419 protein-coding genes, 7 tRNA genes, 3 pseudogenes and 2 riboswitches (2 of these 431 only partly in view) are annotated in these 461373 nt (G+C 65.0%); of the genes and pseudogenes, 258 read left to right on the top strand and 171 right to left on the bottom strand.

The window, feature by feature from the left end:
* Positions 1-136, top strand: the 3' end of a protein-coding gene (locus ABD687_RS08895) for a VIT1/CCC1 transporter family protein (protein ID WP_264270019.1). The gene continues 587 nt to the left of window position 1, outside the view; the window shows 136 of its 723 coding nt (coding positions 588-723); its start codon lies beyond the left edge, outside the window; it ends in the stop codon at positions 134-136.
* 96 nt (positions 137-232) lie between these two features.
* Here ABD687_RS08895 and ABD687_RS08890 read toward each other — a convergent pair whose 3' ends face one another.
* Positions 233-910: an NADPH-dependent F420 reductase gene (locus tag ABD687_RS08890; protein ID WP_264270018.1), complete on the bottom strand. Its 678-nt coding sequence runs from the start codon at positions 908-910 to the stop codon at positions 233-235.
* A 773-nt stretch (positions 911-1683) separates the two neighbouring features.
* Positions 1684-1784: riboswitch (glycine riboswitch) on the top strand.
* 178 nt (positions 1785-1962) lie between these two features.
* Between ABD687_RS08890 and gcvP the strand changes: the two genes are divergently transcribed.
* The 8 genes from gcvP (at position 1963) to ABD687_RS08850 (ending at position 13108) form a co-directional block, all read left to right on the top strand.
* The gene (gene gcvP, locus ABD687_RS08885; protein ID WP_310292021.1) at positions 1963-4800 is read left to right on the top strand and encodes an aminomethyl-transferring glycine dehydrogenase; all 2838 of its coding nucleotides are present in this window, start codon (positions 1963-1965) and stop codon (positions 4798-4800) included.
* A 39-nt stretch (positions 4801-4839) separates the two neighbouring features.
* Positions 4840-5952 carry a glycine cleavage system aminomethyltransferase GcvT gene (gcvT, locus tag ABD687_RS08880; RefSeq protein ID WP_310292023.1) on the top strand — a complete coding sequence of 371 codons (1113 nt, stop codon included), beginning with the start codon at positions 4840-4842 and terminating at the stop codon, positions 5950-5952.
* A gap of 86 nt (positions 5953-6038) precedes the next feature.
* Positions 6039-6419 (top strand): glycine cleavage system protein GcvH, encoded by a 381-nt coding sequence (gene gcvH / locus ABD687_RS08875; RefSeq protein WP_264270015.1) that lies wholly within the window; start codon positions 6039-6041, stop codon positions 6417-6419.
* Entirely contained in the window at positions 6416-7735 is a 1320-nt protein-coding gene (glyA, locus tag ABD687_RS08870) for a serine hydroxymethyltransferase (RefSeq protein ID WP_310292026.1), read from the top strand. The genes gcvH and glyA overlap by 4 nt, the downstream gene beginning before the upstream one ends.
* A gap of 157 nt (positions 7736-7892) precedes the next feature.
* A complete protein-coding gene (locus tag ABD687_RS08865) occupies positions 7893-9302 on the top strand; it encodes an L-serine ammonia-lyase (protein WP_264270014.1) in 1410 nt (469 codons plus the stop codon).
* A gap of 126 nt (positions 9303-9428) precedes the next feature.
* A complete protein-coding gene (locus ABD687_RS08860; protein WP_264270013.1) occupies positions 9429-9950 on the top strand; it encodes a GNAT family N-acetyltransferase in 522 nt (173 codons plus the stop codon).
* A gap of 455 nt (positions 9951-10405) precedes the next feature.
* A complete protein-coding gene (mgtE, locus tag ABD687_RS08855) occupies positions 10406-11764 on the top strand; it encodes a magnesium transporter (protein ID WP_302264780.1) in 1359 nt (452 codons plus the stop codon).
* Between the two features lie 198 nt (positions 11765-11962).
* Positions 11963-13108: a baeRF2 domain-containing protein gene (locus ABD687_RS08850; protein WP_310292029.1), complete on the top strand. Its 1146-nt coding sequence runs from the start codon at positions 11963-11965 to the stop codon at positions 13106-13108.
* 94 nt (positions 13109-13202) lie between these two features.
* On the opposite strand, the gene ABD687_RS08845 is transcribed toward ABD687_RS08850, so the two are convergent.
* The gene (locus ABD687_RS08845) at positions 13203-14201 is read right to left on the bottom strand and encodes a metal ABC transporter solute-binding protein, Zn/Mn family (protein ID WP_310292031.1); all 999 of its coding nucleotides are present in this window, start codon (positions 14199-14201) and stop codon (positions 13203-13205) included.
* Positions 14202-14325: 124 nt separating this feature from the next.
* Complete coding sequence (locus ABD687_RS08840) at positions 14326-15642, bottom strand: YibE/F family protein (protein WP_310292033.1); 1317 nt, start codon at positions 15640-15642, stop codon at positions 14326-14328.
* Between the two features lie 460 nt (positions 15643-16102).
* Between ABD687_RS08840 and ABD687_RS08835 the strand changes: the two genes are divergently transcribed.
* From ABD687_RS08835 to ABD687_RS08815, 5 genes are all read left to right on the top strand, one after another.
* A complete protein-coding gene (locus tag ABD687_RS08835; RefSeq protein WP_310292035.1) occupies positions 16103-17176 on the top strand; it encodes a metal ABC transporter substrate-binding protein in 1074 nt (357 codons plus the stop codon).
* Positions 17173-17982 carry a metal ABC transporter ATP-binding protein gene (locus ABD687_RS08830; RefSeq protein WP_302264789.1) on the top strand — a complete coding sequence of 270 codons (810 nt, stop codon included), beginning with the start codon at positions 17173-17175 and terminating at the stop codon, positions 17980-17982. Before ABD687_RS08835 ends, ABD687_RS08830 begins: the two co-directional genes overlap by 4 nt.
* Positions 17979-18890 (top strand): metal ABC transporter permease, encoded by a 912-nt coding sequence (locus tag ABD687_RS08825; protein ID WP_302264791.1) that lies wholly within the window; start codon positions 17979-17981, stop codon positions 18888-18890. Before ABD687_RS08830 ends, ABD687_RS08825 begins: the two co-directional genes overlap by 4 nt.
* Positions 18891-18896: 6 nt before the next feature.
* Positions 18897-19727 carry a metal ABC transporter permease gene (locus ABD687_RS08820; protein ID WP_302264793.1) on the top strand — a complete coding sequence of 277 codons (831 nt, stop codon included), beginning with the start codon at positions 18897-18899 and terminating at the stop codon, positions 19725-19727.
* 768 nt (positions 19728-20495) lie between these two features.
* Positions 20496-21752: an MFS transporter gene (locus ABD687_RS08815; protein WP_302264794.1), complete on the top strand. Its 1257-nt coding sequence runs from the start codon at positions 20496-20498 to the stop codon at positions 21750-21752.
* Positions 21753-21923: 171 nt separating this feature from the next.
* On the opposite strand, the gene ABD687_RS08810 is transcribed toward ABD687_RS08815, so the two are convergent.
* The gene (locus tag ABD687_RS08810) at positions 21924-22289 is read right to left on the bottom strand and encodes an ArsR/SmtB family transcription factor (protein ID WP_302266418.1); all 366 of its coding nucleotides are present in this window, start codon (positions 22287-22289) and stop codon (positions 21924-21926) included.
* 459 nt (positions 22290-22748) lie between these two features.
* Here ABD687_RS08810 and ABD687_RS08805 point away from each other — a divergent pair, with 459 nt between their 5' ends.
* The 4 genes from ABD687_RS08805 to ABD687_RS08790 all read left to right on the top strand — a co-directional run bounded on the left by ABD687_RS08805 (position 22749) and on the right by ABD687_RS08790 (position 26144).
* A complete protein-coding gene (locus ABD687_RS08805; protein ID WP_344760984.1) occupies positions 22749-23534 on the top strand; it encodes a DUF418 domain-containing protein in 786 nt (261 codons plus the stop codon).
* A complete protein-coding gene (locus tag ABD687_RS08800; protein ID WP_310292042.1) occupies positions 23527-23928 on the top strand; it encodes a hypothetical protein in 402 nt (133 codons plus the stop codon). Before ABD687_RS08805 ends, ABD687_RS08800 begins: the two co-directional genes overlap by 8 nt.
* 74 nt (positions 23929-24002) lie before the next feature.
* Positions 24003-25646 carry a gamma-glutamyltransferase gene (locus ABD687_RS08795; RefSeq protein WP_310292044.1) on the top strand — a complete coding sequence of 548 codons (1644 nt, stop codon included), beginning with the start codon at positions 24003-24005 and terminating at the stop codon, positions 25644-25646.
* Positions 25647-25688: 42 nt separating this feature from the next.
* Positions 25689-26144, top strand: a complete 456-nt coding sequence (locus ABD687_RS08790; RefSeq protein ID WP_310292046.1) for a peptidase — start codon at positions 25689-25691, stop codon at positions 26142-26144.
* A 330-nt stretch (positions 26145-26474) separates the two neighbouring features.
* Here the strand turns inward: ABD687_RS08790 and ABD687_RS08785 are convergent, their stop codons facing one another.
* The 3 genes from ABD687_RS08785 to ABD687_RS08775 form a co-directional block, all read right to left on the bottom strand.
* A complete protein-coding gene (locus tag ABD687_RS08785) occupies positions 26475-27293 on the bottom strand; it encodes a cation efflux transmembrane domain-containing protein (RefSeq protein ID WP_302264801.1) in 819 nt (272 codons plus the stop codon).
* Positions 27293-27622 carry an ArsR/SmtB family transcription factor gene (locus tag ABD687_RS08780; RefSeq protein ID WP_302264803.1) on the bottom strand — a complete coding sequence of 110 codons (330 nt, stop codon included), beginning with the start codon at positions 27620-27622 and terminating at the stop codon, positions 27293-27295. Before ABD687_RS08780 ends, ABD687_RS08785 begins: the two co-directional genes overlap by 1 nt.
* Before the next feature lie 414 nt (positions 27623-28036).
* Positions 28037-28477, bottom strand: a complete 441-nt coding sequence (locus tag ABD687_RS08775) for a hypothetical protein (protein WP_302264804.1) — start codon at positions 28475-28477, stop codon at positions 28037-28039.
* A 195-nt stretch (positions 28478-28672) separates the two neighbouring features.
* On the opposite strand from ABD687_RS08775, the gene ABD687_RS08770 reads away from it, so the two are divergent.
* Entirely contained in the window at positions 28673-29389 is a 717-nt protein-coding gene (locus ABD687_RS08770; protein WP_302264805.1) for a glycoside hydrolase family 16 protein, read from the top strand.
* Between the two features lie 78 nt (positions 29390-29467).
* Here the strand turns inward: ABD687_RS08770 and ABD687_RS08765 are convergent, their stop codons facing one another.
* From ABD687_RS08765 to ABD687_RS08755, 3 genes are all read right to left on the bottom strand, one after another.
* A complete protein-coding gene (locus ABD687_RS08765; protein ID WP_302264807.1) occupies positions 29468-29833 on the bottom strand; it encodes a hypothetical protein in 366 nt (121 codons plus the stop codon).
* Between the two features lie 46 nt (positions 29834-29879).
* Positions 29880-31346, bottom strand: a complete 1467-nt coding sequence (locus tag ABD687_RS08760) for an NAD(P)/FAD-dependent oxidoreductase (RefSeq protein WP_310292053.1) — start codon at positions 31344-31346, stop codon at positions 29880-29882.
* Positions 31347-31435: 89 nt separating this feature from the next.
* Complete coding sequence (locus ABD687_RS08755) at positions 31436-33103, bottom strand: amidohydrolase (RefSeq protein WP_310292055.1); 1668 nt, start codon at positions 33101-33103, stop codon at positions 31436-31438.
* Between the two features lie 135 nt (positions 33104-33238).
* On the opposite strand from ABD687_RS08755, the gene ABD687_RS08750 reads away from it, so the two are divergent.
* Entirely contained in the window at positions 33239-33937 is a 699-nt protein-coding gene (locus ABD687_RS08750) for a TetR/AcrR family transcriptional regulator C-terminal domain-containing protein (protein WP_310292057.1), read from the top strand.
* Positions 33938-34012: 75 nt separating this feature from the next.
* Here ABD687_RS08750 and ABD687_RS08745 read toward each other — a convergent pair whose 3' ends face one another.
* Both ABD687_RS08745 and ABD687_RS08740 read right to left on the bottom strand, forming a co-directional pair.
* Positions 34013-34498, bottom strand: coding sequence for a hypothetical protein (locus tag ABD687_RS08745; protein ID WP_310292059.1), 486 nt, complete (start codon positions 34496-34498; stop codon positions 34013-34015).
* 10 nt (positions 34499-34508) lie between these two features.
* The gene (locus tag ABD687_RS08740) at positions 34509-36425 is read right to left on the bottom strand and encodes a primary-amine oxidase (RefSeq protein ID WP_310292062.1); all 1917 of its coding nucleotides are present in this window, start codon (positions 36423-36425) and stop codon (positions 34509-34511) included.
* A gap of 177 nt (positions 36426-36602) precedes the next feature.
* On the opposite strand from ABD687_RS08740, the gene ABD687_RS08735 reads away from it, so the two are divergent.
* The 3 genes from ABD687_RS08735 to ABD687_RS08725 all read left to right on the top strand — a co-directional run bounded on the left by ABD687_RS08735 (position 36603) and on the right by ABD687_RS08725 (position 39880).
* Positions 36603-37196: a TetR/AcrR family transcriptional regulator gene (locus ABD687_RS08735; protein WP_264270104.1), complete on the top strand. Its 594-nt coding sequence runs from the start codon at positions 36603-36605 to the stop codon at positions 37194-37196.
* Between the two features lie 152 nt (positions 37197-37348).
* Positions 37349-38278: an AraC-like ligand-binding domain-containing protein gene (locus ABD687_RS08730; protein ID WP_302264818.1), complete on the top strand. Its 930-nt coding sequence runs from the start codon at positions 37349-37351 to the stop codon at positions 38276-38278.
* A 135-nt stretch (positions 38279-38413) separates the two neighbouring features.
* Positions 38414-39880 (top strand): APC family permease, encoded by a 1467-nt coding sequence (locus ABD687_RS08725; protein ID WP_302264820.1) that lies wholly within the window; start codon positions 38414-38416, stop codon positions 39878-39880.
* A gap of 206 nt (positions 39881-40086) precedes the next feature.
* Here ABD687_RS08725 and ABD687_RS08720 read toward each other — a convergent pair whose 3' ends face one another.
* Positions 40087-41460: an aspartate aminotransferase family protein gene (locus ABD687_RS08720; RefSeq protein WP_310292067.1), complete on the bottom strand. Its 1374-nt coding sequence runs from the start codon at positions 41458-41460 to the stop codon at positions 40087-40089.
* Positions 41461-41491: 31 nt separating this feature from the next.
* Positions 41492-42985 (bottom strand): CoA-acylating methylmalonate-semialdehyde dehydrogenase, encoded by a 1494-nt coding sequence (locus ABD687_RS08715; protein ID WP_302264823.1) that lies wholly within the window; start codon positions 42983-42985, stop codon positions 41492-41494.
* A gap of 119 nt (positions 42986-43104) precedes the next feature.
* Between ABD687_RS08715 and ABD687_RS08710 the strand changes: the two genes are divergently transcribed.
* A complete protein-coding gene (locus ABD687_RS08710) occupies positions 43105-44754 on the top strand; it encodes a PucR family transcriptional regulator (protein WP_302264824.1) in 1650 nt (549 codons plus the stop codon).
* Between the two features lie 114 nt (positions 44755-44868).
* Here the strand turns inward: ABD687_RS08710 and ABD687_RS08705 are convergent, their stop codons facing one another.
* From ABD687_RS08705 to ABD687_RS08695, 3 genes are all read right to left on the bottom strand, one after another.
* Complete coding sequence (locus ABD687_RS08705; protein WP_302264825.1) at positions 44869-46170, bottom strand: purine-cytosine permease family protein; 1302 nt, start codon at positions 46168-46170, stop codon at positions 44869-44871.
* Between the two features lie 372 nt (positions 46171-46542).
* Positions 46543-48540 (bottom strand): hydantoinase B/oxoprolinase family protein, encoded by a 1998-nt coding sequence (locus ABD687_RS08700; RefSeq protein ID WP_310292070.1) that lies wholly within the window; start codon positions 48538-48540, stop codon positions 46543-46545.
* 2 nt (positions 48541-48542) lie between these two features.
* Positions 48543-50597 carry a hydantoinase/oxoprolinase family protein gene (locus ABD687_RS08695; protein ID WP_310292072.1) on the bottom strand — a complete coding sequence of 685 codons (2055 nt, stop codon included), beginning with the start codon at positions 50595-50597 and terminating at the stop codon, positions 48543-48545.
* 191 nt (positions 50598-50788) lie between these two features.
* Between ABD687_RS08695 and ABD687_RS08690 the strand changes: the two genes are divergently transcribed.
* On the top strand, positions 50789-52351 hold the full coding sequence (locus tag ABD687_RS08690) for a PucR family transcriptional regulator (protein ID WP_310292074.1): 1563 nt from the start codon (positions 50789-50791) through the stop codon (positions 52349-52351).
* A 28-nt stretch (positions 52352-52379) separates the two neighbouring features.
* On the opposite strand, the gene ABD687_RS08685 is transcribed toward ABD687_RS08690, so the two are convergent.
* Positions 52380-53042, bottom strand: coding sequence for a GntR family transcriptional regulator (locus ABD687_RS08685; protein WP_302264832.1), 663 nt, complete (start codon positions 53040-53042; stop codon positions 52380-52382).
* Between the two features lie 169 nt (positions 53043-53211).
* Between ABD687_RS08685 and ABD687_RS08680 the strand changes: the two genes are divergently transcribed.
* Genes ABD687_RS08680 through ABD687_RS08650 form a run of 7 tightly spaced genes read left to right on the top strand, consistent with a single transcriptional unit; the run spans position 53212 to position 59501 of the window.
* Positions 53212-54252 carry a Rieske 2Fe-2S domain-containing protein gene (locus ABD687_RS08680; protein WP_310292076.1) on the top strand — a complete coding sequence of 347 codons (1041 nt, stop codon included), beginning with the start codon at positions 53212-53214 and terminating at the stop codon, positions 54250-54252.
* Positions 54253-54257: 5 nt separating this feature from the next.
* A complete protein-coding gene (locus tag ABD687_RS08675; RefSeq protein WP_310292078.1) occupies positions 54258-54707 on the top strand; it encodes a hypothetical protein in 450 nt (149 codons plus the stop codon).
* Complete coding sequence (locus ABD687_RS08670) at positions 54704-55744, top strand: succinylglutamate desuccinylase/aspartoacylase family protein (RefSeq protein WP_310292081.1); 1041 nt, start codon at positions 54704-54706, stop codon at positions 55742-55744. The genes ABD687_RS08675 and ABD687_RS08670 overlap by 4 nt, the downstream gene beginning before the upstream one ends.
* A gap of 56 nt (positions 55745-55800) precedes the next feature.
* Entirely contained in the window at positions 55801-56733 is a 933-nt protein-coding gene (locus ABD687_RS08665) for an ABC transporter substrate-binding protein (RefSeq protein WP_310292082.1), read from the top strand.
* 15 nt (positions 56734-56748) lie between these two features.
* Entirely contained in the window at positions 56749-57684 is a 936-nt protein-coding gene (locus ABD687_RS08660; RefSeq protein ID WP_302264838.1) for an amino acid ABC transporter permease, read from the top strand.
* Entirely contained in the window at positions 57681-58484 is an 804-nt protein-coding gene (locus tag ABD687_RS08655) for an amino acid ABC transporter ATP-binding protein (RefSeq protein WP_310292084.1), read from the top strand. Before ABD687_RS08660 ends, ABD687_RS08655 begins: the two co-directional genes overlap by 4 nt.
* Before the next feature lie 45 nt (positions 58485-58529).
* Positions 58530-59501: a PDR/VanB family oxidoreductase gene (locus ABD687_RS08650; protein WP_310292086.1), complete on the top strand. Its 972-nt coding sequence runs from the start codon at positions 58530-58532 to the stop codon at positions 59499-59501.
* On the opposite strand, the gene ABD687_RS08645 is transcribed toward ABD687_RS08650, so the two are convergent.
* Together ABD687_RS08645 and ABD687_RS08640 are read right to left on the bottom strand one after the other, a co-directional pair.
* Positions 59498-61447, bottom strand: coding sequence for an acyl-CoA dehydrogenase family protein (locus ABD687_RS08645; RefSeq protein ID WP_310292088.1), 1950 nt, complete (start codon positions 61445-61447; stop codon positions 59498-59500). The two genes, ABD687_RS08650 and ABD687_RS08645, sit on opposite strands and share 4 nt — an antisense overlap.
* A gap of 170 nt (positions 61448-61617) precedes the next feature.
* A complete protein-coding gene (locus ABD687_RS08640) occupies positions 61618-62289 on the bottom strand; it encodes a helix-turn-helix transcriptional regulator (protein WP_302264844.1) in 672 nt (223 codons plus the stop codon).
* 96 nt (positions 62290-62385) lie between these two features.
* Between ABD687_RS08640 and ABD687_RS08635 the strand changes: the two genes are divergently transcribed.
* Both ABD687_RS08635 and ABD687_RS08630 read left to right on the top strand, forming a co-directional pair.
* On the top strand, positions 62386-62793 hold the full coding sequence (locus ABD687_RS08635) for a DoxX family membrane protein (RefSeq protein ID WP_302264846.1): 408 nt from the start codon (positions 62386-62388) through the stop codon (positions 62791-62793).
* 500 nt (positions 62794-63293) lie between these two features.
* Complete coding sequence (locus ABD687_RS08630) at positions 63294-63578, top strand: cupin domain-containing protein (RefSeq protein WP_302264848.1); 285 nt, start codon at positions 63294-63296, stop codon at positions 63576-63578.
* 116 nt (positions 63579-63694) lie between these two features.
* On the opposite strand, the gene ABD687_RS08625 is transcribed toward ABD687_RS08630, so the two are convergent.
* Both ABD687_RS08625 and ABD687_RS08620 read right to left on the bottom strand, forming a co-directional pair.
* Entirely contained in the window at positions 63695-65122 is a 1428-nt protein-coding gene (locus ABD687_RS08625; RefSeq protein WP_302264850.1) for an aspartate aminotransferase family protein, read from the bottom strand.
* On the bottom strand, positions 65119-65556 hold the full coding sequence (locus ABD687_RS08620) for an Lrp/AsnC family transcriptional regulator (RefSeq protein WP_071213195.1): 438 nt from the start codon (positions 65554-65556) through the stop codon (positions 65119-65121). Before ABD687_RS08620 ends, ABD687_RS08625 begins: the two co-directional genes overlap by 4 nt.
* A 318-nt stretch (positions 65557-65874) precedes the next feature.
* Between ABD687_RS08620 and ABD687_RS08615 the strand changes: the two genes are divergently transcribed.
* From ABD687_RS08615 to rpsN, 8 genes are all read left to right on the top strand, one after another.
* Positions 65875-67110 carry a polyamine ABC transporter substrate-binding protein gene (locus tag ABD687_RS08615; RefSeq protein ID WP_302264858.1) on the top strand — a complete coding sequence of 412 codons (1236 nt, stop codon included), beginning with the start codon at positions 65875-65877 and terminating at the stop codon, positions 67108-67110.
* A 103-nt stretch (positions 67111-67213) separates the two neighbouring features.
* On the top strand, positions 67214-68368 hold the full coding sequence (locus tag ABD687_RS08610; RefSeq protein ID WP_264269991.1) for an ABC transporter ATP-binding protein: 1155 nt from the start codon (positions 67214-67216) through the stop codon (positions 68366-68368).
* Positions 68365-69309, top strand: a complete 945-nt coding sequence (locus tag ABD687_RS08605) for an ABC transporter permease (RefSeq protein WP_302264861.1) — start codon at positions 68365-68367, stop codon at positions 69307-69309. Before ABD687_RS08610 ends, ABD687_RS08605 begins: the two co-directional genes overlap by 4 nt.
* Before the next feature lie 11 nt (positions 69310-69320).
* On the top strand, positions 69321-70118 hold the full coding sequence (locus ABD687_RS08600; RefSeq protein WP_264269989.1) for an ABC transporter permease: 798 nt from the start codon (positions 69321-69323) through the stop codon (positions 70116-70118).
* A gap of 90 nt (positions 70119-70208) precedes the next feature.
* Positions 70209-70682, top strand: coding sequence for a MarR family winged helix-turn-helix transcriptional regulator (locus tag ABD687_RS08595; protein WP_302264863.1), 474 nt, complete (start codon positions 70209-70211; stop codon positions 70680-70682).
* Positions 70683-71098: 416 nt separating this feature from the next.
* Complete coding sequence (rpmB, locus tag ABD687_RS08590) at positions 71099-71335, top strand: 50S ribosomal protein L28 (RefSeq protein ID WP_132359223.1); 237 nt, start codon at positions 71099-71101, stop codon at positions 71333-71335.
* Entirely contained in the window at positions 71335-71502 is a 168-nt protein-coding gene (rpmG, locus tag ABD687_RS08585) for a 50S ribosomal protein L33 (protein WP_007270730.1), read from the top strand. The genes rpmB and rpmG overlap by 1 nt, the downstream gene beginning before the upstream one ends.
* 2 nt (positions 71503-71504) lie before the next feature.
* A complete protein-coding gene (gene rpsN, locus ABD687_RS08580; RefSeq protein ID WP_068733062.1) occupies positions 71505-71810 on the top strand; it encodes a 30S ribosomal protein S14 in 306 nt (101 codons plus the stop codon).
* A 101-nt stretch (positions 71811-71911) separates the two neighbouring features.
* Here rpsN and ABD687_RS08575 read toward each other — a convergent pair whose 3' ends face one another.
* A complete protein-coding gene (locus ABD687_RS08575) occupies positions 71912-72550 on the bottom strand; it encodes a DnaJ family domain-containing protein (protein WP_310292102.1) in 639 nt (212 codons plus the stop codon).
* 203 nt (positions 72551-72753) lie between these two features.
* Here ABD687_RS08575 and ABD687_RS08570 point away from each other — a divergent pair, with 203 nt between their 5' ends.
* The 9 genes from ABD687_RS08570 (at position 72754) to ABD687_RS08530 (ending at position 82939) form a co-directional block, all read left to right on the top strand.
* Positions 72754-73731, top strand: a complete 978-nt coding sequence (locus tag ABD687_RS08570; protein ID WP_302264870.1) for an SDR family NAD(P)-dependent oxidoreductase — start codon at positions 72754-72756, stop codon at positions 73729-73731.
* A gap of 323 nt (positions 73732-74054) precedes the next feature.
* Positions 74055-74339, top strand: a complete 285-nt coding sequence (locus ABD687_RS08565) for an HU family DNA-binding protein (RefSeq protein WP_071212675.1) — start codon at positions 74055-74057, stop codon at positions 74337-74339.
* A 187-nt stretch (positions 74340-74526) separates the two neighbouring features.
* Complete coding sequence (locus tag ABD687_RS08560; RefSeq protein ID WP_310292106.1) at positions 74527-75162, top strand: hypothetical protein; 636 nt, start codon at positions 74527-74529, stop codon at positions 75160-75162.
* 58 nt (positions 75163-75220) lie between these two features.
* On the top strand, positions 75221-75817 hold the full coding sequence (locus tag ABD687_RS08555; RefSeq protein ID WP_310292108.1) for a copper resistance CopC family protein: 597 nt from the start codon (positions 75221-75223) through the stop codon (positions 75815-75817).
* A 132-nt stretch (positions 75818-75949) separates the two neighbouring features.
* Positions 75950-78079, top strand: coding sequence for a bifunctional copper resistance protein CopD/cytochrome c oxidase assembly protein (locus ABD687_RS08550; RefSeq protein WP_310292110.1), 2130 nt, complete (start codon positions 75950-75952; stop codon positions 78077-78079).
* Complete coding sequence (locus tag ABD687_RS08545; protein ID WP_310292112.1) at positions 78069-78848, top strand: hypothetical protein; 780 nt, start codon at positions 78069-78071, stop codon at positions 78846-78848. Before ABD687_RS08550 ends, ABD687_RS08545 begins: the two co-directional genes overlap by 11 nt.
* A gap of 147 nt (positions 78849-78995) precedes the next feature.
* Positions 78996-80951, top strand: coding sequence for an NHL domain-containing thioredoxin family protein (locus ABD687_RS08540; protein ID WP_310292114.1), 1956 nt, complete (start codon positions 78996-78998; stop codon positions 80949-80951).
* A gap of 228 nt (positions 80952-81179) precedes the next feature.
* Positions 81180-81668, top strand: a complete 489-nt coding sequence (locus ABD687_RS08535; RefSeq protein ID WP_310292116.1) for a MarR family winged helix-turn-helix transcriptional regulator — start codon at positions 81180-81182, stop codon at positions 81666-81668.
* Between the two features lie 5 nt (positions 81669-81673).
* Entirely contained in the window at positions 81674-82939 is a 1266-nt protein-coding gene (locus ABD687_RS08530) for an MFS transporter (RefSeq protein WP_310293471.1), read from the top strand.
* A 32-nt stretch (positions 82940-82971) separates the two neighbouring features.
* Here ABD687_RS08530 and ABD687_RS08525 read toward each other — a convergent pair whose 3' ends face one another.
* From ABD687_RS08525 to ABD687_RS08480, 10 genes are all read right to left on the bottom strand, one after another.
* On the bottom strand, positions 82972-83967 hold the full coding sequence (locus ABD687_RS08525; RefSeq protein WP_302264881.1) for a hypothetical protein: 996 nt from the start codon (positions 83965-83967) through the stop codon (positions 82972-82974).
* Positions 83968-84013: 46 nt separating this feature from the next.
* A complete protein-coding gene (locus ABD687_RS08520; protein WP_377700293.1) occupies positions 84014-85723 on the bottom strand; it encodes a helicase HerA-like domain-containing protein in 1710 nt (569 codons plus the stop codon).
* Between the two features lie 83 nt (positions 85724-85806).
* Positions 85807-86589: an amino acid ABC transporter ATP-binding protein gene (locus tag ABD687_RS08515; RefSeq protein WP_302264883.1), complete on the bottom strand. Its 783-nt coding sequence runs from the start codon at positions 86587-86589 to the stop codon at positions 85807-85809.
* Positions 86576-87241, bottom strand: coding sequence for an amino acid ABC transporter permease (locus ABD687_RS08510; RefSeq protein ID WP_302264884.1), 666 nt, complete (start codon positions 87239-87241; stop codon positions 86576-86578). The genes ABD687_RS08515 and ABD687_RS08510 overlap by 14 nt, the downstream gene beginning before the upstream one ends.
* 71 nt (positions 87242-87312) lie before the next feature.
* Positions 87313-88134, bottom strand: coding sequence for an amino acid ABC transporter substrate-binding protein (locus ABD687_RS08505; protein WP_310292122.1), 822 nt, complete (start codon positions 88132-88134; stop codon positions 87313-87315).
* 181 nt (positions 88135-88315) lie between these two features.
* The gene (locus ABD687_RS08500; protein WP_344760983.1) at positions 88316-89233 is read right to left on the bottom strand and encodes an AEC family transporter; all 918 of its coding nucleotides are present in this window, start codon (positions 89231-89233) and stop codon (positions 88316-88318) included.
* 108 nt (positions 89234-89341) lie between these two features.
* A tRNA-Gly gene (locus tag ABD687_RS08495) sits at positions 89342-89412 on the bottom strand.
* 88 nt (positions 89413-89500) lie between these two features.
* Entirely contained in the window at positions 89501-90688 is a 1188-nt protein-coding gene (locus tag ABD687_RS08490; RefSeq protein ID WP_264269974.1) for a cation:proton antiporter, read from the bottom strand.
* Positions 90689-90705: 17 nt separating this feature from the next.
* Complete coding sequence (locus ABD687_RS08485) at positions 90706-91188, bottom strand: cation:proton antiporter regulatory subunit (RefSeq protein WP_302264888.1); 483 nt, start codon at positions 91186-91188, stop codon at positions 90706-90708.
* A gap of 74 nt (positions 91189-91262) precedes the next feature.
* Positions 91263-91754, bottom strand: coding sequence for an SseB family protein (locus tag ABD687_RS08480; protein ID WP_264269972.1), 492 nt, complete (start codon positions 91752-91754; stop codon positions 91263-91265).
* A 110-nt stretch (positions 91755-91864) separates the two neighbouring features.
* Between ABD687_RS08480 and ABD687_RS08475 the strand changes: the two genes are divergently transcribed.
* Positions 91865-93571, top strand: a complete 1707-nt coding sequence (locus ABD687_RS08475) for a fumarate hydratase (protein ID WP_264269971.1) — start codon at positions 91865-91867, stop codon at positions 93569-93571.
* 154 nt (positions 93572-93725) lie between these two features.
* Here ABD687_RS08475 and ABD687_RS08470 read toward each other — a convergent pair whose 3' ends face one another.
* Positions 93726-94559 (bottom strand): M15 family metallopeptidase, encoded by an 834-nt coding sequence (locus ABD687_RS08470; protein WP_310292128.1) that lies wholly within the window; start codon positions 94557-94559, stop codon positions 93726-93728.
* A gap of 179 nt (positions 94560-94738) precedes the next feature.
* On the opposite strand from ABD687_RS08470, the gene dcd reads away from it, so the two are divergent.
* Positions 94739-95320 carry a dCTP deaminase gene (gene dcd / locus ABD687_RS08465; RefSeq protein WP_264269969.1) on the top strand — a complete coding sequence of 194 codons (582 nt, stop codon included), beginning with the start codon at positions 94739-94741 and terminating at the stop codon, positions 95318-95320.
* Between the two features lie 90 nt (positions 95321-95410).
* Here dcd and ABD687_RS08460 read toward each other — a convergent pair whose 3' ends face one another.
* From ABD687_RS08460 to ABD687_RS08450, 3 genes are read right to left on the bottom strand one after another with little or no spacing between them, the layout of a single operon-like run.
* Positions 95411-95899 (bottom strand): GNAT family N-acetyltransferase, encoded by a 489-nt coding sequence (locus ABD687_RS08460; protein WP_264269968.1) that lies wholly within the window; start codon positions 95897-95899, stop codon positions 95411-95413.
* A gap of 29 nt (positions 95900-95928) precedes the next feature.
* Positions 95929-96957 carry a malate dehydrogenase gene (locus ABD687_RS08455; RefSeq protein ID WP_310292131.1) on the bottom strand — a complete coding sequence of 343 codons (1029 nt, stop codon included), beginning with the start codon at positions 96955-96957 and terminating at the stop codon, positions 95929-95931.
* Positions 96958-96983: 26 nt separating this feature from the next.
* A complete protein-coding gene (locus ABD687_RS08450; protein ID WP_310292133.1) occupies positions 96984-98327 on the bottom strand; it encodes an MFS transporter in 1344 nt (447 codons plus the stop codon).
* A gap of 248 nt (positions 98328-98575) precedes the next feature.
* On the opposite strand from ABD687_RS08450, the gene ABD687_RS08445 reads away from it, so the two are divergent.
* The 6 genes from ABD687_RS08445 to mnhG are packed head-to-tail and all read left to right on the top strand — an operon-like array spanning position 98576 to position 104927.
* Positions 98576-101563, top strand: coding sequence for a Na+/H+ antiporter subunit A (locus ABD687_RS08445; RefSeq protein ID WP_310292135.1), 2988 nt, complete (start codon positions 98576-98578; stop codon positions 101561-101563).
* Positions 101560-102024 (top strand): Na(+)/H(+) antiporter subunit C, encoded by a 465-nt coding sequence (locus ABD687_RS08440; RefSeq protein ID WP_264269964.1) that lies wholly within the window; start codon positions 101560-101562, stop codon positions 102022-102024. The genes ABD687_RS08445 and ABD687_RS08440 overlap by 4 nt, the downstream gene beginning before the upstream one ends.
* On the top strand, positions 102021-103649 hold the full coding sequence (locus ABD687_RS08435; protein ID WP_302264896.1) for a Na+/H+ antiporter subunit D: 1629 nt from the start codon (positions 102021-102023) through the stop codon (positions 103647-103649). The genes ABD687_RS08440 and ABD687_RS08435 overlap by 4 nt, the downstream gene beginning before the upstream one ends.
* Positions 103646-104260 (top strand): Na+/H+ antiporter subunit E, encoded by a 615-nt coding sequence (locus ABD687_RS08430; protein ID WP_310292137.1) that lies wholly within the window; start codon positions 103646-103648, stop codon positions 104258-104260. The genes ABD687_RS08435 and ABD687_RS08430 overlap by 4 nt, the downstream gene beginning before the upstream one ends.
* A complete protein-coding gene (locus tag ABD687_RS08425) occupies positions 104257-104520 on the top strand; it encodes an MrpF/PhaF family protein (protein WP_264269961.1) in 264 nt (87 codons plus the stop codon). The genes ABD687_RS08430 and ABD687_RS08425 overlap by 4 nt, the downstream gene beginning before the upstream one ends.
* Positions 104520-104927: a monovalent cation/H(+) antiporter subunit G gene (gene mnhG / locus ABD687_RS08420; protein ID WP_302264900.1), complete on the top strand. Its 408-nt coding sequence runs from the start codon at positions 104520-104522 to the stop codon at positions 104925-104927. The genes ABD687_RS08425 and mnhG overlap by 1 nt, the downstream gene beginning before the upstream one ends.
* A 98-nt stretch (positions 104928-105025) precedes the next feature.
* Here mnhG and ABD687_RS08415 read toward each other — a convergent pair whose 3' ends face one another.
* Positions 105026-105286, bottom strand: a complete 261-nt coding sequence (locus tag ABD687_RS08415) for a DUF4235 domain-containing protein (protein WP_264269959.1) — start codon at positions 105284-105286, stop codon at positions 105026-105028.
* A 71-nt stretch (positions 105287-105357) separates the two neighbouring features.
* Positions 105358-105479, top strand: a riboswitch (TPP riboswitch).
* A gap of 54 nt (positions 105480-105533) precedes the next feature.
* On the opposite strand from ABD687_RS08415, the gene ABD687_RS08410 reads away from it, so the two are divergent.
* Positions 105534-106157, top strand: coding sequence for an ECF transporter S component (locus tag ABD687_RS08410; RefSeq protein WP_302264902.1), 624 nt, complete (start codon positions 105534-105536; stop codon positions 106155-106157).
* Between the two features lie 15 nt (positions 106158-106172).
* Complete coding sequence (locus ABD687_RS08405; RefSeq protein ID WP_377700292.1) at positions 106173-108542, top strand: ATP-binding cassette domain-containing protein; 2370 nt, start codon at positions 106173-106175, stop codon at positions 108540-108542.
* Between the two features lie 88 nt (positions 108543-108630).
* Here ABD687_RS08405 and ABD687_RS08400 read toward each other — a convergent pair whose 3' ends face one another.
* On the bottom strand, positions 108631-109092 hold the full coding sequence (locus tag ABD687_RS08400; RefSeq protein ID WP_310292140.1) for an NUDIX domain-containing protein: 462 nt from the start codon (positions 109090-109092) through the stop codon (positions 108631-108633).
* A 61-nt stretch (positions 109093-109153) separates the two neighbouring features.
* A complete protein-coding gene (locus ABD687_RS08395) occupies positions 109154-110029 on the bottom strand; it encodes an aminodeoxychorismate lyase (protein WP_302264904.1) in 876 nt (291 codons plus the stop codon).
* Positions 110030-110129: 100 nt separating this feature from the next.
* Here ABD687_RS08395 and cls point away from each other — a divergent pair, with 100 nt between their 5' ends.
* Positions 110130-111620, top strand: coding sequence for a cardiolipin synthase (gene cls / locus ABD687_RS08390; protein ID WP_264270371.1), 1491 nt, complete (start codon positions 110130-110132; stop codon positions 111618-111620).
* Between the two features lie 35 nt (positions 111621-111655).
* On the opposite strand, the gene ABD687_RS08385 is transcribed toward cls, so the two are convergent.
* From ABD687_RS08385 to ABD687_RS08365, 5 genes are all read right to left on the bottom strand, one after another.
* On the bottom strand, positions 111656-113698 hold the full coding sequence (locus tag ABD687_RS08385; protein ID WP_310292142.1) for a chorismate-binding protein: 2043 nt from the start codon (positions 113696-113698) through the stop codon (positions 111656-111658).
* The gene (locus ABD687_RS08380) at positions 113688-114179 is read right to left on the bottom strand and encodes a low molecular weight protein-tyrosine-phosphatase (RefSeq protein ID WP_344760982.1); all 492 of its coding nucleotides are present in this window, start codon (positions 114177-114179) and stop codon (positions 113688-113690) included. Before ABD687_RS08380 ends, ABD687_RS08385 begins: the two co-directional genes overlap by 11 nt.
* 138 nt (positions 114180-114317) lie before the next feature.
* A complete protein-coding gene (locus ABD687_RS08375; RefSeq protein WP_302264910.1) occupies positions 114318-114938 on the bottom strand; it encodes a LysE family transporter in 621 nt (206 codons plus the stop codon).
* 50 nt (positions 114939-114988) lie between these two features.
* Positions 114989-116479, bottom strand: coding sequence for a glycoside hydrolase family 1 protein (locus ABD687_RS08370; protein WP_310292146.1), 1491 nt, complete (start codon positions 116477-116479; stop codon positions 114989-114991).
* 216 nt (positions 116480-116695) lie between these two features.
* Positions 116696-117160: a MarR family winged helix-turn-helix transcriptional regulator gene (locus ABD687_RS08365; RefSeq protein ID WP_264270376.1), complete on the bottom strand. Its 465-nt coding sequence runs from the start codon at positions 117158-117160 to the stop codon at positions 116696-116698.
* Between the two features lie 110 nt (positions 117161-117270).
* Here ABD687_RS08365 and ABD687_RS08360 point away from each other — a divergent pair, with 110 nt between their 5' ends.
* The 8 genes from ABD687_RS08360 to ABD687_RS08325 all read left to right on the top strand — a co-directional run bounded on the left by ABD687_RS08360 (position 117271) and on the right by ABD687_RS08325 (position 127644).
* Complete coding sequence (locus ABD687_RS08360) at positions 117271-119415, top strand: MMPL family transporter (RefSeq protein WP_377700291.1); 2145 nt, start codon at positions 117271-117273, stop codon at positions 119413-119415.
* 258 nt (positions 119416-119673) lie between these two features.
* A complete protein-coding gene (locus ABD687_RS08355; RefSeq protein WP_310292148.1) occupies positions 119674-121476 on the top strand; it encodes a DEAD/DEAH box helicase in 1803 nt (600 codons plus the stop codon).
* A gap of 299 nt (positions 121477-121775) precedes the next feature.
* Positions 121776-122249, top strand: coding sequence for a hypothetical protein (locus tag ABD687_RS08350; protein WP_310292151.1), 474 nt, complete (start codon positions 121776-121778; stop codon positions 122247-122249).
* 342 nt (positions 122250-122591) lie between these two features.
* A complete protein-coding gene (gene dnaK / locus ABD687_RS08345; RefSeq protein ID WP_264270380.1) occupies positions 122592-124445 on the top strand; it encodes a molecular chaperone DnaK in 1854 nt (617 codons plus the stop codon).
* 15 nt (positions 124446-124460) lie between these two features.
* Positions 124461-125021 (top strand): nucleotide exchange factor GrpE, encoded by a 561-nt coding sequence (locus ABD687_RS08340; RefSeq protein WP_310292153.1) that lies wholly within the window; start codon positions 124461-124463, stop codon positions 125019-125021.
* A 190-nt stretch (positions 125022-125211) separates the two neighbouring features.
* A complete protein-coding gene (locus ABD687_RS08335; RefSeq protein ID WP_310292155.1) occupies positions 125212-126177 on the top strand; it encodes a DnaJ C-terminal domain-containing protein in 966 nt (321 codons plus the stop codon).
* 97 nt (positions 126178-126274) lie between these two features.
* A complete protein-coding gene (locus ABD687_RS08330) occupies positions 126275-126715 on the top strand; it encodes a heat shock protein transcriptional repressor HspR (RefSeq protein ID WP_264270383.1) in 441 nt (146 codons plus the stop codon).
* Entirely contained in the window at positions 126712-127644 is a 933-nt protein-coding gene (locus tag ABD687_RS08325) for an alpha/beta hydrolase (protein ID WP_310292157.1), read from the top strand. Before ABD687_RS08330 ends, ABD687_RS08325 begins: the two co-directional genes overlap by 4 nt.
* A 56-nt stretch (positions 127645-127700) precedes the next feature.
* Here ABD687_RS08325 and trmB read toward each other — a convergent pair whose 3' ends face one another.
* Positions 127701-128558 carry a tRNA (guanosine(46)-N7)-methyltransferase TrmB gene (gene trmB, locus ABD687_RS08320; RefSeq protein WP_310293477.1) on the bottom strand — a complete coding sequence of 286 codons (858 nt, stop codon included), beginning with the start codon at positions 128556-128558 and terminating at the stop codon, positions 127701-127703.
* Between the two features lie 279 nt (positions 128559-128837).
* Positions 128838-129071, bottom strand: a pseudogene (locus ABD687_RS20705) (hypothetical protein); the annotation flags it as partial.
* Positions 129072-129153: 82 nt separating this feature from the next.
* Between ABD687_RS20705 and ABD687_RS08315 the strand changes: the two are divergent.
* The 4 genes from ABD687_RS08315 (at position 129154) to clpB (ending at position 133859) form a co-directional block, all read left to right on the top strand.
* On the top strand, positions 129154-129561 hold the full coding sequence (locus tag ABD687_RS08315) for a YccF domain-containing protein (protein ID WP_264270385.1): 408 nt from the start codon (positions 129154-129156) through the stop codon (positions 129559-129561).
* Positions 129562-129707: 146 nt separating this feature from the next.
* Positions 129708-130175 (top strand): VOC family protein, encoded by a 468-nt coding sequence (locus tag ABD687_RS08310; RefSeq protein ID WP_302264927.1) that lies wholly within the window; start codon positions 129708-129710, stop codon positions 130173-130175.
* 376 nt (positions 130176-130551) lie between these two features.
* On the top strand, positions 130552-131103 hold the full coding sequence (locus ABD687_RS08305; protein WP_264270387.1) for a YceI family protein: 552 nt from the start codon (positions 130552-130554) through the stop codon (positions 131101-131103).
* A gap of 164 nt (positions 131104-131267) precedes the next feature.
* Positions 131268-133859, top strand: a complete 2592-nt coding sequence (clpB, locus tag ABD687_RS08300; RefSeq protein WP_302264931.1) for an ATP-dependent chaperone ClpB — start codon at positions 131268-131270, stop codon at positions 133857-133859.
* Positions 133860-133939: 80 nt separating this feature from the next.
* Here clpB and ABD687_RS08295 read toward each other — a convergent pair whose 3' ends face one another.
* A complete protein-coding gene (locus ABD687_RS08295) occupies positions 133940-134416 on the bottom strand; it encodes a hypothetical protein (protein WP_302264933.1) in 477 nt (158 codons plus the stop codon).
* 314 nt (positions 134417-134730) lie between these two features.
* Between ABD687_RS08295 and ABD687_RS08290 the strand changes: the two genes are divergently transcribed.
* Positions 134731-134958, top strand: coding sequence for a DUF3073 domain-containing protein (locus ABD687_RS08290; protein ID WP_264270390.1), 228 nt, complete (start codon positions 134731-134733; stop codon positions 134956-134958).
* Positions 134959-135101: 143 nt separating this feature from the next.
* Positions 135102-136055, top strand: coding sequence for a Sir2 family NAD-dependent protein deacetylase (locus ABD687_RS08285; RefSeq protein ID WP_310292163.1), 954 nt, complete (start codon positions 135102-135104; stop codon positions 136053-136055).
* A 104-nt stretch (positions 136056-136159) separates the two neighbouring features.
* Here the strand turns inward: ABD687_RS08285 and purM are convergent, their stop codons facing one another.
* The 6 genes from purM to ABD687_RS08255 form a co-directional block, all read right to left on the bottom strand.
* Positions 136160-137302 carry a phosphoribosylformylglycinamidine cyclo-ligase gene (purM, locus tag ABD687_RS08280; protein ID WP_264270392.1) on the bottom strand — a complete coding sequence of 381 codons (1143 nt, stop codon included), beginning with the start codon at positions 137300-137302 and terminating at the stop codon, positions 136160-136162.
* A gap of 19 nt (positions 137303-137321) precedes the next feature.
* Positions 137322-138872, bottom strand: a complete 1551-nt coding sequence (purF, locus tag ABD687_RS08275; RefSeq protein ID WP_264270393.1) for an amidophosphoribosyltransferase — start codon at positions 138870-138872, stop codon at positions 137322-137324.
* 62 nt (positions 138873-138934) lie between these two features.
* Complete coding sequence (locus ABD687_RS08270; protein WP_264270394.1) at positions 138935-139261, bottom strand: hypothetical protein; 327 nt, start codon at positions 139259-139261, stop codon at positions 138935-138937.
* 13 nt (positions 139262-139274) lie between these two features.
* Positions 139275-139649: a sterol carrier family protein gene (locus ABD687_RS08265; RefSeq protein WP_302264937.1), complete on the bottom strand. Its 375-nt coding sequence runs from the start codon at positions 139647-139649 to the stop codon at positions 139275-139277.
* A gap of 6 nt (positions 139650-139655) precedes the next feature.
* Positions 139656-140663: an asparaginase gene (locus ABD687_RS08260; RefSeq protein WP_264270396.1), complete on the bottom strand. Its 1008-nt coding sequence runs from the start codon at positions 140661-140663 to the stop codon at positions 139656-139658.
* A 5-nt stretch (positions 140664-140668) separates the two neighbouring features.
* Positions 140669-141289 carry a class I SAM-dependent methyltransferase gene (locus ABD687_RS08255; protein WP_264270397.1) on the bottom strand — a complete coding sequence of 207 codons (621 nt, stop codon included), beginning with the start codon at positions 141287-141289 and terminating at the stop codon, positions 140669-140671.
* A gap of 158 nt (positions 141290-141447) precedes the next feature.
* On the opposite strand from ABD687_RS08255, the gene purD reads away from it, so the two are divergent.
* Entirely contained in the window at positions 141448-142734 is a 1287-nt protein-coding gene (gene purD / locus ABD687_RS08250) for a phosphoribosylamine--glycine ligase (protein ID WP_310292169.1), read from the top strand.
* Positions 142735-143640, top strand: a complete 906-nt coding sequence (locus ABD687_RS08245; RefSeq protein WP_310292171.1) for a phosphoribosylaminoimidazolesuccinocarboxamide synthase — start codon at positions 142735-142737, stop codon at positions 143638-143640.
* A gap of 99 nt (positions 143641-143739) precedes the next feature.
* On the opposite strand, the gene ABD687_RS08240 is transcribed toward ABD687_RS08245, so the two are convergent.
* The 4 genes from ABD687_RS08240 to ABD687_RS08225 all read right to left on the bottom strand — a co-directional run bounded on the left by ABD687_RS08240 (position 143740) and on the right by ABD687_RS08225 (position 150752).
* Positions 143740-145548: an ABC transporter ATP-binding protein gene (locus ABD687_RS08240; RefSeq protein WP_310292173.1), complete on the bottom strand. Its 1809-nt coding sequence runs from the start codon at positions 145546-145548 to the stop codon at positions 143740-143742.
* Entirely contained in the window at positions 145545-147377 is a 1833-nt protein-coding gene (locus ABD687_RS08235) for an ABC transporter ATP-binding protein (RefSeq protein WP_377700290.1), read from the bottom strand. The genes ABD687_RS08240 and ABD687_RS08235 overlap by 4 nt, the downstream gene beginning before the upstream one ends.
* An 89-nt stretch (positions 147378-147466) precedes the next feature.
* Complete coding sequence (locus ABD687_RS08230) at positions 147467-148432, bottom strand: metallophosphoesterase (RefSeq protein ID WP_310292175.1); 966 nt, start codon at positions 148430-148432, stop codon at positions 147467-147469.
* Entirely contained in the window at positions 148425-150752 is a 2328-nt protein-coding gene (locus ABD687_RS08225; RefSeq protein ID WP_264270402.1) for a transglycosylase domain-containing protein, read from the bottom strand. Before ABD687_RS08225 ends, ABD687_RS08230 begins: the two co-directional genes overlap by 8 nt.
* Before the next feature lie 37 nt (positions 150753-150789).
* Here ABD687_RS08225 and sp36 point away from each other — a divergent pair, with 37 nt between their 5' ends.
* From sp36 to ABD687_RS08215, 3 genes are read left to right on the top strand one after another with little or no spacing between them, the layout of a single operon-like run.
* Positions 150790-150945 carry a Sp36 family protein gene (gene sp36 / locus ABD687_RS20775; protein ID WP_181578252.1) on the top strand — a complete coding sequence of 52 codons (156 nt, stop codon included), beginning with the start codon at positions 150790-150792 and terminating at the stop codon, positions 150943-150945.
* A gap of 20 nt (positions 150946-150965) precedes the next feature.
* Complete coding sequence (locus tag ABD687_RS08220; RefSeq protein ID WP_264270403.1) at positions 150966-151442, top strand: RidA family protein; 477 nt, start codon at positions 150966-150968, stop codon at positions 151440-151442.
* A 22-nt stretch (positions 151443-151464) separates the two neighbouring features.
* Complete coding sequence (locus ABD687_RS08215) at positions 151465-152415, top strand: NUDIX hydrolase (protein ID WP_302264951.1); 951 nt, start codon at positions 151465-151467, stop codon at positions 152413-152415.
* 113 nt (positions 152416-152528) lie between these two features.
* On the opposite strand, the gene ABD687_RS08210 is transcribed toward ABD687_RS08215, so the two are convergent.
* The gene (locus ABD687_RS08210; RefSeq protein WP_217390218.1) at positions 152529-153206 is read right to left on the bottom strand and encodes a Crp/Fnr family transcriptional regulator; all 678 of its coding nucleotides are present in this window, start codon (positions 153204-153206) and stop codon (positions 152529-152531) included.
* 208 nt (positions 153207-153414) lie between these two features.
* Between ABD687_RS08210 and ABD687_RS08205 the strand changes: the two genes are divergently transcribed.
* Complete coding sequence (locus ABD687_RS08205; RefSeq protein ID WP_310292182.1) at positions 153415-154599, top strand: MarP family serine protease; 1185 nt, start codon at positions 153415-153417, stop codon at positions 154597-154599.
* A 31-nt stretch (positions 154600-154630) separates the two neighbouring features.
* Here the strand turns inward: ABD687_RS08205 and ABD687_RS08200 are convergent, their stop codons facing one another.
* The 4 genes from ABD687_RS08200 to acs all read right to left on the bottom strand — a co-directional run bounded on the left by ABD687_RS08200 (position 154631) and on the right by acs (position 158577).
* The gene (locus ABD687_RS08200) at positions 154631-155626 is read right to left on the bottom strand and encodes a DUF2332 domain-containing protein (protein WP_310292184.1); all 996 of its coding nucleotides are present in this window, start codon (positions 155624-155626) and stop codon (positions 154631-154633) included.
* Positions 155626-155970, bottom strand: a complete 345-nt coding sequence (locus tag ABD687_RS08195) for an MmcQ/YjbR family DNA-binding protein (RefSeq protein WP_310292186.1) — start codon at positions 155968-155970, stop codon at positions 155626-155628. Before ABD687_RS08195 ends, ABD687_RS08200 begins: the two co-directional genes overlap by 1 nt.
* 55 nt (positions 155971-156025) lie before the next feature.
* Positions 156026-156478: a type II 3-dehydroquinate dehydratase gene (gene aroQ, locus ABD687_RS08190; protein WP_264270408.1), complete on the bottom strand. Its 453-nt coding sequence runs from the start codon at positions 156476-156478 to the stop codon at positions 156026-156028.
* A 113-nt stretch (positions 156479-156591) separates the two neighbouring features.
* Positions 156592-158577 carry an acetate--CoA ligase gene (gene acs / locus ABD687_RS08185; RefSeq protein ID WP_310292189.1) on the bottom strand — a complete coding sequence of 662 codons (1986 nt, stop codon included), beginning with the start codon at positions 158575-158577 and terminating at the stop codon, positions 156592-156594.
* A gap of 415 nt (positions 158578-158992) precedes the next feature.
* On the opposite strand from acs, the gene ABD687_RS08180 reads away from it, so the two are divergent.
* The 3 genes from ABD687_RS08180 to ABD687_RS08170 are packed head-to-tail and all read left to right on the top strand — an operon-like array spanning position 158993 to position 162212.
* Positions 158993-160711: a hypothetical protein gene (locus ABD687_RS08180; protein WP_310292191.1), complete on the top strand. Its 1719-nt coding sequence runs from the start codon at positions 158993-158995 to the stop codon at positions 160709-160711.
* A gap of 2 nt (positions 160712-160713) precedes the next feature.
* Positions 160714-161499: an endonuclease III gene (nth, locus tag ABD687_RS08175; protein WP_264270411.1), complete on the top strand. Its 786-nt coding sequence runs from the start codon at positions 160714-160716 to the stop codon at positions 161497-161499.
* Positions 161496-162212 (top strand): NUDIX hydrolase, encoded by a 717-nt coding sequence (locus ABD687_RS08170; RefSeq protein ID WP_310292193.1) that lies wholly within the window; start codon positions 161496-161498, stop codon positions 162210-162212. The genes nth and ABD687_RS08170 overlap by 4 nt, the downstream gene beginning before the upstream one ends.
* A gap of 39 nt (positions 162213-162251) precedes the next feature.
* Here the strand turns inward: ABD687_RS08170 and ABD687_RS08165 are convergent, their stop codons facing one another.
* Entirely contained in the window at positions 162252-163967 is a 1716-nt protein-coding gene (locus ABD687_RS08165; RefSeq protein ID WP_310292195.1) for a bifunctional 3'-5' exonuclease/DNA polymerase, read from the bottom strand.
* Between the two features lie 190 nt (positions 163968-164157).
* On the opposite strand from ABD687_RS08165, the gene ssd reads away from it, so the two are divergent.
* The 7 genes from ssd (at position 164158) to ABD687_RS08130 (ending at position 169154) form a co-directional block, all read left to right on the top strand.
* Positions 164158-165465: a septum site-determining protein Ssd gene (gene ssd, locus ABD687_RS08160; protein WP_302264963.1), complete on the top strand. Its 1308-nt coding sequence runs from the start codon at positions 164158-164160 to the stop codon at positions 165463-165465.
* Complete coding sequence (locus ABD687_RS08155; protein WP_302264964.1) at positions 165462-166718, top strand: TadA family conjugal transfer-associated ATPase; 1257 nt, start codon at positions 165462-165464, stop codon at positions 166716-166718. The genes ssd and ABD687_RS08155 overlap by 4 nt, the downstream gene beginning before the upstream one ends.
* On the top strand, positions 166712-167425 hold the full coding sequence (locus tag ABD687_RS08150; RefSeq protein ID WP_302264966.1) for a type II secretion system F family protein: 714 nt from the start codon (positions 166712-166714) through the stop codon (positions 167423-167425). The genes ABD687_RS08155 and ABD687_RS08150 overlap by 7 nt, the downstream gene beginning before the upstream one ends.
* Entirely contained in the window at positions 167422-167967 is a 546-nt protein-coding gene (locus ABD687_RS08145) for a hypothetical protein (protein WP_264270417.1), read from the top strand. Before ABD687_RS08150 ends, ABD687_RS08145 begins: the two co-directional genes overlap by 4 nt.
* Before the next feature lie 212 nt (positions 167968-168179).
* Complete coding sequence (locus tag ABD687_RS08140) at positions 168180-168398, top strand: DUF4244 domain-containing protein (RefSeq protein WP_310292198.1); 219 nt, start codon at positions 168180-168182, stop codon at positions 168396-168398.
* 19 nt (positions 168399-168417) lie between these two features.
* On the top strand, positions 168418-168762 hold the full coding sequence (locus tag ABD687_RS08135) for a TadE family type IV pilus minor pilin (protein WP_302264972.1): 345 nt from the start codon (positions 168418-168420) through the stop codon (positions 168760-168762).
* Positions 168759-169154, top strand: coding sequence for an Rv3654c family TadE-like protein (locus ABD687_RS08130; RefSeq protein ID WP_264270420.1), 396 nt, complete (start codon positions 168759-168761; stop codon positions 169152-169154). Before ABD687_RS08135 ends, ABD687_RS08130 begins: the two co-directional genes overlap by 4 nt.
* 35 nt (positions 169155-169189) lie before the next feature.
* Here the strand turns inward: ABD687_RS08130 and ABD687_RS08125 are convergent, their stop codons facing one another.
* Entirely contained in the window at positions 169190-171535 is a 2346-nt protein-coding gene (locus ABD687_RS08125; protein ID WP_310292202.1) for a DEAD/DEAH box helicase, read from the bottom strand.
* 101 nt (positions 171536-171636) lie between these two features.
* Positions 171637-172305, bottom strand: a complete 669-nt coding sequence (locus tag ABD687_RS08120; RefSeq protein WP_264270422.1) for a GNAT family N-acetyltransferase — start codon at positions 172303-172305, stop codon at positions 171637-171639.
* Between the two features lie 137 nt (positions 172306-172442).
* Between ABD687_RS08120 and trhO the strand changes: the two genes are divergently transcribed.
* Positions 172443-173357 carry an oxygen-dependent tRNA uridine(34) hydroxylase TrhO gene (gene trhO, locus ABD687_RS08115; protein WP_264270423.1) on the top strand — a complete coding sequence of 305 codons (915 nt, stop codon included), beginning with the start codon at positions 172443-172445 and terminating at the stop codon, positions 173355-173357.
* Between the two features lie 178 nt (positions 173358-173535).
* On the opposite strand, the gene ABD687_RS08110 is transcribed toward trhO, so the two are convergent.
* On the bottom strand, positions 173536-175356 hold the full coding sequence (locus ABD687_RS08110) for an HNH endonuclease signature motif containing protein (protein WP_302264976.1): 1821 nt from the start codon (positions 175354-175356) through the stop codon (positions 173536-173538).
* Between the two features lie 107 nt (positions 175357-175463).
* Complete coding sequence (locus ABD687_RS08105; protein WP_302264977.1) at positions 175464-176048, bottom strand: GNAT family N-acetyltransferase; 585 nt, start codon at positions 176046-176048, stop codon at positions 175464-175466.
* Between ABD687_RS08105 and ABD687_RS08100 the strand changes: the two genes are divergently transcribed.
* The 6 genes from ABD687_RS08100 to proC all read left to right on the top strand — a co-directional run bounded on the left by ABD687_RS08100 (position 176047) and on the right by proC (position 184134).
* Positions 176047-177717: a DUF7059 domain-containing protein gene (locus tag ABD687_RS08100; RefSeq protein WP_310292206.1), complete on the top strand. Its 1671-nt coding sequence runs from the start codon at positions 176047-176049 to the stop codon at positions 177715-177717. The genes ABD687_RS08105 and ABD687_RS08100 overlap by 2 nt on opposite strands.
* Before the next feature lie 11 nt (positions 177718-177728).
* Entirely contained in the window at positions 177729-178370 is a 642-nt protein-coding gene (locus ABD687_RS08095) for an ArsR/SmtB family transcription factor (RefSeq protein WP_310292208.1), read from the top strand.
* 135 nt (positions 178371-178505) lie between these two features.
* Positions 178506-181289 (top strand): type I DNA topoisomerase, encoded by a 2784-nt coding sequence (gene topA / locus ABD687_RS08090; RefSeq protein WP_310292210.1) that lies wholly within the window; start codon positions 178506-178508, stop codon positions 181287-181289.
* A gap of 40 nt (positions 181290-181329) precedes the next feature.
* Positions 181330-182355, top strand: a complete 1026-nt coding sequence (locus ABD687_RS08085) for a Ppx/GppA family phosphatase (RefSeq protein WP_264270429.1) — start codon at positions 181330-181332, stop codon at positions 182353-182355.
* A 23-nt stretch (positions 182356-182378) separates the two neighbouring features.
* Positions 182379-183218, top strand: a complete 840-nt coding sequence (locus ABD687_RS08080) for a sugar phosphate isomerase/epimerase family protein (protein ID WP_264270430.1) — start codon at positions 182379-182381, stop codon at positions 183216-183218.
* Between the two features lie 46 nt (positions 183219-183264).
* Positions 183265-184134 carry a pyrroline-5-carboxylate reductase gene (gene proC, locus ABD687_RS08075; RefSeq protein ID WP_264270431.1) on the top strand — a complete coding sequence of 290 codons (870 nt, stop codon included), beginning with the start codon at positions 183265-183267 and terminating at the stop codon, positions 184132-184134.
* A gap of 106 nt (positions 184135-184240) precedes the next feature.
* Here the strand turns inward: proC and ABD687_RS08070 are convergent, their stop codons facing one another.
* The 3 genes from ABD687_RS08070 to ABD687_RS08060 all read right to left on the bottom strand — a co-directional run bounded on the left by ABD687_RS08070 (position 184241) and on the right by ABD687_RS08060 (position 187346).
* On the bottom strand, positions 184241-185146 hold the full coding sequence (locus ABD687_RS08070) for an IS982 family transposase (RefSeq protein ID WP_344760981.1): 906 nt from the start codon (positions 185144-185146) through the stop codon (positions 184241-184243).
* A gap of 96 nt (positions 185147-185242) precedes the next feature.
* Positions 185243-185881 (bottom strand): potassium channel family protein, encoded by a 639-nt coding sequence (locus ABD687_RS08065; RefSeq protein ID WP_264270476.1) that lies wholly within the window; start codon positions 185879-185881, stop codon positions 185243-185245.
* A 25-nt stretch (positions 185882-185906) separates the two neighbouring features.
* The gene (locus ABD687_RS08060) at positions 185907-187346 is read right to left on the bottom strand and encodes a TrkH family potassium uptake protein (RefSeq protein WP_302264987.1); all 1440 of its coding nucleotides are present in this window, start codon (positions 187344-187346) and stop codon (positions 185907-185909) included.
* Between the two features lie 264 nt (positions 187347-187610).
* Here ABD687_RS08060 and ABD687_RS08055 point away from each other — a divergent pair, with 264 nt between their 5' ends.
* From ABD687_RS08055 to ABD687_RS08030, 6 genes are all read left to right on the top strand, one after another.
* Positions 187611-188759, top strand: coding sequence for an acetoin utilization protein AcuC (locus ABD687_RS08055; RefSeq protein ID WP_310293480.1), 1149 nt, complete (start codon positions 187611-187613; stop codon positions 188757-188759).
* Between the two features lie 45 nt (positions 188760-188804).
* Positions 188805-189257, top strand: coding sequence for an ArsR/SmtB family transcription factor (locus ABD687_RS08050; RefSeq protein WP_264270433.1), 453 nt, complete (start codon positions 188805-188807; stop codon positions 189255-189257).
* 203 nt (positions 189258-189460) lie between these two features.
* Positions 189461-190804 carry an NADP-specific glutamate dehydrogenase gene (gene gdhA / locus ABD687_RS08045; RefSeq protein WP_264270434.1) on the top strand — a complete coding sequence of 448 codons (1344 nt, stop codon included), beginning with the start codon at positions 189461-189463 and terminating at the stop codon, positions 190802-190804.
* A 405-nt stretch (positions 190805-191209) separates the two neighbouring features.
* A complete protein-coding gene (locus tag ABD687_RS08040) occupies positions 191210-192316 on the top strand; it encodes a 3-deoxy-7-phosphoheptulonate synthase (RefSeq protein WP_310292214.1) in 1107 nt (368 codons plus the stop codon).
* A gap of 191 nt (positions 192317-192507) precedes the next feature.
* Positions 192508-192720 (top strand): helix-turn-helix domain-containing protein, encoded by a 213-nt coding sequence (locus tag ABD687_RS08035; RefSeq protein ID WP_264270436.1) that lies wholly within the window; start codon positions 192508-192510, stop codon positions 192718-192720.
* A gap of 144 nt (positions 192721-192864) precedes the next feature.
* Positions 192865-192963 carry a 30S ribosomal protein bS22 gene (locus ABD687_RS08030; protein ID WP_003792170.1) on the top strand — a complete coding sequence of 33 codons (99 nt, stop codon included), beginning with the start codon at positions 192865-192867 and terminating at the stop codon, positions 192961-192963.
* A 111-nt stretch (positions 192964-193074) separates the two neighbouring features.
* Here the strand turns inward: ABD687_RS08030 and ABD687_RS08025 are convergent, their stop codons facing one another.
* Positions 193075-193890 (bottom strand): HAD family hydrolase, encoded by an 816-nt coding sequence (locus ABD687_RS08025; protein WP_264270437.1) that lies wholly within the window; start codon positions 193888-193890, stop codon positions 193075-193077.
* A gap of 49 nt (positions 193891-193939) precedes the next feature.
* Between ABD687_RS08025 and ABD687_RS08020 the strand changes: the two genes are divergently transcribed.
* Both ABD687_RS08020 and ABD687_RS08015 read left to right on the top strand, forming a co-directional pair.
* Positions 193940-194194 (top strand): glutaredoxin family protein, encoded by a 255-nt coding sequence (locus tag ABD687_RS08020; protein WP_264270438.1) that lies wholly within the window; start codon positions 193940-193942, stop codon positions 194192-194194.
* Between the two features lie 73 nt (positions 194195-194267).
* Positions 194268-195044, top strand: coding sequence for a redox-sensing transcriptional repressor Rex (locus ABD687_RS08015; RefSeq protein ID WP_310292216.1), 777 nt, complete (start codon positions 194268-194270; stop codon positions 195042-195044).
* A 96-nt stretch (positions 195045-195140) separates the two neighbouring features.
* Here ABD687_RS08015 and ABD687_RS08010 read toward each other — a convergent pair whose 3' ends face one another.
* Positions 195141-195887, bottom strand: coding sequence for a hypothetical protein (locus ABD687_RS08010; protein WP_264270440.1), 747 nt, complete (start codon positions 195885-195887; stop codon positions 195141-195143).
* A gap of 270 nt (positions 195888-196157) precedes the next feature.
* Between ABD687_RS08010 and ABD687_RS08005 the strand changes: the two genes are divergently transcribed.
* The 6 genes from ABD687_RS08005 to ABD687_RS07980 all read left to right on the top strand — a co-directional run bounded on the left by ABD687_RS08005 (position 196158) and on the right by ABD687_RS07980 (position 201332).
* Entirely contained in the window at positions 196158-196820 is a 663-nt protein-coding gene (locus tag ABD687_RS08005) for a histidine phosphatase family protein (protein ID WP_264270441.1), read from the top strand.
* A gap of 4 nt (positions 196821-196824) precedes the next feature.
* Positions 196825-197451 (top strand): TlpA family protein disulfide reductase, encoded by a 627-nt coding sequence (locus ABD687_RS08000; RefSeq protein WP_310292218.1) that lies wholly within the window; start codon positions 196825-196827, stop codon positions 197449-197451.
* A gap of 8 nt (positions 197452-197459) precedes the next feature.
* A complete protein-coding gene (locus tag ABD687_RS07995) occupies positions 197460-198242 on the top strand; it encodes a cytochrome c biogenesis CcdA family protein (RefSeq protein WP_372342923.1) in 783 nt (260 codons plus the stop codon).
* Positions 198242-199861 (top strand): cytochrome c biogenesis protein ResB, encoded by a 1620-nt coding sequence (gene resB, locus ABD687_RS07990; RefSeq protein WP_264270443.1) that lies wholly within the window; start codon positions 198242-198244, stop codon positions 199859-199861. The genes ABD687_RS07995 and resB overlap by 1 nt, the downstream gene beginning before the upstream one ends.
* Positions 199862-199881: 20 nt before the next feature.
* Positions 199882-200898: a c-type cytochrome biogenesis protein CcsB gene (gene ccsB, locus ABD687_RS07985; RefSeq protein WP_310292220.1), complete on the top strand. Its 1017-nt coding sequence runs from the start codon at positions 199882-199884 to the stop codon at positions 200896-200898.
* A 360-nt stretch (positions 200899-201258) separates the two neighbouring features.
* Positions 201259-201332: transfer RNA gene (locus ABD687_RS07980), tRNA-Met, on the top strand.
* A gap of 102 nt (positions 201333-201434) precedes the next feature.
* On the opposite strand, the gene ABD687_RS07975 is transcribed toward ABD687_RS07980, so the two are convergent.
* Positions 201435-202514 (bottom strand): IS110 family RNA-guided transposase, encoded by a 1080-nt coding sequence (locus ABD687_RS07975; RefSeq protein WP_310292222.1) that lies wholly within the window; start codon positions 202512-202514, stop codon positions 201435-201437.
* 370 nt (positions 202515-202884) lie between these two features.
* Between ABD687_RS07975 and ABD687_RS07970 the strand changes: the two genes are divergently transcribed.
* From ABD687_RS07970 to ABD687_RS07960, 3 genes are all read left to right on the top strand, one after another.
* Positions 202885-203535 carry a DUF6431 domain-containing protein gene (locus tag ABD687_RS07970; RefSeq protein WP_310288090.1) on the top strand — a complete coding sequence of 217 codons (651 nt, stop codon included), beginning with the start codon at positions 202885-202887 and terminating at the stop codon, positions 203533-203535.
* A 169-nt stretch (positions 203536-203704) separates the two neighbouring features.
* Positions 203705-205171 (top strand): DDE-type integrase/transposase/recombinase, encoded by a 1467-nt coding sequence (locus tag ABD687_RS07965; protein WP_310288092.1) that lies wholly within the window; start codon positions 203705-203707, stop codon positions 205169-205171.
* The gene (locus tag ABD687_RS07960; RefSeq protein ID WP_310288096.1) at positions 205168-205983 is read left to right on the top strand and encodes an ExeA family protein; all 816 of its coding nucleotides are present in this window, start codon (positions 205168-205170) and stop codon (positions 205981-205983) included. The genes ABD687_RS07965 and ABD687_RS07960 overlap by 4 nt, the downstream gene beginning before the upstream one ends.
* 342 nt (positions 205984-206325) lie before the next feature.
* On the opposite strand, the gene ABD687_RS07955 is transcribed toward ABD687_RS07960, so the two are convergent.
* Positions 206326-207486: an IS1249 family transposase gene (locus ABD687_RS07955; protein ID WP_310292224.1), complete on the bottom strand. Its 1161-nt coding sequence runs from the start codon at positions 207484-207486 to the stop codon at positions 206326-206328.
* 482 nt (positions 207487-207968) lie between these two features.
* On the bottom strand, positions 207969-208385 hold the full coding sequence (locus tag ABD687_RS07950) for a PLD nuclease N-terminal domain-containing protein (RefSeq protein WP_310292226.1): 417 nt from the start codon (positions 208383-208385) through the stop codon (positions 207969-207971).
* Positions 208386-208458: 73 nt separating this feature from the next.
* On the opposite strand from ABD687_RS07950, the gene ABD687_RS07945 reads away from it, so the two are divergent.
* On the top strand, positions 208459-208728 hold the full coding sequence (locus ABD687_RS07945) for a DUF4229 domain-containing protein (protein WP_344760980.1): 270 nt from the start codon (positions 208459-208461) through the stop codon (positions 208726-208728).
* Between the two features lie 260 nt (positions 208729-208988).
* Here ABD687_RS07945 and ABD687_RS07940 read toward each other — a convergent pair whose 3' ends face one another.
* The 5 genes from ABD687_RS07940 to ABD687_RS07920 form a co-directional block, all read right to left on the bottom strand.
* Positions 208989-209876, bottom strand: a complete 888-nt coding sequence (locus ABD687_RS07940) for a 1,4-dihydroxy-2-naphthoate polyprenyltransferase (RefSeq protein WP_302265004.1) — start codon at positions 209874-209876, stop codon at positions 208989-208991.
* A 92-nt stretch (positions 209877-209968) separates the two neighbouring features.
* Positions 209969-211336 carry a short-chain fatty acid transporter gene (locus tag ABD687_RS07935; protein ID WP_310292227.1) on the bottom strand — a complete coding sequence of 456 codons (1368 nt, stop codon included), beginning with the start codon at positions 211334-211336 and terminating at the stop codon, positions 209969-209971.
* Between the two features lie 158 nt (positions 211337-211494).
* On the bottom strand, positions 211495-212283 hold the full coding sequence (locus ABD687_RS07930; protein WP_344760979.1) for an AMP-binding enzyme: 789 nt from the start codon (positions 212281-212283) through the stop codon (positions 211495-211497).
* The gene (locus ABD687_RS07925) at positions 212220-212621 is read right to left on the bottom strand and encodes an AMP-binding protein (protein WP_344760978.1); all 402 of its coding nucleotides are present in this window, start codon (positions 212619-212621) and stop codon (positions 212220-212222) included. Before ABD687_RS07925 ends, ABD687_RS07930 begins: the two co-directional genes overlap by 64 nt.
* Positions 212622-212641: 20 nt before the next feature.
* Entirely contained in the window at positions 212642-213547 is a 906-nt protein-coding gene (locus ABD687_RS07920; protein WP_377700401.1) for a 1,4-dihydroxy-2-naphthoyl-CoA synthase, read from the bottom strand.
* Between the two features lie 435 nt (positions 213548-213982).
* Here ABD687_RS07920 and ABD687_RS07915 point away from each other — a divergent pair, with 435 nt between their 5' ends.
* Positions 213983-215434 carry an amino acid permease gene (locus ABD687_RS07915; protein WP_310292232.1) on the top strand — a complete coding sequence of 484 codons (1452 nt, stop codon included), beginning with the start codon at positions 213983-213985 and terminating at the stop codon, positions 215432-215434.
* A gap of 146 nt (positions 215435-215580) precedes the next feature.
* Here the strand turns inward: ABD687_RS07915 and ABD687_RS07910 are convergent, their stop codons facing one another.
* Positions 215581-217041, bottom strand: coding sequence for an MFS transporter (locus ABD687_RS07910; protein ID WP_310292234.1), 1461 nt, complete (start codon positions 217039-217041; stop codon positions 215581-215583).
* Between the two features lie 346 nt (positions 217042-217387).
* On the opposite strand from ABD687_RS07910, the gene ABD687_RS07905 reads away from it, so the two are divergent.
* The 6 genes from ABD687_RS07905 to ABD687_RS07880 all read left to right on the top strand — a co-directional run bounded on the left by ABD687_RS07905 (position 217388) and on the right by ABD687_RS07880 (position 222208).
* Complete coding sequence (locus ABD687_RS07905) at positions 217388-218611, top strand: thiolase family protein (protein WP_264270453.1); 1224 nt, start codon at positions 217388-217390, stop codon at positions 218609-218611.
* Between the two features lie 4 nt (positions 218612-218615).
* On the top strand, positions 218616-219401 hold the full coding sequence (locus ABD687_RS07900; RefSeq protein WP_302265016.1) for an enoyl-CoA hydratase/isomerase family protein: 786 nt from the start codon (positions 218616-218618) through the stop codon (positions 219399-219401).
* Complete coding sequence (locus tag ABD687_RS07895; RefSeq protein WP_310292236.1) at positions 219402-220274, top strand: 3-hydroxyacyl-CoA dehydrogenase family protein; 873 nt, start codon at positions 219402-219404, stop codon at positions 220272-220274.
* Between the two features lie 168 nt (positions 220275-220442).
* Positions 220443-220832, top strand: a complete 390-nt coding sequence (locus tag ABD687_RS07890) for an antibiotic biosynthesis monooxygenase family protein (protein WP_310292239.1) — start codon at positions 220443-220445, stop codon at positions 220830-220832.
* Positions 220833-220862: 30 nt separating this feature from the next.
* Positions 220863-221594, top strand: coding sequence for a tyrosine-protein phosphatase (locus tag ABD687_RS07885; protein ID WP_310292241.1), 732 nt, complete (start codon positions 220863-220865; stop codon positions 221592-221594).
* Positions 221591-222208: a GNAT family N-acetyltransferase gene (locus ABD687_RS07880; protein ID WP_264270458.1), complete on the top strand. Its 618-nt coding sequence runs from the start codon at positions 221591-221593 to the stop codon at positions 222206-222208. The genes ABD687_RS07885 and ABD687_RS07880 overlap by 4 nt, the downstream gene beginning before the upstream one ends.
* 1 nt (position 222209) lies before the next feature.
* Here ABD687_RS07880 and ABD687_RS07875 read toward each other — a convergent pair whose 3' ends face one another.
* The 4 genes from ABD687_RS07875 to ABD687_RS07860 form a co-directional block, all read right to left on the bottom strand.
* Positions 222210-222761: a hypothetical protein gene (locus ABD687_RS07875; protein WP_310292244.1), complete on the bottom strand. Its 552-nt coding sequence runs from the start codon at positions 222759-222761 to the stop codon at positions 222210-222212.
* A 66-nt stretch (positions 222762-222827) separates the two neighbouring features.
* A complete protein-coding gene (locus tag ABD687_RS07870; protein ID WP_310292246.1) occupies positions 222828-225242 on the bottom strand; it encodes a GNAT family N-acetyltransferase in 2415 nt (804 codons plus the stop codon).
* Positions 225239-226582, bottom strand: coding sequence for a lysine N(6)-hydroxylase/L-ornithine N(5)-oxygenase family protein (locus ABD687_RS07865; RefSeq protein WP_302265026.1), 1344 nt, complete (start codon positions 226580-226582; stop codon positions 225239-225241). The genes ABD687_RS07870 and ABD687_RS07865 overlap by 4 nt, the downstream gene beginning before the upstream one ends.
* Positions 226579-228108, bottom strand: a complete 1530-nt coding sequence (locus ABD687_RS07860; protein WP_302265028.1) for a pyridoxal phosphate-dependent decarboxylase family protein — start codon at positions 228106-228108, stop codon at positions 226579-226581. The genes ABD687_RS07865 and ABD687_RS07860 overlap by 4 nt, the downstream gene beginning before the upstream one ends.
* Before the next feature lie 487 nt (positions 228109-228595).
* Between ABD687_RS07860 and ABD687_RS07855 the strand changes: the two genes are divergently transcribed.
* Entirely contained in the window at positions 228596-229612 is a 1017-nt protein-coding gene (locus tag ABD687_RS07855) for an NAD-dependent epimerase/dehydratase family protein (RefSeq protein WP_264270462.1), read from the top strand.
* Between the two features lie 80 nt (positions 229613-229692).
* Here the strand turns inward: ABD687_RS07855 and ABD687_RS07850 are convergent, their stop codons facing one another.
* On the bottom strand, positions 229693-230904 hold the full coding sequence (locus ABD687_RS07850; protein WP_007273073.1) for an integrase catalytic domain-containing protein: 1212 nt from the start codon (positions 230902-230904) through the stop codon (positions 229693-229695).
* 314 nt (positions 230905-231218) lie between these two features.
* Here ABD687_RS07850 and ABD687_RS07845 point away from each other — a divergent pair, with 314 nt between their 5' ends.
* Positions 231219-232883 (top strand): ATP-binding cassette domain-containing protein, encoded by a 1665-nt coding sequence (locus ABD687_RS07845; RefSeq protein ID WP_310292250.1) that lies wholly within the window; start codon positions 231219-231221, stop codon positions 232881-232883.
* Here the strand turns inward: ABD687_RS07845 and ABD687_RS07840 are convergent.
* Together ABD687_RS07840 and ABD687_RS07835 are read right to left on the bottom strand one after the other, a co-directional pair.
* A complete protein-coding gene (locus tag ABD687_RS07840) occupies positions 232864-233292 on the bottom strand; it encodes a hypothetical protein (RefSeq protein ID WP_264270464.1) in 429 nt (142 codons plus the stop codon). The genes ABD687_RS07845 and ABD687_RS07840 overlap by 20 nt on opposite strands.
* Before the next feature lie 227 nt (positions 233293-233519).
* Entirely contained in the window at positions 233520-234407 is an 888-nt protein-coding gene (locus tag ABD687_RS07835; RefSeq protein WP_310292252.1) for a serine protein kinase RIO, read from the bottom strand.
* A 447-nt stretch (positions 234408-234854) separates the two neighbouring features.
* Between ABD687_RS07835 and ABD687_RS07830 the strand changes: the two genes are divergently transcribed.
* Complete coding sequence (locus ABD687_RS07830) at positions 234855-235481, top strand: hypothetical protein (protein WP_310292254.1); 627 nt, start codon at positions 234855-234857, stop codon at positions 235479-235481.
* A gap of 15 nt (positions 235482-235496) precedes the next feature.
* Here the strand turns inward: ABD687_RS07830 and ABD687_RS07825 are convergent, their stop codons facing one another.
* On the bottom strand, positions 235497-235937 hold the full coding sequence (locus tag ABD687_RS07825; protein WP_264270467.1) for a PaaI family thioesterase: 441 nt from the start codon (positions 235935-235937) through the stop codon (positions 235497-235499).
* Positions 235938-236051: 114 nt separating this feature from the next.
* Here ABD687_RS07825 and paaZ point away from each other — a divergent pair, with 114 nt between their 5' ends.
* The 3 genes from paaZ to ABD687_RS07810 all read left to right on the top strand — a co-directional run bounded on the left by paaZ (position 236052) and on the right by ABD687_RS07810 (position 240918).
* Positions 236052-238178, top strand: coding sequence for a phenylacetic acid degradation bifunctional protein PaaZ (paaZ, locus tag ABD687_RS07820; protein WP_264270468.1), 2127 nt, complete (start codon positions 236052-236054; stop codon positions 238176-238178).
* A 238-nt stretch (positions 238179-238416) separates the two neighbouring features.
* Positions 238417-239661: a phosphotransferase gene (locus ABD687_RS07815; protein ID WP_310292256.1), complete on the top strand. Its 1245-nt coding sequence runs from the start codon at positions 238417-238419 to the stop codon at positions 239659-239661.
* A gap of 792 nt (positions 239662-240453) precedes the next feature.
* The gene (locus ABD687_RS07810) at positions 240454-240918 is read left to right on the top strand and encodes an ASCH domain-containing protein (RefSeq protein WP_302266425.1); all 465 of its coding nucleotides are present in this window, start codon (positions 240454-240456) and stop codon (positions 240916-240918) included.
* 126 nt (positions 240919-241044) lie between these two features.
* On the opposite strand, the gene ABD687_RS07805 is transcribed toward ABD687_RS07810, so the two are convergent.
* From ABD687_RS07805 to ABD687_RS07795, 3 genes are read right to left on the bottom strand one after another with little or no spacing between them, the layout of a single operon-like run.
* Positions 241045-241713, bottom strand: coding sequence for a response regulator transcription factor (locus ABD687_RS07805; protein WP_310292259.1), 669 nt, complete (start codon positions 241711-241713; stop codon positions 241045-241047).
* A complete protein-coding gene (locus ABD687_RS07800; RefSeq protein ID WP_264270471.1) occupies positions 241691-243202 on the bottom strand; it encodes a sensor histidine kinase in 1512 nt (503 codons plus the stop codon). The genes ABD687_RS07805 and ABD687_RS07800 overlap by 23 nt, the downstream gene beginning before the upstream one ends.
* Positions 243195-243575 carry a hypothetical protein gene (locus ABD687_RS07795; RefSeq protein ID WP_310292262.1) on the bottom strand — a complete coding sequence of 127 codons (381 nt, stop codon included), beginning with the start codon at positions 243573-243575 and terminating at the stop codon, positions 243195-243197. Before ABD687_RS07795 ends, ABD687_RS07800 begins: the two co-directional genes overlap by 8 nt.
* Positions 243576-243773: 198 nt before the next feature.
* Here ABD687_RS07795 and ABD687_RS07790 point away from each other — a divergent pair, with 198 nt between their 5' ends.
* From ABD687_RS07790 to ABD687_RS07755, 8 genes are all read left to right on the top strand, one after another.
* A complete protein-coding gene (locus ABD687_RS07790) occupies positions 243774-244349 on the top strand; it encodes a hypothetical protein (RefSeq protein ID WP_007273072.1) in 576 nt (191 codons plus the stop codon).
* A 72-nt stretch (positions 244350-244421) separates the two neighbouring features.
* Positions 244422-244958 carry a dihydrofolate reductase family protein gene (locus tag ABD687_RS07785; RefSeq protein WP_007273071.1) on the top strand — a complete coding sequence of 179 codons (537 nt, stop codon included), beginning with the start codon at positions 244422-244424 and terminating at the stop codon, positions 244956-244958.
* Between the two features lie 96 nt (positions 244959-245054).
* Entirely contained in the window at positions 245055-245522 is a 468-nt protein-coding gene (locus ABD687_RS07780) for a hypothetical protein (protein ID WP_007273070.1), read from the top strand.
* Positions 245519-245848: a transcriptional regulator gene (locus ABD687_RS07775; RefSeq protein ID WP_007273069.1), complete on the top strand. Its 330-nt coding sequence runs from the start codon at positions 245519-245521 to the stop codon at positions 245846-245848. The genes ABD687_RS07780 and ABD687_RS07775 overlap by 4 nt, the downstream gene beginning before the upstream one ends.
* A gap of 45 nt (positions 245849-245893) precedes the next feature.
* The gene (locus ABD687_RS07770) at positions 245894-246196 is read left to right on the top strand and encodes a hypothetical protein (protein ID WP_007273068.1); all 303 of its coding nucleotides are present in this window, start codon (positions 245894-245896) and stop codon (positions 246194-246196) included.
* Positions 246197-246311: 115 nt separating this feature from the next.
* On the top strand, positions 246312-247037 hold the full coding sequence (locus tag ABD687_RS07765; protein WP_007273067.1) for a VIT1/CCC1 transporter family protein: 726 nt from the start codon (positions 246312-246314) through the stop codon (positions 247035-247037).
* Between the two features lie 110 nt (positions 247038-247147).
* Complete coding sequence (locus ABD687_RS07760) at positions 247148-247486, top strand: MGMT family protein (RefSeq protein ID WP_207473698.1); 339 nt, start codon at positions 247148-247150, stop codon at positions 247484-247486.
* Positions 247483-248259: a LysR substrate-binding domain-containing protein gene (locus ABD687_RS07755; protein WP_264271887.1), complete on the top strand. Its 777-nt coding sequence runs from the start codon at positions 247483-247485 to the stop codon at positions 248257-248259. The genes ABD687_RS07760 and ABD687_RS07755 overlap by 4 nt, the downstream gene beginning before the upstream one ends.
* Before the next feature lie 468 nt (positions 248260-248727).
* Here the strand turns inward: ABD687_RS07755 and ABD687_RS07750 are convergent, their stop codons facing one another.
* From ABD687_RS07750 to ABD687_RS07735, 4 genes and pseudogenes are all read right to left on the bottom strand, one after another.
* Entirely contained in the window at positions 248728-250230 is a 1503-nt protein-coding gene (locus tag ABD687_RS07750; RefSeq protein WP_264271880.1) for a hypothetical protein, read from the bottom strand.
* 228 nt (positions 250231-250458) lie between these two features.
* A complete protein-coding gene (locus ABD687_RS07745; protein ID WP_264271887.1) occupies positions 250459-251235 on the bottom strand; it encodes a LysR substrate-binding domain-containing protein in 777 nt (258 codons plus the stop codon).
* 176 nt (positions 251236-251411) lie between these two features.
* A pseudogene (locus tag ABD687_RS07740) lies at positions 251412-252614 on the bottom strand (IS256 family transposase); the annotation flags it as partial.
* Between the two features lie 45 nt (positions 252615-252659).
* On the bottom strand, positions 252660-253871 hold the full coding sequence (locus ABD687_RS07735) for an integrase catalytic domain-containing protein (protein WP_007273073.1): 1212 nt from the start codon (positions 253869-253871) through the stop codon (positions 252660-252662).
* Positions 253872-254109: 238 nt separating this feature from the next.
* Here ABD687_RS07735 and ABD687_RS07730 point away from each other — a divergent pair, with 238 nt between their 5' ends.
* The gene (locus tag ABD687_RS07730) at positions 254110-254880 is read left to right on the top strand and encodes an SGNH/GDSL hydrolase family protein (protein WP_264271855.1); all 771 of its coding nucleotides are present in this window, start codon (positions 254110-254112) and stop codon (positions 254878-254880) included.
* 79 nt (positions 254881-254959) lie between these two features.
* On the opposite strand, the gene ABD687_RS07725 is transcribed toward ABD687_RS07730, so the two are convergent.
* On the bottom strand, positions 254960-256636 hold the full coding sequence (locus ABD687_RS07725; RefSeq protein ID WP_264271856.1) for a thiamine pyrophosphate-dependent enzyme: 1677 nt from the start codon (positions 256634-256636) through the stop codon (positions 254960-254962).
* A gap of 278 nt (positions 256637-256914) precedes the next feature.
* On the opposite strand from ABD687_RS07725, the gene ABD687_RS07720 reads away from it, so the two are divergent.
* Complete coding sequence (locus ABD687_RS07720) at positions 256915-257493, top strand: GNAT family N-acetyltransferase (protein ID WP_310292283.1); 579 nt, start codon at positions 256915-256917, stop codon at positions 257491-257493.
* Positions 257494-257578: 85 nt separating this feature from the next.
* Here the strand turns inward: ABD687_RS07720 and ABD687_RS07715 are convergent, their stop codons facing one another.
* From ABD687_RS07715 to paaI, 4 genes are all read right to left on the bottom strand, one after another.
* On the bottom strand, positions 257579-258280 hold the full coding sequence (locus tag ABD687_RS07715) for a nicotinamide mononucleotide transporter (protein ID WP_264271374.1): 702 nt from the start codon (positions 258278-258280) through the stop codon (positions 257579-257581).
* An 88-nt stretch (positions 258281-258368) separates the two neighbouring features.
* On the bottom strand, positions 258369-258986 hold the full coding sequence (locus ABD687_RS07710; protein ID WP_264271376.1) for a TetR/AcrR family transcriptional regulator: 618 nt from the start codon (positions 258984-258986) through the stop codon (positions 258369-258371).
* A 105-nt stretch (positions 258987-259091) separates the two neighbouring features.
* Positions 259092-260411, bottom strand: coding sequence for a phenylacetate--CoA ligase family protein (locus ABD687_RS07705; protein WP_264271377.1), 1320 nt, complete (start codon positions 260409-260411; stop codon positions 259092-259094).
* Positions 260412-260467: 56 nt separating this feature from the next.
* On the bottom strand, positions 260468-260908 hold the full coding sequence (gene paaI / locus ABD687_RS07700) for a hydroxyphenylacetyl-CoA thioesterase PaaI (protein WP_310292288.1): 441 nt from the start codon (positions 260906-260908) through the stop codon (positions 260468-260470).
* Between the two features lie 247 nt (positions 260909-261155).
* Here paaI and ABD687_RS07695 point away from each other — a divergent pair, with 247 nt between their 5' ends.
* Positions 261156-261515, top strand: a complete 360-nt coding sequence (locus ABD687_RS07695) for a hypothetical protein (protein ID WP_264271379.1) — start codon at positions 261156-261158, stop codon at positions 261513-261515.
* Between the two features lie 71 nt (positions 261516-261586).
* Here the strand turns inward: ABD687_RS07695 and ABD687_RS07690 are convergent, their stop codons facing one another.
* From ABD687_RS07690 to ABD687_RS07680, 3 genes are all read right to left on the bottom strand, one after another.
* Complete coding sequence (locus ABD687_RS07690) at positions 261587-262657, bottom strand: GNAT family N-acetyltransferase (RefSeq protein WP_310292291.1); 1071 nt, start codon at positions 262655-262657, stop codon at positions 261587-261589.
* Positions 262654-264816: a S9 family peptidase gene (locus ABD687_RS07685; RefSeq protein ID WP_310292292.1), complete on the bottom strand. Its 2163-nt coding sequence runs from the start codon at positions 264814-264816 to the stop codon at positions 262654-262656. The genes ABD687_RS07690 and ABD687_RS07685 overlap by 4 nt, the downstream gene beginning before the upstream one ends.
* 147 nt (positions 264817-264963) lie before the next feature.
* The gene (locus tag ABD687_RS07680) at positions 264964-266595 is read right to left on the bottom strand and encodes an alkaline phosphatase D family protein (RefSeq protein ID WP_310292294.1); all 1632 of its coding nucleotides are present in this window, start codon (positions 266593-266595) and stop codon (positions 264964-264966) included.
* Between the two features lie 150 nt (positions 266596-266745).
* On the opposite strand from ABD687_RS07680, the gene ABD687_RS07675 reads away from it, so the two are divergent.
* The 3 genes from ABD687_RS07675 to ABD687_RS07665 all read left to right on the top strand — a co-directional run bounded on the left by ABD687_RS07675 (position 266746) and on the right by ABD687_RS07665 (position 270577).
* Positions 266746-268176, top strand: coding sequence for a serine hydrolase domain-containing protein (locus ABD687_RS07675; RefSeq protein ID WP_310292297.1), 1431 nt, complete (start codon positions 266746-266748; stop codon positions 268174-268176).
* 245 nt (positions 268177-268421) lie between these two features.
* Positions 268422-269822, top strand: a complete 1401-nt coding sequence (locus tag ABD687_RS07670; RefSeq protein ID WP_264271412.1) for an amino acid ABC transporter substrate-binding protein/permease — start codon at positions 268422-268424, stop codon at positions 269820-269822.
* Positions 269819-270577 carry an amino acid ABC transporter ATP-binding protein gene (locus tag ABD687_RS07665; RefSeq protein ID WP_264271384.1) on the top strand — a complete coding sequence of 253 codons (759 nt, stop codon included), beginning with the start codon at positions 269819-269821 and terminating at the stop codon, positions 270575-270577. Before ABD687_RS07670 ends, ABD687_RS07665 begins: the two co-directional genes overlap by 4 nt.
* Before the next feature lie 113 nt (positions 270578-270690).
* Here the strand turns inward: ABD687_RS07665 and ABD687_RS07660 are convergent, their stop codons facing one another.
* Complete coding sequence (locus tag ABD687_RS07660; RefSeq protein ID WP_310292301.1) at positions 270691-271476, bottom strand: polysaccharide deacetylase family protein; 786 nt, start codon at positions 271474-271476, stop codon at positions 270691-270693.
* A 256-nt stretch (positions 271477-271732) separates the two neighbouring features.
* Between ABD687_RS07660 and ABD687_RS07655 the strand changes: the two genes are divergently transcribed.
* Positions 271733-272161, top strand: coding sequence for a DoxX family protein (locus tag ABD687_RS07655; protein ID WP_264271386.1), 429 nt, complete (start codon positions 271733-271735; stop codon positions 272159-272161).
* A gap of 84 nt (positions 272162-272245) precedes the next feature.
* Here the strand turns inward: ABD687_RS07655 and ABD687_RS07650 are convergent, their stop codons facing one another.
* The 3 genes from ABD687_RS07650 to ABD687_RS07640 all read right to left on the bottom strand — a co-directional run bounded on the left by ABD687_RS07650 (position 272246) and on the right by ABD687_RS07640 (position 274992).
* Positions 272246-273160, bottom strand: coding sequence for a MetQ/NlpA family ABC transporter substrate-binding protein (locus ABD687_RS07650; protein WP_264271387.1), 915 nt, complete (start codon positions 273158-273160; stop codon positions 272246-272248).
* Positions 273161-273247: 87 nt separating this feature from the next.
* Positions 273248-273967, bottom strand: coding sequence for a methionine ABC transporter permease (locus ABD687_RS07645; protein ID WP_264271388.1), 720 nt, complete (start codon positions 273965-273967; stop codon positions 273248-273250).
* Positions 273958-274992: a methionine ABC transporter ATP-binding protein gene (locus ABD687_RS07640; RefSeq protein WP_310292307.1), complete on the bottom strand. Its 1035-nt coding sequence runs from the start codon at positions 274990-274992 to the stop codon at positions 273958-273960. Before ABD687_RS07640 ends, ABD687_RS07645 begins: the two co-directional genes overlap by 10 nt.
* Before the next feature lie 473 nt (positions 274993-275465).
* Here ABD687_RS07640 and paaA point away from each other — a divergent pair, with 473 nt between their 5' ends.
* The 8 genes from paaA (at position 275466) to ABD687_RS07600 (ending at position 281039) form a co-directional block, all read left to right on the top strand.
* Positions 275466-276455: a 1,2-phenylacetyl-CoA epoxidase subunit PaaA gene (paaA, locus tag ABD687_RS07635; protein WP_264271390.1), complete on the top strand. Its 990-nt coding sequence runs from the start codon at positions 275466-275468 to the stop codon at positions 276453-276455.
* 3 nt (positions 276456-276458) lie between these two features.
* Entirely contained in the window at positions 276459-276752 is a 294-nt protein-coding gene (gene paaB, locus ABD687_RS07630; protein WP_264271391.1) for a 1,2-phenylacetyl-CoA epoxidase subunit PaaB, read from the top strand.
* The gene (paaC, locus tag ABD687_RS07625; protein ID WP_310292312.1) at positions 276749-277609 is read left to right on the top strand and encodes a 1,2-phenylacetyl-CoA epoxidase subunit PaaC; all 861 of its coding nucleotides are present in this window, start codon (positions 276749-276751) and stop codon (positions 277607-277609) included. The genes paaB and paaC overlap by 4 nt, the downstream gene beginning before the upstream one ends.
* A 17-nt stretch (positions 277610-277626) precedes the next feature.
* Positions 277627-278112 carry a 1,2-phenylacetyl-CoA epoxidase subunit PaaD gene (gene paaD, locus ABD687_RS07620; protein WP_264271393.1) on the top strand — a complete coding sequence of 162 codons (486 nt, stop codon included), beginning with the start codon at positions 277627-277629 and terminating at the stop codon, positions 278110-278112.
* Positions 278109-279305, top strand: coding sequence for a 1,2-phenylacetyl-CoA epoxidase subunit PaaE (gene paaE / locus ABD687_RS07615; RefSeq protein ID WP_344760976.1), 1197 nt, complete (start codon positions 278109-278111; stop codon positions 279303-279305). The genes paaD and paaE overlap by 4 nt, the downstream gene beginning before the upstream one ends.
* Positions 279306-279390: 85 nt before the next feature.
* Entirely contained in the window at positions 279391-280170 is a 780-nt protein-coding gene (locus ABD687_RS07610; protein WP_264271395.1) for an enoyl-CoA hydratase/isomerase family protein, read from the top strand.
* Between the two features lie 216 nt (positions 280171-280386).
* On the top strand, positions 280387-280818 hold the full coding sequence (locus ABD687_RS07605; RefSeq protein WP_310292318.1) for a hypothetical protein: 432 nt from the start codon (positions 280387-280389) through the stop codon (positions 280816-280818).
* A complete protein-coding gene (locus tag ABD687_RS07600) occupies positions 280812-281039 on the top strand; it encodes a helix-turn-helix transcriptional regulator (RefSeq protein WP_344760975.1) in 228 nt (75 codons plus the stop codon). The genes ABD687_RS07605 and ABD687_RS07600 overlap by 7 nt, the downstream gene beginning before the upstream one ends.
* Here ABD687_RS07600 and ABD687_RS07595 read toward each other — a convergent pair.
* The 4 genes from ABD687_RS07595 to ABD687_RS07580 all read right to left on the bottom strand — a co-directional run bounded on the left by ABD687_RS07595 (position 281036) and on the right by ABD687_RS07580 (position 285183).
* Positions 281036-282322, bottom strand: coding sequence for an MFS transporter (locus tag ABD687_RS07595; RefSeq protein WP_310292323.1), 1287 nt, complete (start codon positions 282320-282322; stop codon positions 281036-281038). The two genes, ABD687_RS07600 and ABD687_RS07595, sit on opposite strands and share 4 nt — an antisense overlap.
* 195 nt (positions 282323-282517) lie before the next feature.
* A complete protein-coding gene (locus ABD687_RS07590) occupies positions 282518-283579 on the bottom strand; it encodes a hypothetical protein (RefSeq protein ID WP_310292326.1) in 1062 nt (353 codons plus the stop codon).
* A gap of 56 nt (positions 283580-283635) precedes the next feature.
* Positions 283636-284574, bottom strand: a complete 939-nt coding sequence (locus ABD687_RS07585) for an alpha/beta hydrolase fold domain-containing protein (protein ID WP_264271400.1) — start codon at positions 284572-284574, stop codon at positions 283636-283638.
* Between the two features lie 159 nt (positions 284575-284733).
* Complete coding sequence (locus ABD687_RS07580; RefSeq protein WP_264271401.1) at positions 284734-285183, bottom strand: Lrp/AsnC family transcriptional regulator; 450 nt, start codon at positions 285181-285183, stop codon at positions 284734-284736.
* Between the two features lie 216 nt (positions 285184-285399).
* On the opposite strand from ABD687_RS07580, the gene ABD687_RS07575 reads away from it, so the two are divergent.
* From ABD687_RS07575 to ABD687_RS07550, 6 genes are all read left to right on the top strand, one after another.
* The gene (locus ABD687_RS07575) at positions 285400-286569 is read left to right on the top strand and encodes a thiamine pyrophosphate-dependent enzyme (protein WP_302265072.1); all 1170 of its coding nucleotides are present in this window, start codon (positions 285400-285402) and stop codon (positions 286567-286569) included.
* Positions 286566-287660: an alpha-ketoacid dehydrogenase subunit beta gene (locus ABD687_RS07570; RefSeq protein ID WP_302265074.1), complete on the top strand. Its 1095-nt coding sequence runs from the start codon at positions 286566-286568 to the stop codon at positions 287658-287660. Before ABD687_RS07575 ends, ABD687_RS07570 begins: the two co-directional genes overlap by 4 nt.
* Positions 287657-289093: a dihydrolipoamide acetyltransferase family protein gene (locus ABD687_RS07565; RefSeq protein WP_310292332.1), complete on the top strand. Its 1437-nt coding sequence runs from the start codon at positions 287657-287659 to the stop codon at positions 289091-289093. Before ABD687_RS07570 ends, ABD687_RS07565 begins: the two co-directional genes overlap by 4 nt.
* 213 nt (positions 289094-289306) lie before the next feature.
* Entirely contained in the window at positions 289307-289507 is a 201-nt protein-coding gene (locus ABD687_RS07560) for a hypothetical protein (RefSeq protein WP_264271405.1), read from the top strand.
* Between the two features lie 149 nt (positions 289508-289656).
* The gene (locus tag ABD687_RS07555; RefSeq protein ID WP_310292335.1) at positions 289657-290493 is read left to right on the top strand and encodes an MBL fold metallo-hydrolase; all 837 of its coding nucleotides are present in this window, start codon (positions 289657-289659) and stop codon (positions 290491-290493) included.
* A 21-nt stretch (positions 290494-290514) separates the two neighbouring features.
* Entirely contained in the window at positions 290515-291714 is a 1200-nt protein-coding gene (locus ABD687_RS07550; RefSeq protein ID WP_302265077.1) for an MFS transporter, read from the top strand.
* Here the strand turns inward: ABD687_RS07550 and ABD687_RS07545 are convergent.
* Positions 291669-292604 carry a phosphatase PAP2 family protein gene (locus ABD687_RS07545; protein ID WP_302265079.1) on the bottom strand — a complete coding sequence of 312 codons (936 nt, stop codon included), beginning with the start codon at positions 292602-292604 and terminating at the stop codon, positions 291669-291671. The genes ABD687_RS07550 and ABD687_RS07545 overlap by 46 nt on opposite strands.
* Before the next feature lie 154 nt (positions 292605-292758).
* On the opposite strand from ABD687_RS07545, the gene ABD687_RS07540 reads away from it, so the two are divergent.
* The 3 genes from ABD687_RS07540 to menD all read left to right on the top strand — a co-directional run bounded on the left by ABD687_RS07540 (position 292759) and on the right by menD (position 297858).
* Positions 292759-293757: an o-succinylbenzoate synthase gene (locus ABD687_RS07540; RefSeq protein WP_264271409.1), complete on the top strand. Its 999-nt coding sequence runs from the start codon at positions 292759-292761 to the stop codon at positions 293755-293757.
* 194 nt (positions 293758-293951) lie between these two features.
* Positions 293952-296027 (top strand): PhoX family protein, encoded by a 2076-nt coding sequence (locus ABD687_RS07535; RefSeq protein WP_310292339.1) that lies wholly within the window; start codon positions 293952-293954, stop codon positions 296025-296027.
* 133 nt (positions 296028-296160) lie between these two features.
* Positions 296161-297858 carry a 2-succinyl-5-enolpyruvyl-6-hydroxy-3-cyclohexene-1-carboxylic-acid synthase gene (gene menD, locus ABD687_RS07530; protein WP_302265085.1) on the top strand — a complete coding sequence of 566 codons (1698 nt, stop codon included), beginning with the start codon at positions 296161-296163 and terminating at the stop codon, positions 297856-297858.
* 170 nt (positions 297859-298028) lie between these two features.
* Here menD and ABD687_RS07525 read toward each other — a convergent pair whose 3' ends face one another.
* The 4 genes from ABD687_RS07525 to ABD687_RS07510 all read right to left on the bottom strand — a co-directional run bounded on the left by ABD687_RS07525 (position 298029) and on the right by ABD687_RS07510 (position 302004).
* Positions 298029-298817, bottom strand: a complete 789-nt coding sequence (locus ABD687_RS07525; protein WP_302265087.1) for an amino acid ABC transporter ATP-binding protein — start codon at positions 298815-298817, stop codon at positions 298029-298031.
* 12 nt (positions 298818-298829) lie between these two features.
* Positions 298830-299624, bottom strand: a complete 795-nt coding sequence (locus tag ABD687_RS07520) for an amino acid ABC transporter permease (RefSeq protein ID WP_302265089.1) — start codon at positions 299622-299624, stop codon at positions 298830-298832.
* A gap of 92 nt (positions 299625-299716) precedes the next feature.
* Complete coding sequence (locus ABD687_RS07515) at positions 299717-300505, bottom strand: ABC transporter substrate-binding protein (protein WP_302265091.1); 789 nt, start codon at positions 300503-300505, stop codon at positions 299717-299719.
* Positions 300506-300666: 161 nt separating this feature from the next.
* Positions 300667-302004: an isochorismate synthase gene (locus ABD687_RS07510; RefSeq protein WP_264271416.1), complete on the bottom strand. Its 1338-nt coding sequence runs from the start codon at positions 302002-302004 to the stop codon at positions 300667-300669.
* 118 nt (positions 302005-302122) lie between these two features.
* On the opposite strand from ABD687_RS07510, the gene ABD687_RS07505 reads away from it, so the two are divergent.
* Both ABD687_RS07505 and ABD687_RS07500 read left to right on the top strand, forming a co-directional pair.
* Entirely contained in the window at positions 302123-302821 is a 699-nt protein-coding gene (locus ABD687_RS07505) for a demethylmenaquinone methyltransferase (RefSeq protein WP_264271417.1), read from the top strand.
* A gap of 186 nt (positions 302822-303007) precedes the next feature.
* Positions 303008-304105 carry a polyprenyl synthetase family protein gene (locus ABD687_RS07500; RefSeq protein ID WP_264271418.1) on the top strand — a complete coding sequence of 366 codons (1098 nt, stop codon included), beginning with the start codon at positions 303008-303010 and terminating at the stop codon, positions 304103-304105.
* An 18-nt stretch (positions 304106-304123) separates the two neighbouring features.
* Here ABD687_RS07500 and ABD687_RS07495 read toward each other — a convergent pair whose 3' ends face one another.
* Genes ABD687_RS07495 through ABD687_RS07485 form a run of 3 tightly spaced genes read right to left on the bottom strand, consistent with a single transcriptional unit; the run spans position 304124 to position 306516 of the window.
* Entirely contained in the window at positions 304124-304639 is a 516-nt protein-coding gene (locus tag ABD687_RS07495; RefSeq protein ID WP_264271419.1) for an HIT family protein, read from the bottom strand.
* A 10-nt stretch (positions 304640-304649) separates the two neighbouring features.
* Positions 304650-305084 carry a hypothetical protein gene (locus ABD687_RS07490; protein WP_302265096.1) on the bottom strand — a complete coding sequence of 145 codons (435 nt, stop codon included), beginning with the start codon at positions 305082-305084 and terminating at the stop codon, positions 304650-304652.
* A 25-nt stretch (positions 305085-305109) separates the two neighbouring features.
* Entirely contained in the window at positions 305110-306516 is a 1407-nt protein-coding gene (locus tag ABD687_RS07485; protein WP_302265098.1) for a PucR family transcriptional regulator, read from the bottom strand.
* A 112-nt stretch (positions 306517-306628) separates the two neighbouring features.
* Here ABD687_RS07485 and ABD687_RS07480 point away from each other — a divergent pair, with 112 nt between their 5' ends.
* The 3 genes from ABD687_RS07480 to gabT all read left to right on the top strand — a co-directional run bounded on the left by ABD687_RS07480 (position 306629) and on the right by gabT (position 309979).
* Entirely contained in the window at positions 306629-308209 is a 1581-nt protein-coding gene (locus ABD687_RS07480) for a sodium-dependent transporter (RefSeq protein WP_310292353.1), read from the top strand.
* Positions 308206-308343, top strand: coding sequence for a methionine/alanine import family NSS transporter small subunit (locus ABD687_RS07475; RefSeq protein ID WP_302265101.1), 138 nt, complete (start codon positions 308206-308208; stop codon positions 308341-308343). The genes ABD687_RS07480 and ABD687_RS07475 overlap by 4 nt, the downstream gene beginning before the upstream one ends.
* A gap of 295 nt (positions 308344-308638) precedes the next feature.
* Entirely contained in the window at positions 308639-309979 is a 1341-nt protein-coding gene (gabT, locus tag ABD687_RS07470; RefSeq protein WP_264271424.1) for a 4-aminobutyrate--2-oxoglutarate transaminase, read from the top strand.
* Between the two features lie 172 nt (positions 309980-310151).
* Here the strand turns inward: gabT and rarD are convergent, their stop codons facing one another.
* Complete coding sequence (gene rarD, locus ABD687_RS07465) at positions 310152-311108, bottom strand: EamA family transporter RarD (protein WP_310292361.1); 957 nt, start codon at positions 311106-311108, stop codon at positions 310152-310154.
* A 284-nt stretch (positions 311109-311392) separates the two neighbouring features.
* Between rarD and ABD687_RS07460 the strand changes: the two genes are divergently transcribed.
* Complete coding sequence (locus ABD687_RS07460; RefSeq protein ID WP_310292363.1) at positions 311393-312790, top strand: FAD-dependent oxidoreductase; 1398 nt, start codon at positions 311393-311395, stop codon at positions 312788-312790.
* A 168-nt stretch (positions 312791-312958) separates the two neighbouring features.
* On the opposite strand, the gene ABD687_RS07455 is transcribed toward ABD687_RS07460, so the two are convergent.
* Complete coding sequence (locus ABD687_RS07455) at positions 312959-314473, bottom strand: catalase (protein ID WP_372342959.1); 1515 nt, start codon at positions 314471-314473, stop codon at positions 312959-312961.
* Positions 314474-314513: 40 nt separating this feature from the next.
* Complete coding sequence (locus ABD687_RS07450) at positions 314514-314942, bottom strand: Fur family transcriptional regulator (RefSeq protein ID WP_264271428.1); 429 nt, start codon at positions 314940-314942, stop codon at positions 314514-314516.
* Positions 314943-315033: 91 nt separating this feature from the next.
* On the opposite strand from ABD687_RS07450, the gene ABD687_RS07445 reads away from it, so the two are divergent.
* Positions 315034-316314: an MFS transporter gene (locus tag ABD687_RS07445; RefSeq protein ID WP_310292365.1), complete on the top strand. Its 1281-nt coding sequence runs from the start codon at positions 315034-315036 to the stop codon at positions 316312-316314.
* Between the two features lie 106 nt (positions 316315-316420).
* The gene (gene htpX, locus ABD687_RS07440; RefSeq protein ID WP_264271430.1) at positions 316421-317293 is read left to right on the top strand and encodes a zinc metalloprotease HtpX; all 873 of its coding nucleotides are present in this window, start codon (positions 316421-316423) and stop codon (positions 317291-317293) included.
* A gap of 117 nt (positions 317294-317410) precedes the next feature.
* Here the strand turns inward: htpX and ABD687_RS07435 are convergent, their stop codons facing one another.
* A complete protein-coding gene (locus ABD687_RS07435; RefSeq protein WP_264271431.1) occupies positions 317411-317899 on the bottom strand; it encodes a YajQ family cyclic di-GMP-binding protein in 489 nt (162 codons plus the stop codon).
* Positions 317900-318057: 158 nt separating this feature from the next.
* Between ABD687_RS07435 and ABD687_RS07430 the strand changes: the two genes are divergently transcribed.
* A tRNA-Tyr gene (locus ABD687_RS07430) sits at positions 318058-318139 on the top strand.
* A 184-nt stretch (positions 318140-318323) separates the two neighbouring features.
* Here ABD687_RS07430 and ABD687_RS07425 read toward each other — a convergent pair.
* Complete coding sequence (locus ABD687_RS07425) at positions 318324-318737, bottom strand: hypothetical protein (protein WP_264271432.1); 414 nt, start codon at positions 318735-318737, stop codon at positions 318324-318326.
* Positions 318738-319076: 339 nt separating this feature from the next.
* On the opposite strand from ABD687_RS07425, the gene trxA reads away from it, so the two are divergent.
* Positions 319077-319448: a thioredoxin gene (trxA, locus tag ABD687_RS07420; protein ID WP_264271433.1), complete on the top strand. Its 372-nt coding sequence runs from the start codon at positions 319077-319079 to the stop codon at positions 319446-319448.
* Between the two features lie 14 nt (positions 319449-319462).
* Here the strand turns inward: trxA and ABD687_RS07415 are convergent, their stop codons facing one another.
* On the bottom strand, positions 319463-320455 hold the full coding sequence (locus ABD687_RS07415; protein ID WP_310292367.1) for a DNA-3-methyladenine glycosylase family protein: 993 nt from the start codon (positions 320453-320455) through the stop codon (positions 319463-319465).
* 96 nt (positions 320456-320551) lie between these two features.
* Between ABD687_RS07415 and ABD687_RS07410 the strand changes: the two genes are divergently transcribed.
* Complete coding sequence (locus ABD687_RS07410; protein WP_264271435.1) at positions 320552-321928, top strand: cystathionine beta-synthase; 1377 nt, start codon at positions 320552-320554, stop codon at positions 321926-321928.
* Between the two features lie 17 nt (positions 321929-321945).
* A complete protein-coding gene (locus ABD687_RS07405; protein ID WP_264271436.1) occupies positions 321946-323103 on the top strand; it encodes a cystathionine gamma-synthase in 1158 nt (385 codons plus the stop codon).
* A gap of 82 nt (positions 323104-323185) precedes the next feature.
* On the opposite strand, the gene ABD687_RS07400 is transcribed toward ABD687_RS07405, so the two are convergent.
* On the bottom strand, positions 323186-324373 hold the full coding sequence (locus ABD687_RS07400; protein ID WP_310292371.1) for an amidohydrolase: 1188 nt from the start codon (positions 324371-324373) through the stop codon (positions 323186-323188).
* Between the two features lie 59 nt (positions 324374-324432).
* Positions 324433-324870 (bottom strand): hypothetical protein, encoded by a 438-nt coding sequence (locus ABD687_RS07395; RefSeq protein ID WP_264271438.1) that lies wholly within the window; start codon positions 324868-324870, stop codon positions 324433-324435.
* Between the two features lie 146 nt (positions 324871-325016).
* Here ABD687_RS07395 and ABD687_RS07390 point away from each other — a divergent pair, with 146 nt between their 5' ends.
* The 7 genes from ABD687_RS07390 (at position 325017) to ABD687_RS07360 (ending at position 330762) form a co-directional block, all read left to right on the top strand.
* Positions 325017-325706, top strand: coding sequence for an MOSC domain-containing protein (locus ABD687_RS07390; protein ID WP_302265113.1), 690 nt, complete (start codon positions 325017-325019; stop codon positions 325704-325706).
* 325 nt (positions 325707-326031) lie between these two features.
* Complete coding sequence (locus tag ABD687_RS07385) at positions 326032-328062, top strand: DEAD/DEAH box helicase (RefSeq protein ID WP_264271448.1); 2031 nt, start codon at positions 326032-326034, stop codon at positions 328060-328062.
* Between the two features lie 114 nt (positions 328063-328176).
* The gene (locus ABD687_RS07380; protein WP_310292373.1) at positions 328177-329316 is read left to right on the top strand and encodes a DUF6226 family protein; all 1140 of its coding nucleotides are present in this window, start codon (positions 328177-328179) and stop codon (positions 329314-329316) included.
* Positions 329317-329490: 174 nt separating this feature from the next.
* A tRNA-Thr gene (locus ABD687_RS07375) sits at positions 329491-329562 on the top strand.
* Between the two features lie 71 nt (positions 329563-329633).
* Positions 329634-329707, top strand: a tRNA-Met gene (locus tag ABD687_RS07370).
* A 110-nt stretch (positions 329708-329817) separates the two neighbouring features.
* Positions 329818-330516, top strand: a complete 699-nt coding sequence (locus ABD687_RS07365) for a VTT domain-containing protein (RefSeq protein WP_310292375.1) — start codon at positions 329818-329820, stop codon at positions 330514-330516.
* A gap of 174 nt (positions 330517-330690) precedes the next feature.
* Positions 330691-330762, top strand: a tRNA-Thr gene (locus ABD687_RS07360).
* Positions 330763-330830: 68 nt separating this feature from the next.
* Here the strand turns inward: ABD687_RS07360 and ABD687_RS07355 are convergent.
* A complete protein-coding gene (locus ABD687_RS07355) occupies positions 330831-331439 on the bottom strand; it encodes a DedA family protein (RefSeq protein ID WP_264271449.1) in 609 nt (202 codons plus the stop codon).
* Between the two features lie 279 nt (positions 331440-331718).
* On the opposite strand from ABD687_RS07355, the gene ABD687_RS07350 reads away from it, so the two are divergent.
* The 8 genes and pseudogenes from ABD687_RS07350 to ABD687_RS07315 all read left to right on the top strand — a co-directional run bounded on the left by ABD687_RS07350 (position 331719) and on the right by ABD687_RS07315 (position 339483).
* A complete protein-coding gene (locus ABD687_RS07350; protein ID WP_310292377.1) occupies positions 331719-333788 on the top strand; it encodes a hypothetical protein in 2070 nt (689 codons plus the stop codon).
* 1 nt (position 333789) lies between these two features.
* Positions 333790-334725: a DUF2797 domain-containing protein gene (locus ABD687_RS07345; RefSeq protein ID WP_310292379.1), complete on the top strand. Its 936-nt coding sequence runs from the start codon at positions 333790-333792 to the stop codon at positions 334723-334725.
* 32 nt (positions 334726-334757) lie between these two features.
* Positions 334758-335042: a hypothetical protein gene (locus ABD687_RS07340; RefSeq protein WP_264271443.1), complete on the top strand. Its 285-nt coding sequence runs from the start codon at positions 334758-334760 to the stop codon at positions 335040-335042.
* Between the two features lie 56 nt (positions 335043-335098).
* On the top strand, positions 335099-335548 hold the full coding sequence (locus ABD687_RS07335; protein WP_302265122.1) for an FAS1-like dehydratase domain-containing protein: 450 nt from the start codon (positions 335099-335101) through the stop codon (positions 335546-335548).
* Entirely contained in the window at positions 335548-335988 is a 441-nt protein-coding gene (locus ABD687_RS07330; RefSeq protein WP_310292382.1) for a MaoC family dehydratase, read from the top strand. The genes ABD687_RS07335 and ABD687_RS07330 overlap by 1 nt, the downstream gene beginning before the upstream one ends.
* A 77-nt stretch (positions 335989-336065) precedes the next feature.
* The gene (locus ABD687_RS07325) at positions 336066-337238 is read left to right on the top strand and encodes an MFS transporter (protein ID WP_377700261.1); all 1173 of its coding nucleotides are present in this window, start codon (positions 336066-336068) and stop codon (positions 337236-337238) included.
* Positions 337180-338328: pseudogene (locus ABD687_RS07320) on the top strand (UDP-N-acetylmuramate dehydrogenase); the annotation flags it as partial. The gene ABD687_RS07325 and the pseudogene ABD687_RS07320, both read left to right, overlap by 59 nt.
* Before the next feature lie 18 nt (positions 338329-338346).
* Positions 338347-339483, top strand: coding sequence for a winged helix DNA-binding domain-containing protein (locus tag ABD687_RS07315; protein ID WP_310292386.1), 1137 nt, complete (start codon positions 338347-338349; stop codon positions 339481-339483).
* 205 nt (positions 339484-339688) lie between these two features.
* Here the strand turns inward: ABD687_RS07315 and asd are convergent, their stop codons facing one another.
* The 4 genes from asd to ABD687_RS07295 all read right to left on the bottom strand — a co-directional run bounded on the left by asd (position 339689) and on the right by ABD687_RS07295 (position 342557).
* On the bottom strand, positions 339689-340807 hold the full coding sequence (asd, locus tag ABD687_RS07310; RefSeq protein WP_302265128.1) for an aspartate-semialdehyde dehydrogenase: 1119 nt from the start codon (positions 340805-340807) through the stop codon (positions 339689-339691).
* A gap of 147 nt (positions 340808-340954) precedes the next feature.
* The gene (locus ABD687_RS07305; protein ID WP_264270797.1) at positions 340955-341188 is read right to left on the bottom strand and encodes an NF038396 family protein; all 234 of its coding nucleotides are present in this window, start codon (positions 341186-341188) and stop codon (positions 340955-340957) included.
* A complete protein-coding gene (locus ABD687_RS07300) occupies positions 341185-341757 on the bottom strand; it encodes a dihydrofolate reductase (protein WP_302265130.1) in 573 nt (190 codons plus the stop codon). The genes ABD687_RS07305 and ABD687_RS07300 overlap by 4 nt, the downstream gene beginning before the upstream one ends.
* Positions 341754-342557 carry a thymidylate synthase gene (locus tag ABD687_RS07295; RefSeq protein WP_302265131.1) on the bottom strand — a complete coding sequence of 268 codons (804 nt, stop codon included), beginning with the start codon at positions 342555-342557 and terminating at the stop codon, positions 341754-341756. The genes ABD687_RS07300 and ABD687_RS07295 overlap by 4 nt, the downstream gene beginning before the upstream one ends.
* Before the next feature lie 322 nt (positions 342558-342879).
* Between ABD687_RS07295 and ABD687_RS07290 the strand changes: the two genes are divergently transcribed.
* Positions 342880-343323 (top strand): VOC family protein, encoded by a 444-nt coding sequence (locus tag ABD687_RS07290; protein ID WP_302265133.1) that lies wholly within the window; start codon positions 342880-342882, stop codon positions 343321-343323.
* A 263-nt stretch (positions 343324-343586) separates the two neighbouring features.
* Here the strand turns inward: ABD687_RS07290 and ABD687_RS07285 are convergent, their stop codons facing one another.
* The 7 genes from ABD687_RS07285 to ABD687_RS07255 form a co-directional block, all read right to left on the bottom strand.
* Positions 343587-343967, bottom strand: coding sequence for a GntR family transcriptional regulator (locus tag ABD687_RS07285; RefSeq protein ID WP_310292390.1), 381 nt, complete (start codon positions 343965-343967; stop codon positions 343587-343589).
* Positions 343964-345808, bottom strand: coding sequence for a hypothetical protein (locus tag ABD687_RS07280; RefSeq protein WP_310292392.1), 1845 nt, complete (start codon positions 345806-345808; stop codon positions 343964-343966). The genes ABD687_RS07285 and ABD687_RS07280 overlap by 4 nt, the downstream gene beginning before the upstream one ends.
* Before the next feature lie 124 nt (positions 345809-345932).
* Positions 345933-346256, bottom strand: a complete 324-nt coding sequence (locus tag ABD687_RS07275) for a GNAT family N-acetyltransferase (RefSeq protein WP_264270803.1) — start codon at positions 346254-346256, stop codon at positions 345933-345935.
* A gap of 87 nt (positions 346257-346343) precedes the next feature.
* Positions 346344-347300: an NUDIX hydrolase gene (locus tag ABD687_RS07270; RefSeq protein ID WP_310292394.1), complete on the bottom strand. Its 957-nt coding sequence runs from the start codon at positions 347298-347300 to the stop codon at positions 346344-346346.
* A 13-nt stretch (positions 347301-347313) separates the two neighbouring features.
* Complete coding sequence (locus tag ABD687_RS07265; protein WP_310292396.1) at positions 347314-349527, bottom strand: RNA degradosome polyphosphate kinase; 2214 nt, start codon at positions 349525-349527, stop codon at positions 347314-347316.
* An 84-nt stretch (positions 349528-349611) separates the two neighbouring features.
* Positions 349612-350589, bottom strand: coding sequence for a mycothiol synthase (gene mshD / locus ABD687_RS07260; RefSeq protein ID WP_310292397.1), 978 nt, complete (start codon positions 350587-350589; stop codon positions 349612-349614).
* 25 nt (positions 350590-350614) lie between these two features.
* A complete protein-coding gene (locus tag ABD687_RS07255; RefSeq protein WP_264270807.1) occupies positions 350615-351313 on the bottom strand; it encodes a winged helix-turn-helix transcriptional regulator in 699 nt (232 codons plus the stop codon).
* Positions 351314-351513: 200 nt separating this feature from the next.
* Here ABD687_RS07255 and ABD687_RS07250 point away from each other — a divergent pair, with 200 nt between their 5' ends.
* The 4 genes from ABD687_RS07250 to ABD687_RS07235 all read left to right on the top strand — a co-directional run bounded on the left by ABD687_RS07250 (position 351514) and on the right by ABD687_RS07235 (position 355779).
* The gene (locus tag ABD687_RS07250; protein ID WP_310292399.1) at positions 351514-352251 is read left to right on the top strand and encodes a hypothetical protein; all 738 of its coding nucleotides are present in this window, start codon (positions 351514-351516) and stop codon (positions 352249-352251) included.
* Between the two features lie 226 nt (positions 352252-352477).
* Positions 352478-353077, top strand: coding sequence for a heme-binding beta-barrel domain-containing protein (locus ABD687_RS07245; protein ID WP_264270809.1), 600 nt, complete (start codon positions 352478-352480; stop codon positions 353075-353077).
* Complete coding sequence (gene ygfZ, locus ABD687_RS07240; RefSeq protein WP_310292402.1) at positions 353074-354153, top strand: CAF17-like 4Fe-4S cluster assembly/insertion protein YgfZ; 1080 nt, start codon at positions 353074-353076, stop codon at positions 354151-354153. Before ABD687_RS07245 ends, ygfZ begins: the two co-directional genes overlap by 4 nt.
* Positions 354154-354333: 180 nt before the next feature.
* The gene (locus ABD687_RS07235) at positions 354334-355779 is read left to right on the top strand and encodes a bifunctional metallophosphatase/5'-nucleotidase (protein WP_310292404.1); all 1446 of its coding nucleotides are present in this window, start codon (positions 354334-354336) and stop codon (positions 355777-355779) included.
* Between the two features lie 248 nt (positions 355780-356027).
* Here ABD687_RS07235 and ABD687_RS07230 read toward each other — a convergent pair whose 3' ends face one another.
* The 5 genes from ABD687_RS07230 to ABD687_RS07210 all read right to left on the bottom strand — a co-directional run bounded on the left by ABD687_RS07230 (position 356028) and on the right by ABD687_RS07210 (position 360051).
* Entirely contained in the window at positions 356028-356756 is a 729-nt protein-coding gene (locus ABD687_RS07230; protein ID WP_264270812.1) for a GNAT family N-acetyltransferase, read from the bottom strand.
* Positions 356757-356850: 94 nt separating this feature from the next.
* Positions 356851-357879, bottom strand: a complete 1029-nt coding sequence (locus ABD687_RS07225) for a 6-phosphofructokinase (protein ID WP_302266429.1) — start codon at positions 357877-357879, stop codon at positions 356851-356853.
* 238 nt (positions 357880-358117) lie between these two features.
* Positions 358118-358363, bottom strand: coding sequence for a PspC domain-containing protein (locus ABD687_RS07220; RefSeq protein WP_310292406.1), 246 nt, complete (start codon positions 358361-358363; stop codon positions 358118-358120).
* Positions 358364-358432: 69 nt separating this feature from the next.
* Positions 358433-358660 carry a hypothetical protein gene (locus ABD687_RS07215; protein ID WP_264270814.1) on the bottom strand — a complete coding sequence of 76 codons (228 nt, stop codon included), beginning with the start codon at positions 358658-358660 and terminating at the stop codon, positions 358433-358435.
* Positions 358657-360051: a PspC domain-containing protein gene (locus ABD687_RS07210; RefSeq protein ID WP_310292409.1), complete on the bottom strand. Its 1395-nt coding sequence runs from the start codon at positions 360049-360051 to the stop codon at positions 358657-358659. The genes ABD687_RS07215 and ABD687_RS07210 overlap by 4 nt, the downstream gene beginning before the upstream one ends.
* A gap of 126 nt (positions 360052-360177) precedes the next feature.
* On the opposite strand from ABD687_RS07210, the gene ABD687_RS07205 reads away from it, so the two are divergent.
* Positions 360178-361452: an ATP-binding protein gene (locus tag ABD687_RS07205; protein ID WP_310292411.1), complete on the top strand. Its 1275-nt coding sequence runs from the start codon at positions 360178-360180 to the stop codon at positions 361450-361452.
* Positions 361445-362119: a LuxR C-terminal-related transcriptional regulator gene (locus tag ABD687_RS07200; RefSeq protein ID WP_264270817.1), complete on the top strand. Its 675-nt coding sequence runs from the start codon at positions 361445-361447 to the stop codon at positions 362117-362119. Before ABD687_RS07205 ends, ABD687_RS07200 begins: the two co-directional genes overlap by 8 nt.
* A gap of 126 nt (positions 362120-362245) precedes the next feature.
* Here the strand turns inward: ABD687_RS07200 and ABD687_RS07195 are convergent, their stop codons facing one another.
* Positions 362246-363445, bottom strand: a complete 1200-nt coding sequence (locus ABD687_RS07195) for a pyridoxal phosphate-dependent aminotransferase (RefSeq protein WP_310292413.1) — start codon at positions 363443-363445, stop codon at positions 362246-362248.
* A gap of 201 nt (positions 363446-363646) precedes the next feature.
* Positions 363647-364177, bottom strand: a complete 531-nt coding sequence (locus ABD687_RS07190; protein WP_310292415.1) for a hypothetical protein — start codon at positions 364175-364177, stop codon at positions 363647-363649.
* A 172-nt stretch (positions 364178-364349) separates the two neighbouring features.
* Here ABD687_RS07190 and ABD687_RS07185 point away from each other — a divergent pair.
* From ABD687_RS07185 to ABD687_RS07150, 8 genes are all read left to right on the top strand, one after another.
* Positions 364350-364422, top strand: a tRNA-Trp gene (locus ABD687_RS07185).
* A gap of 117 nt (positions 364423-364539) precedes the next feature.
* A complete protein-coding gene (gene secE, locus ABD687_RS07180) occupies positions 364540-364806 on the top strand; it encodes a preprotein translocase subunit SecE (RefSeq protein ID WP_264270820.1) in 267 nt (88 codons plus the stop codon).
* Between the two features lie 57 nt (positions 364807-364863).
* Positions 364864-365661 carry a transcription termination/antitermination protein NusG gene (gene nusG, locus ABD687_RS07175; RefSeq protein ID WP_264270821.1) on the top strand — a complete coding sequence of 266 codons (798 nt, stop codon included), beginning with the start codon at positions 364864-364866 and terminating at the stop codon, positions 365659-365661.
* A gap of 131 nt (positions 365662-365792) precedes the next feature.
* Complete coding sequence (rplK, locus tag ABD687_RS07170; RefSeq protein WP_217389408.1) at positions 365793-366224, top strand: 50S ribosomal protein L11; 432 nt, start codon at positions 365793-365795, stop codon at positions 366222-366224.
* A gap of 160 nt (positions 366225-366384) precedes the next feature.
* Positions 366385-367092 (top strand): 50S ribosomal protein L1, encoded by a 708-nt coding sequence (gene rplA, locus ABD687_RS07165; protein WP_217389409.1) that lies wholly within the window; start codon positions 366385-366387, stop codon positions 367090-367092.
* Between the two features lie 1002 nt (positions 367093-368094).
* Positions 368095-368649 carry a 50S ribosomal protein L10 gene (gene rplJ, locus ABD687_RS07160; protein WP_264270822.1) on the top strand — a complete coding sequence of 185 codons (555 nt, stop codon included), beginning with the start codon at positions 368095-368097 and terminating at the stop codon, positions 368647-368649.
* A gap of 68 nt (positions 368650-368717) precedes the next feature.
* Entirely contained in the window at positions 368718-369092 is a 375-nt protein-coding gene (gene rplL, locus ABD687_RS07155; protein WP_264270823.1) for a 50S ribosomal protein L7/L12, read from the top strand.
* 206 nt (positions 369093-369298) lie between these two features.
* Positions 369299-370492: an acyltransferase family protein gene (locus ABD687_RS07150; RefSeq protein WP_302265162.1), complete on the top strand. Its 1194-nt coding sequence runs from the start codon at positions 369299-369301 to the stop codon at positions 370490-370492.
* Here the strand turns inward: ABD687_RS07150 and ABD687_RS07145 are convergent.
* Together ABD687_RS07145 and ABD687_RS07140 are read right to left on the bottom strand one after the other, a co-directional pair.
* Positions 370455-370925: an aminoacyl-tRNA deacylase gene (locus ABD687_RS07145; RefSeq protein WP_302266430.1), complete on the bottom strand. Its 471-nt coding sequence runs from the start codon at positions 370923-370925 to the stop codon at positions 370455-370457. The genes ABD687_RS07150 and ABD687_RS07145 overlap by 38 nt on opposite strands.
* A 37-nt stretch (positions 370926-370962) precedes the next feature.
* Complete coding sequence (locus ABD687_RS07140; RefSeq protein ID WP_302265163.1) at positions 370963-372156, bottom strand: acetyl-CoA C-acetyltransferase; 1194 nt, start codon at positions 372154-372156, stop codon at positions 370963-370965.
* A gap of 308 nt (positions 372157-372464) precedes the next feature.
* Here ABD687_RS07140 and rpoB point away from each other — a divergent pair, with 308 nt between their 5' ends.
* Entirely contained in the window at positions 372465-375971 is a 3507-nt protein-coding gene (gene rpoB / locus ABD687_RS07135; protein WP_264270826.1) for a DNA-directed RNA polymerase subunit beta, read from the top strand.
* Between the two features lie 185 nt (positions 375972-376156).
* Positions 376157-380050, top strand: a complete 3894-nt coding sequence (locus ABD687_RS07130; RefSeq protein ID WP_264270827.1) for a DNA-directed RNA polymerase subunit beta' — start codon at positions 376157-376159, stop codon at positions 380048-380050.
* Positions 380051-380530: 480 nt separating this feature from the next.
* Here the strand turns inward: ABD687_RS07130 and ABD687_RS07125 are convergent, their stop codons facing one another.
* On the bottom strand, positions 380531-382303 hold the full coding sequence (locus ABD687_RS07125; protein WP_302265166.1) for an HNH endonuclease signature motif containing protein: 1773 nt from the start codon (positions 382301-382303) through the stop codon (positions 380531-380533).
* A gap of 526 nt (positions 382304-382829) precedes the next feature.
* On the opposite strand from ABD687_RS07125, the gene rpsL reads away from it, so the two are divergent.
* The 37 genes from rpsL to ABD687_RS06940 all read left to right on the top strand — a co-directional run bounded on the left by rpsL (position 382830) and on the right by ABD687_RS06940 (position 410896).
* A complete protein-coding gene (rpsL, locus tag ABD687_RS07120; protein ID WP_068731493.1) occupies positions 382830-383204 on the top strand; it encodes a 30S ribosomal protein S12 in 375 nt (124 codons plus the stop codon).
* A complete protein-coding gene (gene rpsG / locus ABD687_RS07115; protein WP_264270829.1) occupies positions 383204-383674 on the top strand; it encodes a 30S ribosomal protein S7 in 471 nt (156 codons plus the stop codon). Before rpsL ends, rpsG begins: the two co-directional genes overlap by 1 nt.
* An 81-nt stretch (positions 383675-383755) precedes the next feature.
* Positions 383756-385870, top strand: coding sequence for an elongation factor G (gene fusA, locus ABD687_RS07110; protein ID WP_264270830.1), 2115 nt, complete (start codon positions 383756-383758; stop codon positions 385868-385870).
* Between the two features lie 234 nt (positions 385871-386104).
* The gene (gene tuf, locus ABD687_RS07105) at positions 386105-387295 is read left to right on the top strand and encodes an elongation factor Tu (RefSeq protein WP_217389418.1); all 1191 of its coding nucleotides are present in this window, start codon (positions 386105-386107) and stop codon (positions 387293-387295) included.
* Between the two features lie 214 nt (positions 387296-387509).
* On the top strand, positions 387510-391607 hold the full coding sequence (locus ABD687_RS07100; RefSeq protein WP_310292427.1) for a hypothetical protein: 4098 nt from the start codon (positions 387510-387512) through the stop codon (positions 391605-391607).
* Between the two features lie 48 nt (positions 391608-391655).
* Positions 391656-391784, top strand: coding sequence for a hypothetical protein (locus ABD687_RS07095; RefSeq protein WP_310292429.1), 129 nt, complete (start codon positions 391656-391658; stop codon positions 391782-391784).
* A 553-nt stretch (positions 391785-392337) separates the two neighbouring features.
* Positions 392338-392646, top strand: a complete 309-nt coding sequence (gene rpsJ, locus ABD687_RS07090) for a 30S ribosomal protein S10 (RefSeq protein ID WP_003803825.1) — start codon at positions 392338-392340, stop codon at positions 392644-392646.
* A gap of 19 nt (positions 392647-392665) precedes the next feature.
* Positions 392666-393316, top strand: coding sequence for a 50S ribosomal protein L3 (gene rplC, locus ABD687_RS07085; protein WP_217389420.1), 651 nt, complete (start codon positions 392666-392668; stop codon positions 393314-393316).
* 4 nt (positions 393317-393320) lie between these two features.
* Positions 393321-393923 carry a 50S ribosomal protein L4 gene (rplD, locus tag ABD687_RS07080; RefSeq protein ID WP_217389421.1) on the top strand — a complete coding sequence of 201 codons (603 nt, stop codon included), beginning with the start codon at positions 393321-393323 and terminating at the stop codon, positions 393921-393923.
* Positions 393920-394222, top strand: a complete 303-nt coding sequence (rplW, locus tag ABD687_RS07075; protein ID WP_217389422.1) for a 50S ribosomal protein L23 — start codon at positions 393920-393922, stop codon at positions 394220-394222. Before rplD ends, rplW begins: the two co-directional genes overlap by 4 nt.
* Before the next feature lie 30 nt (positions 394223-394252).
* Complete coding sequence (gene rplB / locus ABD687_RS07070; protein ID WP_264270833.1) at positions 394253-395092, top strand: 50S ribosomal protein L2; 840 nt, start codon at positions 394253-394255, stop codon at positions 395090-395092.
* Between the two features lie 12 nt (positions 395093-395104).
* Positions 395105-395386 carry a 30S ribosomal protein S19 gene (rpsS, locus tag ABD687_RS07065; RefSeq protein WP_068731512.1) on the top strand — a complete coding sequence of 94 codons (282 nt, stop codon included), beginning with the start codon at positions 395105-395107 and terminating at the stop codon, positions 395384-395386.
* 57 nt (positions 395387-395443) lie between these two features.
* On the top strand, positions 395444-395809 hold the full coding sequence (gene rplV / locus ABD687_RS07060; RefSeq protein ID WP_071212937.1) for a 50S ribosomal protein L22: 366 nt from the start codon (positions 395444-395446) through the stop codon (positions 395807-395809).
* Positions 395810-396640, top strand: a complete 831-nt coding sequence (gene rpsC / locus ABD687_RS07055; protein WP_217389424.1) for a 30S ribosomal protein S3 — start codon at positions 395810-395812, stop codon at positions 396638-396640.
* Entirely contained in the window at positions 396641-397057 is a 417-nt protein-coding gene (rplP, locus tag ABD687_RS07050) for a 50S ribosomal protein L16 (protein WP_217389425.1), read from the top strand. It begins immediately after the preceding gene.
* Positions 397058-397060: 3 nt separating this feature from the next.
* Positions 397061-397372 (top strand): 50S ribosomal protein L29, encoded by a 312-nt coding sequence (gene rpmC / locus ABD687_RS07045; RefSeq protein WP_264270834.1) that lies wholly within the window; start codon positions 397061-397063, stop codon positions 397370-397372.
* Positions 397372-397659: a 30S ribosomal protein S17 gene (gene rpsQ, locus ABD687_RS07040; RefSeq protein WP_264270835.1), complete on the top strand. Its 288-nt coding sequence runs from the start codon at positions 397372-397374 to the stop codon at positions 397657-397659. The genes rpmC and rpsQ overlap by 1 nt, the downstream gene beginning before the upstream one ends.
* A gap of 208 nt (positions 397660-397867) precedes the next feature.
* Positions 397868-398827 carry an endonuclease/exonuclease/phosphatase family protein gene (locus ABD687_RS07035; protein WP_310292434.1) on the top strand — a complete coding sequence of 320 codons (960 nt, stop codon included), beginning with the start codon at positions 397868-397870 and terminating at the stop codon, positions 398825-398827.
* A gap of 369 nt (positions 398828-399196) precedes the next feature.
* Positions 399197-399565, top strand: coding sequence for a 50S ribosomal protein L14 (gene rplN / locus ABD687_RS07030; RefSeq protein ID WP_264270837.1), 369 nt, complete (start codon positions 399197-399199; stop codon positions 399563-399565).
* Between the two features lie 2 nt (positions 399566-399567).
* Complete coding sequence (rplX, locus tag ABD687_RS07025; protein WP_071212944.1) at positions 399568-399912, top strand: 50S ribosomal protein L24; 345 nt, start codon at positions 399568-399570, stop codon at positions 399910-399912.
* A complete protein-coding gene (gene rplE, locus ABD687_RS07020; protein ID WP_264270838.1) occupies positions 399912-400481 on the top strand; it encodes a 50S ribosomal protein L5 in 570 nt (189 codons plus the stop codon). The genes rplX and rplE overlap by 1 nt, the downstream gene beginning before the upstream one ends.
* Positions 400482-400543: 62 nt before the next feature.
* Positions 400544-400942 carry a 30S ribosomal protein S8 gene (gene rpsH / locus ABD687_RS07015; RefSeq protein WP_007271041.1) on the top strand — a complete coding sequence of 133 codons (399 nt, stop codon included), beginning with the start codon at positions 400544-400546 and terminating at the stop codon, positions 400940-400942.
* A gap of 21 nt (positions 400943-400963) precedes the next feature.
* Complete coding sequence (gene rplF / locus ABD687_RS07010; protein WP_264270839.1) at positions 400964-401500, top strand: 50S ribosomal protein L6; 537 nt, start codon at positions 400964-400966, stop codon at positions 401498-401500.
* Between the two features lie 2 nt (positions 401501-401502).
* On the top strand, positions 401503-401874 hold the full coding sequence (rplR, locus tag ABD687_RS07005) for a 50S ribosomal protein L18 (protein ID WP_264270840.1): 372 nt from the start codon (positions 401503-401505) through the stop codon (positions 401872-401874).
* The gene (gene rpsE, locus ABD687_RS07000; protein ID WP_264270841.1) at positions 401871-402578 is read left to right on the top strand and encodes a 30S ribosomal protein S5; all 708 of its coding nucleotides are present in this window, start codon (positions 401871-401873) and stop codon (positions 402576-402578) included. The genes rplR and rpsE overlap by 4 nt, the downstream gene beginning before the upstream one ends.
* Positions 402579-402581: 3 nt before the next feature.
* Complete coding sequence (gene rpmD, locus ABD687_RS06995) at positions 402582-402788, top strand: 50S ribosomal protein L30 (RefSeq protein ID WP_217389431.1); 207 nt, start codon at positions 402582-402584, stop codon at positions 402786-402788.
* Between the two features lie 2 nt (positions 402789-402790).
* The gene (gene rplO, locus ABD687_RS06990) at positions 402791-403246 is read left to right on the top strand and encodes a 50S ribosomal protein L15 (RefSeq protein WP_264270842.1); all 456 of its coding nucleotides are present in this window, start codon (positions 402791-402793) and stop codon (positions 403244-403246) included.
* 292 nt (positions 403247-403538) lie between these two features.
* A complete protein-coding gene (secY, locus tag ABD687_RS06985; protein WP_264270843.1) occupies positions 403539-404843 on the top strand; it encodes a preprotein translocase subunit SecY in 1305 nt (434 codons plus the stop codon).
* Complete coding sequence (locus ABD687_RS06980) at positions 404840-405412, top strand: adenylate kinase (RefSeq protein WP_310292440.1); 573 nt, start codon at positions 404840-404842, stop codon at positions 405410-405412. The genes secY and ABD687_RS06980 overlap by 4 nt, the downstream gene beginning before the upstream one ends.
* A 108-nt stretch (positions 405413-405520) precedes the next feature.
* Positions 405521-406351, top strand: coding sequence for a type I methionyl aminopeptidase (gene map / locus ABD687_RS06975; protein ID WP_264270845.1), 831 nt, complete (start codon positions 405521-405523; stop codon positions 406349-406351).
* A gap of 243 nt (positions 406352-406594) precedes the next feature.
* Entirely contained in the window at positions 406595-406816 is a 222-nt protein-coding gene (infA, locus tag ABD687_RS06970) for a translation initiation factor IF-1 (RefSeq protein WP_068731548.1), read from the top strand.
* Positions 406817-406901: 85 nt separating this feature from the next.
* Positions 406902-407015 (top strand): 50S ribosomal protein L36, encoded by a 114-nt coding sequence (rpmJ, locus tag ABD687_RS06965; protein WP_013349661.1) that lies wholly within the window; start codon positions 406902-406904, stop codon positions 407013-407015.
* Between the two features lie 150 nt (positions 407016-407165).
* A complete protein-coding gene (rpsM, locus tag ABD687_RS06960) occupies positions 407166-407540 on the top strand; it encodes a 30S ribosomal protein S13 (protein WP_113762222.1) in 375 nt (124 codons plus the stop codon).
* Between the two features lie 43 nt (positions 407541-407583).
* Positions 407584-407985, top strand: a complete 402-nt coding sequence (rpsK, locus tag ABD687_RS06955; protein ID WP_264270846.1) for a 30S ribosomal protein S11 — start codon at positions 407584-407586, stop codon at positions 407983-407985.
* Between the two features lie 171 nt (positions 407986-408156).
* Entirely contained in the window at positions 408157-409164 is a 1008-nt protein-coding gene (locus ABD687_RS06950; protein ID WP_217389437.1) for a DNA-directed RNA polymerase subunit alpha, read from the top strand.
* 94 nt (positions 409165-409258) lie between these two features.
* Complete coding sequence (gene rplQ, locus ABD687_RS06945; RefSeq protein ID WP_310292447.1) at positions 409259-409771, top strand: 50S ribosomal protein L17; 513 nt, start codon at positions 409259-409261, stop codon at positions 409769-409771.
* A 171-nt stretch (positions 409772-409942) separates the two neighbouring features.
* Positions 409943-410896 (top strand): tRNA pseudouridine synthase A, encoded by a 954-nt coding sequence (locus tag ABD687_RS06940; RefSeq protein ID WP_310292450.1) that lies wholly within the window; start codon positions 409943-409945, stop codon positions 410894-410896.
* A gap of 126 nt (positions 410897-411022) precedes the next feature.
* Here the strand turns inward: ABD687_RS06940 and ABD687_RS06935 are convergent, their stop codons facing one another.
* A complete protein-coding gene (locus ABD687_RS06935; RefSeq protein WP_310292452.1) occupies positions 411023-411844 on the bottom strand; it encodes a DUF4184 family protein in 822 nt (273 codons plus the stop codon).
* Between the two features lie 509 nt (positions 411845-412353).
* On the opposite strand from ABD687_RS06935, the gene rplM reads away from it, so the two are divergent.
* Both rplM and rpsI read left to right on the top strand, forming a co-directional pair.
* Positions 412354-412797: a 50S ribosomal protein L13 gene (gene rplM, locus ABD687_RS06930; protein ID WP_071212959.1), complete on the top strand. Its 444-nt coding sequence runs from the start codon at positions 412354-412356 to the stop codon at positions 412795-412797.
* A gap of 36 nt (positions 412798-412833) precedes the next feature.
* Positions 412834-413334 carry a 30S ribosomal protein S9 gene (gene rpsI, locus ABD687_RS06925; protein WP_217389440.1) on the top strand — a complete coding sequence of 167 codons (501 nt, stop codon included), beginning with the start codon at positions 412834-412836 and terminating at the stop codon, positions 413332-413334.
* Positions 413335-413459: 125 nt separating this feature from the next.
* On the opposite strand, the gene ABD687_RS06920 is transcribed toward rpsI, so the two are convergent.
* Positions 413460-414719, bottom strand: a complete 1260-nt coding sequence (locus tag ABD687_RS06920; protein WP_310292455.1) for a M23 family metallopeptidase — start codon at positions 414717-414719, stop codon at positions 413460-413462.
* A 776-nt stretch (positions 414720-415495) separates the two neighbouring features.
* The gene (locus ABD687_RS06915) at positions 415496-415738 is read right to left on the bottom strand and encodes a hypothetical protein (protein ID WP_264270851.1); all 243 of its coding nucleotides are present in this window, start codon (positions 415736-415738) and stop codon (positions 415496-415498) included.
* A 286-nt stretch (positions 415739-416024) separates the two neighbouring features.
* Between ABD687_RS06915 and ABD687_RS06910 the strand changes: the two genes are divergently transcribed.
* Positions 416025-421121 carry a peroxidase family protein gene (locus tag ABD687_RS06910; protein ID WP_310292459.1) on the top strand — a complete coding sequence of 1699 codons (5097 nt, stop codon included), beginning with the start codon at positions 416025-416027 and terminating at the stop codon, positions 421119-421121.
* Positions 421122-421554: 433 nt separating this feature from the next.
* On the opposite strand, the gene ABD687_RS06905 is transcribed toward ABD687_RS06910, so the two are convergent.
* Together ABD687_RS06905 and ABD687_RS06900 are read right to left on the bottom strand one after the other, a co-directional pair.
* Positions 421555-421722, bottom strand: a complete 168-nt coding sequence (locus ABD687_RS06905) for a hypothetical protein (protein WP_310292462.1) — start codon at positions 421720-421722, stop codon at positions 421555-421557.
* 359 nt (positions 421723-422081) lie between these two features.
* Positions 422082-422489 carry a hypothetical protein gene (locus ABD687_RS06900; RefSeq protein ID WP_310292464.1) on the bottom strand — a complete coding sequence of 136 codons (408 nt, stop codon included), beginning with the start codon at positions 422487-422489 and terminating at the stop codon, positions 422082-422084.
* A 702-nt stretch (positions 422490-423191) separates the two neighbouring features.
* Between ABD687_RS06900 and ABD687_RS06895 the strand changes: the two genes are divergently transcribed.
* Together ABD687_RS06895 and ABD687_RS06890 are read left to right on the top strand one after the other, a co-directional pair.
* Complete coding sequence (locus tag ABD687_RS06895; protein ID WP_310292466.1) at positions 423192-428762, top strand: peroxidase family protein; 5571 nt, start codon at positions 423192-423194, stop codon at positions 428760-428762.
* Positions 428763-428898: 136 nt separating this feature from the next.
* Positions 428899-430653, top strand: a complete 1755-nt coding sequence (locus ABD687_RS06890) for an IS1634 family transposase (protein ID WP_302262431.1) — start codon at positions 428899-428901, stop codon at positions 430651-430653.
* A 361-nt stretch (positions 430654-431014) separates the two neighbouring features.
* Here ABD687_RS06890 and ABD687_RS06885 read toward each other — a convergent pair whose 3' ends face one another.
* Together ABD687_RS06885 and ABD687_RS06880 are read right to left on the bottom strand one after the other, a co-directional pair.
* A complete protein-coding gene (locus ABD687_RS06885; protein WP_302265222.1) occupies positions 431015-431242 on the bottom strand; it encodes a hypothetical protein in 228 nt (75 codons plus the stop codon).
* A gap of 311 nt (positions 431243-431553) precedes the next feature.
* Positions 431554-431757 (bottom strand): cold-shock protein, encoded by a 204-nt coding sequence (locus ABD687_RS06880; protein WP_264270861.1) that lies wholly within the window; start codon positions 431755-431757, stop codon positions 431554-431556.
* 604 nt (positions 431758-432361) lie between these two features.
* On the opposite strand from ABD687_RS06880, the gene ABD687_RS06875 reads away from it, so the two are divergent.
* Entirely contained in the window at positions 432362-433603 is a 1242-nt protein-coding gene (locus ABD687_RS06875) for an acetate/propionate family kinase (protein WP_310292470.1), read from the top strand.
* A gap of 39 nt (positions 433604-433642) precedes the next feature.
* Here ABD687_RS06875 and ABD687_RS06870 read toward each other — a convergent pair whose 3' ends face one another.
* A complete protein-coding gene (locus ABD687_RS06870; RefSeq protein WP_310292473.1) occupies positions 433643-433852 on the bottom strand; it encodes a helix-turn-helix domain-containing protein in 210 nt (69 codons plus the stop codon).
* A 242-nt stretch (positions 433853-434094) separates the two neighbouring features.
* Between ABD687_RS06870 and ABD687_RS06865 the strand changes: the two genes are divergently transcribed.
* The gene (locus tag ABD687_RS06865; protein WP_007273073.1) at positions 434095-435306 is read left to right on the top strand and encodes an integrase catalytic domain-containing protein; all 1212 of its coding nucleotides are present in this window, start codon (positions 434095-434097) and stop codon (positions 435304-435306) included.
* Positions 435307-435354: 48 nt separating this feature from the next.
* On the opposite strand, the gene ABD687_RS06860 is transcribed toward ABD687_RS06865, so the two are convergent.
* The 8 genes from ABD687_RS06860 to ABD687_RS06825 all read right to left on the bottom strand — a co-directional run bounded on the left by ABD687_RS06860 (position 435355) and on the right by ABD687_RS06825 (position 445162).
* Entirely contained in the window at positions 435355-436968 is a 1614-nt protein-coding gene (locus ABD687_RS06860) for a sialidase family protein (RefSeq protein WP_310292475.1), read from the bottom strand.
* Positions 436965-437648, bottom strand: a complete 684-nt coding sequence (locus tag ABD687_RS06855; protein ID WP_377700366.1) for an N-acetylmannosamine-6-phosphate 2-epimerase — start codon at positions 437646-437648, stop codon at positions 436965-436967. Before ABD687_RS06855 ends, ABD687_RS06860 begins: the two co-directional genes overlap by 4 nt.
* Complete coding sequence (locus ABD687_RS06850) at positions 437642-438643, bottom strand: ROK family protein (RefSeq protein WP_310292481.1); 1002 nt, start codon at positions 438641-438643, stop codon at positions 437642-437644. Before ABD687_RS06850 ends, ABD687_RS06855 begins: the two co-directional genes overlap by 7 nt.
* Positions 438644-438647: 4 nt before the next feature.
* The gene (locus ABD687_RS06845) at positions 438648-439574 is read right to left on the bottom strand and encodes a dihydrodipicolinate synthase family protein (protein ID WP_310292483.1); all 927 of its coding nucleotides are present in this window, start codon (positions 439572-439574) and stop codon (positions 438648-438650) included.
* Positions 439571-440437: an ABC transporter ATP-binding protein gene (locus tag ABD687_RS06840; RefSeq protein WP_310292485.1), complete on the bottom strand. Its 867-nt coding sequence runs from the start codon at positions 440435-440437 to the stop codon at positions 439571-439573. The genes ABD687_RS06845 and ABD687_RS06840 overlap by 4 nt, the downstream gene beginning before the upstream one ends.
* Positions 440434-442476 (bottom strand): dipeptide/oligopeptide/nickel ABC transporter permease/ATP-binding protein, encoded by a 2043-nt coding sequence (locus ABD687_RS06835; protein ID WP_310292488.1) that lies wholly within the window; start codon positions 442474-442476, stop codon positions 440434-440436. Before ABD687_RS06835 ends, ABD687_RS06840 begins: the two co-directional genes overlap by 4 nt.
* 2 nt (positions 442477-442478) lie before the next feature.
* Entirely contained in the window at positions 442479-443432 is a 954-nt protein-coding gene (locus ABD687_RS06830) for an ABC transporter permease (protein ID WP_310292491.1), read from the bottom strand.
* A 110-nt stretch (positions 443433-443542) separates the two neighbouring features.
* Positions 443543-445162, bottom strand: coding sequence for an ABC transporter substrate-binding protein (locus tag ABD687_RS06825; protein WP_310292494.1), 1620 nt, complete (start codon positions 445160-445162; stop codon positions 443543-443545).
* 154 nt (positions 445163-445316) lie between these two features.
* On the opposite strand from ABD687_RS06825, the gene ABD687_RS06820 reads away from it, so the two are divergent.
* Positions 445317-446051 (top strand): FadR/GntR family transcriptional regulator, encoded by a 735-nt coding sequence (locus ABD687_RS06820; RefSeq protein ID WP_310292496.1) that lies wholly within the window; start codon positions 445317-445319, stop codon positions 446049-446051.
* Between the two features lie 25 nt (positions 446052-446076).
* On the opposite strand, the gene ABD687_RS06815 is transcribed toward ABD687_RS06820, so the two are convergent.
* Positions 446077-446811, bottom strand: a complete 735-nt coding sequence (locus tag ABD687_RS06815) for a GntR family transcriptional regulator (RefSeq protein WP_310292498.1) — start codon at positions 446809-446811, stop codon at positions 446077-446079.
* Positions 446812-446866: 55 nt separating this feature from the next.
* On the opposite strand from ABD687_RS06815, the gene nagB reads away from it, so the two are divergent.
* From nagB to ABD687_RS06790, 5 genes are all read left to right on the top strand, one after another.
* Positions 446867-447673, top strand: a complete 807-nt coding sequence (gene nagB / locus ABD687_RS06810; RefSeq protein WP_310292501.1) for a glucosamine-6-phosphate deaminase — start codon at positions 446867-446869, stop codon at positions 447671-447673.
* A 116-nt stretch (positions 447674-447789) separates the two neighbouring features.
* On the top strand, positions 447790-450426 hold the full coding sequence (locus tag ABD687_RS06805) for an exo-alpha-sialidase (RefSeq protein WP_310292503.1): 2637 nt from the start codon (positions 447790-447792) through the stop codon (positions 450424-450426).
* 187 nt (positions 450427-450613) lie between these two features.
* Positions 450614-451960 carry a phosphoglucosamine mutase gene (glmM, locus tag ABD687_RS06800; protein WP_310292506.1) on the top strand — a complete coding sequence of 449 codons (1347 nt, stop codon included), beginning with the start codon at positions 450614-450616 and terminating at the stop codon, positions 451958-451960.
* Positions 451961-452089: 129 nt separating this feature from the next.
* Positions 452090-453433 carry a UDP-glucose dehydrogenase family protein gene (locus tag ABD687_RS06795; RefSeq protein ID WP_310292509.1) on the top strand — a complete coding sequence of 448 codons (1344 nt, stop codon included), beginning with the start codon at positions 452090-452092 and terminating at the stop codon, positions 453431-453433.
* Between the two features lie 810 nt (positions 453434-454243).
* Positions 454244-455458, top strand: a complete 1215-nt coding sequence (locus tag ABD687_RS06790) for a hypothetical protein (protein ID WP_310292512.1) — start codon at positions 454244-454246, stop codon at positions 455456-455458.
* A gap of 283 nt (positions 455459-455741) precedes the next feature.
* On the opposite strand, the gene ABD687_RS06785 is transcribed toward ABD687_RS06790, so the two are convergent.
* Both ABD687_RS06785 and ABD687_RS06780 read right to left on the bottom strand, forming a co-directional pair.
* On the bottom strand, positions 455742-457307 hold the full coding sequence (locus ABD687_RS06785; RefSeq protein WP_310292515.1) for an NAD(P)H-hydrate dehydratase: 1566 nt from the start codon (positions 457305-457307) through the stop codon (positions 455742-455744).
* Positions 457308-457414: 107 nt separating this feature from the next.
* A complete protein-coding gene (locus ABD687_RS06780; RefSeq protein WP_302265264.1) occupies positions 457415-457765 on the bottom strand; it encodes a holo-ACP synthase in 351 nt (116 codons plus the stop codon).
* 116 nt (positions 457766-457881) lie between these two features.
* On the opposite strand from ABD687_RS06780, the gene ABD687_RS06775 reads away from it, so the two are divergent.
* The gene (locus ABD687_RS06775; protein ID WP_310292518.1) at positions 457882-458487 is read left to right on the top strand and encodes a mycothiol transferase; all 606 of its coding nucleotides are present in this window, start codon (positions 457882-457884) and stop codon (positions 458485-458487) included.
* Between the two features lie 99 nt (positions 458488-458586).
* Here the strand turns inward: ABD687_RS06775 and glmS are convergent, their stop codons facing one another.
* On the bottom strand, positions 458587-460458 hold the full coding sequence (gene glmS, locus ABD687_RS06770) for a glutamine--fructose-6-phosphate transaminase (isomerizing) (protein WP_310292521.1): 1872 nt from the start codon (positions 460456-460458) through the stop codon (positions 458587-458589).
* A 148-nt stretch (positions 460459-460606) separates the two neighbouring features.
* Here glmS and coaA point away from each other — a divergent pair, with 148 nt between their 5' ends.
* On the top strand, positions 460607-461373 hold the 5' portion of the coding sequence (coaA, locus tag ABD687_RS06765) for a type I pantothenate kinase (protein WP_310293495.1). The gene runs 193 nt beyond the window's last position; 767 of the gene's 960 nt are visible here — the first part of the coding sequence; its start codon is at positions 460607-460609; its stop codon lies beyond the right edge, outside the window.

Below are 461373 nucleotides of genomic sequence, written 5' to 3'. Positions count from 1 at the left end.
GACCGGGGCGACGGGCGCGCGGCTGGGCGGGGCCTCGGTGCTGCGGCCCACCCTGCGGGTGCTGATCGGAGGGGCCGCGGCGCTCGCCGTCACGTTCGCCATCGGTTCGTGGCTAGGCGTCTCGGGAATCGTCTAGGCCCGAACACCTCCAACCGAGGCAACGCACGAGGGGACGGAACCGCCGGTGGCGGTTCCGTCCCCTCGAATATCCCGGATTGGGCAGGCGGGGGTCTTAGCCCACGATCGTCAGCGCGGTTCCCCAGTTGAAGTCGGGCAGCGCCGGATTGACCTGCATGGCCATGACCAGCAGCTGGAAGCCCTCGAGCTCGCGGGCGTGGTGCAGGCCACCGACCTCCAACGGGCGCATGCCGGCGGCGATGACGAATGCCGCTACCTCGCTGCGGGCGGATTCCTCGCCGGCAACGAAGACATCAAGCGGCTTGCCGTCGGCGGAGCCGGAAGTCAGCGGACCGGCGAAGGTCGTGTTGAAGGCCTTCACGACGGTGGCGGAGGTCAAGGCGGAGATTTCCTCGGCGGCCGAGCTTCCTGCAGGGGTGGTCAGCGAGTCAAAGGTTGCGAAGTCCACCGGGTTGGTGATGTCGACCAGGATCTTGGAGTCCAGGGCCGAACCCTGGGCGGCGACGTATTCCTTGGCGGCGTCGAAGGGCAGGGCCAAAACGACGATGCGGCCAGCCGGGACTTCGGCGGTATTCCCGCTGGCGATTCCGGTACCGAGCTCGGCGGCAAAGGTGGCTGCGGTCTCGGTGGAGCGGGCCAGGACCTGCAGGCTCTTGCCGGCGGCGATCGAGCGTGTTGCAAGCGCGCGGCCCATGTTGCCGGTGCCGATGATGGTGATGTCGATGTTCATGTCGTTCTTCTTTCCAAAGAGTCGAGCGAGGAAGTTCTTCATGTGATCCTCAAATCCTGTTTGTTGAACCTTCAAGTGATACGGTAGACCCCTAATGGTTGAACTGTCAAGTATTTCAGGATGAATCCGTTGAAAATTGTTTGCGACGCCCGGGTGTGGACCGTGGATGCAGCGGGAAGTGCCCTGCTGAGGTGTGAAAATCTTGAGGATCATGCGCCCGGATGCGAAGGGTTGGAGGCATGGCTGAGAGCGGGGGCTGGAAGGCGTGATCGGAAACCGCGTCCGTCGGAGGGTCGGGATGGTGGGCAAGCACGAGAGTGCGGGGGTTTATGCTGCTGGCCACCCCGCTGTTCATCATTGCTGCCGGGCATTTGGCCGCGCGTGTTGCCATGGACACGAACGCCCGAGCGGCGCGGCTGTGGGCTGATTGCCATCGTGATTTCGTTGGCCGCCGGTGCGGGGCAGCGGTGGGCGTGGTTTCGACGCAGCGCCAGGCGTCCGGCATGGGTGTGGATTGTCGGACTTGGCGCGCGGGCTGTTCCCAATGGCCGGGATCCTTGCCCTGAGCCTGCGATACCCGCTGCTCTCGCATGCCCTTGTCGATGTGGGCAACTTGTCGGTTTCGTCTTCCTCAATCTCTAGGTGCCTCCAGGATCGTGAACTGCCGGGCCAGGGTTCGCCCGGGGTGCAATGTGTGCCCTCGCGCAGGAGTGGCCCGCGTAAAAGACGTGTTGCTTCATCCAGGCATGTCCGTGTTGTCTGGCTCACGCATCGCCGGTAGGATGGTGATCGTGCCTCGAAGGGGGCGCAGCCACTGACATGCGGCGGGAGAGTCCCGTTCAACGAAAGTTGGTCGGGCGCCGTAGGAGCAATTCCTCCCCGGGAAACTCTCAGGCCCCCGTACCGCCGCGAAGAGGCAACTCTGGAAAGTAGCAACACCGCCGTTCGGCGGTGCGGCTCACCGAAGGTGCAAGCGTGCCCCGCCCTCACGGACCGGCGCAACGCGGAAACTCTCAGGTCAAGCAACAGGGTCGGGGAGGAACTTTGCAGCTCGTTCGGTGTGTACGCACGCCGATGACCCAATGGAGTTCCCCATGACCGTGACCCCGTCCGCTGAGTTCGTCGCCCGCCATATTGGCCCGCAGGGCAGCGACATCGACACCATGCTGAGCCAGCTTGGTTATTCTTCCATCGACGAAATCGTCGACACCGCCGTTCCCGCCGACATCCGCCAGAGCGAACCCCTGGACCTGCCGGCCCCACGCACCGAAGCAGAGGTCCTTTCGGACCTGCGCGTGCTGGCAAACAAGAACGTCATGAAGACCCAGATGATCGGCCAGGGTTTCTCCGACACCTTCACGCCGCCGGTCATCCTGCGCAATGTGCTCGAAGACCCGGCCTGGTACACGGCCTACACCCCGTACCAGCCGGAAATCTCCCAGGGTCGCCTCGAGGCGCTCATCAACTTCCAGACCATGGTCATGGACCTGACCGCGATGCCTATCGCCAACGCCTCGATGCTTGACGAAGCCTCCGCCGTCGCCGAGTCCGTGCTGCTGATGCGCCGTGGCAACAAGGCAAAGGGCAACGCCAAGACCGTGCTCGATGCCAACCTCTTCCCGCAGACCATCGCCGTGGTTCAGGGCCGCGCCGAAGCCCTGGGCTTCGAGGTCGAGATCGCGGACCTGTCCAAGGGCCTGCCCGAGGGTGACATCTCCGGCATCGTGCTGCAGCAGCCGGGCAACAACGGCGCCGTGGTTGACCACACCGCCGTCATCGCCGCTGCCAAGGAGCGCGGCGCGATGGTCACCATCACCGCCGACATCCTGGCACTGACCATGATCACCGCGCCGGGCGAACAGGGTGCCGACATCGCCGTGGGCAACACCCAGCGCTTCGGCGTCCCGCTGTTCTTCGGTGGCCCGCACGCCGCATACCTGGCAGTGCGCACCGGCCTGGAACGCCAGCTGCCCGGCCGCCTGGTCGGCGTGTCCAAGGACGACGCCGGGTTCCCGGCCTACCGTCTGGCGCTGCAGACCCGCGAGCAGCACATCCGCCGCGAGAAGGCCACCTCCAACATCTGCACCGCCCAGGCGCTGCTGGCCATCACGGCCTCGATGTACGCGGTCTACCACGGCCCCGCTGGCCTTAAGCGCATCGCCCAGCGCGTCCACAACCACGCCCGCACCATCGCCACCGTGCTCTCCGGTGCCGGCCTGGAACTGGTTGCCGACTCCTTCTTCGACACCGTGCAGGTGAAGGTCGCCGACTCGGCCGCCATCATCGCCAAGGCCGAGGAAGCCGGCATCAACCTGCGCCGCGTGGATGCCACCACCGTGGGCATATCCACCGACGAAGCCACCACTTCGGCACACGTTGCGGCCATCGCCGGTGTCTTCGGCGTCACGGGTGAGGACTTCAAGGCAGAGGGCTACGAGCTGGCGGCATCGTTGCAGCGCACCAGCGACTACCTGAGCCACCCGATCTTCAACACCATCAAGTCCGAAACCCAGATGCTGCGCTACCTGCGCAAGCTCTCGGACCGCGACCTGGCCCTGGACCGCACCATGATCCCGCTGGGATCGTGCACAATGAAGCTGAACTCCACCGCCGAAATGGAATCCATTTCCTGGCCGGAATTCGCCTCCATCCACCCGTACGCCCCGGCACACCAGACCGAGGGCTGGCGCGAGCTGATCACCGACCTCGAAGGCCGCCTGACCACCATCACCGGCTACGCGGGCGTCTCCATCCAGCCCAACGCCGGTTCGCAGGGCGAATACGCGGGCCTGCTGGCCATCCGCGGCTACCACCTGTCCAACGGCGATGACCAGCGCACCGTCTGCCTGATCCCTGCCTCCGCGCACGGCACCAACGCCGCCTCCGCCGTGCTGGCCGGCATGAAGGTCATTGTGGTGAAGACTGCAGCCAACGGCACCATCGACGCAGCCGACCTGGACGCGAAGATCGAAGCCAACAAGGACACCCTTGCTGCCATCATGATCACCTACCCGTCCACGCACGGCGTCTACGACGCCGACGTGCGCGAGGTCTGCGACAAGGTCCACGCGGCCGGCGGCCAGGTCTACATCGACGGGGCCAACATGAACGCCCTGGTCGGCCTCGCCCAGCCGGGCAAGTTCGGCGGCGACGTGTCGCACCTGAACCTGCACAAGACCTTCTGCATCCCGCACGGCGGCGGCGGACCGGGCGTGGGCCCGATCGGCGTTGCCGAGCACCTGATCCCGTTCCTGCCGGGCGACCCGTCGGACACCTACTCGATCCGCGACGGCATCCCCGTGGTTGCCACCATGTTCGGCTCCGCCGGCGTACTGCCGATCTCTTGGGCCTACATCGCGATGATGGGCGGCGAAGGCCTGACCGACGCCACCAAGATCGCAATTCTCTCGGCGAACTACATTGCCAGCCGCTTGAACGAGTACTTCCCGATCCTGTTCACCGGCAACAAGGGCCTGGTCGCACACGAGTGCATCCTGGACCTGCGCGAGCTGACCAACAAGACCGGCGTCACCGCCGAGGACGTGGCCAAGCGCCTGATCGACTTCGGCTTCCACGCCCCGACCCTGTCCTTCCCGGTCGCCGGCACCCTGATGGTGGAGCCGACCGAGTCCGAGGACCTGGTCGAGATCGAACGCTTCATCGAGGCCATGATCGCGATCCACGCCGAGATGCAGCAGGTGCTCGCCGGCGACTTCTCTCTCGAGGAATCCCCTCTGCGCAACGCCCCGCACACCGTGGCCGCCGTGGTCAACACCGCCTGGAACCGCAAGTACACCGTTGAGCAGGCAGCCTTCCCGGTGCATGCCCTGCGCATTGACAAGTACTTCCCGGCCGTGGGACGCATCGACGGAGCAGGTGGCGATCGCAACCTGATCTGCTCCTGCCCCCCGCCGGAAGCCTTCGAAAACTAATTCCGACACTCATTTTTGAGCCTCACGAAAGGTAGCTTGATGAGCGACCCGAAGAAAACCTCCCTGCATGCACAGCATGCGGAACTAGGCGCATCCTTCACCGACTTTGGTGGCTGGGACATGCCGTTGAAGTATGGTTCGGAATTGGCCGAGCACAATGCGGTGCGCGCCACCGCTGGCCTGTTTGACCTCTCCCACATGGGCGAGGTCTGGGTCGAGGGACCCGACGCCGCAACGTACCTGAACACCGCGCTGGCCGGCAACATGGCAGTGATGAAGGTCGGTAAGGCCAAGTACTCGGTGATCTGCAACGAAGCAGGCGGAATCATCGATGACCTGATCACCTACCGTCGCGGCGAGGAAAAGTTCCTCGTGGTGCCCAACGCGGGCAACGCCCCGGTGGTTGCCGCTGCCCTGGCCGAGCGTGCCAAGGGCTTCGACGTGGTAGTCACCGACGCGTCCGCCGAGACCTCGCTGGTCGCCGTGCAGGGCCCGAATGCCGTGGCCATCCTGCACGAACTGGTCGACGAGGCAGCCAAGTCAGTGGTCTCGGACATGAGCTACTACGCTGCCGACGAGGTCACCGTTGCCGGCATCGACGTGCTGCTGGCACGCACCGGCTACACCGGTGAAGACGGCTTCGAGCTGTACGTGCCGAACGCACAGGCAGCCGAACTCTGGGACGCACTGATGGCCGCCGGCACCAACCACGGGCTGATCCCCGCGGGTCTGGCCTGCCGCGACTCGCTGCGCCTGGAAGCCGGCATGCCGCTGTACGGCAACGAGCTTTCCCTTGAGGGCAACCCGTTCGAGGCCAACCTTGGCCCGATCGTTTCCTTCAAGAAGGAAGAGGACTTCGTGGGCCGCAAGGCACTGGAGGCCATCAAGGCCGAAGGCGCCAAGAAGGTCCTGGTGGGCCTGAAGGGCCTGGGACGTCGCGCCGGTCGCGGCGGCTACCCGGTGTCCGTGGACGGCGTGCAGGTCGGCGCCGTCACCTCGGGCCAGCCGTCGCCGACCCTGGGCTACCCGGTGGCCCTGGCCTACGTGGCCCCGGAGTTCGCCGAGGTCGGCACGAAGGTCGATGTTGACCTGCGTGGCAAGCCCGAGGCATTCGAAGTCGTCACACTGCCGTTCTACACCCGAGCCAAGTAACGTTGTCGGTGGCGGGCGCGACGCGTCCCGCCACCGATCAACCGGCTTAACTTCTTTACCCACATTCTTTGAGAGGAAACACCCCCATGAGCAAGGTTCTCGCATCCCTTCGTTACTCGGCCGAGCACGAATGGGTCGACTCCGCGACCCCGACCAAGGTCGGCATCACCCAGGTTGCCGCGGACGCACTGGGCGATGTCGTATATGTTGACCTGCCCGAGGTCGGCGACACTGTCACCGCCGGCGAGACCTGCGGCGAGGTCGAGTCGACCAAGTCCGTCTCCGACCTGTACGCACCGGTCACCGGCACCATCGTCGAGGTCAACCAGGATGCCATCGACAACCCGGCCATCCTGAACGAAGACCCGTACGGCGCCGGCTGGCTGTTCACCGTCGAGGTCTCCGAGGAGGGCCCGCTGCTCTCGGCAGCAGACTACGCCTCCGCAAACGGCGGCGACGTAGCGTGACCGCAGTGTTCGAATCCCTTGCACCTGCGTCGCTGACGCAGGACATCGGGACCCTGGATCCGGAGATCGCGGAGCGGATCGACGCGGAGCTGGCGCGCCAGCAGCGCGGGCTGGAGATGATCGCCTCGGAGAACCACACGGCCCTGGCCGTGATGCAGGCGCAGGGTTCGGTGCTGACGAACAAGTACGCCGAGGGCTACCCGGGCAAGCGCTACTACGGCGGCTGCGAGGAGGTCGACGTGGTGGAGACCCTGGCCCTGGAGCGGGTCAAGGCGCTCTTCGGTGCCGAGTTCGCGAACGTGCAGCCGCACTCCGGCGCGCAGGCCAACGCCTCGGTGATGCACGCGCTGATCCGTCCGGGCGACACCATCATGGGGTTGAACCTGGCCCATGGCGGGCACCTGACCCACGGCATGAAGATCAACTTCTCCGGCCGCCTCTACAACATCGTCCCCTATGGGGTTGAGGAGGACACCTTGGTGGTGGACATGGACAAGGTCGAGGCCCTGGCCCTGGAGCATAAGCCGAAGATGATCGTCGCCGGCTGGTCCGCCTACCCGCGGCAGCTGGACTTCGAGCGGTTCCGGGAGATCGCGGACAAGGTCGGTGCGTACCTGTTCGTGGACATGGCGCACTTCGCCGGCCTGGTGGCCGCCGGGCTGCACCCTTCCCCGGTGCCGCACGCCCATGTGGTGTCCTCCACCACGCACAAGACCCTGGCCGGTCCGCGCGGCGGGATCATCCTGACCAACGATGCGGACATCGCCAAGAAGATCAATTCGGCGGTGTTCCCGGGCCAGCAGGGCGGGCCGCTGGAGCACGTGATCGCCGGCAAGGCCGTGGCGTTCAAGATCGCCGCGACGCAGGAGTTCCGCGAACGCCAGGAACGCACCCTGGCCGGGGCGAAGATCCTGGCCGAGCGCCTCACCGCACCGGACGTCGCCGCGGCGGGCATTTCCGTGCTCACCGGCGGCACCGACGTGCACCTGGTCCTGGTGGACCTGCGCCACTCGGAGCTGGACGGGCAGCAGGGCGAGGACCTGTTGGCGAAGGTGGAGATCACGGTGAACCGCAACGCGGTCCCGTTTGACCCGCGTCCGCCGATGGTCACCAGCGGTTTGCGCATCGGCACCCCGGCGCTGGCCACACGCGGCTTCTCCGAGGCGGCCTTCGTGGAGGTCGCGGACATCATCGCCGAGACCCTCATCGCCGGCACCCAGGAGAACAACGAGGCAACGCTCGCGGCACTAAAGGACCGCGTGCACGCCCTGGCCAACGCCCACCCGCTGTACCCGGATCTGGCCAAACTGGTCTAGTCCCGGACTCCTTGCAAGATATCGCGAGCCCGGGACCAGAGCGGTCCCGGGCTCGCGGTTTTTGCATCTCCTGCCGTGGCGCGCATCACACGCCTGCTGCTTGCAGCATCCATCATCGAGAACCACCACAGCGGCATATACGAAGGAAGTTTGTTCAATGGCTATCAGTGTTTTTGATCTTTTCACCGTTGGCATTGGGCCATCGTCATCACACACGGTGGGACCCATGCGCGCCGCGCACGCGTTTGCCGCGAAGCTGGTGCGCGAGGAAATCCTCGTGCAGACCGCATCGTTGCGGGTCGACGTCTACGGTTCGCTGGCCGCCACCGGCCGCGGCCACGGAACCTTCACGGCGATCATGCTGGGACTGGAAGGCTACGAGCCCGAGGCCATCCTGCCATCCGAGGTCGATGAGCGCCTCGACGATATGGCGGCGACCGGCAAACTGCAATTGTGCAAGGCGCTGGGAGGGGGCAAGGAAATCGACTACAAGGTCGAGGACATGATCCAGCACCCGCTCACGGTCCTGCCCCGGCACACCAACGGCCTGAAGATGGCGGCCTTGGATGCCGAGGGCAACATCCTGGCCGAGGATACCTACTATTCGGTGGGCGGCGGCTTCATCGTGCGCGAGGGTGCCGAGGAAAAGCTCGCAGCCAACCTCGAGGGCGCGCTCAACGCGCAACCCTACCCCTTCACCACCGCCGCAAAGCTGTTGGAACACTGCGCCACGTCGGGTCTGTCGATCGCCGGTGTCATGGCCGCCAACGAAGAGGTCTACCGCTCCAAGGAAGAAATCCGGGAAGGCCTGCTGCATATCTGGCAGGTCATGGAGGATTGCAAGGACTCCGCGCTGGAACGCGAGGGCGTGCTGCCCGGCGGGCTCAAGGTTCGCCGCCGCGCCCCCGAATGGCACAAGCGCCTGGCCAAGGAAGACAAGGACCGCGATCCGGTGTACTGGCAGGAATGGGTCAACCTGGTGGCGCTGGCCGTCAACGAGGAAAACGCGTCCGGCGGCCGGGTCGTCACGGCCCCGACCAACGGTGCTGCCGGCATCATCCCCGCGGTGATGTTCTACGCGACCCACTATGCACCCGGTGCCCAGTACTGGAACCAGGAAGAGCGCGAGGACGTGATCGTCCGCTTCATGCTCACCGCAGCGGCCATCGGCGTGCTCTACAAGGAGCAGGCCTCGATCTCCGGCGCGGAGGTCGGTTGCCAGGGCGAGGTCGGTTCGGCCTCCTCGATGGCAGCCGGCGGCCTGGCCGAGATCCTGGGCGGCACCGTTGACCAAGTGGAAAACGCAGCGGAAATCGCCATGGAGCACAACCTTGGACTGACCTGCGACCCGATCGGCGGCCTGGTGCAGATCCCGTGCATCGAACGCAACGCCATCGCCGCTTCCAAGGCCATCAACGCCGCCAAGATGGCGCTGATGGGCGACGGCCAGCACCACGTCACCCTGGACGAGGTCATCATCACCATGCGGGAAACCGGCAAGGACATGAGCGACAAGTACAAGGAAACCGCCATGGGCGGCCTGGCCGTGAACGTGATCGAGTGCTAGGGGCGTAGTCCCACAGCAACGGCCCGGTACCTGCCGCGGTCCCGGATTTTTCGGGGCAGCGCAGGCGCCGGGCCGTTCGTGCTTCCGATGCAGGAGGGAAGGTTTCCGACTGGTAGCCTTCGAAGCATGCTTGAGATCCGACCCTTCACCGCCGCCGATGCCGAAGCCGCCCTGGACGCGCGCGCCGAGCTGGACGCCGACGACTTCGACTTCCTGCTGGGGTATTCGGCCCGCCGGGGATTCGATTCCTACCTCGAGCAGCTGGCGGCCCACGAAGAAGGCCTGGGCCTGCCCCCGGGATGGGTCCGCTCCGCGCTCTGGGGCGCCTTCTCCGAGGGCACGCTGGTGGGCCGGACCTGCATCAGGTTCGAACTCAACGAGAACCTGCTCGCCGTCGGCGGGCACATCGGTTATGCGGTCCGCCCGGGGCACCGCAGGCGCGGCCACGCCACCAGGATCCTGCGCCTCTCGCTGGCACAGTTGGCGCAGCACAACATCGAATCGGCACTGGTCACCTGCCGTGACGACAACACCGGATCGGCCCGCACCATAGAGGCCAACGGGGGAGAGCTGGAGAACGTCATCGAGGCCTCCGACGGACCCACCCGGCGGTACTGGGTTCCCACCCGCGCCACGCCTCGGGGCTGAGGTCCCGCGCGGCGGGACACTGCTGCGCATTGGCCCTTCCTCGGGACCGTGGCCTACCATGGGAAGGACGCCCGGACCCGGAGCGGCCACGCGCAACGGCGGTGCCTGCCCGGGGAAATCCCGGCCCCAACACGGATGGAGGTGACCGCACGCATGGAAGACGGACCTAGTCGATCTAGCACGCCGCGCGAGCGACACCTCTGTGCCCCGGAATCCCCCACCACCCAGCCATGACCCTCCCCTTCCCCGCCCGGTAGCAAACACCGAGCCGGGAACCGGCCCGCATTTCGGGTCATGGCTCCACGTCCATGGGGGGATGGCTTCCAGGACGCAGCAGGTGCTGCGCGGCCGCTGTGAAACTCACAGCCCAAGCCCACAACACCCACTGCCGACACACGCCGCCGGGACCAACCGGTGCGATGCATGCGTGTGTTTTCACCGGAGGGAACCGGAGAATGATCAAGACCCCCACCAGCTCGTTCGAGACCAACTCGGAGCACCTGGCCACGGCCCTGGCCGAAGGCGACATCGCCGCGACATCACGGGTGTTCCTTCCCCTGGGAACCAGCGAAACCCTTGAGCAGATCGAGCGCCTGGGCACCATTGAGCGGGCGCTTGCCTACCGCACGCTTCCCAAGGGCCGCGCCCTGGAGGTCTTCGAGCGCCTCGATGCCTCGCTGCAGGCCGACCTGGTCGCCGGCCTACAGGAACAAGACGTTGCCGAGGTCTTCGCCGCGCTCAGCCCCGATGACCGTGTGGCCCTGGTCGACGAGCTGCCGGCCGCCGTCGCGAACCGGCTCATCCTGGGCCTGAACGAGAAGGAACGTGCGCTGACCGGCACCGTGCTGGGCTATCCGCAGGGTGCGGTGGGACGCTGCATGAGCCCGGAATTCGTGACCACCCGTCCGGGGAACAGCGCGGGGGAGACCCTGGCCAGGGTGCGTGGCCGGCTCGATGACGCCGAGAGCGTCTACACCATCCCCGTCACCGATGCGGGCCGCCGCTTGGTGGGCGTCGTGTCGCTGCGCGACGTGCTGCGTGCCGAGCCCGGGGCACGGATCGAGGAGATCATGAAGACGCCGATTTCCGTGACTGCATCGCTCGGTGCCGAGGAGGCCGCCAGGTACTGCGCCGACGCGAAGGTCCTGGTGCTGCCGGTCGTGGACGACGAGGAACGCCTCGTGGGGATCCTGACGGTGGACGACGCGCTACGCATTCTTGAGGAGGCCGAAAGCGAGGACGCTGCCCGGTCCGGCGGCACCGAGCCGCTGCGCCGCCCCTACCTGGCAACCCCGGTGCGCTCGATCGTGCGGGCCCGCGTGGTGTGGTTGCTGGTCCTGGCCCTCGGTGCCACCCTGACGGTCAAGGTCATCGGCGCCTTCGAGGCGACGCTGGAGGCGCAGGTGGTGCTCTCGCTGTTCATCCCGCTGCTCATCGGGACCGGCGGGAACACCGGAAACCAGGCCGCGACCACGATCACCCGCGCCCTGGCGCTGGGGGACGTGCGGCCGCGGGACGTGTTCAAGGTGTTCGCCCGCGAGGTTCGGGTGGGCGCGCTGCTCGGACTGCTGCTGGGGACCCTTGGCTTCGCGATCGCGGCGCTGGCATTCACCATCCCCCTTGGCCTGGTCATCGGACTCACGCTGCTGGGGGTGTGCACCATGGCCGCAAGCATCGGTGGGTTGATGCCGTTGCTGGGCAAGGCCGTGCGCGCGGATCCGGCGGTCTTCTCCAACCCGTTCATCTCCACATTCGTCGATGCCGCGGGGCTGGTCATCTACTTCCTGGTCGCCACCAGCATCCTGGGGCTGTAGCAACCGGTGGCCAACCGGGGCTCGACATGCGGGTTAAGGAGCCCGTCCCGGTGCCCCGGGGCGGGGCACGGATCGCACCATCGTACCTAATGAAAACGCTTTTGAGCAGCCCCTTTCGGCGGGGTGTATTCCGGTGCTACGGTGAGCAGACGGATCGAATCGGCACGCGGGCTTCCTCGCGTGGGAAGGAGTTCCCCCATGACTTCACGCGCAGGTTCCACAGGAATCGACGCCTCACTCTACCGTCGACAGGGCCAATGGTGTACAGCCCTCGTAGATGTTTCGCTTGGAACAACCGCGGCGCAGGAAGCGGTTGACGCACTCCCCGAACACGTAGGAAAGCTGCTCGGCTCGCAACAGGCTTCGGAGGCCGACATCGGAGCCCTGAAGACGGCCCTGGTGCCAGCCGAGGGACACGCGGCACCGGTCGCCCGCTTTGTGGCCGTGAACAACGGCGAGGTCGTTGTCGACGAAATCATTGATGGATTGAAGGTCGAGGCGTCCGACGTGGACTGCGGACCCTTCCCCAACCTGGTGGCCCTGGCCCGCGCCCGTGGGGGACAGTTCCCCTACCTGGTGGTCGAGGCCGGCCGGGACGGCGGAGAGGTGCGGCTATACCACTCCGCTGTACAAGGCGTCGAGGAAAGACGCGGCGTCACCGGGGACCCGGAGGAGGCGCATCACGCACGCAAGGTTCCCGGGACCTATAGCGAACCCAAGAACCAGTCCTCCACCGAAGAGATCTGGCGGCGCAATGCCGATGACCTGGCCAAGCAGATCGACGAGCTGGCAAGGGAAAACTACGTCAGGCTCATCGTACTTGCCGGCGACGTCAAGGCCCGCGAACTGGTGGCCAGCAAGCTGGCCCCCGCTCACAAGCCGATCACCAGCATTCTCGAGCAGCACACGCGCACCGGCGGGGCGGACCAATCCGTGTTCGCCGCGGCCGTGCAGGAACGAATCGATGAAGTCCTGGGCAGGGACGTTCAGGAACTGTCCGAACGCGTGGCGAACCGCAGCGGAAACGGCCGCTCGGAACTGGCACTGGGCTTCGACGAGGTCGTTACGGCACTGCAGCAGGCGCAGGCCGACACGGTCCTGGTGGGCCAGTACCAGGACGACGAGACGCTCATTGCCCTGAAGGCCGACCCATGGCTTTGCGGCGAGGGCTCGGATGAACACTCGGAATTGGTCATCGGTTCCTGGCCGGCCCCGGAAGTGCTGTTGCGGGCCACGGCGCTGACGGATGCCACCATCCGCTATGTGCCCGAGGGCGTGCTGCCCGACGGTGTGGGCATCGCGGCGCTGCTGCGCTGGCCCAAGAACACGGATGCCGGAGACTGAGGACCAGAGAAGGGGAAGAGGACGCGGAAAGGCCCGGCGGCCGTCGATTCGAAGAACGACGGCCGCCGGGCCTTGTGGCGCCTGCGGGTCCTGGCTACTTGGCCACGGACTCCATGGCCTGGATGTTGGAACCCATCCACGAGACGTAGTCGGTGTTCTCCGGCAGGGTCTCGGTGAAGTCGACGACCGGGACCTTCGCGCCCTCCGCCTGCTTGCGGATGCGTTCGGTCTGCGGGCTTTCCGTCTGGGTGTTGTAGGCCAGGACGTCGATCTCCCCGGCGTCGAAGCGCTTGCCCATCTCGTTGAACGCCTGGGGGGAGACTTCGCCGCCGCCTTCGATGGATTCGCTCAGGCCCTCCGGGGTGGCATCTGCCATGCCCATGTCGGTGAGCAGGTGGAAGGGGACCGGCTCGGTCATGGCGAACTTCTTGCCGTCCAGCGCGCCGTGCAGCTTCTCGACCCGGGCCTCGAGGGCCTTCAGGTCGCTGGTTAGTGCCGCGGCGTTTTCGGTGAAGACGGCGGCCGACTCGGGCTTCAGGGTGCCCAGGCGCTTGGCGATCTCATCGGTGAGCAGGCGCATGGACTCAAGGTCGTACCAGATGTGCTCGTTGAAGGCGCCGTGGGCCGCGTGCTCTTCGGCGGTTTCGCCGGCGTGCTCGTCCGGGCCAGTGGCTTCGTCCGCATGTTCGTCGGCTGCGCCTTCCTCGCCTTCCGCGATCGGCGAGGTGTCCACGGCGTTGACGAGGGTGGAGTCCGAAAGCTTCAAGTCCTTGGCCAGGACGTCCATGAACGCGTCGTATCCACCGCCGTTGGCCACGACCAGCTGCGCCTTGGATAGTGCCAGCTTGTCCCGGGACGTGGCCTCGTAGGAGTGCGGATCCTGCGACACGGAATTGATCACGGGCGTTGCCTCCACTTCGTCGCCGCCGATCCGGCTTACCAGGTCGGCGTAGACGGTGGTGCTCGTGACGACTTGCACCCTGTCTTGCCCGGCGGGGGCGGATTCCTGGCTTGCGGCATTTCCGCCGCAAGCCGCCAAGGCGAGCGTGCCGGCGAGGGCCACGGGGAGAAGGCGAAGTGTTCGACGATTCATGGGTGAAGCGATCCTTTGGGGGATGAGTGGCGAGTATGTTCGGATATCCACTCTAACCTAAACAAGAACCATTATCGTTTGATTGTGAGAAAAACGTCCATGGGCCGGATCCCTTGGATGCCGGTCAGTCGGTGCCGGGCGAGGCCGCGGCGCGGGCACCCGCCGGCCGGAGTGCGCGGCGGCCCGAAGAGCGGGAAACGGCCGTTTCCCCGGGCCCGGGGACCTCGCCGGAACCCTTGCCGCCCGAGCCGGTGGCCTTGACCACTGCCACCGCGATGGCAGTGGTCACCGGGATGGCCAATACCAGCCCGATGGAACCCACCAGGATTCGAATGACTTCCTCGGCCATTTGGCCGGTGGTGAGGGTGTCCATCAGGGGTCTGTCGTACAAGCTCACCAACACCAGGATCGGCAGTGCCGCGCCGGCGTAGGCGAAGGCAATGGTGTAGACGGTCGAGGCGATGTGGTCCCGGCCGATGCGCATCCCCGAGGCGAAAAGCTGCCGGGCAGTGGAATGCGGTGCGATTTCCGCCAGCTCCCAGACGGCGGAGGACTGGGTGATGGTCACGTCGTTGAGCACGCCCATGCCGGCGATGAGCAGGCCGCACAGCAACAACCCGGAGAGACTGAGTTCGGGCACCACCGTGCTGAGAGTCAGGGCCGAATCCTCGGTTGCACCGGTCAGCGCCGCAGCGTCGGTGGCCCAGGTGGCTATTGCCGCGGTGACGCCCAGCCCGAACAGCGTGCCCAGCAGCGCCGTGGAGGTCCGTGCGGAGAATCCGTGGGCAAAATACAGTGCTGCAAACATGACGATGGTGGACGTCGTGAGCCCAACTAGCATGGGGGATTTGCCTTCGAGCAGCGCCGGCACCATGAAGCTCACAATGAAGAACAACCCGCCGGCGAGCCCTGCCAGTGCCCGCAGCCCGCGCCACCGCGCGACCATGCACACCACCGCCGCATAGGCGATGCCGAGCAGGGCCAGGGGGGTCGAGCGCACAAAATCAACGAAGACATACGGCGCGGATGTATCCGTGGTGTGCGACAGGTCGAGGTACTTGATCTTGTCCCCGGCCAAAAGTGGCCGGGACTGGGTCGTTTCCGGCGGAACTTCCAGGGCGAAGGATGCGCCGCCCGCCTCGGGGGCGACATAGGAAATCTCGCACATCAGTTCCTTGCCGCCGACCTCGTCCAGTCCCTGGGAGGACGGGCAGACTTCATTCACGGTCCGGGTGACGGTTCCGGTGGAAAGCTCCGCGCCGTTGGCGGTGTTGAAGGTGTCGTTCAGCGGGGACTTGGCGATGTCGCCGCTGGGCCAGAGCATGATGGTTGCGATGAACGCCAGCACCCCCACCGGGGCAAGCAGGATCCAAAGGATGAGGTTGGCGCGTCGGCGCCGGGCCGGGTCAACGAGTACGTCGGCGTGGTGGTGTCCACCCATGAAAGGTTCAGCTCCAGATCGATTGCGTGCTGTGTCTCCCCAAGAGGCCCCCACCAGAACAGTGTAGCGATTCGATAACCACGTTTTCCTTGGTCGCGTGAACAAGTGCCGGCTGCTAAGGCTCGGCATGGGTATGTCAACCCGGTGTGCCCTGGCGCTGACATGGGAGGGCACCAGTACGGATTGGCCGATATCACTCAGGCGAATCGCAAGAAACTTGTTTGCGAGGTTGGAAATGGTTCCCCGTCTGCGCGGCCTTCGTGCGGTCCACCGCATACTCGGTCACCTCGTTGACGATGTCCGCCGGGAAGAGCGTGCCACTGGTATTGCCCTGCGTGTGACGGATGCGGAGCGTGCGGGAGTGCGATGCTCCTGATTTGTTAACGAGAATGATTATCAGTATTGTTTGCAAGTGGCGACCCAGTGGATCGCCGACACTCGCGAACCAGATAGAGGACCCATGATGAAACGAATCGCCGCCTATCCAGTTGCCCTGCTGACGGGCGGCGCACTCCTGCTTACGGCGTGCAGTGCCGAGACGAACGCCACGGAACCGGCCGGTCTGTCGGTCGTGGCCACCACGACGCAACTCGGGGATTTCACCCGGAGCGTGGTCGGGGAGATCCCCGCAAGGGTCACGCAGCTTGCGGATGTGAATCAGAGCCTCCACGGCTTCGATCCCTCGGCAGGCGACCTCGTCGCGATCCGGGAGGCCGACGTCATCGTTGTCAACGGAGGTGGTCTGGACGGCTGGATCGAAGACGCCATCGAGGCGAGCGGCTTCGACGGGGTCATCGTCAACACGAGCGAAGGCATTGACATGGACGTCTCGCCCGCAGGTGCGGCCGATTCGCACGAGGGTGAGGCCGCGGAAGCCGAAGAGCACGAGGCCACGCCCGGGGGCGAAGACGCGCATGCGGGCGAAAGCGCAGAAGAGCACGCGGCGCATGCCGGCGAGAGTGGCGACCCGCATGTCTGGCACAACGTGAACAACGCTGTCAGCCAGGTGGAGGCAATCACCGCGGCCCTGGCCGCCGCGGCACCCGAGCAGGCCGCCGCGATCGAGGCCAACGCCGCGGGGTATGTCGATGAGCTGCAAGCCCTCAACGCCTGGATCCACGAGAACGTCGACAAGGTACCTGCCGACGAACGCCTCCTGGTGACCAGCCATGATGCCTTCGGGCACTTGGTTGACGACCTTGGCATCACGTACGTCGGTGCGGTGATCCCGAGCACGAACGACAGCGCCGAGGCGTCGGCCGAACAGCTGGACGCGCTGATCGCCCAGATCAAGGAAACCGGGGTGAAGGCGGTGTTCGCGGAAAGCTCGATCAACTCCGCCGCTGCGGAAACCATCGCCGATGAGACCGGCGCGAAGGTGTACGCGGGGGATCAGGCGCTCTACGGCGACTCCCTGGGTACGGCCGGCAGCCCCGGTGAGACCTACCTGGGTAGCCAGGCACACAACGTGGGCCTGGTCCTGGAATCCTGGGGCGTCACGCCCTCCGAGTTCCCGGCGACGCTGGGCAAATGATGACAGGTCCAGCCCGGCCGGACGCAACGGAGGTCGCAGGTGCCGCGCTGGTGCTGGGCGAGGCATCTTTCGGATACGACGGCCATCCGGCCGTGAGCGGATTGAACCTCTCCGTGATGCCCGGCGAGGCCGTCGCCGTGATCGGCGCCAACGGCTCTGGGAAGTCCACCTTGCTCAAGGGCCTGCTCGGATTGGTCCCTCGCCTGTCTGGAACCATGGCGGTCGCCGGTACCGGTCGTCGCGGGACCGGTGGGCGCGGCCTGGGATATTTGCCGCAGAGCGATGCGATCGACCCGGAATTGCCGGTGACGCTCCGGCAGATCGTCACCATGGGACGCTATCGCGGGCTTGGCTTGTTTCGTTGGGCCGGCGCGGCGGACCGGAGAATGGTGCGCGAGGCGCTTGAAACCGTTGGCATGGGAAGCCATGCGGGTGCCCGTTTCGGCGACCTCAGTGGCGGGCAGCGCCAGCGCGGCCTCCTGGCCCGGGCGATCGCCTCGGAACCGGCGATCCTGCTGCTCGACGAACCATTCAACGGCCTGGACCGGCCCAACCGCACCGCGTTGATCGAGGCGCTGCGCCGGCTTAAGGAACAGGGCGTGGCGATCCTCGTTTCCACCCACGACCTTGAAATCGCCCGCGAGGTCTGCGACTCGGTGTTGCTGCTCGAGGGCCGCCAGATTGCCTATGGGCCCCGCGACAAGGTCCTCACGCTGGAAAACGTGCAGGCGACCTTCGCGAACGTCCAGGTCGAAATCGACGGACACACCCTCGTCACCCCGGGGCACGAGGTGTTTTCGGCGTGAACCTTGTGGACACCCTCATGACGGCCTTCAGCCTGCCGTTCATGAATCGGGCCGCCCTGCTCGTCATTGTCCTGGCAGTACTTGCCGCCACCGTCGGGCTGTTCGTCAACCTCCGCGGGCTGGAGTTCATGGGCGATGCGCTGGTGCACGCCGTGTTTCCCGGCCTCGCCGTCGGCCTTGCCGTAGCGGGCGAAGACGGCCTGGTGCCCGGCGCCTTCATCGCGGCGTTGCTGGGTTCGGTCATTCTCACGCTGATCTCCCGGCGCGGCGTGGCGCAGGACGCGGCGCTGGCCATCGTGCTCGCGGGCATGTTCTCCGTCGGGGTCGCCGTTGTCAGCACCCGAACGGATTATTCGGCACAGCTGGAAGCCCTGCTTTTCGGGCGCATGCTTGCCATTCCGGAAAGCCAGCTGATCGAGACAACGGTCATCGCCGTGATGGCGGTTGTACTCCTGTTCATCCTTTGGCGTGTGCAGATTTTCCGCGCGGTCGACCCCAATGGATCGCAGGCCGCGGGCTATCGCCCCGTATGGATCGACCTGAGCCTGAACGTCGCGATTGCCCTGGCCGTGGTGGCAACGGCGGGCGCGGTGGGGAACCTCATCGTGTTGGCCGTCATCATCATCCCGGTCGCCGTAGCACGATTGATCAGCCGCCGTCTGCTGCTGTTGCCGCTGATCGCACTTGGCTTCGCGCTCGGCGCCATGTGGCTGGGACTGGCCATCACCTACATCGGTTCCGTCGAGGCGGGCCTGGACCTGCCCAGCGGAGCGACAATCGTCATGACCCTGGTGCTGGGCTACCTTTTAGTCTTCTTTGGGCGGACCGGCATCGACGCACTTCAACGCCGCCGCGGGCGTGCACGCGCCGCATCGCGCGCACCGGAATCCTCACAGGCAGGAGCCTGACCCGCCATGGACTTCTTCACCCGTGCACTGATCACCGGCGCACTCGTCGGCGCCTGCTGCGGCCTCACCGGTGTGCTCGTGCTGGCCCGCCGTCGCGTGTTCTTCACCCAGGCGCTCACCCACGCCACCTATCCCGGAGCCGTCGGCGCGGCCATCATCGGCATCCCGATCCCGGTCGGTGCCGCCCTCGCGGGGCTGGGGCTGGTATTTGCCATGACGGGACTGGACCGGCAGCCGCGGCAGGGCCGGCAGGTTGCCGCCGGCATCATCCTGACCGGCGGTTTCGCGCTTGGTGCCATCATGCAGGCGCTCGTCCCCAACCTGCCCATTGACCCGGAAGCCTTCCTGATCGGATCGATCCTCACCAGTCGCGCCGACGCGCTCATCGTTGCCGCCGTCACGCTCCTCGGAGTGCTCGTCGTCTTTGCCGGGTGGGGCCCGAGGCTGCTGTTCTCCAGCGCGGATCCCATCGGCTACCAGGCGGCGGGATTCAATCCCGCCCGCATGGACGCACTCGCCCTGCTGGTCACCACCGCGACGGTCGTCGCCGCGCTTCCCGCGGTCGGTGCGATCCTCATGATTGCCCTCATTGCCGCCCCCGCACAGGCCGCAAGGCTCATGACCAAAAACCTCGCCGGGAACCTCGTGCTCGCTCCGGTCCTCGGCATGCTCTCGGTTTTCGTCGGTCTCCATGCCTCGCGGCTGACCGGGATCGCAGCCGGATCGGCCATTGCCATGACCGCAGTGCTGCTGTTCATCCTGGCATTCGGCTGGCGTCAGGCCCTCGGTTCCCGCGGCAGGAATCGCGTTGCCGGGACGGCGTCCACCCTCAGTTGATTCGCGGCACGCAGGTCAATCCAGCCGAAGCGACGAGTGGTCTTGTCCGCTGTGCGGGCGGAGGGCCCCGGGTGCGAAAGCGATGGGCATTCGCTGGCCTCCCCGCCGGCCGACAGGTTCTCTAAGCTCGCGGTGGGCCGTTGCGCATGCTCGGCGGCAGCCGAGCACGAAGACGCGGAGGTCCCCGCCCGACGCGTATTCATCCGCAACGGACACCGGCTGCAGCAGCGCAAAGCCCGCCACCGTAGCGCCCTGCCCTCCGGCCTGCCTGCACTCTTTCGGTGAATGTTGTCGGTGCATCACGGCGGCACGAGTGGCGTGCGCGTAACCCGCAGCTCACCTGGAAGGGGGCGGCCGGACCGCATCCTCAACGCAGCCAGGTCCTGCCCTGGGCGTACGCAAGGACGAGGTGTCCCTCAGTAATCCATGCCCCGGGTCCGTGGTCCATGTGTGGTTCCTATTACCGCCTTCTTGGTGGCTAGCCGCTGGCGATTGAGTGGAACCGGCGCAATCCCGGGAAGTTTCCTCCTCAACAATAGAGCGGATAGATTTCCTCGGACGAAGCCCAAAGGCGCACGTACTTTGGGATTAGAAGGACGGCCCAAGCGCTTGGACATACTGTTATAGTATGCGTATGAATGCGGATATGGATAGATGTGATGTTGGCCCCACGTCGGAAGGCTTTGGCTTCGCCGTCGAAGTCTTCGGCATCTGCTCCGCTTCACCGCCCTCCCCCTTCCGAGAATCCCCTCTACGTTAGGTCGGCCCGTGCTCGCCGTTCTCCGCAACACCGTCTACGCCCGGCTCTTTGGAGCCCAGGTCATCGCGCTGCTGGGCACCGGGTTGCTCACTATCGCCCTGGGCCTGCTGGCCTTTGACCTGGCGGGCGGGGATGCCGGGATCGTGATGGGCACGGCCATGACGATCAAGATGCTCGCCTACGTCGGCATTGCGCCTTTGATTAGTGCGCTCCTGGCCCATGTGCCGCGGAAGCGGCTGCTGGTCAGCGCGGACGTCGTCCGTGCCGCCGTGGCCCTGTGCCTGCCGTTTGTCACCGAGGCGTGGCAGATCTATGCGCTGATCTTCCTGCTCCAGTCCGCCTCGGCGACCTTCACCCCGGCGTTCCAGGCGTTGATCCCCTCGATCCTGCCCGAGGAACGCGAATACACCCGCGCGCTTTCGCTCTCCCGGCTCGCGTACGACCTGGAGTCGCTGGTCAGCCCGATGCTGGCGGCGGTGCTGCTGACGGTCTTGAGCTACCACAATCTCTTTGCCGGCACCGTGGTGGGCTTCGTGGGCTCGGCGGTCCTGGTCGCCGTGACCCGGCTACCGGTCACGGAACCGCCGACCAGTGTGGGGTTTCTCGACCGCCTCACCGGCGGTGTGCGCACCTTCTGGGCGCGGCGGGAACTGCGGGGGCTGATGGCCCTGAACCTGGTGGTGGCCACCACCACGGCGATGGTCATCGTCAACACCGTCGTGTTGGTCAAGGCGGACCTTGAACGCTCGCAAGCCGATGTCGCGCTGATGCTGGCCGCGAACGGGGCAGGGTCCATGGTGGTGGCCCTGGGCATTCCCTGGTTGTTGGACCGCTTCTGCGATCGCCGGGTGATGTTCTGCGGGGCCGCCGTCCTGCCCGTGGCACTGCTGGCCGGGGCTGCGGTGATGCGTTGGGGTTCCGGCCAGGGTCAGTGGTTCGCCCTGATCGGGATCTGGTTCCTCATCGGGGCGGCGACCTCCACGATCCTCACCCCGTCCGCGCGCCTGCTGCAGCGCAACAGCGACGAGCAAACCAGGCCCGGGGTCTTCGCGGCGCAGTTCTCCCTCTCACACGCCTGCTTCCTGCTCACCTACCCCCTGGCCGGAACCCTCGGAGCGGTTTTCGGGTTGCCGGCCACGGCCACGGTGCTGGTGGGCATCGGCCTTCTCGGGGCGGTCCTGGCCTTCGCGACCTGGCGCACGCCACCCGGAGCCGAGCCCGGTTGGCCCGCCGCAACCCGCCCCGCCGCCAGAAAAGGCCGCTAACCGGAAGTATTTTTCGTGAGACCCATCACCGGGACGGGGACTGGCAGCCGGGGCGGAAACGGGGGGTGCATCGCATCGCCGGGGTGCCGGGTCCCTCGCGCTGAAAGCGCGCCGGTTTCCCGGGAAAGGGAACCGGGCTACGCAGCCACCAGGGTGCCGGCCTAGGGAGAATCAGGCCCGGGCCTCGTGGTGCCGGGGGACCTGCCCTCCCGTGGTGACCGAGTGTTCCGCCTGCCGGACCGCTTCGCGGATCACCTTGCTGGGGTGGTGGTCAATCAGCTTGTAGAGCACCTTGGTGCCGTCTTGGCGCGTGGTCACCATGCGGGCCATCCTCAGCCGGGCCAGGTGCTGGGACACGCCCGAGGGGGACTTCTCGACCAGCTTGGCCAACTCGCCCACCGAGAGCTCCTCGCCGTGTTCGAGTGCGAACACGATCCGGATGCGGGTGGGGTCCGAGAGCAGGCCAAGGACCTCCCCGGCCAGCTCGATGAATTCGGGTTCGATCGGTGGGGTGGTCTCAAAGTTGTCCGCGTGCATACGCATATACTGTCATAGGTGTCGGTTTCCCGGGATTCCGACGCGCTTACTTGCCGCCGTGGAACGCCCTCAGCATGCGGACTGAAAGCACCAACAGCCACACAGCACATCATTCACGCAGCACAAAGAAAACAGACCACGCCCCAAAAAAGGGATAAATGATTAAAGACGAGAGCTATGCTGTAGAGAGAAAGTGATCGCGAAAAGAAAGACGAAAAAAGTGCAGGAGGCCGACGACCTGGTTGGACGAAGTATGAGGTGCATGAGCCGGGTCGTAGTGAAACTGTAATAGTAATAGGTAGTATACTGGAGGATCAGGAGACGAGAGATGATGTGCTGACGCATCCTACGATTGAGGTAAACTGCCCGAATGGCGCCAGAGAATTAGGACTCACGTGGGTGGCGGGCGAGTGTGCTGCGCGGAGAGAGGGAGCTGAGCGTGAACGATCATACGGGTCAGTGTCCATCCTGGCGGTGTACGGTGTGTTGTTCCTCGTGGGGATACCGCTCACCAGGCTGCGCACCCCGGTTCTCGCCCTGCTCACCGGCATCCTCATGGTTGCCGCGCCCTTGGCCTGGATGGGCGTGTTGGTCCTTCGCGGGGAGAGGTTCCGCGGAACCCCGATCCTGCTCTCCGGCAATCCGCTGGAAATCCTCGACGGAATCCTGGTGACAGGTCCCTACCCGGCGCTCGTGTGGATCGTCCCGCTGGTGGCCGGCCTGACCCTCAGCCGGTTGGACCTGCGCCATCGCCGGCTCCAGCTGATCCTTTTGTTCGGCGGGATGGCCGCCGCGGCGGGCGGAATCATGCTCTCGCGCCTGCTGATCGGGGTGACGGGGATCGATCCCACCAGCGGCGGTTTCGCGCGGCTTCTGGCCAGCTTCGACCACTCCCAGGCGCCCCTGTGGCTTCTCTCGGGTATTGGGTCCGCCGTTGCCGTCATCGGGATGCTCCTTTTGGTCGAGCCCTGGCTGGAGCGACATGCGCGTCCGCTCATTCACCTGGGACGGCTCTCGTTCACGATGTATGTCATGCACCTGGTGCTGCTGGCGGTATTCGTGCGGCCCGATCCGCACACCACGGGCGAAGGCATCGCCTTCGCCGCACTTATCAGCGCCTTCTGCATCATCTGCGCCCACCTGTGGGTTCCCGCCCGGGGACAGGGCCCCCTCGAACGGCTTCTGAGGCTCCCCGCGCGCACGGGCCCCAACCCCGCCACCACCTCGTCAGGACACCATGGCTAATCCCACCCGCTTCTTCCGGGGACTTCGGTTCCCTCTGGCCCGGGCCGCCACCATCGCCTTGGCCGCAATGATCCTCTTGCTGGGCCTGGGCGCCCCGGGGGCCCAGGCCCACACGGGACTTCCCGGGAACCCCACGGCGCAGGGCATCACGGGGACCACAACACCCCAGGAAACGGCCGGGCAATTCCACGCCGCCCCGGCCGTGCCCGACAACGCAGGGAAAACACCAGGCAAAGGCACCGACGGCACCGGCGCAGGGACCGAGGAAGAACACCGTTTCCTCTCGCCCGGGCTTCTCGGGCTCGCGGGGCTCGTCGCCGCGACCGCGCTGGTCGGCACCTACCTCACGATCCGCTCGCGGCACCGCCCGCCCCACAGCCAGGAGACCGAATGATGAAACCACAATTCCGCACACCATCGAACCCCGCTGACTCAACCATGACGCGGAACCGCCGAGGTCCCCGGCACATGGCGGCCGGATTCCTGGCCCTCGGGGCATTGCTGGCAGGGTGCGCCGGTGAGCCGCTGGCGGAGAAGTTCTCTGCCCCCACCGAGGCCAGTGACACTCCGGCCCCTTCCCCGAGCGCGCCGGCGCAGACCCTGTTGTCCCAGGAAGGCATCGCCGCCGGACATCCCGAAGCGGTGAAGGTCGGCCTGGAGATCCTGGAACAGGGCGGCAACGCCGCCGACGCGGCCATCGCCACGGCCTTCGCCGTCTCGGTGGTCGAACCCCATGCCTCCGGGATCGGCGGGGGAGGGGTCACCCTCGTCGCGGAACCGACAAAGGATGTGGCTGCCTTCGACTACCGCGAGGTCGTGGGCACCAGCGGGAAGATCCCCGCCTCCGGAACCGGGGTGCCCGGTTTCGTCGACGGCATGGCGACACTGCATGAAACGTACGGCTCGATGCCGTGGGACGAACTCCTGCAGCCCGCCGAGGATCTTGCCCGCGACGGATTCGTGATCACCAAGTTCCTGGGAGAGCGGATGAACGACGGGATCGGATCGCAGATCGTTTCCGAACACCGCCAGTTCCGCACCAAGGACGGCAGCCGCGTCCTGCGTGAGGGGGAAACCCTCAAGCAATCCGAGCTGGCACAAACCATCCAGACGATTGCAGAGGGAGGACGAGACGAATTCTATGAGGGTTCGATCTCCGATGAGCTGACCGAGGTCGAGGGCCTCGACGCCACCACCCTGGCCAACTACGAGACCGAAAAGTTCGAACCCGTGGACGGGAAGGTCGGCGACTACACGGTGGTGACCGCGCCTCCCGCCCTCCCCGGGGCAGGGCTGATCCAGATGCTCCAGCAGGCCGAGGGTGCCGGTATTGCCTCCGATGCGCCGGGGTCCGCTCCCTACGTGGACAAGCTCATGGCGGCTTGGTCGAACGCGAGCGACACCGTCACGGAGAATTTCGGGGATCAGCGCTTCGTCGACGTGGACCTTTCCGAGGTCCTGGACCGCGACCAGAACCTCGCGATCGGCAGCAAACTCGAGGAAAGGGCCTCGAAGGATTCCCCGGCCGGGGACATCGACCCGGGAAACACCACCCACCTGTCCGTCGTGGATCGGGACGGCATGGCCGTGTCGATGACCAACACGATCACCAGCTTCTGGGGAGGCACCAAGAGCGATGTCGTGGGCGGGTTCTTCCTGAACAACCAGCTCAGCAGGTTCGAAAGCATCGACTCGCCGGCGAATCGCCCGGAACCGGGCCGGAAGTCCGTCACCTGGTCCAACCCCGCCATGGTCCTGGATGGGCAGGGCCGCGTGGTGATGGGAATCGGCACCCCCGGGGGCCAGCAAATCCCCAACATCCTGGCCTCCGTGCTGGTCCCGGTCCTGCTTCAGGACCAGCCCATCCAGGATGCCGTGGACGGGCCACGCTTCCACCTGCAAGGCGGCACCCTGGCCGTGGAAGGGAAGGCCGGCAAGAGCCTGAAGGCCCTGGCACGGGCCAATGAATGGAAAATCCGGGAAACCACCCGATCCGATGGCGTCTTTGGATCGATCCAGGCACTCTGGGTCGACTACGACACCGGGACCCTCGACGGGGCCACCGATGTGCGCCGGGACGGCGACCACGGCGTTGCCGACACCGACCAGTAGGCCACCCCGAGGGCTGCAACGCCACAGGCAGGAGAATCAACGATGAAAAAGGCCAGAATGGAGACGGCGGCCACGACCGGCGAAGGCCTCACGGTGGGCATTCCCGGCCATGGCAGCTTCACTGTGACCGAGGAAGCGCTGAGGATGATCACCGTGTTTGGCGGGCAACTGCATTGTTACCAGGCAGACGGCGGCTGCCGAAAGCAAGGCCTGTATTTCTCACGGACAGTACCGAAGAAAGCTCTCCAATGCTTGGTCAGTGGCCCGCGACCTGGCACAACGTCCCCCGATGGAGCGACCGGGCAGGACAGCGAAGAAGTCATGATCAGTGTCAGCCGCGAACTTGCACCCAAACTCGACGGGGCGGTCTTGGAGTTCGGTTCATATAACAAGATGCAACGTTTCCTCTGGCTGGCCACCCCCGCTGTTAAAGGACCGGCCTGTACCTGCCGGCGCTCCGTCGGCTCCCCGGCAGGAAAAAAACTCTCCTTGTCTTGACGACCAGGGGATCGGACTAAGCGACCTCTAAACAGCGAAACCCGACGACTGCATGAGTGCCGTGCCAACAGCCGTGAGTTGAAAGTGATCTCATGAATGGATCGTTAAACAGGAGGCCTCGTGGATCCGAACGACCCCTTACGGGACTGCGAGTCTGTTCCGGCGGTATGGGTATGCTCTTTCGGGATTTGCCGGGGCCGCCGGCTGCACAGCGGCACCGACAGGCGAAAGGCGGCAGCGTTGCCCGGCCCGTTGCCCGCTATCGGCCAAGGCCCCGGCATGAGACCGCCGTTCCCGGCAAGGAGTGGCAGCCTCATGCACGTCTCCCGCTTAGTGCTTATTTCGCAGTTCTGCCGCAGGCGTCCGGATCTCGTTGCCAGGGCAACAGGCACGCGTCGGGGCGTCCGCGGTGGTCCCCGGGGTCAATTCCACTGGCTGGGCAACGGACGGCTCTGAAGCCAGGTCGGGCGCGAAGTGCGGCATCGCGTGCCGGTCCCCGGACGTGGAAGTCAACGGTGCGGGCAGGCAACAGCTATCACCCTTCCAGGCGTCCCGTCCCTCTTTGACTGCCACCGCCGCAATGACAAGAGCTGCGACCGGGTCGGCCCAGGACCAGCCCAGGGCGCTGTTGAGCACCAGCCCCAGCAGCAGGACACCCGAGAGGTACGTGCACAAAAGGGTCTGGCGCGAATCGGCCACAGCAGAACGAGACCCCAGTTCCCGGCCTGCCCGCCGTTGCGCCAGAGACAGGAACGGCATGACCGCCAGGCTTACCGCGGCCAAAATGATGCCGACAGGTGAGTGCTCCGGCTCACCGGCACCGGACAGCGACAGGACCGCACTGACGGTGACGAAGGCGGCCAGGGCAAAAAAGGCGACCGCTATCAGGCGCAATGCCGCCCGTTCGCGGGCCTGTGGATCGCGGCCGGCGAACTGCCAGGCGACCGCGGCTGCCGACGAGACCTCAATCACCGAATCCAGCCCGAAACCGATCAGGGCGGTGGAGGAGGCCACCGTTCCAGCGCCGATGGCGACGAAGGCCTCGACCACGTTGTAGGTGATCGTCGCTGCCACGAGCAGGCGGATTCTGCGGGCAAGGATCCCGTGCCGCGCAGCGCCCGAACCGGACCAAACCTGGCCGGCACGCATCAACAGCACCCTGTCCCGGCGCTGTCGGCGCAATGCGCCGGATCCGCCGCAAGAACAACACCGAGGAGGTTCGACAGCGCATCCCCCAGTCTCGGGTCCGCCAGCTCGTAACGCATCCGCCGCCCTTCAGGGACCGCGACAACGAGGCCGCATCCGCGCAGGCAGGCAAGATGATTCGACAGGCTCTGCCTGCTCACGCCGATCAGCTCGGCCAGATCGCTCGGATACGCCGCAGCGTCACGCAGCGCCAGAAGAATTCTCGCCCGCGTGGGATCCGAAAGTGCATACCCGAACTGTGCAAGAACTGATGAATGTGTGACTGTCTGCATGTAACTGATAGTACATTAAGAACTGTATCCATGATTGGGTGTATCAATGGGGCGGATCGAAACCTCAGACCGAAAACGAAGGAGCAGCATGCCCAAGAGCAAAGTACGCGCCAAAGCCAAGCAGAAAAACACCCGTGAACAGCGGAACAGGCGGGCAGAGGACAGCGCCTGTGCCCAAAGATGCTGCCCACCCTCCCAATCAACGCCGAAGGCGGCACCGAACACCGTATCCGAGGCCGATAAAGACGGACCCTTGGGTTTGAGCTGAGATCGGTGGCTCCAAGTGTCGTTCGTTCCATGTAGCGGTCCAGCACCTCCCCGGCCACTACAGCGCAAGCTAAGAGCCAGGCGACTTCTGAATAAGACGCGGCAAAAGGGGAAGCTGATGGACTTCGAATTCGACGCGGGAACTTCCTAAGCGCCTTCGCAAGTGGAACCTTCCGCGGGAAACTTTCCCACGATCACCGGGGCCGCTAAGGCCGGCTCCACGCTCACCGCCGTCCCCGGCACCTGGGCACCGACCAGGGTAGCTCTGTAGTGGTGGCCGGCATGGGCGAGACGGAAGACTTCGCCGACGTTCTGGTAGAAGTTTGTTTCCCCGCTGTCGTTGAAACGCAGCGTCACCGCCGTAGCACTGAAGGTGGTGATGGTGGAGTTCAGTCCCGCCGGCCTGGTCCACCCGCCACCGGTCGTGGGCACGAACTTGTAGGTGCCGCCGTCGGGTGCCGTGTAGGTGACCGAGTCGTCTGCCCCGACTTCAAGGGCTGTTTCCGTGGTGCCTTCGGAGAAAGTGGGGCAGTGGTCGTTGATAGCCTTGCACGGAAGGATGGCCGGTGACGGGGCATGGCGAGGCATGATCGTTGCAGCTATCATCGGGGCATGGGCCGGAAGAGAGAATTTTTTGGGGCCGTCACCGGATTAATCGCCTGGGGGCTCCTGCTGTCGGGATGTACTTCTCAGGTTCCGGACGAAAATCCAGGCAGTACCCAAATTCAGCCAACCGACGGCCTCAACAGTGGGCTCCACCCCGATGCAGCTTCCACGGACGGGATGCTGCTGGACGAGGGGTTCGACGAAAACACGCTGGATGCCTCCCTCTGGAACACCTGCCACTGGTGGCAGGACGACGGATGCACCATAGCGACCAACAACGAACTCGAATGGTACCTTCCGCACCAGGTCAAGGTCTCCGAAGGAGCACTTCACCTGACGGCCGAGCGCAGTGCGATATCGGCATCCGACGGCAAGGACTATCGCTTCACCTCGGGCATGGTGACGACCGGGCCGCCGGCCCACCAGAGGGCACCCAAGCTGGCCTTCACGTATGGGAAGGTCGAGGTGCGGTTTCGCCTGCCCGCCGGCCGGGGCCTGTGGCCAGCCATCTGGTTGCTTCCCGCCAGCGAGAATTCCCGACCCGAGATAGACATGCTGGAAGTAACCGGTGAGGATACGGGACGCCTGCGAATGCACCTGCATCCCAAGGACGACTCGGCCCCATCCATCGGGAAGGACTATCTCCTGCCGGGAGGGGCTTCCCTGGCCGGCGGTTGGCACACCATCGACCTGGACTGGTCCCCGGGCAGGCTGGATTTCATCCTCGATGGAAAGCGGGTATGGCGACTGGACGGCAAGGAAGTGCCGGACGAACCGATGTACCTGGTGATGAACCTGGCCGTCGGGGGCGAGTATCCGGGGGATCCGGACCAAAGTACCCAGTTCCCCGCCACCATGAGCATTGACCATGTCCGGATTCGACGCAATGACTGATCCGAACCCCGCGGTTTCCTTAGCAGACCGCGATTGATGCGAATGGGCAGAAGCATGCAGGGGTAATTTGTCCAGATGTCATGGGGACGGGTTGGATGTCGCGGAGCTGGCGAGGAAGCGGTCCATCCAGGGCCCGCCCCGTGTCCTCATGGGCGCGTACTCCATGCCGGTGCACCTTCGTTCATGGACTCCCTCGCTGGATTTGTGCCAGGAGGGCTGGCACAAATCCAGCGACGGCTGGCGGGTCTGGAGCCGGTGGCGAGGGAGTCGGGCTACCCAGGCCAGGACCTCCAGGACCCGGATGTTTGATTCCATCCAAGACACAAAGTCGGTGTTTGGCGGCAAGGTCACGGTGAAGTCGATGACCGGCACCGTCGACGCGCCGGCCTGCTTGCGGATGTGCTCGGTTTGCGCGCTTTTGGTCTGGGTGCTGCAGACCAGCACGTCGATGTTGCCTGCCCGCCGCGTAACTGGGGGAAATCCCTGGCGTTCACGAGTCGAACCCCATGCCGACGGCATCCATGGCCCTGAGGAACGGGCCGCGCCTGCCTTCGTTGCGGTCAGCCTGGACCAGTCCGTGGGTCATCAGCTTCACGCCCAGCCATGCCGCCGGTTCCGGCGGGAAAGGCAGCGGCTTCTTCCTGGCCATCTCCAGCTCGGTGAGCTCGGTCTTGGAACCCGAGAGCAAATCAAGCATCACCCTGGCGCCGAAGCGCGTGGCGCCCACGCCCAGACCGGTGAATCCGGCGCAGTACGCGACGCGGCCGGAGTGGGAGGTGTCAAAGAAGGCGAAGAAGCGGCTGCAAGTGTCGATGGCCCCGCCCCAGGCATGGGAGAACTTGATGCCTTCCAGCTGCGGGAAGGTGCCCAGGAAGTGAGCTGCCAGCTTCCTGAAGGTGGCATCGTGCCTGTCGTATTGGGGCTTGACCTCCCGGCCGTAGTGGTAGATCGCGTCGTAGCCCCCATAGAGCAGCCGCCAGCCGCCGTCCTCGTCGATCGTGGGGCGGGAGTAATGGAAACGGTTGTTCATGTCCGCCAGGCCCATGTTTTCCTTCCAGCCGATGAACTGGCGCTGTGCTGCGGTGAGCGGCTCTGTCATGAGCGCGTAGTCAAAGACGGGGATGGTGTGCAGACGGTGGCGCTTGAGCAGGGACGGGAAGGCGTTGGTTGCCAGGGCCACGCTTCGAGCGGTGATGTGACCGGCGCCGGTGCGCACCCGGATTTCGGTGGAGGTGGAGATAAGCTCCTCGCCCTTGGTGTGTTCGAAGATCCTGACGCCCAGATTGAGGCACACCCGGCGCAGGCCCCAGGCGAGCTTTGCCGGATGCACCAGCACGGTGCCGTGCCGGTCCCAGTTCCCGCCTTCAAAGAGCGGGGAATCGATGTGGGTGCGCACGTGCGATGCGTCCATGGCAACGAGTTCAGGGTCCTGCGCGGCCTCTTCCTTGAGCCATTGCACCTGGTGTTTTTCGGTGGCGACGGTCAGCACGCCGCTTTCCACGAGGTCGCAATCGATGTCGTACTTCTTGACGGTGCCAATGATTCCGGCGAGGTTTTCGGCCCCGAGCTCGGCCAACCGCTGGTTTTCCCCGGGAAGGTGCTTCTCGCCGTTGGATTCGCCATGGACCAGGGAGGCCTCGCAAAAGCCGCCGTTGCGCCCCGAGGCCGCCCAACCCACGGTTTGCCCCTCGATGAGGACCACCTCTCGGTCGGGGTTTTCTTCCTTCGCCAGCAACGCGGTCCACAGCCCGCAGTAACCGCCGCCAACCACGAGCAGGTCTGTGGTCAGGTTGCCTTCCAAAGAGGGCAGGGCCGCGGGGCGGTCGGGGTGCCGCAGCCAATAGGGGGCGTAGGTGGTCCCGTCGAGCGAGGCATCGATGGCGGGTTTCCCGATGCTCGCCTCGATGCGGTCGTAGGAGACGGGGAAGCCGTTGGACGTGGCAGGAATGCTGCTCATGGGGTTTCCTTGCTTGAAAGATGTGAATGTGGGGGGGGGTGGTGTTCAAAGTGCCTGCGGGCGGGAGGGCACTTGTGGAAGAGCTGGCCCTAGACGCGTGCGGCGGCACGTGAATAGACCACGTGCCCCGCGGCAAGGGTGAGTTCCACTGCCACGGCGTGCAAGTCGCTGGAGTCGATGGCGAACGGGTCCGCATCCAGCATGATGATGTCGGCGCGGGAGCCGGGTCGCAGAGTGCCGCCCTCGATATCGCGGTTGATCCAGGCGCTGCCCTGCGTGTAGCCGCGCATGGCCTCCATCAGGGTGATGGCCTGGTGGGGGACCAACGGTTCGGCCTCCGGGTGGTCCGGATGGGTGCGGTTGACCGCGACATGGATGGCCTCGAACGGATTGGGTGTTGAGACCGGCCAGTCCGAACCCATGACCAAGTGCGCGCCGGAATCCATCAGGGAGCGGAACGGGTACTGCCATCCGGTGCGTTCCTTCCCGAGGAACGGGGCCGTCAGTTCCGTCATTTGGTCGTCGTTGCAGGCCCAGAGCGCCTGGGCGTTGATGCTCAGTCCCAGTTTGCCGAAACGAGCCACGTCGTTCGGGTGGATGACCTGCAGATGGGCCAGATGGTGCCGCCCGCCGGTGATGCCGTTGGCGGCCCGGGCTGCTTCGAGCGCATCCAGGCCCATGCGTGCGGCAGCGTCGCCAATGACGTGGAGGTGCAGGTCGAAGCCTGCAGCATCCAGGGCTATCGCCACCGCGGACAGCACCTCCGGAGAGAGGTAGCGCAGCCCCGTGGAACCCCTGGAATCAGGGTCGCAATTGCAGGTATGCAGGTAGGGGTCGAGCATCGCGGCGCTTTGGTTTTCCGCGACGCCATCGACCATGATCTTGGCGGTGGTGGTGCGGAACCCGGCCGCGGCGTTTTCCCGCCGACGCTCCAGGAAGTCCCCGACCAGTTCGGGAACGTCCCCGAGGGTGGTTTCGCGGGGAACCCAGAGGGCACCGGCCGCCTGGCCGGTGAGCTTACCCTCGGCATACAGGGAACGGTAGATCGCGGAACCATCCCGATACCCGGCGTAGTTCCCCAGGATTGCTTCCTGCCAGCCGGTGACCCCAAACGAGTGAAGCCTGGCCTGGCCGGCCGACAGCCCCGCGCGCAGGGTCGCGGCGTCTGGGGGCGGGATGAGTGGGCTGACCAGGTCCATGGCGCCCTCGTGCAGCATGCCGGTGGGATTTCCCCGCCCGTCGCGTTCGATGCGTCCGTCCGGCGGATCGAGGGTGGCGGCTGTGATCCCGGCCAGGTGCAGGGCGGCGGTGTTGACCCAGGCGCCGTGGTGGTCGCGGTTGATCAGGTAGGCGGGCGTCCGGTCGGTGACCGCGTCCAGCAGTTCGGCAGTGGGCGTGCCGCCGGGGAAATCGCTCATGGACCAGCCGCCGCCGGTAATCCAGTCCTTGGTGTTGCCGGCAGCGTGGGACGTGATGACTGCCAGCGTGGCGTCGATGCCGTGGGCACTGGTGAGATCGCAGGCCAGGGACTCGACCCCGCCCATCAGGGTGTGGACGTGCGCGTCGGTGAAGCCGGGGGACAAGGCACGGCCCTTCAGGGACACGTCGTGTTCCGGTGCTGGGAGGGCATTGCGGACCTGCGCCACGGGCCCCACGGCCAAGACGCGTCCATCGCGCACGGCCACGGCGCTGCCCGGGTCCAGGAGGATGTCGCCATCAAAGATAGTGCCTGAATGAAATAGCCACGTCTCGCTCACGGGTGCCCTTTCGGCGTGGAGGAATGGGGGGTGCCGCTGGATGAATGATGTGTGTCCCAGTTCATAAAATCCCAGTCATGATCTAAAGTCAACGGTGTTGACTTTAATGCGTGGCAAGGAAGCCACGGCCCATCGATGGATACCAACGAGCCCGAGGATGACCCCGTGAAAGAGGCGCCCGTTCCGCGTCGCCGTGCCCAGGGACTTGGCCGCGACATCATCATTGATGCCTGCCTTAAGCTGGCCGGCGGAAGCGATGCCGATGCCCTGTCCTTTCGCAAGATCGGCAAGGCGATCGGTGCCGACCCGACGGCGCTGTACCGCCACTTTGCCGACAAGGACGAACTGCTGCTGGCGCTCGCCGACCGCGTGATTGCGGTGGGAATGGAAGGTTATGTCCCGGGCCCGCGCTGGGAGGAGTCGCTGCGGGACTTGATGCTGAGGACCCGGGCGAGTTTCCTGCGCTATCCGCAGGTTGCCACGTTGGCTGCCTTGCGGGTGACGCGCCAGAAGGGCGAGCTGGAATTCATTGAGGCCATGCTCGCCGCGCTGGAGTTGGCGGGTTTTGAACGGCGGGAGGCGGCGCTGGTCTACCGGGCCTGTGGCGACTTCATGCTGGCATGGACCGGCTTTAGTGCGGGGCTTGTGCTGCTGGGTGAGCAGTCAGCGCAGGATGACAATGCGTGGGTGCGCAGCTATCAGGACGTGTCTGAGCAGCAATACCCGTTGGCGGTGTCATCGGTGGCCCTGATGGCAGGGGTGCAGGACGAGGAAAATTACCGCTTCGCCCTGGACCTGCTGTTGGGAGGGATTGCCGCGCGGTTGGGCAACTGAGTGCCGAGACGGCAACGGAGGGGAACCGGGAAATTTCTCGGTGCCCCTCCGTGTCGACGTCGGATCCTGCGCGTCCTACCGGTGCTCCGCGTCGCCGCCGGCGGAGGGGCCCGATGCTGCCAGCCGCAGGCCGATCCCGCAGAGCATGACCAGCGCCAGCTCGGCCGCGGCGATGCCGAGCATCGCGGCGGCTCCCGCTCCGGCGGTCGCAACCGTGGCTTCTCCGCCGTGCCGGTGCTCGTGGATGCCCAGCGCCATGAAGGTGTGGACAATCGCCATGAGTGCGGACATGGCCAGCAATTCGGCCAGGGCCGTCGGATTGTTCCAGGACCGGTGGGCGCATTTGAGGCACAGCAGCACCATGGCACCCAAGACGGCGCCGACCCAAGGCCCGTGCGGGAAGGCGACCATGACCCACACGTGACCCGCGCCCAGGCCCGCCGCCAGGGCGGCGACGACCCGGGCAAACCTCGGTGAGCCCGGGGTCCCACGGGTGCCCTGCCGCGCGGCCGGCGCGACACGCGGTGCGGGCCAAACGGGGGCCGCAATGTTCGTGGTCATGGCATGCCGACTAGGAGTGGCAGGACTTGCCGGTGGCCGGGGCCGGGACATCTAGAACCGGCGAGCGGTCGAAGAAGCCCTCGGGACGCAGCTTGAAGCCAACCGTGTCCACCGGCATGATGGGCCAGTCCTCGGGTCGCGGGAAGTGCGTGAGCCCGAAGGTGTGCCAGAGGACGAGGTCCTCGCCGTCGATGTTGCGGTCGGCCTTGACCCATTCGGGCAGCCCCGCGCCGCCGGTGTGCTGGTTCACGAAGTCGCCGGTCGGGTAGCGCTGGTCCGCGGTGGCCGGGGTGACCCACAGGGCCTTGGAGGCAAAGGTGGCGCGGCGGTGGATCGAGGAACCCTCGTTGGCCAGCAGCGTGGGGTTTCCCTGCGGGTGCAGCTTGTAGCCCACCGGATGGCCCAGTCGGTTTTCCGATTCGGGGTTGGAGACCACCCACGTGCGGCCCTTGGCCATGTCCGCGTCGCGGATCGCCTCGGACTCGCGGGCCAGGAGCGTGCGCTTGCGGGAGAAGGCGTTGCCCCGCAAGTTCTCCGGTCCGGTGGGCACGCGCACCACGTCCTCTTCCTCGACGCGGCCCGGGCCGCCGTCGAGGGCGAAGTCCAACCGGGCGCCGAAGAGGTGCTGGTGGAACGGGGCGCCGAGTCCTGGCGCGAGTTCGGAGGCGTACGGTGTTTCCCCGTCCGGCAGGGCACTGGTGAACACGATGCCGGTGGCCTTGGCCTCGAACTCGATGGTGCCATCGAGGTAGAGGTACCAGTAGAAGCCGTAGTCGTAGTTGCCGATGGTGGTGAAGAAGGAGATCACCAGGCGGCGGTTGCGTCGCGTGTAGTTGATGCCGCTCCACAGGTCGGAGTGCTTGGCCAGGATCGAGTGGTCCTCCTCGTGCATGCAGATGCCGTTGCGGATCGTGCGCGCCTCGCCGCGGGCATTGGAGACCACCGGGGAGATGTAATGGATTTCGCCCAGGCAGTCGCAGCCGAGCTCGAGCGAGTTGGCGAACTGGCCCACCAGGTACTCGCCGGTGTCGAAGTAGTTCTGCCAGCTGCGCACCGGGGACGGGTCGCCGTAGGGGACCACCATCTCCGCAATGGAGGCACGGTTAAGGATGCGGCGCGGGGCACCCTTGTCCTCGAAGGAAATATTGTGCAGCACCAGGCCCTCGCGCACGTCGAAGCCCACATCCAGGCTCCATTTCTCCCACTCCACATGGTTCTCACCGGTGACGGTGAAGCTGGGACCTTCGGGCTGGGTGATGGAGATCGGCTTCTGCGTGGTGCGCAGCGGGCCGGTCAGCTCCGGGTCGGTGTAGTTGCCGTGCTCGGCCGGGATCGGCGCGACGCCCAGGTCGATGACCTGGTCCACGCTGCGGTTGCCCACATCCACGTAGCCGACCAAACCATCCACGGGGTGTGCCCAGGCCGAGTCCTCGGGGTGGTCCTGCACGAAGGCCAGTCCGCGCAGGATGCGGCGGCCCGATTCCTCCGGGTACTCGAATACGCCGGCAGAGAGCGGGGCGACGCGCACCTTCTTCACGTCCAGGTTCCGTTTGGCCAGGGCCTCGAGCCAACGCGGGTCTTCGGAAAGCAGCTCCTCGACGACCTCGAATTCCTCCTCCAGCACCGGCAGCTCGCCGCTGATGGCCGTGTCCAGCTCGATGACGCTTTCCACCTCGCCGCGGGTCACGGAAACCACGATGTCCTTGGGATGGTTGCCGCTGACATCGAGGAGGAAGACGCGGAAACGGCGATCGGTCTCCGGCGCGTCCCGGCGTGGATCCTCGAGTCCCAGGTAGGCCACGCGGGCCGATTCCGGGAAGTGGCCGTTCTCGGCCAGGATGGTGCGCACCTGTGCGATTTCCGCTTCGGTGGCAAGTGCGTAGGCACTGAGGTCGGTGTTTTCGGCGATCGCGTTGTTGGGGGTCATGGCGTTGCCCTTTCGAGGGAATGTGGAAGGAGACGTGCATTACCGGCGCCGGTGACGTGCACCACGTTTTTATTCTCTGATTGTAGAGAATAACCGCGTTTCTTCACCGTGGCAAGGGGTGCGGGTTGGTGCGGGCGGTGCGCAAAGGTTGGCGGAGCGATCCGTAGGATGGGTTGCATGCCAAAGATTGTTGATCATGATGCCCGCCGACTCGAGCTTGTTGAGGTTACGTGGAAGGTTATTGCCCGCCGCGGCTTTGACGGTGTGACCTTGCGCGACATTGCGGCCGAAGCAGGCTTTGCAAATGGCGCATTGAAGCCATACTTTCCCACGCGGGCGAGCTTGATTCGGGCTACCTTCAGCCACGTCTTTGGCCGTACCAACTCTCGGATCGCGACCTCAACCCAAGGGTTGGCCGGCCTGTCGGCACTACGTGCCTTCGCCGCGGAGGTCCTGCCACTGGATGCGGACCGGCTGGACGAGGCCCGGGTCGTGATCCCTTTCTGGCAAGTCGCCATCCATGAGCCAGAATTCGCCGCGCTCAATGACGAAGCCATGCTCCAGTGGCGCAACTGGATTCGGGGGTGGATTGCCCAGGCGGGAGATGAGGGTTCGCTGCGTGGCAACGTGGATCCAATGGTCGCGGCGGAATCGTTCCTGACCTTCCTGTTGGGATCGCAGATAGCGGCAGTGCTTGATGCGGGCTTCAACGATCCGAGCCAATTGCGGGCTCAGTTGGAACAACACCTGGGTCTGCTGCGCACGGGCTGAGCAACGTCCCCGCTTTAAAACCTACAGTCAGAGAAAAAACGTGACTTTAGGAATTTATGCGCGTAGATTAGCTGGAATGTGACCCCGTTCACCTCCCTCCCGATTGTCGATGCGGAGGGGCGTGGCCGAAATTGGGGAAAGGTCTATCGCTCATGTACCAGATACAGCACGCTGATTCCTTCGGAGCCTGGAAGGCCCTTGTCTCCAGCGCCTTCGTTCCGCTCATTTCCGAGCCGGTACGGGCCGGCTCCTTTGCCGGCAGCATTGCCGGCAACCAGTTCGGTTCCGTGGGAGTGATGGAGGTCGAGGCCACGGCGCACGCAGTGCGCCGCACCGAGGACCTGCTGGCCGCGGGGGACCACCCCCACTTCAAGCTCAACCTGCAGCTCAGCGGGCATGGCATCCTGCTGCAGGACGGGCGGGAAACCTTGCTTCGACCTGGGGAGCTGGCGATCTATGACACCCAGCGTCCCTACACCTTGATGTTCGAGGAGGAATTCAAGACCCTCGTCCTCATGTTTCCACAGCAGCAGCTGGGACTGCCGGTTGCCCAAATCCGTGAGATGACAGCCACCGCCATCGGCGCCGAACATCCCTTGGGTCGGGCCATCAACCCCTTCCTGGGGCAGCTGGCGGGCCTGTTGCCCCAGCTGCAGGGTCCCGTCGGACATCGGCTGGCCGCGAATGCCGTGGACCTGTTGGGTACGTTGCTCGCGGCCGAACTCCACGAACACGACGAACTCGCGGTCGATGGGCATCACCGGCAATTCCGTTCGATCCAGGCCTACATCGATGAGCACCTCACCGATCCCGAATTGTGCCCGGGATCCATTGCGGAGTCCCAATACATCTCCTTGCGCAGTCTGCATAAGATTTTCGCCCAGTCCGGCCACACCGTCTCCGAGTGGATTCGCACCCGACGGCTGGAGCAATGCAAACGCGATTTAAGCGATCCCTTTCAACACCACGTGCCGGTGGGAGCAGTGGGGGCGCGTTGGGGATTGCCTGACGCAGCGCACTTCAGCAGGGTATTCCGGGCCGCATACGGCAGTTCCCCCTCGGCTTTCAGGGCCCAAAGCTAGCGACGCCAAGGTCTCGGATCAGGCGTCCGGAGACAACGCTGCACGGTTCGCCAAAAGGCGCTCACGCAAAGCCAAGCGCCAAATGGATACGTTCGCGCACGCTTGTAGGAAAGACGCTTCAAGGAGGAACTTCCCATGGCTGCATCCACTGATCCACGCATCACCGAGGCCCCGAGCCTCGGCAAACGCACACTCGGGGTACCCGCGCTGGTCTTCATGATCATCGCCGCCTCGGCGCCGCTGACAGTTGTCGCCGGAGGTGTCACCAGCAACTACGCGGTGACCGGAGTGCTGGGCATCCCGCTTTCCTTTATCGTCCTCGGCATCGTCTTGTTGGTCTTCGCCGTTGGATACACTGCCATGAGCCAACACGTGCACAATGCCGGGGCGTTTTACGCCTACGTCGCCCGAGGTCTGGGAAAGGCAGCCGGTATCGGCGCGGCCTGGGTCGCGTTGATCAGTTACAACGCCATGCAGATCGGCATCTACGGACTCTTCGGCTTTGCCATGTCATCGTTCCTTGCCGGTACCTTCGGGCTGAGCCTCCCATGGTGGGGGTGTGCCCTGATCGGCTGGGCCGTTGTTGGGATTCTCGGGGTGAACAAGGTTGACCTTTCGGCCAAGCTCCTGGGCATCGTCGTGGCCTGCGAGTTCCTCGTGGTCATCGTGTATGACGTGCTGGCCATAAAGGTTGCTCCCGAGGGAATCAGCACCCAGACCTTGCAACCGGGGAGCCTGTTCACTGCGGGAATCGGTGCGGCCCTGTCCTTCAGCATCGCTGCCTTCATGGGCTTTGAATCCGGGGCGATCTACGGCGAAGAGGTCAAGGATCCCAAGAACACCCCTCGTCGTGCCACGCTGATCGCCGTGGGAATCATCGCGGTTTTCTACGCCATTTCCGCTTGGGCCATGGCCGTGGGAGAGGGAGACAGTGCGGTCGTGGGCAGGTCGGCCGAGATGGGGCCCGATCTGATGTTTGTTTTCCTGGCGGAGCACACCCCGGGCTGGTTCGTGGATTTGGGCAACGTTCTCTTTATAACCAGCCTGCTCGCCGCCCTGATCGCCTTCCACAATGTGGTGGCCCGTTATCTGTTCTCACTGGGACGCGAGGGAGTCCTGCCACGGGTGCTGGCCCGCACCAATCCCCGCACACATGCCCCGATGGCCGGTTCGTTGGCCCAATCGGTGTTGGCCTTGGTGGTCCTGGTGGTCTTCGCATTCATCGGCAACGGGCAGGACGAGATGTTCCCGGTGCTCACCCTCTTCACCTGGCTCACGAACACCGGTGCCTTCGGCCTGGTAATGCTCATGGCACTGACCTCCTTTGCCGTCATTGGATATTTCCGCACCGAGCCGCACGGACTCGGTCCGTGGGCCGCACAGGTGGCACCGCTGCTCGCCGGGGTGAGCCTGACGGTTCTTTTCGGCGCGATCGTGGTGAACTTCGATGTGCTGATCGGGCTGGAAGAAGCCAGCGTTTTGGGATGGCTGCTGCCGGCAGTCGTCATAGTTCCGGGGATCCTCGGTGTGCTGTGGGCCTTCCGCCTTCGCCGCAGCCACCCTGCGGTCTATGCCAGGGTGGGCCGCGGCGGCGACCTTTAGGCAACCTGAAAGTTCCCGGGAATTCGCTTCCCATGGCCGGCGGGGCCAGCGCGAAGATGCTTGCCCGCCGGTTTCTGCCGGCAACTCCGGCTTGTCAGACCGAAGGCAAGGCGGAGTTACCTGCCCTTAACCGCAGCCGGCCGTGTCCCGGGGGATTGCTCCAGCGGGACACGGCCACCGAAGGTGGTGCATATTCGCAGGGGCTGTCAGGCCTCGACGAACGTGTCTGCGACGCTCAGGGCCGTATCCAGCATGGCCAGCCCTGTACGCAAATCCTCGTCCGTGATGTTCAGCGGCGGGACCACGTGGACGCGGTTGAAGTTCACGAACGGCAGCATGCCTGCCTTTTTCAAGGCACCGGTCACCGCGGCCATGGCCGGCGAGGATCCGCCGTACGGTGCCATCGGCTCGCGGGTCTCGCGGTTGGTGACCAGTTCGACCGCCCAGAAGCAGCCGGTGCCGCGCACGTCTCCCACGGAAGGATGCCTGTCCTTCAGCTCGCGCAATGCCGGGCCGATGATGTCCGCCCCGAGGCGGGCGGCGTTCTCCACCAGGCCCTCATCCTTCATGGCGTTGATGGTCGCCACCGCGGCGGCCGAGGCCAGCGGGTGGCCCGAGTAGGTCAGGCCGCCCGGGTAGGGACGTTCGCGGAAGGTCTCGAAGATGGCCTCGGAAATGGCCACGCCGCCCAGTGGCACGTAGCCGGAGTTCACACCCTTGGCGAAGGTGATCAGGTCCGGGGTCACGTTCCAGTGGTTGACGGCAAACCACCGGCCGGCGCGGCCGAAGCCGGCCATGACCTCGTCGGCGATGAAGACGATGCCGTACTTGGTGGTGAGCTCCCGTACACCCTCCATGTAGCCCGCCGGCGGCATGTAGATGCCGGCACTTCCCGGGATGGATTCCAGCACCAAGGCCGCGATGGTGCCCGGGCCCTCGAGGACTATGGTGTCCTCCAGGTGGCGCAGGGCGCGCTGGGTCTCTTCGGCCTCGGTGGTGGAGTGGAAGTAGGAGCGGTACGGGTAGGCCGGGAAGAAGTGCACGATCCCGTCGGTGGCGTTGTCGGATGCCACGCGGCGCGGATCGCCGGTGACGTTGACCGCAAGGTGCGTGCCGCCGTGGTAGCTGCGGTAGGCGGACAGGACCTTGTTCCTGCCGGTATGCAGACGGGCCATGCGGATCGCGTGCTCGTTGGCGTCGGCGCCGCCGTTGGTGAAGAAGATCTTGTTCAGGTCCCCCGGGGTCAGTTCGGCGATCAGCCGCGCGGCCTCGGACCTGGCGTCGTTGGCGTGCTGCGGGGCGATGGTGCAGATCCGTGCTGCCTGCTCCTGGATGGCGGCGACGACCTTCGGGTGCTGGTGGCCGATGTTGGTGTTGACCAGCTGGGAAGAGAAATCGAGGAGCTTGTTGCCCTCCCCGTCCCAGACCCAGGAACCCTCGGTCTTGATGATGGTCATGGGGTCGAAAGGTCCTTGTGCCTGCCAGGAATGGAAGACATGCTTGCGGTCCAGCTCGTGGGTGCGGGCGCCGGCGGCGATCTGCTCGGGCGTGATGGTTTCGGTGCTCACATCGATGCTCATGGGGGTACCCCTTTCCGGGATTCTCGAGGCCCTAGGCGTTCTGCGGGAAGCCGAGGTTCAGGCCGCCGTGGCTGGGGTCCAGCCAGCGGGAGGTGACGACCTTGCCGCGGGTGAAGAAGTTGATCCCCTCGGCGCCGTAGGCGTGGGTGTCGCCGAAGAGGGAGTTCTTCCAGCCGCCGAAGGAGTAGTAGGCCATCGGCACCGGGATCGGCACATTGATACCAACCATACCTACCTGGATCTCGTTCTCGAAGCGGCGTGCAGCGCCTCCGTCGTTGGTGAAGATGGCTGTGCCGTTGCCATACGGGTTGGAGTTGATGGTCTCAATGCCTTCCTCGAAGGAGGCGACGCGGAGCACGGAGAGGACCGGGCCGAAGATCTCATCGGTGTAGATGGACATGTCGGTGGTGACGTTGTCGAAGAGGGTTGGGTTCAGGAAGAAACCCTCGCCCTCCGCATCCGGGTTCACGCGCCGGCCATCCAGCACCATGGTGGCTCCAGCGGCCTCGCCGGCGTCGATGTATCCGGCGACCTTGTCGCGGTGCGCCGCGGTGACCAGTGGGCCCATGTCGCAGCCGCGGGTGCCGTCGCCCACGCGCAGGGTTGCCGTGCGCTCGGCGATCTTGGCCACCAGTTCGTCGGCGATCGAGTCGATGGCGACAAGCGCGGAGATGGCCATGCAGCGTTCGCCCGCGGCACCGAAGCCGGCGTTGACGGCAGCGTCGGCGGCCAGGTCCAGGTCGGCGTCGGGGAGGACGAGCATGTGGTTCTTGGCCCCGCCCAGGGCCTGGACGCGCTTGCCGTGTGCCGTGCCGGTCGCATAGACGTACTGGGCGATGGGGGTTGAGCCGACGAAGGAGACCGAGGCGACGCGCGGGTCGGTCAGCAGCGTGTCGACCGATTCCTTGTCGCCGTGCACCACGTTGAAGACGCCGTCGGGAAGGCCTGCTTCCTTCCACAGCTCGGCCATCCACTGGGCCGCTGTCGGGTCCTTTTCACTCGGCTTCAAGACCACGGAGTTGCCGGCCGCGATGGCGATCGGGAAGAACCACATCGGCACCATGGCCGGGAAGTTGAACGGGGAGATGATGGCCGCGACGCCGAGGGGCTGGCGGATGGAGTGCACATCAATCTTGGTGGAGGCGTTTTCCGTGTAGCCGCCCTTGACCAGATGCGGGATGCCGCAAGCGTACTCGACGACCTCCTGGCCGCGGGCGATCTCGCCCATCGCGTCTTCGAGCACCTTGCCGTGTTCCGCGGTGATGATGGCGGCGAGTTCGCCCTTGCGCTTGTTGAGCAACTCGCGATAGTTGAACAGGACCTGCGAGCGGCGGGTCAGCGAAGTGTCGCGCCAGGCCGGGAACGCGGCGTGGGCCGCGGCGATCGCCTCGGCGGTCGTGTCGGCCGAGGCCAGGGCAACGCGGGAGGACACCTTGCCGGTGGCCGGGTTGGTCACGTCGGCAAAACGGGAATCGGTCGGGACTTCGAGGCTGGTTCCGTCGATCCAGTGGGAGAGTGTCTGCATGGTGTGTGGGTTCCTTTCAAGGCGGGGCAATGGTCTGCTGAATCCATTGTGTAGCCCGGGACACACTGTTGAAACTGTCAACCTGTAATACCTTGGGGCCAAAGCCATACACTTTGTCCATGAGTGCCCTCGAGAGTCCCCGAAAACCTGCCGTCGCCGGTACCCTCAGCATTGCCCGAATCCTCGAGCTGCCTGCTGTTTTGGCGGGGGAGCCGGAGGTGCTCGGGGGTGCGGCCTTGCTGACAAACCCCGTGCGGTGGGTGCACGTGGCCGAAACCCCCGATCTGGCCGAATTGCTTTCCGGTGGGGAGCTGGTGCTGACCACCGGGCTGGCCTTCGGCGAAGCGGGGTCCGGAGTGGCCGGCTTTGTCTCACAAGTTCAGGCAGCGGGAGCCTCGGGACTCATTGTCGAGCTGGTCGCCGGGGCGGCCGTGGAACAACATGCCTCCATCTCCGAGCTGCGTCGGGTTGCAGGGCAAGGCGACTTCCCGGTCATCCTGTTGCGGCGAAGGGTGCGCTTTGTCGAGATCACCGAGGTGGTTCACCGCATGCTGGTCTCGGACCAGCTTGCCGCCCTGGAACGCTCCCGGATGATCCACGAGGTGTTCACCGCGTTGAGCCTGCAGAACGCGACGGAGGAAGGGATCGTGTCCCGGGCCGCCGAACTCATCGGCGCCCCGGTGGTGCTGGAGGACGTGGCGCACCTGGTCCTGGGGTTCGACGCCGGTCCGCAACCGGATGCCGGGCTGCTGGCGCACTGGCCCGAACGCTCGCGCCGGGTCGGTTATCTGGAGGCCACGGGGCGCGGAACGGGGGAGGAAAGCTGGCTGCAGACCCCGGTCGGAATCCAGGGCCAACGTTGGGGGCGGTTGGTGGTTCCCGGGCAGCTGGGCAACGACGAGGACGCTGCCATGGTGCTCGAGCGCGCGGGGCAGACGCTGTCCATTGCCCGATTGGCCGGGCGGGACCAAAAGGAGCTACTGCACCAGGCCCGCGCGGGACTGCTGCACGAGCTGCGCCAGCCCCATGCCCTGGGCGCGGACGAAGTGATGATCCGTGCCGGCGCGCTGGGCCTTGCGGAGTCCCCACACTACGTCCCGGTCGTTTTCCGCCTTGATGACCGCCGGGGGCAAACGCCAACCGGCGTGCAATTGCGCGAACGTGCACTGCTGGACGCACTCAACGACGTCGTGGAATCGGCCCGGGCAACCTCGCTGTCCGCCAGCCTGCAGAGCGGCCAAGTCGGCATGGTGCTGGGCGTGGGTGCCAGGCTACTCGAGGAGCCGCTGCTGGAACGAATCTGCCGGCAGCTGGCCCAAGGCCAGCAATCCGTCGAATGGTCGGTGGGCGTGGGGCGCGGGCGAAAAAGCGTGAAGGATGCGGCCCGTGGATTGGAAGAAGCGGTCCAGGTCGCCGAGACCGTGGCAACCCTTGACACCCGTGCCCGGCCCTTCTACCGCTTTGCCGACGTGCGGCTGCGCGGGCTGCTCGCGCTGATGCATGACGACGCGCGCCTGAAGGCCTTTGCCGAGGCCGAGCTGGCCGGGATCCTGGACCCGCTGGACGAGCCCGCACTCGAGTTGCTCGGGCTGTATCTCAAACACGGCGGCAACAAGTCCGCCCTGGCCCGCACCGGATTCCTGAGTCGGCCGGCGCTCTACGCCCGGCTCGAAAAGCTGGAGGACAAGCTAGGCGTCAGCCTGGATGACGCCGAGTCGCGGACCTCTTTGCACGTGGCCTTGCTTTGGCGCGGGTTGGGCCGGACCTAGACCGGGTGCCTGCGGCGCGCAACGGGCCACTGGGACGGGTGACGTGGGGCCGGTGCACGGAACCGACGAGGGCTCCGTACACCGGCTGCACTGCGTTGAGTAAGTGGCAGGACTTTAGTGCTTGACGAGTTTCGCCGTGGAATCGCCTATTCGTGCCTGGGAAACGCGAATCAGTGCCGCATAAATCAGTGCCGCCAGTATCGGGGTGGCCAGCGAGCCGATGTTCGAGCCCCACGCGCTGCCGGACTGGATAAGCGTGATTCCGGCAACGGCCGAGATGACCCACGCAGCGACCCCGGCTCGGTTGAGCGCAGGGAATGCAGAGTCCGGAAGCGACCCGTCCGGCACGATGCCGCCGCGCCGTTCCTGGACGAAGATGTGTACCAGCGCGATCGCCACCCAGCCGGTGACCAGCGCCCCCTGCCATGACAGGGCCAACAAGAGGTACTTGACGACCGGCAGCAGCATCAACAGGTAGATAATAAGCGCACCGATCCCGACCCAAGCCAGCGACGGCAACCTCAGGCGCAGGGCTCGCTCTCCGAATTCACGAAGGTTGGCAATACCCAGCGCATAGTTCGCGGTGTTGATGCGGGTTTGGGACACGAAGATCACCAGCAGGCCCAGCGGGCCCATGAGCTGGACCAAGGCGCCAGCAACACCGGTCTCGGTGGCCTCCGCGCCGGGAATAGTGAAGGTGAGGTAGATGCCGATCAGTGAGTTGACGCCAAAGGCCAGGGTGTAGAAGAGCCAGCCGAAAGTGTAACGCTGGTGGAACTTCACGTCCTTTGCGCGCCCAAGTGCAGCGAAGTCCATGGTGTACATCATCAGGATCCACACGCCCATGAAGGCGGCGCAGGTGGCCAGCCAGCCGGGCCCGCCAGCAACGAGCGACAGCGAACCTGCTGAGTGGGTGAGCCAGGCACTGCCGTTAGGATGGGCAATGGACGCCCAAACGACCGCGGTGATTAGCCCGCCCCAGTAGATGGGAAGCAGCCAGCCGTTGATCTTGTCCAGCCAGCGTTGGATGCCACCGGCGATGAGCGGAATCGTGTACAGCACCACCAATGCGTACCAAAGCTGGATGGGTCCGCCGAACTGGGCCTGGAAGGCGTAGCCGAGGATGGCGCCCTCGAAGACTGCGTAGTAGATGGCGGTGGCGGCAAAGACCAGTGTGGCCAGTAATGCGCCCTTGCTGCCGAGCAGGGTGCGGGAGAACTGGGCAACGGTTAAGGAATGCTTCAAAGCATATCCGGCCAGGACCCGGTTGATGGCGCCGTAGATGACGATCGTGATGGACAGCCCTATGAGGGTATCGATGGTGCCGTAGGCCTGGGCCAGTGAGGCGCCGATGTAGATGAAGAACATGGCCGAGACCAGGCCGTACCAAGCCATAGAGAGTGAGCCCGCGCTCATCTTCCTGTTTTCTGGGACCGTATTCTCAGCCGTTGATTGTGTTGACACGAGACTTCTCCTGAAAAACGGGCACGGCAGGGCATCGGGTCGAACCCGTGCGTGCTTGGTGCCAGGCGAGTGTGACAAGGAATAAGGTGCAATTTCGACCGAGCACTGGTCGGTGCCCGGCGAAGCATGTCGAACAAATGCCGCTCGTTAGCGGTCGGAACGGGAGCCTATCGAGTTCCCGTTCTATTTTCCGGGGGCGGTACCGCCCGCATCTTTGCTGGCGGTACCCCCCTGGAAATCAGATGGCCCTTGGGCGCGGTGCCGGGCCAGGAGTGAACGAATCGGCAGGCGTTCCGCACTCCTGGCACGTGTGCATGCAAGTGGCTAGACCCAGTGTGAGGAAGAGCGGCGCGCCATCAGCTGCCGGTACTCAGCCGTGGTGTTTTCAAATAGCTCGCCGGTGCCCCAGTCCAGGATGACGCCGTGCCTCCGAATGACATCGAGCATGTCCGTGGTGCCATTGCGGTAGTTTTCCGCGACAACATGCGGATCCTCGGTAAGCCATCCGTTCCGCGCGGCGCGGATCTGTGCCCGCAGCGTCGTCGTGGCGGCCTCGTCGATCTCGAACTCGTCGAGCTCTGCATCGATCTCGCGGATCACCACTCCGTAGTCCTTGGCTGCTCGATCGATCGAGACATACTGGTCAATGACGTCCTCCCGAACTTCGCCGGGGGTGCGTAGTAACGGGTCGCCGAATCCGCCGCCTCCGGCGGAGGGGCGTGTGAAGGTATCGCCCGACTGCACGGGAACGGAGGAGAAATTGGAACCGAGGTAGCGTTCCTCCGCGGTGCCCTTGTTCAGCCAGACTCCGTGCGGTATTGAGGGCAAGCCGCCTTCGATGCCCCAGGTGATGGAGCGGGCACGGTCGCAGCAATAGCTCATGACGGTGTCGAAGGCATCGGTAAGCATCCCGCCCTTTTCGATTCCCAGGCCGCCACGATAGCGGCCGGGGCCGGCCGAGTCCATGGCGATCTCGTGCCGGGTCGTCAAGACAGGGGAGAGTCGTTCTTGCCCCTCGACCGGTTGCACGGCTAGGCCCGGGCCGAACACCGGAGCCGTAGCGCTAGAACCATCCTTGGTGGCACGTCCGCCCCAGCCGCCGGCCATCCAGTCGTACCACATGAAGTACTCGTTCTTCGGGGTCCGCGCGTCCTTGCCGCCTACCAACAGGTATTCGAGATTGAACGCGCACGCCATGGCGCGTTCCGGCATGATCTGGCTCCACAGCTCGAAGATCCCGTTCATGATCTTCTCGTAAGGGCCGGAGCAGAACCCGGTGACCGCGAACGGCCATCCGGCGTTGACCACCGTACCCTCCGGGCCGATCTCTGCTTGGACCGCGGCATAGAAGCCTGAATTCAGCGGCACATCAGGGAAGAAGGTTTTGGTGCCGGCGTAGATGGCCGAGTGGGTGGTGCCGTAGCCGGAGTTGAGGAACGTTGCCACCGCTGGAGCTGATCCGGAGAGGTCATAATGGATGCCGTTCCCGTCAAGTTTGAGCTTGATCTTGATTGGCACGAGACCTTCGCCTTTGCCCGGATCCACGTCGATGTAGTCGGTGGTTTCCCATTCACCTTGGGGAAGGGACTCCAGCTGTCGCAACACGGTCCGCTTCACGTAGTCCTGCGTTTCCTGCATGGCCGCGAGCACTGTGTCCTTGGAGTACTTGCCGACCAAGCGATGTACCTCGCGCTCGCAGACTGCGGTGGCCTCGGACTGGGCGTGCAGATCGCCCATGGCCTGCCGCGGCGCGCGGGTGTTGGATACCAGCAGTTGGGCGACGTCGTGCAGGAACACGCCCTTGGACCAGATCCTCACCGGTGTGATGCGCAAGCCCTCGCCGAAATGTTCCTTGGCGTTTACGTCGAAAGAGCCGGGGACATTGCCACCGATGTCGGCCCAGTGGCCCTTGTTCTGGGCAAAGGCAATGACCTCGCCGTCAGCGAAAATGGGGCGGATGAACGAAACATCGTTGAAGTGGGTACCGCCGCGGTACGGGTCGTTGATGGCGAAAACGTCGTCGGGGTGGATGTCGGTGCCAAACTCCTCGATGACGGCCTTGCACTGGAAATGCAAGGTGCCCACATGCACCGCAATGTCACCGGAACCCTGCATCACGGTGTTTCCGGACGCATCGCATAGGGCGGAAGAGAAATCACGCGAATAGATGACGAACGAGTAGCAGGTCCGCAGGATTTGTTCGCTCATCAAGTCAACCGACGTGGCGAACGCGTTCTTCAGCACCTCAAAGGTGACCGGATCCAGTGATGGACGTGTCGGAGAGGTTGCCAGGGCGTCTGGGGCAACGAGTGTATCGGTCATGACTAAGACTCCTTGCTTGAGGGAAGATCGTGAAGGTGGATGCGGATATTGCCCCAGCCGTCGATTTCGGCGGTCGTTCGCGGGGGAACCACGGTGGTGGAATCGAGCTGGTCAATGATCGCCGGACCGGAGAACGTGGCACCGGCCGGGAGACGGCGGCGGTCGTAGACGGGAGTGGACAACCAGCCGGTGTTGCCGAAGTAGACCTCGCGGGTGGAGACAGGTTCCCCCGGATCGGCGTTCAGCTCGGTGGCCGGGATGAAGGCAGGCTTCGGTGTTTTGCCGATGGCGCTAAGCAGCAACTGGTAGATCTCGACCGGCTGATCGTCCTGCCGGAACGCGAACTCACGTTCGTGTTCCTGATGGAAGGTTTCTATCGCCGTTTCCAGGGCGCCGCGCCCCGTACCGATGGGCACTGACAGTGATCGCCACTGACCTGCGTATCGCATGGAAATCTCGCGCTTCAGCACGGCATTCTCGTCGTTCACCCCTTCATGGCGCAGGCGCGAGGAAGCCTCCTTTTCTAGTGTCTTAAACCGGACTTCGATCTCGCCTGGATCGGTCTCGGAAGCCAATCCGCTAAACATAGCCGAGAGGTCATGCCGTATGTCAACCAGTAGACAGCCCAGGGCGGAGGTGACACCGGGATTGGCCGGGACCACGACGGTGGGGATGTTCAGTTCACGGGCCACTTCGGCACCGTGTAGTGCACCGGCACCGCCAAAGGCAATGAGTGCGAAGTCGCGTGGGTCGTAGCCGCGGCGGATCGAGATCAGGCGCACCGCATCGGCCATGTTGGCGTTGGCGACCTGCAGGATGGCATATGCCGCCTCGGCCAATTCCATGTCCAGGGGCTCGGCAATGACGCGCTTAATGGCCTCGAGGGAAAGCGTGCGGTCCAGAGTCTTGGCGCCGCCTGCCAACGACGTTCCGAGACGGTTCAACGCCACATTCGCGTCGCAGTTGGTGGGCTGGTCGCCGCCGGAGTTGTAGCAGGCGGGACCCGGAGCAGCACCTGCCGACTGCGGTCCGTTGCGCAGTGCGCCGGCGATATCGATGTGGGCCAGTGACCCGCCACCGGCCCCAATCGTCAGGACCTCGATCGATGGGAAGACAATCGGATGCCCGTATTCGACCTGCCACTCCTTGGTGATACGCAATTCGCCGCCAGATACCAGACAAATATCGGTGGAGGTACCACCCATATCCAGTCCAACGGCATCTTCGAAGCCGCATTGTTGGGCCACATGCTTGGCTGCGATCGCTCCGGCGGCAATACCGGAGGCTGCCAGTCTCACGGGGTAGCGCTTGACCATCCGCGGGGTCATTGACCCGCCACCGGAGTGGAGCAGGAGCAAATCCCCGGTGTATCCGCCGTCCTTGAGTTGTGCGGCCAGCCGGTCTACATAACCGGTCACCAAGGGGGCAAGTACTGCATTCGACACAGCGGTGTTGAATCGGTCGTGTTCAAAGATTTCGGGCAGGATCTCGGCCGAGGCGGAGACCGTGGCCCCGGGAAGCTCTTCCTGGAGAATTTCGCGCATCCGAATTTCGTTGGCGGGGTTCGCGTAGGAATTGATGAAGCACACGGCAATTGTTGTGGTTCCTCGCTTGCGCAACAGAGCTGCGAGGCGGCGGGCCTCGACCTCGTCCAGCGGGGTGACGACCTTTCCGGAGAAATCGATGCGCTCAGCGACCTCGAAGCGGTCACGGCGGCGAATGTAGGGACCAGAAACGTCGTTGTAAGCATCCCAAAGATCGTCCTTGGTGCCGTCGCGAATTTCAATGACATCGCGGAAACCCTGGGTGGTGATCATGGCCGCGGCCGGGAACTTGCGGGTGATGAGTGCGTTTGTAGCTACGGTGGTTCCGTGGGAGAACAAGGAGACATCGGCCAGATTGATTTTGGCTCGTTCGACGCCTCCCATCACGGCTAGCATGGGGTCGTGCGGAGTGGAAGGGACCTTCGTGACCCGCATTTCCTGGGTCTCTTCATCGAAGATGCAGACATCGGTGAAGGTACCTCCGACGTCTACGGCGACTCGTAAATTGGCCATCATGCGCTCCTTGCTGAGTTCGAGGTTTTTGCTTCCCCAACCATGCAATGTGACGCGCATCTCTGTCACTAGCGGAACTCCAAGGCCACTGCCACTATTATTGTGATTTCTACAAATGCACATGTGTCACGGGGCGATTTTGGGATTCAAGGCCACCAAATCATGAACGAATCGAGTGAAGGTGAACCACCGTGCTTTGCTTAAATGAAGTTCTGAAAAATAAGTCTCTCGGCTTGGAACTCGTTGTTTCCGGATCCCTCGATCCCGAAATCAGTGGTGCACATAGTTCGGAAATACATGATCCGGCCCGCTGGTTGGAACCGGGAAACATCATGCTGACCACCGGCATGCGATTCCTAGACGAGGCGAATACAGAAGCGGCTTTCCGGGAACTGGTGGCCTCGCTGCGTCGAGCTAAGGTGGCTGCCTTGTTTTTCGGTGTAGGCGTGTATTTTCAGTCTGTTCCCGACGCGTTGCGCCGATGCTGTGCCGAGGCGGGATTTCCGCTCGTGGCGGTTGCACCGGAAATCCCATTTCGGCACGTAGAAAACTACATCAACCAAAACGCGTCGGTTCCTGACGGTTATGGAATCAAACGCATGATGTGGCTGACCAATGACCTGCTCGATAGCGTCGCTTCAGACACCCCGATCAAGTCTCTAATTGCTCGTCTGGGCACCGCTTGCCGAGGGACTGCCGTGCTCTACGAGGATTCGGGCGCCATCGTCGAATCGACGGGTGACGGGCCAACCAACCTCATATTCGCGGCAATCAATGGCGGCTCGTCCCACTTTGACCGAATAGCCATTGGTCGCTGGGAGGTCATGTACCGTTCCATGGTCTTGCGTGGCCGGGGCTACCATTTGGCCATTGCCACGCGTCAGGGATCGATGCTTGACGACCTCGGCGATGTCCTGCTTGAAACCACCCAGCGGATGCTCGGGGCCATCAAAGGCATCAGTCACCTGGACACCTCGAGACAACGGCATGAAAACGCCCAATTGCTCACCAGTTTGCAGGACGGCATCGGTGTCTCCCGCGAACTGCGCTACTGGGAACTGTTGAAGCCCTATGGGTTCAAGGGCTTCGAGCCTGTCCGTTCGGTGGTGGCCAGCACCCTTGGAGATGAACTGCTGTCGCGGGGGAGGGTAGACGCGCTGATTGAATCTGCGGAGCGTATGGGCGTGCCCCTTCTCTTTGCAGAGAACGGAAAGACGCCGGAGGTCCCCCCGGGGTTCCACGCACTACTTCCCGATTCCAAGGCAAGTGAACAGTGGCTGGCGTCCGGTGCGAAAGGCTTGATGATCGGTTTGAGTGAGCCCTTGGGGTCGCTGGCGCAGGTTCCCGAGCAATTCCAGGATGCCGAACTTGCCGCGAGCATAGCTCGGCGGTGCGCCGTCGGCGATGCCGGGACGCATGGAAGTCTGGTGCGGATGGATGAGGTTGATCCCGCTAGCTGGTTCTTGGCACGTCTCAAGAGCCCGTCCGACCGCAAGCGGCTTACCCGATACGTCCAGCCGCTGCGGCATGAGAAGGAACTGGTGGAAACCATCCAGGGATACCTGGCCATGGACCAGGACGTTGCCCGAGTTGCGGCTTGGCTCTACGTCCACCCCAACACCGTCCGTTACCGGATCAAAAAAGTCGGCGAGATCCTGGGCGGGAACCTGAACGATGTAGGGCTCATTGCCAATCTGTACCTTGCCTACCAAGACGAGATCCTGCGGATTCGCCGTTCCGGAGCAGGCGGATAGCACCGGCCCGCTCCTAGACTTGCCTGACTCACCCGCGCGAGGGCAGGGCCTGCGGGTCGATGTCGCCGGCGTCGTGGCAGTAGCCCAGGACCCGGATGATCGTTTCCAGGTCACCGGCGGGGAGCGCCGCCAGGATGTCCCGGTGCGCCTGCGCAATGGAGGCTTGGTGCTCGGGCCCCAGCTGGTAGGCGCGGGTGATCCGCCGCTGGATCGGGTGTCCCCAGATGCTCCCCAGGGTCTCGCGCAGGTATTGGTTGGGGCAGGGGTCGATGAGCCTGAGGTGGAATTCCTTACCGAGGCGGAACTGTTCCTCCGCGTCGGTGGGTTCCACCGTCTCGAATTCGTCGATGAGCGCCCGCAGCCGCACCAGTTGTGCAGGGGAGTGCTTGCCGATGGCCTGTGACATCGCCAGTTGTTCCAGGTGGTAACGCACCTCGAAGACGTTCTGCACGTCCTGGGCCGTGAGGTCGTTGACCACGTAGCCGCTCCCGGGCACCAGCGTGGCCAGGCCCTCCATCGCGACCTGGGCCAGCGCGTCGCGCACCGGGGTGCGGGAGACGCCGTATTGGGCGGCAACCTGTTCCTGGACCAGGGCGGTCCCTGGCTTCAGCGCGCCGCTGACGATTTCGGACGCGATTTGTTCGTGGACGCGTACCGCCAATGGCCGTGCGTCGTGGACTCCCGTAGCCATGCGTCTCCCTGAAAATGTTTCCTCGCGGTTCCCAGCAGTCTAGCGTGCGGTTTTCGTTCTCCGACGAGGCGCTGGTGGTGCGGGTCACAAAAAACCCTTGACCCATCTGTATCCACTGTATACGGTGAATACAATTCATCGCGTTCCATCTCCCGACAAAGGAAAAAACATGTATGTCTTGAACACCTGGTACGTGGCGGCCTGGAGCAACGAGGTCGACCGCAAGCCGGTAAAGCGGGTGATCTGCGAGCAGCCGCTGGTGCTCTTCCGCACCCAGAACGGAACGCCCGTGGCCCTGGCCGACCGCTGCGCGCACCGCGCCTTCCCGCTCTCGGAGGGCCGCACCATCGGGGATTCCATCGAATGCGGCTACCACGGCTTCACCTATGGGGAAGACGGCATGTGCACCAAGGTCCCGGCGCAAAGCACCATCCCCGAGCGTGCCAAGGTCCGCAAGTACCCGCTGGTGGAAAAAGACGGCTGGATCTGGGCCTGGATGGGCGATGCGGAGCTGGCCAACCCGGCGGACGTGCCGGACACGCACTGGATGACCGACCCCGAGTGGGCCACCGTCACCCACTCCTTCCATTTCAAATGCCGCGCCGGGCTGATACACGACAACCTGCTGGACCTGACCCACGAGTCGTTCCTGCACAAGACCACCGTGGGCGACGACTACATCTACGAGCACGGCATCACCGTCGAGGTCGAGGGCTCGGTGGTCAGCGTCGACCGGCTGATGCCGTCTGTGGAGGCCCCGCCGCTGTACGCCGACACCATGGACGCCCGCGGTCTCTTCGACCGCTTCCACTGCACCGAGTTCTTCGTGCCCAACCTGCACGTGCTGCACTCCGGGATCACCGGCGAGGGCAAGCCCCGCGCGGAGGGCTACCTCATCAAGGTGCTCAATGGCATCACCCCCATCGACGAGCGCAACTCCTGGTACTACTACGCCTTCAGCCGCAACTTCGCCGTCGACGACGCGCAGGCCACCGAAGACCTGCGGGTGGGCCTGAACACCGTGCTGCAGGAGGACGCCGACGCCCTGGAGGCCCAGGAGATCGGCATGCAGTCCCGCCCGGCCGGCGAATTCGACGTGCTCATCGCCCAGGACGGCGGCGTGGCCAAGGCCCGGCGCATCCTTTCCACGCTGATCAAGCGCGAGCAGGCCTCCGACACGGCCCGGCCCGTCGCCGGTGCCAGGGCCTAGCCGCCATGTGGTTGCTGGTACGAGCCGATTCGCTCGACGACTACTGGGGCGCCGACGCCGGAACGCGCACGCTGGCCGCTTGCCCGGACACCGGCGAGCGCGGGGACCCATGGCGCTGGACCGCGCGGCTGGCCGAGCACGCCACCGGGTCCGAGGTGCTCATCGACGCGGACCCCGACTACATCGGGGTGCAGACCTCCGTCTTCGCCGAAGGGCACACCGGGGTCGTTGAACGCCCCTCCGGGCACCAGATGGTGGTGACCTCGCTGCACGGACAGGTACTCATCTCCGCGGTCGACGGACCGTGGGAACGCTGGCTGAACCCCGGCGACGTGTTCATCGTGGAGGGGGAGGAGCACGAATCGCTGCGCCTTTCGCTCACCAATCCCGACGCCCGCGTCTCGGTCACGATGCTGGCCCCGCGCCGCGCCGCGGCACTGAGGTGGGTCCCGTGAGCGCCGCGGCAACCCGCGAGGCCACGGCGGCGGCGGTGTTAACCGGGATCGACTTCTCCGCCACCGGCAAGCAGCTGGGTTACGGGCACGTGGTGCATTCCGACAATGTGCACGACGGCTCCATCATCCCGGTGCCCGTCGCTGTCATCTCCTCCGGGCCCGGGCCGGTTGCCCTGGTCGTGGCCGGCACCCACGGGGACGAGTACGAGGGGCAGATCCTGGCCCACGAATTGATCCGCGAGCTGGAACCCGGGCAGCTGAACGGCACCGTGATCGTGGTGCCAGCGGCAAACTCCCCGGCTGTGCGCGCCGCTGCCCGAGTATCGCCCATCGACGCCGGAAACCTCAACCGCAGCTACCCGGGCAACCCGGCCGGCGGCCCCACCGACCAGGTGGCGGCGCTGATCGCCGGGCACCTGCTGCCGCGCGCCGACTTCGTGATCGACCTGCACTCGGGCGGGTCGAACTCGACCTACCTGCCATCGAGCTTCATCTACCGCGGCCCGGACGAGTCGCTGTGGCGCCAGAAGCTGCGGGCGGTGCGCCAATTGGGGCTTCCCTATGCCATGGTGGTTGCACCGCTGATGGAACCCGGCTCGCTTTCCAGCGCCGGTGACCTCGCCGGAATCCCCACCATTTCCACCGAACTCTGCGGCGGCGGGACTGTGGACCGTTCCGCGCTTCAAGCCATGCGCCGTGGAATGCCGGCACTGCTGGCCGCGCTGGGGATCCTCGGGGCAAGTTCGGCGCCGGCGGAACCTGCCGGCGAACCGCAATGGCTGGAACTGGTTCCCGAATCCCCGGTGACCTCCACCGTGGCGGGGCTCTTTGAGCCGCTGGTCGGACTGGGGGACACCGTGAGCGCCGGCCAGGACGTGGCGCGCGTGCACTTCATCGACGAACTGGACAGGCCCCCGCGCAGCTTTGCCGCCCGAGCCTCCGGCGTTGTCGCAATCCTTCGCCGTCCCACCCTGGTCACGGCCGGCTCCCACCTGCTGTACATCGCTCCACCGATCGACATCTCCACCATCAAGTGATCCTCACCCGACCCGTGCCCCTTTCCGCACGGAAACCCATGAAGGAACGACTCGCCATGTTGAAGAAAAACACCGCACGTCTGTTCGCAGGCGGACTTTTCATTGCCCTTGCCGCCACCGGTTGCACCACGGTCTCGCAGGCCGAAGCACCCCAAGGTGCCGGTGCCCCGGCGTCGGGTTCGGCCTCCACCGCGGCACTGGGCGTCAACGATGCCGCCCGCGCCCTGCTGCCGGAGGAGATCCGCGAGGCGGGCGTGCTGCGCATCGCCTCTGACCCGACCTACCCGCCGTTCGAGTTCTACGACACCGACAACAAAACCCTGATCGGGTGGGACGCCGACATGGGCGATGCCATCGGTGCGGTCCTCGGCCTGGAGGTCGAACACGTACCGGCGACCTTCGACACCATCCTTCCGGGCCTGGCCTCCGGCAAGTACGACCTGGGCATGTCCACTTTCAGCGTGACGGAGGAACGCCGCAAGGTCGTGGACTTCGTTCCCTACCTGCAGGGCGGAACCGGCCTGGCCGTGGCCCCGGGCAACCCGCAGGGGCTGAGCGTGGACGCGGCCTCCCTGTGCGGCAAAGCGATCGCCGCGCAGAAGGGCTCGATCCAATCCCTGGACATCCTGCCGGCGTTCTCCAAGTCGTGCACCAAGGCCGGGGACGCGGCGATCGACATGCAGTTCTTCCCCACGCAGAACGACGCGAATCTTGCACTGACCTCGGGCCGGGTCCAGGGCGTCATGGCCGACTCGGTGTCCCTGGCCTACCAGGGAAAGCTTGCGGGCGGGAAGTTCGAGGTCGCCGCCGGCCCGGACTACGAGCCCGAGCTGACAGGCACGGCGTTGGGCAAGAAGAGTGAATTGCTGCCGGCCATCCAGGCCGCCACTACCGCTGTACTTGAATCCCCGGCCTACCAAGAGATCAACACCAAGTGGGGGCTGCCGGAAAGCACCGAAATCACCGTCGCCGACGTCGTGCTGAAGTAGCGGAAGGTCCACGCCATGACCCTCATGACCGAACCCAAGAAGACCGCGGCGTTGGGTGACGAATACTCCATCGTCAAGGCCCGGCACCCGGGGCGATGGCTATCCGCCGCAGTGATCCTGTTCCTGGGATTGCTACTTGCCCGCTCGGTGGTCACCAACCCGAATTTCGGGTGGGAAACCGTAGGGATGTACATCCGAGACGTCTCCATCGTGCGCGGCATCGGCATCACCCTGGAACTGACCGCCATCTGCATGCTCATCGGCATCGTTCTGGGGGTGGTGCTGGCCGTCATGCGGATCTCGGCGAACCCGGTGGTGCGCACCGCGGCCTTCGCCTACGTGAACTTCTTCCGCGGCACCCCGGTGCTTGTCCAGCTGCTCTTTTGGTACAACCTGGCCGCGCTCTATCCCTCGATCACCTTCGGCATCCCCGGGGTGGACCTGGATGCGAACGCGATCATCACCCCGCTCACCGCCGCGATCCTGGGCCTGGGCCTGAACCAAGCGGCATACATGTCCGAGATCGTGCGGGCCGGCATCCTCTCGGTGGAGCACGGCCAGTCGGAGGCCGCAGGCGCCCTGGGCATCAACCGGCTGCAGACCATGCGGCGGATCATCCTGCCCCAGGCAATGCGGGTGATCATCCCGCCCACCGGCAACGAAACCATCGGCATGCTCAAGACCACAGCGCTGGTCTCGGTGATCTCGGTTCCCGAGCTGCTCTACTCCGCGCAGGTCATCTACGCGCGGAACTTCGAGACCATCCCGCTGCTCATGGTGGCCAGCATCTGGTACATCGTGGTCACCTCCATCCTGAGCGTCGGGCAGTTCTACCTGGAGCGCCACTACGCCAAGGGCGGGCAGCGCAGCCTGCCGCCGACCCCGTGGCAACAACTCAAACGCTTCGTGCGGGTCCACGACCCGCTGACCGGCAAGGGAGCCAGGAAATGAGTGCGACCACCATGGAAACCGCCGTCACGGCCACGGCGCCGGAACCGATGATCAAGGCCGATGCTGTCCGCAAGAGCTACGGCCAACTGGAGGTGCTCAAGGGCATCGACCTGCAAGTGGCCCGCGGGGAGGTCGTGTGCCTGATCGGGCCCTCGGGCTCGGGCAAGTCCACGCTGCTGCGTTGCATGAACCACCTGGAATCCATCGAGGGCGGGCGCATGTGGGTGGACGGGAAGGTCATGGGCTATGACATCAAGGGCAGCAAGCTGCACGAACAGCCGCATGCGAAGGTTTGCCGATCCCGCACGGAAATCGGGATGGTCTTCCAGCACTTCAACCTCTTCCCGCACATGACCGTGCTGGAGAACCTCATCGAGGCCCCGCGTCTGGTGCTCAAGGAAAGTCGTGCCGCGGCGTCCAATCGGGCCATGGTGCTGCTGGATTCGGTGGGTCTGGCCGACAAGGCGAAGGCCTACCCGCGCCAGCTCTCGGGCGGGCAACAGCAGCGCGTGGCGATCGCCCGTGCGCTGTGCATGAAGCCGAAGGTGATGCTCTTCGACGAGCCCACCAGCGCCCTGGACCCGGAGCTGGTCGGCGAGGTCCTCAAGGTCATGAAAGACCTGGCCGCCACCGGCATGACCATGGTCGTGGTGACCCACGAAATGAACTTCGCCCGCGATGTCGCGGACCGCGTGGTGTTCATGGACAACGGGCACGTGGTCGAGTCGGGCCCTGCCAAGGACGTCATCGGCAACCCGCAGCACGAACGCACCCGCGCCTTCCTGGCCTCGGTCCTCTGAGACATCCATCCATTCATCCAGTCATCCTCGAAAGGGCACACAGCCATGTCGACCCTGGAATTTATCGAAACCGTCGTCCACCGCATCACCAGAGAGTCCGACGGCGTCATGTCCCTGGAGCTACGCCACCCGTTGGGGCAGGAGCTGCCCGAATGGAGCGCCGGGGCACACCTTGACGTGATGCTCCCCAATGGATTGATCCGACAGTATTCCCTCTGCTCGAATCCCGGGGTGCGGGAATCCTGGCGTCTGGCGGTGCTGCGCGAACCCGCGGGGCGCGGCGGTTCGGCCTATGTGCATGACGAACTGCGCCCCGGCACCAAGATCCAGGTGCGCGGGCCCAAGAACAACTTCGTCCTGGCCCAAGCGGGGGAGTACGTGTTCCTGGCCGGAGGGATAGGCATCACCCCGATCCTGCCCATGGTGCGGGCCGCCGCCGCGGCGGGAGTGCCCTGGAAGCTGGTGTACCTGGGCCGCAGCCGGGCGAACATGGCCTTCCTGGACGAGCTGGCGGTGTACGGGGACAAGGTGGACATCCACGCGGACGACGAGAGCGGCTTTTATCCGCTGGCCGACTTGCTGGACGATCCTGCCGCCGGTTTCCACGTGTACACCTGCGGTCCCGGGCCCCTGCTGAAGGTGGTCGAATCGCTGGCCGGGTCCTGGCAGGATCCGTCCCGCCTGCACTTCGAGCGCTTTGCCGCGGATCCCGAGACGGCTGGCGCGGCCGTGTCGCCGCACCAGGGGGACCACGAATTCACGGTCCAGGGCACCGACGGAACCGAGGTCAGCGTCCCGGTCGGTGTGAGCATCCTGCAGGCCCTGGAAAATGCCGGCATGAGCCCGCTGAACTCCTGCCGCGAGGGGATCTGCGGCACCTGCGAGACCCCGGTGATCTCCGGGGAGATCGACCACCGCGATTCCCTGCTCTCGGATGGGGAACGCGAGGCCGGGGACACCATGATGATCTGCGTGTCACGGTGCAGGGGCCAACGCCTGGTCCTCGATCTCGGCTAGACGCCGTAGGGGCGCCTCCGGTCCGGCAACGTCTCGGTGGACCAGGGAGCGATCCATTCGCCGGTGCCCTCCGAGGGATCGAGGATGCCTTTTTCCAACCAGGTGAAGTCCCCGGCGAGCACCTTCTTGGACAGTTTCCGATCGGTCTTGTCGCTGTTGGCCCACAGGTCCCGGAATAGGGCCTCGCAGCGGTGCTCGGCCTGTTCGCAGAACGCCAGGGCCAGCAGCTCGGCCGAGGCCGCGTTGGCCGGGTCCCGCGTTCGCATGAGCTCGACCCGGGAAATGCAGGCCGCCATGGCAAAGAGCTCAGCCCCCACATCAACGACCCTTCCCAGGAACGCCTGGTGCTGTTCCATCCCCGCCTGCCACTTGGCCATGCCGGCGAAGGTGTGCCGGGCCAGGCGGCGTGAGGCCCGCTCGATGAAGCGCAGGTACTTGGCAAGCCTTCCGTGCTCCGCATAGGAGTTGGGAAGCAACCCCGACCCCACGGCGAGGGTCGGCAGCCACTTCGCGTAGAAGCCGGAGGCGCCCATGGCGGCCTTGGCTTTCGCCTGCAGGTCCGAGTCCTTGTCGGCAAGTGCGCCGGCGGCCTTGAGGTGCGCGTCGACGGCCTCGCGGGCGATGAGCAGGTGCATGATCTCGGTGGAGCCCTCGAAAATGCGGTTGATGCGCAGGTCCCGCAGTGCCTGCTCCACGGGTACAGCTCGTTCCCCGCGGGCCCGCTGCGAGGCTGCGGTTTCGTAGCCGCGTCCGCCGCGGATCTGCAGCAGCTCGTCGGCGATCTTGTAGGAGACCTCCGAGGAGAAGAGCTTGGCCAGCGCGGCCTCGATGCGCACGTCCTTCATCCCGGCGTCGGCCAGGGCCGCGGAAAGCTCGAAGACCGACTCCAGGGCGAAGGTGCTGGCGGCAATGTAGGCGATTTTCTTGCCGACGGCCTCGTGCCCCCCAACGGGCCTGCCCCACTGAATGCGGGCGTTGGACCATTCGCGGGCGATCTTCAACGACCATTTCCCGGCACCTGCGCACATCGCCGGAATGGACAGACGGCCGGTGTTCAGGGTGCTCAGGGCGATCTTCAGCCCGGCTCCCTCCTTTCCCAGGCGGTTGGCGGCCGGGACCCTGACGTCGTGGAAGCGGGTGACGCCGTTTTCGATGCCGCGCAGTCCCATGAAGGCGTTGCGGTTTTCCACGACGATTCCGGGGGAGTCCGCTTCGACCACGAAGGCGCTGATTCCGCCGCGGGCCGTGGTTCCGTCTGGCAGTTGGCGGGCCGGAACGGCGGCCATGACCACCAGCAGCTCTGCAACCACCCCGTTGGTGGTCCAGAGCTTGGCACCATTGATGAGGTAGCTTTGTCCATCGTCCGCGAGGACTGCGGTGGTGCCCAGTCGGGCCGGGTCGGATCCCACGTCGTTTTCGGTCAGCAGGAAGGCCGAAATCGCTCCGGCGGCGCAACGGGGGAGGAATGCCCGTTTTTGTTCCTCGGTGCCGAACATCTTCACCGGTTCCGGAACCCCAATGGATTGATGGGCCGAGAGCAACGCGCCGAGGCTTGGACTCAGGGTGCCCAGGAGCATCAGCGCCCGGCCGTAGTCGGCGAGGTCCAGGCCCAGGCCTCCGTATTGGGTGGGAATCTTCATGCCAAAGGCGCCCACGTCGCGCAGGGCCTTGATGTATTCGTCGGGGATCCTGGACTCGCGTTCAATGACGCCCGGGTCGAAGTCCTTGACGGCCGTGCGCAGGGCCTCCATGAAGGCCGCGCCGCGTGCCGAGGCTTCGGGGTCGGGTTGTGGGTGGGGGTGGATCAGGCTCCAATCGAAATTACCCATGTACAGGCCCTTGGCGAAGCTGGGCCGATCCCATCCCTGCTCGCGTGCGGCCTCGGCCACCTGCCGTGCGGCCTTCTCATCGATGCGTTCACCGGAGTGTTTTTCGTCAATGCTCATGGCGCTTCCCCTGTCGAAAACAAGGGGCCTGCCATGCGGACTCACAGGCCCCGACGTATTCATGTCAGCCTAGCCGCGGCCATCGGTTGCCGATAGGGGGGGCTTCGGTGTCCTTGCCCGAGGCAGTGTCGGTCAGGTAAATTTTATGAAGCCGTCGAATTCCAATGCGGTTATGACTCCAGGGGGTCCAACCTCACGCAGCAGTGGTGCTGGTGCGTGGGTGGATCAAGGCAGACCCGGTATGGTGCTTCGGACCCGTCGACCACCGCCGTGAGCAGCTCGAGGTTCATGGAGCACACGGTGTCCCTGTGGTTTGCCGAAAGGTGGTGGAACGGACAGTCGAGGAGCTCGACAGAGCCGTCTCGGCGGACCTCCGGGCGGTATCCGTGATCCGCCAGCAGCTGGGTCAATGAGCCTGCGCGGGTGCCGATCACCTGTCCGGCCTCCCGGGCGACCTCCGCCAATACGGTGGTGACCGGCCGGTCTTCGGTGCCGGCCCTTTCGATGGCCTTTGCCATGAGGTCCGCGGCCAGGGCGTATTCGCGGTGCGGCACACTGGCCGCCACGTCCAGATGCGCGGCCGCGTAGAGCTTTGCCGGCCGTCCGGAACCCGGGCCGCCCTTTCCCTTAAGCCGGCGGAACTCCACGGTCAGCAGCCCTTGGTCGGCCAACTTGTCCAGCTGGAAGGCCACAGTGTTGCGGGGCCACCCGAGGGCCGCGGCGCACTCGTCCCGCCCCACGGCTGCCTCACTGGTTCGCACGAATTCGTACACTGCCTTGCGTACCGGATCCGCCAATGCGGCCACGGCCGAGAGCCCTTGATCACCCGGTGGAAACTTCATGGCTCCAGTGTAAATCTAAAGCTAGTATCTGTTGACTTAGAGACGATTGCGTTTCTAAAATTAGGCATCATCACTTTAGAAAGAAGGGCCGACATCATGGCCACTCACACAGTGAGTGCTGCAACCGAACGCAGCGCCAAGCTCAACCACCAAGCGTTCGTGCTCCTGCGAACCATCTTTACCGTCGCGCCGATCGTCTTCGGGCTCGACAAGTTCACCAACATCCTCACCGATTGGACGCAATACCTGGCACCCCTGGCCACCGACATCATCCCGGTCAGCCCACAGGTGTTCATGTACGTGGTCGGTGTCGTGGAGATCGTGGCCGGAATCCTGGTCGCGCTGCGCCCCAAGATTGGATCGTTGGTCGTCGCCCTCTGGCTGCTGGGCATCATCGTCAACCTGCTCGTGCTGCCGGGCTTCTTCGACGTCGCCCTGCGTGATTTCGGGTTGCTGGTAGGTGCACTGGCGCTGAACAGGCTTGCAACGGCACGCGGAGCCTAGCTAGCGCCGTGTTCGGCGATGGCCGGAGTTTCCATCCGCAAAGGATTTCAGGGTCTGGGAAGTTCATGATGAACTTCCCCGGCCCTTCTTCGTGAAAGCAGTGGGGGAAGGTCGACTTGTTCTTGCGTGTCTTGTTCTTGCGCATCTTCTTGCGCATCGCCGACTTTTTTCGGCGATGCCTCGGGTCCTGGGGCCAGCAACACGGTGGTGGGCGACGTCAGCCAACGAGGCGAGAGCCAGGCGGCAGTGAAGCGTGGTTCGGCTGCCCTACGACGCGGTTTCCTCTGCCGGGACTACTTCCTCAGGATCGGAATCCTATTTCGGGGCCCGGCCATTTTTCTTGTCCTGACTATTGGCATTGAGACAGAATGAGAGCGGCGAGGCACGCCGCGGCGCTGTTGCCGGCTTTGCCCGGCTACGCGCCCGCGAACCGCGGCAGCCCCCCTGGCTTCCACCCGAACATTGGTCGAGTACCGAAACATGGAAAGCGAACGATAACGATGACACGTCCTGCTGCCACTGCCACCATCCAGATTGAGAATGAGCGCATACGCGTCACCGAATGGCGTTTCGCCCCGGGGACGGAGACCGGCTGGCACGTCCATCCCGCAGACTACGTCGTGGTACCGATGTCCACCGGTGAGCTGGGCCTGGAGACAAGGGACGGTGTCGTCGTGAATTCCTTGCAGGCGGGGGTTTCCTACACCAGGGTCGCAGGCAGCGAGCACAATGTCTTCAACGACGCGGCCTCCGAGTTCGTGTTCGTGGAGATCGAACTCAAGTAGCCCGGCCTTCGCGCCGACAGGGACGGAGCAGGGGCGCGAAAGGACACCACAGCAGAGCAGGGGCGGGAGCCGATGAAACCCATCGACTCCCGCCCCTGCTGACGACCGAGCACTTTCTAGAAGTGGTTTTCCGCTTCGGTCAACACCGACCGCAGGATCGACTCCATCGCATCGAACTCCGGCGGGCCCACCGTCAGTGGCGGTGCCAACTGGATGACGGGGTCCCCGCGGTCATCGGCGCGGCAATACAAGCCGGCGTCAAAGAGTGCGGTGGAGAGGAAGCCGCGCAACAGGCGCTCGGACTCATCGTCATTGAACGTCTCCTTGGTCTTCTTGTCCTTGACCAACTCGATGCCGTAGAAGTAGCCGGCGCCGCGCACGTCCCCGACAATCGGCAGGTCCTTGAGCCTCTCCAGAGTGGACTTGAAGATCGGGGCATTGTCCTTGACCCGCTGGTTCAGGCCCTCGCGCTCGAAGATGTCCAAATTCGCCATCGCCACGGCTGCAGACACGGGGTGCCCGCCAAAGGTGTAGCCGTGATAGAACGTGGTGTCCCCGTGCTTGAACGGCTCGAAGAGCTTCTCCGAGGCGATCATGGCACCCAGCGGAGAGTAGCCGCTGGTCATGCCCTTGGCGCAGGTGATGATGTCCGGCACGTAGCCGAAGTCATCGCAGGCGAACATCGAGCCGATGCGGCCGAAGGCACAGATGACCTCGTCAGAGACCAACAACACGTCGTACTCGTCGCAGATTTCGCGCACCCGCTGGAAGTATCCCGGCGGCGGCGGGAAGCAACCGCCGGAGTTCTGCACCGGTTCAAGGAAGACCGCCGCTACGGAATCCGCCCCCTCGAACTCGATCGCCTCGCGGATGCGCTCGGCGGCCCACAGGCCGAAGTCCTTCTCGTTGTCGGCGAACTGCTCCGGGGCGCGGTAGAAGTTGGTGTTCGGCACCCGGAAGGTCCCGGGCACCAGCGGCTCGAATGGTGTCTTCATGTCCGGCAACGACGTGATGGCCAGAGCGCCCTGCGGGGTGCCATGGTAGGCAAGAGCGCGGGAAATGACCTTGTGCTTTCCCGGTTTTCCCTGCAGCTTGAAGTACTGCTTGGCTAACTTGAATGCCGATTCGACGGCTTCTCCGCCGCCGGTGGTGAAAAAGACGCGGTTAAGGTCGCCTGGTGCGTAGTTGGCCAGGCGCTCGGCCAGGTCGATGGCCGGTTCGTGCGCATAGGACCACAGGGGCATGAAGGCCAGTTTCTCCGCCTGCTTGGCCGCGGCCTCGGCCAGCTCGGCCCTCCCGTGGCCGGCGTTGACGACAAAGAGGCCGGCCAGGCCGTCGATGTAGCTCTTGCCCGCATCGTCGTAGAGCATGTGCCCCTGGCCGCGGGTGATGATCGGGACTCGGGCCCCGCCCTGTAAGGGAGAGTGGCGAGCCATGTGCATCCACAGGTGGTCCCGGGCGGCCGATTGTCGGTCGGTTCCCAGGGGCGTGGAGCTGGTGGAGGTGCTGGTGGAGGTGCTGGCGGTGGTGCTTGAAATGCTCATCGGGTACCCCAGTTATATTCCTGTTTGCGTAGCGAGAGATACATGAACGTTTCGGTTTCACGTACCCCTTCCACGGATCGAATTTCAGTGATGATACGAAGCAGGTCCTCATCATTGGCGCAAATGACTTCGGCAATGATGTCCGAAGGACCGGCCACCACAACGCAGTAGTCGACTTCGGGCAGGGCGGCGATCCGATCCGCTGTGGCAATGATGTCGCCGGTGGACCTAATGCCCAGCAGGGCCTGGCGCTTGAAGCCAAGCTGGAGGGGGTCGGTGACCGCAACCACCTGCATGACTTTGCTATCGACGAGTTTCTGGACCCGTTGCCGCACCGCGGCCTCGCTCAGGCCAACCGCTTTGCCGATCGCTGCGTAGGAACGGCGACCGTCCTGCTGCAACTGCTCAATGATGGCCTTGGAGGTTTCATCCATGATGAAACCGTTGGATGCTCCGTTGGGTGGGGACTGGGTCACTTCCTATCGACCTCCTGATCGATCAGACGGGTGTCCGTGCTCCGCGACGCGGCCCCTGCCACATTGCTTGAGAATGAGCATAGCCCTAAGGAATCAGTTGTGGAAGGGTCGCCTCACGGTTGATTTCCTTCGTGTGCGAAATGTAAGTCAACGAAAACTATTGTCAGCACAGATGATTCCTGACATGATCCATGTCAAGAGTCGAGCGTGACTGGGGTCACGATCACCCACTGCGCGTCAGGGGAAGACGCTGCCCAGTTGAAGGGGAATCCGAGAATGTCCAACCAGAACCAGCGTGAGCTGCCCAGGGATCCAGCGGTACGGGCCCTGGTCCGGCAGGCGCAAAGAATCCAGCTCTCGCGACGCAAGTTGCTGGCCGGTGCCGGGGGCCTTGGGCTCGCGGCCTTCCTGGCCGCCTGCGGAACCGGAGGCACGGGAAGCAACACCGCGAGCAGCGCCAGCGCAGTGAGCGACTTGTCCCAAAGCGACAAGAACATCTTCTGGGCCAACTGGACCCTCTACCTGGACTACGACGATGAGGCCAAGAACTATCCGACGCTGGAGGACTTCACCAAGCGCACCGGAATCAAGGTGAACTACGCCGAGGACATCGACGGAAACGATTCCTATTACGGCAAGGTCCAGGCGCAGCTCGCGGCCGGGCAGGACATCGGGCAGGACATCATGACCCTGACCGACTGGATGGCCGGCCGCGTGATTCGCCAAGGGTTCACCCAGGAGCTGGACCATGCGAACATCCCCAATATCAAAAACCTGCTGCCGAGCTTGCAGGAAGTCGACTTCGACCCGGGGCGCAAGAACTCGTTGACCTGGCAAAGCGGCTACGCGGGCATTGCCTATAACAAGGCAAAGTACCCCAAGGGCCTTCGGACGGTCTCAGACCTGTGGAATTCTGACCTCAAGGGCCGCATCACCGTACTCGATGAAATGCGCGACACCATGGGTCTGCTGATGCTCGACAACGGCGTGGACATCGCCGGCGGCTGGGGAGACACCGAATTCGCGGCCGCCACCGACGTGCTCTCCCAACAAATCGCCAACGGACAGATCCGACAGGTCAAGGGCAACTCCTACAAGGAAGACTTCATCTCCGGGGACGCAATTGCCGGAATAGTCTGGAGTGGCGACATCACCCAGATGAACTTCGAGAACGACGACCAGTGGGAGTTCGTGCTCCCGGAGGCAGGCGGAACGCTGTGGAGCGACAACCTCATGGTTCCCGTGGCATCTCCCCGCAAGGCCAATGCCGAAAAGCTGATGGACTACTACTACGAACCGGAGATCGCGGCCCAGGTGGCGGCCTACGTGAACTTCATTTCCCCGGTCCAGGGCGCCAAGGAGGCGATGGAAAAAATCGATCCGAGCCTGATGGACAATCCGTTGATCTTCCCCTCTGAGTCCGATCTGGCCAAGGCACACGTGTTCAGGTCCCTGAGCGCCGAGGAAGAAACCAATTTCAACGGCCAGTTCCAGACATCGATCGGCGCTTGATGCCATTCCTCGGACACCGCCGGGCCTCGCACCGGCGACCCGTCCGCGGGATGGCCGAAACCCCGGTCCACAACGAGTCCCAGCAAGTGATTGGCGTCCGATAATGACAACCACGACCACCCTGAAGGACCAAACCCAGCCCACAGCCTCCTCCGGAGCCGACCTCCACCTGGGCAATGTCACGAAGCGGTTCACGGATTTCACCGCCGTCGACGACCTGACGCTGACGGTGCCAAGCGGTACGTTCTTCGCCCTGCTGGGACCCTCGGGCTGCGGCAAGACCACCACGCTTCGGATGATCGCAGGCCTGGAACAGCCCACCAGCGGCACCATCAGCATCGGCGGCAAGGACGTCACCAAGCTCCCGTCCTTTCAACGCCAGGTGAACACGGTCTTCCAGTCCTACGCCCTTTTCCCGCACATGACCGTTCTGGACAACGTGGCCTTTGGACTCAAGCGAAAGCGGGTCAAGGATTCACTCGAGCGGGCCAAGGCGGCGCTGGCCATGGTGGAGCTGGACCACATGTCCGCGCGCAAGCCCATGCAACTCTCCGGCGGGCAGCAGCAGCGAGTGGCCCTCGCCCGCGCCCTGGTCAACCGTCCCGCGGTCCTGTTGCTCGACGAACCCCTCGGTGCGCTCGACATGAAGCTGCGGCGGCAAATGCAGGTCGAACTCAAATCCATCCAGACCGAGGTCGGCCTGACGTTCATCCACGTGACCCACGACCAGGAGGAGGCCATGACCATGGCCGACACCGTAGCGGTGATGAACAAGGGCAAGATCGAGCAAATGGGTGCCCCACGCGATTTGTATGAACTGCCCAGGACCGCCTTTGTCGCCAACTTTCTGGGCAAATCCAATCTCATGCCCGGAACCGTCACCGAGGACCTCGGCGACGCCGTCGCCGTCAACGTGGCGGGCCACCGGCTGGTCATGCCCAAGGAGCGGGCCGTGTCGCATCATGGTGCCGCCGTGGTGGGCGTTCGACCGGAGAAGATGCGGGTGATGAACGTGACCGACGAATACTCGGCCAGCGCCAACATGCTCACCGGCTCCGTCTTGGACGCCTCGTTCACCGGGGTCAGCACCGAATACCTGGTGGAGGTCCAAGGCATCGGAACCATCGCCACGTTCTCCCAGAACCTGGGACAAGCCCCGGCACAGCGCGGGGACACCGTCCGCATGACCTGGGAACCGGAATTCTCCTTCGGTCTCGACGGGTCAGAGAAGACCACAACAGGGCAGGACGCGGTATGACCGCCACCGCTGCCCGTTCGTCCCGGCGCAAGAGCAAGCCTCCACAGGACCTGCGCAGCGAAGAGGAAATCCTCGCCGAAAGGCGCAAGGGCCGGATCGGCCTGTACCTGATCATTCCGGGCATGGCCGTCCTGGCCCTGTTCTTTGCGGCCCCGGTCGTGGTGCTCCTGGGAATGTCGCTCTACGCCAGGCCCCCGGGAGCCGAAATCGGCGAGTTCGTTCCGGGACTCGAATTCGGCAACTACGCCACTGTGGTCAGCGCCTATTGGGAGGTGTTCCTGCGCTCGTTCATCTTCGCGTTCATCGCAACCGTTGCTGCCTTGGTCATCGGCTACCCCATGGCGTATCTCGTGGCGGTTCGGCTGAGGGGGCGGCAGCTGTTGCAGGGGATCCTGTTGGTGCTTTTGATCGCACCGTTCTTCTCCAGCTTCATCCTGCGCACCCAGGCATGGAAGCAGATTCTCTCCGACGAAGGACCGGTGGTGACGGTGCTGCGGGCCATCGCGATCCTGCCGGCGGACGGCCACCTCACCGCCACCGCTTTCGCCGTCGTGTGCGGGCTGACCTACAACTTCCTGCCGTTCATGATGTTGCCGATCTACGCGAACCTGGACCGGCTGGACACCAACCTCCTGGAGGCCTCGGGAGACCTGTACGCCAGTCCGCTGACCACCTTCTTCAAGGTGACCTTGCCCCTGTCGATGCCCGGCGTCTTTGCCGGAACCCTGCTCACCTTTATCCCGGCGGCCGGCGATTACGTCAATGCCGCACTGCTGGGGAACAACCGCGACACGGCCATGATCGGGCAGATCATCGATTCGCGCTTCTTCAAGGTTGTCGACTACCCCGGGGCCTCGGCGCTGAGCTTCATCCTGATGATCCTGATCCTTGCGTTGGTCATGATCTACATCAGGCGCTTCGGCACCAAGGAACTGTTCTAGGAAGGCTTGGCATGAGACAAAAATTTGGGCGCTGGTTCATTCCGGTCGCCGGGGGCCTTGCCTTCATCTATCTGCTGGTACCAATTGCCTACATCTTCGTTTTCTCGTTCAACGATGCCGGGCGAACCAATCTTGAGTGGCGTGGATTCACGCTCGACAACTGGAAGAACCCCTGCGGTGCGCCCAACGTGTGCGAGTCGCTGGTGAACTCACTGCAGATCGGCGTGGTTGCCACCATCTTCGCCACGGTTCTCGGAACCTGCGTGGCATTGGGGCTGGTGCGCTACAAGTTCAAGTTCCGCAACACCGCGGACTTGCTGATCATCCTGCCCCTGGCAACACCGGAGGTGGTGCTCGGCGCCTCCCTCCTGGCCCAGTTTCTGAACCTTGGATGGGAACTCGGATTCAGCACCATCGTGATTTCCCACATCATCTTCTGCATGTCGTTCGTGGTGGTTACGGTTAGGGCGCGAGTGTCGTCGCTGGACCCGCGACTGGAAGAAGCAGCCTCCGACCTCTACGCCAGTCCGTTCGCCACCTTCTGGAAGGTGACCTTCCCGCTATTGGTTCCCGGCATCGTGGCCGCGGCGTTGCTGTCGTTCGCGATGAGCTTCGACGACTTCATCATCACGAACTTCAACTCCGGGAACTTCTCGACCTTCCCGAAGTTCATCTACGTCTCTGCCACCCGGGGCATCCCGGCCCAGGCGAACGTGATCGGATCGGCGATGTTCATCCTTGCGCTGGTGGTCGTGGTGACCTCCCAGGTCATTGCCTACCGCCGCCGCAAGGCGCTTGCCGCGCGCTGACGGTGCAAGGAGGGCGATTTATGCCACTAACCACTTGTGACAAGGGCGAAAAAGGGGAATGCGGGCGGGGCCTATGGAAGGATAGTGCCCATGACTGAACCGAAGTGGCTGACGCCCGTGGAACGAGAAGCCTGGTTGGCACTGGTGTCGGTTACGACGTTGTTGCCGGCGGCTCTCGACAGCGAATTGCAGGTCCAGGCAAAGATCACCCTGTTTGACTACACGGTGCTGGCCATGTTGTCGGAGGCACCCGATCACATCCTCCCCATGAGCGAGCTTGCATCGCGCACCAGTTCCTCGCTGTCGCGCCTCTCGCATGTGGTCAAGAAGCTTGAGGGGCGCGGGTGGGTCATGCGCAGCAGGTCCGCCGAGGACGCCCGGGTCACCATTGCCAAGCTCACGGGCGAAGGTTGGGACACTGTCGTTTCCCTGGCCCCCGAACACGTCGATTCGGTGCAAAAGCTGATTTTTCAGGGACTTGACGACCGCGATGTCGCTGAATTGGCGCGAATCGGCCGGAAGCTCGTCGGCCGGCTGAACCCCGAACACTGGATCCTTCGGTAGGGAGCGTCCGGGCCATTCTGCCCCGCAGTGGCCCAACCGGCCGCGGTAGTGAGGTAGATCGCATGCAGGGAAGCTAAAAAGGCCTGTTGTCGATTTGGCTGCCGATGTGTTAATCGCCTAGAATGATTAGGCGTTAAGTCGTGCATGCCCAATCGGGTTTGTGCGGTTACCCGTAAAACCGAATATCGCGGTTATGTGAGTAGGGAAAAATACTCACCGACCGCGAGGTTCACCGTCTTTCACGCTAATCAAGGCGCTTCGGTTGGTTCTCACCCAGCCTGGTTACCTTCAAAGTGTGCAGTAATAACGGTGTCACAACTGGTGGCGGGACTCTTATACGCAGATTCAGAGGCAGCAGTTTTCCGCTGTATCTGTCAACGAGTACCGCCAATATTTACTACAACTGAGGAGTGATCATGGCAGCAGTATGCCAGGTGACTGGTGCAGTTCCGAACTTCGGACACAGCATCTCCCACTCGCACCGCCGCAACAAGCGTCGGTTCGACCCGAATATCCAGAAGAAGCGCTACTGGGTTCCGTCCCTGCGCCGTAACGTCACGCTGACCCTGTCGGCAAAGGGCATCAAGCTCATTGACGTTCGCGGTATCGACGCCGTTGTAACCGGACTCATTGCAAAGGGTGTGAAGATCTAGTGGCTAAGGATAAGGACGTACGTCCCATCATCAAGCTCAAGTCGACCGCCGGCACCGGTTTCACTTACGTGACCCGTAAGAACCGTCGTAACAACCCAGACCGCATGGTTCTGAAGAAGTACGACCCGGTAGTCCGCAAGCACGTCGAATTCCGAGAGGAGCGCTAAAGATGGCCAAGAAGTCCATGATTGCTAAGAACGAGCAGCGCAAGGTCATCGTAGAGCGTTACGCCGAAAAGCGTGCAACCTTGAAGAAGACCCTCGTTGACCCGAACGCAACCGATGAGGCACGCGAAGAGGCCCGCTTGGGCCTGCAGAAGCTGCCCCGCAACGCATCGCCGATCCGCGTTCGCAACCGCGACGCCATCGACGGCCGTCCCCGCGGTACCCTCCAGAAGTTCGGTATCTCCCGTGTTCGCTTCCGCGACATGGCACACCGTGGCGAGCTTCCGGGCATCACCAAGTCTTCCTGGTAAATTCCAGAAGCAGTCAATGGCTCCAACCGATTCGGTTGGGGCCATTGGCCATTTAACCGGCCAGCGACTTTATTGCTGGCTGACTCCGGGCGACGTCGGGATTAGTGCGTTTTGCGCGTAGTCAGCCATCGACCGAGCCAGAAGGCACGCGGGCGCACCTCCGGCGTCTCATCAGTCCCTGCATCGGCGTTTCGTCGTGATTTCCAGGCTGCGATTTCGGCGTCGACGTCCCGTAGGGGAGTGATTACCGGAGGACCGCCCAATAGTTGGCGGCGTGCCTCGATGACACGGGCGTTGAAGTCCTCCAGCAGCTCGCGCACGGCGGTCTGGCCGGCCAGCTGGTCGAGTGTCGACTCAAGCTCTTCTTCTTCCTTGCGCAGCATCAAGGCAGGGGGACCGAGGCCGCTGATGAGCTCTCGCTCAATAAGTCCCTTGACCCACCAATCGGGGTCCGTTGAGGTGCCCAGGCCCGGTATGGGTTTGCCGGCGTATGCAAGGTTGTCGAATTCGCCCCGTGCAAAAGCTGCATCGAGGGCGCTGTTGGCGACCTCCCAAACATCGTCGTCGGCGTGGAACTGCGGGATGGTCGATGTCGAGTCCTCAGTGTCGCCAAATGTTTTCCCGGTCCGCCGGGCGTATTCATCGGCGGGTATGTGTTCTTCGGCGTTTTCACGTTCCGATCGGTAACGGGCCGAACGCAGCGAGGCCTCGCTGTTTTCCTCAAGATTGCGTCGGGACATGTGTGGTGCCAGCCTTCCAGAACGGTTCGTTGCCAACACTATCGAGGCCGAGACAGCGGGGCAACGAAGAACCATGGTGAGGTTTGCAGGACCTGTGGTCGGGGCTTTCGAGCTGTTGCCCCCCTGCGCCGAGGAGAGGGTGGGCGGCATCAACTACGCCGCAACGCCGGCCGAATGGAAGGCAGGCTGTAGCTTTGGAAATCATGAGCAAGAATCAAACCACAGATACGAACCCGAATCGGGCCGCACCACTGATGGACACCGAGGCACAGGCCGGCGATGCATCGGGGATGCGGATTCTGGTTACCGGAGCGAATGCCGGAATCGGCTTTTGGAGCAGCCTCCAGCTCGCCCAGCGCGGCGCCGAGGTCATCATGGCGTGCCGCAACACCGGCAAGGCCGAAATCGCTGCCAAGGCCATCCGAGCCCGGGTGCCCGAAGCAAATCTTCGCACCGTCGAGCTCGATGTATCCAGCCTCGATTCCGTGGCCAACACGGCCAAGATGCTCAACGGCCTCTCACATCTGGATGTCCTGATTGCCAACGCCGGCATGGTCCACACTCCGCGCACGCGCCGGAGCAGCGTGGACGGACTGGAACTGGTGGCAGCGACAAACTACTTCGGCCACTTTGCCTTGGTCGCCGGACTTCTGCCTGCATTGGAACGGGCAGGCGCCGCCCGCGTGGTGACACTTGGATCGCTGTCGACACGGCTGGTTCGCCCGCACCTTGACGATCCGCAGTTGCTGGAAAACTATTCGCCGTGGCGGGCCTACGCGCAATCCAAGATCATGGTCCAGTCCTTTGCCTTCGAGCTCGACCGACGACTCCAGCTGGCGTCGAGCAGCATCCGTGCGCTGTGCGCGCATCCCGGCTATTCGATCTCCGGGCGCACCCCCGCTGTTGCCGGGATCAATGAGCCAGGCATTCTGAAGCGAACCGGCGATACGCTCCAGGCGCCCTTCACCCAGGGCAAGGACCGCGGTGCCTGGCCCATCGTTCGGGCGTCCCTGGACCCCAAGGCTTTCGAGCTGCCGGGACCAGTGTTTTACGGTCCGCGGGGTTGGGTCAAGGGTGGCCCAACTGTGTCCAGGCCCGCATCCATCACCACGAACCGGGACGCGGCGAAAACCATCTGGTTCGCGGCCGAATCCGCCACCGGAAATTCCCTGCTCGGCTAAGGCCTGGTATCGCCCGTGATTCGATCCCGGCGGGGCAAACCACACCGGAAATTGGACGGCGACAGGATAGTAAACGGTCGCTGGGGGTGACAGACCTGCTTGAACCCCTCTCGGTGCCCAAGCGTGCTGTTCGTCTCTCTTTTAGGGAAAAATCTACCGCTGACAGCGAAAAACCTGCCAAAGTTCAAAAATTTCCCGGGAATTCGGCCCAAATCGGGCGTTTCGCGCAGGAAGATTTGGTAAGTTCTCACACAGAAGTCCCCGCGAACGCGAGGCGACCCGCGCCGATAACGGGCGGGAAGAGAAGTCCAGGAGGACATACTTTGGCTATGAACCGTAGTGAACTTGTTGCAGCTGTCGCCGAGAAGACCGGCAACTCCCAGGTAGCCGTCAACGGTGTTTTGGATGCAGTGTTCGACGTATTCGTTTCCCAGATTTCCAAGGGCGAGAAGGTCTCGATTCCGGGATGGCTCGCAGTCGAGCGCACCGACCGTGCAGCACGCACCGGCCGCAACCCGCAGACCGGCGAAGCCATCCAGATTCCGGCCGGCCACTCGGTCAAGCTGACCGCTGGCTCGAAGCTGAAGGCTGCCGTCACCGGCAAGTAGTCTGCGCCCCGCGCAACAGCTTTCAAACCGCCTCCAGCCTCGGTCCACCGACCGGGTGCCAGGGGGCGGTTTGGCGTTAACGGGAGCCCTCGGCGAAATCCGGGTTCTACGTACAGTAGAAACCCGTAGAATGTCTGCTGGAACTTGTAGGCAAGACCTCGAAATTCCCTAGCGGAGGAATCACGGCATGAAGAATCAAGGCCTGCGCATACTGCGTGGCTGGATTGGTGCACTTCTATGCACCTGCCTTGCAGCTGCCTCCCACACCTTGGTCGACGGTGCCCTGCCGCCGCTGCCGATTCTCGGACTCTTGCTCTGCATCAGCGCGGCCATCTGCACGGCGTTGTCCTCGAGCGGGATCTCGTTGTTGCGCACCGTCCTGGCCGTGGCGTTGAGCCAGGGTGCCTACCATGGGGCTTTCGCCCTTTTCGGGCACCGACACCAGCCCTCCGGATTGCTCCATGAGTCCACCGGCCTCGCCGGACATGCAGCACACGAGATGGATCTGGTCGTCGGTCCGTCATTGGCAGGCGCAGGCACTGGTGATGCCTCCAATCCCTGGTTGATGCCCGTCGCCCACCTGGTCGCTGCACTGCTGACCATTGCCGCCCTGCGCCGGGGCGAAATGGCGGTTCGTGCGTTTGTCGAGGCAGTGTTCCTACGCGTGCCGCGACGGATCCTCTTCATTGGCGGCCTGCCGTCCGCAAGCGGCAAACAGCCGTTGCTCGGCGTCGCCTACCAGTCCCCGGTCCTCAGGGACGTGTTGCGGCCTGCCTTGCATCGCCGTGGTCCTCCCGGTGGTCCCGCTTTCGCATTCCCGTAGAAGCCCCAGACCACAAGCGCGGCGCATAGCTGCCGCGAAGGACAGGACCACAAGACCCATGACCGATGCAATCCAAACCCCACGAACGGCTACCCGAATTGGCGTCATCTTTGCCGCAGTGCTGCTGTGCCTGATGACCTTCATTGGGGTCTCAAGTGCCCAGGCGCACGACGAACTGATCTCTTCGACGCCTGCCTCCGGCGACGTGCTGAAGAGCGCACCAACATCACTCGTGCTTACCTTCAGCGGTGACATCAAGAAGATCGGCACGATTCTCGAACTGAAAGCGGCGGACGGTCAAAAGGTCGGGACGACATTCAACATCGACCGCCGAGACGTCACGGTGACCCCGGAGGCCCCGCTGACCAACGGCAGCTACACGCTGGTGGCCCGCGTGGTGTCCTCCGACGGCCACCCGATCGCCAAGGACATTGACTTCGAGATCAACGACCCCGCGGAGGTCGCCAGCTCCGCGCCCGAGGGCGCGAACGCCAGCCCGCCGGCGGCAGCACCCGCACCGGTCGAGGCCACAGAGGATTCCGATGACAGCCAGCCCCTGGCCGGCATGCCCGCCGGCCTCATCTGGACCATCCTCGCATTTGCCGGCATCGGCATGATCGTTCTGGTGCTGCTCAAGGTCCGCCGGCAAAAGTAGCCGGCGTGTGCGGTACCGGAGCCGCATGCGCCGGGCAGCGGCCGGAGGGCCCGGGGTGGCACAGGCCACCCTGGTCCCTCGGCTTCTGCCAATCGGTGGGAGAATGAAGCGGCAGGACGCTGAAAGGACATTGTGAACAAGTCACGGAACACGCAGGCCACGGCCTCCCGGGCGCAGGCGGCGACCCCCACGGGGCCGCTTTGGCCCCTGTTGACCCTTCCGGCGCTGCTGGTCGGCGTGCTGGTGCTCGTCGCCGCCAGCTACTTTGCCGGCACCGCAACGGCCAGCGAGCTGGGGGACCCCGGTCCGTTGGTTCGGTGGGCCCTCCCTGCGGCCAAGGCGCTGCACCACTCCTCGATGGCCATCACCGTCGCCGCCTTGGTCTTTGCCGCAACCATCCTGCCGCGTTCCACCAAGCCCAAACGCCCTGCACCGGGTGAACAGGACACCGATGGCGGCGAAGTCCACCCGGCCTTTGCCCGCGCCATGAACCTGGCCGCCGCCGCCGGATTGCTCTGGACGGTTTCCGCGGCGGCGGTGCTGGTCTTCACCTTCTGGGACCTCGTGGGCAAGCCCATGAGCACCGACCCGAGCTACACATCCGCGATGCTCGACTACGTCCTGAATATTTCCGTGGGCCGGGCATGGGCCTGGATGATCGTGATCGCCGCGATCACCTCGTCGCTGGCCTTTGGCGTGAGGTCCCCGTCATGGGTGGGTGCCACCGCCGTCTTCTCCCTGGCCGGCGTCCTCCCGATGTCGCTGATCGGACACGCCGCGGGCGGCGATGACCACTGGGGCGCGGTCAACTCGATCATGCTGCACCTGGTAGGCGTGTGCCTCTGGTTCGGCGGCATCGTCGTGCTGGCCGCTCTGGCACCGCTGCTGGCCTCCAAGGCCCCGGGGCGCCATTCGGGCACCCGGCCCATCCTGGCCGGCACCGTGCTGCAGCGTTTCTCGGCATTGGCCACCATCTCCATCGTCCTGGTCGCCGGTTCCGGAGTCGTCAATGCCTCGATCCGCATCTCCGGCTGGGACCAGTGGATGACCCCCTACGGCTTGATCGTGATCGCCAAGGCCGGGGCCACCCTTGCCCTGGGGGCGCTGGGCCTTGCCCACCGCAGCCGGGTGATCCCGGCACTTCGGGCCGGGAAGCTGGAGGCCACGCGCGCCGCCTGGCTGGTGGTGGCTGCCGAAACCATTGTCATGGCCGCCGTCATGGCACTGGCCACGGTGCTGGCCCGCACCGCACCCCCAACCCCGGAAACCGCGCCGGAACTGCCGACCCCCGCCCGGCTGTTGACCGGATACGAACTTCCCCCCGAGCTCACCAGCGCCAGCTGGCTGCAGGTCTGGCGCTTCGATTGGCTCTGGATCGCCATTGTGATTTTCCTGGCCGTCGCCTACCTGTGGGCCGTGGTGACGGTGCGCCGCCGGGGCGACAAGTGGTCCCTCCTGCTCACGATCTCCTGGCTGGTGGGTCTGGCCTGCCTGTTCTACTTCACCTCCGGCGCCCTGGCCGTGTACGGCACAATCCTTTTCTCCGTGCACATGGTCGACCACATGGCCTTGACCATGGTCGCGCCCTTGTTCATGGTGATCGGCTCGCCCGTCACCCTGGCACTGAAGGCCTTGTCCTCGCGCAGCGACGGCACCCGCGGACCGCGCGAGTGGATCCTGGTGCTGGTGCACTCGAAGTTCTCGGCGTTGGTCACCAACCCGATCTTCGCCGCCGCCAACTTCGCCGGATCGATCATCATCTTCTACGGCACCGACATCTTCGGCTTCGCCCTGCGCAACCACGTGGGCCACGAATTGATGAACGTGCACTTCCTGATCACCGGCTACCTCTTCGCCCTGTCCATGATCGGCACCGACCCGGTGCCGCGTCGCGCGCCCTACCCGCTGCGCCTGGTGATCCTGCTGGCGACCATGAGCTTCCATGCCTTCTACGGGGTCTCCATCATGAGCTCCACCTCGCTGATGCAGGCCGACTGGTTCGGCAACATGGGACGCACCTGGGGCGAGGACGCGCTGGAGGACCAACGGCTGGGCGCCGGGGCCATGTGGGGGATCGGGGAGATCCCCACACTGCTGCTGGCCCTGGGTGTCATGGTGTCCTGGAACCGGGACGATTCCAAGGAATCCAAGCGCAAGGACCGGCAGGCCGACCGGGACAACGAAGCGGAACTGAACGCCTACAACGACATGTTTGCCCAATTGAAAAAGCGAGACGAGGAGATTGCGCGCCGTGGCCGCTAGGACCAAGACGGGTGCGCTGCGCGCCCTTGCCCTGAGCATGTCAATGGGCCTGTTGCTGGCCGGATGTGCCGGATCCCCGCAGGCCGTTGAACTGCCCGAGGGCCACGCACCGCTGAGCACCGCGCCTTCGGCGCCTTCCTCCGCGGCACCCTCCAGTGCGGCAGCGGAGCTGGACGTCTCCGAGCTGTCGGTGGCCTCGGGAATCTCCATGGCCGCACGATTGGGCTTCGACCAGGCCCGGGTGATCTCCGGAACGGAACTCGCCGACCTGAAGAAGTCACCGGAGGAAAACCGGGGTTCGGTTGCCGTGCTGCCCACGCAGTGCGGGGATGTCATCGAGTCGCTGAACTGGTCGCCGCTGCAAATGGGCGGCGAGGGGGCGCGCACCGACTTCCTGACCGAAAAGATCGCCGCCACCGGTTCCGTCGAGGTCGCCGAGATCACCGACAAGGCGGCCCTGGAGGCGCACTACGCCACCGTGCTGGCCATGCTGACCGAGTGCAAGTCGGTGACCATGCACCAGGAAACCGAGACCGTTCCCTTCAAGACCTCCAAGCCGCAGCTCAAGGCCGGCGCGGCGGACTCGGCCATCGCCTGGACGCGCGGCACGCCGGGCCAGGGAATGCGACAGCAGGCCCTGGTGTTGATCAAGTCCAAGGGGGACCACGTGGCAATGGTGTCCTTTATCGCCGCCGACGGCCTCGAGGCGCCCGAGTTCAGCCAGATGGCTGCCGAGATCCTCAACGCCGCACTCGCCCAGGCGGGCTAGCAGCCCGCGCTTCCCGTCCAGGAGGCACCTGGCGACGGTCCCGGACCCGGGTTCGTCGCATCAGGTCATGATGTCCCGCTCCCGGCAGCAAACCGGGATAATTGAATCCAGCACAGTGTCAGCCGACAAGCCGAGGAGTACCCCCACATGACAGCGTCCACAAACACCGGAACCGAATCCGTGCGCACCTCCTACAAGGTCCGCGCCTCCGAACTGGTCGGCCGCAATTGGCTGAACACCGGCGGGAAGCAGCTGTCCCTTGAGGACTTCCGCGGCAAGATCACGATCCTGGACTTCTGGACGTTCTGCTGCATCAACTGCCTGCACGTGCTGGACGAGTTGCGCCCGCTGGAGGCCAAGTACTCCGATGTCTTGGTGACCGTGGGCGTGCACTCCCCGAAGTTCGAATACGAGGCCGACCCGGTGGCGCTGGCAGCTGCAGTGGAACGCTACGAAATCCAGCACCCGGTGCTCGATGACCCGGAACTGGTCACCTGGCAGGCGTATGCCGCCCGCGCCTGGCCGACCCTGGTGGTCGTTGACCCCGAGGGCTACATCGTCGCCCACCTCTCGGGCGAGGGCCACGCGTCCGGACTGGAATCCCTGGTCGAGGAGCTCATCGCCGAGCACGACGCCAAGGGCACGCTGCACCGCGGCACCGGCCCCTACGTGGCGCCCCCGGCGCGCGAGGGCGACCTGCGCTTCCCCGGCAAGGCGGTTGCCCTGGAAAACGGGAACTTCCTCGTCGGCGACTCCGGCCACCACCGCATCGTGGAACTGGGCAACGACCTGTCCACCGTGGTGCGCACCTTCGGCTCCGGGACCAAGGGCTTTGCCGACGGCGACGCTGACACGGCACAGTTCAACGAACCCCAGGGTCTGGCGCTGCTGCCGGCCGATCGCGCCGCGGCACTGGGCTACCACGCGGTCATCGCCGACACCGTCAACCACCGCCTGCGCGGGCTGAACCTTGACACCGGCGTCGTCACCACGCTGGCAGGCAACGGCATCCAGCGCCTGCTCGACGCCGAACAAGCGCGCTCGGAAGTCGGCGAGGACAACGAAGAGGCCTGGCTCAGCGACCTGGGCAACGATCCGCTGAACACCTCGCTGTCCTCCCCGTGGGACGTGCTGTGGAGCCCCAAGACCGACTCCGTCATCATCGCGATGGCCGGAACCCACCAGATCTTCGCCTTCAACCCCCAGACCTCGGCCCTGTCGGTCTTCGCCGGCACCGGGCTGGAGGGCCTGACCGACGGCGCGGCCTCGGAGAGCTGGTTCGCCCAGTCCTCAGGCCTGGCCTTGGACAAGGCGGAAAACATCTGGGTGGCCGACTCGGAGACCTCCGCACTGCGCCGCCTGGTGTTGGCCGAGGACGGCTCGGTGGCCAACGTCGAAACTGCCATCGGCGCGGGGCTCTTTGACTTCGGGTTCCGCGACGGAGCCGCGGACGCTGCTCGGTTGCAGCACCCGCTGGGTGTCGCGGCGCTGCCCGACGGCTCGATCGCCATCGCCGACACCTATAACGGCGCGGTGCGCCGCTACGACCCCGCCACCGCCACCGTCAGCACCCTGGCCCGCGGACTCAACGAGCCCGCGGACGTGCAGCTCGACACCTCGGTGGACGGTGAACCGGTGTTGCTGGTCGTGGAGACCAACAGCCACCAGCTGGTGCGCCTGCCATTGCCTGCCGAGGCACTGGTCGTTGACGAGGGCGCCAGCCAGACCCAGCGTCCCAAGACCAAGGTCACCGCGGGGGAGCACGCACTGACGGTGCGCTTCTCCGCACCCAAGGGCCAGAAGCTCGATGACCGCTGGGGCGATCCCACGCAGCTGAAGATCTCCTCCTCCCCGGAGGAGCTGCTGCTGTCCGGCGGCGGCACCTCGACCGGATTGACCCGGACCCTGGAATTGAACCCCGAGGTCCTCGAGGGCGTCCTGCACATCACCGCCCGCGCGGCCGCCTGCGACGGCGAGCCCGGTGGCGAGATCCCGATGCACGCCGCCTGCCACCTGTACCAGCAGGACTGGGGCATCCCGGTGGTCCTGGACGCCGAGGGCGAAAGCGAACTGGTCCTGGACCTGCGCGGCCTGGACACCTAGCCGGCTGCCCCACGACCACTGCACGAGGCTCGTTCCCTTTCCGGGGGACGGGCCTCGTGCCGTCTGGGGATGGCGGCGAAAGTGGGGCATCTCACCCGCCCCGAAACGCGTTCGGTGAGGCGCGTCATGGCGGGGAGAATTCGGCCCGAGTATCGTTAGCAATGCTAAAGAAACTAACGAGGTCGAAACCAAAGACGCTGGGTCGCCCGGCGCATTGAAGGAGGGTCCGTGGCTCGCCCGGATCAAGTGAACGCAACCAACAACGCCCCGAAACCCGCACCAACAACCCCCGCCGATGCCGGCGGCACCGGCGACCTGGCCGCCGAACTGCGGGTGGCCGTGATGAAGACATCCCGCCGCCTGCGCCTGGAATCCAGTTCCGAGACGCTCACCGCCGCCCAGTATTCGGTGCTCGCGGGCCTGGGAAACGAGCAGCACACCATCGGCGAGCTGGCCGCCCGCGAACAGGTCGCCGCCCCGTCCATGACGCGCATCGTGAAGTCCCTGCTGGAGGCGGGGCTGGTCACCCGCACGGCCAGCGAACACGACGGGCGCCAGGTGCTGGTTGAGCCCACCGCCGAGGGCAAGGCCGCTCTCCAGGCGGCCCGCAGCCAGCGCACCGCCTGGCTGGCGCGCCGCGTGGAAACACTCGGTGCCGAGGACCGGGCGACACTGAAACGGGCAGCCGCCCTGCTGCAGGAAATGAGCGCCAAGTGAGTCGGATGTTCAGCGCCCTGAAAAACCCGAACTACCGCCTCTGGACCGCCGGTGCCCTGGTCTCGAACATCGGCACCTGGATGCAACGCGTGGCCCAGGACTGGCTGGTACTCACCATCCTGACCGACCACGACGGTACCGCCGTCGGCATCACCACCGGCCTGCAATTCCTCCCCATCCTCCTCCTTGGCCCGTTTGCCGGGGTACTCGCGGACCGCATGGACAAGCGCAAGCTGCTGTTGATCACCCAATCGGCCATGGGCTTCTTTGCCGTGCTGCTGGGAACGCTGGTGCTTACGGGGTCGGCCGAGCTCTGGCATGTCTACCTGCTGGCCCTCGGCCTGGGCGTGGCAAGCGCCTTCGACGCCCCTGCCCGCCAGGCCTTCGTCTCCGAACTGGTTCCGACAAGCGACCTGCCCAACGCCGTGGCGTTGAACAGCGCCTCGTTCAACCTGGCCCGGTTGGCCGGCCCCGGCGTCGCCGGGATGCTGATCGCCGTCTTCGGGACCGGACCGGCATTCCTCATCAACGCCGCCAGCTTCGGTGCGGTGATCTTCTCCCTGGCCAAGATGCGCAAGGAGCGCTTCCAGCCCACCAGCCTGGTGGCCCGCCGGAAGGGCCAGATCCGGGAGGGTGTGGCCTATGTGCGCCAGCGCCCCGACCTGTTGCTGATCTTTGGCCTGGCCTTTGTCGTGGCCACCTTCGGCCTGAACTTCCAGCTGACCAACGCCATGATGGCCACCGACGTCTTCCACGTCGGTGCCGGGGAATTCGGCTTGCTGGGAACCATCATGGCCATCGGCACACTCGCCGGGGCCCTGCTGGCAGCCCGGAGGGGAAGGCCGCGCATGCGCTACCTGCTGGGTGGCGCCGTTGGCTTTGGCGCCACGGCACTGATCGCCAGCTTCATGCCGAGTTTCCTCTGGTACGCGCTGATGATGGTGCCGGTGGGCCTGGCCTCGCTGACGTTCCTGAACAGCGCCAACACCATGATCCAGCTCTCCGTGGATCCGGCCTACCGCGGACGCGTCCTGGCGCTCTACATGATGGTGGTCCAGGGGGGAACGCCCCTGGGCGCCCCGTTGGTGGGCTGGCTGGGCACGGAATTCGGCGCCCGCTGGTCGGTCGGCAGCGGCGCCGTGCTGTCCCTGGTTGCCGGGCTCATTGCCGTTGCCCTGGTGGTGCGCAGGTCGCGGGCGACCCCTGGCAAGCCAGCCGGGGCCCCGGCCCGGCACAGGGCCCGCGCCCTGGCCCCCGCGCTCGGACGGTAGTTCACTGGGGGCCGGACCGGGCGACGCGGCCGTTACTCGCTGGAGACGGGCGTGACGCTGACCTTGGTGGTGTTGGCCCTGAGTGACGCGGTGAATCCGAAGTCGTTGTCGATGGTCTGTTCGGTGTACCTGCCGGTGCGCAGGTCCTGCTCGGTGAGTTCCAGACGGACCTTGACCGTCAGCGGGCGCAAGGCCCAGCCGCCGTCAAAGGAAACGATCTCGGCGGGCGGGTAGCCCAGGATGCTCCAGTGGATGGAGTCCGACTGCACCCGCGCCGTGGTGGAGTAGCTCATGGGGCAGCCCGCAGGCATGAGTACCTGCTGCTCGGCGCAGCCATCGAGGTATGCATTGATTTGCTTGTTGACCTCGTCCTGCAACTTCTTGGTGGGTTGGGTCCGCAACTTCACGGCAGTGTCCTTCTTCGCGAAGTCGGTGACGGCAAGGCCGCGAGAGTCAGCCGCGAAATTGGGCGTCGCAAAACTGGTGTCAATGACCGCCGGCACAAAGACCGGAACCGTGGCCCGGCCCTTGACCAGCGGTGCAGGACGCGAGTTCACGACGACTTCATTGGTGGTGTTTGCCGAGATCGCCACGGTGGGAAGAGTCGTGGGAATGAATTCCCACTCATCGAAGAACATCCAACGGTTGCCGGCGTTCCGCAACTGGTAGGAGGTCTGCTGCTCGACCCCATGGACCGAGTAGCTTGCCACCACCTTGACGGTGTCTTCGGCCCCGGGGATCTCCTCGGGCTCGCCGACAGTGAAATCCTTGATGTCGGCACTGGCCGCCTTCAGGCCCTCCCCGTCGAGAAGCAGGGCATTGCCCGGTGGCACCTTGGCATTCAGCAGCCCCAATGCCCGGGCGCCTTCGCCGTTGACGAGGTGGGAGTGGAGTGTCTTGACCATTTGGGCGGGCCCAAACACCCTCTGGTTCACCAGGGCGATGACGGAAACTGCAACTACGGCCAGCACCACAAGGGCCGCCGCCCAGATGGCAGCGACCCTTGTGGGTGATAAACGTTCGCTCATTGAATCCAAGGCTACCGGGAAAATCGCGCCGTTTGCGCAACCCTTCCTAGCGGCGACGCCTCCGCTTGGTGCCGAACATGCCGCGGAGCATCTCCCGGCCAAAAATGTTCGCCGCCTGTAAAGCCATGTCAAGCAGCGGATTGTCCGGATTCTGCGCCGGGGCGGGGGCCTTGGTCTTCCGCTTGGGGGAGCCCGTGGTGGCCACCGGCGGTTCGGGCATGGTGTAGTCCGAGGCGCCCGGCTGCGGAGCCGAATTCGGGAGGGAGGACGGGCGTCCCAGGATGGATTCCTCGATGTTCCGTGCCGCCGCATCGATGTCCGCCTGGCTCTGGCCGGGGCCGGGGACCCTGGCGGCGACCGACCCTCCGGTGGGCACCGGTGCGGCCGTGGCCTCGGTGCTGGTTCCGTTGATCTTCTCGTAGGCGGATTCACGGTCCACGCTGGTGCCGTAAACCTGCATCAGGGCCGAGGAAGCGATGATTCCGGATACCGTGTCCGGGGAGGAGGGGCCCATGGTTGATTCAGGGCTCCACATGCGAGTCCAGGCCACCGGGGTGGGTGCGCCCTTCTCGTTCATGACGGTAACCACCGCTTCACCGGTGCCCGCCTGCGTCAGCGCCTCGTCCAGGTCGTAGTCGCTGGTGGGGAACGTGGAGACGGTTGCCTTCAGCGCCTTGGCATCATCAGGGGTAAAGGCACGCAGCGCGTGCTGGATCCGGTTGGCCAGCTGTCCCAGCACGTCGCCGGGAACGTCCTTGGGAGTCTGGGTCACGAAGAACACGCCGACGCCCTTGGAACGGATCAACCGGACGGTGGCCGTGATCGAGGTCAGGAAGGCCTTGGATGCCCCGTTGAAGAGCAAGTGTGCCTCGTCGAGGAAGAACACCAGCTTGGGCTTCTCCGGGTCTCCGGCCTCCGGCAGTTCGGCAAAGAGGTCCGCCAGCAGCCAGATCATGAAGGTGGAAAAGAGCAGCGGCTTTTGCATCAGGGTCGGCAGCTCCAGGATGCTGATGACCCCGCGGCCGTCGGGAGCCTGTCGCAGGAGCTCTGCGGTGTCGAACTCCGGTTCGCCGAAGAAGGACTCCATGCCCTGGGCCTGCAGGGTGACAAGCTCGCGCAGGATGACGCCGGCGGTCGCCTTGGACACGCCACCGAGGCCCTCAAGTTCGTCCTTGCCCTCGTCGCTGGTCAGGTGCTGGATGACCGCGCGCAGGTCCTTCAGGTCGTGGAGTTCCAGGTCCTTGGTGTCGGCGTAGTGGAAGATCAGCTGCAGACAGGATTCCTGGGTCTCGTTCAACTCCATGATCCGCGATAGCAACAGGGGGCCAAAGGAGGAGATCGTGGCGCGGATCGGGGTTCCCTGCCCGTCGCCGCCCAAGGCGTAGTACTCGACGGGAAAGGACTTGGCCTGCCACTTCATGCCGACCGACGCGGTGCGTTCCGTGAGTTTTTCCGTGGCCGTGCCCGGTGTGGAGAGGCCGGTGAGATCCCCCTTGATGTCTGCAAGGAACACCGGAACGCCGTGGGCGGAAAGCTGTTCGGCCATCAATTGCAGGGTAATGGTCTTGCCGGTTCCGGTGGCTCCCGCCACCAATCCGTGCCGGTTCATCATCCGCAGCGGCAAACGGACCTGCGCATCGGGGAAGACCTGCCCATCGACCAGTGCCGCCCCCAGATTCACCGCCAAACCGTCAAAGGCATAACCTGCGCTGATGGATTCCACATGCTGGGCTGTTGTCATCTTGGCCATGTCCATAGCCTACGGTCTGGATCGTGTCCGTAGTGGTGGGCGCGCCAATTCTTTTTAGTCCCGAACCCCGCGTCGGAAGCTCCATGCCCTTAGAACGGGTTGAGCAGGCGGTGCACGAATTGCTGGGTCCGCTCGTTTTGCGGTGCCCGCAAGACGACATCCGGGTGGCCGCGCTCGATCACCACTCCCTGGTCCATGAATACGACTTCGTCTGCGACCTCCCGGGCAAAGGCCAACTCATGGGTCACCAGGACCATGGTCCAGCCTTCGTCGGCCAATTCCTTGATCACCTTCAACACATCACCCACCAGCTCCGGATCCAGCGCGGAGGTCGGCTCGTCAAAGAGCAACAGCGAAGGCTTGAGCGCGAGCGCCCGGACAATGCCCACCCGCTGCTGCTGCCCGCCGGAAAGCTGGTGCGGGTACTGGTCGCGCTTCTGGCCTAGTCCGACCCTGGCCAGCAGTGCTTCGGCGTCGGCGACGGCCTCGGAACGCTTGCGGCGCTGGACCTGGATCGGCCCTTCGATCACATTTTCCAGCACTGTCATGTGCGGGAAGAGATTGTAGTTCTGGAAGACCATGGCGCTGCGGGTGCGCAAGACCTGGGCTTGCTTTTGCGTTGTCTTCGGCGCAAAGACCACGGCGGGACCGTCGCTGAAGGCGACCTCCCCGCCGTCGGGGATCTCCAGGCCGTTCAGGCAGCGCAACACCGTCGTCTTGCCCGAGCCGGAGGGGCCGATCAAGGCGAGCACCTGGCCCTTGCCGATCTGCAGGTCAATGGACTTCAGGACTTGGTGGTCGCCAAAGCTCTTCTGCAGGCCGGTCACCTTCAACAGAGCGGGCGCGTTCGTGGCGGGATCAGTGTGCGACATAGCGGTCAAGCCTTCTTTCCAATCTGGTCTGGCCGGCGGAGAGCACCAGGCAGAACACCCAGTACACGAACGCTGCCTCGATATAGACCAGCAAGAATTGCTGGCTGAAGGCGGCTATTTCCTGGGCGTTGCGGAACAACTCCGTCACCAGGATCAGCGATGCCAGGGACGAGTCCTTGACCAGGGAGATGAAGGTATTCGACAACGGCGGCACCGACACCCTTGCTGCCTGCGGCAGGATCACCCGGCGCAGTGTCGTGGTGCGCGACATACCGATGGTGTAGCCGGCCTCCCACTGGCCCTTGGCCACCGAGAGGATGGCCGCGCGGATTACCTCGGCAGCGTAGCCGCCCACGTTCATCGAGAAGGCGATGATGGCGCTGGGCCATGGGTCCAGCGTGACCCCGATCGAGGGCAACCCGTAGAAAATGACGAAGAGCTGCACCAACAACGGGGTTCCGCGGATCACCGAAATGTACGCCTTGGCAATGAACGTGACAGCTGGATTCCGGCTCAACCGCATCAGTGCCATGAGCAAGGCGATCGCCAGGCCGATGGCAAAGCTGGCCAGCGAGAGGGGAATGGTCCCGCGTAGCCCACCCACCACTATGGGCCAAAAAGAATCGCCGATTAATTGCCAATCAATGTCCATGGCAGGACTCCTTCGCATTCGCAAGGTGAAACCGCGGGCCACTGGGGTGCGGCCCGCGACACTGCCGGAAATTACTTGGTGACGTCTGCTCCGAAGTACTTCTCGGAAATCTTCGATAGCGTTCCGTCGGCCGAGAGTTCATCCAAGGCCTTGTCGACTGCCTCGACCAGGTCGCCGCTACCCTTGCGGAAGGCCATGGCACTGAGCGACTTGTCGGCTGTTTCGGCGGCGATCTTGATGCCGTCGTCCTGTTTGGTGGTCTGTGAATCCAGATAGGTCAGCTTGTCATTGACAGTGGCGTCCACACGGCCCTGCTTCAGCAGCGTGATGGCCTGTGCCCACCCTTCCACGGCTTGGACGTTCGCCCCGGCATCCTTGGTCAGCTGGTACCAGTTGCTGGTCAGCGACTGTGCGGTGGACTTGCCTTTCAGGTCCTCGAAAGACGCAATATCGGTGTTCCCCGCCTGGGTCACGACAACACCGCTGCTCACGGTATATGGCTTGGAGAAATCGTACGCCTCCTCGCGCGCGGGAGTGATGGAAATCTGGTTGGCAATGACGTCAAAGCGTCCGGCCTCGAGACCGGCGAAGATCCCGTCAAACTGGGTTTCCTCGAACTGTGGCTCCACACCCAGCTTCTGGGCTACGGCCGTCACGATTTCCACATCGAATCCGGTCAGCGGACCGGTTCCGCCCTCATGGAAGGAAAACGGCTTGTAGGTCCCCTCCGTTCCGACCCTCAGGACGCCTGCATCCTGGACCTGTTGGAGGGTCAAACCGGTCGCGGTTCCGCTGGCGGCCGGTGATCCGGATGGCTCGGAGGAGCCGCTGCAGCCGGTGACCGTCAAGGCGAGCAATGCGGTGGTCATTAGCGCGATAATTTGACGCTTCATGGAAACGGTCCTTTCGATGACAATCGTTCACTCGCCGAAGGGGGAGCGGCACCCCGGGATAGGGATCCGCACTCGTGGCAGGATGAACCTTGCTCTGACGCTAACACGGAGGTGGGGCTCGCATAAGCCCCTATATTGCCGCACGCGTCGAGGCAAGGTCTGACCCGGCCGTTCGGTGAAGTCAGGTCAACAGCAGGGGAACAAGCATCATCGCCGGCACGGCGACGATGGTGGTGAGCAGGACGGTGTCCTTGGCCAGCACGACGCCGCGCTCGTAGCGAGAGGCAGTCACGAAGATATTTTGGGCTGTGGGCAAGGCGGCCATGATCACCGCAACAAACACCGCGTGGCTGTCCAGCCTAAAGAGCCACACGGCAAGCACCCAGGCGACAACGGGCTGGAAGAACAATTTCATGCCGGTGGCCAACAGCGTATCGGCTCGACGCCCGCCGGAAGCCTCGAGCGGCTTGGAGCCTACCAAGGAAATGCCGAAGGCTATGAGCATGGCCGGGATGGAAGCACCGGCAATCAGCTCTATCGGGTCGGCGAGCGGCTGGGGAAGTTCCACGTCGAAGAGCGCGCACACCAATCCGGCCAGGGAACCGACAATCATCGGGTTCCTCAGTGTCTGGACCAACATGGAAAACACGGTGGTCCGGTGCCTGGACGTGCTGGCGTCCAGGATGGCCAGGCATACCGGGGAGAACAGGGCCAGCTGCCACAGGATAACGGGTGCCGCATGGGCCATGTCGCCCAGGACGTAGAGGGCAATCGGAAGGCCGAGATTTGCCGAGTTCACTGTTGAGGCGCTCATCGCGCCGATGGTCGACTCGGTCAGGTCGCGCCGCAGCCACCATCGGGTAACCAGCACGAAGACGATGGCGGTGGCCAGGGAGGAAATCGCAGCAACGCCCAGGAAGGGGCCGAGCACCGAAGCGGGGTCCGAATCGGCGAGCGTGGTGAACAACAAAGCTGGGCTGGCCACGAAGAAGGTGAGCCGGTTCAGCACATAGCGCGCGTTTTCGCCCAGGACACCCGTGCGTCCGACGAAGTACCCCACGGCAATGACGGTCCAGACCACGGCAAAACCAGAGAGCACGCCGTTCATAAGCCTTCGGATTCCCTCTTTCCGCTGTTCCTTCACCGCACCGGGGGTGCGCTTAACGCATTGGGACCCGGCCGCCGGCCGGGTCCCAATGTCATAGCGAGCGGGCGACGGGAATCGAACCCGCGTGTCCAGCTTGGGAAGCTGGCGCTCTACCATTGAGCTACGCCCGCGAAGCTCCGGGAAGCCTAATGGCGTCCCGGGCTAAAACAGCATATCCCAAGGTGGGGTGCCAAAACCTAATCGGGAACGTCGGGCGCGTCAAAATGCGGCGTCGGGTGCCTGCGAAGGTTTGGGCAAGAACGGCCTGGCCAGGGGCTCGGCGAGGCGGGCGGCGACCGGTCCGAAGACCGCCAACAACAACACGTATGCGGTTGCCAAGGCGGCTAGTTCCCCGGTAACCGCACCGGAGGCAACTGCCAGTCCGGCGATGACAATGGAAAACTCACCCCGGGCAATTAAGGCGACGCCGGCGCGAACCCGGCCGGGGATCCCGATCCCGGCCCGCTTCGCCGCCCATACTCCGGTGGCCACCTTCGTCAGCGAGGTGACAATGGCCAACAAGATGGCCATGGGCAAGACCGCGGGAATGCTCGATGGATCGGTGTTCAGGCCGAAGACCACGAAGAACATGGCAGCGAAAAGGTCGCGCAGCGGCTCCAGGACCTTGGTGGCCGAATGTGCGGTTGATCCGGAAATGGCAATACCGAGCATGAAAGCGCCGACCGCAGCAGAGACCTGCAACGCTGAGGCCAGACCCGCAACCAGCAGCGCGGCGCCAATGAGCTTAAGCAGGAAATTTTCCCGGTCCGAGGAATGGATCAACCTTGAAATCTGCGGCCCGAAGCGCAGCGCCGCCAGCAATACCAATGTGATGGTGCCCATGGCAATACCCACTGCACGCAGCCCGCCCAGGAATCCGAGTCCTGCCAAGGTGGCGGTGAGCACCGGCAGGTAGACTGCCATGGCCAGGTCCTCGAGCACCAGGACGGACAACACCACCGGAGTCTCGCGGTTGCCCAACCTGCCCAAGTCGGAGAGCACCTTGGCAATGATTCCGGAGGACGACACGTAGGTGACCCCGCCAAGGACCAAGGCTCCGGTAACGCCCCAGCCCATGATCAAGGCCAAGGCCGCACCCGGAGTGAAATTCAGGACCAGGTCGACGACCCCGGCGACCCAGGAACCTTTCAGTCCGGTGACAAGTTCGCGGGCGGTGTATTCCAGGCCCAGCATGAGCAGTAGCAGGATCACGCCGATTTCGCTGGCAACCTCCCCGAACTCCGAGATGCCGGCAAGGTTGACCACGCCCCCGCTTCCGAAGAGCAGGCCGCCGAGTAGGTACAGGGGAACCGGTGACATGCCGATTTTCGCTGCCAGGCGCCCCAACAGGCCAAGCCCCAAGAAGACGGCGCCGAGCTCAACGAGTATTAGAGCGGTGCCGTGCATGTTCCGCGCACCTCCCCTTAGCCGTTGTTGATCAGGTGCGCTGCTTTTTCCAAACCTGCGGCGGTTCCGACAATGACCAGAACGTCACCCACATTGAGTTCAAAATCAGGAGCGGGGGAGGGGAAGACCTTCCCGCTGCGGGAAATGGCGACAACAGAGGTGCCCGTACGGGTCCGCAGGCGGGTGTCGCCCAGGGTCTGGTCCACGTAGGGGCTTTCATGGCTCAACACGAATTGCTGGGTGTTGACACCGGGCAAGTCGCGGTGCTGGTCCGATAACTGGGTCACCAGCTGCGGGGCACCGAGCATGGCGCCGATGGCCCCGGCCTCCTCAACGCTCAACGGAATCGACGCGGCACAGGCATCGGGGTCGTCGCGCTGGGAAATGATCAACTGCATCGATCCATCACGCAGGATCACCACGCCGACCCGGCGCCCGGACGCGAGGATTATTTCGCGACGGACGCCGAGACCGGGCAACGACGTATCTTCAAAATCCATGCTCCCACTCTAGACCTCCCGGAACGCGAAAGGAGGCCGGGTTTCGGGGGTGATGCGCGGGGTGTTCGCGACCCCTACTTCGAGGGGTCCTTCGGCGTTCCGTCGAGGTTGAATTCCTCGCGAATGGTCTTCACCCCGGCGGCGTCGATCTCCAGGCACAGCTCGTGACCGGGGTTGATGACCAAGCCGGTGTCCTGCAGCGAACTGACGACGGTCCCGCCGAGGACCTGGACGCCGTAAGGGGCGACATCGATGTAGGCGCCGGGAATGCGGGCCAGATGGGTGAACAAGGCAATCACCGGCTCGCCCGCGGCGTTCTGCAGGACCATGGGCTGGGCGTTGCGGGCTTCGCCGCTGACTTCCTCGCGGCTGAGGAAATACACCTCGGAATTCATGAGGGTCGCGATGACCTGGCCGTTGAGGGCGGGGTCGTTCTGCGCGGCCCGGATCATCATTTCAAAATGGGTCGCCGGTTCGTTGCCGGTGACGGTCGGTTCAATGCCCAGCGCCGCCTGGATGTCGTCGGTGCCATTGGTGGACTTGGCTTGCGGGTTCTCTTCGCTCATGCCCCCAAGCATGTCTACATTGCGCCCGTCGGCGCAACCCGATGTCTGGTTGTTCGCCCAACCGTCCTAAACTGGTGGGAAACGTTTTGAATCTTTTGCGAGGAAGCCTCATGCCCGAATTCCAGTACGAAGACCTCCTGCCCATCGGGGCGGACGAGACCACCTACCGCCAGATTTCCACCGATGGTGTCCGCACCATCGAGGGGCCGGGCGGCCGAACGTACCTCGAGGTCGACCCCGAGGCCCTGCAGAAGCTGGCCACCACCGCGCTGCACGACATCTCCCACTACCTGCGCCCGGCGCACCTGCAGCAGCTGCGCAACATCCTCGATGACGAGGACGCCAGCCCCAACGACAAGTTCGTCGCCCTTGACCTGCTCAAGAACGCCAACATCGCCGCCGGCGGTGTCCTGCCCATGTGCCAGGACACCGGAACCGCGATCGTCATGGGCAAGCGCGGTTCGCAGGTGCTGACCCAGGGCCCGGACGAGAAGGACCTGTCCAAGGGCATCTACGACGCCTACACCACGCTGAACCTGCGCTACTCGCAGCTGGCCCCGCTGACCACGTGGGAAGAGAAGTCCACGGGCAACAACCTGCCCGCGCAGATCGAACTGTATGCGGACACCGAGCCGGGCCACGAGAACCAGTACAAGTTCCTGTTCATGGCCAAGGGCGGCGGATCGGCCAACAAGTCCTTCCTCTACCAGGAAACCAAGGCCATCCTGAACCCGAACGCGATGTTGAAGTTCCTCGATGAGAAGCTCCGCTCGCTGGGCACCGCCGCCTGCCCGCCCTACCACCTCTCCATCGTCATCGGCGGCACCAGCGCCGAATTCGCACTGAAGACCGCCAAATACGGTTCGGCCAAGTACCTGGACAACCTGCCGACCACCGGTGCGATGACCGGCCGTGGCTTCCGCGACACCGAGCTGGAGGAGCAGGTCCTTGAACTGACCCGCAACTTCGGCATCGGCGCCCAGTTCGGCGGCAAGTACTTCTGCCACGACGTGCGCGTGGTGCGCCTGCCGCGCCACGGCGCCTCGCTGCCGGTGGCCATCGCCGTCTCCTGCTCGGCCGACCGCCAGATGCTTGCGAAGATCACCCCCGAGGGCGTCTTCGTGGAACAGCTGGAAACCGACCCGGCGCGCTTCATGCCCGAGTCCGACCACCCGGCGATCGCAGCGCACGACGATGAAACCAGCGGCGTCTCCGGCACCGGCGGTTCCTCCGTGGTGAAGATCGATTTGAACAAGCCAATGGATGAGATCCTGGCCGAGCTGACCAAGCACCCGGTCAAGACCCGTCTCTCGCTCTCCGGCCCGCTGGTGGTGGCCCGCGACATCGCGCACGCCAAGATCAAGGACCTGCTGGATGCCGGCGAGGAAATGCCTCAGTACCTCAAGGACCACCCGGTGTACTATGCGGGCCCGGCCAAGACCCCCGAAGGCATGGCCTCGGGTTCCTTCGGCCCGACCACGGCCGGACGCATGGACTCCTACGTCGAGCAGTTCCAGGCAGCCGGCGGCTCCATGGTGATGCTGGCCAAGGGCAACCGCTCCAAGCAGGTCACCGATGCGTGCAACACCCACGGCGGTTTCTACCTGGGATCCATCGGCGGCCCGGCCGCCCGCCTGGCCTTGGACTGCATCAAGAAGGTCGAGGTGCTCGAATACGAGGAGCTCGGCATGGAAGCCATCTGGAAGATCGAGGTCGAGGACTTCCCTGCGTTCATCGTCGTCGATGACAAGGGCAACGACTTCTTCTCCGAAACCTCGAAGCCGACCTTCACGGGCCTTCCGATCCGCACCAAGTAGGCCGCGGCAGGAAGATTCCAAAAGGCATCGGTGGTTCGGATTCAAACCCGGACTGCCGATGCCTTTTTGGTTCGCAGTGTGGGGGCGTCAGCCCAACGGCGGATCGCCAAAATCATCTGGCGCGGCGCGGCAACTGATGTGCAGCGCCTATTCGTTAGCGGGCGAAGTCGTAGCCGATCGACCAGTCGCGGTAGGGCGGAAGGAATCGGAGGATCAGCAGTGCCTCACGCTGCTTCTTGATCTCGGCCGCGGTGGGCGTCTTGACCTTCGAAGCCTTCAGCAGAGCCGCATGGAATTGTTCAAAGGTGACGGACTTGGACTTTTCCATGGCCTTTGCCTGGTCCACGCCGATAAAACGAAGATGCCATGGCTCGTACTTGTAGCCGGTCACCTTTTCACCGTCGGCCGGGTATCGAATGATGAATCCAAAGTCAGCGGCGTTGGCGGCTAGCCATTTTCCGCCACTCGTGTCTCCGAAGCAGGCCTTGAGATCGCACCGGCCGCTGCTCATGCCGATGTCAGCCGCGAGCCCGATCTGGTGCTCGCTGGTGCCGGCAGGTGCCGAGATCCGCGTGGCATAGTCTGTCCCGTAGCGGGCCTTGTATCCATTGAACAGCGCAAGTTGACGGTCGTAGGAGCGGTAGGCGCTGAGCACGTTCAGCGACTGCGAATCCTTGCGTGCGGCCTTGAGCAGGCTTTCGAGTGCGGTGGCCGCATCCTGGCGCAGTTCCAGTCCGGTCCCGGAAATCGTGCGCAGGTCCTTGGGCTTGTAGTTCGCCGGATCCAGGGGGTGGTCCCGGCTGACCAGCGCCAGGTACGAGTCTTGGTCCTTCGTCAGTTCATCGGTGGTCGGTGCCTTCCGCGGCTTTTCGGCACGGACCGTCGCAGCTGCGGGTCCCGCGGGTGCAGCCAGCGCGGCGAGCGGGGCCGCCAGCACCAGGCTGACGCCTAACAAGATGGCGGGGATGCCGCCACGAAACAAAGACACGATGTCCCTTCGGGGAAAAAGCTGGATGGAGCCCTTTCAGGATAACTGCAGACCCCGTGGTTCTGCCCATGTCTGCCGGGCACTGATTTGCGATTCGCGGCCGCGGCCACCCTGCCGCCGGCAATCCGCCCGCGTCTTCGATGCCGGAACCGCGGGACAAATGGGATATTTTGGGTACTGTGCTGATTTCTGATGGTGATATTCGACGCGAGCTGGCGTCCGAACGTATAAAGCTGGACCCCTTCGACCCGGCGATGATCCAGCCGGCAAGCGTGGACGTGAGGATCGACCGGTTCTTCCGTCTCTTCGACAACCACAAGTACGCCCACATCGACCCGGCCACGGACCAGCCCGAGCTGACCCGACTGGTGGAAGTCGAGCCGGACGAGCCGTTCATCCTGCACCCGGGCGAATTCGTCCTGGGATCCACCTATGAAACGGTCACCCTGCCCACCGACATTGCCGCCCGGCTTGAAGGCAAAAGCTCACTGGGACGACTTGGATTGCTGACCCACTCCACCGCCGGTTTCATTGACCCCGGATTCTCCGGACACGTGACCTTGGAACTGTCGAACATGGCGACCCTGCCCATCAAGCTGTGGCCGGGCTCGAAGATCGGGCAGTTGTGCTTCTTCAAGCTCTCCTCCCCGGCCGAGCACCCGTATGGTTCCGGGGCCTACGGGAACCGCTACCAGGGCCAGCGCGGCCCCACGGCGTCGCGCAGCCACTTGAACTTCCACAGGACCACCCTGGAAAACTAGGTAGCCGGGCGACCGGCCAATACGCCTGCGGGCCCCGATTCCCCGGGGCCCGCACGCGTATGCGGGCCAGGGCACCGGGTGGGAATGTTACTAGAAAACCAGCTTCATGCCCTCGTGGCTAGCGATGAAGCCCAGGCCCTCATAGAAGCGGTGGGCATCCGCGCGGCTCTTGTCGGTGGTCAACTGCACCAGCGCGCAGCCACGGTTGCGCGCGTACTCGATGGCCCACGTCAAAAAGCTCCTGCCCAAGCCGCGGCCGCGGAAGTCCGCGTGGGTGCGAACAGCCTCGATCTGGGCGCGCCAAGCCCCGCGGCGCGAAAGCCCCGGGATAAATGACAGCTGTAACATGGCGAGAACCTGCCCGGCGCTCTCGCACACCAGTAGTCGGTGCGCCGGATCGCTGTCGATTGCCGCCAAGGCTGCTAGATAAGGCGCTGAATCGGCGTCTGGGGACGAATCACGGGTCGCTCCCAGGGGATCGTCGGCCAACAGGGCCAAAAGTGCCGGAAGGTCCTCCCTGACGGCATCGCGCACCGCTACCTCCAGCCCGTCGATCTGCAAGACCGCTCTTTGCTCCACTGGCCATTTCCTTTCTCGGACAGCCCCCGTTAGACCAGTCCCAGGGACCTGACCATGTCGCGTTCCTCTTCGAGCTCCTTGACCGACCTGTCGATGCGGGCGCGCACGTCCGCGGCCATCGAAAGTCCCTGCTGGATCTCCCAGGCGCCGTCGCGGGCATGTACCGGGAAGGAACTGACCAGCCCCTTCGGGACGCCATAGGAGCCGTCGGAGCGGATGGCCGCCGATGTCCAGGAACCGGCGGTTCCCTGCACCCAGTCGCGGACGTGGTCGATGGCCGCCGCCGCTGCGGAGGCCGCCGAGGAGGAGCCCCTCACGTCGATGATCTCCGCCCCGCGCTTGGCCACCCGGGGAATGAAGGTTTCATCGAGCCATGGGGCCACCTTGCCGGCACCGCCAAGGGCTTCGGCCAGGGCATCGGGCAACGGGCGTTGGGTGCCGTCCTCCCCGACGAGGACGCCGTGGGAGACATCGGGAACCTGGGATGCCGAATGGTTGCCCCAAATGACGACATTCCTGATCGAACCCACCCCAACCTCCAGGGTGCCGGCCAACTGGGCCAGCGCACGGTTGTGGTCCAGGCGGGTCATCGCGGTGAAGCGTTCGGCTGGGACATCGGGCGCATGGGCGGCGGCAATCAACGCGTTGGTGTTCGCTGGATTGCCCACCACCAGGACCTTCACATCGTCTGCGGCGCCGGTGTTGATTGCCGCCCCCTGGGGGCCGAAGATGGCGCCATTGGCCGAGAGCAGGTCCCCGCGTTCCATGCCCGGGCCGCGGGGCCGGGCGCCGACCAGCAACCCAACATTGGTGCCGGCGAAGGCGCGGGCGGCATTGTCGGTGACCTCGACCGAGTCCAGGGTGGTGAAGGCGCAATCCTGCAACTCCAGGGCGGTGCCCTCCGCAGATTTCAGGCCGGCCGGGATTTCCAGCAACCGCAGCCTGACCGGAACCTCCTGCCCGAACATGGCACCCGAGGCGATCCGAAAGAGCAACGCATACCCGATCTGCCCTCCGGCGCCGGTCACTGTCACTGTCACTGGTGTATGGGTGCTCATGGCTCCCATACAACCATCAACGCCGCTCAGGGGCCACGGTCCAGGGGGACCGGCCCGTGGCCCGGTGCCCGCACCGGGATCAGCAGAAGCAACCCCAACAGGAGCACGGCCAGGATGCCCAGGATGCCATAGCGCTGGGCCTCGGCAACGTGGGGGGCCGCCAGGGCAATCGACGCGGCAAACAATGCCGGGGCCAGGAAGCTGACCGCGCGGCCGGTGGTGGCATAGAGGCCAAAGAGTTCGCCCTCTTGCCCCGCGGGGGCCAGCCGGGCCAGGAACGCGCGGCTGGAGGACTGGGCAGGCCCGACGAACAGGCAGAGCAGCAGACCGAAGACCCAGAACCCGGAGGCACCGGGGGAGAGGAAGACACCCAGACCCGCCACGAGCAACCCGATGAGCGAGGCGATGATCACGCGCTTGGGTCCGATCTTGTCATCGAGCACCCCACCCACCATGGCGCCGAAGGCAGCGACGACGTTGCCGACGATGGCGAAGATGATCACCTGCTGCAACGGGAACCCGAAGGTTCCGGCGGCGATGATGCCGCCGAAGGTGAACACCGCCGCCAACCCGTCACGGAAGACGGCGCTGGCGAGCAGGAAAAAGACGGTGTGGCGGTCCTTGCGGGCCAAGGCAACGACCCTTCGCCACAGCTCGGCGTAGGACTGCAGGATGGTGAAGCGCGGCCCGCCGGGTTCCCCCGGGATCTCCGGCACCGCGAAGAGCACCGGTAGCCCGAAGCCCAGGAACCACACCGCGGAGAACACCGCGACCAGTCGCAGGTTCAGGGCATCGGTCTCGGAGGCACCGGCCCATGGGAAGATCGGGGTCACCAGCGTGAACAAGACAATGGCCAGCGCCAGGATTCCGCCGAGGTAGCCCATGCCCCAGCCAAAGCCCGAGACCTTGCCGATGGTCGCGGGGGTGGAAATCTGCGGAATCATTGCGTTGTAGTTCACCGTCGCGAACTCGGCAAAGACCGAAGCCAGCGCAATGAGCGTCACTCCGAGGACCAGGAAGCGCGGTTCGGGGAAAATGAAGAAGCAGGCCGCGGTGAGCACCGCGACGATTATCGTGTTCACTCCGAGCCAGAAACGGCGGCGTCCGCCGGCATCCGAGCGCAATCCCGTCACCGGGGCCAGCAGCGCGATCGCCACGCCGGCGATGGCCAGTCCGTTGCCCAGGACCACCGAGTTGGCATCCGTGTCTCCGAAAAGATCACTGGTCAGGTAGACGGTGAAGACGAAAGTGATCATCACCGCGTTGATGGCCGCGGAACCCCAATCCCATGAAGCCCACGCCACGACGGGTTTGGTGATAATACGTTGCCGATCGGTCGAGGCCGACGGTGCCGCGGGAAACTCGCTCATGGGTGCATCGTAGCCGCATCGAACCAACAACGGGGATGCCTCGGATAAATGCATCGTGGCGTGCCGCGAAATGAATCATTGTGCGACGGATCTTTAACAATCTGAAATGACGCATTATTCCGCAAGATTTCATCAGCTGAATCACGAGTCAAATCGCCGGGCAAGGGCATGCCGGCTGTTAGGATGAAGGAGACTTTTTTGACCGTTTTGCTGCCAGTGCACTGGCCCGCCGACCATAGGAGATACGTGTGCTCCTTGTCCTGATTGCGCTTTTTGCCGTTGCGGGAATTGCACCTTTGATTTTTCGATATCTGGGCCGGTCAACGTTTTATGTCCTGGCCGCGGCTCCGGCGCTGGCCTTCGTCTGGCTGCTGGCGAATTTCCCGGCATTCACCCAGTCCGAACAGGCCGTCGCCAGCGGCGGCCCCAATGCACCGCCGTCCGAGCTCTATAGCTGGATCGGTCCGCTGAACGCCCATCTCGATTTCCGGATGGATGCCCTTGCCGCGGTGATGTGCGTTCTGGTGCTGGGAGTCGGTGCCCTGGTGCTGTTCTATTGCGCACGCTATTTCAAGAACGAGGATCCGCACACAGCCGCCTTTGGTGCCCAATTGCTCGCCTTCGCTGCCTCAATGTTCGGCCTGGTGACCGCCGACGACTTGCTTCTGCTGTTCGTCTTCTGGGAATTGACCACGATCCTGTCGTTCCTGTTGATCGGCTTCAACCGCACCCGTATGAGCGCCCGACGTTCGGCCCTCACCGCGCTGATGGTCACGACCTTTGGCGGCCTGACCATGCTGGCCGGGCTGATCATGCTGGGCAATGCCGCCGGAACCTATCGCATCTCCGAGATCCTGGCAATGGCACCGGACCTCACCGCCCTGGGCACCTACATCGACGTGGCCATTGCCCTGGTGTTGATCGGGGCCGTCTCGAAGTCCGCGTTGGTTCCCTTCCACTTCTGGCTGCCCGGTGCGATGGCCGCACCGACGCCGGTCTCCGCCTACCTCCACGCCGCAGCCATGGTCAAGGCCGGCATTTACCTGGTTGCGCGGTTGGCGCCCGGCTTTAGTGAAACCGCCTTTTGGCAACCGATGCTGCTGTGGCTCGGCCTTGCCACCATGCTCATCGGCGGCTGGCGCGCGCTGAAGCAACACGACCTCAAACTGCTGCTGGCCTACGGCACCGTCTCACAGCTGGGCTTCCTGATCCTGATCATGGGCGTAGGCACCCCCAACGCGGCGCTGGCGGGCCTGGCCATGATGCTGGCCCACGGATTCTTCAAGGCCACGCTCTTCCTGATCGTGGGCATCATCGACCACAAATCCGGTACGCGCGATGTCCACCAGCTTTCCGGGCTCTACAAGTCCTCGCCGTTGCTCTTTACGGTCGCGGCTATTGCCTCGGCCTCCATGGCCGGGTTCCCGCCGCTCTACGGCTTCGTGGCCAAGGAAGCCGTTTACGAGTCCCTCCTGGAATACGCCCAGGGCCATGGCACAGCCGGCATGGTGCTGTTCATCGGCGTGGTGGCCGGGTCAATGATGACCTTCGCCTATGCGGCCCGTTTCCTCTGGGGCGGATTTGCAGCGAAGCCAGGCATGGCACCGACCGCCTTCCCCAAGGTGCCGCTGTTGTTCCTGACGCCGTTGCTCGTCCTGACCGCCGCCACCGTCGCATTCGCCTGGATCCCGCAGGTCCTTGAGGGCGCCATTGCCCCGTACATCGGGTTGTTCGAGCCCGCCCAGACCCCCATCCACCTGGCACTCTGGCACGGTTTCACCCCGGTGCTGGGACTCACGGCCCTGACCATGGTGGTCGGTGCATTGCTCTTCCTGGCGCGTGAAAAGGTCTTTGCCTTCCAGGCCAAGGTCCCCGCGGTGTTCGATGCCGAACGCGATTACAAATACACCGTCGGCGGCGTGGACAACCTGGCCATCTGGCTCACCGGCCGCACCCAGCGTGGTTCCCTGTCCTTCTACCTCGTAGTGATCCTGTTGGTGGCGCTGCTGCTGCCAAGTTCGGTCGCCATCATGCTCAGCACCCCGGACCCGGGGAACTTCATCGCCTTTGACCATCCCGCCCAGATGGTTATCGGCCTGATCATGATTGTCGGCGCCATCGGGGCAGTTCAGGCCAACCGGCGCTTCCTGGCCGTGCTGATGGTTTCGGTCAGCGGCTACGGCATGGCGGCGATCTTCGCGCTACAGGGAGCGCCAGACCTGGCCATCACCCAGCTGCTGGTGGAAACCATCGTGCTGGTGGCCTTCGTGCTGGCACTGCGTGCCCTGCCGGTGGAACTGTGGGCCAAGAACCCCACCGGCCATCGGCTGGGCCGCGCGCTGATCGGCATCGGCTTCGGTGCGTCGATGATCTACATCGCCGCCACCTCAATGGCCTCGCGCGTGGCCGACCCCATTTCGCTGGCCTACCCGGAGCTGGCCTACGTCGGCGGGGCGGGCAAGAACATCGTTAACGTGACCCTGGTGGACATGCGTGCCTGGGACACCTTCGGCGAGATCACCGTGCTCGCGGCCGCCGCCACCGGCGTCGCCTCGCTGATCTTCGTGCGCGGTCGCGGAGACAAACGGCTGCGCGTCTCCGCGGTGCCCCACGGTTCGGTGGACCACGGCTCGGAGGCCATCGGCGGACGCGACCAGAGCCGTGCGGGACTTGCCGTGGCGCGGAACTTCGCAATCTCCAAGAAGGACTCCTGGCTGGTGGCAGGCCATACGCTGGCCCCCGAGCGACGCTCCATCACCTTCGAGGTGGTCACCAGGCTGGTTTTCCACACCATCCTGCTGGCTTCGGTGTACCTGCTGCTGGCCGGGCACAACACCCCGGGCGGCGGCTTTGCCGGCGGCCTGCTGGCCGGCCTGGCCCTGGCCATCCGCTACCTGGCCGGCGGCCGGGTGGAACTGGCCGAGGCCACGCCGGTGAGCCCGGGAACGCTGATGGGCACCGGGCTGGGGCTCGCGGCACTCACCGCGGCGGCACCGCTGCTCTTCGGCGCCCAGATGTTCACCTCCGCCGCCATCGAATTCACCTGGCCGCTCTTCGGGGAGCAGAAGTTCGTGACCTCGACGATCTTCGACATCGGCGTCTACCTGGTGGTGGTCGGGCTGGTCATCGACGTGCTCCGTTCCCTGGGCTCGGAAATCGACGACCGTTCCGAGGGCCGCAGCCCCACCGACACACATGACATGGTTTCCGACGCGGAGACGGGAGTGGGACGTTGAGCACCAATATCACCTTGCTCATAGTGATGGGCGTACTTTTTGCCGTCGGGATCTACCTCCTGCTCGAACGCTCGCTGACCCGGGTGCTGCTGGGCATCGTGGTGCTGGGCAACGGGGTGAACCTGTTGATCCTCTCCGCCGGCGGACGCCGCGGCGAGGCCCCGCTGTACCAGTCGGCGCTGGGCCCGGAACAATACAGCGACCCGCTGCCGCAGGCGCTGATCCTCACGGCCATCGTGATCACCTTTGCGGTGACCGCGTTCATGTTGGGCATCATCTACCGCTCCTGGGTGATTTCCCGGGCCGACGTGGTTGCCGACGACGTCGAGGACCTTCGCGTCTCCCAGCAGTCGACCTTCGACTTCGAGGAAGACTCGCCGGTGCCGGAAGACACCACCGAATTCGAGGGGGACGACTTCGTGCCAACTGACACCACCACCGACAAGGGGCCCGGCGCATGATCGACGCACCACTGAGCGCCGTTTCCTTTGCCCCGCTTGCCGTGGCCCTGCCGATCTTCGGCGCGGCCCTGGCCTTCATCCTGCGCCGCAAGCGCCGCACCCAGCGCGCGGTGACCATTGGCGTCCTGGTGTTCACCCTCATCCTTGAGACCTGGATGCTGGCCACGGTCTGGAACGGCGGGACCTACTCGGTCACCCTGGGCGGCTGGGCGCCGCCCTTCGGAATCTCCATGGTCGTCGACGGGTTCTCCGCCTTCATGCTGGTGGTCTCAACCATCGTCTCCCTCGCGGTGCTGCTCTACGCCACCAGCCAGGGCATGGCCGACGGGGACGAGGACGGGCCGGTGTCGATCTTCCACCCTGCCTACCTGATCCTGGTGGCCGGCGTGTCCAACGCCTTCCTCGCAGGGGACCTGTTCAACCTTTATGTGGGCTTCGAGATCCTGCTGACCGCCTCCTACGTGTTGCTGACCCTGGGCGGCACCACTGCGCGCATCCGCGCGGGAACCACCTACGTGGTGGTGTCGGTGACCTCCTCGGTGCTGTTCCTGATCACCATCGGCATGATCTACGCGGCCGTCGGCACCGTGAACATGGCCGATTTGGCACAAAAGCTGCCGGAGATTTCCCCTGGCACCCAGACGGTGCTGCATGTGATGCTGTTGGTGGCCTTCGGGATCAAGGCAGCGGTCTTCCCGCTGTCTTTCTGGCTCCCTGACTCCTACCCCACCGCGCCCGCGCCCGTCACCGCCGTGTTTGCCGGGTTGCTGACCAAGGTGGGCGTCTACGCCATCATCCGCACCGAGACCCTGCTCTTCCCCGGGGACCGGCTCTCCGACGCGCTGATGGTCGTCGCCGGCCTGACCATGCTGGTGGGAATCCTCGGTGCCGTGGCGCAGACCGACATCAAGCGAATGCTTTCCTTCACGCTGACCAGCCACATCGGCTTCCTGATCTTCGGCGTGGCCGTGGGCAACCAGCTGGGACTCGGCGCCACCGTGTACTACGTGGCCCACCACATCGTGGTGCAGACCTCGCTGTTCCTGGTGGCGGGGCTCATTGAGCGCCGCGCCGGAACCTCGAACATCGACCGGCTCGGTTCCCTCGCGAAACTCTCCCCGCTGCTGGCCCTGCTCTTCTTTGTCCCCGCCATGAACCTCGGCGGCATCCCGCCGTTCTCCGGCTTCCTGGGCAAGCTGGGGCTGGTCCAGGGAGGTGCCGAGCTGGGCACCCCGATGGCCTGGGCGCTGGTGGGAGTCTCCCTGCTGACCTCGCTGCTGACCCTGCTGGCCGTCGCCCGCATCTGGAACAGGGCCTTCTGGCGCAATGCCGAGGACGCCACGGACCCTGACCCGCTGCTGCTGGTGGGCGTCTCCGCGGCGCGCGGCGCCACCTACGACATCGTCGCGGACGAGCCGGCAAGCCGCTATTCCGACCGCGGCAACGCAGCCCTGCTGCCCAACGGCATGGTCGCCATGACCGCCGCCCTGGTGCTGGTGGGCGTGGCCTTGACGGTGTTTGCCGGACCGCTCTTCGACTTCACCGACAGGGTGGCCATGGAAATGCTGGACAAGGGCAACTACATCGAGGCCGTCCTCGGCACCGGAGAAGGGCAGGCACGATGAGTCCGGAACAACGACTGGTCGACGCCAAGGACGAGAGCGGCCATCGCCAACGCTCCACGCTGCGCCAGGAAATCCCGCTGCTGATCGGCATGACCCTGGTGTGGGGCGCGCTTTGGCAGGACTTCGCCGTCGGCAACCTGGTCTTCGGGCTGCTGATCTCGCTGCTGCTGGTGCGGGTCTTCCGCCTGCCGCCGATCATCCTCTCGGGACGCTTCAACATCTGGCGTGCAGTCGTCTTCATCCTCGCCTTCCTGCGCGACATCACCCGGGCCAGCTTCGAGGTCATGTTCCTGGCGATATTCCGCGGGCCGCGGACCACCAGCGCCGTCATCACCGTCACGCTGCGCACCGAGTCCGATCTGCTGGCCACCTTCGTGGGCCACGTGCTGACGCTGGTGCCCGGCTCCTATGTCGTCGAGGTGGACCGAAGGTCCTCCACGCTGTACCTGCACGTGCTCAACGTCAACGACCAGGCCGGCGTGGAGAAGGCCAGGGCGGCCGTCTTGCTGATCGAGGAACGGCTGATCCGCATGATGGGCACCAAGGAAGAACTGGCCGCGCTGAACGCCGAACCAAAGGCAACGAACAACCAAGACGGAGCAACCTCATGATCATCGTCCTGTGGATCTGCGGCATCACGCTCTCGATTGCCGCCTGCCTGGCCATCGTCAGGCTGGCAATGGGCCCGTCCATCCTGGAACGCGTCATTGCCACCGATGTCCTGTTGCTGATCATCTCCGCGGCACTCTGCGTGGAAATGACAGTCAACCGGCACACCAACAACCTGGTCTTCGTGCTGCTGGCGTGCCTGGTCGGATTCGTGGGTTCGGTCACCGTTTCCCGCTTCGTCACGGATCGGAGAAACGCCTGATGCTTGACACCATCATCGACATCATTGCCGGGACGTTCATGATCGTCGGCTGCCTGATGTCCCTGGCCGCCGGAATCGGCATGCTGCGCTTCCCGGACCTGCTTTCGCGCCTGCACGCGGCAACCAAGCCGCAGGTGCTGGGTTTGTTCCTGCTGCTGGCTGCGCTCGGGCTGGAATTGCGTTCCTGGGCGGTGCTGCCGGTGCTGGTCCTGGCCTGGTTGCTGCAGTTGCTCACCGCGCCGGTCTCCGCGCACATGGTGGGACGCGCCGGATACCGGACGCGGCACCTCAAGCGCGAGACACTCGTGGCCGACGAACTGGCCGCCGTCGTCGAAGCCGCGGCCCAGCGCGAGGAACAAGAACACGGCAAGGGCCAGCCCCGGGACCGCACCGACTTCATCGACTAACTCCCGCGGCGCCAAACCCTGCCCGCGAGGCGCGGAGGATCGCCGGAAACGCTTAGGGGCCTACGGGATATCCGTGGGCCCCTGAAGCGTTTGTGGTGTCAGGCCTTCTTGGCGAACCGGGCAAGGGCCCGTTGGGTGCCGCGGTCGGTGAACACCTGGATCAGGGCCGCAGTCGTGGCCGACAGGACGGCGAAGCCAATGATCTGGCGCAGGCTGGCCTCGGCCTGCGCTTCCGCGTTGCCATGCTTCGGCGGCTTCCGGCCGGTGAAACCGGTCCAGGCCTTGTCGACGATTTTTCCACCCAGGAAACCGGCGGCGATCGAGATAGCTGGGCCGATGAGTTTCATCAAGCTGTTCAAGGGGACTCCCAAATGTTGCGGGCAACGGTACCTGCCCCAGCATAGCGTGAGGTAGCATCATAGGACTGAAACAATCACGACAGGGGAGCGTCGTGCGAAGAAATTCGCACCAAGACGCTGAGAGTGCGGATAGCCGCAGACCCTCGAACCTGCCCCGGCTAGTACCGGCGAAGGAAGTCGAGTTCTCAGGGGTGCGTTCAAAGTAGCGTTTTCCCTCCCCTCCTTGTATCCAAGGAGGATCACCACCATGAGCACCACCAACCAGCCCGCCGGGCACAAGCCGGCAACCTCGTCCTGGCGTGTCGTTGACATCGTCATCGCGGCCGTCATCGCCGTGTCCTCGGGCGTCATCTTCTGGGCCTGGAACAGCACCCACCACCTGCTTGACTTCCTGTTCCTGGCCTTCCCGCCCTCCGCCTCCCTGGTCTCGGGCATGTGGCTCTTCCCTGCGGTGCTCGGCGCGCTGATCATCCGCAAGCCCGGTGCCGCACTCTTCTGCGAAATCGTCGCCGCCATGGTCTCGGCACTCATGGGCTCCGAATTCGGGCTGACCGTCCTGGCCTCCGGCCTGATCCAGGGCCTTGGCGCTGAACTGGTGTTCGCCGCGTTCCGCTACCGCAAGTTCAACCTTCCCGTGGCACTGCTGGCCGGAGGCGCGGCAGGGCTCTTCGGCAGCGTCAACGACACCTTTATCTTCCGCTGGTTCCCTGAATACACCACCGGCATGCTCTTCTCCTACATCGCGTTCATGACCATCTCGGGCATCGTCATTGCCGGGCTGCTGTCCTTCCTGGCCACCCGCGCCCTGGCCAAGACCGGTGCCCTGGGCGCCCTGGCCAGCCGCAAGGCGGCCGCCGAAGCCATCCTCTAGGACGCGGCAGCCATCATGACATCACCTTCGATGCTGGACCGTGAAGCCGGCGCCCCGGACACCGGCCGCCGGGTGGCCACGGCCGTCTCGGTCAGCGCCCGCAACTGGGGTTGGCGGCATGCCGACCGCGCCCAGCCGGCGCTCCGCGGCCTTGACCTGGATATCCGCGCCGGGGAACGCGTGCTCCTGGCCGGTCCTTCGGGCGCCGGCAAATCCACGCTGCTCTATGCCCTGGCGGGGGTCCTGCACGAGGACGACGAGGCCTATTCCTCCGGCGAACTGCTGCTGGACGGAATCCCCTCGGCCCAGGGCCGCGGTCTGGTCGGGCTCATGCAACAGGATCCCGAAACCCAGGTCGTCCAGGCCCGGGTCGGGGACGACACTGCTTTCGGTGCCGAAAACCTGTCGGTGCCGCCGGAAGAGATCGCCCAACGCATCATCGATGCCCTCGATGCCGTGGGCCTCGATGTCCCGCTGGACCACCCCACCGCCGCACTTTCCGGCGGACAAAAACAGCGCCTGGCCCTCGCCGGGATCCTTGCCATGGGCCCGGGGCTGGTCCTTCTGGACGAGCCGACGGCGAACCTCGACCCCGACGGCGTGCTGGAGGTCCGCGACGCGGTGCTGGCGGCGCTGGATGCCACCGGGGCGACCCTGCTGATCGTCGAACACCGCCTGGAGGCCTGGGCTCCGCACATGGACCGGGTCATCGTGTTGGAACCGGGCGGCGGCATCGCCCACGACGGAACCCCCGACGAGCTCTTCGGGCCCGGGAAGGTGCGCGAGGAACTGATCTCCGCCGGGGTCTGGGTCCCCGGATACACCCCGTCGATCCACGTGCGGCCCGCCGCAACGGATGGCGGCGCACTGCTGCTCGAGGCCAAGGAGCTGGCGGTCACCCGGAAGCGCGGCGGATCAATCGCTGCCGGGGGACTTGACCTGCGCGTCGCGGCCGGCGAGGCCTGGTGCGTGCGCGGGGCCAACGGCTCGGGCAAGTCGACCTTCGCCCTGACGCTCGGGGGCTTGCTGCCACAGGCCTCCGGCACCGTGCTGGCCACCGGGGAGCTGGCTGCCGGCTCCGAGGCCCGCCCCTACCACTGGCGCGCCACCGAACTGGTGGGACGCATCGGTTCGGTGTTCCAGGAACCGGAGCACCAATTCGTCACCAACACGGTCCGCGAGGAATTGGCCTTCGGGCCTGCCCACGCGGTCAAGCCCGGCACCCGGGAACCGCTGTTCACGGACGGGGAGATCGAGGCACGGGTCGAAACGCTGCTGTCGCGGCTGCGGCTGGGACATCTTGCCGAGGCGAACCCCTTCACGCTTTCGGGCGGTGAGAAGCGACGTCTCTCGGTGGCCACGGTCCTGGCTTCGGGCCCGCGGATCCTGATCCTTGACGAGCCGACCTTCGGCCAGGACGCCAACACCTGGCGGGAGCTGGCGTTGTTGCTGCGCGAGGAACTGGAGCGCGGCACGGCAATCATCGCCGTGACCCACGACGTGGATTTCGCCCGTGCCCTCGGTGCCGGCGAATTTGTCCTCGAGAGCCCGGGGACCGCGCATGGCGAACCCGGCGTCGCGGTCCGGCCCGGGTTGCTGGAGGCCGATGCGCGCGGCGGGGCCAGCTTCCTGGGCAGGGCCAACCCCCTGGCCAAGCTCGCCGCGGTGGCGCTGGCAACGATCCCGCTGGTGGCCTCCATGGACTGGGTCAGCAGCGCCCTGGTGGTGATGGCGACCTTCCTGGCCTTGCCGCTGGCGGGGCTGTCGATCCCGCGCTTCCTGGCTCGCGGCTGGCCGCTGCTGCTCGCGGCGCTCTTCGGGGCCTGGGGCACCGCACTGGTGGGCAACGATTCCGGCGCGGTTCTTCTTGACCTGGGCATCTTCGACATCACCGAGGGTTCGCTGGCTGCCGGCGCCGCCACGGGCCTGAGGGCCTTCGCGATTGCCATCCCGGCGGTGCTGGTGCTGTTCACCACCGACCCCACGGACCTGGCCAACGCGCTGGCGCAGAAGGCGCGGCTTCCGCACCGCTTCGTGCTCGGGGCGCTGGCGGGCATGCGCCTGCTGGGGTTGCTGATTGAGGAGTGGACCACGCTGGGCATGGCCCGGCGCGCCCGCGGCGTGGGCAGCCGGGGCTCGGCGGGGCAGCGGCTACGCGCGAACCTGGGACAGGTCTTCGGGCTGCTGGTCCAGGCCATCCGCCGGGCCTCGCGGCTGGCGGTGACCATGGAAGCCAAGGGCTTCGGGACCAATGCCCGGACCTGGCTCCGGACCTCTGTCTACGGGCGGCGGGATGCCGTCATCGTCGCCGCGGGCCTGCTGCTGGGTGCCGCGGCCACTTGGGCGGCCGTCACGTTGGGAACATGGAACCTGGTCTGGAGCTAGCCAAGCCAACGACACGACGGGGCCCTGCCCGGGTGCATCTTGCGATGGGCACGGGCAAGGCCCCGTTTGTTTCCCTGGGTGCTCCGGGCTACTCGGTGAAGCCCAGCGAGGCGATGGCCGGCAACGTGCCGGCCGCAAGGTTTTGCAGCACGTAGCGTTCATGCTCCGGCATGGGGTCGGGCAGCTTGTCCAGATCGAACCAGGCAATGGCCCCGCACTTCTCCGGCTCCATGATGCTCGGTTCCCCGGCCCAGCGGGACACGGCAAAGAAGAAGTCCACGCGCTGGGCGCGCGGCGAATCCCCGCCGTTGGCGCGGTGCAAGGTTGTCAGCGGGAGCAGGTCCCGCGGATCCACGCGCAATCCCATTTCCTCGGCGGCCTCGCGCACCGCCGCGGCTTCCACCGATTCCCCCGCCTCGACATGGCCGGCAGCGGCGCAGGCCCAGTGCCCGTCCATGAAGCCGGTGTTTTGGCGCAACTGGAGCAGCACCCGGTTGCCGCGGCGCAGCACCACGTAGGCGGCAGGCACCAGCTGGAACAGCTCTTGCATGGGGGCGTGTCTCGAATCCTTGGGGGGTCTGTCGGGGTCGTGGTTGCGGGCAAGCGCCCCCCTAGGCGATGGCGTCGACCATCGCGGTGAGCTCGGCGTGCAGCCCGGCGTCGCGGGCAATGGCTGTGCCGTCGATGGAGTTCACCGGGGTCAGCAACCGCACGCTGGAGACCAGCCAGAGGCCTTCGGCAGCCAGCAGGTCCTGCGGGGTCAGCGGCCCGTAGCCCAGTTCCCACCCGGCTTCCCGCGCGGCGGCAAAGATGGCGCCCTGGGTCGTGCCGGGAAGGATGCCGGTTTCCAGGGTCGGGGTGATCAGCCGCTTGGTGTCCCCGTCACGGTGTGCCATGAGCACCGTGGACGTCGGGCCCTCCAAGACGATTCCGTCGCTGGAAACGAAGATGACATCATCGGCGCCCAGCTTCCTGGCATGGCGCAACGCTGCCATGTTCACCGCGTAGGACAGCGTCTTGGCGCCCATCAGCAGCCACGGGGCGCGCTCGGCGACCCGCGAGTCGTAGCCGCGATCCAGGAAGATCACCGAGACCCCGCTCTCGCGCTGCTTCCGTCCCAGCTCCGGGGCGGGGGAGACCATGACCCAGGACGTGCCGTGCCCGGTGCCCTCGGTGCCGCGGGTGGCCACGAGCTTCACGACGGCTTCCTCGCTGGGGGACTCGGCATCGTATGCTGCCACGGCCGTCTTGATCGCCGTGCGCCAGTCCTCCTCGTGCGGGATCAACAAGTCGCACGTCGAGGCCGAGACGCGCATCCGTGCCAGGTGGGCGTCGAGCTTGCGCACGACCCCGCGGGAGTACAACGCGGATTCGAAGATCCCGTCCCCGCGCGTCACTCCCTGGTCGAGGACCGAGAGCTGTGCGGTTGCGGCATCGGCGATGCGGCCGGCGGGAAAATCGCTGTCAAGGAACACAAGTGCAGTCATGGCTACCAGATTACCGCCGCGAAAGTGGTTCTCCGGTGTGCGCCGTGCGGGCGGTAGTCTGGGGTATGGCCGGGAATCCGGCTCTGGCAAGGAGGGATCCATGGACGCAGGCAACGACGCACTGGAGATTGGTGCAGCCCTGTGGTCGATCGCCGTGGGCATCGAGCTCACCATCCGCATCACCATGGTGGGCATCGTTCCGGGCAACCGTCGCCCGACCACCGCGATGGCGTGGCTCCTGGCCATCTTCTTCCTGCCCGTGGCGGGCCTGCTGCTCTACCTGCTTTTTGCCAACATCAAGCTGTCGCGGCGCCGCATCGAACGCCAGCGCCGCGTCAACGCGTCGATCCTCGAAGCCACCCAGCACCTGAGCGGGGACACCTCGGCGCCCGATGCCCCGGACTGGGTGCTCTCTGCGGTCCAGCTGAACCGGAGGCTGGGCGCGCTGCCGCTGCAGGCCGGCAACGCGGTGGAGTTCATCACCGGCTACAAGGAATCCCTGGATGAGATGCGCCGGGAAATCGACAGGGCCCGGCGCTACGTGCACGTGCAGTTCTACATCATCGGCGACGACGAGCAGTATGTCGCCCCGTTCCTGGAGGCCCTGGAGCGGGCGGTGGCGCGCGGGGTCAAGGTGAGGGTGCTCTTTGACCACCTGGGCTCGTTGCGCGTCAGGGGCTACTTTTCCCTGGTGCGGCGGATGAGCGCCGCGGGCATCAAGTGGCGGCGGATGCTTCCGCTGGCGCCCTTCCAGCGCAGGTGGCGGCGCCCGGACCTGCGCAACCACCGCAAGATCGTGGTGGTGGACGGCCAGGTGGCCTTCACCGGCAGCCAAAACCTCATCGAGCCCGGATACAAGCGCAGCAGCGCGCACAAGCTCGGGCGGGAATGGGTCGAGCTCATGGCCAAGATCCGCGGCCCGCTGGTGACCAGCCTGGACGTGGTCTTCGCGACCGACTGGTCCCAGGAATCCGACGAGGACCTGCTCAACGACCTGGCGGTGGTGGAAGAGGCGATGACCGAGGCGCCGAACGCCGGGGAGGACCTGGGGCAGGTGGTGCCCAGCGGACCGGGTTTCGAGTCGGAAAACAACCTGCGGCTGTTCAACACGCTGATCTATTCGGCCACCGAGCGCCTCTCCATCACCAGCCCCTACTTCGTCCCCGACGATTCGCTGCTCTATGCCATCACCACCGCCGCCCAGCGCGGGGTGGCGGTGGAACTCTTCGTTTGCGAGAAGGGCGACCAGGCCTTGGTGCAGCACGCGCAGCAGTCCTACTACGAAGCCCTGCTGCGGGCAGGGGTGCGGATCTACCTCTACAAGGCCCCCGCGGTCCTGCATTCAAAGTGCATGGCGGTGGACAACGACGTGGTGGTCATGGGGTCCTCCAACATGGACATGCGTTCCTTCTCGCTGAACCTTGAGATCACCCTGATGCTCCTGGGCGCGGACCTGGTCGGTGAGCTGATGAAGGTTCAGGACATCTACCGGGCCAACTCGACCGAGCTCACCCTTGGGACGTGGAGCCGGCGCACCCCGGTGAACCGGTGGATCGACAACGTGGCACGGCTTTCAGCCACCCTGCAGTAAGCCCGGCGCCGCCGAAGGAGGGCGCGGGGGGCCGTTCAAGGTCCCGGGAATACGCTGCCCAGCGCGGAGAGGACGCCGAAGGCCTTGGTCCTGACCTCGTCCCATTCCTCCTGCGGCGACGAATCGGCGGTGATGGCACCGCCCACGCCCAAGGACAGGTTCCAGGTGCCGGGGGCAGCGGCGCTGCCCATGACCAGGGTGCGGATGACGACCGACAGGTCGGCGGCGCCGGTGGCGGAAAAATACCCCACGGCCCCGGAGTACAGCCCGCGGGCCCTGCCGTCCTCGAGCACATCCAGGATCTCCATGGTGGAGACCTTTGGCGCACCGGTCATGGAACCGGCGGGGAACGCCGCGGCAATGGCCTCGGCGCGCGGGGCACCGGGACGCAGCCTGGCGTCAATGGTGGAGACCATCTGGTGGACGCTCGCATAGCTTTCAATGGCGCACAGCCGCGGCACCGAGAGGGTGCGGGGATCGGCGAAATGCGACAGGTCGTTGCGCAACAGGTCCACGATCATGATGTTTTCGGCGCGGTCCTTGGGAGAGCTTTCCAGCTCCCGGACCAGGGCCAGGTCGGCCTCGGGCGAGTCACCGCGCGGCCTGGTGCCCTTGATGGGTTCGGCGCGCATCCAGCCATCGGAACCGATCGACATGAAACGCTCGGGGGAGGTGCTGGCCGCTGCCATGTCGCCAAAGCGCAGGTAGTGCGCGAAAGGCGCGGGGTTCGCAGCGCGCAGCCGCAGGTAGTTCTCCCACGGGTCGCAGGGCACCGCCTCCGCGCGCAGGGACGTGGTCAGGCAGACCTCGTAGCTGTTGCCCAGGCGGATCTGTTCCTGTGCGGCACGGACCTTTTCCAAGTAGGCGGGGCGGTCGTCATGCGCGGTGAACGCGGGTGCCGGGACCAGCGGCGCGGGCACGGCGGCGGTGGTCGGCAGCTGTGGCAGCAGCTCCCGGACGCGGCCGAAGAAGCCCTCGGCGTCAGCGGCAGCGGTGGACAGCAGGTGCACCGTGGAGGCCTGGTGGTCAACGACTACTACTTGGGAGGGCCTGATCATGGCGGCATCCGCCGGCCCAGAGGGTACCTGCGAGTCCACCCGGATGTCGCTGCCGCCGGTTTCCCGCTTGAGTTCGTACCCCAGGAAGCCCAGCCAGCCGGGAACAAACGGAATCTCTCCCTGCGCCGGCAGGAAGCCGGCGGCATCCCAGCTGCGGGCGAGCCAGTCGAAGAAGCCGCCCGCGAGCCGCGCCGTGGCGGTGCCCTCGCGCAAGATCCCCACCGCGCCGCGTTGTTCATAGACCGCGCAGTGATCGGTGGTGGCAGCGGCCATGATGGAGTAGCGGTTGCGTTGGCGCGGGTCCGCGAAGCCCAGGTTGCTGGATTCGAGCAGGACCGCGTGCCCGGCTTCGGCGTAGAGTGCTTCGAAGAGTGCGGCTGCGTCGGGGACCGCCTGCAGTGCGGTGTGCAACGGTGCTTGCGCCGCGGACTCGGTGCGTTCGGGGGAGAGAGCCGGGGCACACCGGGGCAAGGCCTTCAGCGCGCGCAGCACGTGGTCCGGGGCGCTTCCGTCCGCCCGGTTCTCCACGGTGACATCGGCGTTCTCGGGGACCGCATCGGCGGCGAGATACGCCTCTTCCTGGGCTGCCCAATGGTCCCAATGCTCGGCAAAGACCGCACCGTCGCGTTCCAGCGCCCTGACCTTGCGCGTGGCATCGGGAACCTGGACCCAGATCACTGCATCGAGCAGTTCGCGGGCGGCGGCACAGCCGGCACCCACGCCCTCGATGATCACGACGGGTGCGGGGGAGAGCGTGGAGCGCGGACCGGGGGTGCTTGCCGCCCAGTCCCAGCTGTTCCAGGCCGCGGCCTCGCCGCGTGACAGGGGTGCAAGGACCTGGGTGACATAGGCGTGGGTGCCGGCTTCCAGGCCGTCCCATCCGGGATAGATGTCCTCGAGGTGGAAGAGTGCTACCTCGCGGTGGCGGCGCAGCGCGGTGGCAAGTTCCGCGGCAAGCGTGCTCTTTCCCGCGCCCGATCTTCCATCGATGCCAAGGACCAGTACGGGGCTAGTTGCCACGTTGGGGCATGATGTGTGCGCGCACGTAGTCGAGAACGCCCGGGATGGCGGCGTTGACCATTTGCCAGCACAGGCGGAAGTCCGCCGAGTCGCCAAACCACGGATCATAAATGCCCTGGCCTTCGACCGGGGCCGAGGCCAGGGTCGTGTCGAAGGAGCGCATCATGCGCAAGTCGGGCCGGGGCACCGAGGAATCGGTAGGCAGCATCTTTGCCAGCGTCGCCAGGTGATCCTGGTCCATGGCCAGCAGCAAGTCGACACCGGTGATCATGGCGGGGTCCAGCACCCGCGCCACGTGCTCTTCGGCGTTGATGCCGTGGGACTGCAGGATGGCGGCGGCCCGCGGGTCGATCGCGTTCCCCACCTCGCCGTCGCTGGTGCCGGCGGACTCGACCGAGACGTCGACGATTCCCGCATCGCCAAGCGCGGTGCGAATCATGTACTCGGCCATGGGGGAGCGGCAGATGTTGCCCGTGGACACTGTGATTATCCGGAACATGGTTTTAGTCTAGGGCCCTGAAGCACCTCGTGACAGGACCAAACACGGTTCGCCGCGATGGTTATCGGATTGTGGCCTTGGCTGGGCCTTCCGAGGGGCATGGCGCGGGGTTGCAGCGACTCAGTGGATGAAGACCAGCAGGGCTGCGACGAAGATGAAGAGCGTGCCGAAGACCAGATTCAGGATCCGCTGGCCACGCTCGGTGGCCGTGAAGCGGCTGAAGCTCTTGGCCGAGGCTGCGAAGAACAGCCACATCACCATGATGTCCACCGCCACGATGGTGCCGATGAAGACCAGGTACTGTGGCAGCGCGGGGGCATCGAGGCGAATGAACTGCGGTGTGAAGGCCAGGAAGAACACGATGGCCTTGGGGTTGAGCAGGTTGATCCACAGCCCGCGCCTGAACATCGAGAGTGCCGATTCCCGGCCCTTGACGTCAAGCTCCGCCGCATCCTGCGGCTTGGCCAAGATCAGCCGCACGCCCAGGTACACCAGGTAGGCGGCCCCGGCGTAGCGGATGGCGGTGAAGGCCGCCGGGGAACGGGAGACCAGCAGCCCGACTCCGGCAGCGACCACGACCACGTGGACCAGCAGCGCCGCCTGCTGGCCCAGGATTCCCCACATGGAACGGCGGAACCCGGAGTTCAACGAGTTGGTCATGGTGTTGATTGCCCCGGCGCCCGGGGTGAAACTGATCAGCGTCGAGGCGCCAAGAAGCGAAAGCCACAGGGAAAGAGTCACCGCTCAAGTTTAGGGCAGCTCCCCGACCCTCCCGTACCCGCGGCCAGCCGTTACCGGCGGGCCGGCAGACGGTGCGAGGCCGCAACCTGCGCGTACCACTTGGCCGAGGCCTTGGGGATGCGGGCCTGGGTGTCATAGTCGACTCGCACGATCCCGAAGCGCTTGTCGTACCCGAAGGACCACTCGAAATTGTCCATGAGCGACCACACCAGATACCCGCGCACGTCCGCGCCCTGCTCCATGGCCCGGTGCGTGGCGCGAAGGTGCGCGTCGATGAAGGACAGTCGGTCCCCGGAATCATCGACAAAGCCCGCTTCGTCGGCCACGTCGTCATAGGCGGCGCCGTTCTCCGTGATCACCATGGGGATGCCGGCCGGGCCGGTGTAGTGCTCCTCCAAGCGCAGCAGCAGTCGCTCCAGTCCCCCGGGTTGGACCTCCCAGCCCATGGCCGTGCGTGGCAGGTCCCGCCAGGCGCGCCCCACCCGTTCGCTGCCCACTATCGGGGAGCGGCGGGGCAGGCCGCGATCCGAGGCGAACACCAGCGACTCATCGGGTGCTGGCGGCGTCGTGGGCCCGGCCACCAGCTCGCCGTTGTAGTAGTTCACGCCCAGCACGTCGATGGGAGCGGCGATGACCTCCAGGTCGTTGCCGCGGATGTGGCGTTCAAGTCCGGCCTCGGCCATGTCCTCGAGCACATCCGTCGGGTATTGGCCGCGGAAAATTGGATCGAGGAAGATGCGGTTGAAGGCGCCGTCGATGCGCCGTGCGGCATCGACGTCGACCGCGTTGGCGGGGTTGGCCGGATCTGCCACGGTGAAGTTGAGCGTGATCCCCAGCCGGTGCTCCTTGTCCGCCACTTCCCGCATGGCGCCGCTGGCCAGCCCGTGCCCCAGCAGCAGATGGTGCGCCGCTGCCACCGCCTCTTCCGGGTTCGTGTGCCCGGGGGCGTGCTCGCCGCCTGCATAGGAAAGGAAGGAAGAACACCACGGCTCGTTCAGCGTGGTCCAGTCGGTGACACGGTCCTTCAGGTGCTCGAACACTTCAAGCGCGTAGTCGGCAAAGCGGTAGGCGGTATCGCGGTTGGCCCAGCCGCCGCGCTCCTGCAGCGCCTGCGGCAGGTCCCAGTGGTAGAGCGTGAGCCACGGGGCGATCCCGCGGCCCAGCAGTTCATCGACCAAACGCGAGTAGAAGTCCAGCCCCTTGGGGTTCAGGGTCCGGTCCCCGGGCTTGATCCGCGCCCACGAGGTGGAGAACCTGTAGGTGTCCAGTCCGAGCTCGGCCATGAGCGCCACGTCCTGCGGCATCCGGTGGTAGTGGTCCGCGGCAACGGATCCGTCGTGCCCCTCGAAGACGGCGCCGGGCACCCGGCAAAACGCATCCCAGATGGAATCCTCGCGGCCCTCCTCATGGGCGGCGCCCTCGATCTGGAAGGCCGCAGTGGCGGAGCCGAAGCGGAATCCGGGTGGAAACTCAAGGGTGCGTGTGGAATCGAGTCCGGCGGCAAGCGGGTGGGGCGTGCCGGTGGTGGGGAGTTCGGTCATGGCGGGGAGTGGTCCTCAACGATCATGAACGCACCAGCGTTCGGCCGACGGTTGCCACGAGCCTAGTGCGAATCGCCGCCGCGGGCCAGAGGAGGCGGGCAAGGCCGGGGGAGGAGCCCTTCCCGGAACGTGAGCCCGTGCCGCGCTCGCAGGGCCGCGCTCGCAGGGACGCGCTCGCAGGGACGCGCTCGCAGGGACGCGGCCCGGCGAGCGCGGCTAGGGGTGCTCCGCGTCGTTCCGTGCCCTGTCCACGCCGGCCGCCGCGTCGGCCATGAAGCGGGAAACCAGCTTCACTTCCTCGTCGGTGTAGGTGGAAATGACCTCCATCATGCGCGCCGCCAGGGGCGCAAACATGGCACGCCCGTCGGCCTGCGCCTTCGGGGTCATCTTGATGCGGACCACGCGGCGGTCCTTGTCGATGCGCAGGCGCTCGATGTGGCCAACGCGCTCGAGCCGATCCAGCATGGCGCTGGTGGCCGGTGAACTCAGTTGCAGGGTCCGCGAGAGGTCGCCCGGGGTCGGAGGGTTTCCCGCACGTTCGAAGCGCATGATGACGGCCAGGGCGTTCATGTCCGTGCGGTGGGTCTTGTGCCGGGTCCCGGTCGATTCGACGTAACGGTCCGATGCCTGACCGAACTGCTGAAGTAGCAGGACGAGTTCGAAGGCGGCGGCGGGATCCATGCGGACCATTCTATGTCGGAACTTGAAATAGTTCCATGATGGAAATACTCTTTGGTGGAGACGTAGCGGGATGTGGGCGCAAAGCCGCCCGAACAACGAGGGGTTGGATCATGGGCAATCACGTCATGGGGGCCGGGAGTGGCCCCGGCCAGCGGGTAATGAATCGCCGGCCCGGAACGGGCAAGGCGGTCTTCCGCGCGGTGCTGGCCGTCGTGCTGGTGGCGCTGTGGCTGGGCATCGCGGGCGTGGGCGGGCCGACCTTCGGCAAACTCGGCGAGGTGCAGACCAATGACCAGGCGGCTTTCCTGCCGGCCACTGCCGAGGCGACCCGCGCCCTTGAGTGGCAGGCGAAGTTCCGCACTTCCGACGCCATCCCGGCGGTGGTGGTGATTGCCGGGGAATCGGCCATCGACCAAGAGGAAATCAAGGCCCTGACGGCATCGCTGAAGGACCTGGACGGACTGGACGGCGACATTGTCGGTCCCTTCGCCTCCGAGGACGGACTTGCCGCCCAGTTGCTCGTTCCGCTGGATGGCAGTGGCGAGGTCGAGGATGCCGTAGAGACGCTACGGGCCGAGCTGGGCGAGCGGGTCCCCGCTGGCACCCGTGCCTACGTCACCGGGCCCGCCGGCTTCAGCGCCGACCTCGTTGAGGCCTTCGGCGGGATCGACGGCGTCCTGCTGGGCGTGGCGCTCGGCGCGGTCTTCCTGATCCTGCTGCTGGTCTACCGCTCTGTCCTGTTGCCCCTCACGGTGCTCTTCACCGCCGTCGCCGCGCTCTGCGCAGCCATCTTGGCGGTGTACTTCATGGCCAAGGAAGGCTGGATCCGGTTGGACGGGCAAAGCCAGGGCATCCTCTCGATACTCGTCATCGGTGCGGCGACAGACTATTCCCTGCTGTTCGTGGCCAGGCACAAGGAAGCGCTGTCCGGCGGGAAGGATCGCTGGGAAGCGGTGGCGACTGCGTGGAAGCGATCCGCGGAACCGATCCTGGCCTCCGGCGGCACCGTGACCGCGGGCCTGCTGTGCCTGCTCTTCTCGGACCTCAATTCCAACAAGGCGTTGGGCCCCATTGGGGCCAGCGGCATCGTTTTCTCCATCATCGCGGCCCTGACCTTCCTGCCCGCCGCCTTGGCACTGCTGGGCAGGAAGGCCTACTGGCCCTTCATGCCCAAGCCGGAGGCCCGGCTGGCCCCCGAGGAGTTGCCCGCGGGCCTGTGGGGACGCGTCGCCGGTTTTGTCGGCCGCCATCCCCGACCCATCTGGGTGCTGACCGCGCTGGTGCTGGCCGCCGGGGCGCTGGGCATGACGCAGTTGAAGGCCTCGGGTGTGCCGCAGAGCGAACTGGTCCTGGGCCAGACCGATTCCCGCGACGGGCAAATCGTGCTGGGCGAACATTTCCCGGGTGGCACCGGGAGCCCCTTGTTTGCCATCGTCGATGAATCCAAGGCGAACGAGTCGCTGGCCTCGGTGCAGGACGCCGACGGGGTGGCCTCGGCCTATCTTCAGGCAGCCGACGGCGGGCCGGCGTTGGCCCAGGCAGGCAGGGAGCCACAGCTGGTCGAGGGACGCAGCCTGATATCCATCACCCTGAACGACGCGGCGGATTCCGATGCGGCCAAGTCCACGCTGATCGACCTGCGCAACCTGCTCCACCAGGTGGATGCCGGCTCGTTGGTCGGCGGAACCACCGCAACCCTGGCCGACACCGCCACGACCGCCCAAGCGGACCTGGTCAAGATCATTCCGCTGATTCTCGGTGCCATCCTGGTGATCCTGATGTTGCTGCTGAGATCGATCCTGGCCCCGGTGCTGTTGGTGGCAACCACCTTGCTGTCCTACGGCACGGCCATGGGCGTCTCTGCATGGGTGTTCGACGGCCTCTTCAACTTCGCCGGAGCCGATCCGTCGGTTCCGCTCTTCGGCTTTGTGTTCCTGGTGGCGCTGGGGGTTGACTACAACATCTTCCTGATGACCCGGGTCAGGGAGGAATCCTTGGTCCACGGGACGCGTTCGGGGGTCCTGCGCGGGCTGGCGGTCACCGGAGGGGTGATCACCTCCGCGGGCGTCGTGCTGGCCGCGACCTTCGCCGCCCTGGGCATCATCCCCATCATGTTCCTGGTCCAGCTCGGATTCATCGTGGCCTTCGGCGTCCTGCTCGACACCTTGGTCGTTCGGTCGCTGCTGGTTCCGGCGCTGGTCCGCGACATCGGCCCCAAGGTCTGGTGGCCGAGCAAGCTCGGAAGCACAAGGTAACGGATCTCTCGTTCGGCGACGGGCCGGGTACTGATAAGCTGGTTACTTGTAGATCGGTAAGGTGCAAGTACTCTGCTTGCCATCCGAGGGTCTATGCGTCGACAGACTGGATTTCCCGACCCGCCGCATGCTCCGTCTCCCCTTGCGGGAGCCGCTCGCGGCCGGTCGATGTGCGCCTAGCGCCATCTTGGTTCTCTCTTTTCTTCGGCGACCACGCGCGCCGAAACCGTCGTGCGAAGCTTTGAGAGAAAGTACCACGTGAGTCCTTCATTCACTTCCCTTGGCGTGCCCGCAACCTTTGCCGACGTCCTCGCGGCGCAGGGAATCGAAACCGCATTCCCCATCCAGGAAGCCACCCTTCCCACCACCCTGAACGGCGGCGACGTGCTCGGCCGCGGTCAGACCGGCTCGGGCAAGACCCTGGCCTTCTCCCTCCCGGTGGTGGCCCGACTGGCAGCCAACCCCAAGCCGCGCAAGGCCCGCTTCCCGCGTGCCCTGATCATGGCACCGACCCGCGAACTGGCCACCCAGATCGCCAAGGTCGTTGAGCCGCTGGCCAAGGCCGTGGACCTACGCGTTGCCGTCGTCTTCGGTGGCGTTTCACAGCTGCGCCAGGAAAAAGACCTGAACGCCGGCGTTGACATCCTCATCGCCTGCCCCGGACGCCTCGAGGACCTGCTCAAGCAGCGCGTCGCCGACCTGTCCCGCGTGGAAATTTCCGTGCTGGACGAGGCCGACCACATGGCCGACCTCGGCTTCCTTCCGGTCGTCAAGCGCATCCTGGACCAGGCCCCGCGCGGCATCCAGCACATGCTCTTCTCCGCCACCTTGGACAACGGCGTGGACAAGCTGGTCCAGCGCTACCTCGAGAACCCGACCGTGCACTCGGTCGATGCCCCGACCGCCGCGGTGAACACCATGGAGCACCACGTGTTCCTGGTCTCCAACGACGACAAGAAGGAACTGGTCCGCACCCTGGCCTCGGGTTTCGGTCGCCGCATCATGTTCATGCGCACCAAGCACCACGCCAAGAAGATGGCCGTGTGGCTGTCCAAGTGCGGCATCCCGACCGTTGACCTGCACGGCAACCTGAGCCAAAATGCCCGCGACCGCAACCTCGCCGCCTTCTCGGCCGGGGACGCCCGCGTGCTGGTGGCCACCGACGTCGCCGCCCGCGGCGTGCACGTCGACGGCGTCGAGCTCGTGGTCCACATTGACCCGCCGGCAGAGCACAAGGCCTACCTGCACCGCTCGGGCCGCACCGCCCGCGCCGGTTCGGACGGAACCGTTGTCACCATCGCCACCCCGGACCAGCAGGGCGACGTGAAGTCGCTGCTCAAGGCCGCAGGCCTCAAGGTTCCGATGGTCAAGGTCACCCCGAACGCCCAGGTTGTTTCCGACGTCGTCGGTGAGCGTGCCGAGACCGTTGCCTATGTCGCACCGCAGCTGCGCAGCACCGCCACCGTCCGCAAGGACACCCTGAACGACTCCGACGCAGCAGGCGGCCGCGGCCGTCGCCGCGGCGGTCGCGGCACCGCGAAGAGCGCCGGTGGCGAAGGCCAGCGCCGCGAGGAAAACCGCGGCGAGCGTCGCCCCGAGAGCCGTGGCGGCAACGCCCCGGCCGGTCGCGGAGGCGAACGCCGTACCGAGAACCGCGGCGAGGGCCGTGGCTACGCTGCCGCCGGTGGCCGTGGCGGCAACGCCCCGGCCGGACGCGGAGGCGAACGCCGCACCGAGAACCGCGGCGAGGGCCGTGGCTATGCTGCTGCCGGTGGCCGTGGCGGCGACCGCCGCACCGACAACCGCTCCGACCGCCGTGTCGACGTGCGCCAGGACGATCGCGACGTGGCCCGTCGCGGCGCCGTCCCGAACCGCGGCTCGGCAGCCGCACGCAACAACGCCGGCCAGCGCCAGGGTTCCGGCGCCGGTTCCCGCCCGCGCGGCGGCAACACCATCGCCGACGCGCTAGGCGCGTCCAAGGTGGAAGCCGCAACCGGGGCAGGCCGTGGACGCGGTCCGCGCCGTGCCTCCTCGCCGGCCTCGAACGGCCGCAACTCCTAAGGCCTTTCCTGCCACCACGGGTGGCTGGGCTTGAGCCACCGGCTGGGTCCGGGTTCACAACGAAAGTTGCGAACCCGGACCCAGCCTTCGTTAAGGGGGGATCAAGACCCTTTTCACTTTCATCCCTTTGGCTGAATGCGGCGGGTCCGGGCTAATGAGAGATCATCCTTTTGAGCATCGAGACCGGCAGGACGAACCAATAATCTAGAGGAACACTGCTCGGCGGGAGAACACCGAAACGCATCACCCGTTTCGCAATGAAGCCCGCATGGCGACCCTTGCGATATTTGGAGAAGGCCTTGATTGAATCCCTGCAGCAGTTCACGTCCAGTTTCCCTCCTGCGCTGCAGTGGCTCGCCGTGATGCTGGTGGCAGCCGTTCCCTTCATCGAGTCCTACTTCGGCGCGGCACTCGGCGTTGTCATAGGCATCAACCCGGTGATTGCGATTTTTGCCGCAGTCGTGGGCAATGTGGCCTCCATGCTGCTGCTGGTCAATGGCGCGCACTTCGTGCGCCGAAAGGTGGCCAAGGAGAAAGAAGCACCGTCACTGAAGTACGCCAGGCTGCGGGCGGCCTTCGAGAAGTACGGCATTGCCGGCGTCAGCCTGTTGGGGCAGACAATCCTGCCAAGCCAAATCACCTCGGCGGCACTGGTCTCCTTCGGCGCGGCCAAGGACAAGGTCATCTTCTGGCAAATCATCTCCATCATCCTCTGGGGGACCGCCTTCGGCCTGCTCGCCTACCTCGGCGTGGATCTGGTCCTGGGGAGCTAGCTGCCCGCCGGCCTCGACCGGGGCGGGAGGACAAGGTCTCACCGGGTCCAAATCCTTGCCTGGACCTGGTCCCGGCGGCACGCCCGGCCGGGCTGAGGCGGGCCCGGCCGGCCGATCTCTGTCAGCGAACGGCTCTCACAGAAAACTCTCAGTTCCCCGGAATTCCGGGGAATTTTTCTGTTCTTGGGGCGTCAAAACCCCTCTTGAACACAAAGTTGAGTGATAGTCACTCAACTTTGAATTGACATCATTTTGGTGACGGGTAAACTTGAGTGCAGAACGCTCAACCGATTCAAATCGGCTGGACGTTGTTCATTTCCCCAAGGTAAGAAGGAGCATCCCATGTCTCGTGCCGTAGGTATTGACCTCGGAACCACCAACTCCGTTGTATCCGTCCTCGAAGGTGGCGAGCCCACCGTCATCGCCAACGCCGAAGGCAACCGCACCACCCCGTCGGTTGTTGCCTTCGCCAAGAGCGGCGAGGTCTTGGTTGGCGACATCGCCAAGCGCCAGGCCGTGAACAACATCGATCGCACCATTGCCTCGGTCAAGCGCCACATGGGCACCGACTGGAACGTCTCGATCGACGACAAGAAGTACACCGCGCAGGAAATCTCTGCACGTACGCTGATGAAGCTGAAGACCGACGCCGAGTCCTACCTGGGCGAAAAGGTCACCGACGCTGTCATCACCGTCCCGGCCTACTTCAACGACGCCGAGCGCCAGGCCACCAAGGAAGCCGGCGAGATCGCGGGCCTGAACGTCCTGCGCATCGTCAACGAGCCGACCGCAGCAGCACTGGCCTACGGCCTGGACAAGGGCAAGGAAGACGAGCTCATCCTGGTCTTCGACCTCGGCGGCGGAACCTTCGACGTCTCCCTGCTGGAAGTCGGCAAGGACGAAGACGACTTCTCCACCATCCAGGTGCGCGCCACCTCGGGCGACAACCGCCTCGGCGGCGATGACTGGGACCAGCGCGTCGTTGACTGGCTGCTGGCCCAGGCCAAGCAGAAGGGTGCCGACCTGTCCAAGGACAAGATCGCCCTGCAGCGCCTGAAGGAAGCAGCGGAGCAGGCCAAGAAGGAACTCTCCTCGGCCACCTCCACCAACATCTCCCTGCAGTACCTCTCGGTCACCGCCGACGGTCCGGTCCACCTGGACGAGCACCTGTCCCGCGCCAAGTTCCAGGAACTGACCAACGACCTGCTCGAGCGCACCCGCAAGCCGTTCAAGGACGTTATCGCCGAAGCCGGCGTGAAGGTCTCCGAGATCGCCCACGTGATCCTCGTTGGCGGCTCGACCCGCATGCCCGCAGTCGTTGACCTGGTCAAGGAGCTGGCCGGCAAGGACGCCAACAAGGGCGTGAACCCGGATGAGGTCGTCGCCGTTGGCGCCGCACTTCAGGCCGGCGTGCTGAAGGGCGAGCGCAAGGACGTTCTGCTCATCGACGTCACCCCGCTGTCCCTGGGCATCGAGACCAAGGGCGGTGTGATGACCAAGCTGATCGAGCGCAACACCGCGATCCCGACCAAGCGTTCGGAGACCTTCACGACCGCCGAGGACAACCAGCCTTCGGTTTCCATCCAGGTCTTCCAGGGCGAGCGCGAGTTCACCCGCGACAACAAGCCGCTGGGAACCTTCGAGCTGACCGGCATTGCGCCGGCACCGCGCGGCATCCCGCAGGTCGAGGTCACCTTCGACATCGACGCCAACGGCATCGTCCACGTCTCGGCCAAGGACAAGGGCACCGGAGTCGAGCAGTCGATGACCATCACCGGTGGCACCGCGCTGTCCAAGGACGACATCGAGCGCATGGTCCGCGAAGCCGAGGAGCACGCCTCCGAGGACAAGAGCCGCCGCGAGGCAGCCGAGACCCGCAACGCGGCCGAGCAGGCAGCCTACTCCGTTGACAAGCTCATCAAGGACAACGAGGACAAGTTGCCGGAAGAGGTCAAGACCGAGGTCCAGGCCGACGTCGACGCCTTGAAGGCAGCCCTTGAGAAGCAGGACAACGACGACGAGGTCAAGACAGCGTTCGAGAAGCTGCAGGCTTCGCAGACCAAGCTGGGCGAGGCCATCTACTCGCAGGCACAGAGCGAAGGCGCAGCAGCCGACGACGCCGAGGCACCGAACGCCGAGGAAGACATCGTTGACGCCGAGGTCATCGACGAAGACGACGAAAACGTCAAGAAGTAAAGGGGCACATCGACCATGTCAGAGGAAAATCACGACGAGGCCACCTCACACGAAGAGGTCACTCCCGTTGACGAAGCCCATGACTCGGGCGACGCGTTGAGCCAGGCAGAAGCCATCCTCAATGAGGCCGGCGGCGAGGCCGGGGATCAAACCCCGGCCAGCGACAAGGAAGCCGAATTGCGCGAGGACCTGTTGCGCCTGCAGGCCGAATACGTCAACTACCGCAAGCGCGTCGAGCGCGACCGGGACGTGGCACGCGAAAACGCCGTGCAGTCGGTCTTCACCAACCTGCTGCCGGTACTCGACGACATCGACGCGGCTCGCCTGCACGGGGACCTGGTCGACGGGCCGTTCGCTTCGATCGCCAACAAGCTCGACGCGGTGCTCGAGGGCCTCGGCCTGGAGCGCATCGCCGAGGCCGGCGTGGCGTTCGACCCGAACGTCCACGAGGCACTGATCCAGCAGCCGCATGCGGAGATCTCGGCGGACCATGTGGCGCAGGTGCTTCGCCCCGGGTTCAAGAAGGGTGACCGCATCCTTCGCGCAGCCCAGGTGATCGTCTCCCTCGGGGAGTAGGCACCAACACGCGGCGCCTGCAGCAATGCAGGTGCCGCACCCCCCACCAAGGTGCGGCGGCTCGCAATGGTTCCAGCGATGGAACCGGCGATCCGCCGCATACTTGGTGGATCCAACATCACGGATTTCTCCCTGCCACGATTGAGCGGCGGGTGAGCCACAAGGATTTTTACAGCAAAGGAGGCGCCCAGTGGCAAGCCAGGACTGGGTCGACAAGGATTTTTACACGATTCTTGGCGTCTCCAAGGACGCCAGCGACGCGGACATCAAAAAGGCATACCGGAAGATGGCGCGGAAATACCATCCGGACACCAACTCCGGGGATGCCGAGTCCGAACGAAGGTTCAAGGACATCACCGAGGCCCATTCGGTGCTTTCGGATCCCGAGGACCGCCAGCAGTACGACGCCATCCGTGCCATGGGCTCGGGGGCGCGATTCAGCGCAGGGGGCCACGGCGGGGCACCGGGCAACGGCGGCTTCGAGGATGTCTTCTCCAACCTCTTCAACAGCGGAGGCGGGGGCAGCCGACGCGGCGGCCAAGTCCCACCCGATTTTGCCGACCTCTTTGGCGGCGGCGGAGGGTTTGGCGGCTTCGGACAACAGGCACCTCGCAAGGGTGCCGACCGAACTGCAAGCACCACGATCTCCTTTGCCGGTTCCATGAAGGGAACCACCATCGGCCTGCGCGAGGCCAATGGCGAGGTCATCGACGTGCGGATTCCAGCCGGGGTCAAGGACGGGCAATCGGTCCGAGTCCGCGGCAAGGGTTCGCCCGGCTCCGCCGGTGCCGGCGACCTGATCGTCAAGGTCAACGTCAAGCCGCACCCGGTCTTTATCCGCGAAGACAACAACATCCGGATCCACGTGCCGGTGACCTTCGACGAGGCCGCCCTGGGCGGGCAGATCGAGATTCCCACGCTGACCGGCGAGACCGTCAAGCTAAAGGTCCCGGCCGGCTCCTCGAATGGCCGCACCTTGCGCCTAAAGGGGCGCGGGGTGAACACCTCCAAGGTCACGGGCGACCTGCTGGTCACCCTAGATGTGGTGGTTCCGCAGAACCTTTCCAAGGAAGCCAAGGCGGCCGTCGAGGCCTTCGCCGAGGCCACCAAGGCGGAGAACCCACGCGAGAGCCTGCTCTCGCGTGCAATTCTCTAGTTATCGATCGCCCCGTGCCGCCCGACAGCGGCACGGGGCGCTTCGCAATGCCAGGAAATTGGCTACGGTGGATGACAATAATTGAAAGGCAGGGATCATGGGCAATGACAGACTAAGGCCGATCTTCGTCATTTCTGTGGCGGCGGACCTGGCCGACATGCACCCCCAGACGCTGCGCCAATACGACCGGCTGGGTCTGGTTTCGCCCTCCCGCCAAGGCGGCAAGCAGCGCAGGTACTCCGAACACGATGTGGACTTGCTGCGGGAGATCCAGCGGCTCTCCAAGGACGGGGTGTCCCTGGAGGGCATCAAGCGCATCATGGCCCTGGAAAACCAGGTTGCCGCACTGAGATCGCGGGTCGGTGAACTGAGCAACGAGGTCTTCGCCCTGCGCAGCGCCCGCCAGGCGTCCGGACTCGGACGCGTCTTTGCCGCCGGCAGCACCGGCGACGTGGTGTCGCTGGCGCGGGGCCAACGGCCGCGCGGCCGCAGCCAAGCCGTGGTGGTGTGGAAGCCGCGGGGCAAGCAGCTTCCGTGAACAGCAGCGATGATTCGCCACTGACTTCGGGTGAGAGCTATGCGCGGCTCTCCGCCGCTGCCCACGACCGGTTCGAGGCGTTGTGCGCGATCCGCGGCCGGCTGGGCACGTCCCATCGCCAGGGCCTGGACGGCACCGCCCATGCCTTGCGCCGAGGGTCCATGGACCCGGCCATTCCGTCCCGCCACCTGCTGTACCTTGATCTCTCCGCCAGGGAACCACTGGCGGCCGTCGCCGTGGGCGACCTGGACACCGCCACCCACGTCACCTTCCAGCTCTCGGGGACCGGGATCCGGGCACGCAACGCGTTGTGGGGCAGCGTGCGGGAGGCCGGACAGCTGTACCTGGAACAACAAAAGGTAGGGGTCGCCGAACCCGCGGTCGTGGCCTGGCTGGGATATCGAACACCCAATCTGGCCGGCGCACTGCTGAACACCGCGGCGCGGCGCGGCCTGCAACGGCTGGGCCAGGACCTGGCTACTTTCGTCCGGCTGCGTCCCGACAAGCCGCACATGGCTGTGGAGGCGCACTCCTATGCGGCGACCCTTGCGGCACAGGTGCTGGACGCGGAATCCGGGCGCGGGCTTGGGGCCCAGGCGCTGGCCATGATCGGTTCGGCCGGGATTCCCCGGCACTTTTCGCGGGATCCGGGCCGGCTCAACGTGCCATCGGCCAACATCTACGAGGCGATCGCCGAGGGGGACTACCTGGCATGGCTGGGGCGCACCTTCTCGGGTCGCACATTGCTTGCTGGCCATGAATTCAACGTCGGACCGAAGCTGGGGCTGGGGTTGCACGCGGCCCAGGGCCACAATACCTCCCAATTCCGGGACGACAAGCCGTCCTCGACGAGGGGTTATCGGGATCCCGACACGCTTTCGCTGCGGAACCTAGCGCTGATCACCACCGGACAGGCACCCCTGCCTTAAACACGGGAGGGCGGTGCAGGGCCCAAACCCCGCACCGCCCCGGCATGGCGATGGTCCTAAAGATCCTTGCGGTATGCCAGGTCGAAGATTAGCCGACCGGCCTTCAACGCCTTGCCCTCGAAGCTGGTCAGCGTGCGGCCCTCAAAGCGCGGGGCCCAGCCACCGCGCCCATCCGTGAAGCCGGGATCCCGGTCCTCGTTTTCCAGGCCGAGGCGGCGGACCCTGGTGAGGTTGCTGTCTTCGCCGGACAACTCGCCCGGGTGGAGGTTGGTGAATGCAGGGGCAGCGTCGAAGACATCCCGTATCTGCTCGGCATAGTTGGACCAGTCGGTCGCAAGACGGACAACGCCTCCGGGAACCAGGACACGTTCGAGCTTCTGGACGAAGGTGTCCTTGATGAGTCGGCGCTTGTGGTGGCGGATCTTGTGCCACGGATCGGAGAAGAACACCCAGATCTCGTCGGCCGAGGCTGCCGGGAGCATGGAGTCCAGGACCTCCGGGGCGTTGGCCTGCACCGCACGCACGTTTGTCAGTTCGTTGTTTTCCACCCGGACCATGAGCGCAGCCAGTCCGGGCCGGTAGACCTCCACTGCCAGGAAGTCCTTGTTGCGGTTCTCGCTGGCGGCAAATGCCATTGCCTCGCCCAGACCCGAACCGATCTCGACAATGAGCGGTGCCGTACGGCCGTAGAGGGCCTGCTGGTCGAATTCGTAGCCTTCGGCCACAGACGTGTCGGCCTGGTTGCGGGGTGGCTCGATGATGTACTTTTGCGCAGTGCGTTCCCAGGCATCGGCTCGGCGCCCGTGCAAGCGGCTGCCGCGGCGGACAAACGACACTGGTTCGGTTTGGTAAAAGCTGAGGTCGTCGACGGCGCGGCCGCTGACCGGCGCCTTGCGTTCTGGGGGAATGCTCATGTAGTTAAGGGTAGCGAACTTCAGTGTCCCACTTTCCCGGACTTCCACTGGCCGGGCTTCTCCCGCCGCGGCGTGGGCGTAGGTCTCACCGGCACCAAGCCCCGCGGGGCCCATGAGCTCGGTGATGGCGACAAAGGCGTACTCCTTGGAGCGCAAACCGGGAAGGATCCTCGGTACGGCGGCAGTGTTGCGGTGTTTCCAGCCAAACGTGTCGACATACAAAGAGGCCCCGGGGGCGCCCGCGGGCCTGTCGCAGATGGAATGGCACGCACCGCAAGGCGGGCGCAGCAACGTCGCGGATGGGACGACGGCCTGGAAGATCATGTCATTGGTGCGGTCAATCTCACGTCGGATCCGGGACGAGGACAACCAGGTATGAGGGCGATGGTTCCAAGGGGTCGAACACCTGCCCGGTCTTGGATCCGTGCCCATAGCCAACACAGGCGGCATCCAACAATCTCCTACGCGTGGCCCGTGATTGTCGAATACCCAGGGGGCTTCCTTCCGGATCATTGGAAAGCGTCACCGAACAATGGGGGATGGCTCAGGGTGTTACCCCATGGTGTGCCCCGGCCTCCAGGGAGAAACTTGAATCATGCGAAACACTCTTTCCGTGATCCTGAATATCATCTGGCTCGTTTTCGGCGGCATCTGGCTGGCGCTGGGCTACGTCCTGGCCGGGATCATTTGCTGCCTGCTCATCGTGACGATTCCCTTTGGCATCGCGTCCTTCCGCATTGCGCTGTATGCGCTGTGGCCCTTCGGGCGCACCGTGGTGGACCGTGGCCAAGTAGGTGCATTTTCAACCATAGGAAATGTCATCTGGGTGCTGGTGGCCGGCATCTGGATCGCCATCGGGCACGTCGTGACGGCGATCCCGATGTTCGTGAGCATCGTCGGCATTCCGCTGGGTCTCGCGAATCTGAAGATGATCCCGATATCCCTCATGCCCCTGGGCAAGGAAATCGTTCCGAGCGCCCGATACATGCCGATGTCCCGCTGAGGCCCGCGACCGCCGTATGGCGGCGGAGAGGAGTATCAAACTTCAACGACGGATATCGGCGCCGCCCCTTGTATCTCGAAGAAGCGATTTCTAGTCTGTGGTTGTGAGAAGCAACGCCAATTGTCGACTGGATGAGGCCAAGACCGATGAAAGACCTGATTAACTGCCTGTGGTTCGATGGACAAGGGCTGGAAGCAGCCCGGTTCTACACCGGCATTTTCCCGAATTCCCGGATCGTTTCACAACTCGACATGGACACGCAGGGGAATCCGGTGAACGAGCCGCTGACAGTCGAATTCAATCTCGATGGACGTCCCTTCGTTGCACTAAACGGTGGCCCGCTCTTCAAGTTCAACGAAGCCATTTCCTTCCAAATCATGTGCGAGGACCAGACCGAGGTCGACTACTTCTGGGACAAGCTCACCGACGGTGGGGAAGAAAGCCAGTGCGGTTGGCTCAAGGACCGCTTTGGCATGTCCTGGCAGGTCGTCCCGGTTCGCATGGTCGAGTTGCTTAGCGACCCGGATCCGGAGGTCGCCCGAAGGGTAGTCGAAGCGTTCATGCCCATGAGGAAACTTGATATCGCGGTTCTGGAGGCCGCTGCCAAGGGATAAGTGGACGGCTGACCTTTCAGGTGCCTCTGCGCGGGGGCCGGGTGCAGCGGAGGCGCTCCTCTGCGTGATCGCTACCGTGGGCCCAGGGGCACGGTCGTCTTGAACAGGTCCGCGTTTTATCCGGCACGGGCACCTTGCCCTGGGCCTGCCGACCCACTTCCTGCCCTGTCCGCGTTTTCAGCGGCGGACCGGTGGCATCCGAGCCAAGGGCATGGCCGGTCCCCACCGGATAGCGCGACTCCGGCCGTGCCCTTCGAAAGTCTCGTGGATCCCGGCAAAAAGTAGCGGGTAACCGGAGACGTTCGTCCATTGCGTTGGTAATGTGAGCAGCAGTCGGGGGGGACTAACTCTGCTGCACCGCAACCAAGGGGGAACAATGACCCAGCTCGATCCAGCCTACGCGGGGACGTGGCGATTCGATCCAGGCCACACTCGTATCGGCTTCAACGCCCGCCACGCGATGGTGACGAAGGTGCGGGGTGCCTTCAACGAAGTCGAGGGAACCATTCATGTCGACGTGGAGGATGTCGGTAAAAGCACTGTCGAGATGTCGGTGAAGGTGGCCAGTGTCGACACGCGCAACGCAGACCGCGACAAGCACCTGCGGACCAACGACTTCTTCGATGCTCCGAAATACCCCAAAATCGTCTTCCGGTCCACGCGCATCGACCAAGTGGATGAGAACAGCTTCATCGTCAACGGCGAACTGACCATCAAGGACACCACGCGCGAGATTGCCGTCCCCATGGAATTCACCGGCGTTGAGACCGACCCGTTCGGCAACCTCCGTGCGGGCTTCGAGGGCAGCCGCCGCATTGACCGCCGCGAGTACGGCGTGAGTTGGAACAAGGCGCTCGATTCAGGGGGCGTCCTGGTATCCGAACGAGTGCTGCTTGAGTTCGAGGTCTCGGCGATCAAGGAAGTCTAGGGCGGGTCGGTGCGCGAGTGTGCCGGCCTCCGCATGACCGAACGTCGGCAACCCCTTGGGGGTCGCCGACGTTTCGGCGTTTGGGCAGGAATATTCTTCAGCTGTCCATAGTTGAGTGATGTAGACTCAAGTTTGAGTGATCAACCAACGACGAAGGGATGAGTATGGACACGAAGTTGACGACCAAGAGCCAGGAAGCCCTTTCCGCTTCGGGAATGAACGCCTCCACGGCGGGAAACCCGCAGGTGGAGCCCGCGCACCTGCTCAAGGCGCTTGTTGACCAACGCGAATCGGTGGCCGTGGCAATGCTGAAGGCCGCCGGGATCGACCCGGACCAGGTTTCGGTCCAGGCCAGTGCCGCCATCAAGGCCTTGCCCACTTCATCCGGGAACAGCGTGGCCCAAGCCCAGTACTCGCGCGGCATCCTGCAAGCCATCACCGCCGCCCAGCAGGCCGCGGCGGCCATGGGTGACGCATACGTCTCCACCGAGCATCTGATGCTGGGCCTGAGCGAAGACACCGGCGCCGCCGGCAAGGCCCTGCGCGAGTCCGGAGCCACGCGCAAGGCCCTTGCCAGCGCCCTGCCCTCGATCCGCGGCGACCGCAAGGTCAACAACCCCGATCCCGAAAACACCTTCCAGGCACTGGAAAAGTTCGGCACCGACATGACGGCCATTGCCCGTTCGGGCAAGCTTGATCCGGTGATCGGGCGCGACACCGAGATCCGCCGCCTCGTGCAGGTTCTTTCGCGTCGCACCAAGAACAACCCGGTGCTCATCGGGGAACCCGGGGTGGGCAAGACCGCAGTGGTCGAAGGCCTGGCCCAGCGCATGGTTGCCGGGGACGTTCCCGAATCGCTGCGCGGCAAGACGCTGATTTCCCTGGACCTCGGCGCCATGGTTGCCGGGGCGAAATACCGCGGCGAATTCGAGGAACGCCTCAAGGCCGTCCTCGAAGAGATCAAGGCCTCCGACGGGCAGATCGTCACGTTCATCGACGAGATCCACACTGTCGTGGGTGCAGGAGCATCCGAGGGTGCCATGGATGCCGGCAACATGCTCAAGCCCATGCTGGCCCGCGGCGAGTTGCGCCTGATTGGCGCCACAACGCTCGACGAGTATCGCCAGAACATCGAGAAGGACCCGGCCCTCGAACGCCGCTTCGCGCAGGTGTACGTGGGGGAGCCGAGCGTCAATGACACCATTGCCATCCTGCGCGGGCTCAAACAGCGCTACGAGGCGCACCACAAGGTCACGATCGCCGACTCGGCGCTAGTGGCCGCGGCGAGCCTCTCCGACCGCTACATCGCCGGGCGCCAGCTTCCGGACAAGGCCATCGACCTGGTCGACGAGGCGGCCAGCCGGCTGCGCATGGAAATCGACTCGTATCCCGAGGAAATCGACCAGCTGCGTCGGTCGGTGGACCGCCTGACCATGGAGGAGCTGGCCCTCAAGGATGAAACCGATCCCGGATCCCGCGAACGGCTCGAGGCGTTGCGCGCCGACATGGCGGACAAGAAGGAAGAGCTCGATGCGCTCAACGCGCGCTGGGAGTCGGAGAAGGCGGGCCTGAACCGGGTCGGCGACCTCAAGGTGCGCCTGGACGATCTGCGCTCGCGTGCCGAGAAACTGCAGCGCGAGGGCGACCTGGAGGGCGCCTCGCGGCTGCTCTACGGGGAGATCCCGGCGCTGGAAAAGGACATGGACGATGCTGCACGCGCGGAAGCCTCCGGCGGCGACCAGGAATTGATGGTGGCCGATGAGGTCACCGCCGACGACATTGCGGAGGTCATCTCCGCGTGGACGGGCATCCCGGCGGGCCGCATGCTGCAGGGCGAAAGCCAGAAGCTGCTGCACATGGAGGATTTCCTTGGCCACCGGCTGATCGGACAGCAGAAGGCTGTCGTCTCGGTGTCCGACGCGGTGCGCCGGGCCCGGGCAGGGATCTCCGACCCCGACCGCCCGACAGGTTCGTTCTTGTTCCTTGGCCCCACGGGCGTGGGCAAGACCGAATTGGCCAAGGCCCTGGCCGACTTCCTTTTCGACGATGAACGCGCCATGGTTCGCATCGACATGAGCGAGTATTCGGAGAAGCACGCGGTCGCGCGGCTTGTCGGCGCCCCTCCGGGATACGTCGGCTATGAGGAAGGCGGCCAGCTCACCGAGGCCGTGCGTCGGCGGCCCTACTCGGTGGTGCTGCTCGACGAGGTCGAGAAGGCCCACCCCGAGGCCTTCGACATCCTGCTGCAGGTCCTGGACGACGGGCGTCTCACCGACGGGCAGGGACGCACGGTCGATTTCCGCAATGTCATCCTGATCATGACCTCGAACCTGGGTTCGCAGTTCATGGTCGACCAGACGTTGCCCGAGGACACCAAGCGGGAGGCCGTGATGAATCTGGTGAACTCCTCGTTCAAGCCCGAGTTCCTGAACCGGCTGGATGACGTGATCATGTTCGACGCGCTCTCGCTGGAGGAGCTGGGTTCGATTGTGGCCCTGCAGGTCGACACTCTGGCCCGGCGTCTCGCCGGACGCCGCCTGCAGCTCGAGGTGGACGACCAAGCCCGTGACTGGCTGGCCCTGACCGGCTTCGATCCCGCCTTCGGCGCCCGGCCACTGCGTCGGCTCGTGCAGCGCGAAATCGGGGACAGGCTGGCTCGCGAATTGCTGGCCGGAAGCATCCAGGACGGCGACACCGTCGTGGTCGGCGTCAATGCGTCCGCAGATGGGCTCATCGTCTCCTCGCGCCGAGGATAACGGCCGACCGCATCACGCCGGTGCCCGGGAGTGGTTGTTGCCACTCCCGGGCACCGGCGAGGCTTTTCAGGCCCGGGGGATCAGGTGTTCAGGGCGGAGGTTTCGGCCGGAAGCATGGACACCCGCACGGTTCCCTCGTTCAGGGCCAGAAAACAGGCAACCGCTCTGTCGCCGGTCTGCCATGTTGCTTCGGAGGGGCGGGAGAAATGATAGGACCAGCCGGTGTCCAGGGGGCTGGTCGGATCCAAGGGGACGGATTTACAAAGCTCCTCGGATTGCGCAAGGATTGCCTCGGGTCCGGGGAATGCATCCCCTTCGATCGTGAAGGTCCCGATGAGTTGTGCGTTGTGGGCGGTCTCGCAGGTGACGACGGTTGACGGTTCGAGCGGGCCGGTAAATCCCTGAAGGCAATCGCCGTCCCGGAATTGATCCGCAGGGACGTCGGATGCGATGATCCCGTCGAGGCCCGGGGATGCGTTTCGCGTCACTTCCGCAACCGGTTCCGGGGCGTCTTCCTGGCCGAAAAACCTGTCGGCCCCGTAGATCACAATCAACATGATTCCCAGTGCGCCGAGCAACGCCCAAAGGGCCGGGGCACGCCACCAAGAACGCGTCTGTGACTTGGCACTTAGAGCAGGAAGCGCGGCTCTCGGCTCTGGCTGTGGCGGATCAGGCAAGCAAGCTCCCGGGCGGTTGGCAGTCGACTTGGTGGACAAAATAATACTCTACCGGCGGAACGGAGGTTCCGGGCAGGCACTCGCCGCCGAATCATGTTAACCTTGAAATACGAAAGAATTAGTCACATATTCTGGGGCCTCCACCTGACACGGGTGGACCACCTCCAGATCTACTGAAAAAAGGGGGTCACGCCATGGGGCGCGGCCGTCAGAAGGCAAAAGCGACACGACAGGCCAGGGACATGAAATATTTCTCCCCGGCCACTGATTTGTCCGCCTTGGAACGCGAGCTTGGAAAGAATCGTGGTCACAGTACCTCGACACCAAGCCCTGTCGACGTACCTTACGAATCCAATTATTCGGATTACGAAGACAAGTACGCAGACGATGACGACGAGGACGACCAACGGCGCATCAGCTGATGCGCCGACTCCCTGAAGTGACCGTCGGAAAATAGGCGGTTATGGTTTTTCCAGTACGTGAAAACGGCAGCCGTGGCCACCGCGCAGTAACTGCGTCGGTGACCGCGGCCTTTGCCATGCCCGGGGAGCCGAGGTAATCTAACATGCTTCATGAGGGTCGGCTCGGGATCCAGATGGCGCACCGCGCAGCCATTCGTTCGATCGAACGCGTGGTTGGCGAGAATGCCCCGTTGCAGGATGCTGCCATTGCCGCCGCCGGCATCCGCAGGATGCTGGAGGCAGGGTCCGTGCTGGTGCTCACCGGTGCCGGGGTGTCCACCGATTCGGGGATCCCCGACTACAGGGGGCCGAAGGGCTCGCTGCTGCGCCACCGGCCCATGACCTACCAGGAATTCCTGCACGAGCCCAGCGTCCGGCACCGGTATTGGGCACGCAGCTTCGTGGGTTGGAGGCACATGGCCCAGGCGGCGCCGAACTCCATCCACCGCAGCTTGGCCCAGTGGGAAGCAACGGGAAAAATCAGCGGCATCGTCACGCAAAACGTCGACGGGCTACATGTGGCCGCGGGTTCCCTGAACGTCATCCCCCTTCACGGTGACTTGCAACAGATCAGTTGCCTGAACTGCGGAGCACTGGAGAACCGGGAGAACCTCGATGTCAGGCTGCACGAGGCGAATCCCGGCTACCTGGAGCGCATCGACCTGGATCCCTCGCTGGTGAATCCCGACGGCGACGTGACCCTCGACGAGGCCCATGTGGCCGAGTTCCACATGATTGGTTGCCTGGTGTGCGGATCGAAGAAGTTGAAGCCCAATGTGGTCTACTTCGGCGAGAACGTCCCACCCGAGCGCAAGGTTCGGCTCAAGGAACTCGAGGCCCAATCGGCTTCCCTGCTGGTCATCGGCTCTTCGCTTGCCGTCATGAGCGGCTACAAGCTACTGCTGGACGCCCGCAGCTCCGGCAAACCGGTCGGCCTGATCAACGGCGGTCCCACCCGCGGCGACTCCAAGGCCGACTACAGGTGGCGCAGCAACATCGCCGAGGCCATTGCCGTCCTGGAATCATCTGGCGACGGGGCCGTGCGCCGGCCCATGTAGCCGTGGCCCATGCCTTTGAGCCTCGTGTCCGGCCCGGGCGGTTAATCAGTTGAGGGACCGTGCCCAATGGGCGCGGTCCCTCAACGGATCAAGGCTCCTGGCAGTTAGCCGGCGAAGTTGCCGCGCATGAGCACGGCACCGCCGTCAACACCCTTGGCACCCTGGACGTAGTCCTGACCTGCGGTCTTGGCTTCCTCGGTCACCGCGCCAACGGTGCCCATCACCCACGAGTTCATGCCGCGGGCGTTCAGGCGGGCCAGTGCCGCGTCGGCGATCTCGGCGTCGACGATGGCAACCATGCCGACACCCAGGTTGAGCGTGCGCTCCAGGTCCGGCTGCGGCACGGAACCGAGCTCGGCCATGACCTTGAAGACGGCCGGCAGTGCCCAGCTGGAGCGTTCCACGGTGGCCATCAGGCCCTGCGGCAGCACTCGGGCCAGGTTGGCGGCCAGGCCGCCGCCGGTGACGTGGCTGAAGCCGTGCACCTTGATGGCGCCGTCGACGTTGAACGCGCGGACCAAATCCAGGCAGTCCATGGTGTAGATGCGGGTCGGTTCCAGCAGTTCCTCGCCCAGGGTGCGGCCGAATTCCGGCACGTGGCGATCCAGGGCCCAGCCTGCGTGGGCGACGATGCTGCGCACCAGCGAGTAGCCGTTGGAGTGGATGCCGGAGGCCGACATGCCGATGATGACATCGCCGTCCTTGACGCGTTCCGGGCCGAGCAGGCCGTCGGCCTCGACGATGCCGGTGGCGGCACCGGCGACATCGTATTCGTGCTCGCCCAGCAGGCCCGGGTGCTCGGCGGTTTCGCCGCCGACCAGAGCGGTGCCGGCAATCTGGCAACCTTCGGCGATGCCGCGGACGATGTCGGCGATGCGCTCGGGCACGACCTTGCCGCAGGCAATGTAGTCGGTCATGAACAGCGGTTCGGCACCCACGACGACGATGTCATCGACGACCATGCCGACCAGGTCGTGGCCGATGGTGTGGTGGATGTCCATGGCCTGGGCAATGGCGACCTTGGTGCCGACGCCGTCGGTGGAGGTGGCCAGCAGCGGCTTCTTGTAGGAAAGGAACTTCGAGGCATCGTAGAGGCCTGCGAAGCCCCCCACCCCGCCCAGGACGTTGGCGTTGTGGGTGGCCTTGATGGCGCCCTTCATCAATTCAACGGCGCGGTCACCGGCCTCGACATCGACACCGGCCGAAGCATAGGTGATTCCGGAATTCTCAGGGGTGGCACTTGTCATCTCTGAAACTGTCCTTTGCTTAGTTGCGCGGTGTTTTGTCTGCGGCGGTGAGTGCCGACTCGAATTCGGCATCCGGGCCCGGCTCACATCCCGCCTGGTTGCTTCGTTCAAGTAGGTTCTTGCCGATGCGGTCCGAACCCGGCAATGCGATCGGGTAGTCCCCGGTGAAGCATGCGGTGCACAGGCGTTCGCGTTTTTGGAGGGTGGCGTCGATCATGCCGTCCTCGGAAATGTAGGCGAGCGAGTCGGCCCCGATGGACTGGCTGATCTCGTCCACTGCAGCGCCGTTGGCAATGAGCTCGGCGCGGGTGGCGAAGTCGATGCCGTAGAAGCAGGGCCACTTGATGGGCGGGGAGGAGATCTTCACATGGATCTCCGCGGCGCCGGCCTCGCGCAGCATGCGCACCACGGCGCGCTGGGTGTTGCCACGGACGATCGAGTCATCGACGACGACAACGCGCTTGCCCTTGATAACGGGCTCCAGGGCGTTGAGCTTAAGCTTGATGCCGAGCTGGCGCAGCGTCTGGGACGGCTGGATGAAGGTTCGTCCCACGTAGGCGTTCTTCACGAAGCCGTGGGCGAAGGGGATGCCCGACTGCTCGGCGTAGCCGATGGCGGCAGGGGTGCCGGATTCGGGAACGGGGATGACGATGTCGGCCTCGGCGGCGTTTTCGCGGGCCAGCTGGCGGCCCATTTCCACGCGGGACTCGTAAACCGAACGGCCGTTGATCGAGGCATCCGGGCGGGCAAGGTACACGTACTCGAAGACGCAGGCGGCCGGAGTGGCGGCGCCGAAACGCTGTGAGCGCACGCCTTCCGCGTCGATGGCGATGAACTCGCCGGGTTCGATTTCGCGGATGAAGCTTGCACCCACGGTGGCCAAGGCTGCCTGTTCGGAGGCCACTACCCATCCGCGCTCGAGACGGCCCAGCACCAGCGGGCGTACGCCGTAGGTGTCGCGTGCGGCGTAGAGGGTGTGCTCGTCCATGAAGACGAAGCAGAAGGCGCCGCTGAGCTTGGGCAGCAGGCGCAGCGCCGACTCTTCCAGGGTTTCGCCGTTGGAGCCGTTGAGCAGTGCCGTCACCAGTGCGGTGTCGGTGGTGTTGCCCTGGGCGATTTCGCCGCGGACCTTTTCCTCGGACTCTGCATGGAGGTCGTTGACCATTTCCATGAGCTCGGCCGAGTTGGTCAGGTTGCCGTTGTGCGCCAGCGCCACGGTGCCCGCAGCGGTGGGGCCGAGCGTCGGCTGGGCGTTGGCCCAGTGGCTTGCCCCGGTTGTGGAGTAGCGGCAGTGGCCAATGGCCAGGTGCCCGGGCATGGAATTGAGGGTGTTCTCGTCGAACACCTGGGAGACCAGACCCATGTCCTTGTAGACATTGATCCGCTGTCCGTCACTCGTGGCCAATCCGGCCGATTCCTGCCCGCGATGCTGAAGCGCATACAGACCGTAATAGGTCAGTTTCGCCACTTCTTCGCCGGGAGCCCAAACACCGAAGACACCGCATTCATCCTGCGGGCCCTTCTCGTTGGGCAAAAGATCATGATTTAGGTTTCCGTCACCACGCGCCATAGGAATTATTCTCTCACGAGCAAGGGGCACGATGGGGCGTGAAGTCACCCACAGGGACGGTTCTAGCGGTGTTCTGGATCACCCATCGGCACGGCAAGCGCGCGACGTGCCTTCTTGCGTGTGATGCGATCCACAACCAGGAATACGATGCTGGCGAGCAGGACGCCGAAGAAGGCAAAGCCGACGGACAGGAATCCTGCCACGGAGGCGCGCGTGAAGTTCGCCGATTCCTCGCCGGTGTACGCGGACACGAGGGCAACGACGACGCCCACCAGGGCGCCAATGCCCACGAACGGCCAGAACCTTGGCGCCGCGTAGACCTCCACCTCGACCTGGGTGCCTGGCTCGTCGGCGGGGGTGGGATTGGTGGGGTTCTGGCTGGATTCCATACCCTCTAGGGTACTAAACCAGGGGCAGTTCGGCGGACAGGTCGGCGCGCAACCCGGAGGCGGAGACCTTTCCGGTGGCCAGCGCCGCGTCCCAGCCGATCTTGCCGGAGGCCAGCGCCAGCCAGAGCTGGGCGGGAAGCTCGATGACGTTCGGGGGAGTGCCGCGGGTGTGCCGCGGACCCGCGATGCATTGGGTCACCCCGAACGGCGGAACGCGCACCTCCACGGAGTTGCCCTCGGCGCGGCTGGCCAGCTCCTCCAGCGTGTAGCGCACGGCCAGGGCTATGACCGGGCGGGGCAGCGCCGCGGCTTCCGCTTCTTCGGCCTCGATCCACCGGCCGAGGGCACGGGCCCCCTCTGCCGGATCAATGCGTCGCTTGATGGCCACGGGATATCAGGAATCCAACAGGTCCATGACCGGGGTTGCCAGGCGCACCGAACCCACGGGGGCATCCCCGCCGAGCACCGGACGGGTCAGCTTGGCCAGGGTATCGGCCAGTTGGCCGGTGGTAATGGCGCCGGCGTTGGCCAGCAGCGTCAGGCCCAGCAGGTCGGTTCCACGGCCCGATCCGTCCTGCATCTTCACGGCCACGGCCGTTCCGTTGGGGGCTGCGAGCATCAACACGCCCTCGGCGCCGAGCTTGGCGATGACCCCCAGGTCCTCCATCACCAAGGAGTTGGGCAGGCCATGTCCCTGGACCGCCCACGGGTAGTCCAGCATTGCCGTGGCAATGGTTGCCGCCCGCGCCTCGGCATGCTTGTTCCCCGGGGCCTGGGCCAGCTTGGAAGCGGCCCGGGCAAGTCCGGCCAGGGAGATGACCGGTACCGGCGCCCCGCATCCGTCCACGCCCAGGTGGGAGATTTTCTCCCCGGCATAATCCTCGATGACCTCGATGACCCTTTGCTGCAGGGGGTGGTCCGCGGAGAGATAGGTCTTGGTGTCCCAGCCGTTTTCCGTGCAGGCCCACAGGAATGCCGCGTGCTTGCCCGAGCAGTTGAACGACAGCGCCGACTTCTGAAGTCCCGCCCGCAACCGTTCGGCGCGTGTTTCGGGGTCTGCCGGCCAGGCGGCGGGGCACAGCAGGTCGGATTCGTCCAGGCCGGCCTTGGCCAGCATGGATTCAACGACGTCGGTGTGTTCAGTGCTCCCCACGTGGCTGGCGCAGGCCAGGGCCACCTGGGCGCCGCGCAGCGGAACTCCGCACTGCATGGAGGCAAGGGCCTGGAAGGGCTTGAGGGCGGAGCGCGGGTACACCAAGGTGTTCGGGTTTCCCAGCGCGGTGAGCACCTCGCCCGCGGCATCAACGACCACCGCGGAACCGCGGTGGCGGGATTCAACGAAGCCGTTGCGCTCGAGCACCACAAGGTCGACGGTTTCGGAGGCAATCAGCGTTTCGGGCATGTGACCTAGTTTACGGTCTGCGTGCTCTCCATCAGTGCAACGACGAAGTCCGAGTCGGGGCGCAGCGGACGCATGTCCCAGGTGGAAAAGCTGGAAGCGATCCGCAGGCCGGCCGCTGCCACGTCGGCCTCGAACGTTCCGAAGGCGTAGTCCTTGAGCAGGGAGAAGCCCACGACCAGTCGGCCGCGGGGCGCCAGATGCGCGGCCAGCGACGACAACACGGCGCCGGCGGTGCCCGGTGCCACGAAGGCCAGGACGTTTCCGGGGGAGACGACCACGTCGAAGGTTTCGCGGGTCCCGGAGGCATCCCGCAGGTCCAGCGATGCCAGGTTACCGGGCAGCCACCGGGAGCCGGGGAAATCGCGTTGGGCGGCGGCCAAGAGCTCCTCGTCCAGGTCCACTCCGGTGACCCGGTGTCCGCGAGCGGCAAGCGCCCCGCCCACCCGCCCGGTCCCGCAGCCGGCATCGAGCACGCGCGCGTCCCGCGGGAGCAACGCATCAACGAACCTCGCCTCGCCGTCGAGGTCTGCGCCGGATTCGCGCAGTTGAGCAAAGCGGTCGATGTAGTTCTTGGCCTGCTTCGGATCTTGGCGGGCCTGCTGCTGCCACAAGGTTTCCTTCTCCATGTACACGAGCATAGGCGCAGCCACCGCTTGCCTGCGGGGTCGGGATCGGGCGCACCGCCCGGGGAGGACGGCGGACCCGGTGCGAAGTTGGCGCAAATGCGTCGGTCCTGCGACCCGGGTGGGCACTGAGGGGACCGGAGCCGGTAGGCTTAAGCCTCGTGAAGGTACTGGTTATTGGCCCCGGCGGCCGCGAACATGCACTGATCCGAGCTTTGGCTTCGGATCCCTACGTCACCGACCTGCATTGCGCACCCGGCAATGCCGGGATATCGCGTGACGTCACCACCCACCAAATCGATGCCCAGGATCCCGCGGCAGTGGTGGCACTTGCCCGCGAACTGGGCTCGGATCTGGTGGTGGTTGGTCCCGAGGCGCCACTGGCGGCAGGTGTTGCCGACGCACTGATCTCCGCGAACATCCCCGTCTTTGGCCCCACGCAAGCGGCTGCCCAGCTGGAGGCCTCCAAGGCCTTCGCCAAGACGGTCATGGCCGAGGCAGGCGTGCCCACCGCCATGGCCAAGGTCGCCACCAACTCCGAGGAAGCGGCCGAGGCGCTCGATGCCTTCGGCGCCCCCTATGTGGTCAAAGACGATGGACTGGCAGCAGGCAAGGGCGTCGTGGTCACGTCCGACCGCGCAGAGGCCCTGGCCCACGCAGAGGCCTGCTTCGCCGCGGGCGGCACCGTGGTCATCGAGGAGTTCCTCGACGGCCCGGAGGTCTCCCTCTTTGTCATCTGCGACGGCACCCACGCCGTCCCGCTGGCACCCGCCCAGGACTTCAAGCGCATCTTTGATGGCGACGAGGGACCGAACACCGGCGGCATGGGCGCCTACTCGCCGCTGCCCTGGCTGCCCGCCGGCTTCGTCGACGAGGTCATGGACCGCGTCGCCTACCCGACGCTGCGCGACATGGCCTCCCGCGGCACCCCCTTCACCGGGGTGCTGTACTGCGGCCTGGCCATCACCGGCCGCGGCATCCGCGTCATTGAATTCAACGCACGCTTCGGCGACCCCGAGACCCAGGCAGTGCTCGCACGCCTGAAGACCCCGCTGGGCGGACTGCTGATGGCAGCCGCCAAGGGCGAACTCGATGACGCCGAGTTGCTGCACTGGCGCCCCGAGACCGCCGTCGGAGTGGTCCTGGCAGCCGAAAACTATCCCGATGCCCCCGTCAAGGGAGCGGCGATCCAGGGGATTGAAGCGGCAGAGGCCATCGAGGACGTCTCGGTGCTGCACGCCGGAACCACCCGCAACGAGGCAGGCGAAACCATCGTCGACGGCGGCCGCGTGCTGGCAGTCGTGGGCCTCGGTGCCGACCTGCACGCCGCGCGCGACAAGGCCTACGAAGGCGTCGCTGCCATCTCCTGGGACGGTGCCCAGCACCGCACCGACATTGCGCTGAAGGCCGCCAACGGCCAGATCAGCGTCTCGGAAGGAACACACTAGATGTCAGGCCTGCAAACCGAAACCCTGGACCTGCCGGGGTGGACCCACCACTACTCGGGCAAGGTCCGCGACCTCTACGTTCCGGCCGGTTCCTCCTTCGAGGAAACCGACCGCGTCCTGGTGGTTGCCAGCGACAGGATTAGTGCTTTTGACTTCGTGCTGGAATCCGAGATCCCGGACAAGGGCAAGGTGCTGACCCAGTTGAGCCTGTGGTGGTTCGACAAGCTGGCCGGAATCCCCAACCACGTCATCTCCACCGACGTGCCGGACGCCGTTGCCGGCCGGGCCATGGTCTGCAAGAAGCTGGACATGTTCCCCATTGAGTGCATCGCCCGCGGCTACCTGACCGGCTCCGGGCTGGCCGAATACAAGGACCGCCAGACGGTCTGCGCGCTTCCGCTGAAGGCCGGCATGGTCGATGGCTCCAAGCTGGAACCTGCCATCTTCACGCCCTCGGCCAAGGCCGAGGTCGGCGAGCACGACGAAAACATCACCTTCGAGGAAACCGCTGCCCGCATCGGCGGCCAGCAGGCCGCCGACCTGCGCGACGCCACCTTGGCCTTGTACACCCGCGCCGAGGAAATTGCCCGCACCCGCGGCATCATCCTGGCCGACACCAAGGTCGAGTTCGGGATCGATCCGTCCAACGGCGAGATCACCCTGGGCGATGAGGTGCTGACCCCGGATTCCTCGCGCTTTTGGGACGCGGAGACCTACTCCCCGGGGCAGGCGCAGCCGTCCTTCGACAAGCAGTTCGTCCGCGACTGGCTCACCTCCGAGGCCTCCGGCTGGGACAAGAACTCCGGCGAGGAACCCCCGGCGCTGCCGGCGGAGATCATCGAACGTACCCGTGCGCGCTACATCGATGCCTACGAGCGGCTGACGGGACTTACCTTCAGCGCCTGATCCGCGCCACCGACAAAGGCCCTGCCCCCCTCCATGCAGGACGGGGGGCCAGGGCCTTTGTCGTGTCCGGGATCCGCAGGGGGCGCGGCAGGGGCGGGATCAGACCAGCGAGTCGAGCCAGGCCTTGTGCAGGGCGGCAAAGCGGCCTTCGGCCCCGATGAGCTCGGCCGGGGTGCCGTCCTCGACGATTCGTCCGTCGTGGACCACCAACACCCGGTCGGCGATCTGCACCGTGGAGAGCCGGTGCGCGATGATCAGCGCGGTCCGGTTGCCCAGCAGGGTCTGTAGCCCGCGCTGCACGGCGCGTTCGGAGGGGATGTCCAGCGAGCTGGTCGCCTCGTCGAGGATCAGCACCGCCGGGTCCGCCAGGAACGCCCGGGCGAAGGAGATGAGCTGGCGCTGGCCGGAGGAGACGCGACCGCCGCGCTTGTTCACGTCGGTGTCGTAGCCCTCGGGCAGGGCCGTGATGAATTCGTGGGCACCCACGGCGCGCGCGGCCAGGATGATCTCCTCGATGCTGGCGCCGGGCTTGCCCAGGGAGATGTTCTCGGCCACGGTCCCGGAGAAGAGGAAGGCCTCCTGGGTCACCATCACCACATGCCGCCGCAGGTCGTTGTTGGCGATCTGCTCGATCGGCACCCCATCAAGGGTCAGTGACCCGGAGCGCAGGTCGTAGAACCTGGCGATCAGCTTGGCCAAGGTGGACTTGCCGGCGCCTGTCTGCCCGACCACGGCAACGGTCTGCCCCGCCGGGATGGCCAGGTCGAACCTGTCCATGACGACGGGCCCGTCCCCGTACCCGAAGACCGCGTCCTTGAATGCCACGGCACCTGCGACCTGTTCCAGCGGCTGCGGCTTGGCGGGTTCCACCACGGTGGGTTCCTCCTCGAGCAGCCCGGAGACCTTTTCCAGCGCCGCGGTTGCCGATTGCAGCGACTGGTAGAACATCGCGATGTTTTCCACCGGCTGGAACACCCGCTTGGTGGCCAGCAGCAGGGCCACCAGCACGCCCACCCCCAGCTCCCCGTCAAGGATGCGGAACCCGCCCCAGGCAAGCACCGCCGCCACCGACAGGTTGCCGATGAGCACCAGCGAGGGCTGGAGCACGCCGAAGAGGTTGATGGAGCGGATCGAGTTGTCCCGGTATTGGCCGGCGACCTGCGCGTAGGTGGCGTCGTTGGCTCGTTCCTTGCGGAAGGCTTTCACGGCGCGAATGCCGGTCATGGTTTCCACGAAGCTGCCGATGACCCGGGCCGAGACCACCCGGGATTCGCGGTAGACCAGTTCCGAGCGTTTCTGGTACCAGCCAAAGAGCAGCCAGATGGGCAGGGCGGCGATGACGACCACGAGCCCCGAGCGCCAGTCGAGGACGAAGATGGACACCAGGGTGAAGGTCACGAAGACGGCGGCCGAGGCGAGTTCGGAAATGCCCTGGTCCAGCAGTTCGCGCAGCGTCTCCAGGTCCGAGGTCTGCCTGGAGATGATGCGCCCGGAGGTGTATTTTTCGTGGAACTCCAGGCTCAGGCGCTGGGTGTGGCGAAAGACGCGCAGGCGCAGATCCAGCAGCATGGCCTGGGAGATCTTCGCGGTGCACAGGATGTACCAGCCCAGCAGCGTGCCGGCGGCGATGGCCGAGAGCACGTAGGCGCCGCCGGTGATGCCCAGGGGCGCCCAGTTGCCGGCGGCGACCTGCGGCAGGCCCCAGTCGATGGCCCAGGCGATGATCAGCGGGAAGGCGACGCGGGCGGCGTTGGAGATGACCACGAGCACCACGGTGAGCGCCAGCATGCGCTTTTGTGTCCTGGCCAGGGTGGCCAGCAGTCTCCAGGAGCGAGCGCGCACTCGCTTGCGTTCGTCCTTGGACAGGGTGATGGCGTCCTCGTTGGCGACACCGATGTTCTGGCTCATGCTAGCGGACCGCCTTGAAGGGGAATGATGTCGGATTCCTCGTCCACGAGGCTGGCAATGACGAAGCGGTAGTGCTCGTTGCGTGCCAGCAGTTCCGAGTGCGTGCCCACGTCGTCGATGAGCCCGTCCCTCAGCAGCGCAACCTTGTCGGCCAAGGCCACGGTGGAGGGCCGGTGGGCCACGATCAGCGTGGTGGTCCCGGCCAGGGTGGTGCGCAGCCGCTGTGTCACCGCTTCCTCGGTGCGTACGTCCAGGGCCGAGAGCGGGTCGTCGAGCACCAGCACGCGCGGCCTGGCCGCTATGGCCCGGGCCAGGGCGATGCGCTGGCGCTGGCCTCCGGAAAGGGACAGGCCTTCTTCGCCGATGACGGTGTCCAGGCCTTGGGGCAGCGTGCGGGCGAAGCCGGCCTGGGCGGTGTCGATGGCATCCTCCAGCAGCGCGTCCAGTTCCGGTCCGTCGAGCCCGGTGGCTCCCAACAGCACGTTGTCCCGGATCGAGGAGGAAAACAGGATGGTGTCCTCGAAGGCGACCGCCACGTCGCGGCGCAGTTCGACCAGGTCCCGATCGCGCACGTCGACGCCGTCGATGAGGACCTGGCCACCGGTGGCTTCGTAGAGCCGGGGAACGAGCTGGAGCAGCGTGGACTTTCCGGTGCCGGTCATCCCGACCAGTGCCATGGTCTCCCCGGGGGCCACGTGCAGGTTGACGCCGCGCAACAGCGGTGCGGCGGTGGCCGGGGTGTCGGGGAAGCGGAAGAGGACGTTGCGCAACTCAAGTTCCCCGCGCGGGTCCGTAGGGGAAACGGGCGAGCCGGGGGAGGTGATGGTGTTGTTGGTGTCCATGACCTCGAAGTGGCGGTCCAGGGCGGTCTTGGTCGTGAGGGTCATGCCCATGAGCATGCCCATGTGTTCAACCGGCCCGGCCAGCACCGTGGCGGTGGCGAAGAAGGCAACCAGCGCCCCGACGCTCAGTTCGCCCTGCGCGGTGAGCCACAGCCCCGCCACCAGGCCCAGGCCCAGCGTGGTTTCGGGGATGGCCACCACGTAGAGGATGAAGCTGGCCAGGGTCTTGGCCTTGGAAACCTCGGTGTCGCGAAGCTGCTCGGCCCGGGTGTTGAAGCCGTCGTACATGTGGCGGCCTCGGCCAAAGGCCTTGATGACGCGGATGCCGTGGACCGATTCCTCCACGGCCGTGGCCAGGTCCCCGGCCTGGTCCTGGCTCAGCCGGCTGGCTGCCCGGTAGTTGTTGCGGAAGTGGAACGCCTTGATGGAGATGGGGATGGCCCCGGCCAGGTAGATGGTGCCCAGCACCCAGCTGGAACTGAACATCAGGGTCAGCCCGGCGATCACGGTGACGGTGGAAACCACCAGCATCATCGCGCCGAAGGCGAGCCACCGGCGCAGCAGGCTCAGGTCGCCCATGGACCTGGAGAGCAACTGGCCGGAGCCCCAGCGCTCGTGGAAGGCCACGGGAAGCTGCTGGAGGTGGGCGTACAGGCGCACCCTCATCTGGGTTTCCAGGCGGGCCGCGGGGGTGATCACGAATTGCCGGCGCAGGAACACCAGCAATGCCTCGAGGGCGCCGAGGGCGGCCACCAGGCCCACGGCCAGCCAGACCTCTGAACCCCTTCCTTCCGGGTGCAGCACATTGTTCACCAGCCATGCCAGGACCTGGGGAATGGTCAGGGCGACGACGCCGGCCAACAGCGCGCACAGGAACCCGAAAAACAGCCGGGGGAGGATGGGCTTGACGAAGGGAATGAGCCGGGCAAAGGTCCTGCCCAGCGTGGGCGTGCCCGCCGCGGGGGCGTGTCCTTGTTGTACTGCCACCGGTGTCCGACCTCTATCCCCGCGCATGGTTGTGCTTCTGCGAATACCCTACAGTGTGGGGTTGGGATTCATCAATCGGATGGGTCGGGCTACCCCTGTGCCGTCAACGTGAGCAGGATGGCCTCCGGCGGGCAGGCGATCCGCACCGGGGCGAAGCGCGAGGTCCCGATGCCGGCGGACACGTTCAGCGGCGTGCTCTTGCCGGCGAAGTCCCATTGGGTCAGCCCGCTGGCCCGCCAGGTCGGCAGATCACAATTCGTCACCAGGGCGCCGTAGCCCGGGATGCAGACCTGGCCCCCATGGGTGTGCCCGGCCAGGATCAGGTCGGTGCCGGCGGCAGTGAACCTGTCCAGGACGCGCTGGTACGGCGCATGGGCCAGCGCGATGCGAAGGTGCGGTGCCGAGCCGGAGGTGGCGGAACCGGCCGGCCACCCGGCAAAGCGGTCCAGGTCCAGGTGCGGGTCGTCCACGCCCGTGAAATCCAGGCGGGTCCCGTTCACTGCCAAGGAATGGTTCCGGTTGGTCAGGTTGACCCAGCCGGCGGCACCGAAGGCGCGGTGCATTTCCTGCCAGGGCAATTGGTACTTGGGGGAGTTCCGCGGCGTGTCCGAGCGCTTGGCGAGATAGCGGAACGGATTCTTTGGCCGTGGCCCGAAGTAGCAATTTGACCCGGGTACGAAGGCCCCGGGGAACGCCATCAGCGGGTCCAACGCCTCCAGCAAGGCGTCCAGGCCTTCAAGGTGTCCCAGATTGTCGCCGGTGTTGATCACGAGGTCTGGTTTCAGGTCCGCCAGGGACTGCAGCCAGCGGCGCTTGAGCTCCTGGCCGGGCACCATGTGGATGTCCGAAAGGTGGAGCATCCGGATCGGGGAGGAGCCCGGGGGCAGCAGTGCCAGGGTCTCCTCGCGGACGCCGAAGCGCGTGGTCTGGCCCAATCCGTATCCGAAAAGGATGCCGGCGCCGGCGGTTGCCGCACCAGCCGCCAAAGCGGCCCCACGCACAGTGCGTGAGACCGCTTCGGCCAGCGATGATGAAGTCGCGAGGGAACTAGTCATCTTCGGTCTTCTTGGGAGGGTTGGGCGTGTTTCCGCTGTTTCCCTTGGGCTTGGGGGTTGCGGTCGCCTTCGGGGCTTCCGATTCCTTGGGCTCCTTGGTTTCCTTTGAATCCGAGGTTTCGGAGCTTGCCGAATCCGCTGTGTCATCGTCGTCGGCTTCCACCTTCTTCGGGGCCGGAGGCTTGGGCGCGGACTTGGCCTTGCCGAAGGATTCGGTCGGGTAGAGATCGCCGACCTTCTTCATGTAGTTGGTCCACAGCGGGGAAGCCCAGGTTCCGGAGTCGACCCAGCGACGGGCGATGCCGTCGATCACCTTGTTCTTGGTCTCCAGGTTCTGTTGCTTGTCGTAACGGCCGACCCATGCGGCGGAGGCCATGCCGGTGGTGTAACCGACGAACCAGGTCGAGTTGGCCTTGTTGTTCGTACCGGTCTTGCCGGAGATCGGGTAGTCGATGGCGCCCTTGGTGACCTTTTGTTTGGCAATCTTTGTCATGGTGCCGTTCATATCGGCGACGACCTGGGGGCTGACTGCCTGCTCGCAAGTGACCGGCTTGACCTTGTATGCGGTGCCTTTGGCATCGGTGACCGAGGTCAGGGCACGGTTGTCGCAGAACTCGCCGTTATTGGCAAAGGTCGCAAACGCGGTGGCCTGGGCCAGAGGGGTGATGCGGGCAGAACCAATCACGAAGGCCGGGTTGGCCGGCGATATCGGCTGTCCCAGGGTTGATTTTTTACCCGTGGCCGGATCGATGTCGTTGTCGTAGTCGATCAGGCCCAAGCGTTCGGTGCCCTCGGCAATGTCGCAGAGGTCAAGTTTGGAGGCCTCGGCCACGGTGGCGGAGTTCACGGAGTTGAACAGGCCATAGTCCACCGTCATCGACGAGGGATAGCCGCTCACCGCGTTGGCTGGATCCCAGCCGCCGCCAACGGTGGTGTATCCGCGCGGTAGGCATGAGGCCTTCCAACGGAATGAAGCCGGGTAGTTCTTCTTATTGGGTGCGCTGATCCGGTCCCACATGTTGCGACCCGATTCGAGCCAGGCCATCGTGGTGTAGGGCTTCATCGTTGAACCACCCTGGAAGCCGCCGGCCCCGCCCAGTGCTTTCTCGACGGCAAAGTTGATGGTGGTGTTCGGGCCGGTGTTTTTGTCCGTTGGGACGTAGTCCTTGTTCTGGCCCATGGCCAGGATGTTGCCGGTGCCCGGTTCGACCGTCACGATGGCCGCGCCGATGTTCGACTTGTCGTCGGCAGGGATCATGGCCCTGGACTGCTTCGCCGCTTCCTTCTGCAGGCGCGGGTCCAACGTCGTCTTGATGGTCAGGCCACCGCGGTACAGCAGGTTTTCGCGATCCTTACGGGTCTTGCCGTAAGCCTCATCGGTGGTGATGAGCCTCGTGACGTAGTCACAGAAGTAGGCGGAATCCTCGGCGGCGATGCAACCGGACTTGACCTCTTTCGGCTTGACGCCCAGCTTGGACTTCACTGCCTTGTCGTATTCGTTCTTGTCGATGGCACCGGTGCGCAGCATGGCAGCCAGCACGGTGTTTCGACGCTTGAGGCTACGTTCCGGGTACTTCTCCGGGTTGTAGGCGTTGGGCAGCTGGACCATTCCGGCGAGCATCGCGGACTGCTGCAGGTTCAGGTCCTTGGCGTCCACCGAGTAGAAGCGCTGGGCTGCGGCCTGGATGCCGTAGTTGCGGCCGGAGAACAGCACGAGGTTCAGGTAGCCCTCGAGGATTTCGTCCTTGGTCATTTCCTTTTCGATGGAAATGGCCAGCTTGGCTTCGCGTGCCTTGTCGGCGATGTCCTTGGAGCCGGAGATCGTCATCTCGGAGCGGTCCACGCCGTTGACGACGTCGGCGTTCACCAGCAGGTTGTTGACGTACTGCTGGGTCAGGGTCGAGGCGCCCTGCTGCGACGAGGAAGTGAAGTTGTTCACCGCGGCGCGGGCGATGCCGCGGACATCGATGCCGTTGTGCTCGTAGAAGCGCTCGTCCTCGATGGAGATGATGGCACTCTGCATGACCTTGGAAATGTTCTTGAGCTTTACCGGCTGCCGGTTTTCCGAGTAGAACGTCGCAATCGTGGAACCGTCCTTGGCCAAGATCTTCGAGGGCTGCGCGATGGGCTCGCCCTTGAAACTGGCCGGGAGGGCATCAAAGATTTCGGTTCCGGCGTTCGCACTGCTGCCGGCAAGGGACGCAATGGGGACCATGAGCCCTGCCGCAAGGACGCCACTTAAGGCGCTCACCCCAAAGAAGGCAACGATCTTGCCGAGGGTGGTAGCCGTATCAAAAAACGGGGACTTTTTAGCTGCCATACCTACTAGTTTACAAGGACGCGCTAACGTATCGGTTATGACCAAATGGGAGTACGCCACTTTGCCACTTATTATTCACGCCACGAAGCAGATCCTGGATCAGTGGGGAGACGACGGTTGGGAGCTAGTTGCCGTCGTTCCCGGACCCAATGGAAATGCACCGGTCGCTTACCTTAAGCGTCCCAAGGCCTAACGACAGAAACGAGAAAACCCATGCAACAAGAGACTTCTTCAGCCATCGAGGCACGCCTGGCCGAACTCGGCCACAGCCTCCCCGCAGTCGTCGCACCTGTGGCCGCCTACGTACCGGCCACCATCACCGGCAACCTGGTTTACACCTCGGGTCAACTGCCGTTTATTAACGGGGAACTCACAGTCACGGGCAAGGTCGGCGCGGCTGTTTCCGCCGAAGCCGCAGCGGGCCAGGCCCAGGCCTGTGCACTGAATGCCCTGGCAGCCATCAAGGATGTCATCGGCGACCTGGACCGCATTGTCCGCGTGGTCAAGGTCGTGGGCTTCGTGGCCTCCGATCCGTCCTTCACCGGCCAGCCCGCAGTCATTAATGGGGCCTCCGAATTCCTCGGGGCCGCTCTTGGCGACAAGGGCGTGCACGCCCGCTCGGCCGTCGGTGTTGCGGCACTGCCGCTGGACGCACCTGTCGAGGTTGAACTGATTGTCGAGTTTGCGTAACCCATCCGATTCCGGCGGCCCCGTGAACGAGAATTCCCTGGCGACACCACGGAATCCGTCCACGGGGCTGCTGCGCCGTCTTTGCGACCTTCCGCCAGCGCAGTATGACGCTGCGGAAAACTGGGTTTCCTACGGAAACCGCACACCCCGGGCGACCCGCCCTGCATCATCGGTGGTGCTGATTCGCGACTCCCCAAAAGGTGTTGAAACTTACCTTGGATATCGTCCGGGCGGTTCACCGCTCGGGAGTGTCGCCTTCCCTGGCGGAAGCCTTGAAGACGACGACGAACGCGAAATACCCTGGTACGGACCCAGCCTGTCAGAGTGGTCCAAACGGCTGGGCATCCTTGACCAGCGAGTGGTCAGGGCACATATCGTGTGCGCCATCCGGGAACTGTTCGAGGAAACGGGCGTGCTGCTGGCCGGGACCGACGAGTTGTCCGTGGTGGAAAACTGCGACAGTGAAGACTGGATGGCCGTGCGCGAGGCCGTTGCCGTCCAGGACAAGTCCCTGGAGGATGTGCTCAGGAAGCGCGGGCTGGGCCTGCGCACCGACCTTCTGCGACCGCTTTCGCACTGGATCTCCCCAAACTTTGCTTTGCGGCGCTTCGACACACGGTACTTTGCCGCGGCACTCCCGGTTCGCCAGGAACCGTCGCTCCTGCGCGGCAAGGGCATCTGGGCCGCCTGGAAGGTGGCTGCGGAGGTCATCGAACAACGCAACACCACGTCCCTGGGCGATGAGGTCGGCGCCCCGGACACCAAGGGCCTGTCTCTGAGCAAGATCACGACCCCCGCAGTCGAGGTCATTCTGGAAAAGATCGCTTCCACCCGCGGGACCGTCGCCTATCTTTCTGTTCGCCGGGAACTGAAAAGCTACCATCCCGAACTTGTCCAGGTGGGCGGGGAATTCTACTTGGACGTCACCACCGCGACCGCTGCGGAGGGCGGCGGGCTGGGACGCGGTCGCTGACGTCGAACCGCCGTGGGCCGGCCAACGCCGCCCCGGCCGTGATTCGGCTTAAACAGGTGTGGCGGGGTTCCCCAAGGAGGAACCCCGCCACACCTGTTCCTGCATGGTGCGCTTTAGCGTGAACGCTGGCGCAGACGCTGGATGTCGAGGATCACGACGGCGCGTGCCTCAAGACGCAGCCAACCGCGCTGCACGAACTCGGCCAGGGCCTTGTTCACGGTTTCGCGCGAGGCACCCACCAGCTGCGCCAGTTCTTCCTGCGTCAGCTCGTGTGCAACCAGGATGCCGTCGGTGGCCGGACGACCGAAGCGGTCGGCCAAGTCCAGCAGTGCCTTGGCGACACGGCCCGGAACATCCGAGAAGACCAAGTCGGCCAGGGACTCGTTCGTGCGGCGCAGGCGCGAAGCCAGGGCCTGCAGCAACTGGACCGAAACCTCCGGGCTGGTCAGGATGACCTTGCGCAGGTTTTCGTGGCGAAGGCCGGCCAGACGCGTCTCGGAGACGGCGGTAGCGGTGGCGTTGCGCGGGCTTGGGTCGAACAAGGCCATTTCGCCGAACAATTCGCCCGGGCCGAGAACGGCAATGAGGTTTTCACGACCGTCCGTGGAAGTGCGCCCCAGCTTGATCTTGCCCGAAACGATGAAGTAGAGCTGGTCGCCCTGGTCGCCCTCGCGGAAGACCGAGGCGCCACGGGACAGATCCACTTCAGATAGTTCTTCAGTCAGTGCAGAGAACACCTCGTCGCTCAATGAAGCGAAGAGTGGTGCTCGGCGCAGTACCTCGATGTCCATAAAATCTCCTGTCAACTGTCGTTAGCGCTCACCTAATTGTGCCGTACGGTTGGCCCATGTGACAGCTTCCACACGCCAAATCAGGCTAAATGTGGTTAGAATCGCGGGCTTCACACAGGCGGCCGGTCTAGACTCGTGGCAACGAATAGTGTTTTGGGCCCCATTTTGGGTCGTGCAACACGGTATGAGGGGCAGGAGTCCACACTGAATGTTGGGATTGACATGGCTGGACCTGCTACTCATCATCTCCTTGATCAGCTTTTTGGCCTCTGGCCTGCGTAAAGGCTTCTTTGTCACGCTTGGGGCGATCGTTGGTTTCCTCGCCGGTGGAATAGCCGCGTTCTACGGAATCCCGCTCGTATCGACGTGGGTGACGAACCCGGGATGGCGAATCTTCTGGATTGTTGCCGCCGGGTTGATTTTCATCTTGATTGGCCAGGGAATCGGGATGGCCATCGGCTCCCGAATCCGCTTATGGCTGAACTTCCCGGTGCTGAAGACCTTTGACAGGTTGCTTGGCGGCGTTGCCAACACCGTCATGGCCGCCCTGGTGATCTCCGCAATCGCACTTTCGGCAGCGACGATGGGCGTGCCCTGGGTTTCCCAGCAAGTGGCAGACTCACGGGTTCTGACCACGATCCAGGCCTGGACGCCGAAGCCGATCACCAATTTTGTCACCGAGGCCCGCGCCCAGGTCATGGGCCAGACGCTTCCGGAACTTTTTGAGCCTTTTGCCCCAAAGGTCGCCATCGACGTTCCCGAGCCGGAGGACCTTGGCAGTGGCGTCGAGGCGGCCGAGGGATCGGTCGTCAAGATCATTGGCACTGCCTACGCCTGCGGCGTGAACCAGTCCGGATCCGGCTTTGTCTATGCATCGGACCGGGTGATGACCAACGCGCACGTGGTTGCCGGGATCACCGAGCCGTCCGTGACCACTCAGGATGGGCAAGTGCTCTCGGGAAGCGTCGTGTACTTCGACTCCGTTGCCGACATTGCCGTCCTGGAGGTGCCGGGACTTGGCTTGAAGCCTCTGGAGCGCGGTGAGGACCTGGAGCGCGGTGACACCGCGGCATTCCTGGGCTACCCCGGGGGCGGGTCGTTCCGCGCCATGGGAGCGGTGGTCGAGTCCCTGAGCACCGTCTCGATCCAGAACATCTACGGCGCCGAACCGACGCCGCTGCGCATCTACCAGCTGGCCGCCAAGGTCGAGCAGGGCAACTCCGGCGGACCGGTGCTCGATTCCCAGGGCCGCGTGGTGGGCATGGTCTTCGCCAAGGCCAAGGGCGCCGCAGACGTCGGCTACGCACTGGCCCTTGAAGAGCTCGATGCGGCATTGGAGAAGTCCGAAGGATCCAGGGAAGCGGTTCCCACGGGCGCTTGCTCGCCGCACTAAGCGCACGGGCCCGCTGCTGCCGCCACCTGGCTTAGAGCCAATCGAGCTGTGCCCCATGCTGCCCGGTGCGGGCCAGGGGAACTTTGTCCAGTGCCAGCGTGAAGTGGTTGCCCTCGGAATTCTCCCGGGTCTGGTTCGATTCATCCATGAAGAACGCCTCGTTGGAAATCCAGCGGCAGCCCAGAGTGGCGATGGTTTCTGCAAAGCGGGTCCGCCGCGGCTCGTCCAAGTAGGCCAGCACCGCCGAGTGCATGACCACCGGCACTGCATGTTTCGGCGCCGCCTCGACCAGCTCGACAATGCGTTCGTTCAGGTCCCCGGCCAGGATCAGCGGCGGTCCCGCGACCCCTTGCAGTTCACCCGACTTCAGCGTGGCCAAGGTGGCCAGGGCGGCATCCAGCTGCTCGAGGCGTGCCTCCTGCCCGGGCCAGACCAGGGCCCGGAGCCACGCCACGGTGTCAGGATCGGTGCCGTCCAACGGGTTCAGGTCGACCCCTGCCCGCCAGGCGATGTCGGGCAGGGCCGGGGGGATCGGCGGATTGCCGGTTGTGGTGCAGCGCAGCAACGGGGAACCGGTGCCCAGCCGCGGCGCTCCGTCGTAGGAGTAGGAATAGAGATCCGGCAGCAGGCACAGGCCCGCGGACGGACCCACCTCAATCAACGCCAGGGGGCGTTTTTCCTGCTCCTCCACCATCGCCAGGGCCGGCAGCAGCGTGGCGCAGCGCCCGGCCTCGTTGGTCTGCGTGGCGCGGCCCATGATGATCCGGCGGACCTCCGGCCAATGACGGCCGAGGTAGCTCTCCAGGACTGGAAATGGTTCGTCGTGGCACCCGTGGAAGCGCGCAGCGGCAAAGACGAGGTTGGGCTGGCGCTTGGGCGCGGGCAGGTCCGCGATGAGTTCCAGCAGTGCCTTGCTGCCGGCGACCCCTCCGGCCCACTGGCTGTACAGCTCGCTGTGCCCGGTGAACCAGTGCCGGGCGTAGTCGAGGTACAGCTCCGCGGCGGCCTGCGTGGGTTCGTTGCCCATCAGCCCGCCTCCGAGGTGTCGTGTCCCGGCAGGTCTGCTGAAACGGTGCCGCCTGCCAGCCGGTGCGATTCGAGCAGCAGCTCTTCGAGCTCGGCGAGGTTGATGCGCTCGAGCCTGACCAGCAGCAGCATTGGCGAGCGCCCATGGTGCGGTGTCCAGAAGTAGGTGCCGGGGTCCATGGCCGCCAGGGCCTCGCGCTCAGTGGTTTTCACCGTGAGCACATCGTCTTCCCACATGCGGGCCATCAGGGTCTTGGCGAACCACGCCGGGCGTTGCCAGCTGGGTCTTTCGACGACCCCTGGAAGGGCCAGGCACAGCCTGCGGACGTCGTCTTCGGTGCTCATGGCCCCACGATACCGATCCGGCCCGCCGCGGCACAGGGGCCACGGGCGCCGGGGGCTACTTCCCGGCGAGGTGGATGAGCTGCTGGACGCCCAGGACATACCCGTTGACGCCCGCGCCCACAATGATGGAGGCCGCCACCGGGGAAATATAGGAATGGTGGCGGAAGGCCTCGCGGCGGTGCACATTGGAGATGTGGACCTCGATCACCGGCAGCTGGACGCCGGAGATCGCGTCGGCCAGGGCCACGGAGGTGTGGGTGAACGCACCCGGGTTGAACACGATGCCCGCCACGGCGCCCCGGGCCGCATGGATCGCGTCGATGAGCACGCCCTCGTGGTTTGACTGCAGGAACTCGACCTCGTAGCCCGCCGTCCCGGCGGCGGCACGGCAGAGCTCCTCGACATCGTTCAGGGTCTCGTGGCCGTAGATCTCCGGCTCCCGGGTGCCCAGGAGGTTGAGGTTCGGGCCGTTGAGGACCAGGATGCGCGGGGTGTTGTTTTCACTCATGGATCCACTGTAGGCAGTCAGCGTGGTTCGGGCCGTGGCGGCAAGCCGTTCTTGCGTTAAATGACGAGAGGGGGAGGAGCCGAAGCCCTTCCCCCCGCCCGCCGGTGCAGGTGCTACTTGCGCATCGATTCGGCGATCTGCGTCATCACGGTGTTGTCGGCCAGCGTGGTCGCGTCCCCGACCTCGCGCCCCTCGGCGACGTCCTTGAGCAGGCGGCGCATGATCTTGCCCGAACGGGTCTTGGGCAGCTCCGGGACCACCAGGATGTGGCGCGGCTTGGCGATCGGGCCGATGTCCTTGCCGACGTGGTTGCGCAGCGTGGCCACGACGTCCTCGCCTGCTTCCGGCTCGATCTGCAGGATCACGAACGCGACGACTGCCTCGCCGGTGGTCTCGTCCTTGGCCCCGACGACCGCTGCCTCGGCCACGTAGGGGTGGGCGACCAGGGAGGATTCGATCTCGGTGGTGGACAGGCGGTGCCCGGAGACGTTCATGACGTCGTCCACCCGGCCCAGCAGCCAGATGTCGCCGTCCTCGTCTTTCTTGGCGCCGTCGCCGGCGAAGTACATGCCCTCGAACCGCGACCAGTAGGTGTCCTTGTAGCGGTCCATGTCGCCCCAGATGCCGCGCAGCATGCCCGGCCACGGGTCGCGGATGACCAGGAAGCCGCCCTCGCCGTTGCCCACGGAAACGCCCATCTCATCGACCACGTCCACGGTGATGCCGGGGACCGGGGTCTGCGCGGAGCCGGGCTTGGTGGCGGTGACGCCCGGGAGCGGGGCGATCATGTGCGCGCCGGTTTCGGTCTGCCACCAGGTGTCGACGATCGGGGTCGGGTGATCCTTGCGTTCCCCGTTTTTCCCGTTGTTGGTGCCGATGACGTCGCGATACCACATCCACGCCTCGGGGTTGATGGGTTCGCCCACCGATCCGAGCACGCGCAGGGACGAGAGATCGTAGGAATCCGGGATCTGCCGCCCCCACTTCATGAAGGTGCGGATGGCGGTGGGGGCCGTGTACAGGATGGTGACCCCGTACTTTTCGATGATCTCCCACCAGCGGCCCTGGTGCGGGGAATCAGGGGTGCCCTCGTACATGACCTGGGTGGCGCCGTTGATCAGCGGGGCGTAGGTGACGTAGGAGTGGCCGGTGACCCAGCCGATGTCCGCGGTGCACCAGAACACGTCCGACTCGGGGTGCAGGTCGAAGGTGTCGCGGTGGGTGGCGGCGGCCTGGGTGAGGTAGCCGCCGGTGGTGTGGATGATGCCCTTGGGCTTGCCGGTGGTGCCGGAGGTGTAGAGCACGAAGAGCGGGTGCTCGGCCTCATGTCCCACCGCGGTGTGCTCGACGTCGGCGGTGTCGATCGTCTCGGACCACCACTTGTCCAGGCCGTCGTTCCAGGCGACGTCCTGTCCGTTGCGCTTGACCACCAGCACGTTCTCAACGGTGTGGCCTTCCTTGGCCAGGGCCTCGTCGACGGCGGGCTTGAGCGCCGAGGGCTTGCCGCGGCGCCAGGTGCCGTCGGCGGTGACCACGAGCTTGGCCTGCGCATCGTCGATGCGGCTGCGCAGGGCGTCGGCGGAGAAGCCGCCGAAGACCACCGAGTGGATGGCGCCGATGCGGGCGCAGGCCAGCATGGTGATCACGGCCTCCGGGATCATCGGCAGGTAGACGGCGACGCGGTCGCCCTTGGCCACGCCGAGGGACTCGAAGGCGTTGGCGGCCTGCTTCACTGCCGTCGTCAGCTGTGCGTAGGTGTAAGTGCGGGTGTCGCCCGGCTCACCCTCGAAGTGGATGGCGACGCGGTCGCCGAGCCCGCTTTCGACGTGGCGGTCCAGCGCGTTGTATGCGGCGTTGACCTTGCCGTCGGCGAACCACTTGGCCACCGGGGCGCCCGACCAGTCGAGGACTTCGGTGAAGTCGGTGTCCCAGGTCAGTGTCTTGCGTGCCTGGTCGGCCCAGTAGCCCAGGCGGTCCGCCGTGGCGGCCTCGTATTGCGCGGACGATCCAATGGCATTGGCCGCGAACTCCGCGCTCGGGGCGAAGGAGCGGGTTTCATGCGAGAGGTTGTCAAGCGTGGGGGTGTGGGTATCCGACACGGGTTTTGGTCCTTCCGATAACAAACAAATGGGTCTTGTGATTCAGGTTACAGCCGCGCGGCCCGACGGGGTGTGGCCCGTCACAAGTATGACAGTGGAGGGTGGCGATTGTGCGCCGAGCGGCATCCCGATGGCGTTCAGCGGTCCCGGGCGGGCCGTCTTGGAGCGCCGCTTGACCGCAGTCCGGTGCGGCGGGCATCAACCTGCCGCACCGCGCCGGCAGATGCGAGCCGAAAGGCGACCCGGTGTGCCGAAACGCGCCGGTTGTGCCGCTGCGCGGATAGTGTTGTCAGTAGCCTTTGCCTTTCCGGCCAACCCGGACAACGGCCGCCCGGATCACGGGTGTGCCGCGGGATCACATGCCGGTGCCGGCGCAGGGACAGAACGCAACACATAGCAGAAGCGGGGTCTTCATATGGATAAGGTGCACGCCAAGGCACAGGGTTCGCAACCCGGGCACACGCTCAAGCCGGTCCTCGGGCCGCTGTCGATGCGCGACGCCCTCGTCATTCTCGGCGGGGTGTTGGTGCTCGTGGGGTCGTTGATCCCGATCCCGTGGAACAGGTCCGTCTCGGTGAACATGTGGATCTTCCCGGGACTGCCCTTCCACCTCTTTGTCTCGCTGCTGCTGCCGCTGGGGATCGCCGCCGGGTTCCTGTGGCGCCGGCTCACCGGCCGCACCCGCGTGCGCGTTGCCTCGCTGAGCCTCGACCAGGCAGGTTCGGTGGTGGCCCTGTTCGCTGCCGCCTACTTCTTCAACTCCTACGTGGCCTCCATGTCCCCGGCCTACCTGATCGGGCTTCTCGGTGCGTTGGCCATGATCGCCGGCACCACTCTTGCCACCTACCTGGGAATCTTCCGCCGCGACTTCGTGTCCGGCGGCGACTCGGTGCTCGGTGCCGATGTGCACCCGGTGGCGCTGGCCCCCAAGGAGTCTGCGGTGAAGAAGGCCGAGTCCACCGACGGGCAGGCCGCCGAGGCCGAATCCGAAAGCTTCGGCGCAAGCAGTGCCGGCGGCGCCGGGACAGCTTCCGCCCGACGACCCGGCACGCCCGGGCCCAACAGGTCCGAAGGCCACCGGGAGTCAGCCTCGGCTTCCGCACCCGTCGCCGTGGCCGGCGCGGGGGCCGCCGCAGCGGCCGCCGGGGTTGCGGTGCCCGCACCGGCCCCCGTGAAGGATTCCCCCGCCCCGGAGCAGGAATCGACACCTGCCGCCACGCAGCGCCGGGGTTCCGAGGCCGCTGCCTCAGTTACAGCTGACAAAGATGCCGACTCGGCTGAGCCGGCATCGGTGAAGCCGGAGGCACCCCACGCACAAAAGGCGGAAGCCCGCGACGGGCAACAAGCCCACGGTACGTCGGACGATGTCAACCAGGACCAGGCGAATGCCGCGCACCCGCTCACGGAATGGAAGTCGGTCGCCGAAGCCAAGGCCGGCCACCAGTCCGAGTCCGCTTCCGCTGCGGAGACCGGTGCCGGGACGCGCACCGATGCGCAGGCAGCCTACGCCGACAGCCTGCCCTCGACCCAGGACGCGGAACCCCAGGACGCCGCGACGGACTCCGCCGCCGAAAACCCCTCGAAGCCCGAGGTGGCTGGAGCCGCCAGCGGGATCGCGGCGGTGCAGGGTGCCGGACGCAGCGGCAGCACCGATGCCGATGCCACGTCAGGTCGGGATCCCAAGCCCGCTGCCGCAGACAAGGCCCCCGAGCCCGAGCCACCCGCTGCCACGGGTGCGGACGCCGGGTCGAATCAATCCGCACACCCGTCGACCATGGCCACGCCCCTGACCGGCGCCGACATCAAGGCCACCGCAGCTCTCTCGCGGGCCGACATCGCCGCCCACCAAGCTGCCGTGGAACGCGCCAAGGCCGAGTCCGAGTCCTCCTTCGGGGCCAAGGCCGAGGTCCACGACCACGACGGCCACGACGGGGAAGCCGCCAGCTTCTGGTTTGCACTGAATCACCCGCGCCCGGTCTTCCATCCGGCCAACGGCACGATGCTTTCCACCGCGCACCCCGGGGTCTGGATCCTGTGCCTGGAGGATCGCGGCACCGAGTACCTCATCAGCCTCGCCGACGGCAGGCAGGCAGTGCTGCGCAACCTGGACGACCTGCAATTCCCGGACAAATAGCCATGCAGGGCGACGAAACCCCGCTGGGGCGCAAACGCCGGGCGCGCAAGATCAACCGCGTCCTGGCGCAGGCCTACCCGTATGCGGTCCCGGAACTGGACTTCACCAACGCCTTCGAACTGCTGGTGGCCACGGTGCTTTCCGCCCAGACCACCGACGTGCGGGTCAACGCGGTCACCCCGGCGCTCTTTGCCGTCTACCCCGACGCCCTGGCGATGAGCCAGGCGGAGCCCGAGGTCCTGCAGGAGCTGATCCGTCCCACCGGGTTCTTCCGCGCCAAGTCCAACTCGCTGCTGGCCCTGTCCACGCGCATCGTCGACGAGTACGACGGAGTGGTTCCCGGGCGGCTCGAGGACCTGGTGACCCTGGCCGGGGTGGGGCGAAAGACCGCGAACGTGGTGCTGGGCAACGCCTTCGGGGTCCCGGGCATCACCGTCGACACCCATTTCATGCGCCTGGCCCGCCGCTTCGGCTGGACCAGGGAGAGCGACCCGGTGAAGATCGAGCACGCGGTCGGCGAGCTCTTCGACCCGAAGGACTGGACCATGCTCAGCCACCGCGTGGTGTTTCACGGCCGCCGGGTGTGCCACGCCCGCAAACCCGCCTGCGGCGCCTGCCCGCTGACCACGCTCTGCCCTTCCTATGGGGAGGGCGAGACCGATGAGGCGAAGGCCGCCAAGTTGCTCAAGTACGAACTGGCTCCGGGGCGCGAGGAACTGTTGGAGCGGATGCGTGCAGGGGCCACCCGCCGCGAGCTGCGCGCCGAAGGGTACGGTTTGGAGGCATGAGCGTACGCGAGGAATTGCTGGCCATGATCCAGGCGAAGGCGCACCTTGCCGGCCGCGGCCCGGAACAGGCGACCAAGATGCCCAAAAGCTGGGTGTTCAACCCGCTGGATCCGGCCAGCGCACGGCACGCGGCGGTGCTGATCCTCTTCGGCCGGCTTGACGACGTGCCGGCTGCCAGCGGGGTGAGGTCGGTCCCCGACGACCTTGACGTGCTCTTCGTGACGCGCGCCGACACGCTGCGCAAGCACGCCGGCCAGGTCGCCTTTCCCGGCGGGAAGGTGGACCCGGAGGACGAGGACGCGATCGCCGCGGCCCTGCGCGAGGCCCGCGAGGAGACCGGACTGGATCCGGCGGGCGTGGAGATCCTCGGGGTGCTGCCCGATGCGGAGCTGCCCATCACCAACTTCGTCGTCACCCCGGTCATCGGCTGGTGGCAGCAGACCTCGGAGGTGTTCGTGGTGGACGTGGCGGAATCATCCGCCGTCTTCCGCGCCCCGGTCGCCGACCTGCTGGACCCCGCAAACCGGGTCTCGGCCGTCGTGGAGCGCGACGGGCAGCGCTTTTGCGCCCCTGCCTTCGACGTGGCCGGCGGCTTCATCTGGGGCTTCACCGGCATCCTGCTGGACAGGATCTTCAACGACCTGGGCTGGACGCTGCCCTGGGATGCGGAGCGCGAGGTGTCGGTGGCCGTCGGCGACCGGCGCGCACGCTAGCCCGACCCTAGCCCGACCCTCCCCGCAGCCTGATGCCCGCTACTTGGCCTGGTCGTAGGAATCCACGACCACGGCGGTGACGGGGAAATCCACCGGGATCTGCCCGAAGAGCAGTTCCGAGGCCGCCCTGGCCGAGGCATGCACCAGCTCCACCACGGTCTCTGCCTGCTCGGCCGGGACATGGAGCATGATCTCGTCGTGCAGGAAGAACACCAGCTCGCCTGTTTCGATGCCCGCCGTCCTTCCGGCGTTCAGGCGCCTGCGCAGCTCGCCCATCCAGCACAGCGCCCACTCGGCGGCGGTGCCCTGGACGATGAAGTTGCGCGTGAAGCGCCCGCGGGAACGCCCTTCCGTCTCCACTGCGCGCTGCTCGGACTCCGATGAGGCCCGCGACTTGGCCTGGCGCCAGGCAGCCGGCACCTCGGGGGTGCCCCGGCCCAGGTAGGTGGCCACCGGCGCCCCCGCCTCGCCCTGCGCGGCCGCCCACTCCACCAGGCCCACGGCGCGCGGGTAGGTGGCCTTGAGCTTGGGCATCAGTCGTCCCGATTCCCCCGTGGTCGCCCCATACATCGCCCCGAGCATGGCGATCTTCGCATGCGCGCGGTCACCGCCGAACCCGGCATCGGCGATGCCCTGGTACAGGTCCTGTCCCCGGGCGGCGGTGGCCAGCGCGTCGTCCCGGGAAAGCGCTGCCAGGATGCGCGGCTCCAGCTGCGCGGCATCGGCCACCACCAGCACCTTGCCCGCATCGGCGCGCACGGCCGAACGGACCTGGTGCGGGATCTGCAGCGCCCCGCCGCCGTGGGAGGCCCAGCGCCCGGTGACCACCCCGCCGACGATGTATTCGGGGCGGAAGCGCCCCTCATGCACCCAGCGGTCCACCCACGCGTAGCCGTTGGCGGTTGCCAGCCGCGCGATCTTCTTGTAGGCCAGCAGCGGCTCGATCACCGGGTGCTTGATCTCCGTCAGCTCCCAGGCACGGGTGTTGGACACCGCGATGCCGGCCCGGTTCATGGCCTTGAGCAGTTCGGCGGGCGAATCCGGGTTCAGCCCCGGGGCATCGAGCAGGGCGCGCAGCTGCGCGGCCAGTTCCTCCATGCGTGGCGGGCGCACCCCGGCCGGAACACGCTCGCCCAGCGCCTCGGCCAGCAGCCGGTGGTGCTCCGCCACGTCCCAGGGCACCCCCGCATGGGTCATTTCTGCGCCGATGAGGGCCCCTGCCGACTCGGCCGCCAGCAGCAACCCCAGCCGGGCCCCGCGTTCCGTCTCGGGAACCGCGGCGCGCTGGGCCCGGAACTCCTCCAGCACGTTCTCCAGCGCCCCTGCCTGGTCCTTGGGTTCGGAAAACAGCTCTCCCTGGTTCTCCGAGACCCGGGCCGGGGGCAGCAGGTGCGCGGGGGCCGCGGTGGAGGGATCGGCCAGGGCACGGACGGAATCGATGTAGCCGCCCGGCTCCGCGTAGGGCGCGTTGCGCAGGATGGCGCGGACCAGGCCCAGGTCGTGGACCCGCTCGATCCGCACCCCGGCGGACAACAATCCCGGGTACCAGTCGTGCACCGAGTCGAAGACCCAGCGCGGCCTGCGCGAGGCCTCCAGCTCCGCCACCACGGCGGGCAGGGAATTGCCGTACACCTGCACCGGGGGCATCAGGGCGGTGCCCGCCGCATCGACGAGCTGCACCACGGCGGTGGCCGAACCGGCTTCGGACTCGGGCTGGGAGATGGAGTGGGTGGCCACTACCGCAAATTGCTGCACGCTCCATTCTCGCAGTTTCCCCACCCGCCCCGGTCCCCACGACTTCCCCCTGTGCTTGCCCTCCGCCCTTGCCCGCGGCGCGGGCCTTCCCGCTTTCCCTCACACCTGGCATCCGGCCCGGCGGCCGGTTGTCCTCCGCCGGCGCCCAAGGGGCTTCACCCCGGGACCGGGCGGGCACACGCTGGAAGGCATGAACGAAGAGATGCGATTTGTGGCCCGGCTGCCCGGTCCCGGCCAGCGAACCCTGCAGCTTCCGGCACTGCGGGCAGCCCGGGCGCGACAAGATGCGCGGGAGCGGGAGCGGGAGCGGGAGCTGGAACCTGAACGCGTCCCCGCACGGGAAGGGGAGCAGGAAATGGGCGGGACCCCGGAACCGGCCGATGCGCCGCGCACGCATCCCGTGGAGGTTCCCCGGATGCGCGCGGGGTCCAGGCCGGCGGAATTGGCCAGGTGCATCCTGCTCAGCCGCGACGTGGAGCTCGCCCAGGCGCTGGCCTCGGTTGCCGTGGGTGCCGGAGTCCAGCTGCTGCCCTGCCGGGAGGTGGAACAGGCAGCCGCCTACCGCGACGAGGTGATCCTGGTGGGGCAGGACGCCGTGGGGGAGATCGGCTCACGGCTGGCGGCCTCCACGCTGATTCTCGTCGGGACCGAGGAACACCAGGACGTGCTCTGGCGAGCTGCCGCCACCAGCCCCGGCGCCCGCGTCGCGGTGCTTCCGGCGGCCGCGGCCTGGCTCGGGGAATACCTGGGCGAACTGGGGCTGCACTCCGGGCGCGCCCGCATCACCCTTGTCGCCGGGGCCGGCGGAGGGGCAGGGACCAGCACGTTTGCCTCCCTGCTGGCTGCCACCGCGACACTGGAAGGATCACGCACGCTGCTGCTCGATGCCGACCCGCATTCGGCAGGGCTGTGGCCCATGCTCAAGCCCCGGGATCCGGACGGGCTGGGCTGGGAGGACCTGGAAAGCTCACGGGGCCAGCTCTCCCCGGGCCAACTGGCCGAGATCCTGCCGCTGGCCCAAGGCACCGCGGTGCTGTCCTGGGTGCGGAATCCCGGGAGCTTCGTGCCCTCCGAGGCGCTGCTGGCCGAGGTGCTGGCAGCTTCCCGGCGGATCTACGACCACATCGTGATCGATGCCGGACATGTCACCGGGGTCCCGGCATCCGTGGCGGCGCTGGCCAACACCCGATTGCTGCTGCTCGCGGCCCGGTCCTCCAACGCGGTGGCCGGCACCGGGCGGCGGCTGGCCGATCGCCTGGGAGAGCGTGCGGGGGACTGGAACCTGGTCCTCACCGGCAAGCTCGCCTCCGGGACCGACACCCGCGCGCTGGCGCAACGCGCCGGCATCGGGCTCGGCGGATACTTCGCACCCAGCCGGGCCATCGCACGCGGCGCCGCGGACGGATCGCTGATGAACGTGTTGGTGCGCCGCTCGCTGCGGCGCACCGTGGCCATGTTGGGCCAGGGACCTGCAACCGAAGCGGGGCAGGCGGCATGACCGCGGACGCACCCGGAACAACCGGCGGGCCGGCCGTCGGCGGTGAACGCCGCGGACGCAGGCGCTGGGAAGCCGGCTCCCCGGCCCCTGCCCAGGGCGCTGCCGCGCCCGACCGGGTGCTGGAGGAGGTCAGGCTGCGGGCCATGGGACAGGGAGGCGGCCTGAGCGAAGTGGACCTGGCATCGGCGGTGCGGGCATCGGGACGCGTCATGGGCGCGGCCAGCAGCACCGAGATGCTGCGCAGCCTGAGCGACGACATCCACGGGCTGGGCATCCTTGAACGCCTGGCCCAGGTCCCCGGGACCACCGACATCCTCATCGACGCCAACGGCAGGGTCTGGGTGGACGGCAGCGCCGGGCTGCACGCCTCCGACCTTGGCTTCACCGAGCCCGGGCAGATCCGCGCCCTGGCCGTGCGCCTTGCAGCGGCAGGGGGACGGCGGCTGGATGACGCCCAGCCCTTCGTCGACGTCTCCTTGGGCAACTACCGCATCCACGCGGTGCTGCCCCCGATCTCCACCGGCGGGCCGCTGCTGTCCATCCGCATCAAGGGCAACCGGAACCAGCGGCTGGAGACGCTGGTTGCGGACCCCGGTTGGCTCGCGGCGCTGGGGGCCATCGTGGCGGCGAAACTGAATTTCCTGGTCTCCGGTGGCACGGGGGCGGGCAAGACCACGCTGCTGGCTGCCATGCTGGCCCGGGTGCCCGGCGACGAACGGATCCTCGTGGTCGAGGACTCCCAGGAACTCGCCCCGGCGCACCCGCACCTGGTGGGCCTGCAAAGCCGCGGCGGGAACGTCGAGGGGGCAGGGGAAATCGGGATGGACACCCTGGTGCGCCAGGCACTGCGCATGCGCCCCGACCGTTTGGTGGTCGGCGAATGCCGGGGAGCGGAGGTGCGCGAGTTCCTCGGCGCCATGAACACCGGCCACGAGGGGGCCGCAGGCACCGTACACGCAAACAGCGTTACCGCCGTGCCGGCACGGCTTGCCGCCATGGGGGCACTGGCGAACATGGACGCGGCCGCCACCGCGCTGCAGGCAGCCAGTGCCCTGGACGTGCTCATCCACGTCTGGCGGGACCCTGCCACCGGCACCCGCGGACCCGTGCAGCTGGGCAGGGTGGTGCTCACCGACGCCGGGAACCTGGCGGTGCGCATGATCCGGGAAACCGGGCCGGGGAACTGCGACGCCGAAGCCATTGACTGGTTCAGGACCCGACTGCAGGCAGCGGGGGAGTCCAGCCCATGGTGACCCTCGCCTGTGCCGTGCTCCTGCTGGGGGCCGCAACCTGGCTATGGCCGGCCCCCGGACATCGCCGCAGCGGGCCGATTGGCGCTATCGCCCGCCCTGAAAGAAAGCGTCGGCGGCGGGCCAACCTCGCCACCGACGCCGAGGACTATGCCAAGCTGGTCCGCCAGCTCGCTGCCATGCTGCGCGCCGGCACCAGCCCCGCCTCCGCCTTCGGGCTGCTGCAAACCATCTGGGTCGTGGACTCCACCCGGACCGCCACCGACATCCACGCCGGCTGCACCCGGGCCCTGGCCCAATGGCACACCGGCGGGACCCTTCAAGACGGACTGGCGGCCCACGCGGCGGCATACCCCGGCCACGGACGGCTCTGGACACGTCTGGCCTGGTGCTTTGCCATCAGCGAGGAATCGGGGGCGGCGCTCGCCGACCTCCTTGACACCCTGGCCGAGGAAGCGGAGACCGCCGCTGACATGCATCGCGCCCTCGAGGCGGCTCTCGCCGGACCACGGGCCACTAGCCGGCTGCTGACCTACCTGCCCGGGATCGGGCTGGGGCTGGGACAACTGCTCGGCATCAACCCGCTGGCGGTTCTCACGACGCATTCGGTGGGCCGGGTGGCGCTGGTCTGTGGTGCGGCATTGTGGCTGGGCAACCGAATCTGGTGCGCACGGATGCTGCGCTCCATCACCAACAAGGTGCCCTCGTGATCGGGTCCCTGGCCGCGGTGCTCCTGGCCGGGGCGGCGGTGTGGATGGCGATTTCAGCACCCGGCGGTTTCCGTGTCGCGGGCGGCGGCGGCAAGGCCGCCACCGTCCGCGGCCGGCCGACGCCCCCGTCCGAACCTGTGCCGCTGGTGCTGGAAATGTGTGCCACGCTGCTGGAATCGGGGCTGCCGGTCCGGGCCGTGCTGCGGATCATCGGCGCCAACGTCCCGGGGTACGGGTCCCTGTTGCGGGTCTCGCGCGCGATGGACCTGAACGTCGGATGGGACAGGGCTTGGAGCCAGGGCACCGGACCGGCCGGGGAACTCGAGCAGACGCTGCGCTTCACCCAGCTTTCCGGCGCGCCGGCGGCCGCCCTGCTGCGTTCGTCCGCAGCCGCCGCGCGCAAGCGTGCCGTCAGGGAAGCCGAGGCACGGGGAGCGGAATTCGGCATCAAGCTGGTGATCCCGCTGGGGGTGTGCGCACTGCCGGCCTTCATTGCCCTGGGCGTGGTGCCCGTCGTGATTTCCCTGATGCCGCACTTCTAACGTCAGGTGCTTCCCCGCACCCGGTCCGGACCTGTCCGGGTGCCGAGACCCGGCCGCGGTTATCCCCAGCAAGTGCCCGGCCCGTCCCCGTGCCGCCAGCCAAGGCACAGACTCTAATCGGGAGCCGCCCATCGCCCGCCATCAGGGCCACCGGCCAGCCCCATCCCCTTCCAGGAGCAACCGATCAACAAGCACAAGCAAAGGACAAGACCATGGACAACAACAACAACGCCCCGGGCCACATCGACCTGCACGATCGCACCGAGCCGCCCGCCGGCCTGCTGAACGACGAGGAAGGCAGCACCACCGCTGAATTCGCCATCGTCACGCTGGCCGCGGTGGCCTTCGCCGGCCTGCTGGTGAGCATTCTCTCCAGCGGCGACGTACGCGGACTGCTGATGGGCCTGATTCGCCAGGCCCTGTCCTTCTAGGGAAAAAGGAGCAGGCGCCATGGCCAGGCAATCAGAGACCGGCAGCAGCACAGCCGAAGTGGCAGTGCTGCTGCCCGCCGTGGCCATCTTGCTGGCCGTGGTCGCGGGGGCAGGAGCCGTGGGAGGCGAGCAGGTGCGCATCCAGCAGGCCGCCAGTGCCGCGGCCAGGGAACTGGCTCGCGGCTCCGACTCCGGGACGGCCACGGGCACCGCGCACCGCATTGCCGGTGGCCAGATTAGCGTGAGCTGTGGCCAATCCGGCGGATACGGCCATGTCGTGGTTCGGTCCGGGGTTCACTTGCCACTGCTTGGCGAGGTCGAACTCCGGGCCGAGGCCAGCGCGCGCACGGAGCAGCAGTCATGAGCCAGGCGACGAACCAAGCGCAACGCGGCAGCGGAACCGTTCTCATGCTGTCCGTGGTGTGCCTGGCCGCGCTCGGGCTGGTGGTGGTGCTGATGTTCACCGCGGTGGCCCAAGCCGGGGCCAAGGCGGGCACAGCGGCCGATCTGGCGGCCCTGGCCGCAGCGGACGCCGCCCGCCGCCTGCTTCCGGGTGATCCGTGCGGGGTCGCCGCCAGCACAGCCGCTGCCAATGCGGCCACCCTGACCAGCTGCAACCGTCAGGGAAAGGGTGGGGAAGTGGTGACGGTGGAAGTCCACGTGTCGGTCTCGCCGGTTGGCTGGCTGCCGCCGGTGACCCGCGCCACCTCGGTGGCACGGGCGGGACCGCCGCCGCAACCCTGGCGCGGTCCCTGACCGCGCGTCGGAGAAACCCCGCGGGCGGTACGGGCCTATCCTTTCGGGACTGGCCCGGCCGCCCCTTGGGCTTCCTGCAGGAGGGCCGTGAGCAGGCGCACGGCACCTGCCTTGTCCAGCGGGTTGTTCTTGTTGCCGCACTTGGGGGACTGCACGCACGAGGGGCATCCGGTGGCGCATTCGCAGGCGGCGATCGCGTCGCGGGTGGCGCGGATCCAGGTCCGCGCCTTGTCGAATCCGCGCTCGGCGAATCCGGCGCCGCCGGGGTGCCCGTCGTACACGAAAATCGTTGGCATGCCGGTGTCCATGTGCAACGCCGTTGACACGCCGCCGATGTCCCACCTGTCGCTCGATGCCACCAGTGGGAGCAACCCGATGGCGGCATGTTCGGCCGCATGCAGTGAGCCGGGGAATTCCTCCGGGCTGATCCCGGCCGCCAACAACCTTTTCTCCGGGATGGTGAACCACACCGACTTGGTGTGCAGGTCCCGCGCCTCCAATTCAAGTGGTTCCTCGGAGAGGATTTCGTTGCTCATGACCGACTTGCGTTGGAAGGAAACCACCTGGGTGGTCACCACCACGTCGCCGAAGTTCGCGGTGATTGGGCCCCACGCCTCGGAACGGTCGGTCTCGATGACCTCGACCGTGGTGATGTCCCGGGCCTGGGTGTAGAAGTCCGGGTTGGCGCGGGTGACCATGACGCAATGGTCGGTTTCGTTGAGCTCGTCAACCACATAGGTGGCTCCCTGGTGCACGTAGATGGCACCGTTGTGCGCCTGGTAGTGGGTCTGCGGCGAGTCCATGGTTCCCAGCAGGGCACCGGTGTCCGACTCGATGATGCTCACCGGCCCGCCGCCATCGGCGCGCAGATTCACCATGGAAGCTGCATGTTCGGGGTGCGTCCAGAACCAGCCGGCCGGGCGACGGCGCAGGAAGCCGCGCTGCACCAGGGATTCGAGCAGGCCCTGCGCGGAGGGCCCGAAGGCGGCAAGGTCCTCGACCCGCAGCGGGAGTTCCTCTGCTGCGGCGCACAGATGTCCGGATAGGACATAGGGATTCTCCGGGTCGAAGACCGTGGCTTCCACGCCGGCCTCAAAAATGGCTTCGGGGTGGTTGACCAAATATGTGTCCAGCGGGTCGTCGCTGGCCACCAGGACAGCAAGCGAATCTTGCCCGGCGCGTCCGGCCCGGCCGATCTGTTGGAAGAACGAGGCCCTGGTCCCTGGCCAGCCGGCCACCAGCACTGCGTCGAGTCCCGCGACGTCGATGCCCAGTTCGAGGGCGGATGTCGAGGCAACGCCGAGCAGGGTCCCGTTGCGGAGCGCGTTTTCGAGCTCCCTGCGCTCGGCGGGCAGGTACCCGGATCGGTAGGCGGCCACCCGGTCGGGAAGGGAAGGATGGACCTGGTCCACCATGGAGCGGGTAATGGTGGCAATGGTTTCCGCGCCGCGTCGGGACTTGATGAACGCCAGTGTCCGCACCTGGGAACAGACAAGGTTGGCCAGCAAGTTTGATGTTTCGGCAATCACCGTGCGGCGGGTTGGTGCTCCGTTTTCCCCATGTAGCTCGGTCAGGGGCGGCTCCCACAGGGCAATGGTGACCGAGCCCTTGGGGGAGAAGTCGTTGGTGACCTCCCTGGCTGGGGCGCCGATGAGCCGGGAGAAGGACTCGGCCGGATCCGCGCTGGTTGCGGAGGCACCGATGAACACGGGGTCGGCCCCGTAGTGCGCGCAGATCCTGCGCAGTCGGCGCAGCAAGTTTGCGATGTTGGAACCGAAGACACCCCGGTAGGAATGTGCCTCGTCGATGATGACGAATTTGAGCCGGCGCAACACCCGTGCCCACCAGGTGTGGTTGGGAAGAATTCCGAAGTGCAGCATGTCGGGGTTGGAGAGAATGAAGTTCGAGTGGTCACGGATCCAGCGACGGGCCGATATTTCGGTGTCTCCGTCATAGCCGGCGGCCCGCACCGTGGGCAGCCGGTAGCCCTCGATGGCCGTGAGCTGATCGGCGGCCAAGGCCTTCGTGGGTGCCAGATAGAGCACGGTGGCATCGTTCGGCACCAAGCTGGCCTGGTTTTCCAAGGACGAGGTGTGGATCGCATTGAGGGCGGGAAGCTGGTAGGCCAACGATTTGCCCGAGGCGGTGCCCGTCGCAACGATAGTGTGATGGCCTTCTTGGGCGAGGGTCGCGGCCTGTACCTGGTGCAGCCATGGGGATGACACGCCGGTGCGTTCAAAGGCGGTCCTGACGTCCGGGTGTACCCACTCCGGCCATGGGCCGGGCAAAGCCTCCCTGGCCTCGATGATTCGGGAATGGAGCAGTGCCTGGGGTGTTGGCCCGTGGCCGAGCTGGGCGATCTGTTCCGAGTAAGCATTCACTGATTCATTGTGGCATCGCTGGGAAGCTCCGGCAGCCAGGCCACAAAAAAGTGGCGGGCCTCGCATCAGCGAGACCCACCACTTCCAGGCACCCGAGCAGGTTAGGCTTCCTGGGTTCCTTCAAAGAGTACGACGTTGCCCAGATCGGTCCAGCCGAGGGACTTGTAGAGCTGCTGCCCGTCGATGCTGGCGATCAGCAGACCCTCCTCGACATCGTGCTCCAGCGCCAGGGAGACCAATGCGCGCATCGTCAGGCTGCCCAGGCCGCGACGGCGGAAATCCGGCGCCGTGATGATGCGGTCAAAGATCGCGTAGCCGTTCACGGCCGACACGTGGCCACTGGCGGCCACCACCTCGGGGTCTTCGTCAGGGTGGATGGAGACGTAGGCGTGGGCCTGGTCGCGTTCGATCTGGAACGAGAAGCCGTCGTAGGGACGGGGCTCCTCGACATCGTGGCCGCCCATTTCCGTGACCATCAGGACCTCATCGGCATTGAGTACCTTGAGTCCGGCCGCCCGGGCAGCGTCAACCAGTGTGGTGGTCTCGTTGGCGAACGCAGTCAGCCGACGCTTGGGGTGCTTGTGCAGCGTCTCGGCAACAGCCACCAATTCCTCATTGGATGGCTCGAAAATGACGTACTCCCAGTCGCCCGAGGTGTCGTGGCGCAGGGCGGCATGGACGCGGCCCTCGTGCCTGCTCTCGTAGCCTCGTGCACCAGCCCAGCCCGTAACCCATGTGCCGATTAATTCATCGCTTGCAGAAGATCCCATATTCAGACCCTACCCCGTGAACTGCCTACATGCCGTGCATTTAGGCGAACTGTTGCAACCTTGAAACACAGCGTTCACCCGGTGATGGTTGCCACTTCACGTGCGCCACGTGGATTCTAGGCCATACCCTTAATAGCGTGTCGCAGAACCGAATTGTCTTGTATTACGCCTTTACCCCGCTAGCCGACCCCGAGGCCGTGCGCCTTTGGCAGCGAGCCCTGCTTGAGAGGTGGGGCCTGCGAGGCCGCATCATCATTTCCAGCCACGGCATCAATGGAACTGTCGGCGGTGAGATCAAGAACGTCAAGGCCTACGTCAAGGCCACCCGGGAGTATCCGGCCTTCAAGAAAATGGACATCAAGTGGTCGGAAGGCTCGGCTGAGGACTTCCCCCGGATTTCCGTAAAGGTCCGCGACGAAGTGGTTTCCTTTGGTGCCCCGGGTGAATTGGAAGTCGACGAAAACGGTGTGGTGGGCGGCGGAATCCACCTGAAGCCCGAGGCCCTGCACGAACTTGTTGAAACCAAGAAGGCCGCGGGCCAGGACGTGCTCTTCTTTGACGGACGCAACGCCTTCGAAGCACAGATCGGCAAGTTCAAGAACGCCATTGTGCCCGACGTCGATACGACCCATGACTTCATTGCCGAGATCGAATCGGGCAAGTACGACGACATGAAGGACCAGCCGATCGTCACCTATTGCACCGGCGGCATCCGCTGCGAGGTGTTGTCCTCGCTCATGGTCAAGCGCGGCTTCACGGAGGTCTACCAGATGCAGGGCGGCATCGTGCGCTACGGGGAGACCTACGGCGACAAGGGCCTATGGGAAGGATCACTATACGTGTTCGACAAGCGCATGCACATGGAGTTCAGTGAGGACGCAGTGACCATTGGGCAGTGCGTGGGCTGTTCGGCCCCCACGAACAAATTCGAGAACTGCTCCAACTTGTCCTGCCGCAACCTACGGCTGTTCTGCGCCGACTGCGCTGCCGATGAGAAGCTGCGCCAGTGTCCGGAATGTGTCGCGGAAGCCAAGGACCGCATCGAGGTGTAGTAAACGGTTTGCGAATTCCGGGATCACGCGGTGACAGGTCCCGAACTCCTCGGCTCCTCATGGGGCGGCTCGCTTCCAGCCAGTGCTGGGCGAGTCGTCCTTTTTCATGCCCGAATCCCGGCTCTCGGTCCTGCTGAAAACGGCTCCGTCGATGGGCCACAATTCAGGGAACCGAATCCTAGAACAGCGGCGGGGTGGGGCTGTTGCTTCGCCAGTAGTTGTTGCGCCGGGGCTTCTGTTCGGGGTCCATGAACTTGGGCAGGATGACGCTGAAGAGTCCGTCGGTGTCGCGGACGACTGTCATGAGTCCGGTGTGGAAGCCGTGATGGGCCGAGGTGCATGCCGGGACGCCCGAATTGACCTCAGTCTTCCCGCCCGTGGCGAATGGTTGGAAATGGTGGATTTCACAATGCTCGGGAGGCACGGTGCAGCCTGGCACGATGCATCCGCCGTAGATGCCGAGGATGATTTCGCGCATGTAGTCGGGGAAGAAGCGTTGCTCCTGCCCGAGATCCAGGATCTGGCTGTCACCGCCCATGACCGCGGGGATGGCTCCGCCGTTGCATAGGGCCTGGCGCAATTCCGCGGGGGAAAGTTGTTGGCCGTGGTTGGTGAGGCCGTGGGTGTCGGCCAGGCCCTGGAGTTCGGCAAGGGTTGCAATGATGAGGGTCTTGGGTGAGGGCAGACCTGTGGTCTTCTTCCCGTTGCTCGGTTTGCCGGCGGTCTTGATGAGGTTCATCAGGCCTTGAAGATGTCGTTGGGGCGGCGTCAGTCCGTCTGTTCCCAAGGACGTCGAGTTCATGGTGACCGGATCACCGGCCCCCAAGCCGTTTCCCTTGGTTCGGGTGGCTCCATCTGAGTTGCCGGAGAACAGATTGTTCGGGTTGATCTCGAGGGAGTCCAAGGAAAGGGAGTTGACGATCGCCTGGTCGGTCAATGGTTGGCCGGTGGCGGCGTCGACGAGAAAGTCCGGGAAGCTCGCACCGGCACCGGCACCGGCACCGGCGCCAGCGTTCGTCGACTGGTCGGTGGATTCACTGGAAGTGCCGCCATGGCCATTGGCGTCTTCGGCCGTGGCGAGGGCTTGTTGGAGCAGCCCGTCGCGGTCCCCGGCCTTGGTCCGGGGATTGTCGGTTTGTGCGCAGAGGGCCAGAAGGGTAGCGGTGTCGGCCGGGAGGGTACGGAGCAGGAATTCGCCGATGCCGCCGGTGGTCCCACGGTAGAAGAGCCCGACCTTGGTGCGCAGGATTTCCGCGGGGACGTCCTTGATGCCGTGTTCGAGCGCGGTCCGGATGCCGGCGAGAAGCTTGGCGGTGGTGCGGGGATCCTCGCGGCGGACGGATTCGGCGACCTGTGCCTCCAGCTGCCCGGACAGCACGGCAGGGTCTGGTTGCTGGTTGATGTGGGGCGTGAGTTTTTCGAGCCTGCGGGCGGCGGCGCTAATTTCCTTCGGGTCGGCGGTGCCGTTGGCGAAGTCTTCCGCCAGGAGCGGGAAGCGGGGTGGCTGCTCAATGCCGTGGATGTCGGTGCCCGGCAGCAGGAGGTCGATGCTGTTGACACGCTCGCGGGCCTGGAAATATCCCACGTTCAGGGTCCCGGCGAGCAGTTCGGCGGTGTCCCGGAAGACGAGGCGCCCGGTGGGTACGGTGGCCGGGTCCGCCGGCAATTCCAGGGTGCCGTCGTTGTATGCTGCCGGGTCGCGGTGGATGGCGGCGATGGCGTCGAAAGTGGCCTCGGGCAGTTCGTGGGCCAGGGTGCGCCTGGCGGTGTCGGCGGCCAGCAGTTGCGCGTGTGCGGCTGCGCGGTGTCCGTCCTCGGCGGCGTGGGCGAAGAGCAACGCGGCGGTGGGGGAGGTGGTGCTGGCGGCAACGCGTCGGGACAGGTCCCGGATGATGCGCTGGGCCTCCAGCAGGGCGCGCAGCTCATCGTCCGGGGCCAAGGAGTGCCCCGGATTGCCACGGGTGCCCGTGGCCAGTGCGATGAACCGGTCGGTGTCCATGTCCACCAGCATGCACCCCGCTGGCGATTGGCGGGCGCGGGATTCGGAAACTGTGGACAACTACGCAGCAGGGATGCAGGTGAGGCGCAGCCCCCCTGGCGCGCCGCTTAAGAGGCCAGTGATTCCCCCGGCCACAGCCCGGCCGCCCCGTCGCCGGGCTCGACCAGCTCGGTTTCTGTGTGGAAGATCCGCAACCCGCGGGCCTCGTAATTGGCCAGGGCCGCCGGTCCATCCAGCGAACAGGTGTGCACCCAGACCCGGCTCACCGGCGGGAAGCCCCCGACCCGGGCGTCGAGGTCCCAGGCCCGCGATAGACCCTCCGTCAACAGGGCCCCGCCCAGGCCGCGCCCGATGCACTGCGGGAAAAGGCCGAAGTACATGATCTCGACCTCGGTGCCGGAATCCTCGATCCGTCCGCTCAATTCGACGTATCCGCCCGGTGCCCCGTCGACGTAAAGCACGTGGGTCTCGGATCCCGGGGCGCGAAGAAGCGACTCCCAGGCGCTGCGGGTGAGGGAGAGCCTGTCGGACCAATTCCAGCCGCTGCCCACGCCCTGGTACAGGAACTTGCTGAACTCCGGGGTGATCTCCGCGACCCGCTCGATCCGGGCATCGGCCGGGAGGGCACGGGACGAGGGGCGAAGCTCCCCGGCAGAGAGCTGCTGCAGGTGTGTGGTGGTGATCTCGATCATGGATTCCATCATAGGCAGGACGGAGCCCCGTTTTCCCCGGATCGCTAGACTGTGGGACGTGACTTCCACCGAAAACTTTTCCCAGGTTCCCGATGCGCCGCGCAGCGACGACGTCCGTCTTCTTGAACAACTCGCCGGGGACCTGCGGCGGGCGGAATACGCGCACGAAGCCATCACGGAGTTCCTGGGGGACAGCGCCCACGAGGCGCTGATGCGCAACCAGCTCATCCCCGCACTGCGCCGCATCGCGGCCCAGCCCGAGCCAACCGCGCTGGGAACCATCCTCGGGATGTTCATGCTGGGCACCGATGTCGGGGACGACGAGGTCGCCGCCGCTTTCCCCGCCACCGGGATCGAGGGGTTGCGCGCGCTGGGCCTGATCGAGGATGCCGACGGCAGCCGGAACCGCCGGGCCCGGATCGACCTGCGTCCGCACGCCTCGGATGCCGACGCGGAGATCTGGGTGGCCAGCGACCTGGGTGCCCACCAGCGGCCCGGCGTGCTGCGCCACGACCACGTGCTGGGCATCGGGCAGGCCTCCCTGACACTCGCCCAGACCACGGTCCGCCCGCAGGTCGACAGCGCCCTGGACCTGGGCACCGGCTGCGGCATCCAGGCCTTCCACCTGCTTTCCCACGCACGCCGCGTCGTCGCCACCGACATCTCGGTCCGCGCGCTGGGGTTCACGCGCTTCAACCTGCTGCTAAACCACCAGGCCCTGGACATCGATCCCGGGGACCTTTCGGCCCGTGTGGACCTGCGCCTGGGTTCCCTGCTCGAACCGGTGGCGGGGGAGCGCTTTGACCTGGTGGTTTCCAACCCGCCCTTCGTCATCACCCCGCGCACCGCCGGCCAGGACGATTCCGAGCGCTTCACCTACCGCGACGGCGGGATGCCGGGGGATTCCCTGGTGGCCACCCTCGTGCGCACCCTGCCCGGGGTCCTGAAGCCCGGGGGCTGTGCGCAGATGCTGGCCAACTGGGAAATCACCGCCGCGGAGAACCCCGAGGAGGAACCCGACTGGAGCGCCGGGCCGCGCTCCTGGCTTACCGGCGACACCGAGGCCTGGTTCATCCAGCGCGAGGTCGTCAGCCCCACCGGGTACGCCGAGACCTGGTTGCGCGATGCCTCGCAGGGGCGGGACCCGGAGGCCTTCGCCGCGCAGTACGGTGCCTACCTCGACGACTTCGCCTCCCGCAACGTCGCCGCCATCGGCTTCGGCATGGTGTGGCTGCGGCGCCCGGCAGCGGAGCACCCGGGCATCGGCAGGCTCTTCGAATCGATCAGCTACCCCATCGAACAGCCCATCGGCCCGTACCTGGCTCGGGACATCGCCGTGGCCGACGAGCTGGATTCCCGGGAGGCGGGCCAGCTGCACCTGGTGGTGGCCGAGGATGTCACCGAGGAACGGCACCAGCGCCCGGGCGCGGAGCACCCCGGGGTGATCTTGTTACGGCAAGGAGCCGGTTTGCGGCGAACCGAAATTCTGGACACCGCGCTCGCCGGTTTCGTCTCCGCCTGCGACGGCGATTTGAGCGTATCGTCCCTAGTCGGTGCCCTCGAATCGCTGGTGGGAGGCGACGATCCTGACTTTTCCAACCGACTTCACGAGGGGGTTCTCAGGCTTATTAAGCGTGGCTTCCTTTTGGAGATGCGAAACAACCGCTAAAGTTTTTTCATATGAGCCAGAACACTTCCTCGGGACCCGGCGCCAAGAGCGCCGGCCTGTCGCCGATGCCCGTCACTTCGGTGTCGATCAGCGACCCGCAAGCTATTCGCGCGCTCGCCCACGAGGCGCGCCTGACGGTCCTCGAGGAACTCTTCGCCTCGCAGTCCACGCGCACGGCCACCGAGCTCGCCACGCGCTGTGAACTGACGCCCAGCGCCATGAGCTACCACCTGCGCGCCCTGGAAAAATACGGCTACGTGGTCCGCGCCGCCAGCGAGGGCGACGGGCGCGAGCGTCGCTGGAAGGCCGCCGGCGGACAGCTCGTCCTGGGTTCGCTCTCGGATTCGACCAGCGCGAAGAATGCCTACCTCAACGTCCAGCTCAATGCCTTCCGCGATCGGCTCTCGGCTGAAATCGCGCGCCGTGACAAAGAACGCAAGGCCGGCAAGGAACCGGAACCCGACAGGGCCTCGGCGACCACGGGCGTGGTGTTCCTCTCCGAGTCCCAGCGCAAGGAGTTCATCGCCAAGGTCTACGGACTGCTCTACGAATACGAGGCCCTGGCCGAACCCGAGCAGCGCGGCGTCGACGGCGATCGACTGTACTACATGCTTTCCTTCCTGCCCGAAATCCGCGGCGAGCAAGGCCCCTGAGGCCCCGCAGCGGGTAGCGCAAAACGGCGTCTTGGACCCGCTGCTTGCCGCGGCGCGTAAAAATGCGGCTAACCTAGAGCAGGGAATGTGCTGTGCGCCCACTTTGGTGCACCACTGGTTGCTAATAGGAGTGTTGTGCCCGCCAAGGCCAAGGAAAAGACCGGAATGAAGCTCGTGATCGTGGAGTCCCCGGCAAAGAGCAAGTCCATCGCCAAGTACCTGGGCGAGGGTTTTGAAGTCGACGCCTCGGTGGGGCATATCCGCGATTTGGCGCAACCCGCCGATCTTCCGGCGGAAATGAAGAAGGGTCCCTACGGCAAGTTCGCCGTGGACGTCGAGAACGACTTCGACCCCTACTACGTCGTGTACCCGGACAAGAAGAAGCGGGTGGCCGAACTCAAGGCCAAGCTCAAGGGCGCCGATGCGCTCTATCTCGCAACCGATGCGGACCGCGAAGGCGAAGCCATCGCGTGGCACCTGCTCGAGGTGCTCAAGCCCAAGGTCCCGGTCTACCGCATGGCCTTCACCGAGATCACCCAAGAGGGCATCAACCGCGCGATGGAGAACATCCGCGAGCTGGACACCGACTTGGTCAACGCCCAGGAAACCCGCCGGGTGCTGGATCGCCTCTACGGCTACGAGATCTCCCCGGTGCTCTGGCGCAAGGTGGCCCGCGGCCTGTCCGCCGGCCGCGTGCAGTCGGTGGCCACGCGCCTGGTCGTCGAGCGCGAACGCGAACGCATGGCCTTCCGCACCGCCTCCTACTGGGACCTGACCGGAACCTTCGCCACCGCAGCGGGTGAAAGCTTCGGCGCCAAGCTCTCTTCGGTCGACGGGGCACGCGTTGCCACCGGCCGCGACTTCACCGACCGCGGCGAGTTGAAGACGCCGAAGTCCGGTGCAGTGGCGCACCTGGACGAGGCCAAGGCCGCAGCCCTGGCCGAAGGCCTGAAGGACGCCGACTTCGCCGTCACCTCGGTCGACGAGAAGCCCTACACCCGCCGCCCGGCCGCGCCGTTTACCACCTCGACGCTGCAGCAGGAAGCTTCCCGCAAGCTGCGCTGGAGCTCGAAGTCCACCATGCAGGTCGCCCAGCGGCTGTATGAAAACGGCTACATCACCTACATGCGTACCGACTCGGTGTTCCTCTCCAACGAGGCCGTGAACGCCGCCCGCAAGCAGGCCGCCGAACTCTACGGCGCCGACTCGGTGCCGGCAAAGATGCGCGCCTACAAGGGCAAGAGCGACAACGCGCAGGAGGCCCACGAGGCCATCCGCCCGGCCGGGGACTCCTTCCGCCGCCCGGCCACCGTCCGCGCCCAGCTTTCGGCCGACGAGTTCAAGCTCTACGAGCTGATCTGGAAGCGCACCGTGGCCTCGCAGATGGCCGACGCCAAGGGCTTCACCGCGACCATCAAGCTCGCCGGCGAGTCCGCCACCGGGCAGGTAGCCGAGTTCTCCGCCTCCGGCACCGTGATCACCTTCCGCGGCTTCATGGCCGCCTACGAGGAGGGCCGCGACGCAGCCCGCGAGGCAGAGGCAGCCGAGGCCGCCGAGGAGGCGCGCCTGCCGCAGCTAAAGGTTTCCGACCCGCTGGCAGGCACCGGCATCGACGCGATTCCGCACACCACCTCCCCGCCGGCACGCTACACCGAGGCCTCGATCGTCGCCGAGCTGGAGGCCCGCGAAATCGGGCGCCCCTCCACCTTCGCCCCGACCATCTCCACCATCATGGACCGCGGCTACGTGACCAAGCGCGGAGGCGCCCTGGTGCCCAGCTGGATCGCGTTCTCCGTGGTGCGCCTGCTGGAGGAGCACTTCGGCAAGTACGTGGACTACGACTTCACCGCACGCCTGGAGGACGACCTCGACGAGATCGCCCACGGGCAGAAGGGCCGCACCGCCTGGCTCAAGGACTTCTACTTCGGGTCCAAGGACAGCGGGGAGGCCGGCCTTGAATCGGTGGTCAACAACCTGGGCGACATCGACGCCCGCGCCATCAACTCCATCGACATCGCCCCGGGCATCGTGCTGCGCGTGGGCAAGTTCGGCCCGTACCTGGAAAAGCCGCTGCCTGCAGACGCCCCCGAGGGCACCGACCCGCAGCGCGCCAACGTCCCCGAGGACCTGGCACCGGACGAGCTCACCGCCGAGAAGGCCATCGAGCTCATGGAACACCAGGGCCCGAGCGAGAACGTGCTGGGCGTGGACCCGGAGACCGGACGCACCATCGTGGCCAGGGACGGGCGCTACGGCGCCTACGTCACCGAGGTCATCGTGGAGCCCACGGCCGAGGAACTGGCCGCCATGCCGGTGGAGTACTACAAGAACGGCAAGCCGAAGCCGCCGAAGAAGCCGGTCAAGGCCAAGCCGCGCACCGGTTCGCTGTTCAAGTCGATGACGGTGGAGTCCGTCACGCTGGAAGAGGCCCTGCGGCTGATTTCGCTGCCGCGCGTGCTCGGCGTTGACGCCGAGGGCGTGGAGATCACCGTGCAGAACGGCCGCTTCGGGCCCTACCTGAAGAAGGGCACCGATTCGCGCTCGATCGGCTCGGAGGAGGAGATCTTCACGATCACCCTCGAGCAGGCGCTGGAGATCTACTCGCAGCCCAAGGTCCGCGGCGCCCGCGCAGCGGTGCCGCCGCTGGCCGAATTCGGCCCGGACCCGGTCTCGGAGAAGAACATCGTGGTCAAGGAGGGACGCTTCGGTGCCTACATCACCGACGGGGTCACCAACATCACGATCCCGCGCGACACCACGCTCGAGGAACTGACCCGCGAGAAGGCCATCGAGTTGCTGGCCGACAAGCGGGCCCGCGGCCCGGTCAAGCGCAAGACCGCTGCCAAGGCCCCTGCCAAGAAGGCACCCGCGAAAAAGGCACCTGCCAAGAAGCCCGCTGCCAAGAAGACCGGCAACTAGCCGCACGCGGCAAGAAGGCCACACACATGAGGATGACACCATGAGGCTGGGCGTACTGGATATCGGGTCGAACACTGTTCACCTGTTGCTGGTCGACGCATATCCGGGCGCCCGCCCGGTGCCCTTTGCATCGCACAAGCGGGCGCTCTCGCTCGTCGCATACCTGGACGAGCACGGGGCCATCAACGAAGCCGGGCAGGCGGAGTTGCTGGACTTCGTGCACGAGGCCGCGCAATTCGCCATCAACCACCATGCCGAGGACCTTTTGGCCTTCTGCACCTCGGCGATCCGCGAATCGGCCAACGGCGCCGAGGTCCTGGCCAGGGTCGTGGCGGAAACCGGCGTCCACCTCACGGAGCTGACCGGCGAGCAGGAAGCCGGGATGACCTACTACGCGGTGCGCCGCTGGTTCGGCTGGAGCTCGGATAGGATCCTGAACCTGGACATGGGCGGCGGCTCCTTCGAGCTCGCCCTGGGCGTGGACGAGTTCCCCACCACCGCGCACTCGGTGCCGCTGGGCGCCGGGCGGCTGACGCGCGAATGGCTGCCGGAGGACCCGCCCTCGATCAAGCAGGTCAAGGCGCTGCGCCACCACGTGCGCGAGGTGCTCGCCGAGCCGGTGGCCGAGCTGGCCGAGTTCGGGCGGCCCACCGTGGTCACCGGCACCTCCAAGACCTTCCGCTCGCTGGCAAGGATCACCGGCGCCGCACCCAGCGCCGAGGGTCCCTACGTCAAGCGGGTGCTGCGTGCCGAGTCGCTCAAGCTCTGGACCAACCGGCTCACCGCGATGAACTGGGAGGAGCGTGCCGAGCTTCCGGGGGTCTCGGCGATCCGCGCCCCGCAGCTGCTGGCCGGCGCCATCGTGGCACTGGAGGCCATGAGCGCGCTGAAGGTCAAGTCCCTGCGCATCTGCCCGTGGGCGCTGCGCGAGGGCCTGATGCTGCGCCGTTTTGACCACGTACTTTTTGACTCGACCGCCCCGCTCAGTAGTAGCGTGGGTGTCGGAGAGGTAGCCTTGGGCCGTTCCTCGGTAATGTCGATGTCCCAGGGCAGCATCGTTCTGTAGCGAAAAGACAAGGGGCACGTTCCATGGTCGAGTCTTCACCGGGCGGCAACGCCCCGATCCCCGTCGCGCTGTCCAGCGCTTCGGTCTACCCGCTGAACGTCCACGACGCCTTTGCGGTGTCCCACGACCTGGGCTACGACGGGGTCGAGGTGCTGGTCACCGGCAACCAGATCTCCCAGGATGCGCGGCAGCTGAACCGGCTGGCCGAACGCTATGAACAGCCCATCATGGCCATTCACGCGCCCACGCTGCTGCTGACCCAGCAGGTCTGGGGAACCGCCTGGAACAAGATCGAATCCGCCGCCGCGATGGCGGTGGACGTGGGGTGCGACGTGGTGGTTGCACACCCGCCGTTCCGCTGGCAGGGCACCTATGCCACCGAGTTCGCCACCGGCATCCGCCGCATCATGGAGGAATACGGGGTGAAGATCGCGGTGGAGAACATGTACCCGTGGCGTGCGCGGGGACGCGAGGCAAAGATGTACCTGCCGCACTGGAACCCCGTCCCCGAACCCTACGAGTTCGTGACCTGGGACTTCTCGCATTCGGCGATCGCCGACATGGACTCGGCGGTGGCCTTCCGCGACCTGGGGACGCGGCTGAGCCATGTGCACCTGTGCGACGGGATGAACAACGGCAAGGACGAGCACCTGGTGCCGGGCCGCGGCACCCAGCCGGTGATCGAGGCCATCGAGTACCTGCGGGACTCTGCCTGGGACGGCGTGGTGGCGGTGGAGGTCTCCACGCGCAAGGCCCGCGGCGCGGGGGAGCGCGAGGCATGGCTGGGCGAGACCCTTGAGTTCGCCCGGCGGTACCTGGCCCCGGTGAACGAGGATGCGGAAGCCGGAAGCCACTCGATCTAGCCGCACCCGTGCACGTCCCGGCCCGCGAAGGGAGCGGCGTGGAAGAATGGTGCACATGACTTCAGTGCTTTCGACTTCGTCCCTTGCCGAGAACAGACTTGCCTTCCTGGGAACCGGTTCCATGAACGGGGCGGTGCTGCGCGGCATCATCGCCGCCGGCTACGACCCGGCGGCGATCGTCGCTACCCTGCGCAGCGACGCGAAGGCGCACGACCTGCGCGCCGAGACCGGTGTCACGGTGCTCATCGGCGAGCACGACCCCGAATCCAACCTCAAGGCGGCCAAGGACGCGGACATCGTCTTCCTGGGCGTCAAGCCCGTGGGCATCACGGCCCTGTGCGACGAGATCAAGGACGTGCTCAAGCCCTCCGCCGTGGTGGTCTCGGTGGCGGCGGCCATCACCATCGACATGATTGCGGCACACCTGAACCCGGGCCAGCCGGTGGTGCGCTCCATGCCCAACACCCCGCTGAAGGTCGGCGCCGGCGCGGTGGGTCTCAGTGCCGGTGAAACGGTCTCCCCGGCGGCGCTGGCAGCCGTCGTGGACCTGTTCGCCGGTTCCGGCGTGGTGCACGTCGTCCCCGAATCCCAGCAGGATGCCGTCTCGGCGGTCAGCGGCTCCGGACCCGCCTACGTGTTCTACCTGGTCGAGGCCATGGCCGCTGCCGGGGTTGAGCTGGGCCTGGATCCGGCGCTGGCCACCGATCTGGCCCGTGCCACCGTGGCCGGGGCGGGCAAGATGCTTGCCGACCCGCAGGTTGATCCCTCGGCGCTGCGCCAGGGCGTGACCAGCCCCAACGGCACCACCGAACAGGCCATTGCCACCTTCGATGCCGAAGGCCTTCCGCAGGTCATCGCCCGCGGGGCCGCGGCCGCAGCGGCCCGTGCCGCGCAGATCACCCGGGAACTGGCCTAGCAAACGCAAGGGGCGGGGTCCCTCGGGCCGCGGCGTCACGCTGCGGGTGTGGGACCCCCCTGCGTGCGTACCCGGGCGGGCCCTAGATGATTAAGTCCTAATCATTTCAGTGGTCGTAGGCGGTTAGGGAGCGTTTGCGGGGTGCGTTGGTTTTCCAGTTGTGCCAGATTCCTGCCGCGAGGGCCAGGAGCTTTGACGCGACGCGTGCGTAGAGACCTTCGAGGGTTCTGGCGCCGTGGTGTTCGAGCCCGAGCTGGCCCTTGAGGCTGTCGAAGACGGACTCGATCCACTGGCGGATGCCGCCGAACTTCCCGAACCTGGGCTTTTCGTCCTTGCGGTCCGGCCGCACCAGGTGGGCGCCGAGGTCCTCGGCGATGAACCGCTCGAAGTCCCTTCCGGCGAAGCCCTTGTCGGCAAGGATGACCTGCCTGTCGCGGACCAGATGGTGGTCGTGGCGCAGCAGGGCCTCGGTGACCTCGCGTTCCCCGAGTTTCGGGTTGGCCAGTCCCCAGATCACCGGCATGCCCTCGGGGGTGCTGACCAGGTACAGGCGAAAGCCCCAGAAGTAGCGCGAATGCGAGGCGCAGTATCCGTAGCCGGCGTGCCCGGCCAGGTCCGAGCGCTTGACTGTTTCGCGGCTGGTGCCGCACGGGACGGGGGTCGAATCCAGCAGGCGGAGGATCTCGTGCCAGGATTCGGTGTCTTTGGCCAGTGCGGTGATCACTGCACTGATCAGTGTTCCGGCGGCGCGCACGCGCTTGTTGTATCCCGATTGCTGCGGGATTCCGGGGAATAGCCCGCTCAGGTGGGTGCGCGCATAGCGGACCCATCGCGATTCGGAGGAGTGCCCGTGCAGCAGGTGCTGGGCCACGACCAGGCACAGCAGCTCGGCATCGCTCAAGATGGCCTTGCGGCCGGGTTTGCTCGTCCGGTCATATCCCAAATCCGGCAGGACACGATCGGTAAGTAAGACGTAGAGTGTGGTCAGGAGAGTGTTCAGTTTTGGGTTCACATACGAGACTTAGCACTCTCCGCCAGCGATTAACAGGGTCCGGGAACAAGTTCCCGGACCCTGTCTCGTTCCAAGCGTCAATTAGGACTGACTCATCTAGGGCCTGGCGGCGAAGCGTTCGAGCAGATCCACATGCCCGGAGACGATCAGTACGTCGCGCCGGGTGACCTTGGTGTCGGGCTGGGCATAGGTAAAGTCCTCGCCGGGGGACTTCACGCCCACCACCGTGATCCCGTACTTGGAACGGACCTGGGACTCGGCCAGGGTGAAGCCCTGGGTCTCCTTGGGCGGGTACATCTTCACGATGGCGAACCCGTCGTCGAATTCGATGAAGTCAAGCATGCGCCCGCCGACCAGGTGCGCGGCGCGCACCCCGGCATCTGCCTCCGGGTAGATCACGTGGTTGGCGCCGATGCGCGTGAGGATCTTGCCGTGCGAGGGCGTGATCGCCTTGACCCACAGGTGCTCGATGCCCAGGTCCACCAGGTTCACGGTGATCAGCACCGAGGATTCGATGGAGGTTCCGACCCCGACCACCGCCGAGGTGAAGTCCTGGGCGCCGAGCTGGCGCAGCGCATCGATGTTGGTGGCGTCGGCCTCCACCACGTGGGTCAGCACCGATGCCCACTTTTGGACCAGTTCCTGGTTGCGCTCGATGGCCAGCACCTCGCGGCCCTGCTTCACCAGTTGCTCGGCCACGGAGGCGCCGAAGCGGCCCAGGCCGATGACCAGCACCGCGGCGTTGTGGTCGGTGTTCTTGTCAGCCAATGATCGGCCTCTCTTCGGGGAAGTGGTAGAGCTGGTTGCGTTGGCGCAAGGTCAATGCCGCGGCAAGGGTAATCGTACCGATTCGGCCGGCAAACATCAGTGCGGAGAGCACGTACTTGCCCGCCGGCGGCAATTCGCCCGACAGGTTGGTGCTCAACCCCACGGTGGCGAAGGCGGAAATCGACTCGAACAGCGCACGGGAGAGCGAGGTGCCGCTGATCACCAGCAGTGCGGCCGTGGCCAGCATCACCAGGGTGGCTCCCAGGACGATGACCGAGATGGCCACCCGCATGGTGCCCTCGGGGATGCGGCGGCCGAAGGCGCGCACATCGGTGTCGCCGCGGGCCTCGGCGAAGATCGCCAGGAACATCACCGCGATGGTGGTGACCTTGATGCCTCCGGCCGTGGAGGCCGAGCCGCCGCCGGCGAACATCAGCGCGTTGGAGAGCAGCATTGTCACCTGGTTCATCTCGCCCTGCTCCACCAGGTTGAAGCCGCCCGAGCGGGTCATCACCGAGGCGAAGACCGAGTGGATGACCTTGTCCGAGTTGTTCATGGTGCCGATGGTTTCGGGGTTGGACCACTCCGCCACCGCCCACAGCAGCGCGCCCGCCACCAGCAGGATGGCGGTGACCAGCAACGTGAGCTTGGCGTGCAGCGTCCACTTCTTGGTGTTGAAGCGCTGCGCCAGCAACACCATCAGCACCGGGAACCCCAGCGAGCCCAGGAACACCCCGAGCATCAGCGGCACCAGGATCCACAGGTCGGTCTCGTAGGGGACCAGCCCGTCGGAGTGCGGGGTGAACCCGGCGTTGTTGAAGGAGGAGATCGAGTAGAAGATGCCGTGCCAGATGGCCTCGTTGACCGGTTCGCCCAGGATCAGGAAGCGCGGGATGAGCATCAGCGCCAGGGCCACCTCGATCGCCACCGAGGTGGTGATCACGATGCGCAGCAGCGAACCCACCTCGCCCAGGGTGGAGGCGGCCGAGGTGTTCATGGAGCTTTGCGCCAGGAGCTTGCCGCGCACGCCCAGGCGCTTGGACACCGCCAGCGAGAGCAGCGATGCCAGCGTCAGGATGCCCAGTCCGCCGACGAACACCGCGATGATCATCACCAGTTGCCCGAAGAAGGACCAGTGGGTGGCGGTGGAGACAACCGTCAGGCCCGTGACGCACACCGCGGAGACGGCGGTGAACAGCGCGTCGTAAAAGGCCGTGGGTTCGCCGCTGGCCGATGACACCGGAAGCGCCAGCACGGACGTGAACAAGGAGATCACCAGGGCGAAGGTGACCAGCGCCAGACGCGCGGGGGAGCGGACGGTGAAGTCGGAGGCGATCCGGCGCCACAGTCCCAGGCGTGTGCGCCATCGGGCCGGGGCGCCGCTATCGGTGCCCGGCCGTCGCACAGACTCTGCAGAGGGGGACGATCCCATGTTTTTGCTCGGCTCCAAGACGTGGAAAAGTTCGGTGCGGAAGCCCTGCCCCGCAAGCTCCCACAATAAACCATGCCACCTCGGGATTCGCCGTTGGCCCGCCGACTCGCGGCCGTGCGGGCATGCGTTGCCGGTTTCCGCGGGCGTTGGCCCGGGCCGCCGGTGGTGTCTTGGCACACACTGTAGGTGCCGATCGCGTAGCCTGAAGGGGTGTTTGCCGTAAATGAGCCCCTGCCCACGACCCAGGTGATCTGGAGCGAGCAGATGATGGAGTACCGCTTCAGCGAGACCCATCCGATGCATCCGATCCGGCTGGAGCTTACCGCCCGCCTCTGCAAGGACCTGGCCCTTTTTGAGCGTGCCAATCTCACCCTGGCAGCCCCGCCGGTGGCCACCGACGCGGAGCTGGCTGCAGTCCACGAGCCCCGGTACATCGCCGCCGTCCGGGAAGTCAGTGCCAACCCCGATATCCCCGATGAGGCGCGCGGCCTGGGCACCGAGGACAACCCCGCCTATGCAGGGATGCACGAGGCCAGCGCACGGCTGGCCGGAGGATCGCTGCTGGCCGCCGATGCCATCCTGGGCGAGCGCGCCCTGCACGTGGTCAACTTCGGCGGGGGCATGCACCATGCCTCCGCATCCAAGGCCAGCGGCTTCTGCATCTACAACGACGCGGCCCTGGCGATCCGGCGATTGCTGGACGGGGGAGTGAAGAAGGTCCTGTACATCGACGTGGACGCGCACCACGGCGACGGGACCGAGTCGATCTTCTGGGACGACCCGCGGGTGATGACCATCTCCATCCACGAAACGGGTATGTCGCTGTTCCCCGGCACCGGTTTCGCCAACGAGATCGGCGGGCCCAACGCGCTGGGCACCGCGGTGAACATCGCGGTGCCCCCGCGCACGGGGGACGCCGCCTGGCTGCGTGCCTTCCACGCTGTGGTCCCGCAGCTGGCGGAGGCCTTCGAACCGGAGGTGATCGTCTCCCAGCACGGTTGCGACGGGCACCGGGACGACGACCTGTCCAACCTGCGGCTGACCGTCGATGCACAGCGCCAGAATGCGCTGGACATCGCCGAGCTGGCGCGCAGGCTCTGCGGCGGCCGGTGGATCGCCACCGGCGGGGGCGGCTACAACACCGCCTCGGTGGTGCCGCGCACGTGGAGCCATCTGGTGGCAGTGGCCTCGGGCAAGCCGGTCCCGCTGGCGACTCCCGTTCCCCGCAGCTGGCGCGACTACGTGCTCGAGCGCTACGGCATCCGCACCCCCGAGTCCATGGGCGACAACGCAGAATTGTGGTGGCGCAGCTGGGAGGTCGGCTACGACCCGGCGGACCCGGTGGACCGCACGGTCATGGCCACCCGCAAGGAAATATTCCCCCTATTCGGACTCGACCCCTGGTTCGACTAGCCGGGCAAAGATGCCAATGCGCGTATATGCGGATAGGGTTATGCGGTGGCTCATGATGATATCTTTTCCGCCCTGGCCGACCCCACCCGACGCAGGTTGCTCGACTCCCTGCGTGAGGAGCCGTGTTCGGTCGGTTCCCTGGTCGAGGCGCTGGGCGTTTCCCAGCCGACCGTTTCCAAGCACCTCAAGGTCCTGCGCGAGGCGGGCATGGTCTCCATGCGCGCCGACGGACAGCGCCGTTACTATGCCCTGGAATCCGCAACGTTCCTGAACCTGCAGACCTGGGTGCACGGCTTCGTTCCCCCGGCCCCGGCATTCGACCTGGTCGCGGAACCGTACGCCGATCCGCAGTTGGCATCGCACGAGGGGACCAGCCAGGCCACGGTGGCCGCCGCGCAACTGGGCCGCACCGTGGGTCGCGGACTGGAACAGGTGACCGGCCGCGCCCATGACTTCCTGGATCGCCTGCCCAAGCCGAAATTCGGCAGGAAACGGTAGCCGTACCCAGGCGTTCCACCCGCAGAAAGTGCGGCGCAAAAGCATACACGGCAGCACAAAAAGATTACGCGTCCGTGCCCGATTGATGACGCCCGGTTGGGTCGGCGGTGCCCGGCCGTGACATTCTCGACGTCTGGGGCAGTGTCGCCAGACATGGCGGCAGCGTGCCCTCGTGCCTGCCCCAAGTGATGAGGAGATAAGACTTGGACCAGCATCTAGCGACCATTCGCGACGAAGTGTTCCGTCGCAACCCCGGTGAAGCAGAATTCCACCAGGCGGTGACCGAGGTTTTCGAAAGCCTCGAAGCGGTCTCGCGCAAGCATCCTGAATATGCCGAAGCTGCGATCCTGCAGCGTATGTGTGAGCCCGAACGCCAAATCATCTTCCGCGTCCCGTGGATGGATGACGAAGGCCGGGTACAGATCAACCGCGGTTTCCGCGTTGAATTCAACTCCGCCCTGGGCCCGTTCAAGGGCGGGCTGCGCTTCCACCCCTCGGTGTACCTGGGCATCGTCAAGTTCCTGGGCTTCGAGCAGATCTTCAAGAACTCGCTCACCGGCATGCCCATCGGTGGCGGCAAGGGCGGTTCGGACTTTGATCCGCGCGGCAAGTCCGATGCCGAGGTCATGCGCTTCTGCCAGTCGTTCATGACGGAGCTCTACCGCCACATCGGCGAATACACCGATGTGCCGGCCGGCGACATCGGCGTGGGCGGCCGTGAAATCGGCTACCTCTTTGGCCAGTACAAGCGCATCACCAACCGCTACGAGTCCGGTGTGCTCACCGGCAAGGGCATCAGCTGGGGCGGATCCCTGGTGCGCCCCGAGGCCACCGGCTACGGCGCAGTGATTTTCACCGACGAAATGCTCAAGACCCGTGGCGCCAGCTTCGACGGCCAGCGCGTCTCGGTGTCCGGCTCGGGCAACGTGGCCATCAACGCCATCGAGAAGGCCCAGGCTCTCGGTGCCCGCGTGGTGACCGCCTCGGATTCCTCCGGCTACATCGTTGACGAGCGCGGCATCGACGTTGAACTGCTGCGCCAGATCAAGGAAGTCGAACGCGGACGCATCAACGAGTACGCCGAGCGTGCCAATTCCAAGAAGGTGCACTTCGTCGAAGGCGGAAACGTCTGGGACGTAGAGGCCACCGTGGCGCTGCCGTGCGCCACGCAGAACGAGCTGGATGCCAAGGACGCAAAGAAGTTGATTTCCTCCGGTGTCGTCGCAGTGGCCGAAGGCGCCAACATGCCGTGCACCGCCGCAGCGACCTCGCTGTTCCAGGATGCAGGGGTGCTCTTTGCCCCGGGCAAGGCCGCGAACGCCGGTGGCGTTGCCACCTCGGCGCTGGAAATGCAGCAGAACGCCAGCCGTGACTCGTGGACCTTCGCCCACACCGAGGAGCGCCTGACCGAGATCATGGTCGGCATCCACGACCGTTGCGCCTCCACCGCCGACGAATACGGTGTGCCGGGCAACTACGTGGCCGGTGCCAACATCGCCGGCTTCGTGAAGGTTGCCGACGCCATGCTGGCCCAGGGCCTCATCTAGGCAGACAGGCCTCCAGCCGAATTACGCCTCAAGAGGGCGGGCAGGGACAGACGGGAACAATTATGGACCCGCCTGTCCCGGCCCGCCCTTTGCCGTGCTTCATGACGTACTGTGTCGCCCGGGAATGGAAACCCATTTGTGATTCGCGTGGCGCGGCTGTAGATTCTCATCCATGACTAATCGTTGGTATGCGTATTTTGTGTCGGCTCTGGAGGGGCCTAAGACGCGATAATTTCGCATACCCACCTTCAGAGCCGACAAGGGCCGCAAGCTATGCTTGCCGGCCCTTCGCTATTTCCAAGATAGCGGCCCTGGAGGAATACGCAGCGTGATCGCCGGGGCCGCATTGAAACCATGAGGCCCCCCACTGCACGGCGCGGGGCCGAAACCGAAAGGCCCCAAACCATGAGCACCGCCATCGCCGCCGAGACACAGGCCCGCGTCAACACCAATGAACGGGTGCTGGCAATCACCGAGCTGCCCACCCCCGCGGAACTGACTGCCGAATTGCCAGTGGGCGATGCCCAGGGCTACCGGATCATGCGGGCCCGCCAGGAAGTCCGTGCCGTGCTCTCCGGGCTTGACGAGCGTCTGCTGGTCATCGTGGGCCCTTGCTCTATCCACGACCCTGCAGCCGGGCTGGAATACGCCACCAGGCTCGCCGCGGCCGCGAAGCAGCACGAGGGTGAACTGCTCGTGGTCATGCGCAGCTACTTCGAGAAGCCACGCACCACCGTGGGCTGGAAGGGCCTGGTCAACGATCCGCACCTGGACGGCAGCCATGACATGTCCGCCGGGCTGCGAGCCGCACGCGAATTCATGTTGGCGGCCAGCAACCTGGGCCTGCCACTGGCCACCGAATTCCTCGAGCCGCTCAGCGCCCAGTACCTCTCGGACCTGGTCAGCTGGGGCGCCATCGGGGCACGCACCACCGAAAGCCAGACGCACCGGCAGCTGGTATCCGGGCTATCCATGCCCGTTGGATTCAAAAACGGGACCGACGGCTCGGTGCAGGTGGCGATCGATGCCTGCCAAGCGGCTTCCGCACCACAGTCCTTCCTGGGCATTAGCGAGGATGGTCGTACGGCAGTAGTCAGGACCGCAGGAAACGACGACGCCCACCTGATCCTGCGTGGCGGCACCGACGGACCGAACTTCGCGGCCGAGTCTGTTGGCGCGGCATCGGCCGCCATGGGCAACGCCGGCATGAACCCGCGGGTGATCGTCGATGCCTCACATGCGAACTCGGGCAAGTCCCACGTGCGCCAGCGGGAGGTCATCGCCGAGCTGGCCGCCCGCATAGCGGACGGGGACCAAATGATTGCCGGAATCATGGCTGAAAGTTTCTTGGTGGCCGGTGCGCAGAAACATGACCCTGATGCCGTCGCGCAAGGATCCGACGTCCTGGCGGGGTTGACCTACGGGCAGTCCGTCACCGACGCGTGCATGGACTGGGACACGAGTGCCGAAATGCTAGCGACCCTGGCCGAAGCGGTACGGACCGCGCGCTAAGCCCCCCAACCGTGTGTCGGCGGCGAGATGGGGCAGCCCACGACGCCGGCTTTCGTTCACATTGGCCCCACGAGCCACTAAAGTGAATCACAAGGGCATAGGGTATCTTGAGGTGTTGGTGCGGACCGGGTACGTTCCTCGGTCAGCGCCACGGCACGATTGCTATGTGAAATTGTCAGGAGAAACAGGGAATGGTCGAATCGCAAAACTTTGCCAGCGCGCGTTTCATGACGGTCGCCGAGGTCGCCGATGTGATGCGTGTGTCAAAGATGACGGTTTACCGACTCGTCCATTCCGGCGAATTGCCGGCCGTGAGGTTCGGCCGCTCCTACCGTGTACCCGAAAACGCCGTACAGGAGTACTTGCGGGCTGCCGGGTTCGGGCGCGACTTCAACACCGGCTAACGCCGCCGATTTTCACGAGTGGTCAGAATCTGCTCTAGAAGCAGGTAATCTGTTAAGGAACGTTTAACGTCCAGTTGGCTATTCTGGTGCTTTGGTGCCGAAGAAATAGTAGTCGGCAATCGAATCAGTTTGTGAGGAACCATTATGGGCTCTGTTATTAAGAAGCGCCGCAAGCGTATGGCCAAGAAGAAGCACCGTAAATTGCTTCGTAAGACCCGCCACCAGCGTCGTAATAAGAAGTAAATACCAGTTCCGGGGTTGCCCGGAATTGAGTATGTAAGAAGGTGCGTTTCCCGCAATGGGGAACGCACCTTTTTGCATGTTTGCGGCGGGCGTGCCGGCCGTTGCCCGGAGTCAGGGACGGCGGCGCAATGCACCGAAGCTGCGCCACAGGCCCCAGAGGACTCCCGAGACGCCGGCTGCCTTCAGGCCGAAGGCAGCCGCCCTGCGCCCGGTTCGGAAGTCGTAGACCGGCCAGTTGCGGTCCTTGGCGTGGCGTCGCAATCTGCGGTCGGGATTAATTGCCACGGGATGACCCACGGCCTCAAGCATCGGAATGTCGTTGTGGGAATCGCTGTACCCCCAGCATTCGGCAAGATCCAGCCCTTGGTCCCGGGCCAAGATCCGGACAGCTCCGGCCTTCGCCGATCCGTGGAGGATTTCGCCGACCAGTTGGCCGGTGTAGAGGCCTTCGATGTGCTCCACGGTCGTCCCGAGCGCTCCACTGAGCCCGAGCCGCCTTGACATAACCGCGGCAACCTCCAGCGGCGTGGCGGTGACTAGCCACACCCGACGCCCGGCGTGAAGGTGCTGTTCGGCGATCGCGCGGGTGCCTGGCCAGATTTTCGACTCAATGAATTCGTCATAAATTTCATCCCCGAGCGCAACCATGTCGGCCACGGAGAAGCCTGCGGACAGCAATAGCGCACGGTCACGGATGGCGTGGATGTCACCGAGGTTCTCTCCCCGGGCGACGAACCGCAACTGTCGAACGGCAAACCACGCCACCTCACGCAGCGTAAATGCCCGTCTTTGATACATTTTTCGGGCCACTGCAAAGAGCGAAGCACCGCGCATCATGGTGTTGTCTACATCGAAGAAGGCGGCAGACGTGCCCGATGGCGCCGACTCGTGCCCAGCAAATGTCACGGGGGAAAGGTTGGAGGGCATCCAACCAGTCTATTGCAATCTTTTTTCGCCGGAGCTGTAGCGTTGGGTCATGAGCAGCGTGCAGACCCCGCGGGAAATTACTTTGTTGGTTCGTTCCGGATGCCACCTTTGCAAGGCCGCGGCCGAAACACTCGACGAGGTCACCAGCAGGTTGGATTACACCTGGCAAAGCGTTGACATCGATCAGGACCCGGAACTCTTGGCGCGACATTCGGAAGAAGTCCCGGTGCTGTTGGTAGACGGACGGGTACGGGATTTTTGGGTGATTGATGCCCAGCGCCTTGAGGCATTGTTGAGCAGCTAGGGGCAACGAAGCCGCCGCCTGTCCGCGACACCAAGGGTGATGCGGTGGCATCGGCAGAACTGGTTGGAAAGACATGAAGGTATCCAAGGAATTGAGTCAAAGCAGAATGCCCACCGAACACCAACCAGCAAGCAACGAAGCGAAGCTCCCTGCTGCCGAAATTCCGATTGAGCACGACCTGGATCCCGGCGCATCGGTTGAGCAAACACCCGCGGGTTCACTGGGCAGGATTCTCCCTGAAGCGACCCTGGCGCGATTGACCCAGTACCTGCGTGCGCTCGGTGCCATGCAGGCGCGCGGTGAAGCGCGAACCTCGTCTGGTGTGCTGGCCACCGAGGCAGGGGTCAATCCTGCGATCCTTCGCAAGGACCTGTCTTTGCTTGGGTCCTATGGAACCCGTGGGGTGGGATACGCGGTGACCGACCTGGTCGAACAGATCTCCAAGGCCATGGGGCTTTTGAGGCAATGGCGCGTGGCGATCATCGGTGCCGGTAACCTGGGTCGCGCACTTTCCGGATACGGCGGATTCCGAAGCCGGGGATTTGAAGTTGTCGCGCTGCTGGATTCATCGCCAGATGTGGTTGGCACGACGGTGGGGGACCTGCAGGTCCAAGACATTTCCGACTTGGACGAAATCGTTGCGGCCACGAATGCCAATATTGGCGTCCTATCCGTGCCTGGGGCAGCGGCGCAAGATTTGTGCGACATGCTGGTTCAATGTGGTGTTCGAAGCATATTGAGCTTCGCACCCGTGGTGTTGCAAGTCCCGGCAGGGGTCGTGCTGCGGAAGGTTGATTTGGCCACCGAACTGCAAATCCTTGCCTACCACGCACAAAACCTCGACTCCTAGAAATCGCCCACGGGAACCGGTCTTAAACTCAAATGGTCCGTGGGATTCCACCGGCAACGGCTGAATCCCACGGACCACTTCTTAGCGTTTTGATGATTAGCGGTATCCGGCTTTACGTGCTGCCCGACGAGCGGCAATGTACTGGCTGGAGGGACGCAACCAGGCAAACACGACGCCAACCACTCCCAGGACGACGGAAAGGGCCGTCAGGACCCCGCTGGCAATGCTGAACAACGACAGGACAGCCAGAATCGTCGCGAAGATGCGTGCAACGCCGCTTCCCTTGCGGATCATGAACGCGATCAGAACGTAAATCAACAAGCCGATCACGGCGAACACGATTGCGGTGGTCTGGATCATGGGAATTGCGTCGGAGACGCTCATGCCAGCAGCCGAAAGCTGTTCCTCCAATTCGGGGACTGCCCGAAGCTGCTCCATGATCGCGGTGGTGCTCAAACCGAACACCGAGCTCAGCAGGAATGCGACGCCGGCCGCGATGATTGCCCAGAAGGAGGTGTCCAGTTCCTTGGGTCGATGGGTCGGCATCTGGGGCGGAGCAAAGTTGCCTTGCGGCGGAACGGGGAAGCCGCCGTATGGCTGCTGGCCGTAGGGCGTCTGCGGCGGCTGCTGACCGTATGGGTTGTTTGCTGGGGCGGGCTGGCCGTACGGGTTGGGGTGCTGGCCGTACGGATTAGTTGGCGGAGTCCCGTTCTGTGGAGGTTGGCCGTAGGGAGGTTGTCCGGCGGCATTCGGATCCTGCGGTGCGCGCTGTCCGTACTGCGGGGGTGCCGGTTCCTGCGATGGCTTCTCTGGGTTCACGGGATCATTCTCAGGGGTTGACATGACCTGCTCCTTTAGTTTGACGAACTACGGCTTACCCTCACGATATCGGTTGAAGATTGCTTTTCACCCCTCCGAAAGGATGGTTTTCCGATTGGATCGGGACACTCGCCGAAGTCCTTCCTCGGGACAGGGATCGCACGCCGCCGACGAGGACGCGATGTCGTTTCCGGTTCAGCAATTGCGCTTTCGGTGCTCGCCATGAGCCTCGTGCGTGGGCAAAATCAAGTGTCCGGTTTAGGTAACGGTACAAAGATTTGAGACACTTAAACTATGTCGACTGCCACCGTTCACCTGCTTCGTCACGGCGAAGTGTATAACCCGGACAGGGTCCTCTACGGTCGACTACCGGAATTTCACCTTTCCGATCTAGGCAACCAAATGGCCGAGCGCGCCGCGGAATACTTCACGGAGCAACGGAACGCGGGTGCCAATATCACCTACTTGGTGTCGTCTCCGCTCGTTCGGGCTCAGGAAACGGCAATGCCGACATCGCAGGCTTTGGGCCTGGAAATCATGACAGATGATCGCATTATCGAAGCGGAGAACCGCTTCCAAGGACTTTCCCAGATCAAGAATCGACTGAGGGAACCAAAATATTGGTCCTATGTCGTCAATCCATTTCGTCCATCCTGGGGGGAACCCTACCGGGACCAGGTGGAACGAATGATGACCGCCATTGTTGAACACCGTGATCGCGCGGTCGAACTTGGCGGACGGGGGGCGCAAGCCATTTTGGTCAGCCATCAGCTGCCCATCTGGGTGACACGCCGCTCCGCCGAGGGCAGAGCCCTATGGCACGACCCGCGGAAACGCGAGTGCACTCTCACCTCCGTGACTAGCCTGGACTTTGATGGTGAAAGTCTGGTCGCAGTCCGATATGCAGAACCTAGCGTGGACCTTCTGGCGAACGCTGCGAACATCCCTGGAGCTTGAGATCATGATCGATCCCATCTCGTCCCGAGCACAGCGCTTGGGACGACGTACATTCTTGCGCGCAGCACTGCTTGGTGCCGCCGTGCTGCCGCTGGCAGCGTGTGTGGGGGACGAAGATCCCCTAGCCAAGCAGGCAAGGGAAGGCAACAACAAGAATTACATTGCCGGTGACGGTTCTGTGGAGGAATACGGTCCAGCTTCACGCACCGAACCCGTAAAGATCAACGCGGTGGCCTATGACGGAACCACTATCGATTCGGCCACTTGGGCCGGGCAGGCTACTGTCTTGAATTTTTGGTATGCGGCTTGTGCTCCATGCCGGATCGAAGCCCCGCACATGGTCGAACTCAATGAGGAGTTCAAGGGCAAAGCGGAATTCATCGGCATCAACGTGCGGGATGAGAAGGAAGCGGCAGAAGCCTTTGAGCGCACCTTCGGAATCAAATACCCCTCTGTGCAGGACACTCAGGGGACGATCCAACTCGCCATGACCAAATACGTTCCGCTTAAGGCCGTACCGACCACGTTGGTGCTGGACAAGCAGGGGCGCGTTTCTGCCCGCATTCTTGGTGTTGCCGACAAACCCACACTCAAGGCCCTGATAACCACGGCTCTCACCGAGTCGTTGTGATCGACTCCGTGCTGGCCGGCGCCTTGACGCTACCGGCCCAAGGCAACCAATTTGCTGAGATCATCCAGGACGGTTCACTGATTCTCGCGGTTCCCGTTGCCATCCTTGCAGGGCTCGTCTCCTTTCTGTCGCCTTGCGTGTTGCCTTTGGTTCCCGGCTATTTGGGGTACGTCACTGGCCTGTCCGGTGCCGACCTCGCAGATCAAAAGCGCGGCCGTATGGTCACAGGCATCGGCCTGTTTATCCTGGGCTTCACTGCCGTCTTTGTCCTGGCGGGCGTGGTCTTTTCGCAAATCGCTGCGTGGATGCAATTCGAGGGTGCCTGGATCATCCAGGTCTTGGGCGCGGTAGTGATTCTCATGGGTGTCGTTTTCATGGGTGGCTTTTCCTTCATGCAACGCGATGCGAAGATCCATCGGAAACCACCTGCCGGCCTTTGGGGTGCTCCGGTTCTGGGAGTCACTTTCGGCCTGGGATGGGCGCCATGTATCGGCCCTACGTTGGCTGCGGTGCTGGCCATGAGCACAGGAATCGACCCAAACCCCGCCAAGGGTGCCTTGTTGACGTTCTTCTACTGCATGGGTCTGGGGCTCCCGTTTCTCTTCATCGCCACGGCGCTTCGGCGTGGCATGGGGGCCATGAAGTTCTTCCGTCGGCACCAGTTGGCGATCATGCGCTTCGGCGGCGGCATGTTGATACTTCTGGGAATCTTGATGGCCACCGGCCTATGGGGTTCCTGGGTTACGCAATTACAGGATTGGTTCACCAATGAGGTCAGGTTGCCCATCTAATGGCAAAAAGAGATTCTAAAAAAGATGTAGCGGTCCCGGCCCTCGGTTTCAAGGGCATGCTCCGATGGGGCTGGACCCAGCTCACCAGCATGCGCACGGCGCTCTTCCTGCTTCTGCTTTTGGCCGTGGCAGCAGTACCCGGGTCGCTTTTCCCCCAGCGCTCCATCAACCCGGAGCAGGTGACAACCTACCTGACCAATAAGCCGACGACCGGGGAATGGCTCGACCGTTTCCAGCTCTTCGACGTCTATTCTTCGGTGTGGTTCTCGGCGATCTACCTATTGCTGTTCATCTCCCTGGTCGGGTGCATCCTGCCGCGCGTAAAAAAGCACGCGCAGGCGCTTCGCACACCGCCACCCAGAACCCCGTCACGACTTAACCGGTTGCCCCAGAACGGCACCATCGAGATCCAGACTGCTGACGAGTCGGGAATCAGCGACGAACAAGTCGTACGGGATATCACCGGGCTTCTCAAGAAGCGTGGGTACCGCTCCGAAGCCAGGCCAGAGGGCGCCAGCCCATCAGTAGGCGCGGAACGTGGATACAGTCGTGAAATCGGCAACCTGCTCTTTCACATCTCCCTCGTTGGCCTATTGGCCTCGGTTGGAGTCGGTGGCGCCTTCGGGTACAACGGACAGCGGGTACTTGTCGAGGGGGAGACCTTCGTGAATTCCTTGGTGTCCTACGATTCCTTCAAGCCCGGAACCTGGTTCCAGGAAGACTCCCTGGATCCATATTCGGTAAAGCTCGACAAGTTCAATATCACCTTTGACCGCGAATCCACGACACACTTCGGCCAGCCAATCGATTTCACGGCCGAGGTCGAGACCCGGCGCAGTCCGGATGCCGAACCTGAGAAGGAAAAACTTCGGGTCAACCATCCGTTGCGCATCGATGGCGCTGACATGTACCTGGTTGGCAACGGCTACGCCCCCGTCGTTACAGTACGTGACGGCAACGGAGACATCTCCTTCAGCGGTCCCGTGGTCTCGGTGCCCCAGGATGGCATGTACACCTCGTTGATGGTCGTCAAGGTCCCCGACGCGAATCCCGAGCAACTTGGATTCCAGGGATTCCTTCTGCCCACGGCCATGACCGATGAGACTGGGTTTGCAATATCCGGCGACCCGAACGCGATCAACCCGCAGCTGCAGCTGAACTCCTACTACGGGAACCTGGGACTGGATGACGGTACGCCACAGAATGTGTACGTGCTTGAAACTGACGAGCTCACCGAACTCAACAGTAGAAACCTTGATGCAGGCGGAATTGTCTTGGGTGCCGGGCAGACGTACGAATTGCCCGATGGAAAGGGCAGCATTTCCTTTGACGGGCTCAAGCGTTTCATTGGCGTGGATATCGCCTATGACCCCAGCAAGCGCCCGGTGGCAATCTTTGCGGCGCTTGCCTTGTTGGGATTGGCCATCTCGCTCTTTACCCCGCGCCGCCGTGCCTGGGTGAAAATCAAGAACTCCGTTGACGGCTCGGGCCGCGAAGAGCGGATAATCGAATACGGATTGCTGGCCCGTGGTGAAGACCACCGACTTGAATCCGAAGCCAAGGAGCTGCGTAAGCTTCTTGAGCAGCAGTGGCCCGCGAATGCGCGAGCCGGAGTCTAGGAGACCCTTTGGAAAACGACATGCCCACGATCAACGTGGCCCTGGGACAGTACAGCGACTTGTTCATGTTGCTGGCGGCAATTGTCTACGCCTCGGCTTTTATCGCCTTCGCATGGGACCTTGCCAAGTCCAGCAAGATGATCCAGGAGATCGATGCAGCAACGCTCGCATCGGAACAGAAGACCTTGGTTGCGGCCGGTGTCCGGGATGCCCCTCCGGCGGACGGTTCGTCGAACCCGTTGGTCAATGAATCCATGGACTACACAGCAGCCTCCGCAAAGCGCATGGCAGCGAAGGTTGCCGTTTCCCTGACTTGGCTGGGCGTGCTGTTGCAGGGCTTCGCCGTGGTTGCCCGTGGCATTGCGGCCGCTCGCGTGCCCTGGGGCAACATGTACGAGTTCCTCTCCACAGGATCCTTCCTGGTGGCCCTCGTGTTTTCGATCGTGTTGCTGAAAAAGGACCTTCGCTTCATGGGCACCTTCGTCATCGGCCTGGTCACCGTGATGCTGTGCGGCGCCACCATGGGCTTCCCGACTCCCGTGGCCCACTTGGTGCCCGCTCTGCAGAGCTACTGGTTGATCATTCACGTCTCCATCGCGGTACTTGCCTCGGCCCTCTTCACGATCACCTTCGCCATGAACGTGCTCCAACTCGTGCAACATGCCCGAATGGATGCACTTGCCGCAGGCAAGAAGGACAAGATGCCGTTCATGCGGTTGGTCCCCGGCGCAGCACCTCTGGAAAACTTTGCTTACCGCATCAATGCGGTTGCCTTCGTGATGTGGACCTTCACAGTCATGGCCGGAGCGATCTGGGCCGAGGCAGCCTGGGGCCGTTACTGGGGCTGGGACACCAAGGAAGTCTGGAGCTTCGTCATCTGGGTTGTCTACGCAGGCTACCTGCACGCCCGGGCAACGGGCGGTTGGACAGGTGCCCGTTCGGCCTGGCTGAGCATCATTGGTTACCTCTGCATCGTCTTCAACTTCACCATCGTGAACATTTACTTCAACGGCCTGCACTCGTACGCCGGCATCTAAGGCCAGCCCTTGGAGCCCGGTGGCCCCGTACGCGTCAAATGACGGGTACGGGGCCACCGGCGTTAATGTGCCGGGGGAGAGGCCTCGCGGGCGGATGCAGCAGCCCCAAGCCGCCGGAGGGGCGGGGCTCGGCTACACCGGTGCGGATCTGCCGCAGGGGAGACTGCCGGAAGCGCCCACTCCATGGCGAAGGTGACCGAGTTCACTGTGCAATATTCTGTGTTCGCCGGTCTTTAGGCAATGAAAGTGGCTGAACGTGACCGTCGATGGCCTGAATATGCCGCAATTCTAGGTAAATTCACCTAATTGACCGCTCGATTAGGTGGCTGGGTCATCCACTGTTATTGTTGTATCTACCGACGCGGGGTGGAGCAGTTCGGTAGCTCGCCGGGCTCATAACCCGGAGGTCACAGGTTCAAATCCTGTCCCCGCCACAAAGAAACAGCCTTTGTTCCCGAATGGGAGCAGAGGCTGTTTGCTTTAACGAGGATCCCGTCTCGCGGGGCCTATAGGACAAAATGACCCTTCTATGTCTGTCAAGCGTTCCTTAGGGCCTCTTCATGTGCGTTGAAGACGCGATAAACCCGCCGGGCGAGATATCGCTTGAGACACCGGCGAATTTCCTTGGTTGACAGGCCTTCGGCCGCGCGTTTGATGACGTATTGGCGGGTTTCCTCGTCGTGGGTCATTCGGGTGACTGCGACCATGTGCAGTGCACTGTTCAGCTTCCTGTCGCCGCCTCGGTTGAGGCGGTGACGGACGGTGTTCCCCGATGAGGCGGGGATCGGGTTCACCCCGGCGAGGGAAGCGAATGCGGCCTCCGAATGGACCCGACCCCGATGGGACCATACGGTCAAACAGGTGGCAGCGGTGATGGCACCGAATCCCTTCACCTCAAGCAACGGCGCGGCCTCGCTGACCTTGACCAGAGCGGTGATCTGCTGGGAGTTACCGGCCAGGTCCTTGTCGAGCTCACCGATGTGCTTTGCCAGCCGGACCGCTTCCTTGCGGGCCACCGACAGCGCCAGATTCTCATCTCTCTCACGCCACCGCGAGACCTCGGTGATCTGCTCGCCGGTCAGCGACTTGCGGGCGTCCACGCCCAGCTCGTTGACACGCACCAATGCTGTCAGCGCATTTACGGCCCGCGTGCGCGCCCCGGTCATGGAATCACGCGCGGAAACCAAAACCCGCAGGGCCGCGCGGATGCCGTCGTTCAGCCGGGGTCGGCGCAACTGCTTTTCCTCCAACGGGAGCACTGCCCGGGCGATTCGCTGGGCATCGAGTTCGTCGGATTTGCCGACGCCGCGGTTGGCCCGGGCGTCCATCCGAGGCGCCTCTGCAACCTGGTAGCCCTCGGAGGCTACGGCACCGGCGAGGACGGCCCCAAAGGATGCTGCGCCTTCGATCGCCCAGAGCGTGGCGAGGTCGGCGCCCGTGCGGCGGGCCGCCCAAGCAATGGCTCGGTTGATGCCGGCACCTGTGGTGGGGAATTCCCTAGTGTCGACTAGTTCACCGGTGCTGGCGCTGATGATGGCATAGACGTGGTTGCGTGCGTGAGTGTCAACACCGACGACAAACGCATGTGAATGCGCGACTATAGACATGGCGGTCATTCGAACCTTCCTCTTCACGGATGTGGTCATGGCCGCTGTCGGCCGCCACCGGTCCGGGTAGAGGTCACTTCGGAACAACACTGTGACGAGTCACGACCCCTTAGGGACGGACAACCTTCTGATCAAGTCACCGAGGTGGGCCGGGCAGGTGTTGCGCGTCGCAGTGGATGACCGTGGGTAGTCGCGTTGCCTGACCATGAGACGGTTTCTTCAACGTTCCCGGATCTGTCCCTTGACCTTCTTCGTCGGCGGCGTCAGGCTGACGACAGACCCTAGTTCTTGGATTTTTGGATCCAGATCTTAAAGACGAACGACCCGGTGCCAGTTTCGAAGCCGCACCAGGTCGTTCTGACGCGAAACGAGTCGCGCTGTGCTCACCGTAAGCCACGATCCCGCCGCTGTCGAATTCCAGCTCTTCTCCCGCACGCTGAGCTGCCCCCGGTGCAGTGGATCCTTGAAGCCGTGGGGGTTTGGGCGGGAGCGGATCATCAGATACCAGGTGCCGGTCGTGAACCGCCGGGTTCTGCCACGCAGGGCCCGCTGCCATCAGTGCCAGAGCACCCATATCCTGCTGCCGGTGGCGTTGACCGCCCGTCGAGCCGATGCGGCTGCGGTGATCGCGCACGCCGTGGAATCGAGCATTGTCTCCGGAGCGGGGCACCGGAAAATCGCCGCGCAGCTGGGCCGCCCGCAGACCACCGTCCGCGGATGGATCCGGGATTTCAGGGCCAACGCCCCGGCGATCCTGACGGAATTCACCGCACGGGTGCACCGCGCCACCGCCGAGTCCCTGGGATTCTGGCCGACTCCGGCGCCCACGGCCGCGGCCAACGCGCTGGGCATGCTCATGGCCCATGCCCGGGTGCTGGCCCACCACCACGGGGCAATCCCCGGCCAAGCCCCGGTCGCCAACGTGACGTGGCCTGTTGCCGCCCTGGCCGGGCATGGCCCATGGTTCTTCAGCGGTCGCCAGCGTCTCGAGGCGGTGCAACACCAGCCCGCCCTGCCGCAGGAAGCCTAACTGGGCCAAGGTGGGGTTCACGTGTCGTTTCCGGATCTCCGGCGAGGACATGGGTCCATGTTTCACCCCGCCGGAAGGAACCTTTTCGATGATCAGTGCCTCGCTTCACCTACCCGATCAGCTTGTCCCTGCCCCGCCGAGACCACCCGCCGTGCCGCCGCAGGCCCCCATGGAGAGCACCGGTGGCGAGGATGCCTTGCCGCAGCCGGCGGTGGTCGTTTCCCCGGTGCCGGCCAACCCTGCCCCGCGGGCCAACACCCCCTTGATGCGCAAGGAGCACCGTGAGAAGATCGCCCTGTTCCGCTACCAAATCGTGCGGGCCGCGGCGGATCGGTCGTTGAGCTCCCGCCAGCGCGGACCCCTGGTCCGGGCCCTGGCCGAGGTTGATCATCCCTGGCCCTTCGGTGGCACCCGCCGCTTCTCCCGCGAAACCCTGGACCGCTGGATCAAAGCGTGGTGGGACCACGGGTTTGACGGGCTGAAACCGGACGAACGAGCCTGCGCCCCCTACATCGATTCGACCGTGCTGAGCCTGGCCGAAACCCTCAAACGGGAGAAACCCAACCGCACCGCCGCGCAGGTGAAGCGGATCATCACCGAAGCCATGGGCCAGGCACCCTCGGAGACCACGCTGCTGCGCTACTTCCGTGCCCGGAACATTTCCACCGGCACCCGCCCGGTCGCCACCGGTCGCTTCGAGACCGAGAAATCCAACGAGATCTGGGTCGGTGATGCCCTGCACGGGCCACGGATCGGTGGGCGAAAGACGTTTCTGTTCGCGTTCCTTGATGATCACTCCCGCATGGTCACCGCCGCCCGCTGGGCCTATGCCGAGGATGCCATCCGGCTTTCGGCGGTCCTGCGTCCGGCCCTGCAAACCCACGGCATCCCCGAGGTCGCCTACCTGGACAACGGGGCCGCCATGAGTGACAAGTCGCTGGCGCGCACGTGCGCCAAACTCGGGATCAGGCTGGTGCATTCGGCCCCCTACCGGCCCCAGGGACGGGGCAAGATCGAACGCTTCTTCAACACGGTCACCAGCCAGTTCCTCGGTGAAATCACGGTCACCGACACACCCATGCTCCCGGGCACCGACCCGGAGGCCGGCTCGCAGATCAGCTCCCTTCACGAGTTGAACACGCTGTTCACCGCATGGGTGAACATGGTCTATCACCACCAACAACACACCAGCATCGGGCAAACGCCCCTGGCCCGATGGGAAGCATCCTGGGAACACCGCACCCCGGTGCGCAAATCCCTGGCCGAGATCCGTGAGGCGTTCCTCTGGTCAGATGTCCGCACGGTGACCAAGACCGGGACCGTATCCCTGCACTCAAACACCTACGAGGTCGACCCGCTGCTGGCCGGCACCAAGGTGGAACTGATCTATGACCCCTTCGACCTGGACGGGGAAATCACCGTGAACAACCACGAGGGAAACCCGGCGGGGACGGCCCGGCCACTGGATATCGGACGGCACGTGCATTCCAAGGTCACCAACGCCGTGAAGGACAACGACTCCGCAACCAACATCAGCACCGGGATCAACTACCTGGACCTGGTCGCCACCCGGCACCGCGAATCCCTCACGGCCGCACCGATCAGCTTCGCCGAGATCCAGGAGCGTGCCCGTTGAGCCAGATCGATAGCCTGCAAAGCTATTTTGGTTTTTCCCGGCTTCCTTTTGGCCGTGATATCCCGCCGGCGGCGCTGAACCAGCACCCCGGGCACCGCGAGGCGGTCGCCCGCATCTCCTGGTGCATCGACCAGCGCCGCATGGGAGTGATCGCCGGGGAAGTCGGGGCCGGGAAGACCGTGGCGGCCCGCGCCGCACTGGCGCACCTGGAACCATCCCGCCACCAAATCATCTATGTCCCGGATCCGACCATCGGGATCCGCGGGATCCGTGCAGCGATTGTGACCGCGCTGGGGGCCACGCCCTCCTTCTTCTCCGGAGCCCTGGCCGCGCAGGCCGCGGCCCTGCTCGCCGGCGAACTCGACGAACGCTCTCGCCTGCCGGTGATTGTCATCGATGAAGCACACCTGCTGACCAACGAAGACCTCGAATCATTGAGGATGCTCTCAAACGTCAGCATGGATACGGAGTCGCATTTCGCGTTGTTGCTCATCGGTCAACCCACCCTGCGGCGCCGGTTGAAACTGGCGGTGCTGGCCGCCCTGGACCAACGGATCGGGACCCGGTTCACCATCAACGGGATGAATCTGGAGGACACCAGCGACTACATCAAGGGACATCTTGGATTCGCAGGCCGAACTGATCCCTTGTTCTCCGAAGATGCGATCACCGTCATCCATCAGGCGTCCCGTGGCTACCCGCGCACCGTGAACAACCTGGCCCTGGCCGCACTCATGGCCACCCGCTCGGCCAAAGGCGCGATCGTGGACCAATCCGCGGCGCAGTCGGCGGTGAGCGAATTCAGCGAATAACCCAACCGGCACCCCTGCCGACCAGCCCGCCGGCATGACCACGAACGCCTCGCCAAGATCATCCTGGCGAGGCGTTTCTATGGCAGGTTCGTCGTCAAACTCGGTGGCGGCTTCATCGTCAAATTACGCGACGGTCAACAGCAGGTGCCGGCCGACCACCCCATGGTTGGACAGGTCTTTTTCAAGACACCCAGATGGGGCCAGTGTGTCTGTGAGCCACAACCACGAGGCGGAACGGCCAGTACCTACTCTGCCAGCCAATCCCAGACCAGCCACTTCCAATACTCACAGTGTGTCTGCCCCGGGTGTGTCACCCGGGGTTTCCACGGTCTGGCTTGGGTTTTAGCAGGGTCTGCCGGCCCATCCCTTCCTGGCCCAAAGCCCTTCCTCTGCGCTGTATCCCGTGCCCAGGGTTTCCGGTCCGACCCGTTCTTCCCGGTGCACTGCCTTGGGTGCCGGCTTCAGGTGTTCGGGACGGATGAGGGTGTGCGGCGCGGCAGGGTTTTCGGTGTGGGTGTACAGCCACCATTCGACGGCGCGTTTGGCGTGGGCCGGCGGCATCCCTCGATGGTTGCGCAGCAGGGCGCGCAGGTGCGTGTTGACCCCGCCCTCGATCCTGTTGGTCGTCGGGTCGACGCCGACGTCGCTGAGCTCCGGATGCAGGTACGTGAACAGGTGACCGTTCTTGGCCAGGCGTTCCATCAGCCGGTAGGCCTTGCGCAGTCGGTCGTGGGTGTACCACCAGGCCTGGCCCGAGCGGACACCGGCCGGACGGAATCCCGTGGGCCCCTGCTGGTAGGTGCGTTGCTTGATCAGGTCCCCGTGCTCGGTGTTCCACTGGTTCAGCACCTGGACCCAGGCGGCGGCCTCCTCGGTGGTCTTGAGCCGCGTCAGGGCCAGGGAGATGCGGCGCAGGGCCCTCCCGGCATCGGTGCGCGGCCGCAGGGTCAGGTAGGTGCGCACGTTGCGCTGGACGTGGACGAGGCAGCGCTGGATCCGGGTTTCGGGCCAGGCCCGAGACAGGGCCGATGCCAGTCCCGAGCCGCCGTCGATGACCACCGCGCGCGGGGCGGGGATCAGTTCCATCAGGGCCAGCCAGGCTGCCGACTTTTCCGTGTCGCACCACTGCCAGCCGATGACGTGCCCGTTGGCGATCGCTATCAGGCAGCACCAGCCCCGGCCCAGGTAGATGCCGTCCATCTGGACCTGGCCGTGGATCTCGCCGGTCACCGCGACCGCGGGTTCGATGTTCCAGCACCACTGCGTGGAGCGGCGGAAGGTCCGCCCGCCACCGGGTCCGATCTCGGCCTGGGAATCCTTGCCCATCAGCCACTGCACGAACCGGTCCAGCTCGGCCTTGCGGGCCAGGTCCGCACGCTTGCGCACGCTGCTGGCCCCGCAGTCAATGCACCTCCAGCGCTGGGTCCCGGCCGTTGTCTTTCCATTGCGCTTCAGACGAGATCCACATACTTCACAGTGCCTCGAATTTCCAGAACCATTCACGGTTAATGGCCCAAGGCTATAAGAAACCCCGTTCTACCGCGCCATCGTTGGGAAGCAGGCCCCTCACGGACACACTTTCTGACCTATAAGCCTCTCGCGGACCAAAATTATAGGGGCCGCTTGGTCAACGGGCGCCGCTTCGTAAGTCATCGCGGGCAACGAGAACGTCCCGAACTTTGGAATCCCCACCACAAGGTGCCGGACCCACATGCTCGAGTTCGCCACCGCGCAGGGTCACCAGCCGCTAGCAGTTGCGTGAAGCGAAGTATTGGGCCGATTGTCGCGACACCAATACCGTCATTAATGAAACTCCAGGAGCAGGCATGCCCTCTGTGCGGACAATGGAAGGCGCCGCGCGATGGGCGAGTGTGCTGCACAAGCTGGGCTGGATCATTACCGTCAGTGGAAAATAAGCAAATGGTCGGATGGCCCACGAAATTCGTGGGCCATCCGACCATGGGGTGATGCCGATGGAATATTCCCTACGGCGTGTGTCGCGGGGTGTCTTCCGTGGGATTGCCGCCTTCATCGCGCGGCTTGCCGTTTTCGTCGCCGGGCTTGCCGTCTTCGCGCAATTTGCTTTCGAGCGCTTTCAATTCGGCTTCCTTGCGGCGCATTTCCTCCTCGCGGGCCTTGTTGCGCCGCTGGATTTCCAGGTTGCGAAGGAACTCGGGATCATCGTCGGGCGCTCCGGTTGCGCCCCTGCGTGTCTGTGACGGCCGTTCGTCGGAAACCGACTTGGGTCGTCCCAGCCAGAACCACAGCCCCGCCCCGATCAGCGGCAGCAAAATGATGGCAGCGAACCAGCCACTCTTGGGCAGTGAACGGACCTCGCTCGAGGGAGTGCGCACGCATTCGATCAAGGCATAGATGGTTATCGCGAGTGCAACCAATGCCATAAAAATAAAGTTCCGGACCATAGATACAGTCTAGTGAATTTATCTGTGTTCTGGCTGCGTCTAGACTGTACGGGTGCAGTTCTTCAAGTACACCGTGATTCGGTTGGCCCTCTTTTTCGCAGTATTCCTACCACTGGCTTATCTCCTGATGTGGCCCATATTCACCGCGGGCCTAGTCGCGCTGGTGATCGCGTTTGCCCTGAGCTACCTGTTCCTGAACAACTTGCGCGTGGCGGCCAACGCCGACGTGCAAAAAATGTTCAACTCCAAGGGGCCCAAGAAGTCCCGGCAAGACCTTGACGACGAGGCAGCCGAAGACCGGTTCCTGGACGGCGAGCAGTAACCCAACGGATTCGTGTCTCGGCGGTGGGCTGGCGGACGCAACCGGACCAGGTGCCACCGCCAGCCCCCAATGATGTTTACAGGCCTGTCGACGGACCGTGGAGCGGCGTCCCATCGCAGGTGTGTTCTTGGCTGGAACACCATGAGGCCTGACGAAGCCTTGGTAGTCGTACCTATCCGTAACACCCAGGGGCCCGGTCATGGAGATGACCGGGCCCCTGGGCACGAATTTTCCCGACGCGATGGTCGCGGACGGAAGCGCTAGGCCAGAGCCAGCTCCATCACGATTGCCACTGTGAAAAGCGCCGCGTAGACGAGGTTGATGATGCCCGTCTGCTTGAGCACCGGGATCAGTGCGCCGGGCTCGTGATTGCGCAACACCGTCCAGCTTGGCAGCACACACAACGGTACCGTCAGCAGGACGAGCCACATCCATGCGTGCGTGGACACCATGACCAGCGGCAACAGGATGGCCAGGGTCAGCATCATGACGTAGCTGATGCGCGCGGCAGGGTCTCCCAGCCGCACTGCCAGAGTCATCTTTCCGACTTCCTTGTCGGTGGGGATGTCACGGATGTTGTTGGCCATCAATAGTGCGGTGGCGATGAGGCCGGTTCCCACGGCTCCGATGTAGGCAGGCAGCGTCAACTGGTGTGCCTGGGTATACGCCGTCCCCAGCGTGGCCACGAGGCCGAAGAAGATGAACACGAATACCTCGCCCAGCCCCCGATAGCCATAGGGGTTCTTGCCGCCGGTGTAACCCCACGCGGCGAAGATGGCCGCCAGGCCGACCAATAGCAGCGGCCAGGATGCCGTGGACACCACCAGGAACGCTCCCACGATCCCGGCGAGCCCGAAACAGGCAAAGGCAGCGTTGCGGACCGTGGTGGGTTTTGCCAGGCCGGAGCCGGTCAGTCGCAACGGCCCCACGCGGACATCGTCGGTGCCGCGGATGCCGTCGGAGTAGTCGTTGGCATAGTTCACCCCGACCTGGAGCAGCAGCCCGACCACCAGGGCCAGGATGGCTTCGAGCCAGGCAGGTTTTCCGGTGGTGTCCACGGCGGCCGCCGTGCCAATAATCACCGGCGCAATCACAATGGGCAGGGTCCGCAAGCGTGCGCCCTCAACCCATTGGGCAATCGTAGCCACCATCAATCCTCTCGCTGCCGGGAAAAACATGCAGCTACCATTCTCTCCCGCGCGGTGGCAGGGGAGAAATTCCGGCGGCGCCCGGGACGTACCTAGAACGAGACGATCAGCAAGGTCGCGGCAAAAACAATCCCGGAGGCGACCAGCACAATCGTGGTGTATCCCAGGATGTCACGCATCTTCAACCCGGCAATTGCCAGCAGTGGCAAGGCCCAGAACGGCTGGATCATGTTGGTCCACTGGTCGCCGTAGGCCACAGCCATGATCGGGATGGACGGGTCCACGCCCAGTTCCGCCGCCGCGGTGAGCATGATCGGCGCCTGCACGGCAAACTGCCCACCGCCCGAGGGAACAAAGAAGTTCACCAACCCGGCCGAGAGAAACGCCAGCACGCCGAAGGTCTGCGGCGTGGAGATCGACACGAACACATCCGAGAGCACCTGGATCAGCCCGGTCCCGGTCATGATGCCCAGGATTCCGGCGTAGAGCGGGAACTGCAGCAGGATCTCCCCGACATTCGATGCCGCGTGCTTGGTCAGCGCCATCAGCTCGAACGGGCTGCGCACCAGCAGCAGGATCAGGGCCAGGAAGGACCAGTTGACGATGTCCAGGGTCAGCGTGCCGCCGGTGGAGAAGTGGATGACGAGGTAGGCCAGCAGCATCGCCCCGAGCAGCAGCGTGGGCAGGCGGCTGGCGTCCAGCCTGTCGGCGGGCGTGGTGACCTCGTCGTCGACGGCCACGAGTTCCTCACGGGCGTCCTGGACCAGTTCCACGATCTTGTCGTTCCCGCGCGGGGCCACCAGGTACAGGGACAGGGCAACCATGACGATGGCGGCAACGGCGGCGATCATGTTCCAGGAGGAGAAAGTGGTCTCGGAAATCGACAGCGGGCCGCCGAGCTGCTTGGCGATGAACGAGTCGGGCGTCGCCGCGGTCAGCGGACCGGAACCCGAATAGCCCATGTGCCAGACGACAAAACCGGCAAACCCGGAGGCAACCAGCATCGGGAAATGGAAGGCGATGCCGCGTTCGCGGCCCTGGGCAGCGACCTCCCGGGCCAGTAGCCCGCCGACCACCAGGCCCAGCCCCCAGGTGATCAGCGAAGCCACGGCGGCCACCAGGAAGACAAACACGTAGCCGGCCAGGGCGGTCTGCGGGACGCGTCCCAGAAAGCGCAGGAGCCTTCGCACCGGCCGGGTGTTGGCGAGGATGAATCCCAGCATCAGCACCAGGGCCATCTGGGTGATGAAGGCCAACAGGCCCGCCAGCCCGTCGCCCCAGCTTTGGACGATGAGCAGCGGGCTGGAACGGGTGACGACCACCGCCAGCAGCGCCACGATGAAGGTGAGGGCAATGGCGAAGACCAGGGCCGAGGGGATGAATCGTTCGACAAGGTTGTTGACGGGCCGCATGGCCCGGGAAATAGCTGTTCCACCTTGCGGTGCGGCTGTTTTGCTCATGAAATAACACCTCTTTGTGCTGATCCGACAGTTGGCCTGGGCAGCAAAAGCGAAGCTGGCCAGTGATAATGCCCACCATACGTCAGGATCACCCGCGTCAGGCCAAGCCCGGCGCGTATCGACGGTTCGGCGCGCTGCCAGGATCCGCGGCCGGCAGGTCAGCGTGGTGTTTCAGCCAGCCAGGCGGCGAGCGACATCCTGTCGACCTTGCCATTGGGCAGCAGCGGCAGCGCCTCGAGCGCCTGCAGGCGGCGCGGCACCGCGGCGGCACCGAGCGATGCGCGCACGGCCGCTGACAGGGCCTCGGGGGCGGCGCTTCCCACATAGGCGGCGGCGATCTGCTGGCCCCATTGCGCATCCGGCACGGGAACCACCGCCGCCTCCGAGACACCGGGCAGGGCCTCGAGGACGCGCTGGACCTGGGCCGCCGAAACCTTGACACCGCCGGTGATGATGACGTCGTCGGCCCTCCCGGACACCGAAAGCATGCCGTCGGCGTAGCTTCCCAGATCGTCGGTCGCGTACCAGCGCACCCCCGACCCGTCTACGCTGAAGTGCCTGGCGGTCAGGCCGGCGTCCCCGAGGTAGCCGGAGGCGATGGTTGGCCCGCCCAGCATGATCCGTCCGTCGACGACCTTGACCTGCACTCCAGGCAGGGCCCGGGCATCGTAGACGCAGCCACCGGCGGTCTCGCTGGAACCGTAGGTGAGGTGCAGCTTGAGCGAATGCCTTGCTGCCTCCTTCAGGACCGCGCGCGGGGCACGTGCCCCGCCCAGCAGGATGGCGTCGAAGCGTTGCAGCGTGGAAATGGTCTCCGCGTCCGGATCTTCCAACAGTCGCTGCAGCTGGGTGGGGACCAGGGAGACCAGGCGTTTGCGGTCGGTCAGGGCCGAGGCGGCCTCATTGAAGCCCCGGCGGTAAAGCTCTGCTCCAGGTCCATCGCCCACGGTCGGGTTCCGGCATACAGGCTGCGGGTCAACACGGCCAGGCCTGCCACGAAGTGGATCGGCAACGGGAGCAGCCACTGGCCCTCGAATCCGAGGTATTCGGCCGTGGCCATCGAAGAGGAGGCCAGTGCATCGATCGACAGCGCGGTGCGCTTCGGGGTCCCCGTGGACCCCGAGGTGCGCACCACCGCCGCGATTCCCTCGAGTCCCTCCAGCTCCGCCCCGGCCACCGGGTTCACGACGTACTCGTTGTTCGTGGTGCCCGGGAGGATCTCCACGGCCGGCCCTTCCTCGTTCAGGGATGCTGAAAGGGCAACGAGCGCGGAATCTGGATTCATGGTGCCGGGGTTCCTTGGGCCTAGAAGTAGTACGGGTGGGCTGACCAGTCGGGGTCGCGTTTTTGGAGGAAGGCGTCGCGGCCCTCCACGGCCTCGTCGGTCATGTAGGCCATGCGGGTGGCTTCGCCGGCGAAGACCTGCTGCCCGGCCAGCCCGTCATCGGCCAGGTTGAACGCGAACTTGAGCATGCGGATGGCCTGGGGGGATTGCTTGGCGATGTCCGCTGCATATTCCAGGGCGACTTCCTCGAGGCGCGCGTGGTCCACGGCCTCGTTGACCGCGCCCATGGAGACCATGTCCTCTGCGGAGTGCTCGCGGGCCAGGAAGAAGATCGAGCGGGCGTTCTTTTGCCCGACCTGGCGGGCCAGGAGCGCCGAACCGTAGCCTGCGTCGAAGGAGCCGACGGTGGCGTCGGTCTGCTTGAACTTGCCGTGCTCGCGGGAGGCGATGGTGAGGTCCGAGACCACGTGCAGCGAGTGCCCGCCGCCGGCGGCCCAGCCGTTGACCACTGCAATGACGACCTTGGGCATGGTGCGCATCAGGCGCTGGACCTCAAGGATGTGCAGGCGTCCGGCGCGGGCGGGGTCGATCGAGTCGGCGGTCTCTCCCTCGGCGTAGCGGTAGCCGTCGCGGCCGCGGATGCGCTGGTCCCCGCCGGAGCAGAAGGAATGCCCGCCGTCCTTGGGGGAGGGGCCGTTGCCGGTCAGCAGCACGGTTGCCACGTCCGAGCTCATGCGGGCGTGGTCCATGATGCGGTACAGCTCGTCCACGGTGCCGGGGCGGAACGCGTTGCGGACCTCCGGGCGGTTGAAGGCGATGCGCACGGTCGGCAGGTCGCGCACGACCGTGCCGGCGGAATCACGCTCGACCTGGCGGTGGTAGGTCATGTCCTCGAGGTCGAAACCCTCGACCACGCGCCACTGCATGGGGTCGAAAATGTCGGAAACCTTGGCTGGCAATTGTTCGGTGGAATCAAGGGTGCTCACAACCATGAATGCTATAGGTTCGGTAGCCGCGGGGGCGAAAGCGGCTCGGGCCCCCGGCTTTGTGGATCGGCGGAAACCCATGGCCTTCAGTTCTGGCGCAACTGTTGAACAATTAATAATTGCTCTTTGCCTGGGCTTGTGATCCACGTCAAATATTCACCTCACTAGGGTGATTGCAAAACGCATGGTGTCTCGGATCATAGTTGAGCGGCGTTTTGGCTGGTTGCCCAACTTCATGTTGGATGGCAAAGTGCGGTAGGTTTGCCGTTTGCACCTCCACTAAATGTGTGAGCGGGCACCCCTGAAAAGGGCCTGGCCTGGTGCCTTCCCCGTTGCATCGATGCGGGTAGATTGAGTCGCCAAAGGAGCTACGCGGTGGAACCCCACAACGTCCGAGAACACCAGCCCGATACCTCCACCAGAGACGCCGACGTGACGGCCGAGGGCTACAAGAAGACCCTCACCCGCAGGCACGTCCAGATGATCGCCATGGGTGGCGCCATCGGCGTGGGCCTGTTCATGGGGGCAGGTGGCCGTTTGGCCACGACCGGGCCCGCCTTGATCTTCTCCTACGCCATTGCCGGTGTGATTGCCTACTTCCTGATGCGTGCGCTGGGCGAACTCATCATGTACCGCCAGTCCTCGGGGTCCTTCGTTTCCTATGCCGGTGAGCTTTTCGGGGCCAAGGGAGCCTTCCTTTCGGGCTGGATGTACATGCTGAACTGGGCCATGACGGGCATTGCCGAGCTCATCGCCATCGGGCTGTACTTCACCTACTTCTTCCCGGGCGTCCCGGTGGAGGCCGCAGCGCTGTGCGCGCTGGGCCTGTTGATCGCCGTGAACCTCTTCAGCGCCAAGGCGTTTGCCGAGTTCGAGTTCTGGGCATCGTTCCTGAAGGTCGCTGCCATCGTGCTCTTCCTGTGCATCGGCACCTACCTCGTGGTGACCAACGCGCAGGTGGGGGTCGGGCACGCCTCGGTCTCCAACTTGTTCGCCGGCGAGGGCGGCATGTTCCCGCGCGGATTCATGATCACCATCCTGGTCCTCAACGCCGTCATCTTCGCCTACAACGCCATCGAACTGGTCGGCATCACCGCTGGCGAGATGGAAGACCCTGCCAGGGAAGTCCCCGCAGCCATCCGCGCCGTCGTGGTGCGCATCGTCGTCTTCTACGTCGGCTCGGTGACGCTGCTGGCCATGATCGTGCCGTGGAACCAGTACAAGGCCGGGGAAAGCCCGTTCGTCACCGTCTTTGACCAGTTGGGCTGGGGCTGGATCGGCGGCGTCATGAACTTCGTGGTCATCACCGCGGCGCTGAGCTCCTGCAACTCGGGGCTGTACTCCATCGGCCGCGTCTTCCGAGCGATGGCGAACAACGGCCACGCCCCGCAGTGGTTGACCAAGATGAACAAGCGCTACGTCCCCTATGCCGGCATCCTGGCCATCGGCGGCGTGTACTTCGTGGGCATCATCCTCAACGTCTGGCTTGGCGGAACCTACGCCTTCGACCTGGCCCTGAACACCGCATCGATCGGTGTCCTGTTCACCTGGGGCTCGATCTTCGCCTGCCAGCTGATGCTGCGCAAGAAGCGCGGCAAGGTCTCTTCCCTGCCGATGCCGGGGGCGCCCTACACCAGCTGGGCGGGCCTGATCGCCCTGGCAATCATCACGGTGCTGATCGGCTTTGACACGCTCACCGGACCGGACGGCGAAGTCTTCCCGCTCGGCCTGTACACCATTGCCTGCATCCCGCTGATTGCAGTCGGCTTCTGGATCGGCTGGCAGAAGGCCAAGCACAACACCGCCAAGAGCGAGCTCTACTCCTAGGGCTTCATTCCGGTCGGGCGTTGCAAACGACAAAACGGTGGGTGGGTGGTTCCCAAGATTTCCTTGGGAACCACCCACCCACCGTCGTTTGCAGGCCGTCGCTTCATGCAGGCCGTCGCCTCATGCGGGGCTGCTCTCGGGCCGTTTTAGGATCGGGGTACGAGAACCTCGGCGTCCGTTTCCGGGTCGGTGTCGGCCAGGATGCCGGTCTCGTGGGCGTCCGGAATCTCGGTTCCGCGCAACGACGCCCCGGCGGTCTCGGGCAGGTACCGTGTGGCCACCAGGCCGATGGCGCAGGCTGCCATCATGTAGACGGCCGGGAACAACAGGAAATCGGTCTCGTTGATGACGGCCTCGTTGACCATGGCCGCGGTACCGCCGAAGATCGCTGTCGCCACGTTGTAGGTCACCGCAAAACCGGCAAACCTGACGTGGGACGGGAACATGGCCGGGAAGGTGGCCGTGATCGTGGCTAGCTGCGGGATGTAGAGCAGACCCAGGATGGCGAACCCGAGGATCGCGAGCGGGAAACTCTTGCCCATCAGCCAGAACAGCGGCAGGGCCAGCACGAAGAGGCCGATCAGCGACGCGAACCACAGGGGTTTTCTTCCCACCCTGTCCGAAAGTGATCCGGCAAAGGGGATGACGGCCATCATCGCGACCTCGCCGACCAGGATCACCATCAGGGACGCCTTCGGATCCAGGCCCAGCTGGCCCTCGAGATAGGTCGGCATGTAGCTCAGCAACGTGTAGTTCACGACGTTCAGGGCGATCACCAGGCCGCTCATGATGAGCATCGGGCGCCAGTAGCCGCGGATAAGCGTGCGCAGCGAGCTCGATTCCTGGACCTCGCCCCGCTCCTCGAGTTCCTGGAAGACCGGGGTGTCTTCCAGCTTGTTTCGCAGGTGGAGGCCAATCAAGCCCATGGGCAGGGCCATCATGAACGGCACGCGCCAGCCCCAGTCCATCATTGCCTCGTCGCTCAGCGCGACCTGGAAGCCCAGCATCACGGCCGTGCCCAGGGCGAAGCCGCCGAGGGTCCCGAACTCCAGGAACGATCCAAAGAAGCCGCGCTTCTTGTCGGGGGAGTATTCGGCCATGAACGTTGCGGCGCCGCCGTACTCGCCGCCGGTGGAGAAGCCCTGGATCATCCGCAGGAGCACCAGCAGGACCGGTGCCAAGACGCCGACCTGCTCAAAGGTCGGCAGGATGCCGATGAAGAATGTAGCCAGGGACATCATCAGGATGGTGAGGGCCAAGATGTGCTTGCGGCCCAACTTGTCGCCCAGCGGTCCCCAGACCAGGCCGCCGAGCGGCCTGACCAGGAAGGAGAGTGCGAAGGTGCCCAACGCCATGAGGGTTCCGCCCTCGGTGGGGAAAAAGTGGAACGTAATGTAGGTGACTGCCACGGCGTAGACGCCGTAATCAAACCATTCGGTGAGGTTGCCCATGGCCGAGGCGGCAGTTGCCTTGCGGATTTCGCTGCGGCCGGCGGTGGTGGATAGATCCGGGCCGATGTCTTCGCCAAAATCCACGGGGTCGGTGGTCTGGGATGCCACCGGTGCGGGGTTGTTTAGTTGGTTGGGTTGGCTGTTTTCCGGCTGCATTACTGCTCCGTTTGCTATTCAGCTTTCCGTCGACCGGATGCCCGTCCAAATCCATGTTGACGGCCTTGGACGGTGACGGTCCACGATCCGGACAGGGTCCGGAGTCGGTCAAGTGGAAGACGATACGGCAGTGATTGGGGTCGGTCAAACCGGAGAGTTTGCCGACCATGAGGTTGACCGCGCTTATGGCATGATGGGATTGTATTAGTGAACGAATGGTCGGTAATTCTTCCGCGCTCCGCCCGGAGCCGGTCGCCGAAGCCAAACCACGGAGCATTGCAGGTCTTTCCCGCCGGGTTTCCGGTGGGAACCATCCAGGCGTGTGCCCCATGACAAAGGAGTTGTTATGACCGAGGCTTTCTTGGTGGGCGGAGCCCGCACCCCGGTAGGACGTTATGGCGGGGCATTGAGCAGCGTGCGCCCGGACGACTTGGCCGCGCTGGCCATCCGTGCCGCCGTGGAGCGAGCCGGAATCGACCCGGCAGACGTCGACGAGGTCATCTTCGGCAACGCCAATGGCGCCGGCGAGGAAAACCGCAACGTCGCACGCATGGCCTGGCTGCTTGCAGGCTTCGAGGACAGCGTTCCGGGCATCACCGTCAACCGCCTCTGCGCCTCGGGCATGAGCGCCATCACCATGGCCAGCCACATGATCAAGGCAGGTGCCGCCGACATCGTCGTCGCCGGTGGCGTGGAGTCCATGTCGCGCGCCCCGTGGGTGATGGAAAAGCCGGACAAGGCCTTCGCCAAGCCGGGAGCCACCTTCGACACCTCGATCGGCTGGCGTTTCCCGAACCCCGAATTCCTCTCCGGTGAGCTTTCCCGCGAGGGCAAGGCCACCTTCTCCATGCCGGAAACGGCCGAGGAAGTCGCCCGTGTTTACAACACCTCCCGCGAGGACTGCGACGCCTTCGCCGTGCGCTCGCACGAACGCGCCATCGCCGCCATCGAGGCCGGACGCTTCAAGGACGAAATCGTCCCGGTCACCGTCAAGTCCCGCAAGGGCGAAACCATCGTCGACACCGACGAGGGACCGCGCCCCGGCACCTCCTTCGAGGTGCTCTCCAAGCTGCGTCCGGTCGTCAAGGGCGGCACCGTGGTCACCGCGGGCAACGCCTCCACGCTCAACGACGGTGCCTCGGCGATCATCGTGGCCTCCGAAGCGGCCATCAAGAAATACGGGCTGACCCCGCGCGCCCGCATCATCGACGGCGCTTCCGCCGGCCTGGCCCCGGAAATCATGGGCATGGGCCCGGTTCCGGCCAGCCGCAAGGTCCTGGAACGTTCCGGTTACTCGGTCGATGACCTGGCCGCCGTGGAACTCAACGAGGCCTTCGCCTCGCAGTCGCTGGCTTCCATGCGCGAGCTCGGCATCGACCCGGAGATCGTGAACCGGGACGGCGGCGCCATCGCCCTGGGCCACCCGCTGGGCTCCTCGGGATCACGCATCGTCATCACCCTGCTCGGACGCCTGGAACGCGAGGCGAAGGCCGGCGGATCCAAGCTGGGCCTGGCGACCATGTGCGTGGGCGTCGGCCAGGGCGCGGCCCTGCTCATCGAGGGTGTCTAGGGGGATGGGGGAGACGCTGAACGCCTCCGCATTCCAGACCCTGAAGGTCTCCGAGTCCGCCGACCGGCTGAACGTGCAGCTTGACCGCCCCCAGGTCAAGAATGCCATCGACCAGCTGATGGTCGACGAGCTGCACGCTGTCTGCGCCTACCTGGAGCGCACGCCGAAGATCATGGTGCTCTCCGGCACCCCCGCGGACCCGGAAACCGGGGCCAAGGGCGTCTTCGCCTCCGGTGCCGACATCGCCCAGTTGCGCGAGCGCCGCCGGGATGACGCGCTGGCCGGCATCAACTCCGGCATTTTCGACAGGATCGCCAAGCTGCCGATGCCCGTCATCGCGGCCCTCGATGGCTTCGCCCTGGGCGGCGGCGCCGAGCTGGCCTACGCGGCCGACTTCCGCATCGGCACCCCCGAATTGCGCATGGGCAACCCGGAAACCGGGCTCGGCATCATGGCCGCTGCGGGTGCCACCTGGCGCCTGAAGGAACTTGTGGGCGAACCGGTTGCCAAGGAGATCCTGTTGGCGGGCAAGGTGCTCAAGGGCGAGGAGGCCCTGCGCGTCGGGCTCATCACCGAGCTGGTCGAGGGACCCGACTTGATGGCAGCCGCCTCGGCCTTGGCCGACCGCATCGGCACCCAGGACGCCCTTGCCGTGCGCATCACCAAGTCCGTGTTCCACACCCCGCGCGAGGCACACCCCGTCATCGACACCCTTGCCCAGGGGATGCTCTTTGAATCCCAGGCAAAATTCGACCGCATGCAAGCCTTCTTGGACAGGAAGAAAAAGTAAATGAGTGAAACACCCAACACCCTTCCGGCCAAGGTCGGCGTCCTCGGCGGCGGCCGCATGGGCGCGGGCATTGCCCATGCCTTCCTGGTCAAAGGCTGCGACGTGGTGGTCGTCGAGCGCGACGAGGATTCCGCCCAGGGCGCCTACGAGCGCGTTGCCGGCTCCGCGGCGAAGTCCATCGAACGCGGAGGGTTGGACGAAACCTATGAGCAGGTCACCGCACGCCTGAGCGTCTCGGTTGACTACGCGGCCTTCGCGGACCGCGAGCTGGTGGTTGAGGCGGTCCCGGAAATCTGGGACCTGAAGGTCTCCTCGCTCAAGAAGGTCGAGGAAAACCTCGCGGAGGACGCGATCCTGGCCTCGAACACCTCCTCGCTGTCCATGAGCGGCCTGGCCCAGGAGCTGGCTCGCCCGGCGAACTTCCTGGGCCTGCACTTCTTCAACCCGGTCCCGGCCTCCACGCTCATCGAGGTCGTCATTGCCAAGCAGAGTGCCCCGGCGCTCATCGAGAAGGCCCGCGGCTGGGTCCAGGGGCTGGGCAAGACTGCTGTGGTGGTCAATGACGCCCCCGGCTTCGCCTCATCCCGGCTCGGTGTAGCGATCGCGCTCGAAGCCATGCGCATGGTCGAGGAGGGCGTGGCCAGCGCCGAGGACATCGACAACGCCATGGTGCTGGGTTACAAGCACCCCACCGGCCCGCTGAAGACCACCGACATTGTGGGCCTTGACGTGCGCCTGGGCATTGCCGAGTACCTGCACGAGACCCTGGGCGACCGCTTTGCCCCGCCGCAGATCCTGCGCGACCTGGTTGAGCAGGGCCACCTGGGCCGCAAGACCGGCAAGGGCTTCTACGACTGGGCCGCTTCCAAGTAGTCCGGCTGTAACCGAAGCCGGTGGTGCCGGGGATCGCTGATCCGTGGCACCACCGGCTTTCGTGTCTCCACATTGCCGGGACACAATGGGCAGCGGCGGAGTTCTTGGGTAGGTTGGAAACCGAGCCGTCCAGGCACACTGGCGGCCACCGTGGGAAGGAATACAACCATGTACGTCGTCACCAACCGCATTGATGTTCCGGCGGAACGGGCAGCAGCCTTCGAGGAACGTTTCATCGGCAACATGCGCAACAACCTGCCCAAGGTTGCCGGCCTGTCCCGCGCCACGCTTGACCGCCCGGTGGATGAAAACACCCCGTACAAGGTCACCATGGAATTCGACTCCGAGTCGGACTTCGAAACCTGGCGCGACTCCGAAGCATTCCGCTCCGCGCATGGCCGGCCCGCGTCGGCGGCCCCCGGAAACGGCGGCCCGGCAACCGAGGCGCCGAAGGCCGAGGCACCCGGAACCGCGGATCCCCAGGCCGCTGCGCCGCGTGCTGTGACGGGTCCGGAGCACCACATCCGCATTGAAACGTTTGAGGGCGGCCGGGCGTAGGGGGAGCGGAAAAGCGCGATGGTGGAATCCATGGACCAGCCGCAGTGGGAAGGCGCAGTCAACGCCAGGGTCGTGCTGGGCAGCATTTACCGCATGGGCAGGCGCGAGTGGCTGACTGGTGCCGGATGGCAGCAGGCCCACGCCGACGGCGTGCGCACGGTCATTGACCTGCGCAACCCCGATGAGGTGCGCCGGCGCCCCACGGACCCCCAGGTGGACGAGGCGGCCACGGCCGGAATCACCATCGTGAACGCCCCCACCGAGGAGCCAGGGCATCCGGAATTCACGCAGCTCGCGGTGCCTTACATGAACCATCCGCGGATGTATCCGCGAAACGTCGAGTTCTTCCCGGACCGCATCGCCGATGTGTTCCACCAGATTGCCGCGGCCCGCGGAAAGGTCGTGCTGCATTGCTCGGCCGGGCGCGACCGCACCGGGTTGATCGTCTCGATGTTGCTCAAGTTGGCCGACCGGGCCGACCTGCTCGAATCCCAATACGAGGCCTCGCTCCGGGGGATCAACGACTGGCACAAGGTCAGTCCCGTGAAGCACCCGCACGAGTCCTACATCGAGGAACGGGACCTGGTGGGGCCGCTGAACGAGAGGTTGGAGGCGCTGGGCCAATTCGTTGATTCCCTGGGCGTCGAATCGTTCCTGCTCGAACACGGGCTGAGCACCGCCGAGCTCGAAACGATCAGGGAGAAGATGGCGTCCGGCCCGGCGGGCGGGGACACCGGGCCGCACCCCGGGATGGACCCTTGACAAGGATCGAGCCCCTGACGTTGCGCGGGCCCCTGGTAACGCTCGAACCCCTGCGCCACGGGCACCACGACGAGCTGCTCGATGCGGTTCGCGACGGCGAACCCTGGAAGCTTTGGTACACGGCGGTTCCGGAACCGCGGCAGATGCGCGCCGAGATCGATCGCCGGCTTCAATTGCAGGGGCAGGGAGCGATGCTGCCGTTCGTCGCCCGGCGCAATGCCGATTCCGTGGTGCTGGGCATGACCACCTACATGGACATCGACCCGACAATGCCCAGGCTCGAGATCGGGTCGACCTGGAACCGGGCCTCGGTGAGTGGGACCGGCACAAACGTCGACTCCAAGCTCCTGCTGCTAAGACATGCCTTCGAGGTCCTTGGCTGCCCCGCCGTCGAGTTCCGCACGCATTGGATGAACATGCCCTCCCGCGCCGCCATCGAGCGCCTGGGCGCAAAGCTGGACGGGGTGCTGCGCTCGCATCGACGCATGGCCGACGGGTCGTTGCGCGACACCTGTGTCTATTCGATCATCGCCTCCGAATGGCCCCAGGTCCGGGCGGGGCTTGAGCACCGGCTATCGAGGCACTTGGGATCCGCCGGGAAGCCCTCCCGGTAGTTCACCCGGTGCCCTGTTCCGAGGAAATCACCGTGAGGTCGTATTCCACGTTCGGACCGGTCCACACCTGAACGAAGGTGGAGGTGCCGTCCTCGGCACCCCCGCCGCCCTCGGCAATCCCACAGGGCTCCAGGTCATAGCGGACCACGGCGATGCCGCGCAGGTCGAAGGACTGCACGGTCAGCGGCGAGGGGCTCTCGCAATGCACCAGCAGCCACAGCAGCGCGCCGGATCGTTGGTGCGGCAGCATGATCCTGGCATCGCCCTTGCCGTGGAAATGCATCAGGACCTTTTCGCTGCCCGGCCGGGCGCCGGGCAGCGGGCTTTTGCCCTGTTCAAGGAGGTCGGCATGGGTTGGCGGCCTTGGGCCGGATTCCTCCCCGCGCGGCGCGGGATCGATGCGGAAGACCTTGACCTCGGGTATCAGGGAAGGTCCGGAATCCGGTGCGGTTGCCGTGGGTGCGGGCAGGGGTTCGTCCACCAGCGGGGTGCAGCCGGCAAGCAGGAACATCAGGCAAAGCCCGGCAGGCAACGCGGCACGTGGATGCAGCATGCCTTGAGGATACCGCGGGCGCCGGGGACAGCATAGGTGTGTTTGCCCCGGGCGCCCCGCGGTCAGCTAGGCGCCGCGCCCGGCCAACGGGTTGGCCAGGGTGCCGGCGTAGATCAGCCCGCCGGACTGGTCGGTGAGGTCCAGCATCTGCGCGTTGTTGCGCAACTGCAGCCGGTTCAGGCAGGAGAGCTCGAACGATTCGGCAAAGAGCTCCAGGGCGTCGAACGCTTCGGCCGTTTCCGGGTGGCGTTCCCGGTAGGCCAGCAGCCGCTGCGCCGCGGTGGCCCAGAACGCGTCCTCGCTGCAAACCCCTTCGCGGGCCAGTGCCGGGGCAAGGAAGCGCAGGAAGCAGTCGACGATGTCGGTGAAGACCACCAGTCTGCGCTCGGACTCGGGGACGGCGGCGCGGATCCGCTCGACCTCCGGCGGCAGCGGTTGCCTGTCCCCGAGGATGGCGATCTCCTCGGCCAGGTCCTTGTGCAGCACGCGGACGGGCACGGAGTCCTGAAGCACCAGGATGACGTTTTCCCCGTGCGGCATGAACGCCAGGTCGTAGCGGCACAGGCAATGCACCAGCGGGATGAGGTAGGCGTCGAAGTAGCGGGCGAGCCAGTCGGTGGCTTCGAGTCCCGAGCGGCGGATGTGGGCCGCAGCCAGCGACGCGCCGGCGGAATCCAGGTGCAGCAGCGAAGCCATGGTGGCCAGCTGCTGGCCGGGCTCGATGAGTCCGGCGGGCGATTCGCGCCAGAGGGCGGCAAGCATCTTTCGCTGCGGTGTATCCTTCCCTGCCGCCTCGAAGAGCGGGTTGGAATAGCCGACGGCGGCGATCTCGCGCAACAGCCCCACGTTGCCGTGGCGCAGCTCCTCGTCGTTTTCGAAGAGCGAGGTGAGCCAGGCGTTGATGGCCGGGGTCGCCTCCATGTAGGCGGCCGAGAGCCCGCGCATGAAGCCCATGTTCAGCACCGACAGCGCTGTCTTCACGTAGTGGCGTGCCGGTGCACTGCGGTTGAAGAAGGTGCGGATCGACTGCTGCGGCTGGTAGAGGTCATCCCCGGCACCCAGGTGCACCAGGTGCCCGCTGGCGACGTCGGCGGCGAAGCTGATCGCGAGCTTGTGTTCCCACTGCCAGGGGTGGATCGGCAACAGCAGGAAGTCGGCAGGATCCAGCCCGCTGCCGGCACAGGACTCGGCGATCCGCGCCCGGAAGCGGGCCAGCTGCCGCGCCCCGAGCTCGGAGAGCAGCAGGGACTCGGCGTCCAGTCCCGGCAGGGAGCTGTAGCTGGCGCGGGAAGTGTGCGCGGCCAGCCACTGCAGCGCGAGCGCGCCCCCGGTCTCCGGGGCGTAGGACAGGAAGTCGTTGGCACCCAGGCCCAGGCGGCCGTTGTTGGCCACGAAGCAGGGGTGCCCCTCGGTCATCGCCGCCTCGGTCCGCTGGAAGTCGCCCACCGCGTCCCCGGTCCCGGCGGCCAGCTCGGCGGCGCTGGCGGTGGAGTGCAGCTGCTTGTAGCAGTGCGAAGCCAGCGTGCTGCCGATCTCCTCGAGGTACACCGGAAGCTGCGTAGCGGACAGGCCCAGGGTGTCGCTGAAGGCCAGCACAAAGCCGGCGGCGTCGGGGGCGGAGGGTTCCCCGTCGATGGACACGTGCAGCGAGTCGGGGTCGATCACCCAGTGCTCGAGCCCGTGCACCGTGGCGGTGAAGCCGTATTCGTGGTTGCCGGCGGACACCGTCCAGCCTGCGTCCCCGGGCACCGGGTCGAGCAGTCTTTCGTGGGTGAACTCGGCGATGGCCTTGGCCAGCAGGTGCCGGTTTGCCGTCTCCCAGCGTCCGGGGGACAGGTGCGCCGCTGCGGTGGAGGGCCGCCCGGTGGCTGCGGCAAAGTCGGCCCGCGTGCAGTGGGACAGCAGGGCGGTCTTGGCCGGGGCCCCGGCACCGGCGGGCAGCTGGATCCGGGCTGCCGGACGGAAGCCGAGCCGCGAGTTCAGCGAGTGGACGGCGGTGTTCGCGGCGTCGGGCTCCACCACCACGCGCAGCACCGCGGGGTCGGCGAAGAGGTGGGCGAGCGCCGCCTCCATGGCAGCGGCGCTGAAGCCCGGCAGCGACCTGCCGTCGCCGGGTCCGGCGAGCAGCAGGTGCATGCCCGCATCCCCGTGCCGGTGCGCGTAGCGGCCGGCGAGCACCGAGTGCTCCGGGGCGTAGTGCTCCAGCAGGAACACCGGTTCGAGTGCCGCTGACAGGTCCCCGGCGGGCAGCAGGCCCAGCAGCACGTGGTGGTGGGGATCGGCGTTCAGTTCCCGGTAGGCGCTGCCGACCTCCTGGACGGTGGAGCCGAGCATGCCCCAGTAGCCGGCGCGTTCGGTGTTGACCCAGCCGTGCAGCAGCTCGGCGTCGGCGGCGGGGTCGAAGCGGCGGAAGCTGAATTCGGTGGCCTCCGGTGCGGTGCGGCGGGCCGCGGGCAGGACAATGGCCGGGGTGGACATCATGCGTGGGCTCCTTCGAGTGTGGGGGTGAGGGGTGCCGGGGAACCGGGGGCGGGGCTGCCGAAGGACTGGAAGCCGATGCGTTTTTCGACGGCGTAGTGCCCGTGGCCCAGGATCCGGTTGATGATCACCGAGTTGCGGTAGGCGCCCATGCCCAGGTCCGGGGCGGTGAAGCCGTGGGTATGCAGTTCGGCGTTTTGCACCAACACGTCGGCATCGTCGCTGACGGCGTACCCGCGGTCCACGTCGAGCCGTCCGTCGGGCAGCCGGTTGATGCGTGCCCCGAGGTCGGCCAGGAACGCCGGCTCGCGGTAGGTGTAGCCGGTGGCCAGCACCAGGGTGTCCGCGACGGTGTCGAAGCCGCCGCCGTCGTCCTGGTTGCGCAGGTGCAATTGCAGGGCACCGTCCCGGTGCCCCAGGCCTTCGAGCGAGGTCGCCGCGCGCAGGGTGACAGGGGTGTGGCCGGAGACCTGGCGGCGGTAGAGCATTTCGTGGATTTCATCGATCAAATCCGCGTTGATGCCCTTGTAGAGTCCCTTCTGGCGGGCAGAGAGCGCATCGCGGGTGCCTTGTGGCAGCCCATGGAAGTGGTCGATGTACTCGGGCGAGGTCATTTCCAGGGTCAGCTTGGTGTATTCGAGCGGGAAGAAGCGCGGGGAGCGGGTCACCCATTCAAGGTGCTGGTCCGGGCGCAGCGAACCGAGCAGGTCGGCGAAGACCTCCGCGGCACTTTGTCCGCTGCCCACCACCGCGATGCGGGATCCAGAGGCGATGGCCTCGCGGGCGGAGCGGTAGCCGCTGGTGTGCACCACGGACCCGGAGGCCAGCACGCATTCGGGCACGGATGCGGGCACATAGGGGACGGTCCCGGTGCCGAGCACCAGGCGCCGGGTGCGCACGGTGTGCACCCCCTCGGCGTTGTGCACGTCGAGTTCGTACACCCCGTTCGCGTGGCGGGCGGCGGCGACGTGGGCGCCGAAACGCACCGAGGGCAGGCGCGCGGCCGCCCAACGCAGGTAGTTGTTGTACTCCTCGCGCAGCGGGTAGAAGTTCTCGCGGATGTAGAACGGGTAGAGGCGTCCGGTGTCCTTGAGGTGGTTCAAGAAGGAGAGCGGGTGGGAGGGATCGGCCATGGTGACCAGGTCGGCCATGAAGGGCACCTGCAGGTGGGTGCCCTCAAGCATCATGCCCGGGTGCCAGGCGAACTCCTCGGAGCTCTCGAGCACCAACACGTCGAGTCCGGGCACGGGGTTGGCCAGCGCGGCGAAGCCGAGGTTGAAGGGCCCGGCGCCGATGCCGACGGCGTCGTAAATGCGGGTGGTGTCGAAGAGTTCGTTACTCATGCCTGCACCTGGCCCAGGGTGCGCTCGCCGGAGATCCGGCGGCCGTGGGCGACGATGGCCTCCAGGATGGCGGCGACGTCTCCGATGCCGGTCTGCGGGTTCAGCAGCGTGAGCTTGAGGTGGCGGACCCCCTCGATGGTGGTGGCAGCGACCATGGCCTCCCCGGATTCGTAGAGCGCCCTGCGGATTTCGTTGGCCAGCGGTTCGAGGTCCCCGTCGGGCACGGGAAGGGCAGGAACATAGCGGAAGACGACGGTGCTGAGCTGGACCTCTGCGGCGAGCTCGAGTTCGGGGTGCTCCTTCACCAGGGTGCCGGCCGCTGCGGCCAGGTCCATCACGGTGTCGAACATCGTCCCGAGGGCCTCGGCGCCGATCGAGCGCAGCGTGACCCAGAGCTTCAGCGCGTCGAAGCGCCGCGTGGTGGCCAGGGACTTGTCGACCTGGTTGGGTGCGCGCCCGGCCTCGGCGGCAGGGTTCAGGTACTCGGCGTGGTGCGATACCAGGGCGAGCCTGGCACGGTCGCGGACGAGGATCGCGCTGGAGCCGATGGGCTGGAAGAAGGACTTGTGGAAATCCACTGTCACCGAGTCGGCGGCCTCGATTCCGGCGAGCAGTCCACGGTGGCGCGGGGATCCGAGCAACCCGCAGCCGTAGGCGGCATCGACGTGGAACCAGGCCCCGTATTCGGCGGCCAGGGCCCCGATGCCCGGCAGCGGGTCGATGGCCCCGAAATCGGTGGTGCCCGCGGTGGCCACGATGGCCAGCGCATGCAACCCTGCCGCGCGGTCGGCGGCCAGGGCGGCCTGAAGCGCCACGGCATCCATCCGGTGGAGGCCATCGACGGGAACTGCAACAACTGCCTCGGCGCCCAGCCCCAACAGGGACGCGGAGGTGGAGATGCTGAAGTGGCTGTCCGCAGAGGCGTAGATGCGCAGCCCGGCAAGGCGTTCGGGCAGGCTTCCGGGTTTGCCGGCAACCGCCGTGTTGCGGGCCAGCAGCATCGCCTGCAGGTTCGAGGCGGTGCCGCCGCTGGTGAAGACCCCGTCGGCGTCCGGGCCGAGCCCGGCAAGATCCGCGGCCCAATCGATGAGCCGCTGTTCAATGAGCGTGGCGCCGGCGCTTTGGTCCCAGGTGTCCATCGAGGTGTTCACCGTGGTGACCAGGGCCTCGGCGGCGATGGCGGGCAGCGCCACGGGGCAGTTCAGGTGCGCGGCGTAGCGCGGGTGGTGGAAATAGACCGCGTCGCGCAGGTACAGCTCGGTGGCTTCCTCCAGTGCGGCGGCGGTGTTGCCCAGCGGGGTGCGCAGGTCCACCGCGTCGAGCCGGGCGCGCAGCGCGGCCGGGCCGGGGCCGGTGGTCGGCCCCGCGGCGGCGGCGATGGATCGGGCCGCGAGCCTTGCGGCGGCGCCGAATTCCTCGGCCATGCGTTCGGCAGTGTCAGTGCCGAGCAGATGGTCGGCGGCGGTGCCCGCAAGGGATCGCGTGGGGGTGGACAGGGTTTGCGCCAGGGGACGTTGGGGCGTCATGGGGCTCCTTTGATATCGGGGGAATGCCACGAGATGGTAAGCAAAGGTTATGCTTGCCTAACTCGTACCGAGATATTAAAGGCATGGGCGAGGGCTCTAATACAAATTAAGTTCAATAAACAACCAATAAAGACCTAGTCGGACGGACAATAGTGCCCGTCCCACCAAGTCGTACCCGCAATGGACCGCGGGGAAGGTTTGGGTGCGCGTCACACTTCGCAAAGTCGGTCTTGTGCCGGTAGCCGTTCTGGCCCTGGCCGGGCATGGAGTGTGTGTACGCGGGCGGATTTCCCGGACGCGGGACGGTCCGTTCGTCCCAAGCCGCGAACCTCAGCTCCCGGCCGGTGAATCCTGCTCCGACGACGTGAGTTCGGCACCGGGGCACGCCTGAGATGACAATATGGGGATGCGGGGGATCGCGCGCGTTCTCCTACGCCGACTGAGAATTCACTTGTGCCTGCGGACCAGTGGGTCGTTGACTCGAAGAATGACTAATATTTTGCTGCTGGGTGGCACTGGTTGGCTGGGAAAAACGCTCAGTGGTCTCGCCTTGGACAGGGGTCACCAAGTCACGGCGCTCGCACGTGGGACCGACCCCTTTGTCGAGGGTGTCGACGCGGTCTTTTCCGACCGCGCCATGTCCGAAGCCTATGCCCGGGTGGAGCACCACGACTGGGATCTGGTGGTTGAGCTGACTTCTTCGCCGCGGTTTGCGCGCGCTGCAATCAAGCGGCTTGGCGGCAAGGCACGCAACTGGGTTTTCGTTTCCTCGTGCTCGGTGTACGCCGAGCAATCCGAGGCCGGTGCCGACGAGAGTGCCGATGTTCTCAAGCCCCTCGATGCCGACGACGAGGAAGCCGAATCGGATTATGGCCGGGCCAAGTCTGCGTGCGAGAGCTTGAGCCTGCAAACCCGCGCAGGCCGGACGCTCGTGGTCCGTCCGGGCTTGATCGGCGGTCCGGGAGACCCGAGCGGCCGCAGCAGCTATTGGCCGCTGCGTTTTGCCGAGTCGCGGGATCCCGTGCTGGTCCCGGCCGACCCGGACGGGCTGCAATGGGTGCAGGTCATCGACGTGCGCGACCTGGCGGCATTCATTCTTGACGCCGGATTGGCCGGGCACCATGGATACGTCAATGCCGTGGGAGCACAATACCAGCTGGTCCAGGTCCTGCAGCTGGCCCGGGACGCCGCCGCGTCCGCCGGCGCAGCCGGGACAACCAAGGACGGGCACACGCTCCACGGATACGACCTGGCACGGATGGCCACGGATCGGGTGAATCCCTGGGCAGGTCCCAAGTCGTTGCCGTTGGTGCTGCCGCCGGGAACCGAACACGAGGGCTTTGCGCGACGATCGGACGCCCGTGCACTGGCCATGGGCCTTCACCGACGCAGCCTGCGCGAGAGCTTTGAGGACATTGTACGCGCGGACGATGGCGGTGGGATCCGATCGCTGCGCTTGGGCCTGAGCGCGGAGGAAGAGTCGGCGCTCATCGCCGGCCGATGACCCCCGGGGCGCACACTTGATCGCCAGCAGGGCATCGCCTTGCCTCATGTCAATATGCTCGCGAAATAATCCCGCATGCCTCAACTAATTTGCTCGCCAAATAGGGCATCCCCGGACTGCGCGCGCATCTTGGCCCGGTTGATGAGATGGTTCTGGATGGCATTGATGCGGCGAGTGATGGCCGCCGGATTCAGGTCCCCGTGGATGCCCGCCAGGGCCTTGGCATGTTCCGGGTCCATGGCCTCCAGATCCATGATGCGCTGGTACGCGGTCCGCGGCCGGTCATAAGTCCGCTTCCTGCGACCCGAACGTGCGGTGCCGTAGCCGTTGGCCTTGACCATCGGCAGCAGGTGGTTCTTGCGCTGGTTCACCAGCGCCCAGAGCTCATTGAGCAGGGCCATCTCCTCCGGACCCTCGTAGCGGAACCTGAAGGCATGGCGACGGACCCAATCCCGATTTCGCTGCTCGACATGCGCATTGTCGTTATGCTTATACGCCCGCGCCCTAGTCAGATCAATGTTTCGTTCCTGCGCCCACTCGATGAGCTGGGTGTTGATGAATTCACCGCCATTGTCGAAATCCAGGGCCCGCATCGGGTAGGGCAGGGACCGGACCAGCAGGTCGACCCCGGCCACGACATGGCTGTGCGCACGGTTTTTCACACACGTGTTCACGGTCCACCCGGTGAACACATCTGTCAGGGTGATCGAATACAGGAACTCGCCCTTGAGGCTGTGTCCGCAGTGGGCGACGGTGTCGATCTCGAAGAACCCCGGTTCCTGCTCCATGGGCGTGCCCGACCACCGCACCGGGATCTCCGAACGCAGCATCGCCCCGGGCTTGGTCGAGGACAGTGCCGAGGGGTATCGAGCGGCGCGCAACGGCTTCAGATACCGATCCATCGTGGAGGCCGACATGGATAGCAGCTCGTCCCTGACCTCGTCGGTCAGCAGTCCCGCCACTGTCCCGAGTTCGTCGAAGCGTTCCAAACGCTCGAGCTCGTCGGCCATGATCGGAGCCAAGTATTTCCCGCAGGGCTCTCCGGAAAGCGTCCAGATTCGTTCCAGGAGCTTGAGGGCCGCCGGCCCGTACTTGCGGGGCCTGCGCCGCGGCAGGGGCTTCGGAATCCCGCGTGCGGGCTTACGCAGTTCCGTGGCCAGACGCCGGCGGGCGTTGGCCCTTGACCAGCCGGTCGATGCGCACAGGTAGTCGAGCATCACGCCCTTCTGTCCCTTGGTCCCTTTCGCATACTCGGCGGCGAAGCCGCTGACGAGCTCTCGCCGGGTGTGCATCGATATCCCCTGTTTCATCTCCCCAGCACAGCCTGCTGCCCGCCCTGGTGGCCAGAGTTTCGCGAGCATTCTTAAATGAGGCACGCACCTCATTTCGCGAGCATTACTAGTGAGTCAACGCGGGCATTTGACAGCCGGCGATGCCGGGCCGCACGATTGAAGTGTCCCATTGTCGACGTCAGGACCACGACGTGTTGCCAGTTCTCGCCTTCGCCTAAACGCGCCAAGGAAACGCCATAACCTCCACTGCCCAACGGGGAAGTCTGAGGAAATGGTGAAGTTTCGACGCTTCCTTCGTCGAATCGAGAACCACCATGCAGCACCCAACCCCCATCGTCATTGACCGCCTCGGCTTTTCCTGGCCAAATGGCGGAACAGTTTTCGACGATGTCTCAACGACATTCATGCGAGGGACCACGGGCCTGATCGGACCCAACGGCTCAGGCAAGTCCACGCTGCTGCGGCTGATCGCCGGGGAGCTCGAACCCACCCGCGGCACCATCCACACGGACGCACGGTTGTCCTACCTTGCGCAGGACATTGTGCTGGACACCAAGCGCAGTGTCGCAAGCCTGATGGGCATCACCGACACCCTGGCTGCGCTCCACCGCATCCTGGACAACACCAGCGAAGACCTGGCCCGGGACATGGACCTGGTCGGCAACGACTGGGATCTTGAGGAACGGTCCGCGGCCCTGCTGGACGGCTACCTGAACTCAGCGGTCACCCCCGAATTCCTGCAACGCACCGTAGGCAACCTCTCCGGCGGGGAAACCATGGCAGTTGCGCTTGCCGGCATCGAAATCCGCGGTGGCGGAATCACCTTGCTCGACGAGCCGACCAACAACCTTGACCGGGCCGCCCGCCACCGGCTCTACGACATGGTGGGTCAATTCGCCGGGACCATGCTGGTTTCCACCCACGACAAGACCCTGTTGAAGATGCTCGATTCCCTGGCGGAGCTGCGTCCGGTCAACGTGCGTGCCCTGCGTGCCGAGAAAATAGATCTCGTGCGCTTCGGGGACTGGGATTCCAGGGAAGAGTCGCTGGGTCACGAACGTGACAGCGCGGAACGGTTGCTCGCCGATGCCCGACGCAAGCTCGCGGTTGAGAAACGGCAGAGCCGCGAGGCGGAGACCAAGATTGCCCGGCGGTCCAAACAAGGGCAAAAGGCTGCGGAGTCCATGCCAAAGATCCTGTCCAACGCCCTGCGCAACAAGGCCGAGGTCTCGGCGGCAAAGAACCGAGGCATCATGAAGTCGCACGAGGCCGACGCGCGCGCGGAATTCGAAGATGCCCGCAACAGGCTGCCGGTGGAATTGAGGATCGGAATCGATTTGCCCCGGACCCGCGTCCCCGCCGGACGCAGCGTATTCGAATTACCGGTTGCCGAAATCTCCCGAGGTATCGTGCTCGAACACGGCGAGCCCCTGACCGGAGACTCGGTACTTGGAATCTGGGGCCCGGAACGCATCGCCCTTGTCGGAGGCAACGGGGTAGGGAAGACCACGTTGATGGACGCGTTGGCGATGCGATCGAGGGTGCCGGTTGGATTCCTGCGCCAGAGGCTTTCAGCCGCCGAAGAGCAGGATTGGGCAGGGCTCAGGAACCGAATGAGCATGCTGGAGAACCTCCGGCTTGCGGCTCCGGGCGTGGAACCGGGGATCCTGCGGGAACAACTGGCGGCCTTTCATTTCCGCGGCAGCAGGGTCGATGAGCCGGTGTCCCAGTTGTCGGGCGGCGAGAGGTTTCGAGTCGCGCTGGCGATGATCTTACTGGCCAATCCCGCGCCGCAATTGCTGCTGCTCGACGAGCCAACGAACAACCTGGACATGGTCACCGTTGAGCAGCTGCTGTCGGCCCTGGAGTCATACGGCGGCGCCATGGTTGTGGCCAGCCACGACGAGGATTTCCTCGCCGCGCTGGCCACGGACCGTGAGTGGGAAATGCGGCGCGGTGCTATGTCGCCGGGCGCATGACCTTTCTGGTGCTTGGCACATGCGCAGGAGCATGGGCGACAGCGCGGGCTCCGAGCTCCGCCAGCGCGATGATGGCAAAGGCGTTGATTCCGTGAAGCAATCCAACCAGGGGAGCGCCGAATGCGACGAAGGCCAGCGTGATCTGGACGGCCACGGCCAAGAGGAGCCACAATGCCCATTTCAGGCCGGCATGGGCCAGCAACGCGATGACCAACAGCGCCAGCACGAGAACCGGGGCTGCGTACATCCCGATCATGCCGTGCATTATTCCGGCCAGTGGCGGGCCTTCGGGAACATCTCCGGCAGTCAGCATGTTGATGACGTCAAATGTTCCCCAGGCGATGAGGGCCGCCTGAAGCACTACGGCGGCGGCAATGATGTGAGCAACAACCTTGTATGCGGTTCTCAAGGTGAATGTCCTTTCTGGAAATTGCTCAAGGTAATTCAGTAAGAAGGCCAGTAGTGGCCACGTGGCCACGCTTTCACCAGGTAGATGCGAGAATGATCGTTACGTTCGTGCGGCCCAAGCAGTTTGTGGGCCAACCATAGCCCGCATGTCGGGCGGAAACCAGCACAGTCGACGTACCAATTGGACTCGACGGTCCTTGGTCCGAGAACGCGAGCGACATCCGGGAACTACCAAGCCTCTGCGATCACCTCGGCCAGGAGTTCGTCGCCGTCAACATCCAGACCCCGCGACCGGAACCATGCGCTGATGTTCTGGCAGTCCCGTAGAAGGAACCCGACGCCGCCTTCGTTCCCGGCGAGGTCGACAAATTGCGGCAGGTCGATGACCACGAGCCTCTCGCCGGCAGCAAGGACGTTGTAGGGAGAGAGGTCGCCGTGGGCAAACCCCAGCTGGGCAAAAACCTTCATGGCCCCAACTATTTGCTCCCAGTAATAGCCCAGCCGTTCTTTGTCTGGATGCACATGCTGCAGCCGCGGTGCTGCCGCGCCTTGGGATTCCGGATCTGCGATGAACTCCATGAGGATCTCTGTGCCCATGATCTGCACCGGATAGGGGACCGGAGCGCCGGCCTCAAAGCACATACGAAGGTATTGCCACTCTGAATTTGCCCACCGCGAAGCCTCCACGAGACGCCCATAGGTGCTGCCGCTTTTCAGGGCACGGGCATCGCGTGAACGCTTGACGCTGCGGCCCTGGGTGTAGGTCGAGGACCGGTTGAAGGTTCGCTGATCCGGTGATCTATAGCGTTTGGCAGCCAACAAGGATCGTTGGTCGGCGGTGGCCCGTTCGATCAGGAAGACATCTGCTTCCTTGCCGGTCTTGAGGACGCCGAGTTCAGTGTCGATGGCACCGGCATCCTCTATGACGAACTCGGGGTAGGGCAGGGGGCCGCGCATCAATTTCTCGGTTGCCGGCCAGGTTGACCAACGTTGGGCTTCGGTGAGTTGGTCGTCGAGGTAGTTCCAGTCCACCTCGCGATCTGCGGGCCTGGTCTTGCCGGGGGAGAGGCGTGGTTCAAAGGTGTCTGGAAAGCTGTTTTCTACGTAATTCTTCATCGCTGGAGTAACTCCTGTGGGAAGGAAATATCTGTTCCGGGGTGATCGTCGGGACACTCATCGGATTCCTCCTTCGGTAGTTACTGGCGTTGGTTCACCAAGCACACCATAGTCATTGGTGATTGTCAATCACTTCCAATTGGCGCACGTTTGGCGGGTGGGAGGATCGACCGCCATGGCGATAAGCGCTTGGTTCTTGCGGGATGCCGGAAAGGTCACCAAGGTAGGGCGCGAATCGACCGCTGTCACTGAAGCGGTCGCGCGGGGACCGCCGGGCGTGCTCCTCTTGCGGTCACGGGAGACCTATCCGCGGGGGTGCGGCTCCGGTCCCGGATCGCACGGTTCAATGTCGGACGCGGCGAGACATCCGGTTGTTCACCGCGCAGGCGGCAGCCTCGAGGCAGGAGATTGCTTGTCAGTAGGGACATTGCACCCTATGCTCCGATCATGGCCTGGATATCGCGACGATCGACTCGTGCTTTTGCCGGCGCCGGAGCGGCACTGGTGCTGGGCGGAGCGGCGCTGTGGAGTGTCAGTTCGGCAACCGCCCGCTCCGGGCTCGAGGTGCTCGTGGGCTCCGCTCCCTTCGAATGCGTGGATCCGGAAGCCGTCACCACGAACGACTTGCAGCTGGGCAGTGACGACGGTGTGGCCGTGACCCTCCCCGCGCTGAGCGTCACGAGAAACCTGGACTGCAGGTTCACTTTCATCGTGCACAACACCAGCAACGTCGACGTCAAGGTGAAGTCCGTGGACATCCAGCTCGCCGGCCCCGGCAACGGAACCGGAGTCCAGATCGGAACGCTCGAGTTCAACGGCAACACGTTTCGAGCGCTGGACAATCAGGAGGCCGACGCCCGCTTCGAGATCAACGATTCGCTGCCCGCCGGTGAAGCCGCGCGCGTCACCGCGATGGTTGGTTCCATGCCCGGCTGTCTGGGTGCCGGGGGCAGCCAGAGCATGGTCAACAGCCCGAGCCTCAGGATCTCCGCACTCGGGCTCGGCGGGGACGTTTCGCCCCGCGGCCCGGTCTACTCGCTGATGGGAACCGCGGAATCAAGCTGCGAGAACTAACGTGGGTACGCGGGCTTACTTCCTGATGTCGATGATCAGGTTGGTGATCCGCAGGGTGCAGAGGCGCTCGCCGGCTTCGTTCTCAATCACAACCTGGTGGCTGGCCACGCGGCGGCCCAGGCTGATCGGGGTCGCTGTGATCGTGATCAAGCCGCTGCGGGCCCCCTTGTGGTGCGTCGCCGAAACGTCCACGCCCACTGCGGACTTGCCCATGGTTGAGGCGTGCTTGACGGCTGCCCAGGAACCCACCGCCTCGCCCACGGCCAGGGACGCCCCTCCGTGTAGCAGGCCGAATGATTGGCGGTTTCCCTCCACCGGCATGGTTGCCACGACCTTCTCGACTGACTCCTCGAGGATCTTGATGCCCATCTTGATATCCAGCTCGCCGAGGGCAATCTGCCACACTCCGCCAATCGACGTTTCGGGGGTGGGGGCGGTCGGGCGCTCTGCGCTCATGGATGTCAATCTCCTGTTTTGCGGGCTTGTTTGGCGCCCGGGACTCGTGGTGCTCTTCCCCATACTGTACTGTGGTTGCTAATACTGACCGATCGTTCAGGAAGGACCTTGTCGATGACGACTACTCCCATGGCTCCACTCGTTCCGAGCTTCATTCAAAACTCTTGGTGGACCCCGTCCGAGCCGGTTGGGGGTACCCCCGTGTTGGATGCCAACACAGGAGCGCCCCTGGCCACGGTCAACAGCGACGGGATGGATCTGGCCAAGGTCGTTGAGTATGGACGCACCGTCGGCCAGGCCGAACTGGGCAAGCTCACCTTGCACGAGCGCGCCCTCAAGCTCAAGGAACTTGCCACATTCCTCAATGACCGCCGCGAAGTGCTTTACGAAATCTCCTACCAAACCGGTGCGACCAAGATCGACTCGATGGTGGACATCGACGGCGGCATCGGCGTGCTGTTCACCTTCTCCTCCAAGGGCCGGCGCGAATTGCCGAACTCCAATGTCATCACCGACGGGACCATGGAGGTCCTTTCGCGCGACGGTTCCTTCGCCGGCGAACACATCTACACCCGGATTCCCGGTGTTGCAGCACAGATCAATGCCTTCAACTTCCCGGTTTGGGGAATGCTGGAGAAGTTCGCGCCCGCCTTCATCGCCGGTGTGCCGACCATTGCCAAGCCCGCCACCCCCACCGGCTACGTAGCCGAGGCCATGGTGCGCCTGATGGTCGAATCCGGCATCCTGCCCGAGGGATCCATCCAGCTGATCTCCGGCTCGGCCCGCACGCTGTTGGACGTGCTGGACTACCGCGACATGCTGTCCTTCACCGGATCGGCCTCCACTGCATTCTCGCTGAAATCCCACAAGAACGTCATCGAGGGCGGCGTGCGATTCACCGCTGAAACCGACTCCCTCAACGCCGCCATCCTCGGTCCCGACGCAGTGGTCGGCACCCCGGAATTCGACGCCTTCGTCAAGGCAGTCACCACGGAGATGACCTCCAAGGCGGGCCAGAAGTGCACCGCCATCCGGCGCAACATCGTGCCCGCCGCCCTCGTTGCCGACGTGGTCAAGGCCGTGGGCGAGCGCATCGATGAGCGTGTGGTCATCGGCGACCCGCGCGCCGAGGGCGTCACCATGGGGGCCCTCGCATCCCTGGAGCAGTTGCGCGACGTACGCGCCGCGGTCGAGGACATGATTGCCGCCGGCGGCGAAATCGCCTACGGAACCCTGGATGCACCGGTGGTTCGCACCACCGAGGGCGAAGAGAGAACCGTCGATGCCGGGGCCTTCATGTCCCCGCTGTTGCTCACCTGGGACGACGTGGAGAACGAGTCGGTGCACAGCCGCGAGGCCTTTGGCCCGGTTTCCTCGGTGATCGGCTACTCTGACCTGGACGACGCCGTACGCCTCGCCGCAAAGGGCTCCGGGTCCCTGGTGGCCACCGTATGCACCAATGACCCCGACACCGCGCGCGTCCTCACCACCGGCATCGCCTCGCACCACGGCCGTGTCCACATGCTCAACCGAGAGACAGCGCGCAGCTCCACCGGCCACGGATCCCCGGTTCCGCACTTGGTGCACGGCGGCCCCGGCCGTGCCGGCGGTGGCGAAGAACTCGGCGGCATCCGCTCGGTCATGCACCACATGCAGCGCACAGCCATCCAGGGCTCGCCGAACATGCTCACGGCAGTCACCGGCATATGGCACACGGGAGCCGACCGAGTCATTGCCGGCGACGCCGAGTTCGGCGCCGTCGAGGGGGCGATCCACCCGTTCCGCAAGTCGCTGGCCGAGCTGAAAATCGGCGATGCCTTTGCCTCGCCGCTGCGCAAGGTCAGCCTGGAGGAAATCACCGCCTTTGCCAACGAAACAGGGGACACCTTCTACGCACACACCGACCGTGCCGCGGCCGAGGCCAACCCGTTCTTCCCCGGCATCGTGGCCCACGGCTACCTTCTGGTCTCCTGGGCCGCGGGACTCTTCGTCCAGCCCGCACCGGGACCGGTCCTGGCCAACTACGGCCTGGAGAACCTGCGCTTCATCACGCCGGTGCCGGACGGGGACTCGATCCGGGTCACGCTGACCGCCAAGAAGATCACCCCGCGCGTCACCGACGAATACGGGGAAGTCGCCTGGGACGCTGTCATCAACAACCAGGATGGCGAGATCGTTGCCACCTATGACGTGCTGACCCTGGTGGAGAAGGAAAACGCCACCTACGCCAACTGGGCCTAGTACTCCTTGGCACTCACCTCAACGCGAACAAGCACCGATGGCCGACCGCCCAACTCCCCGTTCAAGGAGTCGGGCGGTCGGCCATCGGTTTCTGCGCCACCGGCAAAGGGACGCGCCCGTGGCGACCTTCCCGTGGCCCGCGTGGCACCGGATGTGAGAAGGTAGCGGGCAAAGGGAATTAGGCCAGCGCTGCCCCCGGCCGGCGCGACTTGCCGTGACGATGAGGAACGAGGGCTCGATGAATTCACCGGTGCTTCAGGATGCCGACGCATGGACCGAACGGGAGCAACTGGACTTCTTCGAATCGGCTGAACTGACGGACATCCTGGCCGATGTCGTCCGTCCGATGGGACTTGAGCATGCCAAGGTTTCCTTGGCGGAGTTGCACCATCGGCCCGGTGCCGGGGTCTCGGGAGTCTTTGAGGCCAGCAACGGATCGACGACCCTATACCTTGGCGCCACCGCGGAAAAACTGGAGAAGGTCCCGGAAGGTGCCGTGCGGCTGGACAGTGGCCAGGGCACCGTCGTCGTATGGCTGCATCCTGCAGATCCGCTGCTGCCCGGATTGCCGCTGGCGACCACTCCGGCATTGGTCGAGGAAAAGTGGGGTGGCGGCCGCGTGCTGGAGGAGCTGCGCACCTTGGCCTACCGCCCGCTGCGTCGGGCGGTTTTACTGGCCCGTTTTGGAGACGGCAACCAACTGTTCCTCAAGGTCCTGAGGAAGGATGCGCAACTTCTGCATGACAAGCACCTTGCCCTACTGCAGGCAGGCGTCCCGGCCCCCACGCCAGTAGGTCCGCCGATGGATGGTGTGCTGGCATTTCACCGGGCAAGGGGAGTGCCGCTGGCCGAAGACCTCATGCATGCCCCGGACCTGCCCCTGGATCCGAAACAGATCATCGGGCTTCTTGACTCGCTGCCTCAGGCCCTGATGGAGTTTCCCGCCAGGCCGGCCTGGTCGGACCGCCTGGGCTGGTACGGGCATGCGGCCCAGACCGCCGTGCCGGACCAAGCCGAAAACATCGCAGCCCTGATCCAGCGACTTGCCCACATCCTGGAGAACTCCCGCCGCGGCGAGCTGGTACCTAGCCATGGGGATTTCTACGAGGCCAACATCTTCGTCACCGACGGGACCATCACCGGGTTGTTGGATATTGATTCGGCCGGCCCCGGATATCTCGTCGACGACCTTGCCTGTTTTATCGGACACCTTGCGGTCTTGCCGGGTCTTGACGTGCGGTACGCACGGGTCGGGGACTATCTCGAACGGTATGCCAAGGCCTTCGAAGCGGAATTGGGCAACCGCGGGGTGTCTGCCAGCGGGCTCTATGCCCGGGCGGCTTGCGTGGTCCTTTCACTCGTGGCCGGCGCGCGGGATGAATCCAACCCCGACTGGCGTTTGGCGGCGATGGACCGATTGCGTCGGGTGGAAGAACTTGCAGGCCTAGCCCAGAGTGCCATGAGAACCGAACCAACCGGATAGTCGCTGGGCCAAAATGATGAACCTTTGGCTGGTTGCGTGGAATCCTCGTAGGGGTCTGATGCCAAGATGAGAACATTCTCATTCTTTTCTCCTCTACGGCTCACATTCAAAGGTCATGCTGGAATCAAGCAACCAGCTGAACAATGAACGGAAGGTTCGGAACCATGAAGAAGACACGTACATTTTGGTCAATCACCGGAGCTCTTGGCGTAGTTGCCCTTGGAGCCGGTGTCGCGGTAGCCCAGCCTGCCGTCGCCGTCAACGAATCGGTCGTGGTGCAGGAGCGCGCATCGCAACAGACTTCCTCCTCGGTAGAGCGGGTCGCAGCTGCGGCCGAAGTCTCCGCGCAAACTGCCGCATCTGCACAGTCGGCAGCGTCGCCGGTTTCGGCACAAACACCGGCTTCCCCGGTTACGGCACAGTCCCCGGTTTCTCCGGTGTCGCCGGTTACGGCCCAGTCGCCGGTTTCTCCGGTTTCCCCGGTCACGGCCCAGTCCCCGGTTTCTCCGGTATCGCCGGTTACGGCCCAGTCCCCGGTCTCACCTTTGTCTCCGCAGACCGCACCTTCGGCGGCCAGCGCCAGCTAACCGACGCGGACCCAGCGGATGCGGCGGGTACCGGTTTCTGAACCGGTACCCGCCGCAGGTGCGTCACCGGACCGGCAGCATCGGCAGGTTCCACGTCCAGCTCCGGGCCAGACATGTGCCGTACGTGGAACCGCCATGGCATGCTGAGTCTGTGAAACCACAAGACGCCGGTGAGCCATTCATTGACCGGGAAGCCGCTGCCCTGATGTGGGCCGAGTATTCAAATGCCAACCCGGATAGAGTTCGTCTTTGCCCGGAGTACACGGTCGAACGCTTCGGTGATTCGGCGGACCTGGCAGACGCGCTGCTGCATGAAGTGATCCATGGTCGCAAAAGAGCCACCTCGACGCTAGCCCGGGAGTTCCTGGATGACGGCCAGTCTCTTCCGCGCATCGGATCTCATTGGATCGCCTGCGACGGGTCGGGAACACCTCGGGTCATCCTGAAAAGCGTGGAGTTTCGGATCGGCGACTTCAACAGCGCCGATGCCGACTTCGCCAGGGATGAAGGCGAGGACGACAGGTCACTGGAGAGCTGGAGGACCGAACACCGCAAATACTGGCGGCGTACCGAAACCGCCCGCGGCCGCACCTGGAGTGAGGACGATGAGATCGTGTTCGAACGCTTTGTGCCGGTTTGGCCGCCTGCGCACGTGGGATTGCGGCCCTGACCCTCAAGTGGCGAATCGCCGATACCATCGCCACTGCACCTGATCTCCAATCAGGGACCGGAAGGAGCTGCCGCGGCCGCGGGGACTGTCACATCAGGTGTGAGGGGTCGCATGCCCGGCAGCGCTTCAGGACGGATCCTCGAAGCGGTACCCCATGCCACGCACCGTGGTGAACCATTCAGCGCCCAATTTGTTGCGCAAGTAGCGCACATACACGTCAACGACGTTTGACCCGGGATCGAAGTCATAGCCCCACACCCTGGATAGCAATTGCTCCCGGCTGAGCACCTGCCCGGGGTTTCGCATGAAGGCCTCGGCCAGCCCGAATTCCCTGGCCGACAGGTCGATCTCGCGACCGTGCAGACGCGTCCGGCGGCTCCCGAAATCGAGTTCCAGCGGGCCGACTCGAATCACCTGCTCCTCGTGCACCGCCGCCTGCGGACGCAGCCGCAGCCGCACCCGGGCCAGGAGCTCCTCGAACCGGAAGGGCTTGGCCATGTAGTCGTCCGCGCCTCCTTCGAGCCCCGCAACAGTGTCGTCGATGCTCGAACGCGCCGTGAGAATGATGACGGGGGTATCGGCGTTGGTGGAGCGGATGCGCGCAAGAACCGAGAAACCGTCCTCGTCGGGCAATCCAAGATCCAGGACGATCAGCTCGAAGTCTCCGGTCTGGGCAAGGTACCCGCCCTCCTTGCCTGTGTCGGCGACGGTCGGGGCGAAGCCAGCGGCCTTGAGGCCCTTGGCGACAAAGGAACTGATGCGGTCCTCGTCCTCAATGATCAGTATTCGGCTCATCTTCTTCTTTCTCCGGGGCAATGGGGATTTCAATGACGAAGGTCGAGCCAACGCCCACATCGGAGCTGACCCCGATGCTTCCTCCGTGTGCTCCGGCAATCGCCGAGACGATGTTCAGTCCCAGTCCGGAACCCTCTGTGCGTTTGGAATTGTGGCCACGGCCAAAGCGTTCGAAAATTCGCTCCTGGTCAGTCACTGCGATCCCGACTCCCTCGTCGCGGACCCAGAACCGCAGGACCTCGTTGCCGGAGTCCGTCGTGATGTTGGTTCCCATGGTAATTGTGGACCCGTCGGCGGAAAACTTGACGGCGTTGGAGCACAATTGCAGCATCGCCTGGGTGATGCGCTGTGGATCGACATCGGCAGTGGCCTCGACCCTGTGGCCGATCCTCCAGACACGGTCGCCGAGCGGACGCGCCTTGTCCAACAAGTCGTCGAGCAGGGTGCCGATGTTCGTGGCGGCAGGCTGGACGAAGTCGACCCTGTTGGAGTTCGCCAGGGTGACCAGGTCGTTGATGAGGAAGGACATTCGGTCCAGTTCCGCCAGCGCGATGTCCCGTGACTGGTTGACGTCTTCTGGATCCAAGGGGTCCATGAGCTCAAGGTGCCCCTGCACGATGGTCACCGGCGTTCTGAGCTCGTGGCCCACGTCGTCAAGGAGCTGGCGCTGGGAAACCATGGCGTTCTCCACGCGGTCCAGCATGGCGTTGACCGTCATCGTGAGTTCGGCGAGGTCGTCGCGTCCGACCACTTTGATGCGCTGGGACAGGTCCGATTCGGAAATCTTCCGGGCGGTGTCGCGCAGCAGGGCCACGGGGCGCAGGAACCTGCCCACCAGCAACCAGCCGGCCGCTCCTGCCACCAGCAAGATGGCAAGGCCGACCGCCACATACATGAGGAAGCCGCGATTCAGGGCCTGCCGCTCGGCGGTGTAGTCGTAGGCAAGGAACAGGTGGGCAGGTGGTTGGGGCTGGGCGAGGGTCAGCGGAATGCTCACCACGCGATAGGTGGCCTTGGCAGTGGGCACCGTTTGGAGCATGACCCTTTCGTCCGGGGCGGAGTTCACCGCCCAGGCGATGAATTCCGGGTCGTTTTCCGGGCGCAGCTGGACGATCTCGGGGGCGGTCCACCGCACGTCGTTGTTGACCATGCTCAGCATGCCCTCGTGCTTGGCCGGCAGGGTCTGCTGCATGGCGGTGTACAGCAGGGCCTCGGCCGTGAGCGGTGCGGAAGCGGTTGCCGATTCGGAACTGCGGGCGGCCAGCACCTGGAATTCCTGGACGCTGCGCTTGAGCGAGTCGTCGATGCGGGCGTCCATGGTGCGAACCTGCAGGAGATAGACCACGGTGCCCGTGACGGCGAACGCCAAGGTGATCAGTCCAAGCATGCCCGCAAGCACGCGGGTGCGCACGGAGAACCCTCGCCGGGCAACGCGTGTGCTGGCGAAGAACCTTGCCAGATGCCGGGCGAGTCGGGTGATCCTAGTCATCGTCGTCATCCGGCTCTTCGAAGTCATCATCGTCGTCATCGTCGTCGTCGTCCACAGAGGACGGGGGAAGCGGCTTGACGGGTGCCGACTTGCTGGGCAGGACCGGCGGCTTTGGCGAAGGCTTGACGGAGGGCTTGGCCGGGGGCTTCGACGATTTGGTGGGCGAGGGAGCGGTTGGCTTCGGCTTGGGAGTGGGATCCACGGACGAGGACGACGGGTTGGACGGTGTCGGACCCTCCTCGACGGTGATTGCCGGGCCCAGATTGACAGCAGGGGGAGCAGTGAGTCCCAGCGCCACCACATAGGTCCCCAGCCCCAAGGTCAAGAACACCGCCAGCCAGGCCACGATCTTGCCAGTTTTTCCCAATCCCATGCCCACTAGTATGGCTGAGAATGATGAGACCCAAATGAGAAGGGTGAAACGGCCGGGTCGAACCGGGAGGGATCACTCACCACGTGGCATCGGGACGCCCATTGCTGGATCTCCGCGCCCGGCATCAGCGCACGGGGTGTGACCATGCATTTTTACGCCCGCTAAGCGCCAGAGCTTTGGCAGTGTTACTCTTTGGGCATGGTGGTACGCCGTTTGGAAAGCCTTGGTCTGATTATCGGACCCTTGCTGTTCGCCCTGTCACCGCTCTTCTGGATCGACGGACACTATGGAGTGACCGGCGGGCTTCTCATTGCCATAGCCGCCGTGCCCTGGGTGTACGGACTCATTGGGGAATACAACGCCCTCCGCCCCCGGTTTCCCCTTCTGTCGGGGCTATGGATGCTTCTGGTGCTGATCGGCATGTTCGGCACCGTCGCGTTCGGGCTGCAAGGCGTGTTTGAGAGTGTGTTCGGTATCACCGAGTTTCGCTCGCTAGCTACTTTCGACATCTACCCACTCCCGGTGGCTATTGTGCTGATTCTGGCCGGACCGCTCTTTCCGGTCGCGCTTTTGTCCTTGGGCGCAATGCATTGGTGGACCGGGCTCACGCCCCGCTGGAGCGCTGTGTTGTTGGTATTTGCGGCGGCTGCGTTCCCGGTTGCGCGGATATCTCGATCTGTCCCAGTTGCGTTCATCGCTGACCTCGTCATGCTCGCAGCCTTCTGTGTGGTCGCCTGGTTTGCCTGGCATCGAAGGGACGAGGAATCCATATAACTTGCGGCTTGCGCTCAATGATGCAGAACTCTGACCCTGATTTCCAGAACATCGCAAGAAAGGTGCGCTCCCATGACCACCCACTTCTATACTGCTTCAAGCCTCGACGGGTTCATCGCCACCCCCGAGCATTCCCTTGAGTGGCTGTTCAAGCAGGACTTCGATTTCGAAGGCCCCATGGCATACCCAGAGTTCGTGAAAGGAATTGGCGCTCTCTTCATGGGTGCTTCCACGTATGAGTGGCTACTGAGCAACCAAGATGAGTGGGGCTACGAGCAGCCGGTCTGGGTATTCACTCATCGCGACCTGCCCGTTCCAGAAGGCGCAGATATCCGCTTTGTTCAGGGTTCAGTGACGCAGGCTCACGCAGAGGCCGTCCTAGCTGCGCAGGGAAAAGATATTTGGGTGGTGGGCGGTGGCGACCTTGCTGGCCAGTTCGCAGATGCTGAGCTACTCGACGAAGTCTGGGTACAGTTCGCGCCGGTAACACTTGGTTCCGGCCAGCCTCTCCTTCCGCGAAATCTGCAACTCGAAATCATTGACCACGCTCGCAATCGCGATTTCATTTGCATTCGATACCGGGTACTCCGAGAGACGCCTCACCCGTAGATCTTGAAATCCGCCGCAGACTCGCGCGCAGGCAGGAAGTGATCCACAGAATCGATCACTTGACAGACTGGAAAGTGATAGCTTAATCTTTCCAACATGGAAAGTAATGAGATTCAACAACAGCTCCGCGAGGCCGAGCGGGCAGCCGCCGCGCCCCATATCGCTCTCCCCAGGTCCCCCTGGTGGCACACTCTCCTGATCAGCCTCACGGGTCCAGCCCTCGTGCTGCTCGTGACGCAAACGCAGGGATTGTTTTCCGAGCGCACCCCTTTGGGGTCTATCCCGACCCTTACGATCGTGCTCATTGCACTTGTCGTGATCCTCGACCAAAGAAAACGCCGCGGCGTCACCCCAAAGGGCAAGGCTCCCCAAGAAATCCGCCGAGTTTTCAACTGGTACTTACTCGGCACGATCATACTCATAGCAGGCGTCTTCGCGCTGGCCGTCACGAGTTCACTCTGGGTAAGCATTCCGGTAAGTTTCGTGGCATGCCTGGGTGGGCTGACCTGGTTCGGCATCGCCTACGAGCGGGCTGCCGATCGTGTACGGGTTCGACTGGCATGATTTCCGACCTCGACCCGGTCATTCACGCGCCCAAACGGCTCGCGCTTATGGCACTGCTTGCCCACGCTCAAGACGCAGATTTCGGGTTTGTGCGCGATGCATTGGGGGTCAGCGATTCCGACCTCTCCAAGCAGGCCACTGCTCTGACTGAGGCCAGCTACATCACGGTCGCCAAGGCGGGCCGCGGGCGAGGCGGCACGACCACATTTCGAATCACCAAGCAAGGTCGCACCGCGTACGAAAAACATCGGGCCGCACTAGAAGCCTTGCTCGCGGGGAGCAATTTCAGCGTCTCGTCTGACAGCACTGTAGCTAAGGAGTCGTAGCCAGACGGCATGGCACTCATCAGGCCTCCCGAATAAGCTTCAACCATGACCGATTCACAACCACAGAACGCATCCGGCTCAGTTTCTCCGAGGATCGGCCTGCCCGGTATCGCCGCAATCTTCTTTACGCTCACGCCGATCCTCTTGATTCTCGGCTGGATGATCTTCATGGGCACCTCAAGCCGTGATTTCTTCTCCGGAGCCCCCTTTCAAGCCATGCTCGGAACGTTTTTGATCTTGATCGGCCTATTGTGCCTGTTCTCTGCGCTTCTGCTTGTGGGAGTTCGTGTCATCGCCCAACAGCACCTCAACGTGCTCGTTCAGCTCAGCAGCCCCCGCCCGGAGTAACAAACTGGGCCATTCACGGAGGAAATCTTCGTCGTGACGCAGTCGATTTGCGCGGCCCGACCACCTTCAAAAACGGGTTCTCACGCATCGAGAATGATTGCTAACGTTGCCTCACGTGAAGGAAATCAACATCGCAAACCCACACGAGTACGACCACACTCACTCGTCCTCCGCCGGGTCTGGGTGGCTTCGCGCTTCGGTGTTCGGTGCGATGGACGGCCTCGTCTCAAACACCGGCCTCATTTCAGGTATTGCCGCAGCAGGCGCTTCCCCTGGCATTATCGCGATCACCGGTATCTCGGGCCTCATCTCTGGCGCGATCTCAATGGCGCTTGGCGAATACACCTCCGTGCGGACGCAGAACGAGCAGCTTCAAGTTGAGATCGACACCGAGCGCGACGCCCTCACTCGCAATCCAGAAGGCGAGGAGGCCGAACTCTCGATCATGTTCGAGTCGCTCGGCATGCACCCTAGTACAGCTCGCGATGCCGCTTCACAGGTGCACGCGAACACCGAACAGGCGCTCAGAGTGCACCTCGCGCACGAACTTGGCTTGAGCCCCGACGAAAAGCAATCGCCGAGGGTGGCGGCAATCGCATCTCTTGTCTCCTTTAGCGTGGGTGCGATTATCCCGGTCCTTCCGTTCCTGATCGGCTTCGGAACCCTCGGGTGGGGGCTCCTCTTCGGCGGAGTGGGTCTTCTCGCTGCGGGCTTCGCTGCCGCAAAGTTCACTGACCGCAACCCCTTCGCGAGCGCGGGCCGCCAGCTGCTCTTCGGCGGCATCGCCGTCGCGGCCACCTATGGCATTGGTACGCTCCTCGGGGTCTCACAACTCGGTTAATCGGCGAAGATCGAGCCCACACTCTTCAGCAGCGCCCAATTGGCTTGGTGATCCTCAAAATCACGCGATCCTCGCAATTCGAATCTCTGCTGTGGCCGTAGGCTTAACGCATGCCAAGCCCGGAGTTCGTCGACGCAGTGCTCGACGTCATCAGGCGCATCCCGCCAGGGCGCGTCATGACATACGGTGACATTGCGCACGCACTTGGGTCCAACGCTCCGCGGGCAGTCGGTCGAGTGCTCGCCTACTACGGCCACGCCGTCACCTGGTGGCGAGTCGTGCCGGCGAGTGGACTGCCACCGCAGGGACACAGTCGTCTCGCCCTTCCCCACTACCTTGAAGAGGGCACACCGCTCAGGTGCCAGGTATCGGAGGACGACTACCGCATCGCTCTGTCATCGGCCCGACTCAGCTACGATCATGAAATTTACTCGGAGGTTGCCCCTTGAACCGTAATGCCCCACGACGAGGCGCATCAAAAGGCAGCCCTCTGAGGTCGATCAAGCGACCGCAGTCAGCTGGCAAGAAGGCCGGGGCCGCCTCGAAAAAGCAGGCCGCTGCCAAGGCAACGCCCAAACCGGAACGGGTGGAGCTGCCGACGCTGCAGCTCGGCTTCGTGCGCGGCGTGGCCCCAAGCAAGTGGGCCGAGCGTTGGGCGCGAGCAGTGCGAGAACAACCGTTGGAACTCGTGCCTGTGGACCTGCACGAGGTTGAGAACGCCCGCACAGAGTTCGATGTATTGCTAGAACGAGTTGCACCCGGAGCTATTCCCGCGGGAAGCGAGGCGGCAGCGCGCACCCGGCACGCGATGCACCTCTACAACGAGACCATCGCTCTTGTGGTTCCGGCAGATCACGAGCTCGCGAAGCTGGGAGAGATTGATCTCGAGGATCTCTCCTTATTGACGCTCCTCGCACACCCGGATCACTTCGCCGAGTGGCCCGAACCCCAGGAGTGGAAAGACCCTTCTTGGACGCCACGAAACGCCAAGGCAACACTCGAGCTCGTAGCGACTGGGCTCGGCGGCGCGCTCATGGCGCAGCCCCTGGCCAGGCACCTCTCTAACAAGCGTGTGCACGCCGTGATTCCGGTCACACACAATGGGGAAACGCTTCTGCCTGGAACTGAAATCTGGGCAAGCTGGCGCATTGAACGGGACGGACCTGACGTGCAGCACCTCGTCGGGGTGCTTCGTGGCCGCACTGCTCGAAGCAGCAGGTAGAAGCAATCCCGCCCACTGGGCATCTCTCTTGACTCGCTGCGTTCGGGCCGACGCGCGACTCCCCACCTGCAACCCCGACCATAACTGCCGCCAAAAGCAGCAACCCGCAAGTGCCGGAAATGATCAACGTCTCCGCGCCAGACTCTGGGTCGCGATGGAGCAGTGATTCGATCCACCAATAAGTGCCGGCCCTGTCTACTTGGACTCCGGGAGAGGTGTAGCGCTCGCCGCTGTGAGGTCCGGCAGTTACGGCAATTGGTTCGGTGCGGCCGGCAAGATTCTCCATCGTGCACACCGCCTCACCGTTCAGCGCGTCTACCTCGGCCTGAGTCCAGGCAGTGTCGGTGAGCTCACCATTTTGATCGTGTTTGAGGTCTCCCGCCACCGGCGACTTGAACACCTCAAAGGTGAGTTCAGAGCCTGCCGGCACCGAGCCATCTACAATCGCGACATCGGTAATCGTGTCACCTACTGTGGCTTGTGGCTGCGCTTCCGTGCGCACCTCGGGGTGCACGATCCTCGCCGATTCTTCGGGTATGCCGAAATCGTCGCATCTCTCCTCCCAAAATCCCTGCGCACGCGGCAGCCTAGTTCCGCGTTAGGTTTTAGGCAGTTATCGGCGCCGATGATCGAGGGATCTTGGTCAGCGCCATCAATGTCCCACTTGTACGTGTAGTAACCCTGTTCAAGGATCTCATCGTCAAAAAGGAATGAGTAGGTTTGTGGGCTTGACTGATCCCGAGCTGGATCGGTTGTGAACGTCCCGCGTGCAGCGACGGGTGCACCTACCGGCGCCTCAGATGAAGGGTTCAGAGCGGGATCGCTGAGGTACGGACCGTAAGCCGTAACCTTGGCTTTGACCGGCATCCATTCGTGCGATCCATCCGTAGCTAGTCGCCAGCGCCATTCTCCGCTCGTGCCGGTATCAGCGGCGGTAGCAGCGAACGTGATGTCGTCGCTGTGCTGCTCGCCGACACTCACGAACTTGCTGCTCACGAGGCTTGACACTTCAGGAGCCCAAGTTGTGTCGAGTTCAACCGTAACGGCCTCAAATGGCCGTGCCCGTGAGGATTCGACCGACACCGAGGATTGCGAGTTGCCTCCGTCGCCCCAAAGCACGGTGGTAGGAATTTCGAGATACTCACCAGAAAACGACACCCGGTAATACCGGTCCCAACTCTCAGCGGGAGGCAGACCTTGCCACGAAAGAGACGTGCCGGCGGGGGAGCCGTTTCCTTCCCACGTCCGAGAAGTGGTGCCATCAGAAAACTCACCGCTCTCGATCTGCAGAGACAGGGTGCCGACAGGAATAGAAACGGAACCGGAGTACGCGCTTGTTGGTGACACAGAGATGGCGGTTGAACTCGAACCAACCTCGTGGCTTTGCCGGGCATAGGTCCACGAAGCGGCCTCGGCCATCAGCCTTTGCGACAGGGCGACTACGTCGGGGCCGACAGAGTTTCGCACGCGTGCAAGTTCTGCCTCATATCCGGAGCTGCCCCGCCCGTCGGCACCTCGAATCTCCCACACGGCGAGTGCCACAGCAGCAGCCTGGAGGTTGTCGTTTGTCTGCCCATAGCGCGCAATCACGAACGTGATCTGTTGTAGGGGCGCACCCTCAGTGGTCGCGACCGACACCCCGCCTGAGCTGTTGCCGGGAATTGTGGAGCTTCCTACAAAGACGGGGACCTTGGGGCCAGATCGGACCCAGGGTTCTGCGCAATACACGTAACGGCCGTCAACCACGAACGCCCCGGCACCGTGTACATGAATCCCGTTGCCCCAGTTTACGCCGGGGCCGTGGTGGTTATCGATTGCGTGTGCTGGGGATGTGAGATCAGAAGGCGAGGGTGTCGTGGCGATCGCTCCTCCAAAGAGAAATGCGCCGAGGATCAGCGCGGTGAAACGAAGATAAATCCGGTGGCGCGAAGACCACCTTGTCTGACGCTCTGAGATGGTTTGGTGCTCCAAAGAGTCCTCCTTTAGTGGGTAAGAGGCAGTCCATGTTGCGCGTTCGGGCGCACAAATGGCTGCTACTTACTAGACGAGGAGGCGCGCGCAGTCTCGTTTCACCGCAATTACGGTTACAGCTCGGGTTGCTGCTTTTGGCGGCAGTTATGGTCGGGGTTGCAGGTGGGGAGTCGCGCGTCGGCCCGAACGCAGCGAGTCAAGAGAGATGCCCAGTGGGCGGGATTGCTTCTACCTGCTGCTTCGAGCAGTGCGGCCACGAAGCACCCCGACGAGGTGCTGCACGTCAGGTCCGTCCCGTTCAATGCGCCAGCTTGCCCAGATTTCAGTTCCAGGCAGAAGCGTTTCCCCATTGTGTGTGACCGGAATCACGGCGTGCACACGCTTGTTAGAGAGGTGCCTGGCCAGGGGCTGCGCCATGAGCGCGCCGCCGAGCCCAGTCGCTACGAGCTCGAGTGTTGCCTTGGCGTTTCGTGGCGTCCAAGAAGGGTCTTTCCACTCCTGGGGTTCGGGCCACTCGGCGAAGTGATCCGGGTGTGCGAGGAGCGTCAATAAGGAGAGATCCTCGAGATCAATCTCTCCCAGCTTCGCGAGCTCGTGATCTGCCGGAACCACAAGAGCGATGGTCTCGTTGTAGAGGTGCATCGCGTGCCGGGTGCGCGCTGCCGCCTCGCTTCCCGCGGGAATAGCTCCGGGTGCAACTCGTTCTAGCAATACATCGAACTCTGTGCGGGCGTTCTCAACCTCGTGCAGGTCCACAGGCACGAGTTCCAACGGTTGTTCTCGCACTGCTCGCGCCCAACGCTCGGCCCACTTGCTTGGGGCCACGCCGCGCACGAAGCCGAGCTGCAGCGTCGGCAGCTCCACCCGTTCCGGTTTGGGCGTTGCCTTGGCAGCGGCCTGCTTTTTCGAGGCGGCCCCGGCCTTCTTGCCAGCTGACTGCGGTCGCTTGATCGACCTCAGAGGGCTGCCTTTTGATGCGCCTCGTCGTGGGGCATTACGGTTCAAGGGGCAACCTCCGAGTAAATTTCATGATCGTAGCTGAGTCGGGCCGATGACAGAGCGATGCGGTAGTCGTCCTCCGATACCTGGCACCTGAGCGGTGTGCCCTCTTCAAGGTAGTGGGGAAGGGCGAGGTCAAGCCCCAGGTAGTGGTGTAGCGCAGTGTCCTTCGATTGTGATGGTTAGGCGCTGAGTTGAAGGACGGTGTCGGCGATCACCTCAGTTCCGGTGTCGGAGACGAGGCAGAGCCGGGATCTAGCGAGGATGTCGAGTCCGAGGTAGCGGCGGCCCTCGGCCCATTCGTCGGTCTGCTCAGCAAGAACAGCCCCGACGAGTCGGATGATCGCGTCGCGGTTTGGGAAGATGCCGACGCTGTCGGTGCGGCGACGGATCTCCCGGTTCAGCCTCTCGTTCGGGTTGTTTGACCAGATCTGTTGCCAAAGCCCCTCGGGGAACTGGGTGAAGGCGAGGATGTCGGCTCTGGCGGCGTCGAGGTGCTCATACGCGTCGGGGAGCTTTCCGTTGACATAGTCCAGGAGACGGTCGAACTGCGCGTTCACGGCCGCGGCGTCGGGCTGGTCGTAGACCGAATGGAGCATCGCCTTCACTGCCGGCCACATGCTCTTCGGCGTCACCGACATGAGGTTCGCGGCGTAGTGCGTGCGGCAACGCTGCCAAGACGCGCCGGGCAGGTTCGCGGCGATCGCTTCCACGAGCCCTTGGTGCGCGTCACTGGTGACGAGGCGAACGCCAGTCAGCCCGCGGGCGACGAGATCAGCGAAGAAACTGTTCCAGGCCGCTCCGGTCTCACTGGTCGCGACCCGCAACCCGAGGACCTCCCGCCGCCCGTCAGCGTTGACGCCAGTGGCGACCAGGACGACGGCATTGATCACCCGGCCGCCCTCGCGGACCTTCATCGTCAGCGCGTCAGCGGCGACGAACGTGAACGGACCCGCGTCGCCAAGTGGCCGGTGACGGAACTGTTCGACGTGCTCGTCGAGCTCGGCGGCCATGCGAGAGACTTGCGACTTCGACAACGAGTGAATGCCGAGGGTCTTGACGAGTTTGTCCATCCGGCGGGTGCTCACTCCGGCGAGGTAGCAGTCGGCCACAACGGTGATCAGCGCGGACTCGGCGCGCTTGCGTCGTTCCATGAGCCACTCTGGGAAATAGGTGCCCTGGCGGAGCTTCGGGATCGCAACATCGATGGTGCCGACGCGGGTGTCGAGGTCGCGGTGCCGGTAGCCGTTGCGCTGCGTGACACGGTCGGGGCTGGGTTTGCCCCATTCGGCACCGACGACGGCGTCTGCGTCGGCGGACAGGAGCGCGTTGATCATGGTTTGCAAGAGATCTCGCATCAGATCTGGCGACGCGTCGCCGAGGGCCGCCTTGCCTCATGTCAATATGCTCGCGAAATAATCCCGCATGCCTCAACTAATTTGCTCGCCAAATAGGGCATCCCCGGACTGCGCGCGCATCTTGGCCCGGTTGATGAGATGGTTCTGGATGGCATTGATGCGGCGAGTGATGGCCGCCGGATTCAGGTCCCCGTGGATGCCCGCCAGGGCCTTGGCATGTTCCGGGTCCATGGCCTCCAGATCCATGATGCGCTGGTACGCGGTCCGCGGCCGGTCATAAGTCCGCTTCCTGCGACCCGAACGTGCGGTGCCGTAGCCGTTGGCCTTGACCATCGGCAGCAGGTGGTTCTTGCGCTGGTTCACCAGCGCCCAGAGCTCATTGAGCAGGGCCATCTCCTCCGGACCCTCGTAGCGGAACCTGAAGGCATGGCGACGGACCCAATCCCGATTTCGCTGCTCGACATGCGCATTGTCGTTATGCTTATACGCCCGCGCCCTAGTCAGATCAATGTTTCGTTCCTGCGCCCACTCGATGAGCTGGGTGTTGATGAATTCACCGCCATTGTCGAAATCCAGGGCCCGCATCGGGTAGGGCAGGGACCGGACCAGCAGGTCGACCCCGGCCACGACATGGCTGTGCGCACGGTTTTTCACACACGTGTTCACGGTCCACCCGGTGAACACATCTGTCAGGGTGATCGAATACAGGAACTCGCCCTTGAGGCTGTGTCCGCAGTGGGCGACGGTGTCGATCTCGAAGAACCCCGGTTCCTGCTCCATGGGCGTGCCCGACCACCGCACCGGGATCTCCGAACGCAGCATCGCCCCGGGCTTGGTCGAGGACAGTGCCGAGGGGTATCGAGCGGCGCGCAACGGCTTCAGATACCGATCCATCGTGGAGGCCGACATGGATAGCAGCTCGTCCCTGACCTCGTCGGTCAGCAGTCCCGCCACTGTCCCGAGTTCGTCGAAGCGTTCCAAACGCTCGAGCTCGTCGGCCATGATCGGAGCCAAGTATTTCCCGCAGGGCTCTCCGGAAAGCGTCCAGATTCGTTCCAGGAGCTTGAGGGCCGCCGGCCCGTACTTGCGGGGCCTGCGCCGCGGCAGGGGCTTCGGAATCCCGCGTGCGGGCTTACGCAGTTCCGTGGCCAGACGCCGGCGGGCGTTGGCCCTTGACCAGCCGGTCGATGCGCACAGGTAGTCGAGCATCACGCCCTTCTGTCCCTTGGTCCCTTTCGCATACTCGGCGGCGAAGCCGCTGACGAGCTCTCGCCGGGTGTGCATCGATATCCCCTGTTTCATCTCCCCAGCACAGCCTGCTGCCCGCCCTGGTGGCCAGAGTTTCGCGAGCATTCTTAAATGAGGCACGCACCTCATTTCGCGAGCATTACTAGTGAGTCAACGCGACGCCTTGACAGTGGTGCCTCGAAGGCCGAACCTAAAGCATGGGGAACCGCCGGGTATCGCGAGGCCACGGATGAACGGGCTGGACGATGCACAGCGCGAGTGGACGGGCCGTGGAATGAGCACCTGTGGCGGAGGCAACTGGTTTTGGCGCGGATGGCTGAACATGGTCCAGGCCGGACCTTCGTTGTTCCAAGGCCACCGCATCGTCAAGAACCTGCCTGGCCTTCAAGGGGCGATTGGTCCCAACAACGGCTTTGTTGACGTGCACGGAACCGGCGGGGAACCCTGTCGTCTGCTGGTCATCGGGGAATCCACCGTTGCCGGGACCGGTGCCCCCACGCACGCACTCGCGCTGACCGGTCAGCTGGCCGTGGGGCTCTCGGACCGGCGTCGTCTGCCGGTGGCCTGGGAAGCCCAGGGCGCCAACGGTGCCACCTTGGAACGCATCGTCAGCGAACTTCTGGAGCTGGTTCGGCAACCTGACCCGGACGTCGTGGTGTTGGTTGCCGGTGCAAATGACGCCATGGCCGGGAGAAGTTCCGCACACTGGCGCCGGGACCTGCGCAGGGTCCTGGAGGTCTTCATGGATTCGGGCAGGCACCGGGAAATCGTCGTCGCGGGAGTGCCGCCCTTCAGGTATTTTCCGGCGCTGCCGGTGCCGTTGAACGCATTTCTTGAACGCCGGGCCGGCCGCCTGGACGCGGCGTCGGCGCAGGTATGTGCCGAATTGGGCTTGGCCTTTGTGTCTTTCGCCGACGATCCGCCGCTGGGGGAGGCCTTCTTTGCCGCCGACCGCTTCCATCCCTCGGTGGCCGGCTATGGGCACTGGGCTGCTTTTCTGCTCGATGCGCTGAATGGGCCCCGTCCGGAAGACACCTTGCCATGAGCCTCGCCACCGAAGACAGCGGAGGCCCGTTTCCGCCCGAGGGGGGGTGGAAACGGGCCTCCGCTGATTCGAAGCCGGTTTAGTAGGCCTTGACGCGCTGTTCCACGATCAGGTGGATCAGTGCGAACTGGCCCTTCTCGTCGATGGCCGTCAGGGCGGCCTCAAGTGCAGCCGGGATGTCGCTGTCGTTTTCGACCCGCACACCGAATCCGCCAAAGGCCTGGGCCATGAGAGCGAAGTCCGGGTTCTTGAGCTGGGTGCCCGAGATGCGTTCGGGGTAGTGGCGTTCCTGGTGCGTGCGGATGGTTCCGTACTCCTGGTTGTCCATCACGATGACCAGCGGGGTGGCACCGTACTGCGCGGCGGTGGCCAGCTCTTGGCCGTTCATCAGGAACTCCCCGTCGCCCGCAATGGTGACCACGCGGCGGCCCGGGAAGTTCAGCGATGCGGCAATGGCCGAGGGCACCGAGTAGCCCATGGATCCGTTGCGTGCCGAAATCATCGAGGCGTATTCCTCGGTGGGGAAGTAGCGGTGTGCCCAGTTGGTGTGCTCGCCGGCGCCAAGGGTGATCATGGCGTCCTGCGGCAAGCCCGCCACCAGGTTGGCCATCATGGTGTCCATGCGGGCAGGGCCTGCGGACGGCGTGGCGGCGGGCAACGCTGCAAAATTTTCCTGCTCGGCCCGCATGCGATCGGTGAAGGACTTCCATTCCGGCTTGCCGGCGAAGTCCATCATGACCAGGTCCCGGACGAAGACATCGGGCTTGGACACGATCTGGTGCGACACCGGGCCCGAGCGGCCGCGCAGGGACGGGTCGATGGTGACCAGGAAGTTCTTCTTGGTCCAGTCCTGGCGCACCAGGAAGCCATCGGTGATCACGTCGCCAGGGACGGTGCCGACGAAGATCAGGAGGTCGGTTTCCTCGAGCAGGTCATAGGTGGGCTTGGGACGTCCGTAGCCGATGGGCCCGACGTAGGACGGGGAGCTGAAGGGAATGTTGCCCTCGCAGCGCCATTCAACGGCGGCCGGCAGGTGGTGCTCTTCCAGCCAAGCGGTCAGGGCGGTGGAACCCTCCTGGGTCCAGTCGTTGCCGCCGAGCACGAACAGCGGCTTGGAGGATTCCTCTAGTGCCGACTTGAGTTCTTTCCAGTCGGTCACCGTCATGCCTCCGGTGGCCACCGGGATGACCGGGTGCAGGGTGGGCTCGACCATTTCACGGATGATGTCCTCGGGAAGCCCGACAACCACTGGACCGGGACGACCGCTCATGGCGGCGAACATGGCTTCGGCGACGATCTCCGAGGCCCGCTCTGCGTGGTCAAGGACCATGACGCGCTTGGCGCCGGTGTCGAACCAGCCCTTGATGTCGAATTCCTGGAAGGCTTCGCGGTCACGGTGGGCAAAGGGGATCAGGCCAACGAAGAGCACCATCGGTGTGGAGTCCTGCCAGGCGGTGTGCAGGCCAACATGTGCGTTGGCGGCACCGGGTCCGCGGGTGACCATGGCGATGCCCGGACGCTGGTGCATCTTGCCGTCGGCCTCGGCCATGTATGCGGCGCCGCCTTCGTGGCGGCAGACGACGGTTTCAATGGGGGAGTGGTGCAGTCCGTCCAGTACATCAAGGTAGCTTTCCCCGGGGATCACATAGGTGCGTTCCACGCCGTGGGCGACCAGGGTGTCGACAATGATGTGCCCGGCCGACTTCTTGTTCGTGGCCTGGGCATCGGGGAGTGCTTCTAGTGTTTGGGCGCTCATGGCAGTTACTCCTTGTGGTCACCGTGGCATACGGGACTAATGTTGCTAAGCGGGCACGTCTTTGTGCCGCGCCGTGGTCGAACGAGATCTCAAGTTTCAGCAAATGTACATGATGTCCGCCACTTGCCCGAAGAATGCAACGAAACGCATCTGTCACATTGGGTTGTTGATCACAATGACTTGTTTTTCGCCCAATCCCCGGCGGCATGCTTCGCGTTGGGTTCGATGGGCGGAGCCGGCCGAACCCGGACTTGATCCACTGGGCCTAAGGTAGGTGCATGAGCCCGAAACCCGATTCCCATTCGACAGCCTTCCTGCGGCCGTGGACAGACTCGGAAGAGGACATTGAATCGATCTTGGCGGCGTTTGGGGTCGACGACATGGCGGCCCAGTCGGGGGAACCGGTGAATTCCGCAGCGGCGGCCCGGAGGTGGGTGGCGCCGTGGATCGACTGCGAGAACGATCAGGTGCTGGCATTCGCCATCGACGTGAACGGCCTGGCGGTGGGACATGTCATGGCTACGGCCATTGACCGCCGCCACGAGACGGCGTGGATCTCCTATTGGGTCGCTTCCGAGGCGCGTGGCGCCGGATTGGCATCGCGCGCCACAGCCGCAATGGCCGTGCACTGTTTTGGAACCCTTGGCCTCTTTCGGCTCGAGTTGGCCTACAGGATGAACAACCCGGCTTCGGCTGCGGTGGCCAGGAACGCCGGGTTCAAGGTGGAGGGCCTGGAGCGGGCGAAATTGCTGTACCTCGACGAATTCGGCAGGCCGGAGCGCTTCGATGTCCAGACGTGCGCCAGGCTGCTCACCGACGACCCCGCGCCTGCGATGCCGCTGCAGATCCTCGCCTAGGATACGGCCACGGCAAGGAGACGGCAATGGCCCGGAACCAAGGGGGTTCCGGGCCATTGCCACGCGTAGCGGAGCCGGGCTCTTGCTATGCCGCGTAGGGGCTGGGCGGATACTTCGCGTTTGACGGCTCGTCGGCGTTGATGGACCGTTCGCCGGGGAGGTTTCGCCAGGCAAACCAGCCGTAGAAGCCGGCCAGGGCCTGGAAGACCGTGACACCGAGCAGGGCCAAGGCGGGGTTCGTGTTGAAAAGCAGGGCGACGTAAACAATTGCCGAGACCGTACTGGCCAACCATGCCCAGCGGTACCCGCACGCAATGCCGATGAGCGCCACGACCAGGGCGGACTCGGCGGCAAAGGAAATCCACAAGGATGCCGTGCCGTCGGTGAAGATGAAGCCGGTTGTCAGCATGCGGCCCATCCGCAAGGCAGTGAAAACCACAACGAGCAATGCGCCGATCAGCAACGACTTGACGCTGAAGCCACGTTGGATGACCTTGCGGCCAAAACGGCCGGCGTTTTCAAAGCGGGAGAAGCGCCACAGTCCAAAGGCCGCGGCCAGCAGTGCAGGCACCGCGTACAGGAGCATGGAAGCCTCGAACTGCAGGGCGATGACCAGGGGGCCGGCAAAGACCGCCAGGATCTGGGCCCACCAGCCCAGGTCGTTGCGCCGGGCCAACAGCACCATGGCAATGCAGCTGAGCAGCGCTGAAGCTGAAAAGAGTGCCACCTGGGTTCCGGAATCCGTTCCGGGGGCTTGGGTGAAGAGATTATAGAAAAGTTCGTCCACGAAGAATGCTGCCTATTCACAAAGAAAAACGATGGGGGCGGTCCGATGCCTCAGCTATCGATCGTAGCGTGTCTTGCTGTGCGCGCGGCTACCGGTCGGTCTTGTGTAACCCATCGAACATCATGGTGATGGCATGCTCTTCGACCTGTTCGGCCGTGACGTTTCCGTCTTCCCGGAACCACTCGACCAGCGAGTTGATGGTGCCGAACAGCAGGCGAGTGGTGGTGCGCGGATCGATGTCGTTGCGCAGGGAGCCCTCGCGCTGGGCCTCGACCACGAGGTCCGATACCCGGCGGTCCACGGCACGGCGGCGCTGCAGCGCGTCGCGCTCGATCTCGGTGTTGCCGCGCAACCGCAGCAGCAGGGTCACGTATTGCTGGCGCTTGACCAGGACCCGGATCGTGGAGCGGAGGAAGAACTTCAGTCGCTCCTCGGCGGTGCCCACGCTTGCGCGTTCGTCCTCGGCAATGGCCTCGAGGGGCACCAACGCCTCGTCAAGGGCCAAGCGCAGCAAATCGCCCTTGGAGGGGACGTGGTGGTAAATGGCGGACTTGCTGATACCCAGGTTCTCCGCGAGCTTGCCCATCGACGTCGCGTCATAGCCGTGCTTGTTGAAGACTTCCACCGCTATGGACAGGACGGAGTCCTGGTCGTATCCGGGGCGTCCGCGTTTGATCGGTGAGGAGCTTGCAATGCTGGCAGTCATGATTCCTCATTCTCTCACGAACGGTCGGTCCGGAAATCGGTGGCGGGATGACGGTGACGGGGACGGGAGTGCTGTGACGCGCTCCGTCCCCGTCACCATGGCGCCCTACTTGTTGCGCAGGTCGTAGATGCGGCGCAGCTTGCCCGAGGAGCGGGCGAGCGTGCCGGGGTCAACGACCTGGATGGCGCAGGAGGACCCGACGTGGATCTTGATTTGCTGGGCGAGCTCCTTGCCGGCGGCCTCGGCACGGTCGGAGGTGCAGTCCTCGCGGCGTTCGATCTTCACTGCGAGCTGGTCCATGCGCCCGGGACGGGTGATCTCCAGCTGGAAGTGCGGGGAAAGCCCATCGATGCGCAGGGCGATCTCCTCGATCTGGGACGGGAAGAGGTTGACCCCGCGCAGGATGATCATATCGTCGCTGCGCCCGGTGATCCGGCCCATGCGGCGGTGGCCCGGCCGTGCGGTGCCGGGCAACAGGCGGGTGAGGTCGTGGGTGCGGTAGCGGATGATCGGCAGTGCCTGCTTGGTCAGCGAGGTGAACACCAGCTCGCCGTGCTCGCCGTCGCCCAGCACCTTGGTCTCGTCGAAGGCGTCGATGATCTCCGGGCGGAAGTGGTCCTCCCAGATGTGGCTTCCGTCCTTGGTCTCGTTGGATTCCCCGGCCACTCCCGGGCCCATGACTTCGGAGAGGCCGTAGATGTCGCAGGCATCGATGTTGAACATGACCTCGAGCTCGTGGCGCATTTCCTCGGTCCACGGCTCGGCCCCGAGCACCGCGGTCTTCAGCGAGGTCTTGCGCGGATCCAGGCCCGCCCGCTGCATGGCATCGCCAATGGTCAACAAGTAGGTCGGGGTGCACAGGATCGCGTCCGGCTCGAAGTCGTTGATCATGGTGATCTGTTTCTCGGTCTGGCCGCCGGACATCGGGATCACGGTGGTGCCGAGGCGCTCTGCGGCGGCATGGGCGCCGAGGCCGCCGGTGAACAGCCCGTAGCCGTAGGCGTTGTGGACCTTCCAGCCCGGCTTTACGCCCGAGAGGCGCAGGCAGCGCGCGCCCATCTTGGCCCAGTCGTCCAGGTCGGACTGGGTGTAGCCGACGACGGTGGCCCGGCCGGTGGTGCCGGAGGAAGCGTGGATGCGGGCGACCTCGTGCTGCGGCACGGCGAACATGCCGAACGGGTAGGTCTTGCGCAGGTCTTCCTTTTCGGTGAACGGGAACTTGGCCAGGTCGGCCAGTTCCTTCAGGTCGCTCGGGTGAACGCCCGCGCCGTCGTACTTTTCCTTGTACAGCGGCACCCTGTCGTACGCGTAGGCCAGCGTGTCCTGCAGCCGCGTGAGCTGGATCGATTCGATCTGGTCGCGGCTCATGGTTTCTTCGGGATCCAACGGGTTGGGCAGTTCGATCCGGGTGGAAGTCTGGGTCATGATGTGGCCTTACGTGCGAAGTTGTGGGAGGTGGGAGGTGGGGGGTGTTTGGGGGCTCAGGGGCGCTTGGGGATGGTCCGGGAACGGCCGCGGAATTCGGCCAACACCTCGTCCTCTGCGCCGGGGACGGACTGGAGGATCTGGATGTCGTAGATGCCGCTGCGCCCGGACTGCTGGCGGCGATTGGCCACGGCAGTCAGGGTCCGGCCGGGGATGCCGGGTTTGAGGAAGTTGATGTCGACGCCGGCGGCCACGGTGATGGTGTCAGTGGAGCCGGTGTGCGGGTTGCATGACATGGCGAATGCGGTGTCGGCGAGGGCGAAGATCATTCCGCCGTGGGCGATGCCGAATCCGTTGAGCATTTCCTGGCGCAACTCCATGGAGATGGTGGCGTGCCCGTCGGCAACCTTCAGCACCTCGATGCCCAACCATTTGGCCGCATAGTCGTTTCTCAGGATGGGATGCATCAGCGGTGCATCGATGCCAGTGTCGCTCATGAAGGACCTCTCAGTTATTTACCGAACGATCATTAGGTAATCCTGAAATGTGAGATAAGTCAAGACGGGAGGGCCGGATTCCCGAGTTTCCGCGGGACATGTCGTCGCCATATTTCGGCAAATCGGCCGCAGGTGTCCAACCGCCTTCCCTCGGTGCCACGGGACGAAAGCCCCTTCACGCAGCCAGGGGACCGGGGCGAGACTGGGAGATGGAATGAATCCACCGTGCCGAAGGAGTTGAGCGTAGATGCGTAGGTGGAGGCGCTGGGAAGACTGGGTCGTGGTTGTGGTGGGCCTGGTCATGGCATTGACACCCTTGTGGTCCGAGGGCATCGGGAATTCGGTGCCGCTGTTGATCACCACCGGGGCGCTGCTGTTTGCCGTCGGCATGGTCAATCTGGGCGGGCCAAACCTGTACGGGATCGAGGTGGGGCAGCTGCTGGCGGCCATGGTGGCCATCATCCTGCCCGGGCTGGGGTCCTTTGCCGGGGCCAATGTCCCGGCACTCACGGCCTGGATCGGTGGCGGAATAGCCGTGGTTGCAACGTTGCTGGCGATGAAGCCGAGCATCGAAACCTCGCACAAGCTGCAGCACCAGCAAGGGTAGCGTCGCCGGGTCCGTGAAGCGGCGCCGCACCTGCATGCAACCGAGTCCGCGGTCCGGTCCCCGGGGCGCGACTACCTGTCCGGTCTTGGCGTGGGCCGGTCGGGTCCGCTTGCGGCCGGGATCTGGTGGATCCGGGCGTAGAGGGCGCGGATGAACGGTTCCTTGGCCTTGTTGTAGTCCATGACCAGCCCGGTGCCGCCGCCGCGTTCATTGATTGCCGCTGCCGTGGCCCGCTTGATGAGGGCATAGGCGGCGCGGTCGGCCTCGTGAGTGCGCAGCCAGTCGCGGAAGGCAACCATCCGGGCGGTCTCCGGGCAGCCCGGAGCCAGGACGTGGACATTGGCGGCCGGAAGGCCCGCATCGGGGCCGGACACCAGGAGCCGGTGGCGGTACCAGCCGGGCTCGCGCAGGCTGAAAATGAATCCCGCCGCCTCAAGTAGAGGCACATAGTCCGATTCCCGGTCCGGATCCTGAACCGTCAGCACCACGTCGATGATCGGCTTGGCGGGAAGTCCCGGCACCGAAGTGGATCCCAAGTGCTCGATGGCCAGCGCTCGGTCCCCGAGGGCGCGCCGGATCACTCCGGCGAGTGCAGCGAAGTCCTGCGGCCAGGTCGGTGACGGCGGGAGAACCACAACCGGGACAGGGGAGGGCTTCGCCCTGATCCACTCGACGTTTCCGTCATCGGGTTCCGGCTCCCGCACCAGCGGCGGGTGGGGCAGAACGCAAAGGTGCCGGCGGCGACCGGGCCGGCGGGGGTCGGGCGGGGTGTCGGTGCAGTGAAAGCCGATGGCCCGGTAAAAGCCGATGGCGTCCTCGTCGGTGCGTGCCACGACCATGGCGGCCGAAATCTCCCGGACCCGGTGCACCAGTGCGGTTGCCACCCCGCTGCGCCGCTGCTGCGGGGCGACGGCGAGGTATTCGATTTCCACTGCGTGCCGATCCAGGCGCCGGTACGCGGCCAGCGCCGTCGGGACTCCGTGTTCGTCGACGGCGACCAGCAGTTCCCGGTCCTTGATCTCGTCGATCAGGGCGTCGAGGTCCGCGCCGGTGGCGTCGGAAGCCGCGGTGAGCAGCGCCCGGAACGCGGGGTTCGCGGCGAACCCCGCGCTGCGGGCGCTGGTTATCTCCGGTGTGTTCATGCCCCCGCGGGGTTCAGTCCCAAGGTGTCGAGGGCGAAGGCATAGTCCCAGGCGCGGGTCTTCCAGCCCTCGTAGCGTCCCGAGGCCCCACCGTGTCCGCCGTCCATTTCAATCTTCATCACGATGGGCGCTGTGCCGGTGGTCTGCTCGCGCAGCTTCGCCACCCACTTGGCCGGTTCGACGTAGAGCACGCGGGTGTCGTTCAGCGAGGTGACCGCGGCGATCTTCGGGTAGGGCAGGGCCGCGACGTTCTCGTACGGGCTGTAGGACTTCATGTACTCGTACACGTCGGCATCCTCGATGGGGTTTCCCCACTCCTCCCATTCCAGGGCCGAGAGCGGCAGGTCCGGGTCCAGGATGGAGGTCAGCGCATCGACGAACGGGACCTGGGCGATGATGCCGGCGTAGAGCTGCGGGGCCAAGTTGGCCACGGCACCCATGAGCAGGCCGCCGGCCGAGCCACCCATCGCGACGATGCGCTTCGGGTCCGCCCAGCCGGTGTCCAGCAGGTGCTTGGTGGCGTCCACGAAGTCGGTGAAGGTGTTCTTCTTGGCCAGCTTCTTGCCCTCCAGGTACCAGGACCGGCCCAGCTCGCCGCCGCCGCGCACGTGGGCGATGACGAACACGACCCCGCGGTCCAGCAGCGAGAGCCTGGGGATGCCGAAGCCGGGGTCCATGGACATCTCGTAGCTGCCGTAGCCGTAGACCAGCACCGGGTTGGGGGTTTCGTTGGTGATATCGGCCCGGCGCAGGATGGTCAGCGGGATCTTGGTGCCGTCCGCCGCTGTGGCCCATTCGCGGGTGGCGCGGTACTTGGCCGGGTCGTAGTCGTTGACCTGGGTTTGCTTGCGCAGCAACAGGGTGCCGTCGGCCAGGGTGTAGTCGTAGACGCGCGCCGGGGTGAAGTCCGAGGTGTAGGACAGCCGGATCATGGGTGCTTCGAGTTCCGCATTGGCCAGCGAGCAGGTGTAGAGCTCCTCGTCGAAGGCAGGTTCCACGGCCGGTTGCTGGGCGGCGGTGCCCAGGCCCTCCAGTGGCAGGACCACGACGCGTTCGGTGGTGTCCTTGCGCACCGAAACGACCAGGTGGGTGGCAGTGGCGGCGGTGCCCTCGACCTTGACGGTGTCGCGGTGCTCGAGCACGGTCTCCCAGCGCTGCTGGGCGAAGGGCAGGGCCAGCTGGTCGATGCGCAGCAGCGAGACCATGTTGTTCAGGGCGTCGCGGTCGTGGGTGATGACATAGGCCCGCTGCCCGTCGAGCGTGAGCGGATCGGCCGAGTGCAGGATGCGGTGTTCCCGGGAGACGAGCATGACCGGGACCGCATGGGGATCGAGCAAGTCAAGGGTCAGGGTCTCGGAGTATTCGGAGTTGCCGATGGAGATCAGCAGCTCGGTGCGGTCGGCCGCGAGGTCGAAGCCCAGCCACATGCCCGGGTCATCCTCCTGGAACACCACGGTGTCGGTGGCCGGGTCGGTGCCCAGGGTGTGTGCCTTGATCTGGTGGGGGCGCCACGAGTCGTCAACCACGGTGTAGAAGACGCGGGTTCCGTCGGGGGAAAACGCCAGGCCGTAGAACACGTTTTCGATGGAGTCAGGAAGGAGCTCGCCGGTGCCCAGGTCCTTGATGCGCAGGGTGAAGCGCTCGTCCCCGGCGTTGTCCTGGGCGTAGGCCAGCAGGTTCCCGTCCTCGGTGACGGCCATCCCGCCCAGGGAGAAGAAGGGCTTGCCCTCGGCCTCCTTGTTGCCGTCCAGCAGTACCTGCTCGCCCTCGATCGGGACGCCGGCCTCGATGGCCGGCGGCGTCCAGTCCGCGGCCAGGTCCCCGGTGTCGGTGGCTGCAACGCGGCAGTGGATGGCGTACTGGGAGCCCTCGGCGGTGCGGGTGAAGTACCACCAGCCGCGCTTGCGGGCAGGGACCGAGAGGTCGGTTTCCACGGTGCGTGCCTTGATCTCGTTGAAGATCGCCTCGCGCAGCTGTGCCTGGTCGGCGGTGACTGCCTCCGCGTAGGCGTTCTCCGCCTCGAGGTGGGCGCGGACCTGGGGGCTGTCCTTGTCCCGCAGCCATTCGTAGTCGTCGGTGAAGGCATCCCCGTGGTGGGTGCGGACGGTGGGGACCTTGGGGGTCTGCGGTGCGGCGGGTGCGTGCTCGGCGTGGCTCATGCCTCCATTCAATCCGAACAAGCCCCGAACCGCCGTCCGGCTTCGCCCAACGCGGACAAAACCACCCCGCCGCCGCCAATGCCAGGGGGATCGGGCCGGGGCTGGATGGCCCCGGTCCGATCCCCCCTGGGTGGGTAGGGCGACGGATCAGCGCCGCGGCTTCAGGGTCCTGGTGTACTGCACCTCGCCGTTGGCGTTGATTAGCTTGACCGTGAAGGCCGAGCCGTCGCCGGCAACGTCCACGTGGCCGAAGTACTGGTGCTCGCCCGAGCGCGGGGAAGCCATGGTCGTGCCTGCCTGCTGGAAGTCGACCCGCGGGCCGAAGGTCCCATCCAGCGCATTGGGGCCAAAGGAGCCGGCGTTGATGGGACCGGCCACGAATTCCCAGAACTCGTTGAAGTCGGAGAATGCGGCGCGTTCGGGGGAATAGTGGTGCGCCGCGCAATAGTGCACGTCCCCGGTCAGGAACACCACGTTCTTGATGTCGTGTTCCTTGATCGCCGAGAGCAGGCGGGCCAGTTCAAGCTCGCGGCCCAGCGGCGCGCCGTGCTCGGCGTTGGAGATCGACTCCTGGGCCTTGCCGTCGGGCACGATGAGCCCCAGCGGCAGGTCGTTGCCGATGACCTTCCACGTCGCCTCGGAGGCACGCAGCGAACGGATGAGCCAGGCCAGCTGTTCCTCGCCCAGCAGCGACGTCGGTTCGGTTTCCAGGCCGGCGGTGTTCGTTCCCTTGTGCGAGCGCATGTCCAGGGCGAACACATCCAGGTGCGGGCCGCGCGGGACGTGGCGGTAGATGCGCGCCGGTTCGAACCCGGTACCCGGGCGCATTGCGCGCGCATCGGCGATCGGCATGTACTCCTGCCACGCCTGGCGGCCGCGCGCCGCCAGGGTGTCGACGTCGCGCACCGTGTAGCGCGGATCGTCGATCCTCTCGCCCGGGTACCAGTTGTTCACGGTCTCGTGGTCGTCCCATTGGGCGATCACCGGCACGTGCGCGTACATGGTGCGCAGGTTGGCGTCCATCATGTTGTAGCGGTGGCGGCCGCGGTATTCGTTCAGGGTCTCGGCGACCTTGGAGACCTCCTCCGTCATGACGTTGCGCCAGATGTTCCCGTCCGGCTCCGTCATCTCGGCGGACATGGGCCCGTCGGCGTAGATGGTGTCGCCCGAGTGCAGGAAGAAGTCGGGCTTCGTCGCGGCCATGGCGGCATAGCCGCGCATCCCGCCGATCTCCTCGTTGATGCCGTAGCCCTGGCCCGCGGTGTCGGCTGTCCACACGAAGCTCTGCGCCGCGCTTTCGCGGTTCCTGCCCCTGCCGGGGGCCGGGGCGGTGGTGAAGGAACCGTTGCCGCGTTCACTGCGGCGGCCCGCTTCGTCCTCAAAGTACAGCTCCAGGTCAAAGCGTGTGCCCGCGGGCAGACCCCGGGCATGGATCTTGGCCGTGAAATCGGTGCCCGCATGCGCCTGCGAACCAATGAACTCCACCTTCCGGGCGAAGCGCCCCTTCAACGGATTGCCCTGCTCGTCCGCGGCTCGCAGGACGGCGTGCAGGCGCCCCGGCCCGGAGGCCCGGGACCACAGGACGGCGGAGTTGGTGGAGACGTCCCCGGTGGAGATGCCCGAGGGCAGCACCAGCCGGCGGGTTGCCAGGGGCACGGCCGAGGGCCGCGGAGCGGCCAGGGCGGAAGGGGCGGCCAGGGTTGTCGCCGCGAGGGCGGAGAGCGCGGCTGCGCCCTTCAGCAGCGAGCGGCGATCGGGACGGGGCGGGGAGATATCCATGGGACCCAGCCAAGCCCACCCCGGGAACGGGAACATTGCGCCGCGGTTAACGGCTGCCCAACCGTTGGCCGCGGGCGGCGGGCGGCGGCTGCGCCATGGCAGGGGGAGTCAATACACCGGCCACTTGGCATGGGGTGGCAGGATGGCTTCATGGGCACAGGGCATGCGGCGCGGGAGACACCATCGACCAGGGAGACCTGGGAATCCGTGCTGGAATACGCACCGGACTTCCTGGAGTTCGACCGCGCGCTGTCCCGGCAGCCCGGGTACCAGGGTGCAGTGGCCGTCCACGGGGAACTGGTGGGTTCCTTCAGCGGCGGCTACGCACGGCTTTCTCCGCCGGAACCCATGACCGACGGGCACCTGTTCAGGGTCGCCTCCCATTCCAAGACCTTCACCGCCACCGCGGTGATGATCCTGCAGCAGGACGGGAAGCTCTCGCTGGAAGACCGGCTGGGAACGTGGGTCGCCGACCTGGCCGGGAGCGAAGTGGCAGAGGTGACGGTGGGTGAATTGCTGTCCCACTCCGCCGGCATCGTCCGCGACGGGGACAATGCAGACTTCTGGACCCTCGACCGCCCCTTTCCCGGCACATCGGAGGTGCTGGAGATCGCCCGGCGGGGCAAGGTGCTCGAACGCAACGAACACTTCAAGTACAGCAACATCGGCTACGGGTTGCTGGGACTGGTCATCGAGGCGGCAACGGGACAGTGCTACGCCGATGTCGTGGGCGAGCGCATCCTTGCACCCCTGGGGCTTTTGGACACCGGCGTCGACCTCGACGCACGGGAACCCGGGCTCGCCGCGGGCTACGGGCCGCTGGCGCTCGCCGGAAGCAGCCACGAGCTGGCGGACCGAACCGAAATCGAGCACATCGCCACCGATGCACTTGCGCCGGCCACCGGCTTCTATTCCACGGCCAGGGACCTGGCCGCCTACCTCGGCTCCCATCTCCTGGATGCCAGCCCGAGCGTGCTGGACAACGACTCCAAGCGCCGCATGCAGCGCAAGGCCGAAGACACCGGGGCGCCGGGGCGCGGCTACGGGCTGGGCTTCATCGTGCAGCAGGTCGCAGAACGGCAGTCCTTCGGCCACAGCGGCGGTTACCCGGGGCACATCACCCGTTCCTGGGCGGTGCCCAAGACCGGGGTGGTGCTCAGCATGCTCACCAACGCCGTCGACGGTCCGGCCGCTGCCTGGGGCGAAGCGCTCTTTGCCCTCGCGGCGCTCGCAGAGGCTCCGGTGCCGGTTTCCTGGGCGGGGGTCGAAACTGCGGAGCTTCGGCGCTTTACCGGACGGTTCGCTTCGCTCTGGGACGTTATCGACATCGCCGAACTTGGCGGCAAGCTCTATTGGCTCACCCCCGGTCAGACACCCAAGACGGCGACGGCACGGCCGCTGGAATACGTGGACTCGAACACCCTGAAGTCCGCCGACACCAACGGCTTCGCCGGGTACGGCGAAAAGATGTCCTTCGAAATCGATGAGCGCGGGGCGGCGTCCGTGCGCGGGCCCGGAGGCATGCTCTTCACGCGGTGGGAGGACTTCCGGATTCCGCGAGTGCTGCGGGCAGCGATATGATGTGTGGTTTTGTGCATTGCCGCGATGTAACCCACATCGCGCGATGCCCGACCCACGTGGCCACCGCGCCGCGTGGGTGGTATCGCCGGTGGTCACCAGCACCTAGGCTATGACCCGTGTTAGCGCCCTCATACACCGAGGGCGGAGACTGCAAACATAAGGAGAGTGAACGACCCTTGAAGACGTCCAGTAAGACTCGAGGTCCACGGACCTGGTTCAGGGCGGTGATTGCCGGGCTCGTGGGCATGTTCCTGCTGCTGGGGGGCGCCGGTGCCGCCCTGGCAACGCCCGCCGACTCCGGAGTCGAAGGCAAGACCTTCGTCATCGGCACCGACACCACCTTCGCCCCGTTCGAGTTCCGGGCAGACGGCGAACTGACCGGCATCGACATGGACCTGATCCGCGCCATTGCCGAAAAGGAGGGCTTCGAGGTCGAAATCCGTTCCCTCGGGTTCAATGCCGCCTTGCAGGCACTGTCCTCGGACCAGGTCGACGGCGTCATTGCCGGCATGTCGATCACCGATGAACGCAAGAACATCTACGACTTCTCCGAACCGTACTTCGAGTCGGGCATCCAGATGGCGATCGCCAAGAACGATGAATCCATCAAGGGCTACGAGGATCTTGAGGGCAAGACCGTGGTCGCCAAGACCGGGTCCGAGGGCGAAACCTACGCCAAGTCGATTGCGGACCAGTACGGCTTCACCGTCAAGTCGTTGGACCAGTCGGCCACCATGTACGAATCGGTGAAGTCGGGTTCCGCCGTGGCCGTCTTCGACGACTACCCGGTGCTCGCTTACGGCGTGGCGCAGAACAACGGGCTGACCACGGTGACCGACAAGGTTCCCGGCGGCTCCTACGGCTTCGCGGTGGACAAGGGCAAGAACGCCGCCCTGCTGGCCGCCTTCAACGACGGCCTGGCCGAACTGCAGGCCAGCGGCGAGTACGACCAGATCCTGGACAAGTACCTCGCCGATCCCACCGCAGCGGTTCCCACCACCTTCTGGGAGCTGCTCACGGAGTCGTTCCCCGCGTTGATGCAGGGCCTTGGCAACACCATTCTGGTGACTGCCATTTCCTTCGCCGTCGCCATGGTGCTGGGCCTGGTGGCCGGATTCATGAAGATCTCCCACAACATCGTGCTGCGCGGCATCGCCACCACGTTCGTGAACGTCTTCCGCGGCACCCCGCTGCTGCTCTGGGCCTTCATGTTCTACTTCGGCGTACCTCAGTTGACCGGTCAGCCGATGAGCATCTGGGTTGCCGGCGTGCTGACCCTGTCGCTGAACTCCGGCGCCTACGTGGCGGAGATCGTGCGCGGCGGCATCCAGTCGGTGGATCCCGGACAGCTGGAGGCCTCCCGTTCGCTGGGCTTGGGCTACGGCAAGTCCATGCAGAAGGTCGTGGTCCCGCAGGCCTTCAAGATGATGACCCCCTCATTGATCAACCAGTTGATCATCATGCTCAAGGACTCCTCCCTGTTGCTGGCCATCGGCTTCACCGAGCTGCTCTACCAGGGCCAGCAGATCTACGCGTCCAACTTCCGGGTCACCGAGACGCTGCTGATCGTGGGCGTCATCTACTTCGTCGCCATCATGGCGCTGACCAAACTGGCCAACTTCGCGGATAGGAAGTTCAACAAATGAGTGAAGCAACCGTCGCCTCGCCGCGCGAGGCGAAGATCGCGGTCAAGGGGCTGCGCAAGTCCTTCGGCCACAACGAGGTGCTCAAGGGCATCGACGTGGACATCGCCGAGGGCGAGGTCGTGTGCGTGATCGGGCCCTCGGGCTCGGGCAAGTCAACGCTGTTGCGCTGCCTGAACAAGCTCGAGGAAATCTCGGGCGGCCATGTCATCGTGGACGGCTTCGATGTTACCGACCCGAAGGTCGACATCAACGAGGTGCGCCGCCATGTGGGCATGGTCTTCCAGCACTTCAACCTCTTCCCGCACATGACGGTGGCCGAGAACATCATGCTGGCGCCGGTGGAACTGAAGAAGGCGACCAAGGCCGAGGCCCGCGAGCAGGCACTGAAGTTGCTTGACCGCGTGGGCTTGCGGGAAAAGGCCGACGCCCGTCCGGCGTCCCTCTCCGGCGGCCAGAAGCAGCGCGTGGCCATTGCCCGTGCGCTGGCCATGAACCCCGGCATCATGCTCTTCGACGAGGCAACCAGCGCCCTGGACCCGGAGATGGTCGGCGAGGTGCTGCAGGTCATCCGCGACCTGGCCAAGGAGGGCATGACCATGGTCCTGGTGACCCACGAAATGGGCTTCGCCAAGGAAATCGGGGATCGGGTGATCTTCATGGACGCCGGCGTCGTCTGCGAGTCGGGGCCGCCAGCCGAGCTCTTTGGCAACCCGCAGCAGGACCGCACCAAGGAGTTCCTCTCGAAGGTCCTCTAAGGGGGGGAAGTTTCCCTGACTACAGCGAAAGCCCGCGCTGCCTGCGGTCCCCGTTTCGGGGTCCAGCGAGGCAAGGCGGGCTTTCGTGTTTTCACCGCGGTTGGCCGGAGGGGTCAATCCTTCGTCGGCGGTTGCTGGCCGGTCTTGTATCCGACCCCCGGATTGGGCTTGCCGACAAGATCACTGACGGTGACGAAATGGTAGCCCTGGGAATCGAGGTCCTCAAGGATCTTCGGCATGGCATCGATGGTGGATTTGTGGATGTCGTGCATCAGGACGATGGATCCGGGCTTGACGCTTTGGGCCGCCTTGATGGTTTTTTTGGCGTCACGCGTCTTCCAGTCCAGGGTGTCGTCGCTCCACAGGGCCACGGGTACGGTCTGCGCCTTTTTCAGGCTCTCCGTGATCGTGCCGTAGGGGGGACGCATCACCGTCGGGGCGGCTCCGGTGGCCTTCTCAATGGCCTCGCGGCCCTCTTGCAATTCGCGTTGGGCGGCGGCCGGGGAGATTTTCGCGAGGTCTTGGTGGGACCATGTGTGGTTTCCGATTTCATGCCCCCTGGCCAATTCGTCACGCACGATTTCCGGATGCTTTGCGACGTCCTTGCCGATGAGGAAGAACGTCGCCTTGGCGTTGTGCTCATCGAGGATGTCGAGCAGCGCCTCGGTGTGGGGTCCGGGCCCGTCGTCAAAGGTCAGCGCCACGCACTTGACCTTGGCGCAGTCGGGGCCCGTGGGTTCAGCCGTGGCGCTTGGCGCGTCCTGGGACTCCGCCTTTGAGTTCGCCGGGTACCCCTGCCAGTGCGTGCTCAGCGGAACGCCGCAGCCTGCCAGGGGGACGGCGAGTGTAGGGACGGCAATGAAACGAAGAAGCGTGGAGCGGGAAACCATGCTGGCCATCGTCTCAAGCCAACCTGCGAGAATCCTCAATGGCCGCTGGTTTGGGCCGCGATACTGGGGTTTCCCGGGGGATGTCCAGCACCGGGAAGATGGGGGTTTTTCCTTCTGTGACGCGAGGCATAGCTCACATCGCTTGAAGATTCAACTAATGTTGTGTCATGGTTAAGGGGAACTTGCGGAACGGATGAACCGGCCCGCCACGACCCCAGCCCCCCAGCGGATGGGACATCGTGACGAAACGACCAAAGGATTTTTCATGGACAGCGCAATTAAGAACCCCGCCTTGGCAACCGCCGCACAGACCATCCTGCGCGTCGTCATCGGCTTCCTCTTCGCCGCCCACGGCTGGCAGAAGTACTTCCAGTTCACACTCGATGGCACCACCGCGGCATTTGGCCAGATGGGCATTCCCGCGGCCGGGCTGGTGGCCCCCGTGGTGGCAACGCTGGAAATCGTTGGCGGCATCGCCTTGATCCTCGGTGTACTCACCCGTATCTTCGCCGTCCTGCTGACCGCGAACATGCTCGGGGCAATCTTCCTGGTGCACATCTCGGCCGGCGTCTTCGTTGAAGCCGGTGGCTACGAGCTGGTGTTGGCACTGGCCGCAGGTGCCGCAGCCATCGCACTGCTGGGCGCCGGACGCATCTCCGTGGACCGCTTCATCCCGGGCCGCATCGCCGCCTAGTCTCCAGGGCACCAACGAAGCAAACCCCCGTGGGCACCGGTTGAATCCGGCGCCCACGGGGGTTTGCTCATTTTCCCGCGAGTTCTATTCGGCGGCGATGGGCACCAGCAGGTCCTTCACGGCCGGATCGGTGCGAAGGAATTCCTGTACGGCGGGATCCTGGAACGCCTTGACGAGGTTCTTCACGTTTTCGGTGTCTTGGAAGTCGGTGCCGATGGTCAGTTGACCGGCGAATTCGTCGGGGGCCGCCGGGGCGTAGATCTGCTGCTCCAGCGGAACCTTGGCCGCGACGTAGTACTCGGTGTAGCCCACCGCGGCATCCAGGTCCGGCAGGGAGCGGGACTGTGCGGCGAAGTCGAGCAACTTGAACTTCAGGTCCTTGGGGTTTTCGGCAATGTCCTTCTGGGTTGCCTTCCACTTGTCCACGCCGTCGGCCAGCTTGATCAGCCCTGCGCGCTCCAGCAGCCACAGGCCTTGGGCCTCGTTGGCCGGGTCGGAGTACAGGGAGATGGTTGCCCCGTTGGGGATCTCGTCGATCGACTGGTACTTCGCGCTCCAGATCCCGAAGCCCCAGCGGAACACCGGCGTGGCCGCTGCGAGCTTGAAGTCGGGATTGGCCTCGAGCACCTGGGAGAGCCAAAGCTTGTGCTGGTAAATCGTTCCGGCGACCTCGCCGGTGGATACCGCGCGGTTCAGCGTGGTCGAATCGGCCAATCCCTTGAAGGCCACCTTGATGCCGTACTTGGGGGCGATTTCCTCCGCCACGAAGTTCACCAGCGCCTGCTCGGCGTGGTTGCCTTCCGCTGTGACGACCGTGAGCGTGGCTCCGGCAACGGTGTTCGGCGACTTGTCCCCGGCGTTGGAACTGATGATCGCTGCGGCAGCAATGGCTCCGGCGAGGGCGATGGCGCCAAGGGTCCAGGGCCACTTCTTTTTCTTTTGGATGGTGAAGCCGTGGGACTCGGGCCCGGTGGCGGTCTTGGGGTCGGTGATGGTCATGTGGAACTGCCTTTCGGGCGCGGGAGTGAACGGATGAGTGTTGCTAGAAGAGACAAAGGGGGAATGCGTGGGTGGGCGCCGTATTGGCTAGGCCCGGCGGCGCAGGTGCGGGGTCGTCGCCCGCACCAGGGCGTCGCCGGTGAGCTGGACGATGGTGACCAGCGCGATCAGCAGGATCACCGTGGCGAGCATGACGGTCTGGTCGAAGCGCTGGTAACCATAGGTGACCGCGACGTAGCCAATCCCGCCGGCGCCGATGGTGCCGGCGATGGCCGAGTATTCGATCATGGCGATGGTGTTGATGGTCAGCCCGCCCAGGATGGCGGGAACGGCTTCGCCCAGCTGCGCGCTGCGGATGATCTGCAGCGGCGAGCCGCCCGAGGCGCGCGCCGCGGCGGTGACAGAGCGCGGGACGTCGCGCAAACAGTTCTCCACGAGCCTGGCGAAGAACGGGATGCCGGCCAATGACATGGGCACCACGGCGGCGGCAATGCCGATGTTGGTGCCGGTGACGAAACGGGTGAACGGGACGATCGCGGCCATCAGCACCAGGAACGGCAGCGACCTGCCGATGTTCACGATCCAGCTCAGCACCGAGTAGGTGCCCCGGTGCTCATAGAGCCCGCCGGGTGCCATGTTGTGCAGCGCCACGGCGATCGGCGTGCCCAGGGCGACGACGATGAGCATGACGATGCCGACCATGGCCAGGGTCTCGCCGAGTGCCGGCACCAGCAGCGCCGGAAGCTCGGGCAGGGGAGTGTCGGACAGTGCGCGGATCTGCACCGCGGCAGGAATGCCTAGGCCCATTGGAGCTCCTCCGTGATTCGTGGTGCGGGCTGGACCGCGGGGGCGGCGGCTTCGCGGGGAACCGCGCGCAGGCCGTGGCGGGTAAACGCCGCGGCTGCCAGCGGCTCGGGGGCGCGCAGCCCCACGGTGGCGTTGCCGGTGCTGGTCCCGTCGATGCTTTGGATGGTGGCGGCCAGCAAGGCCACCGGCTCGCCGAGGTCGGCAGAGACGCGTTGCAACCAATCCGCCGGGACGGTGCGTGAATCGTAGGTCACGTGCCATGCCCGCGAACCTGCCCCGGGATCGGCGGGGGACAGCCGTGGCTGCAGCGCCCGGCCCAGGGCCGAGTCGTGGTCGGTGAGCAGGTCCACCAGTGACCCTTGTTCGGTGATGCGGCCGTTTTCCAGCCGGGCAGCGGAATCGGCCACGTGCAGCACGGTGTCCATTTCATGGGTGATGAACACGACCGCCAGGTCCAGGTCGTCGCGCAGCTGGCGCAGGAGCGAGACGACCGAGCGCGTGGTTTCCGGGTCCAGCCCCGAGGTCGCCTCGTCGGAGAGCAGTACAGAGGGACGCAGGGCCAGCGCGCGGGCAATGCCCACGCGCTGGAGCTGGCCGCCGGAAAGTTCGAAGGGGTAGTGGTTGGCGCGGTGGGAGAGGCCGACGCGTTCGAGCAGTTCGGCGACCCGGGCCTTTGTCTCGGCCGGGGTCACGCCCAGGTACTGCAGCGGCAGGGCAATGTTCTCCGCGGCGGTGCGGCGTGAAAGCAGGCTCGCGGACTGGAAGATGGTGCCGATGCGGCGCCGGGCGACCCGTAGCTTGCGTTCCGAAAGCCGGGCCAGGTCTTCGCCGTTGACGATGACCTGTCCGGAGGTGGGGCGTTCCAGGAGATTGATGCACTGGGCCAAAGTGGATTTTCCGGCACCCGAGGGGCCCACGATGGCGAGGATCTCGCCGGTGGCGACGTCGATCTCCAGGTTGTCCAGGACGGTGACGGACGTGTCTGGGTGTCCGTAGACCTTGGTGAGGTTTTTCAGGCTGATCATGCGATGGCTTTCCGTGCTGGCTTGGCACCTGCTGGTGCCGCTGTTTTCCTGCCCCGCCAGGGGGAGGGGTTCCGGGGATGGTCAATTCTGCGTCGAGGGGATAGCCCCTGGCCATGGGTCTGTCACGGCGGGGCACGCAACGACTTGTTGCGTCACGCAGGAGGGCCCCGGCGCGTCGTCCATTGCGTTTCATGACGCGTGAAACGGTGCCGGCGACTTGTCGCGTCACAAACGTGACGCCGGCCGCTTCGGTAGCTCCGTGGACCGAAAACCTCTTTTCCGGCCGAGCGGCCTTCCCCTGCTCGATCGGCGGCGGTCCTCGGCTTGCAGGGTGGTGTCCGCTGAGCCGCGGGCATTGCGGGGAGCTGCGGCGTCTTCTTCCGGTCCTGCGGCGATTGACGAAAAGGCGTTCGTCCGCATATCCTGAACGAACGGTCAGTAAATAATCTTTTTGTCACAGTGAGGTGAGCACTATGGCTGCACAGCAAGAAAGCGGCGGATCGCTATCCGCGGTACTTTCTCCTGAGGAGCAAGCAGGGCAGGATCGCTTCAACGCGATCATTGCCGAGGATTCCCGCATCGAACCGCGCGACTGGATGCCCGAGGCATACCGCAAGACCCTGACGCGGCAGATGTCACAGCACGCCCACTCCGAAATCATTGGCATGCAGCCGGAGGCCAACTGGATCACCAGGGCCCCTTCGCTCAAACGCAAGGCCATTCTCATGGCCAAGGTGCAGGACGAAGCCGGTCACGGCCTCTACCTGTATTCGGGCACCGAGACCCTCGGCACCCCGCGCGATGTGCTCAACGACCAGTTGATGACGGGCAAGGCCAAGTACTCCTCGATCTTCAACTACCCGGCACGCTCCTGGGCCGACATGGGCGCCATCGGCTGGCTGGTCGACGGCGCCGCCATCGCCAACCAGGTCCCGCTGTGCCGCGCCTCCTACGGCCCCTACGGCCGGGCCATGGTGCGCATCTGCAAGGAGGAATCCTTCCACCAGCGCCAGGGTTTTGAGATCCTGCTCGAGCTGGCCAACGGCACCGAAGCGCAGAAGAAGATGGCGCAGGACGCCATCAACCGGTTCTACGCCCCGTCCCTGATGATGTTCGGTCCGCCGGATTCCGACTCCCCGAACTCGGGCCAGTCCACCGCGTGGAAGATCAAGCGGTTCTCCAACGACGAATTGCGCCAACGCTTCGTCGGCATGATCGTCGAGCAGGTCAAGGTGCTGGGTCTGACCCTGCCGGACCCCGAGCTGCGCTTTGACGAGGAATCCGGGACGTGGAAGCACATGGACCTGGACTGGGTTGAGTTCAAGGCAGTCATCGCCGGCAACGGGCCCTGCAACGCGCAGCGCCTGCAGCGCCGCCGCGATGCACACAATGAAGGCGCCTGGGTGCGCGAAGCTGCCGCGGCATACGCGGCAAAGATGGCTCGAAAGACCGAGGTTGCATAACTCATGACCGAAACAGAAGGCACCTGGCCGCTCTGGGAAGTATTTGTCCGCTCCTCCCGCGGGCTCTCGCACGTCCATGCAGGATCCCTGCACGCCCCGGATGCGGAGATGGCGCTAAAGAACGCCCGCGACCTGTACACCCGACGCAACGAGGGCGTCTCCCTCTGGGTCGTGGCCAGCAGCGACATCATCGCCTCGGACCCCGACGCCAAGGGCATGTACTTTGAGTCCCCGCAGGGCAAGGACTACCGCCATGCCACGTACTACACCAAGTCCGAGGGCGTGAAGCACCTGTGAGCGCACACGAGACAGACCACTCCCTGGACAGCTTCGGCGACACCTCGGCCTCGGCCACCCGCGTCACCCCGGGCAACGCCCTGCGCCCCGAGGACATCGCCATCGCTCAGGACCAGCCATCCGAGCAGGTCGCCGAATACGCCCTGCGGCTGGGCGACGACGCCCTGATCCTCGCCCAGCGCCTCTCGCACTGGATCTCCCGCGGACCGGAGATCGAGGAAGACATCGCCCTGGGCAATATCGCCCTGGATCAGCTGGGCCACGCCCGCTCCTTCCTCTCCTACGCCGCCAAGGCCTGGGGCAAGACCGAGGACGACCTGGCCTACTGGCGCGAGGAGGAGGACTTCCGATCGCTGCACATCGTCGAGCAGCCCAACGGCGACTTCGGCGTGACCATCGTGCGCCAGCTGATCATCTCCATCTACCAGCACCTGCTTTATACGGCGCTGCTGGACTCGGCCGATCCGACGATCGCGGCAATTTCCGCCAAGGCCGTCAAGGAGGTCGACTACCACCGCGACCACGCCATCGCCTGGACCCTGCGCCTGGGCATCGGCACCGAGGAATCGGCACGCCGCATGCGCCACGCCCTGGAGGTGCTGTGGCCCTACGTGGGGGAGATGTTCGAGGACGAGGAACTGCACGCAGCCCTGGGCGATGTCGCAGTGGCACCCTCTTCGCTGCGCGCCGCGTGGGAAGAAGAAATCACCGCCGTCTTGAAGGACGCCGAACTCGAGCTCCCCACGGTTCCCTTCGCCATGGCCCGCGGCCGGCGCGGCGAACACTCCGAACACCTCGGCTTCATTCTGGCCGAAATGCAGGTCCTGGCGCGCAAGCACCCCGGCGCCACCTGGTAAGCAAAGGACGAGAGAAAATGATTGCCACCATCACCGAGCTGCGCGAGATCGCCGCACGGGTGACCGACCCCGAGATCCCGGTGCTCACCATCGCGGACCTGGGGATCCTGCGGGACGTGGAGCTTCAGGGCGACACCGTGGTCGTCACCATCACCCCCACGTATTCGGGATGCCCGGCGATGGACGCAATCACCGAGGACCTCGGAACCGTCTTCAAGGATTCCGGATTCGACTCGGTCCGCGTCAACCTGGTCCTTTCCCCGGCATGGAGCACCGACTGGATGACCGAGTCGGGCAAGGCCAAGCTCCAGGCCTACGGCATTGCCCCGCCCACGGGCACCGGCCACCGCGGGCCGGTGACTCTGGGCCTGGGCGTGAAGTGCCCGCAATGCCACTCGCTCAATACCAAGGAACTTTCCCGCTTCGGTTCCACCTCGTGCAAGTCCATGTACCAATGCAAGGACTGCCTGGAACCCTTCGACTACTTCAAGGTGCTCTCATGACAGACACGACTGCCGCCCTGCCGGCCAACGACGGCATTGACCCCGAGATCCCGGGCCGCCGCCGGACCACGTTCCACACCCTGGAGGTCTCCGAGGTCCGCAGGCTCACCGCCGACGCCATCGAGGTCACCTTCGAGGTCCCCGCGGACCTTGCCGGACAATACGACTACCTTCCGGGCCAGTATGTGGCCCTGCGCAAGGAACTGGAGGACGCCGAGGGCAACCTCGTGGAGCTGCGCCGCAGCTACTCCATTTGCGCCGAACCGACCGCCGGGGAAATCCGCGTCGCCATCAAGCGAGACATCGGCGGCATCTTCTCCACCTGGGCCAACGAGTCCCTGGCCGCCGGAGACACCATGGATGTCATGAGCCCCACCGGCGGCTTCATCTCCAAGCACAAGATGAACGGGTTGAACGACCCCGAGGACATCGATGTGGAAACCGAGGACACCTTCGTGGCCGTGGCCGCCGGATCGGGCATCACCCCGGTCATGGCCATCGCCCGCACGGTGCTGGCCGCCAACCAGAACGTCCACTTCGACCTTGTCTATGCGAACAAGGCGGCCATGGACGTGATGTTCCTGGAGGAGCTGGCGGACCTCAAGGACCGCTACCCGGCACGCTTTGCCCTGCACCACGTGCTCTCCCGCGAACAACGGATCTCCCCGCTGCTCTCGGGCCGCATTGACGCGGAGAAGCTGAACAAGCTGCTGGGCTCGGTCATCCGCACCGACCAGGTCGATGAATGGTTCCTCTGTGGCCCCTTCGAGCTGGTCCAGCTGGTGCGCGACAACCTCGCCGCGCAGGGCGTCCCGGCGGACAAGGTCCGCTTTGAGCTGTTCACCACCGGGGAGCCCACCCGCCCCGAAGGCAACATCGGCCGTCCTGTCGTCATCGACGAATCCGACGAGACCTACCAAATCGAGTTCAAGCTCGATGGCCTGCAGGGCGAGGTCAAGAGCCCCGTTCACGCCCGCGAGACCATCCTCAACGCCGCGCTGCGCGTCCGCCCGGACGTCCCGTTCGCCTGCGCCGGTGGCGTCTGCGGCACCTGCCGCGCCAAGGTCGTCGAGGGTAGCGTGGACATGGACGAGAACTACGCCCTGGAACCTGACGAAATCGAGCGGGGCTACGTGCTCACCTGCCAGTCACGGCCCACCACCGATCGCGTCCTGGTCGACTACGACGCCTAAGACGCAAACCACATCGCAAGGATCCATCCGCGGGAGCGGGTGGATCCTTGGCATAGGACCTAAAACCGGAGAGACACGGACCAACATGATTGAACTGAACATCACCGGCGGGGTGGCAGAGATTGTGCTTAACGCCCCGGAGAAGATGAATTCCCTGAACGAGGCCGCCCTGGCGGAACTCGGTGCGGCCTACGACAAGGCCGCCGAAGGTGTGGAGACCGGCGAGGTGCGCGCCCTGCTGCTGCGCGGCGAGGGCCGCGGCTTCTGCGCCGGACGTGACATCTCGGGCGTGGTTCCGGCCGACGATGATGTCATGGGATACCTCGGGGGCACGGTGCAGCCGCTGCTGGCCAAGATGTCCTCCTTCCCTGCGCCCACCTTCGCCGCGGTGCAAGGGGCCTGCCTCGGGGTCGGGCTGGGCCTGGCCATTGCCACCGACGTGGTCTACGTGGCGCAGAACGCCAAGATCGGCTCGCCCTTCGCCAACTTGGGGGCGACCCTGGACTCGGGCGGGCACTGGCTGTTCACCGAGCGACTGGGCACGCACCGCACGCTGGATCTGATCTACACCGCGGAACTGATCAGCGGCGCCGATGCGGTGGCCTCCGGGCTCTTCTCCCGGGCCATGCCCGCCGATGAATTGCTCGAGACCACGCGCGGCATCGTCGCCAAGGTCGCCTCCGGTGCCACCGGCGCCTTCCGGGCCTCCAAGGAACTCGTGGCAGAGATCCGCGACGCCCGTCTGGGACTGTGGGAATCAATGGCCAATGAGAACCAGGCCCAGGCGGATCTGTGCGCGACGGAGGACTACGCGGAGGGGTTCCTGGCCTTCCAGGAAAAGCGGAAGCCTGCATTCAAGGGCTAAGCTCCCCGGATTCCTTGTGGGGCGTCCCCGCCAAGCGGGGACGCCCCACGCGTGTATTGGCTCCAGCCTGCATTCGGGCGATACCTTCCACCAGATCGATCGCGACCGCGTTCGAACTGGTTCTTTCGCCCGCAGATGTCAAAAATGCTTTACATGGGGTAGTCGCCGACATACGCTCCGAAGTAAAGAATTTTTGACAATGAGGAGCGGGTAGACGTGTCTGATGGAGAAAGGGTCGCGTGGGTGACGGTGGCTTCTGCGGGGCTCGGCATGCTGGCTTTTGCCGTTGTCGTGCTGTCGCGGATCCTGGACGGTACCCTTGCAGGCGACCAGCCCTATTCATTTCCCATGATCGGCTGCATGTTCCTGATCGTCGTTCCGATTTGGGTGACGCGCGCGGTGCTGTTGAAAAGGAACGGCGGCACAAATGTGGGACCGGACGAGCGGGATCGCGACATCCTCCGGCGCGCCGACCAGACCAAATTCGGGATCCTGCTGATGGCTTGCGTGGTCGTCCTGGCCTTGGCCTTTAACGGGAGCGATCATTTTTGGATCGCTTCGGCAGTCTTTGCCGGGCTGGGGCTTTCCTTCCTCGGCGGCGCGGCCGTCCAGATCAACGGCTACCGACGCGGCATTCCGGCATGGTGAGACGCCGTCGCCTGAATAATTCCATGCGGGCGCTGCGCGCGGGGCTCGACAATATGACCCAGGCGGAGCTTGCGGAAAAGGTCGGTGTCACCAGGCAAACCATCATCGCAATCGAGCAGGCCAAGTATTCGCCGTCGCTGGAAACGGCATTCCTGATTTCCGAGGCACTCGGAGTGCCGCTGACCGATGTTGTTGCCTTTGAACCCGGGGACAATGCCTAGGTCGATCCCTGGTTCCGTCGGCCCCGATTCTTCAAGAATGAGAGCAACGGCAGGCCGGCACACGCCGTCAACCCCACCCAGATCCACATCGCCGGCTGAAGCCCGATGGCATCGCCCGCCAAACCGCCCACGATGCCAAGGACCGGCACCGGACCCATGGTGAAAACCAGCCGAAATCCCTGCTGTCGCCCCATCATCTCCTCCGGCGTGAACTTGGCCAGCAGGCCATAGGCGGTTGCGTTGTAGGAAACCATCAGCGCGTTGTAGAGCACCGAGTGGCAGATCACCAGCACGATGGCTCCGGCAGGGGCAAGTCCAGCCAGGGGAATCAACGCGACGGCCAGCGGCAGGAAGAGGATGGACAGCGCCAAGACCCTGTACTCGCCCAGCTTTTCCACGAGCACTGGAACCACCAGGGAACCCAGCAATCCACCGACGGCAATGGTCGAGATGACCAGCCCAATGGTTTGGGGGCCGAAGCCCAGGACCTTGACGAAGTACAGCGTCTCCAACGCCGACCCGAACGCCAAGCCCATGCTGCTGATCGCGGAAGAGGCGACGAGGGCACGTATGGTGGGGTGCTTGAGGGTGAAGTGAAGCCCCTCACCGAAGGACTCCCTGAAGCCGACCCGCGCCGCCGTTTCGGCAGGGGGAGAGGTGTTCCCCGTCTTCTTGCGAAAGCCCCAAAGCAGGGTTCCCGCGGCGAGCAGGTTCGCTGCCCCGGCCACGATCAGGGTGAACGGTGCGGATATGACAGCGACCAGAACACCGGCCAACCCGGGGGAAATGATCCCCATCGAGGTTTCAACGGTTTCCTTGCGGGCAAAGGCCGTCGATGCCAGGTCTCGCCCCACGATGCCCGGTAGGGCGGATCCTGCGCCCATGCCCCACAACATGCCTGCCACTCCGACAAGGAATGAAACCAGCACCAACTGTGGGTAGGTCAAAGCACCCAACGACCAGCTCAGCGGCACCGAGAAAATCGCCGGCCCCGCCGCCAATTGGGCCCACATCATGGCCTTGATCCGATCTACGCGATCGAGCATGATCCCGGCCGGGATGGCCAGGAACAAAAAGGCGGCGGCCCCCGCGGCATTGAGCAGGCCGATCTGGGTTGCCGTGGCGTTCAGGGCGTAGATGGCGACCAGATCGTCGGCGACATTGAGGATGCCGGTGGCGAACGCGCCGAACGCCACCGATCGCATCAGCACGCCAAAGCCGGGCTTGTTCCGCAATCGGGACAGCGACGCCGTGGCAGTCTCCGGGACCTGCCGCTCACTCATGGGGAACATCCTTTGTTGTCAGGGCATCTTCCTGCAGATGCTACCTGCCGGGTACAGCGAACCCATGCCCGCCGCCCAACCGCCGCGCCGTGGCCGACTCCGCTTCGCCCTCCCACGCTCCCGGCAGCGGGCGCCATGGTGCCGGGACGTATGGCAATGGGTGTCGAGACCCGCAGGCGTGGCAAAGCCGGCCCGCTATGGAACGCGGATCCAGTCGGCGCCGCCGGGCGCGCGGTGCCACGACTGCCGTGGACCGTCCCATTCACGCGCTACATCCGTGAGCCAGAAGGTGCTGTCGGGGTCCCAGCCGGCGATGACCGACGCCGTGTCGGTGTCCACGTCCAGGGCACGGCCCGCAAGGCCGAGATAGCCCTGGGTCGTCAGGTGCACGGCGTCCCACTCCTGTGCGACTCGTTCCCAGTCCGGGATCACCCAGGGCCCGTCGCGTCCGGTGCAGCGGAACCAGTCGTGCCGTCGGGAGGCGGTGACCTCGAGTGGATGGATGCGACACAGGGATACCCAGTCATCCGCGGCGCGGATCTCGAAGGTGCGCCCTACTCCGCGAACCGGGATGGCTGTCGCCTCGTCCCATCCAAAGTAGTCCTCCACGAGGTTGAACCCCGCCGGGACCTGCCCGACGGTGTGGACAAGCCCCTGCGGGATGGACCACCACTCCCCGGACCAGTTGGCCTGCAGGTCGCTCGGGCGTTCGCGCGCGGCCCGTTCCTCCTCGGCGCGTGCGTTGCAGGCCCACTTTGCCAGGGCTTGGCGCGGGTCCTTATCCAGCGGGGCTGGGTCATCCGGCGATCGCCAGTCGATGGCCCACTGTTCCCGCCGGCGAAGTCCTCCGTTGGACTGCAGCGCCAGTGCCTTCAGGACATGTTCCGCCAGGGACTCGAAGGCGGCTCGGACGGCTGGAAGCGTGGCGAGCTTGTCTTCCCCGTCTGGTTCCTGCCAGTGCCTGGCGTTGGCTACCGCCCGCTCAAGGGCGGCCTGCAAGGGGGCCTCGTCGAGATCGGTGAGGTCGAGGGTGGCAATTGCTGCCGCCAGCCGAGTGGGCGAGGCGGGAGAAAGGGGAACGACAATGTTGTTGGAACCATCCGCCAACATCACCCACGAAATCCCTCGCCCTGGGTCAAGGACATTGGCCAGCTCGAACACGGCATGCCGGATCTCCGGGTCAAGTTCCATCGCGAGTTCGAGACACATGCGCGTGGCCCTCGGTCCGCCAAGAAACGAGTCAATGTTTGGTTCCATCGCTTCATCCTTGCATTTCCGCCGCCGCGGCGGGCAGGGAGTCGTGAATCCCGATGTCAGTCGGCCGGCGGAACGCTGCCGGGTGCCGTGAGAATGTCCTGTCCGCCGCGCAACAGCCGTGCCATGATCCGCCTGGCCTGCCGTCCCTCCGGGATTGGCAACAATGGATAGACATGCACCATGCCCGGTGCCTCGTGGAACTCGGTGGCCACACCGGCCGCACGCGCCTTGGAAACCAGCAGCTCGCAGTCCGGATGGGTGATGTCGCGGGTGCCGGCAAACACCGCGAGCGGACCGAGCCCGGCCATCTCACCGAACAACGGAGAGACGATGGGATTGTCCAACGGGAGTTCTCCACGCCAAAGTTCCACGGCGGCCCGCAGGCCGGGGCGGACCAGCCACGGGTCGTTCGGCTCGAGTGCGTCGATGACCGGATTGCTCAGGCTCAGGTCCAGGGCCGGGGCGATCAGTACCGTGTGGGCGAGGGCCACGTGTGCATCGCGGAGCAGCAGTGCGGCGGCAAGCGCAATTTGGCCGCCGGCAGAGTCGCCGACAACCGACACGTTTTCCGCTCCGTCACTGGCTGCGAGGCGCTTGAGCAGGTCGGCGACCTGCGGGACCACCGTCGCGGCGGTTCCCTGCGGCGCCAGCGGGTAGATGGGGACCAGCACCCGGGAACCGGTGGTGGCGGCGAGTTCGGCGACAAGTTGCCAATGCTGAAGGGCAATCTGGTTGATCCAGGCCCCTCCGTGGACATAAACGATCTGTCCCCGCGGCTCCGCACCGGAGGGGAAAACCGTGTAGAGGGGCCATCCGTGATCTTGGTCCACACTGACGCCCACGCCGCGGGGAAGAATGCGCGGGGGTCCATAGGGGCGGGGGCGCAATCGCCGCGCTGCTACCAGATCGGAAGTCGCCTGGGCGCTGGCGAAGCGGCGCCGGTATCCGAGCGCGGTCAAGATCGGCGGCATCATCCGACTGGCAAGACTGGGCACGGCGCACTCCTTGGCGGGATGGGGAACTGCTGCCTCGCTGCTTCCCGGAGCGCAGTCCGGCGCCGGTCACAGCCGACATACCGAACGTACCACCGGTGCGGGGCGCGGGGCGTGGGGCGCGGGGATTGGCCGGTGGCCGGGAATTGTGCCCGGGGCGGATCAGCGGGTGTCGACGTCCTCGAAGATCAGGAAGGTCTGGGTGTCCAGCACCCCTGGCATGGATTGCAGCTGGTCGAAGATAACCCGTCGCAGATCGACATTGTCCCGCGCCCTAACCAAGAGAATTACGTCGAAGTTGCCGCCGACCAAGCCCACGTGGTGCACCTCGGGCATTGCGGCGAGCCGCTCGCGCATCTCCCGCCAAGAGTGCTGGCGCAGTTTCAGGGTCACGTAGGCGCTGGCGCGCAGGCCCGCGCGAAGCGGGTCGACAACCGCGGTGTACCGGGTGATGACCCCTTCGTCCTGCAGGCGGTTGATTCGGGAATAGGCATGCGCGCGGGAGACGTGGACCTTTTGCGCGACAGTGGTCACCGATTGGCGTCCGTCCTTGGTGAGCTCCTCCAGAATGCGCCGATCCACCTCATCCAGACGAACCGAGGGAGTCTCCATCAAATGCCTCTTTCCACTTTGTCCAAAAACCGGCATGTAGCGACGGTCACACTTTCAATCCGTCTCCAAGAATAACGATCCCATGCGCAGTTTTCCAGAATAGTCCAAGAAGCTGGATACATTTCATCGAAAATACCGATACTTAAGGCAAGAACTGACGCAACGACGGGCTGGTCCGACGCCCGCGTCCCACCGCACACCAGAAAGGCGTGACCCGTGACAAACACCGAAGCGCGCGAAGCAATTGAGCAGGTGAGCAGCAAGTTCGGGATTACACCCGAGGACTACATGCTGCCCGCGCGAACCGAAATCCACATGCTTGACATCAACGGCAAGCTGCACCCGGCCGGGGAGCAGGGTGCGGAGCCCGGTCACGAATACCCGTTGCCCAGCCCCAAGGCCTTGGTGGATGCGTACGAACAGTTGGTCATCGGACGCCGCGTCAATGACCAGAACTCCGCTCTGGTGCGCCAAGGCCGCATGGCCGTCTATCCTTCCAGCCATGGTCAGGAAGCCGCCCAGGTTGCCGCCGCCTTGTGCCTCGGGGAGGACGACTGGATGTTCCCCACCTACCGGGACACCGTGGCCGTCATGGCCAAGGGAGTGGCGCCCATGGAGGTGATGGCAGGGTTCCGCGGGGACTGGCACAGCGGATACGACCCCAAGCAGTACAAGGTCTCCATCCAGTCCACCCCGCTGACCACGCAACTGTTGCACGCGGTGGGCGTCGCCCACGCCGCCAAGCTGCGCGGCGAGGACACGGTCGTCATGGCCATGTGCGGCGACGGGGCAACCAGCGAAGGCGACTTCCACGAGGCCCTGAACTTTGCCGCGGTCTTTAACCTTCCCGTCATTTTCTTCGTGCAGAACAACCAATACGCGATCTCCGTTCCGCTCTCCCAGCAGTCGGTGGCGCCGTCCCTGGCACACAAGGCGGTCGGCTACGGCATGGCCGGCGAGCGCGTTGACGGCAACGACCTGGTGGCGCTGTTGGCGGTCCTGGGACGCGCGGTGCGCCTGGCCCGCGAGGGCAATGGCCCGCTGCTGGTCGAGGCCCACACCTACCGGATGCAGGCACACACCAACGCCGACGACGCCACCCGCTACCGCGAAGACGCGGAGGTCCAGGGTTGGATGGCCAAGGACCCGGTCACCCGGATGCGCAGCTATCTCCAGGAGGCAGGCCTGCTGCCCGAGGCCACCGAAGCGCGGATCACCGCAAGTGCCGAAGCAGTGGCGCAGTCGCTGCGCGACGGCATGAACTCGGAAAACACTCCGGATCCGGCCGACCTCTTCGCCCACGTCTATTCCACGCCCACCACCCAATTGTCCGAGCAGGCAGCACTGCTCGCCGACGAACTCGCCCGCGAGGAGGACGCAAAATGAGCGCCACGGCAACCACGGCTTCGGCCGCCAACGTCAGTGCTGCCACGGCAGCCGCCGCTGCACGCACCGCAGAGACCGGAACCCAGCCGGTGACCTTCGCCAAGGCGCTGAACACCGCACTGGCAGACTCCATGGCACGGGAGGATTCGGTCCTGGTCTTCGGCGAGGACGTCGGGGTCCTCGGCGGGGTCTTCCGCATCACCGACGGGCTGACCAAGCGCTTCGGCACCCAGCGCTGCTTCGACACGCCCCTGGCCGAATCGGGCATTGTCGGCATGGCCATCGGCATGGCCATGAACGGCATGCGCCCGGTCATCGAGATGCAATTTGATGCCTTTGCCTACCCGGCCTTCGAACAGATCGCCTCGCACGTGGCCAAGATGCACAACCGGACCAAGGGCAGGATGGCGCTGCCGATGGTCATCCGCATCCCCTACGCCGGCGGCATCGGAGGAGTGGAGCACCACTGCGACTCCTCCGAAAGCTACTACGCGCACACCCCTGGACTGAAGGTGTTCACCCCGGCCACCGTCGGGGACGCGTACCTGATGCTGCGCGAAGCCATCGACTCCCCGGACCCGGTCATCTTCATGGAACCCAAGAAGCTGTACTGGACCAAGGAACAGGTCGACCTGGACGCCCTGCGGCTCTCGCACGAGACCGCCGCAGTACCCCCGACCGAGGGACGGGCCGCCGTCGCGCGCACCGGAACCGACGCCACACTGATTGCCTACGGTCCCTCGGTGTCCACCGCCATGGCCGCCGCGGAGGCCGCCGCATTGGAGGGCCGCAGCCTCGAGGTCATCGACGTGCGCACCATCGTGCCGCTGGATGACGCAACGATCTGCGCATCGGTGCGCAAGACCGGACGGGCGGTGGTCATCGCCGAGGCACCTGGCTTCGCCTCGGTATCCAGCGAAATCGTCGCCCGGATCCAGGAACGGTGCTTCCACTCGCTCGCGGCACCGGTGCTGCGCGTGACCGGGTTCGACACCCCGTACCCTGCACCAAAACTGGAAAAGTACTACTTGCCATCCGTGGACCGCATCCTGGATGCCGTGGATGCGTTGCAATGGGAGGAAAAGGCATGAGCGTGAAAACCTTTTTGCTGCCGGACCTCGGCGAGGGCCTGGCCGAGGCCGAGCTGGTGAAGTGGCTGGTCTCCGTCGGAGACACCATCGTCATCGACCAGCCCATCGCGGAAGTCGAAACCGCGAAGTCCATGGTGGAAGTGCCCAGCCCCTACGCCGGAACCGTGCATGAGCTCCACGGCAGGGTCGGCGAGATGGTCTTGGTCGATGCCCCGCTGTTCTCCGTGCTCGAGGAAGGCGCCACGGCGCCGTCCGCCGCCCCTGCGCCGCGGCCCACCACGCCGGTGCGCGAAGTCGCCCAGAGCTACAGGGACGAAGAACAGGCAGGCGCCAAGGAGCCCGCTGCCGAAGGCTCGGGTAACGTGCTCATCGGCTACGGAACCCCGGACGGACTCTCCGCCAAGGCGCGCAAGCGCCGCCCGCGCTCCGGCCCGGCCGAAGCCACCGCCCCTGCGATCCCGGAACGGCCAGAGGTTGCCGAGCCAAGAATAGCCCCGCTGGTCATCTCACCCTTGGTCCGGAAGCTCGCCAGGGACCGCGGCATCGACATAGCCACGGTCACCGGCAGCGGTGCCAACGGCCTGATCCTGCGCTCCGACATCGAGGCAGCCGGCGTGGCCGCGCCAGTGCCGGAACCCGGTTCCACCCCGGAGCCCGCCGCTGCACCGGTGGCGGCCGCTCCTGCCGCCCCCGCGAACCGGGGCGAACTCGACGCGCGTTCGGGCCTGGCAATTTCCTCCAGGACCCCGATCAGCGGCGTGCGCAAGACCATCGCCCAGGCCATGGCCCGATCCCGGAGAGAAATTCCCGAGGCGACGGTGTGGGTGGACGTGGATGCGACGAACCTGCTGCAGATGCGTGCGGCGATGAAGTCCACCGACCCGGAGAACACCCCGGGAATCCTGGCATTCATTGCCCGTTTCGTGGTGGCGGGACTGCAAAAGTACCCTGCGCTGAACACCCGTCTTGAGCACAACGCCCAAGGGGACGCCGAGATCATCGGCTTTGACGGGATCAACCTGGGCATCGCGGCGCAGACAGATCGTGGTCTGATGGTTCCGGCCATCCGCAATGCCCAGCAGCTCAGTGCCCGCGGCCTGCATGCCGAACTGGCCCGGCTCACCGAGGTCACTCGTTCGGGCAAGGCCACGGTCGCCGAGCTCACCAGCGGCACGTTCACGCTCAACAACTACGGGGTCTTCGGGGTCGACGGTTCGGCCGCCATCATCAACTACCCGGAGGTCGCGATCCTGGGGGTTGGACGGATCATTGACAAGCCGTGGGTCGTTGACGGCGAGCTGGCGGTTCGCAAGGTCACCGAGCTGACGCTGGCCTTCGACCACCGGGTCTGCGACGGGGGCACCGCGGCAGGATTCCTGCGCTTCGTAGCCGACGCCATGGAAAACCCGGCATCGGTGCTCGCTGACCTGTAAGGGGGAGTGCAGCAACCTGTGGCGAAACGAGGGCCCGCGGCAACAGGATCTTGATAAACCTGTTGCCGCGGGCCCTCGTGCATGTGCAGCTGCTCCAGTGGAAGCGGATGCCGGGAGAGCGATAGCGTTCCGAACCCGCTTTGGCTGGCTGACGTGTTGTTCTGTTTCCCCGCCCCCCTATTGAAAGGGGCGTCGACCTACTATCCTGATGCCATGGACAAGCTACCTGCTGAATACGAGCACTACCTTGTAGGCAAAGACGAACTCCACGTGGAAACCGTGATGCCGATTTTCAAGGAATCAATGGCCGAAGGCAAATACGGCGTTCACATCCGCGGGCTAGGGGGCCACTCGGAACAAGCCTTCGTGGACGAGAACGTCCCCTTCGGCAAGATCAAGATCACCGTCCCCTAGCACCGGCCCCTTTGGGCCATGCAACAGAGTTCCCCGGTAACCGGCGATCGGTCCCCGGGGACTTGATTTTGCTCGGGTGCCTTTTCGTGCAGAATGTGGATAGCACCGAAACACCGGCTGTGACCGGCACCGAGAAAGTGGATCCCGCCATGATGAAACCACTAGCGCCCAAGGTGGAACAACTCGATCCACATTGCTGGCGGATTCTCAACCACGGCTTCTCCATGAACTCCGGGCTCATCGTGGGGGAGGAGCGGGCAGTAGTCATCGACACCGGTTCCGGTCCGCGCGAGGCCGCAGGGCTGTATGCCGCGGTTCGCCGGATCACCGACCTTCCGCTGCTCGTGATCAACACCCATGCCCACGGCGACCACGTCTTCGGAAACAGCTACTTTGCCGCCCACGGCGTGGAGGATTTCCACGCCAGTGCAGCTGCGGCGGAGCACCTGCGCGGACACGGCGACGAGGAACGCCAGCTCGTGCGCTTCCTGGAACCGGAAATGGCGCTGCGCCAAGGACCCTACTCAAACATCGTGGTGCCCTCCCGGATCATCGGGGAAGCCGGTGCGACACTGGATCTTGGCGGCACGAGCCTGGAGGTCTTCGGGCTGGGGCGCGGGCATACCGCCGGGGACCTGCTGGTGCGCTGCGGCCGGATCCTGTTCACTGGCGACCTGGTGGAGGAGGGCGGCCCGCCAAACTTCGAGGACGCCGATCCGTTTCTCTGGGCGGAGCTGCTGGAACGGCTCGAACGGGAATGCCGGCCAGACACGGTGATCGTTCCGGGCCACGGCAATGTGGTGGATGTGGACTTCATCGGCAGGCAGCTGCGGGAAATGCGGGCCGCGCTCCGGGAGGGCGAGGAAATCGTGGCGTCCTGGCCGGCCGGTCGGGTTGATCCCACCGCGTTCCAGTTGGAATGGATGCCCTACGGACCTGAACAATCGTCGATCTTCCTGCAACGACTGCGTGAATTATTGCCATAGCCGGTTGCGTAGGATGAATGTATGAGTGAGGAACCTTTCAACCTGCGGCGGATCGCGGTGAAAGTGTACTCACCTTCCCTGCTGTACGGGCTGGGACTCGGTGCCGTCACGCCCATCATTGCGCTGTCGGCCCTGGACCGCGGGGCCAACCTGGCCACTTCCGCCCTGATCGTCACCCTTGTGGGCGTCGGAGCCCTGCTCTCCAACATCCCGGCCGCGATGTTGACGACGAGATTCGGCGAGCGCCTGGCCATGGTCTTTGCCGCAGGCTGGGCATCCCTGGGCATGGTGTTGGGCATCGTGCCCTCCAACCTTGGCTTGTTTGCCGTGGGCGTCACCATGCTGGGCATGGCCGGTGCCGTCTTCAATCTGGCCAGGCAAACGTATCTGGCCGAAGCGGTCCCCTTGGCATTCCGGGCCAGGGCCATGTCGACACTGGGCGGGGTGATGCGCATCGGTGTGTTCATCGGGCCCTTTGCTGCAACGCTGGCCATGAAATGGCTGGGGATCGCGGGGGCCTACTGGGTGGGCATGGCAGCGATGTTCATCGCGATGGTCGTCTGCTTCCGGATCCCGGAGCTGGCATCACGCGCTCCGTTGGAAGCCGGCCAAAGCCGCGCCGGCGGATCCATGTGGAGCATCGCCAAGGACCAATGGAGGATCCTGTTGGGGATCGGGCTGGGCATCGTGTGCATCACCGCGGTGCGCTCAACCCGCCAGGTAGTCCTCCCGCTGTGGGGTGAAAACCTCGGGTTGGACGCCGCCACCATCTCCCTGATCTACGGGATCTCCGGAGCCATCGACATGCTGATCTTCTACCCCGCGGGCAAGGTCATGGACAAGCGAGGCCGTGTGTGGATCGCGGTGCCGTGCATGGTGGTGATGGGAGTGGCCTTGTTCCTGCTGCCGATGACCCACGGCGTGCCGGCGATGATGGCGGTGGCCATGCTGCTGGGTTTCGGCAACGGGATCGGTTCGGGCATCGTCATGACCCTCGGCGCCGACTATTCTCCGGTGGCCGGCAGGGCGAAGTTCCTGGGGCTGTGGCGACTGATGTCGGACTCCGGGGCGATGGCCGGGCCGGTGGTGCTGGCGGCACTCGTGGCCTCTGCGACCCTGGGTGCCGGGATCTGGGCCATTGGCGGGGTTGCGCTGCTGGGGGCAGGGATCTTCGGCTACTTCATCCCGCGCACGAACCGCCGGCGAATGGGCGCCCCGTAACGCGCAAAGAGCACGTGGACGAACTGGCCCGCAACCATGGCGGTGCCCAGAACCAGGGCCAGTCCCACAGCCAGGAACAGCAGTAGCTGCACATTGCCCACGGTGCCGATGGCCGGGTGCGGCATCGCCACCGCCAGGGCCAGGGCACCTGCTGCCATTGGTATCCCGAGGATCGCCAGGAAGCGCAGTATTCTCTCCGGCGCCGCACGCGTCTGGTTGCCGGTCGTCGCCGGTGCCGCGGAACTGCCGTGCGCGTGGCGCAGGAACAATCCCGCCAGCACGCTCCACCATGCCACCACCAGGTAGGCCGCAATCACGTCGCTGGGACGGTGCCAGCCCAGCACCAAGGTGGAGGCCCCGGCAACCGCGGCATAGCCCCATCCCAGCAAGGCCAGCAGGGGGCGGTGCGCGACCGGGGTGACAATGAAGATCGTGGCCATGGCGGCGGCGGCAAAGGTGGTGTGGCCGGAGGGGAACGAATTCATCGACGCCTCCGAGATGTTCAGGTCCGGCCGCTCCAGCACCACATGCTTGAGCAGCTGGGTGGATCCTGCGGAGCCCAGCAACAACGCCCCGGCCACGATCGGACGGACGAAGTCGTGCCGGCGCACCAGGGCAAAGAGGATGAACCCGGCGGCCAGAAGGGCCGATGCCGCGGGCATGTGGTCCAGGAACGCCAGTGCCGGGCCTCGGGTCTTGTCCGCAGCCAGGAATGCCTCTCCGCCCCGGAGCGCGGCTTCGTCGATCCACTGCCCCAATTTCGTCGTGACGAAGAAGCTGTAGCACGCCCAAAATGCGGCAGCCAGAAGCAGCAGGGCGCCATACCAGGGCCACAAGGCACGGCCCGGAGCGGCTGTCGGTGATTGCTGGGCGGTGGGATTCATTGTCATTAGGATTTCACAATTTCCTCGCTGTGGGTCCGGAACGTGGGCTTTGTCCCACCGCGACGCCGGCCAAATGGGTCCTTCAGGTGCCCGGGTTCCACGGCGGAGGGCGCAAACGGCGGCGAACTGCCCGGGTGCTGTGCCGGATAGGCTGGAAACCATGAACCAGCTGCCCGACCTTGACGAACTCCTCGACGCCTCGCACGTGGTGTCATTGCCCATGACCGTGCAATTCCGCGGGGTGCGGCACCGCGAGGCCATGCTGTTTGAGGGGCCAGCCGGCTGGGGCGAGTTCTCGCCCTTCCTGGAATACGGGGCCCCGGAGGCATCTTCATGGCTGCGCTCGGCCATCGAAGCGGCCTGGGAAGGCTATCCGGAACCGGTGCGCGGAAGCGTTCCGGTCAACGCCACGCTTCCGGCAGTGGGCCCGGAACGGGTAGAGGCCGTCCTGGCCTCCTACGACGCAACGCACACCATCAAGGTCAAGGTCGCCGAAAAGGGCCAGGACCTCTCCCAGGATGTAGCTCGCGTGGCGGAGGTCCGCCGGTTGCTGCCCGAGGCGGCAATCCGCATCGATGCCAACGCCGGGTGGGACCATGAAGCGGCGATGGAGGCGCTGGAGGCGCTGGCCGGCTTCTCGCTGCAATACGCCGAGCAGCCGGTTCCCGGCATCGGGGGATTGGCACGCGTGCGAGCAGAAGTGCAGCGACGCGGACTCGGGATCCTGATTGCCGCGGATGAATCGGTGCGCAAGGAATCCGACCCGCTGGCGGTGGCCCGGGCGGGGGCCGCGGACCTGATCGTCATCAAGGCGCAGCCGCTGGGCGGGGTCCGCCGGGCCATCGACATCGTGCGGGACGCCGGACTGCCGGCGGTGGTTTCCTCGGCACTGGACACTTCCATCGGATTGCGCCAGGGTGCCGCCCTGGCGGCCGCGCTTCCGGAGCTGCCCTATGCCTGCGGGCTGGCAACCGGCTCGCTCTTTTCCTCCGACATCACCACCGACAGGTTCATCGCCGTCAACGGATCCCTGCAGTTGCGGGACATCGCCGCCGACCCCCGGCTGCTGCGCAGGCATGCGGTCGGAACCGAACGCCGTACCTGGTGGCGCCAGCGGCTGGCCGGCTGCCTCGAGGAACTGCAGCGGAGCACCGACTAGCCACGGCACCAAACCACAGGCGGACGCAGCCCGGCAAGGCTCCTGTGCGAGACGCACCTCACAATTCAGCCCAAAGGGTCGAAGTCGACGCCTGACCGTTGCCCGCCGTTAACCTTTCGGCGGCCAGCCGCTCACCGGGCGCTGGAACGCTGGAATCGAAGTAATCCACTCGATAGCGTTGCACGGAGAAAACCATGAGCCTCACACGTACTTTCCTTCCCATGCTCGGCCACACCCGCGGCAACCGCGATGCCGCAACCTGCCACTTCAAGTGCGGCAACGCGTGCGCCAAGGACGTCTGCAACACCAGTGACAACAGCTACTTCCGGGACATTGCCGATGCCGCACTGAGCCGCCGCTCCATCTTGGGGCTTGGGGCCGTGGCGTCTGCGGCGCTGGTCGTCGGCGTCGAAACGGTTGGCGCAACCGCCGCCCAAGCCGACACCCTCGTCGCCCCGAAGGGCGGCGGCAAGCTGGCGTTCAAGGCCATTGCCCCGGTGCCGCGCACCGTTGATGCCGTCACCGTTCCCGAGGGTTACGACTGGGCGACGATCATCCGCTGGGGCGACCCGCTGTTCAACAATACCGCGCAATTCGACATCAATGCGCAGACCGAAAAGCGCCAGGCCGGCCAGTTCGGCTACAACAACGACTACCTGAACATCATCGTGGACAAGTACTCGGGACGCTCCGGCGTGCTGGTGGCAAACCACGAATACACCAACGAAGACCTGATGTTCGAACCCGCCTGGTTCGCGGCCAACAAGGCCGAGGCCGCGAAGATCGCCATGGCCGCCCACGGCTTCTCCGTGGTCGAGGTCAAGCGCGTCAAGAGCGGCACGCCCTGGAGCTACGTCCGCGGGGGCGAGCGCAACCGCCGCATCACCGCCACCACGCCCTTTGCGGTCGACGGCCCGGCGGCCGGCTCGGACCTGCTCAAGACCGTTGCGGACCCGGAAGGACGCACGGTTCTGGGCACCCTGAACAACTGCGCCGGCGGCACCACCCCGTGGGGCACCGTGCTCTCCGGCGAGGAGAACTTCAACCAGTACTTCCGCGGCACCGGTTCGGCATCCGATGCGCGCTACGGGCTGTCCGATGTGGCGACCGAACGCGGCTGGGAAGACGTGGACCCTCGCTTCTCGGCCCACAACCCGGGCTACGAGAACGAGATCAACCGCTTCGGCTGGATCGTTGAGATCGACCCGCAGAACCCGACCTCCACCCCGGTGAAGCACACCGCGCTGGGCCGCTTCAAGCACGAGGGTGCGAACGTGCGGATCGCCGATGACGGACGCGTCGTCGCCTACTCGGGCGACGACGAGCGCTTCGACTATGTCTACAAGTTCGTTTCCAAGGCCAAGTACCGCCGCGGGGACCGCAAGCACAACATGACGCTGCTCTCCGAGGGCAACCTCTACGTTGCCAAGTTCTCCGGCAATTCCCCGGCTGCCCAGATCGACGGCTCGGCGGCAGTGCCAACCGATGGCGCCTTCGACGGCTCGGGCAGCTGGATTCCGCTGGTCAAGGACGGCGCCTCCATGGTTCCGGGCATGAGCGTTGAGGAAGTTCTCGTCTACACCCGCCTGGCGGGCGACAAGGTCGGTGCCACCAAGATGGACCGTCCCGAGGACGTCGAGCCGAACCCTGTCACCGGAAAGCTGTACATCGCGCTGACCAACAACACCCAGCGCGACACCACCGGCAAGGCGACAGTCGACGAGGCGAACCCGCGGACCAAGAACCGCGACGGCCACGTCATCGAACTGACCGAGCGCAACAACGACGCGACGGCCACCGAATTCGCCTGGAACATCCTGCTGGTGGCCGGCGACCCGTCCAAGGACGAAAGCACCTACTTCTCGGGTTACCCGAAGGACAAGGTCTCACCGATCTCATGCCCGGACAACCTGGCATTCGACTCCAAGGGCAACCTTTGGATCTCCACCGACGGCCAGCCCGGCACCATCGGCTACTGCGACGCCCTGCACAAGGTCACGTTGACCGGCGCGGAGCGCGGACGCGTCGAGCAGTTCCTGGCCGTCCCGGCCGGTGCGGAAACCTGCGGACCGCTGATCCACGACCGCGACGGCTCGGTCTTCGTCGCCGTCCAGCACCCGGGCGAGAACGGCACCTTCCAGGACCCGACGTCCTTCTTCCCCGACTACGTGCTCAGCCCCTCCAAGGCCAAGCGCGGCGAGGTCTACGGTCCGCGTCCCTCGGTGGTCCAGGTCTTCTCCTCGACCAAGGGGAACGGGAAGAACAAGTAGGTAGCTGAAGCCCTTCGGCCCAAAAGGCTCTCGGTCCCAACGGTTTGCCGCCGTTTGGACCGAGAGCCTTTTGTCTTGTCCGACATTCGAAGCCGGTCGAGGCCCGGTCGGGGACGGAATTAGGATGGAAGGCATGCCAACTGATTCCGTCCCCGAACTCGCCTCCATTGACGTTGCCCGTCTGTTGCTGGCCGCACTCCAGAACCACGGGGTTCGCGATGTGGTGATCTGCCCCGGATCGCGCAGCGCCCCACTGGCCTACGCCCTTGCCGAGGCCGAGGCAGCGGGCACCATTCGGCTGCATGTGCGCATCGACGAACGCGGGGCAGGATTCACCGCGCTGGGGCTCAGCCTGGCAAGCAGTGCCCCGGTGCCGGTGGTGACGACCTCGGGAACCGCCGTGGGGGAGCTGCTGCCCTCAGTCATGGAGGCAAACCACGTCGGAGCCAGGCTGCTGGTGCTTTCGGCCGACCGACCCACCGAATTGCATGGAACCGGTGCCAACCAGACCACCAACCAGGTGGATCTGTTCGGAGCCCACGTCCGCGGCAGCGTCACCATCCCGGCTGGTGCGAACCCGGAATCCCTGCTCGCGGCCGCCCTTGCTTCCGCGCGCGGATCCGAAACGGTTGCTCCTGGCCCGGTGCAGATCAATGTCGCCTTCCGCGATCCGCTGGTTCCGGCCCCGGGGGACAAGCTGCCGGATTTCGCTGCCAATGTGTCCCATCCGCCCGTCGCCATCACCGCGAATCTGGACCACGGGTGGCGGAACCACGCGCCGGCGGCCGAACATCGAACCGTGGTGGTTGCGGGTCACGGGGCAGGAGCAGAAGCCGAGGACTTCGCACGGGCCCTGGGCCTGCCGCTTTTTGCCGAGCCGAGTTCCAACGCACGCTTCGGCCCCAACGCCATTGGCCCCTACCGAACGCTGCTGGCCAAACACCTGGCACGCATCGAACGTGTGGTCCTCTTCGGCCGACCGACGCTGAGCCGGCCGGTGGGCCTGCTCCTGGGCAACCCGGAGATCGCCTCGGCACTGTGGTCGCCGGCCCCCGCCCCGTGGTTCGAAGCGGGGCGCAGGCGCGAGCAGCCCATCGCCGACCCCGCCGAACTGGTGGAGTTCGCCGGGTTCCCTCCCGCAGGCTGGCTGGGGCATTGGCAGCAGCTGGGCCGGCAGGCGGAGAAGAGCATCAGGGAATCCATCGACGCAACCGGTGGACTGAATGGCCCCCTGGTCGCCAGCGTTGTCTGGGAGCTGTCCCGCGGAAACCTGGTTCTGGGCTCCTCAAATGTCATCCGCGATGCAGACCTTTGCGGATCACCGGCGGAGGGTGCCGCGGCCGTGGTGTATGCGAATCGCGGCCTGGCCGGGATCGACGGCACCGTCGCCACCGCCACGGGTATCGCCCTGGCGCGTGGGAGCCGAAAGACCACGCTACTGGTCGGGGACGTGACGTTCCTGCATGATGTCGGAGGTCTGCTGATCGGCGAGGGTGAACCTGAACCAGAGATGGACGTGGTGATCCTGAATGACTCCGGCGGAGCCATCTTCTCGACTCTCGAACACGGTGCAGTCGAGGAATCCGGACGCTATGCCAATGCTGTCGAACGGCTCTTTGCCACCCCGCACCGGGTCCGGATCCAGCCGTTGGCCGCTGCCTACGGTTGGGAATACCTGTCCGTGGACACCGTCGAGGAACTCAGGGACGTGCTGCAGAGCCCCGGTATCCGGCGGATCATCGAGGTCGCAGTGCCACGTGCGGGACTGCGCACCATGCACGCGGGCATTGCCGCCCGAATCAACGAACTGGACTGGCCGGAAACACACTAGGGCATCCCAGCAGGCTCCGGTCCCCGGGGGCGGGGTTCCGGGCCCGGGGCAAGGCGCAAGCCACGAAGCCGGGTCCAATGCCACGAAGCCGTCCAATGCGGTGGGCATTAAGAACCGAAGGGCGGTTGGCATCCACATGGATGCCAACCGCCCTTCGACTACTGCAGGACCTACTCTGCAATCTCCACGTGGGTGGGATCAAGCACGCGCCTGAGGAAGTCCTGGGTGCGCGGCTGCTGCGGGTTGCCGATGACGTCCTTAGCCGGACCTTCTTCGACCACGACCCCGCCGTCCATGAACACCACGCGGTCGGCGACCTCCTTGGCGAAGGACATCTCGTGGGTCACCACCAGCATGGTCATGCCGGCCTTGGCCAGCGAACGCATGATGGCAAGCACCTCACCGACCGTCTCCGGGTCAAGCGCCGAGGTGGGCTCGTCAAAGAGCATGAGCGTCGGGTCCATGGACAGTGCCCGGGCAATGGCCACGCGCTGCTGCTGGCCCCCGGAGAGCTGGTCCGGGTAGCGGTCTCCGAAGTCGGCAAGTCCCACACGGGTGAGGTTCTTCTGGGCGGTTTCTTTCGCCTTTGAAGCGGAACGCTTGAGGACCTTGGTCTGGGCCACCGTGCAGTTCTGCATCACGGTCAGGTGCGGGAACAGGTTGAACTGCTGGAAGACCATGCCGACCTTTTGGCGCATCCGATCCAGATCCACATCCAGGTCGGTGGCCTCGAAGCCACCCACGTGGATGACTCCGGCATTCGGCTGTTCCAGGACGTTGACGCAGCGCAGCAACGTCGACTTCCCCGAGCCCGAGGGGCCAATGAGGCACACGACCTCACCGGGCTTGACCTCCAGGTCAATGCCCTTGAGGACTTCGTTGTCGCCGTAGGACTTGTGCAAGCCCCGGATATCCACGCCTGAGGCCTTGAACGTGGTTTGGGTGTTGTTGTCAGTCATGAGGAAATTCCCCTATCGCTTCGTCCGGGCAGAACGGGATTCGAACTTTCGGGCAATCAGGCTCAAGGGAACGGTGATCACCAGGTACAGGGCGCCGGCCACAATCAACGGCGTGATTCCGGCCCCGAGGGAGGTGATGCCGTCGCGACCGAACTTGGTCATTTCGTACTGCGCCATGCTCGCGCCCAGAATGAAGGCCAGCGACGAGTCCTTGGTCAGTAAGATGACCTCGTTGGTCATCGGAGGCAGAACGATCTTGAACGCCTGGGGGATCACGATGGTGACCATGGCTCGCCACGCGGGCATGCCGAGTGACCTGGCTGCCTCGACCTGTCCCTTGGGAACAGCTTGGAGCCCCGCGCGAAGGGTCTCTGCGATGTAGGCTGCGGATACCAGGCCCAGCGACACCATGACAACAACGGGCTGCGGCCAGCTGGTGCCGGGGAAAGCGGTGGGAACGCCGAACCCGAAGGTAATCAGGACCAAGATCGCCGGAATCCCGCGGAAGAATTCAATGAATCCCGTGGCGAACCAACGGTACGGTGCGAAACTGGCCATCTTCATCAGTGCCAGGAGCAGCCCAAGGACCAGGCCAAAGGCAAAGGAAATGACGGTGTAGTACAGGGTGTTTTTGAGGCCGACCGTGATCAGGTCGGGGAAGATCGGGCCGAGCTTGTCGAATGCGAAGAAGTTCTCGCCGAGGATCTTCCAATCGACTTGCAGCACCACCGCCGCGATGACGCCGACAAAGATGACGATCTGAATGATTTTGCTTAATCGGGCGCGTTGACGGGTGGTCATGGCCATGGGATTGAAGCCTTCCGTGAAAGGTAGCGAGGCCCTGGATCCGTTCGGGAGCCGGGGCCTCGCGTGAGTGCTTGCGTCAAACGTAGCTGACGTTAGTTGGTGGCGCCGAACCAGGTCTCCTGGTACCTAGCCAGCGAACCGTCATCGGTCAGGCGCTTGAGGGTGGTGTTGACCTTCTCCAACATCACGGTTCCACCCTTGGGCACGGCAATGCCGAGCTGTTCACCGGTCTTGAAGTCGGCGACGCGCTTAAGCGTCGGGTCATCCTTGATGGCGTAGCCCAGGACCGACTGGTTCCCCAAGGTGGCAACCGTGGTGCCGGCCTTCAAGGATGCAATCTGAAGCCCCGAGTCCTCGTAGCCGATGGCGTCAAGGCCGTTGTCCGTGGCGTACTTCGCACCCGTGGTGGCCTGCTGGACGCCGACCTTCTTGCCCTTGGCCGATTCAATGTCGGTCACGCCGGAACCTTCCTTGGCCACCAGGGTGAGGTCGTCATCCATGTACGGCGTGGAGAAATCCATGTTGCCCTTGCGTGCCTCGGTGATCGACAGCGAGGAAATCGCAATGTCGCACTGGGTGCGGAAGAGGCCCGACTCGATGGAATCGAAGCTGGAATCGATCACGTTGAGTTCAAGGTCCAGGTCCTTGGCGATTTCCGCGGCAATATCCATGTCGAAGCCGACGTTCTTGCCGTCCTTGACGAACTCGAATGGCTCGTAGGGGATGTCCGAGCAAACGGTCAGCTTGCCGGCGTTGAGGACGGTCAGGGCGTTGGCGTCCGATGAAGCAGCGGGGGTCTCGCTGCCGCCGCAGGCGGTCAGGGCAAGTGCGCCCACTGCCGCCACGGCCAGGGACTTGAGTACGGTTGATGAAATCCGCATTGGAGTGTGATCCTTCTCTAGGTGATCGCTCGCAGGGTTTGCGTTGGAGATCATTCTAACCGCAAGCGCAGACCCATGAGATGTGCCTCACAGGCTACAGACTATTTCTGTGGGTAAACAAGCGCCGTTGTGCAATTGTTGTCTTGGGCGTCCCGGACCCACTAAAGACCCAAGGCCTCGCGCATCGGACGCATCTTGGCCCAGGACTCGGCAAGCTCTGCCGCCGGATCCGAGGCAGCCACGATGCCGCAACCCGCATAGAGACGGATGGAAGTCGGGGATTCAATCACCCCGCCACGCAGGGCGATGCCGAATTCACCGTTGCCGCGCGTGTCGATCCAGCCCACGGGGCCGGCATACGGTCCGCGGTCCATGCCCTCGAGTTCACGCAGGATTACCCCGGCTGCCTTGGTGGGGGTGCCGCACACCGCCGCGGTGGGATGGAAGACCTCCGCCAGATCCAGCATGCTCGGCACCGAACCGTCCGCCCGGGCGGCCAAGGTCGCCTTCACATCCGAGGCCAGGTGCCAGACGTTGGGAAGCTGCAGGACGAAGGGCTCGTCCGGTGCGTCCATGCCGGAGGAGAGCGGGCCAAGCTGCTCGGTTAGCGAGTCGATGGCGAGCTGGTGCTCGTGACGCTGTTTCTCGTCCTCGAGGAGCATGCGGTGGGCATAGTCGGCGTCTCCGCTCGGCGCGGTGGCGCGATCCAGGGTGCCGGCCAGCACGCGGGCCTCGGCGATGTCACCGCGCACCCGGACCAGCATTTCCGGTGTCGCACCAATGAGCCCGTCCACTGAATAGGTCCAGCAATCGCTGTAGCGAAGGGCCAGTTGGCGCAATACCTGGGCGACGGCGATCGGCGAACCAAGCTCGGCGACGGCGTCGCGGGCAAGGACCAACTTGGTGATGCTGCCGGATTCGATGACCGAGACGCCCTTGCGCACCGATTCCAGGTACGATTCCTCGGAAATCTGGCCGGCCACGAGCCGGTCGATGCCGGTGCCCAGTTCGTGTTCCGGGGAGTAGTCCTCCAACAGCGCCGCCAGTTCCGCCTCGGCCGCTTCCACGCTCAGCTCGGCCGCGGGGTCTGAAACCGTGTAGGTGATCCAGCTGCAGGCATCGTTGCGGCCCACCACGATCCTGGGAACGATCAGCCGGGAGACGTAGGAACTGCTGAACGAGAAGGCGAAGGTGCCGTAGGCGATTAACCCGGTGCCGGCCTGGTTCACATTGTCCTCGACCTCGGAGGCTGCTGCCACGGCATCCCACCAAGCACGTGCCTCGGCGAAGCGCTCGGGACCGGAGGCCTCAAAACGCGCGACCTGGCCGAATCCAACGGTTCCCTCGCCCCGGCGGGACCACACCAGGGAATCGTCGCGGATGACGTAGTCGAGCAGGCCGTGTTCGCTCATGGCCGGTCGCTGGATGGTGATCGAGCGCAACTGCGGGACTGCGCCCGGGGCAGGTGCCCCCAGAACGGCGGAAAGTTGGGAAGTCATGATCTGCCTAGCTTACCGCCGGGAAACGACCTCCATGCAGGCACCGTGTCGCTGCTCACGCGGCTGGCGCTCGAAGGCGCGTTTTCCCCTATCCGCCGAACTTTGCGACAATGAAACGGTGAGCCGTGCATCGCTGGAAAAGCGCCCCGAAGAAGTCCAAGCCATGTTTGATGATGTTGCCGCACGTTATGACGTGATGAACGACATCCTGTCCATGGGCCAGACCCGCCGCTGGCGAAAAATCGTCGTCGACGCGGTGGGTGCCAAGCGCGGCCAGCGGGTCCTTGACCTCGCTGCCGGAACGGGCACCTCCTCGGAACCATACGCGGACGCCGGCATCGGCGTGGTCGCGTGCGACTTCTCCCAGGGCATGCTCAAGGTCGGCAAGCGCCGCCGCCCCGACATCGACTTCGTGGCAGGGGACGCCACCAACCTCCCCTTCGCGGACAACAGCTTCGATGCCTCCACCATCAGCTTTGGCCTGCGCAATGTCAATGAGCCCAAGAAGGCCCTGGCGGAGATGCTGCGCGTCACCAAGCCGGGCGGGACCCTGGTCATCGCCGAGTTCTCACACCCCACCTTTGCGCCGTTCCGCACCGTGTACACCGAGTACCTGATGCGGGCGCTTCCGCCGGTGGCCAAGAAGATCTCTTCGAACCCCACCGCCTACGTCTACCTGGCGGAATCCATTCGCGCCTGGCCAGCCCAGGACGGGCTGGCTTCGTGGATCGAGGACGCCGGCTGGGAAGCATGCCGCTACCGCAACCTCTCCGGGGGTATCGTGGCAGTGCACCGGGCCACCAAACCACTGGCCTAGTCCCGCGCTCCGGGCCGCCGCACGGGGCATCCGACCTGCCACCACCGGGCACAAAGGCCGTCCGGGCAGTGAATGGCGATAGAGTGATCCATGTACTAGAGCAGCTGGTGCAAACCGACCAGCACCCAGATTCGGCCACATGCCGCGGCTGGAGCCGACCGTCGAGAGATAGTAAGTCTTAGAACAGTGACCGATTCCCAGACAAACTGGACAGCTGCCGGACACGGCGTGCACGACTCCTTTGATTTGAACCCCGAGACGGGCGTGCTGGCTGCGGCCGTCAACCTCCCCGGCGGCTTTGGGCTGATTGCCCAGGATCCCGAGTTCGGCCCGGCCATCGCCACCGGCCTGGCCAAGGTCGAAAAGCTGTTGCGCGATGCCATCGCCAACTCCGATCCGCTGATCGATGCCACCAGCCGCCACCTGGTCGAGGCCGGGGGGAAGCGCATCCGGCCCCTGCTGGTGATCCTCACGTCCCTGCTGGGCGAGGGCGTGACAGAGGACGTCATCAAGGCCGCGGCCATCGTGGAATTGACCCACCTGGCCACGCTTTACCACGACGACGTCATGGATTCGGCGCCGCTGCGCCGCGGGGCACCCACGGCCCACGAGGTCTGGGGCAACTCGGTGGCGATCCTCACCGGCGACCTGATCTTTGCCCGCGCCTCGGTGCTCGGCGCGGAGCTGGGCCCCGAGGCCGTGCACATGCAGGCACGCACCTTCGAACGCCTGTGCCTGGGCCAGTTGCACGAGTCAGTGGGACCGCGCGAGGGTGAAGACCCGATCGAACACCACCTGAACGTGATTTCCGACAAGACCGCCTCGCTGCTGGCGACCTCCGGTGCCTTCGGCGCGCTCTTCGGCGGGGTGGAGAACTTCGTGGAGGTACTGCGTTCCTACGGCGAGAAGGTAGGCGTGGCCTTCCAGGTGGCGGACGACGTCATCGATGTCACCGGCGCGCAGATCCGTTCCGGCAAGACGCCGGGAACCGACCTGCGCGAGGGCGTGCCGACGTTGCCGATCCTGCTCATGCGGGATGCCGCAGCCGCCGGCGACAAGGATGCCGCCGCCGTGCTGGAGCTGGTTGACGGCGACCTGGCTGAGGACGCGGCCCTGGCCCGTGCAGTGGAAGCCGTTGCCGGCAATCCGGCCACGAACCAGGCGTGGGGCGTGGCCCGGCAGTGGGCGGATGCCGCCATCGAGGCCCTGGCCCCGTTGCCCGAGGGTACCGTCAAGGAATCCCTGGCAGCGTTTGCCGATGCCGTGGTGACGCGCGAGCTTTAGGGCACGCGCACTAAAAACCTAGAAACGGAACCGTTCGGGGCCCTGGCCCCACAGGTCTCCCTCGCCAAGGGCCGCCCGCAACTGGGCGGCCTTTTGTGCGCGTTCGGCCGGAGGGACGGCATGGCGCAGGTGGCCGTAGAGGTTGTCGTCGGGGAAGCGCGGGAAGACGTGCTGGTGGTAGTGCCACACATGCTGGTTCCCTGCAGGTTCGTTGTGCTGCCGGGTGCTGGTTCCCTCGGGGTTCCACGCCAGCTTCATGGCCAGGGCAATGCGCCTGGTTTCCAACATGATCTGCGCTGCAACCTCGTCGGGAAGGTCGTAGAGCGCCTCATGGTGGTCCGCCGGGATGACCATCGCGTGGCCCCCGTAGGGCCCAAAGCCGTCGCACGCCATGATGACGGCGACGGCCTCGGTGCGGTAGATCAGGTCACTTGGAACGCAGCGGTTGCCGGGGGAGAGGTCGCCGCCGGCAAGCAGCTCGCAAAACGGGCAGAGGTAGTCCTGCGGAGCGTGCGACTTCCACAACCCGTCCATTAAACCGGCGTTAGTTGTTCAGCTCGGGGGAAAGTTCGTCAAAGACCCAGCTGAACATGTCCAGGACGTATTCGCTGAAGGTGCCTTCTTCGGACTTCCAGATGCCGCGGGCGTTCTGGCGGCGGTACACGATCGGGTCCGGGACCTCGAGCTGGTCCACGCGGATGCCCCACACGTATTTTTCCTCTTCGTCCTCAAGGAACAAGAGGTAGCCGTCCTCGATCTCCAGCTCGTCCGGGTCAAAGAAGTAGTGGTAGGCCTCCATGAGGTCCTCGCAGCCGCCCAGCGCCAGGTAAAACTCGCGCAGCACCAGGGGGATCGGGGAGGGGACCCCGGACAGTGCGTCATCGAGCTCGGACTCGGTGAGTCCGTCCTCGACTTGCCACTCGTCCTCAAGGTACAGCGGAACCAGCGAACGGAACTTCTCAAGGAACATTTCAGCCATGCCATCCATCCTATCGGGCGGTCCGCTAGTTCAAGTCCATGGCAGTGAGCGCGAGCCACAATTGCACGCGGTCGGCGGTGGTCGTTGGATCGTAGCCGGAGAGTTCACTGATCTGCTGCAGCCGGTATCGGACGGTATTGCGGTGCAAACCCAAGGCATCGGCCACTGCTCCGACGCTTCCGTCGAGTTCCAGGTAGCTGCGCAATGTGCCCAACAACTCGGCCGAGTGCTTCTTGTCGAAGATCTGCAGCGGTTCCAGGGCTTCCTGCGCCAGGGCATGCAGCGGGACGTCGCGGGCAGCGAGCAGCAGGGACGTCAGCGAGAGCTTGGAGGGGGTGTTGATGCGGTCTCCGTGGCGCAGGGCCTCGATGGCCTCGAAAAAGCTCCAGCGCAGGCCGTTGGGTTGGGCGTAACCGCCGCCGAAGCCCACGCGCGCCCCGATGCCGGCACCTTGGAGGTACCTATCGATCCCGTCGGCCAGCTCGGCACCATCCTGCAGCGCCACCACCAGCGCGAGGCGGCCATCGACGACGGCCGAGACGACATGCTGGAATTGCGGCGGAATGGGCAGGGTGCGCAGTGCCTTTTCCTGTCCCGGGGCCGCGGCCACCAGCACCACCGAGTGAGGCTGGCCGGGATCGATGCCGATTCCCTGCAGCCGGGCGTTGGCCTCGGAACCCGTGAGGGTTCCGGCCAAAAGGTCCGAGAACGCCAGCCCCGCGACCAGCCGGGTGGATTCGCGCAGCCGCGCCTGGTTGGCCAATTCCAGCCCGATCAGGCCCTGGGCGTAATCCACGAGTCCGTCGTGTTCGCAGGGCTCGGCCAGATGCAGGGTGCACTTGTCCCGAAGGCCGGTCGCGATGGGCACTTCGTGCCAGGATTCGCCACCCAGCTCCGGCCCGTGGATCCGGGCGGCGAATTGCGTCAGTGCCACAGCGGTGCCCAGCATGCGGGAGAGCTCGCGCAACATGGCCCGCAACCCGCCGGTGAGCAGCGTGGAAGCCAGTCTCTGGTGGCCCTTGAGGAGCTGTTCCAGCCGCTGTAGGTGGTCTTCGTTCAGCGCATCGGCAATGAGCTTGGTGATGGCCATGAACGGGGTTTCGTAGGGAACCTCAAAGACCGGCAGCCCCAGCTCGGTGGCCCTGCGGATCACCGCCGCGGGCACGCTGCGGTGGCTCAGGCCGGTGCCGTAGCCCAGGGCGAGGGCACCGGCGCCGTGCACCGTCTGGACGAAGGATTCCTGGTTGGCGATCGTGGTTTGCCGCAGGCCGGTGGTGAGCACGATGGCCCCGGTGGTCAGGAACGGCGAGGGGTCGCGCAATTCGGTGACGGCCGCCCATTCTATGGGGGTTTGGCCCACGCCGGAAAAGTCCGTGTGGGCCCTGAGGCCCAGGTTTTGGGACTCAAGAAGTTTCAGCAGCGTGATGGCCATGCACCAATACTATGAAACATTTTGTGCATTAGTACGACGGGCAGTACCCGAAGCGGGATATGAAAACGGCCAACAGCTATAGTCAGGTCGAGTTTTGGGTTAACGTAGGTGCATGACCACAGCATCTTCGGGCGGGACGCCACTGGCGGCACCCGTGGGCAGGGAAACCTTCTCCTCGCGAAAACTCTTCATTCTTTCCGCCATCGGCTCGGCCGTCGGCCTCGGCAACATCTGGCGCTTCCCGTACATCGCGTACGAAAACGGCGGTGGCGCCTTCCTGATTCCGTACCTTGCCGCACTGCTGAGCGCGGGCATCCCGCTGCTCTTCCTCGACTACGCGATCGGGCACAAGTTCCGCGGTTCCGCGCCGCTGGCCTACCGACGCATGCACCGCGGCGCCGAGGTCCTGGGATGGTGGCAGGTACTCGTCTGCTTCATCATCGCCATCTACTACGCGGTCATCATTGCCTGGGCCGCGATGTATACCTGGTTCTCGGTGACGCAGGCCTGGGGCGACGATCCCGGCTCCTTCTTCACCGGCGAATTCCTCGGGGTCTCCGAGACGGTCAACGTCGGCTTCAACTTCGTGCCCGGTGTCTTCTGGCCGCTGCTGATCACCTGGATCGCCGTCATCGGCATCATGGTCGCCGGCGTGCGCAAGGGCATCTCGCGGGCCAACGGCTTCTTCCTGCCGCTGCTCGTCGTGATGTTCGTGTTGCTGGTTGCCCAGTCGCTGTTCCTGCCTGGTGCCATCGATGGACTGAACGCCTTCTTCACCCCGGACTGGGCCGCACTGGGCGACCCGGGCGTGTGGGCGGCAGCCTATGGCCACATCTTCTTCTCGCTCTCGGTGGCCTTCGGCATCATGGTCACCTACTCCTCCTACCTCAAGCGCAAGACCGACCTGACCGGTTCGGGCATGGTCGTCGCGTTCTCCAACTCGGCATTTGAGATCCTCGCCGGCATTGGTGTCTTCGCCGCGCTGGGCTTCATGGCTTTCACCGCCGGCTCGGCCGTGGGCGACGTCGCGGTGCCCGGCATCGGGCTCGCCTTCATCGCCTTCCCGACGATCGTCTCGGAGGCACCGCTGGGTGGGCTGATGGGCGTGCTCTTCTTCGGTTCCCTGGTCTTCGCCGGGATCACCTCGCTGATCTCCATCCTCGAGGTCATTGTCGCCGCAGTGCAGGACAAGATGGGCTGGCCGCGAGTGAAGGCCTCGCTGGCGGTCAGCATCCCGGTGGCGTTCATTTCGCTGCTGCTCTTCCCGACCGCCACCGGCCTGTATCTGCTTGACACCTTTGACGCCTTCGTGAACAGCTTCGGCATCCTGGCCGGCGCGCTGGTTGCCGTCATCCTGGTTGCCTGGGTCCTGCGCAAGCTGCCCATGCTCTCGGACCACCTGAACAAGGTCTCCTCGGTGCGCATGCGCACCGTCTGGATCGGCCTGGTCGCAGTGGTGGCCCCGGTGGTGCTGGGCTACATCCTGATCAACGAGTTCATTTCGAAGATCGGGACAACCTACGAGGACTACCCGGCATGGTTTGTCGGCGTCTTTGGCTGGGGCATGGCCGCCGCGCTGGTTGTCGTGGCCGTGGTGCTCACGCTCATCCCGTGGAGCCCCAAATCCAAGCTGCACCACGACCCCGAATACGCGGCCCTGATCGCCGCGGAAGAAAAGGAGGAAGGACGATGACTCCCATCGCAATCACCTTTCTGGTGATCTCCATCCTGACAGTGTGGGGCGGGCTGGGGCTCGCCCTGGTCAACCTGGCCAGGCACCCCGAGGACGAGGGCCGCCTGCCACAGGAAAACGCGCCGGAACTCTAAGGACTCCGACGTGTAGCCATACGTCAATCCATTGATCGGTCCGTTGCGGCAGCAGGATTTTCCTGCAGCCGCAACGGACCGATCGTGCTTAAGGGGAGAGTCCGATCCCGCCTGTGCACTTGCACTGGAATCCGGGATTCCGACTGTGCCAAATTCACTGGCGGGCGCTGTTGCGCGCGGCATAGGCTACTGGGTAGTAAAGACCACCAAGACACCGGGTTCCATGGTGCCCCCGGTGCCGGGACCGCAGTGGTCCCGGCACCGGGAGCCAGGTCCGGGAAAGGACCGAACGTTCATGGGCATCACCTACCGCATCGAGCAAAAGCGACACATCAACGGCGCATTCCCCGGCCCCAAGTCGGTGGAGCTCGCGGCCCGCCGCACCAACGCCGTCGCCCTGGGCGTGGCATCGGCCATGCCCGTTTACGTGGCGGACGCCGACGGCGGCATCATCGTGGACGTCGACGGCAACGCGATCATCGACCTGGGTTCGGGCATCGCGGTGACGTCCGTCGGCGCCTCCAACGAGAAGGTCGCAGCAGCCGTCGCCGCACAGGCGGCCCGCTTCACCCACACCTGCTTCATGGTCACCCCGTACGAGGGCTACGTGGAGCTGGCCGAGAAGCTTGCCGAGATCAGCCCGGGCACCCACGCCAAGAAGGCCGTTTTCTTCAACTCCGGTTCCGAGGCCGTGGAGAATGCCATCAAGGTGGCCCGCGTGGCCACCGGCCGCACCGCGGTGGTCGCCTTCGACCACGCGTACCATGGCCGCACCAACCTGACGATGGGCCTGACGGCCAAGGCAGCGCCCTACAAGCGCGGCTTCGGCCCGCTGGCATCGGAAATCTACCGCATGCCGATGAGCTACCCCTTCCGCGAGGAAAACCCGAACATCTCCGGCAAGGAAGCCGCAGAGCGCGCCATCCTGGCCATGGAGAAGCAGATTGGCGGCGACCAGATCGCCGCCATCATCATTGAGCCCATCCAGGGCGAGGGCGGCTTCATCGTCCCGGCGGAGGGCTTCCTGCCGCGCCTGGCCGAGTGGGCCAGGGAACAGGGGATCGTCTTCGTCGCCGACGAGGTGCAGGCAGGCTTCTGCCGCGCCGGCGCCTGGTTCGCCTCGGACATCGAGGGCATCGTCCCGGACATCATCACCGTGGCCAAGGGCATTGCCGGCGGCATGCCGCTCTCGGGCATCGTGGGCCGGGCCGACCTGCTGGACTCGGTCCACCCGGGCGGCCTGGGCGGCACCTACGGCGGCAACCCGGTTGCCGTGGCGGCGGCGCTGGAGACCATCCGCTACATGGAAGAGCATGACCTGGCTTCCCGTGCCCGTGAGATCGAGGAACAGTTCTTCACCCGCATGCGCAAGCTCCAGTCCGAGGTATCGGTCATCGGGGATGTCCGCGGACGCGGCGCCATGGTGGCCATCGAGCTCGTCAAGGCCGGAGGCACCGAGCCGGACGCGGAGATCACCAAGAAGATTGCCGCCGACTGCCTGGCCGAGGGCGTGCTGATCCTCACCTGCGGCACCTACGGCAACGTCATCCGCCTGCTTCCCCCGCTGGTCATCGGCGACGAGTTGCTGGCCGAGGCGTTCGAGGTGCTCGAAAAGGCCATCCGCGCCAACGTCTAGCCCATGCGCTAGCGCAAGACCGGGAAAGGAGCCGGAAAGTTGTCCAGTTCACGTGGACAACCGACCGGCTCCTTTCTTCGTGCCCGGGCCCGGCGGACACAACCGAGGCGGCTCGGAAACGGAGGGGCGCCCGGCACGTCTTGCGACGTCGACGCTCCCGGGAATGGAGTCCCTATGCCACCTTGACGGGCACGATGCGACGGGGCAAGCGCGCCATGTCGATGCACAGCAGGATCACCGCGACCCAGACCAGCGAGAAGCCGATGAGGCGCTCCGGCGGCATGGGTTCCTTGAAGACCACCAGCGCCACGACGAACTGCAGGATGGGGGCCAGGAACTGCAGGGTGCCGATGGCGGTCAGGGGCAGGCGGCGAGCGGCAGCCCCGAAGAGCAGCAACGGAACAGCGGTGATGATCCCGCTGGAGGCCATCAGCCAGAAGTGCGCAGGTCCGGAGGAAAGCACCGTGTCGGTGTTCGTGGCAACCAGCCAGGCCATGAACCCGAGAGCCGGGAGGGCCAGGATCGCGGTCTCCATGCTCAGTGAGGTCAGCGCGGTGGCGGTGCGGCCCACCCGGTTCTTCACGAAGCCGTACAGGCCGAAGGAGAACGCCAGCACCAGCGCAACCCAGGGCACGTTGCCGTAGGCGAACGACAGCGTCGTGACGGCGGCAAGGCCGAACCCGATGGCCACCCACTGCATCCGGCGCAGCCTTTCCTTCAGGAAGAGCACACCCAGGGCGATCGACACGAGGGGATTGATGAAGTACCCCAGCGCGGCTTCCGCCGCGTGACCGTTGAGCACCGCGTAGGTGTACGTCAGCCAGTTCACCGCAATGAGGACCGAAGCCACGCTCAGGCGGGCCATGGCCCGGCGGTCGCGGCCCAGAGCGATGAACCGACGCCAGTTCCTGGTCACCAGCAGCAGGACCGCGCAGAAAACCAGCGAAAAGACGATGCGGCCGGCGACGATTTCCACGGGGGAGGCGATGGCAATGGTGAGGAAATACAGCGGAAGCATTCCCCACAGGCCGTAGGCGCCCAGGCCCTGGAGCAATCCCGCGTTGCGTTCGTTTGCGGGGGCGCTCGAAGCCGCGGTGGTCGTCGTGGCCGGGGAGGGCGTAGGAGTCATGGTCTCTTCAACCGGGATTGCATGGTTTCCATTCCGGGTGCGCGTGCACGCTGGTCGGGGATCGGTGCGCAGCCTGCGCACCGAACCGAGCCTATCGCGGGACCGAACTCCCCGGATGACGGGCCGCTCGGGCCCGGCATGCCGGGGGCCTGCATCATGCGGATCCGGTCCCGGGGAGCGTGAGCATGCGCACACCGGTTCACGTTTAGGGGCCGTGGCCAATTAGACTAGCGTGGCGTGCGCTATTTGTGCGCCCCATGATCATTCTCCGGAAGGAACCCCTCGTGTCCGATTCAGCAGTTCGCCCGCTCCGTGTCGCCATTATCGGGGCAGGTCCGGCTGGCGTCTATGCTGCCGACATTCTCACCAAGGCGGAGCGCGAATTCGAGGTGAGCATCGACCTGCTCGATGCCTACCCCGCGCCCTACGGCCTGATCCGCTACGGCGTGGCCCCGGACCACCCGCGCATCAAGGGAATCGTCAATGCGCTGCACAAGGTCCTGGACCGGGGGGACATCCGCTTCCTGGGGAACGTGACCTACGGACGCGACCTGAAGTTGCACGACATCCGCGACATGTACGACGCGGTCATCTTCGCCACCGGTGCCATCAAGGATGCCCGCATGGACATCCCGGGCATCGACCTGGAGGGGTCCTTCGGGGCCGCGGACTTCGTTTCCTGGTACGACGGGCAGCCCGACGTGCCGCGCACCTGGCCGCTGGAGGCCAAGGAAATCGCCGTCCTGGGCAACGGCAACGTGGCCCTGGACGTGGCCCGCGTGCTCTCCAAGCACGCCGAGGACCTCCTGGTCACCGAGATCCCGGACAACGTCTTTGCGGGCCTGAAGGATTCCCCGGTCACCGATGTCCACATCTTCGGGCGCCGCGGGCCCGCCCAGGTGAAGTTCACCCCGTTGGAGCTGCGCGAACTGAGCCACAGCCGTGATGTCGACATCGTGCTCTACCCGGAGGACTTCGAGTTCGACGAGGCCTCCGATGCGTTGATCAAGTCAAACAACCAGGTCAAGACCATGGTCAACACATTGACCAACTGGATCGTGGAGGAACAGGACACCGGCGCCTCGCGCCGCCTGCACCTGCACTTCCTGCACAACCCGATCGAGGTGCTGGGCCAGGACGGCAAGGTCGCCGGCATCAAGTTCGAGCGCCAGGAGCTCGACGGCACCGGCAATGTGCGGGGCACCGGCGAGATCGTCGAGTACCCGGTCCAGGCGGTCTACCGCGCCATCGGCTACCTCGGCTCCGAACTTGCGGAGATCGAGTTCGACGACAAGCGCGGAGTCATCCCCAACGAGGGCGGCCGGGTGCTGGACGCCGCCGGCTCCCACGTGCCGGGGCTCTACGCCACGGGTTGGATCAAGCGGGGTCCCGTGGGCCTGATCGGCCACACCAAGGGCGATGCCCTGGAGACCATCGGGAACCTGTTGGAGGACCGCCTGTCGTTGCCGGTTGCGTCCAACCCCGACGAGGACGCGATCATCAAGTTGCTGGAGTCGCGCGGTGTTGACTACACGACCTGGGAAGGCTGGAAGAAGCTGGACGCGCACGAGATTTCCCTCGGCATCGCAGCGACCCCCACGCAGACCTCCAACGGACCGGTCGACCGGGCCCGAATCAAGGTCGTGGAGCGCGAGGAAATGGTCAGGATCTCCCGGGACTAGTTCGCCGGGCTAAGCTGTACCTGGGCAGGGACCCGTATTTTTCGAAGTAGCGGAAAAGGCGGGTCCTCGTTCTTCTTAACTTTCGGTCCCGGATCGACGACAAAGCGGCCCGCCCTCCCGAAGGAGGACGGGCCGCTTTGTCGTCGTTGAGATGCCAACGGTGGCAGGTTAGGCCTTGCCGGCCATTTCCGCGGCGCCGTCGGTGGAGCCGGCAACGCCTGCAGCGTAGGCGTTGCGCAGGATCAAACCGAGGTTCGCATCGACGTTGGTCCAGTACTGGAAGAAGCCTTCGCGGATGGACTCGATGGTGATGCCCTGGCACTGGCCCAGCAGGGTCGCGTGGAAGCGCTCCTTGGCAGCTGCATCGTAGACCTCGCGGTACAGGGTGCCTGCCTGGCCGAAGTCGTCGTCCTCCGAGCGCAGGGTCTGCGCGGAGCGGACCATTTCGCCGTCGGTTTCCCAGCCGCCCTCGCCGGCGCGCTCGGGCTGTGCAGCCGGGCCGCCGAAGGAGTTCGGGGTGTAGACGCGGGCGTCTGCGTCGTTGAAGTGGTACTGCATGGAGCCCTCATGCATGTAGTTGTTGACCGTGGCAGCGTGCGGCTGGTTGACCGGCAACTGGTTGTAGTTGGTGCCGATGCGGTTGCGCTGTGCATCCGGGTAGGAGAACACGCGGGCCATCAGCATCTTGTCCGGGCTGATGTCGATGCCCGGGACCAGGTTCGACGGGGAGAACGCTGCCTGCTCGATCTCGGCGAAGAAGTTGCGCGGGTTGCGGTTCAGCGTGAAGTGGCCAACCGGGATCAGCGGGTAGTCCGCGTGCGGCCAGACCTTGGTCATGTCGAACGGGTTGAAGCGGTAGGTCTTGCCCTCTTCGTACGGCATGATCTGGACCTTGACGTCCCAGGTCGGGAAGTTGCCGGCCTCGATGTTGTCGAACAGGTCGCGCCGGTAGAAGTCGGCGTCGGAGCCTGCAAGCTTCTCGGCCTCTTCGTTGGACATGTTGTGCACGCCCTGGCGGGAGTGGAAGTGGTACTGCACCCAGAAGCGCTCGCCCTCGGCGTTGATCCACTGGTAGGTGTGCGAGCCGTAGCCGTTCATTTCGCGCCAGGAGGTCGGCAGGCCGCGGTCGCCCATCAGGTAGGTCACCTGGTGTGCGGACTCGGGGGAGTGGGTCCAGAAGTCCCACTGCATGTCGGCATCGCGCAGCCCGGAGGCGCCCATGCGCTTCTGCGAGTGGATGAAGTCGGGGAACTTGAGGCCGTCGCGGATGAAGAACACCGGGGTGTTGTTGCCCACGACGTCGTAGTTGCCCTCGGTGGTGTAGAAGCGAAGTGCGAAGCCGCGCACGTCGCGCCAGGTGTCAGGGGAGCCCTGTTCGCCGGCGACCGAGGAGAAGCGCAAGAGCGTCTCGGACTTGGCGCCCGGCTGGAAGACGGCTGCACGGGTGTACTTCGAGACGTCTTCGGTGACGGTGAATTCACCGAAGGCTCCGCCGCCCTTGGCGTGCGGGTTGCGCTCCGGCACGCGCTCGCGGTTGAACGCGGCAAGCTTCTCGACGAGGTAGCGGTCGTGGAGGGCGGTAATGCCGTCCGGGCCGGAGGTCAGCGAATGGGCATCGCTGGCAACGGGGGCGCCGCTCTGGGTGGTGGTGAAGTTCTCGCTCAAGAGATTCTCCTTCTTCATGTGGGTTGGTAACTCTTCTGCCGGCTTCCCCGGCGGGCGGCTAGGCCGCGCCGGTTTTCCTGCAGTCTTCACAGATGCCCTGGTAAAGGACATCGGCAATCTGGATTTCCATGCCGTGGCTGTCCGAAGGGGTCAGGCAGGGGGCGTGGCCCACCGCGCATTCCACGTCTTCGATCCGGCCGCAACTGGTGCAAATGGCGTGATGGTGGTTGTCATTGACGCGGGTCTCATAGAGGGCCGCTGAGTGCGGCGGAGTGAACCGCCGCAATATGCCTTGTTCCGTCAGATCATTAAGCACGTTGTAGACGGACTGGATGGAAACATCCGGCAACGCCTGGTGGACCGCGGCGACAACTCTCTCCGCCGAGGAGTGTGGGTGGCTCTCCACGGCATCGAGCACGGCAAGGCGTCCGCGGGTAACCCGCAGCCCCAGCTCGCGCATCTGTGCCGAATAGTCCATGTGATCCATTCCACCGTCTTATTTTGAATATGTCAAGATAAGAGGACCGTGTCGTCGAGCATGTCGCTAGAGTCGCCGAGCATGTCGCTAGACTCAATCCGTGGCCCGACTCCTTGCCGACCTGACACCTTTGCGCCAAAGCCCGGCCTTCAAGCGGTTGTGGATCGGCAACACGCTTTCGGCGGTCGGCGGACAACTCACCCTCGTGGCGGTCAGCCTCGAGGTCTACGCGCTGACGGGCTCCAGCCTCTACGTCGGCCTGCTGGGCGCCTTCGCGCTGGTGCCGCTGGTGCTGACGGGCCTGTATGGCGGCTCCGTCGCCGACGCCCACGATCGCCGCAAGGTCGCGTTGGCCTCCGCCATGGTCCTGTGGGCAACCACCGCTGCCATTGCAGCCCAGGCCTGGCTGGGCGTGGACAACGTCTGGGTGCTCTACGGGCTGGTGGCCATCCACTCCGGTGCCGGGGGCATCAACCAGTCGACCCGCGGAGCCATCATCCCGGCGATCGTCGGGCTCAAGCTCCTGCCGGCGGCCAATTCGCTGAACATGGTCACCTTCGGCATCGCCCAGATGATCGGCCCGTTGCTCGGCGGGCTGCTGGTGGCCCAGATTGGCTTCGGCTGGACCTACACCATCGACGTGCTCACCTATGGCGCCGCGGTGTGGTCCGTCTACAAGCTGCCGGCACTGCCCCCGGAGGGCACGCCGGCCAGGGCAGGGCTGCGTTCGGTCATCGAGGGCTTCAGATTCCTGGGCACCCAGCCCAATGTGCGCATGACCTTCCTGATCGACATCGCGGCCATGGTCCTGGCCGCACCCCGGGCACTGCTTCCCGCCATTGGCGCAGTGCTCATTGGCGGCGGTGAACTGACCATGGGCGTTCTCCTGGCTGCAACCGCCATGGGCGCGTTCCTGGCGGGACTGTTTTCCGGGCCCGTGGGACGGATCCACCGCCAGGGCGCGGCAGTGTTTCTCTGCGTCTGCGCGTGGGGTGCGAGCATCGGGCTTTTCGGCATGGTCGTCATCCTGGCCGCACGCAGCCCGGTCCCGTCCGACGGCTCGGCCGGAGCCTGGCTCTGGCCCGCGGCCGCCTGCATGGCGCTGGCCGGCGTCGCCGACGCCGTTTCCTCGGTCTTTCGCACCACCATCCTGCAGACCGCCACCCCCGATCACCTGCGCGGGCGCCTGCAGGGTGTATTCATCGTCGTGGTTGCCGGCGGGCCACGGCTGGGGGAAATGCTCTCCGGTTCGGTGGCAGGGGGCATCGGCGAGGGGTGGACCCTGCTGGCCGGCGGCATCGCCTGCATCGTTGCAGCAGCCGCATTGATGCGCTGGGAGCCGGGATTCCTGCGGTACGACGCGCGGCACCCAGCTCCCTGAGACCGAATCCCCGGCGGGAACAAAGCACGCTCTCAGGTGCGTTTACTAGACTGAATGCCAGACCCGGCCCCCGGCGGCCGGACCGTACCCCAAGGAGAGAAACACGGTGCACAATCACAACAACGGCCTGAAGACGGCGGGGTTGCTCGGCGGCATGTTCGCGCTGCTGCTGGCCATTGGCGCCCTGCTGGCTTCGGGGACCGGAAGCAGCAGTTTTATCTGGATCTTCGCCCTTATCGGCGTGGCGACCACCGCCTACGGATACTGGAACAGCGACAAGCTGGCGATCCGCTCAATGCAGGCCTACCCGGTCACCGAGGCAGAACAGCCCGAGATGCACCGGATCGTGCGCGAGCTCTCCATTGCCGCCCAACAGCCCATGCCGCGCCTCTATGTTTCGCCGACCCAAGCGCCAAACGCCTTCGCCACCGGGCGCAACCCGGAAAATGCCGCGGTGTGCTGCACCGAGGGCATCCTGCAGCTGCTGAACGAACGCGAGCTGCGCGGGGTGCTGGGCCACGAGCTCATGCACGTGTACAACCGCGACATCCTCACCTCTTCGGTGGCCGCGGCCGTCGCCGGAGTCATCACGTCCGTGGCCCAAATGATGCTCTTCTTCGGCGGCGGCGACCGCCGTAATGCCAACCCCCTGGCCATGATCGCCCTGGCATTGCTGGCGCCCTTGGCCTCCACCGTCATCCAGATGGCCATCAGCCGAACCCGCGAATACGACGCGGACGAGGACGGCGCCAAGCTGACCAACGACCCCCTGGCGCTGGCCTCGGCACTGCGCAAGCTCGAGAGCGGGGTGCAGCGCGCCCCGCTGCCGGCCGATGACCAGCGCCTGGTCAACACCTCGCACCTCATGATCGCCAACCCGTTCCTTGGCGGGGCCAAGAAGCTCTTCGCCACCCACCCGCCGATGGACGACCGCGTTGCCCGGCTGGAAAGGATGGCTGGCCGCTCGCTGGGCTACTAGGCGATCGCCCGCTTCCTTTCCCATGCCGGGCGTCAACGCAAAGAGAGGCTGTCATCACCGGCGAGTGATGACAGCCTCCCTTTGTCTGCGGCCGAATCTCGCCGCCGTGAAGTCCGTTTAGCGGAAGTTCACAAACTGCAGGTCTGCTTCCTCAAAGCCGCGCAGCAGAGTCATGGTGGCCTGCAGGTCGTCGCGGGACTTGGAAGACACGCGAAGCTCGTCACCCTGGATGGTGGACTTCACGCCCTTGGGTGCCTCGTCACGAATGAGTTTGTTGATCTTTTTCGCCACGTCCTGGGCAATGCCCTCCACAATGGAGGCCTCGATGCGGTATTCCTTGCCCGAGGGGAAGGGTTCGCCCGCTTCCAGGGACTTGAGCGAGATGTTGCGCTTGACCAGCTTGGACTGGAACACGTCGAGAACCGCCTTGACGCGTTCCTCGGAGTTGGCCTTCATCAGGATCTTCTCGCCGCTGAAGTCGATCTCGGCTCCAATGCCCTTGAAGTCGTAGCGCTGGACAATTTCCTTCTGCGCCTGGTTCAGTGCATTGGACACTTCCTGGCTGTCGACCTTGCTGACAACATCAAAAGTTGAATCGCTCGCCATGTGAGCCTCCTTGGGTGGTGATTGTGCTTTGCCTACAAGACTACCGGGGCACCGCAAAACCCCGGAAAACCCGGGGTCTGACGCGCCGGGAAACCCTCGATTTGCACTCTTGGGAAAACGTCATGTAGAGTTTCTACTCGTTCCGAAGGGAACAATTCGGCAGATTACCCGAGCGGCCAAAGGGGGCTGACTGTAAATCAGCTGGCAACGCCTTCACTGGTTCGAATCCAGTATCTGCCACCGAATGAATGAAGCCCGTGTTCAAATCCAAGAGATTTGGACACGGGCTTTTTCGTGCCCTGAACCCCCGATGGTGCAGGTGGGACCATTATTGGGCGAGGCGTATCAAGAGGTCGGGCGGCGGGAATTCCTTACTGGACGTGACCCACTCAACATCCAACGCAAATTTCCCGCCGCCCAAGTTTCAAGCGGCCATCTTTTCGTTCATCGGGACTACGTAGATGTCCCAGAGCAACATGATTGAATCCCTCGGGGCGGACAGCACCGCGTGGTAGTGCGCCCACTGCCATTCTGTGGCTCCATGGTCTTCCAGCGGCTTGGGAGGGCACGAACCGGGAGTCAGCCACCGCGTGCCGTTCCAGATGGCCTGTAGCGGTCCAACGGCCGTTGCCGCAGAGGTGGTGTCTTCCAAGGGGACGGGAAGGGAAACCTTTTCCTGGATCCGCAGCGCGGGTGCAACTGCGAAGGGCGTGGATTCAACGATGGCCAAATCCATGGGCAGTGCGTCGACGTAGCGCTCCGCCAGCAGCATTCCTTCGGAGAGTGCCTTGCGCCCGGATTCCCCGGTCGTTATCAGCAACAAGGTGCAGCGTGTCATGTCCGTGTTGGCAGTCGACCCGCAACGCGTCTACGCGGTCCGGGTCAGGATGCATCCTTCCTGTTATCCGTGAAACCCGGTGCGCCGATCGGGACACCGGGACTGGCCGGCGAACCGGGCGGGAGTACAGCTGCCCGCCTTTCGCCCGATGCTTTGGTGGATGGCTGCCTCCTGGGTTGGCCGTGGCATTTCCTCGAGCATACGGCCGCGTGCGCACGGCCGGGCGCCGGCCGACAAACTTGTGGATAACCTGGATCCGGAGGCGTGAAAACAGCAAGGGAAAGCCAAAAACGGGGTGCCGACTGCGGCGACTTCGGCATCTCGCGGTACCGTTGGTATATGGCTACTATCAATATCACCGAGTCTGAGTTCACGACGACGCTGGATGAGAATGACATTGTCTTCGTAGATTTCTGGGCGGAGTGGTGTGGACCGTGCCGCCAGTTTGCCCCGGTCTATGACGAGATATCCGAGAAGTACCCCGACGTTAAGTTCGCCAAGGTGGACACCGAGGCCGAACAGGGGCTGGCACGCGCTGCGAACATCACCTCGATCCCCACGTTGATGGCGTTCCGCGACAAAGTCCTGGTCTTCTCGCAGCCCGGCGCGATGAACGCCTCTCAGCTGGACGACCTCATCGTGGCCGTGAAAGGCATCGACATGCAGCATGTCCACGCGCAGATCGCCGAGCAAGAGGCGCAGGCCCAGTAGGCTTCCGCCGCGCCCTAGCGGCGCCGGTGGTCCATCGGCGCCAGGCGCGGGCCAAACGCCTGCTTGCGTTGCCCGGAAAGCCCGATCAGGCGCACCACGCGCTGGCGATGCCCGGTGAAGGGCGCCAGCAATTCGAGCATCCCGGCATCGTCGACCCGGCGACCGGTGAGTACCTGCCCGACGAAGGCAGCCAGGTGGAAATCACCCACCGAAACATGGTCGGCAGCTCCATGGGTGCGCTGCAGTACCTCGGCAATGCTCCACGGACCCACTCCGGGTATTGATTCAAGGGCGGCGTGCAGGGTCCCGGAGCCCATGGCGTTCTCCCGCCTGGCACCCAGATCCATCAACGCCCAGCGCTCCAGGGCATTGGCCGCGGCCGCCGCCCGGCGTGCTGTCGCGGAGCGCTTCGAATCCACGCGCGCCTGGTGCCATTGCCACGGCTGCAGCGAACGGACTGCAGTCGGCGTCGGCGGCAGGCGCATTCCCGCCGGCGCGGGACCCGGCGGCAGGTCGCCGACGGCCAGGCAAAGGTGGCGCCAGGCGTAGTTTGCCTCGATCACCGTGACCTTTTGCTCGAGAATCGCCGGAAACAGGGCATCGAAGATACGCCCGGTGGACGGGAACCGCAGCCCCGGATTCGACTTTCGGCTCCGGAGCACGATCGGGTGCAGCAGGTTCCGGGTTTCCCCGGCGTCGAAGGCACTCCAGTCGTCGTACGCGCCCAACAGATGCAGTCCGCGCTCCACCGCGTGCGCGGCACCCGGTCCCCAGGCGCGGAGCAGGACTTCGGCGTCGATGCCGGCGGTGCGGGTGGCCAATAGGGTAACGGGACCGACCGGGGTGTGGAAGCACAACCAAGCGCCGTTTTCCGAGACCCGGGTGGCGGGGTCGCGGGCTCCGCGCTGCAGGATGCCCAGGGACTGGCGCAGGGAATACGGGCCGTTCGGCTTCCATGAAGCCTGTGCGTCGCATGCCGGCAGCGGGGTCGAAGGGGAATTGGGCATGCCTCAATACTCTCATCGGTGCCCCCGCCTCCAACGCATGAAGATTCACTACGAACGGCGTCCGGAATGTGACGCGCCGCCGGTAGAGTGATCGCCATGAAGTATGCGCGCACAATCCTGGACCTGATTGGGAACACCCCGCTGGTCAAGCTCAATTCGGTCACGGACGGCATCGAGGCAACCATCCTCGTCAAGCTCGAATACCTGAACCCCGGCGGGTCCATCAAGGACCGCATTGCCTTGAAAATGGTGGAAAACGCGGAGGCCGACGGGAAGTTGCTCCCGGGCGGAACGATCGTTGAGCCCACCAGCGGCAACACCGGCGTCGGACTGGCCATGGTCGGCCAGCTGAAGGGCTACAAGACCATCTTTGTCACCCCCGACAAGGTCGGCGAGGAAAAGCGCGACGTGCTGCGCGCCTATGGCGCCGAGGTGGTGGTGACCCCCACCGCGGTGGCCCCCGATTCCCCGGAGTCCTACTACGGCGTCTCGGACCGCCTGGTGCGCGAGATCGACGGGGCGTACAAGCCCGACCAGTTCTCCAACCCCGCCGCCCCGGAGAGCCACTACGAGACCACCGGCCCGGAAATCTGGAACGACACCGACGGCATGCTGAGCCACGTGGTCATCAGCGCCGGCACCGGCGGCACCATCACCGGCACCGGCCGCTACCTGAAGGAAGTTTCCGCAGACCGCGCCTCCGGCCCGGTCAGGATCATCGGCGCGGACCCGGACGGCTCGGTCTATTCCGGCGGCACCGGCCGCCCCTACTTCGTCGAGGGCGTCGGGGAGGACATGTGGCCGGGCAACTACGACCCGGCGGTGCCCGACGAGATCATCGCGGTGACCGACGCCGACGCGTTCGCCATGACCCGCCGCCTGGCCAAGGAAGAGGGCCTGCTGGTCGGCGGCTCTTCCGGCATGGCAGTGGTCGCGGCGCTGCAGGCGGCGAAGGACCTCCCCGCCGAAGCCATCGTCGTGGTGATCCTGCCCGACGGCGGGCGCGGCTACCTGGGCAAGATCTTCAACGACTCCTGGATGCGCTCCTACGGCTTCCTGCGCGACGACTCCGCCGACACCGTGGGCCAGCTGCTCTCCGCCAAGCCCGGCGACCTGCCCGACCTGGTGCACACGCACCTGAATGAAACCGTCCGCGACGCCATCGGCGTCATGAACGAATACGGCGTCTCGGCACTCCCGGTGCTTTCGGCCGAGCCCCCGGTCCGCCTGGGCGAGGTGCGCGGCTACATCGACGAGCGCACGCTGACCGAGAAGCTGTTCCGCAACGAGATCTCCCTGACCGACCCGGTGGGCCCGCTGGTGACCACCGCGCTGCCGCTGATCGGCATCCACGAAACCATTGACCGCGCCAAGGAACGGCTCTCCGAGCACGACGCCCTGCTGGTCACCGACGACGGGGCGGCCGTCGGGGTCATCACCCGGCACGACCTGCTGACCTACCTCACCCACTAAGAAAGTTGCGTCCAGACATGACTGAAAACATCCAAGGATTCAACACCCGCGCCGTGCATGCCGGGCAGGAATTCGAGCCGCGCACCGGGGCAGTGGTCCCGCCGCTGCACTTCTCCTCCACCTACGCCCAGGACGGCATCGGGAACCTGCGGGCGGGCTACGAGTACGGCCGCGGCGGCAACCCCACCCGCGACGCCCTGCAGGAGCAGCTCGCCGCGCTGGAAAACGGCACCCACGCCTACTCCTTCTCCTCCGGCCTGGCCGCCGAGGATTCGCTGATCCGCGCGCTGGCCGAACCCGGTGACCACATCGTGCTGGGCAACGACGCCTACGGCGGAACCTACCGGCTGATTTCCAAGGTCCTGGGCGGCTGGGGCATCGGCAACACGCCGGTGGACATGTCCGACCACGCGGCGCTGAAGGCTGCCATCGCCGCCAACAAGACCAAGCTGGTCTGGGTGGAGACGCCGTCGAACCCGATGATGCGCATCTCCGACATCAAGGCCATCGCGGAGATCACCCACGCCGCCGGCGCCCTGCTGGTGGTCGACAACACCTTCGCCTCCCCGTTCCTGCAGCAGCCGCTGGACCTGGGTGCCGACGTGGTGGTGCACTCCACCACCAAGTACATCGGCGGGCACTCCGACGTGGTCGGCGGCGCCATCGTGGTCAAGGACCCGGTGCTGGCCGAGGCCATCGGCTTCATCCAGTTCGCCGTCGGCGCGGTCTCCGGCCCGATGGACGCGTTCCTGACCACCCGCGGGCTGAAGACTTTGGGCGTGCGCATGCGCACCCACTCGGAAAACGCGATGGCCGTGGCCCTGTGGCTGGAAAAGCGCCCCGAGGTTCAGGCGGTGCACTACCCGGGCCTGCCCACCCACCCGGGCCACGAGCTGGCCAAGGCGCAGATGCGCGACTTCGGCGGCATGGTCTCGGTGCAGTTCACCGGCGGCGAGGACGCGGCACGCACCGTGGCCGAGGCCACCCGCGTGTTCACCCTGGCCGAGTCGCTGGGCGGCATCGAATCGTTGATGAACTACCCCTCGGAAATGACCCACGCCTCGGTGAAGGGCACCGAGCTGGCGGTTCCGGTGAACCTGCTGCGCCTCTCGGTGGGCATTGAGGACGTCGAGGACCTGATCGCCGACCTTGAGCAGGCCTTCGCCAAGCTCTAGGCGGCAACCGAACGGCAACAAGGGACCGGCGGTGCCGCGGAGGGATTGATTCCCCCGCGGCACCGCCCGTTTTTGTTGGGTCCTACTCGGGCACGACCTTGCGGGAGGCCACCACCGGGGTGCGGGTGGCTGCGTCGTACTCCATGACCTGTTTCCCGCCGATCCACACGCGCACGGCCCGGGACATGACATCCAGCGGATCCCCGCTCCACAGCACCAGGTCCGCGTCCTTGCCGGCCTCGAGCGAGCCCAGCTTCCCGGCCAGGCCCAGCACCTTGGCAGGGTTCAGGGTCACTGCCCGCAGGGCGGTGTCCGCATCCAGTCCCTCCTTTACAGCCAGCGTGCACTGGTGGATGAGGAAGTTGATCGGGACCACCGGGTGGTCGGTGATGATCGAGATCTCGACCCCTGCCTCGGCCAGCCGCCGCGGGTTGGCCAGTGAGCGACCGCGCAGCTCCACCTTCGACTTGGTGGTGAACAGCGGGCCGATGAGCACCGGCACCTTGCGCCCGGCCACCACGTCGGCGATCACGTGGGCCTCGGTGCCGTGGTCAAGGACCAGGTCGTAGCCGAACTCCGCGGCCAGGCGCAGGGCGGTGGCCACGTCGTCCGCGCGGTGGCAGTGCTGGCGCCACGGGATCTCGCGGCGCAGCACCATCCCCAGGGCCTCCAGCTTTGCGTCGCGCTTGGCCGGGTCGTTGGCGGCCAGGTAGTTCTGTGCCTCGATGAACGCCTGGCGGATCACCATGGCGTTGCCCAACCGGGTCGAGGGGGTCTTGTCCTTGGCGCCGTGAACGCGCTTGGGGTTCTCACCCAGGGCCGACTTGATGCCGCTGGGGGCCCGCAGCACCATCTCATCCACGTAGCGCCCGTGCGTGTGGATCGCCACGGTCTGCCCGCCGATCGGGTTCCCGGATCCGGGATTCACGTTCACGGTGGTCACCCCGCCGGCCAACGCGTCGTCGAAGCCCGGGTCGAAGGGGTCGATGGCGTCGATGGCCCGCACCGCGGCCATGTTCGGGTCCGTCATCTCGTTCACGTCGGACCCCGCCTCGTGCTCGCCCTCTGGATGCATGCCCAGGTGCACATGCGCGTCGATGAAGCCGGGCAGCAGCCACGCGCCCTCGGCATCAAAGACCGGGGTGTCCCCGGGGACCTGCAGGTCGGGACCCAGGGCGGCGATCAGCCCGTCCTTGACCAGAAGGGTGCCGGTGAATTTCTCCCCGGTGATGGGCACGATGAATGCATTGGCGATGGCAAAGGTACTCATGATGGCACTCTTCCATGGTTTGCCGCCGCCTCATATGCCGGGCGCCCACCCGCGTGTTGTCAGCCGGCGTTTTCCCGCTTGCGGCGCTGGCGTTCGGCCTTGCGCTGCGCGCGGGCTGCCTTGGACTGCGGGGCAAAGTACTTGACCGTGCCCGGGCTGAAGAGCAGGGCCACGCCCACCAGCAGCAGCGCGCCGAAGATCCCCACGCGCACCCCGCGGGTCAGCAGCGGGATGCCCACAATGACCCCGCACCAGATCAGCGACATCCGGCCGGACAGCTTCCCGCGCCAGAGCTGGAGCGTGCAATATCCGATGACCAGGCCCAGGCCCACCAGGGCGATGCCCGCGCCCCAAAAGCCCGGGGCCTCGTTCCCGGGGCGGGTGGCGGCATTGAGGAAGAATCCGCCGGCGAACGCCAGGGCGGAAATCGCCGCGGCGCTCCACCACCAGCGGGCGGCACGCAACGAGGGCGGGAGCACGGGTTTCGTGTTTTTCACGCGGCGGCCACGGAATGGTTTTCAGGCTTCTCCATGCACCGCAGGTTACCCGATGATTGTCCCGCGGCGGATTTCGCGGCGCGCATCTTTCCGGTCGGCGCAAGGTCCACAAGGCCATCTCCCGCACTTCTTATAGGATTCATGCCATGAGTGTTTCCCCCGAATCCGCTGACCTTGCAGCGGGTCCCGTTGCCCACGGCACGCTTGAGGCGGTGTGCGTTGTCCATGCCCTGAAGTCAGATGCCGGGCCGGTGGGCACCACCGCCATCGACAAGCGCCCGATCGACGGCCCGGTCAAGGTGCGCAAGATGGGCCTGTATGCGGATGTGCTGGTGGACCGCGAACACCACGGCGGCCATGACCAGGCGGTCTACGCCTACTCGCGCACCGAGGCCGAACGCTGGGGCGGCGAGCTGGGCCGGGACATCCCCGCGGGCCTGTTCGGTGAGAACCTGCGGGTCTCGGGGATCGACACCACCGACGCGGTGGTGGGGGAGCGCTGGGCCATCGGCAAGGCCGTGGTGCTGGAAGTGACCAGCCCGCGGATTCCCTGCTCGACATTCGCCCGGCACCTGGGGGAGGAGAATTGGGTGCGCCGGTTCACCGATCGCGGCGACGTCGGCTGTTTCCTGAAGGTGGTCAGGACCGGGAAGATCGCCGCCGGGGACGGCATCGCGGTGATCTCGCGTCCGGAACACGGGGTGCGGGTGCGCGACATCTTCGTCGGGCCCACCCTGGAACAGGCCCGGCGGCTGTTGGAACACCAACAGGCCAGCGGCAGCCAGCTACCTGCCAAGGTCCTGCGCGCACTGCCGCGGAGAGAACCGGGGCAGTGACCGGCGGAGCCGAAAGGGGGCCATGCCAGGCACATCATCGACCGGCAGGGAAGGCCCGTGTGCGCAACCTCACCGGGCTCAAGTCCCCCAAGTTGCGCGAGGGACGATAGTATTAGGGAGTTCACTGTATCCGGCTTCCCTCGCATTCTGCCCAATTCTTGAGGCAGAAGCTCGTCGTGTGTGAGCCCGCCAAATACTTGCGGGTTGTTGCTTTCATAGGGGAGTCGCCGGACCAAAGTGATTGCGTCCGATTGTGCTGCGGAACCTCGTTGATACGGGGTCTATTCCGCCCCTATGAATGAGGTAATTCTCCGTGTCTACCGACATGTCCGAAAACCAGCCCACCGCCGAAGCCAAGACCGAAGAAGATTCGATTCTCTTCACCGACCTGGGTCTTGACGGCCGCGTTCTCGCCGCCGTCTCCGACCTGGGCTACGAAAAGCCTTCCCCGATCCAGGCAGCCACCATCCCGCTGCTGCTCGAAGGCCGCGACGTCGTCGGCGTTGCCCAGACCGGCACCGGCAAGACCGCCGCGTTCGCCCTTCCGGCCCTGTCGAAGATGGCCGAACTGGCCGACCTCAACGGCACCGCCCGCAACACCCAGGTCCTGGTCCTGGCCCCGACCCGCGAGCTCGCGCTCCAGGTCGCCGAGGCCTTCACCTCCTACGCCAAGCACATGGGCGACTTCACCGTCCTGCCCGTGTACGGCGGATCCGCCTACGGCCCGCAGCTTGCAGGCCTGCGCCGCGGCGCCCAGGTTGTCGTCGGCACCCCGGGCCGCGTCATCGACCACATCAACAAGGGTTCCCTGGACCTCTCGGACCTGCAGTACGTCGTGCTCGACGAGGCCGACGAGATGCTGCGCATGGGCTTCGCCGAAGAGGTCGACAAGATCCTCGAGGCCACCCCGGAAGAGAAGCAGGTGGTGCTGTTCTCGGCCACCATGCCGTCCTCGATCCGCCGCATCTCCAAGCAGTACCTGCGCAACCCGCAGGAAGTCTCGGTCAAGTCGAACACCTCGACCGGCACCAACATCCGCCAGCGCTACGTGCAGGTCATGGGAGCCCACAAGCTCGATGCCATGACCCGCATCCTTGAGTCGGAAAAGTCCGAAGGCGTCATCGCCTTCGTGCGCACCAAGATGGCAACCGAGGACCTGGCCGACAAGCTCAAGTCCCGCGGCTTCACGGCCGCCGCCATCAACGGCGACATCCCGCAGCAGCAGCGCGAGCGCACCATCGAGAACCTTCGCGATGGCAAGATCGACATCCTGGTCGCCACCGACGTCGCGGCCCGCGGCCTCGACGTTGAGCGCGTGTCCCACGTGATCAACTTCGATATCCCGCACGACACCGAGTCCTACGTCCACCGCATCGGCCGCACCGGCCGTGCCGGCCGCTCGGGCGACGCGATCCTTTTCATGACCCCGCGCGAGAAGTACTTGCTGCGTGCGATCGAGAAGGCCACCCGCCAGACGGTTGAGCACATGCACCTGCCCAGCGTCGACGCCGTCAACGACAAGCGCCTGGCCAAGTTCGCCGACCAGATCGGTGAGACCATCTCCTCGCAGGACCTGACCGTCTTCCGCAACCTGGTGGAAAAGTACTCAGCCGAGCACGAGGACATCACCGAGGTCGAGATCGCCGCGGCCCTTGCACACATGGCACAGGGCGGCCGCCCGCTGCTCATGCAGGAACTGCCCGTGGCCCCGGCCAAGCAGGCCCGCCTGGCAGGCGGCGGCAAGGACGGCTTCGGCTCCCGCGGCCCGTCCCGCGCCCTGACCGAAGGCAACGCCACCTACCGCCTCGCGGTGGGACGTCGCCAGCGCGTCATGCCCGGCTCCATCGTTGGCGCACTGGCCAACGAAGGCGGCCTGACCTCCGCCCAGATCGGCGGCATCGACATCCGTGCCGACCACACCCTGGTCGAGCTGCCGGCAGATCTTTCCGCGGACCAGCTCCGCTCGCTCTCCCGCACCCGCATCGGCGGCGAGCTGATCCACCTCGAGCTGGACAACGGCCGCAGCCCGAAGTCCGACCGCGAAGGTGGCCGCGAAGGCGGTTACCAGGGTGGCGGACGCGGCGGCTACGGCGGAGGCCGTGGCGGTGGCGGCGGCTACCAGGGTGGCGCACGCAGCGGTGGCGGCGGTGGCTACCGCGGTGGCAACGACCGTCGCACCGAAGGCGGCTCCTCCGAAGGCGGCCGTGGCGGCTACGACCGCAACGCCGGTGGCGAGCGCAGCGGTGGCTACCGCGGCAACGCCGGTGCCGGTGCCGGAGAGCGCAGCTTCGGCGGCTCCTCGCGCAAGCCCCGCACCGCCGGTGGCACCGGTGGCCCGCGTCGTCGCGACTACTAAGCACTAAAGAGACAATGACCCCCGGTGGGGGCGTGTTCCTGGAGACAGGGGGCACGCCGCCGCCGGGGGTTTTGTCATTCCCCCGGCATCCGCATTGGTTGGTAGGCTCCGGGCATGGACACGCAACCGCCGATCTTCGATGCACCGGCCAGGTCCCGGCCCGGTACGCGCAGGGTCCCGGGCCCCGGAGCCGATCTTGCAGCGGATGTCGAACTGGTGGGCATCAGGCATTATCCGGGCTGGGACGACTTCGCCGCCTATGCCCGGAAGCACGGCGAGGAGCCTGTGCGGCTGGCCCGCGACATGGCGGCACTGCTGCATTTCATCCACGCCCACCGGCGGGCCCTGGAGCCGGCGGGCGGTTTGCGGCTGGCCGCGGAGATCTTCCTGGGCAACGCCGTGGCCCAGGCGCGGGAGGATGTCCGGTGGGAATCAACGACTCCGGGGCAGATGATGGTCGGCGCGTTCGACCGTTACTACGACCCGCGGATGATGATCGATGCCGTGACCCGTGGCGGTGGCCAGGCGGTGGAGCGGGCCGCGGTGCTGCTGGAGCAGTGGCTTGCCCACGTGGTGCCCAAGCTGGCGCCGCTGAACCCGGTTCCGCGCCCTTCCGAGGCCGTGCCCGCCCCATACCGGCGCCCGCTGCTGGAGGAAGCCGTCTACCGCGACGAGGACGACGTTCCCATCAACTACGGACGCCGTTGGGCGGACGGGGAAACCCCGGAGGACAGCTACGAACGCATCAGCCACCCCGAGCGCTTTGCCGGGCTTGGCCAGCTTGTGCGGGCTCTGGCCGCACACCTCGAGGCCAACTACCAGGTGCGGCGCGAGGATGCGCAACTGGAGGACGGCACGCGCATCACCCTGGTTCCCGCAGACCCCCTGGCCGCAACCATGCGCCTCGAATCGAGAACCGAAGGCGGGCAACCGACCGTGCGGGTCTTCGCCGGCGCCGCGCACGACTTCGTCGTCCCCTCATGCGGCTGCGATGCCTGCGACGAAACGCTGCAAAGTGCCGGAGACGAACTGGAGAACCTGGTGCTCGGAGTCGCGGCCGGGGGATTCGCCGAGCGCATTTACGAGGCCGGCGGCCAGCCGTGGATCCAGTTCCGGCTGACGGCGCCCGACGGGAACTCGTCCCGCGGCGGGGAAAGATCCGCCGACCCGAACAAGAACCTTGACGAGGCCAGGACCATGCTGGAAAAGGTGCCCGGTGGCTGGCACCCGTGGCCTTTGCGGGCATTGTCCTGAAGAGCGGTGCAGCCGGCCGCCCGAAGACCCAAAATCACCCGGTGATTTAGGTCACCGAAAGCGGGCGCCAATCGATGCCTGACCTGTCCCTTCCGGCCGCTTTTGTGTGCTCGGTCACAAAGTGCCATCCCGATTTCACAGCGCAGAAATTTGCTGGTAGAGTTCTTACTCGTTGCCCCCCTAGCTCAGTGGTAGAGCGCGTTCTTGGTAAGAACGAGGTCACCGGATCGATTCCGGTGGGGGGCTCTGAATGGAATGGCCCGCGTCTTAGTCGGCTCGAAAGAGAATCGGACGCGGACGCGGGTTTTACCATTCGTGGCGGCTTAGCTCAGCTGGTTAGAGCGCACGACTCATAATCGTGAGGTCCCGGGATCGAGTCCCGGAGCCGCTACAGATTGATCCCCGTCTTCCTTGTGAGGACGGGGATTTTTTGTTCCCGGCGGGACGTGGATCCGGGCCCGACCCGGTCGTGTTTGAAACACGATGCCATAGGGTTGTGCGGTGAGTCCATTTGCAAACCTGCCGACAACGCTCGCCGCGGCACTGGTGCGGCTACCCACCGCCAGCTTTCTGCCTGACTGGCTGAATCCCGATGTCTTCCTGCGCGATCCGGCACTCGGTCCGTGGATCATCCTGCTGATTTGCGGCATCGTCTTTGCGGAAACCGGCCTGCTCGTCGGATTCTTCCTGCCGGGCGATTCCATGCTTTTCACCGCCGGGCTGCTGATCGCCACCGGGGCGCTGGATGTCAACCTGCCGCTCTTCGCTGCCCTGATATTTGTATCAGCGTTTGTCGGGGACCAGACGGGCTACCTGATTGGGCGCAAGGCCGGCCCCGCGATCTTCAAGAGGCCCGACTCACGCTTCTTCCGGCAGGAGTACGTCGAAAAGGCGCATGCGTTTTTTGAACGCTTTGGCGGCAGGGCGGTGGTGCTGGCCCGTTTCATCCCCATTGTGCGGACGTTCGTGCCCGTCACCGCAGGGGTCGCCCACATGACCTACAGGACCTTCGTCCTCTACAACCTGCTCGGAGCCCTGTTATGGGGCGTCGGTGTCACCCTGCTGGGCTTCTGGCTCGGGCAGTATGAATGGGTGGGTGAAAACATCGACCTGATCTTCCTGGTCATCGTGCTTCTATCGGTGATTCCCATCGGCCTTGAACTCCTCCTGGGCGGACGGCGACGGAGGGCCGCCGACTAGCGCGGGCTGCGGGATCGTTGTTCGGCCTTGAATCCGCGGCCCACGGGCTGAACACCGGGCCGGATGCCGAAGGGCACCGGGTGATTCGCGCACGCGGGCGGGTGTGGCGTTGGTCATGTCGGCGGTGTTCGATGTGCATTTCATGGCGGTTATTGGGTAGAGTATTTTCTCGTTGCCCCCCTAGCTCAGTGGTAGAGCGCGTTCTTGGTAAGAACGAGGTCACCGGATCGATTCCGGTGGGGGGCTCGGAGAAAAAACCGCGGTTGCCCCCAGGAAATGGGTGCAACCGCGGTTTTTATTTGCCGTGCAGGCAACTACTTCCGCAGCGAAGTGTTTCCACTGGCGCGTGAAACGATCCGGTCGATGAGGATTCCCAGGCCGATGGCCACTGCCACTGCCACCACGATTCCCAGCAGATGATTTTCCTCGAACCAGCGTCCGGCCAGAACCCCGATCAGGACCGAATAGGTTGCCCATCCCACGCTCGAAAAACAGGTCAGGATGACGAAGGTCCGGTGGGGGAATCCGGTTGCCCCGGCCACCAGGTTCACCGCAACGCGGCCAATGGGAACGAATCGTGCAACCAGGATCAGCGACACCGGGCGGAGCCGCAATTCATAGCCTGCCCAGGCAAAGGCATGTTGGAGCCGTTTTCGGCGCATCCAGGCAAACCTGTCTGTGCCGATGGCCCGCCCGATCAGGTATGCCACGTTGTCACCGACGAAGGCGCCCATCCCGGCCACCGCACCCAGGATCCAGGGATTCGGATTTCCCTGGGTGGGAACCAAGGAGGCCAACGCCACGACCAGCGATTCGCTGGGGACCGGCGGAAAGAAACCGTCGATTGCGCAGAAGAGGAAAATCATCAAATAGGAAAGCGGGTTTCCGGCAGCGGACAGGATGAAGTTGCTCAGCGCATCCAAAGCGGTGGAAATAAAGTCCAAGAGCGTTCCTGTTCGTTCAATGTTCGGCCCCGATGGGAGAAACCAAGAGCCCTCGTTCAAGGCTAACGACGACATCGGGCATTTCCTACTTCGGGGCCGGTTGTGATCAATCCGGCTCAAATCCGGCGGTTCACATGGGGTGCCCGATAGGATGGATAAAGTGCGAAGCCGCAATCCTGTGTGCCCGACCTCCTGGGCGGGACTCGTTGAGGTCATTCGCTCACGAAGACCACGAACCTTCAGGAGAGGACGAAGCACATGCCGAAAGCGGACTTCAACCAAGAGTTCCCGACCCGTGCTTCATTGCGGCGCGCGCGCCAGGCCGAGCTGGACGCGCAGCAAACGACCAAGGATGAAGCGAAGAAGGCTGTCACGAAGCCTGGACCAGTCGATGAATTCGATGAAGTTCCCGAAACCATAGCCGACGGCACCCCTGCGGCTCCGGGCAAACAAGCCCCGGCGACTTCGGCCACCCCGGTGAAGCCAACGGCCGCAACAAATGCGAAAACCGCTCCCACGGCCGCATCGGTCGCAGACGGCTCCAACAAGGCAGCGGCCAAGCCGGCGCCAACGGTGCCGGGCCACGCAAAGCCGGCTCCCGCACCGGCAAAACCCGCTCCGCAGCAGTCGGCCAAGCCCACCGCCACCCCGGTGCCAGGCAACGCCTCCAAGCCTGCGACCACGCCGGCCGCAAAGCCTGCCGCCACTTCGACTCCAGCCGTCAAGCCCGCGGCACCTGCTGCGAAGCCTGCTGCGGCTACACCGGCGGCGAAGCCTGCTCCGAGCCCCGCAGCCAAAACCGTGACTCCGACTCCGGCCCCCAAGCCTGCTGCGACGGCTCCTGCCAAGCCCGTTGCGGCAGCACCGGCAACGAAGCCTGCTCCGACCCCGGCACCGGCCAAAACCGGGACGCCCACGTCGGCTGCCAAGCCGGCACCCGCTGCGACGCCCGCCGCCGCGACGGCCAAGCCGGCACCCGCTGCGAAGCCGGACACCGTGAAGCCTATGGCCGCTCCGGCCGCGAAGCCCGCCGCAGCGGCTCCGGCCAAGCCCGCCGCTGCCGCTGGCGCCAAGCCCACACCGGCAGCCAAGCCGGAAGCCTCGAAACCTGTAGCCGCTCCGGCCGCCAAGCCGGCCGCTGCCGCTGGCGCGAAGCCCACACCCGCAGCCAAGCCGGAAGCCTCGAAACCTGCAGCCGCTCCGGCCGCGAAGCCAGCCGCAGCGGCTCCGGCAAAGCCCGCCGTGGCGGTGGAGACCACGAAGCCTGCACATCCCCAGCCCGCTGCCACCACGGCTGCAACCGCACCGGCACCGGATGCAACACCGGCCGATTCCGCTGCCGAAGACCTGTCGACACCTGAAGGCCGCCGCCAGGCCTTCCGCGAAATGAACCCCGCGGCAGGAACGCGTGATACGTTCCTGCGCCCGGAGGACGAAACGACGTTCCGTGCCGAGCGCGGCTTCCGCGGCTTCCTCTCCCGCCTGGGCTTCAACATGGAACCCTCCGCCGAGGAAGTCGAAGAGCGCAACTGGCGCCGCACGGTGGGCACCCGCCTGACCGAGCCCAAGACCATCTCGGTGGTCAATGGCAAGGGCGGGGCCAACAAGACCCCGACGGCGGTCCTGCTTTCGGCGGTCTTTGGGCGCAACACCGGGGACCCGGTCCTGGTCTGGGACAACAACGGAACCCGCGGCACCCTGGGCTGGCGCACCGTCCAGGGGCCCCACGCGTCCCACTCCATGGACCTGCTGTCGGCCGCCCCGCGGCTGAAGGACATCAAGGTCGGTGACCCCATCATCCACGACTACACGCACTACCAGCCCGAAGACTGCTACAGCGTGCTGCGCACCGACCCCACGCTGCTGGCAAGCGAGCAATTCGTCAACGCCGCCGACTTCGACCACCTGCACGAAGTCGTCTCGCGCTTCTTCGCCCTGACCATCGTGGACTCGGGGAACGACGAATCGGCCGAACGCTGGATGCGCATGATCGACCACACCGACCAACTGGTCATCGCCAGCACCACGGTGGAGGAACACGCCGAGGCCGGGGCCCTGCTGCTCGAGGCACTGGCCAAGCGCGGCGGGCACTACGCCGACCTGGCCCAAAACGCCGTCGTGATCGTGTCCCAGCACCAGCCGCACGGCAACCGCGAACAGCTTGACCGCATTGCCCACGGATTCCGCCGCCTGGCCCGCTCCGTGGTGACGGTTCCCTACGACGCGGCACTGGTCAAGGGACAGATCCGCTTCGAGGGACTGCGTCCGGCAACGCGCCGCGCCTGGCTGCACGCCACCGCCGCGGTGGCCGGGGCACTGCACGACTGAGGTGGAGAGCGCTGCCTTGCTCTGCCGCGGCATCCGGTGGCCCTCCACCCCGGGCAACCCGCGCCTGGTGCTCGATGACGCGGAGCACCACGGCCACGATGTCGCCCTGGAACCGGGCACGCGGCTGGGCTTCACAGTCTTGCCCGGGCGTTGGTGCCTGGGCCACCAGCTGATCCGGGACCGGCACCACCGCACGCTGGTGCCCTGCCCGCAGGATGCCCTGATCGCCAACGGCACCCAGTGCGCAGCCTGCGAGGCCGCCGACCAATCCCGAGCCATGCACGACTTCCACCGCAGCGGCCGCGCCGGCGCAGGCCTGCGCGACTACCTGGACCAGCCGCACTGGCTCTATGTGGCGACCTTCGCCACGGGGACCACGAAGGTCGGCACGGCGGCCGATCCCAGCAAATGGCGGCGCCTGGCCGAACAGGGCGCGATCACCGCCCGCTACGTTGCCTGGAGCCCCGACGGGGCCAGCGTGCGGCACCTCGAGGACCTGGTGAGCACAGAGCTCGGGTTCACCCAGCAGGTGCGGGCCAATTCCAAGGTGCGCGGCCTGCTGGAAAACCATGACACCACCGGGCGCCTCGATGAGCTCAACGACGATGCAGCCACCACGGTTCGCGCGCTGGTGGCCGGACTCCCACCGGGCATTCTGGCCGGCTCCCGCGTCGTGGAGGAAACCTGGAACGCCCCGGAACAGGGACGGGTCCTGCTTGCCGGCTTCGACGCCCAGGACCTTCAGCCCTATCCCGGTTTCCTGGGCGAAGCCGCCCACGGCTTCGAGGTCGCGGCGGTTTGCGGCCAGGCCCTGGGCGTGAGGCTGGGCGGGCAACCGGAGATCTTCGTCGCCAATGCAGCACTGCTCAAGGGGCGCAAGCTCGTGCCGGGCGTTTATGTGACCGATTCGCCGCCGGTCCAAGGGGCCCTGTTCTGAATCGATTTGCGGTGCTGAATTAGGATTGACTCATGACCAATACCCCCTGGGAAGCATCGTCCGGACTCTACAAGAAGCTGACCTTCGGATCGATGGCGGTTTCCGGCACGGGCATCATCCTGGCCGTCATCGGGGCCAACACCCACAACCGCCCGCTGATGTACACGGCACTGGGCATCATCGGCATCGGACTGGTGACCCACGTCATCGGGCTGGTGGTGCGGGCCCGCGACGCCCGCGCCTGGCGCGTGTCGCAGGGGCTGGTCCCGGCCAAGCGACCCAAGCGCGACAAGCAAGCACCCCGGGACACCCCCTAGCGTCCCCCCCCAGACACCAAAGCCCCAATTCGTCCCACACAGGAGCGGCACAACAGATGAGCATCAATCCCGAACTGGCGGGCCGGATCTACCCGGCCCAGGACCCCTACGTGGTGGGCCGCGAAAAGATCCGCGAATTCGCGGCAGCGGTCAAGGCCACCCACCGGGCGCACTACGACCTGGACGCCGCGGCGAAACTCGGCCACAAGGACCTTTTGGCCCCGCCGACCTTCGCCATCATCGTGGCGCAGCAGGCCGATGCCCAGCTCATCGCCGATCCCGCCAGCGGCATCGACTTCTCCCGCGTGGTCCACGCCGACCAGCGCTTCACCCACCACCGCCCGATCGTCGCCGGCGACGAGCTGCTGGCCGAACTGCACGTGGACACCGTGCGCGCCATGGGTGGCGGGGCCATGATCACCACCCGCTCCGAAATCACCACGGCGGCCGGCGACAAGGTCGCCACCACCGTTTCCTCGCTCCTGGTACGCGGAGAGGACCAGTAATGCCAGACTTTGACACCCTTGAAAAGGGCCAGCCCATCGGCACCACCACCATCTTCGTGAACCGCGCCGACCTGGTGCGCTATGCCGGGGCCTCGGGGGACTTCAACCCCATCCACTGGAACGAGCGCTTCGCCACCGAGGTCGGGCTGCCGGGGGTCATCGCCCACGGCATGTTCACCATGGGCTCCGCAGTCCAGCTGGTTTCCGACTGGGCGGGGAACCCCGGGGCCGTCATCGACTACCAGACCCGCTTCACCAAGCCCGTCCCGGTGGCAGACCCTGCAGGGTCCAACCCGTCGGACTTCGAAGGCACCGCCATCGAGATCGCCGGCACCATCGGCGCTCTTGACGCCGAGGCCCGCACCGCGCGCGTGGACCTGACCGTCAGCGTCGATGGCACCAAGGTGCTGGTCAAGGCCCAGGCCGTGGTGCAACTCTGAAACCAGCACCCCAACCCGCATCGCCCGCCCCCGCCGGGCGTCGGGGCAACCCCGAGGTCCGGCCCTGGCGCAACGGCGTGCTGGCGCTGTACCTGGCCTCCGGGCTGATGCTCGCCACGCTGGTCTCCCGGCTGCCCTCGGTGCGCGACGCGCTGGGGCTGAGCCACGGCGAGGTCGGCCTGCTGCTGCTGTGCATGACCGCCGGCTCCTTCGCCTCGGTCTCGGTTTCCGGGTTCGTGGTCATGCGCCTGGGGTCCAAGCGAACCCTGGTGCTCGCCGCCTCGCTGACCGCCGTGGCACTTGCCATGGTGGGCGTCGCGGCGGCGGGGCTGCACTCGCTGGTGCTCACCGGGACGGCACTGGGCCTCCTGGGTGCCGGCAACGCCGCGTGGAACGTGTCCTCCAACGTCCAGGGCGCGGCCATGGAACGGGCCCTGGGGGTGCCGATCATGCCGGTGCTGCACGGCTTCTTCTCCGTGGGCACCGTGCTGGGCGCCGCGGCCGGGGCCCTGGGAGCGGCGCTGCAGCTGTCCATTTCCTGGCACTTCGCGGCCATGTCCGCGGCCGTGTTGGCCATCATCTTCACCGGCACCAGGACTTTTAGGCCCGACGCCACCAACGCCGGCAGCGGGCACTCCAACAGGTCGCTGCTGGCCGATGCCTGGCGCGAACCGCGCACGCTGGTGCTCGGCGTACTGGTCCTCGGCATGGCGCTGGCCGAGGGCGCCGCGGGGGACTGGGTAGCCCTGGCCCTGTCCGACGGCTATGGGGCCATCAACTCCGTGGGCGCCATCGGCTACGGGGTCTTCGTCACCGCGATGACCCTGGCCCGCCTCGGCGGCGGGTTCGTCCTGGCCCGGCTGGGACGCGTGGTGGTCATCCGGATCTCCGCTGCTTCCACCCTGGTCGGCCTGCTGCTCTTCGTCTTCGGCCCTTCCCTGCACACGGCCTTCGCGGCCCTGGTCTTCTGGGGCCTGGGGGTGGCGCTGAGCTTCCCGGTGGCCATGACCGCGGCATCGGATGACCCGATGCGCGCCGCGGCCCGGGTCTCGGTGGTCTCCACCATCGGCTACGGCGCCTTTCTGGGCGGCCCGCCGCTGCTGGGCCTGCTGGCGGACCGCGTCGGGCTGCTGCACGCCCTGGGCTACGTGGGCATCCTCGTGGTCATCTCCTTTTTCCTGGCCCCGGCCGCCGGTCCCCGCAAGGCCGCCGCCGTGGCGGCACCCGCAACCACCAACACCGAACACTAAGGCGCAAACCACCGTGAACACCCAGCTGCTCGCACCCCTGACCACCACCGGCGTCGGCGGTCCCGCCGGCACCTTCGTCCGTGCGGACACCGAGTCGCGGATCACCGCCGCGCTTTCCGCCGCTGACGCGGCAGGGGAAGAGGTGCTGATCATTGCCGGCGGCTCAAACCTGCTCATCGACGACGCCGGGTATCGGGGCACGGTGCTGCAGATCGCCAACCAGGGGGTCTCGATCGGCAAGGAGCTCTCCGACGGGCGCATCCGCGTGGACATCGCCGCCGGGCACCCGTGGGATGACGCGGTCGCCCAGACCCTGGCCGCCGGGCTCTCGGGGCTCGAGGCCCTGTCCGGGATCCCCGGATCGGCCGGGGCCACCCCGGTGCAGAACGTCGGCGCCTACGGATCCGAGGTGGCCCACACGCTGCTCGAGGCCAAGGTCTTCGAGCGCGCCACCGGCACCACCAGCCACTTCGGGAATGCCGGGTTGGGGTTCGGCTACCGCGACTCGCTGCTTAAGCGCACCACCTTCAACGGCTCGCCCGCATTCGTGGTGCTCGCGGTGACCTTCGCGCTGGAACGCCGGAGCGACTCCGCGCCGATCCGCTACAAGGAGCTGGCCCGCACCCTGGGCGTCGCGGTGGGCGAACGCGCCGATGCCGCCGCGGTGCGCGCCACGGTCCTGGAACTGCGTGCCTCCAAGGGCATGGTGCTGGACGCCGCGGATCGCGACACCTTCTCCACCGGCTCCTTCTTCACCAACCCGATCGTGCCGGCCGCGGTGCTCGACTCGCTGCCCGAAGGAGCCCCGAACTTCCCGGTGGACACTCCCGGCATGGTCAAGCTCTCGGCTGCGTGGCTCATCGACAAGGCCGGATTCTCCAAGGGCTTCGGCCTGGAGGGCACCGCCGGGGAGCAGCTGGCCGGCGGCCGGGCGGCCCTGTCCACCAAGCACACCCTGGCCATCACCAACCGCGGGGACGCATCCAGCGCCGACATCCTGGCCATCGCCCGCGCCGTGCGCGCCGGCGTGAAGGAACGCTTCAGCATCGAGCTGCACAACGAGCCGCTCTTGATCGGCTGCGCCCTGTAGGGAATCGTTGGGTTCACCATGGCAGCCCCACCGCACCACCCCACCCCTGTGCAACGCAACGCCGTGGCGCGCCTGCGCCTGGCCGCCCAGGGGCTGCTGCCCGGAATCCCGGCCGCGACCCTGCCGGTCCCGGCAACCACGCCCGCGGACGTGGTCGCCGCGCTGGGCATGATGCAGGCCCAAGACCTGCCCCAGGCCTGCTGGGCCGTGGGGGTCCGCCTGCCCGGCGCCGGGCTGAGCCGGATCCACGCGGCCCTGGCCGACGGGTCGGTCATCCGCTGCTGGGGCGCCCGCGGTACGCTGATGCTCATCGATCCGCGGCTGCACGGTTCGCTGCTGGCCGTGACCGCGCAGCGGATGAACGCCAAGATGGCCGGCACCCGGGCGCAGGAAGACATCACCGAGGCCGAGCTCGGCAGGCTGGCCGATGTGGCCCGTGAGCGCTGCGCAGGGACCGGCGCCACGCGTGCCGAATTGCTCCGTGCCTTCGAGGATGCCGGGTCGAGCATCGAGGGGCAGCGCGGCTACCACCTGATCGTGGCCGTGAGCCTGCGCGGGGTCATCGTCCAGGGCCCCATGGAACCCGGAAGCGAGACCCGGCAGTTGTTCATGGCCGCCGGGTCCTGGCTTCCGGAGACAGAGCCACATCCCGACGCCGGTGCGGCACTGGCGATGCTGGTGCGCGGCTACTTCGATTCCCACGGCCCCGCGACCGTTGCCGACTGCGCGTGGTGGCTCGGCCTGCCCCTGACCCCGGTGCGTGCCGCCGTGGCGGCGCTGGACCCGGTGCTGGGCAGTGCGGAGCTGGGCGGGGACACCTTCCATTTTGCCGCTCGGCACCGGGAACGCTGGGAGCATCCGCCGGGGGCACGCAGCGTTCTCGCGCTGCCCGGGTTTGACGAGTTCCTGCTCGGTTACCGGGACCGCTCGGTGACCCTGCCGGAGGAACACACGCAGGTGGTGACGCCGGGGAAGAACGGGATCTTCCTGCGCACCGTGGTAGCAGGCGGGGAAACCATTGGCACCTGGGAAGTGGAGAATTCCGGGAAGGCACGTTATGCCAGGTTCGTGCCTTTCGCCGGGGAACCGACTCCTGCCCGCGCCAGGGCGGTCGCCGCCCGGATGGACTTATACCTAAGGTTCCGCAACGCCTAGCAGGCCCCTCAATTTCTTTGCTGCTTGGCCTGGGAGGACTTGTTGAGGCTGCCATTACGTTCTGTCCGTTGCGGTGGATCGTGTCGGGCTACGGAACATTGGCCCTGCAAAAAAAAGACGGCTGCTGGCCACTCCCAAAATGCGGGGTGGCCAGCGGCCGTCTTGAATTCTCGTCGCTGCGGTTTGGCAGTGACTTGGAGCAGGGTTAGAGTCGGCCCTGGGCAATGGCCAGCATGCGGCGCAGTGGTTCCGCGGCGCCCCAGAGCAACTGGTCGCCCACGGTGAAGGCCGAGATGTACTCCGGGCCCATTTCCAGCTTGCGGATGCGGCCCACCGGGATGTCCAGCGTGCCGGAAGCGGCGACGGGGGTCAGCGCGTCAACGGTGGCTTCCTTGGTGTTGGGCACGACCGTGGCCCACTCGTTGTCCTCGGACAGCAGCTTCTCGATCTCGGCGACCGACAGATCCTCGGTGAGTTTGAGGGTCAGTGCCTGTGAGTGCGAGCGCATGGCGCCGATCCGGACGCACAAGCCGTCCACGACGACCTTGTTGGCCTCGGTGTTGCCCAGGATCTTGTTGGTTTCGACCCCGGCTTTCCACTCTTCCTTGGACTGGCCATTGCCCAGGTCCGCGTCGATCCACGGGATCAGCGAGCCTGCCAGCGGGACACCGAACTGGGTGGCGTCCAGGCCGCCGCGCTGGGCTGCGAGGACCTTCCTGTCGATCTCCAGGATTGCGGAGGCCGGGTCGTCGAGTTCGGAGGCGACGTGGCTGTTGATGTCGCCAAACTGGGTCAGCAGTTCGCGCATGTGGCGGGCGCCGCCGCCGGAAGCAGCCTGGTAGGTCATCGAGGTGCTCCACTCGACCAGACCGTTCTTGAACAGTCCGCCCAGACCCATCAGCATGCAGGAGACGGTGCAGTTGCCGCCCACAAAGTCCTTGGTGCCGGCGGCCAGCGACGCGTCGATGACGTTGCGGTTGATCGGATCAAGCACGATCACCGAATCGTCGTTCATGCGCAGCGTGGAGGCGGCGTCGATCCACAGCCCGTCCCAGCCGCGCGAGCGCAGCGAAGCGTGGACCTTCTGGGTGTAGTCCCCGCCCTGGGCGGTGACGATGATTGGCAACTTGGCCAGGGTGTCGATGTCATAGGCATCCTGCAGCGCGGGTGCGCCGTCGGCAAAAGCCGGGGCTGCACCGCCCGCGTTGGACGTGGAAAAGAATACGGGGTCGAGATTCGCGAAGTCGCCCTCGTCCTGCATGCGTTGCATCAGGACGGAGCCAACCATGCCGCGGTAACCGACAAAGCCAACGGATGAAGTCATGGTTCAAGCTTAAGGGGTGCTGGGCCTCTATGGGGATTCGATGACGTGCCGAGGCCCGGGAACGCAAAAGAGGCACCCCTTCCGGAACTAGTCCGGGAAGGGGTGCCCCCACAGCGCATCAACCGGCGGGCCGGTCGCGTGATGCCGCTATTTGTTGCCGCCGGCCAGCAGGGCCTTGCGCATGCCCACCAATTTGAGGGAGCCGAAGGCAAAGACCTGGGTGAAGACCAGCAGCAGGATCAGGCCCATGATCTTGGATCCCGTGAGGACCAGGAAAAGGCCCAGCCCGGCAAAAATGAGGGCGAAGAGCGGGAAGAGCATGTACCCGATTACAAAGAGCGCCTCGGGGTTGGTCTTCAGTGCCTTGAGGGCTTCCTTCATGACTTCCGCTCCCACGCCTCGACGCGGTACTCGGTGCCGTTGGCAGCCGTCAGCCATCCGGAATCGGGATCCGAAAGCAACTTCGTCCATGCCGAGTCCAGGGCCGGGGCCTTGGTATCGCCCTTGGGGCTGGCATTGATCACGGTCTTGATGGCCAGGTGGGCGCCATCGGCGAGCGCGGCGTAGATCTCGCCGCCGCCGATGACCCAGATTTCCTCCGCGCCTTCGGCAGCCCGCGCTGCCTTCAGGGCCTGGTCGGTGGATCCAACGGGAACCGCGCCGGCGGCGCGCAGTGCGCCATGGAGGGATGCGTCACGGGTGATTACGATGTTGGTGCGTCCGGGCAACGGGCGGAACTTCTCCGGGAAGGATTCCCAGGTCTTGCGGCCCATGATCACCGGGTGGCCGATGGTGGTGCGCTTGAAGTGCGCCAGGTCCTCGGGCAGGGACCACGGCATGGTGCCGCCGGCACCGATGATGCCGTCAGCGGCCTCGGCCCAGATCATGCCGATGCGCTCGCTTGTGGTGGTTTCGGCGCGGTGTCCGGCGCTCTGGTTCGTGTTGCTCATACGGCGATGGGGGCCTTAATCGTCGGGTGGTGTTGGTAGTCCTCGATCACGAAGTCGTTGAGTCCGTAGTCGAAGATCGAATCCGGGGTGCGCGTGATGCGCAGGTGCGGGTACGGGTAGGGCTCGCGGGTCAGCTGCTCGGTGACCTGTTCGACGTGGTTGTCGTAGATGTGGGTGTCCCCGCCGGTCCAGACGAACTCGCCGGGTTCCAGTCCAAGCTGGTCGGCCATCATGCAGGTCAGCAGCGCGTAGGAGGCGATGTTGAAGGGAACGCCCAGGAACATGTCGGCGCTGCGCTGGTAGAGCTGGCAGGAGAGCTTGCCGTCGGCCACGTAGAACTGGAAGAACGCGTGGCAGGGCGGCAGCGCCATGTTCTCGATCTCGGCGACGTTCCAGGCCGAGACGATGTGTCGGCGCGAATCCGGGTTTTCGCGCAGCGAGTCCATGACCTGGGAGATCTGGTCGATGTGCCGGCCGTCGGCGGTGGGCCAGGAGCGCCACTGGACGCCGTAGACCGGGCCCAGCTCGCCATTTTCGTCGGCCCACTCGTCCCAGATTTTCACGCCGTTCTCGCGCAGGTAGGAGGTGTTGGAGTCCCCGCGCAGGAACCACAAAAGCTCCACTGCCACGGACTTGAAGTGGACGCGCTTGGTGGTGATCAACGGAAAGGATTCGGCGAGGTCAAAACGCATCTGGCGGCCAAAGACGCTGGAGGTTCCCGTGCCGGTGCGGTCGCCCTTGGCGGTGCCGTTGGCCAAGACATCCCGGAGCAAATCTTCGTAGGGTGTTTGAATCTTCACTGGTTCAGTCTAGACGGTGACGGGACCACTCCCGCGGAAGCCGGTATCCGATAGGCGCCCACTGGGGCTCGGCACGTGTCGGGGCCGGTTTGAACCGGCGTCGGCCCGCGGGCCGGAGCCTTGATGTGATTCCCGGCTCGCGGGCGCGTCGGCGTGGGAGGGCGTCCCGTCCCATCCAGGCTCGGCCCATCCACACTTCACATGGAACACCCCCTATGATGACTGGCCACCATTTCACGGCCCCCGCAGGCGATCGGCCGACGAACAGCCGGTGGAGCCTGGCCACTGGTGTTACTCGCGCCGCCTTGGTAGCTTTCAACGCATGGCCATCAAACTTGAGAACGTCGGAATCGCCGTTCGCGACCTCGAAGAGGCAATCGCCTTTTTTACCGATCTCGGCCTGACGGTCATTGGACGCGACACGGTCAGCGGCGAATGGACCGACACCGCCGTCGGCCTCGACGGAAACCACGCCAACATCGCGATGCTCCAGACCCCGGACGGTCATGGTCGCCTCGAACTCTTCGAATACATCCATCCCAAGGCGATCGAGTCGAACCCGACACGTCCCAACGACATCGGCATGCACCGCGTGGCCTTCTCGGTGGACAACCTTGACAAGGCCCTCGAGGTGGCAGCAAAGCACGGGTGCCATCCGCTACGCGGAGTGGCGACCTATCAGGACGTGTACAAGCTCACGTACCTCCGTGGCCCCAGCGGAATCCTAGTGATGCTTGCCGAGGAACTAAAAAAGACCGACACCTGAATCGACCCCATCGCCTTGGACGTTGCATTCGGCTTTCGCTCCGACACGCCACAAGGCAGGGATCCGGATGTTGCCGGCGCCGGCCTTCGCCGTTGCCATCGACAGCGTCGGAACGAGTCCTTGCAGAATGGTTAGTAGTTCGCCCTCGACGCGAGCAACCCACGCAGATATTGCACGTGGATGTCGCAGTTCGCAACGCCCTTGACGCCCGGTTGGCACCGGCTTTTCCCAACTGGGCAGCACAACCAACAGTCGCGCCGGTCCTATGCGCCGGAGCGCAGCTTGCCCTGGAACAGGGAAAGCAGGGCGGCGTCGTCGATCCCGCTTTGCCGGGCCGTGGCGATGAGCTCGTCCATCAGGGAATGGACACGCAGCACGGGCACGGTGGCCGGACGCGCGGCGGGGCTGGTCACCACGGTCCCCAGCCGCCGCCGGCTCTCGACAAGGCCGAGGGCCTCAAGCTCCTTGTAGGCCCGTGCCACGGTTCCGGTGGCCACGCCCAGGTCGCCGGCCAGGGCGCGCACCGTCGGCAGCCGTGTCCCGTCGGCCAGGTGGCCAACGGCAATCAGCGAGGCGATTTGGGCGCGGATCTGTTCAAAAGGGGGAGTGGCATCGCGAAGGTCGACGGTGATCAGCGTGCTCAATGGCTGCTCATGCTAGGGATTTGTGGGCTGTGCCGCCGCGCCGGGTAGGCCGTGGCGGCCGGCAACAGGCATAGCAGAAGGCCCAAGACCAAGGTGGAAAGTTGGAAGCCCGATGGTTCTTGGGACACGTACATTGACTCTCCATAACCGGTGCCGCTAGGGGTCCAATAGGTGGGGTCGCCCAGGATGGAGGCAACCAGCAGCGACACGCCTCCGAGTAGCCGCATCCCGCGATGGGCCAGGATGATGCGGATCTTGGTGTCCTCGATGGTGCTGGCCCCGTGCAGCGGGCGGCGGCGGGTTGCAGTGCCGTGAAGCGCCCAGGCCAGGGCGGCCACCACGGCCAGAATGCCGACCATCCACCACGCGGCGACCCGTGTTGCCGCCGGAGCGGCGAGAACAAAGGTCGTGATGGTTGCGATGGCCGCTGTCACCGACATGGAAACCACCACCAGGAACCATACCGGCAACAGATGTCGTCGTCGTTCGGCGTGGACGGGACCCTGCCCCAGTCGGCAGATGATGATCCTCGAGGCTGTGAGGTTCAAGATGAGGTGGATGGCGGAAGCCGCCAGCAAGGCCAGCGCCAGGGAACCTAGCGCCTCCAGTCTGGTGGGTGCGAGGGCCGTGAACGAATAGGTCCGCATCCCGTCTTCCGCCGTGGTGACAAGGGGGCTGGCGCCCAATCCGGCGAACAGCACAATGGCCAACACCGGGACAAGGGAAAAGAGTTGGGTTAACAGCAGGAAGTCACGGGCCTTGGCGAAGGTGCCCGAGGGTGTTCCGGCCACCGCGCGGACGGATGCGGAGGGTTCGGCGAGTCGCGGCGGAGCCCAGGCCAGAATCACCACGACGACCAGCAACATGCACAGGGAACCGGCTCCGGACAGGACGTTGGCCCGGTCCTGGGCAGTCGAGTCGAATCCGGCGCCGGGATCCCCGAGTGGCATGGCCAACTCGCCGCGTGCCCTGATTCCGTCGGCCAGGTAGTTCAGGGCCGCCGCACCGAATCCGGAGACGACGAGGATGGCGGTCCGCAGCAACCGGTTGATCCAGATGGAGCGCAGGACCGCATTGTCATGCGCGTCCAGGGAATCCATCGGCGGGCGACGCACCACGACGGCGGCGGCGCCAAAGACACCCAGGAGCACCAGTCCGAGCCCGCCGAGCAGGTAGGGTCCGACCTCGGAACCGGGCCGAACCCCGGCAACGCCCGAGACATAGGGTTGCGCGGGCTCCGCCTCGTCCCCGGTGGAATAGTCCTCCAGATTGTCCAGGTCAACAACGTGCCCGAACTCGTCCACCGGGTTTCCATATCTGTCCTCCGCTCCGTCGAAGACAGGGCCCTGGTGGATCTCCTCGCTGCCGGTGTCGCTGCCGGTGCGGCTCGGGGCCCCGGGATCGTTCCAGGCCGCGATGAGAAGCGCAGCGCTGATGATGGTGCACAATAACAGGAATCCCGCCAGGAAGCGCGGGAAGACGTCCCTGACGCGGCGCACCTCCAGCGATGCCGAGCGCACCGGGCGCAGGTGCCTGGGCCAGGTGAATTGCCCCAGGATGTACACCAGCCCGAGCCATAGCCCGGGGGCGGCGGCGTGCATGAGCATGGTGGGAGCCGCGGGGTCTGTGGGCGTGCCGGGGGACGGGTTTGCCCAGAGGTTGGCCAGGCCGGATGTCCCCGAAGCCAGGAAGGCGATCAGGGCCGTCCAGAAAGCGTGGCGCGAGATGGCATCGGTGGTGTTTTTGGCGTTTGGGCTCGCCACAAAGAAGCGCAGCAGCACGTAGATCAGTGCGGCCGATCCGGCCAGGCCGAAGCCGATGGAGGTCAACGCGTCGCTCATCCAGGTCTCCTTGGAGGGGATCAAACTTTGTCTCAATGTATCAAGTCATTGAGACAAAGTTCGCGTCCCCGGCACCACAATGGCCCGATGCCGGTCGAATCGTTACCGAGTGGCCACCTCGGGATCAGGCGAGCAGGTCGTTGTACTCCGGGTAGCGCCGCAGGTAGTCCTGCACATAGGTGCACTCGGGAACGATCTTCAGCCCGCGTTCGCGCATCTGCTCCAGCACCAGCGTGACCAGGGCCCGGGCATAGCCGCGGCGGCCGTATTCCTCGTTGATGATGGTGTGCTGCAACGTCGCGACGCCGTCCTCCAGCCGGTACCCCAGGAAGCCCACGAAGGTGGCTCCGTGCCACAGCCCGTAGCGTCCGCGGTCCGCATCGTGGTCCAATCGCAGCCCCTGGTGCACGATCTTTTCCTGGGTGGTGCCGTGATCCTGTTGGGCCATGATGCGCTCCTTAGTAAAGCTCGAAAACCGTCCCGGCGCCGCGCCAAACGGGCGCCTGGTTATGAGACTACCGTGAAGGGGTGGGCTCTAGTCGTCAAACGCGTCGTAAACTTCCACGGAGACAAGTTTCCCCTTGCCAGAAGCCGGTTGGTGGACCACGATGACGGCGCCGGGACGAAGGTACGGGTCGTGGGCGGGAAGGAATCCGGCCAGCGCCCCATCCATCCGGGCCCGCAATTCGGTGAGCACCAGCGGCAGCACCGGGCGGTGCGTGCACAGTGCCTGGGACCGGCGCTTGTCCAGCAGCTTGGCCACGGTGCGCTGCGCCTTGGCCGGGCGACGCGTGGCCTCGTGCTCGGTGACCGATGCCAGCAGCTTGACGGTGAACCGGTGCTGCTGCAGGTAGGGGGCAACCGTCTGGACGCAGCGTGTCCAGGGGCTCGAGGCCACCTTGGCCGGACGCCAGGAATCCAGCAGCCTGGCCACGGCCAGTGCCTGCCGCCGCCCGGTGGCCGCCAGCGGGCGCTTGCCTTCCTCGCGGGTCCAGTTGGAGCGAGGCTTCGCCTTGGCATGCCGCACCACCACGAACGGGCGGGTCTCCAGCGTGCCGTTGTCGTGGGCCTGGACCAGGCCCTCGAGAGGTCCCAGGTCCCCGGGGTTGGTGATCCACTGCCGCGCAACCTTGGGCGTGGCCCAGCGCACCGCATCGGTTTCCTTCCCGTCCGGGATCGGCCGGGTGCCCGGGGACTTCGCCGCCCAGTAGTAGACCACCTTGTTTCCGGCACCGACCGGGTAGGTCATGGCGGGCAGCGGAATGCCCAGTTGGACCTCCAGGCCGACCTCCTCGAAGACCTCCCGGGTGGCGCACTCGGGCATGGTCTCCCCGTCGTCGAGCTTGCCCTTGGGCCAGGACCAGTCGTCGTAACGGTCGCGGTGGATCATCAGGACCTCGAGCTCGCCGGCAACGACGCGCCAGACCAGGGCCCCGGCGGCACGCACCGCAAATTGACCTTCGCGGATTTCGGCCGCATCGCTTGAACGCACGAATTGCACGCCCTTAGCGCCTGACCACGGTGCGCTGGCGGGCACGCGATTCAATGAGCCAGGACTGGATGTCGGCCAGCGGGGCCCCGTCCTCGTCCTTGTGGTGCCTGGTCCATTCGCCGTCTGAGTCCAGGTGCCAGCTGGCGGTGCGTGGATCCATGTAGCGGTCAAGGAGCCGCACCAGGTCGCTGATGTCCTCGCGGCTGCTCAGCGAAACCAGCGCCTCGACGCGGCGGTCCAGGTTGCGGTGCATCATGTCCGCGGAGCCGATGTAGATGATCGGTTCCCCGGCATTGGAGAACATGAACACGCGGCTGTGCTCCAGGAACCGGCCCAGGATCGAGCGCACGCGGATGTTTTCGCTCAGCCCCGGAACCCCCGGGCGCAGTGCGCAGATCCCGCGGACGATCACGTCCACCTGCACCCCGGCCTGGGAGGCGCGGTAGAGCGCGTCGATGATGGCCTCGTCGACCATCGAGTTCACCTTGATCACCACGCGCGCGGCCAGCCCGGCCTTGCGGTTGGCGATCTCGGATTCGATCTTGTCGATCAACCCGCTGCGCAGCGAACGCGGGGCCACCAACAAGCGCCGGAACGTCGAGCGCGGGGCGTAGCCCGAGAGCTGGTTGAACAGGCGCGAGAGGTCCTCGCCGACAGCGTCGTCGGAGGTGAGCAGGCCCAGGTCCTCGTAGTAGCGGGCGGTGCGCGGGTGGTAGTTGCCGGTGCCGATGTGGCAGTAGCGGCGCAGCTTGTCGCCCTCGCGGCGGATCACCAGGGAGAGCTTGGAGTGGGTCTTCAGGCCCACGATCCCGTAGACCACGTGCACGCCGGCCTGCTCGAGCTTCCGCGCCCAGGAGATGTTGGCCTGTTCGTCGAACCTGGCCTTGATCTCCACCAGCGCCAGGACCTGCTTGCCGGCCTCCGCTGCGTCGATGAGCGCATCCACGATCGGCGAATCGCCACTGGTGCGGTACAGCGTCTGCTTGATCGCCATGACCTTGGGGTCGGCGGCGGCCTGCTCCAGGAAGGCCTGCACCGAGGTGGAGAAGGAGTCGTAGGGGTGGTGCAGCAGGATGTCGCGGCGGCGCATCGCGGCAAACACGTTGGCTGCCTTGGAGGTCTCGGACTCGTTGAGGAAGCGCGAGGTGTGGGCCAACTGCTTGGGGTAGTGCAGGTCGGAGCGGTCGATGTTCGCGATCACGCCCAGCCCGCGCAAATCCAGCGGGGCGGGCAGCGCGAAGACCTCGTCCTCCTCGATGCCCAGCTCGCGCACCAGCAGGGCGCGGATGTTCGGGGAAATGTCCTCCACGACCTCCAGGCGCACCGGGGGACCGAAGCGGCGGCGCAGCAGCTCCTTCTCCAGGGCCTGGAGCAGGTTCTCCGCGTCGTCCTCCTCGACCTCGAGGTCCTCGTTGCGGGTGACGCGGAAGAAATGGTGCTCAACGATGTCCATGCCCGGGAACAGGTAGTCCAGGTGCACCGCGATCACGTTCTCGAGCGAGATGAAGCGCGCGACCCTGCCCGCGGAGTTGCCGGCGCGCGGGCCATCCACCGAAATCAGCCGCGGCATCACGTCGGGCACCTTCAGCCTGGCAAAGAGCTCCTTGCCGGACACCGGGTTGCGGACCACCACTGCCAGGTTCAGCGAGAGCCCGGAAATGTAGGGGAAGGGGTGCGCCGGGTCGACGGCCAGCGGGGTGAGGATCGGGAAGACCTGGTCGATGAACCAGCGGCGCAGCTCCTCGCGGGCGCGTTCGTCAAGGTCCTTCCAGCCCACCAGCAGGATCTGCTCCTTTTCCAGGGCGGGGCGGACCTGCTCGGCGAAGACCTGGGCGTGGCGCAGCTGCAGGGCGTGCGCGTCGGACAGCAGCATCTCCAACTGGTCGATGGGGCTGGTTCCCGTGGCGGAGGGCACGGCAAGGCCGGTGGCGATGCGGCGCTTGAGGCCGGCGACGCGCACCATGAAGAACTCGTCGAGGTTCGAGGAGAAGATCGAGAGGAAGTTGACCCGTTCCAGCAGCTGCATTTCGGGATCCTCGGCCAACTCCAGCACGCGGGCGTTGAAGTGCAGCCAGCTCAGCTCGCGGTCAAGGAACCTGTCGTGGGCGAAGTCGCCCTCGGGGATCGGGGAGGGCTCGAAGTCGGGCAGCTCGATCCGGTCCTGGGTGGCCCGGGCCGCCGGGACATCGGTGATGCCCAATGCGGAGGTGACTGGGTACGGATCCATGGCTGTTGCCCCTAGCGTGGATGAGGGTGGAGATGCCGTGCGCCCGCGGCAAGGCCGGAAGGGCGCGCGGCATTGCGTCACTGTCTACCTTACCGAAACCGGTGCGTACATGACGTCGACATCCCACTTGGTGAAGCCCAGTTTCCGGTAGAGCGAGACGGCAGCCGTGTTGTCGGCATCCACGTAGAGCATCAGCGCATCCAGGCCCAGGGAATTGAGGTGGTTGATGCCTGCCAGGGTGAGCACCTTGCCCAGGCCGGTGCCCTGCGCCTCGGGGATCACGCCCACGACGTAGATCTCGCCGATGGCCTGGTGCTTCCCGGTGGTGGGGGAGGACACCGCGGGGTGCACCTTGGTCCAGTGGAAGCCCAGGATCCTGCCGGTGGCATCGACGGCCAGCAGGAAGCCGGCCGGATCGAACCAGTCCTCCTCCATGCGCGCGGCCAGGTCGTGGCGGGTCATCGCACCCTGTTCGGCGTGGTGCGCGAAGGCAGCTGCATTCGCCGCAACCCAGCCCTCGGCGTCGGTCTCCGGGTCGAAGGCGCGGATCGAAATGCCGGCCGGGACCACCGGGGCCGGCACCTGGGTGCCGGTGACCATGCGCATGCGCCACAGCTCGCGGACCGGAATAAAGCCAAAGCGCTCGGCCAGCTTGGCCGCGGCCTCGTGGTTCCCGTGGGCCCAGGCGCGCAGCCTGCCCAGCTCGGTCTTGCCGGCCAGGGCCGTGAGCAGCGCGCCGGCGATGCCCGAGTCGCGGAACGCGGGGTGCACCACCATTTCCAGGGTCCCCGGCGCGCCGGCATCGCCGAGCACCGCGACGGCGGCTCCCACCAGTTCGCTGGAGGACGTGTCGGAGCCGTCCTGGAGGTAGGCGTAGGCCCCCAGCAGGGACGCCGATTCGGGGGCGCTGCGCAATTCGAGGAGTGTCTGTTCGCTCAGCGGCGGGTTGCCGTCGGCTTCCTCCCCGGCGGCCACCAGCAGGTGCAGCGCGGAGAGCACGCCCGGGTCCGGGGCGCCGGCAAGCATGTCGATGGTGACTTCGGGATTCGTCGCAGCGTTCATATCCCTAAGATAGCCGCAGCGGCGCCTAGGCGTCGATGACCTCGGGGTTTTCGTGGCGTTGCGAGGCGAAACGGTAGCCCACGTTGCGCACCGTGCCGATGAGTTGTTCGTGGTCGGTGCCCAGCTTGGCGCGCAGCCGGCGCACGTGCACGTCCACTGTCCGGGTGCCTCCGTAGTAGTCGTAGCCCCAGACCTCGTGCAGCAGCTGCTCGCGGGTGAACACCCGCCCGGGGTGCTGGACCAGGTACTTGAGCAGCTCGAATTCCTTGTAGGTCAGGTTCAACGGGGATCCGTGGACCTTGGCGGTGTAGCTGGCCTCGTCGATCAACACGCCCGCGGCGCGGATCGGCGCGCCGGCGGTTTCCCCGTCGGGGGCCGAGCGGGCGATGGCCAGGCGCAGCCGTGCCTCGACCTCGGCGGGTCCGGCGGTGTCAAGGATCACGTCGTCGACCTGCCAGGATGCGGAGATCGCCGCCATTCCGCCCTCGGTCAGCACCAGCAGCAGCGGGCAGGCGATGCCGGTGGTGCGCAGCAACTGGCACAGCGTGCGGGAGGCTGCCAGGTCCTTGCGTCCATCGACCAGCACCACCTCGGCGCCCTCGGTGGTCAGCAGCGCCGCACCCTGGGCGGGCATGACGCGCAGCGTGTGGGAGAGCAGTCCCAGGGACGGAAGGATGTCGGACGAGGGCCCGGGGGCGTTGGTCAATAGCGCGATGACGGCCATCGATGCGATCCCTCCCACATGTTTGGGTTGCCGATTTCCCGGCGCGGGCAGCACATGCCGCCCAGACCCGAACCATCGGTGTTTACATCATGAAGTATAGATTGCCGTGCGTTTCCATTACGTTTCCGACGCTTGTAACACGCACTGCCGCCCGGCGTCCAAACGGGGTGTGAAGGGCGGGATAAGGCAGGATGTAACCTGTGAGACTCAAAGTTTTGGCCACAGGAACACTTGCCCTTGCACTGGTCGTCGGGGCGAACTTTGTGCCCGGTGCCACGGGCTGGCCGGCGCTCGGCGTCACCCTGGCGTTGCTGGCCGCGTTCGCGCTCGGCTGGCCGCGGCTGATGAAGGTGCCAGCGCCGAATCCGGTGTCCCTGGTGATCTTCCTGGTCGGCGCGGCGGCGGCGGTGCTGGGCCTCTGGGCGCGGCCGGGCCCGGGGCTGGGGTGGGTGGCACCGTCGCTGGCCGCCGGCCTCATCCTGATGTTCGTGACCCAGCTGGTGCGCGGCACCGACGCGCAGAAGCGACTGGAATCGGTGGCCACCGGCATCTGCGGCATGCTCATTGCCGCATTCGGCTCCGGCTGGGCGGTGCTGGGGACCGATCCCGACGGCCGTGCCGTGGCCCTGATGGCAGGGATCGCCATCCTGGGCGCAGCGGCGCCCGGGGTCTCGCGGCTGCCTGACCGCGTCGTCTTCCCGCTGGGCTTTGTGCTGGCAGTGCTCTTCGGCGGTGCCGCCAGCCTGCTGCACCCCGATCTCAGCGTGGTTCCGGGCCTGGTCCTGGGCGCGGCCTGCGGACTGGTCGTCGTGGGCACGCGGGCCATGCTCGTTTCCCTGGGCGGTCCCAAGGGGCCGGCGCAGATGGCCGCCGCCGCACTGGCCCCGTTGCTGGTCTGCGGATCGGTGACCTGGTACGTCATGTTGCTGTTGGTCTAGCCCCCGGGGGCCGGCGGGCCACCGCCACGGCCGATGTCATGAAAGGCCCGGGGTGCCCGCCGAACCGGTTAGGATGGTGGCATGAACGAATACCTTGGACTCGAAATCTTCTTCCTCTCGCTACTGACCCTGGCGGGCCTGGGCATGGCCGGCTTCGCCGGACTCGTCGTGGCGCGCCTCTTCAAGGGCCAGAAGTAAAGAACAAACAGCACTAGGAAGCGCGCGCATGGCAATCGAGATTCCCACCGACCTGACCCCCGAGCTGGTGCCGCTGTCGTGGCTGATCGGGACCTGGGAAGGCACCGGCCGCCTGGGCGCCGGCGAGGCGGACGACGAATTCTTCTTCCAGCGCGTGAGCTTCAACCAGAACGGCCTGCCGTTCCTGGAATACAGGTCGGAATCCTGGATCACCGACGAGCAGGGCAACACGTTGCGTCCGCTCACCGTTGAATCGGGATTCTGGTCCCTGGAGCGTCCCATGGTGGACGCCGACCTCGGACCCGGAATGACCCCCGGCGATGTTGTTCCCGCCCTGCGTTCGGCCCAAGACGTTGAAGACTTGCGCACCGACGAGGGCGGGTTCAAGATCCAGGTCGACATCGCGCACCCCGGGGCGATCTGTGAACTGTATTACGGCGTCATCAAGGGCCCGCAAATCCAGCTGGCCACCGACCTGGTGATGCGCGGAACCAACGCCAAGGACTACGCCTCGGCCACCCGGATCTACGGGCTGGTCAACGGGGACCTGTTCTGGCGCTGGGATGTATCCACCGGCGGCAACGACCTCAAGGCACACGCCTCGGCCGCCCTCAAGAAACAGGGATGACCACCATGGCGCTTTCGCCGTTGTTGACACGACCCGGCGCCGTCGCCGCGTCCGGGATCGATGAGGGCGTCGCCGCCCACTACGGGGAGCTGAACAAGGAGCAGCAGAAGCTGCTCGCCGGCACCGCGGTGGCCGACCTGTCCCACTTCGGGGTGGTGACGCTGTCCGGCGAGGACCGCCTCTCCTGGCTTAACACCCTCTCCAGCCAGTCCCTGACCGGGCTTCGCGAGGGCCAAAGCACCCAGACGCTGCTGCTCACGGTGCAGGGCCGCATCGAGTTCGACATCCGCGTGCTCGCCGACGCCGACAAGCTCTGGCTGGTCGTCGAGCCCGGCCAGGCCGAGCCGCTGGCCGCGTTCCTGACGCGCATGCGCTTCATGCTGCGCGTGGAAATCACCGACGTCTCTGCGGAATATGCCGTCGTGGGTGCCTGCGCAGCGCAGCCGGCCTTGGCGAAGTACCCGGTCTGGGTCGACCCGTGGCCCGGCGTCACCACCGGAGGCTACGCCTATTCGGGGCCCGAACACCCGGGGAACGAGCGCCCCTGGTACCTCTACCTGGTGCCCGCCGGCGAACTCGAGACGGCCGTGGCCGGTCTCCCGCTGGCCGGGATGCTCGCGGTGGAGGCGCTGCGCATCGCCGCCTGGCGCCCGCGCTTCGGCTTCGAGACCGATGAGAAGGCCATCCCGCACGAGCTGGACCTGATCCGCACCGCCGTGCACCTGGACAAGGGCTGCTACAAGGGCCAGGAAACCGTGGCCCGCGTGCACAACGTCGGGCGCCCGCCGCGCCGCCTGGTGTTCCTGCAGCTGGACGGCTCGATGCACACGCTGCCGGCCGTGGGTTCCCCGGTGATGGTGGGGGAGAAGGTCGTCGGCTCGCTGACCTCGGTGGCCACGCACTTCGAGGCAGGGCCCGTCGGGTTGGCGCTGATCAAGCGCAACATCGACACCGAACTCGAGCTGGAGGTCGTTGACGGCGAGGAGCGCTATGCGGCCAAGCAGGAAGTCATCGTGACCCCCGAGGCCGGGCAGATCGCCGGCCGCTTCACCGGGTTCATCCGCCCGCCGCGCTAGAAAACACTCCGTGATGCAGGACGCCCGGCCGGGGAATCGGCCGGGCGTTTTGCATGGATGAGCATGCACCAAAGCCCGGTGCGGTCCTTAAGATCGTGGGCAGGCAAGTCTGCGGGGCAGTCCTCGGGCGTTCATGCTGCGCTTTCCAACCGTTCACGTGGACCTCGTACCGTCGCCCGCATGCCTTCTTTCACATTCGGGCGCGTTCTCGCCCTCGCCGCCGCGGCCGGCGCGCTGTCCCTTTCCTTCACTCCCGCTGCCCTTGCTGCCCCTACGGAAACACACGCCGGCGCGCAGGACGGCGCAAAAACCGCGTCCCCCGGAAAGGGGCAGGGCACGGGCGCCGGGCGGTGCCACGCACCGGGCCAACCGCCTGTCCCGTCGGAGGAAGGCACCCTGGCCTACTTCCAGGACGCCCATGAGTACAGCCCGCGTGAGCACGCCGACGGCCACCGTGGAGGCATTGGCCGCCTTGCCACGGTTCTGGACCGCATCGAGGCCGCCAACGCGAACCCGGCGACGATCTTCGGCGGCGACATGGCCGGCGGCAGCCTGTTCGGCGGCGTCTACAAGGGGTTCCCGTTTGTGGAGGCGTTCAACGACCTTGGCGTGGACGCTGCCACCTTCGGCCAGCATGACTTCGACTTCGGGCTCCAGGCCGCGCTTGACCTCGTGGCGGCCTCGGAATTCCCGTGGATTGCCTCGAATCTCGTCTACAAGGACGGCAGCGGGTTCCTGCCCGGCGCCGTGGCCGGAAGCGTGGAAGCCGGCGAGCTGAGCGTCGGGGTCATCGGCCTCACCGGATCGCTGCAGAACAGCTCCGCCAATGCCGAGCTCAACCAGCGGCCCTACCTCGAGTCCACCCGGGCCGGAGTGAAACTGCTGCAGGAGCAGGACGTCGACGTCATCGTCGTCTCGGGCCAGATCGACCGGGCCGAAGGGCTCGAGCTCATGGCCCAGGTCCCCGAAATCCAGGTTCTCATGCGTGAGGAGAACAGCGGCTCGTCCCCGGCCGAGGCGCTCGAGCTGGGAGACGAGCGCCTGATGGTCACGGGCATGGGCGACTACGGCGTGGTCGCCGAGATCGACATCGCCAAGGATCTCTGCGGCAACATCAGCACGGGCGCCGTCCTGCACGACGTCGACGAATCGGTGGCCGAGCAGCCGTCGTGGGCGGCCAAGGCCGCCTCCTACGAGCACGACATGGAAGAGCGTCTCGACGCAAGGATCGGGACGGCGAGAGGCGACTTTGGCCGCCGTGCCGCCGGCGAGCTGGCCGCCGATGCCTTCCGCGACTACTACCAGGCCGACCTCGGCTGGGCGAACGGCGGCGGCATCCGCGCCGAGATCGACGGCGGCGATCTCTCGCTGCGCGACCTGCACGCCGTTTTTCCCTTCGGCAACCGGGCGATGCTCGTCGAGGTCACCGGTCAACAGCTGATCGAGGGCCTGAACCAGGGCGCCGACTCCAGTCCCGGCGGCTACGGGGGCTTCCCACGGGTTTCGGGCTTCACCTACACCTACTCCGAATCGGCCCCGGCCGGCCAGCGCATTGGTGAGGTTCTCCTTCAGGACGCGACACCTCTGGATCCGGGCGCCACCTACTCCTTGGCCATCACCAACTAAGTGGCAACGAACGGCGGTGACGGAGTGACGGCCTTCCTGAACGCCCCGATCGCGGTGTCGGCGGACGAGGGCACCGCGGATGTCAGCGCGCTGAGGGCGTATGTTCAGAAGCTTGGCACCGTGACGCCGAACGACATCCCGAGGGCAACCGTTCTCCCGTAGCCCAACGCCGGAATGTCCCGGGGGCCAGGGTTCGTGTGGGGGAAATCCCGGCCACCTCATTCGTGCCTGAGCCGGCGGATATGGCCTCAGGCCCCGTCGTGCAGTTTCAGCGACATCAGGGAACCGACCAGTTCGAATCCCAGCGAGGTGGCCAGGGCGTTGGCGGCGTCCTGCCCCTCCTTGATGCGCGCCTGCGGAATCAATCCCTCGCTCAAGGCGTCGTCCACCGCCAGCGCCGCGGCGTAGCGGCCCAGTCCGTGGCCGCGCAAGTGCGGGTGCGTGAGCACCGTGGTGTCGGCCAGCAGCCCGCCCGGTGCCCAATAGCCGGCACCGGCAACGGGCTCGGAGCGCGTGTCGGAGAACAGCACGAAGCACTGGTCCCAGCCGCCGAGCTCGGTGCTCGCGGCGTCGTCGCGCGGGGTGCCTTCGCGCAGCTCCGCCAGGTCCTCCACGTCGGTGGAAACGGTGATGTTCTCCGAATCCACGATGTCGAAGGGCGAATCGAGGTACGTCAGCGCATCGACGCCCAGCGAGCGGATCGACGGGGCCAGGCCGGAGGCATGCAGCAGCCCCAGCAGCCCCCGGTCATCGACGAAGTGCTGGTCGGCGGCCCCGCGCAGCAGCGGCAGGAATTGCTCCGGGGCGCGCACCACCTGGTGGTCGCCCAGGTGCAGCACCTCGACGCGGTCGGTGCCGATGGAGGGGACGAACAGGGACACCGGTGCACGGTCGGGTTGCAGGGCGGAGTCGGGCACGGAAAACTCGCGGGCCCAGGACAGCGCGATGATGGCACGGGTGCCAAATTCAAGATTCACGTGTTCGAGCCTAATGCAGGAGCGGGCAGCCAATGGCGTTCGGCGGCACAAGTCCCCGGTGTGAGGCGGGCAGGCCAAGGCGTGGCGCAGCGGATCAGCCGAAGAGGATCCGCGCCTCGTCGTAGCGGTCCTGCGGGACCCGCTTGAGGTTGTTCAGCGCTGCCTGGAACGGCACCCGGTTGATCTTGGTGCCGCGCAGGGCGACCATCGACCCCCAGGCCTCGTCGGCCACCGAATCCACCGCCGCCATGCCCAGCCGCGTGGCCAGCACCCGATCAAAGGCGCTGGGCACCCCGCCGCGCTGGATGTGCCCGAGCACCGTGGCGCGGGTCTCGATGCCGGTGGCGTCCTCGATGAAGGGTGCCAGCTGTTCGCCGATGCCGCCCAGGCGCGGGCGGCCGAAGGCGTCCAGCCCGCGCTCGGAGAACGCCCCGTCGGCGCCCTCGGGCACAAAGCCCTCGGCCACGACCACCAGCGGGGCGCGCCCGCGCTCGTGCGCCTCGCGCACCCAGGTGTAGATCTGTTCCATGGTGGTTGACTGCTCGGGGATCAGGATGGCGTGAGCGCCGGTGGCCATGCCCGCATGCATCGCCAGCCAGCCCACGTGCCGGCCCATGACCTCGGCGATCATGCAGCGGTGGTGGGATTCGCCGGTGGTGCGCAGCCTGTCGATGGCTTCCACGGCGATCTGGTTGGCGGTGTCGAAGCCGAAGGTGTAGTCGGTGGCGTCCAGGTCGTTGTCGATGGTCTTGGGCACCCCCACGATCTTCAGCCCGGCGTCGGTGAGCCGCTTGGCCCCGGCCAGGGTGCCCTCGCCGCCGATGGCGATCAGCGCGTCCACGCCGAGGCGTTCGAGGGTGGCCTTGATGTTCGCCGCCCCGCCGTTTTCGCCCTCGAAGGCATTGGTGCGCGAGGTGCCCAGGATGGTGCCGCCCTGCTTGGAGATGCCGCGGACCGCGGTGCGGGGGAGTTCGACGACATCGCCGTCCTTGACCCCGCTCCAGCCGTCGCGGAAGCCCACGAACTCGTGGTCGTAGCTCTTGATGCCGTTCAGGACGGCTCCGCGGATGACGGCGTTCAATCCGGGGCAGTCCCCGCCGCTGGTCATGATCCCGATGCGCATGCTCACTCAATTCCTTCGCTGCTCTACCACCGCGGCCGCGCAGTGCGGGACGGGGGTGTTTCCTGGCTTCCGGAGCGCGACGTTGAGCTCGCCAACAACCAGTCTAGCCACGGGACACTTGTGATCGCCAACACGGTGGGCAAAGTGCTACGCGCGCCCACACCTGCGCACACGCCGACGCCCGCCGGCCCAGGTAAGGGGGGCGGCGGGCGTCGGCGGCGGCGGGAAGCGATCCCCGCTAGCGGACCTGGCGGACCAGCTTCTGCAGCACGATCGAATCGTCCTGCGCCGGAAGCAGCAGCCAGGCCACGAGGTAGGCGCCGATGCCCAGGACCGGCAGCAGGAAGCTGAGCAGCAACCCGATGCGCACCAGGGTGACATCCCAGCCGAACTTCTCGGAAATGCCGCCGGCGACGCCTGCGACCAGGCGCTTGGGGCCGCGGCGGAAGGGGATCGAGCGAAGGGAATTGAAAAAGGTGTCCATGGTGTCAAAGTCTTTCATGCCGGAGCCGGAAATTGGCTGTGAAACGTGGGTGCGGTGAATCGGGGTGGATCAGCGGGTGCGGCGGGCGGCCAGGATCCCGGCGACGATCAGGATCAGACCGGCGCCTCCCACCAGGGAAATGAAGAGCAACGGCGCGCTGATCTGGAAGTTCAGCAGCAGGCCGGCCAGCAAGGCAATGCCGATGGCCAGCAGGATCAGGCCGAAGACCAGGGTCCCGGTGGGAAATTGCGCGGCGGGTTCGCCGCTGCCGTGCTGTTGTTCGGTGTGCTGGCTCATGGTGCCACCTCCGCTTTCGCTACGTTGATTTCGATGCTGCTGAATGCCCCGTCGATGTCCAGGCGAAGCTCAGGGCCGCCGAGGCCCTCGTTGAGCACGGTGGAGCCGTCGCGGATTTCGGCGGTGCTGCCGTTGATGCTCAGCGAGCCGAAGGCCCCCTGGGAATCGATGACCACCGGGATGTTGTCCGGGACCGTCAGCTCCATCGAGGAGAAGACGTTGTCCAGTTTCACGGTGGTGTCGGAGGTGATGGTCGAGTAGGAGCGCAGGTCCAGCTCCCCGGAATTGAACACGTTGGTGGTGCCGTTGCCCTCGGTGGTGGTGATGCCCATGAAGCCGTTCATCGGCCCCGAATCACGCAGCGATCCGCCGCCCCAGAACAGGGACAAGACCAGTGCGACGATGCCGAAGCCCACCAGTGCCCCGCCGGTGCGCTGGTTCAGCGCCGCCCCGATCAAGCCCAGGGCGATGACGATCAGCGCGATGGCGAAGCCCACCGCGACGGCGTCGGCCGGCAACTCGAGCATGCCCAGGTGGGACAAGCCGGTGACCAGCGCGAAGAGCAACACCGCGAGTCCCAGTACGATGGTTGCCGCATAGCCGGGCAGCGCCTTGTGGCGTGGCGGCTTGGGGACCTTGGGCACGTGGGGTGGCAGCGGGGCCGGAGGCGGGGGCCCGAATCCGGCTGGCCCCGGGGAGGCAGCCTGGGGTGATGGCATTTTCATGGTGTGCTCCTGGGTGAATGGTCCGTATTCCCGCATGGTGCCGGGCAGCGGCGTGGTCGGTGCCCCGCCGGCGCTCCCGGCGGGATCCGTGGGGTCGTTGGCGGACGCGCCGGATGCGCCGGATCCGTCCGCGCCGCCGGGCTCGGCGGAAACGCCGGGCTGGGCGACATTCCCGGGCTCGGTGCCCGGGCCTGCGGCGGATCGGCCGTCGGTGGGCCCGGATGATGCAGGGGTCCCGGGCTGTGGCGTGCCCCCGGCGAAGCTTTCTCGTCGGGAAAAGACCAGGAAGCCGATGCCCACGATCACCAGCAGCGTCCAGAAGCCGCCGTCCCACCAGCCGAAGAGTGCCGGGGAGCTGACGGCGCCGGCGATGAAGAAGAGCAGCGCCCCGCTCATCCCGCTGCTCCAGCGTCCCGCGATGGCCTCCTGCACGTGGATCCTGCCGTCGGTTCCGGGCATCAGCGCCCAGCCGACTCCGTAGACCAGCAGCCCCAGCCCTGCGACGAAGCACAGCGCCACCATGATGCCGCGCACCAGGACGGGGGAGATGCCAAAGCGCTGGGCGACCCCGGCGCAGACGCCGCCGACCCAGTGGTCCTCGCCGCGTTGCAGTCCCAGTTCCCTTACCCAGCGGAAAAACCCGTGTTCCATTGATGCTTCTCTCATGCTTCAATCCTCGTGCCTGCCGGGGTGCCGCCGCTATGGGGGTCGCCCCTGATTGAACCCTGAGGCCAACCCCGGGAAAGGCGCCTGCGGGCCCCAACCGGCCCGCGGGCGTGCTTGGATGGACATATGAGCCAAACACCTCTCCGTCCCGCGCTGCTGCGCGGGGAGACCCGCATCATCGCAGGGGTGTGTTCCGGGGTTGCCGCCCACCTGGGCCTGAAGGCCTCCTGGGTGCGCATCGGCTTCGTGCTGGCAGCCATGCTCGCGGGCGCGGGAATCGTGCTCTACGCCTGGCTGTGGATCTTCGTGCCGAGCGCACGGGATGCGCAGCGCGATGCCGCCCGCGGCACCGGAACCCGGCGCTTTTCCCTGGCCGAGGTACTCACCGACACCGGCGCGGCGGAGACAGCGGACCCGCTGGGGGCCGCGCGCCAGGCCTCCCTGCGCCAGGTCCTCATCGGGATCGCGCTGCTGGTGGTGGCGGCGCTCGGAGTGGCCCAGTTCCTCGGTGTCTCGATCCGCTGGGACCTGCTCTGGCCGGTGCTGGTGGTCATCGCCGGCGCCGTGCTGGCCTGGATGCAGCTGGACGAGGGCGGGCGTGCCGGGTTGCGCAAGAGCACCGGGGCCCTGGGCGCGGCGGGGCTCACCCGGCTGCTGGTGGGCGTCGGGTTGGTGGTCGCCGGGGTGCTGTTGCTCTTCAGCGGGGCCGTCGGCATCGGTTCCCTGCTCTCCGGGCTCGCGGTGGCGGTTGCCGTCATCGCCGGCCTGTTGCTGGTGTTGCTGCCCTGGGGGCTGCGCTTCTGGCGCGACTTCGTCTCCGAGCGCGCCAACCGGGTGCGGGCGGCCGAACGCGCCGACATCGCCGCGCACCTGCACGACTCGGTGCTCCAGACCCTCGCCCTGATCCAGAAGCGCGCCGAGGACCCCGCGAAGGTGCTGACCCTGGCCCGCGCGCAGGAACGCGAACTGCGCTCCTGGCTCTACGACGAGCACGAACGCAGCGAGGACGGCATCGCCGCCGCGATCCGGGCCGCCGCCGGGGAAATCGAGGAACTCTACCTGGTGTCCATCAACATGGTCGACGTCGGGGAGCACACCGGGGCACCGGGGCACGATGCGCTGCTCCAGGCCACCCGGGAGGCCATGGCCAACGCAGCCAAGCATGCAGGGGGCACCATCTCCGTGTACGTGGAGGCGGGGCCGAAGCGCATCGAGGTGTTCGTGCGCGACCGCGGCCCGGGCTTCGACCCCGCCACGGTCTCGGCGGACAGGCACGGGGTGCGCGAATCGATCATCGGGCGCATGGAACGCAACGGCGGGCACGCAGACATCAAGAGCAATGCAGGGGGCACCGAGGTGCACCTGACCATGGACGCACAAGACGGAGAAGACAATGACTGAACCGACCACCCAGACCGCACGCACGCCGGTGAGCGTGGTGGTGGTCGATGACCACGGGATCTTCCGTTCCGGGCTCAAGGCGGACCTGGACGCCCGCCTGAGGGTGGTCGGGGAGGCAGCCACGGTGGAGGACGCCATCGCCGTGGTGCATCGGGAAATGCCGGCCGTCGTGCTGCTCGACGTGCACCTGCCCGGCGGGCGCGGGGGCGGCGGCGCGGAGGTGCTGGCCGGCTGCGTGGACGTCTTCCCGCACGTGAAGTTCCTGGCCCTGAGCGTCTCGGACTCCGCGGAAGACGTGGTCACGGTGATCCGTGCCGGGGCACGCGGCTACGTCACCAAGTCGATCTCCGGGGCCGAGATCTCCGATGCCGTGCTGCGCGTTGCCGGCGGGGACGCCGTCTTTTCCCCGCGGCTTGCAGGGTTCGTGCTCGATGCCTTCGGCACCCAGGCCGCGATCAGCGCCGACGAGGAGCTGGACCTGCTCAGCGCCCGCGAACTGGAGGTCATGCGCCTGATCGCGCGCGGCTACAGCTACAAGGAGGTCGCCAAGGACCTGTTCATCTCGGTCAAGACCGTGGAAACCCACGTCTCCTCGGTGCTGCGCAAGCTCCAGCTCTCCAACCGTCACGAACTCACCCGCTGGGCCGTGGACCGCCGGATCCTCTAGGGCCGCGCACCTGCAGGGCGCCTCGAGCGGGCAGTCAAAAAGCCGTCGACCGGGCCCGCACTGCGGATCCGGCCGACGGCCTTGGAATTTCCTGCCGGAAACCCCCGGCGTGGCTACGTGGCTTGGCTACTTGGCCTCGCCGAGCAGGGTGGCCAGGCGGCCCACGCCCTCGGCCAGGTCTTCATCGCCCAGCGCGTAGGACATGCGGATGTAGCCCGAGGGGCCGAACGCCTCGCCCGGAACCACCGCCACTTCCACCTGTTCCAGGATCAGCGCAGCAAGCTCGGCACTGGTGTTGGGCACGACACCGCGGATTTCGCGGCCCAGCAGCCCGCGCACATCCGAGTAAGCGTAGAACGCGCCCTCGGGGACGGGGCAGTTCACGCCGTCGATGGCGTTGAGGGCCGCGACCATGGCCTTGCGGCGGCGGTCGAAGGCGGTGCGCATTTCGGCCACCGCGTCCAGTGGGCCGGAGACCGCTGCCAGGGCGGCGATCTGCGAGACGTTCGAGACATTGGAGGTCGCGTGCGACTGCAGGTTGGTGGCTGCCTTGATGACGTCCAGCGGGCCGGCCATCCATCCCACGCGCCAGCCGGTCATGGCGTAGGTCTTGGCGACGCCGTTGAGGATGATGACCTTGTCACCGAGTTCCGGGGCGGCGGTGGCGATCGAGGTGAAGACCGCGTCATCGTAGGTGAGGTGTTCGTAGATCTCGTCGGTGATGACCCAGAGGTCCTTCGACGCGGCCCAGCGACCGATCTCGGCAACCTGTTCGGGGGAGTACACGGCACCGGTCGGGTTCGACGGGGAGACGAAGAGCAGCACCTTGGTCTTTTCGGTGAGCGCTGCCTCAAGCTGGTCGATGGTGACCTTGTAGCCCTGCTCGGGGCCGGCAAAGACCTCCACCGGCACGCCGCCGGCCAGCCGGATGGCCTCCGGGTAGGTGGTCCAGTACGGGGCCGGGACGATGACTTCGTCTCCCGGATCCAGCAGGGTGGCAAACGCGTTGTAGACGGCTTGCTTGCCGCCGTTGGTGACCATGACCTGGGCGGCGTCGAGGCTGTAGCCCGAATCGCGCATGGTCTTCTCGGCGATGGCCGTGCGCAGCTCCGGCAAGCCGGCCGCGGGGGAGTAGCGGTGGTACTTGGGGTTGCGGGCAGCGGCAACCGCAGCCTCAACGATGTAGTCGGGGGTGGGGAAGTCCGGCTCGCCGGCGCCAAAGCCGATGACGGGACGCCCCGCCGCCTTCAGGGCCTTGGCCTTGCCGTCTACGGCCAGAGTGGCGGATTCTGCGATGGACCCGATACGTCGGGAAATGCGTGCCATGTCGTCGCTTCCTGGAAAGGGAGGTGTGGGTGAACGTATGATCCAAGCCTAGTCGGCGCGGGAGTGGGAGAACGATTATTTGTTGACACGCCGCCGTAGTGTGAAGTTCCCCCATCGCTTCGCGGCCGCCGCGACCGGCCGGTGGCGTGCTACTGCCCGGGCTCGCGGCCGTAGCGGTTCAGGAGCAGTTCCCTGGCCTGTTCAGCCTCGGGGTCCTCTTCCTCCTGCTGCTGGTGGCGTACCTGGTGCAGTTGGAAGTAGGCAGCCGCCCCCAGGAAGAGCACAGGAGTGGCGGCGAAGGGCAGGAAAAGGACCCCCGGTGAAGTCGATCAGCCCGAACTTCGCCCAGCCGGCCAGGACCAACAGACTGGTGCCCACCCACATCAGCAGGTTCGTGCCCAGGCGCATCGACCAGAAGACCAGCCCGATGCCGAGGTACCAGGACAGGGGCAGGGCAGACCACATGGTGAGGATGCCCACCAGAATCCCCAAGAGCAATTGCAGCAACAGGTGGGCGGAAAGGTCCCTCCGTCCGCGCAGGCACAGCCAGGTGCCGATGACGATCAACACCGGGACGCCAGCCAACAAAACCTGCGGCAAAATCCCGGCGGCAGGTGTATAGCGTGAGATGGCGCGCAGGATGGCATCGAGCACCGAGCCTCCGGCAAAGACCAGCAGGACCAGGGCGCTTGCATGGCCGGGGCCGGTGCGTCGGGGTGTCAGGGGGAACATGAACCCCAACCTAGCAGTCGCATTCGGTGGCCAAATGACGGGCGAAACGGCACCCGGAACTCCCGGTTCGACAATCGGCACATTCTTTGCGTAGACTTGTTCCTCGGTGTTGGAAAACATCTGGATCACCAAGTCCGCAAAGGATTTGTTGGTCCGCGAGCATCATGCTCGAAGGGTAGTGGCGCAATTGGTAGCGCAGCGGTCTCCAAAACCGCAGGTTGCAGGTTCGAGTCCTGTCTGCCCTGCGCAGTGGCAATCATCTACGGTTGCTCGGCGAATATTCACGTCACGGTGTGTTGTGGTCGATATGGCTGCGGCACACCGTGATTGTTTCATGTGGGATAATCTGAAACGAGGAATCGGTGACCGAAACGACTGCAAACGATTCGCACGGCGCTGGGCACAATAAGAAGCCGTCGAAGGCCGGTTTCTTCGCGGGATTGGCCCTCTTCTTCCGTCAGATGATTTCCGAACTGAAGAAGGTCGTCACCCCGACCCGCAGCGAGCTGGTCAACTACACCTTGGTAGTCATCGGCTTTGTGGTGTTCATGATGCTGATCATTTCCGCTCTGGACTTCGTCTTCGGCAATGGATCAATTCTTATCTTCACCAATTCGCCCGAACAGTAACACGGGACCATTCGCCCCACATTTCTGGTGAACCAGTAACAGAAAGCAGGAACCGCAGTGTCCGAGCAGGAACTCGAACCGCAGGCCACCGAAGTCATCGAAGGCCAGGCAGTAGAGGCTGATACCGATCAGGTGTCGGCCGATTCCGTCGTTTCCGAGGACGCCGAGCAGGCTCCCGAGGTTTCCGAGGACGCCGTCGAGGCAACCGAGGATGCCGAGCAGGATTCCGCAGCCGAGGAAACCCCGGCCGTGGATCCCATTGAAGAATTCCGCACCAAGCTTCGCCGCCAGCCCGGCGACTGGTACGTCATCCACTCGTACGCCGGTTACGAAAACCGCGTCAAGGTGAACCTCGAGACCCGTATCCAGACCCTGGGCATGGAGGAATTCATTTATGAAATCCAGGTCCCGATGGAAGAGGTCGTGGAGATCAAGAACACCACGCGCAAAATTGTGCGTCGCGTTCGGATTCCCGGCTACGTCTTGGTCCGCATGGAACTGACTGACGCTTCCTGGGGTGCGGTTCGCCACACTCCCGGCGTCACCGGCTTCGTCGGCAACGCCCACGATCCAGTGCCGCTGCGTCTCGAGGAAGTCTTCTCGATGCTCGAGCACACGATCGTCACCGAAGAAGAGGGCGAGCACAGCAAGCCCGGCCGCGCCCCGATCACCGAGGTCCACGTTGACTTCGAGGTCGGCGAATCGGTCATCGTCAACGACGGCCCGTTCGAGACGTTGCCGGCAACGATCAGCGAGATCAAGCTGGATTCCTCCACCTTGGTCGTCCTGGTTTCGATCTTCGAGCGCGAGACCCCGGTGACCCTGTCGTTCAGCCAGGTCACCAAGATCCAGTAACATTAAAGACTTCGTGCCTTCCCGGTTTGCTTTACCGGGAAACGGCATGACTCGGCCGCCGCGCCACGGCGGTCAACCCCCCGAGGCACGCTCCTGTGCAGCGGGGCAACGCAAAAGAAGAAGGACCCGACATGGCCCCCAAGAAAAAGGTCACCGGACTCATCAAGCTGCAGATCCAGGCAGGCGCCGCCAACCCGGCACCTCCGATCGGCCCGGCGCTTGGTCAGCACGGCGTCAACATCATGGAATTCTGCAAGGCGTACAACGCCGCCACCGAGTCGCAGCGCGGCAACGTGGTTCCGGTTGAAATTACTGTCTACGAAGACCGTTCCTTCACCTTCATCACCAAGACCCCGCCGGCAGCAGAGCTCATCAAGAAGGCTGCAGGCGTGCCCAAGGGTTCCGCTACCCCGCACACCGTCAAGGTTGCCAAGCTGACCCAGGCACAGGTTGAAGAGATCGCCACCGTGAAGATGGAAGACCTCAACGCCAACGACATCAAGGCTGCTGCCTTGATCATCGCCGGCACCGCCCGCTCCATGGGCATCACCGTAGAAGGCTAATTCCGCCTTCCACACCCGCGGACCTGGAAACCCAGGAACGCACCCCCAAAACAACCAAGTCGATGCGGAACCAGCCGGATGAACCCGGTGCACCGCATTGCAAGTGGCAGGGTCGCGCGCGACCCATACATGACCACGACTGCATAAGGAGAAAAAGCAGATGGCAAAGCGCAGTAAAGCATTCGTAGCCGCCGCGGCGAAGATCGAAGAAGACAAGTTCTACGCTCCGGCCGAGGCAGTTGCCCTCGCCAAGGAGATCGCCTTCTCGAAGGCCGACGAGACCGTTGAGGTTGCCTTCCGCTTGGGCGTTGACCCTCGCAAGGCAGACCAGATGGTTCGCGGCACCGTGATCCTTCCCCACGGCACCGGCAAGACCGCCCGCGTCCTCGTGTTCGCCAATGGCGACAAGGCAGAAGCTGCAATCGCAGCCGGCGCCGACTTCGTTGGCTCGGACGACCTGATCGCCAAGATCGCCGGCGGCTGGACCGACTTCGACGCAGCGGTTGCAACCCCTGACCTCATGGGTAAGGTTGGCCGTTTGGGTAAGGTTCTGGGTCCCCGTAACCTGATGCCGAACCCGAAGACCGGTACCGTGACCATGGATGTCGCCAAGGCCGTCAACGAGATCAAGGGTGGCAAGATCGACTTCCGCGTCGACAAGCACTCGAACCTGCACTTCATCATCGGCAAGGTTTCCTTCGATGCGCAGAAGCTTGCAGAGAACTACGCAGCAGCACTGGACGAGGTTCTTCGTTTGAAGCCTTCCTCCTCCAAGGGCCGCTACATCACCAAGGCCACCGTGGCCACCTCCTTCGGCCCGGGCGTCCCGGTCGATGCGAACGTGACCCGCGTGCTTTCCGAGGCCTAATAGCGCCTCTGCGTTCCGGACCCGGTACCGCCCCCAACGGGGGACTGGTGCCGGGTCCGGTCGTTTAACCGGCGGGGCGGCTGTATACGGATGGAGCGACGCATTCCCGGTGCCCATTCACGCCGGCGCCGATGCGGCGGCTCCGGAACGGATCAAGGTCCCGCATCGAACAAACCGGGCACGCGCGACCGGGTCGGGTGATCGGCGGGACCAGCGGCGAGTGCAGGGCCAAGGCACCCCATGTTTCACTTCATGCGCGAGCGACAGCACGCGGCTGCCGACATGCCGCTCGGCGATCGAGCGTCTTTACGCGTTGTCGCCTGACATGCCCAGAATCAAAGAGGGGATCCCGGTGAGCGGCGTCGATGTCCTGCCACATGGCCGGCGGCGCGGCGCCAGGATTGCGGATGCGGTTCCGGGGCAACCCGACAGGCACGTCGGGAACTATCGGCGGTTTGACCGAAGTCACGAAAATATCCAAAAATAGGAGTTGTGGGTCGCCACATTCCTGCTATGGTTAACTCGTCGCGATTTGATCGTGACCAGGTGACTCTGTCACCACACGCTTTATGGCGGAGACCCCAAGCCCCGCCCGAGCGTGTAACTGCAGCAATGCGTTCCCCCAAGTTGCATTGCTGCGTAGACGGGCCCCTCCCTTCCGCTATCCCCCAAGTTGCGGAACCCGAGGGGCCTGTCGTCTATCTGCAGCAAGTCCCCACCTCGGTTCCAGGGGGAGTTGCGGAGAACACGCCACCTCGATTTGGAGACCGTGGCACCACGCTGTTAGGCTTGGAATACCGAAGACCGTCGGTCGAGGATTGCTGTTTATGCGGTAAGACTCCGAAAGTCCCACAAGGACGACCTGCGCAGGTGAACGAAGTGAATTTGCCGCAATTTTGCGTCCTTTCCGCCCCGTGCATCTGCATGGGGCGTTTTTTATGTCAGTACTCCTGACCGGGCTGGATCGACTGGTTATCAGATCTATACCCCGGAAGGAGTGTTATGGCAACGCCGACTAAGGTTTCCGCAGTTGAGGAAATCACCGCCGACTTCAAGGAGTCGACCGCCGCTGTCCTGACCGAATACCGTGGGCTTACTGTTGCGCAGCTCAAGCAGCTTCGCCGTTCACTTGGTGCAGATACCAAGTACGCGGTAGTGAAGAACACCTTGACTGGTATCGCAGCAAAGGAAGCCGGCATCGAAGCATTCGAAGGCCAGCTTGCTGGCCCGACTGCAATCGCCTTTATCAAGGGTGATGCAATCGCTGCCGCTAAGAGCCTCACGGATTTTGCTAAGGACAACAAGCAGCTCATCATCAAGACCGGTTACTTCGAGGGCAAGGCCCTTGACGCAACCGAGGTTGCCGCTCTGGCAGCACTTGAATCGCGTGAGTTCCAGCTGGCACGTGTTGCCGGTGTGCTGCTGGCTCCGGCTTCCGCCGCTGTCCGCACCATCGAAGCACTGCGCGCAAAGCTCGAAGAAGCAAACGGTGGCGCTGCTGAAGCACCTGCCGAGGCCGAGGCACCCGCTGCCGAAGCCGCCACCGAAGAAGCCTAAGCTTTCTTCAACCCCTCACTCAAGTAACTTGCGGCACGAATGTGCCGCCGACGGAAAGGCTGCCCACCATGGCTAAGCTGTCCACCGAAGAGCTCTTGGAAGCCTTCAAGGAAATGACCATCATCGAGCTCTCCGAGTTCGTTAAGACCTTCGAGGAGACCTTCGAGGTCTCCGCAGCAGCTGTTGCAGTTGCTGGCCCGGCCGCCGGTGGCGCCGCTGAGGCCGAAGAGCAGACCGAATTCGACGTTATCCTCGAAGCTGCTGGCGACAAGAAGATCGCAGTTATCAAGGAAGTTCGTGCCTTGACTTCGCTGGGTCTGAAGGAAGCCAAGGAGGTCGTTGACTCGGCTCCGAAGGCCGTCCTCGAGGGCGCAACCAAGGAAGCTGCAGAGAAGGCAAAGGAGGCCCTGGAGGCCGCCGGCGCTCGCGTTACTGTCAAGTAACTCTTCGCTTCATTGCCTCTGGCCCGCAGACCTTTTTGGTCTTGCGGGCCAGAGGTCTTTAACCCACCGAATGCTCCTGGAAAAAAGCTTATGGTTTGCCCCGGTTGGGAGTGACCCTTACCACTTGGGGCCGCTTTGCTTTTGTTTTTTGCTATCGTAGATAACAGATAGGTAACGAACAGTGCCAAGGATTAGGGAGAGCATCGATGGCGGGGAACACAACGGCGCTCCTCAGTGCCCCGGCGGCATCACCCCTCAGTCAAACCGCCGAGGCCACACCGAAAAGCGCGCAGAAACCACCCCGGCTGGCGCTGCTGGACGGTCTGCGTTTCGCGGCCGCCGTCCTGGTGGTCCTGTTTCACTACACCGCTTGGCACCACGGTTTTTGGGGCACCGCCGAAGCCAAGGACGCCTGGCCTGTCCTGTCGAAGGTCACCGTCTATGGCAACATGGGCGTGCAATTGTTCTTCATCATCAGCGGATTTGTCATCCTGCTTTCCGCCTACGGCAAGGGTGCCGGACGGTTTATCGGATCGCGCGTGGGCCGGTTGTACCCGGCCTATTGGTTTGCGGTGTTGGCGACCGGATTCCTGGTGATCGTCATGTGGCCCCAGGTGGGGTCGGGCCTTGGCGGCAAGGAGCTGACGGCGAACCTCACGATGTTCCATCCGCTCATGGGATTGCGGCACATCGACGGTGTCTACTGGACGTTGTGGGTCGAGATGCGCTTCTACCTGCTCATCCTCGCGCTGATAATCCTGCGCCTGCTGACCATCCGCAGCATGACCATCCTTGCGGTGGTTTGGCCCGTGCTCGGCCTCGCGGCGCAACTCATGAACCGAGAGGCCGCCGCCGAGAACCTCATGAGCGATTATGCGGCCCTCTTTTCCGGCGGGATCGTCTTGTTCTTGATCTATCGCTTCGGGCACAGCATCCTGCGCTGGTCGGTGCTGGCGTTGAACGTGGGAATCGCCGCCTACTTCACCGGTATCAAGGGTCCCACCGAAGCGCTGGAACTGGTTGGCTATGTGGTCCCGGCCTGGCACTACTGGCTCATCATCGTGGGACTATTTGCCGCCGTGGCGCTGCTTTCGCTCACGCGCCTGGGCAATGTGCAGTGGAAGTTCCTGGGAATCCTGGGCGCGCTGACCTACCCGGTCTATCTGCTGCATCAGGTATGGGGCTGGTGGATGATTGACCACTTCGCTCCCGTGCTGGGCCAATACGTAACGCTGCCGCTGGTCATGGGCATCGTCTTCACTGTCGCTTTCCTGGTCCACCGTTTCATCGAGCGGCCTTCTGCCAAGCCGTTGGCGGCGGCCACCACCCGGGGACTTGGCTACCTCGGCGGCCGTCTCGCTCCTAGGAAGAAGGTCGCGACTCCGGCTCCGGGTCGCTGATGTCCGCCACTGTGGCATCCAGCGCGGCAATCAAGGCTGTCGAATCCACAAAGGCCGAATGCCCGTGTGCGCCGGCACCAATGCAGATCCTCCCCGGTTCCATGCCCAAGTCGGCGTAAACCGGCCACGGCGTGCTTGACCCGAGCGGAGTGATGGTGCCGCGCTCGTAGCCCGTTGCCGCGAAGGCAACGTCGGAGTGCGGCATGGACAACTTGTTCACGCCCAGCAGGGAACGCAGCTTGGGCCAGGAAATGACCCTGTCTCCGGGAATCAGGGCGAAGAAGAAAGATCCGTCCTTGTGCTTCACCACCAGGGACTTGATGATTTCGCGCGGTTCGACGCCCAACAGGCCCGCCGCCTCGGCCAGGCTCCGGGCCGGCGGACGGGAAACGACGTGGACATCCAGGCCGCGCTTGGCGGCGTCCTGTTGCATGCGGGCCACTCCCGCCGGAACCTGCTCTGCCACGGTCCTAGGCCTCCCGGCTCAACAGCAGGGCATCGCCTTGGCCTCCGCCGCCACAGAGGCTGACGGCGGTCTTGCCCGAACCGCGGCGCTTTAGTTCCATGGCCGCGGTCAGGGCCAGGCGCGCCCCGGAGGCGCCGATGGGGTGCCCCAGGGCAATCGCGCCGCCGTGGATGTTGGTCTTGTCCAGGGGGTATCCAAGGTCCTTCAGCGACTGGCATGCCACGGCACCGAACGCCTCGTTGATCTCGATGAAGTCGAGGTCCGAGGTCGCCCATCCCTGCTTCTTCAAGGCCGCGGTGATCGAATTCGATGGCTGGGAATGCAACGAGTTGTCGGGACCGGCGACCTGGCCAGCGGCGCCGATGGTAGCCAGGATCTCCAGGTTGCGGGACCGGGCGTACTCCCGCGAGGTGACGATGACGGCAGCGGCTCCGTCGGACAGGGGAGAGGAGTTTCCGGCGGTGATAGTGCCGTCCTTGGCGAAGGCCGGGCGCAACCCGGCCAGCGTCTCGATCGTCGCGTTCGGGCGGACGCCCTCGTCGGTGTCGACCACCAAGGTACCTCCCTTGCGTTGCGGGATGCTGACCGTCACGATTTCTTCCGCAAAGACACCTGAGTTGATGGCAGCAGCGGCCCGCTGGTGCGAAGCCGCAGCCACCTCGTCCTGCTGGGTGCGGGTCAGGCCCAGGACGGAGTTCTTGGCTTCGGTGCTCATGCCCATCGAGTTGCCGTCAAAGGCGTCGGTCAGCCCGTCGTGGGCGACGGAGTCGATGGCCGAGATGTTTCCGTAGGTCCAGCCCTGGCGCGAACCCGGCAGCAGGTGCGGCGTCTGCGACATGGATTCCTGGCCTCCGGCAACCACGACGTCGGCGTCGCCCACGCGGATCAACCGGGCGGCGTCGGTGATGGCGGCAAGCCCGGAGAGGCAGACCTTGTTCAAAGTCGTCGCATTGACGTCCCAGCCGATCCCGGCGGTAATGGCGCTTTGGCGCGCAGGGTTCTGCCCGCAGCCGGCCTGGACCACGTGGCCCATGATCACCGCCTGCACCTCGGCTGCGGGGATTCCGGACCGCTCCAGTGCACCACGGATGGCGGCCGCCCCCAGTTCGACGGCACTGAGGCTGGAAAGTTGGCCGTTGAGCCGGCCAAAGGGCGTGCGGGCACCTGCGACCAGCACGGCGTCTCGTGGTGAGGACATGATCGGAATCTCGCTTTCGGGTAGTACCGGGAATAAGTACTTACCTCTAGGCTAGCGCGATGTGGTTTGCGCCACAGAACTTCCATCCAATGGTGACGGAACTCTCATCCCGTTCCCGGCCTGGGGTGCCGGGTTGCACGCGGGCCGCTGGACATGGTAAGTCCCATGGTGTAACGTGGAACTTTGCGTCTTCTCTTTTCATCTCCGGCCTTCATATAGCGGTGGGCCTGCTCAGCGGTGCTGTGATCAGTGAAACTCTTCACAGAGAGACGACGCCGGAAACCTGACGGTCTGTGGAAGGATCCATCTTGGTCGCCTCGAGCACCTCTAACAACCAAACCGCTAGTTCGGCCCGCAGCGCGGAATATGCTGGCCGACTTTCTTTTGCAAAGATTCACGAACCACTTGACGTCCCCAACCTGCTGGCACTGCAGACCGAGAGCTTTGACTGGCTCATCGGCAACGAGCGCTGGAAGAACCGTCTGGCGTACGCCCAGACCATTGGTGACACCAGTGTAGCCAGCATCTCTGGCCTGGCCGAGATCTTCGAAGAGATCTCCCCGATTGAAGACTTCCAGGAGACCATGTCCCTGAGCTTCTCGGAGCCGGAGTTCGCTGATCCGAAGTACACCATGGCCGAGTGCAAGGACCGCGACGCCACGTACGCCGCTCCGCTGTACGTCAAGGCCGAGTTCATGAACAACAACACGGGCGAAATCAAGCAGCAGACCGTGTTCATGGGCGACTTCCCGCTGATGACCGACAAGGGTACCTTCATCATCAACGGCACCGAGCGTGTCGTGGTGTCCCAGCTGGTTCGTTCCCCGGGCGCCTACTTTGAGCGCACCCCGGACAAGACCAGTGACAAGGACATCTTCACCGCGAAGATCATCCCGTCGCGTGGTGCCTGGTTCGAACTCGAAATCGACAAGCGCGACCAGGTCGGCGTCCGCCTCGACCGCAAGCGCAAGCAGTCGGTCACCGTCCTGCTCAAGGCCCTCGGCTGGACCGAAGGCCGCATCCTGGAAGAGTTCGGACAGTACGACTCGATCCGCGCGACCCTGGAGAAGGACACCACCGATACCCAGGAAGAAGCCCTCCTGGATATCTACCGCAAGCTTCGCCCGGGCGAGCCGCCGACGGTCGATGCAGCACAGGCGTTGCTCAAGAACCTCTACTTCGAGGCGAAGCGCTACGACCTGGCCAAGGTTGGTCGTTACAAGATCAACCGCAAGCTCGGTGTCGACACCCCGCTGAACAGCCCCGACGCCTCGGTCCTGAACATCGACGACATCGTCGCGATGATCAAGTTCCTGGTGGCGCTGCACGCCGGCGAGAAGACCACCCCGGGCATTCGCGACGGCAAGCCCGTCGACCTGACCGTGAGCATCGATGACATCGACCACTTCGGCAACCGTCGCATCCGCGCCGTGGGCGAATTGATCGAGAACCAGGTCCGCACGGGCCTGTCCCGCATGGAGCGCGTCGTTCGCGAACGCATGACCACGCAGGACGTCGAGGCGATCACCCCGCAGACGCTGATCAACATCCGTCCGGTTGTTGCGGCGATCAAGGAGTTCTTCGGAACCTCCCAGCTCTCGCAGTTCATGGACCAGAACAACCCGCTGGCCGGTTTGACGCACAAGCGTCGTCTCTCCGCGCTGGGCCCGGGCGGTCTGTCCCGTGACCGTGCAGGCATGGAAGTCCGAGACGTCCACCCGTCCCACTACGGACGCATGTGCCCGATTGAAACCCCTGAAGGCCCGAACATTGGCCTGATCGGTTCGTTGGCGACCTATGGCCGCATCAACGCCTTCGGCTTCATCGAAACCCCGTACCGCCAGGTCGTCGATGGCCGGGTCACCGGCCAGATCGACTACTTGACGGCCGACGACGAGCTCGATTCCTTCATCGCACAGGCCAACGCGCCGCTGGGCGAAGACGGAAGCTTCCTCGAAGAAGGCGTCCTGGTCCGTGAAAAGGGCGGTGGAGGCGAGCCTGTCATCGTCGAGCCGTCCGAGATCGAGTACATGGACGTTTCCCCGCGCCAGATGGTGTCGGTGGCAACCGCCCTGATTCCGTTCCTCGAGCACGACGATGCCAACCGCGCACTGATGGGCGCCAACATGCAGCGCCAGGCCGTGCCGCTGCTGGCCTCCGAATCCCCGCTCGTGGGTACCGGCATGGAGAAGTTCGCAGCCGTGGATGCCGGCGATTCCGTCGTTGCCACCACCGGCGGTGTCGTCTCCGAGGTCTCGGCCGACCTGGTCACCGTCATGAACGATGACGGCACCGAGGCCGCATACCCGATCATGAAGTTTGCACGCTCCAACCAGGGCAACGCATACAACCAGCGCGTGATGGTGTCCGAGGGCGACCGGGTTGACTACAACTCGATCATCGCCGACGGCCCGTCCACCGACAAGGGCGAGCTCGCCCTGGGCAAGAACCTCCTCGTGGCGTTCATGTCCTGGGAAGGCCACAACTTCGAGGATGCAATCATCCTCTCGCAGCGCATGGTCTCCGACGATGTGCTGACCTCGATCCACATCGAGGAGCACGAAGTCGACGCCCGCGACACCAAGCTTGGTGCCGAGGAGATCACCCGGGACATCCCGAACGTCTCCGAGGAAATCCTGGCGCAGCTCGACGAGCGCGGCATCATCCACATCGGTGCCGAGGTCGAAGCCGGCGACATCCTCGTCGGCCGTGTCACGCCCAAGGGCGAGACCGAGCTGACCCCGGAAGAGCGCCTGCTGCGCGCCATCTTCGGTGAGAAGTCCCGCGAAGTTCGCGACACCTCGCTGAAGGTTCCGCACGGCGAGTCCGGCGTGGTCATCGGCGTACGCATCTTCGATCGCGACAACGACGACGACCTGCCCCCGGGCGTCAACCAGCTGGTCCGCGTTTACGTGGCCCAGAAGCGCAAGATCACCAACGGTGACAAGCTCGCTGGCCGCCACGGCAACAAGGGCGTCATCTCCAAGATCCTGCCGATCGAGGACATGCCGTTCCTGGAAGACGGAACCGCCGTCGACATCGTCCTGAACCCGCTGGGTGTTCCGGGTCGAATGAACGTCGGACAGGTCCTGGAAATCCACCTGGCCTGGGCTGCGAAGCAGGGCTGGAAGATCGAGGGCGAGCCCGAGTGGGTCAAGAACCTGCCGGCCCTCCCGCGTGAAATGGGATCCACCAAGGTTGCCAGCCCCGTCTTCGACGGTGCGTCGGAGGACGAAATCCGCGGGCTGCTCGACCACACGGCAGTGACCCGCGACGGCGTCCGCCTGATCGGCAACTCCGGAAAGGCCCGTCTGTTCGACGGCCGCTCCGGCGAGCCGTTCCCGGATCCGGTGTCCGTGGGCTACATGTACATCTTGAAGCTCCACCACCTGGTGGACGACAAGATCCACGCCCGTTCCACCGGTCCGTACTCCATGATCACCCAGCAGCCGCTGGGTGGTAAGGCACAGTTCGGTGGTCAGCGCTTTGGTGAAATGGAAGTGTGGGCCCTGGAGGCCTACGGTGCCGCATACACCTTGCAGGAACTGCTCACGATCAAGTCCGATGACATCCACGGTCGCGTGAAGGTCTACGAGGCAATCGTCAAGGGCGAGAACATCCCGGAACCAGGTGTCCCGGAATCGTTCAAGGTCCTGATCAAGGAAATGCAGTCGTTGTGCTTGAACGTCGAGGTCCTCGGAACCGACGGCCAAACCATCGAAATGCGAGACTCGGACGAAGAAGTCTTCCGGGCCGCGGAAGAACTCGGCATCGACCTTTCCCGGTCGGAGCCGAACTCCGTCGAAGAGGTCTAGTTCCCACCCCGTGTTCGCGGGTCGGGGGAGTGCGGGGGGCCAAGCGCCCCCGGCACTCCCCGGCCCGGAACACGCCACGGAACTGGATTTCTTCCAGACCCAACGGTGAGCGCGGATCCGCACCGGATCCGCGAACACCTCACCACATTAGACTTCAGAGAACTTAGAAGAGAGATAAGGACCATATGTCCAGCGAATCCTCATTCGGCCTCATGCGCATCGGCCTGGCAACTGCGGAAGAGATCCGCGGGTGGAGCTACGGCGAGGTAAAGAAGCCCGAAACCATCAACTACCGCACCCTCAAGCCGGAGAAGGACGGTCTTTTCTGCGAAAAGATCTTCGGTCCGACCCGTGACTGGGAGTGCAACTGCGGCAAGTACAAGCGCGTGCGTTTCAAGGGCATCATTTGCGAGCGCTGTGGCGTCGAAGTCACCCGCGCCAAGGTCCGTCGCGAGCGCATGGGCCACATCGAGCTCGCCGCTCCGGTGACCCACATCTGGTACTTCAAGGGCGTTCCCTCGCGCTTGGGCTACCTGCTTGACCTGGCCCCGAAGGATCTTGAGAAGATCATTTACTTCGCGGCCTACATGGTCACCGCCGTTGATGAAGAGCGCCGCCACGCCGAACTGCCGAACCTCCAGGCCCAGCATGACCTGGAACGCAAGCAGCTGGTTGACACCCGCGACTCCGACATCGCCGCCATTGCCCGCGACCTCGAGGACCAGCTTGCTGCCCTCGAAGCCGACGGTGCCAAGGCAGCGGAGAAGAAGAAGGCCCGCGACCTGGCCGACAAGACCATGGCACAGGTGCGTAAGCGCGCCGATGCCGACATCGAGCGTCTTGACCAGGTCTGGGACCGCTTCAAGAACCTCAAGGTCGCCGACCTCGAGGGAGACGAAGGCCTGTTCCGCTCGCTGCGCGAGCGCTACGGACTGTACTTCGAAGGCTCCATGGGCGCCGAAGCCATCAAGAAGCGCCTCGAGGGCTTCGACATGGAAGCGGAAGCCGAGATCCTTCGCGAGATCATCGAGAACGGCAAGGGCCAGCGCAAGACGCGTGCCCTGAAGCGTCTCAAGGTCGTCAACGCGTTCCTGACCACCACCAACTCCCCGTTGGGCATGGTCCTGGACGCCGTTCCGGTGATCCCGCCGGAACTTCGCCCGATGGTGCAGCTGGACGGTGGCCGCTTTGCGACCTCCGACCTCAACGACCTGTACCGCCGCGTGATCAACCGCAACAACCGCCTCAAGCGCTTGTTGGACCTCGGCGCGCCGGAAATCATCGTGAACAACGAAAAGCGCATGCTGCAGGAAGCTGTGGACTCGCTCTTCGACAACGGTCGTCGCGGCCGTCCGGTGACCGGTCCGGGTAACCGCCCGCTGAAGTCCCTGAGCGACATGCTCAAGGGCAAGCAGGGTCGTTTCCGCCAGAACCTCCTCGGCAAGCGCGTCGACTACTCGGGTCGTTCGGTCATCGTGGTCGGCCCGCAGCTGAAGCTGCACCAGTGTGGTCTGCCCAAGCAGATGGCCCTGGAGCTCTTCAAGCCGTTCGTGATGAAGCGCCTGGTTGACCTCAACCACGCACAGAACATCAAGAGCGCCAAGCGCATGGTCGAGCGCTACCGTCCGCAGGTCTGGGACGTTCTCGAAGAGATCATCACCGAGCACCCGGTGCTGCTGAACCGTGCACCTACCCTGCACCGCTTGGGCATCCAGGCGTTCGAACCGCAGCTGGTTGAAGGCAAGGCCCTTCAGCTTCACCCGCTGGTTTGTGCCGCGTTCAACGCCGACTTCGACGGTGACCAGATGGCAGTTCACCTGCCGCTGAGCCCCGAAGCCCAGGCCGAGGCCCGGATCTTGATGCTCTCGAGCAACAACATCCTCAAGCCTTCGGATGGCCGCCCGGTTGCCCTGCCTTCGCAGGATATGATCATCGGCCTGCACCACCTGACCACCAAGCGCCTGGACGAGAAGGGCGCCGGTCGTGCGTTCTCCTCGACCTCCGAGGCGATCATGGCCATGGACCGCGGCGAACTGCACCTGAACTCGCCGGTCAAGATCCGCGTCTCGGGCTTCGTTCCGTCTGCGGAGCAGTCGGCTCCGGAAGGCTGGGTCGAGGGCACCGATGCGCTCATCGAAACCTCGCTGGGCCAGGTGCTCTTCAACGAGACGCTGCCCGTGGACTACCCATGGGTTGAGCGTGTCGCAGGCAAGGACGCTCTCTCCGAGATCGTCAATGACCTGGCCGAGCGCTACCCGAAGGTCGTCACCGCGGCAACGCTGGACAACCTCAAGGATGCAGGCTTCAAGTGGGCCACCCGCTCGGGTGTCACCGTGGCCATCTCGGACATCACCTCGAACATGGACAAGGCAGCCATCCTTGCTCCGTACGAAGTGAAGGCAACCCGCGTGCAGTCGCAGTACGACAAGGGCCTGATCGCGGACTCCGAGCGCCGCCAGGACCTGATCGACATCTGGACCAAGGCGACCGACGAAGTTGCCGAGGCCATGCGCGCCGGCATGGAAGAGCTGAACACCATTAACCGAATGGTGACCTCAAAGGCTCGTGGTAACTGGCTGCAGCTTCGCCAGATTGCCGGTATCCGTGGCCTGGTGTCCAACCCTAAGGGCGAGATCATCCCGCGTCCGATCAAGTCTTCCTACCGCGAAGGCCTGTCGGTTCTCGAGTACTTCATCGCCACCCACGGTGCCCGTAAGGGTCTGGCCGATACCGCGCTGAAGACCGCCAACTCGGGTTACCTGACCCGTCGTCTGGTGGACGTCTCGCAGGATGTCATCGTGCGCGAACTCGACTGCGGCACCAGCCGCGGCCTGAACGTGCCGATTGCATACACCGATGAGATCGGCACCGTGCGCATGCACGAAACCGTCGAGAACTCCGCCTACACCCGTACGTTGGCCACCGATGTGACCAACGCAGAGGGCAAGGTGCTCGCCGAGGGCGGCTCGGACGTGGGCGACGTGCTCATCGACGAACTGTTCGCAGCCGGTGTCACCGACATCAAGGTCCGCTCCGTGCTGACCTGTGAGTCGGCCGTCGGAACCTGTGCACTGTGCTACGGCCGTTCGCTGGCCAGCGGCAAGACCGTGGACATCGGTGAGGCAGTGGGCATTATTGCCGCACAGTCCATTGGTGAGCCCGGTACCCAGCTGACCATGCGTACCTTCCACACCGGTGGTGCTGCTTCCGCGGAAGATATCACCCAGGGTCTGCCGCGTATCCAGGAGCTCTTCGAGGCACGTACCCCCAAGGGTGTTGCCCCGATCTCCGAGGTTGCCGGCCGCGTCACGATCGAGGACAGCGAGAAGCAGCTTCGCGTTGTCATCACCCCGGACAACGGCGACGAAGAAATCGCCTACCCGGTGCTGCGTCGTGCACGTCTGTTGGTTGTCGAGGGCGAGTCCGTCGCCGTTGGCCAGCAGCTGGTTGCAGGTGCGATCGACCCGAAGCAGGTTCTGCGAGTTCTAGGCCCGCGTGAGGCACAGAAGTTCCTCGTCCGCGAAGTCCAGGAGGTCTACCAGTCCCAGGGTGTTGGCATCCACGACAAGCACGTGGAAGTCATCGTTCGCCAGATGCTTCGCCGCATCACCGTCATCGAGTCGGGCGACACCGACTTGCTGCCGGGCGAGCTTGCTGACAAGGCACGCTTCCAGTCGGAGAACCGCAAGGCCGTCTCCGAGGGCAAGCGTCCGGCATCGGGCCGTGACGAGCTGATGGGTATCACCAAGGCTTCCTTGGCTACCGATTCCTGGCTCTCGGCCGCGTCCTTCCAGGAGACCACTCGTGTCCTGACCCAGGCCGCGATGGAAGGCAAGTCCGATCCATTGCTCGGCCTGAAGGAAAACGTGATCATCGGTAAGCTGATCCCGGCCGGCACCGGCCTGGACCGCTACACCCAGGTGAACGTGGAACCGACCGAGGCAGCGAAGGCTTCGCTGTTCACCGGACAGTCCGCCTTCTCCACCGGCATGGACTACGACGGTCTGGAGCCGGGCCTCAGCCCGGAGTTCCACGCCATCGCAATGGATGACTACGATCTCGGCAACGATTTCCGCTAAGGCGTAATTCTTCTCCCGCGCAGCGCGGGGGAGAAGAACACGTAACGAGGCCGGCCCGTGCCGCGCTTCCCGTTCCTTGAAAGAGGATGGGGGAGCGCGGTGCGGGCCGGCCTTTTTGTGCTTGGAAGACCGGCTTGCGGCAACTGGCGGAGGTGTGCGCCCTGGGCGGTCACGGAACAGGGCCGGTGCAGGATGTTGGCCAGCGTTGAGGCATAGGAGCTTCGGAAGGCGCAATCTCCACTAGATGCAACTGCATCTGAATTGAGCGCCGTTCGCAGATCCAAATTGGGCAGCGCGTGGTCGCGGCAGGCTGTTCTGCCGGGGAGAAAGTGCCGAAGCGTGCGGCACCGGGCGCTGTCATTGGCAACGTCAGTCAGGGGATAAGTATCCTAGGACGGGGATGCGGACAGTTGGCCGCAGACCGGTGGTCCGCGCGGGCGACTGGACCACCAAGACTATGCCGCTGATGGAGCGGTCGCCCTATGCGAGGCTTTCGGCCTCGGGGTGAAAGACCCAGTTTCGTCGGAGTCGTTGTTCTGGATCGCGCGCGACCGATTGGAGCACATAGGGGATCGCGTCGACCACCTCGATCCGGAAGTGGCCGGCATGGAACGAAGCGTGACACACGGGACATAGCAGTCCGCCGTTGGACAGGTTGGTCTCACCGCCCAAATACCAGGGCTTGATGTGGTTCGCTTCGCAGCGGTGGGCGGCCATGGTGCAGCCGGGATTGATGCACCCCTTGTCCCGCAGAAGCATGGCCCTGCGTTGCGCCCTGCTGAAGAAGCGTTGCTTCCGTCCCAGATCGAGCGGCTCCGATTTACTGCCCAAAACCGCCGGAATGATGTTCGCTGTGCAGGCCAACCGGCGGACATATCCAGCGGAAACCAAGTTGTTGCGGGCCGTGATGCCCGGATCGTTGAGCTTTCCGACGAGTGAATCCCACGATATCGTGACGATCAAGTCGACATTGGGCTTCAGCGGCATCGCCGGTGCGTCTTTCCCGTCCCCGTCGGCACCGTATCTCATGGAGTCGAACAGGAACTGTAGCAATGCCCTGGCCTTGGCCCGTTGCCTCGCCTCCGCGGTGCTTTCGCCCGGCAACGCCACGAGCTCCGGGGCAGGCTCCGGCATGGAAAATTCCCGGCCCACGTCGGTGAACCCTGCTCGCGGGCGCTGGTCCTCCGGAACGTCGGGATCGATGGCCCATGCGGGGATGGTGGGTGCTGCGGGGGCGGGTCCGTCGTCGGGAAAACCTGGAAGCGGCGGCTGGCCGCCGTCGTTTGTCTCGGTGTCCGGTGTTGACGGGGCATTCTTGGCTTTTCCGAAGCCGGAACGGGGATTGGCCAGTTGATCGGCGAGTTTTGAAAGCCTCTCGTGGCCAGCCAGGTCAGTGCACATTTCCCAGATGTAGCCGCGGGCCTGCCGGCTCTTGAAGGAGAGCCCCAAGTGGGGCTGCATCCGGGACTCGCCGCGTTCCAGGGCCTGGGCATCGAGCCGGGCGGAGATGCTCTTGAGCAGGTTGCCGGTACCGATCGCATTCCGGGTGAGCAACGACTCGGCCACCTGGCCCTCGATGAGCTCGGCGGCTTCCTCGGGACACGTTTGCGCGTCGATGCCCGGTTGCAACGCCAGCAGACGCTGGGCGGCCTGCGCCACCTGGGCGGGATCGGCGCTGCCGTTGTTGAACACCGTCGACAGCCGGGGGAACCGGGGTGCCACGGGGACCCCGTTGAATCCGGCGCGGGGCAGCAGCAGGTCGCGGGTGGCCAAACGCTGCTTGGACTGGGAGAAGGAGAGGTGCAGCTGGTCCTTGACCATCTCGGTTGCGTCGCGGAAGAGCATCTTGGTTCCCTGGCCATTGCATTGATCGGCCGGAAGCGAAGCGGTCCCCTCGATGAACCCGGTGAGATTGGCGTGGATGCGGTGCAACTCGGCCAGGGGCGCTTCCTTCAAGGTGTGTGCATCGGAATCCTCGATCTTGCCGGCAGCGACGATCTGGGCCCGGCCGATGAGACGGGCAACGTCCTCGGTCAACAGCGCCAACAAGGTGGCGCGCACCGGGGACGTGGTGACGGAACCGGCGATGGTGTCCAGCAGCGTGCGCAATATGGGAGTCAGCACGGCAAGCAGGCGCAACTGGTCGTCCACGGGTGCCTCGGATACCGGAGTATCCGTGCCTTCCGCGGACGGTGCCAGGAGTTGCTGGAGTCCAGCCAACCCGGCTCCTGCCAGTGATGCCATTTGAGTCATGGATCCACCATGAGTCCATTCCTGCTCCGGAGGGCGGGACGGTTGCGGGGATGTGGAGAACTCCGCCCCAGCTTGTCGACGCCGAGGCATTGATCGGGTGAATGGTCGGGAATGGCACTGCCCCGGCGGCGCCTTGGACACAATGGAGCGAGCGAAGACTCGGACAACTTTGCGGGAACGGGAAGCGAGGCCGCGGCGGAGGGCGGGTAACAGCCATGGGCGCAACGGTTCTCGGGAATTCGCCGGGTCCCGCACGGGATTAAGTGATCTGCACCCCCCATCGGCCCATGGGAGAGGCCCCGTGTCATGAAGCGCATGATCTGCGTGCTAAGCTAGGGGTAATTGTTTTTCATGTGTGGCAAATGGACACGGTCCGGGTTGCGGGTAGGTTGCGCAACAGATGCCACACTTTCGCACGCCTAGGGTCAAATCCGAAGTCGCTGTGATGAAACGACTATAAACGCAGCGTCTCCAAGCAGTTTGATTGTGGGCGGCGCCGCAGAACAAGAAACCGGAGGACACGAAAGTGCCTACTATTCAGCAGCTGGTCCGCAAGGGCCGCTCGCCGAAGGTCAAAAAGACCAAGGCCCCAGCCCTCAAGGGCAACCCGATGCGTCGTGGCGTTTGCACCCGTGTGTACACCACGACCCCGAAGAAGCCGAACTCCGCACTTCGTAAGGTCGCACGTGTGCGCCTTGCCGGTGGCGTTGAAGTGACCGCTTACATTCCTGGTGTTGGTCACAACCTTCAGGAACACTCCATCGTGCTCGTTCGCGGTGGTCGTGTGAAGGACCTTCCGGGTGTGCGCTACAAGATCGTACGTGGTGCCCTCGATACCCAGGGTGTGAAGAACCGTAAGCAAGCTCGTTCTCGCTACGGTGCCAAGAAGGAAGGTAAGTAATGCCTCGTAAGGGCCCGGCGCCAGCGCGCCCCCTCGTCTCGGATCCGGTTTACGGTTCCCCCCTTGTTACCCAGCTGATCAATAAGGTTTTGGTCGACGGTAAGAAGTCCACCGCAGAGCGTATCGTTTACGGTGCACTCGAAGGTGCCTTGGCCAAGAACGGTTCCGACCCGGTTGTGACCCTCAAGAAGGCCATGGATAACATCCGCCCGGCCCTCGAGGTTCGTTCCCGCCGTGTCGGTGGCGCGACCTACCAGGTTCCTGTTGAGGTCAAGCCCGGACGCTCCACCGCGTTGGCTCTCCGCTGGCTCGTTGGCTACTCCAAGGCTCGCCGCGAGAAGACGATGATCGAACGTCTCATGAACGAGATCCTCGACGCATCGAATGGTCTTGGTGCCGCTGTCAAGCGTCGCGAAGACACTCACAAGATGGCAGAGTCCAACAAGGCATTCGCCCACTACCGCTGGTAAAAAGCGTTTAGTCCGGTTGGCGGGATTGATCGATGATCAGTTCCGCCAACATTTCGGACTTAACCTACAAAGGGAGACATCGTGGCACAGGACGTGCTTACCGACCTTAACAAGGTCCGCAATATCGGTATCATGGCTCACATTGATGCCGGTAAGACCACTACTACGGAACGCATCCTGTTCTACACGGGTGTGAACCACAAGCTCGGCGAAACGCACGATGGTGCCTCGACGACTGACTGGATGGAGCAGGAAAAGGAGCGCGGCATTACTATCACGTCTGCCGCCGTGACCTGCTTCTGGAACAAGAACCAGATCAACATCATTGACACCCCGGGTCACGTTGACTTCACCGTTGAGGTTGAGCGCTCCCTGCGCGTCCTCGATGGCGCCGTTGCCGTGTTCGATGGCAAGGAAGGCGTGGAGCCGCAGTCCGAGACTGTTTGGCGCCAGGCTGACAAGTACAACGTTCCGCGTATCTGCTTCGTCAACAAGATGGACAAGCTGGGTGCTGACTTCTACTTCACCGTAGACACCATCATCAAGCGTCTTGGTGCCAAGCCGCTGGTCATGCAGCTGCCGATCGGCTCCGAGTCGGAGTTCACCGGTGTTGTCGACCTGATGACCATGAAGGCATTCGTCTGGGAGGGCGACTCCAAGGGTGACGTCACCATGGGTGCCGCCTACGAAGTCAAGGAAATCCCGGCCGACCTTCAGGAAAAGGCCGAGGAATACCGCGCACAGCTGGTTGAGAGTGTCGCTGAGGCTTCCGACGAGCTCATGGAGAAGTTCCTCGAGGGCGAAGAGATCAGCATTGATGAACTCAAGGCCGGCATCCGCAAGATGGTTGTCAACTCGGAGATCTACCCGGTCTTCTGTGGTTCTGCCTTCAAGAACCGTGGCGTTCAGCCGATGCTCGATGCCGTTATCGACTTCCTGCCGAATCCCATGGATGTTGGCGCGACGATCGGTCACGATCCGAAGAACGAGGAAATCGAGCTCAAGCGCGAGCCGAACGAAACCGATCCTTTCTCGGCCCTCGCGTTCAAGATTGCAACCCACCCGTTCTTCGGCCAGTTGAACTTCATCCGCGTGTACTCCGGCAAGGCAACTCCGGGTACCCAGCTGCTGAACTCGACCAAGCAGAAGAAAGAACGTATTGGCAAGCTCTTCCAGATGCACGCCAATAAGGAAATGCCGGTAGACGAGGTCCACGCGGGCCACATCTACGCAGTGATTGGCCTCAAGGACACCACCACCGGTGATACCTTGTGCGATCCGGCACACCCGATCGTTCTTGAGTCGATGTCCTTCCCCGATCCCGTGATCTTCGTTGCCATTGAGCCGAAGACCAAGGGTGACCAGGAGAAGCTCTCGACTGCTATCCAGAAGCTTTCGGCCGAGGACCCGACGTTCACCGTCTCCCTCAACGAAGACACCGGCCAGACCGAAATCGGCGGCATGGGCGAGCTCCACCTGGATATCCTGGTGGACCGCATGCGCCGCGAATTCCGCGTTGAAGCCAACGTCGGCAAGCCGCAGGTTGCTTACCGCGAAACCATCAAGAAGGCTGTGGAGAAGGTTGACTTCACCCACAAGAAGCAGACCGGTGGTTCCGGCCAGTTCGCAAAGGTCCAGGTCTCGTTCGAGCCCCTGGAAGTTGTTGAAGGCGTCATTTACGAGTTCAAGAACGGCGTAACCGGCGGTCGTATTCCTCGCGAATACATCCCTTCGGTCGACGCAGGTATCCAGGACGCCATGCAGTTCGGCATCCTGGCCGGCTACCCGATGGTGGGCGTCAAGGCTACCCTCCTCGACGGTGCCTACCACGACGTTGACTCCTCGGAAATGGCATTCAAGATCGCCGGCTCCCAGGTGTTCAAGGAAGGCGCACGCCGCGCCCAGCCGATCATCCTCGAGCCGGTCATGGATGTCGAAGTCCGTACTCCCGAGGAGTACATGGGCGACGTCATCGGTGACTTGAACTCCCGCCGTGGTTCCATCGCTTCGATGGAAGACGCAGCAGGCGTAAAGGTCATCCGCGCGACGGTTCCGCTGTCTGAAATGTTCGGTTACATCGGTGACCTGCGTTCCAAGACCCAGGGCCGTGCCGTGTACTCGATGACCTTCTCCAGCTACTCCGAGGTCCCGAAGGCTGTTGCCGACGAGATCATCCAGAAGAACCGCGGCGAGTAATCGTCTAGGACCAACATTGGCCGTGAACCCGAGTCTCGGGTGAGTGGCCGCACGATGGGGCCGGATCAGAGAAATCCAATCCGGCCCCGTCAGGCCAACTAACGGATCCACAGTCGGATCCCGCAGCTAACCACAATTTAAACATTTCACTAAGCCCCCAGTAGACTTGCATAAGTTCGCCCGCGATCCGAGTGGGCGAGGTACGTCTTCTGTAAACGTTTCTAGGAGGAACCTGTGGCAAAGGCAAAGTTCGAGCGGACCAAGCCGCACGTCAACATCGGCACCATTGGTCACGTTGACCACGGTAAGACCACGTTGACGGCCGCCATTTCGAAGGTGCTTGCTGACAAGTACCCGGATTTGAACGAGCAGCGCGACTTCTCGCAGATTGACTCTGCACCGGAAGAGCGCCAGCGCGGCATCACCATCAACATCTCTCACGTCGAGTACCAGACCGAGAAGCGCCACTACGCGCACGTTGATGCCCCGGGTCACGCTGACTACATCAAGAACATGATCACCGGCGCTGCCCAGATGGACGGTGCAATCCTCGTGGTTGCCGCCACTGACGGCCCGATGGCTCAGACCCGCGAGCACGTTCTGCTTGCCCGCCAGGTTGGCGTTCCCTACCTGCTGGTCGCACTGAACAAGTCCGACATGGTTGATGACGAAGAGCTCCTTGACCTCGTGGAAATGGAAGTTCGCGAACTTCTCTCCTCGCAGGGCTTCGACGGCGACGAGGCACCTGTTGTGCGCGTTTCCGGTCTGAAGGCACTCGAAGGCGACCCGGTTTGGGTCAAGGCCGTTGAGGACCTCATGGAAGCTGTCGACAACCACGTGCCGGACCCGGTTCGTGACCGCGACAAGCCGTTCCTGATGCCGGTTGAAGACGTCTTCACCATCACCGGTCGTGGCACCGTTGTTACGGGCCGCGCCGAGCGTGGAACCCTCGCCATCAACTCCGAGGTCGAGATCGTCGGCATCCGTCCGGTCCAGAAGACCACGGTTACCGGTATCGAGATGTTCCACAAGCAGCTCGACGAGGCATGGGCCGGCGAGAACTGTGGTCTGCTGCTTCGCGGTATCAAGCGCGAAGACGTAGAGCGTGGCCAGGTCATCGTGAAGCCGGGTTCCATCACCCCGCACACCGAGTTCGAGGCCAACGTCTACATCCTGTCCAAGGATGAGGGTGGGCGTCACAACCCGTTCTACTCGAACTACCGCCCGCAGTTCTACTTCCGCACCACGGACGTCACCGGCGTTATCACCCTGCCGGAAGGCACGGAAATGGTTATGCCCGGCGACAACACCGAAATGTCTGTTGTGCTGATCCAGCCGATCGCCATGGAAGAGGGCCTCGGCTTCGCAATTCGCGAAGGCGGCCGCACCGTTGGTTCGGGACGCGTTACCAAGATCACCGCGTAAGTTTACTTCGCAGATCTTGACCTAACGGTCTAGGGAAGACCCCCGCAACACTGTTTCGACAGTGCGGCGGGGGTCTTTTCATGTGCCCGGTCACTACCCCGACAATTGCCTGACATATTTATCAAACGAATGGTCTGAATGCGATACGCTGGAGCCCGCAAGTGTCGCCGAATTTCAGGCGGCGCAACCACGTAGGTGAAAGCGGGAAACCCAGATGGAAACGTTCGTCCTGGTTGTGTTGGCCGTGCTGGTGTTCCTTGCAGGGTTTTTCCTCGGCAAGAGGCTGACTACCAGGGACGCGATCGCCCGCAACCTGACAGCCGACGCGTCGACCGAGCGCAAGAGGCTGGCGGAGGCCTGGCAGCTCGGTTTCGAGGCAGCGACGCTGGCCGCCGAACCCGTGGTCCCCTCCTCCGTGCCGCATCGCGAGGCCGGTTCCCCGGTGGGGCCCGAGGCCGAGGCCTTGCCGGATCCCGCAGGTGCGCAGCCGCTCGCGCCGGGTGCCGCGTCGGGGCCGGACCCCGTGAACGCCGCTGCACCGATGCGCACCGCCGCACCTGAATACGTCCCCCCGGTGCCGGTGGACCCGCGGGTGAGGGCGCTGCGCAACATCAACATCACCCTCTATGTCGCGGCGCTGCTGATGGTGGCCTCGGCCTCGCTGTTCATTGCGCTGGCCCTGCCGGCGCCGGCCAAGGTCGTGGGCCTGGGCATCGTCGCCCTCGGCTTCTACGTCGCCGGCCTGGTGATGCACGCCCAAAGCGAACGACTTCGCCCGGCGGCCGCCGCCTTCACCGCGACCGGACTGGCCCTGGTCCCGATGACGGGCCTCGCCCACTACCTGCTGCTGTCCCAAACCCCCGGTGCCAGCTGGTTCGTGACCTCGGTGGTGGGGACCGCGGCGTTCGTGTACGCCGCGGCACGGCTGCAGTCCAAGGTCATCGCCGGACTGTCCACGACGTTCCTGGTTTCCATCGCCTACTCCGGCGGTGCCGTGCTCAACCGCGGGCTGGTCTACTACTTCCTGTTCAGCATGCTGCTGGCCACCGCCATCACGCTGGTTGGCTTCCTGCGGCCGCGCTGGATCACCAACATCTACGTGCAGTCGTTCACTGTTGCCCACCGCTACCTGGTGCCGGCGACCTTGCTGGCGGCGGTGCTGTCGGCCGCCGTGCTCGAGGCGGCGGACTACGCATGGCTTTTCGCGGCGGCCGCCGTGTACTACTCGGTGGCGCTCGTGGCAGCTCCGGACGCCGAGCGCTTCCGGCACCTGGCCGCTGCCCGCGCGGCGGGAATGCTGGCCCTCGGCGCGTTCCTGCAGGTGGCCGAGGTGACGTGGACAAACATCTTCCGGGTCATGGCCGCGGTGCTGCTGGTGCAGTTCGTGCTGCTGGCGCACCGTGCCCGGATCTACTCGCGCAAGGCGCGGGTGCACCCCCGCCACGTCACCGTCGAAACCTGGGTGCTGGTTGCCGCCGCGGCCATGTGCACGGTGTTGGGGGCCGAGGGATTGCTGCGCGAAACCGCCGGCCCCGGCGTCGGGCCGGGTCTGGATCTGAACTGGGCGCTGGCCCTGCTGGTGCTCGCCGGCCTGGTGGCCGGGGCGAAACCGGGCGGGCACTACCGCTGGATTCCCCTGGGTGCGGCGGTCTTCTCGTTCGCCGAACCAACGGGCGGGAACCTGGGACGCCAGGGCATCGTGATCGCCGTTGCCGTGCTGGGCACCTGGATGCTGGCACGCCGCGCGAGCGGCAGCCAACGTCTCTTGTTGCGGTGGGCGGCCAGGGCCGCGTCCATCGTGGCCGCCGCTGCGCTCTTTGGCTTTGCCGCTGCGGGATGGGTGCCGGGGCCGGGAAGCGCCGGCAATGCAGGATCTGGTTCCGGATCCGGCGACCCGGTGGCCCTGGCCGGGGCCATTGAGGTGGCCAGCATGGTCGGTGTCATCCTTGCGGTGCTGGTCCAGGCAGGCTGGGCCGTCGCCGCCCTGCACAAGGGAACACCAGCCGTCGCGGTCGCCCGGGCCGAGGGAACCGCGCGGATCCATGCTCTGGGGGAGTCGATGGTGTTCGCCGGATCCGTGGCCTGCGCTTCGGCCACCCTCTGGTTGCTGGAGGTGAACACGGGTGTGGGCGGCCCGGCGGACCTGGACGCGGCCGTTGTCGGCTGGAGCACCCGGTTCTGGCTGGGCAGCCCATGGGTGCTGATCCTGATGTGGCTGCTGCTCGCCGTGGGCCTCGTGGGCGCCACCCTGGTTCTGGGCCACCGCCGCGCAGCATCCCCGGCCCCGGAAACCATCGCCGGCGGGAAGCCGGCAGCAGGTTCGGCCGGTCCACCCGCCGCCGGGGTTCCTGCCGCACTGATGCACCTGGGCGGACTGATCGCCCTGGGCACCGGCCTGGGGATCGGCGCGGACCTGAACCCGTCGTGGCTGGTGGAGTTGGTGGCGGTTTTCGGACTGGCGTACGTGGGGATCCGCATCGTCGCCGGTGCCTCGGTGCGAACCCGCGTGGGCTACTCCGTCCTGGCACAGGTGCTCTTCTCCGGCGCGGCATGGCATGTGGCGGACCGCTTCACCATGGACGGGCACGGGCAGTACGCGCTGCTCGCGTTCACGATTGCCCTGGGACAAGCGGTGCGCGCACTTCTGTCCCGCAGCTCCCAGGCCGTGAAGCCGGGGGATCCGCGCTCGCTGTTGGGCGTGGCGGCACTCGTGCTGCTGCTGGCGATCCCTGCGATCTACCTGGCCGGAGCCACCCGCGGGCTCGACCAGGCCAGCCTGTTGGTCCAATGCCTGTGCCTGGCGGTCTTCGCCGGTGTGCTGGTGAAGACCCAGGCGGGCAAGGTTCCGGGGTTTCGCTATGCGTTCCTCCCGGCAGCGCTCGGATTCCTCGGCCTGGTCCTGACACCTGCGCGGGGAGCTGACCTGCGAAACGGCGGTTGGTTGCCGAGCGCGTTGTGGGGCGAAAACACCGCCAGCACCGTGCTGGTCCTCCTGGTTGTCGGCATCCTGGCGGGCGAGCTGCGCGCACTGGGAGGAGCCGAATACCGCTGGGTGAGGGCAGGGGTGGCGCTGATGTACTGGGTGGCATTGGCCGGCCTGCAGGATCGCACCGAACCGGGGTGGCAGGTCGTCGCGGGCCTTCTCGGGGCGGCCGGCGCGACGGTCTTCGCCGCAACCTGGGGAGTTCCGTTGCTGTTGCTCGGCACCGCCGCACTGGTGCTTCTTGCCTCGTTGCGCGGGGTCGAATTCATGCACGCCCTGGCCGGAGCGCCGGGGAGCGAACCGCTGGACACCATGATCGGGCTGGGCGCGACCTTCGTCGTCCTGCTGGTCATGGCACTTTTCGGCGGCCGCTTTGGCGGCGAACCGGTGGAATTCTCGGCGGTGGCCAGGCGGGGTGCCGGCTGGGGTCCGGCCCACGCACGGGTGCTGTTGACCGCTGGGTTGGCGGCACTGGGAAGTGGCGGGCTGCTGGGGCTGGCCGACAATCTGGACCGGTACGTCTACGCCGGGGGAGCGATGCTGCTGGTGGCGGTCTTCGCCGCGGCGGCACTCGAGGTGCCGGCGCGCCGGCGGGAAACCGGATTCGAGGTGGCGGCCCTGGTGGCCGCCGCGGTCATCCACCGTTGTTGGTGGGTGGCGGTCGACGGGACGAGCGCCTTTGCCGCCACCTTCTATTGGGTCATCACGCTGGGACTGCTGGCCGTCTACGAGTTCTCGCGCAAGCGGGAGAGGGAAGCGACGGTGGTGCTGGGCGCCTCGGCCGCCCTGCTGTCGGTCGCGGGGCTGGGGACGATCCTTTCCTCCAATTTGGGCCAGCAGTTGTTGGTCTTGCTGGGCTTCACCATCCTGCTGGTGAGCGGCTTGCTCTCCAACCGCAAGATCTTCACGGTGTGGGGAGCCGTCGGGGTGGCCGTGGCGGTGCTCTGGTTCCTGCGCGGATTCACGTTCCTGTTGCTGTTGCTGGTTGCCGCGGGCCTGATTGCACTGGCCCTGTGGAAGCTGGGCAAGATGAACCGGGGCTCGCAATCCCCGCAAGCCCCGGCACCGGGGCAGCCGCCGGCAGGTCCCGCCGGAACCATGGGGGAGTACCCGCAGGACCCCACAGCGCCATCGGGCGTCGCGGGGTGGTGGACGGAGCCGGGGAGGGTGGCCCCGGCGCCGACCCAATCCCCGGAACCCGGTACCCCGGCAGCCGATCAACAGCGGCAGGTGAACCGCCAGGGTCAGGGCCGGCTTGCCCCGCAACCGGGTAGCGGCATGCCGTGGATGAAGCAGAGCAACCAGGACACCACCGATGAACCAGGTTGAGGGCCGGCCGGTGGTGACCGGCGCGCGGTCGGCGGTTAGGCTGGCAGCATGAAGTTCTTGCTCGTCATGCTCATCGTCGTCGTAGTCATCGTGGTCGTCATTCGACTGCGCAAGCAGTTCTCCCGGGAGATCGATCGTGTGAAGGACATCCGGCGCGCCCATCGCGACGACCAGTAGCCTGGTCGTCGCGGACCGGGGACTTCGTGAGCTTGCCCACGCGCCGTTGCCGGGTCCCGGATGCCCGTGCGCGAAGTGCGCGCCGGAATTCCGGCAATTTTCGTTCCGCCGCGCCAGCTATCGGAACCTGCACGTCCTTCCGCACTCCCGGCAACGGCCGGTAGGCAGAAGGAAGAGTTGGTGTTTGGGGCGGAAACCTGACACACTAGACAAGTTGTTCGTGAGCATTTCCATGCTTCGTGTCTGCTGGTCGGGAAACCGACACCGGGGCACAGGGGTTTCAACCGAGATTGTGTCTCACCCGGGATAATGCCCGGGGCTGGGGAGCAATACAACCGAATTTTTTGGAAACATTGACAATGTCCCCTGCGTATCCATCGGATTCGTATCGCTTTCAAACGCGACACGCCCGAGCGCGGGGGTCGGGCTTCGGCGGATTGAGGAACCCGGATTTATCCGGATTCAGTTCGATGCGAGGCGTGCCGGTCCACTATTGGACCCGTAGGGCACAGTAACTGTACAGAGAGTGCTAATTAGAAAGAGGCATCACGCCATGGCGGGACAAAAAATCCGCATCCGGCTGAAGTCGTATGACCACGAGGTCATTGACGTTTCTGCCCGGAAGATCGTTGAGACGGTGACGCGCGCTGGCGCGACCGTAGTCGGCCCCGTGCCGCTGCCAACGGAAAAGAACGTGTACTGCGTTATCCGTTCGCCCCACAAGTACAAAGACAGCCGTGAGCACTTTGAAATGCGCACGCACAAGCGTCTGATCGACATCATCGATCCGACCCCGAAGGCCGTAGATTCGCTGATGCGTCTTGACCTGCCGGCGGATGTCAACATCGAAATCAAGCTCTAGGGGAGGTGGCGAGAAAACTATGACCGCAACCCGTAATGTCAAGGGACTGTTGGGCACGAAGCTCGGCATGACCCAGGTTTGGGACGAGAACAACAACCTCATCCCGGTAACCGTCGTACAGGCCGACAGCAATGTCGTCACTCAGCTGCGCAACGCCGAGCGTGATGGCTATGTAGCGGTTCAGATCGGCTACGGCCAGATCGACCCGCGCAAGGTCACCAAGCCGCTGGCCGGCCACTTCGAAGCAGCCGGGGTCACCCCGCGCCGCCACGTCGTTGAGCTGCGCACTGCCGACGCCGATTCCTACGCCGCAGGCCAGGAACTCACCGTCGAAATCTTCGCCGCCGGCCAGAAGGTCGACGTCGTTGGAACTTCCAAGGGTAAGGGCTTCGCCGGCGTTATGAAGCGCCACGGCTTCCACGGTGCTCCGGCATCGCACGGTGCTCACAAGAACCACCGTAAGCCGGGCTCCATCGGCGGCGCATCGACCCCGGGCCGTGTGTTCCAGGGCCAGAAGATGGCCGGTCGCATGGGCGCCGAGCGCGTCACCACGCAGAACCTCACCGTTCACGCAGTGGATGCCGAGAAGAACCTCCTGCTGATCAAGGGTGCCGTTCCCGGCGCCCGCGGCCGCGTCGTTCTCGTGCGCACCGCTGTGAAGGGAGCATAACTAAATGTCTAACGCACTCACCGTCGAGTTCCCTTCGGAGATCTTCGACGTTCAGACCAACGTTCCGCTGCTGCACCAGGTCGTCGTGGCCCAGCTGGCAGCTGCTCGCCAGGGTACGCACAAGACCAAGAACCGCGCCGAGGTTTCCGGTGCCGGTCGCAAGCCGTTCAAGCAGAAGGGCACCGGCCGCGCCCGTCAGGGTTCAATCCGTGCTCCTCACATGACCGGCGGTGGCGTTGTCCACGGTCCGACTCCTCGCGACTACAGCCAGCGCACCCCCAAGAAGATGAAGGCTGCTGCACTGCGCGGCGCCCTGTCTGACCGCGCTCGCAACAACCGCATTCACGTCATTGAAGCCCTGGTTGAAGGCACCACGCCGAACACCAAGGCCGCACTGGCCACCCTGCGCGCTCTGTCCGAGCGCAAGAACCTGCTCGTAGTCATCGAGCGCGCCAACGATGTTGCGGCCCTTTCGGTCCGTAACCTCCCCGAGGTCCACGTCCTGTACGTAGACCAGCTCAACACTTACGATGTGCTGGTTTCCGACGACGTTGTCTTCACCAAGGCCGCTTTTGATGCCCTGGTCCAGAAGGAGGAAGCCAAATGAGCACCTTCTCTAAGGCTCCGCACGATGTGGTCATCGCACCCGTCGTTTCGGAAAAGAGCTACGGTCTGATCGACGAAGGCAAGTACACCTTCCTGGTTGACCCGCGTTCGAACAAGTCGGAAATCAAGAACGCCGTGGAAGCCATCTTCTCGGTCAAGGTTGACTCCGTAAACACCCTCAATCGTGCCGGCAAGCGCAAGCGCACCAAGTTCGGATGGGGGACGCGCAAGGCTACCAAGCGTGCGATCGTCTCCCTGAAGGAAGGCTCGATTGACATCTTCGGCGGTCCGCTTTCCTAAGCGGAGACCACTTTAACGAGGAATTAAACTATGGGAATCCGTAAATACAAGCCGACTACCCCGGGCCTTCGCGGCTCGAGCGTAGCCGACTTCGCAGAAATCACGCGATCGACTCCGGAAAAGTCGTTGCTCCGCCCGCTCCACAAGACTGGCGGCCGTAACAACACCGGTAAGATCACCACTCGTCACAAGGGTGGCGGACACAAGCGCCAGTACCGTCTGATCGACTTCCGTCGCCACGACAAGGACGGCGTGCCGGCAAAGGTCGCTCACATCGAGTACGACCCGAACCGCACCGCCCGCATTGCGCTTCTTCACTACATTGATGGCACCAAGCGTTACATCATTGCACCGAACAAGCTCGCCCAGGGTGACTCCATTGAGGCCGGCGCAAACGCCGACATCAAGCCCGGCAACAACCTGCCGTTGCGCAACATTCCGGTGGGTACTGTTATCCACGCCGTGGAATTGCGTCCCGGTGGCGGTGCCAAGATGGCTCGTTCCGCAGGTGCCTCGGTTCAGCTGGTGGCCCGTGAGGGTCGCTTCGCTCAGCTGCGTTTGCCTTCCGGCGAAATCCGCAACGTTGACGTGCGCTGCCGCGCAACCGTCGGCGAGGTCGGAAACGCCGAGCAGTCGAACATCAACTGGGGCAAGGCCGGCCGCATGCGCTGGAAGGGCGTTCGCCCGACCGTCCGTGGTGTAGCCATGAACCCTGTTGATCACCCGCACGGTGGTGGCGAGGGTAAGACGTCCGGTGGACGTCACCCTGTCAACCCGAACGGCAAGCGCGAAGGACGCACTCGTCGTCCGAACAAGGACAGCGACAAGATGATTGTCCGCCGTCGCCGTACCGGCAAGAACAAGCGATAGGAGCCTGGAAACATGCCACGCAGCCTGAAGAAAGGCCCCTTCGTCGATCAGCACCTGTTTGTCAAGGTAGCTGCTGAGAACGAAAAGGGCACCAAGAACGTCATTAAGACGTGGTCCCGCCGTTCGATGATCATCCCCGACATGCTCGGGCACACGATCGCCGTACATGACGGACGTAAGCACATCCCCGTGTTTGTCACCGAGTCGATGGTCGGGCACAAGCTCGGCGAGTTCAGCCCGACCCGGACGTTCCGCAGCCACGTGAAGGACGACAAGAAGGGCAAGCGCCGCTAACCCGCAAGGGTTTAGCGAGTGCTTAGCACTTCTTCGAGAGACGAGAGAAGGAAAGCAATGGAAGCCAAGGCAATTGCGCGCCATATCCGCGTGACGCCTATGAAGGCCCGGCGCGTCGTCAACCTTGTTCGTGGCAAGCAGACGAACGAAGCACTGGCGATCCTGAAGTTTGCCCCGCAGGCAGCTTCAGAGCCAGTGTTCAAGGTTGTAGCATCGGCAGTGGCTAACGCCCGTGCCGCCGCAGACCGCGAGGGTGTCGCGTTCAACGAAGACGAGCTGTTCATCAGCGAAGCGTTTGTTGACGAGGGTCCGACCATGAAGCGGTTCCAGCCGCGTGCTCAGGGTCGGGCATACCAGATCAAGAAGCGCACGAGCCACATCACTGTGGTCGTCGCAACCCCTAAGAAGGGTGGGGAAGAGTAAATGGGACAGAAGGTTAACCCGCATGGGTTCCGACTCGGTATCACTACCGACCATGTTTCGCACTGGTTCGCCGACAGCACCAAGGTCGGACAGCGTTACAAGGACTTCGTAAAAGAAGACATCCGTATCCGCGAACTGATGACCGTTGGCATGGAGCGCGCCGGCATCGCCCGCGTGGAGATCGAGCGTACTCGTGACCGTGTTCGTGTGGATATCCACACCGCACGTCCGGGCATCGTTATCGGTCGCCGCGGCGCCGAAGCCGATCGCATCCGCGGCGAGCTCGAAAAGCTCACCGCAAAGCAGGTTCAGCTGAACATCCTCGAGGTCAAGAACCCCGAGATCGAAGCCCAGCTTGTTGCCCAGGGCATTGCCGAGCAGCTTGCTTCGCGTGTGGCTTTCCGCCGCGCGATGAAGAAGGCCATGCAGTCGGCAATGCGCGCAGGTGCCAAGGGCATCCGCGTGCAGTGCTCCGGTCGTCTTGGCGGTGCAGAAATGTCCCGCAAGGAGTTCTACCGCGAAGGCCGTGTGCCGCTGCACACCCTGCGTGCGAACATCGACTACGGCAAGTTCGAAGCCAAGACCACCTTCGGCCGCATTGGCGTGAAGGTCTGGATCTACAAGGGCGACGTAACGTCGAAGGAACTGGCAGCCCAGGCTGCTGCAGCTCCGGCCCGCGGCCGCGGCGATCGTCCGGGTGGACGTCCGGGTGGACGTCCCGAAGGTGGCGAGCGTCGTCGTCGCCCCGAGCGCAACGCCGCTCCAGGTGCAGAAGCAGCTCCGGCTGTTGAGGCTCCTGCAGCAGCAGTTGCAGAAGGAGGACAGGCTTAAATGCTTATCCCACGCCGAGTAAAGTACCGCAAGCAGCACCACCCCAATCGGAGTGGCGCAGCTTCGGGCGGTACCACGGTAGCCTTCGGTGAGTACGGTATCCAGGCCCTTACACCGGCCTACGTTACCAACCGCCAGATCGAGGCAGCTCGTATCGCAATGACCCGCCACATCAAGCGTGGCGGTAAGGTCTGGATCAACATTTATCCGGACCGTCCGCTGACCAAGAAGCCTGCCGAAACCCGCATGGGTTCCGGTAAGGGTTCGCCGGAATGGTGGGTCGCAAACGTAAAGCCGGGACGGGTTCTCTTCGAACTCTCCGGCGTCAGTGATGAGGTAGCACGCGAGGCATTGCGCCTGGCAATCCACAAGCTGCCGTTGAAGGCACGCATTGTGCGTCGCGAAGGTGGTGAATAAGGAATGGCAATCGGATCCAAGGATCTAGCAACCGAAGCACTGGACGGCTTTGATAACGCCCGTCTGGTCGAGGAGCTCAAGAAGGCCAAGGAGGAGTTGTTCAACCTCCGTTTCCAGTCGGCCACCGGTCAGCTCGAATCGCACGGCAACCTGAAGTCTGTCAAGCGCGACATCGCACGTATCTACACGGTACTTCGCGAACGCGAGCTGGGCATTCGTGCAGATGTTGTTGTCCCGGTAGAAGAAGCCAAGAAGACCAAGAAGTCTTCCAAGAAGGCCGAAGCTACCGAAGAAGCAACTGAGGAAGCCAAGTAATGAGCGAGAAGGAGAACGTCGTGGATGCAGCTTCAGAGCGCAACGACCGCAAGACCCTCCGCGGGTACGTGGTTTCCGACAAGATGCAGAAGACCATCGTCGTTGACGTCGAGGACCGTGTAAAGCACGCCCTCTACGGCAAGGTCATGCGTCGCAACAAGAACGTCAAGGCTCACGACGAAGAGAACAGCGCCGGTATCGGCGACCTCGTTCTCATTGCCGAGACCCGCCCGCTGTCTGCCGACAAGCGCTGGCGCCTCGTGGAAATCCTCGAAAAGGCCAAGTAAGCCCTTTCGCTGGTTTTCACTCTGACGTGAACCAAGCAAAACACCCCGGTACCGCTGGATCTATCCAGCCGGTGCCGGGGTGTTTTGCGTTTCCCCACAACTACCGCCGGTAGCATGGGTGCCTTGGCGTGAACCGAACCGGTTCCGCGGGACAGGCAACGGGGGCGGGGCACCGGTGGGAAGCACTCGAAGGGCAAACCCGGCAAGGATGCGGAGACCGCTGGCCCTGCGCCTGGTTCCGGTGCTGGTTCCCGGAGTGTTCCTGGCCGCGCTGCCGCACCTCTCCTTGGGTCCTTTCAGGATCCTGGCGGTGTTGCAGGCACTGCTGCCGCTGTGGTGCTTGGCCGCCCTGCTCGTCTTCCTCTTCCTGGCGTTGCGCCGCGCCTTCGTTCCGGCCGCGGTGTTGCTGGTCCTTGCCGCCGCCTCGCTGGCACCGGTCATGGCGCCTGTCGTGGGGTCGGTGACCGGGACGAGGTGCACGCCGGGGGAGCAGGTGCGCGTGCTTTCGCTGAACGCCGAGCACGGACGCGCCGACACGTCCTCGCTGGCCGAGGTGATCCGCGGCTCGGCCCCGGATGTGCTGGTGCTTGTCGAGTCCAGCGAACCGATGCTCACGGCGCTGGCAGCAGGGTTTCCCACATGGGAGTACACGCACCGGACGGGAAAAGTGGTCACGGGCGGAAGCGTGGACACCGTGATCCTCTCCAGGCACCCGCTGCAGGAAGAGGCAGCGGCGGCGCTGCAGTCGGACGGTGCACTCTTCGACGTTCCCGTGGCCGTCATCGAACATCCGCTGGCAGGTCCCATCCGGGTCGCCGGTGTCCATCCGGCGCCGCCGACCTACTCGCCGTCGTCCTGGGCAGGCACCCTGCAAGAGCTCGGGGCCTGGAAGCATGAACAGAACGGGATGCCGCTGGTGATGGCGGGGGACTTCAACGCCACGGCCGCGCACCCGCAATTCCGGGCACTTGCAGCCGGCCTTGTGGAAGCCTCCCCGAGGTTGGGACCATGGGCGGGGGCCACCTGGCCCGCCGACATGGGCCTGCCCGCGTTCGCGGGGATCGACCATGTCCTGGTTCGCGGTCTGGCGGTGCTCGACTCGGAGCGCTTCTCGGTGCCCGGCACCGACCACCACGGGATCGTGGCGCACCTGGCTTCCTGCCGATGACCGACGGCCCCAAACGGCGCGGAATTCCGGGGGGCGTGTGTGACCAAGGACCACCCGCGGGCACATAGCATACGGTTTCGGGATCGTGCATCCGTGCGGTAGACTTTATTTTCTGTGCGCGTTGTGTATGGGGACTATCCACCTCCTTCATGACGCATAGTGCGGCCGGAGGGTTTTTTACGGGCCCGAAAGTCGTGCGGCATAGCTCTGAGCCTAAGCCTCGGCCCTGCTTCCCCAGCTTCACATGTTTTTCGCCCTTGGGCGTTGTGCATCGTGGTGTTTGGAGGTGGGGGTAAGCAGAAGCTGAGATGGACCATATCCGTTCCGCAAGGCTCCCTAGGAGAACCAGCGAGACGACAGGAGTAAAAAGTGATTCAGCAGGAATCGCGACTGAAGATTGCCGACAACACCGGTGCTAAGGAAATCCTTACCATTCGTGTTCTCGGTGGATCTGGCCGTCGCTATGCAGGCATCGGCGACGTAATCGTCGCCACCGTCAAGGATGCAATCCCGGGCGGAAACGTAAAGAAGGGTGACGTCGTCAAGGCTGTCATCGTTCGCACCAAGAAGGAACGTCGACGCGTCGACGGTTCCTACATCAAGTTCGACGAGAACGCAGCTGTCATCCTCAAGGCTGACGGTGAGCCCCGCGGTACCCGTATTTTCGGTCCGGTGGGTCGTGAACTTCGCGATAAGAAGTTCATGAAGATCGTTTCCCTGGCTCCGGAGGTACTGTAACCATGGGTGCAAAGATTAAGAAGGGTGACCTCGTTCAGGTCATCGCCGGTTCCGACCGCAACAAGCAGGGCAAGGTGCTGAAGGTATTCCCCGCAGCTCAGCGCGTGCTTGTTGAGGGTGTCAACCGCGTCACCAAGCACACCAAGGCCGGCCAGACCGAGCGTGGCACGCAGACCGGTGGCATTGAGGTCGTTGAGGCCCCGATGCACATCTCGAATGTCGCAATCGTTGACCCGGAAACCAAGAAGCCGACCCGCGTTGGCTTCCGCGAGGAAACCGTGGAGAAGAACGGCGTGTCCAAGACCGTCCGTGTTCGCTTCGCCAAGTCTTCCGGAAAGGCACTGTAATGACTGAAGCAGCTGTGAACATCCAGCCTCGCCTTAAGGCCAAGTACAACGCCGAAATCCGCGAAACCCTGACGAACGAGTTCAGCTACGCCAACCCGATGCAGGTCCCGGGCCTGGTCAAGGTTGTTGTGAACATGGGTGTTGGCGAAGCCGCCAAGGACTCCAAGCTCATCGAAGGCGCAGTTCGCGACCTCACCGCCATCACCGGCCAGAAGCCGTTGGTAACCAAGGCACGCAAGTCGATCGCACAGTTCAAGCTGCGCGAAGGCATGCCGATTGGTACCCACGCCACCCTGCGCGGAGATCGCATGTGGGAATTCGTGGACCGCTTGGTTTCGCTGGCACTGCCGCGTATCCGTGACTTCCGTGGCCTGAGCCCGAAGCAGTTCGACGGCAACGGAAACTACACCTTCGGTCTCACGGAACAGTCCATGTTCCACGAAATCGATGTTGATTCCATTGACCGCGTTCGCGGCATGGACATCACCGTAGTGACCACCGCGAAGACCGACGACGAAGGTCGTGCCTTGCTCAAGGCACTGGGCTTCCCGTTCAAGACCGCCAACTAGATCAACTACGTTGCAGGTCCGCGCTTGCGCGGAAACCGTAGCGAGGAAGGGCAGAAGCCCAAATGACAATGACAGATCCTGTCGCAGATATGCTGACTCGTCTGCGTAACGCCAACTCGGCTTACCACGACACGGTTTCCATGCCGTCGTCGAAGCTGAAGGTGCGCGTTGCACAGATCCTCAAGGAACAGGGCTACATCGCCTCGTTCGTTGAAGAAGCAGCAGAGGTTGGCAAGAAGCTGACCATCACCCTGAAGTTCGGCCCGAGCCGCGAGCGTTCAATCGCTGGCGTTCGCCGTATTTCCAAGCCGGGCCTGCGTGTATACGCAAAGTCCACCAACTTGCCGCACGTCCTTGGTGGCCTCGGCATTGCAATCCTGTCCACGTCCTCCGGTCTGCTCACCGACCGCCAGGCAGCCAAGAAGGGTGTAGGTGGGGAAGTCCTCGCCTACGTCTGGTAACGGGAAAGGGAGAAAGAAACCATGTCACGTATTGGACGTCTTCCGATCACTGTTCCTGCCGGCGTAGAGCTCAAGATTGATGGCGACATTGTCTCCGTCAAGGGCTCCAAGGGCGAACTGACGCACACCGTACCCAGCCCGATTGCGGTTGTTCTCGAAGAGAACACCGTAACCGTGTCGCGCCCGAACGACGAGCGCGATTCGCGTTCGCTGCACGGCCTGACCCGCACCCTGATCGAGAACATGATCATCGGTGTCACCGCTGGCTACGAAAAGAAGCTCGAAATCCACGGTACCGGTTACCGCGTAGTGGCAAAGGGTTCGAACCTCGAGTTCGCCCTGGGCTACTCGCACCCGGTGGTTGTCGAAGCTCCCGAGGGCATTGCCTTCGCGCTCGACGGCAACACCAAGATCACCGTCTCGGGTATCAACAAGCAGCAGGTTGGCGAAGTTTCTGCCAACATCCGCAAGCTCCGCAAGCCTGACCCGTACAAGGGCAAGGGCGTTCGGTACGCTGGCGAAATCATCCGCCGCAAGGTCGGAAAGGCTGGTAAGTAACCATGGCTCTGGGAATCAAGGGTAAGAGCAAGGCAGCCGCACGCGGCCGCCGCCACTTGCGTGTCCGTAAGCGCATCACCGGCACCGAGGTGCGTCCGCGCCTGGTCGTCAACCGCTCGGCACGCCACATCTTCGTCCAGATCGTAGACGACAGCAAGGGCATCACCGTTGCTTACGCGTCGACGATGGAAGCCGACTTGCGCACGTTCGATGGTGACAAGACCGCCAAGGCCAAGCGCATTGGCGAGCTCGTTGCCGAGCGCGCCAAGGCCGCAGGCATCGAGTCCGTGGTCTTCGACCGCGGCGGCAACAAGTACCACGGTCGCGTGGCAGCTGTTGCTGAGGGTGCACGTGAAGGTGGGCTGGCACTGTGAGCGAAGCAACTAACAAGAAGGAAACTCAGGTGTCTGAAGCTACTGAGGCAGCTGCTGCTGCTCCTGCCGCCGACAAGGCCGGCGCCGCTCGCGGCGAAGGCCGTGGACGTGGCGGCGAAGGCCGTGGCCGTGGCGAGGGTCGTGGCCGTGGCCGCGATTCGAAGGACAGCCGCAACGACGACAAGGACAAGTTCCTTGAGCGCGTTGTAGCCATCAACCGCGTATCCAAGGTCGTCAAGGGTGGTCGTCGCTTCAGCTTCACCGCACTTGTCGTCGTGGGTGACGGCAACGGTCTCGTTGGCGTCGGCTACGGCAAGGCCAAGGAAGTTCCGGCAGCAATCGCCAAGGGCGTTGAAGAAGCCAAGAAGTCCTTCTTCCGCGTTCCCCGCGTCGGCACCACCATCCCGCACCTGGTGCAGGGTGAAGCCGCTGCCGGCGTTGTCCTCCTGCGTCCGGCTTCGCCGGGTACCGGCGTTATCGCCGGTGGTCCGGTTCGCGCCGTACTGGAATGCGCAGGCATCCACGATGTTCTGTCGAAGTCCATGGGCTCGACCAACCAGATCAACATCGTCCACGGCACCGTTGCCGCGCTGAAGGCCCTTGAAGAGCCTCAGGCAGTAGCAGCACGTCGTGGCCTGCCGTTGGAAGAAGTTGTTTCGGCACAGATGCTGTGGAACATCCAGAACCAGAAGGCAGGTGCGTAAGTAGTGGCGAAGAATTTTGTCCCTAGCGACGCAAATCTGGCAATCACCCAGATCAGGTCCATCATTGGTGTAAAGCAGAACCAGCGCGATACCCTTCGCTCGCTTGGCTTGAAGCGCATCGGACACACCGTGTTCCGTACCGCTGATGCAGTGACCGTTGGCATGATCAACACGGTTCCGCACCTCGTAAAGGTTGAGGAGGCGAAGTAATCATGGCTGAAAAAGAAAACGCACTGAAGGTACACCACCTGCGTCCGGCCGAAGGCTCCAAGAAGGCCAAGACCCGTGTGGGTCGTGGTGAAGGATCCAAGGGTAAGACCGCGGGTCGCGGTATGAAGGGCACCAAGGCGCGCTACCAGGTCAAGGCCGGCTTCGCCGGTGGCCAGTTGCCGCTGCACATGCGCCTTCCGAAGCTTCGCGGCTTCAAGAACCCGTTCCGCGTCGAGTACCAGGTTGTTAACCTGGACAAGATCTCGGAGCTGTTCCCCGAAGGTGGCGAAGTCACCGTTGAGGCACTGATCGCGAAGGGCGCCGTTCGCAAGAACGAGCCCGTCAAGGTCCTTGGCTCGGGCGAACTGACCGTCAAGGTCGACGTGAAGGTCAACGCCTTCTCGTCCTCCGCAGCGGAAAAGATCGCCGCAGCCGGCGGCTCTGCAGTAGAGCTCTAAGCTACGTGGTCAATTGATCACACAGTGAGAGGGGGGTGGACCCGGAATTCGCATGGCGGATTTCCGGGACCACCCCCCTTTTTCTTACCATTTCACCTCACCCCCTGCTTCCACCGGCATCCGCAGGACGCCGGCATGCGGTCACCAGGGCTGTTTTCCGGCCTAATATCCCCATCGGACCGGGAATGATTTCGGTTTTGCCGCGGTGCATTTGGCGAGTCACGCTCGCCACCCGCTAGAATCAGTAGGTCAACACCCGGGTTTGCCGGGCCACCATCCTTCAGGAGGACGCTTGTTCGCCGCCATTGCCCGGGTATTCCGGACGCCTGACCTGCGACGCAAGTTGTTGTTCACGCTCGCCATTATCGCGATTTACCGCATGGGTGTCTATATCCCTGCTCCCGGCGTGGACTACTCGAACGTGCAGCAGTGCCTTGCCGCGGGTAACACCACCGGCGGGCTGTACCAGTTCGTGAACCTGTTCAGCGGCGGCGCCCTGCTCCAGGTCTCCATCTTCGCCATGGGCATCATGCCGTACATCACGGCCTCGATCATCGTCCAGCTGTTGCGCGTGGTGATTCCGCGCTTCGAGGAGCTGCACAAGGAAGGCCAGTCCGGACAGGCCGTCCTGACCCAGTACACCCGTTACCTGACGATCGCGTTGGGCCTGTTGCAGGCCACCACGCTGGTCTCGCTGGCCCGCAGCGGCATGCTCTTCCCCTCCTGCCAACTGCCGATCGTCCCGGATGACAGCTTGTGGATCATCGTGCTGATGATCTTCACGCTGACCGCCGGCACCGGCCTGATCATGTGGATGGGCGAGCTGGCCACCGAGCGCGGCGTCGGCAACGGCATGTCCCTGCTGATCTTCGTCTCCATCGCCTCGGGCTTCCCCTCCGCCATGGGCGCCATCGCCACCTCGCAGGGCTGGGGCGTCTTCATTGGCGTCATCCTCATCGGCGTCGCCGTGATCGGCCTGGTCGTCTTCGTGGAGCAATCCCAGCGCCGCATCCCGGTCCAGTACGCCAAGCGCATGATCGGGCGCCGCACCGTGGGTGGCACCTCCACCTACATCCCCATCAAGGTCAACATGGCCGGCGTCATCCCGGTGATCTTCGCATCCTCGATGCTGGCGCTGCCGACCATGCTGGTCTCGTTCAACACACGGGCCGACGGCACGCTGCCGGACTGGGCGCTGTGGGTGCAGACGAACTTCTCCGGCTCGTCCCCGCTCTACATGGTCGCCTATACGTTGCTGACCATCGGCTTCACCTACTTCTACGTTGCGATCACGTTCAACCCGACCGAGGTTGCCGACAACATGAAGCAGTACGGCGGATTCATCCCGGGCATCCGCGCAGGACGCCCCACGGCCGAGTACCTCGAGTACGTGCTCAGCCGCATCACCTTCCCCGGTGCCATTTACCTGGCATTCGTGGCCCTGATTCCGTTGATTGCCTTCGTGCTCATCAACGCCGATCAGAACTTCCCATTTGGCGGCACCTCGATCCTCATCATGGTTGGTGTGGGTCTCGAGACCGTCAAGCAAATCAACGCACAAATGCAGCAGCGACACTACGAAGGACTTCTGCGATGACAAGACTGTTGATCATTGGACCACCCGGTGCCGGCAAGGGCACCCAGGCGGACCGCATTTCCGAGCGCCTCAACGTTGTGGCCATCTCCACCGGTGACATCTTCCGCGCCAACGTCAAGGGCGGCACCCCGCTGGGCGTCGAGGCCAAGAAGTACATCGATGCAGGGAACTTCGTTCCCGACTCGGTCACCAACTCGATGGTGCGCGACCGCCTGGCACAGGAAGACGTCAAGGACGGCTTCCTGCTGGACGGCTACCCGCGCACCAGCGCCCAGGTCGACGAGCTGGATTCGATCCTGGCAGACGCCGGCGTGGAGCTTGACGCGGTACTGCAGTTGACCGCCGATGACGACGAGCTCGTCGCCCGCCTGCTCAAGCGCGCCGAGATCGAGGGCCGCGCGGATGACAACGAAGAGGTCATCCGCCACCGCTTGGGCCTCTACCACGAGGAAACCGCCGTCGTGGTCAACCGCTACCAGGAGCGCGGCATCGTGCGCCTGGTCGACGGCATCGGCGAGATCGACGAAGTCACCGACCGCGTCATGGGCGCGCTGGGACAGAACGTCTAAATAGCTTGCACACGCGCAAACCGCGGGGACCGGCACCACATGTGCCGACATCCCCGCGGTTTTTGCGCTAACGCCGCCCAGAAGATTCCTTGGAAGGGGACACACACCATGGCTTTCCGCCAACCAAAAATCGAGTACAAGACCAACACGCAGATCCTGAAGATGCGGGAAGCCGGATTGGTGCTGGCCGAGGCACTGGACGAAGCGGTTGCCGCCGCACAGATCGGGGTCACCACCGCGCACCTTGACGAGGTGTTTGCCGCGGTGCTCGAACGCCACGGTGCGACGTCCAACTTCAAGGGCTACCACGACTTCCCCGCGAACATCTGCGCCTCGGTCAACGACGAGGTCGTCCACGGCTTCCCGAGCGAGTACGTGCTCAAGGACGGGGACGTGCTGAAGATCGACGGCGGCGCCATCATTGATGGCTGGCATGCCGACTCGGCACGCACCGTGATCGTGGGCAACGCGGACCCGGAGGACCAGCGACTGTCCGACATCACGCAGGAGGCCATGTGGCGCGGCATCGCGGCGCTTGCCGAGGCCCGCTTCGTCGGCCAGATCGGCGATGCCATCGACGACTTCGTCTCGGCCGTGCCGGGCAAGCCGCTGGGCATCCTGGAGGACTACGTCGGCCACGGCATCGGTTCGGAAATGCACCAGGCCCCGGACGTGCTCAACTACCGCACCGGCCACCGCGGTCCCCGCATCAAGCCGGGCATGTGCCTGGCCATCGAGCCCATGCTGGTGCGCGGGGGCCTGGAGACCAAGGTGCTCGAGGACGACTGGACGGTTGTCACCGTCGACGGCGCGCGCGCCTCGCAGTGGGAGCATTCGGTTGCCGTGCACATGGGCGGCATCTGGGTGCTGACTGCCCACGACGGGGGAGTGGCAGGCCTTGCCCCCTTCGGCGTGACGCCGTCCCCCATCGCTTCATAGCTTTCTGCCGCACCGGTCCACCTGCGGGCCGGTGCGGCAGCTGCCCGCAAAAAGTGTGGGCGATCTAACAAATCGGTTGGCCACTATGATTTCCCTTTAAGCCATATACCACGTAGGCTTGACTGTTGGTTGTCTGTTCCTTGGTGCCCAAAAGCTCACGCTTCGGGTGCCTCTGTTCTTGATGGCCAAGACCATAAACCTGTCGGGGGCAAAAGCCGCCGGCAACAAAAGTTAGCGGAGGATATGGCCAAGAAAGAGGGTGTCATCGAGGTAGAAGGCACCGTGTCAGAGGCACTGCCCAATGCGATGTTCCGTGTTGAGCTGCCCAACGGGCACGTTGTACTTGCAACTATCTCGGGAAAGATGCGTCAGCACTACATTCGAATCCTCCCAGAGGATCGCGTAGTGGTGGAACTCAGTCCGTATGACCTCAACCGCGGACGTATCGTTTACCGCTACAAGTAAAGATTTTTGTTCTTCCATCCCCTGGGGACGGGCGACAAAGGTAGTTACGCTCCACTTGAAACCGCAACCGCAAAAGGACAAAGCCTTGAAGGTTAACCCTAGCGTGAAGCCGATCTGCGATAAGTGCAAGGTGATCCGTCGTAATGGCGTGGTCATGGTGATCTGCGAAAACCCACGCCACAAGCAGCGTCAGGGCTAATTTCCCTCACGGGAAATCCTGCGCGTAGTAAAAGTAATTGGCAGCACAGCATCCACCGCGCGATGCATACCCACGGCACGGAGGCCGTGGACCGGGAACACCCGGGATTGTGCTGTTTTAGACCTCCGCACATCGAAAGGTAGACAGCATATGGCTCGTCTAGCTGGCGTAGACATCCCGCGCGAAAAGCGCGTGATTATTGCGCTCACATACATCTACGGCGTGGGCAAGACCCGTGCAGAACAGACCATCGCCGAGACCGGGATCAACCCGGACACTCGCGTGAAGGATCTGTCCGACGCTGAGCTGGTTCAGCTGCGTGACTTCATTGAAGGCAGCTTCAAGGTCGAGGGTGACCTCCGCCGCGAGGTGGCAGCAGATATCCGCCGCAAGGTTGAGATCGGCTCCTACGAAGGCATTCGCCACCGCAAGGGCCTGCCGGTCCGCGGTCAGCGCACCAAGACCAACGCTCGCACCCGCAAGGGCCCGAAGCGCACCGTCGCCGGTAAGAAGAAGACCCGCTAAATCTAGCGGTCGTCACTAAGCCAAATTTCTCGTAGGAGTAAGCATGCCCCCCAAGACTCGTGGAGCGGTCCGCAAGCCGCGTCGCAAGGACAAAAAGAATATCCCGCTCGGACAGGCGCACATCAAGAGCACCTTCAACAACACCATTGTTTCCATCACGGATCCCAACGGTGCTGTAATCTCGTGGGCCTCGGCCGGCGAGGTTGGATTCAAGGGTTCGCGTAAGTCCACTCCGTATGCTGCACAGATGGCCGCCGAGGCTGCTGCAAAGCGTGCACAGGAGCACGGACTTCGCAAGGTTGACGTTTTCGTCAAGGGCCCGGGCTCGGGACGCGAAACCGCGATCCGTTCGCTCCAGGCCGCTGGCCTGGAGGTTGGGTCCATTCAGGACGTTTCCCCCAGCGCACACAACGGCTGCCGCCCTTCAAAGCGTCGCCGCGTCTAATTGACTGTCTGGCTTTGATGCCGCCGCGTCTTTCTTCCGCAAGGGAGTAGGGCGCGGCGGCATGATCGCCACGGCAAGCCAGACCGAACCAGACGAACGCCGACGAGGCTTACGTCGTTTCCACCCCCTGTGTTGCGTCATATAGCGGACGCTCGCTGAAAGGAAATGTAAGTGCTTATTGCACAGCGCCCCACCCTGACCGAAGAAGTCGTAGCGGAGAACCGCTCCCGTTTCGTAATTGAACCGTTGGAGCCTGGCTTCGGCTACACCCTGGGCAACTCGCTTCGCCGTACCCTTCTCTCCTCCATTCCTGGTGCAGCTGTCACCAGTGTGCGGATCGACGGAGTACTGCACGAGTTCACCACCGTAGCCGGTGTTAAGGAAGATGTCACCGAGCTGATTCTGAACATCAAGAATCTTTCGGTCTCCTCCGAACACGATGAGCCGGTCGTCGCCTACCTGCGCAAGCAGGGCCCGGGCGTCGTCACCGCAGCCGACATCACCCCGCCAGCCGGCGTGGAATTCCACAACCCGGACCTGCACATCGCGACATTGAACGCGAAGGGCAAGTTCGACATGGAACTGACCATCGAGCGTGGCCGCGGCTATGTTTCTGCAGCGCAGAACAAGAACGTGGACGCCGAGATCGGTCGCATCCCTGTGGATTCGATTTACTCGCCGGTACTCAAGGTGACCTTCCGCGTGGAGGCCACCCGTGTCGAGCAGCGCACCGACTTTGACAAGCTCATCGTCGATGTCGAGACCAAGGATTCGATGGCCCCGCGCGATGCAGTTGCATCTGCCGGCACCACCCTGGTTGAACTGTTCGGACTGGCTCGCGAGCTGAACACCGCCGCTGAAGGCATCGAGATCGGCCCGTCCCCGACGGACGCCGCCCTCGCAGCCGACATGGCGTTGCCGATCGAGGACCTCGAATTGACCGTTCGTTCGTACAACTGCCTCAAGCGTGAGGGCATCCACTCCGTGGGTGAACTCGTTGCACGCTCCGAGGCCGACCTGATGGACATCCGCAACTTTGGTGCGAAGTCCATCGACGAGGTCAAGGCGAAGCTGATCGATTTGGGTCTGGCCCTGAAGGATTCCCCTCCGGGCTTCGATCTTGCAGCACGTGCCGCCGCCATTGGCGACGATGACGTCTACGGTGACGAAGAAGTCTAAGACTTCTTGGCCCACCAGCTATAGAACTTAAACCTTTGTGCCCGGGTTCCCCCCGGGGTTCCGGGCACAAAGGCCACCATAATAGGAGAACACTATGCCTACCCCTCCCAAGGGTCCGCGTCTCGGCGGCAGCGCAGCTCACGAGCGTTTGATGCTCGCGAACCTGTCCGCGCAACTGTTCGAGAACAAATCCATCACCACCACGCTGACCAAGGCCAAGCGCCTTCGTCCGCACGCAGAGCGCTTGATCACCTTCGCAAAGCGCGGAGACCTGGCCTCGCGTCGCCGCGTTCAGGCAGTCATTGCCTCGCGCAGCCGCACCAACAAGTCGATCGTTCACGAGCTGTTCGAGAACATCGCACCGCTCATGGCCGAGCGCCCGGGTGGCTACACCCGCATCACCAAGATCGGCAACCGCAAGGGCGACAACGCTCCGATGGCTGTCATCGAATTGGTGATGGAGCCGGTTTCCCCGAAGCAGGCCGTTGTGAAGGAAGCCGAAAAGGCTACCGCAGTGGCTGCTCCGGCTGAAGAGGTCGCAGAGACCGAATCAACCGAAGCCGCAGAGGTCGCAGAGACCGAAGCTGCAGAGGAGAACAAGGCCTAGTCCTTGTCTACTCGGCAATAGCTGAATCGTTGGCCCGGTGCACTTATGCACCGGGCCAAAGTTTTAAGCACTGAAGCCCCCGCCGTGCCATGGACGCCCCAGTCGACAGGCGTTGACGGGGGAGGAGCCGCTCCGCGTCGGTGGAGAAGGCCACTGAACCAGGATCGTGAGATGAACACTTCCCCCATTGACCTCCGGCACCCCGGCCTCGCGCCGGACGGAGGCGCGACCGAGCCCGCCACCGTGCGCCTGGCCATCCGGATCGGCTATGACGGAACCGCCTACAACGGCTGGGCGCTGCAGCCGGGCCTGCCCACCGTGCAGGGCGTGCTGGAGGCCGGCCTCACAATGCTCATCCGCCGCAACATCCGCACCGTGGTTGCAGGGCGCACCGACGCCGGCGTGCACGCCCGGAACCAGATCGCGCACTTCGACCTGACGCCCACCGAGGTCGCGGGCCTGGCCCGCGGATCGGGCCTTGAACCGGGCTTTGCCCTGCTGCGTCGACTGCGCGGGGTGTTGGGACGCGAGAACGGTGCGGTCCTGGTCCACGATGTCTGGATCGCACCGGATGGATTCGACGCACGCTTTTCCGCGCTCTGGCGCCGCTACTCGTACCGCATCGCCGACGGTCCGGCACGCTTCGATCCGCTCACCCGCGCCTACACGATGTGGCACAAGACAGAACTCGACGTCGGTTTGCTGAACTCCGAGGCCGTCAGCCTGCTCGGGCGCCACGATTTCCTGTCCTTCTGCAAGCCGCGGGAGCATGCCACCACGATCCGCACGCTCACGGAATTTTCGTTTGTCCGCGATTCCGAGGGGATCATCGTGGCCCACCTGAAGGCCGACGCCTTTTGCCACAACATGGTCAGGGCCATGATTGGTGCCTGCATCAAGGTCGGCGACGGACGCGAGACCCCGGGGTGGGTTGCCAGGCGACTGGCGGAGGCAGTGCGTGATTCACGGATTATGTTGGCCGACCCCCGCGCCCTGGTGCTGGAGGAAGTTGCCTATCCGCTGGATGACCATGAGATCGCCAGACGAGCCGAATTGACGCGTACCCGGCGCAAGCCGGACGATATCACCACCGACTTGCCGGAGTTGCGCGGATTCACCGAGTAGGAACCCCGTGGCGGCAAGGCTTGAGGCGAGAGCGTCGCTCGGCCCGTGGTGGATTCCCTCGCCTGCAAGGGGGAGATAAACGCCGGTTCACAGCTGAAGTAGGCCTGCGCAGCGAAGCGGCTGAAGCTAGCTGCGGACCATGCCCACGCCGTGAAACTTCCGGATCTTGGCGATGACATGCCATGCGACCCCGTATGCGGCCAATGCCATCATCGCCCCGGCGCCGCTTTGACGGATGACGATCTGCAGGAACACTTCGGCACTTGCCGGATCTTCAACCACCGGAACCACATCCTGGCCCAGGCCCGCAAAAACAGCCGTCTCGGCAGGGACCAACAAGAACATGGCCAGCATCAGGGTGCGCACATAGCGGGCCCTGAGTTCGCCGGCGCTTTCGAGAGTCTCGGAGGCTTTTCGCCGCTTCAGGTACCAGATTGCCAGGAACCCCAGGCCGACGATGCTGCTGCCATGTTGCAGGATGCGGAAGAGGGGAATGCTGCCAACGGGTGAAATGCCCAGGAAGGGCAATTGCTGAACCACCCACCCGGAAGAATGCGTAAACGAGTCCCACACGAGGTGGGTGAGCAGCCCGAGCATCAGGGAGTAGAACGTCCACAGCACGATGCGCGCGCTGGTGGGCCGACGTCCCGTGCGTGCCGGATTGACCGGTACCCAGGACTTGGGAAGTGCCCATCGAACTGGTTCCCCCACCAGCCACAGGAATCCGGCCAGCACCAAGGCCAGCGGCAATCCGACGGACAAGATCTGGGTGAAATCGTGCGAATTGACGCCGTTGAGGATGGGGGCGAACCGGCCGTGCCTGCTTGGTGGCACCATCAGGAAGTATGGAAGGTCAGGGGCCATCGCGCCGGCGACAAGTGCGAGCGGAACGAGCGGTTGGCGCGCGAACGGAAGTACGGCGGCCGCATGGGCCAAGGTAAAGGGCAATGGGATCCTTGAATCGTTGCGTCGTAGTCCGGGAGGCAACATTTTTTTGATGCGCAGGAGGTAACTTCAAGCCTAATTGGCTCGTTGCGGGATGTCCCTGCTGTGCACTGTTGCGACCGACACGTTGGCCTTGGTTGTGGGAGCAATGCCCTGCGTCATGGGAACGGACGTTTGGTGTCGCGGGTACGGGCATGCGTGAATCATTTTGCCTTGAAGCTGGCCTGTCGGCAGGCTCACTGCGGGCGCTTTGGCGGTGTCGGGGTTAATCCGATAGACTATGGGCTGTTGTGCGTGTCCTTTGTTCGACACAACCTTCTCCGCGTGACGGCTCAGTTGCAGAGCCACTGGTCTGCTGGGATTGCGAACATTCATGGACGGCCGGTCTTTTCAGTCCTCACCTGGCGAACTGGTTACAGCGCATCGAACACAGCACATCTACAACAGTGGATCTCACAGCCGCTGCTTGGAACTGTGCTTGACCAGTAACCAATAAAACAAAGGCAATTACAGTGCGTACGTTCACTCCAAAGCCGGCTGACCAGACCCGCCAGTGGCACATCATTGATGCCACCGACGTTGTACTTGGTCGCCTCGCCGTCCAGGCCGCAACCCTGCTGCGCGGCAAGCACAAGGCTACCTTCGCCCCCCACATGGACATGGGCGATCACGTCATCATCATCAACGCCGAGAAGGTTGCCCTCACCGGCGCCAAGCTCGAAAACAAGCGCGCCTACCGTCACTCGGGTTTCCCGGGCGGCCTGAAGTCCGTGACCTACGCCGAGCTTCTTGAAAAGAACCCGGTCCAGGCAGTGGAGAAGGCCATCAAGGGCATGCTCCCGAAGAACTCGCTGGCTGCGGATCAGCTGTCCAAGTTGAAGGTCTACCGCGGTGCCGAGCACCCGCACGCTGCACAGCAGCCGCAGACCTTCGAAATCACCCAGGTCGCGCAGTAGCGCTGGGCCCCGAGAACAAGACTTTAGGAGATTATCGTGGCTCAGAACACTGAAGAGATCACTGAATTCGAGGGTGAAGCTCCGACTTCGTACACCTCGGAGACCGTTGCCGTTGAAGCAGAAGCCGTCAAGGAACGTCCGGCACTGACCGTTGCAGGCGCAGCAGTCGGCCGTCGCAAGCAGGCAATTGCCCGCGTGCGCGTCGTTCCGGGTACCGGCAAGTGGACCCTCAACGGTCGCACGCTGGAAAACTACTTCCCGAACAAGCTGCACCAGCAGGATGTCAACGAACCGTTCAAGCTCCTCGAGCTCGACGGCGCCTACGACGTTCTTGCACGCATCCACGGTGGCGGCCCCTCGGGCCAGGCCGGTGCGTTGCGCCTGGGCATCGCTCGTTCGCTGAACGAAATCGACCGCGACAACAACCGTGCAGCCCTCAAGAAGGCCGGCTACTTGACTCGTGACGCCCGCGTCATCGAGCGCAAGAAGGCTGGTCTCAAGAAGGCCCGCAAGGCTTCGCAGTTCTCCAAGCGCTAAACCGCTTGTTCCGGCCCCTGGGCCGGATGTACGAAGGTCCCGCAACCCCAAGGGTTGCGGGACCTTCGTTTTCTTAATGTGTTTTTGGCTTCAAGTGGCCCGCCGGGGCAAAGCCGATCGTTGCACTAGCCCTGTTCTTCCCGTGCAGGAAGGGCAGCGGTGCCGGAGGACTTCGGCGCGGCATCGCCCCCGGTGGGGAGGCATGGCTGTTCCGCCGCTGCCGACGTTGCAGTTGCGTCCAATCCAAGTTCCGGATCGCAGGCTTCCGGGATAGCAGATGGAACCGGGACCGGTGGTGCAGGCTCCGGGGTAGCCTTTGCGCTCGCTTCGGGCGACGGTGCAGGCTTGTCAATTGCCGGCGGGTCCACCGTTTCGGCTTCCGGAACGGGCTTGGGCACCGGCTTCGGTGCAGGCTGAGGCGCCGGTTCGGGGGCAGGTTTCGGTGCCGGCCTTGGCTTGGCTTCCGGTGTCGGCACCGGGGCAACAACTGCGGGCGCTTCTGACGCGTTGCTTTCCGGCGCAGGCACAGGCTTTGGCTCGGGCGATGTTCCGGGAGCCTGCTCCGGCGCGGGCTTTGGCGTGGTTTCGGGCGTCGGCTCTGGTTGTGGCTTTGGCTCGGGTTGGGGCTTTGGCGTGGTCTCAGGCTTTGGCTCGGGTTGGGGCTTTGGCGTGGTCTCAGGCGTTGGCTCGGGTTGGGGCTTCGGCGCGGGAGCCGGCTTCGGGGTCGGCTTGGCGGTTGGATCCGGTGCGGGTTTCGGCTTCGGAGGCGCCTTGACGGCCGGTATGGTGTCTTGTCCTGGATCGGACTTTTTCTTGCCGGATTTTTTGGATTCCGTCTTGTTCGGCAGCTCGAGCTCCAGGTCGTGACCAAGCAGGGCCCTTGGGCCTGGGGTATTGGTCTTACTCACCAGGTTGCCGGCATTAAGGGACTGACCCGGTTGCCCATTCGACCCGGGAAGATACGGCCTCGGGTCCACCCAACGGCCATTGATGATGACCTCGAAATGCACATGGCATCCTGTGGAGTTTCCCGTGGTACCGCTCAAGGCAATGACCTGGCCCTGTTTCACAAAATCCCCAACTCGGGCCAGCAGCTTGGAGTTGTGGCTGTATCCGGTCCGAACGGAGCTTCCGTGCTCAATGGTCACGCGCATTCCGGAGTGGCCGGCCCATGCCGATACGACGACAGTTCCATCGGCGGTCGCATATACGGGCGATCCACATGCGATTCCATAATCTTGCCCGACATGTGTCTGGTGTCCAGCCCCTGTGGGGTTCTTCCGCCAGCCGAAGCGACTCGTGATGAATCGTGTTGTCACCGGATGAATGAGGTGGATCTTGCCGGGCAGAAGTCTTTGCGCGGACACCCGCTGATTTGCAACCATGTCCGCTGTGTTTCCACCGGTGACGCGGTTCCACAGAGTGTTTCCGTCGCTCGAATCAGGCCTGCTCGAACCAGGGCTGCTCGAATCAGGGGTGGCAGTTACGGGAAAACCTGGTGCAGCGCTTCTGAAATCCAGCCACTGCCGAGACATGGTGGTGCCCCCGCCTTGAAGACCTAACCACACAGAATCCAGTCCGGTCTCCGCATACGCGGAAGTTCCCATCGGGGACTGCGAAACCAATCGGAATTGGCCTGTTTGAAAGGCGGGTGCAGCCGTAGGCGCCAATCCGAAGGCAATGGCCATGCCCAACGCAGTCACACGTGTTGCCTTGTTCGATGTATTCTTCCGGTGTTTGGCACGGATAGAACCGTTCGAATGCAATTTTTTCACCGAGTAACGCCCCCCAAGAATAACCACATGCAGCGCATAGCCTAGCGATGGCTCAAGAAGGATGCCTACCCCGAAAAAAATCGAGTGGTGGTTGCGGTCACCCCAATAACCGAACGCTTAGGCATCACGGTAACGCACGAGCGGCATTGTGAGAAGAGCAACGGCTGGCGTATTTTCTTCCCCTTGCCGGCGGACGCGGGAGCGTCTCCCGCCCAGGGGCGAAGGCCGGGCGCAGTAACCCCAGACCAAGTGCCAATATCCACTTTTGCCCCGGGATGGGAGGGAACGATTCCAGGACGCCATTCCAGAGAACCGCGGGTGGACGGGACGCCATCCGGAACTGGACTGACTGGCACGGGCTGATTAAACAAGTCTGATCGATCTATTTACTTCTCCGGATTCGTGATCCATAGTGGGTTCATCTTGGGGGGCATGGTCTTAGCTTGGGAAGCATAGGGGCCGTCTTCTGGGTACACCTTGGCCCAATGACGAACAGCGCCGGGCCAGATTTTTGGGGAGAATACGGTGCACAAGAAAAGCAGCGTGTCCGGATCGCCGGGCAGAAAGCCAACGTCCGGCTCACCGGGCCGGAAACTGGGGTCAATTGCCGCGGCTGCGGCAATGGTCATAACGGGAGCGTTTGTGAACGTTCCGGCGGGATTGGCGGCACCGCCGCCTGGTCAGGACTTCAACGTTTCACAGGGCGACCTTGAATTCATCATCAAGCAAATTGAAATCTCCGAGGCGCATGCCGAAGATAGCTTGACCAACGCGAATTCGTCGCCTTTGTGCAAGTCAACGGCTAAGTTCGACATTCCAACACAAACACATATCGACCTTGATGGAGATCCCTGCGTGGGGTCTCCTCTGTTGCCGTTCGGACTGCGAACAGTTGACGGTCGGTGGAACAACTTGATGCCCAACCAGGACGGATATGGAACGGCGCAGGAGGTCTTCCCTCGTCTGCTTGAAGCCGAATACAAAGACGCCCAGGTCAGGCCCGATGGTGCGCCGGGAGCTCCCGGTCCCACGAGCTACGCACAAACCGACGGCTTCGTTTATGACTCGGAACCACGCACCATCAGCAACCTGATTGTTGACCAAACCGTCGACAATCCCGCCGCCGGCGAAGTCGCTGCCCGTGTTGACGGCGCAGGCTTGGAAATGGGCGAGGCAACCACGCGTCTCTTCGGACCCAACGCGGCGGGAACTTCTGCCGCGATCAGCAAATCCCACTTCCCGGCAAACACGGAAAACGTTGTCATCTCCCGATCCAATGACTATGCAGATGCATTGGTGTCCGGCTCGGTGGCCAAGGCACTCAACGCCCCGGTATTGCTGGTCAATTCGAACAGCATTCCTGCCGACATTGCAACGGAGCTGACTCGGTTGAACCCGGTCAACATCATAGTGGCCGGCGGACCCACCGCTGTTTCCGATGCCGTGTTCACGGAACTTGGTACCTTCGCATCCGGGGCTGTTACGCGTATAGCCGGTGCCAACCGGTACGAGACCGCTGTGGAACTCAGCAAGTTTGCGAACCCCGATGCATCTCCGACTAACCCGGAGGCTCGTGTCTATGTCGCAACGGGCGCCAGTTTCTCTGACGCCTTGGCTGTTGCCGCTCCTGCTGCACGCGACGGACACCAGGTCCTGCTCGTCGGGCAGAACACCGTTCCGGCCGTGGTACTGGCCGAATTGCAACGACTAGCCCCACAGGAAATTGTCATCCTGGGCGGACCCATTGCAGTTTCCGAGTCGGTTGAAACCACCCTGCGGGCCTCCTGGCCCGTGACCCGGATTGGCGGAGCCACGCGGTACGACACCGCGGCAATGATTTCCGCCGCCAATTACACGCCTCCGGTGGACACGATCTACGTGACGACCGGCGTCAACTTCCCGGACGCGCTGAGCTTGGCGCCGGTGGCGGGAGCCAAGGGCGCACCGATCCTGCTGGTTCCGGCAAACGGCACCATCCCACCTGCGATCCTCGCTGAAATCCAACGACTTCAGCCAAGGAACGTCGTGGTCATCGGCGGACCTGTAGCGCTTGCACCGGCTCTGGATACACGTTTGGCACCGATGATCACCAGCGACAATTACCAGATCCCGGACATTGCCACCGATGAGGGGCTGTCGGCCTCGGCCACTGGCCTGTTCACCATCTTCGGACAGTTCTTCGACCACGGACTTGATTTGGTGTCAAAGGGCGGCAACGGAACGGTTGTCATCCCACTCCAGCCGGACGATCCGCTGTTCGTTCCGGGTTCACGCACCAATTTCCTGATGCTTACCCGTGCAACCATCGACTCCACCGATGGCCAGCGCGAGCACGTCAACAGGACCACTCCGTTTGTGGACCAGAACCAGACCTATGGTTCACATGCCTCACACCAGGCATTCATGCGCGAGTACGTGTTGGTTGATGGCCGGCCTACGCCGACCGGAAAGATCCTCAACGGTGACGGCGGCGAAGGCCTCCCAACCTGGAAGAACGTCAAGGACCAGGCCCGCACCATCCTGGGCATCGAAATGGACGACTTCGACGTCCTGGACGTGCCGATGATCGTCACCGACCCGTACGGCGGTCTTGTTCTTGACGCCAACGGCCAGGCACAGGTCGCCTTCGAAGGCAATGAACTCAGGTCGGGCAACCGCGCTGCTCCGCTGTCAACCGATGGCGCACTGACCGCGAATGCATCTTTCCTGGACGACATTGCCCACGGGGCCACCCCGTTGCCTGACACCCAGAGCCCTGACGGTACCGTCATTCCGGGCTATGACAATGCATCCCTGGAGTCGCACTACATCACCGGTGACGGTCGCGGCAACGAGAACATCGGCCTGACCTCGGTCCACCACGTGTTCCACGCCGAACACAACCGGGCCATGGCACAGGTGAAGGACGAACTGGAAACCAACATGCCGGCGGCATTGCTCGCGCGCTACCAGGCAGACGGTTTCTGGAACTACGGCGAGCGGCTCTTCCAGGCGGCACGGTTCTTCACCGAGATGCAGTACCAGCACCTGGTCTTTGAGGAGTTTGCACGCCGAGTGCAGCCCTCCATCGATCCGGTGGTGCTGAACGAGAACTCGTACCAGCCCAATGTGAACTCCTCCATCAGGGCGGAATTCGCACACGCTGTCTACCGGTTCGGTCACTCCCTGCTGCGTGAGACTGTCCCACGGACGCACGGTGACGTCACCACGGAAGTTCCCTTGCTGGACGCCTTCCTGAACCCGAAGGCATTCGCCACCGGACCAGACGGACAACCAATGTCTGCCGACGATTCCGCCGGCGGCATCCTGAAGGGACTGGCCAACCAGACCGCAAACGGCATCGACGAGTTTGTCACCGATACGCTGCGGAACAAGTTGCTGGGACTCCCGCTGGACCTGCCGGCCATCAACCTGGCCCGTGCACGGGACACCGGCGTTCCCTCGATGCAAACGGCGCGGGAAACGTTCTACAACGATTCCGGCGACTCGCAGCTCGAGCCGTACAGCAGCTGGGAGGATTTCCGGCTCTCGATGAAGAACCCGGAGTCCATCTCCAACTTCCTGGCTGCCTACGCCAACCACGCCTCCGTGAACGATGCGACCACGCTTGAAGCCAAGCGTGCCGCGGGCACGGCGCTTGCCGCCGATGCCGCGTTCATGAATGCACCCGCCGCAGAGACCGGTCTCAACGACGTTGACCTCTGGATGGGCGGCATGGCCGAAAAGCCGTACATCTTCGGCGGTATGTTGGGCTCGACGTTCAACTACGTCTTCGAGCACCAGCTTGAGGACCTGCAGAACGGCGACAGGTTCTACTACCTCTCCCGCAACCTGGGCAACACGCTCTTCCACTCGCTGGAAGGCAACTCGCTGTCCCAGATCGTGCTGCGCAACACCACCGCGGACCGTGTTCCGCATGACGTGTTCGCATCTCCGCAGGCAACGTTCAACCTGGATTCCACCCAGGCGGAACTGAACGCCGCTGGCCTGACCGGCAGCCAAGCCGACGGCTGGCGCTTCAACGGACCCGAACACATCGTCATCCAGGACACCGACGCCGCCAGCAAGATCCGCGGCGGTATTGGCGACGACTCCATCTGGGGCAAGGGAGGCAACGACAGGATCGAAGGCGACGACGGCGTCGACGCACTGATGGGCGGCGACGGCGACGACATCATCACCGACCTCTTCGGCGACGACAGGTTGCAGGGTGAAGCCGGCAACGACGTGCTGAACCCGGGTCCGGGCATCGGGGACCTGACCTTCGGCGGATCGGGCATGGACTTCATGCTCGGTGGTCAGGACAAGGTCACCGCACACGGCGGCCTTGGCGATGACTTCATGCTGGGGACCCCGGGCCCCGACGTCCTTTACGGAGACGAAGGCAACGACTGGCTCGAAGGCGGCGGAGGCGCCGACCTGGTGCAGGGCGACATGGGCAACACCATGTTCAATGATCCGAACCTGTACCACGGCGGTCACGATGTGCTCATCGGCAATGGTGGCAACAACGACTACGATGCCGAGGGCGGGGACGACATCATGGTTGCCGGTCCGGGTACCGACAGGTACTCCGGGGTGCTGGGCTTCGACTGGGTGACCCACAAGGACCACACCACACCGGTCAACGCCGACATGGGATTCATCGTGGGCATGCCGCAAACCCTGGAGAGCATCCGGGACAGGTTCCTGCAGACCGAGGCACTGAGCGGATGGAACGGCGACGACATCCTGCGCGGCAGCCAAGGCGGCATCGACCTGACCTTCGATCCAGCCGGCGGCATGATCGGCTACGGCCACGACCTGACCCAGGGACACCTGGATCGCGTGGACAATCTGCGCACACTGCTCGGCGGGGGAGAAATTCCGCCCTACGCCCGTCCGTTCCTCGAGAACGATCCGATCGAGTTCGAAAACGACGTCAACAACAACATGTTGCTCGGCGGCATCGGTTCGGACCTGCTTGAACCACGCGACGGACGCAACTTCGTCGATGGCGATGCCTGGCTGAATGTGCGCATCGAGTACCGGCCCGCGGGCGGCGCGGTGGAATCCCAGGATTCCATGGCGAAGTTCAGCACCCGGATGCTCAACGGCACCATCAACCCGAGCGAACTGCACGTGGTTCGCGAGGTCCTGCAGCTGGAGAACGAAGCAGACAACATTGATACGACGGTCTTCGAGGGAGTCGCGGCGGATTACACCGTGACCGAACTCGAGCCCAACGTTTTCAAGGTCATGAACACGCTCGAGGGCGAGGGAACTGCCAACGTCCTGCGCAACATCGAGCGCATCCAGTTCAACGACCAGGTTGTCTGCCTGCCGCTTGGAACCACCGCAAATTGCGGCCAGGCAGCCGGCGAGGTCCTGCTGGGCACCGTCGATCCGATCACCGAAAACGGCGAGCTCACCACGAATGCCAGCGGCGTCACCGACGTCGACGGCATCGAATCCGGGCTGACCTACTCGCTGCAGTCCTTCGTGGCAGTGGACGCCGATGCGGGCACCGGCTCCTGGGTCACCACCCAGGCGAATGAAACGGGCACCTTCACCCTCGCCGACGCCGAAGTCGGCGCCCCGGTCCGGGTGCAGGTCACGTACATTGACGGTGCGGGAACGCACGAACAGATTGCCTCGGCAGCCACCGAAGCGGTCGCCAACGTCAATGACGCACCGGTTGGTCCCGTCATCGCCCCGCAGGCAGCCCAGGTGGCTGACATCCTGCGGATCGAGACCCAAATGAGTGACGAGGACGGCGCGGAAGCCGTAACCGATGGGTCGGGCGGGGTCTACACCTGGCAACAGAGCACCAACGGCACTAACTGGACGGATATCGCCGGAGCCACCGGCGATGCAACGACGATGGGAAGTTTCATCGTCACACCCGCCCAGCAGAACAACTTCGTCCGCCTGGCCATCGCCTACACCGATGACCACGGCACCGATGAAGTTGCAGTCTCCAACGCAACGGACCTGGTCCCGAGCGCTGTGAACCCGCTCCCGCTTCCTTAGTAGGCGGCCCCCCACCTACAGCTAGTTGGAGCGCATAAACGATGGGTGTCGTTTCCTTACCCGAGGAAACGGCACCCATCGTCTTGTCACCGGCCGTTTGGACCGGCTGGCCTTGCCGGCTACTTGAGGATCAGGTTTCCATAGGACGTGAGCTAGGGGAGGAGATCGGCAAGGAGATCGGGCTTGCTCCTTGGCCCCAGGCGTATCGTCACGGCCGCGGAGCGCGAGCGAAGACCCAGGCTGAGGTCAAGGATTGCTGCGGGGTTGGCAGCGCGTCTGGTGCCCGCGGGAATCAGGAACCTCGCTTCGTCCCCGGTGATCTCACTGGGTTCAATCGTTTGTGTCTGGCCGGGATCCTGCGAGCCACGCGCGGAGATCACCACATGTAGTGCATTGACAACCAGTAGTTTTTTCTCCCAGTCGATGTCGAATTCTAGCTGGCCATCCGGTCGACGAGGATGCAGCCCAGATGGGGCTTGAGGAGACCCCGCAGGGAAAGGGCCCGCTGGTTGCCACGGGCCAAATCCAGGGTTTCCTGCCAACCTCTGGAGATCGTGGGCCTGGTGAAATCCTGGGCCTGCTCGAATCCCCGCGCAGACATACTCGAAGCAAGTTCCTCGTTGACGAGCAACCGAATGACGGTCCCGGCCGCGGCTGCAGTGTCGCCGTATTCGACCAAATAGCCGGTCCCCGGTCTCCTCCGCCCGCCAAGTGGTCAATCAGGCGGGCCACGATTCACTCGACACCCTGCTCGAATCGTGGATCGAGGATGACGAGATGGCCGCCTCAGGGCGCAGGAACTCTACTTCGGGGCCGGGCGCGGGGACTCGACCGAGCGCTTCCATGAGCCGGTGTCGGGACTCATGGCCGAACGGCTGTCCAAACTTCCCAGGCCCCGGGCCGGGGCTTCACGCCAGCTCGGAGCCTTGGATGCCCGAGTGCCGCAACAAGGGGGTTCTGCTAGAGTTCCTGGCTGGGTTCGAGGCGAACGTTCGTGACGTGGTCCCTGCGGATGGAAACCGAACGCTCCACTGCCTGCCAGGTGGATTCACCGGCGGTGCACAGGACGAGAACGTCGTACACCCCGGGCAGCAGCTCGAACGTGCTGGCGTTGACCGGGGACACCGGTCCCAGTGCCGCCGCTGCGCCACCCAGTCCGCCGCCGCCGGAGGTGACCTCACTGGTGTTCTGCGCGCTGGCCTGGCAATCGGCGCCCGCGGGGAGCCCGGTGTCCGCCAACTCCAGCACCATTGATCCCTTCACGGAGCCGGCGCCGGAAGATGGGCGCTCGCCGCTGCCCGCGGAAGCCGAGGCGCTTGTCGTCGGGTTCGGCGTGGGGCTTTCGACGGCCGCGGAAGATGAAGGCACCGGTTCCGTGGAGCCCCGTGCGGACGGGTCGATGGTCGGACCGGGCGCCCCCGAATCGAAAAAGGCACATGCCGAAAGCAGGCAGATGATGGTTGTGCCACCCAAAAAGATTGCACCTATCCTGGATTTCCCCCGAGTCCCCATGGGCCCAGTATGTCAGGCCACGCCTCGCCTGTCAGGAGTAGAGCGCAGGAAATGTCGTGGTTCCTTTTCAGTGGCTTTCCCCTGGTGCGGCCTGCCAATTCCAGACCGGCCATGAGGATGCGAAACGTGGGTTTCCCCTTCGGTATTTTCGAGTCATCCCCCCAGGGGGACCGGCAGCGATGTGGGCGATCGAACCGCTGCCGAATAGTGCATGAACATCCAAGGATCCTCATTGTCATCAGGGGAAGGTTCGCGCCGATACCTGCGTCATTCCCGTCCGGGCTTGTGGTTTTGCGGGCACCGCGCGGGAGCTCCGGAAAAGAGTCAACGCACGCTATTTACATTGGAGAGCTCTCCCGCCATAGTTATCCGTACTTGGGGGGTTCAGGTCACTCGTAAAGCTTTTTGGGGGAGTGCCAGTTCCTCGGTTTTTTCACGGTCGGCGGTCAATCCGTCGCGCCGTCATCACCTTGGGAGTGCATTAAAGTGAATAAAAAAGGGGACAGGTCCGCGCAATCGGGCAAAAAATGGGGGGCTTTCGCAGCTGGGGCTGCGTTGGTGGCCGGAGGTGCCTTCGCACCGATTCCGGCGGCATTCGCCGCACCTCCGCCGGGTCAGGACTTCAACGTCACGCAAGGCGACCTGGAATACATCATCAAGCAAGTCGAGATTTCCGAGGCGCACGCCGAGCGGACGCTCACAAATCCCGATTCATCACCGCTGTGCGGAAACGACAAGCGGTTCGACGTCGCGTCGCAGACCTTCTTCGACGCCAAGGACCAACCCTGCGTGGGAAACCCGCTGCTGCCGCACGGCCTGCGGACCGTTGACGGGCGGTGGAACAACCTCATGCCGGGCCAAGACGGATTCGGCACGGCACAGGAAACGTTCCCGCGCCTGGTTCCGGCCGGGTACAAGGACGCCGAGGTCACGCCGCCGCGCGCCCCGGGCAACGACACCGACGCACCCGGAGCAGCCACGAGCTACAAGCAGACCGAGGGATTCGTCTACGATTCGGAACCACGCACCATCAGCAACCTGATCGTCGACCAGACGACCGGCAATCCGGCCGCCGGCGAAGTCGTCCAGCGGGTCGACGGGGCAGGCCCGGAGGGCACAAACAACACCTTTATCCCCGATATCGCCACCGACGAAGGGCTTTCGGCCTCCGCCACCAGCCTGTTCACGATCTTCGGCCAGTTCTTCGACCACGGTCTGGACCTGGTGTCCAAGGGCGGGAACGGCACCGTTGTGGTGCCCCTGAAGGAGGACGACCCGCTCTATGTCCCGGGCGGGCGCACCAACTTCCTGACCCTGACCCGCGCCACCATCGACACCGGTGATGACGGCACGGCGCGCGAACACGTCAACCGCACCACGCCGTTCGTGGACCAGAACCAGACCTACGGCTCGCACGCGTCACACCAGGCGTTCATGCGCGAATACGAGCTCGTGGAGGGCAAGCCCGTTCCCACGGGGAAGATCCTTGACGGTGCAGCAGGAGGTCTTCCCACGTGGGACGATGTCCAGGCCCAGGCAGCCGATAAGCTCGGAATCATCCTGGACGACTTCGACGTCCTGGACGTTCCGCTGCTCGCCACGGACCCCTACGGACACCTGATCCCCGGAGCCTCGGGCATGCCCCAGCTGGCCACCATCGAAGGGTTCAAGGAAGGCAACATCGGCTCGCCGATCGTCACGGACGGGCTCACGGCAAATGCATCGTTCCTGGACGACATCGCCCATGGTGCGACGCCGGCCGAGCCAAAGCCGTCGGTTCCCAATGATCCGAACTCCCCGCTGATCCCCGGCTACGACAACGACGCCCTGGGCAAGCACTTCATCACGGGCGATGGCCGCGGCAACGAGAACATCGGCCTGACCGCCGTGCACCACGTCTTCCACTCGGAGCACAACCGCCTGCAGGCACAGATCCAGGAAGAACTCGCTTCGATGCCTGCTGACCTACAGAACCGCTTCAACGCAAACGGCTTCTGGGACAAGGGCGAGCGACTGTTCCAGGCCGCCCGCTTCCTGACCGAGATGCAGTACCAGCACCTGGTCTTCGAGGAATTCGCCCGCCGGATCCAGCCGGAGATCGACACCACCGTGCTGAATGAGAACTCGTACCAGCCGGACGTGAACTCCTCGATCCGCGCCGAGTTCGCCCACTCCGTCTACCGGTTCGGGCACTCCATGCTGCGGGAGTCCATCCCGGTGGAACAGGCCGACGGCACGTTCGCCGACAAGCAACTCCTGGAGGCCTTCCTCAATCCCGCTTTGTTTGCGGCTTCGGGAACAGATTCCGCGGATGCCGCGGGCAACATCCTCAAGGGCCTGGCCAACCAGACCGCCAACGGCGTCGACGAGTTCGTCACCGATACCCTGCGCAACAAGCTTCTTGGCCTCCCGCTCGATCTCGCCACCATCAACATGGCGCGTGCGAGGGAAACCGGTACCCCGGGCCTCCAGGCGGCGCGCAAGGTGTTCTTTGCCGAGACGCGCGATCCCCAGCTGCAGCCCTACTCCAGCTGGCAGGACTTCAAGCTCTCGATGAAGAACCCGGAATCGATCGTCAACTTCATCGCCGCCTACGGCAACCACCCGTCCCTGACCGCCGCCACCACCCTGGCCGCCAAGCGTGCAGCCGGTACGACGCTCGCGGGCGACACGGCATTCATGAACCTTCCCGCGTCCGAAGCCGGACTGGACGACATTGACCTGTGGATGGGTGGACTGGCCGAGAAGCCGTTCGTCTTCGGCGGCATGCTCGGGGCCACGTTCAACCACGTCTTTGAGAAGCAACTCGAGGACCTGCAGAACGGTGACAGGTTCTACTACCTCTCCCGCAACCTGGGCAACTCGCTCTTCCACTCGCTGGAGGCGAACTCGCTGTCCCAGATCGTGCAGCGCAACACCACCGCGGACCGCGTCCCGCACGATGTCTTTGCGGCACCGCAGCTGACGTTCAACCTGGACGACGGCGCCAATCGCCAAGCAGATCTCAACGCGGCGGGCCTCACCGGTTCGCAGGCCGATGGCTGGCGGTTCACCGGAGACGAACACATCGTCGTCCAGGACGCCAAGGATGCCGAGGGCGCCGACCAAAGCAGCACCATCCGCACCGGCATCGGCGACGATTCGGTCTGGGGAAAGGGCGGCAACGACACCATCGAAGGCGACGACGGCGCAGACTCGCTCATGGGCGGCGACGGCGACGATGTCCTGACCGACATCTTCGGCGACGACCGTCTCCAAGGTGAAGCGGGCAACGACGCACTCAACGGCGGACCGGGCCTCGGCGACCTGCTCTTCGGTGGTTCCGGGCAGGACTTCATCGTCGGCGGCCAGGACTTCTCCACCAGCTTCGGCGGGCTCGGGAACGACTTCATCCTGGGCTCCACCGGGCGCGACAACGTCCGCGGCGATGAGGGAGATGACTGGATCGACGGCGGAACCAACGCCGACCTTCTGGTCGGCGACTTGAGCGGCACCGCGCAAAACGACCCCGGGATGTATCACGGCGGACATGACGTCCTGGTGGGCCGGACCGGCAACAACGACCACGACGCCGAAGGTGGCGACGACGTGATGGTCGGCGGCCCCGGCGCCGACCGCTTCCACGGCATGCTCGGCTTCGACTGGGTGACCTATGACAAGACCACCCACCCGGTTCGCGCCGACCTTGACCCCGTCCAGATCGTGCCGGGCGTCGAGAGCTCCATCGTCGATCGCTACGACGAGGTCGAGGCGTTCTCCGGATTCGACGGGGATGACGTCGTGCGCGGTGTGCGCAACCGCGATGCGTTCGAAGACCCCCAGAGGGACAAGATCGGGTACGGCCACCGGCTGACCCAGGCGCAGCTGGACCGCGTCACCGGCCTTCGCGACCTGCTCGGCGGCGGCGAGCAGCCTGTCTACGCCCTGCCCTTCCTTGACGGACAGGCCTTCGAGGCCGAGGACATGAACAACAACCTCATCCTCGGTGGCGGCGGCAGCGACCTGATCGAGCCCCGTCGGGGCGAGAACTTCGTTGACGGCGATGCCTGGCTGGACGTGAACATCGCCCTGGGCGATGAACGTTCCGATACGCTCGAGCCCTTCATCGAGCGCATCTTCGATCGCGCCATCAACCCGTCGGAGCTGACGATCGAACGGAAGATCCAGATCGCCACGGGCGGCAGCGACACCGTCGTGTACGGCATCAATGCCGCCGAGGCGCAGCTCGAAGCCCTGCCCGGGAACATGGTCAGGGTGACCACTACCGGAAACGACGCCAGCGTGGATGTGCTGCGCAACATTGAGCAGCTGCAGTTCGCCGACGGCATCATCGACATCAGCAACGGCCTCGGCGATCCCGATCCCGAGCCGGGCGTCGCGCTTTCGGTGGCACCGTCCTCCAACGCGGTTCCGGCAGTCGGCGGCCAGCTCACGGCCAATGTGCAGGGACCGGTCACCGGCGGCAGCGAGGTGGCCTTCGAACTCCAGGTCTTGCGCCTGGCACCGGACAACACCCAGTTCGCCACCACCACGCAGTCGAACACCACGGGCAAGTTCACCTTCACCGAGGCCGAGGCCGGATTCCCGGTCCAGGTCGTGGCGACCGTGACAGGGGTTGACGGTGCACCTTCACAGTTCATCTCCACCCCCACCGAAGGCACCCTGAGCACCCTGAAGGAAACCGTCACGGCGCAGGCTCCGGACCACAACCTGTCCAACAAGACCGTGACCATCCCGAAGGTCACCGGAGTTGCCTACTCCATCGACGGAGCCCTCAAGGAAGCCGGAACCTACCCGGCAACCACACAGGTGACTGTCACGGCGGAGGCGGCCTCGGAGAACTACATCGTCGAGTCCCGCAGCTGGAAGTTCGATTTGCGGACCGAAGTGACCCCGGCTGCTCCGACCTTCAGTGCCACGGCCAACCAGGTCAAGATTCCGGCTTCAACCGGAGTCGGCTACTTCATCGACGGTGAAGCGAAGGCTGCGGGTACGTACGTCAACGCCGGGTCGGGAACCGTGACGGCCAAGGCCGTTGACAGTTCGCACAAGGTGGCCGAAGGGGCGACGAGTTCTTGGAAGTTCGACAACAAGAACTCCGTGACGCCAACGGCACCCACCTTCAACGCCAGCAAGAACACCGTGGTGATTCCCGCCAAGGCGGGCGTTGCCTACTTCATCAACGGCGCGGCGAAGAAGGCAGGGACCTACTCCCACGGCGGCACCGGCACGGTCAGTGCCAAGGTTGCCAGCGGGGCCGAGGCCCTGGCCGGAACCACCTCGTGGAAGTTCGACAACCGCAACGCGGTGGTGCCCACCAAGCCCGCCTTCAGCGCGCCGGGAAACACGGTGAAGATCCCGTCCAAGACGGGCGTCCTCTACTACGTGAACGGTGTGAGGAAGGCTGCAGGTACCCACAAGTACAGCGGTTCGGGAACCGTCACCACCAAGGCGTCCTCCAGCTGGTACAAGCTGGCCGGAACGACGTCGTGGAAGTTCAACAACCGGAACACGGTGACCCCGACGAAGCCGTCCTTCAACGCAGGCAGGAACACTGTCACGATTCCCGCGAAGGCGGGCGTGGCATACTCCATCAACGGCGCGGTGAAGAAGGCCGGGACGTACTCCTTCGGCGGCACCGGCACGGTCACTGCCAAGGTTGCCAACGGGGCCGAGGCCCTGACCGGAACCACCTCGTGGAAGTTCGACAACCGCAACGCGGTGGTTCCCACGAAGACGTCCTTCAGTGCATCGGGAAACACGGTGAAGATCCCGTCCAAGACGGGCGTCCTCTACTACGTGAACGGTGTGCGGAAGACTGCAGGTACCCACCGGTATACCGGTACGGGCACCGTCACCACCAAGGCGTCCTCCAGCCACTACAAGCTGGCTGGAACGACGTCGTGGAAGTTCGACAACCGCAACGCCGTGGTGCCAACCAAGCCGGTGTTCAGTGCATCGAAGAACACGGTGAAGATCCCGGCGAAGGTAGGGGTTGTCTACTACGTCAACGGCGTGAAGAAGTCGGCCGGTACCCACCGGTACACCGGATCGGTCTCCGTCACCACCAAGGTGTCCTCCAGCTACTACAAGCTGACCGGAACGCAGAAGTGGAACGCCCGCCTCTAGTCTGAGGTTACGTTAAGGAATTGCCTCGGAACCGCATGGTTCCGGGGCAATTCCCCTCTTTTGGCCGAAAACTGTAGCCACTAAAGTTTTCACGAAAAGCCTTCCAATCTCCGCGAGCAAGGTGTAATTTGTTGCCATGGAACAAGGCACCAAGGCCATGCATGTAGCCATCAACACATCCCGCAGGGTCAACAAGGCCGGTGTGGAGGTCGAATACCGGTCCGCCCTGGTGCGCCGGACCTACCGCGAGGGCGGCAAGGTCAAGCACGAGACCCTGGGCAACATTTCCTACCTGCCCGAACGCGCCATCCTGGACCTGAAGGCGTCCCTGAACGGCAAGAGAATGGTGGACGCCGATGCCCGGATGCAGATCCTGCGCACCCTGCCCCACGGACACATCGACGCGATCTACGCCATGGCCCGCGGCCTGCGCTTCGAATCCCTGTTGGGCCCCGCCTGCCGGAACCGGGACCTCATCATGGCCCTGCTGGCGGCCCGGATCTGCAAGCCGACCTCCAAGCTCGCCACCCTGAACTGGTTCGCCGACACCACCCTGGGCACCGACCTCGGACCGGCCACCACCGACGAGCTCTACGCCGCCATGGACTGGCTCCTGGAACAACAACCCCGCATCGAAAAGCAGCTCGCCCGCACCCACCTCGGACCCGAACACAACCCCGAGGGCCTCGCGCTCTTTGACCTGTCCTCCTCCTGGGTCACCGGAACCCACAACCCGCTGGCAAAATTCGGGTATTCCAGGGACAAGAAACGCGGCTGCGAACAAATCGAATACGGCATGCTCGCCACCCGCGCCGGACTGCCCATCGCCGTGCGAGTGTTCCCCGGGAACACCGCCGACCCGACCGCATTCATCCAGATTGCCAAGGAGATCCACGCCCTCTCCGGCGTCCATGACCTGGCCATGGTCGGAGACCGCGGCATGATCACCAACGCACGGGTCGAAGACCTCAAAAAAGACACCGACTTCTCCTGGGTCACCGCGCTGCGCAACACCGACATCCAGCACCTCGCCGAGGACAACGGCCCCCTGCAGATGAGCCTGTTCGACCAACAAAACCTCGCCGAGATCACCCACCCGAAATACCCCGGCGAACGGCTCATCGCCTGCCGCAACCCCGCCCTGGCCGCCAAGCGCGCCCACAAACGCACCAACCTGCTCGAGGCCACCGAGGAAAAGCTGGAAACCATCAAGAAAGCGGTGGAGGCCGGCCGCCTCAAGGGCGCCGGAAAGATCGGGGTGAAGGTCGGCAAGGTCGCCGGCAAATACAACATGCAAAAGCACTTCAACCTCATCATCGAAGACACCGCCTTCACCTACACCCGCAACACCGGATCCATTGCCCGCGAGGCCGACCTGGACGGCATCTACGTCATCCGCACCAACCTCCCCGCCGACACCATGGACGCCCCCGAGGCGGTGCGCACCTACAAGTCCCTGGCCAACGTGGAAAAGATCTTCAAGACCCTCAAAACCCGCGACCTGGGCATCCGCCCCATCCGCCACTACACCGAAAACCGGACCCGAGCCCACGTCTTCCTCTGCATGCTCGCCGCCCACCTCACCTGGCACCTGCGCACCGCCCTCGCACCACTGACCTTCACCGACGAGAACCGACCCGTGCCCGAGGAACCCGTCGCCAAGGTCGAACGCTCCGCCGCCGCGGCATCCAAGGCCAGCACCCGGAAACTCGACGACGGGACCACCGCCACCAGCTACCAAGACCTCCTGACCCACCTGGGAACCCGGACCAGGAACACCACCAGCGTCCCGGGCACCGAGCGGACCTTCGAACTGCTTTCCCTGCCCACGCCCCGCCAACAAAGGGCCATGGACCTCATCGACCACCACATCAAAAACCACAGAAAGTAGCCAGAGAACCGGAACCAAAAACGCCAGGATCCCCGACAATCCGGGGATCCTGGCGTTCTGTCTGCCGTAACTTCAGTCTAGTGAACATCCGCTAGCAGCGACAAGGCAAAAGAGAGGCAGTCAACTTTCAGTTGACTGCCTCTCTTTTCGACGTCCGCGGCAATTTACCCTCCGCCGGCCGGGCAGAAACCCGCGTTAACGGTGCGCGGTGGGGGATTCGCAGGGCGAACCTGGCACGGATGAGTGAGGAGTCCGGAAAAAACTTGCCCACCGCATTGCGAATGCCGCTTGGCCACCTCAGCAGTAGCCGGAGATGGGGCAGCGCCCCGGGGAAATGACGGGGGAGGGGTGCCGCAGGCGCCTATTGATCCGCGGGATCAGCGGTGTACTCAACGTCCAGGCCGTCGCCGGATCCAGCTGTCGGGTTGGCTTCGCTGTCCCTCCGCTCCTCCAGCAGCACGGGTCGCTCACTATCCAGGCCGGGCTCGGTGTCGGGTTCATCCACGGGCCTGGCCTCGTCGGGAGCGATCATCCCGGCGGCGACGGCCTCGGCGTCCCCGGCGTCCAGTGGTTCAATGACTTCACCCATGACGTACCTCCTGCTCGGTGGGATTCCACCGTAGAACACGAAGGGTATCGGCTCAAGGGGCGGACGCGGATCCGCTGGGCCGGATGGCACGAACGGTCTGTGGCCGCCGCAAGTGCTTGCCCCACTCAAGAGAAAGAACCCTGCCCGAAGGTTGATCCTTCGGGCAGGGTTCCCCGGGTGTTCGATGGCACCAGGCTCCTCGTACACTCGACCTAGACTTGACGGCCGGTTGCAAACGCAACGCCCCGTCGCTTCGGAGGCACTGACCCCGCTAACGCACGTGGCAAAGGAGGAATGTTCTTGATCCGGGATTACAAGGGCTGGATGTTCTCCGCCTGCGGACCCTTGTCTCCACGGACAATATCAAACTGGACCTTCTGGTTCTCTTCCAGGGAGCGGTAGCCGCTGCTGGCGATCGCCGAATAATGGGCGAACACATCATCGGATCCATCATCGGGAGCGATGAAACCAAAGCCCTTTTCGGAATTGAACCACTTGACTACGCCTGTTGCCATTGTTGCATCCTCTTGTTGTGTCGCATCTCCACCGGCCAGAAGCCGACGTTGACAGGGATCTTCCCTGTCGCAATGCTACGGCCGCGCTTCGGCCAAGACAATGTATTGGACCTGCAACCAATGCCGGATGACGGGATCTCGTGTTTGTACCGGCTTCCAGGTGTCCGAGCGTCGGCCTCCTGGACCCTCGAGACGTGCACCCGGGGACGGACATGGAGTGACAACCGGACGGCGACGCCCCCAGGGTTCAGCGCAATCGCGGCAGCCGCGGCAGTTCTTCCGGCCGCCGACCGCACCGCGGGGCCGGGTGGGGATCCGGTGGTTTCATCCCTTCCCTCACGCGGGGAGGGGTTCTTAGACTGGAGATGGACGGCAAGCAGGGTCCGGCCTTAACCACGGGGCGGCGATGTCCCCGATGGGTACCTCGGAGATCCAGCATGGCCTGTTCACCCACCGTCCCGGGCACCAGGACTTGGCCTTGCCGCACAACATCCGAGATCCATGTTCATCGGAGCGCCCCACCCGCCATCCGTGCCCCCGGAAACCATGGACGCGTCATGGACCGACGGGTTTCCCCCACAAGGCAGCGGTCAGGGGCGGGACCATGCTCATCCTGGCATTGATGTGCGGCCCGGAGTCGATCCGCTACCAACTGCGCCACTGTGAACACGCGGATGCCCAGGACGCATCGGTTCTGCTCGCCTCGGGCGAGGTCCCCAAGAGTGGCGGGCGCCCGGACCTCTCCGGGAGCGGGAACGGAAACCAGGCCCTGGCGCACATCAAGAACCAAGTGCACGAGGTCCTGGGCGAAAGAACGATCGATGCCATCGGACACCGCGTGGTCCACGGCGGAGAGAAATTCACCGAGCCCGTGGCACTGACCGAGGAAACGATCGCCGCGCTGGAGGACCTGACGCGGTTGGCCCCACGGCACAACCCCGATGGACTTCAGGGAATCCGGGCCGCCGGCGCCTTGTGGCCCGGATTCCCGCAGGTGGCTGTCTTTGACACCGCCTTCCACCAGACGATGCCCGAGACCGCCTGGCGCTATGCCATCCCCGGGGGCTACTACAGCAGGCACGGGATCCGGCGCTACGAATTCCACGGGATCTCGGTCGGCCAGGTCACCCGCGCCGCATCGCATTTCCTGGGGCTGGGTGTCGGACAGTTCGACGGCATCATTGCGCACCTGGGCGATGGCTCATCCGTGACAGCCATCAAGGGGGGCCGCAGCATCGACACGTCCATGGGGTACTCGCCGGCTGACGGTTTGATCGGGAGCACCAGATGCGGGGACATCGATCCCTCGGTCCTGCTGTACCTCCAACGAAAAGGGCTTGATCCCGAGGGCGCGGAGGAAATGCTGGATCGGCACTGCGGGTTCCAGGCCCTCTGCGGCCTTGACGACCTGGCTTTCATGGAGAAAGTGGCATTGAACGGGGGGAAAGAGGCAGGCCTCGCCTTGGAAATGGCCGCCTATCGGCTGGCAAAATACGCGGGCGGCTATCATGTGGCCGTCGGCGGTGCCAAGGCCCTGGTCTTCACCGGAAGCATCGGGGAAAGCGCGGCCGGTTTCCGGTCATTGGTTGTCGGCAAGCTGGCGGCACTGGGCTTGGCACTTGACGAGGCCGCGAACCGGGCCCCGGCGCGGGAGCCGCGGTGCATCAGCACCGCCGGCTCCGCGTTCCCGGTGCTGGTGGTGCCCACCGACGAGGAACGGGCCATTGCCGAGGCCACGGCCGCACTCCTGAGCCGGACCGAGTCCGGGCGGATGGCGCAGCGCCCGGATCCGGTGCCGGCCGGCCCTGGCGCCCTCGCGACCCCGCTTCGGCGCCACGGCCGGTAACCAGTGCCGTGCCTGCTGTTCCCGGCTAGATTGGCACGCTCAGTTGAGCGGCACCGCCGCGTGCCGGTCAGCGGACAGGTACTCCCGAACGGCCCGGGCGGGAATCCGGTAGGACTTGCCGAAACTCACCGCAGGCAGCTTGCCCTCCTGCACCAGGTCGTACACGGTCATCCTCGGCACGTCCATCGCTGCGGCGGCCTCGGCCACCCTCAGGTAGTCGGTGTCCCCGGGGTCTTGTGGCTCAACCATTTCATCCCTCAATCAATGTGCCGTCATCCCCCCGGTTGAACGACTGGTTCGCAGGTTCCCCGTTCCGGGGACCTCATGGATTCCCATGGTAGGCGCGGGTACGGCGGCCCTTCAAGGATTCGCGTTGACTCACTAGTAATGCTCGCGAAATGAGGTGCGTGCCTCATTTAAGAATGCTCGCGAAACTCTGGCCACCAGGGCGGGCAGCAGGCTGTGCTGGGGAGATGAAACAGGGGATATCGATGCACACCCGGCGAGAGCTCGTCAGCGGCTTCGCCGCCGAGTATGCGAAAGGGACCAAGGGACAGAAGGGCGTGATGCTCGACTACCTGTGCGCATCGACCGGCTGGTCAAGGGCCAACGCCCGCCGGCGTCTGGCCACGGAACTGCGTAAGCCCGCACGCGGGATTCCGAAGCCCCTGCCGCGGCGCAGGCCCCGCAAGTACGGGCCGGCGGCCCTCAAGCTCCTGGAACGAATCTGGACGCTTTCCGGAGAGCCCTGCGGGAAATACTTGGCTCCGATCATGGCCGACGAGCTCGAGCGTTTGGAACGCTTCGACGAACTCGGGACAGTGGCGGGACTGCTGACCGACGAGGTCAGGGACGAGCTGCTATCCATGTCGGCCTCCACGATGGATCGGTATCTGAAGCCGTTGCGCGCCGCTCGATACCCCTCGGCACTGTCCTCGACCAAGCCCGGGGCGATGCTGCGTTCGGAGATCCCGGTGCGGTGGTCGGGCACGCCCATGGAGCAGGAACCGGGGTTCTTCGAGATCGACACCGTCGCCCACTGCGGACACAGCCTCAAGGGCGAGTTCCTGTATTCGATCACCCTGACAGATGTGTTCACCGGGTGGACCGTGAACACGTGTGTGAAAAACCGTGCGCACAGCCATGTCGTGGCCGGGGTCGACCTGCTGGTCCGGTCCCTGCCCTACCCGATGCGGGCCCTGGATTTCGACAATGGCGGTGAATTCATCAACACCCAGCTCATCGAGTGGGCGCAGGAACGAAACATTGATCTGACTAGGGCGCGGGCGTATAAGCATAACGACAATGCGCATGTCGAGCAGCGAAATCGGGATTGGGTCCGTCGCCATGCCTTCAGGTTCCGCTACGAGGGTCCGGAGGAGATGGCCCTGCTCAATGAGCTCTGGGCGCTGGTGAACCAGCGCAAGAACCACCTGCTGCCGATGGTCAAGGCCAACGGCTACGGCACCGCACGTTCGGGTCGCAGGAAGCGGACTTATGACCGGCCGCGGACCGCGTACCAGCGCATCATGGATCTGGAGGCCATGGACCCGGAACATGCCAAGGCCCTGGCGGGCATCCACGGGGACCTGAATCCGGCGGCCATCACTCGCCGCATCAATGCCATCCAGAACCATCTCATCAACCGGGCCAAGATGCGCGCGCAGTCCGGGGATGCCCTATTTGGCGAGCAAATTAGTTGAGGCATGCGGGATTATTTCGCGAGCATATTGACATGAGGCAAGGCGGGATTATGCACACCCGCCCGGCGAAGAGGACTCCCTAGGCACCTCCGGCCCGGATTCGACAGCCCAGTCGATGCGTGGCAGTGCGCCGGCCGCGGTGGCGAGGTGGTTCAGGTGGAGCCACACGGCTGTGGAACCCGGGGCGATGGCTTGTGGCTCTCCGTCCACGTCCCCGTGTGGATACACCGTCACAGGAATTGATCCGTGGTTGGTGACGGCGGCCGAAGAGGTCAGCGTGTCCCCGGGGTGGATGCCCGGGACGGGCGGGCCGTAGTTGGCCAGCAGGTCGGCGCGGGAAGCCACCAGCTGCGCGGCGGCCTGGCCCACCTCCTTGCCCGCAGCCCCGTAGCCGGCATCCGCCTGCCCAAGGACCAAATGGGGTTCGGTGAACCTGAAGTGCTGCGGGGCAGCGGGGGTGATGGAGCGGGGCACGACTTCGACCAGGAGTTCCGGGTGGCCGGGCAGCGGGCGGGACCCGTGCATGGGGTCCGCGTCCATCGGGCTGGCGGCGATTGGGTTGAGGGCGGCCGGTGCGGTGAGCGCTGCGAGCGGGATGCGGGCGAAGACGATGTCCTCGTAGGCGCCGCGCTCGTAGAGCACGCCGATGGAGCCGTCGGGCAGTTGTGCGGCGGTGGAGTAGGCCGAGGCACCCGGGCAGAGCACCACGGTTCCGGCCCAAGTGGTTCCGGCATCGGGACTGTGCCGCAGCACGGTGTTGCGGCGCAGGTGCCGGTGCGCGTTGTGGGTCGCCACCAGCCCGCCGCCGGCCAGGGCCAGCAGCGAACCGTTGTCGGAAGGATCGGGCAGTTCCGGGACCGGGACGGGGCGGGTGAAGGTGGCACCGCCGTCCACCGAGCGGGCCGACAGCCGGTGCGGCGTGGCACGCGAATGCAGCAGCACGGTTCCGTCGGGCAGGGCGGCGAGCGAGGATTCGTTGGTGTGGGTGCCATCCGCTGCCGGCTCCAGCGCATCTCCCAGGCTCCAGCTGTGCCCGTGGTCATCGCTGTGGGCCACCGCGGCGGCGATCCGCCCGCGGTCAGTCAGCAGCACCACGCAGGGCTGGAGCAGCCGGCCGGCGAAGGGTCCGTGCCCGATCCGGGTGCCGGCGCCCGAGGCGGCGAAGATGCCGCGGATCCCGGGGCGTTTCAGCTGGCCGGTGATCCGGCGGTGTGTCCAGCTGTGGCCGTCGTCGGTGGAGACGGAGAGGTCAACGTGCTGGGTCTGCGTGGTGCCTTCCAGGGATTCGAAGAAGCCCCATTGGGTGGTAGCGGCATGGAAGCAGAAGATGGTGCCGGTGTCGGGGTCCACCAGCAGGGAGGCGTCCCCGAATCCGTTGAGCCCGGTGCCGGTGCGCAGGATGCGCTGTGGTTCCCAGCTTTCCCCGCCATCGGTGCTGCGGCGCAGCACCAGGTCCGCGGGGGAGGGCAGGTCATCGAGCGTGGGCCGCCCGTCGTAGACCGCCAGCAGGGTCCCGGCCGTGGTCACGACCAGGGCGGGGATGCGGTATTGCCGGTAGCCGCCGGCGCCGCGGGTCGCCAGGACGGTTTGGCCGGTGATCGGCGGGCCGGCGCTCGCAGGGTGGGCGATGAGTGGGTGGGTGCCAAGTGGTGTGTGGTTCATGATTCCAGGGCGTCGAGGAACCAGCCGGTCAGGGTCGCCGGGTGGGTGATGGCGGTGCCGACCACCACCGCGTGCGCGCCGGCATCCAGTGCCGCGCGGGCCTGGGCCGGGGTGTGGATCCTGCCCTCGGCGATGACAGGTACGCCCAGGTCCGCAGCTACTATGTCCTCCAGCAATTCCAGGTCCGGGCCCTGGATCTTGGGACGCTCCCCGGTGTAGCCGGCCAGCGTAGTGCCGATCAAGTCCGCCCCGGCGGCCGCCGCGGCAATGGCGTCCTCCAGCGAGCCGCAGTCGGCCATCACCGTTGCACCGGAGCCCGCGCGGATCCCGGCAATGGTTTCGGCCAGGGTGAGCCCGTCGGGCCGCGGCCGCCGCGTGCCGTCCAGGGCCACCACGTGGGCGCCGGCGGCGGCAACTGCCAGTGCGTGGTGCAGCGTGGGGGTGATGAACACGCCTTCGTGCCCGTCCTTGAACAGGCCGATGACCGGGACCTGCACCGCCGAACGGGTGGCTGAAATATCCGCCAGGCCCTGCACGCGCACCGCCTTGGCCCCGCCGATCACCGCGGAGGCGGCAACCTGGGCCATGGTGCGCGGATCGCGCATGGGTTCGCCGGGGTAGGCCTGGGCGGAAACGATCAGCGCGCCCTTCAGCGCGGCAAGATCGGAAGCTGTCAACAGCACGGGGTTGGCTCCTTGAAAGCGGGAAGATGGGTGGAAGCGGCGGGGGCCAGCAGCAGGGAGGCGGCCCCGGCCAGCGCGGCGTCGGCGCCCAGGGCGGCGGGTTGCGGGACCAAAGAAGACAGCGGGCCGATGAGTTCGGCGGCGAAGGCGGCGCGCAGCGGCGCCCACCAGGAATCCCCGGCATCCGCCAGGCCGCCGGAAACGATGACCGCTGTGGGGTCCAGCGCATTGGCCAGCCCGCCCAGGGCGCGCCCGGCGGCGGTGGCCGCGGTGTCGATGGCAGACAAAGCCAGCAGATCCCCGGCGGCGGCGCGGTCGAATACCGCACGCGCGTCGGGCACCGCCGGGTCTCCGCCGCTGCGCAGGTAGAGCGCGTGCAGCGAAGGCCCGGAGGCGATGGCCTCCAGGTGTCCGGTTCCCCCGCAGGGGCAGCGCAGCCCGGTGGCCTCGACGCTGGGCACATGCCCCAGATGCCCGCCGACCTGCCGGGCGCCAAAGAGCGGAACCCCGTCCAGCAGCAGCGAGCCTCCGATGCCGGTGCCGAAGGCGGCCAGCAACACCGAGGAGGCCCCCGCGGCTGCGCCCAGCCAGCCCTCGCCCAGCGCGTGGGCATGCACGTCGTTGACCGCGTGCACTGCAGAGGGGTGGATCTCCAGCCGGGCACCGAGCCCGGCGCGCAGGTCGGTCCCCGCCCAGCCGGGCAGGTGGTCGGTGGCCGAGAGCACGGTCGCGGTGGCAGGGTCGATGACCCCCGCCGCCCCGATGCCGACCCCGAGGGCCGGGGCACCGGCGGCGGCGGCCGCAGCCAGGAGCGGCGCGGCAAGCTCGGCGATGGCATCGAGCACGGCCTCGGGCCCTGCCGCCGCGGGGGTGGGCAGCGAGGCCCGGGAGGTGATGGTGCCGTCGGCGCCCACCAGGGCGGCGGCGATCTTGGTGCCGCCCAGGTCGATGCCGACGGCGGTGGGAGGGACCGGCGGGGGAAGCGCTGCCATGGACCTAGAGCAGCCCGGCGGTGGACAGGATCTCACCGATGCGCGCTGCCTCGGCGGCGTTCAGCGATTCCATGGGCTGGCTCATGGTGTTGGCGCCGATGACGCCGAGTTGCACCAGGGCGGTCTTGAACGCGCCCAGGCCGCCGGCGCCGGGGGAGACGCGGGAGGCATCCGGGACCTCGACGATGCGGAAGAGCTCGGCCAGGCGGTCCTGTTCCTTGACGGCGGTTTCCCAGTTTCCGGACACCGCGGCGTCGTAGAGCCTGCGGTAGCCGGCGGGGTCCACGTTGGCCAGGCCCGGGACCAGGCCGTCGGCGCCCGAGAGCATCGCGGCATCGCAGATGACCTCGTGCCCGGAGAACATGGCGAAACCGGGCAGCTCGCGGGTGAGCAGGCGCAGCTGGCGGAAGGCGATGTCGTTGCCGGAGGAGTCCTTGACCCCGGCCAGGGTGCCTTCGTGGGCGAGTTCGGCCAGCAGTTCGGGGGCCAGCTTGAAGTGGGTGCGCACCGGGATGTCGTAGGCGAAGACCGGAAGGTCCACCGCCGCGGCCACGGCGCGGAAGTGCCGCTTGACCTCCGCGGCATCGAAGATCGCGTAGTACGGGGTGGTGATGACCACGGCGTCGGCGCCGCCGGCGGCAACCTTCCGGGCCTCCTCGATCACCCGGGCGGTGGTCTGTTCGTTGGCGCCCACCAGCAGGGGCACGCGCCCGGCGGTGGCCGAGGACACGCAAGCCAGCACCTGCGTGCGCTCGGCGTCGGTGAGGTACGGGGTTTCCCCGGAGGAACCCAGCGGGAACAGGCCGTGCATGCCGCCGCCCACCAGGTGCTCGACCACCGCCTCCAGTCCCGGCAGGTCCAGGGCGCCGGCGGAGGTGCGCGGGGTGACGACGGGCGGGATGACGCCGGTGAATGCGGGGGTGGTGCTCATAGTTCCTCCAGGGGAGTTTGGGTGGTTGCCGGGGCCGCGAGCAGGCTCGGGGCGGCTCCCAGCAGGGTTCGGGTGTAGTCGTTGGTGGGGTTGTCGAAGACCTGGGCGGCGGAGCCCTGCTCCACGATTCTTCCGGCGTTCATCACGCAGATGCGGTCAGCGACGTAGCGGACGGTGGAGATGTCGTGGGAGATGAAGACCAGTCCCAGGTTGAGCTTGGCCTTCAGGTCGGTGAGCAGGTTCAGCACCTGCGCGCGGACCGAGACATCCAGCGCGGACGTCGGCTCGTCCGCGATCACCAGTTCGGGATCCAGGGCCAGCGCCCGGGCGATGGCCACGCGCTGGCGCTGCCCGCCGGAGATCTGCGCGGGGGAGACCTCCGCGGCGGAGGCCGGCAGGCCCACCAGTTCCAGCAGCTCGTAGACCTTGGCCGAGCGCGAGGCCCGGGTGCCGATGCCGTGCACCAGCAAAGGGTCGGTGAGGATGTCGTGCACCGTCATCCGCGGGTTCAGCGCGGTGGCCGGATCCTGGAAGATGATGGACACGGCCTTGCCGAATTCCTTGCGGGCGCCCCCGCGGCGGGAGAACGGTGCATCGTGGAAGAGCACCGAGCCGCTGGTCGGTTCGCGCAGGCCCACCAGCACCGAGGCGAGGGTGGATTTCCCGCACCCCGATTCCCCGACGATGCCCACGGTTTCGCCGCGGGCGATGGTGAAGTCGACGCCGTTGACCGCGCGCACGATGGTGGGGTGGAAGAGCTTGCCGCCGCGGGCGCGGTGGTGGACGTGCACATCCCGCAGTTCCAGGACCGGGGCGGCTGACACGCCGGCGCCGCGGGCGCCGGCCAGCGTGGTGGTGCTCATGCGTTGGCTCCTTCGGATGACGTGGCGTCGGAGGTGGCGGTGGAATCGGCGGCAGTGGTGGCCCAGTAGTGGTCGGCGGAACCGACCTGCACCAGCTCCAAGGCGCGGTGCGGATCGGCCGCGGGGTCCAGCGAGCGGGCGGCGAAGCGGTCCCCGGCGGCGAAGTCGCGGGGGCTGGGCACCGATCCGGGGATCTGGTGCAGGCGCTGCGCGCCGGATTCGATGGAGAGCACCGCGCCGAGCAGCCCGCGCGTGTATTCGTGCCTGGGATCGGCCAGCAGCTGCCCGGTGGCGCCGGATTCGACGACCTGCCCGGCATACATGACGGTGGTGCGGTGCGCCAGGGAGGCCACCAGCGCCAGGTCGTGACTGACGAAGACCATGGCGAAGCCGAGTTGTTCGCGCAGCTCGTTGAGCAGGTCGACGACCTGTGCCTGCACCGTGACATCCAGTGCGGTGGTCGGCTCGTCCGCGACCACCAGCTTGGGGGAGCGGGAGAGCGCCATGGCAATGAGCACGCGCTGGCGCTGCCCGCCGGAGAGCTCGTGCGGATAGGAGCGCAGCGTCCTGCGCGGATCCAGCTTGACCAGCTTGAGCAATTCCTCCGGGCTCATCCGCCCGTTGCGCCGGGTCAGCTGTTCCATCTGCTCGCGGATCAGCATCGAGGGGTTCAACGAGGACAGGGCGTCCTGGTAAACCATCGCGATCTGTTCCCCGCGCAGGCCCTTGAAAAGCTTTTCGCGGGTGGTCTCCCGGTTGTCCGGGCCCACGAGTTCGCGGCCCTCGAACTTGATCGATCCGGTGACCGAGGCGTTGGGTGCCAACAGCCCCATGATCGCCAGGGAGGTGATCGACTTGCCGCAACCGGACTCGCCGACCAATCCCATGGTCTCGCCCTCGTTGACGGTGAAGGAGACCCGGTCAACAATGGCGGTGTCGCCGTAGCGGTCGGGGAAGCGGATGGACAAATCGCGCACCTCGAGGATCGGGCGGGCGGCGGTGTCCGGGTGCAGCCGGTCGGATCGTCCCAGTTCGGTGGTGCGCAGGGCCTCGAGCTGGGCGGCCAGCAGCGGCGGGGTCGCCGCATCAGGGGAGGAGGAGAGAGCAGCAATAGCGGCCGCGTGTCCGGACTCGGCGCGCAGCACCGCGGCGGCGGTGTTGTCCTTCTCGGTGATCTTCGCCGGCTTGCGCAGCCGCGGGTTCACCATGGCGTCGGTGAGGCCCTCGGCCAGCACGTTCAGGCACAGCACGGTGAGCAGGATCAGCAGGCCGGCATAGGTGGTGGCCCACCAGGCGCCGTTGAGCACCAGGGTGCGGCCATAGGAGATGACGTTGCCCCAGCTGGGGGCGGGGTCCTGGACGCCGGCGCCCAGGAAGGACAGGGAAGCCTCGAAGATGATGGCATCCGCCACCATCACGGTGGCGAAGACCAGCACCGGGGCCGCGGTGTTGCGCACCACGTGCCGCACCAGGATGTGCAGGCGGGAAGCACCGAGCACTTGTTCGGCGCGGACGTAGTCCTCGCCCCACTGGGCCATGACGTTGGCGCGAACCACGCGGGCCAGCTGCGGGATGTAGATGACGGCAATGGCCACGATGATCACCGGGACGGAGTTGCCCAGGGTTGCCAGCAGGACGGCGGCGAGCGCGATGCCGGGGAAGGCCATGATGACATCCATGATGCGCATGACCGATTCGCTGACCCACTTGGAGGCGGTTGCTGCGATCGCGCCGAGCACCGCACCGATGGCGATGGCCAGGGCCACGGCGCCCAGGCCGATGAGCAGGGAGGAGCGTGCGCCGTAGAGCAGGCGCGAGTAGATGTCCCGGCCCAGCCGGTCGGTGCCAAAGGGGTTGGTGGCACTGGGCGCCTGGGCGGGGATGCCGGTGGCCAGCGGGTCGTGCGGGGCAAGCCAAGGGGCGAAGATCGCGGCGAGGGCAACGATTGCCAGGAAGAGCAGGGCGGCCTTGGAGCCCAAGGGAAGGGCCTTGAAGGCCAGGCCGGGGCGGCTGAGGCGGTCAGCGAGTCCGTACCGCATGGTCATACCGTCCTAATCCGGGGGTTGATAAGCAGGTAAAGCAGGTCCACGGCGATGTTGACCAGGACGAAGGTGATGGCGATGGTCAGGGTGACGCCCTGGACCAGGGAGACATCGTTGTTGGTGATGCCGTTGAGGATGAGCTGGCCCATGCCGGGCAGCGAGAAGATCATTTCAATGACCACCGCACCTCCCAGCAGGTAGCCGATCCGCAGGCCCAGCACGGTGACCGGGGTGATCAGTGCATTGCGCAGGACGTTGCGGCGGATGACCTCAGGGCGCGGGACGCCGTTGCCGATGGCGGTGCGGACGTAGTCCTTGTCCATCTCCTCCACCATGGAGGTGCGCACCACGCGGATCAGCGAGGCGCAGACCGGGATGGCCAGGGCCAGGGCGGGCAGGGCCAGGGAACGGAAGTAGCCGGCGGGGTCCTGACTAAAGGGGACGAAGCCGCCGGAGGGGAAGGTTCCGGTGCCCAGGGCCAGCCACTGGATCAGCAGGATGCCAAGCCAGAAGGAGGGGGTCGCCACCGCTGCGATGGAGAGCACGCGGATGCCTTGGTCCGGCCAGCGGTCGCGGTAGAGGGCGGCGGTGACGCCCAGGAGCAGGGAGAGCACCACGGCGATGGCGACGCCGAAGAAGGTCAGCTGCAGGGTCAGCGGGAAGGCGCCGGCAATGATGTCGGAGATCGGCTGGGCCGGCGGGGTGGTCTTGCCGAAGTCGAGCACCAGCAGGCGGCCCAGGAAGGCGATGTATTGGGCGATGACTGGCTGGTCCAGACCGCGTTCGGTGCGGTAGGCGGCCTTGGCTTCTTCGCTGGCGCCCTCGCCGAGCGCGGTGGTGGCCTGGTCGCCGGGGGAGAACTGCAGGACCAGGAAGACCAGCAGCGTGACGCCCAGGATCATCAGTGGCAGTGCCGCCAGGCGTCGGCCCAGCAGGCGGAGGATATTGCCCACGTCTATGGTGCTCCTCGGTATGGGGGGGGTGGAAAAAAGAAAGCTTGGGAAAGAAATGGCGCGCCGCCCGCCCGCCATGGGGGAGGGGGAGGGCGGCGCGCCAAGTATTTTTAGGCGTGCGCGACGTCCACGAAGGAAAGTCCGGTGGTCGGCAGCGGGCGGAAGCCGGTGAGCGTGTCGGGGTTCCAGGCGGTCGGGAGCATGCGGTGCAGGATCGGGTAGAGCGGTGCCTGTTCGGCGATCAGGTCAATGACCTGGTTCCAGACCTTCTGTGCTGCGACCGGGTCGGCGGCACGGACCGCGTCATCCAGCTGCTTCTGCACCGTGGCGTATTCCTTGGATTCGTGCCAACGGAAGCGGTCCTGCGGCCACACGGTGCCGCGGTACCACCAAGAAAGCAACAGGTCCAGGTCGTTGCCGAAGACCGAGGGATCGCCCGGTGCCGCGACGACGCGGAAGGTGCCCGAGTCGACGTGGTCCGGATACAAGGCACCGGACTGCATGGACTTGAGCGTGACCTTGACGCCGGGAAGCTTGTTCCAGGATTCGATGATCACCGGGGCGGCGTCCTTGACCCAGGAGGTGTCGGTGGTCAGCAGCTCGAAGGAAAGCTCGGTGACCCCTGCCTCCTTGAGCAGGGAAGCTGCCTTGTCCGGGTCATAGGTGTAGACGGTGGAGGCGCGGTGGTAGCCCGGGTGGTTTTCCTGCACGAAGGAACTGGCGGCGGTCGCGTTGCCCAGCAGGGCGCGGTCGATCACGGTCTGGGTGTCCAGGCCGTAGTGCAGCGCCTGGCGGACCAGCTTGTTGTCGAAGGGCTTCTCGGCGCAGTTGAACATCAAGAAGAGCAGGCCGAAGGACTGCACGGACTCGACGGTTGCGTTGGCCTTGAGCCGCTCGATGTCCAGGTAGGGGACGTCCTCGATGGCCTGGACGCGGCCGGATTCGACGGCGGTGACGCGGGCGGCGGCATCCGAGAGCAGGAACCAGGTCATGCCCGGGGCCTTGGCGGCCATGGGGCCGTTGTAGGCCTCGAACTTCTCGAAGACGATCTTGTCGTCCTTGACCGCGGAGATGAGCTTGTAGGGTCCGGTGCCCACCGGGGCGGCGTCGAAGCCGGCCTGGTCGGCGGAGGCCAGCTTCTTGGGCACGATCTTGACGATGGAAATGCGCTCGGCGAAGAGCGGGAAGGGGTACTTCAGGGTGAAGGAGACGGTGTCCTCGCCCTTGGCGGCGACCTTGTCAATGAAGGGAATGAACTGGGCGAAGAGCGAAGCGTTCTTGGCATCCAGCACGCGGTCGAAGGAGTAGACGACGTCTTCGACGGTGACCGGGTCGCCGTTGTGGAAGGTGGCACCGGAGCGCAGCTTGATCTCGTAGCCCAGCTCGCCGACCTTGACGGGTTCGGCGGCGGCCAGGGCCAGGTAGCGTTCGCGGGTGGAGGGGTGCAGCTCGGTCAGGCCCTCGAAGATGTGCAGGTTCGCGGCCATCGGGGTGGCGCCCGAAGAGGTCATCGGGTCGAACCCGGTGGACAGGGCGTAGGACATGCCTGCCTCGATCGGCTTGGTCCCTGCGGCACCTGCCGCCCCGGTGGTCGCGGTGCCGGTGGCGCCGCTGGGTCCGCAGGCCGAGAGGGTCGCGGCAAAGGCGCCGGCAACGCCCATGGCCCCGGCGATCTTGAGGAAATTGCGGCGGGAGCTGGCCATGTTCATTACTTCGTTGTGTTGCTTCATGGTGGGTCACCTCGAGTGGAATGTGAGTGGAGATCGGATGTAGGATGTCCTATGGCTGAAGTACAATGTATGCGAAGTCACATTGAACGTCAACCATGGCCCCGCACCCGGCGGGACCGGCAGGCACCACGCGGCAGATGAAAGGGAATCCCCGATGAGCGCAGCACAGCCAAGCGGCCGGCAGGCACGGGCCAATGCGGCCAACCGGCTGCAGGCCCTGCAGCAGGAAATCATGGAATTGATCCTGGAGCGCGGGCTCGTTCCGGGCGATCCGCTGCCCACCGAGCATGAGCTCGTCGAGGTGCTGGGCGTGGGGCGCAACACCGTGCGCGAATCGCTCAAGGTGCTCCAGGCCCTGGGCATCGTGGATGTGCGGCACGGCTACGGAATGTTCGTGGCCACCAAGCAGCTCGGCGCGCTCGCCGCTACCCTCGAGTTCCACTCGCGGCTCTCGCTGCGCAACGGCGGACACGAGGCAATGGAACTTGTCGAGGTCCGCCAGGCCCTCGAATCCGGTTTGATCGGCGCCGCCATTGACGCGATGACGGCGCCCGCGCTGGAGGCCGTGCGCGCCGCGGTGGAGGACATGGAGGCCAGGGCCGAGGCCGGCCTGCCACTGAGCGAGGCGGACAAGCGTTTCCACCGCGGGCTCTTTGAGCCGCTGGAAAACGGGATGCTCACCAACCTGCTGGGGGTCTTCTGGTCCGCCTATTCCAAGCTGCACGAGCAAATGGACCCGACCGACGACCTGCTCGTCGAGACCGCCCGCAACCACCGGGAAATCTATGAGGCAGTGGCCGCGGGCGACAAGGCGAAAGCGGGAGAACTCATGGCAGGTCACTTTGACGGGATCCGCGGACTGATCCACACCACCGTCGGCGGTGAGTGAGTAGTCCCTCGGGGAAGCGCCGGGATTAGGCCGGGTCCCGTTCTACGGTGGTTTCGTAGCCATAGCGGTCCCCGCGGTACAGGGTCTCGGTGGCCTCGATGGCCCGGCCTTGGTCGGTGAAGCCCACGCGGTCCACCCGCAGGGCGGCGGCACCCACGGGCTGGTCAAGGAGGTGCGCCTCGGCGACCGAGAGGTTGGTTGCCGTGATGCTTTGGCCGGCCCGCATGATGCGCTGGCCGTGTGCGGCCAGCTGCGCATCCAGCGAACCCTCCGGATCGGGGAGTGCCTCGCCGAACAGGCCGGGCACCAGCCGCGCGGTTTCCAGCGCCATGGGTGCACCGTCGGCCAGCCGCAGCCTGCGCAGCAGCAATACCTCGGAACCCTCCTCCATGCCGAGCGCCCGGGCGGTCTCGGCCGGGCACGGCTCGATCCTGCAGTCCAGGGTGCGGGAGGATGCCTTGAATCCGCGCTCGGCCATGTCCTGGCTGAAGCCGGTCAGGCGCGTGCCCTTGCGGATCTGCGAGGGATCAGCGACATAGGTTCCCGACCCCTGCACGTTGTAGACAAGCCCCGCCGCCGCCAGCCTGGCGATGGCCCGCCGCACGGTGTCGCGGCTGACCTGGTAGCTAACCTGCAGCTCCCGTTCGGTCGGCAACGGCGCGCCGATGGAAAGGTCCATGCGGATCTGCTCGGCCAGGACCTTGGCCAAAACCACGTATTTCGGCGATCCGGTCCGAACCAATTCGAGTGAAGTCTCCATATTCCCGAGTATAGAGCGAATCATTTTGATATTGGTACGGACAAATCATTGATTCATGGGTACTCTGGGCAAGGTGGAAATCATCGTGCTCTCAGACCCCGCGGCCGTGGGCCGCCACGCCGCCCGCCTCATCGCCGACACCCTTGCCGGGAAACCCGACCCCGTGCTCGGCGTCGCCACCGGCTCCAGCCCGCTGGCCACCTACGCCGAACTTGCAGCCCTGGTGCACAACGGACTGGATCTTTCCCGCGCCAGTGCCTTTGCCCTGGATGAATATGTGGGACTGGACCCTGCGCATCCCGAGGCCTACCACTCGGTCATCCACCGGACCGTGACCGTCCCCTTGGGGCTTGATCCCGCCCGGGTCCACGTGCCAAACGGCTCGGCCGCGGACCTGCGGGCAGCCTGCGCGGACTATGAAGCGGCCATCGAGGCTGCCGGCGGGATTGACGTACAGCTGCTGGGTATCGGTGCCAACGGGCATATCGGCTTCAACGAGCCCGGCTCCTCGCTGGGCAGCAGCACCCGAGTGAAGACGCTGGCCCCGCGGACCCGGCGCGACAACGCGCGGTTCTTCGGAGGAGAGGCCGAGGCTGTTCCGGTGCATTGCCTGACCCAGGGTATTGGCACCATTCTGCGTGCGCACTCCGTGTTGCTGGTGGCCACCGGGGAATCCAAGGCGGCCGCCGTGGCTGCCATGGCGGAGGGCCCGCTCGGGGCCTGCTGTCCGGCGAGCGCGTTGCAGCTCCACGAACGGGCGACCGTGGTGGTGGACGAGGCCGCAGCCTCGTCGCTGCGGGACCGCGAGTACTACGATTTTGCCCGCGACAACGCGCCCGAAGGTGCCTTCGGCCGCGACTGATCCATTCTCCGAAGCTTGGCATCTGTGGCACGCATCACGTATCCATAGATCGGATGTCCTACCTCTTAGCTCGACCTCACCGACCCTCCCCACGCCGGAAAGGCACTTCCCAAGAGATGACCGCACACCACAAACCCCGACTCTCCCGCGCCGCACGCCCCTTGGCGACAGCCGCCATGATCGCAATGCTGGCCCCTGTCGCACTGGCCGGATCCGCTTCCGCGGCCCTGCCGGTGCCCGGCAACGACCCGTTCGCCGCCCCGGGCAGCTACAGCGAAGAAAACCTCGCCGCCGACCGGACCGGCGAAAACTACTTCTACCGCATCCCCGCCCTCGCCCATCTGGGCAACGGCGTGGTGCTCTCCTCCTGGGGTGCCCGCCCGAACTCCGCTGCCGACGCACCCAACGCGAACAGCATCGTGATGCGCCGCAGCACGGACAACGGCAAGACATTCGGGCCCATGACCACCATCGCGGCCGGACACCTGGGCGATGCCGAAGAACCAAAGTACGGCTACAGCGATCCCAGCTTCGTGGTTGACGAGCAAACAAACACCATCTTTGCCTTCTTTGTCTATTCCAAGGACCAGGGCTTCCATGGAAGCACCTGGGGCAATGACGATGCCGACCGCAATGTCATCAGCGCCGCCGTGGTTTCCTCCACCGACGGCGGTGTGACCTTGAGCGAACCGCGCCTGATCACCGATGTGGCCAAGCCAGGCGCCGACTCGACCCCGGAGCCCGGGGACGTGAAGACCACCTTCGCCACCTCCGGGGCCGGGATCCAGCTGCGCTACGGGCCCCACGCCGGGAGGCTGATCCAGCAATACGCCGGTCTTGTCCTGCAGGAGGACGGGAGCACGCCGATCCAGGCCTACTCGCTCTACTCCGATGACCACGGACAGACCTGGGAGCGCGGGGAGTTCCTTGGCACCGGGATGGATGAAAACAAGGTCGTGGAACTCTCCGACGGACGCGTGATGCTCAACTCCCGCGACTCAAACAACGGCGGCTTCCGCAAGGTGGCCATCTCCACCGACGGCGGACACAGCTACTCACCGGTCGAAACCGACACCGAGCTCGTGGATCCGACCAACAACGCCCATGTGACACGGATGTATCCCGAGGCGGCGGAGGGCAGCCAAGACGCGAAGATGCTGCTCTACACCGGGGCCAACCACCCCACTGAGCGCCGCAACGTCTCGGCCCGGGTCTCCTGCGACGACGGGGAGACCTGGCCGGGGCTGCGCACCATTCGTTCGGGATTCTCCGCCTACTCGGTGGCCACCGCGCTGGATGATGGTATGTACGGGGTCTTCTATGAGGGCAGCTACACCAACGACCTTCCCCTTGCCACCTTTGACCGAGACTGGTTGAACGTGGCCTGCGCCCCGCTGGCAGCCGAGGCCCTGGCACTGGATGCGGGGGCCAGCGCCGAGGCGAGCCTGGTCATCAGCAACCAGGAAGACACAGCGCTGTCCGGAACGCTGACGCTGACCGGACCGGCGGGGTGGAGCGCCGGCACCGCCGAGCTCTCCGCACTGGCGGCCGGGGCCAAGACCACGCTCACGTTGCCGGTCACGGCACCAAGCACCGCCAACGGGGCAGTGAAGCTGCAGGCACGGTTCACTGCCGCCGACGGACGCACCTCGCACAGCACCGTGACCGCCCAAGTAAAGGGACAATCAATCATCTCGCTCGAGGTGTCGGGCAAGCGCTCCGACGCCGGCCGCGACCTCGCCGCGATGCCCTACTCGGCGGGGGAGAAGTTGCCATACGCCTTCCACGTGGCAAACACCGGAAACACCACTGCGTGGGTGGTCCCGACAGCTGGCAACTTCGCCCCGCTGGTCGCCGCACCGGTGGGCCAGCCCAGCCCGGCGGGCAATTGCCGCTACTCCTCACTTGCGGCAGGTGCATCCTATGACTGCACCACTCCCCGCCACACCGTGACCGAAGCCGAAGTCGCCGACGGCTTCTTCAAGCCTTCCAGCACCTGGACCACCGGCAGGATCCCTGACTACGCCACAGTGGTGAAGGAATATTCCATTGACGGAGGCGAGGTCGACCTGGTCGTTCGCGCGCCGGGCCTCTCGGCCATTGCCGCGGCCGGCACCTTCACCGACGTGGACGGAAACGGACATGCCTCCGCCGGGGACACCGTTAAGCACGCGGTGGACCTGGGCAACACGGGCAACGTCCGGCTCACCGGGATCCACGCCGGAGATCAGGCGCTCGCCGGGGAACTCACTCCCGGAGCCGCCCTGGAAACCGAGATCGTCCACGAACTGACGGCCGAAGAGGCAGCCGCCGGCGAACTGGCCGGGCGCACCATGGAATTCGAAGCAGCCAACGGCTCCAAGCGGGCGGTTGCGCAGCTCGAACTTTCGGCCGTCCAGCTGCCGCGGGACCCCGCGGCCTGGGAGCCAAACGACGCTGAAACGCAGGCCCCGGCAGGCAGCCGGCTTTCATTCGTGCCGGAGGCGGGGGCCGCGCGCTGGGACGGAAACTACTCCGTAGCCCTGGACCTTGCCCGGGGGACCAATGCAAGTGTCTTCCATCTCTTTGAAGACGGGAAGCTGATCCACGGCCAGCAGCTTGAGGTCAACAGCCCGCAGTCGCAGCGCGCCGTGGTCCAGCTGCGCGGCCGCGCCGACGGAACCCGCGTCTACACCGCGGAACTGGAAAACGCCGCGGGCATCGCAAAATCCCTTCCGTTGCGGGTCACCGTGGATTCCGGGAGGGCCGAGTAACCCCCGCCTGCAAGGGACTGAACCGCACGTGACGGGGGTCCGCGGCCACCGGGTCGCGGACCCCCGTCACGCGGTCTTACAGCAACAACCAACTGCCCTCACCTCGCCGGTGCTTCGTGGAATTCAAATGAAAGCTGAGTAGTGAAATAACGGGGAATGAACCGGGACAGGGTTATGATGAGTCGCGATGGCAAGGTTATTTGGGACCGACGGTGTCCGCGGAAAAGCAAACGAACTTCTGACCCCAGAACTGGCAATGGCGATTTCACAAGCCGCCGCCATGGTGCTGGGGCACGAACAAATACATGACGGGCGACGTCCCGTGGCGGTGGTGGCCAAGGATCCCCGGATCAGCGGCGACTTCCTCTCGGCTGCGATCGAGGCTGGCCTTGCGGCCACCGGCGTCGATGTGCACGATGCGGGGACCCTGCCCACTCCGGCGGCGGCCTACCTGGTAGCGGACCTTGATGCCGACTTCGGCGTCATGATCTCCGCCTCGCACAACGCTGCCCCGGACAACGGAATCAAGTTCCTGGCCCGCGGCGGCAAGAAGCTCGACGACGCCCTCGAGGACGCCATCGAGGCGGCCATGGAGAAGCCCAAGTACCGCCCGGTCGGTGCCGACGTGGGGCGCATTTCACGCTTCGCCGATGCCGAGGACCGCTACGTCATGCACCTGTTGCAGACGCTGCCCAACCGCCTGGACGGGCTCAAGATCGTCCTTGACTGTGCCCACGGAGCGGCCAGCGGATGCTCGCCGGAGGTCTTCAACGCCGCCGGTGCCGAGGTCCTGGTCATCGGTGCGGAGCCGGACGGCATCAACATCAACGACGGCTACGGCTCAACCCACCTCGAACGCCTGCAGGCGGCAGTGCTGGACAACGGCGCGGACCTGGGCATCGCCCACGACGGCGACGCCGACCGCTGCCTGGCCGTTGACCATGAGGGAACCGTCGTGGACGGGGACCAGATCATGGCCATCATGGCCACCGCATTGAAGGACCGCGGGGAACTCAAGGACAACACCCTGGTCGCCACCGTGATGAGCAACCTCGGGTTGAAGATCGCGATGCGCGAAGCCGGCATCACCATCAAGGAAACCGGTGTGGGGGACCGCTACGTGCTCGAGGGCATGCGCGAGGGCGGCTACAACCTGGGCGGCGAACAGTCCGGCCACGTGATCTTCGCAGACCACGCCACCACCGGGGACGGGGTGCTGACCGGCCTGCACATCGCTGCGCGCGTCAACTCCACCGGCAAGACCCTGAAGGAACTCGCCGCCGCCATGACGGTATTGCCGCAGGTGCTGATCAACGTCAAGGGCGTGGACAAGCATGCCGCTCCCGCGAACAAGATGCTGATCGCCGCGATCGTCGCCGCAGAGGCCGAGTTGGGCCACAACGGCCGGGTGCTGTTGCGCCCTTCGGGTACCGAGCCGGTGGTTCGCGTGATGGTGGAAGCCACCTCGCAGGACATGGCGCAATCCCTGGCCACTTCGCTGGCCGCAGTCGTTTCACGCGAACTGGCACTATAGATTCTCCTTGCAACATTGAGACCGTGGCCGAGTGTTCCGGCACCAACGGTGTCAGGCGCTCGGCCACACGCATTTGAGGTGTGCAGCACTCAGCTGCAGCCGTGACTGTCGAAAGGGTGTGCCAGAGGCATGAGCATGAAGATATCGGTGATTGGCACAGGATACCTAGGCGCGACACACGCGGCCTGCATGGCCGAGCTTGGCTTTGAGGTGATCGGCGTGGATGTCGATCCGGCCAAGATCGAGGCGTTGTCAGAAGGCAAGCTGCCCTTCCACGAACCTGGCCTGGGAGAGCTGCTGCGCAAGCACGTGGCCTCCGGCAGGCTGCGCTTCACCACCGACTACGAAGAAGTGGCCTCCTGGGCCGATGTGCATTTCATCGGAGTCGGCACCCCGCAGCGCGCCGATGGCCACGGGGCGGACATGCGGTTCGTCGATGCCTCGGTGGCGGAACTTGCCACGCGCATTCGCGGCACCGCGCTGATCGTGGGCAAGTCCACGGTTCCGGTGGGCACCGCACGCCGCCTGCGCGGGCTCATTGCCGCCAACGCCCATACGGATGCGCAGATCTCCCTGGCCTGGAACCCCGAGTTCCTGCGCGAGGGCTTCGCCGTGGCAGACACCATGTCACCTGACCGGCTGGTACTGGGAGTCGAGGACGCAACCTCCGAGGCCATCCTGCGCCGGGTCTATGCCCAGGCGCTGGAGGCAGACACCCCGCTGATCGTCACCGACTTCGAGACCGCGGAACTGGTCAAGGTGGCCGCCAACGCGTTCCTGGCCACCAAGATTTCCTTTATCAATTCCTTTGCCGAGGTCACCGAGACCATCGGCGGGGACATCACGGTGCTGGCCGATGCGCTCGGCCATGACGCAAGGATCGGGCGAAAGTTCCTCAACGCCGGCGTGGGCTTCGGTGGAGGTTGCCTGCCTAAGGACATCAGGGCGCTGCAGGCCCGCACGAGCGAGCTGGGACTGACCCACACCATGGGTTTCCTCGCCGAGGTCGACGAGATCAACCTGCGCCGCCGCGAACGCGTGGTCCGCCTGGCCCAGACGATGCTCAACGACAAACTGGTGGGTGCCCGCATCGCGGTTCTTGGAGTCACCTTCAAGCCCGACTCCGACGACGTGCGCGATTCCCCGGCGCTGGATATTGCCGTCCGGCTGTTCAACGCCGGTGCTGACGTTTTGGTTTATGACCCCAAGGGCAACAAGAACGCGGCCGAGCGCTTCCCGCGGCTGCAGTATGCCGACGACCTGCCCGAGGCAGTGAAGGATGCAGACCTGGTGCTGCTGCTCACCGAGTGGGCCGAATTCAAGGCACTTGTCCCGGCGGACCTCGAGGAATTGGTCGCCACGAAGCGCATTATCGACGGACGCAACGTGCTTGACCGTGCGCCGTGGCGGGACGCCGGATGGGAAATCGTGCGGATGGGCCAACATTATGCGCCGCTCGATGGAGAACTCTAAACAGCCGAGACGGTAGCAGACCTTTGGCGGCGAGTATCGGCGGCGTCAGTGAATCCCTCGCCGAGCGGGAGGCCTGGGCCGAATCCAGGCAGGTTTCGATGCTGCGGGCCCCGACGATTTGTGGCCACATGCAGAATTGATTTGCATGTGGCCACAGTGTCGATCCGGTTCCGGGCAGTGTCCGGAGAGACCGGGGCATGTATTGAAATCACGAGGAGATTTGGTCAAGTCCGTCGGACTCGATTCCTAGTAACGTTGCTAAGTGAATATGATGACTGCACCTACGCCGCACGCTAAAGCGGCGAGAAGAGCCAGTCCAACATTTTGCCAGACGTAGGGCACTCGCGGTCCCTGCCGATAAAAGCGGTCGTAACTGCGTTTGCGTGTTCTTCGTCCCAAGATTTTCTCCCCAAGTGTGGCGCGTCCCCCCACGAGCGCGATCAGAATTGATACTACCAGTTGACGGCGATTCCACCATTCATGTGACCAATTAGGTGTTGCCGATCCATAAGGGTTGCCATCGCGTCAACGCGCTCTCCACCTCTTCCCTCTTCACGTTTAAGTGTCGTAAGGTGACTCCATAGAAGCGGTCCGAAGTAAATTGGGGAATTTATTCTGGACCGCACAGGGATCACTTTTGGGGAAGTGGGTGGGTGCCCTATGTTGTGGCATCGAGGAAACAAAGCGCATTCAGGTCAGTTGGAACCGCAGGTCCCAGTTCCTGCTAGTACGGTACGTCGCGCGATTCTGACAGCTCCGTTCATCGCAGCTTTTGTTGCTGCTGGCGCACCGCCAGCGGCAGGAACCACCGTGGGTGATGTGGGGGATGTTCTAATTGGCCCGACAACAGACGCCAGCACAGCGGCTTTTCTCGCGGACCCGAACTCTCTATCCCGAACCGCGCTTTCCGCCGCATTGGCCGGGTCGATGCTTGGGGGGCCTACTAAAATCAATTCGACGCAGGGACTCTACGCCCGCAATTCGACGCATGGCCGTGCTCTATCCGCCGACCCTGAAGTCGCGGGTAGAATCTGGGGTGCTACGTCGGGTGGTTTGTCCCACTGGCAAGCGGCCAAGGGTGCCCGAACTAACACCGTAAACCCAACGACGCAATCGCTGGTGCAAATGGAATGGACGGCGACCCACGTCTATCTCGTGTCCTCGGGGAACGCTGACCGCTTGGGGCAAGTGTGGCGTTCGCCCAAGCCGGCCGTACCGGCAGCTCCTGTTTTTGAGTGGACCAAGATTTTCGATCTCACCGGAGGAATCACAACACCATCCGGGGAAATGGACGGTGGAGTCAACTCATATTTCCGAGAACAATCTTTCGCGCTTGGCCCGGACGGTTCCGCTTGCGTCCTCGAATACGGCGCGACAATTAAAGGCGGCCCATCGGTCTATTACTCACCCAACGCCGCATCCGCGTCGCCATTGTGGACTAAGCGACAGACGTTCACAGACTCCAAGCACGGCCACGGCATCAAGTACATCAACGACGGCTATTGGGCCATGCTTGGTGACGCCGGGTTTACCAACGTTGGTCTGTGGAAAGGTGGGCAGAACGGGGCAGGGTGGCAACGCCGCAGCGTGTATGAACCAGCGCAGGGCGGAAATTCACTTTACGGTATCAATTTACTTCCCTGCACGATCAACGGGGCCCAAGTCATTCTGACCGACAATGACACTAAACGCGGTCACTCCATTCTCATGTTCCCCACACAAGGCGCAGGAAACTTCCCCCTAATTCCGTTTGTCAACGCACCACTGCCATACGGGGTGGGAACGGTGCGTTCGCTCGCATTCACGTCGGAGGGAAACCTATTTTGGGTGCAGACAGGGGAGGGCGGTTCAGCTGGCCCATACGACTCCATGTGGCTGTGTCCCCCACCGTTCCGTGAACCGGTGATGCTTGAAGCAATCCCTGCCAATAACTCGCTAAGCACCCTCGGACTGGTTGTGGAAAGCGGAGACTACCTCTTTGTAGGAAATCAGCGCATCCGCAAGGAGAAGTTCCTCGGCCAGTAACTCATCAAATTGCCGAAGGTAGTACATTCAGCGAGCGTCCGGATTGATGAATATTGATGACATAAGTGGTTCTATCACTCGACCGTAAAGGAACACTATGGGTGGATGCGTTCGTCTCAGTTCTGGGCACTGTAAAAGTCCGTGGCACTTCTCGGCTACGATAAGTAGTCGAAAATTTATCTTATCGTGCCCAAACCGATTTTGAAGGACAATTCCTAACCTCCTACGAGTGATGAATACTCACGAAACACTCCGCATTGAAGTGGCAGAGCACCAAGCTTCCTCAGCTCGACATTCGAACGATCGAACCATCCAAGAACGTCAGGTCCCGGCCAGCACGCGGGAGTTCCTGCAGGAGGTCAACGGCGCTGACGGTGCCTTCATGTGCCGCGAGGGCGCCCGCGTGCGCGTGGATCAGTGCACCGGCAGCAGCAAGGTCCGTCAGGCGATGGCCAAGGGCCACTACGTCCTTGTTCGTGGGCGTGGCCGGGAGGTTGGCTGCGGCCAAGACCGTGCCCAGGATGCCGGTCAACACGTCGCCGCTGCCGGCAGTCGCAAGGTCAGGCGTGGATGCGTGCACAATCAGCGTGTAGCCGTCCGGAGCCGTGCAGATCGTGGACGGTCCCTTAAGCAGGACGACACTGTCGTAGGCAACGGCGGCCCAGCGGGCCCAGCGGATCGGGTCGGCGGCGATGTCCCGGGAACTGACGCGGACACCTGCTTTTGCCAACAGGGCGTGGAGTTCCCCGGCATGCGGGGTGAGGATGCGCAACTGGTGGTGCTCGCCCGGCTCCAGCATGGAAAATGCGCCGGCATCAATGACGCAGGGCGTGTTCGCCGCCAGTATTTGCGCCAGGTGCTTGCGGGTGTCTTCGTTGTCGTCCAATCCCGGGCCGATGGCCCAGGCGCCAATGCGCGCTGCACCCTCGCGTTCATTTCGGCGGTTGCGTGCAAGCAGCGCCGTGAGTTCGGGGGTAGCCAGGGGAACAGACTCCGGTACCTGGGTAGTCAAGGCGGTTGCCACGGCATCCGGGACAAGGGTGCGCAGCAGTCCCAGTCCGCCTGCCACCGCGGCACGAGCCGTGAGCACCGCGGCACCTGGGTACTTCGCGGAGCCGGCCAGCAGCCCCAGCACCCCGCGTTGGTATTTGTGGCGCCCGGCGGCGCTCCAGTCTTCCTCACGACCCAGCAACAGCTCCAGGTCGTCTCCCTGCACCACCCAAGCCTCGGGCTCCGGCAATGCCGCGCCGAGTCCCAAATCCGTGACGCAAATGCTTCCCGAGACCAGATGGCCCGAGCCGACAGCGAGCCCCGTCTTCAGCGCGCCGAAGCTCACCGTGCGATCCGCCGGGATAACGCTATCGATCGCAGCCCCGGTGTCGGAATCGACCCCGCTGGGCAAATCGCAAGCCAGTACCGGAATGTCCCGGGGGATGGCTGGCAATTGCAGACCGGGACGCGCGCCGGTGCCGTAGCCGGCATCGATCAACAGGTCGCAATCCTCGAGCAGTTCGTCCAGGTCCGCCACGGCGGCCGTGCGCCCGCCCGCACGCGACAGGGCGGCCAAACCCTCTTGGTGGGCCTTGGCGCCCAAGAGCACCGCGGTGGTATGGACCCCGCGCTTGGCCAACGATGCCAAGGCGAAGAGTCCGTCCCCGCCGTTGTTCCCCGGTCCGACCAGCGCCACGGCGCGTGATCCGTAAAGCCGCCCGGTATCTTCCTTGAGCATCACCACTGCCTGGTGGGCCAACGCGTCGGCGGCACGGCGCATCAATGTCAGGTCGTTGGCATCGCGCAGTAGCTTGGCTTCGGCATCTCGAACGTGGGTACCTGCGTAGACGGGGATCATTAGTTCAGAATACCCAACTCCGGAGGGGAATTGCCGCAGAATCGATGCGGCGGCGCAATGGCCCGCCCGAACATGTCGCCCGCGTGGGCAATAGCCGGGGGACCGGGCTAACGTTCGGCGACCACCATGGCCGTGGCAAGGTCGCCGTCGTGGCTCATGGACAGGTGCCAGTGCACCACGCCCTTTCGCTCGGCTGCCTCGGCGACGGAACCGTCAAGCACCACATAGGGGTCGCCCGCGCTGTCCTTTTCAATCCAGCAATGCTGCCAGTTCATGCCCGCCGGGGCTCCGAGTGCTTTGGCAATGGCTTCCTTCGCGGCAAAGCGAGCGGCCAGCGACCGAACGTGTAGCTCGCGTTCTGCAGGCACGAAGAGACGCTCGCGCAGGGCAGGGGTTCGCGCCAACTGCGCCTTGAAGCGCGAGACCTCAACAACGTCAACACCAATTCCCACGATCATGCCTTCGAGTTTATCTGGCGCGGCACCCAGTCCATGCCACGTATCCGCTCCCCGCCGGGGTCATGGCATGTGCACCCTGTTCCAGAGAGAGGGGAAGTCGTAGGCTTCAAGGCACCGTGGGCAAGGCGCAGACGGAACCGAGGAGTCTGGCAATGACAACAGAAGATCGCGCAAGTGACGTGGAACCGGCCGCAGTGACCCTGCTGCGGGACGGTTTCGGCCGGGTTCGGGAAGGTATCGAGCGGCTTCTGGATGAAGCGGAACCACGGATGCTGCGCTTTAGGGCGAGCAGCCACTCGAATTCGATGGCTTGGCTTCTCTGGCACCTGACCCGGATCCAGGACGACCACTTCACGCACCTGGCCAGGGCACTGGATGATGGATCTGCGCCGGAGCAATGCTGGATTTCCCGGGGGTGGGTGTCGCGTTTCAACTTGCCCTATGCCCAGCTGGATACCGGATTTGGGCACAGCAGTGACCAGGTCGCTGACTTTGGGATGTATGACGGCGAGTACCTGCTCGGTTACCACCGGGACGTGCATGGACAAGCCATGGGTATCTTGGCCGCTTTGCGCGAGCCTGACCTGTCAGCCGTTATTGACAGGCGTTGGAATCCGCCGGTCACGGCGGGCGTCAGGCTCATCAGCGTCCTCAATGAAACCGCCTCGCATCTGGGGCAGGCCGAATTCCTCAAGGGCATCTACGCCGACCAAACCGGCTGAGGCAGCATTCATTGCTTAAAACACCAGCGGTGCCGGTGATTCCCCCTTCAGGGAAGCTCCGGCACCGCTGGGTGTGTGAAACCTAAATAGGTCTAGGACCTACTCGACGGTGACCGACTTGGCAAGGTTGCGTGGCTGGTCGACATCCAGGCCCTTGGCCGAGGCCAATTCGCAGGCGAAGAGCTGCAGCGGCACGGTGGCCAGCAGCGGCATCAGCAGGGTGGGGGTCTCCGGAACGTAGAAGACGAACGAGGCGTAGTCGCGGACTGCCTCGTCGCCTTCCTCGGCGATGACCAGGGTCTTGGCACCACGGGCGCGCACTTCCTGGATGTTGGAAACAACCTTGGAGTGAAGCGAATCGCGGCCACGCGGGGACGGAACCACAACGAAGACCGGCTTGTCCTGCTCGATCAGCGCGATCGGGCCGTGCTTGAGCTCGCCGGCGGCAAAGCCCTCGGCGTGGATGTAGGCGATTTCCTTGAGCTTCAGGGCGCCTTCCATGGCGACCGGGTAGCCGACGTGGCGGCCCAGGAAGAGCACCGATTCGGTGTCCTGCATCGAGCGGGCCAAGGACTTGATTTCCTCGGCGCGGTCCAGGATGTTCTGGATCTTGGCCGGAATCTTGCCCAGGTCGGCCAGGATGTCCTTGATCTGGCCGCTGAACAGGTTGCCGCGCAGCTGGCCCAGGTACAGACCGAGCAGGTAGGTGGCGGTGATCTGCGCCAGGAAGGCCTTGGTGGAGGCCACAGCGATTTCCGGTCCGGCGTGCGTGTAGAGCACGGCATCGGATTCGCGCGGGATGGTCGAGCCATTGGTGTTGCAGATCGCCAGGGTCTTTGCGCCCTGCTCCTTGGCGTAGCGCACGGCCATGAGGGTGTCCATGGTCTCGCCGGACTGCGAGATCGAGACGACCAGGGTGTTGGAGTCAACGATCGGGTCGCGGTAGCGGAACTCGTGGCTCAGCTCTACCTCGACAGGGATCCGGCACCAGTTCTCGATGGCGTACTTGGCAACCGATCCGCCATAGGCGGAAGTGCCGCAGGCCAGCACGACGATCTTGGTTACGGATGCCAATTCCTCGGGGGAGATGCGCAGCTCGTCAAGGGTCAGGCGACCGAAGGCGTCCGAGCGGCCGAGCAGGGTGTCTGCCACCGCTGCGGGCTGGTCAAAGATTTCCTTTTCCATGAAGGAAGCGAAGCCGCCCTTTTCGGCGCTGGCTGCATCCCAGTCGACGTGGAATTCCTTGCCCTCGGCAGGGTTTCCCTGGAAATCGGTGATGCTGTGGGTGTCGGGGGTGATCGTGACGATCTGGTCCTGGCCCAGTTCCACCGCGCGGCGGGTGAAGTCGATGAAGCCCGAGACATCCGAACCCAGGAAGTTTTCTCCGTCGCCCAGGCCCAGGACCAGCGGGGAGTTGCGGCGGGCGGCAACGACAACGCCGGGGTGCTCGGTGTGCACGGCCAGCAGGGTGAATGCACCCTCGAGCTGGCGGGCGGTCAGCTCCATTGAACGGGTGAGGTTTCCCTCGCCGGCGCCGCGGTAGACCGAGCCCAGCAGCGCGGCTGCGACCTCGGTGTCGGTCTCGGAAAGGAACTCGACGCCTTCGGCGACAAGCTTGGCCTTCAACTCGGCGAAGTTCTCGATGATGCCGTTGTGGATCATGGCGAGGTTGCCGTTATCGGCAAGGTGGGGGTGGGCGTTTCCGTCGGTGGGGCCGCCGTGGGTCGCCCAGCGGGTGTGGCCGATACCTGTCAGCGAGGCCGGCAGCGGGTCGGCTTCAAGGGAGTCGACAAGGTTGGCGAGCTTGCCCGCCTTCTTGCGCGAGTCAATGCCCGCGTCGGTGACCACGGCGAGCCCGGCCGAGTCATAACCGCGATACTCGAGGCGCCGAAGACCCTCAAGAATCACATCGAGCGCCCCGTGATCGGCTGCGCGTCCAGCATTACCTACGTATCCAACGATTCCACACATGCAAAAAAGATTACCGTGCCGCGCAAGTCCCTCGGTTCATTTGCGCTGTCGGCTGGTCTTAAAAATATGTGTGCATGCCCACGCGTCCAAAGTATGGCCAAAAGGTGAAGTTTGGGAATACGGGAGGATTGTTGGCACAATTCAAGGCGTGAATGGACAGCGTGCGGTCGACTACAGTGCTACACCCTTCGTCGAATTGGACCGCCAAACCTGGGCAAGGCTGTCCAACGAACTCAAGCAACCCTTGGATGAAGCGGACCTGCGCCGCCTCAGCGGTCTGGGAGAGCAGCTGAACCTCGCCGAGGTGCGTGAGGTCTATCTTCCGCTCTCGCGCCTGCTCAACCTCTATGTCCAGGGCTCTGCCTCGCTGCACCAGGCGACCAACACCTTCCTGGGGGAGAGCACCCGGCGCACTCCCTTTGTCATTGGCGTGGCCGGTTCCGTGGCCGTGGGAAAGTCCACGACCGCCCGTGTGCTGCAGGAATTGTTGCGTCGCTGGCCGGACACCCCCGATGTGCAGTTGATTACGACCGACGGCTTCCTATATCCGAACGTCGATCTGGAAAAACGCGGCATCATGCACCGCAAGGGATTCCCGGAATCCTATGACCGTCGTCGCCTGTTGCGATTTGTTTCCGAAGTGAAGTCCGGCGCACCGGAGGTGCGCGCCCCTTGGTATTCGCACCTTACCTATGACATCGTGCCGGGCAAGGAAGTCGTGGTGCGCTCTCCCCAGGTGCTGATCGTGGAGGGGCTGAACGTGTTGCAGCCCGCCCGTGCACGCACGGACGGCACCGCCGGCCTGGCATTGAGTGATTTCTTTGATTTCTCCGTTTACGTTGACGCGAGAACGTCCGATATCGAGGAGTGGTACATCCGCCGCTTCATGAAGCTGCGCTCCGGCGCGTTCTCGGA

The organism is Paeniglutamicibacter sulfureus, assembly GCF_039535115.1.
GTDB lineage: Bacteria > Actinomycetota > Actinomycetes > Actinomycetales > Micrococcaceae > Paeniglutamicibacter > Paeniglutamicibacter sulfureus.
This window is presented reverse-complemented; position numbering and strand designations above follow the sequence as displayed.

What these genes read in the sequence shown, in the direction of transcription:
- ABD687_RS08890 (WP_264270018.1), bottom strand. Translation starts at nt 910, where the DNA reads ATGAAGAACTTCCTCGCTCGACTCTTTGGAAAGAAGAACGACATGAAC.
- gcvP (WP_310292021.1), top strand. Translation starts at nt 1,963, where the DNA reads ATGACCGTGACCCCGTCCGCTGAGTTCGTCGCCCGCCATATTGGCCCG.
- gcvT (WP_310292023.1), top strand. Translation starts at nt 4,840, where the DNA reads ATGAGCGACCCGAAGAAAACCTCCCTGCATGCACAGCATGCGGAACTA.
- gcvH (WP_264270015.1), top strand. Translation starts at nt 6,039, where the DNA reads ATGAGCAAGGTTCTCGCATCCCTTCGTTACTCGGCCGAGCACGAATGG.
- ABD687_RS08865 (WP_264270014.1), top strand. Translation starts at nt 7,893, where the DNA reads ATGGCTATCAGTGTTTTTGATCTTTTCACCGTTGGCATTGGGCCATCG.
- ABD687_RS08860 (WP_264270013.1), top strand. Translation starts at nt 9,429, where the DNA reads ATGCTTGAGATCCGACCCTTCACCGCCGCCGATGCCGAAGCCGCCCTG.
- mgtE (WP_302264780.1), top strand. Translation starts at nt 10,406, where the DNA reads ATGATCAAGACCCCCACCAGCTCGTTCGAGACCAACTCGGAGCACCTG.
- ABD687_RS08850 (WP_310292029.1), top strand. Translation starts at nt 11,963, where the DNA reads ATGACTTCACGCGCAGGTTCCACAGGAATCGACGCCTCACTCTACCGT.
- ABD687_RS08845 (WP_310292031.1), bottom strand. Translation starts at nt 14,201, where the DNA reads ATGAATCGTCGAACACTTCGCCTTCTCCCCGTGGCCCTCGCCGGCACG.
- ABD687_RS08840 (WP_310292033.1), bottom strand. Translation starts at nt 15,642, where the DNA reads ATGGGTGGACACCACCACGCCGACGTACTCGTTGACCCGGCCCGGCGC.
- ABD687_RS08835 (WP_310292035.1), top strand. Translation starts at nt 16,103, where the DNA reads ATGATGAAACGAATCGCCGCCTATCCAGTTGCCCTGCTGACGGGCGGC.
- ABD687_RS08830 (WP_302264789.1), top strand. Translation starts at nt 17,173, where the DNA reads ATGATGACAGGTCCAGCCCGGCCGGACGCAACGGAGGTCGCAGGTGCC.
- ABD687_RS08820 (WP_302264793.1), top strand. Translation starts at nt 18,897, where the DNA reads ATGGACTTCTTCACCCGTGCACTGATCACCGGCGCACTCGTCGGCGCC.
- ABD687_RS08810 (WP_302266418.1), bottom strand. Translation starts at nt 22,289, where the DNA reads ATGCACGCGGACAACTTTGAGACCACCCCACCGATCGAACCCGAATTC.
- ABD687_RS08800 (WP_310292042.1), top strand. Translation starts at nt 23,527, where the DNA reads ATGGCTAATCCCACCCGCTTCTTCCGGGGACTTCGGTTCCCTCTGGCC.
- ABD687_RS08795 (WP_310292044.1), top strand. Translation starts at nt 24,003, where the DNA reads ATGGCGGCCGGATTCCTGGCCCTCGGGGCATTGCTGGCAGGGTGCGCC.
- ABD687_RS08790 (WP_310292046.1), top strand. Translation starts at nt 25,689, where the DNA reads ATGAAAAAGGCCAGAATGGAGACGGCGGCCACGACCGGCGAAGGCCTC.
- ABD687_RS08785 (WP_302264801.1), bottom strand. Translation starts at nt 27,293, where the DNA reads ATGCGTGCCGGCCAGGTTTGGTCCGGTTCGGGCGCTGCGCGGCACGGG.
- ABD687_RS08780 (WP_302264803.1), bottom strand. Translation starts at nt 27,622, where the DNA reads ATGCAGACAGTCACACATTCATCAGTTCTTGCACAGTTCGGGTATGCA.
- ABD687_RS08775 (WP_302264804.1), bottom strand. Translation starts at nt 28,477, where the DNA reads ATGCCTCGCCATGCCCCGTCACCGGCCATCCTTCCGTGCAAGGCTATC.
- ABD687_RS08770 (WP_302264805.1), top strand. Translation starts at nt 28,673, where the DNA reads ATGCTGCTGGACGAGGGGTTCGACGAAAACACGCTGGATGCCTCCCTC.
- ABD687_RS08760 (WP_310292053.1), bottom strand. Translation starts at nt 31,346, where the DNA reads ATGAGCAGCATTCCTGCCACGTCCAACGGCTTCCCCGTCTCCTACGAC.
- ABD687_RS08750 (WP_310292057.1), top strand. Translation starts at nt 33,239, where the DNA reads ATGGATACCAACGAGCCCGAGGATGACCCCGTGAAAGAGGCGCCCGTT.
- ABD687_RS08745 (WP_310292059.1), bottom strand. Translation starts at nt 34,498, where the DNA reads ATGACCACGAACATTGCGGCCCCCGTTTGGCCCGCACCGCGTGTCGCG.
- ABD687_RS08740 (WP_310292062.1), bottom strand. Translation starts at nt 36,425, where the DNA reads ATGACCCCCAACAACGCGATCGCCGAAAACACCGACCTCAGTGCCTAC.
- ABD687_RS08735 (WP_264270104.1), top strand. Translation starts at nt 36,603, where the DNA reads ATGCCAAAGATTGTTGATCATGATGCCCGCCGACTCGAGCTTGTTGAG.
- ABD687_RS08730 (WP_302264818.1), top strand. Translation starts at nt 37,349, where the DNA reads ATGTACCAGATACAGCACGCTGATTCCTTCGGAGCCTGGAAGGCCCTT.
- ABD687_RS08725 (WP_302264820.1), top strand. Translation starts at nt 38,414, where the DNA reads ATGGCTGCATCCACTGATCCACGCATCACCGAGGCCCCGAGCCTCGGC.
- ABD687_RS08720 (WP_310292067.1), bottom strand. Translation starts at nt 41,460, where the DNA reads ATGAGCATCGATGTGAGCACCGAAACCATCACGCCCGAGCAGATCGCC.
- ABD687_RS08715 (WP_302264823.1), bottom strand. Translation starts at nt 42,985, where the DNA reads ATGCAGACACTCTCCCACTGGATCGACGGAACCAGCCTCGAAGTCCCG.
- ABD687_RS08710 (WP_302264824.1), top strand. Translation starts at nt 43,105, where the DNA reads ATGAGTGCCCTCGAGAGTCCCCGAAAACCTGCCGTCGCCGGTACCCTC.
- ABD687_RS08705 (WP_302264825.1), bottom strand. Translation starts at nt 46,170, where the DNA reads ATGAGCGCGGGCTCACTCTCTATGGCTTGGTACGGCCTGGTCTCGGCC.
- ABD687_RS08700 (WP_310292070.1), bottom strand. Translation starts at nt 48,540, where the DNA reads ATGACCGATACACTCGTTGCCCCAGACGCCCTGGCAACCTCTCCGACA.
- ABD687_RS08695 (WP_310292072.1), bottom strand. Translation starts at nt 50,597, where the DNA reads ATGGCCAATTTACGAGTCGCCGTAGACGTCGGAGGTACCTTCACCGAT.
- ABD687_RS08685 (WP_302264832.1), bottom strand. Translation starts at nt 53,042, where the DNA reads ATGGCTACGGGAGTCCACGACGCACGGCCATTGGCGGTACGCGTCCAC.
- ABD687_RS08680 (WP_310292076.1), top strand. Translation starts at nt 53,212, where the DNA reads ATGTATGTCTTGAACACCTGGTACGTGGCGGCCTGGAGCAACGAGGTC.
- ABD687_RS08675 (WP_310292078.1), top strand. Translation starts at nt 54,258, where the DNA reads ATGTGGTTGCTGGTACGAGCCGATTCGCTCGACGACTACTGGGGCGCC.
- ABD687_RS08665 (WP_310292082.1), top strand. Translation starts at nt 55,801, where the DNA reads ATGTTGAAGAAAAACACCGCACGTCTGTTCGCAGGCGGACTTTTCATT.
- ABD687_RS08660 (WP_302264838.1), top strand. Translation starts at nt 56,749, where the DNA reads ATGACCCTCATGACCGAACCCAAGAAGACCGCGGCGTTGGGTGACGAA.
- ABD687_RS08655 (WP_310292084.1), top strand. Translation starts at nt 57,681, where the DNA reads ATGAGTGCGACCACCATGGAAACCGCCGTCACGGCCACGGCGCCGGAA.
- ABD687_RS08650 (WP_310292086.1), top strand. Translation starts at nt 58,530, where the DNA reads ATGTCGACCCTGGAATTTATCGAAACCGTCGTCCACCGCATCACCAGA.
- ABD687_RS08645 (WP_310292088.1), bottom strand. Translation starts at nt 61,447, where the DNA reads ATGAGCATTGACGAAAAACACTCCGGTGAACGCATCGATGAGAAGGCC.
- ABD687_RS08640 (WP_302264844.1), bottom strand. Translation starts at nt 62,289, where the DNA reads ATGAAGTTTCCACCGGGTGATCAAGGGCTCTCGGCCGTGGCCGCATTG.
- ABD687_RS08635 (WP_302264846.1), top strand. Translation starts at nt 62,386, where the DNA reads ATGGCCACTCACACAGTGAGTGCTGCAACCGAACGCAGCGCCAAGCTC.
- ABD687_RS08630 (WP_302264848.1), top strand. Translation starts at nt 63,294, where the DNA reads ATGACACGTCCTGCTGCCACTGCCACCATCCAGATTGAGAATGAGCGC.
- ABD687_RS08625 (WP_302264850.1), bottom strand. Translation starts at nt 65,122, where the DNA reads ATGAGCATTTCAAGCACCACCGCCAGCACCTCCACCAGCACCTCCACC.
- ABD687_RS08620 (WP_071213195.1), bottom strand. Translation starts at nt 65,556, where the DNA reads ATGGATGAAACCTCCAAGGCCATCATTGAGCAGTTGCAGCAGGACGGT.
- ABD687_RS08615 (WP_302264858.1), top strand. Translation starts at nt 65,875, where the DNA reads ATGTCCAACCAGAACCAGCGTGAGCTGCCCAGGGATCCAGCGGTACGG.
- ABD687_RS08610 (WP_264269991.1), top strand. Translation starts at nt 67,214, where the DNA reads ATGACAACCACGACCACCCTGAAGGACCAAACCCAGCCCACAGCCTCC.
- ABD687_RS08605 (WP_302264861.1), top strand. Translation starts at nt 68,365, where the DNA reads ATGACCGCCACCGCTGCCCGTTCGTCCCGGCGCAAGAGCAAGCCTCCA.
- ABD687_RS08600 (WP_264269989.1), top strand. Translation starts at nt 69,321, where the DNA reads ATGAGACAAAAATTTGGGCGCTGGTTCATTCCGGTCGCCGGGGGCCTT.
- ABD687_RS08595 (WP_302264863.1), top strand. Translation starts at nt 70,209, where the DNA reads ATGACTGAACCGAAGTGGCTGACGCCCGTGGAACGAGAAGCCTGGTTG.
- rpmB (WP_132359223.1), top strand. Translation starts at nt 71,099, where the DNA reads ATGGCAGCAGTATGCCAGGTGACTGGTGCAGTTCCGAACTTCGGACAC.
- rpsN (WP_068733062.1), top strand. Translation starts at nt 71,505, where the DNA reads ATGGCCAAGAAGTCCATGATTGCTAAGAACGAGCAGCGCAAGGTCATC.
- ABD687_RS08575 (WP_310292102.1), bottom strand. Translation starts at nt 72,550, where the DNA reads ATGTCCCGACGCAATCTTGAGGAAAACAGCGAGGCCTCGCTGCGTTCG.
- ABD687_RS08570 (WP_302264870.1), top strand. Translation starts at nt 72,754, where the DNA reads ATGAGCAAGAATCAAACCACAGATACGAACCCGAATCGGGCCGCACCA.
- ABD687_RS08560 (WP_310292106.1), top strand. Translation starts at nt 74,527, where the DNA reads ATGAAGAATCAAGGCCTGCGCATACTGCGTGGCTGGATTGGTGCACTT.
- ABD687_RS08555 (WP_310292108.1), top strand. Translation starts at nt 75,221, where the DNA reads ATGACCGATGCAATCCAAACCCCACGAACGGCTACCCGAATTGGCGTC.
- ABD687_RS08540 (WP_310292114.1), top strand. Translation starts at nt 78,996, where the DNA reads ATGACAGCGTCCACAAACACCGGAACCGAATCCGTGCGCACCTCCTAC.
- ABD687_RS08530 (WP_310293471.1), top strand. Translation starts at nt 81,674, where the DNA reads ATGTTCAGCGCCCTGAAAAACCCGAACTACCGCCTCTGGACCGCCGGT.
- ABD687_RS08525 (WP_302264881.1), bottom strand. Translation starts at nt 83,967, where the DNA reads ATGAGCGAACGTTTATCACCCACAAGGGTCGCTGCCATCTGGGCGGCG.
- ABD687_RS08520 (WP_377700293.1), bottom strand. Translation starts at nt 85,723, where the DNA reads ATGGACATGGCCAAGATGACAACAGCCCAGCATGTGGAATCCATCAGC.
- ABD687_RS08515 (WP_302264883.1), bottom strand. Translation starts at nt 86,589, where the DNA reads ATGTCGCACACTGATCCCGCCACGAACGCGCCCGCTCTGTTGAAGGTG.
- ABD687_RS08510 (WP_302264884.1), bottom strand. Translation starts at nt 87,241, where the DNA reads ATGGACATTGATTGGCAATTAATCGGCGATTCTTTTTGGCCCATAGTG.
- ABD687_RS08505 (WP_310292122.1), bottom strand. Translation starts at nt 88,134, where the DNA reads ATGAAGCGTCAAATTATCGCGCTAATGACCACCGCATTGCTCGCCTTG.
- ABD687_RS08490 (WP_264269974.1), bottom strand. Translation starts at nt 90,688, where the DNA reads ATGCACGGCACCGCTCTAATACTCGTTGAGCTCGGCGCCGTCTTCTTG.
- ABD687_RS08485 (WP_302264888.1), bottom strand. Translation starts at nt 91,188, where the DNA reads ATGGATTTTGAAGATACGTCGTTGCCCGGTCTCGGCGTCCGTCGCGAA.
- ABD687_RS08480 (WP_264269972.1), bottom strand. Translation starts at nt 91,754, where the DNA reads ATGAGCGAAGAGAACCCGCAAGCCAAGTCCACCAATGGCACCGACGAC.
- ABD687_RS08475 (WP_264269971.1), top strand. Translation starts at nt 91,865, where the DNA reads ATGCCCGAATTCCAGTACGAAGACCTCCTGCCCATCGGGGCGGACGAG.
- ABD687_RS08455 (WP_310292131.1), bottom strand. Translation starts at nt 96,957, where the DNA reads ATGAGCACCCATACACCAGTGACAGTGACAGTGACCGGCGCCGGAGGG.
- ABD687_RS08450 (WP_310292133.1), bottom strand. Translation starts at nt 98,327, where the DNA reads ATGAGCGAGTTTCCCGCGGCACCGTCGGCCTCGACCGATCGGCAACGT.
- ABD687_RS08435 (WP_302264896.1), top strand. Translation starts at nt 102,021, where the DNA reads ATGATCGACGCACCACTGAGCGCCGTTTCCTTTGCCCCGCTTGCCGTG.
- ABD687_RS08430 (WP_310292137.1), top strand. Translation starts at nt 103,646, where the DNA reads ATGAGTCCGGAACAACGACTGGTCGACGCCAAGGACGAGAGCGGCCAT.
- ABD687_RS08425 (WP_264269961.1), top strand. Translation starts at nt 104,257, where the DNA reads ATGATCATCGTCCTGTGGATCTGCGGCATCACGCTCTCGATTGCCGCC.
- mnhG (WP_302264900.1), top strand. Translation starts at nt 104,520, where the DNA reads ATGCTTGACACCATCATCGACATCATTGCCGGGACGTTCATGATCGTC.
- ABD687_RS08410 (WP_302264902.1), top strand. Translation starts at nt 105,534, where the DNA reads ATGAGCACCACCAACCAGCCCGCCGGGCACAAGCCGGCAACCTCGTCC.
- ABD687_RS08405 (WP_377700292.1), top strand. Translation starts at nt 106,173, where the DNA reads ATGACATCACCTTCGATGCTGGACCGTGAAGCCGGCGCCCCGGACACC.
- ABD687_RS08400 (WP_310292140.1), bottom strand. Translation starts at nt 109,092, where the DNA reads ATGCAAGAGCTGTTCCAGCTGGTGCCTGCCGCCTACGTGGTGCTGCGC.
- ABD687_RS08395 (WP_302264904.1), bottom strand. Translation starts at nt 110,029, where the DNA reads ATGACTGCACTTGTGTTCCTTGACAGCGATTTTCCCGCCGGCCGCATC.
- cls (WP_264270371.1), top strand. Translation starts at nt 110,130, where the DNA reads ATGGACGCAGGCAACGACGCACTGGAGATTGGTGCAGCCCTGTGGTCG.
- ABD687_RS08370 (WP_310292146.1), bottom strand. Translation starts at nt 116,479, where the DNA reads ATGACCGAACTCCCCACCACCGGCACGCCCCACCCGCTTGCCGCCGGA.
- ABD687_RS08365 (WP_264270376.1), bottom strand. Translation starts at nt 117,160, where the DNA reads ATGGATCCCGCCGCCGCCTTCGAACTCGTCCTGCTACTTCAGCAGTTC.
- ABD687_RS08360 (WP_377700291.1), top strand. Translation starts at nt 117,271, where the DNA reads ATGGGCAATCACGTCATGGGGGCCGGGAGTGGCCCCGGCCAGCGGGTA.
- dnaK (WP_264270380.1), top strand. Translation starts at nt 122,592, where the DNA reads ATGTCTCGTGCCGTAGGTATTGACCTCGGAACCACCAACTCCGTTGTA.
- ABD687_RS08340 (WP_310292153.1), top strand. Translation starts at nt 124,461, where the DNA reads ATGTCAGAGGAAAATCACGACGAGGCCACCTCACACGAAGAGGTCACT.
- ABD687_RS08330 (WP_264270383.1), top strand. Translation starts at nt 126,275, where the DNA reads ATGGGCAATGACAGACTAAGGCCGATCTTCGTCATTTCTGTGGCGGCG.
- trmB (WP_310293477.1), bottom strand. Translation starts at nt 128,558, where the DNA reads ATGAGCATTCCCCCAGAACGCAAGGCGCCGGTCAGCGGCCGCGCCGTC.
- ABD687_RS08315 (WP_264270385.1), top strand. Translation starts at nt 129,154, where the DNA reads ATGCGAAACACTCTTTCCGTGATCCTGAATATCATCTGGCTCGTTTTC.
- ABD687_RS08310 (WP_302264927.1), top strand. Translation starts at nt 129,708, where the DNA reads ATGAAAGACCTGATTAACTGCCTGTGGTTCGATGGACAAGGGCTGGAA.
- ABD687_RS08305 (WP_264270387.1), top strand. Translation starts at nt 130,552, where the DNA reads ATGACCCAGCTCGATCCAGCCTACGCGGGGACGTGGCGATTCGATCCA.
- clpB (WP_302264931.1), top strand. Translation starts at nt 131,268, where the DNA reads ATGGACACGAAGTTGACGACCAAGAGCCAGGAAGCCCTTTCCGCTTCG.
- ABD687_RS08295 (WP_302264933.1), bottom strand. Translation starts at nt 134,416, where the DNA reads ATGTTGATTGTGATCTACGGGGCCGACAGGTTTTTCGGCCAGGAAGAC.
- ABD687_RS08290 (WP_264270390.1), top strand. Translation starts at nt 134,731, where the DNA reads ATGGGGCGCGGCCGTCAGAAGGCAAAAGCGACACGACAGGCCAGGGAC.
- ABD687_RS08285 (WP_310292163.1), top strand. Translation starts at nt 135,102, where the DNA reads ATGCTTCATGAGGGTCGGCTCGGGATCCAGATGGCGCACCGCGCAGCC.
- purM (WP_264270392.1), bottom strand. Translation starts at nt 137,302, where the DNA reads ATGACAAGTGCCACCCCTGAGAATTCCGGAATCACCTATGCTTCGGCC.
- purF (WP_264270393.1), bottom strand. Translation starts at nt 138,872, where the DNA reads ATGGCGCGTGGTGACGGAAACCTAAATCATGATCTTTTGCCCAACGAG.
- ABD687_RS08270 (WP_264270394.1), bottom strand. Translation starts at nt 139,261, where the DNA reads ATGGAATCCAGCCAGAACCCCACCAATCCCACCCCCGCCGACGAGCCA.
- ABD687_RS08260 (WP_264270396.1), bottom strand. Translation starts at nt 140,663, where the DNA reads ATGCCCGAAACGCTGATTGCCTCCGAAACCGTCGACCTTGTGGTGCTC.
- ABD687_RS08255 (WP_264270397.1), bottom strand. Translation starts at nt 141,289, where the DNA reads ATGGAGAAGGAAACCTTGTGGCAGCAGCAGGCCCGCCAAGATCCGAAG.
- ABD687_RS08245 (WP_310292171.1), top strand. Translation starts at nt 142,735, where the DNA reads ATGTCAGGCCTGCAAACCGAAACCCTGGACCTGCCGGGGTGGACCCAC.
- ABD687_RS08240 (WP_310292173.1), bottom strand. Translation starts at nt 145,548, where the DNA reads ATGAGCCAGAACATCGGTGTCGCCAACGAGGACGCCATCACCCTGTCC.
- ABD687_RS08230 (WP_310292175.1), bottom strand. Translation starts at nt 148,432, where the DNA reads ATGACTAGTTCCCTCGCGACTTCATCATCGCTGGCCGAAGCGGTCTCA.
- ABD687_RS08225 (WP_264270402.1), bottom strand. Translation starts at nt 150,752, where the DNA reads ATGGCAGCTAAAAAGTCCCCGTTTTTTGATACGGCTACCACCCTCGGC.
- sp36 (WP_181578252.1), top strand. Translation starts at nt 150,790, where the DNA reads ATGACCAAATGGGAGTACGCCACTTTGCCACTTATTATTCACGCCACG.
- ABD687_RS08220 (WP_264270403.1), top strand. Translation starts at nt 150,966, where the DNA reads ATGCAACAAGAGACTTCTTCAGCCATCGAGGCACGCCTGGCCGAACTC.
- ABD687_RS08210 (WP_217390218.1), bottom strand. Translation starts at nt 153,206, where the DNA reads ATGGACATCGAGGTACTGCGCCGAGCACCACTCTTCGCTTCATTGAGC.
- ABD687_RS08205 (WP_310292182.1), top strand. Translation starts at nt 153,415, where the DNA reads ATGTTGGGATTGACATGGCTGGACCTGCTACTCATCATCTCCTTGATC.
- ABD687_RS08200 (WP_310292184.1), bottom strand. Translation starts at nt 155,626, where the DNA reads ATGGGCAACGAACCCACGCAGGCCGCCGCGGAGCTGTACCTCGACTAC.
- ABD687_RS08195 (WP_310292186.1), bottom strand. Translation starts at nt 155,970, where the DNA reads ATGAGCACCGAAGACGACGTCCGCAGGCTGTGCCTGGCCCTTCCAGGG.
- aroQ (WP_264270408.1), bottom strand. Translation starts at nt 156,478, where the DNA reads ATGAGTGAAAACAACACCCCGCGCATCCTGGTCCTCAACGGCCCGAAC.
- ABD687_RS08180 (WP_310292191.1), top strand. Translation starts at nt 158,993, where the DNA reads ATGGATAAGGTGCACGCCAAGGCACAGGGTTCGCAACCCGGGCACACG.
- nth (WP_264270411.1), top strand. Translation starts at nt 160,714, where the DNA reads ATGCAGGGCGACGAAACCCCGCTGGGGCGCAAACGCCGGGCGCGCAAG.
- ABD687_RS08170 (WP_310292193.1), top strand. Translation starts at nt 161,496, where the DNA reads ATGAGCGTACGCGAGGAATTGCTGGCCATGATCCAGGCGAAGGCGCAC.
- ssd (WP_302264963.1), top strand. Translation starts at nt 164,158, where the DNA reads ATGAACGAAGAGATGCGATTTGTGGCCCGGCTGCCCGGTCCCGGCCAG.
- ABD687_RS08155 (WP_302264964.1), top strand. Translation starts at nt 165,462, where the DNA reads ATGACCGCGGACGCACCCGGAACAACCGGCGGGCCGGCCGTCGGCGGT.
- ABD687_RS08150 (WP_302264966.1), top strand. Translation starts at nt 166,712, where the DNA reads ATGGTGACCCTCGCCTGTGCCGTGCTCCTGCTGGGGGCCGCAACCTGG.
- ABD687_RS08140 (WP_310292198.1), top strand. Translation starts at nt 168,180, where the DNA reads ATGGACAACAACAACAACGCCCCGGGCCACATCGACCTGCACGATCGC.
- ABD687_RS08135 (WP_302264972.1), top strand. Translation starts at nt 168,418, where the DNA reads ATGGCCAGGCAATCAGAGACCGGCAGCAGCACAGCCGAAGTGGCAGTG.
- ABD687_RS08130 (WP_264270420.1), top strand. Translation starts at nt 168,759, where the DNA reads ATGAGCCAGGCGACGAACCAAGCGCAACGCGGCAGCGGAACCGTTCTC.
- ABD687_RS08120 (WP_264270422.1), bottom strand. Translation starts at nt 172,305, where the DNA reads ATGGGATCTTCTGCAAGCGATGAATTAATCGGCACATGGGTTACGGGC.
- ABD687_RS08110 (WP_302264976.1), bottom strand. Translation starts at nt 175,356, where the DNA reads ATGGACACCGACCGGTTCATCGCACTGGCCACGGGCACCCGTGGCAAT.
- ABD687_RS08100 (WP_310292206.1), top strand. Translation starts at nt 176,047, where the DNA reads ATGGATTCCATCATAGGCAGGACGGAGCCCCGTTTTCCCCGGATCGCT.
- ABD687_RS08105 (WP_302264977.1), bottom strand. Translation starts at nt 176,048, where the DNA reads ATGATCGAGATCACCACCACACACCTGCAGCAGCTCTCTGCCGGGGAG.
- ABD687_RS08095 (WP_310292208.1), top strand. Translation starts at nt 177,729, where the DNA reads ATGAGCCAGAACACTTCCTCGGGACCCGGCGCCAAGAGCGCCGGCCTG.
- ABD687_RS08085 (WP_264270429.1), top strand. Translation starts at nt 181,330, where the DNA reads ATGAGGCTGGGCGTACTGGATATCGGGTCGAACACTGTTCACCTGTTG.
- ABD687_RS08080 (WP_264270430.1), top strand. Translation starts at nt 182,379, where the DNA reads ATGGTCGAGTCTTCACCGGGCGGCAACGCCCCGATCCCCGTCGCGCTG.
- proC (WP_264270431.1), top strand. Translation starts at nt 183,265, where the DNA reads ATGGTGCACATGACTTCAGTGCTTTCGACTTCGTCCCTTGCCGAGAAC.
- ABD687_RS08060 (WP_302264987.1), bottom strand. Translation starts at nt 187,346, where the DNA reads ATGGGATCGTCCCCCTCTGCAGAGTCTGTGCGACGGCCGGGCACCGAT.
- ABD687_RS08055 (WP_310293480.1), top strand. Translation starts at nt 187,611, where the DNA reads ATGATGGAGTACCGCTTCAGCGAGACCCATCCGATGCATCCGATCCGG.
- ABD687_RS08040 (WP_310292214.1), top strand. Translation starts at nt 191,210, where the DNA reads ATGAGCACCGCCATCGCCGCCGAGACACAGGCCCGCGTCAACACCAAT.
- ABD687_RS08035 (WP_264270436.1), top strand. Translation starts at nt 192,508, where the DNA reads ATGGTCGAATCGCAAAACTTTGCCAGCGCGCGTTTCATGACGGTCGCC.
- ABD687_RS08030 (WP_003792170.1), top strand. Translation starts at nt 192,865, where the DNA reads ATGGGCTCTGTTATTAAGAAGCGCCGCAAGCGTATGGCCAAGAAGAAG.
- ABD687_RS08025 (WP_264270437.1), bottom strand. Translation starts at nt 193,890, where the DNA reads ATGCCCTCCAACCTTTCCCCCGTGACATTTGCTGGGCACGAGTCGGCG.
- ABD687_RS08020 (WP_264270438.1), top strand. Translation starts at nt 193,940, where the DNA reads ATGAGCAGCGTGCAGACCCCGCGGGAAATTACTTTGTTGGTTCGTTCC.
- ABD687_RS08015 (WP_310292216.1), top strand. Translation starts at nt 194,268, where the DNA reads ATGAAGGTATCCAAGGAATTGAGTCAAAGCAGAATGCCCACCGAACAC.
- ABD687_RS08010 (WP_264270440.1), bottom strand. Translation starts at nt 195,887, where the DNA reads ATGTCAACCCCTGAGAATGATCCCGTGAACCCAGAGAAGCCATCGCAG.
- ABD687_RS08005 (WP_264270441.1), top strand. Translation starts at nt 196,158, where the DNA reads ATGTCGACTGCCACCGTTCACCTGCTTCGTCACGGCGAAGTGTATAAC.
- ABD687_RS08000 (WP_310292218.1), top strand. Translation starts at nt 196,825, where the DNA reads ATGATCGATCCCATCTCGTCCCGAGCACAGCGCTTGGGACGACGTACA.
- resB (WP_264270443.1), top strand. Translation starts at nt 198,242, where the DNA reads ATGGCAAAAAGAGATTCTAAAAAAGATGTAGCGGTCCCGGCCCTCGGT.
- ccsB (WP_310292220.1), top strand. Translation starts at nt 199,882, where the DNA reads ATGCCCACGATCAACGTGGCCCTGGGACAGTACAGCGACTTGTTCATG.
- ABD687_RS07975 (WP_310292222.1), bottom strand. Translation starts at nt 202,514, where the DNA reads ATGACCGCCATGTCTATAGTCGCGCATTCACATGCGTTTGTCGTCGGT.
- ABD687_RS07965 (WP_310288092.1), top strand. Translation starts at nt 203,705, where the DNA reads ATGGAGAGCACCGGTGGCGAGGATGCCTTGCCGCAGCCGGCGGTGGTC.
- ABD687_RS07950 (WP_310292226.1), bottom strand. Translation starts at nt 208,385, where the DNA reads ATGGCATTGGTTGCACTCGCGATAACCATCTATGCCTTGATCGAATGC.
- ABD687_RS07935 (WP_310292227.1), bottom strand. Translation starts at nt 211,336, where the DNA reads ATGAGCAAAACAGCCGCACCGCAAGGTGGAACAGCTATTTCCCGGGCC.
- ABD687_RS07925 (WP_344760978.1), bottom strand. Translation starts at nt 212,621, where the DNA reads ATGAATCCAGATTCCGCGCTCGTTGCCCTTTCAGCATCCCTGAACGAG.
- ABD687_RS07920 (WP_377700401.1), bottom strand. Translation starts at nt 213,547, where the DNA reads ATGCAGTGGCGCGTGGTCGAGGGTTTCGACCTCGAGGACATGACCTAC.
- ABD687_RS07910 (WP_310292234.1), bottom strand. Translation starts at nt 217,041, where the DNA reads ATGCAGCCGGAAAACAGCCAACCCAACCAACTAAACAACCCCGCACCG.
- ABD687_RS07905 (WP_264270453.1), top strand. Translation starts at nt 217,388, where the DNA reads ATGACCGAGGCTTTCTTGGTGGGCGGAGCCCGCACCCCGGTAGGACGT.
- ABD687_RS07900 (WP_302265016.1), top strand. Translation starts at nt 218,616, where the DNA reads ATGGGGGAGACGCTGAACGCCTCCGCATTCCAGACCCTGAAGGTCTCC.
- ABD687_RS07895 (WP_310292236.1), top strand. Translation starts at nt 219,402, where the DNA reads ATGAGTGAAACACCCAACACCCTTCCGGCCAAGGTCGGCGTCCTCGGC.
- ABD687_RS07890 (WP_310292239.1), top strand. Translation starts at nt 220,443, where the DNA reads ATGTACGTCGTCACCAACCGCATTGATGTTCCGGCGGAACGGGCAGCA.
- ABD687_RS07885 (WP_310292241.1), top strand. Translation starts at nt 220,863, where the DNA reads ATGGACCAGCCGCAGTGGGAAGGCGCAGTCAACGCCAGGGTCGTGCTG.
- ABD687_RS07875 (WP_310292244.1), bottom strand. Translation starts at nt 222,761, where the DNA reads ATGCTGCATCCACGTGCCGCGTTGCCTGCCGGGCTTTGCCTGATGTTC.
- ABD687_RS07870 (WP_310292246.1), bottom strand. Translation starts at nt 225,242, where the DNA reads ATGATGTCCACCCCGGCCATTGTCCTGCCCGCGGCCCGCCGCACCGCA.
- ABD687_RS07865 (WP_302265026.1), bottom strand. Translation starts at nt 226,582, where the DNA reads ATGAGTAACGAACTCTTCGACACCACCCGCATTTACGACGCCGTCGGC.
- ABD687_RS07860 (WP_302265028.1), bottom strand. Translation starts at nt 228,108, where the DNA reads ATGACGCCCCAACGTCCCCTGGCGCAAACCCTGTCCACCCCCACGCGA.
- ABD687_RS07855 (WP_264270462.1), top strand. Translation starts at nt 228,596, where the DNA reads ATGACTAATATTTTGCTGCTGGGTGGCACTGGTTGGCTGGGAAAAACG.
- ABD687_RS07850 (WP_007273073.1), bottom strand. Translation starts at nt 230,904, where the DNA reads ATGCACACCCGGCGAGAGCTCGTCAGCGGCTTCGCCGCCGAGTATGCG.
- ABD687_RS07845 (WP_310292250.1), top strand. Translation starts at nt 231,219, where the DNA reads ATGCAGCACCCAACCCCCATCGTCATTGACCGCCTCGGCTTTTCCTGG.
- ABD687_RS07835 (WP_310292252.1), bottom strand. Translation starts at nt 234,407, where the DNA reads ATGAAGAATTACGTAGAAAACAGCTTTCCAGACACCTTTGAACCACGC.
- ABD687_RS07830 (WP_310292254.1), top strand. Translation starts at nt 234,855, where the DNA reads ATGGCCTGGATATCGCGACGATCGACTCGTGCTTTTGCCGGCGCCGGA.
- ABD687_RS07825 (WP_264270467.1), bottom strand. Translation starts at nt 235,937, where the DNA reads ATGAGCGCAGAGCGCCCGACCGCCCCCACCCCCGAAACGTCGATTGGC.
- paaZ (WP_264270468.1), top strand. Translation starts at nt 236,052, where the DNA reads ATGACGACTACTCCCATGGCTCCACTCGTTCCGAGCTTCATTCAAAAC.
- ABD687_RS07815 (WP_310292256.1), top strand. Translation starts at nt 238,417, where the DNA reads ATGAATTCACCGGTGCTTCAGGATGCCGACGCATGGACCGAACGGGAG.
- ABD687_RS07810 (WP_302266425.1), top strand. Translation starts at nt 240,454, where the DNA reads ATGTGGGCCGAGTATTCAAATGCCAACCCGGATAGAGTTCGTCTTTGC.
- ABD687_RS07805 (WP_310292259.1), bottom strand. Translation starts at nt 241,713, where the DNA reads ATGAGCCGAATACTGATCATTGAGGACGAGGACCGCATCAGTTCCTTT.
- ABD687_RS07800 (WP_264270471.1), bottom strand. Translation starts at nt 243,202, where the DNA reads ATGACTAGGATCACCCGACTCGCCCGGCATCTGGCAAGGTTCTTCGCC.
- ABD687_RS07795 (WP_310292262.1), bottom strand. Translation starts at nt 243,575, where the DNA reads ATGGGATTGGGAAAAACTGGCAAGATCGTGGCCTGGCTGGCGGTGTTC.
- ABD687_RS07790 (WP_007273072.1), top strand. Translation starts at nt 243,774, where the DNA reads ATGGTGGTACGCCGTTTGGAAAGCCTTGGTCTGATTATCGGACCCTTG.
- ABD687_RS07785 (WP_007273071.1), top strand. Translation starts at nt 244,422, where the DNA reads ATGACCACCCACTTCTATACTGCTTCAAGCCTCGACGGGTTCATCGCC.
- ABD687_RS07780 (WP_007273070.1), top strand. Translation starts at nt 245,055, where the DNA reads ATGGAAAGTAATGAGATTCAACAACAGCTCCGCGAGGCCGAGCGGGCA.
- ABD687_RS07775 (WP_007273069.1), top strand. Translation starts at nt 245,519, where the DNA reads ATGATTTCCGACCTCGACCCGGTCATTCACGCGCCCAAACGGCTCGCG.
- ABD687_RS07770 (WP_007273068.1), top strand. Translation starts at nt 245,894, where the DNA reads ATGACCGATTCACAACCACAGAACGCATCCGGCTCAGTTTCTCCGAGG.
- ABD687_RS07760 (WP_207473698.1), top strand. Translation starts at nt 247,148, where the DNA reads ATGCCAAGCCCGGAGTTCGTCGACGCAGTGCTCGACGTCATCAGGCGC.
- ABD687_RS07735 (WP_007273073.1), bottom strand. Translation starts at nt 253,871, where the DNA reads ATGCACACCCGGCGAGAGCTCGTCAGCGGCTTCGCCGCCGAGTATGCG.
- ABD687_RS07730 (WP_264271855.1), top strand. Translation starts at nt 254,110, where the DNA reads ATGAGCACCTGTGGCGGAGGCAACTGGTTTTGGCGCGGATGGCTGAAC.
- ABD687_RS07725 (WP_264271856.1), bottom strand. Translation starts at nt 256,636, where the DNA reads ATGAGCGCCCAAACACTAGAAGCACTCCCCGATGCCCAGGCCACGAAC.
- ABD687_RS07720 (WP_310292283.1), top strand. Translation starts at nt 256,915, where the DNA reads ATGAGCCCGAAACCCGATTCCCATTCGACAGCCTTCCTGCGGCCGTGG.
- ABD687_RS07710 (WP_264271376.1), bottom strand. Translation starts at nt 258,986, where the DNA reads ATGACTGCCAGCATTGCAAGCTCCTCACCGATCAAACGCGGACGCCCC.
- ABD687_RS07705 (WP_264271377.1), bottom strand. Translation starts at nt 260,411, where the DNA reads ATGACCCAGACTTCCACCCGGATCGAACTGCCCAACCCGTTGGATCCC.
- paaI (WP_310292288.1), bottom strand. Translation starts at nt 260,908, where the DNA reads ATGAGCGACACTGGCATCGATGCACCGCTGATGCATCCCATCCTGAGA.
- ABD687_RS07695 (WP_264271379.1), top strand. Translation starts at nt 261,156, where the DNA reads ATGCGTAGGTGGAGGCGCTGGGAAGACTGGGTCGTGGTTGTGGTGGGC.
- ABD687_RS07690 (WP_310292291.1), bottom strand. Translation starts at nt 262,657, where the DNA reads ATGAACACACCGGAGATAACCAGCGCCCGCAGCGCGGGGTTCGCCGCG.
- ABD687_RS07685 (WP_310292292.1), bottom strand. Translation starts at nt 264,816, where the DNA reads ATGAGCCACGCCGAGCACGCACCCGCCGCACCGCAGACCCCCAAGGTC.
- ABD687_RS07680 (WP_310292294.1), bottom strand. Translation starts at nt 266,595, where the DNA reads ATGGATATCTCCCCGCCCCGTCCCGATCGCCGCTCGCTGCTGAAGGGC.
- ABD687_RS07675 (WP_310292297.1), top strand. Translation starts at nt 266,746, where the DNA reads ATGGGCACAGGGCATGCGGCGCGGGAGACACCATCGACCAGGGAGACC.
- ABD687_RS07670 (WP_264271412.1), top strand. Translation starts at nt 268,422, where the DNA reads ATGTTCCTGCTGCTGGGGGGCGCCGGTGCCGCCCTGGCAACGCCCGCC.
- ABD687_RS07665 (WP_264271384.1), top strand. Translation starts at nt 269,819, where the DNA reads ATGAGTGAAGCAACCGTCGCCTCGCCGCGCGAGGCGAAGATCGCGGTC.
- ABD687_RS07660 (WP_310292301.1), bottom strand. Translation starts at nt 271,476, where the DNA reads ATGGCCAGCATGGTTTCCCGCTCCACGCTTCTTCGTTTCATTGCCGTC.
- ABD687_RS07655 (WP_264271386.1), top strand. Translation starts at nt 271,733, where the DNA reads ATGGACAGCGCAATTAAGAACCCCGCCTTGGCAACCGCCGCACAGACC.
- ABD687_RS07650 (WP_264271387.1), bottom strand. Translation starts at nt 273,160, where the DNA reads ATGACCATCACCGACCCCAAGACCGCCACCGGGCCCGAGTCCCACGGC.
- ABD687_RS07645 (WP_264271388.1), bottom strand. Translation starts at nt 273,967, where the DNA reads ATGGGCCTAGGCATTCCTGCCGCGGTGCAGATCCGCGCACTGTCCGAC.
- ABD687_RS07640 (WP_310292307.1), bottom strand. Translation starts at nt 274,992, where the DNA reads ATGATCAGCCTGAAAAACCTCACCAAGGTCTACGGACACCCAGACACG.
- paaA (WP_264271390.1), top strand. Translation starts at nt 275,466, where the DNA reads ATGGCTGCACAGCAAGAAAGCGGCGGATCGCTATCCGCGGTACTTTCT.
- paaB (WP_264271391.1), top strand. Translation starts at nt 276,459, where the DNA reads ATGACCGAAACAGAAGGCACCTGGCCGCTCTGGGAAGTATTTGTCCGC.
- paaD (WP_264271393.1), top strand. Translation starts at nt 277,627, where the DNA reads ATGATTGCCACCATCACCGAGCTGCGCGAGATCGCCGCACGGGTGACC.
- paaE (WP_344760976.1), top strand. Translation starts at nt 278,109, where the DNA reads ATGACAGACACGACTGCCGCCCTGCCGGCCAACGACGGCATTGACCCC.
- ABD687_RS07610 (WP_264271395.1), top strand. Translation starts at nt 279,391, where the DNA reads ATGATTGAACTGAACATCACCGGCGGGGTGGCAGAGATTGTGCTTAAC.
- ABD687_RS07600 (WP_344760975.1), top strand. Translation starts at nt 280,812, where the DNA reads ATGGTGAGACGCCGTCGCCTGAATAATTCCATGCGGGCGCTGCGCGCG.
- ABD687_RS07595 (WP_310292323.1), bottom strand. Translation starts at nt 282,322, where the DNA reads ATGAGTGAGCGGCAGGTCCCGGAGACTGCCACGGCGTCGCTGTCCCGA.
- ABD687_RS07590 (WP_310292326.1), bottom strand. Translation starts at nt 283,579, where the DNA reads ATGGAACCAAACATTGACTCGTTTCTTGGCGGACCGAGGGCCACGCGC.
- ABD687_RS07580 (WP_264271401.1), bottom strand. Translation starts at nt 285,183, where the DNA reads ATGGAGACTCCCTCGGTTCGTCTGGATGAGGTGGATCGGCGCATTCTG.
- ABD687_RS07570 (WP_302265074.1), top strand. Translation starts at nt 286,566, where the DNA reads ATGAGCGCCACGGCAACCACGGCTTCGGCCGCCAACGTCAGTGCTGCC.
- ABD687_RS07565 (WP_310292332.1), top strand. Translation starts at nt 287,657, where the DNA reads ATGAGCGTGAAAACCTTTTTGCTGCCGGACCTCGGCGAGGGCCTGGCC.
- ABD687_RS07560 (WP_264271405.1), top strand. Translation starts at nt 289,307, where the DNA reads ATGGACAAGCTACCTGCTGAATACGAGCACTACCTTGTAGGCAAAGAC.
- ABD687_RS07555 (WP_310292335.1), top strand. Translation starts at nt 289,657, where the DNA reads ATGATGAAACCACTAGCGCCCAAGGTGGAACAACTCGATCCACATTGC.
- ABD687_RS07550 (WP_302265077.1), top strand. Translation starts at nt 290,515, where the DNA reads ATGAGTGAGGAACCTTTCAACCTGCGGCGGATCGCGGTGAAAGTGTAC.
- ABD687_RS07545 (WP_302265079.1), bottom strand. Translation starts at nt 292,604, where the DNA reads ATGACAATGAATCCCACCGCCCAGCAATCACCGACAGCCGCTCCGGGC.
- ABD687_RS07540 (WP_264271409.1), top strand. Translation starts at nt 292,759, where the DNA reads ATGAACCAGCTGCCCGACCTTGACGAACTCCTCGACGCCTCGCACGTG.
- ABD687_RS07535 (WP_310292339.1), top strand. Translation starts at nt 293,952, where the DNA reads ATGAGCCTCACACGTACTTTCCTTCCCATGCTCGGCCACACCCGCGGC.
- menD (WP_302265085.1), top strand. Translation starts at nt 296,161, where the DNA reads ATGCCAACTGATTCCGTCCCCGAACTCGCCTCCATTGACGTTGCCCGT.
- ABD687_RS07525 (WP_302265087.1), bottom strand. Translation starts at nt 298,817, where the DNA reads ATGACTGACAACAACACCCAAACCACGTTCAAGGCCTCAGGCGTGGAT.
- ABD687_RS07520 (WP_302265089.1), bottom strand. Translation starts at nt 299,624, where the DNA reads ATGGCCATGACCACCCGTCAACGCGCCCGATTAAGCAAAATCATTCAG.
- ABD687_RS07515 (WP_302265091.1), bottom strand. Translation starts at nt 300,505, where the DNA reads ATGCGGATTTCATCAACCGTACTCAAGTCCCTGGCCGTGGCGGCAGTG.
- ABD687_RS07510 (WP_264271416.1), bottom strand. Translation starts at nt 302,004, where the DNA reads ATGACTTCCCAACTTTCCGCCGTTCTGGGGGCACCTGCCCCGGGCGCA.
- ABD687_RS07495 (WP_264271419.1), bottom strand. Translation starts at nt 304,639, where the DNA reads ATGGACGGGTTGTGGAAGTCGCACGCTCCGCAGGACTACCTCTGCCCG.
- ABD687_RS07490 (WP_302265096.1), bottom strand. Translation starts at nt 305,084, where the DNA reads ATGGCTGAAATGTTCCTTGAGAAGTTCCGTTCGCTGGTTCCGCTGTAC.
- ABD687_RS07485 (WP_302265098.1), bottom strand. Translation starts at nt 306,516, where the DNA reads ATGGCCATCACGCTGCTGAAACTTCTTGAGTCCCAAAACCTGGGCCTC.
- ABD687_RS07480 (WP_310292353.1), top strand. Translation starts at nt 306,629, where the DNA reads ATGACCACAGCATCTTCGGGCGGGACGCCACTGGCGGCACCCGTGGGC.
- ABD687_RS07475 (WP_302265101.1), top strand. Translation starts at nt 308,206, where the DNA reads ATGACTCCCATCGCAATCACCTTTCTGGTGATCTCCATCCTGACAGTG.
- gabT (WP_264271424.1), top strand. Translation starts at nt 308,639, where the DNA reads ATGGGCATCACCTACCGCATCGAGCAAAAGCGACACATCAACGGCGCA.
- rarD (WP_310292361.1), bottom strand. Translation starts at nt 311,108, where the DNA reads ATGACTCCTACGCCCTCCCCGGCCACGACGACCACCGCGGCTTCGAGC.
- ABD687_RS07455 (WP_372342959.1), bottom strand. Translation starts at nt 314,473, where the DNA reads ATGAAGAAGGAGAATCTCTTGAGCGAGAACTTCACCACCACCCAGAGC.
- ABD687_RS07450 (WP_264271428.1), bottom strand. Translation starts at nt 314,942, where the DNA reads ATGGATCACATGGACTATTCGGCACAGATGCGCGAGCTGGGGCTGCGG.
- ABD687_RS07435 (WP_264271431.1), bottom strand. Translation starts at nt 317,899, where the DNA reads ATGGCGAGCGATTCAACTTTTGATGTTGTCAGCAAGGTCGACAGCCAG.
- ABD687_RS07425 (WP_264271432.1), bottom strand. Translation starts at nt 318,737, where the DNA reads ATGACACGCTGCACCTTGTTGCTGATAACGACCGGGGAATCCGGGCGC.
- trxA (WP_264271433.1), top strand. Translation starts at nt 319,077, where the DNA reads ATGGCTACTATCAATATCACCGAGTCTGAGTTCACGACGACGCTGGAT.
- ABD687_RS07415 (WP_310292367.1), bottom strand. Translation starts at nt 320,455, where the DNA reads ATGCCCAATTCCCCTTCGACCCCGCTGCCGGCATGCGACGCACAGGCT.
- ABD687_RS07410 (WP_264271435.1), top strand. Translation starts at nt 320,552, where the DNA reads ATGAAGTATGCGCGCACAATCCTGGACCTGATTGGGAACACCCCGCTG.
- ABD687_RS07405 (WP_264271436.1), top strand. Translation starts at nt 321,946, where the DNA reads ATGACTGAAAACATCCAAGGATTCAACACCCGCGCCGTGCATGCCGGG.
- ABD687_RS07400 (WP_310292371.1), bottom strand. Translation starts at nt 324,373, where the DNA reads ATGAGTACCTTTGCCATCGCCAATGCATTCATCGTGCCCATCACCGGG.
- ABD687_RS07390 (WP_302265113.1), top strand. Translation starts at nt 325,017, where the DNA reads ATGAGTGTTTCCCCCGAATCCGCTGACCTTGCAGCGGGTCCCGTTGCC.
- ABD687_RS07385 (WP_264271448.1), top strand. Translation starts at nt 326,032, where the DNA reads ATGTCCGAAAACCAGCCCACCGCCGAAGCCAAGACCGAAGAAGATTCG.
- ABD687_RS07380 (WP_310292373.1), top strand. Translation starts at nt 328,177, where the DNA reads ATGGACACGCAACCGCCGATCTTCGATGCACCGGCCAGGTCCCGGCCC.
- ABD687_RS07350 (WP_310292377.1), top strand. Translation starts at nt 331,719, where the DNA reads ATGCCGAAAGCGGACTTCAACCAAGAGTTCCCGACCCGTGCTTCATTG.
- ABD687_RS07340 (WP_264271443.1), top strand. Translation starts at nt 334,758, where the DNA reads ATGACCAATACCCCCTGGGAAGCATCGTCCGGACTCTACAAGAAGCTG.
- ABD687_RS07335 (WP_302265122.1), top strand. Translation starts at nt 335,099, where the DNA reads ATGAGCATCAATCCCGAACTGGCGGGCCGGATCTACCCGGCCCAGGAC.
- ABD687_RS07330 (WP_310292382.1), top strand. Translation starts at nt 335,548, where the DNA reads ATGCCAGACTTTGACACCCTTGAAAAGGGCCAGCCCATCGGCACCACC.
- ABD687_RS07315 (WP_310292386.1), top strand. Translation starts at nt 338,347, where the DNA reads ATGGCAGCCCCACCGCACCACCCCACCCCTGTGCAACGCAACGCCGTG.
- asd (WP_302265128.1), bottom strand. Translation starts at nt 340,807, where the DNA reads ATGACTTCATCCGTTGGCTTTGTCGGTTACCGCGGCATGGTTGGCTCC.
- ABD687_RS07305 (WP_264270797.1), bottom strand. Translation starts at nt 341,188, where the DNA reads ATGAAGGAAGCCCTCAAGGCACTGAAGACCAACCCCGAGGCGCTCTTT.
- ABD687_RS07300 (WP_302265130.1), bottom strand. Translation starts at nt 341,757, where the DNA reads ATGAGCAACACGAACCAGAGCGCCGGACACCGCGCCGAAACCACCACA.
- ABD687_RS07290 (WP_302265133.1), top strand. Translation starts at nt 342,880, where the DNA reads ATGGCCATCAAACTTGAGAACGTCGGAATCGCCGTTCGCGACCTCGAA.
- ABD687_RS07280 (WP_310292392.1), bottom strand. Translation starts at nt 345,808, where the DNA reads ATGAGCGACGCGTTGACCTCCATCGGCTTCGGCCTGGCCGGATCGGCC.
- ABD687_RS07275 (WP_264270803.1), bottom strand. Translation starts at nt 346,256, where the DNA reads ATGGCCCAACAGGATCACGGCACCACCCAGGAAAAGATCGTGCACCAG.
- ABD687_RS07265 (WP_310292396.1), bottom strand. Translation starts at nt 349,527, where the DNA reads ATGGATCCGTACCCAGTCACCTCCGCATTGGGCATCACCGATGTCCCG.
- mshD (WP_310292397.1), bottom strand. Translation starts at nt 350,589, where the DNA reads ATGAACGCTGCGACGAATCCCGAAGTCACCATCGACATGCTTGCCGGC.
- ABD687_RS07255 (WP_264270807.1), bottom strand. Translation starts at nt 351,313, where the DNA reads ATGGCCGTCATCGCGCTATTGACCAACGCCCCCGGGCCCTCGTCCGAC.
- ABD687_RS07245 (WP_264270809.1), top strand. Translation starts at nt 352,478, where the DNA reads ATGGCAATCGAGATTCCCACCGACCTGACCCCCGAGCTGGTGCCGCTG.
- ygfZ (WP_310292402.1), top strand. Translation starts at nt 353,074, where the DNA reads ATGACCACCATGGCGCTTTCGCCGTTGTTGACACGACCCGGCGCCGTC.
- ABD687_RS07235 (WP_310292404.1), top strand. Translation starts at nt 354,334, where the DNA reads ATGCCTTCTTTCACATTCGGGCGCGTTCTCGCCCTCGCCGCCGCGGCC.
- ABD687_RS07225 (WP_302266429.1), bottom strand. Translation starts at nt 357,879, where the DNA reads ATGCGCATCGGGATCATGACCAGCGGCGGGGACTGCCCCGGATTGAAC.
- ABD687_RS07220 (WP_310292406.1), bottom strand. Translation starts at nt 358,363, where the DNA reads ATGGACACCTTTTTCAATTCCCTTCGCTCGATCCCCTTCCGCCGCGGC.
- ABD687_RS07215 (WP_264270814.1), bottom strand. Translation starts at nt 358,660, where the DNA reads ATGAGCCAGCACACCGAACAACAGCACGGCAGCGGCGAACCCGCCGCG.
- ABD687_RS07210 (WP_310292409.1), bottom strand. Translation starts at nt 360,051, where the DNA reads ATGAGAGAAGCATCAATGGAACACGGGTTTTTCCGCTGGGTAAGGGAA.
- ABD687_RS07205 (WP_310292411.1), top strand. Translation starts at nt 360,178, where the DNA reads ATGAGCCAAACACCTCTCCGTCCCGCGCTGCTGCGCGGGGAGACCCGC.
- ABD687_RS07200 (WP_264270817.1), top strand. Translation starts at nt 361,445, where the DNA reads ATGACTGAACCGACCACCCAGACCGCACGCACGCCGGTGAGCGTGGTG.
- ABD687_RS07195 (WP_310292413.1), bottom strand. Translation starts at nt 363,445, where the DNA reads ATGGCACGCATTTCCCGACGTATCGGGTCCATCGCAGAATCCGCCACT.
- ABD687_RS07190 (WP_310292415.1), bottom strand. Translation starts at nt 364,177, where the DNA reads ATGTTCCCCCTGACACCCCGACGCACCGGCCCCGGCCATGCAAGCGCC.
- rplK (WP_217389408.1), top strand. Translation starts at nt 365,793, where the DNA reads ATGGCCCCCAAGAAAAAGGTCACCGGACTCATCAAGCTGCAGATCCAG.
- rplA (WP_217389409.1), top strand. Translation starts at nt 366,385, where the DNA reads ATGGCAAAGCGCAGTAAAGCATTCGTAGCCGCCGCGGCGAAGATCGAA.
- rplJ (WP_264270822.1), top strand. Translation starts at nt 368,095, where the DNA reads ATGGCAACGCCGACTAAGGTTTCCGCAGTTGAGGAAATCACCGCCGAC.
- rplL (WP_264270823.1), top strand. Translation starts at nt 368,718, where the DNA reads ATGGCTAAGCTGTCCACCGAAGAGCTCTTGGAAGCCTTCAAGGAAATG.
- ABD687_RS07150 (WP_302265162.1), top strand. Translation starts at nt 369,299, where the DNA reads ATGGCGGGGAACACAACGGCGCTCCTCAGTGCCCCGGCGGCATCACCC.
- ABD687_RS07145 (WP_302266430.1), bottom strand. Translation starts at nt 370,925, where the DNA reads ATGCAACAGGACGCCGCCAAGCGCGGCCTGGATGTCCACGTCGTTTCC.
- ABD687_RS07140 (WP_302265163.1), bottom strand. Translation starts at nt 372,156, where the DNA reads ATGTCCTCACCACGAGACGCCGTGCTGGTCGCAGGTGCCCGCACGCCC.
- ABD687_RS07130 (WP_264270827.1), top strand. Translation starts at nt 376,157, where the DNA reads ATGTCCAGCGAATCCTCATTCGGCCTCATGCGCATCGGCCTGGCAACT.
- ABD687_RS07125 (WP_302265166.1), bottom strand. Translation starts at nt 382,303, where the DNA reads ATGACTCAAATGGCATCACTGGCAGGAGCCGGGTTGGCTGGACTCCAG.
- rpsG (WP_264270829.1), top strand. Translation starts at nt 383,204, where the DNA reads ATGCCTCGTAAGGGCCCGGCGCCAGCGCGCCCCCTCGTCTCGGATCCG.
- ABD687_RS07100 (WP_310292427.1), top strand. Translation starts at nt 387,510, where the DNA reads ATGGAAACGTTCGTCCTGGTTGTGTTGGCCGTGCTGGTGTTCCTTGCA.
- ABD687_RS07095 (WP_310292429.1), top strand. Translation starts at nt 391,656, where the DNA reads ATGAAGTTCTTGCTCGTCATGCTCATCGTCGTCGTAGTCATCGTGGTC.
- rpsJ (WP_003803825.1), top strand. Translation starts at nt 392,338, where the DNA reads ATGGCGGGACAAAAAATCCGCATCCGGCTGAAGTCGTATGACCACGAG.
- rplC (WP_217389420.1), top strand. Translation starts at nt 392,666, where the DNA reads ATGACCGCAACCCGTAATGTCAAGGGACTGTTGGGCACGAAGCTCGGC.
- rplD (WP_217389421.1), top strand. Translation starts at nt 393,321, where the DNA reads ATGTCTAACGCACTCACCGTCGAGTTCCCTTCGGAGATCTTCGACGTT.
- rplW (WP_217389422.1), top strand. Translation starts at nt 393,920, where the DNA reads ATGAGCACCTTCTCTAAGGCTCCGCACGATGTGGTCATCGCACCCGTC.
- rplB (WP_264270833.1), top strand. Translation starts at nt 394,253, where the DNA reads ATGGGAATCCGTAAATACAAGCCGACTACCCCGGGCCTTCGCGGCTCG.
- rpsS (WP_068731512.1), top strand. Translation starts at nt 395,105, where the DNA reads ATGCCACGCAGCCTGAAGAAAGGCCCCTTCGTCGATCAGCACCTGTTT.
- rplV (WP_071212937.1), top strand. Translation starts at nt 395,444, where the DNA reads ATGGAAGCCAAGGCAATTGCGCGCCATATCCGCGTGACGCCTATGAAG.
- rpsC (WP_217389424.1), top strand. Translation starts at nt 395,810, where the DNA reads ATGGGACAGAAGGTTAACCCGCATGGGTTCCGACTCGGTATCACTACC.
- rplP (WP_217389425.1), top strand. Translation starts at nt 396,641, where the DNA reads ATGCTTATCCCACGCCGAGTAAAGTACCGCAAGCAGCACCACCCCAAT.
- rpmC (WP_264270834.1), top strand. Translation starts at nt 397,061, where the DNA reads ATGGCAATCGGATCCAAGGATCTAGCAACCGAAGCACTGGACGGCTTT.
- rpsQ (WP_264270835.1), top strand. Translation starts at nt 397,372, where the DNA reads ATGAGCGAGAAGGAGAACGTCGTGGATGCAGCTTCAGAGCGCAACGAC.
- ABD687_RS07035 (WP_310292434.1), top strand. Translation starts at nt 397,868, where the DNA reads ATGCGGAGACCGCTGGCCCTGCGCCTGGTTCCGGTGCTGGTTCCCGGA.
- rplX (WP_071212944.1), top strand. Translation starts at nt 399,568, where the DNA reads ATGGGTGCAAAGATTAAGAAGGGTGACCTCGTTCAGGTCATCGCCGGT.
- rplE (WP_264270838.1), top strand. Translation starts at nt 399,912, where the DNA reads ATGACTGAAGCAGCTGTGAACATCCAGCCTCGCCTTAAGGCCAAGTAC.
- rpsH (WP_007271041.1), top strand. Translation starts at nt 400,544, where the DNA reads ATGACAATGACAGATCCTGTCGCAGATATGCTGACTCGTCTGCGTAAC.
- rplF (WP_264270839.1), top strand. Translation starts at nt 400,964, where the DNA reads ATGTCACGTATTGGACGTCTTCCGATCACTGTTCCTGCCGGCGTAGAG.
- rplR (WP_264270840.1), top strand. Translation starts at nt 401,503, where the DNA reads ATGGCTCTGGGAATCAAGGGTAAGAGCAAGGCAGCCGCACGCGGCCGC.
- rplO (WP_264270842.1), top strand. Translation starts at nt 402,791, where the DNA reads ATGGCTGAAAAAGAAAACGCACTGAAGGTACACCACCTGCGTCCGGCC.
- ABD687_RS06980 (WP_310292440.1), top strand. Translation starts at nt 404,840, where the DNA reads ATGACAAGACTGTTGATCATTGGACCACCCGGTGCCGGCAAGGGCACC.
- map (WP_264270845.1), top strand. Translation starts at nt 405,521, where the DNA reads ATGGCTTTCCGCCAACCAAAAATCGAGTACAAGACCAACACGCAGATC.
- infA (WP_068731548.1), top strand. Translation starts at nt 406,595, where the DNA reads ATGGCCAAGAAAGAGGGTGTCATCGAGGTAGAAGGCACCGTGTCAGAG.
- rpsM (WP_113762222.1), top strand. Translation starts at nt 407,166, where the DNA reads ATGGCTCGTCTAGCTGGCGTAGACATCCCGCGCGAAAAGCGCGTGATT.
- rpsK (WP_264270846.1), top strand. Translation starts at nt 407,584, where the DNA reads ATGCCCCCCAAGACTCGTGGAGCGGTCCGCAAGCCGCGTCGCAAGGAC.
- rplQ (WP_310292447.1), top strand. Translation starts at nt 409,259, where the DNA reads ATGCCTACCCCTCCCAAGGGTCCGCGTCTCGGCGGCAGCGCAGCTCAC.
- ABD687_RS06940 (WP_310292450.1), top strand. Translation starts at nt 409,943, where the DNA reads ATGAACACTTCCCCCATTGACCTCCGGCACCCCGGCCTCGCGCCGGAC.
- ABD687_RS06920 (WP_310292455.1), bottom strand. Translation starts at nt 414,719, where the DNA reads ATGGTTGCAAATCAGCGGGTGTCCGCGCAAAGACTTCTGCCCGGCAAG.
- ABD687_RS06915 (WP_264270851.1), bottom strand. Translation starts at nt 415,738, where the DNA reads ATGACCATTGCCGCAGCCGCGGCAATTGACCCCAGTTTCCGGCCCGGT.
- ABD687_RS06910 (WP_310292459.1), top strand. Translation starts at nt 416,025, where the DNA reads ATGCCCAACCAGGACGGATATGGAACGGCGCAGGAGGTCTTCCCTCGT.
- ABD687_RS06905 (WP_310292462.1), bottom strand. Translation starts at nt 421,722, where the DNA reads ATGTCTGCGCGGGGATTCGAGCAGGCCCAGGATTTCACCAGGCCCACG.
- ABD687_RS06890 (WP_302262431.1), top strand. Translation starts at nt 428,899, where the DNA reads ATGGAACAAGGCACCAAGGCCATGCATGTAGCCATCAACACATCCCGC.
- ABD687_RS06885 (WP_302265222.1), bottom strand. Translation starts at nt 431,242, where the DNA reads ATGGGTGAAGTCATTGAACCACTGGACGCCGGGGACGCCGAGGCCGTC.
- ABD687_RS06880 (WP_264270861.1), bottom strand. Translation starts at nt 431,757, where the DNA reads ATGGCAACAGGCGTAGTCAAGTGGTTCAATTCCGAAAAGGGCTTTGGT.
- ABD687_RS06875 (WP_310292470.1), top strand. Translation starts at nt 432,362, where the DNA reads ATGCTCATCCTGGCATTGATGTGCGGCCCGGAGTCGATCCGCTACCAA.
- ABD687_RS06870 (WP_310292473.1), bottom strand. Translation starts at nt 433,852, where the DNA reads ATGGTTGAGCCACAAGACCCCGGGGACACCGACTACCTGAGGGTGGCC.
- ABD687_RS06865 (WP_007273073.1), top strand. Translation starts at nt 434,095, where the DNA reads ATGCACACCCGGCGAGAGCTCGTCAGCGGCTTCGCCGCCGAGTATGCG.
- ABD687_RS06860 (WP_310292475.1), bottom strand. Translation starts at nt 436,968, where the DNA reads ATGAACCACACACCACTTGGCACCCACCCACTCATCGCCCACCCTGCG.
- ABD687_RS06850 (WP_310292481.1), bottom strand. Translation starts at nt 438,643, where the DNA reads ATGGCAGCGCTTCCCCCGCCGGTCCCTCCCACCGCCGTCGGCATCGAC.
- ABD687_RS06845 (WP_310292483.1), bottom strand. Translation starts at nt 439,574, where the DNA reads ATGAGCACCACCCCCGCATTCACCGGCGTCATCCCGCCCGTCGTCACC.
- ABD687_RS06840 (WP_310292485.1), bottom strand. Translation starts at nt 440,437, where the DNA reads ATGAGCACCACCACGCTGGCCGGCGCCCGCGGCGCCGGCGTGTCAGCC.
- ABD687_RS06835 (WP_310292488.1), bottom strand. Translation starts at nt 442,476, where the DNA reads ATGCGGTACGGACTCGCTGACCGCCTCAGCCGCCCCGGCCTGGCCTTC.
- ABD687_RS06825 (WP_310292494.1), bottom strand. Translation starts at nt 445,162, where the DNA reads ATGAAGCAACACAACGAAGTAATGAACATGGCCAGCTCCCGCCGCAAT.
- ABD687_RS06820 (WP_310292496.1), top strand. Translation starts at nt 445,317, where the DNA reads ATGAGCGCAGCACAGCCAAGCGGCCGGCAGGCACGGGCCAATGCGGCC.
- ABD687_RS06815 (WP_310292498.1), bottom strand. Translation starts at nt 446,811, where the DNA reads ATGGAGACTTCACTCGAATTGGTTCGGACCGGATCGCCGAAATACGTG.
- nagB (WP_310292501.1), top strand. Translation starts at nt 446,867, where the DNA reads ATGGGTACTCTGGGCAAGGTGGAAATCATCGTGCTCTCAGACCCCGCG.
- ABD687_RS06805 (WP_310292503.1), top strand. Translation starts at nt 447,790, where the DNA reads ATGACCGCACACCACAAACCCCGACTCTCCCGCGCCGCACGCCCCTTG.
- glmM (WP_310292506.1), top strand. Translation starts at nt 450,614, where the DNA reads ATGGCAAGGTTATTTGGGACCGACGGTGTCCGCGGAAAAGCAAACGAA.
- ABD687_RS06795 (WP_310292509.1), top strand. Translation starts at nt 452,090, where the DNA reads ATGAGCATGAAGATATCGGTGATTGGCACAGGATACCTAGGCGCGACA.
- ABD687_RS06785 (WP_310292515.1), bottom strand. Translation starts at nt 457,307, where the DNA reads ATGATCCCCGTCTACGCAGGTACCCACGTTCGAGATGCCGAAGCCAAG.
- ABD687_RS06780 (WP_302265264.1), bottom strand. Translation starts at nt 457,765, where the DNA reads ATGATCGTGGGAATTGGTGTTGACGTTGTTGAGGTCTCGCGCTTCAAG.
- glmS (WP_310292521.1), bottom strand. Translation starts at nt 460,458, where the DNA reads ATGTGTGGAATCGTTGGATACGTAGGTAATGCTGGACGCGCAGCCGAT.